Annotated in this window: 448 protein-coding genes, 4 tRNA genes, 35 pseudogenes and 1 other annotated feature (2 of these 488 only partly in view); of the genes and pseudogenes, 405 read left to right on the forward strand and 82 right to left on the reverse strand. The window is 38.4% G+C overall.

From position 1 onward, the window contains the following. Positions 1 to 451 carry the 5' portion of an ABC transporter ATP-binding protein gene (locus ABZ559_RS03205; protein WP_018375831.1) on the reverse strand. It extends 332 nt beyond the left edge of the window, so only the first 451 of its 783 coding nucleotides appear in the window; the start codon lies at positions 449 to 451; its stop codon lies beyond the left edge, outside the window. Between the two features lie 273 nt (positions 452 to 724). On the opposite strand from ABZ559_RS03205, the gene ABZ559_RS03210 reads away from it, so the two are divergent. From ABZ559_RS03210 to ABZ559_RS03235, 6 genes are all read left to right on the forward strand, one after another. Continuing rightward, complete coding sequence (locus ABZ559_RS03210; RefSeq protein WP_018375832.1) at positions 725 to 2,059, forward strand: hemolysin family protein; 1,335 nt, start codon at positions 725 to 727, stop codon at positions 2,057 to 2,059. Positions 2,060 to 2,138: 79 nt separating this feature from the next. After that, positions 2,139 to 2,927 carry a pyruvate formate-lyase-activating protein gene (gene pflA / locus ABZ559_RS03215; RefSeq protein ID WP_367007215.1) on the forward strand — a complete coding sequence of 263 codons (789 nt, stop codon included), beginning with the start codon at positions 2,139 to 2,141 and terminating at the stop codon, positions 2,925 to 2,927. A 172-nt stretch (positions 2,928 to 3,099) separates the two neighbouring features. Continuing rightward, positions 3,100 to 4,035, forward strand: a complete 936-nt coding sequence (locus tag ABZ559_RS03220) for a manganese-dependent inorganic pyrophosphatase (RefSeq protein ID WP_018375834.1) — start codon at positions 3,100 to 3,102, stop codon at positions 4,033 to 4,035. A gap of 123 nt (positions 4,036 to 4,158) precedes the next feature. Further along, positions 4,159 to 4,683, forward strand: coding sequence for a YiiX/YebB-like N1pC/P60 family cysteine hydrolase (locus ABZ559_RS03225; protein WP_367007216.1), 525 nt, complete (start codon positions 4,159 to 4,161; stop codon positions 4,681 to 4,683). Next, positions 4,667 to 5,326, forward strand: a complete 660-nt coding sequence (locus tag ABZ559_RS03230) for a DUF1803 domain-containing protein (RefSeq protein WP_367007217.1) — start codon at positions 4,667 to 4,669, stop codon at positions 5,324 to 5,326. Before ABZ559_RS03225 ends, ABZ559_RS03230 begins: the two co-directional genes overlap by 17 nt. A gap of 19 nt (positions 5,327 to 5,345) precedes the next feature. Next, a complete protein-coding gene (locus ABZ559_RS03235) occupies positions 5,346 to 5,855 on the forward strand; it encodes a YbhB/YbcL family Raf kinase inhibitor-like protein (protein WP_367007218.1) in 510 nt (169 codons plus the stop codon). A gap of 128 nt (positions 5,856 to 5,983) precedes the next feature. Here ABZ559_RS03235 and ABZ559_RS03240 read toward each other — a convergent pair whose 3' ends face one another. The 5 genes from ABZ559_RS03240 to ABZ559_RS03260 all read right to left on the reverse strand — a co-directional run bounded on the left by ABZ559_RS03240 (position 5,984) and on the right by ABZ559_RS03260 (position 11,515). After that, positions 5,984 to 6,988: an iron ABC transporter permease gene (locus ABZ559_RS03240; protein ID WP_367007219.1), complete on the reverse strand. Its 1,005-nt coding sequence runs from the start codon at positions 6,986 to 6,988 to the stop codon at positions 5,984 to 5,986. Continuing rightward, positions 6,985 to 8,142 (reverse strand): iron ABC transporter permease, encoded by a 1,158-nt coding sequence (locus ABZ559_RS03245; protein WP_367007220.1) that lies wholly within the window; start codon positions 8,140 to 8,142, stop codon positions 6,985 to 6,987. Before ABZ559_RS03245 ends, ABZ559_RS03240 begins: the two co-directional genes overlap by 4 nt. Positions 8,143 to 8,167: 25 nt before the next feature. Beyond that, positions 8,168 to 9,115, reverse strand: coding sequence for an ABC transporter substrate-binding protein (locus ABZ559_RS03250; protein WP_367007221.1), 948 nt, complete (start codon positions 9,113 to 9,115; stop codon positions 8,168 to 8,170). Positions 9,116 to 9,137: 22 nt separating this feature from the next. After that, complete coding sequence (locus ABZ559_RS03255) at positions 9,138 to 9,920, reverse strand: ABC transporter ATP-binding protein (protein ID WP_367007222.1); 783 nt, start codon at positions 9,918 to 9,920, stop codon at positions 9,138 to 9,140. 146 nt (positions 9,921 to 10,066) lie between these two features. Next, the gene (locus tag ABZ559_RS03260) at positions 10,067 to 11,515 is read right to left on the reverse strand and encodes a UDP-N-acetylmuramoyl-L-alanyl-D-glutamate--L-lysine ligase (protein ID WP_367007223.1); all 1,449 of its coding nucleotides are present in this window, start codon (positions 11,513 to 11,515) and stop codon (positions 10,067 to 10,069) included. 87 nt (positions 11,516 to 11,602) lie between these two features. On the opposite strand from ABZ559_RS03260, the gene ABZ559_RS03265 reads away from it, so the two are divergent. The 3 genes from ABZ559_RS03265 (at position 11,603) to ABZ559_RS03275 (ending at position 16,026) form a co-directional block, all read left to right on the forward strand. Further along, positions 11,603 to 13,243: a polysaccharide biosynthesis protein gene (locus ABZ559_RS03265; protein ID WP_367007224.1), complete on the forward strand. Its 1,641-nt coding sequence runs from the start codon at positions 11,603 to 11,605 to the stop codon at positions 13,241 to 13,243. A gap of 523 nt (positions 13,244 to 13,766) precedes the next feature. Further along, positions 13,767 to 14,861 (forward strand): cystathionine gamma-synthase, encoded by a 1,095-nt coding sequence (locus tag ABZ559_RS03270; protein WP_277291544.1) that lies wholly within the window; start codon positions 13,767 to 13,769, stop codon positions 14,859 to 14,861. A 1-nt stretch (position 14,862) separates the two neighbouring features. After that, on the forward strand, positions 14,863 to 16,026 hold the full coding sequence (locus ABZ559_RS03275) for a MalY/PatB family protein (RefSeq protein ID WP_018375845.1): 1,164 nt from the start codon (positions 14,863 to 14,865) through the stop codon (positions 16,024 to 16,026). Between the two features lie 436 nt (positions 16,027 to 16,462). Here the strand turns inward: ABZ559_RS03275 and ABZ559_RS03280 are convergent, their stop codons facing one another. Further along, complete coding sequence (locus ABZ559_RS03280) at positions 16,463 to 17,665, reverse strand: IS110 family transposase (protein ID WP_367007225.1); 1,203 nt, start codon at positions 17,663 to 17,665, stop codon at positions 16,463 to 16,465. A 281-nt stretch (positions 17,666 to 17,946) separates the two neighbouring features. Then, positions 17,947 to 19,110: an IS30 family transposase gene (locus ABZ559_RS03285; RefSeq protein WP_367007226.1), complete on the reverse strand. Its 1,164-nt coding sequence runs from the start codon at positions 19,108 to 19,110 to the stop codon at positions 17,947 to 17,949. 126 nt (positions 19,111 to 19,236) lie between these two features. On the opposite strand from ABZ559_RS03285, the pseudogene ABZ559_RS03290 reads away from it, so the two are divergent. The 10 genes and pseudogenes from ABZ559_RS03290 to ABZ559_RS03335 all read left to right on the forward strand — a co-directional run bounded on the left by ABZ559_RS03290 (position 19,237) and on the right by ABZ559_RS03335 (position 27,360). Further along, positions 19,237 to 20,293, forward strand: a pseudogene (locus ABZ559_RS03290) (IS630 family transposase). A 120-nt stretch (positions 20,294 to 20,413) separates the two neighbouring features. Further along, complete coding sequence (gene upp, locus ABZ559_RS03295; RefSeq protein WP_018376951.1) at positions 20,414 to 21,043, forward strand: uracil phosphoribosyltransferase; 630 nt, start codon at positions 20,414 to 20,416, stop codon at positions 21,041 to 21,043. Between the two features lie 319 nt (positions 21,044 to 21,362). Beyond that, positions 21,363 to 21,965 (forward strand): annotated as a pseudogene (locus ABZ559_RS03300) (ATP-dependent Clp protease proteolytic subunit); the annotation flags it as partial. A 64-nt stretch (positions 21,966 to 22,029) separates the two neighbouring features. Next, positions 22,030 to 22,491: a YlbF family regulator gene (locus ABZ559_RS03305; RefSeq protein ID WP_018376232.1), complete on the forward strand. Its 462-nt coding sequence runs from the start codon at positions 22,030 to 22,032 to the stop codon at positions 22,489 to 22,491. Further along, positions 22,475 to 22,747, forward strand: a complete 273-nt coding sequence (locus ABZ559_RS03310) for a DUF2129 domain-containing protein (protein ID WP_273414445.1) — start codon at positions 22,475 to 22,477, stop codon at positions 22,745 to 22,747. The genes ABZ559_RS03305 and ABZ559_RS03310 overlap by 17 nt, the downstream gene beginning before the upstream one ends. Before the next feature lie 72 nt (positions 22,748 to 22,819). After that, positions 22,820 to 23,992: an ABC transporter substrate-binding protein gene (locus ABZ559_RS03315; protein ID WP_367007227.1), complete on the forward strand. Its 1,173-nt coding sequence runs from the start codon at positions 22,820 to 22,822 to the stop codon at positions 23,990 to 23,992. Between the two features lie 68 nt (positions 23,993 to 24,060). Continuing rightward, on the forward strand, positions 24,061 to 24,930 hold the full coding sequence (locus tag ABZ559_RS03320; RefSeq protein WP_018376235.1) for a branched-chain amino acid ABC transporter permease: 870 nt from the start codon (positions 24,061 to 24,063) through the stop codon (positions 24,928 to 24,930). Positions 24,931 to 24,932: 2 nt separating this feature from the next. Next, the gene (locus tag ABZ559_RS03325) at positions 24,933 to 25,886 is read left to right on the forward strand and encodes a branched-chain amino acid ABC transporter permease (RefSeq protein WP_367007228.1); all 954 of its coding nucleotides are present in this window, start codon (positions 24,933 to 24,935) and stop codon (positions 25,884 to 25,886) included. After that, positions 25,886 to 26,650: an ABC transporter ATP-binding protein gene (locus ABZ559_RS03330; protein ID WP_018376237.1), complete on the forward strand. Its 765-nt coding sequence runs from the start codon at positions 25,886 to 25,888 to the stop codon at positions 26,648 to 26,650. Before ABZ559_RS03325 ends, ABZ559_RS03330 begins: the two co-directional genes overlap by 1 nt. Continuing rightward, on the forward strand, positions 26,650 to 27,360 hold the full coding sequence (locus tag ABZ559_RS03335; protein ID WP_273414448.1) for an ABC transporter ATP-binding protein: 711 nt from the start codon (positions 26,650 to 26,652) through the stop codon (positions 27,358 to 27,360). Before ABZ559_RS03330 ends, ABZ559_RS03335 begins: the two co-directional genes overlap by 1 nt. Before the next feature lie 437 nt (positions 27,361 to 27,797). Here the strand turns inward: ABZ559_RS03335 and nadC are convergent, their stop codons facing one another. Beyond that, positions 27,798 to 28,667, reverse strand: coding sequence for a carboxylating nicotinate-nucleotide diphosphorylase (nadC, locus tag ABZ559_RS03340; RefSeq protein WP_367007229.1), 870 nt, complete (start codon positions 28,665 to 28,667; stop codon positions 27,798 to 27,800). Positions 28,668 to 29,255: 588 nt separating this feature from the next. Then, positions 29,256 to 30,596 carry an L-aspartate oxidase gene (locus ABZ559_RS03345; protein WP_367007230.1) on the reverse strand — a complete coding sequence of 447 codons (1,341 nt, stop codon included), beginning with the start codon at positions 30,594 to 30,596 and terminating at the stop codon, positions 29,256 to 29,258. Between the two features lie 295 nt (positions 30,597 to 30,891). Between ABZ559_RS03345 and nadA the strand changes: the two genes are divergently transcribed. The 7 genes from nadA to rsmI all read left to right on the forward strand — a co-directional run bounded on the left by nadA (position 30,892) and on the right by rsmI (position 36,334). After that, a complete protein-coding gene (nadA, locus tag ABZ559_RS03350; protein WP_367007231.1) occupies positions 30,892 to 31,809 on the forward strand; it encodes a quinolinate synthase NadA in 918 nt (305 codons plus the stop codon). A 154-nt stretch (positions 31,810 to 31,963) separates the two neighbouring features. Beyond that, complete coding sequence (locus ABZ559_RS03355; RefSeq protein WP_367007232.1) at positions 31,964 to 32,623, forward strand: CBS domain-containing protein; 660 nt, start codon at positions 31,964 to 31,966, stop codon at positions 32,621 to 32,623. A gap of 202 nt (positions 32,624 to 32,825) precedes the next feature. Continuing rightward, positions 32,826 to 33,467 carry a dTMP kinase gene (tmk, locus tag ABZ559_RS03360; RefSeq protein ID WP_317335235.1) on the forward strand — a complete coding sequence of 214 codons (642 nt, stop codon included), beginning with the start codon at positions 32,826 to 32,828 and terminating at the stop codon, positions 33,465 to 33,467. Positions 33,468 to 33,473: 6 nt separating this feature from the next. Continuing rightward, positions 33,474 to 34,349 carry a DNA polymerase III subunit delta' gene (locus tag ABZ559_RS03365; protein WP_367007618.1) on the forward strand — a complete coding sequence of 292 codons (876 nt, stop codon included), beginning with the start codon at positions 33,474 to 33,476 and terminating at the stop codon, positions 34,347 to 34,349. Then, positions 34,346 to 35,146, forward strand: a complete 801-nt coding sequence (gene ricT / locus ABZ559_RS03370; RefSeq protein WP_273414453.1) for a regulatory iron-sulfur-containing complex subunit RicT — start codon at positions 34,346 to 34,348, stop codon at positions 35,144 to 35,146. The genes ABZ559_RS03365 and ricT overlap by 4 nt, the downstream gene beginning before the upstream one ends. Continuing rightward, complete coding sequence (yabA, locus tag ABZ559_RS03375; RefSeq protein WP_018376246.1) at positions 35,139 to 35,459, forward strand: DNA replication initiation control protein YabA; 321 nt, start codon at positions 35,139 to 35,141, stop codon at positions 35,457 to 35,459. Before ricT ends, yabA begins: the two co-directional genes overlap by 8 nt. Before the next feature lie 5 nt (positions 35,460 to 35,464). Beyond that, entirely contained in the window at positions 35,465 to 36,334 is an 870-nt protein-coding gene (gene rsmI, locus ABZ559_RS03380) for a 16S rRNA (cytidine(1402)-2'-O)-methyltransferase (protein WP_367007233.1), read from the forward strand. A 638-nt stretch (positions 36,335 to 36,972) separates the two neighbouring features. On the opposite strand, the gene ABZ559_RS03385 is transcribed toward rsmI, so the two are convergent. The 3 genes from ABZ559_RS03385 to ABZ559_RS03395 form a co-directional block, all read right to left on the reverse strand. Continuing rightward, positions 36,973 to 37,425 (reverse strand): type II toxin-antitoxin system HicB family antitoxin, encoded by a 453-nt coding sequence (locus ABZ559_RS03385; RefSeq protein WP_367007234.1) that lies wholly within the window; start codon positions 37,423 to 37,425, stop codon positions 36,973 to 36,975. A gap of 39 nt (positions 37,426 to 37,464) precedes the next feature. Next, on the reverse strand, positions 37,465 to 37,647 hold the full coding sequence (locus tag ABZ559_RS03390; protein WP_367007235.1) for a type II toxin-antitoxin system HicA family toxin: 183 nt from the start codon (positions 37,645 to 37,647) through the stop codon (positions 37,465 to 37,467). 163 nt (positions 37,648 to 37,810) lie between these two features. After that, positions 37,811 to 38,251 (reverse strand): DUF1492 domain-containing protein, encoded by a 441-nt coding sequence (locus tag ABZ559_RS03395; RefSeq protein WP_367007236.1) that lies wholly within the window; start codon positions 38,249 to 38,251, stop codon positions 37,811 to 37,813. Between the two features lie 338 nt (positions 38,252 to 38,589). Between ABZ559_RS03395 and ABZ559_RS03400 the strand changes: the two genes are divergently transcribed. The 13 genes and pseudogenes from ABZ559_RS03400 (at position 38,590) to ABZ559_RS03460 (ending at position 48,909) form a co-directional block, all read left to right on the forward strand. Further along, a complete protein-coding gene (locus ABZ559_RS03400) occupies positions 38,590 to 39,171 on the forward strand; it encodes a helix-turn-helix transcriptional regulator (protein ID WP_367007237.1) in 582 nt (193 codons plus the stop codon). 808 nt (positions 39,172 to 39,979) lie between these two features. Then, positions 39,980 to 41,125, forward strand: a complete 1,146-nt coding sequence (locus ABZ559_RS03405; RefSeq protein WP_367007238.1) for a site-specific integrase — start codon at positions 39,980 to 39,982, stop codon at positions 41,123 to 41,125. A 95-nt stretch (positions 41,126 to 41,220) separates the two neighbouring features. Next, entirely contained in the window at positions 41,221 to 41,457 is a 237-nt protein-coding gene (locus ABZ559_RS03410) for a DUF2829 domain-containing protein (RefSeq protein WP_367007239.1), read from the forward strand. Next, positions 41,450 to 42,148 carry a 3-oxoacyl-ACP reductase gene (locus ABZ559_RS03415; RefSeq protein ID WP_367007240.1) on the forward strand — a complete coding sequence of 233 codons (699 nt, stop codon included), beginning with the start codon at positions 41,450 to 41,452 and terminating at the stop codon, positions 42,146 to 42,148. Before ABZ559_RS03410 ends, ABZ559_RS03415 begins: the two co-directional genes overlap by 8 nt. Positions 42,149 to 42,157: 9 nt before the next feature. Then, positions 42,158 to 42,790: an SAP domain-containing protein gene (locus ABZ559_RS03420; protein ID WP_367007241.1), complete on the forward strand. Its 633-nt coding sequence runs from the start codon at positions 42,158 to 42,160 to the stop codon at positions 42,788 to 42,790. Positions 42,791 to 42,826: 36 nt separating this feature from the next. After that, positions 42,827 to 43,069: a DUF3977 family protein gene (locus tag ABZ559_RS03425; RefSeq protein WP_018376251.1), complete on the forward strand. Its 243-nt coding sequence runs from the start codon at positions 42,827 to 42,829 to the stop codon at positions 43,067 to 43,069. After that, on the forward strand, positions 43,070 to 43,669 hold the full coding sequence (locus ABZ559_RS03430) for a DJ-1/PfpI family protein (RefSeq protein WP_018376252.1): 600 nt from the start codon (positions 43,070 to 43,072) through the stop codon (positions 43,667 to 43,669). Between the two features lie 21 nt (positions 43,670 to 43,690). Beyond that, positions 43,691 to 44,139, forward strand: a pseudogene (locus ABZ559_RS03435) (ASCH domain-containing protein). A 22-nt stretch (positions 44,140 to 44,161) separates the two neighbouring features. Continuing rightward, positions 44,162 to 45,124, forward strand: a complete 963-nt coding sequence (locus ABZ559_RS03440) for a Gfo/Idh/MocA family oxidoreductase (RefSeq protein ID WP_367007242.1) — start codon at positions 44,162 to 44,164, stop codon at positions 45,122 to 45,124. Between the two features lie 134 nt (positions 45,125 to 45,258). Then, entirely contained in the window at positions 45,259 to 46,917 is a 1,659-nt protein-coding gene (gene sulP / locus ABZ559_RS03445) for a sulfate permease (protein ID WP_367007243.1), read from the forward strand. Between the two features lie 462 nt (positions 46,918 to 47,379). After that, entirely contained in the window at positions 47,380 to 48,144 is a 765-nt protein-coding gene (locus ABZ559_RS03450; protein ID WP_367007244.1) for an HAD family hydrolase, read from the forward strand. Between the two features lie 31 nt (positions 48,145 to 48,175). Beyond that, positions 48,176 to 48,523 (forward strand): NifB/NifX family molybdenum-iron cluster-binding protein, encoded by a 348-nt coding sequence (locus ABZ559_RS03455; protein ID WP_018376257.1) that lies wholly within the window; start codon positions 48,176 to 48,178, stop codon positions 48,521 to 48,523. Between the two features lie 5 nt (positions 48,524 to 48,528). Next, positions 48,529 to 48,909, forward strand: a complete 381-nt coding sequence (locus tag ABZ559_RS03460) for a PaaI family thioesterase (RefSeq protein WP_367007245.1) — start codon at positions 48,529 to 48,531, stop codon at positions 48,907 to 48,909. Positions 48,910 to 49,071: 162 nt separating this feature from the next. Here the strand turns inward: ABZ559_RS03460 and ABZ559_RS03465 are convergent, their stop codons facing one another. The 6 genes and pseudogenes from ABZ559_RS03465 to ABZ559_RS03490 all read right to left on the reverse strand — a co-directional run bounded on the left by ABZ559_RS03465 (position 49,072) and on the right by ABZ559_RS03490 (position 53,124). Continuing rightward, a complete protein-coding gene (locus ABZ559_RS03465) occupies positions 49,072 to 49,998 on the reverse strand; it encodes a glycosyltransferase family 2 protein (protein WP_367007246.1) in 927 nt (308 codons plus the stop codon). 285 nt (positions 49,999 to 50,283) lie between these two features. Continuing rightward, entirely contained in the window at positions 50,284 to 50,676 is a 393-nt protein-coding gene (locus ABZ559_RS03470) for a VOC family protein (RefSeq protein ID WP_367007247.1), read from the reverse strand. 41 nt (positions 50,677 to 50,717) lie between these two features. Beyond that, on the reverse strand, positions 50,718 to 51,398 hold the full coding sequence (locus tag ABZ559_RS03475; protein WP_367007248.1) for an NAD(P)H-dependent oxidoreductase: 681 nt from the start codon (positions 51,396 to 51,398) through the stop codon (positions 50,718 to 50,720). Between the two features lie 17 nt (positions 51,399 to 51,415). Beyond that, positions 51,416 to 51,541: pseudogene (locus ABZ559_RS03480) on the reverse strand (LysR family transcriptional regulator); the annotation flags it as partial. Further along, positions 51,541 to 52,035, reverse strand: coding sequence for an NUDIX domain-containing protein (locus tag ABZ559_RS03485; RefSeq protein ID WP_317335409.1), 495 nt, complete (start codon positions 52,033 to 52,035; stop codon positions 51,541 to 51,543). The pseudogene ABZ559_RS03480 and the gene ABZ559_RS03485, both read right to left, overlap by 1 nt. A gap of 3 nt (positions 52,036 to 52,038) precedes the next feature. Then, positions 52,039 to 53,124: a Xaa-Pro peptidase family protein gene (locus ABZ559_RS03490; RefSeq protein WP_367007249.1), complete on the reverse strand. Its 1,086-nt coding sequence runs from the start codon at positions 53,122 to 53,124 to the stop codon at positions 52,039 to 52,041. A gap of 223 nt (positions 53,125 to 53,347) precedes the next feature. On the opposite strand from ABZ559_RS03490, the gene ccpA reads away from it, so the two are divergent. The 11 genes and pseudogenes from ccpA (at position 53,348) to ABZ559_RS03545 (ending at position 68,621) form a co-directional block, all read left to right on the forward strand. After that, positions 53,348 to 54,349, forward strand: coding sequence for a catabolite control protein A (gene ccpA, locus ABZ559_RS03495; RefSeq protein ID WP_018376614.1), 1,002 nt, complete (start codon positions 53,348 to 53,350; stop codon positions 54,347 to 54,349). Positions 54,350 to 54,620: 271 nt separating this feature from the next. After that, on the forward strand, positions 54,621 to 55,619 hold the full coding sequence (locus tag ABZ559_RS03500) for a glycosyltransferase (RefSeq protein ID WP_367007250.1): 999 nt from the start codon (positions 54,621 to 54,623) through the stop codon (positions 55,617 to 55,619). A gap of 5 nt (positions 55,620 to 55,624) precedes the next feature. Further along, positions 55,625 to 56,959 (forward strand): glycosyltransferase family 4 protein, encoded by a 1,335-nt coding sequence (locus tag ABZ559_RS03505; RefSeq protein WP_367007251.1) that lies wholly within the window; start codon positions 55,625 to 55,627, stop codon positions 56,957 to 56,959. 12 nt (positions 56,960 to 56,971) lie between these two features. Next, positions 56,972 to 57,361 carry a hypothetical protein gene (locus ABZ559_RS03510; RefSeq protein WP_367007252.1) on the forward strand — a complete coding sequence of 130 codons (390 nt, stop codon included), beginning with the start codon at positions 56,972 to 56,974 and terminating at the stop codon, positions 57,359 to 57,361. A gap of 266 nt (positions 57,362 to 57,627) precedes the next feature. After that, complete coding sequence (locus tag ABZ559_RS03515) at positions 57,628 to 57,945, forward strand: MazG-like protein (RefSeq protein ID WP_367007253.1); 318 nt, start codon at positions 57,628 to 57,630, stop codon at positions 57,943 to 57,945. Positions 57,946 to 58,349: 404 nt separating this feature from the next. Beyond that, the gene (gene thrS / locus ABZ559_RS03520; RefSeq protein ID WP_367007254.1) at positions 58,350 to 60,293 is read left to right on the forward strand and encodes a threonine--tRNA ligase; all 1,944 of its coding nucleotides are present in this window, start codon (positions 58,350 to 58,352) and stop codon (positions 60,291 to 60,293) included. A 54-nt stretch (positions 60,294 to 60,347) separates the two neighbouring features. Beyond that, entirely contained in the window at positions 60,348 to 61,217 is an 870-nt protein-coding gene (locus ABZ559_RS03525; protein ID WP_367007255.1) for a DUF3114 domain-containing protein, read from the forward strand. A gap of 484 nt (positions 61,218 to 61,701) precedes the next feature. Next, positions 61,702 to 64,557 carry a GBS Bsp-like repeat-containing protein gene (locus tag ABZ559_RS03530; protein WP_367007619.1) on the forward strand — a complete coding sequence of 952 codons (2,856 nt, stop codon included), beginning with the start codon at positions 61,702 to 61,704 and terminating at the stop codon, positions 64,555 to 64,557. A 488-nt stretch (positions 64,558 to 65,045) separates the two neighbouring features. Beyond that, positions 65,046 to 66,585 (forward strand): annotated as a pseudogene (locus ABZ559_RS03535) (IS1182 family transposase). Between the two features lie 285 nt (positions 66,586 to 66,870). Next, complete coding sequence (gene pepT, locus ABZ559_RS03540) at positions 66,871 to 68,091, forward strand: peptidase T (protein ID WP_367007256.1); 1,221 nt, start codon at positions 66,871 to 66,873, stop codon at positions 68,089 to 68,091. A gap of 38 nt (positions 68,092 to 68,129) precedes the next feature. Beyond that, the gene (locus tag ABZ559_RS03545; RefSeq protein WP_367007257.1) at positions 68,130 to 68,621 is read left to right on the forward strand and encodes an EbsA family protein; all 492 of its coding nucleotides are present in this window, start codon (positions 68,130 to 68,132) and stop codon (positions 68,619 to 68,621) included. Here the strand turns inward: ABZ559_RS03545 and ABZ559_RS03550 are convergent. Then, positions 68,608 to 68,805: a ferredoxin gene (locus tag ABZ559_RS03550; protein WP_018375069.1), complete on the reverse strand. Its 198-nt coding sequence runs from the start codon at positions 68,803 to 68,805 to the stop codon at positions 68,608 to 68,610. The two genes, ABZ559_RS03545 and ABZ559_RS03550, sit on opposite strands and share 14 nt — an antisense overlap. A gap of 44 nt (positions 68,806 to 68,849) precedes the next feature. Here ABZ559_RS03550 and ABZ559_RS03555 point away from each other — a divergent pair, with 44 nt between their 5' ends. From ABZ559_RS03555 to rplT, 5 genes are all read left to right on the forward strand, one after another. After that, on the forward strand, positions 68,850 to 69,323 hold the full coding sequence (locus ABZ559_RS03555; protein ID WP_321056304.1) for an SAG1386/EF1546 family surface-associated protein: 474 nt from the start codon (positions 68,850 to 68,852) through the stop codon (positions 69,321 to 69,323). Positions 69,324 to 69,337: 14 nt separating this feature from the next. Further along, entirely contained in the window at positions 69,338 to 70,021 is a 684-nt protein-coding gene (gene cmk, locus ABZ559_RS03560) for a (d)CMP kinase (RefSeq protein ID WP_018375071.1), read from the forward strand. A 20-nt stretch (positions 70,022 to 70,041) separates the two neighbouring features. After that, positions 70,042 to 70,169 (forward strand) — a sequence feature (ribosomal protein L20 leader region). Positions 70,170 to 70,183: 14 nt separating this feature from the next. Further along, positions 70,184 to 70,714, forward strand: a complete 531-nt coding sequence (gene infC, locus ABZ559_RS03565; protein WP_018375072.1) for a translation initiation factor IF-3 — start codon at positions 70,184 to 70,186, stop codon at positions 70,712 to 70,714. A gap of 38 nt (positions 70,715 to 70,752) precedes the next feature. Continuing rightward, on the forward strand, positions 70,753 to 70,953 hold the full coding sequence (gene rpmI / locus ABZ559_RS03570; protein ID WP_018375073.1) for a 50S ribosomal protein L35: 201 nt from the start codon (positions 70,753 to 70,755) through the stop codon (positions 70,951 to 70,953). A gap of 53 nt (positions 70,954 to 71,006) precedes the next feature. Then, the gene (rplT, locus tag ABZ559_RS03575) at positions 71,007 to 71,366 is read left to right on the forward strand and encodes a 50S ribosomal protein L20 (RefSeq protein ID WP_273414938.1); all 360 of its coding nucleotides are present in this window, start codon (positions 71,007 to 71,009) and stop codon (positions 71,364 to 71,366) included. 103 nt (positions 71,367 to 71,469) lie between these two features. Here rplT and ABZ559_RS03580 read toward each other — a convergent pair. Then, positions 71,470 to 71,790: pseudogene (locus ABZ559_RS03580) on the reverse strand (transposase); the annotation flags it as partial. A 101-nt stretch (positions 71,791 to 71,891) separates the two neighbouring features. After that, complete coding sequence (locus ABZ559_RS03585; protein ID WP_367007258.1) at positions 71,892 to 74,084, reverse strand: LTA synthase family protein; 2,193 nt, start codon at positions 74,082 to 74,084, stop codon at positions 71,892 to 71,894. A 140-nt stretch (positions 74,085 to 74,224) separates the two neighbouring features. On the opposite strand from ABZ559_RS03585, the gene ABZ559_RS03590 reads away from it, so the two are divergent. The 7 genes from ABZ559_RS03590 to ABZ559_RS03620 are packed head-to-tail and all read left to right on the forward strand — an operon-like array spanning position 74,225 to position 80,673. Continuing rightward, complete coding sequence (locus ABZ559_RS03590; RefSeq protein ID WP_367007259.1) at positions 74,225 to 75,388, forward strand: class I SAM-dependent rRNA methyltransferase; 1,164 nt, start codon at positions 74,225 to 74,227, stop codon at positions 75,386 to 75,388. Then, positions 75,385 to 76,062: a type I 3-dehydroquinate dehydratase gene (gene aroD / locus ABZ559_RS03595; protein ID WP_367007260.1), complete on the forward strand. Its 678-nt coding sequence runs from the start codon at positions 75,385 to 75,387 to the stop codon at positions 76,060 to 76,062. Before ABZ559_RS03590 ends, aroD begins: the two co-directional genes overlap by 4 nt. Continuing rightward, the gene (locus ABZ559_RS03600; protein ID WP_367007261.1) at positions 76,052 to 76,924 is read left to right on the forward strand and encodes a shikimate dehydrogenase; all 873 of its coding nucleotides are present in this window, start codon (positions 76,052 to 76,054) and stop codon (positions 76,922 to 76,924) included. The genes aroD and ABZ559_RS03600 overlap by 11 nt, the downstream gene beginning before the upstream one ends. A gap of 9 nt (positions 76,925 to 76,933) precedes the next feature. Further along, a complete protein-coding gene (gene aroB, locus ABZ559_RS03605; protein WP_273414934.1) occupies positions 76,934 to 78,001 on the forward strand; it encodes a 3-dehydroquinate synthase in 1,068 nt (355 codons plus the stop codon). Beyond that, positions 78,002 to 79,168, forward strand: coding sequence for a chorismate synthase (aroC, locus tag ABZ559_RS03610; protein ID WP_367007262.1), 1,167 nt, complete (start codon positions 78,002 to 78,004; stop codon positions 79,166 to 79,168). Positions 79,169 to 79,216: 48 nt separating this feature from the next. After that, positions 79,217 to 80,323, forward strand: a complete 1,107-nt coding sequence (locus ABZ559_RS03615; RefSeq protein WP_273414931.1) for a prephenate dehydrogenase — start codon at positions 79,217 to 79,219, stop codon at positions 80,321 to 80,323. Positions 80,324 to 80,334: 11 nt separating this feature from the next. Beyond that, the gene (locus ABZ559_RS03620) at positions 80,335 to 80,673 is read left to right on the forward strand and encodes a YlbF/YmcA family competence regulator (protein WP_273414929.1); all 339 of its coding nucleotides are present in this window, start codon (positions 80,335 to 80,337) and stop codon (positions 80,671 to 80,673) included. A 97-nt stretch (positions 80,674 to 80,770) separates the two neighbouring features. On the opposite strand, the gene ABZ559_RS03625 is transcribed toward ABZ559_RS03620, so the two are convergent. Genes ABZ559_RS03625 through ABZ559_RS03635 form a run of 3 tightly spaced genes read right to left on the reverse strand, consistent with a single transcriptional unit; the run spans position 80,771 to position 82,624 of the window. Beyond that, positions 80,771 to 81,583, reverse strand: a complete 813-nt coding sequence (locus ABZ559_RS03625) for a TIGR03943 family protein (RefSeq protein ID WP_367007263.1) — start codon at positions 81,581 to 81,583, stop codon at positions 80,771 to 80,773. Further along, entirely contained in the window at positions 81,584 to 82,486 is a 903-nt protein-coding gene (locus ABZ559_RS03630) for a permease (protein WP_367007264.1), read from the reverse strand. Positions 82,487 to 82,489: 3 nt separating this feature from the next. Continuing rightward, positions 82,490 to 82,624 (reverse strand): SPJ_0845 family protein, encoded by a 135-nt coding sequence (locus ABZ559_RS03635; protein WP_367007265.1) that lies wholly within the window; start codon positions 82,622 to 82,624, stop codon positions 82,490 to 82,492. Between the two features lie 355 nt (positions 82,625 to 82,979). Here ABZ559_RS03635 and ABZ559_RS03640 point away from each other — a divergent pair, with 355 nt between their 5' ends. Next, positions 82,980 to 84,026 (forward strand): LLM class flavin-dependent oxidoreductase, encoded by a 1,047-nt coding sequence (locus tag ABZ559_RS03640; protein WP_367007266.1) that lies wholly within the window; start codon positions 82,980 to 82,982, stop codon positions 84,024 to 84,026. 352 nt (positions 84,027 to 84,378) lie between these two features. Here ABZ559_RS03640 and ABZ559_RS03645 read toward each other — a convergent pair whose 3' ends face one another. Further along, positions 84,379 to 86,022 (reverse strand): phosphoenolpyruvate carboxykinase (ATP), encoded by a 1,644-nt coding sequence (locus tag ABZ559_RS03645; protein ID WP_277290801.1) that lies wholly within the window; start codon positions 86,020 to 86,022, stop codon positions 84,379 to 84,381. 349 nt (positions 86,023 to 86,371) lie between these two features. Between ABZ559_RS03645 and metE the strand changes: the two genes are divergently transcribed. The 12 genes from metE (at position 86,372) to ABZ559_RS03705 (ending at position 102,894) form a co-directional block, all read left to right on the forward strand. Further along, a complete protein-coding gene (metE, locus tag ABZ559_RS03650; protein WP_018375088.1) occupies positions 86,372 to 88,612 on the forward strand; it encodes a 5-methyltetrahydropteroyltriglutamate--homocysteine S-methyltransferase in 2,241 nt (746 codons plus the stop codon). A gap of 30 nt (positions 88,613 to 88,642) precedes the next feature. Beyond that, positions 88,643 to 90,511 (forward strand): bifunctional homocysteine S-methyltransferase/methylenetetrahydrofolate reductase, encoded by a 1,869-nt coding sequence (locus ABZ559_RS03655; RefSeq protein WP_367007267.1) that lies wholly within the window; start codon positions 88,643 to 88,645, stop codon positions 90,509 to 90,511. 507 nt (positions 90,512 to 91,018) lie between these two features. Beyond that, positions 91,019 to 91,654 (forward strand): glucosaminidase domain-containing protein, encoded by a 636-nt coding sequence (locus ABZ559_RS03660; RefSeq protein ID WP_367007620.1) that lies wholly within the window; start codon positions 91,019 to 91,021, stop codon positions 91,652 to 91,654. Positions 91,655 to 91,705: 51 nt separating this feature from the next. Next, positions 91,706 to 92,227 carry a hypothetical protein gene (locus ABZ559_RS03665; RefSeq protein ID WP_367007268.1) on the forward strand — a complete coding sequence of 174 codons (522 nt, stop codon included), beginning with the start codon at positions 91,706 to 91,708 and terminating at the stop codon, positions 92,225 to 92,227. Positions 92,228 to 92,290: 63 nt separating this feature from the next. After that, a complete protein-coding gene (locus ABZ559_RS03670; RefSeq protein WP_018375092.1) occupies positions 92,291 to 92,671 on the forward strand; it encodes a DUF1149 family protein in 381 nt (126 codons plus the stop codon). Continuing rightward, complete coding sequence (locus ABZ559_RS03675; RefSeq protein ID WP_018375093.1) at positions 92,671 to 93,519, forward strand: DegV family protein; 849 nt, start codon at positions 92,671 to 92,673, stop codon at positions 93,517 to 93,519. The genes ABZ559_RS03670 and ABZ559_RS03675 overlap by 1 nt, the downstream gene beginning before the upstream one ends. Before the next feature lie 26 nt (positions 93,520 to 93,545). Further along, the gene (dapB, locus tag ABZ559_RS03680) at positions 93,546 to 94,313 is read left to right on the forward strand and encodes a 4-hydroxy-tetrahydrodipicolinate reductase (RefSeq protein WP_273414910.1); all 768 of its coding nucleotides are present in this window, start codon (positions 93,546 to 93,548) and stop codon (positions 94,311 to 94,313) included. Beyond that, the gene (locus tag ABZ559_RS03685) at positions 94,310 to 95,521 is read left to right on the forward strand and encodes a CCA tRNA nucleotidyltransferase (protein ID WP_367007269.1); all 1,212 of its coding nucleotides are present in this window, start codon (positions 94,310 to 94,312) and stop codon (positions 95,519 to 95,521) included. Before dapB ends, ABZ559_RS03685 begins: the two co-directional genes overlap by 4 nt. A 379-nt stretch (positions 95,522 to 95,900) precedes the next feature. After that, on the forward strand, positions 95,901 to 97,769 hold the full coding sequence (locus ABZ559_RS03690) for an ABC-F family ATP-binding cassette domain-containing protein (RefSeq protein ID WP_367007270.1): 1,869 nt from the start codon (positions 95,901 to 95,903) through the stop codon (positions 97,767 to 97,769). A gap of 343 nt (positions 97,770 to 98,112) precedes the next feature. Continuing rightward, a complete protein-coding gene (locus ABZ559_RS03695) occupies positions 98,113 to 99,849 on the forward strand; it encodes an ABC transporter ATP-binding protein (protein ID WP_367007271.1) in 1,737 nt (578 codons plus the stop codon). A 9-nt stretch (positions 99,850 to 99,858) separates the two neighbouring features. Then, positions 99,859 to 101,631: an ABC transporter ATP-binding protein gene (locus ABZ559_RS03700; RefSeq protein WP_277291341.1), complete on the forward strand. Its 1,773-nt coding sequence runs from the start codon at positions 99,859 to 99,861 to the stop codon at positions 101,629 to 101,631. Positions 101,632 to 101,973: 342 nt separating this feature from the next. Next, complete coding sequence (locus tag ABZ559_RS03705) at positions 101,974 to 102,894, forward strand: AEC family transporter (protein WP_277291340.1); 921 nt, start codon at positions 101,974 to 101,976, stop codon at positions 102,892 to 102,894. 319 nt (positions 102,895 to 103,213) lie between these two features. Here the strand turns inward: ABZ559_RS03705 and ABZ559_RS03710 are convergent, their stop codons facing one another. Beyond that, entirely contained in the window at positions 103,214 to 103,555 is a 342-nt protein-coding gene (locus ABZ559_RS03710; protein ID WP_277290673.1) for a P-II family nitrogen regulator, read from the reverse strand. Positions 103,556 to 103,568: 13 nt separating this feature from the next. After that, on the reverse strand, positions 103,569 to 104,804 hold the full coding sequence (locus ABZ559_RS03715; protein WP_273414898.1) for an ammonium transporter: 1,236 nt from the start codon (positions 104,802 to 104,804) through the stop codon (positions 103,569 to 103,571). A gap of 544 nt (positions 104,805 to 105,348) precedes the next feature. Here ABZ559_RS03715 and gdhA point away from each other — a divergent pair. The 25 genes and pseudogenes from gdhA (at position 105,349) to ABZ559_RS03840 (ending at position 132,838) form a co-directional block, all read left to right on the forward strand. Continuing rightward, complete coding sequence (gene gdhA / locus ABZ559_RS03720) at positions 105,349 to 106,698, forward strand: NADP-specific glutamate dehydrogenase (RefSeq protein ID WP_273414896.1); 1,350 nt, start codon at positions 105,349 to 105,351, stop codon at positions 106,696 to 106,698. Positions 106,699 to 107,007: 309 nt separating this feature from the next. Continuing rightward, positions 107,008 to 107,403, forward strand: coding sequence for a hypothetical protein (locus ABZ559_RS03725; RefSeq protein ID WP_273414789.1), 396 nt, complete (start codon positions 107,008 to 107,010; stop codon positions 107,401 to 107,403). 315 nt (positions 107,404 to 107,718) lie between these two features. Continuing rightward, positions 107,719 to 108,228: a GNAT family N-acetyltransferase gene (locus ABZ559_RS03730; protein WP_367007272.1), complete on the forward strand. Its 510-nt coding sequence runs from the start codon at positions 107,719 to 107,721 to the stop codon at positions 108,226 to 108,228. Next, positions 108,225 to 108,635: a peptide deformylase gene (locus tag ABZ559_RS03735; RefSeq protein ID WP_018375105.1), complete on the forward strand. Its 411-nt coding sequence runs from the start codon at positions 108,225 to 108,227 to the stop codon at positions 108,633 to 108,635. The genes ABZ559_RS03730 and ABZ559_RS03735 overlap by 4 nt, the downstream gene beginning before the upstream one ends. A 307-nt stretch (positions 108,636 to 108,942) precedes the next feature. Then, entirely contained in the window at positions 108,943 to 110,670 is a 1,728-nt protein-coding gene (locus ABZ559_RS03740) for an ABC transporter ATP-binding protein (protein WP_367007273.1), read from the forward strand. 1 nt (position 110,671) lies between these two features. Further along, on the forward strand, positions 110,672 to 112,414 hold the full coding sequence (locus ABZ559_RS03745) for an ABC transporter ATP-binding protein (RefSeq protein WP_367007274.1): 1,743 nt from the start codon (positions 110,672 to 110,674) through the stop codon (positions 112,412 to 112,414). 197 nt (positions 112,415 to 112,611) lie between these two features. Next, the gene (locus tag ABZ559_RS03750; RefSeq protein WP_018375108.1) at positions 112,612 to 112,761 is read left to right on the forward strand and encodes a hypothetical protein; all 150 of its coding nucleotides are present in this window, start codon (positions 112,612 to 112,614) and stop codon (positions 112,759 to 112,761) included. Positions 112,762 to 112,877: 116 nt separating this feature from the next. Continuing rightward, entirely contained in the window at positions 112,878 to 113,324 is a 447-nt protein-coding gene (locus ABZ559_RS03755; protein WP_273414783.1) for a MarR family winged helix-turn-helix transcriptional regulator, read from the forward strand. Positions 113,325 to 113,364: 40 nt separating this feature from the next. Beyond that, entirely contained in the window at positions 113,365 to 115,179 is a 1,815-nt protein-coding gene (locus tag ABZ559_RS03760) for an ABC transporter ATP-binding protein (protein ID WP_018375110.1), read from the forward strand. Next, on the forward strand, positions 115,169 to 116,947 hold the full coding sequence (locus tag ABZ559_RS03765; protein WP_367007275.1) for an ABC transporter ATP-binding protein: 1,779 nt from the start codon (positions 115,169 to 115,171) through the stop codon (positions 116,945 to 116,947). Before ABZ559_RS03760 ends, ABZ559_RS03765 begins: the two co-directional genes overlap by 11 nt. A 472-nt stretch (positions 116,948 to 117,419) precedes the next feature. Beyond that, on the forward strand, positions 117,420 to 119,054 hold the full coding sequence (locus tag ABZ559_RS03770; RefSeq protein ID WP_367007276.1) for a urocanate hydratase: 1,635 nt from the start codon (positions 117,420 to 117,422) through the stop codon (positions 119,052 to 119,054). A gap of 16 nt (positions 119,055 to 119,070) precedes the next feature. Then, positions 119,071 to 120,129, forward strand: coding sequence for an ATP-binding cassette domain-containing protein (locus ABZ559_RS03775; RefSeq protein ID WP_367007277.1), 1,059 nt, complete (start codon positions 119,071 to 119,073; stop codon positions 120,127 to 120,129). Continuing rightward, on the forward strand, positions 120,098 to 120,778 hold the full coding sequence (locus tag ABZ559_RS03780) for a methionine ABC transporter permease (RefSeq protein ID WP_367007278.1): 681 nt from the start codon (positions 120,098 to 120,100) through the stop codon (positions 120,776 to 120,778). Before ABZ559_RS03775 ends, ABZ559_RS03780 begins: the two co-directional genes overlap by 32 nt. 21 nt (positions 120,779 to 120,799) lie before the next feature. Then, a complete protein-coding gene (locus ABZ559_RS03785) occupies positions 120,800 to 121,669 on the forward strand; it encodes a MetQ/NlpA family ABC transporter substrate-binding protein (RefSeq protein ID WP_367007279.1) in 870 nt (289 codons plus the stop codon). A 31-nt stretch (positions 121,670 to 121,700) separates the two neighbouring features. Then, complete coding sequence (locus ABZ559_RS03790) at positions 121,701 to 122,810, forward strand: DUF917 family protein (RefSeq protein ID WP_367007280.1); 1,110 nt, start codon at positions 121,701 to 121,703, stop codon at positions 122,808 to 122,810. Further along, positions 122,797 to 124,332, forward strand: coding sequence for an aromatic amino acid ammonia-lyase (locus tag ABZ559_RS03795; protein WP_367007281.1), 1,536 nt, complete (start codon positions 122,797 to 122,799; stop codon positions 124,330 to 124,332). Before ABZ559_RS03790 ends, ABZ559_RS03795 begins: the two co-directional genes overlap by 14 nt. Before the next feature lie 175 nt (positions 124,333 to 124,507). Beyond that, positions 124,508 to 125,470, forward strand: coding sequence for a zinc-binding dehydrogenase (locus ABZ559_RS03800; RefSeq protein WP_367007282.1), 963 nt, complete (start codon positions 124,508 to 124,510; stop codon positions 125,468 to 125,470). A 2-nt stretch (positions 125,471 to 125,472) separates the two neighbouring features. Continuing rightward, the gene (locus ABZ559_RS03805) at positions 125,473 to 125,916 is read left to right on the forward strand and encodes a MarR family transcriptional regulator (protein ID WP_321057902.1); all 444 of its coding nucleotides are present in this window, start codon (positions 125,473 to 125,475) and stop codon (positions 125,914 to 125,916) included. Next, positions 125,909 to 126,526: pseudogene (locus tag ABZ559_RS03810) on the forward strand (ABC transporter permease); the annotation flags it as partial. The gene ABZ559_RS03805 and the pseudogene ABZ559_RS03810, both read left to right, overlap by 8 nt. 33 nt (positions 126,527 to 126,559) lie before the next feature. Further along, entirely contained in the window at positions 126,560 to 127,477 is a 918-nt protein-coding gene (locus ABZ559_RS03815) for a glycine betaine ABC transporter substrate-binding protein (protein WP_273414791.1), read from the forward strand. An 11-nt stretch (positions 127,478 to 127,488) separates the two neighbouring features. Continuing rightward, a complete protein-coding gene (locus ABZ559_RS03820) occupies positions 127,489 to 128,256 on the forward strand; it encodes an ABC transporter ATP-binding protein (RefSeq protein WP_367007283.1) in 768 nt (255 codons plus the stop codon). Further along, positions 128,249 to 128,875 (forward strand): ABC transporter permease, encoded by a 627-nt coding sequence (locus ABZ559_RS03825; protein WP_367007284.1) that lies wholly within the window; start codon positions 128,249 to 128,251, stop codon positions 128,873 to 128,875. The genes ABZ559_RS03820 and ABZ559_RS03825 overlap by 8 nt, the downstream gene beginning before the upstream one ends. A 287-nt stretch (positions 128,876 to 129,162) precedes the next feature. Next, on the forward strand, positions 129,163 to 130,941 hold the full coding sequence (gene uvrC / locus ABZ559_RS03830; protein WP_367007285.1) for an excinuclease ABC subunit UvrC: 1,779 nt from the start codon (positions 129,163 to 129,165) through the stop codon (positions 130,939 to 130,941). A gap of 134 nt (positions 130,942 to 131,075) precedes the next feature. Further along, positions 131,076 to 132,164 carry an ABC transporter permease gene (locus tag ABZ559_RS03835; protein WP_367007286.1) on the forward strand — a complete coding sequence of 363 codons (1,089 nt, stop codon included), beginning with the start codon at positions 131,076 to 131,078 and terminating at the stop codon, positions 132,162 to 132,164. Further along, positions 132,164 to 132,838 (forward strand): ABC transporter ATP-binding protein, encoded by a 675-nt coding sequence (locus tag ABZ559_RS03840; RefSeq protein ID WP_367007621.1) that lies wholly within the window; start codon positions 132,164 to 132,166, stop codon positions 132,836 to 132,838. The genes ABZ559_RS03835 and ABZ559_RS03840 overlap by 1 nt, the downstream gene beginning before the upstream one ends. Before the next feature lie 192 nt (positions 132,839 to 133,030). Here ABZ559_RS03840 and ABZ559_RS03845 read toward each other — a convergent pair whose 3' ends face one another. Then, positions 133,031 to 134,233 (reverse strand): IS110 family transposase, encoded by a 1,203-nt coding sequence (locus tag ABZ559_RS03845; RefSeq protein ID WP_367007287.1) that lies wholly within the window; start codon positions 134,231 to 134,233, stop codon positions 133,031 to 133,033. Positions 134,234 to 134,555: 322 nt separating this feature from the next. Here ABZ559_RS03845 and ABZ559_RS03850 point away from each other — a divergent pair, with 322 nt between their 5' ends. The 12 genes and pseudogenes from ABZ559_RS03850 (at position 134,556) to ABZ559_RS03905 (ending at position 144,498) form a co-directional block, all read left to right on the forward strand. After that, entirely contained in the window at positions 134,556 to 135,245 is a 690-nt protein-coding gene (locus ABZ559_RS03850) for a response regulator transcription factor (RefSeq protein WP_367007288.1), read from the forward strand. Continuing rightward, positions 135,238 to 136,302, forward strand: a complete 1,065-nt coding sequence (locus tag ABZ559_RS03855; RefSeq protein ID WP_367007289.1) for a HAMP domain-containing sensor histidine kinase — start codon at positions 135,238 to 135,240, stop codon at positions 136,300 to 136,302. Before ABZ559_RS03850 ends, ABZ559_RS03855 begins: the two co-directional genes overlap by 8 nt. A 143-nt stretch (positions 136,303 to 136,445) precedes the next feature. Then, positions 136,446 to 136,754, forward strand: coding sequence for a metalloregulator ArsR/SmtB family transcription factor (locus tag ABZ559_RS03860; protein WP_273414723.1), 309 nt, complete (start codon positions 136,446 to 136,448; stop codon positions 136,752 to 136,754). Between the two features lie 94 nt (positions 136,755 to 136,848). Next, positions 136,849 to 138,022: pseudogene (locus ABZ559_RS03865) on the forward strand (NADH-dependent flavin oxidoreductase). 202 nt (positions 138,023 to 138,224) lie between these two features. Beyond that, entirely contained in the window at positions 138,225 to 138,380 is a 156-nt protein-coding gene (locus ABZ559_RS03870) for a hypothetical protein (RefSeq protein ID WP_018374901.1), read from the forward strand. 220 nt (positions 138,381 to 138,600) lie between these two features. Next, a complete protein-coding gene (locus ABZ559_RS03875) occupies positions 138,601 to 139,062 on the forward strand; it encodes a MarR family transcriptional regulator (RefSeq protein ID WP_018374900.1) in 462 nt (153 codons plus the stop codon). Then, entirely contained in the window at positions 139,026 to 140,276 is a 1,251-nt protein-coding gene (locus tag ABZ559_RS03880) for an acyl-CoA thioesterase/BAAT N-terminal domain-containing protein (protein ID WP_367007290.1), read from the forward strand. The genes ABZ559_RS03875 and ABZ559_RS03880 overlap by 37 nt, the downstream gene beginning before the upstream one ends. 478 nt (positions 140,277 to 140,754) lie before the next feature. Continuing rightward, entirely contained in the window at positions 140,755 to 141,357 is a 603-nt protein-coding gene (locus ABZ559_RS03885) for a nitroreductase family protein (RefSeq protein ID WP_367007291.1), read from the forward strand. Further along, positions 141,357 to 141,785 (forward strand): ACT domain-containing protein, encoded by a 429-nt coding sequence (locus ABZ559_RS03890; RefSeq protein ID WP_367007292.1) that lies wholly within the window; start codon positions 141,357 to 141,359, stop codon positions 141,783 to 141,785. Before ABZ559_RS03885 ends, ABZ559_RS03890 begins: the two co-directional genes overlap by 1 nt. Continuing rightward, a complete protein-coding gene (pepV, locus tag ABZ559_RS03895) occupies positions 141,775 to 143,181 on the forward strand; it encodes a dipeptidase PepV (RefSeq protein ID WP_367007293.1) in 1,407 nt (468 codons plus the stop codon). The genes ABZ559_RS03890 and pepV overlap by 11 nt, the downstream gene beginning before the upstream one ends. A 63-nt stretch (positions 143,182 to 143,244) precedes the next feature. Further along, the gene (locus ABZ559_RS03900) at positions 143,245 to 143,829 is read left to right on the forward strand and encodes a uracil-DNA glycosylase family protein (protein ID WP_018374895.1); all 585 of its coding nucleotides are present in this window, start codon (positions 143,245 to 143,247) and stop codon (positions 143,827 to 143,829) included. Between the two features lie 153 nt (positions 143,830 to 143,982). Further along, on the forward strand, positions 143,983 to 144,498 hold the full coding sequence (locus tag ABZ559_RS03905; protein ID WP_273414717.1) for a hypothetical protein: 516 nt from the start codon (positions 143,983 to 143,985) through the stop codon (positions 144,496 to 144,498). Positions 144,499 to 144,579: 81 nt separating this feature from the next. On the opposite strand, the gene mnmE is transcribed toward ABZ559_RS03905, so the two are convergent. Further along, entirely contained in the window at positions 144,580 to 145,953 is a 1,374-nt protein-coding gene (gene mnmE, locus ABZ559_RS03910; RefSeq protein ID WP_367007294.1) for a tRNA uridine-5-carboxymethylaminomethyl(34) synthesis GTPase MnmE, read from the reverse strand. Between the two features lie 158 nt (positions 145,954 to 146,111). Between mnmE and rpiA the strand changes: the two genes are divergently transcribed. From rpiA to ABZ559_RS03955, 9 genes are all read left to right on the forward strand, one after another. After that, on the forward strand, positions 146,112 to 146,783 hold the full coding sequence (gene rpiA, locus ABZ559_RS03915) for a ribose-5-phosphate isomerase RpiA (protein ID WP_273414715.1): 672 nt from the start codon (positions 146,112 to 146,114) through the stop codon (positions 146,781 to 146,783). Between the two features lie 129 nt (positions 146,784 to 146,912). Next, positions 146,913 to 148,124, forward strand: coding sequence for a phosphopentomutase (locus ABZ559_RS03920; RefSeq protein WP_367007295.1), 1,212 nt, complete (start codon positions 146,913 to 146,915; stop codon positions 148,122 to 148,124). Positions 148,125 to 148,126: 2 nt separating this feature from the next. Then, positions 148,127 to 148,483 (forward strand): ArsC/Spx/MgsR family protein, encoded by a 357-nt coding sequence (locus ABZ559_RS03925; protein WP_367007296.1) that lies wholly within the window; start codon positions 148,127 to 148,129, stop codon positions 148,481 to 148,483. A 10-nt stretch (positions 148,484 to 148,493) separates the two neighbouring features. Further along, positions 148,494 to 148,868, forward strand: a complete 375-nt coding sequence (locus tag ABZ559_RS03930; protein WP_367007297.1) for an MmcQ/YjbR family DNA-binding protein — start codon at positions 148,494 to 148,496, stop codon at positions 148,866 to 148,868. 125 nt (positions 148,869 to 148,993) lie between these two features. Continuing rightward, on the forward strand, positions 148,994 to 149,803 hold the full coding sequence (locus ABZ559_RS03935) for a purine-nucleoside phosphorylase (protein ID WP_367007298.1): 810 nt from the start codon (positions 148,994 to 148,996) through the stop codon (positions 149,801 to 149,803). A 40-nt stretch (positions 149,804 to 149,843) separates the two neighbouring features. Next, positions 149,844 to 150,548 carry a gamma-glutamyl-gamma-aminobutyrate hydrolase family protein gene (locus ABZ559_RS03940; protein ID WP_367007299.1) on the forward strand — a complete coding sequence of 235 codons (705 nt, stop codon included), beginning with the start codon at positions 149,844 to 149,846 and terminating at the stop codon, positions 150,546 to 150,548. Then, positions 150,532 to 151,821, forward strand: coding sequence for a chloride channel protein (locus ABZ559_RS03945; protein WP_367007300.1), 1,290 nt, complete (start codon positions 150,532 to 150,534; stop codon positions 151,819 to 151,821). Before ABZ559_RS03940 ends, ABZ559_RS03945 begins: the two co-directional genes overlap by 17 nt. After that, positions 151,778 to 152,488, forward strand: coding sequence for a purine-nucleoside phosphorylase (deoD, locus tag ABZ559_RS03950; protein WP_317335667.1), 711 nt, complete (start codon positions 151,778 to 151,780; stop codon positions 152,486 to 152,488). Before ABZ559_RS03945 ends, deoD begins: the two co-directional genes overlap by 44 nt. After that, positions 152,488 to 153,267 carry a LytR family transcriptional regulator gene (locus ABZ559_RS03955; RefSeq protein ID WP_367007301.1) on the forward strand — a complete coding sequence of 260 codons (780 nt, stop codon included), beginning with the start codon at positions 152,488 to 152,490 and terminating at the stop codon, positions 153,265 to 153,267. Before deoD ends, ABZ559_RS03955 begins: the two co-directional genes overlap by 1 nt. Positions 153,268 to 153,294: 27 nt before the next feature. On the opposite strand, the gene ABZ559_RS03960 is transcribed toward ABZ559_RS03955, so the two are convergent. Continuing rightward, positions 153,295 to 154,142, reverse strand: a protein-coding gene (locus ABZ559_RS03960) for an IS630 family transposase (protein WP_367007302.1) whose coding sequence is annotated in 2 segments (ribosomal slippage) — positions 153,295 to 153,839 and positions 153,839 to 154,142 — 849 coding nt in all. Because the reading frame shifts where the segments join, the coding sequence is not laid out codon by codon here. Positions 154,143 to 154,337: 195 nt separating this feature from the next. Beyond that, the gene (locus ABZ559_RS03965) at positions 154,338 to 155,249 is read right to left on the reverse strand and encodes a LysR family transcriptional regulator (RefSeq protein WP_367007303.1); all 912 of its coding nucleotides are present in this window, start codon (positions 155,247 to 155,249) and stop codon (positions 154,338 to 154,340) included. 262 nt (positions 155,250 to 155,511) lie between these two features. Between ABZ559_RS03965 and ABZ559_RS03970 the strand changes: the two genes are divergently transcribed. The 18 genes from ABZ559_RS03970 (at position 155,512) to ABZ559_RS04055 (ending at position 173,126) form a co-directional block, all read left to right on the forward strand. Then, positions 155,512 to 156,981, forward strand: a complete 1,470-nt coding sequence (locus ABZ559_RS03970; RefSeq protein ID WP_018374877.1) for an LCP family protein — start codon at positions 155,512 to 155,514, stop codon at positions 156,979 to 156,981. Positions 156,982 to 156,983: 2 nt separating this feature from the next. Further along, positions 156,984 to 157,715, forward strand: coding sequence for a capsular polysaccharide biosynthesis protein Cps4B (cps4B, locus tag ABZ559_RS03975; RefSeq protein ID WP_317335497.1), 732 nt, complete (start codon positions 156,984 to 156,986; stop codon positions 157,713 to 157,715). Between the two features lie 12 nt (positions 157,716 to 157,727). Next, a complete protein-coding gene (locus ABZ559_RS03980) occupies positions 157,728 to 158,414 on the forward strand; it encodes a Wzz/FepE/Etk N-terminal domain-containing protein (protein ID WP_018374875.1) in 687 nt (228 codons plus the stop codon). Between the two features lie 15 nt (positions 158,415 to 158,429). Beyond that, positions 158,430 to 159,128, forward strand: a complete 699-nt coding sequence (locus ABZ559_RS03985) for a tyrosine-protein kinase (RefSeq protein WP_018374874.1) — start codon at positions 158,430 to 158,432, stop codon at positions 159,126 to 159,128. A 32-nt stretch (positions 159,129 to 159,160) separates the two neighbouring features. Beyond that, on the forward strand, positions 159,161 to 159,799 hold the full coding sequence (locus tag ABZ559_RS03990) for a sugar transferase (protein ID WP_018374873.1): 639 nt from the start codon (positions 159,161 to 159,163) through the stop codon (positions 159,797 to 159,799). Between the two features lie 52 nt (positions 159,800 to 159,851). Beyond that, positions 159,852 to 161,312, forward strand: coding sequence for a flippase (locus ABZ559_RS03995; protein WP_367007304.1), 1,461 nt, complete (start codon positions 159,852 to 159,854; stop codon positions 161,310 to 161,312). A gap of 9 nt (positions 161,313 to 161,321) precedes the next feature. After that, positions 161,322 to 162,431, forward strand: a complete 1,110-nt coding sequence (gene glf, locus ABZ559_RS04000) for a UDP-galactopyranose mutase (RefSeq protein ID WP_367007305.1) — start codon at positions 161,322 to 161,324, stop codon at positions 162,429 to 162,431. A 12-nt stretch (positions 162,432 to 162,443) separates the two neighbouring features. Then, the gene (locus ABZ559_RS04005; RefSeq protein WP_367007306.1) at positions 162,444 to 163,235 is read left to right on the forward strand and encodes a DUF4422 domain-containing protein; all 792 of its coding nucleotides are present in this window, start codon (positions 162,444 to 162,446) and stop codon (positions 163,233 to 163,235) included. Between the two features lie 137 nt (positions 163,236 to 163,372). After that, the gene (locus ABZ559_RS04010) at positions 163,373 to 164,551 is read left to right on the forward strand and encodes a hypothetical protein (protein ID WP_367007307.1); all 1,179 of its coding nucleotides are present in this window, start codon (positions 163,373 to 163,375) and stop codon (positions 164,549 to 164,551) included. 8 nt (positions 164,552 to 164,559) lie between these two features. Continuing rightward, positions 164,560 to 165,561 carry a glycosyltransferase gene (locus ABZ559_RS04015; protein WP_367007308.1) on the forward strand — a complete coding sequence of 334 codons (1,002 nt, stop codon included), beginning with the start codon at positions 164,560 to 164,562 and terminating at the stop codon, positions 165,559 to 165,561. Beyond that, positions 165,551 to 166,399 (forward strand): LicD family protein, encoded by an 849-nt coding sequence (locus ABZ559_RS04020; protein WP_367007309.1) that lies wholly within the window; start codon positions 165,551 to 165,553, stop codon positions 166,397 to 166,399. Before ABZ559_RS04015 ends, ABZ559_RS04020 begins: the two co-directional genes overlap by 11 nt. 1 nt (position 166,400) lies before the next feature. Next, complete coding sequence (locus ABZ559_RS04025; RefSeq protein WP_367007310.1) at positions 166,401 to 167,507, forward strand: glycosyltransferase family 4 protein; 1,107 nt, start codon at positions 166,401 to 166,403, stop codon at positions 167,505 to 167,507. Then, the gene (locus ABZ559_RS04030; RefSeq protein WP_367007311.1) at positions 167,504 to 168,475 is read left to right on the forward strand and encodes a glycosyltransferase family 2 protein; all 972 of its coding nucleotides are present in this window, start codon (positions 167,504 to 167,506) and stop codon (positions 168,473 to 168,475) included. Before ABZ559_RS04025 ends, ABZ559_RS04030 begins: the two co-directional genes overlap by 4 nt. Before the next feature lie 8 nt (positions 168,476 to 168,483). Further along, complete coding sequence (locus ABZ559_RS04035; protein WP_367007312.1) at positions 168,484 to 169,191, forward strand: 2-C-methyl-D-erythritol 4-phosphate cytidylyltransferase; 708 nt, start codon at positions 168,484 to 168,486, stop codon at positions 169,189 to 169,191. Between the two features lies 1 nt (position 169,192). Then, positions 169,193 to 170,215, forward strand: coding sequence for an alcohol dehydrogenase catalytic domain-containing protein (locus ABZ559_RS04040; protein ID WP_367007313.1), 1,023 nt, complete (start codon positions 169,193 to 169,195; stop codon positions 170,213 to 170,215). Positions 170,216 to 170,421: 206 nt separating this feature from the next. After that, complete coding sequence (locus ABZ559_RS04045; RefSeq protein ID WP_367007314.1) at positions 170,422 to 171,372, forward strand: beta-1,6-N-acetylglucosaminyltransferase; 951 nt, start codon at positions 170,422 to 170,424, stop codon at positions 171,370 to 171,372. Between the two features lie 40 nt (positions 171,373 to 171,412). Next, positions 171,413 to 172,429, forward strand: coding sequence for a UDP-glucose 4-epimerase GalE (gene galE, locus ABZ559_RS04050; protein WP_321058659.1), 1,017 nt, complete (start codon positions 171,413 to 171,415; stop codon positions 172,427 to 172,429). A gap of 208 nt (positions 172,430 to 172,637) precedes the next feature. Next, entirely contained in the window at positions 172,638 to 173,126 is a 489-nt protein-coding gene (locus tag ABZ559_RS04055) for a YkgJ family cysteine cluster protein (RefSeq protein WP_367007315.1), read from the forward strand. 399 nt (positions 173,127 to 173,525) lie between these two features. Here the strand turns inward: ABZ559_RS04055 and ABZ559_RS04060 are convergent, their stop codons facing one another. Continuing rightward, a complete protein-coding gene (locus tag ABZ559_RS04060) occupies positions 173,526 to 173,729 on the reverse strand; it encodes a cold-shock protein (protein ID WP_018374860.1) in 204 nt (67 codons plus the stop codon). A gap of 228 nt (positions 173,730 to 173,957) precedes the next feature. Between ABZ559_RS04060 and ABZ559_RS04065 the strand changes: the two genes are divergently transcribed. Next, positions 173,958 to 174,662 carry a YjjG family noncanonical pyrimidine nucleotidase gene (locus ABZ559_RS04065; protein WP_018374859.1) on the forward strand — a complete coding sequence of 235 codons (705 nt, stop codon included), beginning with the start codon at positions 173,958 to 173,960 and terminating at the stop codon, positions 174,660 to 174,662. 390 nt (positions 174,663 to 175,052) lie between these two features. Here ABZ559_RS04065 and ABZ559_RS04070 read toward each other — a convergent pair whose 3' ends face one another. Continuing rightward, positions 175,053 to 175,922, reverse strand: coding sequence for a LysR family transcriptional regulator (locus tag ABZ559_RS04070; protein ID WP_367007316.1), 870 nt, complete (start codon positions 175,920 to 175,922; stop codon positions 175,053 to 175,055). A gap of 98 nt (positions 175,923 to 176,020) precedes the next feature. On the opposite strand from ABZ559_RS04070, the gene ABZ559_RS04075 reads away from it, so the two are divergent. The 23 genes from ABZ559_RS04075 (at position 176,021) to ABZ559_RS04185 (ending at position 196,198) form a co-directional block, all read left to right on the forward strand. Next, a complete protein-coding gene (locus tag ABZ559_RS04075) occupies positions 176,021 to 177,046 on the forward strand; it encodes a YeiH family protein (protein ID WP_367007317.1) in 1,026 nt (341 codons plus the stop codon). Between the two features lie 291 nt (positions 177,047 to 177,337). Then, a complete protein-coding gene (locus ABZ559_RS04080; RefSeq protein ID WP_367007318.1) occupies positions 177,338 to 178,576 on the forward strand; it encodes an efflux RND transporter periplasmic adaptor subunit in 1,239 nt (412 codons plus the stop codon). Then, positions 178,576 to 179,286 carry an ABC transporter ATP-binding protein gene (locus tag ABZ559_RS04085; protein WP_018374855.1) on the forward strand — a complete coding sequence of 237 codons (711 nt, stop codon included), beginning with the start codon at positions 178,576 to 178,578 and terminating at the stop codon, positions 179,284 to 179,286. Before ABZ559_RS04080 ends, ABZ559_RS04085 begins: the two co-directional genes overlap by 1 nt. Positions 179,287 to 179,297: 11 nt before the next feature. Continuing rightward, a complete protein-coding gene (locus tag ABZ559_RS04090) occupies positions 179,298 to 180,524 on the forward strand; it encodes an ABC transporter permease (protein ID WP_018374854.1) in 1,227 nt (408 codons plus the stop codon). A 208-nt stretch (positions 180,525 to 180,732) separates the two neighbouring features. Then, positions 180,733 to 181,317: a VTT domain-containing protein gene (locus tag ABZ559_RS04095; protein ID WP_277290736.1), complete on the forward strand. Its 585-nt coding sequence runs from the start codon at positions 180,733 to 180,735 to the stop codon at positions 181,315 to 181,317. Positions 181,318 to 181,408: 91 nt separating this feature from the next. Further along, positions 181,409 to 182,158 carry a class I SAM-dependent methyltransferase gene (locus ABZ559_RS04100; protein ID WP_367007319.1) on the forward strand — a complete coding sequence of 250 codons (750 nt, stop codon included), beginning with the start codon at positions 181,409 to 181,411 and terminating at the stop codon, positions 182,156 to 182,158. A 146-nt stretch (positions 182,159 to 182,304) separates the two neighbouring features. Then, entirely contained in the window at positions 182,305 to 182,577 is a 273-nt protein-coding gene (gene rpsP, locus ABZ559_RS04105; RefSeq protein WP_018374851.1) for a 30S ribosomal protein S16, read from the forward strand. A 14-nt stretch (positions 182,578 to 182,591) separates the two neighbouring features. After that, positions 182,592 to 182,831 carry a KH domain-containing protein gene (locus ABZ559_RS04110; protein WP_012658259.1) on the forward strand — a complete coding sequence of 80 codons (240 nt, stop codon included), beginning with the start codon at positions 182,592 to 182,594 and terminating at the stop codon, positions 182,829 to 182,831. Positions 182,832 to 183,184: 353 nt separating this feature from the next. After that, positions 183,185 to 183,256 (forward strand) — tRNA-Glu (locus ABZ559_RS04115). Between the two features lie 82 nt (positions 183,257 to 183,338). Further along, positions 183,339 to 183,857: a ribosome maturation factor RimM gene (gene rimM, locus ABZ559_RS04120; RefSeq protein ID WP_018374850.1), complete on the forward strand. Its 519-nt coding sequence runs from the start codon at positions 183,339 to 183,341 to the stop codon at positions 183,855 to 183,857. After that, entirely contained in the window at positions 183,847 to 184,584 is a 738-nt protein-coding gene (trmD, locus tag ABZ559_RS04125) for a tRNA (guanosine(37)-N1)-methyltransferase TrmD (protein WP_317334641.1), read from the forward strand. The genes rimM and trmD overlap by 11 nt, the downstream gene beginning before the upstream one ends. Before the next feature lie 51 nt (positions 184,585 to 184,635). After that, the gene (locus tag ABZ559_RS04130; RefSeq protein ID WP_277290739.1) at positions 184,636 to 185,145 is read left to right on the forward strand and encodes a GrpB family protein; all 510 of its coding nucleotides are present in this window, start codon (positions 184,636 to 184,638) and stop codon (positions 185,143 to 185,145) included. Further along, positions 185,146 to 186,162 (forward strand): NAD(P)/FAD-dependent oxidoreductase, encoded by a 1,017-nt coding sequence (locus ABZ559_RS04135; protein WP_277290740.1) that lies wholly within the window; start codon positions 185,146 to 185,148, stop codon positions 186,160 to 186,162. It abuts the gene before it with no gap. A gap of 147 nt (positions 186,163 to 186,309) precedes the next feature. Beyond that, positions 186,310 to 187,053 (forward strand): DeoR/GlpR family DNA-binding transcription regulator, encoded by a 744-nt coding sequence (locus ABZ559_RS04140; protein ID WP_277290744.1) that lies wholly within the window; start codon positions 186,310 to 186,312, stop codon positions 187,051 to 187,053. Continuing rightward, entirely contained in the window at positions 187,050 to 187,961 is a 912-nt protein-coding gene (gene pfkB / locus ABZ559_RS04145; RefSeq protein ID WP_367007320.1) for a 1-phosphofructokinase, read from the forward strand. Before ABZ559_RS04140 ends, pfkB begins: the two co-directional genes overlap by 4 nt. Next, positions 187,958 to 189,913 carry a fructose-specific PTS transporter subunit EIIC gene (locus ABZ559_RS04150; protein WP_367007321.1) on the forward strand — a complete coding sequence of 652 codons (1,956 nt, stop codon included), beginning with the start codon at positions 187,958 to 187,960 and terminating at the stop codon, positions 189,911 to 189,913. The genes pfkB and ABZ559_RS04150 overlap by 4 nt, the downstream gene beginning before the upstream one ends. A 281-nt stretch (positions 189,914 to 190,194) precedes the next feature. After that, positions 190,195 to 192,327 (forward strand): Tex family protein, encoded by a 2,133-nt coding sequence (locus ABZ559_RS04155; protein WP_367007322.1) that lies wholly within the window; start codon positions 190,195 to 190,197, stop codon positions 192,325 to 192,327. Beyond that, positions 192,314 to 192,745, forward strand: coding sequence for a SprT family protein (locus ABZ559_RS04160; protein WP_083907180.1), 432 nt, complete (start codon positions 192,314 to 192,316; stop codon positions 192,743 to 192,745). The genes ABZ559_RS04155 and ABZ559_RS04160 overlap by 14 nt, the downstream gene beginning before the upstream one ends. Positions 192,746 to 192,830: 85 nt before the next feature. Then, positions 192,831 to 193,106 carry a PspC domain-containing protein gene (locus ABZ559_RS04165; RefSeq protein WP_018374841.1) on the forward strand — a complete coding sequence of 92 codons (276 nt, stop codon included), beginning with the start codon at positions 192,831 to 192,833 and terminating at the stop codon, positions 193,104 to 193,106. Positions 193,107 to 193,554: 448 nt separating this feature from the next. After that, entirely contained in the window at positions 193,555 to 194,490 is a 936-nt protein-coding gene (hprK, locus tag ABZ559_RS04170; protein ID WP_018374840.1) for an HPr(Ser) kinase/phosphatase, read from the forward strand. After that, entirely contained in the window at positions 194,483 to 195,265 is a 783-nt protein-coding gene (gene lgt / locus ABZ559_RS04175) for a prolipoprotein diacylglyceryl transferase (RefSeq protein WP_367007323.1), read from the forward strand. The genes hprK and lgt overlap by 8 nt, the downstream gene beginning before the upstream one ends. Positions 195,266 to 195,279: 14 nt before the next feature. Next, positions 195,280 to 195,696 carry a DUF948 domain-containing protein gene (locus tag ABZ559_RS04180; protein ID WP_367007324.1) on the forward strand — a complete coding sequence of 139 codons (417 nt, stop codon included), beginning with the start codon at positions 195,280 to 195,282 and terminating at the stop codon, positions 195,694 to 195,696. Positions 195,697 to 195,736: 40 nt separating this feature from the next. Further along, positions 195,737 to 196,198, forward strand: a complete 462-nt coding sequence (locus ABZ559_RS04185; RefSeq protein WP_018374837.1) for a YtxH domain-containing protein — start codon at positions 195,737 to 195,739, stop codon at positions 196,196 to 196,198. 32 nt (positions 196,199 to 196,230) lie between these two features. On the opposite strand, the pseudogene ABZ559_RS04190 reads toward ABZ559_RS04185, so the two are convergent. Both ABZ559_RS04190 and ABZ559_RS04195 read right to left on the reverse strand, forming a co-directional pair. Continuing rightward, positions 196,231 to 197,708, reverse strand: a pseudogene (locus tag ABZ559_RS04190) (IS1182 family transposase). Between the two features lie 158 nt (positions 197,709 to 197,866). Further along, complete coding sequence (locus tag ABZ559_RS04195) at positions 197,867 to 199,351, reverse strand: DUF1846 domain-containing protein (RefSeq protein ID WP_273414742.1); 1,485 nt, start codon at positions 199,349 to 199,351, stop codon at positions 197,867 to 197,869. Between the two features lie 792 nt (positions 199,352 to 200,143). Between ABZ559_RS04195 and ybeY the strand changes: the two genes are divergently transcribed. The 27 genes and pseudogenes from ybeY (at position 200,144) to ABZ559_RS04330 (ending at position 230,347) form a co-directional block, all read left to right on the forward strand. Beyond that, entirely contained in the window at positions 200,144 to 200,641 is a 498-nt protein-coding gene (ybeY, locus tag ABZ559_RS04200; RefSeq protein ID WP_018374835.1) for an rRNA maturation RNase YbeY, read from the forward strand. After that, positions 200,622 to 201,029 (forward strand): diacylglycerol kinase family protein, encoded by a 408-nt coding sequence (locus tag ABZ559_RS04205; protein WP_018374834.1) that lies wholly within the window; start codon positions 200,622 to 200,624, stop codon positions 201,027 to 201,029. The genes ybeY and ABZ559_RS04205 overlap by 20 nt, the downstream gene beginning before the upstream one ends. Before the next feature lie 47 nt (positions 201,030 to 201,076). Next, positions 201,077 to 201,976 (forward strand): GTPase Era, encoded by a 900-nt coding sequence (era, locus tag ABZ559_RS04210; RefSeq protein WP_273414167.1) that lies wholly within the window; start codon positions 201,077 to 201,079, stop codon positions 201,974 to 201,976. 24 nt (positions 201,977 to 202,000) lie between these two features. Beyond that, positions 202,001 to 202,201, forward strand: coding sequence for a hypothetical protein (locus ABZ559_RS04215; RefSeq protein ID WP_367007325.1), 201 nt, complete (start codon positions 202,001 to 202,003; stop codon positions 202,199 to 202,201). After that, complete coding sequence (locus ABZ559_RS04220; protein ID WP_367007326.1) at positions 202,182 to 202,541, forward strand: hypothetical protein; 360 nt, start codon at positions 202,182 to 202,184, stop codon at positions 202,539 to 202,541. The genes ABZ559_RS04215 and ABZ559_RS04220 overlap by 20 nt, the downstream gene beginning before the upstream one ends. Next, a pseudogene (locus ABZ559_RS04225) lies at positions 202,538 to 202,687 on the forward strand (DNA mismatch repair protein MutT); the annotation flags it as partial. The gene ABZ559_RS04220 and the pseudogene ABZ559_RS04225, both read left to right, overlap by 4 nt. 166 nt (positions 202,688 to 202,853) lie before the next feature. Next, positions 202,854 to 203,027, forward strand: a complete 174-nt coding sequence (locus ABZ559_RS04230) for a hypothetical protein (protein ID WP_003052100.1) — start codon at positions 202,854 to 202,856, stop codon at positions 203,025 to 203,027. After that, a complete protein-coding gene (locus ABZ559_RS04235) occupies positions 203,024 to 203,848 on the forward strand; it encodes a replication initiator protein A (protein WP_367007327.1) in 825 nt (274 codons plus the stop codon). The genes ABZ559_RS04230 and ABZ559_RS04235 overlap by 4 nt, the downstream gene beginning before the upstream one ends. A 157-nt stretch (positions 203,849 to 204,005) precedes the next feature. After that, on the forward strand, positions 204,006 to 205,361 hold the full coding sequence (gene dcm, locus ABZ559_RS04240; RefSeq protein WP_367007328.1) for a DNA (cytosine-5-)-methyltransferase: 1,356 nt from the start codon (positions 204,006 to 204,008) through the stop codon (positions 205,359 to 205,361). Continuing rightward, positions 205,345 to 205,773, forward strand: a complete 429-nt coding sequence (locus ABZ559_RS04245) for a hypothetical protein (RefSeq protein ID WP_367007329.1) — start codon at positions 205,345 to 205,347, stop codon at positions 205,771 to 205,773. Before dcm (ABZ559_RS04240) ends, ABZ559_RS04245 begins: the two co-directional genes overlap by 17 nt. Positions 205,774 to 205,782: 9 nt before the next feature. Beyond that, positions 205,783 to 206,166: a hypothetical protein gene (locus tag ABZ559_RS04250; protein ID WP_252526362.1), complete on the forward strand. Its 384-nt coding sequence runs from the start codon at positions 205,783 to 205,785 to the stop codon at positions 206,164 to 206,166. 9 nt (positions 206,167 to 206,175) lie between these two features. Continuing rightward, positions 206,176 to 206,409: a transcriptional regulator gene (locus ABZ559_RS04255; protein ID WP_093528730.1), complete on the forward strand. Its 234-nt coding sequence runs from the start codon at positions 206,176 to 206,178 to the stop codon at positions 206,407 to 206,409. Between the two features lie 2 nt (positions 206,410 to 206,411). Further along, complete coding sequence (locus ABZ559_RS04260) at positions 206,412 to 206,993, forward strand: type II CAAX endopeptidase family protein (RefSeq protein WP_367007330.1); 582 nt, start codon at positions 206,412 to 206,414, stop codon at positions 206,991 to 206,993. A gap of 76 nt (positions 206,994 to 207,069) precedes the next feature. Then, the gene (locus ABZ559_RS04265) at positions 207,070 to 207,558 is read left to right on the forward strand and encodes a hypothetical protein (RefSeq protein WP_170242187.1); all 489 of its coding nucleotides are present in this window, start codon (positions 207,070 to 207,072) and stop codon (positions 207,556 to 207,558) included. Next, positions 207,558 to 209,378, forward strand: coding sequence for a VirD4-like conjugal transfer protein, CD1115 family (locus ABZ559_RS04270; RefSeq protein ID WP_367007331.1), 1,821 nt, complete (start codon positions 207,558 to 207,560; stop codon positions 209,376 to 209,378). The genes ABZ559_RS04265 and ABZ559_RS04270 overlap by 1 nt, the downstream gene beginning before the upstream one ends. Positions 209,379 to 209,395: 17 nt before the next feature. Then, positions 209,396 to 209,638 (forward strand): hypothetical protein, encoded by a 243-nt coding sequence (locus ABZ559_RS04275; protein WP_001072180.1) that lies wholly within the window; start codon positions 209,396 to 209,398, stop codon positions 209,636 to 209,638. 16 nt (positions 209,639 to 209,654) lie between these two features. Continuing rightward, positions 209,655 to 210,509 (forward strand): type IV secretion system protein, encoded by an 855-nt coding sequence (locus tag ABZ559_RS04280; protein WP_367007332.1) that lies wholly within the window; start codon positions 209,655 to 209,657, stop codon positions 210,507 to 210,509. Positions 210,510 to 210,570: 61 nt separating this feature from the next. Further along, positions 210,571 to 210,924, forward strand: a complete 354-nt coding sequence (locus ABZ559_RS04285; RefSeq protein ID WP_001097593.1) for a PrgI family protein — start codon at positions 210,571 to 210,573, stop codon at positions 210,922 to 210,924. Continuing rightward, positions 210,881 to 213,232 carry a VirB4-like conjugal transfer ATPase, CD1110 family gene (locus tag ABZ559_RS04290; RefSeq protein ID WP_367007333.1) on the forward strand — a complete coding sequence of 784 codons (2,352 nt, stop codon included), beginning with the start codon at positions 210,881 to 210,883 and terminating at the stop codon, positions 213,230 to 213,232. The genes ABZ559_RS04285 and ABZ559_RS04290 overlap by 44 nt, the downstream gene beginning before the upstream one ends. Beyond that, positions 213,229 to 216,033 carry a phage tail tip lysozyme gene (locus tag ABZ559_RS04295; protein ID WP_367007334.1) on the forward strand — a complete coding sequence of 935 codons (2,805 nt, stop codon included), beginning with the start codon at positions 213,229 to 213,231 and terminating at the stop codon, positions 216,031 to 216,033. The genes ABZ559_RS04290 and ABZ559_RS04295 overlap by 4 nt, the downstream gene beginning before the upstream one ends. Positions 216,034 to 216,376: 343 nt before the next feature. Next, positions 216,377 to 217,012 (forward strand): hypothetical protein, encoded by a 636-nt coding sequence (locus tag ABZ559_RS04300; protein ID WP_237375150.1) that lies wholly within the window; start codon positions 216,377 to 216,379, stop codon positions 217,010 to 217,012. A gap of 160 nt (positions 217,013 to 217,172) precedes the next feature. Beyond that, entirely contained in the window at positions 217,173 to 222,083 is a 4,911-nt protein-coding gene (locus tag ABZ559_RS04305; protein WP_367007335.1) for an SspB-related isopeptide-forming adhesin, read from the forward strand. Next, entirely contained in the window at positions 222,084 to 222,275 is a 192-nt protein-coding gene (locus ABZ559_RS04310) for a thrombospondin type 3 repeat-containing protein (RefSeq protein WP_367007336.1), read from the forward strand. It begins immediately after the preceding gene. Then, on the forward strand, positions 222,259 to 222,810 hold the full coding sequence (locus tag ABZ559_RS04315; RefSeq protein ID WP_367007337.1) for a hypothetical protein: 552 nt from the start codon (positions 222,259 to 222,261) through the stop codon (positions 222,808 to 222,810). The genes ABZ559_RS04310 and ABZ559_RS04315 overlap by 17 nt, the downstream gene beginning before the upstream one ends. Positions 222,811 to 222,860: 50 nt before the next feature. Then, entirely contained in the window at positions 222,861 to 229,673 is a 6,813-nt protein-coding gene (locus ABZ559_RS04320; RefSeq protein WP_367007338.1) for an SNF2-related protein, read from the forward strand. A gap of 69 nt (positions 229,674 to 229,742) precedes the next feature. Continuing rightward, positions 229,743 to 230,042: a DUF5962 family protein gene (locus tag ABZ559_RS04325; RefSeq protein ID WP_269760731.1), complete on the forward strand. Its 300-nt coding sequence runs from the start codon at positions 229,743 to 229,745 to the stop codon at positions 230,040 to 230,042. Between the two features lie 14 nt (positions 230,043 to 230,056). Further along, positions 230,057 to 230,347 carry a DUF5966 family protein gene (locus tag ABZ559_RS04330; protein ID WP_367007339.1) on the forward strand — a complete coding sequence of 97 codons (291 nt, stop codon included), beginning with the start codon at positions 230,057 to 230,059 and terminating at the stop codon, positions 230,345 to 230,347. Between the two features lie 299 nt (positions 230,348 to 230,646). Here ABZ559_RS04330 and ABZ559_RS04335 read toward each other — a convergent pair whose 3' ends face one another. Further along, positions 230,647 to 231,534: a tyrosine-type recombinase/integrase gene (locus ABZ559_RS04335; RefSeq protein ID WP_367007340.1), complete on the reverse strand. Its 888-nt coding sequence runs from the start codon at positions 231,532 to 231,534 to the stop codon at positions 230,647 to 230,649. Between the two features lie 90 nt (positions 231,535 to 231,624). On the opposite strand from ABZ559_RS04335, the gene ABZ559_RS04340 reads away from it, so the two are divergent. After that, a complete protein-coding gene (locus ABZ559_RS04340) occupies positions 231,625 to 232,584 on the forward strand; it encodes a polyprenyl synthetase family protein (protein ID WP_003085572.1) in 960 nt (319 codons plus the stop codon). A 51-nt stretch (positions 232,585 to 232,635) separates the two neighbouring features. On the opposite strand, the gene ABZ559_RS04345 is transcribed toward ABZ559_RS04340, so the two are convergent. Continuing rightward, a complete protein-coding gene (locus ABZ559_RS04345) occupies positions 232,636 to 233,445 on the reverse strand; it encodes a hypothetical protein (RefSeq protein ID WP_367007341.1) in 810 nt (269 codons plus the stop codon). A 322-nt stretch (positions 233,446 to 233,767) separates the two neighbouring features. Here ABZ559_RS04345 and ABZ559_RS04350 point away from each other — a divergent pair, with 322 nt between their 5' ends. Genes ABZ559_RS04350 through ABZ559_RS04370 form a run of 5 tightly spaced genes read left to right on the forward strand, consistent with a single transcriptional unit; the run spans position 233,768 to position 236,546 of the window. Further along, positions 233,768 to 234,406 (forward strand): peptidylprolyl isomerase, encoded by a 639-nt coding sequence (locus tag ABZ559_RS04350; protein WP_367007342.1) that lies wholly within the window; start codon positions 233,768 to 233,770, stop codon positions 234,404 to 234,406. Positions 234,407 to 234,445: 39 nt separating this feature from the next. After that, positions 234,446 to 235,534: a DNA primase gene (locus ABZ559_RS04355; protein ID WP_367007343.1), complete on the forward strand. Its 1,089-nt coding sequence runs from the start codon at positions 234,446 to 234,448 to the stop codon at positions 235,532 to 235,534. 53 nt (positions 235,535 to 235,587) lie between these two features. Further along, positions 235,588 to 235,815: a DUF5965 family protein gene (locus tag ABZ559_RS04360; RefSeq protein ID WP_252520904.1), complete on the forward strand. Its 228-nt coding sequence runs from the start codon at positions 235,588 to 235,590 to the stop codon at positions 235,813 to 235,815. Positions 235,816 to 235,818: 3 nt separating this feature from the next. Further along, complete coding sequence (locus ABZ559_RS04365) at positions 235,819 to 236,214, forward strand: DUF5945 family protein (protein WP_367007344.1); 396 nt, start codon at positions 235,819 to 235,821, stop codon at positions 236,212 to 236,214. 44 nt (positions 236,215 to 236,258) lie between these two features. Continuing rightward, positions 236,259 to 236,546 (forward strand): hypothetical protein, encoded by a 288-nt coding sequence (locus ABZ559_RS04370; RefSeq protein ID WP_044754757.1) that lies wholly within the window; start codon positions 236,259 to 236,261, stop codon positions 236,544 to 236,546. Between the two features lie 24 nt (positions 236,547 to 236,570). Here ABZ559_RS04370 and ABZ559_RS04375 read toward each other — a convergent pair whose 3' ends face one another. The 5 genes from ABZ559_RS04375 to ABZ559_RS04395 are packed head-to-tail and all read right to left on the reverse strand — an operon-like array spanning position 236,571 to position 239,471. Continuing rightward, positions 236,571 to 236,870, reverse strand: a complete 300-nt coding sequence (locus ABZ559_RS04375) for a DUF5960 family protein (protein ID WP_001072431.1) — start codon at positions 236,868 to 236,870, stop codon at positions 236,571 to 236,573. A gap of 7 nt (positions 236,871 to 236,877) precedes the next feature. Next, positions 236,878 to 237,225 carry a hypothetical protein gene (locus ABZ559_RS04380; RefSeq protein ID WP_367007345.1) on the reverse strand — a complete coding sequence of 116 codons (348 nt, stop codon included), beginning with the start codon at positions 237,223 to 237,225 and terminating at the stop codon, positions 236,878 to 236,880. Continuing rightward, positions 237,222 to 238,637, reverse strand: coding sequence for a Y-family DNA polymerase (locus tag ABZ559_RS04385; protein ID WP_367007622.1), 1,416 nt, complete (start codon positions 238,635 to 238,637; stop codon positions 237,222 to 237,224). The genes ABZ559_RS04380 and ABZ559_RS04385 overlap by 4 nt, the downstream gene beginning before the upstream one ends. Before the next feature lie 4 nt (positions 238,638 to 238,641). Beyond that, positions 238,642 to 238,776: a hypothetical protein gene (locus ABZ559_RS04390; protein WP_261291934.1), complete on the reverse strand. Its 135-nt coding sequence runs from the start codon at positions 238,774 to 238,776 to the stop codon at positions 238,642 to 238,644. Between the two features lie 2 nt (positions 238,777 to 238,778). Continuing rightward, on the reverse strand, positions 238,779 to 239,471 hold the full coding sequence (locus tag ABZ559_RS04395) for an XRE family transcriptional regulator (protein WP_367007346.1): 693 nt from the start codon (positions 239,469 to 239,471) through the stop codon (positions 238,779 to 238,781). Positions 239,472 to 239,663: 192 nt separating this feature from the next. Between ABZ559_RS04395 and pezA the strand changes: the two genes are divergently transcribed. From pezA to ABZ559_RS04475, 16 genes and pseudogenes are all read left to right on the forward strand, one after another. Continuing rightward, positions 239,664 to 240,140: a type II toxin-antitoxin system antitoxin PezA gene (gene pezA, locus ABZ559_RS04400; RefSeq protein WP_367007347.1), complete on the forward strand. Its 477-nt coding sequence runs from the start codon at positions 239,664 to 239,666 to the stop codon at positions 240,138 to 240,140. Next, positions 240,140 to 240,916, forward strand: coding sequence for a type II toxin-antitoxin system toxin PezT (gene pezT / locus ABZ559_RS04405; protein ID WP_367007348.1), 777 nt, complete (start codon positions 240,140 to 240,142; stop codon positions 240,914 to 240,916). Before pezA ends, pezT begins: the two co-directional genes overlap by 1 nt. Further along, positions 240,900 to 241,709, forward strand: a complete 810-nt coding sequence (locus ABZ559_RS04410; RefSeq protein ID WP_367007349.1) for a Hachiman antiphage defense system protein HamA — start codon at positions 240,900 to 240,902, stop codon at positions 241,707 to 241,709. The genes pezT and ABZ559_RS04410 overlap by 17 nt, the downstream gene beginning before the upstream one ends. Beyond that, the gene (locus tag ABZ559_RS04415; protein WP_367007350.1) at positions 241,706 to 244,789 is read left to right on the forward strand and encodes a DEAD/DEAH box helicase; all 3,084 of its coding nucleotides are present in this window, start codon (positions 241,706 to 241,708) and stop codon (positions 244,787 to 244,789) included. The genes ABZ559_RS04410 and ABZ559_RS04415 overlap by 4 nt, the downstream gene beginning before the upstream one ends. A gap of 414 nt (positions 244,790 to 245,203) precedes the next feature. After that, positions 245,204 to 245,560, forward strand: a complete 357-nt coding sequence (locus ABZ559_RS04420) for an SAG1252 family conjugative relaxosome accessory protein (RefSeq protein WP_367007351.1) — start codon at positions 245,204 to 245,206, stop codon at positions 245,558 to 245,560. Positions 245,561 to 245,572: 12 nt separating this feature from the next. Then, on the forward strand, positions 245,573 to 245,938 hold the full coding sequence (locus ABZ559_RS04425; protein WP_367007352.1) for a MobC family plasmid mobilization relaxosome protein: 366 nt from the start codon (positions 245,573 to 245,575) through the stop codon (positions 245,936 to 245,938). Next, positions 245,925 to 247,787 (forward strand): SAG1250 family conjugative relaxase, encoded by a 1,863-nt coding sequence (locus ABZ559_RS04430; RefSeq protein WP_367007353.1) that lies wholly within the window; start codon positions 245,925 to 245,927, stop codon positions 247,785 to 247,787. Before ABZ559_RS04425 ends, ABZ559_RS04430 begins: the two co-directional genes overlap by 14 nt. A gap of 140 nt (positions 247,788 to 247,927) precedes the next feature. After that, entirely contained in the window at positions 247,928 to 248,800 is an 873-nt protein-coding gene (locus ABZ559_RS04435; RefSeq protein ID WP_367007354.1) for a helix-turn-helix transcriptional regulator, read from the forward strand. A gap of 151 nt (positions 248,801 to 248,951) precedes the next feature. Beyond that, on the forward strand, positions 248,952 to 249,089 hold the full coding sequence (locus ABZ559_RS04440) for a hypothetical protein (RefSeq protein WP_367007355.1): 138 nt from the start codon (positions 248,952 to 248,954) through the stop codon (positions 249,087 to 249,089). 88 nt (positions 249,090 to 249,177) lie between these two features. Then, a complete protein-coding gene (locus tag ABZ559_RS04445; protein ID WP_367007356.1) occupies positions 249,178 to 249,300 on the forward strand; it encodes a hypothetical protein in 123 nt (40 codons plus the stop codon). Positions 249,301 to 249,387: 87 nt separating this feature from the next. Then, positions 249,388 to 249,864 (forward strand): annotated as a pseudogene (gene tnpA / locus ABZ559_RS04450) (IS200/IS605 family transposase). 155 nt (positions 249,865 to 250,019) lie between these two features. Continuing rightward, the gene (locus ABZ559_RS04455; RefSeq protein WP_367007357.1) at positions 250,020 to 251,579 is read left to right on the forward strand and encodes an ABC transporter ATP-binding protein; all 1,560 of its coding nucleotides are present in this window, start codon (positions 250,020 to 250,022) and stop codon (positions 251,577 to 251,579) included. Positions 251,580 to 251,628: 49 nt separating this feature from the next. Next, positions 251,629 to 254,526 (forward strand): thiopeptide-type bacteriocin biosynthesis protein, encoded by a 2,898-nt coding sequence (locus ABZ559_RS04460; RefSeq protein ID WP_367007358.1) that lies wholly within the window; start codon positions 251,629 to 251,631, stop codon positions 254,524 to 254,526. Between the two features lie 30 nt (positions 254,527 to 254,556). Next, the gene (locus ABZ559_RS04465) at positions 254,557 to 255,327 is read left to right on the forward strand and encodes an arginase family protein (RefSeq protein WP_367007359.1); all 771 of its coding nucleotides are present in this window, start codon (positions 254,557 to 254,559) and stop codon (positions 255,325 to 255,327) included. Next, positions 255,320 to 256,372: a lanthionine synthetase LanC family protein gene (locus ABZ559_RS04470; protein ID WP_367007360.1), complete on the forward strand. Its 1,053-nt coding sequence runs from the start codon at positions 255,320 to 255,322 to the stop codon at positions 256,370 to 256,372. The genes ABZ559_RS04465 and ABZ559_RS04470 overlap by 8 nt, the downstream gene beginning before the upstream one ends. Positions 256,373 to 256,492: 120 nt before the next feature. Then, entirely contained in the window at positions 256,493 to 256,822 is a 330-nt protein-coding gene (locus ABZ559_RS04475) for a hypothetical protein (RefSeq protein ID WP_367007672.1), read from the forward strand. A 160-nt stretch (positions 256,823 to 256,982) separates the two neighbouring features. Here the strand turns inward: ABZ559_RS04475 and tnpB are convergent, their stop codons facing one another. Next, positions 256,983 to 257,333 carry an IS66 family insertion sequence element accessory protein TnpB gene (gene tnpB, locus ABZ559_RS04480; RefSeq protein ID WP_367007361.1) on the reverse strand — a complete coding sequence of 117 codons (351 nt, stop codon included), beginning with the start codon at positions 257,331 to 257,333 and terminating at the stop codon, positions 256,983 to 256,985. Next, on the reverse strand, positions 257,314 to 257,499 hold the full coding sequence (locus ABZ559_RS04485) for a hypothetical protein (protein ID WP_367007362.1): 186 nt from the start codon (positions 257,497 to 257,499) through the stop codon (positions 257,314 to 257,316). Before ABZ559_RS04485 ends, tnpB begins: the two co-directional genes overlap by 20 nt. A 184-nt stretch (positions 257,500 to 257,683) precedes the next feature. Here ABZ559_RS04485 and ABZ559_RS04490 point away from each other — a divergent pair, with 184 nt between their 5' ends. From ABZ559_RS04490 to ABZ559_RS04575, 18 genes and pseudogenes are all read left to right on the forward strand, one after another. Further along, entirely contained in the window at positions 257,684 to 257,908 is a 225-nt protein-coding gene (locus ABZ559_RS04490) for a helix-turn-helix transcriptional regulator (protein WP_367007363.1), read from the forward strand. 271 nt (positions 257,909 to 258,179) lie between these two features. Continuing rightward, complete coding sequence (locus tag ABZ559_RS04495; RefSeq protein WP_367007364.1) at positions 258,180 to 258,320, forward strand: hypothetical protein; 141 nt, start codon at positions 258,180 to 258,182, stop codon at positions 258,318 to 258,320. A gap of 97 nt (positions 258,321 to 258,417) precedes the next feature. Then, on the forward strand, positions 258,418 to 259,989 hold the full coding sequence (locus ABZ559_RS04500) for a recombinase family protein (RefSeq protein ID WP_367007365.1): 1,572 nt from the start codon (positions 258,418 to 258,420) through the stop codon (positions 259,987 to 259,989). Beyond that, positions 259,989 to 261,605, forward strand: a complete 1,617-nt coding sequence (locus ABZ559_RS04505; RefSeq protein ID WP_367007366.1) for a recombinase family protein — start codon at positions 259,989 to 259,991, stop codon at positions 261,603 to 261,605. Before ABZ559_RS04500 ends, ABZ559_RS04505 begins: the two co-directional genes overlap by 1 nt. Next, entirely contained in the window at positions 261,598 to 263,037 is a 1,440-nt protein-coding gene (locus tag ABZ559_RS04510) for a recombinase family protein (RefSeq protein WP_367007367.1), read from the forward strand. The genes ABZ559_RS04505 and ABZ559_RS04510 overlap by 8 nt, the downstream gene beginning before the upstream one ends. Positions 263,038 to 263,133: 96 nt before the next feature. Beyond that, a pseudogene (locus ABZ559_RS04515) lies at positions 263,134 to 263,463 on the forward strand (NUDIX domain-containing protein); the annotation flags it as partial. Positions 263,464 to 263,512: 49 nt separating this feature from the next. Further along, positions 263,513 to 264,333 (forward strand): annotated as a pseudogene (gene mutM, locus ABZ559_RS04520) (DNA-formamidopyrimidine glycosylase). Next, positions 264,330 to 264,926, forward strand: a complete 597-nt coding sequence (gene coaE, locus ABZ559_RS04525) for a dephospho-CoA kinase (RefSeq protein WP_367007368.1) — start codon at positions 264,330 to 264,332, stop codon at positions 264,924 to 264,926. The pseudogene mutM and the gene coaE overlap by 4 nt, the downstream one beginning before the upstream one ends. A gap of 67 nt (positions 264,927 to 264,993) precedes the next feature. Further along, positions 264,994 to 265,695 (forward strand): ABC transporter ATP-binding protein, encoded by a 702-nt coding sequence (locus ABZ559_RS04530; protein ID WP_367007369.1) that lies wholly within the window; start codon positions 264,994 to 264,996, stop codon positions 265,693 to 265,695. Then, a complete protein-coding gene (locus ABZ559_RS04535) occupies positions 265,685 to 267,325 on the forward strand; it encodes a hypothetical protein (protein WP_367007370.1) in 1,641 nt (546 codons plus the stop codon). The genes ABZ559_RS04530 and ABZ559_RS04535 overlap by 11 nt, the downstream gene beginning before the upstream one ends. A gap of 704 nt (positions 267,326 to 268,029) precedes the next feature. Further along, positions 268,030 to 269,232, forward strand: coding sequence for a multidrug efflux MFS transporter (locus ABZ559_RS04540; RefSeq protein ID WP_367007623.1), 1,203 nt, complete (start codon positions 268,030 to 268,032; stop codon positions 269,230 to 269,232). Continuing rightward, a complete protein-coding gene (rpmG, locus tag ABZ559_RS04545; RefSeq protein WP_083907174.1) occupies positions 269,229 to 269,375 on the forward strand; it encodes a 50S ribosomal protein L33 in 147 nt (48 codons plus the stop codon). Before ABZ559_RS04540 ends, rpmG begins: the two co-directional genes overlap by 4 nt. 134 nt (positions 269,376 to 269,509) lie before the next feature. Then, positions 269,510 to 269,746, forward strand: a complete 237-nt coding sequence (gene secG / locus ABZ559_RS04550; protein WP_018374825.1) for a preprotein translocase subunit SecG — start codon at positions 269,510 to 269,512, stop codon at positions 269,744 to 269,746. Between the two features lie 129 nt (positions 269,747 to 269,875). Beyond that, positions 269,876 to 272,233: a ribonuclease R gene (gene rnr / locus ABZ559_RS04555; RefSeq protein ID WP_367007371.1), complete on the forward strand. Its 2,358-nt coding sequence runs from the start codon at positions 269,876 to 269,878 to the stop codon at positions 272,231 to 272,233. A 2-nt stretch (positions 272,234 to 272,235) separates the two neighbouring features. After that, complete coding sequence (gene smpB / locus ABZ559_RS04560; protein WP_018374823.1) at positions 272,236 to 272,703, forward strand: SsrA-binding protein SmpB; 468 nt, start codon at positions 272,236 to 272,238, stop codon at positions 272,701 to 272,703. Positions 272,704 to 272,960: 257 nt separating this feature from the next. Beyond that, a pseudogene (locus ABZ559_RS04565) lies at positions 272,961 to 274,017 on the forward strand (IS630 family transposase). 77 nt (positions 274,018 to 274,094) lie between these two features. Continuing rightward, positions 274,095 to 275,768 carry a GBS Bsp-like repeat-containing protein gene (locus ABZ559_RS04570; RefSeq protein WP_367007372.1) on the forward strand — a complete coding sequence of 558 codons (1,674 nt, stop codon included), beginning with the start codon at positions 274,095 to 274,097 and terminating at the stop codon, positions 275,766 to 275,768. A gap of 271 nt (positions 275,769 to 276,039) precedes the next feature. Then, on the forward strand, positions 276,040 to 276,777 hold the full coding sequence (locus tag ABZ559_RS04575) for a glucosaminidase domain-containing protein (protein ID WP_367007373.1): 738 nt from the start codon (positions 276,040 to 276,042) through the stop codon (positions 276,775 to 276,777). Between the two features lie 421 nt (positions 276,778 to 277,198). On the opposite strand, the gene ABZ559_RS04580 is transcribed toward ABZ559_RS04575, so the two are convergent. From ABZ559_RS04580 to ABZ559_RS04595, 4 genes are all read right to left on the reverse strand, one after another. Then, complete coding sequence (locus ABZ559_RS04580) at positions 277,199 to 277,870, reverse strand: Fic family protein (protein WP_367007374.1); 672 nt, start codon at positions 277,868 to 277,870, stop codon at positions 277,199 to 277,201. 41 nt (positions 277,871 to 277,911) lie between these two features. Next, complete coding sequence (locus tag ABZ559_RS04585) at positions 277,912 to 278,277, reverse strand: head-tail adaptor protein (RefSeq protein WP_367007375.1); 366 nt, start codon at positions 278,275 to 278,277, stop codon at positions 277,912 to 277,914. Positions 278,278 to 278,786: 509 nt separating this feature from the next. After that, positions 278,787 to 279,329, reverse strand: coding sequence for a site-specific integrase (locus ABZ559_RS04590; RefSeq protein ID WP_367007376.1), 543 nt, complete (start codon positions 279,327 to 279,329; stop codon positions 278,787 to 278,789). A 497-nt stretch (positions 279,330 to 279,826) separates the two neighbouring features. Next, positions 279,827 to 281,398 (reverse strand): phage/plasmid primase, P4 family, encoded by a 1,572-nt coding sequence (locus ABZ559_RS04595; protein ID WP_367007377.1) that lies wholly within the window; start codon positions 281,396 to 281,398, stop codon positions 279,827 to 279,829. Positions 281,399 to 281,929: 531 nt separating this feature from the next. On the opposite strand from ABZ559_RS04595, the gene ABZ559_RS04600 reads away from it, so the two are divergent. From ABZ559_RS04600 to ABZ559_RS04615, 4 genes are all read left to right on the forward strand, one after another. Beyond that, positions 281,930 to 282,265, forward strand: a complete 336-nt coding sequence (locus ABZ559_RS04600) for a hypothetical protein (RefSeq protein WP_367007378.1) — start codon at positions 281,930 to 281,932, stop codon at positions 282,263 to 282,265. Positions 282,266 to 282,357: 92 nt separating this feature from the next. Beyond that, positions 282,358 to 282,654 (forward strand): hypothetical protein, encoded by a 297-nt coding sequence (locus ABZ559_RS04605; protein ID WP_367007379.1) that lies wholly within the window; start codon positions 282,358 to 282,360, stop codon positions 282,652 to 282,654. 78 nt (positions 282,655 to 282,732) lie between these two features. Continuing rightward, complete coding sequence (locus ABZ559_RS04610; protein ID WP_367007380.1) at positions 282,733 to 282,939, forward strand: hypothetical protein; 207 nt, start codon at positions 282,733 to 282,735, stop codon at positions 282,937 to 282,939. 11 nt (positions 282,940 to 282,950) lie between these two features. Further along, on the forward strand, positions 282,951 to 283,196 hold the full coding sequence (locus ABZ559_RS04615) for a hypothetical protein (RefSeq protein ID WP_367007381.1): 246 nt from the start codon (positions 282,951 to 282,953) through the stop codon (positions 283,194 to 283,196). A gap of 355 nt (positions 283,197 to 283,551) precedes the next feature. Here ABZ559_RS04615 and ABZ559_RS04620 read toward each other — a convergent pair whose 3' ends face one another. The 8 genes and pseudogenes from ABZ559_RS04620 to ABZ559_RS04655 form a co-directional block, all read right to left on the reverse strand. Continuing rightward, positions 283,552 to 283,716, reverse strand: coding sequence for a hypothetical protein (locus ABZ559_RS04620; protein ID WP_367007382.1), 165 nt, complete (start codon positions 283,714 to 283,716; stop codon positions 283,552 to 283,554). Positions 283,717 to 283,842: 126 nt separating this feature from the next. After that, complete coding sequence (locus ABZ559_RS04625) at positions 283,843 to 284,250, reverse strand: hypothetical protein (protein WP_367007383.1); 408 nt, start codon at positions 284,248 to 284,250, stop codon at positions 283,843 to 283,845. A 10-nt stretch (positions 284,251 to 284,260) separates the two neighbouring features. Further along, on the reverse strand, positions 284,261 to 284,497 hold the full coding sequence (locus tag ABZ559_RS04630) for a hypothetical protein (RefSeq protein ID WP_367007384.1): 237 nt from the start codon (positions 284,495 to 284,497) through the stop codon (positions 284,261 to 284,263). Positions 284,498 to 284,552: 55 nt separating this feature from the next. Continuing rightward, positions 284,553 to 285,609 (reverse strand): annotated as a pseudogene (locus ABZ559_RS04635) (IS630 family transposase). Between the two features lie 44 nt (positions 285,610 to 285,653). Next, entirely contained in the window at positions 285,654 to 285,875 is a 222-nt protein-coding gene (locus tag ABZ559_RS04640; RefSeq protein ID WP_367007385.1) for a hypothetical protein, read from the reverse strand. 57 nt (positions 285,876 to 285,932) lie between these two features. After that, a protein-coding gene (locus ABZ559_RS04645; RefSeq protein WP_172054900.1) for an IS630 family transposase occupies positions 285,933 to 286,780 on the reverse strand; the annotation gives its coding sequence in 2 pieces (ribosomal slippage) (positions 285,933 to 286,477 and positions 286,477 to 286,780; 849 coding nt in all). Positions 286,781 to 286,814: 34 nt separating this feature from the next. Continuing rightward, entirely contained in the window at positions 286,815 to 286,967 is a 153-nt protein-coding gene (locus ABZ559_RS04650) for a hypothetical protein (protein WP_367007386.1), read from the reverse strand. A gap of 343 nt (positions 286,968 to 287,310) precedes the next feature. Continuing rightward, positions 287,311 to 287,499: a helix-turn-helix transcriptional regulator gene (locus ABZ559_RS04655; protein WP_367007387.1), complete on the reverse strand. Its 189-nt coding sequence runs from the start codon at positions 287,497 to 287,499 to the stop codon at positions 287,311 to 287,313. Between the two features lie 151 nt (positions 287,500 to 287,650). On the opposite strand from ABZ559_RS04655, the gene ABZ559_RS04660 reads away from it, so the two are divergent. Beyond that, positions 287,651 to 288,280 carry a helix-turn-helix transcriptional regulator gene (locus ABZ559_RS04660; RefSeq protein ID WP_367007388.1) on the forward strand — a complete coding sequence of 210 codons (630 nt, stop codon included), beginning with the start codon at positions 287,651 to 287,653 and terminating at the stop codon, positions 288,278 to 288,280. A gap of 42 nt (positions 288,281 to 288,322) precedes the next feature. Then, on the forward strand, positions 288,323 to 289,531 hold the full coding sequence (locus tag ABZ559_RS04665; RefSeq protein WP_367007389.1) for a site-specific integrase: 1,209 nt from the start codon (positions 288,323 to 288,325) through the stop codon (positions 289,529 to 289,531). A gap of 101 nt (positions 289,532 to 289,632) precedes the next feature. On the opposite strand, the gene ABZ559_RS04670 is transcribed toward ABZ559_RS04665, so the two are convergent. The 3 genes from ABZ559_RS04670 to yghU form a co-directional block, all read right to left on the reverse strand. Further along, entirely contained in the window at positions 289,633 to 289,875 is a 243-nt protein-coding gene (locus tag ABZ559_RS04670; protein ID WP_273414229.1) for a type B 50S ribosomal protein L31, read from the reverse strand. A gap of 98 nt (positions 289,876 to 289,973) precedes the next feature. Continuing rightward, positions 289,974 to 290,912, reverse strand: a complete 939-nt coding sequence (locus tag ABZ559_RS04675; protein ID WP_317334766.1) for a bifunctional oligoribonuclease/PAP phosphatase NrnA — start codon at positions 290,910 to 290,912, stop codon at positions 289,974 to 289,976. Positions 290,913 to 291,198: 286 nt separating this feature from the next. Then, positions 291,199 to 291,990 carry a glutathione-dependent disulfide-bond oxidoreductase gene (yghU, locus tag ABZ559_RS04680; RefSeq protein WP_367007390.1) on the reverse strand — a complete coding sequence of 264 codons (792 nt, stop codon included), beginning with the start codon at positions 291,988 to 291,990 and terminating at the stop codon, positions 291,199 to 291,201. A gap of 355 nt (positions 291,991 to 292,345) precedes the next feature. Here yghU and ABZ559_RS04685 point away from each other — a divergent pair, with 355 nt between their 5' ends. The 41 genes and pseudogenes from ABZ559_RS04685 to ABZ559_RS04885 all read left to right on the forward strand — a co-directional run. After that, positions 292,346 to 292,789 carry a flavodoxin gene (locus ABZ559_RS04685; protein ID WP_018374817.1) on the forward strand — a complete coding sequence of 148 codons (444 nt, stop codon included), beginning with the start codon at positions 292,346 to 292,348 and terminating at the stop codon, positions 292,787 to 292,789. A gap of 204 nt (positions 292,790 to 292,993) precedes the next feature. Next, positions 292,994 to 293,278, forward strand: a complete 285-nt coding sequence (locus tag ABZ559_RS04690; RefSeq protein WP_277291627.1) for a chorismate mutase — start codon at positions 292,994 to 292,996, stop codon at positions 293,276 to 293,278. After that, positions 293,268 to 294,494, forward strand: a complete 1,227-nt coding sequence (locus tag ABZ559_RS04695) for a voltage-gated chloride channel family protein (RefSeq protein ID WP_367007391.1) — start codon at positions 293,268 to 293,270, stop codon at positions 294,492 to 294,494. The genes ABZ559_RS04690 and ABZ559_RS04695 overlap by 11 nt, the downstream gene beginning before the upstream one ends. 129 nt (positions 294,495 to 294,623) lie before the next feature. Continuing rightward, the gene (gene rplS, locus ABZ559_RS04700; protein WP_027971744.1) at positions 294,624 to 294,971 is read left to right on the forward strand and encodes a 50S ribosomal protein L19; all 348 of its coding nucleotides are present in this window, start codon (positions 294,624 to 294,626) and stop codon (positions 294,969 to 294,971) included. Positions 294,972 to 295,621: 650 nt separating this feature from the next. After that, positions 295,622 to 296,323: pseudogene (locus ABZ559_RS04705) on the forward strand (hydrolase). A gap of 77 nt (positions 296,324 to 296,400) precedes the next feature. Next, positions 296,401 to 296,472: transfer RNA gene (locus ABZ559_RS04710), tRNA-Arg, on the forward strand. Between the two features lie 842 nt (positions 296,473 to 297,314). Beyond that, positions 297,315 to 298,601, forward strand: a complete 1,287-nt coding sequence (gene aroA / locus ABZ559_RS04715) for a 3-phosphoshikimate 1-carboxyvinyltransferase (RefSeq protein ID WP_367007392.1) — start codon at positions 297,315 to 297,317, stop codon at positions 298,599 to 298,601. Further along, on the forward strand, positions 298,594 to 299,085 hold the full coding sequence (locus ABZ559_RS04720; protein ID WP_018374810.1) for a shikimate kinase: 492 nt from the start codon (positions 298,594 to 298,596) through the stop codon (positions 299,083 to 299,085). The genes aroA and ABZ559_RS04720 overlap by 8 nt, the downstream gene beginning before the upstream one ends. Next, entirely contained in the window at positions 299,076 to 299,903 is an 828-nt protein-coding gene (gene pheA / locus ABZ559_RS04725; protein ID WP_367007393.1) for a prephenate dehydratase, read from the forward strand. Before ABZ559_RS04720 ends, pheA begins: the two co-directional genes overlap by 10 nt. 66 nt (positions 299,904 to 299,969) lie before the next feature. Beyond that, positions 299,970 to 301,406: an LCP family protein gene (locus tag ABZ559_RS04730; RefSeq protein ID WP_367007394.1), complete on the forward strand. Its 1,437-nt coding sequence runs from the start codon at positions 299,970 to 299,972 to the stop codon at positions 301,404 to 301,406. A 79-nt stretch (positions 301,407 to 301,485) separates the two neighbouring features. Continuing rightward, positions 301,486 to 302,847, forward strand: a complete 1,362-nt coding sequence (gene rlmD / locus ABZ559_RS04735) for a 23S rRNA (uracil(1939)-C(5))-methyltransferase RlmD (RefSeq protein ID WP_367007395.1) — start codon at positions 301,486 to 301,488, stop codon at positions 302,845 to 302,847. A 210-nt stretch (positions 302,848 to 303,057) separates the two neighbouring features. Next, entirely contained in the window at positions 303,058 to 303,231 is a 174-nt protein-coding gene (locus ABZ559_RS04740) for a hypothetical protein (RefSeq protein WP_000726045.1), read from the forward strand. Next, on the forward strand, positions 303,228 to 304,046 hold the full coding sequence (locus ABZ559_RS04745) for a replication initiator protein A (protein ID WP_000822780.1): 819 nt from the start codon (positions 303,228 to 303,230) through the stop codon (positions 304,044 to 304,046). Before ABZ559_RS04740 ends, ABZ559_RS04745 begins: the two co-directional genes overlap by 4 nt. A 148-nt stretch (positions 304,047 to 304,194) precedes the next feature. Then, a complete protein-coding gene (dcm, locus tag ABZ559_RS04750) occupies positions 304,195 to 305,550 on the forward strand; it encodes a DNA (cytosine-5-)-methyltransferase (protein WP_278025173.1) in 1,356 nt (451 codons plus the stop codon). Then, positions 305,534 to 305,962: a hypothetical protein gene (locus ABZ559_RS04755; protein WP_011922469.1), complete on the forward strand. Its 429-nt coding sequence runs from the start codon at positions 305,534 to 305,536 to the stop codon at positions 305,960 to 305,962. Before dcm (ABZ559_RS04750) ends, ABZ559_RS04755 begins: the two co-directional genes overlap by 17 nt. A gap of 10 nt (positions 305,963 to 305,972) precedes the next feature. Further along, positions 305,973 to 306,362 (forward strand): arsenate reductase, encoded by a 390-nt coding sequence (locus ABZ559_RS04760; RefSeq protein ID WP_024399353.1) that lies wholly within the window; start codon positions 305,973 to 305,975, stop codon positions 306,360 to 306,362. Positions 306,363 to 306,364: 2 nt separating this feature from the next. Then, positions 306,365 to 306,598 (forward strand): hypothetical protein, encoded by a 234-nt coding sequence (locus ABZ559_RS04765; protein ID WP_001005708.1) that lies wholly within the window; start codon positions 306,365 to 306,367, stop codon positions 306,596 to 306,598. 2 nt (positions 306,599 to 306,600) lie between these two features. Then, entirely contained in the window at positions 306,601 to 307,185 is a 585-nt protein-coding gene (locus ABZ559_RS04770; protein ID WP_024399354.1) for a CPBP family intramembrane glutamic endopeptidase, read from the forward strand. 76 nt (positions 307,186 to 307,261) lie between these two features. Then, a complete protein-coding gene (locus tag ABZ559_RS04775; RefSeq protein ID WP_024392286.1) occupies positions 307,262 to 307,750 on the forward strand; it encodes a hypothetical protein in 489 nt (162 codons plus the stop codon). Further along, complete coding sequence (locus tag ABZ559_RS04780; RefSeq protein ID WP_105118396.1) at positions 307,750 to 309,567, forward strand: VirD4-like conjugal transfer protein, CD1115 family; 1,818 nt, start codon at positions 307,750 to 307,752, stop codon at positions 309,565 to 309,567. Before ABZ559_RS04775 ends, ABZ559_RS04780 begins: the two co-directional genes overlap by 1 nt. A gap of 17 nt (positions 309,568 to 309,584) precedes the next feature. Continuing rightward, positions 309,585 to 309,827, forward strand: coding sequence for a hypothetical protein (locus tag ABZ559_RS04785; protein WP_001072182.1), 243 nt, complete (start codon positions 309,585 to 309,587; stop codon positions 309,825 to 309,827). 18 nt (positions 309,828 to 309,845) lie between these two features. After that, complete coding sequence (locus tag ABZ559_RS04790; RefSeq protein WP_079732919.1) at positions 309,846 to 310,700, forward strand: conjugal transfer protein TrbL; 855 nt, start codon at positions 309,846 to 309,848, stop codon at positions 310,698 to 310,700. Between the two features lie 61 nt (positions 310,701 to 310,761). Next, positions 310,762 to 311,115 (forward strand): PrgI family protein, encoded by a 354-nt coding sequence (locus tag ABZ559_RS04795; RefSeq protein WP_053865965.1) that lies wholly within the window; start codon positions 310,762 to 310,764, stop codon positions 311,113 to 311,115. Further along, complete coding sequence (locus tag ABZ559_RS04800; protein WP_367007396.1) at positions 311,072 to 313,423, forward strand: VirB4-like conjugal transfer ATPase, CD1110 family; 2,352 nt, start codon at positions 311,072 to 311,074, stop codon at positions 313,421 to 313,423. The genes ABZ559_RS04795 and ABZ559_RS04800 overlap by 44 nt, the downstream gene beginning before the upstream one ends. A gap of 1 nt (position 313,424) precedes the next feature. Next, on the forward strand, positions 313,425 to 316,226 hold the full coding sequence (locus ABZ559_RS04805; RefSeq protein ID WP_367007397.1) for a phage tail tip lysozyme: 2,802 nt from the start codon (positions 313,425 to 313,427) through the stop codon (positions 316,224 to 316,226). Between the two features lie 119 nt (positions 316,227 to 316,345). Beyond that, the gene (locus ABZ559_RS04810; protein ID WP_014636947.1) at positions 316,346 to 317,350 is read left to right on the forward strand and encodes a hypothetical protein; all 1,005 of its coding nucleotides are present in this window, start codon (positions 316,346 to 316,348) and stop codon (positions 317,348 to 317,350) included. Continuing rightward, positions 317,340 to 317,804: pseudogene (locus ABZ559_RS04815) on the forward strand (hypothetical protein); the annotation flags it as partial. The gene ABZ559_RS04810 and the pseudogene ABZ559_RS04815, both read left to right, overlap by 11 nt. 583 nt (positions 317,805 to 318,387) lie before the next feature. Continuing rightward, positions 318,388 to 323,283 carry an SspB-related isopeptide-forming adhesin gene (locus tag ABZ559_RS04820; RefSeq protein WP_367007398.1) on the forward strand — a complete coding sequence of 1,632 codons (4,896 nt, stop codon included), beginning with the start codon at positions 318,388 to 318,390 and terminating at the stop codon, positions 323,281 to 323,283. Beyond that, positions 323,284 to 323,475, forward strand: coding sequence for a calcium-binding protein (locus ABZ559_RS04825; protein ID WP_024381588.1), 192 nt, complete (start codon positions 323,284 to 323,286; stop codon positions 323,473 to 323,475). Further along, on the forward strand, positions 323,459 to 324,010 hold the full coding sequence (locus tag ABZ559_RS04830) for a hypothetical protein (protein WP_044474387.1): 552 nt from the start codon (positions 323,459 to 323,461) through the stop codon (positions 324,008 to 324,010). The genes ABZ559_RS04825 and ABZ559_RS04830 overlap by 17 nt, the downstream gene beginning before the upstream one ends. 49 nt (positions 324,011 to 324,059) lie before the next feature. Beyond that, complete coding sequence (locus tag ABZ559_RS04835) at positions 324,060 to 329,393, forward strand: SNF2-related protein (protein WP_367007399.1); 5,334 nt, start codon at positions 324,060 to 324,062, stop codon at positions 329,391 to 329,393. 31 nt (positions 329,394 to 329,424) lie between these two features. Continuing rightward, positions 329,425 to 330,481, forward strand: a pseudogene (locus ABZ559_RS04840) (IS630 family transposase). 4 nt (positions 330,482 to 330,485) lie between these two features. Beyond that, positions 330,486 to 331,109 (forward strand): annotated as a pseudogene (locus ABZ559_RS04845) (hypothetical protein); the annotation flags it as partial. Continuing rightward, positions 331,090 to 331,459 (forward strand): annotated as a pseudogene (locus ABZ559_RS04850) (TnpV protein). The pseudogenes ABZ559_RS04845 and ABZ559_RS04850, both read left to right, overlap by 20 nt. A 366-nt stretch (positions 331,460 to 331,825) precedes the next feature. Then, entirely contained in the window at positions 331,826 to 333,745 is a 1,920-nt protein-coding gene (gene tet(O), locus ABZ559_RS04855) for a tetracycline resistance ribosomal protection protein Tet(O) (protein ID WP_367007400.1), read from the forward strand. A gap of 51 nt (positions 333,746 to 333,796) precedes the next feature. Further along, positions 333,797 to 333,970 (forward strand): cysteine-rich KTR domain-containing protein, encoded by a 174-nt coding sequence (locus ABZ559_RS04860; protein ID WP_002779755.1) that lies wholly within the window; start codon positions 333,797 to 333,799, stop codon positions 333,968 to 333,970. 490 nt (positions 333,971 to 334,460) lie between these two features. Further along, a complete protein-coding gene (locus ABZ559_RS04865) occupies positions 334,461 to 334,970 on the forward strand; it encodes a sigma-70 family RNA polymerase sigma factor (RefSeq protein WP_105116765.1) in 510 nt (169 codons plus the stop codon). A gap of 94 nt (positions 334,971 to 335,064) precedes the next feature. Beyond that, positions 335,065 to 335,490, forward strand: a complete 426-nt coding sequence (locus ABZ559_RS04870) for a sigma-70 family RNA polymerase sigma factor (RefSeq protein WP_000323895.1) — start codon at positions 335,065 to 335,067, stop codon at positions 335,488 to 335,490. Positions 335,491 to 335,573: 83 nt separating this feature from the next. After that, positions 335,574 to 336,048: pseudogene (locus tag ABZ559_RS04875) on the forward strand (sigma-70 family RNA polymerase sigma factor). A 154-nt stretch (positions 336,049 to 336,202) separates the two neighbouring features. Then, on the forward strand, positions 336,203 to 337,228 hold the full coding sequence (locus ABZ559_RS04880; RefSeq protein WP_014636623.1) for an AAA family ATPase: 1,026 nt from the start codon (positions 336,203 to 336,205) through the stop codon (positions 337,226 to 337,228). Positions 337,229 to 337,753: 525 nt separating this feature from the next. Beyond that, positions 337,754 to 338,107: pseudogene (locus tag ABZ559_RS04885) on the forward strand (plasmid recombination protein); the annotation flags it as partial. A gap of 66 nt (positions 338,108 to 338,173) precedes the next feature. Here ABZ559_RS04885 and ABZ559_RS04890 read toward each other — a convergent pair. The 5 genes from ABZ559_RS04890 to ABZ559_RS04910 all read right to left on the reverse strand — a co-directional run bounded on the left by ABZ559_RS04890 (position 338,174) and on the right by ABZ559_RS04910 (position 341,282). After that, positions 338,174 to 339,241, reverse strand: coding sequence for a tyrosine-type recombinase/integrase (locus tag ABZ559_RS04890; protein ID WP_367007401.1), 1,068 nt, complete (start codon positions 339,239 to 339,241; stop codon positions 338,174 to 338,176). Between the two features lie 119 nt (positions 339,242 to 339,360). Next, entirely contained in the window at positions 339,361 to 339,738 is a 378-nt protein-coding gene (locus ABZ559_RS04895; RefSeq protein ID WP_367007402.1) for a hypothetical protein, read from the reverse strand. A 131-nt stretch (positions 339,739 to 339,869) separates the two neighbouring features. Further along, on the reverse strand, positions 339,870 to 340,073 hold the full coding sequence (locus ABZ559_RS04900; RefSeq protein ID WP_346773330.1) for a hypothetical protein: 204 nt from the start codon (positions 340,071 to 340,073) through the stop codon (positions 339,870 to 339,872). 56 nt (positions 340,074 to 340,129) lie between these two features. Beyond that, on the reverse strand, positions 340,130 to 340,891 hold the full coding sequence (locus ABZ559_RS04905; RefSeq protein ID WP_367007403.1) for an ImmA/IrrE family metallo-endopeptidase: 762 nt from the start codon (positions 340,889 to 340,891) through the stop codon (positions 340,130 to 340,132). 10 nt (positions 340,892 to 340,901) lie between these two features. Further along, positions 340,902 to 341,282: a helix-turn-helix transcriptional regulator gene (locus ABZ559_RS04910; protein ID WP_367007404.1), complete on the reverse strand. Its 381-nt coding sequence runs from the start codon at positions 341,280 to 341,282 to the stop codon at positions 340,902 to 340,904. A 718-nt stretch (positions 341,283 to 342,000) separates the two neighbouring features. Between ABZ559_RS04910 and ABZ559_RS04915 the strand changes: the two genes are divergently transcribed. The 3 genes and pseudogenes from ABZ559_RS04915 to ABZ559_RS04925 all read left to right on the forward strand — a co-directional run bounded on the left by ABZ559_RS04915 (position 342,001) and on the right by ABZ559_RS04925 (position 343,415). After that, positions 342,001 to 342,192 (forward strand): hypothetical protein, encoded by a 192-nt coding sequence (locus tag ABZ559_RS04915; protein WP_367007405.1) that lies wholly within the window; start codon positions 342,001 to 342,003, stop codon positions 342,190 to 342,192. 10 nt (positions 342,193 to 342,202) lie between these two features. Then, positions 342,203 to 342,998, forward strand: a pseudogene (locus ABZ559_RS04920) (phage antirepressor KilAC domain-containing protein). A gap of 219 nt (positions 342,999 to 343,217) precedes the next feature. Next, the gene (locus tag ABZ559_RS04925) at positions 343,218 to 343,415 is read left to right on the forward strand and encodes a hypothetical protein (RefSeq protein WP_367007406.1); all 198 of its coding nucleotides are present in this window, start codon (positions 343,218 to 343,220) and stop codon (positions 343,413 to 343,415) included. Here the strand turns inward: ABZ559_RS04925 and ABZ559_RS04930 are convergent. Further along, positions 343,410 to 343,661, reverse strand: a complete 252-nt coding sequence (locus ABZ559_RS04930; RefSeq protein WP_367007407.1) for a hypothetical protein — start codon at positions 343,659 to 343,661, stop codon at positions 343,410 to 343,412. The genes ABZ559_RS04925 and ABZ559_RS04930 overlap by 6 nt on opposite strands. 140 nt (positions 343,662 to 343,801) lie before the next feature. Here ABZ559_RS04930 and ABZ559_RS04935 point away from each other — a divergent pair, with 140 nt between their 5' ends. The 53 genes and pseudogenes from ABZ559_RS04935 (at position 343,802) to ABZ559_RS05195 (ending at position 381,030) form a co-directional block, all read left to right on the forward strand. Then, positions 343,802 to 344,086, forward strand: a complete 285-nt coding sequence (locus tag ABZ559_RS04935) for a DNA-binding protein (protein WP_367007408.1) — start codon at positions 343,802 to 343,804, stop codon at positions 344,084 to 344,086. A gap of 2 nt (positions 344,087 to 344,088) precedes the next feature. Further along, a complete protein-coding gene (locus tag ABZ559_RS04940) occupies positions 344,089 to 344,223 on the forward strand; it encodes a hypothetical protein (RefSeq protein WP_367007409.1) in 135 nt (44 codons plus the stop codon). 9 nt (positions 344,224 to 344,232) lie between these two features. Continuing rightward, the gene (locus ABZ559_RS04945; protein ID WP_367007410.1) at positions 344,233 to 344,460 is read left to right on the forward strand and encodes a hypothetical protein; all 228 of its coding nucleotides are present in this window, start codon (positions 344,233 to 344,235) and stop codon (positions 344,458 to 344,460) included. Then, positions 344,447 to 344,680 carry a hypothetical protein gene (locus tag ABZ559_RS04950; protein ID WP_367007411.1) on the forward strand — a complete coding sequence of 78 codons (234 nt, stop codon included), beginning with the start codon at positions 344,447 to 344,449 and terminating at the stop codon, positions 344,678 to 344,680. The genes ABZ559_RS04945 and ABZ559_RS04950 overlap by 14 nt, the downstream gene beginning before the upstream one ends. Beyond that, positions 344,667 to 345,962, forward strand: coding sequence for an AAA family ATPase (locus tag ABZ559_RS04955; RefSeq protein WP_367007412.1), 1,296 nt, complete (start codon positions 344,667 to 344,669; stop codon positions 345,960 to 345,962). The genes ABZ559_RS04950 and ABZ559_RS04955 overlap by 14 nt, the downstream gene beginning before the upstream one ends. Positions 345,963 to 345,975: 13 nt before the next feature. Next, positions 345,976 to 346,149, forward strand: a complete 174-nt coding sequence (locus tag ABZ559_RS04960) for a hypothetical protein (RefSeq protein WP_367007413.1) — start codon at positions 345,976 to 345,978, stop codon at positions 346,147 to 346,149. Continuing rightward, positions 346,149 to 347,288 carry an AAA family ATPase gene (locus tag ABZ559_RS04965; protein ID WP_367007414.1) on the forward strand — a complete coding sequence of 380 codons (1,140 nt, stop codon included), beginning with the start codon at positions 346,149 to 346,151 and terminating at the stop codon, positions 347,286 to 347,288. Before ABZ559_RS04960 ends, ABZ559_RS04965 begins: the two co-directional genes overlap by 1 nt. A gap of 12 nt (positions 347,289 to 347,300) precedes the next feature. After that, positions 347,301 to 347,723 (forward strand): hypothetical protein, encoded by a 423-nt coding sequence (locus tag ABZ559_RS04970; RefSeq protein WP_367007415.1) that lies wholly within the window; start codon positions 347,301 to 347,303, stop codon positions 347,721 to 347,723. A gap of 2 nt (positions 347,724 to 347,725) precedes the next feature. Next, positions 347,726 to 348,457, forward strand: coding sequence for a hypothetical protein (locus tag ABZ559_RS04975; RefSeq protein ID WP_367007416.1), 732 nt, complete (start codon positions 347,726 to 347,728; stop codon positions 348,455 to 348,457). A 26-nt stretch (positions 348,458 to 348,483) separates the two neighbouring features. Beyond that, the gene (locus tag ABZ559_RS04980; protein WP_367007417.1) at positions 348,484 to 349,104 is read left to right on the forward strand and encodes a hypothetical protein; all 621 of its coding nucleotides are present in this window, start codon (positions 348,484 to 348,486) and stop codon (positions 349,102 to 349,104) included. Between the two features lie 13 nt (positions 349,105 to 349,117). Further along, positions 349,118 to 349,741: a hypothetical protein gene (locus ABZ559_RS04985; RefSeq protein ID WP_367007418.1), complete on the forward strand. Its 624-nt coding sequence runs from the start codon at positions 349,118 to 349,120 to the stop codon at positions 349,739 to 349,741. A 1-nt stretch (position 349,742) separates the two neighbouring features. Beyond that, positions 349,743 to 351,326, forward strand: a complete 1,584-nt coding sequence (locus ABZ559_RS04990) for a DEAD/DEAH box helicase family protein (RefSeq protein WP_367007419.1) — start codon at positions 349,743 to 349,745, stop codon at positions 351,324 to 351,326. 16 nt (positions 351,327 to 351,342) lie between these two features. Continuing rightward, the gene (locus ABZ559_RS04995; protein WP_367007420.1) at positions 351,343 to 353,598 is read left to right on the forward strand and encodes an AAA family ATPase; all 2,256 of its coding nucleotides are present in this window, start codon (positions 351,343 to 351,345) and stop codon (positions 353,596 to 353,598) included. A 472-nt stretch (positions 353,599 to 354,070) separates the two neighbouring features. Further along, on the forward strand, positions 354,071 to 354,277 hold the full coding sequence (locus ABZ559_RS05000) for a hypothetical protein (protein WP_367007421.1): 207 nt from the start codon (positions 354,071 to 354,073) through the stop codon (positions 354,275 to 354,277). Positions 354,278 to 354,287: 10 nt separating this feature from the next. Next, positions 354,288 to 354,437, forward strand: a complete 150-nt coding sequence (locus ABZ559_RS05005; protein ID WP_367007422.1) for a hypothetical protein — start codon at positions 354,288 to 354,290, stop codon at positions 354,435 to 354,437. Between the two features lie 4 nt (positions 354,438 to 354,441). Beyond that, complete coding sequence (locus ABZ559_RS05010) at positions 354,442 to 354,615, forward strand: hypothetical protein (RefSeq protein WP_367007423.1); 174 nt, start codon at positions 354,442 to 354,444, stop codon at positions 354,613 to 354,615. Next, on the forward strand, positions 354,608 to 355,003 hold the full coding sequence (locus tag ABZ559_RS05015) for a RusA family crossover junction endodeoxyribonuclease (RefSeq protein WP_367007424.1): 396 nt from the start codon (positions 354,608 to 354,610) through the stop codon (positions 355,001 to 355,003). The genes ABZ559_RS05010 and ABZ559_RS05015 overlap by 8 nt, the downstream gene beginning before the upstream one ends. Next, complete coding sequence (locus tag ABZ559_RS05020) at positions 355,000 to 355,230, forward strand: hypothetical protein (RefSeq protein ID WP_367007425.1); 231 nt, start codon at positions 355,000 to 355,002, stop codon at positions 355,228 to 355,230. The genes ABZ559_RS05015 and ABZ559_RS05020 overlap by 4 nt, the downstream gene beginning before the upstream one ends. Further along, complete coding sequence (locus ABZ559_RS05025; RefSeq protein WP_367007426.1) at positions 355,223 to 355,372, forward strand: hypothetical protein; 150 nt, start codon at positions 355,223 to 355,225, stop codon at positions 355,370 to 355,372. The genes ABZ559_RS05020 and ABZ559_RS05025 overlap by 8 nt, the downstream gene beginning before the upstream one ends. Positions 355,373 to 355,398: 26 nt before the next feature. After that, positions 355,399 to 355,674 carry a DUF1372 family protein gene (locus tag ABZ559_RS05030; protein WP_367007625.1) on the forward strand — a complete coding sequence of 92 codons (276 nt, stop codon included), beginning with the start codon at positions 355,399 to 355,401 and terminating at the stop codon, positions 355,672 to 355,674. A gap of 1 nt (position 355,675) precedes the next feature. Beyond that, the gene (locus ABZ559_RS05035; protein WP_367007427.1) at positions 355,676 to 356,110 is read left to right on the forward strand and encodes a hypothetical protein; all 435 of its coding nucleotides are present in this window, start codon (positions 355,676 to 355,678) and stop codon (positions 356,108 to 356,110) included. A gap of 11 nt (positions 356,111 to 356,121) precedes the next feature. Continuing rightward, entirely contained in the window at positions 356,122 to 356,301 is a 180-nt protein-coding gene (locus tag ABZ559_RS05040) for a hypothetical protein (RefSeq protein ID WP_162636964.1), read from the forward strand. Positions 356,302 to 356,329: 28 nt separating this feature from the next. Then, positions 356,330 to 356,644 (forward strand): hypothetical protein, encoded by a 315-nt coding sequence (locus tag ABZ559_RS05045; protein ID WP_367007428.1) that lies wholly within the window; start codon positions 356,330 to 356,332, stop codon positions 356,642 to 356,644. 72 nt (positions 356,645 to 356,716) lie between these two features. Continuing rightward, entirely contained in the window at positions 356,717 to 357,124 is a 408-nt protein-coding gene (locus tag ABZ559_RS05050; protein ID WP_367007429.1) for a DUF1492 domain-containing protein, read from the forward strand. A 130-nt stretch (positions 357,125 to 357,254) separates the two neighbouring features. Continuing rightward, positions 357,255 to 357,344 (forward strand) — tRNA-Ser (locus tag ABZ559_RS05055). Positions 357,345 to 357,347: 3 nt separating this feature from the next. After that, positions 357,348 to 357,453: transfer RNA gene (locus ABZ559_RS05060), tRNA-OTHER, on the forward strand. Between the two features lie 198 nt (positions 357,454 to 357,651). Beyond that, complete coding sequence (locus ABZ559_RS05065) at positions 357,652 to 358,104, forward strand: terminase small subunit (protein WP_367007430.1); 453 nt, start codon at positions 357,652 to 357,654, stop codon at positions 358,102 to 358,104. Next, complete coding sequence (locus ABZ559_RS05070; RefSeq protein WP_367007431.1) at positions 358,101 to 359,492, forward strand: terminase family protein; 1,392 nt, start codon at positions 358,101 to 358,103, stop codon at positions 359,490 to 359,492. The genes ABZ559_RS05065 and ABZ559_RS05070 overlap by 4 nt, the downstream gene beginning before the upstream one ends. Positions 359,493 to 359,503: 11 nt before the next feature. Continuing rightward, positions 359,504 to 360,988 (forward strand): phage portal protein, encoded by a 1,485-nt coding sequence (locus tag ABZ559_RS05075; RefSeq protein WP_367007432.1) that lies wholly within the window; start codon positions 359,504 to 359,506, stop codon positions 360,986 to 360,988. Beyond that, positions 360,960 to 362,360: a minor capsid protein gene (locus tag ABZ559_RS05080; protein ID WP_367007433.1), complete on the forward strand. Its 1,401-nt coding sequence runs from the start codon at positions 360,960 to 360,962 to the stop codon at positions 362,358 to 362,360. The genes ABZ559_RS05075 and ABZ559_RS05080 overlap by 29 nt, the downstream gene beginning before the upstream one ends. Positions 362,361 to 362,576: 216 nt before the next feature. After that, positions 362,577 to 362,774 carry a hypothetical protein gene (locus ABZ559_RS05085; RefSeq protein WP_367007434.1) on the forward strand — a complete coding sequence of 66 codons (198 nt, stop codon included), beginning with the start codon at positions 362,577 to 362,579 and terminating at the stop codon, positions 362,772 to 362,774. A 361-nt stretch (positions 362,775 to 363,135) separates the two neighbouring features. Continuing rightward, a complete protein-coding gene (locus ABZ559_RS05090) occupies positions 363,136 to 363,348 on the forward strand; it encodes a hypothetical protein (RefSeq protein WP_367007435.1) in 213 nt (70 codons plus the stop codon). 205 nt (positions 363,349 to 363,553) lie between these two features. Continuing rightward, positions 363,554 to 364,186: a DUF4355 domain-containing protein gene (locus ABZ559_RS05095; RefSeq protein ID WP_367007436.1), complete on the forward strand. Its 633-nt coding sequence runs from the start codon at positions 363,554 to 363,556 to the stop codon at positions 364,184 to 364,186. 16 nt (positions 364,187 to 364,202) lie between these two features. Then, positions 364,203 to 364,568: a hypothetical protein gene (locus tag ABZ559_RS05100; protein ID WP_367007437.1), complete on the forward strand. Its 366-nt coding sequence runs from the start codon at positions 364,203 to 364,205 to the stop codon at positions 364,566 to 364,568. Between the two features lie 3 nt (positions 364,569 to 364,571). Then, the gene (locus ABZ559_RS05105) at positions 364,572 to 365,618 is read left to right on the forward strand and encodes a major capsid protein (RefSeq protein ID WP_367007438.1); all 1,047 of its coding nucleotides are present in this window, start codon (positions 364,572 to 364,574) and stop codon (positions 365,616 to 365,618) included. A gap of 12 nt (positions 365,619 to 365,630) precedes the next feature. Continuing rightward, complete coding sequence (locus ABZ559_RS05110; RefSeq protein WP_367007439.1) at positions 365,631 to 365,774, forward strand: hypothetical protein; 144 nt, start codon at positions 365,631 to 365,633, stop codon at positions 365,772 to 365,774. Between the two features lie 17 nt (positions 365,775 to 365,791). Then, positions 365,792 to 366,142, forward strand: coding sequence for a phage head-tail connector protein (locus ABZ559_RS05115; protein ID WP_367007440.1), 351 nt, complete (start codon positions 365,792 to 365,794; stop codon positions 366,140 to 366,142). Beyond that, the gene (locus tag ABZ559_RS05120) at positions 366,139 to 366,417 is read left to right on the forward strand and encodes a hypothetical protein (RefSeq protein WP_367007441.1); all 279 of its coding nucleotides are present in this window, start codon (positions 366,139 to 366,141) and stop codon (positions 366,415 to 366,417) included. The genes ABZ559_RS05115 and ABZ559_RS05120 overlap by 4 nt, the downstream gene beginning before the upstream one ends. After that, positions 366,414 to 366,758, forward strand: a complete 345-nt coding sequence (locus ABZ559_RS05125) for an HK97-gp10 family putative phage morphogenesis protein (protein WP_367007442.1) — start codon at positions 366,414 to 366,416, stop codon at positions 366,756 to 366,758. Before ABZ559_RS05120 ends, ABZ559_RS05125 begins: the two co-directional genes overlap by 4 nt. Positions 366,759 to 366,767: 9 nt before the next feature. Continuing rightward, entirely contained in the window at positions 366,768 to 367,127 is a 360-nt protein-coding gene (locus ABZ559_RS05130) for a hypothetical protein (RefSeq protein ID WP_367007443.1), read from the forward strand. 14 nt (positions 367,128 to 367,141) lie between these two features. After that, positions 367,142 to 367,717, forward strand: a complete 576-nt coding sequence (locus tag ABZ559_RS05135; protein WP_367007444.1) for a phage major tail protein, TP901-1 family — start codon at positions 367,142 to 367,144, stop codon at positions 367,715 to 367,717. 62 nt (positions 367,718 to 367,779) lie between these two features. Continuing rightward, the gene (locus ABZ559_RS05140; RefSeq protein ID WP_367007445.1) at positions 367,780 to 368,244 is read left to right on the forward strand and encodes a tail assembly chaperone; all 465 of its coding nucleotides are present in this window, start codon (positions 367,780 to 367,782) and stop codon (positions 368,242 to 368,244) included. A gap of 131 nt (positions 368,245 to 368,375) precedes the next feature. Then, complete coding sequence (locus tag ABZ559_RS05145) at positions 368,376 to 368,549, forward strand: hypothetical protein (protein WP_367007446.1); 174 nt, start codon at positions 368,376 to 368,378, stop codon at positions 368,547 to 368,549. Positions 368,550 to 368,568: 19 nt separating this feature from the next. After that, positions 368,569 to 372,969: a phage tail tape measure protein gene (locus ABZ559_RS05150; protein ID WP_367007447.1), complete on the forward strand. Its 4,401-nt coding sequence runs from the start codon at positions 368,569 to 368,571 to the stop codon at positions 372,967 to 372,969. 15 nt (positions 372,970 to 372,984) lie between these two features. Continuing rightward, a complete protein-coding gene (locus ABZ559_RS05155) occupies positions 372,985 to 373,827 on the forward strand; it encodes a phage tail domain-containing protein (RefSeq protein WP_367007448.1) in 843 nt (280 codons plus the stop codon). 12 nt (positions 373,828 to 373,839) lie between these two features. Then, positions 373,840 to 377,739 (forward strand): phage tail protein, encoded by a 3,900-nt coding sequence (locus ABZ559_RS05160; protein WP_367007449.1) that lies wholly within the window; start codon positions 373,840 to 373,842, stop codon positions 377,737 to 377,739. Positions 377,740 to 377,750: 11 nt separating this feature from the next. Next, positions 377,751 to 378,200: a DUF1617 family protein gene (locus tag ABZ559_RS05165; protein ID WP_367007450.1), complete on the forward strand. Its 450-nt coding sequence runs from the start codon at positions 377,751 to 377,753 to the stop codon at positions 378,198 to 378,200. Then, positions 378,181 to 378,435, forward strand: a complete 255-nt coding sequence (locus ABZ559_RS05170; RefSeq protein ID WP_367007451.1) for a hypothetical protein — start codon at positions 378,181 to 378,183, stop codon at positions 378,433 to 378,435. Before ABZ559_RS05165 ends, ABZ559_RS05170 begins: the two co-directional genes overlap by 20 nt. A 16-nt stretch (positions 378,436 to 378,451) precedes the next feature. Continuing rightward, positions 378,452 to 378,787 (forward strand): hypothetical protein, encoded by a 336-nt coding sequence (locus ABZ559_RS05175; protein WP_273414525.1) that lies wholly within the window; start codon positions 378,452 to 378,454, stop codon positions 378,785 to 378,787. An 11-nt stretch (positions 378,788 to 378,798) separates the two neighbouring features. Then, a complete protein-coding gene (locus ABZ559_RS05180; protein WP_367007452.1) occupies positions 378,799 to 378,978 on the forward strand; it encodes a holin in 180 nt (59 codons plus the stop codon). A 5-nt stretch (positions 378,979 to 378,983) separates the two neighbouring features. Then, a pseudogene (locus ABZ559_RS05185) lies at positions 378,984 to 379,571 on the forward strand (GH25 family lysozyme); the annotation flags it as partial. A 635-nt stretch (positions 379,572 to 380,206) separates the two neighbouring features. After that, positions 380,207 to 380,623 (forward strand): hypothetical protein, encoded by a 417-nt coding sequence (locus ABZ559_RS05190; RefSeq protein WP_367006403.1) that lies wholly within the window; start codon positions 380,207 to 380,209, stop codon positions 380,621 to 380,623. A gap of 47 nt (positions 380,624 to 380,670) precedes the next feature. After that, positions 380,671 to 381,030 carry a hypothetical protein gene (locus ABZ559_RS05195; protein WP_367006401.1) on the forward strand — a complete coding sequence of 120 codons (360 nt, stop codon included), beginning with the start codon at positions 380,671 to 380,673 and terminating at the stop codon, positions 381,028 to 381,030. A gap of 102 nt (positions 381,031 to 381,132) precedes the next feature. Here the strand turns inward: ABZ559_RS05195 and ABZ559_RS05200 are convergent, their stop codons facing one another. Continuing rightward, entirely contained in the window at positions 381,133 to 381,279 is a 147-nt protein-coding gene (locus ABZ559_RS05200) for a hypothetical protein (RefSeq protein WP_367006399.1), read from the reverse strand. A 114-nt stretch (positions 381,280 to 381,393) separates the two neighbouring features. Here ABZ559_RS05200 and ABZ559_RS05205 point away from each other — a divergent pair. From ABZ559_RS05205 to ABZ559_RS05225, 5 genes and pseudogenes are all read left to right on the forward strand, one after another. Further along, a pseudogene (locus ABZ559_RS05205) lies at positions 381,394 to 382,008 on the forward strand (plasmid recombination protein); the annotation flags it as partial. 7 nt (positions 382,009 to 382,015) lie between these two features. Continuing rightward, on the forward strand, positions 382,016 to 382,870 hold the full coding sequence (locus ABZ559_RS05210; protein WP_000743701.1) for a ParB/RepB/Spo0J family partition protein: 855 nt from the start codon (positions 382,016 to 382,018) through the stop codon (positions 382,868 to 382,870). Positions 382,871 to 382,946: 76 nt separating this feature from the next. Next, on the forward strand, positions 382,947 to 383,177 hold the full coding sequence (locus ABZ559_RS05215; RefSeq protein WP_367007453.1) for a PC4/YdbC family ssDNA-binding protein: 231 nt from the start codon (positions 382,947 to 382,949) through the stop codon (positions 383,175 to 383,177). A gap of 71 nt (positions 383,178 to 383,248) precedes the next feature. Then, entirely contained in the window at positions 383,249 to 383,440 is a 192-nt protein-coding gene (locus ABZ559_RS05220; protein WP_001820669.1) for a hypothetical protein, read from the forward strand. 54 nt (positions 383,441 to 383,494) lie between these two features. Continuing rightward, positions 383,495 to 383,656: pseudogene (locus ABZ559_RS05225) on the forward strand (recombinase); the annotation flags it as partial. Between the two features lie 28 nt (positions 383,657 to 383,684). On the opposite strand, the pseudogene ABZ559_RS05230 reads toward ABZ559_RS05225, so the two are convergent. The 5 genes and pseudogenes from ABZ559_RS05230 to ABZ559_RS05250 form a co-directional block, all read right to left on the reverse strand. Beyond that, positions 383,685 to 383,945 (reverse strand): annotated as a pseudogene (locus ABZ559_RS05230) (topoisomerase DNA-binding C4 zinc finger domain-containing protein); the annotation flags it as partial. A gap of 169 nt (positions 383,946 to 384,114) precedes the next feature. After that, positions 384,115 to 384,852 carry a 23S rRNA (adenine(2058)-N(6))-methyltransferase Erm(B) gene (erm(B), locus tag ABZ559_RS05235; RefSeq protein ID WP_002321849.1) on the reverse strand — a complete coding sequence of 246 codons (738 nt, stop codon included), beginning with the start codon at positions 384,850 to 384,852 and terminating at the stop codon, positions 384,115 to 384,117. 124 nt (positions 384,853 to 384,976) lie between these two features. Further along, the gene (locus ABZ559_RS05240; protein ID WP_001809736.1) at positions 384,977 to 385,072 is read right to left on the reverse strand and encodes a 23S rRNA methyltransferase attenuation leader peptide; all 96 of its coding nucleotides are present in this window, start codon (positions 385,070 to 385,072) and stop codon (positions 384,977 to 384,979) included. Positions 385,073 to 385,120: 48 nt separating this feature from the next. Beyond that, positions 385,121 to 385,354: a peptide-binding protein gene (locus ABZ559_RS05245; protein WP_020220349.1), complete on the reverse strand. Its 234-nt coding sequence runs from the start codon at positions 385,352 to 385,354 to the stop codon at positions 385,121 to 385,123. A 97-nt stretch (positions 385,355 to 385,451) separates the two neighbouring features. After that, positions 385,452 to 385,808 (reverse strand): annotated as a pseudogene (locus ABZ559_RS05250) (chromosome partitioning protein ParA); the annotation flags it as partial. Here ABZ559_RS05250 and ABZ559_RS05255 point away from each other — a divergent pair. The 5 genes and pseudogenes from ABZ559_RS05255 to ABZ559_RS05275 form a co-directional block, all read left to right on the forward strand. After that, positions 385,808 to 386,047, forward strand: a pseudogene (locus ABZ559_RS05255) (recombinase); the annotation flags it as partial. The pseudogenes ABZ559_RS05250 and ABZ559_RS05255 sit on opposite strands and share 1 nt — an antisense overlap. Positions 386,048 to 386,110: 63 nt before the next feature. Next, a complete protein-coding gene (locus ABZ559_RS05260) occupies positions 386,111 to 387,187 on the forward strand; it encodes a DNA primase (protein WP_367007454.1) in 1,077 nt (358 codons plus the stop codon). A gap of 53 nt (positions 387,188 to 387,240) precedes the next feature. Beyond that, positions 387,241 to 387,468, forward strand: a complete 228-nt coding sequence (locus ABZ559_RS05265; protein ID WP_367007455.1) for a DUF5965 family protein — start codon at positions 387,241 to 387,243, stop codon at positions 387,466 to 387,468. After that, the gene (locus ABZ559_RS05270; protein ID WP_367007456.1) at positions 387,465 to 387,854 is read left to right on the forward strand and encodes a DUF5945 family protein; all 390 of its coding nucleotides are present in this window, start codon (positions 387,465 to 387,467) and stop codon (positions 387,852 to 387,854) included. The genes ABZ559_RS05265 and ABZ559_RS05270 overlap by 4 nt, the downstream gene beginning before the upstream one ends. 49 nt (positions 387,855 to 387,903) lie before the next feature. Beyond that, a complete protein-coding gene (locus tag ABZ559_RS05275) occupies positions 387,904 to 388,200 on the forward strand; it encodes a hypothetical protein (RefSeq protein ID WP_367007457.1) in 297 nt (98 codons plus the stop codon). 129 nt (positions 388,201 to 388,329) lie between these two features. On the opposite strand, the gene ABZ559_RS05280 is transcribed toward ABZ559_RS05275, so the two are convergent. Continuing rightward, entirely contained in the window at positions 388,330 to 389,985 is a 1,656-nt protein-coding gene (locus ABZ559_RS05280; RefSeq protein WP_367007458.1) for an FAD-dependent oxidoreductase, read from the reverse strand. A 9-nt stretch (positions 389,986 to 389,994) separates the two neighbouring features. Continuing rightward, the gene (locus ABZ559_RS05285) at positions 389,995 to 390,318 is read right to left on the reverse strand and encodes a rhodanese-like domain-containing protein (RefSeq protein WP_367007459.1); all 324 of its coding nucleotides are present in this window, start codon (positions 390,316 to 390,318) and stop codon (positions 389,995 to 389,997) included. 109 nt (positions 390,319 to 390,427) lie between these two features. Between ABZ559_RS05285 and ABZ559_RS05290 the strand changes: the two genes are divergently transcribed. The 3 genes and pseudogenes from ABZ559_RS05290 to ABZ559_RS05300 all read left to right on the forward strand — a co-directional run. Continuing rightward, positions 390,428 to 390,688 carry a metal-sensitive transcriptional regulator gene (locus tag ABZ559_RS05290; RefSeq protein ID WP_367007460.1) on the forward strand — a complete coding sequence of 87 codons (261 nt, stop codon included), beginning with the start codon at positions 390,428 to 390,430 and terminating at the stop codon, positions 390,686 to 390,688. A gap of 178 nt (positions 390,689 to 390,866) precedes the next feature. Next, complete coding sequence (tnpA, locus tag ABZ559_RS05295) at positions 390,867 to 391,340, forward strand: IS200/IS605 family transposase (protein ID WP_002891962.1); 474 nt, start codon at positions 390,867 to 390,869, stop codon at positions 391,338 to 391,340. 193 nt (positions 391,341 to 391,533) lie between these two features. Then, a pseudogene (locus tag ABZ559_RS05300) lies at positions 391,534 to 392,190 on the forward strand (FAD-dependent oxidoreductase); the annotation flags it as partial. A 27-nt stretch (positions 392,191 to 392,217) separates the two neighbouring features. On the opposite strand, the pseudogene ABZ559_RS05305 reads toward ABZ559_RS05300, so the two are convergent. Further along, positions 392,218 to 393,032, reverse strand: a pseudogene (locus tag ABZ559_RS05305) (IS5 family transposase). A 41-nt stretch (positions 393,033 to 393,073) separates the two neighbouring features. Between ABZ559_RS05305 and ABZ559_RS05310 the strand changes: the two are divergent. From ABZ559_RS05310 to ABZ559_RS05340, 7 genes and pseudogenes are all read left to right on the forward strand, one after another. Then, positions 393,074 to 394,876: pseudogene (locus ABZ559_RS05310) on the forward strand (DsrE/DsrF/DrsH-like family protein); the annotation flags it as partial. Between the two features lie 175 nt (positions 394,877 to 395,051). Next, entirely contained in the window at positions 395,052 to 395,312 is a 261-nt protein-coding gene (locus ABZ559_RS05315; RefSeq protein ID WP_367007627.1) for a metalloregulator ArsR/SmtB family transcription factor, read from the forward strand. Between the two features lie 103 nt (positions 395,313 to 395,415). Further along, positions 395,416 to 396,411, forward strand: coding sequence for a permease (locus ABZ559_RS05320; protein WP_367007461.1), 996 nt, complete (start codon positions 395,416 to 395,418; stop codon positions 396,409 to 396,411). 12 nt (positions 396,412 to 396,423) lie between these two features. Further along, on the forward strand, positions 396,424 to 396,696 hold the full coding sequence (locus tag ABZ559_RS05325) for a thioredoxin family protein (protein WP_367007462.1): 273 nt from the start codon (positions 396,424 to 396,426) through the stop codon (positions 396,694 to 396,696). Then, positions 396,689 to 397,095 (forward strand): annotated as a pseudogene (locus tag ABZ559_RS05330) (arsenate reductase ArsC). The gene ABZ559_RS05325 and the pseudogene ABZ559_RS05330 overlap by 8 nt, the downstream one beginning before the upstream one ends. A gap of 278 nt (positions 397,096 to 397,373) precedes the next feature. After that, positions 397,374 to 398,204 (forward strand): annotated as a pseudogene (locus tag ABZ559_RS05335) (proline/glycine betaine ABC transporter permease); the annotation flags it as partial. A 45-nt stretch (positions 398,205 to 398,249) separates the two neighbouring features. Next, positions 398,250 to 398,813 (forward strand): IS630 family transposase, encoded by a 564-nt coding sequence (locus ABZ559_RS05340; protein WP_367007629.1) that lies wholly within the window; start codon positions 398,250 to 398,252, stop codon positions 398,811 to 398,813. Between the two features lie 242 nt (positions 398,814 to 399,055). Here the strand turns inward: ABZ559_RS05340 and ABZ559_RS05345 are convergent, their stop codons facing one another. Further along, a complete protein-coding gene (locus tag ABZ559_RS05345; protein ID WP_367007463.1) occupies positions 399,056 to 399,862 on the reverse strand; it encodes a peptidylprolyl isomerase in 807 nt (268 codons plus the stop codon). Between the two features lie 149 nt (positions 399,863 to 400,011). Between ABZ559_RS05345 and ABZ559_RS05350 the strand changes: the two genes are divergently transcribed. The 7 genes from ABZ559_RS05350 to ABZ559_RS05380 all read left to right on the forward strand — a co-directional run bounded on the left by ABZ559_RS05350 (position 400,012) and on the right by ABZ559_RS05380 (position 409,443). Then, on the forward strand, positions 400,012 to 402,405 hold the full coding sequence (locus tag ABZ559_RS05350) for a DNA translocase FtsK (RefSeq protein ID WP_367007464.1): 2,394 nt from the start codon (positions 400,012 to 400,014) through the stop codon (positions 402,403 to 402,405). A 745-nt stretch (positions 402,406 to 403,150) separates the two neighbouring features. Further along, positions 403,151 to 404,926, forward strand: a complete 1,776-nt coding sequence (locus tag ABZ559_RS05355) for an ABC transporter ATP-binding protein/permease (RefSeq protein ID WP_367007465.1) — start codon at positions 403,151 to 403,153, stop codon at positions 404,924 to 404,926. Next, positions 404,919 to 406,580, forward strand: coding sequence for an ABC transporter ATP-binding protein (locus tag ABZ559_RS05360; RefSeq protein ID WP_367007466.1), 1,662 nt, complete (start codon positions 404,919 to 404,921; stop codon positions 406,578 to 406,580). The genes ABZ559_RS05355 and ABZ559_RS05360 overlap by 8 nt, the downstream gene beginning before the upstream one ends. Positions 406,581 to 406,688: 108 nt before the next feature. Next, positions 406,689 to 407,243 (forward strand): MptD family putative ECF transporter S component, encoded by a 555-nt coding sequence (locus ABZ559_RS05365; protein WP_367007467.1) that lies wholly within the window; start codon positions 406,689 to 406,691, stop codon positions 407,241 to 407,243. Between the two features lie 53 nt (positions 407,244 to 407,296). Continuing rightward, positions 407,297 to 407,965, forward strand: a complete 669-nt coding sequence (locus ABZ559_RS05370) for an energy-coupling factor transporter transmembrane component T (protein ID WP_367007468.1) — start codon at positions 407,297 to 407,299, stop codon at positions 407,963 to 407,965. Then, positions 407,962 to 408,642, forward strand: coding sequence for an ABC transporter ATP-binding protein (locus tag ABZ559_RS05375; RefSeq protein WP_367007469.1), 681 nt, complete (start codon positions 407,962 to 407,964; stop codon positions 408,640 to 408,642). Before ABZ559_RS05370 ends, ABZ559_RS05375 begins: the two co-directional genes overlap by 4 nt. Positions 408,643 to 408,756: 114 nt before the next feature. After that, a complete protein-coding gene (locus tag ABZ559_RS05380; protein WP_367007470.1) occupies positions 408,757 to 409,443 on the forward strand; it encodes an ATP-binding cassette domain-containing protein in 687 nt (228 codons plus the stop codon). A gap of 230 nt (positions 409,444 to 409,673) precedes the next feature. Here the strand turns inward: ABZ559_RS05380 and ABZ559_RS05385 are convergent, their stop codons facing one another. Continuing rightward, positions 409,674 to 410,024, reverse strand: coding sequence for a DUF3397 domain-containing protein (locus ABZ559_RS05385; protein ID WP_026217224.1), 351 nt, complete (start codon positions 410,022 to 410,024; stop codon positions 409,674 to 409,676). A gap of 173 nt (positions 410,025 to 410,197) precedes the next feature. Between ABZ559_RS05385 and rplK the strand changes: the two genes are divergently transcribed. The 26 genes from rplK to ABZ559_RS05515 all read left to right on the forward strand — a co-directional run bounded on the left by rplK (position 410,198) and on the right by ABZ559_RS05515 (position 436,753). Then, positions 410,198 to 410,623 carry a 50S ribosomal protein L11 gene (gene rplK / locus ABZ559_RS05390; RefSeq protein WP_018376634.1) on the forward strand — a complete coding sequence of 142 codons (426 nt, stop codon included), beginning with the start codon at positions 410,198 to 410,200 and terminating at the stop codon, positions 410,621 to 410,623. Between the two features lie 99 nt (positions 410,624 to 410,722). Beyond that, positions 410,723 to 411,412, forward strand: coding sequence for a 50S ribosomal protein L1 (gene rplA, locus ABZ559_RS05395; protein ID WP_018376635.1), 690 nt, complete (start codon positions 410,723 to 410,725; stop codon positions 411,410 to 411,412). A 109-nt stretch (positions 411,413 to 411,521) separates the two neighbouring features. After that, a complete protein-coding gene (pyrH, locus tag ABZ559_RS05400) occupies positions 411,522 to 412,253 on the forward strand; it encodes a UMP kinase (protein WP_273404607.1) in 732 nt (243 codons plus the stop codon). Positions 412,254 to 412,306: 53 nt separating this feature from the next. Then, positions 412,307 to 412,864 carry a ribosome recycling factor gene (gene frr, locus ABZ559_RS05405; RefSeq protein WP_277290934.1) on the forward strand — a complete coding sequence of 186 codons (558 nt, stop codon included), beginning with the start codon at positions 412,307 to 412,309 and terminating at the stop codon, positions 412,862 to 412,864. Between the two features lie 455 nt (positions 412,865 to 413,319). Beyond that, positions 413,320 to 414,177: a S1 RNA-binding domain-containing protein gene (locus tag ABZ559_RS05410; RefSeq protein WP_367007471.1), complete on the forward strand. Its 858-nt coding sequence runs from the start codon at positions 413,320 to 413,322 to the stop codon at positions 414,175 to 414,177. Positions 414,178 to 414,202: 25 nt separating this feature from the next. Beyond that, positions 414,203 to 414,346, forward strand: coding sequence for a hypothetical protein (locus tag ABZ559_RS05415; RefSeq protein ID WP_367007472.1), 144 nt, complete (start codon positions 414,203 to 414,205; stop codon positions 414,344 to 414,346). A 439-nt stretch (positions 414,347 to 414,785) separates the two neighbouring features. Then, the gene (msrA, locus tag ABZ559_RS05420) at positions 414,786 to 415,295 is read left to right on the forward strand and encodes a peptide-methionine (S)-S-oxide reductase MsrA (RefSeq protein WP_273404598.1); all 510 of its coding nucleotides are present in this window, start codon (positions 414,786 to 414,788) and stop codon (positions 415,293 to 415,295) included. A 521-nt stretch (positions 415,296 to 415,816) separates the two neighbouring features. After that, positions 415,817 to 416,032 carry a YozE family protein gene (locus ABZ559_RS05425; protein WP_018376642.1) on the forward strand — a complete coding sequence of 72 codons (216 nt, stop codon included), beginning with the start codon at positions 415,817 to 415,819 and terminating at the stop codon, positions 416,030 to 416,032. A gap of 10 nt (positions 416,033 to 416,042) precedes the next feature. Beyond that, the gene (locus ABZ559_RS05430; RefSeq protein ID WP_367007473.1) at positions 416,043 to 416,657 is read left to right on the forward strand and encodes a Type 1 glutamine amidotransferase-like domain-containing protein; all 615 of its coding nucleotides are present in this window, start codon (positions 416,043 to 416,045) and stop codon (positions 416,655 to 416,657) included. 77 nt (positions 416,658 to 416,734) lie between these two features. After that, on the forward strand, positions 416,735 to 417,130 hold the full coding sequence (locus ABZ559_RS05435; protein WP_367007474.1) for an NUDIX domain-containing protein: 396 nt from the start codon (positions 416,735 to 416,737) through the stop codon (positions 417,128 to 417,130). A gap of 287 nt (positions 417,131 to 417,417) precedes the next feature. Beyond that, complete coding sequence (locus ABZ559_RS05440; RefSeq protein ID WP_367007475.1) at positions 417,418 to 418,734, forward strand: LysM peptidoglycan-binding domain-containing protein; 1,317 nt, start codon at positions 417,418 to 417,420, stop codon at positions 418,732 to 418,734. Positions 418,735 to 419,011: 277 nt separating this feature from the next. Continuing rightward, on the forward strand, positions 419,012 to 420,190 hold the full coding sequence (locus ABZ559_RS05445; RefSeq protein ID WP_367007476.1) for an MFS transporter: 1,179 nt from the start codon (positions 419,012 to 419,014) through the stop codon (positions 420,188 to 420,190). Between the two features lie 76 nt (positions 420,191 to 420,266). Next, positions 420,267 to 421,283 carry a PhoH family protein gene (locus ABZ559_RS05450; RefSeq protein ID WP_367007477.1) on the forward strand — a complete coding sequence of 339 codons (1,017 nt, stop codon included), beginning with the start codon at positions 420,267 to 420,269 and terminating at the stop codon, positions 421,281 to 421,283. Beyond that, a complete protein-coding gene (locus ABZ559_RS05455; protein WP_367007478.1) occupies positions 421,283 to 421,786 on the forward strand; it encodes a GNAT family N-acetyltransferase in 504 nt (167 codons plus the stop codon). Before ABZ559_RS05450 ends, ABZ559_RS05455 begins: the two co-directional genes overlap by 1 nt. 479 nt (positions 421,787 to 422,265) lie before the next feature. Then, entirely contained in the window at positions 422,266 to 423,420 is a 1,155-nt protein-coding gene (gene cps2T / locus ABZ559_RS05460; RefSeq protein ID WP_367007479.1) for a beta 1-4 rhamnosyltransferase Cps2T, read from the forward strand. Further along, positions 423,410 to 424,342: a glycosyltransferase family 2 protein gene (locus tag ABZ559_RS05465; RefSeq protein WP_367007480.1), complete on the forward strand. Its 933-nt coding sequence runs from the start codon at positions 423,410 to 423,412 to the stop codon at positions 424,340 to 424,342. The genes cps2T and ABZ559_RS05465 overlap by 11 nt, the downstream gene beginning before the upstream one ends. After that, positions 424,342 to 425,148 (forward strand): ABC transporter permease, encoded by an 807-nt coding sequence (locus ABZ559_RS05470; RefSeq protein ID WP_367007481.1) that lies wholly within the window; start codon positions 424,342 to 424,344, stop codon positions 425,146 to 425,148. The genes ABZ559_RS05465 and ABZ559_RS05470 overlap by 1 nt, the downstream gene beginning before the upstream one ends. Next, on the forward strand, positions 425,148 to 426,362 hold the full coding sequence (locus ABZ559_RS05475) for an ABC transporter ATP-binding protein (RefSeq protein WP_367007482.1): 1,215 nt from the start codon (positions 425,148 to 425,150) through the stop codon (positions 426,360 to 426,362). The genes ABZ559_RS05470 and ABZ559_RS05475 overlap by 1 nt, the downstream gene beginning before the upstream one ends. 17 nt (positions 426,363 to 426,379) lie before the next feature. Then, positions 426,380 to 427,777: a glycosyltransferase gene (locus ABZ559_RS05480; RefSeq protein WP_367007483.1), complete on the forward strand. Its 1,398-nt coding sequence runs from the start codon at positions 426,380 to 426,382 to the stop codon at positions 427,775 to 427,777. Next, positions 427,774 to 429,543 (forward strand): rhamnan synthesis F family protein, encoded by a 1,770-nt coding sequence (locus tag ABZ559_RS05485; protein ID WP_367007484.1) that lies wholly within the window; start codon positions 427,774 to 427,776, stop codon positions 429,541 to 429,543. Before ABZ559_RS05480 ends, ABZ559_RS05485 begins: the two co-directional genes overlap by 4 nt. Then, a complete protein-coding gene (locus tag ABZ559_RS05490) occupies positions 429,540 to 432,008 on the forward strand; it encodes a sulfatase-like hydrolase/transferase (protein ID WP_367007485.1) in 2,469 nt (822 codons plus the stop codon). The genes ABZ559_RS05485 and ABZ559_RS05490 overlap by 4 nt, the downstream gene beginning before the upstream one ends. A gap of 9 nt (positions 432,009 to 432,017) precedes the next feature. Continuing rightward, entirely contained in the window at positions 432,018 to 433,232 is a 1,215-nt protein-coding gene (locus tag ABZ559_RS05495; protein ID WP_273414856.1) for a hypothetical protein, read from the forward strand. 10 nt (positions 433,233 to 433,242) lie between these two features. Next, positions 433,243 to 434,928, forward strand: coding sequence for a hypothetical protein (locus ABZ559_RS05500; protein ID WP_367007486.1), 1,686 nt, complete (start codon positions 433,243 to 433,245; stop codon positions 434,926 to 434,928). Further along, entirely contained in the window at positions 434,891 to 435,817 is a 927-nt protein-coding gene (locus tag ABZ559_RS05505; protein ID WP_367007487.1) for a glycosyltransferase family 2 protein, read from the forward strand. Before ABZ559_RS05500 ends, ABZ559_RS05505 begins: the two co-directional genes overlap by 38 nt. A 67-nt stretch (positions 435,818 to 435,884) precedes the next feature. Further along, positions 435,885 to 436,319: a GtrA family protein gene (locus ABZ559_RS05510; RefSeq protein WP_367007488.1), complete on the forward strand. Its 435-nt coding sequence runs from the start codon at positions 435,885 to 435,887 to the stop codon at positions 436,317 to 436,319. A gap of 110 nt (positions 436,320 to 436,429) precedes the next feature. After that, positions 436,430 to 436,753 (forward strand): CHAP domain-containing protein, encoded by a 324-nt coding sequence (locus ABZ559_RS05515; RefSeq protein ID WP_337957591.1) that lies wholly within the window; start codon positions 436,430 to 436,432, stop codon positions 436,751 to 436,753. A 655-nt stretch (positions 436,754 to 437,408) separates the two neighbouring features. On the opposite strand, the gene ABZ559_RS05520 is transcribed toward ABZ559_RS05515, so the two are convergent. Continuing rightward, the gene (locus tag ABZ559_RS05520; RefSeq protein ID WP_367007489.1) at positions 437,409 to 438,020 is read right to left on the reverse strand and encodes a VTT domain-containing protein; all 612 of its coding nucleotides are present in this window, start codon (positions 438,018 to 438,020) and stop codon (positions 437,409 to 437,411) included. A 573-nt stretch (positions 438,021 to 438,593) separates the two neighbouring features. Between ABZ559_RS05520 and pyrR the strand changes: the two genes are divergently transcribed. From pyrR to carB, 5 genes are all read left to right on the forward strand, one after another. Further along, the gene (pyrR, locus tag ABZ559_RS05525; RefSeq protein WP_321056205.1) at positions 438,594 to 439,115 is read left to right on the forward strand and encodes a bifunctional pyr operon transcriptional regulator/uracil phosphoribosyltransferase PyrR; all 522 of its coding nucleotides are present in this window, start codon (positions 438,594 to 438,596) and stop codon (positions 439,113 to 439,115) included. Positions 439,116 to 439,141: 26 nt separating this feature from the next. Further along, positions 439,142 to 440,404, forward strand: coding sequence for a solute carrier family 23 protein (locus tag ABZ559_RS05530; protein WP_277291306.1), 1,263 nt, complete (start codon positions 439,142 to 439,144; stop codon positions 440,402 to 440,404). A gap of 3 nt (positions 440,405 to 440,407) precedes the next feature. Then, positions 440,408 to 441,334, forward strand: coding sequence for an aspartate carbamoyltransferase catalytic subunit (locus ABZ559_RS05535; RefSeq protein WP_317335194.1), 927 nt, complete (start codon positions 440,408 to 440,410; stop codon positions 441,332 to 441,334). Positions 441,335 to 441,386: 52 nt separating this feature from the next. Continuing rightward, positions 441,387 to 442,478, forward strand: coding sequence for a carbamoyl phosphate synthase small subunit (locus tag ABZ559_RS05540; RefSeq protein WP_018375350.1), 1,092 nt, complete (start codon positions 441,387 to 441,389; stop codon positions 442,476 to 442,478). Positions 442,479 to 442,668: 190 nt separating this feature from the next. Next, on the forward strand, positions 442,669 to 445,848 hold the full coding sequence (gene carB / locus ABZ559_RS05545; protein ID WP_367007490.1) for a carbamoyl-phosphate synthase large subunit: 3,180 nt from the start codon (positions 442,669 to 442,671) through the stop codon (positions 445,846 to 445,848). Between the two features lie 296 nt (positions 445,849 to 446,144). Here carB and ABZ559_RS05550 read toward each other — a convergent pair whose 3' ends face one another. From ABZ559_RS05550 to ABZ559_RS05560, 3 genes and pseudogenes are all read right to left on the reverse strand, one after another. Continuing rightward, on the reverse strand, positions 446,145 to 446,795 hold the full coding sequence (locus tag ABZ559_RS05550; protein WP_367007491.1) for a metal-dependent transcriptional regulator: 651 nt from the start codon (positions 446,793 to 446,795) through the stop codon (positions 446,145 to 446,147). 114 nt (positions 446,796 to 446,909) lie between these two features. Further along, complete coding sequence (locus ABZ559_RS05555; protein WP_367007492.1) at positions 446,910 to 448,304, reverse strand: bacteriocin secretion accessory protein; 1,395 nt, start codon at positions 448,302 to 448,304, stop codon at positions 446,910 to 446,912. 11 nt (positions 448,305 to 448,315) lie between these two features. Further along, positions 448,316 to 450,464 (reverse strand): annotated as a pseudogene (locus tag ABZ559_RS05560) (peptide cleavage/export ABC transporter). Positions 450,465 to 450,707: 243 nt separating this feature from the next. Here ABZ559_RS05560 and ABZ559_RS05565 point away from each other — a divergent pair. The 11 genes from ABZ559_RS05565 (at position 450,708) to ABZ559_RS05615 (ending at position 457,575) form a co-directional block, all read left to right on the forward strand. Beyond that, positions 450,708 to 450,920, forward strand: a complete 213-nt coding sequence (locus tag ABZ559_RS05565) for a bacteriocin class II family protein (RefSeq protein ID WP_018375355.1) — start codon at positions 450,708 to 450,710, stop codon at positions 450,918 to 450,920. A gap of 193 nt (positions 450,921 to 451,113) precedes the next feature. Further along, the gene (locus tag ABZ559_RS05570; protein ID WP_018375356.1) at positions 451,114 to 451,980 is read left to right on the forward strand and encodes an ABC transporter ATP-binding protein; all 867 of its coding nucleotides are present in this window, start codon (positions 451,114 to 451,116) and stop codon (positions 451,978 to 451,980) included. Beyond that, a complete protein-coding gene (locus ABZ559_RS05575) occupies positions 451,974 to 453,116 on the forward strand; it encodes an ABC transporter permease subunit (protein ID WP_018375357.1) in 1,143 nt (380 codons plus the stop codon). The genes ABZ559_RS05570 and ABZ559_RS05575 overlap by 7 nt, the downstream gene beginning before the upstream one ends. A gap of 175 nt (positions 453,117 to 453,291) precedes the next feature. Next, positions 453,292 to 453,675 carry a hypothetical protein gene (locus ABZ559_RS05580; RefSeq protein ID WP_367007493.1) on the forward strand — a complete coding sequence of 128 codons (384 nt, stop codon included), beginning with the start codon at positions 453,292 to 453,294 and terminating at the stop codon, positions 453,673 to 453,675. A gap of 48 nt (positions 453,676 to 453,723) precedes the next feature. Next, positions 453,724 to 453,936, forward strand: coding sequence for a hypothetical protein (locus tag ABZ559_RS05585; RefSeq protein WP_273415054.1), 213 nt, complete (start codon positions 453,724 to 453,726; stop codon positions 453,934 to 453,936). 229 nt (positions 453,937 to 454,165) lie between these two features. Then, on the forward strand, positions 454,166 to 454,381 hold the full coding sequence (locus tag ABZ559_RS05590) for a ComC/BlpC family peptide pheromone/bacteriocin (RefSeq protein WP_273415053.1): 216 nt from the start codon (positions 454,166 to 454,168) through the stop codon (positions 454,379 to 454,381). 9 nt (positions 454,382 to 454,390) lie between these two features. After that, positions 454,391 to 454,675 (forward strand): hypothetical protein, encoded by a 285-nt coding sequence (locus ABZ559_RS05595; RefSeq protein ID WP_018375361.1) that lies wholly within the window; start codon positions 454,391 to 454,393, stop codon positions 454,673 to 454,675. A gap of 439 nt (positions 454,676 to 455,114) precedes the next feature. After that, positions 455,115 to 455,345, forward strand: coding sequence for a ComC/BlpC family peptide pheromone/bacteriocin (locus tag ABZ559_RS05600; RefSeq protein WP_367007630.1), 231 nt, complete (start codon positions 455,115 to 455,117; stop codon positions 455,343 to 455,345). An 87-nt stretch (positions 455,346 to 455,432) separates the two neighbouring features. Next, a complete protein-coding gene (locus ABZ559_RS05605; RefSeq protein ID WP_026217109.1) occupies positions 455,433 to 455,744 on the forward strand; it encodes a hypothetical protein in 312 nt (103 codons plus the stop codon). A 352-nt stretch (positions 455,745 to 456,096) separates the two neighbouring features. Continuing rightward, entirely contained in the window at positions 456,097 to 456,393 is a 297-nt protein-coding gene (locus ABZ559_RS05610; RefSeq protein WP_273415052.1) for a bacteriocin immunity protein, read from the forward strand. 171 nt (positions 456,394 to 456,564) lie between these two features. Next, positions 456,565 to 457,575, forward strand: coding sequence for a bacteriocin biosynthesis protein (locus ABZ559_RS05615; RefSeq protein WP_273415049.1), 1,011 nt, complete (start codon positions 456,565 to 456,567; stop codon positions 457,573 to 457,575). Positions 457,576 to 458,176: 601 nt separating this feature from the next. Here ABZ559_RS05615 and ABZ559_RS05620 read toward each other — a convergent pair. Next, positions 458,177 to 459,379: an IS110 family transposase gene (locus ABZ559_RS05620; protein ID WP_367007018.1), complete on the reverse strand. Its 1,203-nt coding sequence runs from the start codon at positions 459,377 to 459,379 to the stop codon at positions 458,177 to 458,179. Positions 459,380 to 459,763: 384 nt separating this feature from the next. Here ABZ559_RS05620 and ABZ559_RS05625 point away from each other — a divergent pair, with 384 nt between their 5' ends. The 3 genes in view from ABZ559_RS05625 to ABZ559_RS05635 are tightly spaced (at most 16 nt apart) and all read left to right on the forward strand, a layout consistent with a single transcriptional unit that may run on beyond the window. Beyond that, positions 459,764 to 460,090 (forward strand): LytTR family transcriptional regulator DNA-binding domain-containing protein, encoded by a 327-nt coding sequence (locus ABZ559_RS05625; RefSeq protein WP_273415047.1) that lies wholly within the window; start codon positions 459,764 to 459,766, stop codon positions 460,088 to 460,090. Between the two features lie 16 nt (positions 460,091 to 460,106). Further along, the gene (locus tag ABZ559_RS05630) at positions 460,107 to 460,838 is read left to right on the forward strand and encodes a response regulator transcription factor (RefSeq protein ID WP_367007494.1); all 732 of its coding nucleotides are present in this window, start codon (positions 460,107 to 460,109) and stop codon (positions 460,836 to 460,838) included. 7 nt (positions 460,839 to 460,845) lie between these two features. Next, positions 460,846 to 461,373: the beginning of a GHKL domain-containing protein gene (locus ABZ559_RS05635; RefSeq protein WP_273415044.1), read on the forward strand. 780 nt of this gene lie beyond the right edge of the window; only the first 528 of its 1,308 coding nucleotides appear in the window; the start codon lies at positions 460,846 to 460,848; its stop codon lies off the right edge, out of view.

The following is a 461,373-nucleotide window of genomic DNA, read 5'->3' on the forward strand; positions in this document are numbered from 1 at the left end:
GAACTAGCTGTTTTTCTCCTTGGGACAATTCATAGAGGCGACGTCCTAGCAAGTGTCCTCCATCTAGAGATAGTAGCATATGACGTGCTTCGTTTAGCTCTCTATCCCCATATTGCTTATATAGAATGCTAGACTTGTATTTTCCAGTCAAGACAACCTGTTCGGCGCGCAATTGTAGTGAAAGTCTGTCGGTAATGAAACCTGAAACAATACCAATTTTTTTGCGAATCTCGGTAATATCTGTTTTTCCAAAGGATTGACCGAGAACAGAAATTTTACCTGAGGTTGGGAAAAATTCTGCCATGATAAGTTTCAAGAGTGTCGTTTTGCCAGAACCGTTCAAACCAAGGATGGCCCAAGTCTGCCCTTTTTCTACCTGCCAATTAATATTTTTTAGTAAGTCTTTTCCATGCTTACGTAAACTGACATTTGTCATTGAAATAACTGTCATTCTTTCATAGCCTTTCTGTTTTTATAGTCTCTTAGTTTATCTTTTATGACTACTTTACCGTATTCTAGTAAAATCTGTAGCTTGCCTCCTTATATTGAGAGTAATCTAAAAGGTTATATCATGATATTAGTATATCATATTTAAAATATCTAGAGTTTTTTTACGTTAAATAAGCCTAAGAGTTATTTGTAGGGTGTAGGAAATAAATAATTGACGAAACAAGGGGAAAATGTGCTATAATAATGATATTATATTTCTAGGAGTACTCTCATAATGGAAGACCCGAGCAGTCAGAATTTACTGTTACAATTTTTATTATTGCTTATTTTAACTCTTTTAAACGCATTTTTTTCTGCCTCTGAGATGGCACTGGTATCTCTTAATAGGTCTCGTGTAGAACAAAAAGCAGAAGAAGGAGAAAAAAAGTTTATCCGTCTGTTGGCGGTTTTAGAAAATCCCAACAATTTTTTATCCACTATTCAAGTTGGTATCACTTTCATCAGTCTCTTGCAAGGAGCTAGCTTATCTGCTTCTCTCGGAAAGGTTATTGCCAGTTGGTTTGGTAATTTGGCTTGGGCGCAAACAGCAGGATCTGTTATTTCTCTGATTTTCTTAACCTACATTTCAATCGTTTTGGGGGAACTTTACCCTAAGCGTATAGCCATGAATTTAAAAGAAAATCTGGCTGTTTTTTCTGCCCCGGTTATCATTTTTCTTGGAAAGATTGTCAGCCCCTTTGTTTGGCTTCTGTCAGCATCAACAAATCTTCTTTCTCGCATTACCCCAATGCAGTTTGATGATGCTGATGAAAAAATGACGCGTGATGAGATTGAATACATGTTGACCAACAGCGAAGAAACGTTGGACGCTGAAGAAATTGAGATGCTTCAGGGGATTTTCTCATTGGATGAAATGCTTGCGCGTGAGGTGATGGTTCCGCGAACAGATGCTTTCATGATTGACATCAATGATGATATTCATGAGAATATTGAAGGGATTCTTAAGCAGAACTTTTCTCGAATTCCTGTCTATGACGACGATAAGGACAAGATTATCGGTGTTCTTCACACCAAACGACTTTTGGAAGCAGGATTTCGGAATGGTTTTGACAATATCATTTTGACAAAAATTTTGCAGGAGCCGCTCTTTGTTCCAGAAACGATTTTTGTGGATGATTTACTACTTCAGCTTCGTAATACTCAAAATCAGATGGCTATTTTGCTGGATGAATACGGAGGTGTTGCTGGTCTGGTCACTTTGGAAGATTTGCTTGAAGAAATTGTTGGAGAAATTGACGATGAGACCGATAAAGCCGAACAATTTGTTCGTGAAATTGCAGAGCACACGTACATCGTTTTGGGGACCATGACCTTAAACGAGTTTAACGATTATTTTGATACGGAACTTGAGAGTGACGATGTCGATACCATAGCTGGTTTCTACCTTACTGGTGTTGGCGCGATTCCAAGTCAAGAAAATAAGGAAAGTTTTACTGTTGATAGCAAAGATAAACAGATTGAAATCATCAACGATAAAGTCAAGGATGGTCGTGTTACAAAGTTAAAAGTAATCTTTTCTGATATAGAACAGAGTATTGAGGAAGACTAAGCAAAACTTAGTCTTTTTTCTTTGGAAAATGGTATAATGTAAGCAAGAAAAACGGTTACAATTTGGGAGAGGTGAACAGATGGCAGAGATTGATTATAAAAAAGTGACAGGATTGGTTCATTCAACGGAAAGTTTTGGCTCTGTTGATGGACCAGGTATTCGTTTTGTGGTCTTTATGCAAGGCTGCAAGATGCGTTGTCAATATTGCCACAACCCCGATACTTGGGCAATGGAAAGTAATAAAGCGACAGAGAGAACGGTAGAGGATGTCTTAAATGAAGCCCTTCGTTATAAGCATTATTGGGGCAAAAATGGTGGCATTACGGTTTCTGGTGGAGAAGCTATGTTACAGATTGAATTTGTCACTGCTTTGTTTACAGAAGCTAAAAAACTTGGTATTCATTGTACACTTGATACCTGTGGTTTTGCCTACCGCTCTACTCCTGAATATCATGAAATTGTCGATAAATTATTGGCTGTGACAGACTTGGTTTTGCTTGATATAAAAGAAATTAATCCAGCGCAGCACCTTGTTGTGACGCGTCAGCCAAATAAGAATATTTTACTTTTTGCTCAATATCTATCTGATAAGGGAATTCCAGTTTGGATTCGTCATGTCTTAGTCCCAGGGCTGACTGATATTGATGAGGATTTGATTGAGCTTGGTAAATTTGTAGCAACTCTTAAAAATGTTGATAAGTTTGAGATTTTGCCATACCACACACTTGGCGAGTTTAAATGGCGTGAATTGGGAATTCCATATACCCTCGAAGGTGTTAAGCCACCAACTAAGGCACGTGTTCAAAATGCCAAAGACTTGATGCATACCGAAAGTTATACCAAGTACATGGAACGTATTCATGGTTGATGCTTGGAAATTGGTAGTTAGTTGTCTACAGAGCGGATGTAGTTTTAAGCTCTGCTATCATCATGAGAAATAAACATCTTGAGCTTGAACTCAAGATGTTTTTGTTAAATCATTTTGCTATCTTTCTTAAATTTTGCTAAAATAGAATAAATACAATGATGAGGTAATAAACATGTCTAAAATTTTAGTTTTTGGTCACCAAAATCCAGACTCTGATGCTATTGGGTCATCTCTTGCTTTTGCTTACTTAGCCAAAGAAGCTTATGGCTTAGATACTGAGGCTGTTGCTTTAGGAATTCCTAACGAAGAAACAGCTTTTGTCCTTGATTACTTTGGTGTAAAAGCACCTCGTGTAGTTGAATCAGCTAAGGCTGAGGGTGTAGATACAGTCATCTTGACTGACCACAATGAATTCCAACAATCTATCTCTGACATCAAAGATGTGACAGTTTATGGTGTGGTTGACCATCATCGCGTGGCAAACTTTGAAACAGCAAGTCCACTTTTTATGCGTTTGGAGCCTGTAGGTTCAGCCAGCTCAATTGTTTACCGTATGTTTAAAGAAAACAATGTTGCTGTACCAAAAGAATTGGCAGGTCTGATGTTGTCAGGTTTGATTTCAGATACCCTTCTTTTGAAATCACCAACCACTCACGTCACTGACCCACAAGTCGCAGCAGAGTTAGCTGAAATTGCAGGAGTTAACCTTGAAGAATATGGCTTGGCTATGCTTAAGGCTGGGACTAACTTGGCTAGCAAGTCTGCTGAAGAATTGATTGACATTGATGCTAAAACATTTGAACTTAATGGTAATAATGTCCGTGTTGCGCAAGTTAATACTGTTGACATTGCGGAAGTTCTTGAACGTCAAGGTGATATTGAAGCAGCAATTACAGCAGCATCAAAAGCAAATGGCTATTCAGATTTTGTTTTGATGATTACGGATATCATTAACTCAAATTCAGAAATTCTTGCTTTGGGGGCTAATACTGATAAAGTTGAAGCTGCATTTAACTTCACTCTTGAAAATAATCATGCTTTCTTAGCAGGTGCAGTATCTCGTAAGAAACAAGTCGTGCCACAACTAACAGAAAGCTTTAATGCCTAAGAATAGTAAAAAGACGGTTCGCCGTCTTTTTTTGTAGATTCTGACGAGAATGAAAATGATGTAATTTGCGCCCTATTAATTTTAAGAAAAATCTTCTATCTCATTTTATGTTACAATAGAAGTATGAAACTTCAAGACTTAGCAAGCGGGGATCTGCTCTTTACCGCTGATCGATCAGATATGGGACAGGCTATTCAGAATACGACAGGGGCTTACAGCCATGTTGCTATTTATCTGGATGGGATGATTTACGAGGCTACAAAAGAGAATGGTGTTTCTAAGCAAGATTTAGAGAACTTTCTTGGAAGGGAAAATCAGAGAATATGTGTTTATCGTTATGAGAAAATTGATTGTTTAGCTGTTTTAAAGGTTGCAGAGAAGCATCTGGGAAAGCCCTACAATCACAGTTTCTATCCGAATGAAGGTGCTTTTTATTGCTCTCAATATATTGCTGAGATGTTACCTATTTTTGAGACCATCCCCATGTCATTTGGAGATGGCAAGCAGCTTATTTCTGATTTTTGGCAGCATTATTTTGAGAAGTTACAGCTGCCAGTGCCTGTCGGTCAGCCAGGGACCAATCCCAGTCAACTTGCCAAGTCCAAAGACTTAATCTACATAGGAGAACTAGATGATCATTACCTATAACCCTGACAAACTAACGCGCCAGTCTTTTTTTCAAGAGCTGATTAATTATTTGCCAATGCACGATGAAGTCACTTTGCGCCAGATAAAGCGCGATTTTCCAGAAATTCCAAAACTGGACCGTGCCATTGAAGACTATGTGCAGGCAGGCTATGTTGCTCGTCAGGATAAGCGCTATACCTTGACTTTGCCCCTTTTGGAAAAGGCAGAGCAGGTCAGTTTAGATGACATGGTTTTTGTAGATACACATTCCCCTGCTTATGATAATCTCTTGGCATTGACTTTTTATACCCAACTGGCTAATGTAACAAACCAAGTTATTCTAGAAGAGAAGACAGATTTTGCCAGAAGTCAATTGACCATGTCGAACTATTTCCACAAATTGCGGACAACTTTGCCTTTGTCTCCAGACCAAGAAAAACTCTATGCCATCTTGGGGGATGTTAATCAGGAATATGCTCTTAAATATATGACCGCTTTTCTTTTAAAATTTGATCGAAAGGCCGTGGTCAAGCAGAAGCGTCCTGATATTTTTGTGCAAGCCTTAGTACTTTTAGGTTATTTAGAGCAAATAGACGAGCAGAGTTATGGTTTGAAGATGGCTTTTGATAGAGAGAAATTGATTTTCAGTAATGATTTATTTTAAGTTAAGCGAGGCGTTTGACATGATAGAAAGGTTAGATTTTATTTGTCCGACCATTCCTGAAGGTGGAGAATTTCCGCTTGAACATACAGGAAAGGGAGAAGACAGGTCACCTGAATTTTACATTAAGAATCTTTCTCCTCAAGCCCAAACACTTGCTATTACTTTGGAAGATTTGACCCATCCCCTTAAAAAGGAATTTACCCATTGGCTCATCTGGAATCTTCCGGCTTCCAGTCACATTAAGGACAATTTGCCTCAGGGTTTTGAAGTAGCAAACTCTTATGGAGCTAGGCAGGGGATAGCCTACGGCTGGCATCGTTATGCCGGTCCAAAACCACCGCTAGGTCAAAATCATCAATATCGCTTTACGATTTACAGTTTAGACTGTTCCCTGAGTTTGAATCGCTGGACGCGCAAAAGTAGCCTTTTAAGAGCTATGCAGGGGCATATCCTGCAAAAGGGTCAACTAACGGCCTCTTTTGGGAACAAAAAAATCTGGGATCAAAATCCCAGACCGGTTATTGTATGATTAGGTTGGGGATTTAATCCCAGCCACTTTTTATATTCTTAGTAAATCAAACTCAGACATCGTTACTTTTATTTGATGAAGATAGTTTTATCTACATCACTTAGTCGAATTTTGATTTTCATTGGGCATTAGTTTTCTGTAGTTATCATAAGATAAAGGAAATAAGGTGCCCCTATAACGGAAACGACGATACCTGTTGGAATACCCGTACCAACAAGTAGTACTCGCCCGATGGTATCCGCTACAAGTAAGAGGATCATACCGACTAACATAGCAGCAGGTAAACTGATTCGATGGTTATTTCCCATCAAACGTCTGGCGATATGCCCCGCTATCAAACCGACAAAGGTTATATTTCCTACCAAAACAACACTGAGTGAAGCTAGTGCTGTAGCTAATATTAGACTATAAAGGCGTTCACGTTGCAGATTAAGCCCTAATGCCAGAGCTGTTTGTTCATTAAGATTCATGATGTTGAGGGAGTGGCTGCGGCTATAAGTAATGAGCCACAGAATTAGTAAAATGGGTGTGAATGTGGCAAGCGTCTTCCAGTCACCGCCGTTGACTTTACCGCTCAGCCATTCGACAATATAGGTCATTTTAACGTTGTTAATCTGGTTCATAATTGAGACCATGACACCAGACAGCATACTAGAGACGCCAACACCTGTTATGATAAGGCGTGTCGGACTAATGCTATTATTGCGCTTCCGAGCCATGAAATAGACGAGCAAGATAGTCAACATGCCTCCGAACATTGCAAAGACAGGCATGATGGTAAGTACACTAGGTTTAGACATATCAAGGAGACCAACCATGATGGTAATAACCAGCCCAGCACCAGTGTTAATTCCCAAGATTCCTGAGTCAGCCAGAGGATTTTTAGTCAAGGTTTGCAGCAACATGCCAGACATTGCTAGGGAAGTACCACCCACCATACAGGCTATAATACGAGGAAGTCTAACTTTAGTGAGGATAAAAATCATCGCAGAACTAGATTTTCCAAGTATAAGATCAATAAGGTCATAAATTGATGAGTGGGCATATCCTAGAGATAGAGAGACTAAGAAAAGAATAAAGACTAAGCCAAGCAAAAGAGCGAATCTGGACGCTAATTTTTTAGATGATATCATAGATTTCTCCCCCTTCTGATTAGCCAGAGGAAGCAAGGAAGACCGATAATGCTAATAACAGCGCTAATAGGTGTCTCTGTTGGAGGTTTTAAAGTTCGGCAGAAAAGATCAACCCAGAGCATGAAAGTCGCTCCGCTAAGAGCTGTCAGGGGCAAAAGTTGACGATAGTCTTTACCGACAAACATTTTGATGAAATGCGGAATGATAAGTCCCACGAATGAAACTGTTCCGATAATGGCTACTGAAGCAGCAGAAAGAAGGAGAACAAGTGCTAGCAGTCCAAGAGTGACAGCTAGCGTGTTTTGTCCGAGAGATTTTGCAACGGTTTCATCCAAACTGAGAATAGTGAGTTGATGAGATAAAAATTGTGCTAAAATCAGTCCAAATATAATGAGGGGTGCAATCAGAGCAAGCATTTTCCAGTTGACTTGCCCCAGACCACCAGCTTGCCATCCAATAACTGTTGTAGAGAGGTTGAAATAGATAGTGATAGCTTGCCCAATGGCTGAAAAAAGAGTAGAAACCATAGCACCAGCTAAAATGAGACGTATTTGATGATAGCCACGTCTGGGTTGATAGGACAGCCCAAAAATAAGGAATGCTGCTAAACTTGATCCCAACAGACAAAACAACATAATCAAGCTATAATGCATGGCACCGAAGATGGCATAACCTAGAATCAAGGCTAGCCCAGCTCCAGCATTGATTCCCAACAGACCTGGGTCAGCAATAGGATTTCGTGTGACTCCCTGCATGATAGCACCTGCTACTGCCATAGCAGCTCCGACTAAGATCGCAGCTATGGTGCGAGGCAGACGCAAATCGAAAATAACATCCTGAACTGCTGAATTTGTTAATGGATTTTGCAAGATTTTCAGAACTTGACGATGTGTATAATTAATTGCACCAAAACGCAGCCCAAAATACCAGCCTAGGAAAAATAAAATTAGAAGAAAGAGGCAAAGGAGATCCAGCCTATGCCCTTGTCTCTTTTGCCGATTATTGGAATTGTACGGCAACGTGTCTAATTGTTTCGACTTTACTGTCATACTTTGATTAGTTTTTAGGGTGGTAAAAGAGCGATTTTTACCCAAGTCAGACAATTTTTCCTCGCCATTATTATGCTGAGTGAGAAGGTAATCTTTTTGGTTCATGGATAACTAACTCTTTTCTAATAACTTAGTTGTTGACTGTTTTAACTGCTTTAATGAATGCAGGTAATTGTTTATCAAGTGACATTGGATCGGAGAAGTAGAATAGGTTGTAATCTAATTCTAGTACATGACCAGCTTTTACAGCTGGGATGTTTTTCCAAATATCACTTTCTTTGAGAGAGGAAGCTGCTGCCTTAGTACTATCATTGTTATTAACAACAGCATAGTCGCCGATATAATCTCCCAGAACTTCTTGAGATACACCGAACCAGCCATCTTTATTTATGACATCATCTTGGACTTTTTGTGGTGCTTTATAGCCTAGAGCTTGATAAATCAATTCACCACCACGTCCCCAGTTATTACCATAAAGGAAGATATTTTTTTCATAGAAATCCATCACAGTGAAAGTGGTATCCGCTGGTAAAATATCGCTGAGTTCATTACGAGCAGCTGCAGTTTTTTGCTTCCACTCTTTCAACCATTTTTGAGCCTTTTCTTCCTTGCCAAAGACCTTACCAAGATTGGTCATCATTTCTAGGTAATCGCTGGAAGCGAATGTGATAACCAACGTTGGGGCAATTTCTTTCAGTTTGTTGATGTTTTCATCAGTTGAAAAGGCGATAATGAGGTCAGGTTCTTGAGCAGCAATAGCTTCTGTATCGCTAGAAGTCAGTTTTTTAGCATCTTTAAGTTTTTGACCAAAGGCAGGACTATCTTTTTCTAAATCGAGGGAATAACTGGCAACATCAATACCTAATTCCAAAAGATAGCCAGTATAAGAATAAGCAAAGTTAACGACTTTCTTAGGATTTTTCGGAATATCACCATAATAGGTGAAGCCTGTTATTTTTGGCATTTTGGAAATAGCAGAGCTACTTTGAGTGCTAGATTCTTTTTGAGATTGACTGTTGCAAGCTGTCAGAACAAAAACAGCAAACAAAGCTGCAAAGAGGGATAATACTTTTTTCATTTTCTATACTCCTAGAAATAATCTATATTAACTGATAAGTCAGTAGAACGGGACATTTGTTAATGGGATCTTCGATGATTTGTGCCTTGATATTGAAGATATCGGCCACCATTTCAGGTGTCATAACTTGATCTACAGACCCCTGATAGCAGATCTTTCCTTTTTTCATGGCAATCAGTACATCTGAAAAGCGAGCTGATAAATTTAAATCATGAAGAACCATAATAATGGTTTTGTGAGTTTCGCGATTGAGTGTCTGTAGTAACTCCAAAATCTCGAGCTGATGATTCATGTCCAGATAAGTAGTTGGCTCATCCAAAAAAATGGTGTCGGTATCTTGAGCTAGTGCCATGGCAATCCAAACTCGCTGCCGCTGACCACCAGAGAGTGAATCGACATCTACAGTAGCAAACTCAGTTACCTTTGTGACTTCCATAGCCCAGTGGATTTTATCTCTGTCTTGATTGGTAAGGCTACCTAGATACCTTTGATGGGGGAAACGACCGTAGGATACCAATTCATAGACAGAAATGCCTTCTGTAGCTTCCAAAACTTGGGGTAAGAGAGCCATCTTTTGCGCCACAGTTTTAGTTGGCAGACTGGAAATGGCCTGACCATCAATGTAAATGCTACCAGAATGAATTGGTTGAATGCGGGTGAGAGCTTTTAGAAGTGTTGATTTCCCGCAACCATTGGATCCGATGATCGTTGTTATTTTACCATCCAATAATTTAACGGATAGTTGATCAATAATGGTTTCCTTATCATAGGATACCAAAATCATTTCAGCATGTATTTTCGACATTTTTAACCTCCTTTCTTCAAAAAAGTTATTCCATTATAACATAGAAAAAAGGCCCTAAAAAGCCTTTTTAAGAATATTTTTAGAAAATTTTGAATTGGGTGGCACTTATTTAGAATGGTTAGAAATAGTAACTAGAATATTTCTAATTAAAGATATTTTTTAGCTATTTCAAGATCACCATCATAAGCTGCGCGTTCGCCATTGACGATTTGATAGGCATCAGCTCCTTTACCAGCAATAATGACAGCGTCATTTTCGTTTTGGGTTAATAGCAGAGCTTTTTTAATAGCTGTCTCACGATCAATTATGATTGGAACTGTTCGTGTGATGTGACTGGCAATCTCCTCTGAGATGATTTGAGGATCTTCGAAGTTTGGATCGTCAGCAGTTAAGATAACCTCTAACTGAGGATGATCATTGATGACACGGCCAAAGTCAGCACGGCGACTTTCTCCTTTATTACCAGGGGCACCCAGGATGAGAAGAATAGTTCCTTTCTGGTGTTCTTCAACGACAGATAACAGTTTTTCAAGGCTATCACCATTGTGGGCATAGTCAACAAAGACCTTTGCACCGTTAGTTTGGGTGAGTACCTCCATACGACCTGGAACAATTGTTTCGGCAATCCCTTTTTTGATATCGGCTAAGTTAGCGCCTAGACGAAGACAGGCAAGTCCTGCAGCGACAGCATTTTCCTGATTAAAAGCTCCGATAAGCTGTATATCATAATGTCCAGCTATCTTGCCAGTTCCATCAAAGCTAAAAGCTCTGCTCTGTTCAATCCGATTGTCAGACGATTTGCCATAAAAATCATGCGGGATATCGTTCACTTGGTTTGCAACAATTTCAAAATGTTCCATGCCAGCATTGACAACAACGGCTCTGCTATTTGCCATCAAAAGACGCTTGTGATAAAAATAGTCCTCAAAGGTCGGATGCTCAATAGGTCCAATATGGTCAGGGCTAATATTGAGAAAGACTCCGACATCAAAGGTAAGACCGTAGACACGTTTGACCAAATAGGCTTGGCTAGAAACCTCCATGATTAGATGAGTCATGCCATTACTAACGGCCTCGGCCATCATTTTGAAAAGATCAAGACTTTCAGGCGTAGTTAATTTGGATTTGAAAAAATTTTTCCCATCTAATGTGGTATTCATGGTAGAAAACATGGCAGGTTTGTGGTTTTGCTTGAGAATGTTATAAGCAAAATAAGCTGCTGTTGTTTTGCCTTTAGTCCCTGTAAAAGCAAGGATTTTCAATTTTTTTTCTGGGTGATTATAAAATGCCATTGCAATCAGACTCATAGCCTGTTTAATATCGGTTACGATAATAGCAGGAATGCTGACTTCATAATCGATTTGACTGACATAAAAAGTTAAACCAGCAGAGATAGCTTTTTCAAGGTATTCTTTTTTAAAAGCAGCTCCTTTAGCAAAAAAGAGTGTTTGAGAATCTACATCACGGCTATCAAAACTGATTTTATTAAAAGTCGGATTTTCAGCCCATGTCCAATTGTAGCGATTATTGGCGATAATCTCGCGGAAATTTTTATCATTTTTGAGAATGTTTAATGTTTTTTCAAGTGTAATCATACTTTCTATTTTAGTCTTAAAGTTAGCGTTTTACAAGTCTCAATCAAAAGTTTATAATAAATTTATCAAACCTTTGGAAAGATTACTATGACTGAAAACGCAAAAAAATTAACACAGCAAGAGCAAATGATAAAGGGAACAGCTTGGTTGACAGCTGGAAATTTTATCAGTCGATTACTTGGAGCTATTTACATCATTCCTTGGTATGCTTGGATGGGTCAGTACGCGGCTGAAGCCAATGCTCTTTTTGGAATGGGGTATGAAATCTACGCTCTCTTTTTATTGATGTCAACAGTAGGTATACCGGTTGCAGTGGCCAAACAAGTTTCTAAGTACAATACATTGGGAGATCCACAAAAAAGTACCTATTTGGTGCGAAAAATTCTTCACTTTATGTTGGCTCTGGGTGCGTTTTTTGCCTTTATTATGTACATTGGTTCACCGCTTTTTGCTTCCATGAGCCGAGGTGGTCAGGAATTGGTACCTGTTTTAAGAAGTCTGACTTTAGCAGTTTTGGTTTTTCCAGCCATGAGTGTTCTTAGAGGTTTTTTCCAAGGCTTCAATAATCTCAAACCGTACGCCTTAAGTCAAATAGCAGAGCAGGTCATCCGTGTCATCTGGATGTTACTTACAGCCTTTTTCATTATGAAAATGGGTTCTGGAAATTACGTTGATGCGGTCATTCAATCAACTTTTGCAGCCTTTATTGGTATGTTTGCCAGCATTGCTATGCTGATATATTTTCTTTGGCGTTCAGATTTATTATCGGCCTTGTTTGGTAAGAAACCCGAAGATATTGATATTAATGTCAAAGAATTGCTAATTGAAACAGTGAAAGAAGCTATTCCTTTTATTATTACAGGATCAGCCATTCAAGTTTTCAAACTCATTGACCAATTTACTTTTGGGAATACCATGGCTCTCTTTACGAATTATTCTAACAGAGAATTAAAGGTCATGTTTGCTTATTTTTCAAGCAATCCTGGTAAGGTAACAATGATTTTGATTGCAGTGGCTACGGCTATTGCTGGGGTAGGTATTCCTCTCTTAACTGAAAATTTTGTCAAAAAGGATAGAAAAGCAGCAGCTAAACTGGTTGTTAATAATCTGCGAATGCTTTTGATTTTTATTATCCCAGCTATCATAGGTTCGGTTATCTTGGCAAAACCTCTCTATGGTGTGTTTTATCAAGTGCCAAAAGATCAATCGTCATTAGCTTTAGGGCTCTTCGTCGCTTCTTTGTTGCAGACAGTTGTTCTTGCTATTTATACTGTGTTGGCACCAATGCTTCAGGCGCTGTTTGAAAATCGTAGGGCTATCCGCTATTTTGCTTACGGTGTTGTTGTAAAACTTATCTTACAGATTCCGTTTATTTTCTTCTTTCATGCCTACGGCCCAATTATCTCAACGGCCTTAGCACTCCTTGTCCCAATCGTATTGATGTATCTTCGCATTCATGAGATTACAAGATTTAGCCGTCTTGCGATTCGTCGAAGCAGTTTGCTTGTTTTAATTCTAACGACAATTATGGCTATCTTTGTTCTTTTAGCTAATTGGTTAATGGGAGTCGTTTTACCTGATACAAATCGTTTATTCAGCGCATTTCATTTGGTGATTGTGGGAGGAGTAGGTGTAGTAGTCTACGGTTTCTTGGCCTTAGTGACTCGTTTGTTAGACAAGCTAATTGGAAGTAAAGCTGAAGCGCTTCGTCAAAAAATGCATCTATAGGTTAAACGATAAAATTTAATAAGATAAGGGACCTCTAAAAACTAATTTTCTAAAATTTAAAATGTTGATTTAACAAGGCTTTCATAACTCCAAATTGGCAATTTTGGGAGTTTATAGAGGTGCCCATAAGTATCTCATATCTTAAAAACGAGCAATTCCAATTTGGAGATGCTTGTTTTTATTTTCCAATCAAACATAGAAAAAAGATTAAACTAGCTTGTTTTTGAAACCTAAAAATATAGATTATTGACTTATACTCAATGAAAATCAAAAGTAGCCTAGGAAACGAAGCCGACGATAGAACTTGAGTTCATCAAGGCAAGTTGACAACGGATAATTTTGATTTTCGAAGAGTATTAATGGACTTTGTTGCACTTGACTTGACAATTTGAGAAATAATTGTCAAGTGATTTGGCTATAATTTTTTCTTATAGCTGACTATCAAGAAATGGAATACCCATAAACAGCTCAATTAAACAAAATCCATGATAGAATAGTAACATCATACTAGGGGAGAGAAGATATGAGCAAAACACTACGCTTAGAAACTATCTTGGCACATGCAGGAATTAAATCAGATAAAGCAACGGGAGCTTTGGCCTCTCCTATTCATTTTTCAACGACTTATCAACATCCAGAGTTTGGCCAATCTACAGGTTTTGATTATACTCGGACAAAAAATCCTACCAGAGCGACATTAGAGGCAACTTTAGCTGCTATCGAAAAAGCAAAATACGCTTTGGCAACTAGCTCAGGAATGGCAGCTATCGTTTTAACTCTAGAGATTTTTCCGGTAGGTAGCAAGGTTGTAGCTGCTCGTGATTTGTACGGAGGGTCTTTCCGCTGGTTCAATGATCAAGAAAAGAAAGGGCGCTTTAGCTTTACTTACACTAACACTGAGGAAGAAATGTTGGCTGCTATTTCAGATGAAACAGATATCGTTTATATTGAAACACCAACAAATCCTCTCATGATTGAGTTTGACATCGCTAAGATTTCTAAATTAGCCCATGAAAAAGGAGCCAAGGTAATTGTGGACAATACCTTCTATAGTCCTATTTACCAAAATCCCCTTCTACTTGGTGCGGACATTGTTTTGCATTCGGCAACCAAATATTTGTCAGGCCACAATGATGTACTCGCTGGTGTTGTTATGACAAACGATGATACCATTTATGAGAAACTTTTCTATGACCATAATACTACTGGTCCAACACTGTCGCCGTTTGATTCTTATTTACTTATGCGCGGCTTAAAAACCCTGAAACTCCGCATGGAAAAATCAACAAAGAACGCCAAGAAAGTTGTAGAATTTTTGAAAAATGCCCCTCAGGTAAAAGAAGTTCTATACACTGGTAAGGGAGGAATGATTTCCTTTAAGGTTGTAGATAAGGATAAAATTCCTAGCATTATCAACGCTTTAGAGGTTATTACCTTTGCAGAAAGTTTAGGTGGGGTGGAAAGTCTGATTACTTATCCAACAACGCAAACTCACGCGGATATTCCAGCAGATGTTAGAGCTTCTTACGGTTTGACAGATGACTTGCTTCGCCTTTCGATTGGTATAGAGGATGAAGAGGATTTAATAGATGATTTGAAGACGGCATTGGAGGTATAAAATGGGAAAATATGATTTCACAACCAGACCCAATCGTTTGACACAGTTCACTTCTAAGTGGCAAGCTTCTGAAAATAATCCTGACTTACTGCAAATGTGGGTAGCAGATATGGATTTTTTACCAATTCCAGAAATCAAGGAAACCATTATCAACTATGGTCAGGAACATATCTTTGGTTACAATTATTTTAGTCCTGAACTTTACCAAGCAGTTATTGACTGGGAGAAAAATGAACATGGGTATGCTATTGAAAAAGAGGATATTGTCTTTATTGATGGGGTTGTTCCAGCAATTTCGGTTGCGATTCAGGCTTTCACCCAAAAAGGTGATGCAGTCCTAATCAATTCGCCAGTTTATTATCCATTTTCACGAACAGTTAAACTTAATGAGCGCCAGTTGGTTGAAAATTCTCTAAAAGTTATCAATGGACGTTTCGAAATCGATTTTGAACAGCTAGAGCGAGATATCATTGAACATGAGGTCAAACTTTATCTACTTTGTAGCCCTCACAATCCTGGTGGACGAGTTTGGGCAAAAGAGGATTTGGAAAAAATAGCAGAGCTATGCCAAAAACATGGGGTGCTTTTGATTTCGGATGAGATTCATCAAGACCTAGCATTATTTGGCAATAAACACCATTCTTTCAATACAGTGAGAAATTCTAATAAAAACTTTTCTATCATTTTAGCATCGGCAACCAAAACTTTTAATATTGCAGGTACTAAAAATAGCTTTGCCATTATTCAAAATAAAAGTCTGCGTCAGAAGTTTCAGCGCGTACAATTGGCCAATAACCAACATGAGGTGCCAACTATTGGTATGCTTACAACCCAAGCGGCTTTCACCTATGGCAAACCTTGGTTGGAAGAATTACGTAGAGTTATTGAGGAAAATGTCACCTATGCGACGGATTATTTGACTAAAAATACCAAGATTAAGGTAATGAAGCCTGAAGGGACTTATTTGATATGGTTGGATTTTTCTGCCTATGGTCTTGCTCAACCAGATTTGGGTGAAAAGCTTAAAAGAGAAGCTAAAGTGGTTTTGAACGATGGCTCTCATTTTGGCAAAGAGGGGAAATATTTTGCACGATTGAATGTTGCCACACCCTTGGAAACTGTCAAGGAAGCAGTGGCTAGGATTGCGCGTGTTTTTCCAAAATAAAAAAGGTAAAATAAAAAAGTAAATTCTCAAAGTAAGTTCTAGTTCCCGTCCTTCCAGAAGTTACTCTGAGAAAACTGCATAAAACCAACAGAGTTTAGTCTCAGACTAAGTTCTGTTTTTGACTAAAAATGTTGATAATAGTGAGTTTTAGGATTGAAATTGTTGAAAAAAAGAGTACACTAAAGTTACTGGCTCTGAGACGTCTCAAAGTAAGTTCTAGTCATCTGGAATTTGGGATGGGACAAGTTCCTTTCTATTTTCTACCATTTGTCAAGTCTATCAAGGTTTTAGAGAAAAAATAATTTTCATACAGTCATCAAAATAGGGAAGTGACCTTACTTTACACTAAAGATTTACATAAAAAGTGTATACAAAACCAACACCTTATTTTGTGATTTTTGAAATAAGGTGTTACAATAATATGGCATAAACAGTTTTACCGATTTTGGGTAGAAGTATAATCGTAAAGCTTATTATGCGTAATGAGGTAATACATTGTCCGAATGAGACGGTGTATGGAGGCAATCGTGTGTGGCTTGGTTGAAGTCGTTTGCGATTGCCTTTTTCGTTTCTCATAAAAGTCTGCAATATGGCAAGGATTGGTGTGACTAGCTGAAGCGATATTGTGAATGCATTTGAACAGAATCTTTCTAGCGTAGGGGTTGCCACGCTTGGTAATGTGTTCCTTAGCGATGAAGTTTCCAGATTCATAGTGTCTCAGGTCAATACCGATAAAGGCATTGATTTGATTGGCAGACTGAAAACGGCGAATATCTCCCAGTTCACCAATAATACTTGTTGCAGTCGTCTCAGCGATACCAGGAATAGAAAGCAGAATGTCATACTCTGGTAAAGGTTGAGCTAGTTCCACCATTTCGTCTAAGATTGCTTGTCTCTGTTCAGAAAGTCTAAGCAATTCTTTTGCATAGTAACGGACCTCTTCCATGATTGGAGAGGTTTTCTTGACGGCACAATAAGATTGATTAGCTAGTGCTGTCAGCTTCTCTGCTAAGTAGGCCACACGCTCGTCAGAAATCCGTTTTGAAGTGGACAGACGGATGCTCTTTGAGAGTTCATCCTTGCTTAACTCAAGCACGAAGTCCTTGCAAGGAAACGCAGTAACTAAGTTCCAGTATTGTTCCCCAGTTGGTGTTGACAAGATAGTTTCCAATTCAGGAAAAGTGACCTGTAAGACCTTGTGCAGACGGTTTTTAGCTCGAACGATGTCCTCAGTTAAGTTCTGATAGAACCGACTTGAATCTCGCAGATCTTGATAGACTTCTTCTTGGACATAGGTCGGTTTACGATTCAATACAAACTGAGACTGAGCCAGTTTTTCGGCGTCAATTTGATCTGTTTTTCGCACACGCAAGCTATCCAGTTGCTTCTTGGCTTCTAAGGGATTGAGTCGCGTATAAGCGTAGCTATGTTCATCCAGAAAAGCTTGAAGACGACGAGAATAGACGCCTGTTGCTTCAAAGATGATTTCTGGCTTGTGGACGGTTTTCAAATCGCCAAGTAGCCGAGCAAAGCCAATGGCATCATTGGGCATGGTATAGCCATGAACCTTCTCGCCGTTGACTAGAATAGCCACTTCTGAACTTACCTTACTCACGTCAATTCCCAATACTACTCGCATGATATTACCTCTTTGTCTTGAATGATTCCTTGTTTTAGTGATGTCATTTTCAATACTCGACGTCTGGCGTCCCACATACTTTGATAACATTCTTTCTAAAACAGGTGTCTTGCCAGTTTTTGTTGCGACGTCTAGCGTCAAAAAGCCCCACGACTTAACAAGACACCTCTACTTTATCATCTTGAGAATGAAAAAAGTAGTGAGTACTCTCTCCCGTCGGAGATTTCCTCACTACTAATCTTAGTATGTTTTTGATTAGTTTTTATGATAAAAGCTAGCGATTACTTATCTAATAATCGAGGTGATTGGATGACGTTCTCAGGGTCAATTTTAGTGATCCCCAAAAGTGTTGCCAATTCCTCACCGTAGGTAAATGTAAAGAGTTCATAAGCCGATTTTCCGTTGAAAGAAGCTCGTTTGACGCTGTTGACATGCGAACAAACCAGGTTGATGTCATCCTGTGTCAAGTTATCAAAGCTAGTTCCTTTAGGGAGAATGTCTCTGATAAGTGTATGATTCTTCTCAATTCTCCCCTTCTGATCAGAACGATTGGGGTCACAGAAGAAGAGCTTTGATTCACCACGAACATCCATTTCGATGTCGTCTACTCTGGCGAATTCCCCACCATTGTCGGTCAGAATGACAGGAAATATTTCGCAGAAGCTCATCTCCTTCTGATGTAGGTCGTTCTTGATAATGTAGAGGTGTTTAGCGACTTCATTGGCCGTTTTGTTGTCAAGTAATCGAGCGAAGATAAAGTTGCAGAAAGAGAGGTTGAAGGTGAGAAGCACCTTTCCGCCCATCCGTCCAGTAACGGTGTCCATTTCCAGCCAATAGCTGACGCCTTTCTCTGTGAGAAAGCGTTGGAAGTCCTCGTAAGACCGTCCTTCTTTGGCAGTTTTAGGAATGGGTTGGAGGTTTCTGGTTCTCCGCTTTCTGAATTTTACGACACGAGGGAAATCAATGGGCTTTTTGGACAGATAGCCTTTTTCAAGGTATCTGTAGATAGAAGCTCTGGATGCCGAAAGTTCATTTGAGTCGATGATGTGGTTGAGGTGTTGTCCCTTTTGGATGGCAGAAGAGACAATAGCGTCCATTTCATAGAATTCTTCCTTGTTTAGGGCAACGCCTGTTCTCGACTCCGAGAGCTTAGCTTCATAATCAAGCTGAGCTCTTTTGGCGTAGTAGAATTGTTTCTGGTATCCACAATTGGTTCTCTTTTTCGGACAGGCATTACAAACGTAGGGAGCCTTTTTGAGTAGAGGGCAAGCCTCACAATTAGATGTCACAGAATTTTCTTTAACCACTCGATTTCTCCGAACTTCTTTTGAAATTGTGGACGGATCTTTTCCTAGCTTAACAGTGATAGCTGAGAAGGGCTTTAGCTGTTCAATTCCTATTTGAATATCATTGCGATCAGAGAGAGTTAAGTGTTTGTTTTTCATTGTCAGTTACCAACTTGTCCCATAGTAAGTTCTACCTTATTTTTTTGTCTCAGTCTAATTTCCAGTTTTGGTGTTAGACTAGAACTTATACTTAACAAAAATCAAAAATAGCGTTATAATAGTATTATGACAAAAGAACTTACCCAAACACAAGTCGAAGAATTAAAGCAAGCCCTTAAAGATAAAAATAATGCTCCGCATCATAGAAAAATTCAAGCCCTTATTCTCTACTCTGAATGCCATAATTTAACATCTGTAGCTAAATCAGTAGGCTTTGTCCATCAGACAGTCCGCAACTTATTAAATCGCTATCTAAGTGGTGGCTTAGAAGCTCTCTTAAAGGAGAATCGTGGTGGTCGCCGCCGCTCCTATATGACGCATGAGGAGGAAGAAGATTTCCTTAAAGAGCAACTCTCTTCCTCTTTGAATGGAGAATTCGTTACCGTTAACACCCTCTTTAAAGCTTATCAAGAGAGAGTTGGGCACAAGACAACCCGAGAAGGTTTCTATGCTCTCCTGAAACGTCATGGTTGGCGTAAAGTTAGCCCACGTCCCCAACATCCGAAAAAAGCAGACGCCGAAACCATTTTAGCGTCTAAAAATAAAATCTTTATTCGAGGAGAGAATGAGTAAGCGCTTTATTGATGGAAAAGAATATCAAAAAATCCGCCTTATGTATCAAGATGAGGCGGGTTTTGGGCGTATCAGTAAACTTGGTTCGTGTTGGTCTCCAAAAGGTTATCGTCCTCACGTAGCAAGTCATCACATTCGTGAATACCGCTATTGTTATGGAGCTGTGGATGCCCATACAGGCGACTCGTTTTTCATCATAGCAGGCGGATGTAATAGTGATTGGATGAATGAATTTTTACGCCAACTATCGGCAGCTTATCCAGAAGATTATATTATTTTAGTCATGGATAATGCCATCTGGCATAAATCTCAGACCTTAAATATTCCTAAGAATATTGAATTTACCTTCATTCCACCCTACACACCTGAAATGAATCCTATTGAGCAAGTCTGGGCTGAGATTCGTAAACTTGGTTTCAAGAATAAAGTATTTAGGACCTTAAATGAGGTAATCGATAAACTTCAAGAGGTTATTCAAACCTTAACCGCTTATCAACTCAAATCAATTGTAGATAGAGACTGGACTTCCGCTATTTTTGATTTTAACTGAGTATTACTTTGAGAATTTAGGTAAAATAAAAAACGAACGTTTGTCACATTTTGGGCAAGCGTTTTTTGATATTTTTTGGTACAATAGTAGTGATGTAAAAATTATAAAGGAAGTAAAAACATGGGAAAATTTCAAGTTATCTCACATCCACTTATTCAACACAAATTATCTATTCTTCGTCGTACCACAACTTCAACTAAGGATTTTCGTGAACTTGTCAATGAAATTGCAATGTTGATGGGCTATGAAGTGTCACGTGATTTGCCACTTGAGGATGTTGAAATCGAAACACCAATCACACGAACAGTACAAAAGCAATTAGCTGGTAAAAAATTGGCAATTGTCCCTATTCTTCGTGCTGGTATCGGGATGGTTGATGGTTTGCTTAGTCTTGTACCAGCTGCGAAAGTTGGACACATTGGGATGTATCGTGATGAAGAAACTCTTCAACCTGTCGAGTATCTTGTAAAATTGCCTGAAGATATTGACCAACGTCAAATTTTCCTTGTAGATCCAATGTTAGCAACAGGTGGTTCAGCCATCTTAGCGGTAGATTCTTTGAAGAAACGCGGTGCTGCCAACATCAAATTTGTCTGCCTTGTCTCAGCACCCGAAGGTGTGAAAGCATTGCAAGAAGCTCATCCAGATATTGACATTTACACAGCTGCTCTGGACGAGAAACTTAACGAACACGGCTATATTGTACCAGGTTTGGGAGATGCTGGGGATCGTTTGTTTGGAACCAAATAAGTTTTAATGATTGAGTTCAGTAATTGATAATGGCCAGTTTCTTGTTAGCCAGAGCTTGGTTAGTTCAAACTGGGAATAAAACTTTTGAGGCGATTGTTAAAAAAATATATGATTACATGTAGAGAAATTCTAGGTTGGCTAATTAGCTCAACCTAAAATTTTTTCTAACAATTACATCTTGCCATAAAAATAATTAGTATCTAGATATGATTATCTGAATAGATGCTTTAGCACTCATTTTGAAAGAGTGCTAAAAAGTGAGTTTTTCATTTGACCTTTTCTGACTAAAATCATATAATAACTTCAAGAAACAAAAGAAAGAGGAAAAACTATGATTCCTGTAGTTATTGAACAAACGAGTCGTGGCGAACGCTCATACGATATTTATTCACGCCTTTTAAAAGACCGTATCATTATGTTGACTGGTCCAGTTGAAGATAATATGGCAAACTCTATTATTGCTCAGCTATTATTCTTGGATGCTCAAGATAATACCAAAGACATCTACTTGTATGTCAATACTCCGGGTGGGTCGGTTTCAGCTGGTCTTGCCATCGTTGATACTATGAACTTCATCAAGTCTGATGTACAAACTATTGTTATGGGGATGGCAGCGTCTATGGGGACAATTATCGCCTCATCTGGGACTAAAGGAAAACGTTTTATGTTGCCAAATGCTGAATACATGATTCACCAACCAATGGGTGGAACTGGCGGTGGCACACAACAAACAGATATGGCCATTGCTGCTGAACATCTTTTAAAAACGCGTAAAAACTTAGAACAAATTTTAGCAGATAATTCTGGTAAGACTGTTCGTCAAGTTCATAAAGATGCAGAACGTGATTATTGGATGAGTGCTCAAGAAACACTTGAATATGGTTTTATTGATGAAATCATGGCAAACAACTCACTTAAATAATCTTTGGTAAAGAAGCCTCACGGGGCTTCTTTTTTCCTTAGATGAAATATGATATAATGATAGCATGTTAAGCATTAATCAAGAGTTATATGAGATTGACGATGCCATTGACGAAGTTGTGCGAGCATTTTTAAAGTTACCTGTTGTTCAAGAGTATCGCCAAACGAGATTAGCTTTTTTGCAATCAGAGGATATTCAAGCAGCCATTAGTGATTTTCAAAATTGTCAAGAACAGTACGAAGAGGTCAAGGAGTTTTTAGCATTTAGACCAGACGTTGCACAATTGAGGCGTCAGCTTCTTTCAAAAAAAAGAACACTAGATACACACCCTAAGGTGATTGCCTACAGGCAGGCAGAAGTTGCCCTACAGGAGGTTTTAGCTGAACTGTCTAGCTTACTTTCGCAATCAATTTCATCAGATATTTTTGTAGATACTGGACTGCCATTGGCACCAAAACGACCAAAACATGGACATGGTCGTGGAGATAATATTAGAGAGAAGGATTCAAATGTTGGAGAAAACTAGTCGAGTAGGACTTGTTGTCTATCTGTACTATAATCGTGATGCACGAAAAGTTAGCAAATATGGGGATGTCCATTATCATTCTCGACGTTTTCGCTATCTCTTGCTCTATTTAGAACAAGAAAAAATCGATGAGACAATTAAAGAACTGTCTGGTCAAAAATTTGTGAAAGAAGTCGTGCCATCCTACCTTTTGGAAGTTGATACTCATTTTGTCGGCAATCTTCATCGTGAAGAAAGTTTAGAAAAACAGAGATAAAACTCTTGACAATTTTCAGATAATTCAGTATCTTATTTACATATCATTATTCGATCTTTAGGAGAATTAGGAATGAAGAAAAAAATCATACTTTCTGCAGTTGCCTTTTTTAGCGTGGCTGCTTTGGCAGCTTGTGGAGCTGCCCCAAGTTCAACATCTGATGCTACAGGTACCACCATCGGTGATACTATCAAAATCGGTTATAACCTTGAGCTGTCAGGTAATGTAGCCGCATATGGTAATCAAGAAAAAAATGGTGCTGATCTTGCTGTTGAGGAAATCAATGCAGCAGGCGGTGTTGATGGTAAAAAGATTAAAGTTGTCTCTAAAGACAACAAATCTGATAACTCTGAAGCTGCGACGGTATCAACAAGTTTGGCAACAGAAGACAAAGTTAATTTGATTTTAGGTCCAGCGACATCGGGCGCAACTGCAGCAGCATCACCAAATGCTACAAAGGCAGGAGTTCCCTTGTTGACGCCTTCTGGAACACAAGATGATTTAACGTCAAAAGATGGAAAAGTTGAGGAGTATGTTTTCCGTACAACCTTCCAAGACAGCTTCCAAGGTCAGGTTATCGCGCAATATGCTACTCAGGATTTGAGTTCTAAGAAAGCACTTGTTTATTACGATGCTTCAAGTGATTATGCTAAAGGTCTTTATAAGGCTTTTAAGGCTGCCTACAAGGGTGATGTTATTGAAGAAACTTATCAATCAGGGGATAAAGACTTCCAAGCTGCTTTGACAAAAGTTAAAGATAAAGATTTCGATACCATTGTTCTTCTTGGTTATTATACTGAAACAGGTTTGATTACTAAGCAAGCACGTGAAATGGGAATTGATAAGCCAATCCTTGGTCCTGATGGATTCTCAGATGAGAAATTTATTGAAGGTGCTGGTGCAGCTAATGCTACCAATGTTTTCTATGTAGCAGGTTATTCAACATCTGTTAAGCTTTCAGAGAAAAAATCTGATAGCTTTATCAAGGCATATACAGATAAATATGGTGAGGCCCCAAATATGTTTGCTGCGCTTGCTTATGATTCAATTTACATGGCAGCCGAAGCTGCTGAAGGTGCAAAAGACTCAAAAGAACTTGCTAAGAATTTAGCATCACTTAAGGATTTTGATGGTGTAACTGGTAAAATGACTATTGATAAAGACCATAATCCAGTTAAGTCAGCTATTATGGTTGAGTTGGAGAATGGTCAACAAAAATCAGCTACAGCTGTTGAAGTAAAATAAAATGTTAAAAGTCTGGGGGGCATACCACCTCCCAGTTCTTATTATGTTATAGAAAGTTTGGTGAATTTATGCTCCAACAACTTGTCAATGGCTTGATTTTGGGAAGTGTGTATGCATTGCTCGCTCTCGGATATACCATGGTTTATGGTATTATCAAGCTAATTAACTTTGCCCATGGTGATATCTACATGATGGGTGCTTTCATTGGTTATTATTTGATTAATACCTATCATATGAATTTTTTCATCGCTTTGATTTTGACAATGGTGCTTACAGCTATTTTAGGTATGGTCATTGAGTTTCTGGCATATCGTCCTTTACGACATTCAACTCGTATTGCTGCATTGATCACGGCTATCGGTGTTTCTTTCCTCTTGGAATATGGGATGGTTTATTTGGTAGGAGCCGATATTCGTGCCTTTCCGCAAGCACTTGAAACTGTTAAATATAACCTTGGCCCAGTCAGTGTTACGAATGTCCAACTAACCATTTTGGGTGTCTCAATCTTTTTGATGTTAGCTTTGCAATTTATTGTTCAAAAGACAAAAATGGGTAAGGCCATGCGGGCGGTTTCGGTTGACAGTGATGCAGCTGAATTGATGGGGATTAATGTTAATTCGACAATCAGTTTCACTTTTGCTTTGGGATCAGCACTTGCTGGTGCAGCAGGTGTCTTGATTGGTCTTTATTACAATTCTATTGATCCGTTAATGGGGATGACCCCAGGTATCAAAGCTTTTGTTGCGGCTGTTCTTGGGGGAATAGGTATTATTCCAGGTGCCGCTTTGGGTGGCTTTATTATTGGTCTTTTGGAGACATTCTCTATTTCTATTGGGCTATCAAGTTACAAGGATGCAGTTGTTTATGCGATTTTGATTATCATTCTTTTGGTCCGTCCAGCTGGTATTCTTGGTAAAAATGTGAAAGAGAAGGTTTAAGCATGAAAAAAAATATAAAATCAATTTTATCGTGGCTTGCTTTGATTGGGGTGACCTTCGTTTTACTTTCAGTCTTCGTTAGCACAGGAATCCTTCGTGTTTATCATATCCAAATTTTAATGGGAATTGGTATCTCTATGATAATGGCTATGGGAACGAACCTTGTTCTTGGCTTTTCTGGACAATTTCCATTAGGTCAAGCAGGATTTATGGCAATTGGTGCTTATGCAACAGCCATTGTTACAAAGTCTAATCCAACTTATGCTGGCTTTTATTTATCGATGCTTGTTGGTATGGTCGTAGCAGGTCTGGTTGCTGTTATCGTTGGTTTTCCAACACTACGGTTGAAAGGTGATTACCTAGCTATTGCGACTCTTGGGGTTGCCGAAATTATCCGCATTGCTATTGTTAATGGTGGTGATTTGACAAATGGTGCTGCTGGTTTGACAGGGATTTTGCCTTTTACTAGTTGGCAATTGGTTTTTGTCTTTGTGGTTGTTATTGCGCTACTTATGATGAACTATATTCGTAGTTCTGTAGGACGTCAAGTTCTCTCGGTTCGTGAAGATGAGATTGCAGCAGAGGCAATGGGTGTTAATACAACAAAAATTAAAGTCATGACCTTTGCTTTTGCAGCTATGACTGCAAGTATTGCTGGTTCTCTTTATGTAGGTTATATTGGAACTGTTGTTCCTAAAGATTTCACTATCATGCGTTCTATTGATTACCTTATCATTGCTGTTCTCGGCGGTTTGGGCTCAATGACTGGTACAATTGTTGCAGCTGTTGTTCTTGGTGTTTTGAATATGTTCTTACAAAATGTTTCGGAACTACGCATGATTATCTACTCACTAGCTCTTATACTTGTAATGGTGTTCCGTCCAAGTGGTCTTTTGGGGACAAAAGAGTTGATTCTTTCAAAACTATTTTCAAAAAAAGTTAAGGAGGGCAAATAATGGCACTTCTTGAAGTTAAACATTTAACAAAAAATTTTGGTGGTCTAACTGCTGTCGGTGATGTGACTATGGAACTCAACGAAGGAGAGTTAGTTGGGCTTATTGGACCAAATGGTGCAGGAAAGACAACCCTTTTCAACCTTTTAACAGGCGTGTATGAGCCAAGTGAAGGAACTGTTACTTTGGATGGTGTTGTTCTTAATGGTAAGAAGCCAGACAAGATTGCATCACTGGGTTTGTCACGTACTTTCCAAAATATTCGACTTTTCAAGAATATGACGGTGTTGGATAACGTTTTGGTTGGAATGAGCAATCAACATAAATCTCATTTGTTTTCGAGTATGCTACGCTTACCCAAATTTTATCAAAGTGAGAAAGACTTATGTCAAAAAGCAATGAAGCTGCTCGGAATTTTTAATTTAGAGGGTGAAGCTGATACTTTGGCAAAAAATCTACCCTATGGTCAACAACGCCGTTTGGAAATTGTCCGTGCTTTAGCAACTGAACCCAAAATCCTCTTTTTAGATGAACCTGCCGCGGGTATGAATCCTCAAGAAACTGCTGAATTGACCGCTCTTATCCGCCAAATCAAAGAAGAATTTGGTATTACTATCATCTTAATCGAGCATGATATGAGTTTGGTAATGGAAGTGACGGAACGAATCTATGTTTTGGAATATGGCAGATTGATTGCACATGGCACACCTGATGAAATCAAGACAAACAAACGGGTTATTGAAGCCTACCTTGGAGGTGACGCTTAATGGCAATGCTAAAAATTAAGAATCTTTCAGTCAGCTATGGTGCAATTGAAGCTGTAAAAAATGTCAGCTTTGAAGTTAATGAAGGTGAAGTTGTTACCCTGATTGGTGCTAACGGAGCAGGGAAAACATCTATTTTACGAACGATTTCTGGTCTTGTTCGTCCAAGCGAAGGAAGTATTTCTTATCTTGGAAATGACATCCAAAAAGTTCCGGCGCGTAAAATTGTGGCTGAAGGCTTGGCACAGGTTCCGGAAGGTCGTCATGTTTTTCCTGGGTTGACTGTTTTAGAAAATCTTGAGATGGGTGCTTTCTTAAGTAAAAATAAGGAAGAAAACAAACTCAATATGAAGAAGATCTTTGAGCGTTTCCCACGTTTGGAGGAACGGAAAAATCAAGATGCAGCAACTTTATCTGGTGGTGAGCAGCAGATGCTTGCTATGGGGCGTGCACTTATGAGCAAACCCAAATTGTTACTTTTGGATGAACCATCCATGGGACTTGCTCCAATCTTCATTCAAGAAATTTTTGATATTATCCAAGATATTCAAAAACAAGGAACTACTGTGCTTTTGATTGAACAAAATGCAAATAAGGCATTATCTATTGCAGATCGTGGTTATGTTCTGGAGACAGGTAAGATTGTCCTGTCCGGAACAGGACAAGAATTACTCGCTTCTGAGGAAGTTCGCAAGGCTTATCTTGGTGGATAAAACAGCTAAAAAACGAATGATTAACGATTTAAAAGTATCTTTATCGTTTCATTCGTTTTTTTATTATCATTTATGAAATTACTAACCTTTTATTCGATGAAAATCAATATTTGACTAGATGTGAAAATTAATACTGATTAAAAATCAGAAATAGCTATCTGGGAGTGATTGGATATATTCAAAATTGAACGATTACACGATTGATGGAATCTTTTGTCACGGTAAAAGGGTATGGATTCGTGATGATAGTTATAAGTTTGTTATTTTTGATTTTGGTTGAGTATAAGTTGTAGATACAGTCTGTCAGAGTATCTTTGAGATAAGGTATTAGGCATTTATTGAAGATGCTAAAGGGATAACTAAGTAATAGAAGAGTATGGAGTGGAGTTTATTAGTATGGACATATAAAATTTAGTTCAGATTTTCAACGAACATACTTATTTTTTGACTGTCGAGATGGGATGAAGATTTTTTAGGGATAGGTCTAAGATATTTGCGGAGTGGGTAAGAGCACCACTTGAAACATATTGAACATCAAGTTTAGTTAATCTATGGATATTATCTTTGGTTATATTACCAGATATTTCTATTTCTGCTTTTTTATGAATCAAGGCAACAGCTTCCTGAAGTTGTTCATAAGACATATTATCAAGCATAATAATGTCTGCCTTTGCCTCAATAGCTTCTTTTACCATTTGGAGATTTTCAACCTCTACTTCAATTTTTCTAACTCGTGGTGCATAGGCTCTAGCAGAATGAACAGCTTTTGTAATGCTTCCTGCAGCTCCTATGTGGTTATCTTTTAATAAAACTCCATCTGAAAGGTTATAGCGATGATTTTGTCCTCCACCTATTTTTACGGCATATTTTTCAAAAATACGATTATTTGGGGTTGTTTTCCGGGAATCTAATAGAGTAATTGCTGAATCTTGGAGCTCTCTTACAAATGCATTAGTATAGGTGGCAATGCCGCTCATTCGTTGAAGGTAGTTTAGAGCGGTTCGTTCGCCAGAGAGAAGGACACGCATGTCCCCAGTAATACGCCCTAGCGTCTGTCCAGGACTGATAGAATCACCGTCTTTAACAAAGAAATGAAATTGAGTTTTGTTATCAAGTAAGTAAAAGACTCTTTGAAAAATAGGAAGACCACAGATGATACCATCTGCTTTACTAATTAAGTCAACTTCTCCAAGTGTTTCATTAGGAACAACGCTATTAGTACTGACGTCTTCGGAAGTAATATCTTCAGCCAAAGCATTCAAAATTAAGGGGTCTGCATTGAGTTTCAGGGTTATTAAGTCAAACATATTTGTCCTCTTCTCTAGATTTATGGGAGTATTGGTATTTTATTGAGTGGGTAAATGACTAATTATATGCAAGAAAAAATGGAAAAGTAGCAATTGCTAGCTTTGTTTTATTCGTGGGACTACGATTTGAAATAGGGATATTTGTCACAGAAAAGGTAGTAAATAGCCATCAATTGTTTAGAGTAATGATACTGTTTAAAGTTTCCTCGTTTCCTAAGTCGAAATGTGATGGGTTAAAGGTAGTTTCATCACTTTGTTGGTTTAATTTTTATCGTGAAAGCGATAAAAATGCTAAACTCAATGAAAAGTAAAAGTCGATGCGGAGCCGAAGTCGTAGATGAATCTGAAATTCGTTGAGAAAAATTAACAAAGTCTGATTAATTCTTTTTAGACTGTAAAGTTTTACCGTGAGAATGTTTGTGAGAAGTCGCTTTTACCAAAAGGAATAAGAATTTGATAGATGGTTATTCTCTGTCCATATTAGGCAAAGGGATAACAAAGAGAAAATCTGATTGTTAATGAATGTTAAAACAGATTTGAAAGGATAGTCAAATATGGTATTTACGAAAAAAATTTTTTCTGAGTCCATTACTTTGGTTCTATTCTTACCGTTTCTTTTTGAAATTTATCCTCCTGTATTTTGGAAAGAACAAGGCTTCTGTAATATTTTTCAAGCACTTCTTGATTATTGTAAAATGTTTCATCTTTACTCTTTAGGTTTTTGGGAAAGAAATCTAGTGGTGAATAGGTCTCGTTGATATGCTGTGCAGCTCTTTTCGCAAAGACTAAACTTTCTAGTAAGGAGTTACTTGCTAGACGATTTTTACCATGTACACCGTTACAGGCTGTTTCACCCACTGCATAAAGTCTTTTCATTGAGGTTTGACTATTCAAGTTTACCTTGATGCCACCCATAAAGTAGTGCTGTGCGGGGACAACTGGAATACATTCTTCAAAAGGATTGTAGCCCATTTTCTGACAATACGCGACAATCGTTGGAAAATGCTCTATTAATTCCTTCCTAGGAATCGGACGAAGATCTTCCCAGACAAACTCTGTCCCGTCTATTGCCATTTGCTGTAAGATAGCCTGAGTAAGAGTATCTCGCGGAAGGAGTTCATTGACAAAAGGCTCCATGTTTTTGTTATATAATCTAGCGCCCTCACCTCGTACGGATTCAGAAATGAGAAAAGAACGTTCATTGATATCTTTATGGTAGAAAGTGGTAGGGTGTATTTGAATGTAGGACATATCTTTTAGTGCAATATTATGCTGTGCTGCAATCGCTAGTGCATCCCCTGTAAGATGTTTGAAATTGGTGCTGTGTTTATAGAGTCCTCCAAGTCCTCCTGTGGCGAGTATGACAGTGTCAGCCAAAATAGATGTGATTTCACCGTTGGGTAAGCGAATAATTGCACCATAGCAGCTATTATCTTTGGTTAATATGTCTAATAAACATGTGTTTTCGTAGAAATGAATGTTAGGCTGTTTTTTCGCTTGATTGAGGAGATGGCTTGTGATCTCCTTTCCTGTAATGTCCTTATGAAAAAGGATACGGTTTGTTGAATGTGCACCTTCTTTTGTAAATAAAAAATTACCCTGCTCATCTTTTTGGAAATTAACACCAAAGTTGAGGAGGTCAGTAATGATATCTGTTGAGGATTGTATCATGATATCAACAGCTTCTGGTTTGTTTTCATAATGGCCAGCTCTAAGAGTGTCTTCAAAAAATGACAAATAATCATCGGCATTTTTTAGTTTGCAAATACCCCCTTGAGCCAAGAAAGAATCACTGTTTTCAAGTTTATCTTTAGAAATAATGGTAATCTGGAGATCTTTGGAAAGATTTAAAGCGGCATAAAGTCCAGAGCACCCGCTCCCAATAATCAATATTTGTGTTTTTTGATAGTCCTTTTGGTAAAAATTCATATGTGATACGTTCCTCTTTAATGGAGTTTTTCAGAAAATCTAATATCTCTTCGATTGAAGCTATTAGTAAGCAACAATTGGCTAAAACACTTAGTTTAACAGAATTGTGTACTAATTGAAGATGATAAAGAGTGTAAATGACTGTATATGAAACTTGACAGCCTTTCATATAAAAATAATCTTGAAAGAATTTTACCACAAAATTATATATGTGACAAGACAGTTGTAATATTTTTCTTGACATCGAAAAAACACCAACCTATAATAGAATCAAACAAATGTAGGGGAGTTTAAAATGAATACTAGAGAAATGCAAGATGAGATTTTACGATTAAAAAAAGATAAAAATGTTTGTATCTTGGCTCATGCTTACCAAAGTCAAGATATCTGGGAAGTAGCAGATTTTGTAGGAGACTCCTATGCTCTTAGTCGTTATGCGGCAAGTGTTTCTCAAGAAACAGTAATTATGTGTGGTGTGCGTTTTATGGCAGAGACGGTGAAAGTCCTCTCTCCGCAGAAACATGCTATTTTAGCCAATCCTTTGGCAGGTTGCCCTATGGCTCAACAAATTGATCAAAAAATGATTAGTTGGTTAAAGGATAGGTACCCAGAACATACTATTGTTGCTTATATCAATACAACTTCAGCGTTAAAAACAGCTGTAGATGTTTGTGTGACATCCTCATCAGCTGTTCATATCATTAATAATATTCAAAATGATAAAATATTATTTATTCCAGACAAAAACCTTGGGGAGTGGGTAGAAAAACAATGTCCAAATAAACAGTTTGCATTTTTTAAAGGAGGTTGTCCGACACATATGAGAATGAGAAAACGTGATGTAGATCAAGCAAGACAGCTTCATCCAAATGCCAAGTTACTTGTTCATCCAGAATGCTTGAGTGAAGTTACAGAATTGGCAGATTTTGCAGGAAGTACAACTGAAATCATGGCTTATGCTAGGGAAAGTTCCGAAAAGGAATTCATCATTGGAACGGAAAGTAGCATCGTCCAACACTTACAATTTGAATGTCCGGATAAACGGTTTTATCTTCTTTCTAGAGAATGTGTCTGTCATAATATGAAGATGACTACTTTGGCGGATGTTTATCAATGTCTGTTAGGGCGTTCAGGCGAAGAAATTTTTTTAGAAGAGCATGTTATTCAAGGGGCTAAAAGAGCCATTGAAGAAATGATTCGTTTGGGACAATGAGATGACTTATGCATGATGAGCAGTGTAGATGCTTATCGGGTAAGGGACTGAAGTTTTTTGAAGAGTAGAACTTTCACGACATTTTCATTTTTTTAGAGAAATCGTTTCCAACTTGTGCTATAATAAAATCAAGAAATGCTTGGAGGAATTTGTGATGTCAGTAAAAGATTTCATGACAAAAAAAGTTGTGTACGTTTCCCCTGATACAACGGTTGCACATGCGGCTGATATGATGCGTGAGCAAGGGTTACGCCGCCTACCAGTTATCGAAAACGATAAGCTAGTCGGTCTTGTGACAGAAGGAACTATTGCGGAGGCCAGCCCTTCTAAAGCAACTAGTCTCTCAATTTACGAGATGAACTATCTGCTTAATAAAACAAAAATTCGTGATCTTATGATTAAAAATGTTATTACAGTTTCTCAATACGACCGTCTTGAAGATGCTATTTACCTCATGATGAAGCACCATGTTGGTGTCTTGCCAGTTGTTGATAATGAGCAAGTTTATGGTATCATCACAGATAAAGATGTTTTCAAGGCCTTTTTAGAAATTTCTGGTTATGGCGAGGAAGGTGTTCGTGTAGAAATTTTAGCAGAAGACACGGTCGGCATTTTAGCTAAGGTAATTGATACTATCGCTGAAAGGAACTTAAATATCAAGCGAACTATTATTGCAACACGTCAATCGGGCAAGGTAGCTGTGGAAGTGCAGATTGATGGAAAAACTGACATTGAAAATCTAAAGAGTAAGTTGATTGAGAGAGGAATTGATGTCAAAGCTGTAGAAAAAACCGTTGCGAAATCTCTGGACTAAGCGCTTGCAATCACTGGTAAAGTATTTTTTGAGGAGATGCAGATTTGGTTGAATTTCCTTTGACAATAGCAAGCAATCTTGACTAAAAGGATTTTGCTGTAAATATGAGTTCTGAATTTTAAGTGATACCGTCATGATCTGATGGTGTCTTTTTTTGATAAATTTTGATAAAATAGTAGTAATAATATTTTAAGGATGAAACATGAAAAAAGGACTTATCATTTCATTTGAAGGGCCAGATGGTGCTGGGAAGACAACGGTTATCAATCGACTTTTACCGATTTTGTCAGAAAAACTCAATCGGTCAATTGTTAGTACCCGAGAACCTGGTGGAGTAGATATTGCAGAGCGTATTCGCGATGTTATCTTAGATGTTAATCATACGAGCATGGATGATAAGACTGAACTCTTGCTTTATATGGCAGCTCGTCGTCAGCATTTTGTGGAGAAAGTTTTGCCGGCTTTAAAATCTGGGAAGCTAGTCCTTATTGACCGATTTATTGACAGCTCAGTAGCTTATCAAGGTTCTGGTCGAGGCTTGGACAAGCAAGTAATTTCTTGGTTAAATGATTTTGCCACTGATAGCCGCAAACCTGATTTGACCCTTTATTTTGACATTGATTCAGAGACTGGACTTGCCCGGATCGCCAAGAATGCAGAGCGAGAAATCAATCGCCTTGACCTTGAAAAATTAGAAATGCACCAACGTGTGCGCCAAGGCTACCTTGAGTTGGCAGAGCTGGAGAAGAGCCGCGTGGTAACGATTGATGCTTCACAAAACTTAGAGCAAGTTGTTGCTGATGCTTTGAAGGAAATTTTAGACTGCTTGAGTGAAGAGGAGTGATGAATGATGGATTTGGAGCGCTTGCAGCCTAAGTTATTTGCAGAATTTAAAGCCATTTTAGAGACTAAAAGACTAAATCATGCCTACCTTTTTTCAGGAGATTTTGCCAGTCTTGACATGGCACTTTATCTAGCGCAAAGCCGCTTCTGTGAAAGCCCAAAAGACCAACTTCCTTGCGGAAATTGCCGTTCTTGCCAATTAATTGCTAGAAATGAGTTTTCAGATGTCAAGTATCTAGAGCCTGTGGGGCAAATTATTAAGACTGAAACAGTTAAGGAGTTGATGAGCAATTTTTCAAGAACTGGTTTTGAAGGAACATCACAAGTTTTTATCATTCGAGATTGCGAAAAGATGCATCTCAACGCAGCCAATAGCCTCTTAAAGTTTATAGAAGAGCCGCAGAGTGACTCCTATATGTTTCTTCTGACTAGTGATGCCAATAAAGTTCTGCCGACAATTAAGAGCCGCTGTCAGATTTTTAACTTTCCTAAAAATATAAACTACCTTACAGAAGTAGCCGAGAAGGCTGGACTTTTAAAGACGAATGCACAGCTTTTTGCTCAAGTGGCTAAAGACGCTTCGGATTTGGAAAAACTTGTTCAAACTAAAAAAAATCTTGACTTATTACAAGCTAGCCAGAGATTTTATCAAATCTGGCAAAAAAATACTGACCAAGCTTATTTGGAAGTGTCTAGGCTTACCCAAATCGCGACGGATAAAAACGAACAGGAGTTGGTACTTCAATTCTTGATGCTTCTTTTAGGTAAGGGAAGTGTTTCTCAGAAAAAAGTTGTTGATTTACAAAAAATAAATAAAGCACGTCTGATGTGGATTAGCAATGTGAGTTTTCAGAATGCATTAGAATATATGGTGATTTCATGACAGAAGTATTAGGTGTTAAATATGACGATATCGGACAACTCACTTATGTCTTGCCTGATAAAAAATACCGAAAAGACGATCTTATCGTCATTAACAATAAAAAAGGAAATCGTTTAGCTAAGGTGATTTATGATAATTATGATTTAGATGAGCGGAAATTACCCGCTGAACTGGATACCGTCCATGGATTAGCAACCGCTTTGGATATTCAAGCATATCATGATAATTTAAACTATGCCGAGGCGACTTTTGCGGATGTTGAAGAACTTATTTCTTTAAACCAACTCAAAATGAAATTGGTTGATATTGTTTTTCCACTAGACCGCAGTCATGTATTGATTACTTTTGTTGCTGAGGAACGTGTTGACTTTCGTCAATTGCTAAAAGATTTAGCTAGTTTCTACAAGACCCGCATTGAACTTCGGCAAATTAACAGTCGTGAAGAAAGTAAAGTTTATGGTGGCTTGGGGCCGTGCGGTCGAGCTCTTTGTTGCTCTAGCTTTTTAGGAGAATTTCCACCTGTCTCCATCAAAATGCTGAAAAATCAAAGCTTGTCACTGAACTCAGGAAAAACTTCTGGTCTTTGTGGTCGTCTGATGTGTTGTCTTAGCTTTGAGGATGACTTTTACCGTACCTCAAAAGAAAAATTTCCAGATATAGGTACAAAAGTCACTACTCAAAATGGCCAAGGGGTTATTAGTGCAATCAATGTTTTTTCAGATACTGTGAATGTCCGTTTTGAAGAAACTCATACGCAACTAACCTATGCTTTGGAGGAGATTGAAATCAATGGATAAAAAAGATTTATTTGATGCCTTTGATGGTTTTTCACAAAATCTCATGGTAACCTTGGCTGATATTGAAGCCATGAAAAAGCAGGTTCAAAATTTGCTGGAAGAAAATACTAGTTTGAGGATTGAAAACACAAAACTAAGAGAACGCCTTAGTCAATTGGAACACGAAACGGTGTCTAAAACACTTAATCAGGGGAAAGAGCACTTAGAAAATATCTATCTTGATGGTTTCCATGTCTGCAACTCATTTTACGGACAGCGCCGTGAAAACGATGAGGAATGTGTGTTCTGTATGGAATTGTTATATAGAGAGTAGGGGTCATGCAAGTTCAAAAAAGTTTTAAAGGTCAAACAGATTTTGGAACGCTGTATTTGGTCCCAACACCAATTGGTAATCTGCAAGACATGACTTTTCGTGCAGTGGAAGTTCTCAAAGCAGTGGATTTTATTTGCGCAGAAGATACGCGTAATACTGGTCTTTTACTTAAACATTTTGATATTTCAACCAGACAGATTAGTTTTCATGAGTACAATGCTTATGAGAAAATTCCAGATTTAGTGGACTTGCTGAGATCTGGGAAATCGCTGGCGCAGGTGTCAGATGCTGGGATGCCTTCAATTTCCGATCCAGGACATGATTTGGTGAAAGCTGCGATTGCTGAAAATATTTCTGTCGTTGCACTACCAGGCGCCTCTGCAGGGATTACAGCCTTGATTGCAAGTGGTTTAGTCCCGCAGCCTCATATTTTCTATGGATTCCTACCACGTAAGGCGGGTCAGCAGAAAGACTTTTTTGAAAGCAAGAAGAATTACCCTGAGACACAGATTTTCTATGAATCACCTTATCGAGTTGCTGATACACTAGAAAATATGCAGGCAGTTTATGGTGACCGCCAGCTTGTGCTTGTGCGTGAATTGACCAAACTCTACGAAGAATACCAACGTGGCAACATTTCGGAGGTGTTATCCTACATTTCAGAAAATCCACTTAAAGGCGAATGCTTGCTGATTGTGTCTGGTTTTAACAGTCAGGAAGAAATACAAGATTTAGATAAATTAGACCTTGCAAGTTTAGTCAAAAATTTGGTAGAACAAGGGAATAAACCTAATCAAGCCATCAAAAAAGTAGCCAAAGACTTTGGCCTAAGTAGGCAGGAAGTTTATAACATCTATCATGGATTGGCTGAATAGAGATAAAAGACGGACGTTAAGCCCGTTTTTTTGATATAATAAAATCATTAAAATTTTAATACGCAATGAAATCAAAATCAAACTAAACAAGGAAGAGGTAGATAGAACTCAAGTTCATCAAATCAAGTCGACAGTACCTGATTTTGATTTTCGAAGAAGGTAAGGAGAAAACCATGACATTTGAAGAAATTTTGGAAAATGTCTAAGAATGGCTTGAAATAGGTGTTTATAGCCTCTAAATTTGTGGACTTTTTAAAAAAACATAGTTACAAATGACCTTTAATAGTCTCCCAAAGTCCACAAAAAGGGGAGTAAAAAAAGACCTAAAATAGGTCAATAATTTACGAGTTCAGCAGGCAAGAACTAGCGTAGTCATCAGCTACGCTTTTTTAGTTGCTTTTGCTTATCTGATAGGTTTATTATACCAAAAAAGGGAGTGTATGACCTCACGGGCTAACTCTCCCTAATCGGCTAGACTATGCAAGCCTCCAGCTGTGATTATATTATACCACGTTATCGCTCGAATAGATAAACGCTGCGAAGCGCGTGGTTGACAATTTTGTTGACGTCAACGATACTGTTTCATACTGTATCCAATAACGCAAAAACAGACCGAAAACGGTGTCGGTCTGCTAATATTAAGCATGAATTTTTTTATCTGCAATAGCGTCTGTTAAGGTCTGTGAGAAATTCAGGCCTAAATCACGCCCTAAAGTATCCGCCCAACGTGGAATAGTTAGGGTTTTCTTTACAGGCTCCTGACTGCCTAGATACTCAGCAACGTCAACCATTACCATAGATACAAAAGACTTGCTAGGGTCATAAACTAGCTCTATGTCCTTATCATCACGGAAAGGGTTATTATCAGCCAAAGATAAAGCGTTAATAGGGGTAGGAGTGGGGATGTCTCGTCCATTCTCGATATAATCAGCTAGGTTAATGCCTAACCAATCGCTAGCCATTGCCATGGCATCAGCCATATTCTCGCCTTGAGTTGCTGAATGCTCAAAATCTGGGAAAGTTACAAAGTAAGGGGCGTTAGCTCCGTCGGTATCGTCAAAATAAAATAAAGCTGGATAAGTGACAAGCATAGTTTACCTCCAAAATCAAAGACAAGCGGGAGACTGCCTTTATAACAGCCCTGCTTGCTTTTTGATACCCATTTCGGTGTATTTGTTAATTTCACCGTGGGGAATGGTTATAGGTCGCTCGCCTACTTTTTCAAGTTTAACGTGAGACCCCTTACCGCCTTTGGTTTTTGTCCAACCATGGGCGGTAAGTAGTTTAACCATTTCTTTTTGTGTCATAGGCATAGCGCTTTTACCTCCTGACAAGATTATTATATCATACGTATTACACGTATTCAAGTAAAAAGATAATATTTTGTCTAATATCAGTTATCAAAAAAGCACCTAAAATCGTTTCTAAAGGCTTTTAGGTGCTGTATGGTTAAATATCAAATGAGATAAACACTGGCTAAAACATGGCTTTTTCTTTCTCTGTATGAGTTAATAAGTCAGTTAATTCAGCGAGTGCTAATTTCAAATATCTAAAAAATGTTGCCTTACTAACATTCATTATCTCCCCCGCCTCTATATCTACTTTCTGTTGGATATAGTAAAGGCTTAATGCTAACCGATACTTAGGGTTATCTAGTTTATCAATCAGCTTAACAAGCTCCAGACGTTCCTTGGTTAACCTGTTAATTCTACTTGTTATATCTTCCTTAAGTTCTAGCTTAGCAACTAAATATTTTTCTGAACTATTCACCCTGCTAGTCTGTACCCTAGCTTGCGTTAGTGTTGTCTGTTTAAATAGTCCATCTTCCAGATATTGAAGTTCTAGGTATAGTTGACTAATCTCTTTATCAATCCACTTAATGCTGTCTAGCTTTTGTTTTAGCTCCTCTATGGTCATTGTTGCCCCTCCTATGATATAATATTATCAGTTTTTTTATATCGTAGTCGGTACATGTGTGCTGGCGTTTTTTTTTTGCTACTCAATAGTTTTAACTATCAATCTTCAAATGTTAAATCTTTCTTCATGGTCTTTGCTCCTTTCTATTTTGATAAACCAACCTGAATAGATTGAAAAGGTGTTGCAGTTGGTTGTAGCAAAAATATTTCGCTTTTTGCTATGTTTTGAATTTTAACGCAATTATATTTCTATGTCAAGTATTTTTTCGAAGAACTAGCAATTTTTTTTCGCTACTCTGAAAAAATGTGTTATAATCACATTTGAAAGGTGTTGAAATTATGAATAGGTTGAAAGAATTACGAAAAGAAAAAAAGCTAACTCAACAAGAATTAGCTGATACATTTCAAGTATCAAAAAGAACTGTTCAATATTGGGAAAACGGCGAAAGCCAAATCAAACCAGACAAAGCCCAAGCACTCGCTGACCATTTTGGCGTACCTGTCGGGTATCTGTTGGGGTTCACTTCTGAAAGTTCTAAAAGTGTACTGACCGAATTTAAGGAAGGAGAATACTCTCAGATTGAAGAAGATAGGGCAAAAATAGGAATTGATAAGTTATTATTACACTCAACTATAACTGATGCTAAGCAATTCATAGATAGGATGCAGAATAATATTGATATGGACGCCATTATTAGTAAGCTACCTTTACCTGAACTGATGAAGTTAAAAAATCCGAAGGAAAAAGAAAAGTTTACAAGAAAGCAAACAGATTTACTTATCAATGAAATAACAAACTTATCTATAGCGTTGTCTTATTTGACTGATGAAGAAAGTGAATTACTATCTAGATTTTATGTTCTTAACAAACAAGATAAGGAAAGACTTTTACAAATAGCACGTACATTTACAGAAAATTAACCCTACCACAATATTCCACGCTCTCAGGGGCGTTCTGGTGTGCTGTGGGGAGTGGAAAAAAGTTACGATTTGTCACGGGTGAAAAAGTCCGCATAAGTCCGCATTAAAAAACTCAACTTTTCTCAATAGCTAAAAAATGTAAGGTTTTATCAGGTTGTATATTTTAGCAACCCTAGCAAACCCTAGCTTCTATATCGGCGGTGTGTTAGCATTCGGCGCGTGATACTATCATATTCTAATAATCACTAAAGTAATGTAAATCTGCACTATTCTGATACTTTGATACGATTTGACAATTCTAGGGCGTCCTAACGTAATATAATGCCGTTAAACCATTTGACAACTGAATAAGAAAGGGGGTATAATAGCCTTAACAGTGAGAAACGTGTCTAGCATGGCACAACAAAAACCCCCAACGTTGCAGCGTTGAGGGTTTTCTTTTTGGCTCTTAGCTATTTCTAGCTATGCCCTAGGGGTTATTTCTTGCGTGAGTTGAGCCAATACTCAAACAATGCCGTTAGGATAGCAACAAGCAAAGGTGCAAGAAATACGGTGAGAAACAATTCTAGCATAGCTTCACCCCCTTTCTATCCCAAAGGGGCGGTACTATCATATCAGAATATCGCTCGCCCTGTCAAACGCTCTAAAACGCCCAAATTCGCATTTTATGCTCGACTGGTATAAATTCCATACCAAACCAAAACAAACGAAAATAGGGCTATTCTCGTAAGCCCTTGCATGATATAAACCCAAATCAATCTAAAATCCTTTTAATAACGGCTTGCCTGCTGATAGAAAGGTTCATATCATGAAAATTACAGAAGTCAAAAAGAAAAACGGTGCGATTGTGTACCGTGCTAATGTTTACCTAGGTACTGACCAGGTAACAGGGAAGAAAGCTAAAACTAGCGTGACGGGTAGGACAAAGACAGAGGTCAAGCAGAAAGCAAAGCACGCGCAAGATGATTTCATCTCTAATGGCTGTACGGTAACAAAAGTAGTACCTGTTAAAAATTATCAGCAACTAGCTGAATTATGGCTAGAGAGTTACCAACTTACGGTAAAGCCTCAAACATTCATAGCAACTAAGAGAATGCTCTATAATCACCTAATACCTGTCTTTGGTGCTTTGAAACTGACAAAGCTATCTGTTAGCTATATTCAAAGTTTTATCAATGACTTATCAACTCAGCTAGTTCATTACGCTGTGATTCACTCGATAAACAGGCGTGTTTTACAATATGGCGTATCTCTCCAGCTCTTACCATTCAATCCAGCTAGGGATGTCATCTTACCTAAAGCGCCAAAGCAGGAAAACAAGGCCATCAAGTTCATAGCTCCAGATGACTTGAAAGCATTGATAGCTTACATGGAAAAACTGGCCAATAAGAAATTTAGTTATTTCTTCGACTATGTCCTATACAGTGTCTTGCTTGCTACTGGTTGTCGTTTCGGAGAAGTAGTGGCTCTAGAGTGGTCAGATATTGATCTAGAGAACGGAACTATCAGTATCACCAAGAATTACAGTAGGTTGTTAGACTTGATAGGTACGCCAAAGAGCAAAGCAGGGGTTAGGGTCATAAGCATAGACAAGAAAACAATCAATCTGCTACGACTTTACAAGAATAGGCAACGACAATTATTTTTAGAGACTGGGGCGCATGTCTCTGCAGTGGTGTTTGCGACACCCACAAAGGAATATCAAAACATGGCGACTAGACAAGATAGCCTAGACAGGCGGTTTGCTGAAATTGGTATTCCTCGCTTTACCTTCCATGCTTTCCGCCATACTCACGCTAGTTTATTGCTAAATGCTGGCATCAGCTATAAAGAATTACAATACCGCCTAGGTCATGCAACCTTAGCCATGACCATGGATATTTACAGTCACCTTTCAATGGACAAAGAAAAAGAGGCTGTTTCCTATTACGAAAAAGCCATGCATAACTTGTAAGTCCACAAAAAGGTGAACAAATTTATATTTTAGAACTCATAGGCTTATTGAAAAGCCTATTAAATCAACGTTTATAGACAGTAAAGGAGAAAACCATGACATTTGAAGAAATATTGCCTGGCTTAAAAGCTAAGAAAAAGTACGTTCGCACGGGTTGGGATGGTGCTGAAAACTACGTTCAACTTTTTGACATGCTTGAAGTTAATGGCCGTAAGCTTAAAGCGACACCTTATTTTTTGATTAATGTTTCTGGCGACGGAGAGGGCTTTTCCATGTGGAGTCCGACACCTTGCGATATTCTGGCCAATGATTGGATAGAAGTTCATGACTAAAGTTCTCGTAACAGGTGCCTCATCGGGAATTGGGCTAGCACAAGTACGGCTTTTTTTGGAAAATGGCTACGCTGTCTATGGTGTTGACAAGTCGGCTGCACCCGACCTGTCTCACTCAGACTTTCATTTTCTCCAACTTGACTTAACAGGTGATCTAGCTGCGCTTTACGACTTTATCCCATCTGTAGATATCATATGCAACACCGCCGGAATTCTTGACGGTTATAAGCCTCTACTTGAAGTCAGCGATGATGAACTAGAACAGGTCTTTCAAACCAATTTTTTTGCAACAACTAAGATTAGCCGTCACTATTTATCGGCTATGCTCAAGAAAAAATCAGGCATTATTATCAATATGTGCTCTATTGCTAGCTTTATAGCGGGTGGTGGCGGAGTTGCCTATACTAGTTCCAAGCACGCTCTGGCAGGTTTTACGCGCCAGTTGGCTTTGGATTATGCCAAAGATGGTATCCAAATTTTCGGTATTGCACCAGGTGCGGTCAAAACCGCTATGACACAAGCAGATTTTGAGCCTGGCGGTTTGGCAGATTGGGTTGCAAGTGAAACGCCCATCGGACGGTGGAGTTTACCTGAGGAAGTTGCAGAGTTAACTTTGTTTTTGGCATCTGGAAAGGCGGCATCTATGCAAGGAGAAATTGTTAAAATGGATGGCGGATGGAGTTTGAAATAGGAGTATGATATGGCAGAATTTACCGAAAAGATGACCATTGCCGAATTTAGAGAACAGTACTGGTACAAAACTGAGTTAGAAGATATTTGTCGTCAACACCACTTGCCAGCCTATGGCACCAAGGCAGAGCTGACAGCTTATATCCTAGAGTATTTGTCAGGGAAAGCACCAGAGGAAATTTGTCCTGTTAGACGAAACAAACGTTTGAAAAAAACTTTGAGTGCATCTGAAATAACTTTGAATACTAAGCTATTGGATTCAGGATTTTCATTCAATGATGAGGCTAGACAATTTTTCCAAAACTACTTTGGCCTTGATAAATTTTCATTCAAAAAAGCAATGGCGATTAAAATGAGAGAGGTTGAGGCGAGTCAGGATTATTCGGCAACTATCGCTGATTTGATAGCAGTCTTAGAAGTACCGCAAGTGCCCTCGCCTGATAATGCCGAAGAAAAGACCTATCAATGGAACCGATTTGTGAAAAATTTTAACCAAGACCCTTTGAGTAAACAGTTCTATCCACCAATGAAGGTTGCCTCTATTTTATGGCGGCAGGTTAGGGATTCAAGACGTGAAAAAGTCTATCAATCAAGTCTTTTAGAAGAATATGCCGAAGAAATCGCACCCTTTTTGAAAGGGTGAGTTCTTAGATTATGATGTCAAGAAGTGGAGTCTATAATGAAAAAATTTATCGAATTGGGGTATGGTAATACATGGTGGTTGCGCACAGAGTTTGAACATGCGGACGGCAGTGAATTTGAAATGAAAGGGATTGTTGGCAATATTAAGCCGATTTCACTATATATGAGAATTTGGTTGGGAAAAACCGTCTGGGTATGTGATAGCAAGGAAGGGTTTAAAAGGAGAAAGAAAAGCCGCAAAGCTACCAAAGTTATTTTGGGTATTGTATCGGAGGTTTAAATGAGCAGCACAACAAAGTTAGAAGTAATCGTTCTAGTGTTTGATGGTTTTGAACCCTTAGATTTATTTGGACCAATCGAATTGCTATCTTTTTTAGATGAGGTTCGATTTCGCTATGTTTCCGAGTTTGGCGGAAGAATAAAAAATAAGGTTGGTTTAAACCTTGATACAGAGAAAATGAGCCCAGGTGAAAGCTGCGATATTCTACTCATTCCTGGAGGCCAAGGGACTAGAAGCATCTACTTGCAGCCTTCTTTTATTGATTATGTAAAAAGTTATGCTGAGAATGCAAGCTATGTCTTATCTGTATGCACAGGAGCGGTCCTGCTTTCTGAAACTGGACTCTTGAACGGTCGTAGGGCCACCAGCAATAAGCGCTCATTTGATTGGGTCTCTTCCACCAATGCAAAAGTAGATTGGGTTAGACAAGCTCGATGGGTGGTTGATGGCAAATATTACACGTCTTCAGGAGTATCGGCAGGGATGGACATGGTCTTAGGCTTTATTAGCGATCAATTTGGACTAAGTAAGGCCAAGGATATCGCCCACAAGATAGAATACCATTGGCAGTCCGACAGTACTAAAGATGATTTCGCTTAGAGAATTGTTAAGGAGATTACAATGACACCGCAAGAATGTTGGAGTAAATACAAGCGAATCCATCCGGATGTTGGAGATGACATTGACACTTGGCAATTTGGTGCGAAACCAGATTTGCTGGCGGATTTGGTTGTTAAAGGGATCAAGACAGCAACTGCCTAAGCCTATGATTTATATGATATTGATAATGACCCCATTCCGCAAGTTGGTAGCTGTGATGTGATTCTGAATAGTCAAGATGAGACTATCTGTATCGTCCAATTCAAGCAAGTCACGTTTCTGCCGTTTAAAGATGGTTCAGCAGAGCATGCTTACATTACAAAGAGGGAGAAAGAGATAAAAACTTAGCCTGATGGCGTGAAGCACATGAAGATTTTTTCAAACCTTATTTTATAGAATGTGGGTTGACATTCACACCAGAAAGCTTAATCGTTTTAGAAGAATTTGAAGTGGTTTATCCCACAGTTTAGCAAATACGATAGGAGAAAATTCATGAACTTAGCCATTTTAGGAACAGGAAAAATTGTTGACGAAGTGTTACCCGTTTTAAAGGAAATCAATGGCATTGAGTTAAGTGCTATTTTATCGACACCACGAAGTCTTGAAAAAGCACAAAAACTCGCGGAAATTTACGGCATTTCTCAAGCAAGTAGCGATTATGATAGCATTTTGGCAAATCCAGATGTTGACACCGTTTATGTGGCACTTCCCAACCATTTGCACTATGATTATGCTAAAAAAGCACTTCTTGCTGGGAAACACGTCATCTGTGAGAAACCATTTACATTAACTTTAGCGGAATTTGAAGATTTGGTAGCAATAGCAGAGCAGCATCAGCTTTTTCTCCTAGAAGCTATCACCAACCAATATCTAGGAAATTTTTCCTATGTCAAGGAAAATTTATCCAAGTTAGGGGATATAAAAATTGTGGAATGTAACTATTCCCAGTATAGCTCACGCTATGATGCTTTCAAACGTGGTGAGATTGCGCCAGCTTTTGATCCAGAAAAAGGTGGAGGCGCCCTACGTGACCTCAATATTTACAATATTCATTTGGTAGTCGGCCTCTTCGGTAAACCTGAGATGGTTCACTATTTGGCGAATATGGAACGTGGTGTGGACACCTCTGGCATGCTCGTTATGGACTATGGTCACTTTAAGTGTGTCTGCATCGGCGCCAAGGATTGCAGTGCAGATATTCGCTCAACTATTCAAGGTAACAAAGGCTCAGCAACCATCTTAGGTCCGACTAATACAATGCCAGAAGTTAATCTTAGTCTTAACGGTCAAAGTATGCAGCTCGTCAACCAAAATAGTCTCAACCACCGCATGCACGATGAATTTGTTGCCTTTCAAAATATTATTTCCAACCGTGATTACAGCAACCAAAAGGCTGCTCTAGAACATAGCAGAGCAGTTATGGAGGTTTTAGATGCTGCAATCAAGTCTCTATAAATACGAATAAAAGTCTTTCCTTCTCTTACTTGATTAAAATAGGATTTCCCATAATCTAGAGATTTCCAACGAGATGTGCTAAAATGATAGTAGGTTCTCGCAAGCGTCTGAGAACAAAAAAAGAGGAGGGAAAAATGGACGCTTTTAAATACATTACACCAAAATTTTTTAGTTTAATGAAGAATTATACAGGGGCGCAGTTTGTCAAAGACCTTGTTGCAGGGATTATTGTGGCAATTATTGCTTTGCCTCTATCGATTGCCTTAGCGATAGCTTCAGGTGTTAATCCAGAACAAGGTCTCTATACGGCTGTCGTTGCTGGTTTTTTTATCTCATTTCTAGGCGGTAGCCGAGTCCAAATTGGAGGACCAACGGCAGCCTTTGTAGTGATTATTTATGGTATCATTGCGCAGTATGGTATGGCTGGTCTGACGGTAGCAACTTTCTTAGCTGGTTTGATGCTTATTATTATGGGATTGTTGCATTTTGGTGATCTAATCAAGTTTATTCCTAAGACCATTACAGTGGGATTCACTCTCGGGATTGCCGTAGGAATTGTTGCTGGGCAAATCAAGGATTTTTTTGGATTAGACATGGGAGCCGTGCCAGCGGAGTTTGTAGAGAAAATGGTTGCCTATGCTGAAAACATGCATAGCCTAAATTGGCAAACGCTTTTGATTGGAATATTGGCTTTGCTCATTCAGATTTTCTGGCCTAAGATTTCTCAAAAAATTCCAGGTTCCCTAGTTGCTATTCTTGTCACAACGGCCATTGTTGCTTTTGGGAAATTAGACGTTAAAACAATTGGGGACTTATACACAATTAAGGCTGGTTTACCTCATTTCTCTATGCCAGTGTTGTCTTTCTCACTAATTCGACAAATGATTTCCCCAGCCTTTACGATTGCCATTTTAGCAGCTATTGAATCTCTACTTTCAGCTGTGGTTTCTGATGGGATGATTGGTGGGAATCATCGTTCTAATGCTGAACTTGTTGGTCAAGGTGTCGGAAATATGATGTCGGCTTTGTTTGGTGGAATTCCAGCCACTGGTGCAATCGCTCGAACAGCAGCGAATGTTAGAAACGGTGGTCGAACACCCGTAGCGGGGATGATTCATGCGCTTACCTTATTGTTAATTTTACTTTTCTTGATGCCATATGCTTCTCTGATTCCTATGAGTTGTTTAGCAGCTGTCCTGATTATGGTAGGTTATAATATGAGTGGCTGGCGCACATTTGTACATATGGTTCGTACTGCGCCTAAAAGTGATGTTGCTGTTTTAGTAATTACTTTTCTTTTAACTGTATTTTTTGACTTAGTCGTTGCTATTGAATTTGGAATGGTATTAGCAGCTTTTCTCTTTTTAAAACGTATGGCAGATGTGGCTCAAGTGAGACAATGGGTTGAGAAAGATGAACATGATGACTCTGAACTTTCCGAAACCACTGATTTAAAATATGTTCCTCAAAATGCAGTTGTTTATGAACTTTTTGGCGCTCTTTTCTTTGGTGCTGCCAATGACTTTCTAAACATTGAGCACGAAGAGGGTAAGAATGCCTTAATTCTTCGGATGCGTAATGTCCCTGCCATGGACGTTTCTGGTTTGGATGCCTTGGAAGAAACCTTAGAAATTTGTCAAAAACGTGGCATGACTCTTATTTTGTCACACGTAAATGACCAACCTTACCGTGTCATGGAAAAAGCGGGATTTATTGACAAAATTGGTGAAGAAAATCTTTGTGCTAATATTGATTCCTCACTAGCACGTGCTGCTAGTTTAGCTAAAAAATAGCAACTTAATATTGTATGTTAGGCTTTCTCTAGTGGCAAAGCCTAGTATATAGTTTTTTAAAATAAAATTCAGACCTTGTTGCCTTGATTTGATGAACTTCTGTTGTCTGTATGTTGTTGATATGAGTGGATGTCCGCTCCATTTCTAACATTTAGACTCTCACAGACTATTGAAACTAGTCTGGCTATGATTTTTATTGAGTATTAGTCAATAAAGTAATAAAAAATTGAAAAACGTGAACAGATACTTCAATAACTAAAAAATTCAAAGTTTTGGAGTATTTTTTAATTGAAAATGAAAGCGATAAGTTTGTAGCTTTCAGTACTTAGTTAAAATCAAAATAGACAGTTGGTACTGACGAACGATAAGGAGAATTAAAACGATAGGAGAAGCCAATGCGCCACTGAAAAATCCATTGTTCGAGCATCCCTTTCGTGCTATAATAAATCCATGGAGGGACTCATGCAAGACTTAACATACAAGAATTATATCTTTGATTTTTATGGAACTTTGGTAGATATATTGACAGATGAAGAAGACTTAGCTATCTGGCAACAATTGACTTCTCTCTATGCTGCTTATGGTGCAGATTACACACCATATGGATTACGTCAAAAGTATCTAGATTTGATTAAAGCTGAAGAAGAACGACTGTATGAACAGACGGTTTACAAGCATGTCGAAATTGATTTAGTGGCTATTTTTATCAAGCTTTTGACTGATGCAGAAAAAACACACCCAACCGAGAACCACATCAAAGATATGGAAAGTTGGGGAAATTTAATAGCTAATGTGTTTAGAATAAATTCTCGTAAAGTTTTAAAAGCCTATCCTAATACACTTAAGACCTTACAAACGATTAAGGATAAAGGTGGCAAAATTTTTATTCTTTCCAATGCTCAACGTGCCTTTACGCAGCCAGAAATTGAATTAACGGGCTGTGCGGATTTGGTTGACAAGATTTATATCTCATCTGATTTTCAGATGAAAAAGCCACAGCCAGATTTTATGCATCATTTGCTTGAAGAAAACCATCTAGACATTGCTGATTGTGTCATGGTTGGTAATGATTTTACATCAGATATGCTTGTCGCTAGTGCTGTAGGGATGGATGGTATTCTCCTTAATACCTTTCCTTATAGCTCTGAGGAAATAGCAAAACTTAATACTATGAACGCTAAAGTGATTGATGATATAGCTGAATTATTAGATAATATCACTGATTGATGTCTGTTTTTAGTAAGAAAAAGGAGGAATTATGGTAAAAGTTGCAATTCCTGTAGCTGATGACGATACTATTTTTGGGCATTTTGGACTTAGCACACGCTTTAAAATGTACAACCTATCTGAACAAGTAGTTATGACAACTGCATATCTATCACTACCTGAAGAGCATGGCTCTCAAAAATTTAAAGCCCTGTTGGATGAACAAGTTGATGTAGTTATTGTCAATAGTATCGGACCAGGGGTGATGCGAATGTTTGATATGACAGATATAGCTGTCTATGCTGGAGTGTCTGGAAATGCGGATGATGCCGTTCAGATTTATCTTTCGGGAGGCCTGATACATGACACCTCAGCCGTAAAATGTTGTGGAAGGCATTAGGACATATGGAAGATAAATTACATGAAATTCGTGTTTTTGAAAATTTTGAATTGGTGTCTTACGAAGAAGGTCATGTAGTAGTGACGACAGAAGTTGTCGACAAGTCCTTAAATTATTACGGTTTTGCACATGGAGGCTATCTCTTTACACTTTGTGACCAGATTAGCGGACTAGTGTCTATTTCCACGGGGGCTGATGCTGTCACCTTGCAATCTAGCATCAATTACCTGAAATCTGGAAAACTAGGGGATATTCTTTTTATTAAAGGGCAATGTGTTCATAATGGTCGCACTACTAAAGTTGTTGATGTTGATATTACGAATCAAAATAAAGAGTCCCTTGCCAAAGCAACCTTCACCATGTTTGTAACAGGCAAACATGAGTAGTTGTCTGTTTTATACTCAATGAAAATCAAAAGTAGCCTAGGAAACGAAGCCGACGATAGAACTTGAGTTCATCAAGGCAAGTTGACAACGGATAATTTTGATTTTCGAAGAGTATTAGTGAAAAAGTAGCAAAAAAACTCTGCAAAATACATTGCAGAGTTTTTAAGCTTTTTCTTTAACGATATAAACAGGGCGTTTTTTAGTTTCGAGGAAAATTTTGGATAAGTATTTTCCTATTATGCCAAGGCAAAAGAGTTGAATACCTCCAATAAAGAGGATAATAGAAACGGTACTTGCCCAACCAGAAACGGGATCATCAAATAAGAGTTTGCGGACGATGATGAAGAAAATAGCCAGTAGTGAAGCAACAAAACTAATAGTTCCTGTCCAAGTGGCGATAGTCAGGGGCATTTCTGAAAAATTGATAAAACCATCCAAGGAATATTTGAGCAGTCCCCAAAAATTCCAACTAGTTTTTCCAGCTACACGTTCATGATTATCAAATGGGAGATAGATAACATCATAGCCCACCCATGAAAAAATTCCTTTAGAAAAACGATTGACTTCTCCAAGCTCTAAAATGCTATCTACAACTTGACGAGTCATCAGACGAAAATCACGGACACCATCCACCATCTCAGTATCAGAAACAAGATTAATCAGTTTATAAAATAATTTGGAAAGTGCTGAACGAACAATGGGTTCCCCTTTACGATCGGCTCGACGGGTACCAACGACATCATAGCCCTCTAAAATTTTAGCATACATGAGTGGTAGCAATTCAGGTGGGTCTTGTAGGTCAACATCCATAACAGTGACCAAATCTCCCTTAGCTTCCTCTAAACCGGCTAAAAGCGCAGCTTCTTTTCCGAAATTTCGAGAGAAAGATAAGTAGTGGACATTTGGATAGATTTGTGAAACATGTCGTAGGATATTAAGAGTCTGATCTTTTGAGCCATCATTGATAAAGAGATAATCGAAAGTGAGTTCCGACATCATATCCGCTTCGATTTTTTTTGTTTCTTGTAAAAATAGTTGAATGGTATCTTCTTCATTGTAGCAAGGGATGATAATTGAGAGTTGTTGCATATCTTTACTTTCTGTTGAGAATGATTCAGTTAAATGCTGAATTTTTAAAGTTGAGAGATAGGATATTTTTGTAGAGGACTACTATAAGATAGTTTACAAGATTGCTTGGAAACTAGTGGGTACACTCTCCCGTCTGAGTTTTCCTAGCCACTAATATTAGGATGTTTTTGTTGCCCTGTCATTAGGGCGTGATGCCCAACTCTCGTAATTTCTTACTTTCTTGATTGACAAAGTTTTCAAATAAGAAATAATCATGTTTCGTCCAAGATAGATTGATTTTTCTGACTATTTATCCAAAAATTGTTTCAAACGAATGATTTCAATCTTATAACCGTCTGGGTCTGTGATGAAGTAGTACATTTTAGGTTTACCGGGTAGGCCAGATAGTGGGGTAACGGTATAGCCAGCTTTTTCATGAGCAGCGTGACTAGCTTCCAAATTATCTACTCCAACAGCTATGTGGGCATAGCCATTTCCAAGATCGTAAGCCTCATGACCGTAATTGTAGGTCAATTCTAGTTCATAGTTTGGGTCGTCTTCAAGCGCCAAGTAAACAAGTGTAAACTTATATTCTGGGAAATCATTGCGACGCACTTCTTTGAATCCAAGTGCTTCTTGATAAAAGGTGAGTGAGGCATCCAAATCTTTGACGCGGATGCAGGTATGTAAAAATGGCATACATTTTCCTTTCTATATAGATACTATTTGGGATGGCAGAGCTAGTTAGCTAGCCATGTAACAACTTCTTCACGTGGTTTACGTGAGCGAGGGTGCTTTGGATCTTTGAGACGGTAACCAAATGCAATCATCGTGGCAACTGCTTCCTTTTCAATGTCAATCCAGCCTAATTCAGCCAAGCGTTCGTTTAAAACTGTGTGGTTGAAACCTTCAATTGGACAGGAATCTATACCAATCATAGCGGCACTGGTCATCATATTCCCCATGGCTATGTAAGTCTGCTTGGCTGTCCAATCCCAGAGGGCACGCGGATTATCGACCATCTGCATATCTCTTGTTTGGAAAGCTTGGTAGAGGGCAATACGGCTATCTAAATCAGACTGTTCTGTTAAACCGCGGCGTACCAAGCTGTCTTTAATAGATTTGCTGTCATAGCGGGCATTTTTTTCAGCCACAAGCAAGACAAAGTGACTGGCTGTCTCTAACTGGGGTTGGGCACCCCAGGCAATGTCCTTGACAGCAGCACTTAGTTCTGGGATGTGTTTTTTATCCACGACGATAAAACGCCAGCCTTCCAGTCCGACAGAAGAAGGGCTAAGCCAAGCCGTATCTAGGATGAAGTCCATATCCTCCTTACTGATAAGCTGGTCACTATAGACACGAACAGCTACGCGATGGTCAAAGGCATTACGAATTTGTTTTTTGATATCTTCTTTTGACATAGTTTTCTTTCTATTAATTCTTTTTCAAGTGCTTGAATATGCTTAGATAATGTAGATTGTGATATAAAGAGTTCTTCGGCAGCTTCTAGATAATTTTGAACCTCTGCCAGAGTGATAAACTCACGAAGATGATGAATGTTCATTATAGTTTCTCCAAATAAGCCAATAAAAATTGCTCGGCTAAACTGCCATCTTTAATCGCCTCCCTTGCTTTCTCAATACTAAACCAATCCCAATCATCAATCTCATGATTGGGGTTAATCTCTCCCTTGACTGTCACCGCAAAGTTCAGCATAAGGGTGTTGGATTTTTCAAAGTATTGACTTTGGTTAAACTGTAAGGTGGTCACCTCAAGATTGAGTTCTTCTCTGATTTCACGGCGGACAGTTTCCTCAGCACCTTCCCCTTGAGAAATGTAGCCAGCAACTAAGATATAATCTGGTTTGCTATATTGCTTGATAAGAAGAATTTTATCCTTATTTTCATTTTGCACAATCATGCTACAAGCTGTGTTAAAAATGGGAAATCTAAACCGTTGACAATTTGAACAGTAGGGGATGTATCCTTCACCCTCTAAAAAATTATCTGTTAGCATAGTACCGCAGTCAGTACAATAAATCATTTTTTGATAAGTCATATCCTATCCTTCAAAGTAAAGCAATTCTTTTGGTGTTTGCGTAAAGACTTCAAATCCAGACTTTGTGACATGACCACAATCTTCAATACGAACACCAACTTTTCCAGGAATATAAATACCAGGCTCAACTGAGAAACACATACCCTCCTTGATAATCATATCATTGCCGGCCATGATAGATGGAAATTCGTGCACGTCCATGCCCAAACCATGTCCAAGACGATGATTGAAATAGTCACCATAACCAGCTTTTTCAATAACATTTCGAGCAGCTGCATCCACCTCAGCTGCAGTGACACCAGGTTTGATGAAATCTTGAGCGGTTAGTTGAGCCTCTAAGCAAAGTTGGTAAATATCTCTTTTAAATTGGTCAGGCTGACCGACAGCGACCGTACGTGTCATGTCAGATGTGTAGCCATTACTTACAACACCTAGGTCAAATAACAGCAAAGCATTATTTTCAATTTTGTTTGTTCCAGGAATGCCATGTGGGTTAGCAGCGTTGTTACCAGTCAATACCATGGTATCAAATGACATTTGGCTGATACCTTGTCTTTTCATACCGAATTCAATCTGTGCAATAATGTCGGTTTCGGTCACGTCAAGTGAAATATTATCAAAACCAAGTTGCATAGCCTTATCAGCATAGTCGCCAGCAATCATCATTTTCTCAACTTCATCTTCTGACTTAATGAGACGCATGCGTTGAACATAAGGTGTTAAGTTTTCAAAACGCCCATCAAAGACAGTTTGCAATCCCTGAAATTTTGTCACGTTTAAATTGTCAAATTCCGCAAAGATTTTCTTACTTTCTGTCGTTGGAAGAACGGTCTTAATTTTTTTCCAAGGATTTTCAGCATCTTGATAACCAAAAACGGGGAAGTCTAAGAAAGCAGAGGCACGCGAGACTTCAAGTGCTGGAACGAAAAGGACAGGCGCATCATCTGTGTAAACGAACAAAAACATTTGACGTTCATGTGGATCACAGTAAAAACCTGTTAGATAATTAACCGTTACAGGATCAGAAAAAACAGCGATATTAGCTTCTTCTTGATTGAGGTAAGCACGAATTTGTGATAATTTAGACATAAATAGCCTTCTTTCTATTGATTAGAGATGCTCGTTAGTTTAATTTCTAGTTAACACAACACATTTTCGATTACTATTTTTTCACGAAAAAACAAAAAAAGCAAGTTTTGACTAATTTTTTTGAAAACTTTTTCAAAAAATAGTATTTCTGACTTGAAAGTGTTTCCAAAAGGTGATAAAATAAACTTGAAAGCGTAATTTTCAAATAGAAAGGACTAACCAAATGAATACTGATGATACCATTACGATTTACGATGTTGCCCGTGAAGCAGGAGTCTCTATGGCAACTGTTAGTCGAGTAGTCAACGGTAATAAAAACGTCAAAGAAAACACACGAAAAAAAGTTTTGGAAGTGATTGATCGTCTAGATTATCGTCCAAATGCTGTTGCCCGTGGTCTTGCCAGCAAGAAAACTACAACTGTTGGTGTTGTGATTCCAAATATTGCTAATAGCTACTTTTCAATCTTAGCTAAAGGAATTGATGATATTGCAGCTATGTATAAATACAATATTGTTCTTGCCTCAAGCGATGAGGATGACGACAAAGAAGTTAACGTAGTCAATACTTTGTTTGCAAAACAGGTTGATGGCATTATCTTCATGGGGCATCATCTCACGGATAAAATTCGTGCTGAATTTTCACGTTCACGTACACCAATTGTTCTTGCTGGGACTGTTGACCTTGATCATCAATTACCAAGTGTCAATATTGATTATAAAGCAGCAATGACTGATGTAGTTGATATTTTAGCTGAAAATCATGATAAGATTGCTTTTGTTTCAGGACCTTTGATTGATGATATCAATGGCAAAGTTCGTCTCGTTGGCTATAAAGAAGCTCTCAAGAAAAATAAGATTGATTTTAGAGAAGGTCTTGTTTTTGAAGCTAATTACAGTTACCAAGAGGGTTACGATCTTGCACAGCGTGTGATTAATTCTGGTGCAACCGCGGCTATTGTTGCAGAAGATGAGTTGGCAGCAGGCTTGTTGAATGGTCTCTTTGCAGCAGGCAAGAAAGTTCCGGAAGATTTTGAAATTTTCACTAGCAACGATTCGCCAATTACACAGTACACGCGTCCAAATCTGAGTTCAATTAGCCAACCTGTCTATGACTTGGGAGCTGTTAGCATGCGTATGCTGACAAAAATTATGGGCAAAGAAGAGTTAGAGGAAAAAGAAATTTTGCTTAACCACGGAATTAATCGCCGAGGTTCTACAAAATAAGAAAAGTGAAGAAGAATTCCTCTAACGTGAGTATATAGAAGGAGTTATTGCCTTCAATCTCTATGAAATTTATACTTTTTGAAATCAAATTCAGACGCTGTTGACTTAATTTGATTTTAGTGTTATCTGCATCGGAGTCACCTAGTCTGATTTTTATTAAGTATCACTCTTGAAGTTGAACCTTTGTTCAACTTCTTTTTACTATAAGACTTTGGACTGAATTTTATTACAGATAGTGAAAAATGATTTGAAATAGGCTATAATAGATGGTATGAAAGTGCTATTATATTTAGAAGCTGAAAATTATTTGAGAAAATCTGGCATTGGACGTGCCATTAAACACCAAGAACGCGTCTTGAATCTAGTTGGTCAAGACTACACAACCAATCCCAATGATGATTACGATTTAGTTCATATCAATACCTATGGTTTTAAAAGCTGGCAACTGATGAAGAAGGCTAAAAAAGCCGGTAAAAAAGTTATCATGCATGGTCACTCGACAGAAGAAGATTTCCGAAATTCTTTCATCTTTTCCAATCAGATAGCACCTTTGTTTAGGTACTATCTTTGTCATTTTTACCGTCAAGCAGATGCCATCATTACCCCAACGGAGTATTCAAAAAAGTTGATTGAAAATTACGGTATTGAGACTCCTATATTTCCAGTCTCTAATGGTATTGATTTGTCTAAATACGGTTCAAATCCAGATAAAGAAAAAGCCTTTCGAGATTATTTTGACATTCAAGACGGTCAAAAGGTAGTGATGTGCGCTGGACTATACTTCATTCGAAAAGGTATAGATGATTTTGTTAAAGTGGCTGAAAAAATGCCTGATGTTCGTTTTATCTGGTTCGGGGAAACCAGTAAGTGGGTCATTCCGCACAAGGTGCGTCAGATTGTTAAAAAAAATCATCCTTCAAACGTGACTTTTGCTGGTTATATTAAGGGAGATGTTTTTGAGGGAGCAATGTCTGGCAGTGACGCCTTCTTCTTTCCAAGTAGAGAGGAGACAGAAGGAATTGTTGTTTTAGAATCACTTGCTAGCCACCAACATACTGTTTTACGTGATATACCTGTTTATCATGGTTGGATTGATAACGAGTCAGCCGATTTGGCCGCTGATGTAGATGGTTTTGTTGAGGCATTGGAAAATATATTGGCTGGAAAAAGTAATAAAACAGAAGCAGGGTATGCAGTAGCTGAAAGTCGAAGTTTTGATAAAGTTGCTCATCAGCTTGCTGAGGTTTATGAAAAGGTAATGGAGCTTTAATTGAAATGAGAATTGGATTATTCACAGATACTTATTTTCCACAAGTTTCAGGCGTTGCGACCAGTATTCGAACGCTTAAGGAGGAGTTGGAAAAGCAAGGGCACGAGGTTTATGTCTTTACGACAACAGACAAAAAAGTCAAGCGTTATGAAGATCCGACTATTATTCGTCTTCCTAGTGTTCCTTTTATTTCTTTTACTGATCGTCGGGTGGTTTATCGTGGTCTTATTTCTTCTTATAAGATTGCAAAGCAGTACAAGTTAGAACTGATTCATACCCAGACCGAGTTTAGTGTAGGTTTGTTGGGGAAAATGGTTGCAGCTGCCCTACGTATCCCAGTTGTACATACCTATCATACTCAGTATGAAGATTATGTTGAGTATATCGCCAATGGAAAACTCATCAAACCAAGTATGGTAAAGTATATCGTGCGCGGATTTCTAAACGACTTGGACGGTGTGATTTGTCCTTCTCGTATTGTCCTTAATTTGCTGGATGATTATCATATCAAGATTCCTAAACGTGTTATTCCGACAGGGATTAAATTAGAGGATTACTTGCGTGACGATATTAGCCAAAAAGACATAGATAGTTTAAGAGTAGATCTTGGTGTCGCTAACGATGAAACCATGCTTTTGAGTTTGTCACGGATTTCTTCTGAGAAAAATATCCAAGCGGTGCTCAGCCATTTCCCAGAGGTATTAACGGAAAATCCTAAAGTCAAACTAGTAGTAGTCGGAGATGGCCCATACTTGGATGATTTGAAAGTTTTGGCAAAAGAACTTGACATTGAAAGTAAGGTCGTTTTTACTGGTATGGTAAATCATGAGGATGTGGCTGTTTATTATCGCGCTGCAGATTTCTTTATCAGTGCCTCAACCAGTGAGACGCAGGGGTTAACTTATACTGAAAGTCTAGCTAGCGGTACGCCAGTTATTGCTCATGGCAATCCCTATTTGGATGATTTGATTGATGACAAGATGTTTGGTACGCTCTTTTACAGGGAAGAGGATTTGGCTGATGCCATCTTGGACGCTATTGCTGAGACGCCCGTGATGGATGCCAAAAAACATCAGGAAAAACTTTATACGATTTCAGCAGAGCACTTTGGAAAATCTGTCTATGCCTTTTATTTAGATGTTCTCATTTCTGAGAAGAGTAAGAAAAAAGAGAAGTTTTCTTTGACTGTGAAAGGTTCTAAAACAGATCGTTCCATCAAACTAGCAAAGACAGCTATCAGTTTACCAAGTCAAGCTGTCAAGGCAACTGCCATGACTTCTGTGAAAGTCGTTAAGGCTCCAAAACATTTGATAGAAATTGTTCGTGATTTTTTAGATTAAGAGACTGTATACATGAAGAAACTCTTGCAAATTTTGCCTTATCTCATTTTACCTATCTTATCTTTTTGGAGTGCACAAGTTTATTTGTTGTTGACAATGTTAGGGATATTATCCTATGATGCTATGATTTATAAGAACTGTCTTGTTAGCAGTATTCTTTTCTTTAATCCGTTGGTTGTTGCTTCAATCTCCTTTATTTATGGTTTGATAAATGGAGTTAACTGTCTGTTTCCAATCGTTATTATCTTCTCATTTTTACCCACAATGGGTTACTATTACTTTTTTACCAATTCAGCAGGCATTGAAGTTTATCTTTTGATTTATGGTTTGCTTTCCTTATTTGCCCTTTGCGTTGGAGGCTTTATTCATAGTTATCATCAGAAAAAAGCGAAAAAATCTTGAAAAATATTTCTATCATGTTATAATAGCATACGAAGATATGTTGAGTTAAATCACTTCTTTAGAGCGAGCGTCGGTAGGTGAGAAGGACGCAGGTAAATTTAGCTTAATACTCCTTCCAAGTTTTTATGCAAACATAAAACGGTGGCTACGATATAGCCGATCTGAGGTGTCAGTAAGTTTCTTTACAGTACACGAATGAAGGTGGAACCACGTTGCGACGTCCTTTCGGGGAGGTCGCTTTATTTTTTACAAAAAGAGAGGCTTCAATGTTAACAGATGAACTCATTAGTCGCAGCACAGCGATTCGACAGGCTTATCATGAATTAGAAATCAAGCATCATGATTCTAAATGGACGGTAGAAGAAGATCTCTTGGCTCTTAGCAATGATATTGGCAATCTCCAACGTCTAGTGATGACCAAGCAGGGACGTTATTATGATGAAACGCCCTATACTTTGGAACAAAAATTAGCTGAGAATATTTGGTGGCTGCTGGAATTAGCTGACCGTTTGGATGTAGATATTCAGACAGAAATGGAAACTTTTCTGTCTGAGAAGGAAAAGCAGCTGCATATTGACGACTAAGTAAACTAATTATCACTATTTTCACTGAATAATAGGAGCGACAAAGTCTCTAATTGTAGCAACGAAATGGCTTGGTCAGCAGCTGTTTGCATGCCGACCACTAAGAACCTGTATTCACAGTTCAGCACTTTCATCTAAGGCTAGTTTTTTTCGCTACTCATCGTTAGTTTTTTCAAAATACAGTCAGTATTCCTCAAAAAACCACCTTGATTAGCAAAAAAACTATCTCTTATGTAAAAGCACTTTACTTGTGGATACAGGTTCAAGTAAACAGACAAAAATTTATAGAAAGGAACTGAACCCGCTTGGAAAACTCGAAAAAAGATTAACTTCCTAGGAAATCCTGATTTCCTATCAGTTTCTTCTTTTTCAGTCGTTTTCTTGTCGGACTTGGTATCTTAATTATGATAAATATTACTTTCCCAGATGGCGCTGTGCGTGAATTTGAATCTGGTGTAACAACTTTTGATATTGCACAAAGCATTAGCAACTCTCTCGCTAAGAAAGCTTTGGCTGGTAAATTGAATGGTAAATTGATTGACACGACACGTGCGATCACAGAAGATGGCAGCGTTGAGATTGTCACGCCTGACCATGAGGATGCTTTGCCAATCTTGCGTCACTCAGCTGCTCACCTCTTTGCCCAAGCTGCACGCCGTCTTTTCCCCGATATTCATCTGGGTGTCGGTCCAGCTATTGAAGATGGTTTCTACTATGATACGGACAATCAAGCAGGGCAAATTTCTAATGAAGACCTTCCCCGTATCGAAGAAGAAATGAAGAAAATTGTCAAAGAAAACTTTCCTTCTATTCGTGAAGAAGTGACCAAAGACGAAGCGCGTGAGATTTTCAAAAACGACCCATACAAATTGGAACTCATTGAGGAACATTCAGAAGATGAAGGTGGTCTCACCATCTACCGTCAGGGTGAATACGTTGACCTTTGTCGTGGTCCACATGTGCCATCGACAGGTCGTATCCAAGTTTTCCATTTGCTCAATGTGGCGGGTGCTTACTGGCGCGGAAATTCTGACAATGCCATGATGCAACGGATTTACGGAACAGCTTGGTTTGATAAGAAAGATCTTAAGGCTTATCTTCAAAGACGCGAAGAAGCCAAAGAACGTGATCATCGTAAACTTGGTAAAGAACTTGATCTCTTCATGATTTCACAAGAAGTTGGACAAGGCTTGCCTTTCTGGCTACCTAATGGTGCAACTATTCGTCGCACACTAGAACGCTACATTGTGGACAAGGAAATTGCTGCGGGCTACCAACACGTTTATACGCCACCAATTGCCTCTGTTGACCTCTACAAGACATCTGGTCACTGGGATCATTACCGCGAAGACATGTTTCCAACTATGGACATGGGTGACGGTGAAGAATTTGTCCTTCGTCCAATGAACTGTCCACACCACATCGAGGTTTACAAACACCATGTGCATTCTTACCGTGAATTGCCAATTCGTATCGCTGAAATCGGTATGATGCACCGCTATGAAAAATCTGGTGCCCTGACTGGTCTGCAGCGTGTGCGTGAAATGTCTCTTAATGATGGTCATACCTTTGTGACACCAGAGCAAATCCAAGACGAATTCAAACGTACACTACAACTGATTATTGACGTTTACGAAGATTTCAACTTGACCGATTATCGCTTCCGTCTGTCATACCGCGATCCTAAAGATACGCACAAATATTATGACAACGACGAAATGTGGGAAAATGCCCAAGCCATGCTCAAAGCAGCCATGGACGACATGGGATTAGATTACTTTGAAGCAGAAGGCGAAGCAGCCTTCTACGGTCCAAAACTCGATATTCAAGTGAAAACAGCCCTTGGTAATGAAGAAACTTTGTCAACTATTCAGTTGGACTTCTTGCTTCCAGAACGCTTTGACCTCAAATATGTCGGTGCAGATGGTGAAGAACACCGTCCAGTCATGATTCACCGTGGCGTTATCTCAACCATGGAACGCTTTACTGCCATCCTGATTGAAAACTACAAAGGGGCCTTCCCAACCTGGTTGGCTCCCCAACAAGTCACTGTTATCCCAATCTCAAATGAAGCTCACATTGACTATGCTTGGGAAGTAGCTAAAACGCTTCGCAACCATGGTATTAGAGCAGAAGTAGATGAGCGCAACGAAAAAATGCAATACAAGATCCGTTCTTCTCAAACTAGCAAGGTTCCTTACCAATTGGTGGTCGGTGATAAGGAACAAGAAAACGGAGAAGTCAATGTCCGCCGTTATGGATCAAAAGCGACACATACTGAAAAATTAGATGAGTTTGTTACTAATATTTTAGCTGATGTTGAGCGCAAATCACGTCCAATTGACTAATAGTAAAACTGATCAAAACTACCTTTGGAGGTAGTTTTTTGTTATAATCAATTTATGTTAATTGGTGATGAAAAATTTTTGGATTATTGGGAGAATAGCAGATCTAACTTATCTATGTCGTCTGCTAGAGACTTGTTAAAGTGGTTGATGGAATTGGTTGAGATGCCAGCTGAATTGACGGGAAATCTTGTCGAAACACGCTACCTATTAAATCGTTTTTCGCTAGACTTGCATCCTGACCATCCTTTTTGGTTCCAACTATCCCAGCTCGTCCAAGTGGCTTTTCCTAATCAAAGTCTTTCGGAAACTACCTGTTTGGCTCGGCAAGTGCACCAATTCCGCTATGTCATTTCAGCCTTTCAGGCACAATGGGTCCGCCAACATTTTTCTGAAAAAACAGACAGGCAGTCCTTGCTTTGCTATTTGAAAGGAAAAAAGATGAGACGGTTTTGGCGCAGACAGTTTGATTTTGATATGACTGAATCGTCCCGACTGCATAATAAATTACCTAAAGTAGCAATTGAAGGTTACCAATTGCCAGTCAATATGAAAATTGTCATGGGATTTCATACAGAGTTTATTCTAGATAGTTTTGGTCGCTTTGCCAATGAAATTGACCCCCAAGGAGTCAGCCATAATGGCATCATCAACGGTGCAAGTTTTAACTACGCCAATGCTAATGATAAACGTCACCGTGAATTAGATATTTTACCTATTTCGGTGCATGATCCTGTATTTCGAAAGAAAATTTTAGCCAACGATGGTAATGCTTTTCAGGCGCCCAAACTTGCTAGAAGGAAAGATGCTGATTGGGCCTTGAGTTATTTTAATAAAAAAGGGCATTTCGCTAAGAATGGTCGATCGCTCAACAAAGAGGTATCGCGTCATCGTAAAGCCTTTATTAAGGATTTAAAAAAATTATAAATTCCTTTATGTGAAAGAAAGATTGTCTATTTTCATAGATTCTATTTGTCCTCGAATATGGTTTTTCTACATCCGTGTAGAAGTCAAAGTGGTAAGTTATTTTTCAGCAACTTTTCTTGCTAAAGGTCAATTCTATCTTGGTTTTCTAAACATCCACACTTGATAGCATTGTAAATTTTAGATGTCTTACTTGTGAATCGTGGTTAAAAGGTCAGTGCATGTGAATTTTATGAGGAAAATGTACGATATGATGTGGGAACGAGAGTTTCCCATTCAGATGTAAAAATCTATGAAAATAGTTGAAAATGCATGTACTAAAAAAGGATTATATGCACTTTTTGAAGAATGTAACGATATTGAATTATGAACATCTAAGTGTTATAATATTGGTAAATTTTAATTTTAGGAGAATATTTTGGAAAAGAAACTGAGAAAATCATACTTACTAGCTCCTTTAGTTGTGACTGCTTTTTTGAGTTCAGGTATGGTTTTTGCAGACGATGACACGCTTTCAAACGTAGACTCGTCATCAACATTAACAACGACAACGATTGAAGAAACAAGTACATCCTCATTATCAGAGAATGCTTCAGAAATAACAACGAATCCAGAAACGAGCCAATCGTCTTTGCAGGAACAAGCAACAAGCGGAGAACTGAGTCAAGCGTCAACTACTAAAGAGGATGAAAATACTGAAGAATCAACAACGGCAGATGTTTCGACTTTGATTGATACCAAAGTAGATGTAGCGCCTACCCAAACCTCTTCGCAGCAAGTATCATCTGGTTCACCAGTCGGAGAAGAAAATAGTAAAACAACTGTAATGTCTTCTGACGAAGGAGCGAGGCTTCTAAGCAAAGCAGCAGTAACAAAGCAAACAGCACCCAAAGAACCTGTTACTGCAACGCTTGATGATAAAGGAATTAAAATTCAATATAATGCCAAGATTGAAAAGAATGAATCAATCAAGTTTGCAGTTTGGTCAGCCAATAATGGACAAGATGATTTAGTCTGGTATAATGCTGATGCTGCTGGAGCAGCGTATGTGGAATTGTCAAAACATAAAAGTTATGGAGCATATTATATCCATACCTATGCTTTTACCCCAGCGGCTAAGGGACTCAATGCAATGACAATCACTGTACCAGAGCCTCAAGTAACGACAAGTATTTCAAAGGCTAGCGAAGGACATTTTGACATTCTAGTGAAAAATGTGCCTGCAACCATTACTAGTATTTCTGTGCCAGTCTGGTCAGATAAAAATGGACAGGATGATCTTAGATGGTATGGGGCTACCCAAACAGCTAAGGGAACGTTCAAAGTTAGTGTTGCAGTTAAAGACCACCACAATGATCGTGGCCATTTCGCAGCACATATTTATGGTTACAGCACAGTGACTGGAAGCATGATAGGTCTTACAGCTACATCTGGCTTTGACAATGTTGACACTCGACCTAATGCAACCGTCTCAATGGTTGATTATGCTGAAAATAAGACAAACTTTAAAGTCCAAGTAACTGGTACTTCTCAAACTAAGACTATCTCAGCAGTCAATATTGCGGTCTGGTCAGAAAAGAACGGTCAAGATGACCTTAAATGGTATAGCCCATCCGTTAGCAACAACAAGGCAACAGCAACAGTCAATATTGCCGACCTATCTAATACGTCAGATAATTATATTGTTCATGTCTATACGACTTACTCAGATGAGACACGAGTTGGTACAGTTTTAGGAACTTATAAAATCACAAAACCAGTTGAGAAAAATGATGTTAAGGCAGAGTTGACTAAAGATGGGATTGCTCTAAAACTAACTTCTAATACGGTTTCTGATTATAGTAAAGTTAAATTTGCGGTCTGGTCATCGGTTAACGGTCAAGACGACCTCAGATGGTACAGTGCTAATAATGATGGTACAGCACTTGCAGCGTATGAAAATCATAATGGCTACGGTATTTACAATATTCACACCTATTCTTTTGAAAATAACCAAACGAGAGGCTTGAATGCCACAGCAATTACCATTGAAAAACCATCGGTTAAAACAACCTTTAAGCAAGTAAATAGCAGTAGTTTTAGCGTTACTATTTCTGAAATTCCTCAGTACATTACCTCGATTATTCTGCCAGTTTGGTCAGAAAAGAATGGTCAAGACGATTTGAAGTGGACTGAAGCTAAAAAGCAAACTGATGGTAGTTATGTAGCTCTTATTGATAATAAAGACCATAAGTCGGAATTCGGGAAATATGATGTTCATGTCTATGGTAATAGCAAACTTGATAGAGGGCTAGTTGGACTTACGGCTACACCAGGATTTACACTTAATAAACCAGAAGTTGCTAAATCTGTGAAGCCTTCTGAAATGAACTCAGGCACTACAAAGTCAGTTGCTTCCAAAGAAGAAACTGTAGAAAAAACAAAGGTTGCTGTCGAGAACTACGATAGTGAGGATGGATATGTTGATATTGTTGTCACTCAAGGAACAAAAACTCCTGAGATCAGATCTATCCGCGTAGCAGCTTGGTCAGAAGATAACCAAGCGAATCTATATTGGTATGTGAGGGATAATGTTGTTAACGGAAGAGCTACTGTCGAAGTTAGCCCACGTCATCATCAATACAAGAGTGGTGATTATACTATTCATGCTTATGTTGATTATGAGGACAACACTGTCGAAGGATTCAACTTGGGGAAATATAATTTGAAAGCTGAAGCACCATCTTATTTTGTTGACATCAGTAGTCATAATGGTAATATTTCAGTTGATGACTTCTTATCACTAAAACGTCAAGGGATCCAAGGTGTTGTCGTTAAGCTAACAGAAGGGAATTCTTATCAAAACCCTTATGCAAGACAACAAGTTATTAATGCTCAGGCAGCAGGGATAAAGGTTTCAGTTTATCATTATTCACACTTTGTATCGGATGAAGAAGCACGTGCAGAAGCGCAATATTTTGTTAATATGGCAAAAACTCTCAATCTTCCAACAACGACGCTTATGGTCAATGATATGGAAGAAAGCAAGATGCTAGGAAACGTTAACACTACAGTTCAAACATGGGAAAATGAGATGAAGCGTCTAGGTTATAGTAATCTGGTTCATTATACAATGGCAAATTGGCTTGATTTCAGAGGTGGTAAGGTTGATACTAGTAAATTTGGACTAGATAATTTCTGGATTGCTCATTATCCTAAAGGTTATACCTATATGACACAAGAAGAAGCAAGAACTGCGTCTTACTATGAACACTCGGCTGCTTGGCAATACACCAGTGTATCTCCTAAATTGTCGCATAGTCTAGATGAAAATATTGATTACAGTGGAAGATTTACCCTATAGATGACTCCATAATAAGAAGGGTGGAGGCTTGTAATGGCATGTTATGCCCCCACAGGTTCTGCTTTCCACACTGATAAATCCAATGTATTTGTGACATATCTTATGGTTTGTTTTTAATCGTTAGCTCATTTTGCTGCACTTAAGTATAGCTTGCAACTCATAACCTAAAAGATTCTATTTCGAATTGAATGAACTGTTTATACTCAATGAAAATCAAAAGTAGCCTAGGAAACGAAGCCGACGATAGAACTTGAGTTCATCAAGGCAAGTTGACAACGGATAATTTTGATTTTCGAAGAGTATTAGCATGTTGTTGCTGTGCACTTCGTAAAGTGCAGTGAGGGGTGTACGAAGAACGAGAGAATCCTATTGGTTCTCTCGTCAGAATGAAGACAAAGTCGTTAGAATTGTATTTCTAACGGCTTTTTCATGCGTAAAGTAATATAATAGAGATAAGAATCCAGTTAATAAGCAGAGGGAGAATCGCTATGTTACACAAAGAAAACCCAGACTACAATCGCGGTCAATTTGGTTTCTACAGTTTAGATGACCTTGTTCCTCAAGATCACCTCCTTCGTCAAATAGAGGAAGCTATTGACTTCTCCTTTATCTATGACTTAGTCGCAGATAGCTATAGCGATGATACAGGGCGTCCTAGTCTTGACCCTATTCTGCTCATTAAAATTCCAATCCTACAGTGTCTCTTCGGTATTCGTTCTATGCGCCAAACCATTAAGGAAATTGAAGTGAACACTGCCTACCGTTGGTTTCTTGGTCTTCGACTGGATGATAAGGTGCCTCATTTCACTACCTACGGAAAGAACTATGTCCGTCGTTTCCAAGATAGACAGGTTATTGAAGGCATTTTCACCCATATCTTAGGTCTCTGTGTCAATGCAGGCTTCATAGATCCAACAGAAATTTTCATTGATGGTACTCATATCAAGGCTGCAGCGAATAACCGTAAATTCATCAATCGTGAAATTGAAAAGCAAGGCAAGTTTATGAGTGATCAGCTAGAGATTGAAATCAATAGGGATAGAGAAAAGCACGCAAAAAAGCCGCTAGGGCTCGCAAAAGAGCCGGAGCCCGTCGCTAAGAAAATTTCTACAACCGACCCAGAAAGTGGTTAGTTTCATAAAGGGGACCAGTGAAAAGGTTCGGGGAACCTTTTCAGCCTGAGCCTAGAAATAAGAAAGCGAAGGAAGTATTCGCTTATACAGCTCAGGTGGCTTGTGACAAGCATGGTTGGGCTCTGGCTTATAGCGTTGAGGCTGGCAATGTCCATGACAGTCAGGCCTTTCCTGCACTCTTCGCTAAACTCCAACCCTTTCAGCCTAGCTTTCTCATTGCCGATTCTGGCTATAAGACCCCAAGTATCGCTCGCTTCCTCCTAGAACAAGAGATTACTCCAGTCTTTCCGTATACACGACCGAGAGGAAAGAAGGGAAAACTGCGGTCTAAGGACTTTGTTTATGATGAATACTATGACTGTTATATCTGTCCTGAGAATCAGGTCTTAACCTATCGCACTACAACCAGAGAAGGTTATCGGGAATATAAGAGTGATCCAGCTATCTGTGCTACATGTCCACTCTTATCCATTTGTACAGAAAGCAAGAACAAGCAGAAAGTGGTAACGCGACACATTTGGAAAGAGGCTTTAGAAACCTGTGAAGAGATTCGACATCGAAAGGGCATGAAGGAGCTCTACCAGAAGCGCAAAGAAACCATTGAACGCCTCTTTGGGACAGCCAAAGAGTACCACAATCTCCGTTATACAAGAGAGAAAGGCAAGTCCAAAATGGAAGATAAAGTTGGACTGACTTTGGCGTGTTTAAATCTCAAGAAATTGGTAAAAATGAGGGCGGGGAAGCCTTTTTATATTGTACAAATAGCCACTATTCTGGCAAAAAGACGGACTGTCAGACTAATAAACAGAAAAAGACAAACATCTGTCGAGAGGTTTGTCTTCATTCTGACGAGAGAATCCTATTGGTTCTCTCGTTTTTTAGTGAAATTCATTAAATTAAGACAGCAATATCTCATCCTAATTTTCAAAGTGCAAAATAGTATCAGTGATTTCTGAATATTGTCGTAATTTTTATCTATTTTCTGTTGTCATGAAGCTAGAAATTTCCTTGAAAGAACTAAAACAACAAGTCGTGACTGAAAACTTTCAAAAATTTAAACTTAAGGTGATGACATTACACTTAGAAGTTAGTTTTTATGCTATAATATTACTGATTAAAGAGATGGAAGGAAGAGGGCTTTTCTGCTGAATTTTCAAAAGCCCAAGGTTATTAAGTATTTATGTCATATGATAGTTTATTAGAGCGCTTTCTGACTTATGTCAAAATCAATACACGTAGTAATCCAGAGAGTAACACAACGCCAACTACTCAAAGTCAAGTTGATTTTGCACTCAATATATTGAAACCAGAAATGGAAAAAATAGGTCTTAAAGATGTGCATTATCTGGTCGATAATGGCTATCTTATTGGAACTTTGCCAGCAAATGACACTAGTCACACACGAAAAATAGGTTTCATTTCGCATATGGATACCGCAGATTTTAATGCTGAAGGTATTAATCCGCAAATTATCGAAAACTATGCTGGTGGGGAAATTAAACTCGGTCAGTCAGGCTTTTCTCTTTTGCCAGAAGAATTTCCAAATCTTAACCACTATCATGGACAAACGCTAATTACTACAGATGGGACTACCTTGCTAGGATCAGATGACAAGTCGGGTATTGCAGAGATTATGACAGCTATGGAGTACTTGGCATCCCATCCAGAAATCAAGCACGGAGAGATTCGTGTCGGTTTTGGACCTGATGAAGAAATTGGTATTGGTGCAGATAAATTTGATGTTGCTGATTTTGATGTTGATTTTGCCTATACTGTTGACGGTGGTCCGCTTGGAGAACTTCAATATGAAACGTTTAGTGCTGCGGCCTTAGATGTTGATTTTATTGGACGTAATGTTCACCCCGGTACCGCTAAAAATCAAATGGTTAATGCACTGCAGTTAGCTGTGGATTTTCACAATCAACTGCCTGAAGCTGACCGTCCTGAGAAGACCGATGGTTATCAAGGCTTTTATCATCTACATGGTATGAGTGGTAGTGTTGAAAAAGCTTCAAGTTCTTATATTATCCGTGATTTTGAAGACAGTTCATTTGAAAATCGCAAAGCTTTTGTCAAAAAAATTGCTGACAGAATGAATGAAGACTTGGGCAGTCAGCGTGTTGTTATCAGCCTCAAAGATCAATATTACAACATGAAAAAGGTTATTGAAAAAGACATGACACCAATCACATTAGCTAAACAAGTTATGGAAGATCTGGATATCAAGCCTGTTATCGAGCCTATCCGTGGTGGTACAGATGGTTCAAAAATTTCGTTCATGGGAATTCCGACACCTAACCTTTTTGCGGGCGGTGAAAATATGCATGGCCGTTTCGAATTTGTTAGTCTTCAGACCATGGAAAAGGCTGTTGATGTCATTATTGGTATCGTAAAATCTTAAAAAATATGCTAAAATAGAGCTAACAGGAGGTATCTTACATGATAAAATTATTTGGGAAAATGAGATATCACTGGCAACCAGAATTATCATGGTCAATTATTTATTGGTCGATTACATTTGCACCAATTTTCGTTGCTTTATCACTTTTATTTGAACGAACTAAAATACCGAGTCAAGTTTTCATTTTGTTTGGTGTGTTTATTGTTTTATTTGGTTCAGGCTTTCATCGCTACTTTGTTATTGATGAAGATGGTAAACTTCGTATTGTTTCTTTAAACTTTTTTAGAAAGTCAAAATTAGCAATTGCTCAGATTCAAAAGGTAGAAGTAACTAAATATAACATCACTTTAATTATCAAAAATCAACCTAAACGTATTTTTTACATGCGTAAATGGCCGAAAAAGTATTTCCTGGATGCTCTGGCTGTTCATCCTCAATTTAGAGGTTCTGTCGAACTAGTTGATAACTTAACAGGCTTAGACTATTTTGAATTTTATAAGGATGACAAAAAAGCTCCTATAAAATTGTAAGAGCTTTTGTTGGGCAATTTTTTACAGCTGAGATAATCTTAGCATCGCATTCAGGAATGTCTTTGGTCAAGCTATCATCAGTTGTAAATTTGACAATACCATCATCGTGATAGTCAAATAGATCAGAGTAGGTTTGGCAAAGACCACAAGCAATGCATTTTTCTGGAAATAGTGAGATTTTCATAGTAATATTGTAATATGAATAGGTTTATTTAACAAGGGGGTATCATGGCAAAAAAACCATGGGAAGCAAAAATTGTTGAGACAAATGATCAGAGATTAGAGCGAAATTCCAAGAGAACAATCTTGAGTACGCCGCTTTTGACAGCGTTACTAGCTGCTTTCTTTCTTGTCGTTCTAGTAGTTCTCTTTATTGTTTTTTACACGTCGAATGGAGGTAGTAATAAAACAGAGGAGACCTCTGGATTTTATGGTGCCCAAAGCACGAGTGTATCTAGTTCTTCGGTAGAGTCATCTGCTGCTGAGAACACATCATCATCCAGTGAAACAACACAGTCAACTGAAGCATCAACAGATTCAACTGATGATGGAGCAACCATTACAGTCTTGTCAGGAGAAGGAGCAGCCTCTATTGCAGCGCGCGCGGGGATTACTGTTGAACAACTTCAATCACTCAATCCAGATCACATGACCTTGGGGTACTGGTATGCAAATCCTGGCGATGTCGTTAAAATTAAATAGAAATCAGAGGAATTATGAAATCAATTAGAATTGCAATTGATGGGCCAGCTTCTAGTGGAAAAAGTACGGTAGCCAAGATTATCGCTAAAAATCTTGGCTATACTTATTTGGACACTGGGGCCATGTACCGCTCAGCAACTTATCTCGCTTTACAAAAACATTTAACGGAAGCTGACGTTCAGGATATTTTAAAAGAACTAGCTCAAAATCCTATTTCATTCGGTCGGTCAGAAGATGGAACACAAACTGTCTTTGTGGGGAATCAGGATGTGACCTTGGCCATTCGTCAGAATGATGTGACCAACAATGTGTCATGGGTATCAGCACTTCCTGAAATTCGTCAAGAGTTAGTAAATCAACAGCGAAGAATTGCAGAAGGTGGAGCTATTATCATGGATGGCCGTGATATTGGAACCGTTGTGTTACCAGATGCTGAGCTTAAAATTTTCTTGATTGCCTCAGTTGAGGAAAGGGCAGAGCGCCGCTTTAAGGAAAACCAAGAAAAAGGTATTGAGACTGACCTTGAAATCTTGAAAGAAGAAATAGCAGCACGCGATTATAAGGATAGTCATCGTAAAGTTTCTCCTCTGAAGGCTGCTGCTGATGCCATTATCTTTGACACTACAGGGGTTGATATTGATGGTGTTGTCAAATTTATTCAAGAAAAAGCAGAAAAAATCATTGACATGGGGAACTAGCCGTGTTATACTAGGAACAATGAGAAAAGCAGAAGTGAGAACTTCTCGCCTTGCGACTAAGGTTGTCTGGCCCAACATGTCAAAATTCCTCGGGGATATTATGTATGTGTGCGGGCTTGATTTATCAGGTCCGCTTTCGTTTTTCTCTAAAAAAATGAAGAGGTGAAGATCATAGCTAAAAAAGATCTATTCATTAACGACGAGATTCGTGTTCGCGAAGTTCGTTTAATTGGTCTTGAAGGTGAACAATTAGGCATTAAGCCACTTTCAGAGGCTCAAGCTCTTGCAGATAAGGCAAATGTCGACTTGGTTTTAATTCAACCGCAAGCTACACCGCCTGTTGCAAAAATTATGGACTACGGAAAGTTCAAATTTGAGTATCAAAAGAAACAAAAGGAGCAACGTAAAAAGCAAAGCGTTGTTACTGTCAAAGAAGTTCGTCTGAGTCCAGTTATTGATAAAGGTGACTTTGAGACAAAGCTTCGAAACGGCCGCAAATTCCTTGAAAAAGGAAATAAAGTCAAGGTTTCTATTCGTTTCAAGGGACGTATGATTACTCACAAAGAAATTGGAGCAAAGGTTCTTGCTGAGTTTGCAGAAGCAACGCAAGATATTGCGATTATTGAGCAAAGAGCTAAGATGGATGGTCGCCAAATGTTTATGCAACTTGCACCAATTCCTGACAAAAAATAATTGTCGCGTTAATTATATTTTAAGAGGAGAATTCTAAAATGCCAAAACAAAAAACACACCGCGCATCAGCTAAACGTTTCAAACGTACAGGTTCAGGTGGATTGAAACGCTTCCGTGCTTTTACATCACACCGTTTCCACGGGAAAACTAAAAAACAACGTCGTCATCTTCGTAAAGCCGCTATGGTGCATTCTGGAGATTTCAAACGTATTAAAGCAATGCTTACACAAATGCGTTAATTGCCTAGTGTAAAACAGACTAAGAATTTAGAGAATATTTGGAGGAAATATAAATGGCTCGTGTTAAAGGTGGCGTTGTTTCACGCAAACGTCGTAAACGTGTACTTAAATTAGCTAAAGGTTACTATGGTGCTAAACATATCTTGTTCCGTACAGCAAAAGAACAAGTAATGAATTCTTACTACTATGCATACCGTGATCGTCGTCAGAAAAAACGTGACTTCCGCAAACTTTGGATTACTCGTATTAATGCGGCAGCTCGTATCAACGGACTTTCTTACTCACAATTGATGCATGGTTTGAAATTAGCTGAAATCGAAGTTAACCGTAAAATGCTTGCTGACTTAGCGGTTAATGATGCGGCAGCTTTCGCAGCTCTTGCAGATGCAGCTAAAGCTAAACTTGGTAAATAATTAAAAAAGAGACTATAATAAAAGATATCTTAGTCTCAGACTGAAGACAAACTTACTTTCGTAGGTTTGTCTTTTTTGTCAACTGTAGTGGATAGATAAAAAACTAACACCTAGAGAGGACGAAAATCGTTCTCGCTTTCTTTAAGTTCAAAGTAATCAAAATTCGCTTTTAAAAGTTTTCAAAGTTCCTGAAACCAAAGGCATTTCGATTAATGACTTTGATGAGATTGTTGGTAGCTTCTAATTTGGCGTTAGAATAAGGCAATTCTAAGGCGTTGAAAACCTTGTCCTTATTTTTTAGAAATGTTTCAAATACTGTTATGAAGATATGGTTAACAGTAGCTATTTCTTGTTCAATTAAGTCAAAGAAATGGTATGAGTTCTTTTCTTGGAAATGGAATAAGAGAAGTTGATAGAGTTCATATTAAGAAAAAGGAATAAGCGTATGATATTTGGCGAAGAATATAAGTAGATAAACAAAATAAAAAGCAGCTAGAGATTAGATACTCTAGTTGCTTTTTATGATTAGTTGTTATTACCGCTTTCCGAAGAGCTGGATGTTGTTGAATTTTCTGTTGTTTCATGAAGCTTGGCATAGCTTGGAGCTTCAAATAGGTCGCTTGTCGTTTTATTACCATTGAGACTGTATAGGCTCGTTGAATTCTGACCTTTTTCCTTCTCAATCGCCTTTAGAGTCTTCAAAGAGTTGCTATAGGAAATGGTTGATGTATCAACAACATGCAGTCCATTATCGGTATCAAAACGGAGAAGATCTCCAGTCTGGATTTGATCGCTAACAGATAGTTGTTTAGCAACAGCTGTACGAATTTCCTTAGTTGCAGCTGCTGTGGTTTCATCTGGATTGGTGATTTCCTGACCAGTTTGGGTATAGTAGAGATGTCCTCCATAACTAGTATATTCTGGAGTAACATAGGTCCCGGAAGTTCTAAAAGCCACTGTCTGAGTGTTCTCAGGTGAGAGCAAATCTTGGCCCAATTGAACATATTTGCTGGTGTCAACGCCTAAGATATGGAGTAGGGTTGGTAGCGCATCAACTTCTCCACCAAACGTATCGTGTATGCCACCTCCGGTATAGCCAGGAATATGAATCATATAAGGAACGCGTTGTAACATGGCATTGTCATATTCAGTCCAAGTTTCGGAGTCTTTACCGAGTAATTTGGCTAAGCTGGTATTTCGTGAATTTGAAATGCCGTAATGATCTCCATAAAGCACAATGATAGAGTTATCATAGAGTCCAGATGCTTTCAAGTAGTCAAAGAATGATTTCAATGAAGCATCAAGGTAATTGGCAGTCGCAAAGTAACCATTAATGGTCTCATCATCAGTCTTTGCTAATGGGAAACCTTCTTCGTCTGCCTCACCTTTTAAACTTGTATAAGGGTAGTGATTACTAACCGTAATAAACTTAGTGTAAAAAGGCTGCTGCATATGTTCTAAATATTTGATAGAATCAGCAAACATATGTTTATCATTCAGACCGTATTGGAAGGAGTTGCTACTTGTTTGTTCTGAAAAATAGCTTGAATCAAAGAAGTAGTTATAGCCCCATTGTTTGTAGGTGTTATTTCGATTCCAGAAAGAGCCCACATTTCCGTGAAAAACAGCGCTGGTATAACCAGCAGTTTGTCCTAAAATGGTAGGTGTCGCAAATTGTGTATTCTCACCACCATAGTTAACCATGAATGAACCGCTATTAAGACCAAAAAGTGAATTTTCCATAAGGGTTTCGGCATCAGAGGTTTTACCAGCCTTGACCTGATGGAAGAAATTCGAAAAAGCGAGAGTAGAATTTGAATGGTAAAGCGAATTGATGAACGGTGTTACTTCATATTTTTTACCATCGACCTCTAACTGATAATCAATCAGAAATTGCTGGAAACTTTCCAAATGAATAACAATAACGTTCTTACCTTTGGCAATGCCGTAATAGTTAGTGTTTGGAGCGGCATAGTGGTCAGTCACGTAAGATTTAACGTCTGTTAGTTCATCAGCTGTTGCTTGATTTCGTTCTTTTTGAGCTTGATAGGTTTGGTTACCGCTATAAACTGTAAATGCTGGAAGTCCTAGTGCTCTAACCACATAGGTATTTGAAAAGCCACGTGTCAAGAGTTCAGGGCGATCAACTTCTGCCAAAAATAAATTAATAGAAAATAGTAAAGCAGATAGAGCAGTTATAGCAAAACTTGCTCGCTTATTAAATGGTTTTTTATCCATTTTGATAAGTCTTGGTTTTCGTGATTTTTTGATCTTCTTACTTATGAGATATATAAATAAAATAAGGTAATCAAGAATAAACAAAATATCCCAGGCACGTAGTAGGTTTAAGGCAGAATCGCCAAGTCCAGCTGATACCTTAGTACTGGCTAGCATGGCACTAACGGTGATGAAATCAGAAAATTCACGATAGTAAATGGCATTAGAAATGAGTAGCAGGTTGATAAGCGTATAAATAAGCCAAGTAACAATATAAAACGGTCGTGTTTTCTTGATGTATAAACCAAGTCCTAATAAAAGCAATCCAACTGGGATAGGATTAATAATGGATAGAAAAACTTGGTACGGATTTCCTAAATCAAGGCTAAAGTCTGCATGATAAGCCCACATAGTTTTTAGCCAATAGATTAGTAGGAGTGTTATAATGAAACCTAAACGCGTATTAAACGCATGCAAAGCGTATTCTTTTAATTTTTTCACTATAGAATTTCCTTACTGTATATTTCCTAAAAGACAAAATCTCAATCTAAATTATATCATAAAATTGAATTTGTAAGAGATATAAAAGCACTTTCAAGGAAATTTGGCAAATTCTAAATATTTTTGCTATAATAGAGACTATGAATAAACTATATGTTTCCACCTTAGCTGAAAAGAAAATTCGACGGGGTGTTCAACTTTTGGACAGTAAAGATTTTCAAAATCTAGGGGAAATAAACCAGCTGGTTGCTCTCTATGGACAATCAGGAAATTTTCTAGGAACAGCGTACCTTTCTGTTCAAAATAAAGGAATTGGTTGGCTCTTATCAAAAGATAAGATACAACTAACGAAATCTTATTTTGTTAGCTTATTTGAAGAAGCTAGGAAAAAACGTTCGACTTATGAATCCTCTGATTTGACGACTGCTTATCGTCTTTTTAATCAAGATGGAGATAATTTTGGAGGCTTAACCATTGATTTATATAATGATTTTGCCCTCATTTCTTGGTATAATTCGTTTGTTTATGACTTACGATTGCTGATTGTAGACGCTTTTCAGGAAGTTTTTCCAAATGTAAAAGGTGCTTACGAAAAAATTCGTTTCAAGGGTGTGGGTTATGAAAGTTCGCATCTCTTTGGTCATGAAGCGCCAACTACCTTTACGGTTCTAGAAAATGGCGTAAAGTACTCGGTCTTTATGAATGATGGATTGATGACAGGTATTTTCCTAGATCAGCACGAGGTTCGTGATTCTTTGGTCAATGGGCTAGCGCTTGGTAAAACTGTTTTGAATATGTTTTCATATACAGCAGCCTTTTCGGTTGCAGCAGCTATGGGCGGAGCCGCAGAAACGACTTCGGTAGATTTAGCGAAAAGATCTCGTGAATTATCGCAAGCACATTTTGATGCGAATGCGTTACCAACAGACAATCACCATTTTATTGTCATGGATGTCTTTGAGTACTTTAAGTATGCGAAACGAAAAGGACTTTATTTTGATGTAATCATTATTGATCCTCCAAGTTTTGCTCGAAATAAAAAGCAGACTTTTTCAGTAATTAAGGACTACCATAAACTCATTTCTCAAGCTGTAGATATTCTCAGTTCCAAAGGTATCATTATTGCTTCAACCAACGCTTCCAATGTGTCAATTGGACAGTTTAAAGCACAGCTGGAAAAAGGTTTTGGAAATACAAAGCACAGTTATCTTGATCTAAAACAATTACCTAGTGATTTTGCGGTTAACACAGCAGATGAAAACAGTAATTATTTGAAAGTATATACAATAAAGGTAAAAAAATGAAGATAGTAGTACCTATTATGCCTCGTAGTTTAGAGGAGGCTCAGGCCATCGAACTTTCAAAGTTTGATGATGTTGATATTATTGAATGGCGTGCGGATTTTTTATCAAAAGAAGCTATCATGGCAGTTGCACCTGCTATTTTTGAAAAATTTGCCGGGCGGGAGGTTCTGGTTACCATTCGCACAGACAAAGAAGGTGGCAATATTCAGTTAACAGATGATGAATATATTCAATTGCTCAAGGATATCAATGCAATTTTTAATCCTGATTATATTGATTTTGAATATTTTTCTCACATGGATGCTTTCCAGCAAATGCTTGATTTTTCAAATTTAGTGCTTTCTTACCATAATTTTGATGAAACACCTGAAAATCTGATGGAGGCTTTTTCTGAATTGACGGCATTAGCACCACGTGTGGTCAAGATTGCTGTTATGCCAGAAAGTGAACAAGATGTCCTTGATTTGATGAATTACACCCGAGGGTTCAAGACATTAAATCCAGAACAGGAATATGCAACCATGTCAATGGGAAAATTAGGTCGGATTTCACGTTTGTCAGGTGATGTTTTTGGTTCAAGTTGGTCTTTTGCCAGTCTTGAACACGTAAGTGCTCCAGGACAGATTGCACTGGCTGATATGAAGAAAATTCGGGAGGTACTCAATGCAGATTGATGGTCACACAAGACTTGCAGCGGTAGTTGCAAGGCCAATAAAACATTCCATTTCTCCTTTCATTCATAATGCAGCCTTTGACTTGCTGGGAATTAATGGGGTTTATGTTGCCTGGGATATTCCAGAAGAGGATTTAGAGGAGACAGTCAAAAACGTCCGTCGCTATGATATGTGGGGAATCAACATTTCAATGCCTTACAAACAAGCGGTAATTCCTTATATGGATGAGCTGACAGATTCTGCGCAGTTAATTGGTGCTGTCAATACAGTCATCAATCGTGATGGCAAATTGATAGGTCATAATACAGATGGTATTGGTTTTTTCAGAAGTTTAAAAACGTTTGAGAACTTTGATGTCAAAGATAAGGTCATGACGATTTTGGGAGGTGGCGGAGCCGCAACGGCACTAATTGCCCAAGCAGCACTTAATGGTGCCCAAAAAATCAATATTTTCAACCAGACTGTTTTTTTGGAGACTACTAAGACAAAAGCTAAGGAGCTGTCGGACAGAACAGGTGTACCAATTGCTGTTTATCCAGTTGAGGATTTATCTATCATTCAGGATAAAGTTATGGAATCTCAACTTTTTGTTAACGCTACAAGTGTAGGGATGGATGGACAATCAATGATTATTTCACCAACTATGTCTTTCCCAGAAGGATTACAAGTAGCCGACGTGATTTACCAACCTTTTGAAACACCATTTTTGAAGTTGGTTCGTTCTAAAGGACTACCTGCCATTAATGGGCTTGGTATGCTACTGTTTCAAGCAGCAGAAGCCTTTGAAGTTTGGACGGGCAAGCCAATGCCAACCGAAAAAATTTGGACAGAATTGGTGAAAAAATACGATGTAAAAGAGTAGAGGGCTATTATGAAACTTAATGTAAATCTTCCAGACCATCCTTATGACATCATTATTGAAAGAGCCTCTCTTGCAAATGCTGGAGACTGGCTGAAGTCACTTTGGCAACCTCAGAAAGTTGTCATCATCACAGATAATCATGTTGGTGGTTTATATGCTGAAAAGGTGAAACTTAGTCTTCAAGGAGCAGGTTTTGATGTGCTCGTTTTTGATTTTCTTGAGGGAGAAGCTAGTAAAAATTTGACGACTGTCAATAAAGCTTATGAATTCCTCGTAAAAAATGGAATGACCCGCAGTGACGGCATTGTTGCACTGGGCGGAGGTGTTGTTGGTGATTTAGCAGGATTTGTAGCATCAACCTATATGAGAGGTATTCATTTTGTTCAAATTCCGACTAGTCTGACTGCGCAAGTGGATTCTTCCATTGGTGGAAAAACAGGTGTCAATACTCCTTTTGCTAAAAATATGGTTGGGACTTTTACTCAACCTGATGGAGTACTTATTGATCCCGACACCCTTGCTACGCTTGGAAAACGTGAATTAATTGAAGGTATGGGTGAAGTGGTTAAGTATGGTGCTATTGATGATCTTGACCTGTGGCAAGAATTATCAGAAATGTCTGGAAATATTGATAGTATTTTAGATAATGCAGAGGACATCATTTTCCGTTCTTGCAATGTCAAACGTAAAGTAGTAGTTGAGGATGAATTGGACAATGGTGTCCGCTTGTATTTGAATTTTGGGCATACCATAGGGCATGCTATTGAAGCAACAGCGGGTTATGGGAAAGTCATGCATGGGGAAGCAGTAGCCATTGGAATGGTTCAAATATCCCGAGTCGCTGAGAAAAAAGGATTGATGCCTAAAGGAATTACTGAGCAGATTGAGAACATGTGTGCAAAGTTTGGTTTACCAACTTTCTACGAACCGTGGAAGGTTGAGGAATTATACACAGCTTTGACACATGATAAAAAGGCGCGTGGAAATACAATAAAGACGGTAATCGTCCCTGAACTGGGAAGCGCAGCCATTAACCAAATCCCTCTCGAAGAAATGAAAGACTATTTGGAGAAGTAAATGAGATATTTAACCGCAGGTGAGTCACATGGGCCACGTCTAACTGCAATTATTGAAGGTGTGCCAGCAGGTTTACCTCTAACTGCCGAAGATATAAATGAAGATTTGAAACGTCGTCAAGGCGGCTATGGTCGCGGTGGTCGTATGAAAATTGAGTCGGACAAGGTAGTGTTCACCTCAGGTGTCCGTCATGGAAAAACAACGGGTGCACCAATTACTATGGATGTCATCAATAAAGACCATCAAAAATGGTTAGACATTATGTCGGCTGAAGATATTGATGATCGATTAAAAACGAAACGAAAGATTACGCATCCGCGTCCAGGACATGCAGATTTGGTTGGTGGGATGAAGTATCGTTTTGATGATTTGCGTAATTCATTGGAGAGATCTTCAGCTCGCGAAACAACTATGCGTGTAGCTGTTGGTGCTGTTGCCAAACGTATTTTGTCAGAATTAGATATTGAAATCGCTAATCATGTGGTGGTTTTTGGTGGCAAAGAGATTGATGTTCCAGATGGTTTGACAGTTTCTCAGATTAAAGAGCTATCCCGCCAATCTGAAGTTTCCATTGTTAATCGGGAACGTGAGCAAGAAATTAAGGACTATATTGATCAAATCAAGAAGGAAGGTGATACCATTGGAGGTATCGTCGAAACTGTGGTAGGTGGTGTTCCTGTTGGTCTAGGCTCGTACGTTCAGTGGGATAAAAAACTGGATGCTAAGATTGCTGGTGCGGTCGTCTCCATCAATGCCTTCAAGGGAGTTGAATTTGGGCTTGGTTTTAAAGATGGCTATTTGCGCGGTTCACAAGTTATGGATGAAATCCTTTGGAATGAAGAAGAAGGTTACACCCGTCGAACAAACAATTTGGGTGGTTTTGAAGGCGGGATGACTAATGGTCAGCCTATCGTAGTTCGTGGAGTGATGAAGCCTATTCCAACTCTATACAAACCACTCATGTCGGTAGATATCGAGACACACGAGCCTTATAAGGCAACCGTTGAACGTTCAGATCCAACCGCTTTGCCTGCAGCAGGAGTGGTTATGGAAGCTGTTGTTGCTACCGTGGTTGCCAATGAAATTCTCGAGAAATTTTCATCAGATAATATGGAAGAACTTAAGGAAGCTCTTGTTCGTCATCGTGATTACGTCAAGAATTTTTAAAATTATCAGCTGTTTTGAAATGTCTGCACAGAGAGGATTGGAGTGAAGATGGAAGAAAAAATTATCTATATTGCTGGTCTGGGCTTGATTGGTGGTTCAATTGCTCTTGGCATTAAGCGAGATCACCCAAATTATAAAATTCTAGGCTATAATCGTTCTGATAAGTCACGTGAAATTGCTTTGGAACGTGGAATTGTTGATCAGGCGACAAATAATTTTAAGGAATTTGCCCCATTAGCAGATGTCATTATCTTAGCAGTTCCGATCAAACAGACAATTGATTTCATGAAAATCTTGGCTGACCTGGACCTAAAGGACGATGTTATCATTACTGATGCAGGTTCTACCAAAATGAAAATTGTAGAAGCTGCGGAGAAGTATTTATCATCTAAAAAAATTCAGTTTGTTGGCTCTCATCCAATGGCTGGTTCGCACAAGACGGGAGCTATCGCGGCAGATGTTAATTTGTTTGAAAATGCCTATTATATCTTTACTCCATCTACTTTGACAGATGATGCTACTATTTCTGAACTTGAAGCTCTTTTGTCAGGTCTCCATGCCCGTTTTATCCAGATTGATGCAGCAGAGCATGACCGTGTGACCAGTCAGATTTCACATTTTCCCCATATCTTATCAGCCAGTCTCATGGAACAGGCAGGTGATTATGGCAACCAACACGAGATGACAAAACGGTTTGCAGCAGGTGGTTTTAGAGATATGACTCGGATTGCTGAAAGTGAGCCTGGCATGTGGACTAGTATTCTGTTAAGTAACAGAGAAGCCGTCTTAAATCGGATTTCTGATTTTAAAGAACGGTTAGACACTGTTGCTCAGCTAATTTTGGAAAACGATGAAGAGGGCATTTGGCACTATTTTGACAAGGCTCGTCAGACCCGTAAAGAAATGGAAATCCACAAACGTGGTGGTGTTGATAGTAGTTATGACCTTTTTGTAGATGTTCCAGATGAAGAAGATGTTATCTTGCGTATTTTGGAACTACTACGTGGCACCTCATTGGTAAATATTCATATCAATGAAGAAAATCGAGAAGATATCTTTGGTATTTTACAAATTTCGTTCAAGAATGCTAAGGATTTGCAAAGGGCTGAAAGACTAATCAGCCAACACACAGATTATAAAGTTACTATTAAATAAGGAGTTAATCAATGGCCAATATTTATGATTTAGCAAATGAATTAGAACGCGGTATTCGTGCACTTCCGGAGTATCAGACGGTTGTGGATAACAAAGCGAAAATTGATGCGGATCCAGAGGCAAAGGCACTTTTTGAAGAATTTTCAGCTTTCCAAGAAAGTTTATACGCTAAAATGCAATCTGGTCAGATGCCTAGTGAGGAAGACCAGCTAGCTATCCAGGGTATGGGTGTTAAAGTGGAATCTAATCCAACTTTGAAAGCCTATGTTGATGCGCAACAAGCTTTGTCAGTTTACCTAGCAGACATTGAAAAGATTGTTTTTTCACCTTTGAGAGATTTAAATGATTAAAATTTTAAGCCTCTTGTCTGACAGATTATCCTAAAAAAAAACGAATGTTTGATTTGAAGTGTATGCTTCTAAATCAAGCGCTCGTTTTTATTTTGACTCAGAAAACACGATAAACGTAAGGATTGTCTGGTTTCTGAGTGTTGTTAATTTGTTTGATTTGTAGTACGGGGAGGGTTTGTTGTAAACTTTGGTTGTATTCAAGTTTGAGAGTTCCTGTAACAGTCAGCCATGTATTGTCAGAAAAGTGTTGATCGCTTCCAGTGGTTAACAAACCATAAACGCCTGAGTCGGCAATACAGTGAATGATGCCAAATCGAAATAAAAATTGATAACTAGAATTACCAGGTTCGTTGTAAACAAAGCCTGTGTATTGAATATCACGATCCATAAATTCATCGGGATAAAGGTAAATCAGTTCCATGATTTCCATGTAGTTTTCAGTGGTAATCACCAGTTTATCACTTCCCTTATACTTTTGCAGTTCTTTTTTCATTTCACGCTCGTAAGCAGAAGAAGTGAAATAAAGGCTGGTATCAGGTTTCAAATATTGTACCCGCGTACCGTCTTCACTAACGGTACCTGAAGAACCTGCAGCAAGTGGGAAATTGTAACCTTTGGCAGATACGGTTGTTGAATCTAGGCTGACAGTTGGAACAAGAAGCCCTACTAAAACAGGGAATAATAAAATGATGGGGCTAGTTAGCTTTGCAATTTTTCCTGTTAAATGGGTGTGAAGTTTCATATTCTTCATCCAAACGATAAGTTGGACAATTGCCAAAATAAAGGATAAGACCATGGAAATATAGGATAAGTAGGAATAATGCACGTTGATGTAACGATCTAGCTTTCCAGAAAGCTGTAAATACATAGATAGCTCAAAGTAACCTGCTAAAATAAGAAAACGCATCATCTACATCACCCCCATAAACAGACAATATAGGACAATTATAATCGAGGAAACGGAAATAAATTGGACGATAAAGCGTGCTTTGAAAGATTTCACCATCATCATGAGATTTTTAATATCAACCATGGGACCAATCAGCAGAAAAGCCAAAACAGGTGCTATTCCAAAACTTGATAGGAGTGAAGCACCGATGAAGGCATCAGCCTCACTACAAAGAGATAAAATAAAGGCGAGCAACATCATGATTAAGATAGCTGTGATAGGATTGTGCCCAATTGTAGTCAAAATACGAGTAGGTAGGTAGATTTGCATGGCAGAGGCTAATAAAGTTCCAAAAACGAGATAACGTCCAGTATCAAAAACTTCATCGATGGCATGAGCAAATGCAAGGAATAGCTTTTTAGTCCATTTTTCTTTGGAATAGTCATGAAAATGTGTTGGTTGAGCATTTTCCTTGAGAATATTATCGTCAACAACGAAAGCGAGCATAATTCCTAACGTAATGGCAACTAAAATCGCTCCCAACAAACGCAACATAAGAAAACGAAGCGAATTTCCAAAAGCTGAGTAGGTCGCAAATAGCACAATAGGATTGATAATGGGTGCGGTCGCTAAGAAAGGTATTGCGGTATAGCTAGGTACCTTTTTCTCCAAAAAGCGATTGATGATGGGAACAATGCCACATTCACAGGATGGAAATATAAAACCAATAAGGGTTCCAAAAAGGATACGCAGAAATTTGTTTTTAGGGAGAAACTTTTGAACAAGATCTGGCGTAACATAAACTTCAATAAATCCTGATAAAATCGCTCCTAACAGGACAAAGGGTAAAGCTTCAATGATGATTGAAATAAAAATAGCCATCCACTGCAGTACACTGTCTGGCAAATTACTGAGCATACCCATAAGCTACTTAATCTCTTTCTTTTTAGGATTTTTCTTTTTGTCGTCTTCTGGGTCAGCTGCTATTTTTGGTTCTGGAACTTTTGCAAAATTTGCAAACATGCTTTCCAAGTCATCCTGACGTTTGTGAGTGATAGCCATAAAGATACCTTCTTTCTATAAATAATCTCTTTCTATTATACTATCAATTCCTAAAAAAAGGGAAATGAAGTCGGGAATTTTGCAAATAGCGGGGCTGAAAGGCTTTGAATTATCAAACTCAATCGCTGTTGCCTTGATTTGATGAGCGCTCGGCTCCAAAGACTATTGGTTAGAAAACTAGAAAGTAATAGAGTTCTATCTACATTTCGTTGATACAAAGAACGCTTACTTTATTTTTGACCTTCCAAAGTCTCTCTACAGGCTTTTGTATGATAGGCTGAGACAATGAGCATAGGAATTGATTTTATCACTAATTAGTGATAAAATCAAAACAGAAAATCAGAGGAGAATAATTATGGCAATTGAACTTGGTATCACAACGTTTGGAGAAACGACAAAACTAGAAAAGACTGGGCAAGTCATTCCACACGATCAACGAATTCGTGAATTGGTGGAAGAAATTGAATTAGCTGATCAAGTTGGCTTAGATATTTATGGCATCGGTGAACATCATCGAGAAGACTTTGCTGTGTCGGCACCGGAAATTGTTTTAGCAGCTGGAGCGGCTCGCACCAAAAGTATCCGCTTGTCATCTGCTGTCACCATCATTTCTTCAATTGATCCAATTCGTGTCTATCAACAGTATGCGACAATTGATGCTATTTCAAATGGTAGAGCCGAGATTATGGCAGGACGTGGTTCCTTCACTGAATCATTTCCGCTTTTTGGTTACAACTTAACAGACTACGACGAACTTTTTAATGAGAAATTGGATATGTTGTTAACCATCAAAGAAGAGACCACTCTAAAATGGAAAGGAGAGCATACTCAAACTGTCCACAACCGTCCGGTTTACCCACGCGCAGTTCAGGAAGATTTTCCTATTTGGGTAGCCACGGGTGGGAACCTTGACTCAACTGTGCGAATTGCGGAACAAGGACTACCAATCGTTTATGCAACAATTGGTGGAAATCCCAAAGCATTTCGTCAGTTAGTTCGAATTTATAAGGAAATCGGCAGTCGTCACGGTCATGCACCTGAACAACTCAAGGTGGCAGCACATTCTTGGGGGTGGATTGAAGAAGATCACCAGTCGGCTATTGATCACTATTTTTATCCAACAAAACAGACAGTGGATAATATTGCTAAAGACCGTCCTCACTGGATAGAAATGACAAAAGAACAGTACCTTGCCTCAGTTGGTCCAGACGGTGCTATCTTTGTTGGTGATCCAGAGCATGTAGCCGCTAAGATTATTAAGATTATTGAAGATTTGCAACTAGACCGTTTTATGCTCCATCTACCAATCGGGTCTATGCCTCATGAGGATGTTCTTAAAGCTATTAAACTTTATGGTGAAAAGGTTGCACCAATTGTTCGTAATCATTTTAAAAAGAAATAGGTTGTTGGTCTCAGAACACTAGTGTCAGAGGGAAATCAGATATATTTGTGTCCATGTTCTGCGACAATAAAATCAGACTTTGCTGCCTAGATTTGCTTCTCGCTATCTGCATTATCTAATCTAAACACCTGTATTCACAAGTGAAGTGCTTATAGATAAGAGATAGTTCTTTGAGAGAATACTGACTGTATTTTGAAAAAAACTAACGAGGAGTAGCTCAAAAACTAGCCTTAGATGGAAATGCTGAGCTGTGAATACAGGTTCTAACTTTAACTTTCAAAAAAACTGTAGCTAAAAAAGCGTTTAGAAGTCATTTGAGGTGGTTTCTGAACGCTTTTTATACATATTGGAATTAGAGGAGGCTATTAAGTAATGCTTCTAGGCGTGAAATGGCTTCAACGGGGAGAGCTTCTCGTGGATGGTTGCGGTTAAATTCCAATAGAAAATTCAGACGTATTTGGATGCGTTCGCGCAGCAATTGCTTATAAGCAGTATCAAATGGATGAACTGGGTATTGAGTAAGCGCTAAATACTTGAGTCCATCAACAGGACCAAACGGTTGGAAATCGGCTTTTCCATCAACAATCAGTTCGATAATTTCCAAGGACACTTCCTTTGGAATAGATTTTCCCATGTAATAGCCAGTATTGATAATGTAGCAATCTACTCCAGATTTGAATAAGGAGTAAAATTTTTGATAGTCTTCAACTAAAGGATAGATTCTAAAAGGGTTAGCATAGGGTTCAATAACCAAACTTTCTCGGCTATCTTTGGTATTTTCGGCACTAGATCGTTTAGTCATTAAGGTGCAACCCATCGTTGAGGCGATGCGAGGATCGTCAATCTTGATGAGAGGTGGTAGTGAGTCGTCTTTCATAATCCAAAAGATAGCACTGATTGCATCATCAATACGGTCGAGGCGATTTGGGGTGGAAAAGCGAGATTTTACAGTTCTACCGTTTCCATTTCGAATATCTTCGGTGACGAGTTTTTTTCGACCATCTTTGTCAAGGGTAACACCGCAATTTTGAACAGTCACAAAAAAATCTTGTTCAGGGTGACCTGTGGGATAGTCATTGGTTTTGTCAAAGTAGGATGGTTCCAAAGCAATAGAAGAGCCATCTGCTTGGGAAATGATAAAAGCATCATCATGCAAGACTTTGATATCATATTTCCCATGATGTTTGGCATGAGTTAAGGTTGATTTGCCGGAACCCGATAAACCAAAAAATGAAGCTACATAACTATTCTGATCGTGTTTTGACTTGAAGATTTTCAAACCTCCGTGGCAAGCGACATACCCATTTCTTGCCGCTGTTCCCCAAGCCAGGGTGAGTGTAGCTTTTTTTAATTCTCCAAAGTAATTAAGTCCTAAAATAATGACACAGTTGTGCTGTGTGTCGAAATAGGCTAGCCCATCGGGATAGTCTGGATGAGTCCATTTGGGGTCGAAAAAGACGAAAATATCGTTTTCTTCGTACTTCTTTGAGATACGAAGTCGATTTTTGAACTCTTCATCTAAAATTTGAAAGTTTAAAAGCCAAGAATAGAGATTATTGGCTTCTTCTTCGGGAACCATAAGGTGTGCAGTTATCATGAACTCTTCATCCAAGCCGACAACAGCTGCAGCTTTGTAGAATTGGCGACGATGGGATTGGTAAACAGCGCTCCTGACAAGAGATAGCAGCTTTTCGTCTTCCACACTATCCTGACCATAGATTCTTCTAGCTTTGGCTGTACGTCCAACGATAGCACCAGAGTTGGTTAAAAGCACTCGCGCATAGGAAGGGAGTCCTAATTCTTTAGTATGAATAACGGGCATGTCTAAAACGACTGTCCCAAAAGTAGTTGATGCTAATTGGTAAGCTTCCTCTAAAGTTTTTATAGGACGAACCTGATTTTCATAAAATGCTGTCTCTATGATTGTTTTCAAGGGTGAGAAATAAACGGAGCCTTTCCGCATTTCTTCAGGCGTAAAGTGATATCTTGTTACCATGATGCTGTCCTCCTTATTTCATGTAAAATGGTTTACAAAACATTATCAACGCTTTTGCAAACGATTACAATCTCATTTTATCACAATTTTAACATTTTCACTAACAAAAAATGAAATTGATTTACTTTTTCAAAAATTTGATGTGAAGAGGAAAGTTAAAATTTGAAAACAAGAATGGGATATAGGTAAAAACTATAATTCGGTCTAAGTGTATAAGAAAAAACTATACCACAGCATAAAAAGTTAGAATAGGTAAAAGTATTGAAAATAAAGGAAAAATCAGATAAAATTTTAGACACAAAAACAAACTAGATATAGTTTTAAACTAATGGTGATATAGGAGGCAACTATGGTTAAGATTTCAAGTTTGGGATATCCCAGATTAGGTGAACAACGCGAATGGAAAAAGCTGATTGAGGCGTATTGGGCAGGAAATATTTCTCAAGAAGATTTAGAAAAACAAGCTAAAGTACTTCGCTTGACATTTTTAAATAAGCAATTGCAAGCGGGATTGGATTTAATTCCGGTCGGTGATTTTTCACTTTATGATCACATCTTGGACTTGTCAGTACAGTTTGGCATTATTCCTAAACGATTTGCTAAAGAAGAAGTAAATTTGGATCTGTATTTTTCTATTGCGCGTGGGAACAAGGACAATGTTGCCTCATCAATGAAAAAATGGTTCAATACAAATTATCACTACATTGTTCCAGAATGGTCAAAAATTAAACCCAAATTGACGAATACGCGTTTACTGGATTTGTATCTTGAAGCTCGTGAGGTTGTCGGTGACAAGGCAAAACCAGTCATTACTGGACCAGTTACCTATGTTGCCCTTTCTTCAGAAGTCGAAGATTTCACAGCAGCAGTAAAAAGCCTTTTGCCTCTTTACAAACAAATCTTTAAAGAATTGGTTGACGCAGGAGCAACTTACATTCAAGTAGATGAACCAATCTTCGTGACAGATGAGGGCGCTGATTTACTTGAAGCTGCAAAATTTGTTTACACTTATTTTGCTAAAGAGATTCCAGAAGCAAAACTTATTTTCCAAACCTATTTTGAGGCTCTTATTGACTCGGAAAAACTGGCAAAGCTTCCTGTGGCTGCCTTTGGTTTAGACTTTGTTCATGGTTTGGATGAAAACCTAGCTGCTGTGCAAGATGGGCTTTTTGCTGGAAAAGTTATTTTTGCAGGTCTTGTCGATGGTCGTAATGTTTGGGCTGCTGATTTTAACAGGACATCAAGTCTCCTTAAAACGATTGCTGACAATGTTGCAGAAGTAGTCGTTCAGCCATCATGTTCACTGTTGCACGTTCCGGTAACAACGAAAAATGAAACAGACTTAGATCCTGTTCTTAAAAAGGGGCTATCTTTCGCTGATGAAAAATTAGTAGAGATTAAACTCTTAGCTGAAAAATTTGATGGTGTTGAAAATCCAGCTTATGCTGAGCACGTCGCTGATTTTGATGCCTTACAAGCGGCAGATTTCCGTAACGTTGAATTAGAAAATCTCGCTCAAGTACCTACCCAACGTCCACACGATTATAAGATTCGTCGTCAAATTCAGCAAGAACGTCTTCATTTGCCAATTTTACCAACAACAACAATTGGTTCTTTCCCGCAATCACCTGAAATTCGTCGGACACGTTTGGCTTGGAAACGCGGGGATATTTCAAACGAAGCCTATAAAGAATTTATCAATTCAGAAATTGCTCGCTGGATTAAAATTCAGGAAGATTTGGATATTGACGTTTTGGTTCATGGTGAATTTGAGCGTGTGGACATGGTAGAGTTCTTTGGTCAAAAATTGGCTGGTTTTACCACTACCAAATTGGGTTGGGTTCAATCTTATGGTTCTCGTGCTGTTAAACCACCAATCATTTACGGTGATGTGAAGCACATTCAACCACTAACAGTTGCTGAGACAGTTTATGCACAAAGTTTGACTGACCGCCCTGTTAAAGGAATGCTAACTGGGCCTATTACGATTACTAACTGGTCTTTCGAACGTACGGATATTCCGCGTAGCCAATTATTCAATCAAATCGGTCTGGCTATCAAAGATGAGATTAAATTACTAGAAGATGAGGGCATTGCTATTATACAAGTAGATGAAGCTGCCCTTCGTGAAGGCTTGCCATTACGTAAGGCAAAGCAAAAAGCTTACTTAGATGATGCTGTTCAGGCTTTCCGTATTGCAACGTCGTCTGTCAAAGACGAAACTCAAATTCATACGCACATGTGCTATTCAAAATTTGATGAAATCATTGATTCAATTCGTGACTTGGATGCCGATGTCATTTCAATCGAAACAAGCCGTAGCCATGGTGACATTATTGAATCCTTTGAGACAGCTGTTTATCCTTTGGGAATTGGTTTGGGTGTTTATGATATTCATTCACCTCGTGTACCTACCAAAGAAGAAGTTAAGGCCAACATTGAACGTCCACTTCACCAGTTATCTTTGGAACAATTCTGGGTCAATCCAGACTGTGGACTCAAAACACGTCGCGAACCTGAGACACTTGCAGCATTGGAAATCTTGGTTGCAGCTACCAAAGAGGTTCGTGCAAAATATGGAAAAGCCTAGTGTTAAGATAGGTAAAAATAGGGAGGGGTTATGTCAAAATTATTAGACCGTTTAAAATCTGAAATTTTGGTGGCTGATGGAGCCATGGGAACCCTACTTTATGCCAATGGACTGGATAATTGCTATGAAGCTTATAATCTAACGCATCCTGAAGAAATTCTCCGTATTCATCGTGCTTATATTGAGGCAGGTGCGGATATCATTCAGACCAATACCTATGCAGCTAAACGTCATCGTCTAAAAGTATATGGCTATGAAGACGAGGTTAAGCGAGTTAATCAAGCTGGTGTTAAACTTGCTCGGGAAGCAGCCGGTCCAAATACTTTTGTACTAGGAACTGTAGGGGCTTCTCGTGGCCTGAAGCAGTGTCCTTTAAGTTTAGAAGAAATCGTTGACCAAACCGTTGAGCAAGTGACTTATTTGACGGAGTCTGGACAGTTAGACGGTTTACTTTTTGAAACTTATTATGATTTAGACGAACTTGTAGCAGTCCTTAGAGCTGTCAGACCATTAACAAAACTCCCCATCATTACTAATATTGCTTTACACGAAGCTGAGGTGACAGAAAGTGGGAAACCCTTAGTTGAAGTTTTTAGCCAGCTTGTAATGCTCGGTGCAGATATTGTTGGTTTAAATTGTCATTTGGGTCCCTATCACATGATTAAGTCACTTAAGCAAGTGCCACTATTTGCTCAATCTTATTTATCTGTTTATCCAAATGCTAGTCTCTTAACTTTGGCACCAGATGAAACTTCGAAGCGATTTGGATTTAGTCAAAATGCCGATTATTTTGGTAAAAGTGCAGAGCTGTTAGTAGCGGAAGGTGCTAGAATTATCGGAGGGTGTTGCGGAACAACGCCAGATCATATTAGAGCTGTCAAACGTGCGATTAGAGGACTTAAGCCTGTGACACGAAAATTAGTGACACCGCTAGTTCCAGAAGCAGAGCTCATCGCCACCAGTAAAAAAAGCGATACATTAGTTGATAAAGTTAAGCGTGATATTACTGTCATCGCAGAGCTTGACCCTCCAAAAACACTGGATATTTCTAAATTTACAAAAGGGATCAAAGCTTTAGATCAAGTAGGATTAGCGGCTATTACTCTAGCTGATAATTCTTTGGCAAGAACTAGGATTTGTAACGTTAGTCTAGCCTCGTTGCTCAAAAATGATATCTCCACACCATTTGTGCTCCATTTGTCTTGTCGTGATTATAATCTTATCGGACTTCAGTCAAGATTATTAGGAATGGATATTTTGGGATTCGACCATATCCTAGCAGTGACAGGAGACCCTTCAAAAATGGGGGATTTTCCGGGCGCAACTAGCGTTTATGATGTTACGAGTTTTAAATTATTGGGCTTAATCAAGCAGTTAAATAAAGGCATGGGCTACAGTGGAGCAAGCTTAAAAAAGGCTACTAATTTTACTGTTGCCGCAGCCTTTAATCCCAATGTCAAAAATCTGCTTCGATGTGGACGTCTGGTAGAAAAAAAAATTGCTTCGGGAGCTGATTATTTTATTACGCAACCTATTTTTAATGGTGACACCATAGATACCTTGGCTCAGTTGACGAAAAACTATGAACAGCCATTTTTTATCGGAATTATGCCAATTACTAGCTATAACAATGCCATCTTTTTGCATAATGAGGTTCCAGGGATTGAGTTATCAGAAGACTTTTTATCACGTTTGGAAGAGGTTAAAGATGATAAAGCTGCTTGTGAACAGATTGGTTTAGAAGAAAGTAAGCGACTTATCGATCGTGCTTTACAATATTATAATGGCATTTATCTGATTACGCCATTTTTACGCTATGATTTAACAGTTGAATTGGCTGAATATATCAAAGAAAAACGTTCAGCCATAAATGGGCAACTTAAGACCGTAAGTCTCTAATGTTAAAAAATGAAATATAGCAAATCCAAAAAAGAGCTGGGAACAAAAGTTTCCAGCTCTTTTGGTGTACTGTTCTAAGACTTTCAGCATGTTATACTCTTCGAAAATCAAAATTATCCGTTGTCAACTTGCCTTGATGAACTCAAGTTCTATCGTCGGCTTCGTTTCCTAGACTACTTTTGATTTTCATTGAGTATTATACCGTTCCAAAATCAAACTCAGATGTTGTTGGCTTGACTTGATAAATGTCAGCTCTATCTGCCTCGCCCAGTTTAATTTTTGGAGAGTATTGGTAGGGATAGAATTTCCTTCTACTATAATATTCAGTACTATTTATTTATGAATGTACAGCAATTATGATTGTTTGTCTTATTTTCATTATTTTTTAAACTTTATCCTCTAATATCGTCTGCAGTTAGTAGCTTTGTCATTTCTTTCAAGCATTTTTAGAGTATTTTTGCTATACTGATAGTCAAAATGATGATGTTAATTCGAAAGAAGGTGATAGTGGTGGCAAAAAGGCGAAAAATCATTCACAGAAAGTCATATCGTTATCGAAACAAATCGGTTCCACAATGGATGCTAGTGACCATGCTTATTATTGCAGCTATGGGGATTTTATTTGGATTCTTTCGTCAGGGAGGAGCAGAGACAACTCAATTAACTGCTGCAGAAAATACCGAAACAATGACAACACCTGAATTTATTTCAAGCATAGCTGAGACAGCTAGACAAGTGGCTAAGGCTAATGATTTATACGCTTCAGTAATGATTGCGCAAGCTATTTTGGAGTCAAGTAATGGTCAGTCCGCTCTTAGTCAAGCACCTTATTACAATTATTTTGGCATCAAGGGTGACTACAATGGTCAGTCCGTGACTTTACCAACACTTGAAGATGATGGAACTGGGACGACTTACACGATTGATGCCCAGTTTCGTGCTTATGGCAGTCAATTAGAATCCTTGCAAGATTACGCCAATCTTTTACAAGGAGAATTATATCTAGGTGTTCGTAGGTCTAATACAACCTCTTACCAAGAAGCGACAGCGGCTTTGACAGGAACCTACGCCACAGACACGTCTTATAATATTAAACTAAATCACTTGATTGAAGAGTATGGGCTGACTATTTATGACAATTGAAAGCAAAGGATAAGCTAGGAAATACTTAGCTTTTTTGGTATAATGAAAAACATGAAAACATTAACAGAAATATATAGTCAACATGCCGAGATGCCCTATATTGCACCAAAATATGAGGCAGAACTTCTAAGAAAACCTATTCCCAAACGGAATATGCTTAGAACTTCTGAAGGTTTTTTGCCAGGACACATTATTATGCTTTGGCGTATTAATTTTGGAAGTTATACCACGCAGTCAATACATCATAAGTATTTTTACACCACTTATGGGATTGATGCACAAAAAGAACTTGATTGGTTAATTGAAGAAGGCTATGTCAAGGTTGATTCAGCTTTTGATTCACTTAAGCACCTATCTGCAGGGGTTCTTAAAGATTTTTTGAAGGCTAAAGGGGTGGCTAGTTTATCAAAAATGAAGCGTTCAGACTTAGACCAGGCAGTTGCAGCAAACTATACTGAGGAAGAATTGGGGCAACTTTTTGAACTGCGAGGCTACGCCATTTTACCAAAAGGTAAAGAAGTCTTGGAAGCGCACCCAGAGATTGTCGATAAGCACCCCCAGAAGTCTTATTAGTACCTTTGAAATCTCCATTCAATATGCTATAATAGTGCTAACTGTAAAAACGAGGAGAAACTCATGGAATTAGTACGTGAACAAGAATTTGTCAATCAATATCACTATGATGCCCGCAATTTGGAATGGGAGAAAGAAAATGGTACTCCAAAAACAAATTTTGAAGTAACTTTCCAATTGGTCAAAAAAGATCAGGAAGCTAAGGCAACTGTCATCGTTGCAGTTTTGCAATTTATGGTGGTTAAGGATGAGTTTGTGATTAGTGGCGTCGTTTCACAAATGATTACGATTAAAAACCGTATCGTGAACGAGCCTAGCGAGTTTACACAGCCTGAGGTTGAAGGTTTGGCAGCACCGCTTTTGGACATTGTTAAGCGCATGACTTATGAAGTGACTGAGATTGCTCTTGACCAGCCGGGAATTAATTTGGAGTTTAATAGTTAATGAAATTAGCAGTTATTACAGATACCACAGCAGTTCTATCAGAGGATTTAAAAAAGAACAAGGACTTGTTTGTGTTAAATATTCCGATTGCCATTGATGGCGTGTCTTACATTGAAGGTGAAAATCTGACTTTGGACGACTTTTACCGTAAGATGGCAGCCTCATCAGAATTACCCAAAACGAGTCAACCTAGTTTGGCAGAACTTGATGAATTGCTGACGCAGCTTTCAGCTGATGGCTATACACATGTCATTGGGCTCTTTTTGTCATCTGGTATTTCAGGTTTTTGGCAAAATATCCAATTTCTGATTGATGAATACCCTAACTTGTCAGTTGCCTTTCCAGATAGCAAGATTACGTCAGCTCCACTTGGAAGTATGATTAAGCATATTTTTAAATGGTTAGCACAGGGAAATTCTTTTGCTGACATTTTACAAAAATTAGCAATTCAGATTGAGGGAACTAGTGCCTTTATCATGGTTGATGATCTCAATCATCTGGTTAAGGGTGGTCGTTTATCAAATGGTTCTGCTTTATTGGGGAATTTACTGAGTATAAAGCCTATCTTGCACTTTGACGATGAGGGTAAGATTGTGGTTTACGAGAAGGTTCGAACTGAAAAAAAAGCTATCAAACGTTTAGTAGAAGTTTTGGAAGAATGTACTTCTGACCGAGACTATGAAGTTTATATTATTCATTCGCGTGCAGAAGATAAGGCACAACAATTTTATCAATTGCTTGAAAAATCAGGACATACTCAAAATCTTGAGATTGTAACGTTTGATGGTGTTATTGCAACTCACCTGGGTGCAGGTGCAGTGGCTTTTGGTTTCACACCAATTGTTTGATAAGTAAATAAAGAAAGGAAACACCTATGACAATTAAAGTTATTGTTGCAGGATTTAAAGGCCGTATGGGTTCAACAGCCGTGGATATGGTAAAAGGAGATAGCGAGTTAGAATTAGTCGCGCTCCTTGATCCTTTCGCTGCTGAAAAAGAAGTTAATGGAGTGCCTGTCTTCACGGATAAGACTGATTTGGTTGGTTTTGATGCTGATGTCTGGGTTGATTTTACGATGCCAGCTGTGGCTTATGAAAATACCCACTTTGCTTTGGAAAATGGCTTCGCTCCAGTGGTTGGAACAACTGGCTTTACCCCTGAGCAAATCAATGACTTGATTGGCTTGTCCGTTGACAAAAAACTAGGTGGTTTGATTGCGCCAAACTTTGCTATTGGAGCCATTTTACTCATGGAATTTGCAGCTAAGGCTAGTAAGTATTTCCCAGATGTAGAAATTATTGAACTGCACCATGATAAGAAAAAGGATGCGCCATCAGGTACGGCTATTAAGACAGCTGAGTTGATTAGTCAAGTTCGCGAGTCTAAAAAACAGGGAGCGGCTGACGAGACGGAGAGTCTTGCTGGTGCACGTGGTGCTGAGTTTGATGGGATGCGTATCCACAGTGTGCGTCTACCTGGCTTGGTTGCCCATCAAGAAGTTATTTTCGGTGCTCAGGGTGAAGGCTTGACGCTCCGCCATGATTCTTACGACCGTATTTCATTTATGAGTGGTGTCAATCTTGGAATAAAAGAAGTGGTCAAGCGTGATCAGCTTGTCTATGGTTTGGAAAAATTGCTATGAAATTAAACACTCTGCCTTCTGAATTTCAGAAGGCTTTGCCAGTCTTAGAGAAAATAAAAACAGCAGGTTACGAAGCTTACTTTGTTGGCGGCAGCGTTCGTGATGTCCTTTTAAAACGTCCTATTCATGACGTTGATATAGCTACTAGCTCATACCCAGAAGAGACCAAGAAAATTTTTCATCGCACGGTGGATATTGGCATTGAACATGGCACAGTTCTTGTTTTGGCAAACGGCGGCGAGTACGAAGTAACAACATTTAGGACAGAAGATGTCTATATTGACTATCGCCGTCCGAAGACAGTGTCTTTTGTGCGTTCACTAGATGAAGACCTTAAACGTCGTGATTTTACAGTTAATGCCTTCGCTTTGGATGAAACAGGACAAGTCATTGATAAATTCGGTGGTTTGGAAGACTTGGAGAAGAAACTTCTACGAGCAGTTGGAAATCCAGCTGAGCGTTTCAATGAAGATGCCTTGAGAATCATGCGTGGTTTCCGTTTTGCTGCTAGCCTTGACTTTACCATCGAGCCTCAAACTTTTTTAGCCATGAAAGAGCACGCCCCTTTACTTGAAAAAATTTCGGTTGAGCGGTCTTTCATTGAGTTCGATAAATTATTAACGGCTCCACACTGGAAAAAAGGTTTAACTGCATTTATGGATAGCAAAGCTTACGACTATCTGCCAGATTTGGCACATTCTTTGGAAAAATTGCAGAGCTTAAAAGCTACGATAGGTGACGATTATGTGTTTTCAACCTCTGAGCAGGCATGGGCGGCTCTGCTACTGGCTTTAAAAATCAAACAGCCAAAAGCTTTTCTAAAAAAATGGAAGACATCAACTCAATTTCAGCAGGATGTGGATTGGATTGTCTCAATTTTTCGCTTTCGGCTAACTGCTGATATGGATAAACCACAACTGTATCGTTATGGCAAAAATTTGGTATGTCAGGCTGAAGAACTTCGTCAGGCGCAAGGCTTATCAGTGGATTTTGAATTGATTAATAAGCTTGATGCAGACTTAACGATACGTGATAAGCGTGAAATAGTGGTTAACGGCGGTATGTTAATCAAGGAATTAGGCTTCGCTCCAGGCCCTCAGATGGGAGCAGTTCTCAAGGCAGTTGAAGAAGCCATCGTGCTTGGAAGTTTGGCTAATGAACGTGAAGCTATTTTTGAGTTTATAAAGGAAAATTTGCTCAAACAATGAAGGGAGTGGGAAAAACATCTAGGTTCGGGCTAAAATAGTCCACTGGACTATTTTACTCCCACCCCCGCACAGCTCCAAAGGTTCGGGGAACCTTTGGAGGTTGGAAATGAAGCGAACTCTGTTCGCATCAGTCGTAGAGGTCAGATTTGGAGTGTGAAACACGAATTGCTGAGATTTGCTTCGCAAACCTTATCTCCAACCTTTAACAGTCCACTGGACTGTTAAACCCAATCAACCACTGCGACGAAATATTGACACGAACTTTGAGAAGCGAGGCTGAACTTTTTGCTCAGTCTCGGGAAAGGTGAGTCGAGTTAGCCTGGCAAGTATTTGAGTTCCTAAGAATATGTGACTATTTAACTAATAGAAGTGAGTAACTATGTCTGATTTTATCGTTGAAAATTTAACAAAATCCGTTGGTGACAAGACAGTCTTTAAAGAGATTTCTTTCATTGTGCACGACCTTGACCGTATCGGAATAATCGGGGTTAATGGGACAGGGAAGACTACCCTATTGGATGTGATTTCGGGGAAATTGGGATTTGATGGAGATGTTTCACCTTTCTCATCTAAGAGCGGTTATAAGGTAGCTTATCTGACTCAAGAACCAGATTTTGAGGATGATAAGACAATCTTGGATACTGTTTTGTCGTCTGATTTGCGAGAAATGGCTCTGATTAAAGAATATGAAAGACTTATGTCTGATTATTCAGAAGCTAATCAAGGGCGTCTGGAGACGGTAATGGCAGAGATGGATGCTCTAGATGCTTGGACGATTGAAAGCGAAGTTAAGACTGTCCTGTCCAAGTTGGGAATTTCTGACCTGACTCAAAAAGTTGGAGAGTTGTCTGGTGGGTTACGGCGCCGCGTTCAGTTGGCTCAAGTGCTTTTAGGTGCTGCTGATTTAATTCTCTTAGATGAACCGACGAACCATTTGGATATCGAAACCATCACTTGGTTAACCAATTTTTTGAAGAATTCCAAAAAGACAGTTATTTTTATCACCCATGACCGCTACTTCTTGGATAATATTGCTACGCGTATCTTTGAGCTGGCTGATAGCCACCTAACAGAATATCAAGGTAATTACCAAGATTATGTTCGTCTTCGTGCTGAGCAAGACGAGCGCGATGCGGCTTCGCTTCATAAGAAAAAGCAACTCTACAAACAAGAGTTAGCATGGATGCGAACCCAACCTCAGGCCAGAGCTACCAAACAGCAGGCTCGAATTAATCGCTTTAAGGATCTTAAATCTGATTTATCTAGTATCACGAGTTCTGGTGAACTTGAAATCAATTTTGAAACGAGTCGTATTGGTAAAAAGGTTATTCATTTTGAAGATGTGGACTTTGCCTTTTCAGATAAAGCCATTCTGTCTCAATTTAACCTATTGGTTCAAAATAAGGATCGCATTGGCATTGTAGGAGATAACGGTGTCGGCAAATCAACTTTGCTCAATCTTATCAATGGAGACTTACACCCGACATCAGGTAAGTTGACGGTTGGCGAAACGGTGCGTATTGGCTATTTTTCTCAACAGATAAAGGATATGGACGAGAGCAAGCGAGTTATCAACTACCTGCAGGAGGTTGCTGATGAGGTGAAAACTACAGTTGGGACTACCAGTGTAACTGAGCTTTTGGAACAATTTCTTTTTCCTCGCTCAAGCCATGGCACTCAGATTGCCAAGTTGTCTGGTGGTGAGAAGAAGCGTCTCTACTTGCTGAAAATCCTCATTGAAAAACCAAACGTCCTCCTCTTGGATGAGCCAACCAATGATTTAGATATTGCAACCTTGACTGTTCTTGAAAACTTCTTGCAGAGTTTTGGGGGACCAGTCATTACAGTCAGTCACGACCGCTATTTCCTAGATAAGGTGGCTAATAAAATTCTGGCTTTTGAACAAGGGACTGTCCGTGAGTTTTTTGGTAATTATACTGACTATCTGGATGAACTGGCCTTTGAGAAAGAAAGCTCTGCTATGATCCAAAAGAAAGAAATGCCAAAGGTTGAAAAGGGAAAAGATGTTCGTAAACGCATGTCTTATTTTGAAAAGCAGGAGTGGGCGGTTATCGAGGAACAGATTGCAAGCCTCGAGGCTAAGATTGAGGAAATTGAGATGTGCATGCAAGAAAATGCTAGTGATTATGGTCAACTGGCAGGCCTTCAGCAAGACCTCGATGCAGCTAATGAGGAATTACTCGAAAAGTATGAGAGATATGAATATCTGAGTGAGTTGGAGGGATAGGTACCTCACATTTAAGCGGGTGTTATTTATACTGAATAAAATAGCCAGCGGCATGTCGTTAACAAGAAAATTTTTATTCTCGTTAAACACTGTCGCTTTGCTTGTCAAAAAATGAGCCAAGGAAGGCAACACCGGTTTTTCTTAAAATGATTAATTAGACCACGTGACACCGGTGCAGACAGAACCAAAGGTTATTTAAAACCAGTAAGCTACATCTGTATTTGATTGTTGAAGTTGGGTGTTTGTGTTATTGGGGGTACTTGTTGATAGTCATGTCACCTGACTTGATTAAGATTATCAGTGGTTTTAGGAAAACGAATAAAAGTTATGAGAAAGGAAATTTATGAATTATATTTGGTCTTATTTAAAAAAATCACCCAAATGGTTAGCCATGGATGTATTTGGAGCCTTGCTCTTTGTTGTGGTTAATTTGGGGCTGCCAACTGCTCTAGCTCGAATGATTGACCAAGGAGTGACAGCTAAGAACCCTCAAGCCATTTATTTTTGGGCGGGCGTTATGTTTGTCATTGTTATTTTAGGGATTGTGGGGCGTCTGACACTAGCTTATGCGGCAGGGCGTCTGACAACGACTATGATTCGTGACATGCGTAATGACATGTATGATAAGTTGCAGGAGTACTCTCATCACGAGTATGAAAAAATAGGGGTTTCTTCTCTGGTAACTCGTATGACCAGTGATGCTTTTGTGTTGATGCAATTTGCAGAGCAAACTTTGCGTATGGGCTTAGTGACACCCTTGATGATGATTTCTAGTGTCATTATGATCTTGTTAACTAGCCCATCTCTGACTTGGGTAGTAGCTGTCGCAGTGCCTTTTCTTATCTGGGTTGTCGCTTATGTTGCTATAAAGACTAAGCCATTATCGGAAAAGCAACAAAAGACACTGGATAAAATCAATCAATATGTTCGTGAAAATTTGACTGGTTTGCGCGTCATTAGAGCCTTTGCACGTGAGGACTTTCAAGAACAACGTTTTGATAGTAAAAATGATGAGTATGCAGAAACCTCAAGCCGTCTTTTTAAGCTGACTGGATTAACCGAGCCTCTTTTTGTTCAAATTATTATTGCCATGATTGTTTTAATCGTCTGGTTTGCTTTGAAACCTTTGGCACAAGGTCAGATAAAAATTGGTGACTTAGTTGCTTTTATTGAATACAGTTTTCACGCGCTCTTTTCTTTCCTATTATTTGCTAATCTTTTCACTATGTATCCTCGTATGGCGGTATCGGCAAGTCGTATTCAAGAAGTCATGGACATGCCTATCTCTATCAATCCTAATGAAAATGGCGTTAAGGAATCAGATAGTAAAGGTTATTTGACTTTTGACCATGTGACTTTTGCTTATCCTGGTGAAACAGAAAGTCCAGTCCTACATGATATTTCCTTTGAGGCAAAACCTGGTGAAACCATTGCTTTTATCGGCTCTACTGGTTCAGGAAAATCCTCATTGGTTAATTTGATTCCACGTTTTTATGATGTGACCCTTGGGAAAATTTTAGTTGATGGGATTGATGTTAGAGACTATAATCTCAAAGCTTTACGTCAAAAGATTGGGTTTATTCCGCAAAAAGCTTTGCTATTTACCGGAACCATTCAGGAAAATCTCAAGTATGGAAAAGAAAACGCTACGTTGGATGAACTCCGTGAGGCGGCAGATATTGCCCAAGCTAAGGAATTTATCGAAAGTCGCCAAGAACAGTTTGATACCCACTTAGCTGAAGGTGGCAGTAACCTGTCTGGTGGTCAAAAACAGCGCTTATCTATCGCTCGAGCTGTCGTCAAAAAGCCAGATATTTATATTTTTGACGATTCTTTCTCAGCTTTGGACTACAAAACAGATGCCTTGCTGCGTGCTCGCCTCAAGGAAGTTACGGGAGAAAGCACGGTACTTATCGTGGCGCAGCGAGTTGGTACCATTATGGATGCTGATCAGATTATCGTCCTTGATGAAGGTGAAATTGTCGGCCGTGGTACTCATGAAGAACTCATGCAAAACAATGAGATTTATCGTGAAATTGCCAATTCACAGCTCAATAACCGCAGCTTGACAGAAGAATAGGAGGTTAGAATGAAAGAAAATAATGTCTTTTTGCGCTTGTGGAAGTATTTGAAAAAATATAAAACCTCTCTATTTCTAGCTATCTTCCTCAAAGTGTTAGCCAGTTTCATGAATGTCTTAGAACCCTTTATTTTGGGACTTGCAATCACTGAACTGACTGCAAATTTAGTGGACATAGCTAAGGGAGTCGAGGGTGCTCATCTTAACGTATCCTATATAGTCATGATCTTGGTAATTTATTACTTAAGAGGTCTGGTCTATCAGATTGGTTCTTATGGCTCCAATTACTTCATGACTAATGCAGTGCAAAAAGCTATCCGCGATCTTCGCCATGATTTGAGTCAAAAAATCAACCACATTCCTGTGTCTTATTTTGACAAGCATCAGTTTGGTGATATGTTGGGACGTTTTACTAGCGATGTAGAGAGCGTTTCAAATGCTTTACAACAAAGTTTTTTACAAGTGATTAATGCTTTCTTAACCATTATCTTGGCGGTTGCTATGGTACTTTATCTTAATGTTCCTTTAGCTTTGATTGTTGTCGCTTGTGTACCTTTAACATATTTCTCAGCCCAGTTTATTTTGAAAAAATCTCAGCCTTATTTTAAAGCTCAGGCTGATACGCTTGGAGAAATGAACGGATTTGTTCAGGAAAAACTGACAGGTTTCAATGTCTTGAAGCTTTATGGTCGAGAAGAAAGTTCTGCTCAAGAATTTCGTCAAATTACAGAAAAATTGCGCCAAGTCGGTTTTAGGGCTAGTTTTACTTCGGGTATGATGATGCCAACTCTGCATGCTATTTCTGACTCTGCATATTTGATTGTCGCTCTTGTGGGTGGACTGCAGGTTTTGGCGGGCAAACTGACAGTGGGGAATATGCAGGCCTTTGTTCAATACGTTTGGCAAATCAGTCAGCCTATCCAAACTTTAACTCAGTTGGCTGGTATTCTCCAGAGTGCTAAATCATCACTTGACCGAATTTTCCAAGTCTTTGATGAGGCGGATGAACTCAATCAAGCGACAGAAGTTCTTGAACAAGATCTGACTGGGCGTGTCAGTTTTGAACATGTGGATTTTCAATACATTGAGGATAAGCCCTTGATTCGAGACTTTAATTTGGAAGTGGAGCCAGGTGAGATGGTAGCCATTGTTGGACCGACTGGCGCTGGTAAGACAACCTTGATTAATTTGCTCATGCGATTCTACGATGTTACGGAAGGAGTCATCAAGGTTGATGGTCACGATATCCGAAATCTGTCTCGTCAAGAATACCGGAAACAGTTTGGTATGGTTCTTCAGGATGCTTGGCTTTATGAGGGAACCATTAAGGAAAATCTGCGTTTTGGTAATTTGTCAGCTACGGACGAGGAGATTATTGAGGCGGCCAAAGCTGCTAATGTGGACCATTTCATCCGTACCTTACCAGGTGGCTACAATATGGAAATGAACCAAGAATCAAGCAATATTTCCTTAGGTCAAAAGCAGTTGTTGACCATTGCGCGTGCACTACTAGCTGATCCTAAAATTTTGATTTTGGATGAAGCTACTTCCTCAGTGGATACCCGTTTAGAATTGCTCATCCAGAAAGCTATGAAAAAACTCATGGAGGGCAGAACCAGTTTTGTCATTGCCCATCGTTTATCGACTATTCAGGAAGCAGATAAAATTTTGGTACTGAAAGATGGCCAGGTTATTGAGCAAGGCAACCATACTAGTCTCTTGGCAGACAGAGGTTTTTATCATGATCTCTACATGAGCCAATTTAGCAAAGTCCAAGAATGAGTGTTTACAATTACCTTTAAGTATTGCTATTAAGATAACAATACCTTGACGAACTTGCGTAAAAGGCATCGCTTATCAGAGTTTTTGTGTAGCGCTACTTGGAAGATTTATTAAATCTGCTCTTGACTTATACAACTATCGTGAAAGGAGTTCTCCCTATTTTCTACCAGCAAAGGTTTATTGTGTAGAAGTGAGGGAACTCTTTATTTTGATTTCTCCTTATCAGATATCAGCAAGTGCTGTTTGCTGTCTGGTCTGATTTTATAGGGTATAAGTTTTGAGGAAGAAGTGCTATAATAGAGAAATCACCAGTTAATTTCATCTGTTAACAAAGGAGTTTGTATGGCAATCGCAGCATTAGTCTTTCAAAAATTAGTGGTTTTATTTTTAATCATGGGTGTGGGAGTTTATCTGACGCACAAGGAAATTTTTACAAGAGATGTGACTTTTAAACTATCTAAATTTCTGACCACTTACGTTGCTCCCAGCCTTTTTGTCTCTTCTTTTATTCAGCAGGAGTTCTCCCTTCATCGGCTAATTCTTTTATTGGTGATGATTGGATCAGCCTTTTTTCTTTTGTTAACGCGGATATTTTTGGTTAAATTCTTGCTGGCGGATGATCGTAATATGGATAAATATGCCGCTTTGTTTGCTAATGTGGGCTTTATGGGAACACCTCTGGCTGAAGCTGTAGGTGGGGCAAATGCGGTTTTTTTCATTTCAGGATTTGTGGTGGCTAATCAAATCATGCAGTGGACTTATGGGATATTTCTAATTTCTGAAGGTAAAACAACCATAAATTTTCGCTCTGTCTTGACCAACCCAGCTATGATAGCCACGGTCATTGGTTTATTCTTCTTCATATTGCCTTATCAACTCCCCGTTGTGGTGACTGATGCTATTGACACCATAGCTAAACTCAATACACCACTGTCCACCTTGGTTTTAGGGTCTTATTTTTACAAGGTAGATTTTAAGGAAATTTTTTTCTACAAACCTGCTTACTACGCTGCTTTTCTGCGTTTGATTTTGACTTCGGCTATCAGTATTGGTTTAATATGGCTTCTACCTGTACAAGAGCATGATATGAAATTGGCATTAACCATCGCGTCTAGTTCGCCTACTGCCATGAATGCTGCCTTATTGAGTCAGGTTTATGGCGGTGATTACGAATATGGTTCGCGTCTGGTTTTGTTGACTACAGTTTTATCTTTGATTAGTATCCCGCTGATGATGAGTTTGGCTGCGATTCTATACCTCTGATGAAAATGTTATAAAAAATCGTTTGGAAGTTGAGTTATTCCAAACGATTTTTTGTATTAAATTTTGATACTTTATATTTTTCAAAAATCAGACATTGTTGGTTTGATGAAGACAGATTTATACTCAATGAAAATCAAAAGTAGCCTAGGAAACGAAGCCGACGATAGAACTTGAGTTCATCAAGGCAAGTTGACAACGGATAATTTTGATTTTCGAAGAGTATTAGTTGCAAATTGATGATGTAAACTAGATTAGCTCCATTCGAATCTTTCAAAGTCTTTCACCAGACCTTGGAAACTAGTTTGATTTTGATTGAGTATTATATGGCATCTCCATCTCGTTCGCCAGTTCGGATGCGAATAACTTCCTCAACAGGAAAGATGAAAATTTTACCATCACCAACCTCACCTGTACGTACAGCCTTTATGATGATATCAGTGACTTCATCTGCTGATAAATCATGTACAATCATCTCCACCTTAACTTTTGAGAGTAGAGTAGGGACAATTTTTTGTCCACGAACGTGTTCGGCAAAGCCGCGCTGGTTACCATAGCCAAGTACTTGGCTGACAGTCATGCCTTTAGAGTAGCCTGATTTTGCCAAGGAATCTTTCAAATCTTCTAATTTATCGGGACGAATAATGGCTTCAATTTTTTTCATAATAACTCCTCTCTTAAGAATCTAGACCCATAAATGTAGGGTAGGCAGTTTCTTCGTGCTCGCTGTCATCAAGTCCGATTGCTTCAGCGCGATCGGTAACACGAATTGGGGTAAAGAGACTAATAACTTTGATGATGACAAACGTTGCTACAGCAGACCAGACAATTGTGAAGATGATAGCTGCAATAGTTACGATAAGAAGATGAGGATTACCATAAATCAGACCAATATTTCCCTTGTCTAGAGCCAAATCTGGTGTAGTGAAGAGCCCAGTGACAATACCACCGAAGATCCCTCCGATACCGTGACAACCAAAAGCATCAAGGGCATCATCATAACCAAAACGGCGTTTTAAGACAGAAATAGCAAAGTAACAAAATGGGCTAACGAATAAACCAATTAAGAGTGAGCTCCATAGGGAGACAAAACCAGCCCCAGGGGTAATGGCAACAAGACCAGCGACTAAACCAGTTGAAGCACCAACTAGAGACATCTTTCCAGTTTGGAATTTTTCAATCATCATCCAAGAAAACATAGCGGCTGCGGCTGAGATGTGGGTTGTTAAGAAAGCGTGGACAGCAAGTCCATTAGCACCCAAGCTAGAACCAGCATTAAAACCGAACCAACCAAACCAAAGTATAGCTGCACCAAGTAAAACAAAAGGCACATTATGTGGGCGATATTCTAGGCGATCGTAATCACGACGTTTACCCAAAAGTATGGCTAAAACCAAACCAGAAACCCCAGAAGTAATATGGACGACATCACCTCCAGCAAAGTCGATAGTTCCCCATTTGGCCAAAAGTCCTTCATCCCAGACCATGTGAGCGAAAGGGAAGTAAACAACCAGCAACCAAGCTGCGATGAAAATTAATAGCGGTGTAAAACGCATCCGTCCAGCAGCTGCTCCTGTTAAAATAGCTACTGTGATGATTGGAAACATCATTTGGAAGGCGGCAAACAATGCATCTGGGATGTCTAAACCTCTGCTACTAGCTGTCTCACTAACTCCATTAAAGAAGAGGTGAGAAAAGTTTCCGATAATGTCTCCATCTCCTCCAAAAGATAAAGAATATCCTAAAACAATCCACATCACACTGGCAATGGCGATGGGAGCGATACACATCATCATATTGTTAATGACGTTTTTACGCCTACCGAGTCCTCCATAGAAGAAGGCTAAACCTGGCGTCATGAAAAAGACGAGAGCTGAACAAATCAGCATAAAAGCAATACTACCTGAATCCATAAGCAAAACTCCTTTTTGTTTTATGTTATATAATATAACATTGGTTTCAGAAAATGTAAAGTACTTTTTTGAACTTTCTGAATTTTTGTTCACATTTCTGCATAGAGGATAAGACTATAAAGTTTGTGTTCTTAATGGTATTTTAATGGTGAAAGTACTTATGTAGGAAATATTCACCGCTTTATCCTGTAATTTTTATTGTAACTGACCCAGTGATAGTAGTATCTTATTCGTTGATAAAACTACTTTTGGAGGATGTTTAATGATAAAATGGTATGCTAAAAATTCCTTGCTCAGTTTGATGGTTTTGGTGCTATGATTAAAAGAGTGATTATAGATTGGAGAGTCAGAAATACTACCTAAAGTTCTAACTACAGGATTATTGAAGGTTTAAAGGATAAAAAAGAGTAAGTTTATGTAATGTTTTATAACATGAAAAATTATTGTAAAAACAAGGAAAAGACTTGACAAGAATATTCTGAAAATTTATAATATTCTTTGTAATAATCATTACGCAAATTTTTCTGTCGGAGGACTTATATATATGACAACAGGTAAACAGTATGTTGATAGTGTTTTTGAAAAAGTAAAAGCACAAAACGGACACGAAGCTGAATTTCTTCAAGCCGTTGAAGAAGTCTTTGCCTCACTCGTCCCTGTTTTCGATAAATATCCAAAATATATTGAAGAAAATCTTCTAGAACGCCTAGTTGAACCAGAACGTATCGTTTCTTTCCGTGTTCCTTGGGTTGATGATAAAGGTCAAGTTCAAGTTAACCGCGGTTTCCGTGTGCAGTTTTCATCAGCTATCGGTCCATACAAAGGTGGGCTTCGTTTCCACCCATCAGTAAACCAATCCATCATTAAATTCCTTGGATTTGAGCAAATCTTTAAAAACTCACTAACTGGTCAACCGATTGGTGGTGGTAAAGGCGGTTCAAACTTTGATCCTAAAGGAAAATCAGATAATGAAATTATGCGTTTCTGCCAAAGCTTTATGACAGAACTTAGCAAGCATATTGGTGCTGATACTGACGTTCCAGCTGGTGATATCGGTGTTGGTGGTCGTGAAATTGGTTATCTTTACGGTCAATACAAACGCCTTCGTAACGAGTACACAGGCGTTCTCACTGGTAAAGGCTTGACTTGGGGTGGTTCTCTTGCTCGTACCGAAGCAACTGGTTATGGTGCGGTTTACTTCGCAGAGCAAATGCTTAAAGCTCGTGGTGAAAACTTCGAAGGTAAGATTGCGCTTGTATCTGGTGCAGGTAATGTTGCCATCTATGCTGTTGAAAAATTGCATGCGCTTGGTGCCAAAGCTGTGACTGTTTCAGATTCATCAGGTTATGTTTACGATCCAGACGGCATTGATGTTGAACTTTTGAAAGAAATTAAGGAAGTGAAACGTGAACGCATCGTCAAATATGCTGAAGCACGTCCAAATGCCAAGTTTGTTGCAGCAGGTCAGGGATCAGTTTGGGATGTGAAAGCAGACCTTGCTTTCCCATGTGCAACACAAAACGAAATCAACGAGGAACAAGCTAAAACACTTGTTGCCAATGGTGTTATCGCAGTTTCTGAGGGAGCTAACATGCCTTCAACCCTTGAAGCGATTGATGTCTTCTTGAATGCTGGTGTATCATTTGGTCCTGCCAAAGCGGCAAACGCTGGTGGTGTAGCGGTTTCTGCTCTTGAAATGGCACAAAACAGCCAACGTACACCTTGGTCATTTGAAGAAGTTGACGCTAAACTTTACGATATCATGAAAGGTATCTACGAAAATTCAGCTGCCGCTGCTAAAGAATTTGGTCAAGAAGGTAACCTTGTTGTCGGTGCCAACATCGCTGGATTCCTTAAAGTTGCTGAAGCAATGTCAGCACAAGGTATCGTGTAAGACGAAATACAAACTTTTGCCTCTCAATAAAATATTCAAAGAAGCCTAGAGAGGCTTCTTTTTTGGTATAATGAAGTTGTATATTTTAAACTCTTTGGAAATCAAGTTTGTATGGTCTTGGCTATATAATAAAGATAGCTTTATCTGCACTCGTTGATATGAACGATGTTCGCTTTATTTCTGACCTTCAATGGTTTTTCCTTAGCCTATTGAAGCTAGTCTAATTTTGAGTTGTCAGAGTATTTGTTTATCTACAGATTTATTCCTGTGCTTGTGTTTTGATTGGATATTAACATAAAAAATTTACCTATGAGAAAAAAATATAGTGTTGTAGCTGTCATTGAATTTATTCTTTTCTTTGTCATCTGGTCAGTGATATTTAGACTTGGAGCAGATACCCTGTTGCCATCAGGTTTTTGGAAAATTCTCTTGCTTATCGTGATTTTAGATTGTCTTGAATTCATTTATTTTCTGATTTTATTGGCTCCAAGGATCGCTCACAAAAAACAGAGTTTTATTCTCAATGAACTCCTTTTTACAGTTGTTAGTATGCTAGTTGCTTTATCAGTTAGTGGGCTTGATAATTGGTTTCAAGATGGGAAATACGTCTGGTTTTTAGTGGTTACTTTTGTTGGTCTCATTTATGGCACTGTGTTTTGGTTGGGAAATCATCTGATTTTAAGATATTTAGATGATAAATTCTAAAAAATGTACGAAGGTTTATGTAGGTAACGATAGGAAAAGCTGATAAAAATGCTTCGATGATGATAACTTTTTTCCAGCAAGTTGGTGGAAAAAGCAATAATCTTTTTTAGCGAAATGAAGTTGTGTAGAGATTAATGAAAGAAGCTGCCTAATTACTGGTCAATCTGATGGGAGCTTCTTGCTTGTTAAGGAAGAAAATGAGATTTTCGGGAGCTTCTTGATTTCAAAAAATCTTAAGGTGAATAAAAGAAAGCGCATGGTAGCAAGGTTTTATTTATTTTGTTATAATGTTTCTAGTAAAAACGAGGGCTTGATATGGTTATAGTGAGGAATGCTTTGGCTAGTGATGCCGAGGCTATTTTGGCATTTTGCCAGCAGGTTGGTTCAGAAACCGATAATTTGTCCTACGGAGAAGAAGGTTTGAGTGTTTCTGTTGCAGATGAGGGAATGTTTTTAGATGAGATTCAAAAATCTAAGACATCACATTTTTTAGTAGCCGAAGAAACTGGCGAGATAGTAGGGACGTGTAATTGTAGTGCTTTTCGTAAAAAACGATTGGCACATCGTGCAGAAGTTGGTCTTGCGGTGAAAAGAGCTTACTGGAATCAAGGAATTGGGCATCAATTGCTAACGCGATTGATTGCGGTGGCGCAGCAATCAGGCTTAAAAGTTCTCTCGCTTGAGGTGCGATCTGATAATGACCGAGCGATTCATCTCTATGAAAGCCTTGGTTTTCAAAAACTTGGAACATTTAAGCATTTTATGGAAATTAATGGCCAAGTTATTGATTTTGATATTATGGAATTACTATTGGAGCAAAAATGATTAAATCAATTGTAAAAGATACCTTCTTTCTTAGCCAGCCATCTGTTGAGGCGACTAAGGCTGATTTGTACCTAGCTGAGGATTTACAAGACACACTTGAGGCAAACAAGGAGGCCTGTGTTGGTATGGCTGCTAATATGATTGGTGTGAAAAAGCGTGTTATTATTGTGAACATGGGACTAGTCAATCTTGTCATGTTTAATCCTATTATAACAGCTAAATCACTGCCATTTGAAACTGAGGAGTCTTGCTTGTCTCTGACTGGTTCGAGAAAAACGCTGCGCTATCAGCAAATTGAGGTCAGTTTTTGGGATAAATATTGGCAAAAGCGTAGCTTGACTTTGACAGGATTTTCAGCACAGATTTGTCAACATGAAATAGACCATTTGGAAGGTATTATCATTTGAATGGAATAATTTGCCCTATTATACTTGACTTAACGGGGCTTTGTAATAAATCTTAAAAAATTTTTGAAAAAGCCTTTACATCTTTTGTGAAATTTGTTACCATTATGCGTAGATTAAGAGAAAGGAGCAACTAAAAATGAACAACAAAGAATATGGAACAGTTGTCTTTTTTGAAAAACTCCTTTCTGACCGATTGAATTAGCTTGTTTTTTGCTGTCCAAAAAACAATATAAATGAGCCCGCGGTAGGAAGGTAGTCTTATTGCGGGCTTTTTGTGTGCTTTTGAACGAATAGAAAGAGGAATTTTGTGTTTAAGTTAGTTTTAGAGTATGTTAGGAAGAATAAATGGGTTTACTTGCTAGTTGCGGTAACCTTGATTCTTTATGACGCGACCTTGGTAATTCCGACTCAGGTGGTGCAACGTTTGGTGGATGCTATTGGTAGTCATCATTTGACTGAAAAAGGGTTGCTTTTAACGGTAGGTTTCTTGATTTTGTCAACCTTGGTCAATTATGGCACTGCCTTTATTTGGCATTTAAAATTATTTCAGCAGTCTATCCATTTTAAATTTGATATGCAACAGCGTGCTTTTTATAAGTTAGTTACCATGCGGACGCCATTTTATGAAAAATTTCGTTCGGGTGATATGATGACTCGTTTTTCAACGGACGTGGAAATGCTACAGGAGATGGTGGGTTACGGGCTGATGATTATACTTTATGCGGGTGGCATGATTGCATTTATCATTCCTGTCATGTTTATGATTTCTTGGCAAATTGCCCTTCTGGGTATGATTCCTATTGTTATTATGACTTATGGGACTTACAAGGTGTCAAAACCACTGGATGAGAAGGTGGAAGAGGCGCGTGAAGCTATTTCTGAGCTTAGTAATGAAGTTTTAGAAACAGTTGAAGGCATTCGTGTCATTCGGGCCTACAGTAAAAAAGCGAATCAAGCTAATCGTTTTGCGCAAAAGACGGCTGGACTGGCTACTCGTTGGAATGATATTGCGCGTTACCGTGCTCTTTATATGCCTATGTTCAGTTTCATGCTGGGGCTGAGCACAGTTTTAGTTTTAGGTTCTGGTGTTTTCTTTATGCAGAAGGGACAGGTGACATTAGGACAGGTGGTTGCCTTACAACTCTACATTGTCTCTTTAGTAGAGCCATTCTCTATGATGTCAGATTTCATCCTGGTTTACCAGACAGGTAAGACTTCCTTTGATAAAATCAATGAATTGATTGAGACAGGGGATGATATGGAAAAAGATGGGGATCTTGAACTGACAGAGTTAAGAGACATTAGATTCAAGGATTATAGTTTTGTTTACCCGCAGGCCAGTCAGGATAGTCTCAAAGCGATTTCGCTGAACTTGAAAGCTGGTCAAACACTTGGTGTGGTCGGAAAGACTGGGTCGGGTAAGACAACTTTTGTGCGTCAGTTTTTACGTCAGTATCCTGTCGGTCATGGTATTTTTGAGGTCAATGGCAGAGCAGTGACAGATTATTCTCGTCAGTCATTGGAAGCCTTAATTGGTTATGTGCCGCAAGAGCATATTCTCTTTTCGCGAACAGTAGGTGAAAATATCGCTATGGGGAAGGTAGCCGCCAGTCAGGATGATATTCTAACTGCCATTAAGACAGCGGTATTTTCAGAGGACGTGATACGAATGAACAAGGGGATAGATACAACCATCGGTGAACGTGGGGTATCCATCTCGGGTGGACAGAAACAGCGCATTTCAATCGCACGAGCTTTTATCCGAAAACCGCAGTTGTTGATATTAGATGATTCACTATCAGCGGTTGATGCGAGAACAGAGCGTAGCATTATCCAAAATATCCAAAAAGAACGTGCAGGCAAGACCAACATCATCGTCAGTCACCGCTTGTCTGCAGTTAACCACGCTGACTGGGTGATTGTTTTGGATGAGGGACGAATTGTCGAGGAAGGCACGCCTGAACAGCTCTTGGCAGCCAATGGCTGGTATTACGAGCAATATCAACGCCAACAGGCTCAAGGAGAGGAGGAGTAAGATGGCTACGATTTTACAATTAGTGAAAGAATTAAAAGTTGTTAGGAGGCTATTTGCTGTGGGACTCTTATCCTTGTTGTTGGCAACAGCTGGCAATCAGTTGGCTCCCTTGATTTTGCAGCATATTATTGATAATGACTTGACAGGTGTTTCACACGGTTTGGTCTTGCATCAAACTGATTTTTTGATAAAGCTTGCTATGTATATTGCTTTGCTTGCGGTGGCAGGTGTACTGCGCTACGGCTCTTTTCGGATTTTGATTGCTTGTGCTAATCAAATCGTGACAAATTTGCGTAATCGAGCCTATGGTGTCATGCAATGTTTGCCGATTTCATATTTTGATGACAAGCCAGCGGGGAAGATTGCAACGCGAATTGTCAATGACACGGAGACCTTGCGAAATCAATTTTATAATACACTCTTGTCACAGATTTTCATTACTTTGTTGCAAGTTATCTTTATTTATGGAATTTTAATGACTTTGGACATCAAGGTGGGAATGGCTTTGCTCTTATTGGTACCTATTTTTTATGGTCTGCAGGTGCTTTATAAAAAAGCAACGGACAAACCGATGAAGGATTTTTACGATGCTAGAAGCGAAGTCAATACACAGGTCAATGAAACCATGAATGGTGCAAGTATTATTCAGCTCTACCATCAGGAGGGGAGCGTTCTTGAAAATTTTGATAAAGTGGCCAGTCAGATGAGAAATGCTGATAATCGTATTGTTCTGGTGGACTCTGCGGCATCGTGGACGTTGACTGAGTTGCTTAAATACACGGTGATTGCAGGTGTTTTGACTTTTATTGGCTATCAGTTTCTAGGTGGTAATTTGAGTGTTACCGCAGGTCGACTTTTCATTTATATCAACTATGTGACGACCCTTTTTGATTTATTAGGAATGTTAGTGCGTCAGTTGCCAAATATTCAACGCTCACTGGCGACAGGTCGTCGTGTTATGGAATTGCTTGATGAAGAGACAGAAACAGACAGTCAGGATGAACTTGAGGTGACTACTGGTGTGGTTGACTTTGACAATGTTAGTTTTGCCTACGATGGTCAAAACCAGGTACTCAAGAATATTTCTATTCATGCTAATAAGGGGGAGACGGTTGCCCTAGTCGGTCATACGGGTTCTGGGAAGTCTTCTATCATGAACTTACTCTATCGTTTCTATGATCCACAAGAAGGAACAATCAGTATTGATGGACAAAATATTCGTGAGTTTTCACGTGAGAGTGTGCGTGCTCAGATGGGTATCGTTTTACAAGATCCTTATTTATTTACAGGAACTATTGCTTCCAATGTCACAATGGATAGTGACCTATTTTCTGATGAGGAAATCATCGCAGCACTGGAAAAGGTCGGGGCAGGAGAAATGCTTGCTAAATTGGAACGAGGTATTGATGAGATTGTTGTTGAGAAGGGGGCTGCCTTTTCAAGTGGTGAGCGCCAGCTTATTGCCTTTGCTAGAACGCTTATCGCTAATCCTAAAATTCTTATCTTGGATGAGGCGACTTCTCACATTGACACGGAAACCGAGGACATTATCCAAAAGGCCATGGAAGTGGTTAAAGAAGGGCGAACAACCTTTATTATTGCTCACAGACTATCGACCATTCAAAATGCAGATCAAATTCTAGTGTTGGATGCTGGTCAAATTGTTGAGCGGGGAACTCATGACCAATTGATGCAACTCAACGGTCGCTATGCAGAAATGCAGCGTATTCAGCAAAAAGTGTAAGGATAAATAAGAACACCCAAACGTTGAAGTCGCCTTTTTAATATTGCTGAAACACTACATATTGTGATTGGTGTAAATAGATATATAGTTCCAAAAATTTATTCTATATCAAAGTGGATCAGTTTTCGACTTTTGGAAGTGAAGGAGAGCAGCTATATTTTGTACCAGAGCATTTTTCAATTCAGGAGAAAGCTATTTTGAATTGTCGCTTTCGTCTGCGTCACTGTCCTAAAGAGGCTGATCAATTACGTACTTACCTTGAAAAACAACTGCCTGATTTGGAGCACTTAGCACCGCCAGAAATCAGTGTCATTGACACTTTGCTAACGCCTCCAGTGATTCACTAAAAAAACTGACAGAATTGCTCAGTTTTTTTAGTTCTCCTGAGAACGTTTTTCTTGACAATAGTTCTCCTGGGAACTATAATGGTTTCTACAGTCTCAATTTGTCAGGAGGTGAGGTCGTGGAAAATCCAATAGCGGAGGCTAAAAATCTCTTAACTCAGTTTGAACAAGCAGCGGATACTTTTGCTAAAAAAAATGGTATTGAACATCTTGCAGGACCACAAGGTCGCGTCTTATTTTTCCTAGCGAAACAGAAAGATACCGAAATTTTTGTGAAAGACATTGAAAATTATTTACACATTTCAAAGTCTGTCGCAAGTAATCTTGTTAAACGCATGGCACGAAATGGTTTCGTCAAGACAATCCCATCTCGGACAGATAAGCGTTATAAGCAGATTGTTTTGACAGAATTGGGGTGCCAAAAAATAAAACCTCTGCAAGTCTTTCATGATGAAATGCAGTCTGTCTTGTTAAAAGACATTGATGTCGAGGATCTTAAAACTGTTTTACGAGTCACAGAGCAGTTACGGGCAAATCTGAGAGCTTACCGAAAATCCATTGACTGACAAGGACTTTCTTATTTTTACATATTACAAGGAGTAGTGCATGTTAAAAATCTTAAAACGAATGAATGCTAAAGAAGTTACCATGATTATCTTGGCCATTGCATTTGTTTGCTTAAATGTTTTTCTGGATTTAAAAATTCCAGATTATATGTCTGACATTACCAAACTTTTGTCAACACAAGGAACTAAAGCCAAGGATATCTTTGCTTGGAATTTTGATGCACCGGGCATGCGCATGATTTTGCTCTCGTTGGGCAGTTTTGCTTCCTCGGTTATTGTTGGCTTTTTTGCAGCTCGTACAGCAGCAAGTTTTAGTACTCGCCTGCGTGACGATATTTTCCATAGCGTTCTGAATTTCTCAGATGCTGAGATTAAGAAATTTTCAATTCCTAGTTTATTGACTCGTACGACCAACGATATTACACAAATTCAATTGGTCTTTACTATGGGGATTCAGGTTGTAACAAAAGGTCCAATTATGGCAATTTGGGCGATTACTAAGATAGCCAATAAGAATGGTGACTGGTTGTTAGCCTTGATTGTTGCTGTTGCGGTCATGTTCTTAATGATTCTCTTCCTCTTAATAGCAGTTATGCCTAAGCAACGTCTCATTCAAAAATTGACTGACCAATTAAATAGTGTAACTCGTGAGTCTTTATCAGGTATCCGAGTAGTTCGTGCTTATAATGCTGAAGCCTATCAAGATGATAAATTTGCCAAAGCGAATGATGATGTGACTAATCTTAATCTCTTTATCGGTCGTTCTATGGCTTTGTTGTCCCCGGTTATGACAGCAATTTCTAGTGGTTTGACTCTAGCCATTTATTGGATTGGAGCCCACCTGATTGAAGATATTGCCATTCCCAAAGATCCAACCTTGATTGCTGGAGCGATGAAGGATAAAGTTAATCTTTTTTCAGATATGGTTGTTTACTCATCGTACGCCATGCAAGTTGTCATGGGCTTTATGATGATGATTGCTGTTTTCTTCATTTTGCCACGTGCCATTGTTTCATCAGGTCGTGTCAATGAAGTTTTGGAAACTGAGGGGTCAATACCTTATCCCGATAAAAGTCAGGCTCAACCAAGTGAAAAAGGTTCTGTTGAGTTTGATAATGTTTCCTTCCGCTACAGCAAAAATTCAGAAGCAGTCCTAGAACACGTCTCCTTTAAAGCGAAAGCTGGTCAAACGATTGCGTTCATCGGATCAACAGGCTCTGGAAAATCAACCTTGGTTAACCTCATACCACGTTTCTACGATGCGACGGAAGGTACTATTAAGGTTGATGGTGTGGACGTTCGCCAATACGATCACGACACACTTCATAAAATTGTTGGTTATATTCCGCAAAAAGCTGTGCTCTTTAGTGGCGATGTTACCTCTAACATGGACATGGGAATCAGTAACAATTCCCCACTGGATGATGATAAAATCTGGGATGCTCTTGATTTAGCTCAAGGAAGAACATTTATTGAGATGAAGGAAGGTAAGTTGAAAGCGCCAGTTGCTCAAGGCGGTTCAAACTTCTCTGGTGGTCAGAAACAGCGCTTGGCCATTGCCCGTGCTTTAGCACGTAAACCTGAAATTATCATCTTTGATGATTCCTTCTCAGCACTTGATTACAAAACAGACCGAATCTTACGTTCCCGCTTGAAAGAACGTACAGCTGACATGACCAAATTGATCGTTGCTCAGCGGATTTCAACCATTATGGATGCTGATCAAATTTTAGTTCTTGATGAAGGTAAGGTTGTTGGACAAGGAACACACCAAGAACTCCTTGCTTCCAATGCAGTCTACCAAGAAATTGCCTATTCACAACTTTCTAAGGAGGAATTAGAAAATGGAAAATAAGGAAAAAACATCTTTCTATAATCGATTGAAGCCTTACATTAAAGGGTTTCAACTTCCTTTTATCCTTGCTGTGATTGGGGCAATTATTTCTGCCATTATCACAGTTATTGGACCAGATAAACTAAAGGAAATTACAAACTTAATAACTGATGGCTTAAAAATGTCCTCTGACGGAACTTTTCCTGGAATAGATTTGATAGAAGTTGGAAAAGTAGCCATGAACTTAGCTATTCTTTATGCAATAGCTGCTATTGTAGGCTATGTACAAAGTTTTACTGTTGCAACCATTATTCAGCGCTTTTCGCAACGTTTACGTCGAGCTATTCAGACTAAAATCAACAAGGTTCCACTCAACTATTTTGATAGTCATTCCCAAGGTGACACACTTTCTCGAGTGACTAATGACGTTGACCTCTTAGGTCAATCCCTCAACCAAAGTTTGGGGACTTTGGTAATCTCTACCATGCTTCTTTTGGGCTCAATCTACATGATGTTTCACTCAAATGTCACTATGGCTCTGACCGCAATAGGATCTGTTCTTTTGGGATTCGTACTGGTTGTAGTCATCATGGGTTCCTCACAGCCTTTGTTCAAACGTCAACAAAATAACCTTGCTGCGGTTAACGGCTATGTAGAAGAAATTTACTCTGGACACAATGTAGTTACTAGTTATAATGCCTCTGAAGAAACCAGTCAAGCCTTCAAAAAACTTAATACTAACCTCTATCAATCTATGTGGAAATCTCAATTCCTGTCAGGAATTATGATGCCTTTGATGATTTTTGTTGGGAACTTTGGTTATGTTATGGTTTGTGTGGTTGGGGCCATCAAGGTTATTGACGGAGATATCACCATGGGTGATGTTGTTGCCTTTATGACTTACGTTCGTATCTTTTCACAACCATTATCTCAGATCGCGCAAGCCTTTACCCAACTACAATCAGCTTCAGCTGCTATGAGTCGTGTCTTTGAATTTCTTGAAGAAGATGAAATGGAAGACGAAACACATAAACCACAGCAATTGACACAGGTCAAGGGAGAGGTTGCTTTTGACAATGTCTTCTTTGGTTATTCTAAAGATAAAACCATTATCCATGATTTCTCTGCTGTGGCCAAACCAGGTCAAAAAGTAGCTATTGTAGGTCCAACAGGTGCTGGGAAAACAACCATTGTTAACTTGCTTATGAAGTTTTATGAGATTGATAAAGGAACCATTACCATTGATGGGGTGGATACACGGTTGATGAAACGTGAGGAAGTGCATGATCAATTTTCAATGGTACTTCAGGACACTTGGCTCTTTGAAGGAACTATCAAAGAGAACTTGATTTATAATCAAAAGCAGATCACAGATGAGCAGGTTGTGGCAGCAGCCAAAGCTGTTGGTGTCCATCATTTCATTAAGACCTTACCGAAAGGTTATGATACCTACCTGGATGACTCTGTCACCTTATCGGTCGGTCAAAAGCAATTGTTGACCATTGCGCGTGCTCTCTTGAAAGATGCTCCGTTGCTTATCTTGGATGAAGCAACATCATCTGTAGATACGCGTACCGAAGAACTTATCCAAAAGGCTATGGACAAGTTGATGGAAGGGCGTACTAGCTTTGTCATTGCTCACCGCCTGTCAACTATCCGCAATGCGGATTTAATCCTTGTGATGAAAGATGGTAATATCATTGAGCAAGGTAACCATGATGAACTAATGACACAAAAAGGTTTCTATGCCGATTTGTACAACAGTCAATTTACAGAAAGTGCTGCTTAAAGTCAGTCCCCAAGGGTAACTTGGGGATTTTTTGAATTCTTAAATGATATGGGGGAAATAATGATTATTGTGTATCATTATGAGACATTTTAATATTAATTGAAATAGAAGTAAAACATAGTAACTTTTAGTAAAATATTGCAACTAGAGGATACTCATCAGAATTTATACTTTCTTTGCTTCAGTCTACACATATATCAAGGGGAACGGTAAAATCAAATTACTAATAACAAAGAATTACCTTAAACTTCACCTATTACGAGAGTAGGTGATTATTTCATATTTTAAATATCATTATTGCTGGCCGGTTATGGCAAAGGAAGGATTTATGATAATGAATTGTTGTAAATATAAAGCAGTTTTTACGTGTAACCATAAAAATTGTTTATGACTGGGTATAAAAAAAATAGCTTATGCAGGCAGAAAATTTGATGGTATGATAAACAAATACCGATTGAAAAGGGGAGTTAAAATGGCGATAAAAGCACAACGTGGAAACAGTTTGCGAGCAAAAGGCTGGAGGCAGGAAGGATTGTTACGCCTACTGGAAAATGTCTTGGAAAATGGGGAAGACCCAGAAAATCTCATCGTTTATGGGGCTTTGGGAAAGGCGGCCAGAGACTGGTCTTCTTATCATGCCATTGTGGAGAGTCTGCTAAATCTGGAGGAGGATGAGAGTTTGATTGTTCAGTCTGGCAAGCCCATTGCTGTCTTGAAAACCCATCGGGATGCCCCTGTGGTCATTATGGCCAATTCAAATTTGGTTGGTCAGTGGGCAAGGCCAGATTATTTTTATGAATTATATGATAAAAACTTGATTACCTGGGGCGGTCTGACGGCCGGCGATTGGCAATATATCGGTTCTCAGGGTGTGATTCAAGGCACCTATGAGATTTTTCAATCCATTGCCAGACAGGCCTTTGGTGGCAGTCTCAAAGGGCGCTTTATCCTGTCAGCCGGTATGGGTGGCATGGGTGGTTCCCAACCCTTGGCCGGTAAACTGACGGGCGCTGCCATTTTGGTGGTGGATGTCAATGAAGACAACATTGATAAGCGCTTAGACCTGGGCTATGTTGACAAAAAGACGGCTGACTTGGACCAGGCTCTGGGCTGGATAGAAGAAGCCAGACAAAAAGGAGAGTCGCTTTCGGTGGCCTTGGTGGGCAATGCTGCTACGGTCTATCCGGACATTTTAGATAGGGGAATCGTGCCAGATATTGTCACCGATCAGACAGCGGCCCATGATTTGCTCTATGGCTATGTCCCAGAAGGTTTTAGTCTGGACCAGGTGGCCCAGTTAAGAGAGAATCAGCCCCAGGAGCTGGAAGAAGCTGCGGGCAAATCCATTGCTAAGGAAGTCTCGGCCATCCTAGCCTTTCAAGCCAAGGGTGCCCAGGTTTTCGACAATGGCAACAATATCCGCACCCAGGCCAAACGCTTTGGTATTGAGAATGCCTTTGATATTCCGGTTTTCACCGAGGCCTATCTCAGACCCTTGTTCGAGCGAGCTATTGGGCCTTTTCGCTGGATTGCCCTATCTGGTGAGGCCAAGGATATTGAAGTGATTGATCAGTATATTTTGGAGACCTTTCCTGACAATGACATCATCAGCAACTGGATCAAGTTGGCCAGGGAACATGTTCCCTTTCAAGGTTTGCCAGCCCGCATCGGTTGGTTGGGCCATGAGGAAAGAACCCAGCTGGCCTTAGCGGTCAATGATTTGGTGGCATCTGGTCAGCTTTCAGCCCCTATTGCCTTTACCAGAGACCATCTGGATGCAGGGGCCATGGCCCATCCTAATATCATGACAGAGAACTTGAAGGACGGCTCTGATGCGATTGCTGATTGGCCCTTGCTAAACGCCCTGATTGCATCGTCATCCAAGGCAGACTTGGTGGCCATTCATTCTGGTGGCGGGGGCTATACTGGCTTCATGCAGAGTGCAGGCATTACCCTGATTGCAGATGGGAGTCCTGAGGCGGCCGAGCGCATCAAACTAGCCATTACCAATGATACCAGTCTAGGGGTCCTCCGTTATGCGGATGCGGGTTATCCAGCTTCTCTGGATGAAATCGCAAAAAAAGGAATCCGACATATCGCTTTATAAGGAATGGTGGAAGGATATGATTGAATTAAAGAATGTCAGCAAAACGTTTATTGAAAATCATTCTCAAATAGAAGCCGTTAAAGAGGTAAATCTAGTCATTGAAAAAGAGGATATCTTTGGGATAATAGGATTTTCTGGTGCTGGAAAATCTACTCTCATACGTTGTATCAATCTTTTAGAAAAGCCGTCTACAGGTCAAATAATGATTAATAATCTAGACATAACTGCTTTAAAAGGAAAAGACTTACGAGAAGCCAGAAAAAAGATTGGAATGATTTTTCAGCATTTTAATCTCTTTCCTTCTAGGACAATATTTGAGAATGTGGCCTATCCTCTAGGAGATGGCAGTTTCTCGAAGAAAGAGATTAAAGATAGAGTGTACAATTTACTTCATTTAGTAGGTATAGCAGATAAAGCCCATTCGTATCCATCTCAGTTATCTGGTGGACAAAAACAAAGGGTCGCAATAGCTCGAGCTTTGGCTACGGAACCAAGCATCTTGCTTTGTGATGAAGCAACCTCTGCTTTAGATCCTAAAACAACGTGCTCCATTTTGAAGCTTTTGAAAGAATTAAACAAGAAGTTAGGATTGACCATTGTCCTGATTACCCATGAAATGGAAGTCGTTCGCGAAATTTGTAATCGTGTCGCAATAATGGATAAAGGCCAGTTGATTGAAGAAGCAGATATTTTTTCTCTTTTTGCAAATCCTAAACAATTGTTAACCCAAAGCTTTATCAAGACAACATCAAACCTGCACAAGGTTGAGCAACTGATAGAGGAGGGATTGCTTCCTTTGGAATTAGGAAGCGGTGAAGTAGTTGTCCGCTTGACTTACTTAAGAAAAACTGTTTCAGAACCACTCATATCAAAACTCTCCAAGAAATATTGTGTTGATTTCAACATCATATTTGCAGATATTGAGATCATTCAAGGTTCTCCAATCGGAGGAACAGTTGCCATTTTAAGCGGCGAAGAAGAACAGTTTGAGCCGGTATTGGCTGCCCTAGAAAAAGAGAATGTTAGAGTGGAGGTAATAAGGGATGGCAGAAAGTTTAAACAAACTATTTCCTAATATTGTACCTCTATGGTCTGAATTTTTAAAAGCAGTTTATGAAACAGTTCTTATGGTAGTGTGGTCAGGACTAATCTCTTTTATCCTAGGTCTAGCAATAGGAATCGTTCTGATTGTCACTAAAAAAGGAGGTTTGCTGGAAAATCTATCTGTTTATCAAATTTTAGATAAAATCATTAATTTTTTGAGGTCCATTCCCTTCATCATTCTACTGACTTGGGTTATTCCACTATCACGCCTCTTCATGGGAACCTCCATTGGAATTGAGGGAGCTATTGTTCCGCTCATTATTGGGGTCACTCCTTTTTTCTCTAGACAAGTGGAAGCAGCCCTATCTGAAATAGATTGGGGCCTGATCGAAGCCGCAAATGCGATGGGAACACATCCAGTAGACATCATTTTAGGAATTTACCTAAAGGAAAGTATCTCCGCCTTATCAAGGGCAACAACAATTACTATTATTACGTTAATTAATTTAACGGCGATGGCAGGAGTGGTTGGTGCCGGTGGTTTAGGTGATTTTGCCATTCGTTATGGGCATGATAGAAATATGTCTGACATTACTTGGGTTACAGTATTTACAGTTTTTGTTATGGTGAGTATTGTTCAAGTTGTCGGAAATTGGGTAGCTAAGACAAATAGACATTAAAGAATTTTTAGGGAGAAAAATATGAGAAATAAAAAGCTAGTGATTGGTTTAATCGGTATTTTACTATCAGCTATTGCAATTGGACTTTTCTTTAGAGGAAAATCACAGTCATCGGAAACAAGCAAGGAAACTAAAGTAACAGTGAAACTCGGTGTCGTTGGAAGCGTCTATGAGAAGCTTTGGGCCCCTGCTATTGAGGATTTAAAGGCTGACGGAATCAATTTAGAATTGGTACAATTCTCCGATTTTGTTACTCCAAATGATGCGCTGAACAATAAAGAAATTGATTTGAACGCTTTTCAATTTCAAAGTTACCTTGATAATCAGGTGAAAGACCACGGCTATAATATTGAATCAATCGGCTATACCTATACTTCAAGAATGAATCTGTATTCTAAGACAATCAAAAATTTATCAGACATAAAAGAGAATGATATTGTTGCCATTCCGGATGATGTTGTCAATGCTGGTAGGGCACTTAAGGTCTTAGAAAACTCAGGCTTATTAACCTTAAAAAAGGATGCCGGCTCCAATCCGTCAATTGAAGATATAGAAAGCTATGACGTCAATATTGAGCTGAAATTACTAAAATCAAATAGTATCGCACCAGTTATTTCAGATGTAACCGCAGCAATTATTCCAATAAACTACGCCTTAGATTACGGACTGACAGTGAATAATGTCATCTATAAAGATGAGGCAGTTGAAGATAGTAACTATTGGATCGTTATTGCAGCAAATTCGGATCATTTGAAAGATGAAGAGAAAAAAGCTACCTATCGGAAAGTGGTTAAAGCCTTCCAATCTAAAAAAACCGAAACGGTTTTTGATGAGGATTTTGGCGGCAATTACGTTAAAGTTGGTTGGGATAAAGATTTGCTAAATAACTAACATTCATAAATACAGAATAAGAAGGTAAGATATGGTTGTCAAAAAATTAAAACGTAAGGATGTTCTGGCTGCCTGTACAGGTGGCGCTGTTTTGGCCAGTGGCGGAGGTGGCTTTTATGAGCACGGTCTAGAGATGGACTATGCCGCTGTCGCCATCAATGAAGTTCCCTTGCTGAGTCTGGATGAATTGGAAGAGGATGACATTGTCCTCACTCAAACGGCTATCGGAGCGCCAGCAGGGACGACTGATTGGCAGATGTTGGGCCGGGACTATATCAAGGCGGTGCAGCTGATTCTTGAAAAACACCCCCATCCAGAAAAAATCAAGGGGTTGATGACGCCGCAAAACGGGAAATCTAGCTCCACCAACGGCTGGTTAGCAGCCGCAGCCCTGGGCTTGGCTGTGGTCGATGCAACAGGAGACCTCCGAGCCCACCCAACGGGCAAGATGGGCAATATGGGGGTGGCCAATGATCTCAGCTATCAGACCATCCAGGCCGTTTCTGGCGGACGGGAAGACACAGGCCGCCATATTGAATTAGCAGTAACAGGGACCTCTGCCTATACTTCTAAAATTTTACGAATTGCATCGGACCTATCAGGCGGCTTTATCGCCGCAGCCCGCAATCCTTTGAGCGTTGCCTATCTCAAGGAACATGCGGTGGTCGGTGGCCTCTCTTATGCTCTTGATTTGGGCTATGAAATCCTGTCCCATCAAGGGAAATCTGGTCCTGAGATTATTGAAAAAATCGCCGCCTTTACATCAGGTGAGATTTTGGGAACAGGTAAGGTCATCAAAAAGGACATCATCTACACGGATGAGGCTTTTGACATTGGTCAGGTCCATATCAAGGTCGGTCGTAGCACCCTAATCGTACATGTCCAAAATGAATACATGGCTGTCGATACTAAGTCTGGCAAACGTCTAGCGACGTATCCAGATGTGATTAGTCTCTTTCGGACAGCTGATGCCCATCCCTTGAGCACCAATGAGATTGAACTGGACCAAGAGGTAACGCTCTTTAAGATTGATAAGAGCCAATTTCCACTCAGCTCAGGTGTGACAGACCCGTCTGTCTATCCAGAAGTGGAGGAGAATTTAGGTATCAAGCTTTACAATAAAGCATTTGGCGAAAATTAGAAAATGTTGGTTATTTCGTATGGAATTGACAGGATATGGGTTAACAATTAGTGATATTGAGCGGATTGTTTCAGGTGAAAAAGTAAATATTTCTACTCAGGCCTATAAACGAATGAAGGCTTCAAGAAAAGTTGTTTTACAAGCTTTAGAGGGAGAACAGTTAATTTATGGCCTAAACACAGGAGTTGGAAAAAATAAAGATCAAAGAATTTCTTTAGATCAAATAGAAAGTTTTAACCGTCAGCTCATTTATGCTCATTGTGTAGGGATTGAGCCTGAACTTTCAGTGAACAATGTCAGAGCTACTATGCTGATTCACCTTAATAATATGTTAAAAGGGTATTCTGGTGCCCAAGTTGCTATTGCGGAACGGCTGCTCGATTTTCTAAATTTAGGTATCACACCAGTCGTTAATGGTTTCGGCTCAGTTGGGGAAGGAGATATTGGGATTCTTTCTTATATCGGATTAGCTTTAATGGGAGAAGGATTGGTCGACTATAAGAATAAACGTTACCAAGCTAGAGATGTATTCGAATTATTGGGTTTAAATCCGATTCATCTTTATGCTAAGGATGGATTGGCTATTATTAGTTCAAACGCAGCATCTTTTTCGCGATTAGCCCTATTAATTCCTAGACTGGAAAACCTCTTATATTGGTATGACTTGGTATTTGGAATGTCCTTGGAGGCTTTGAGTGGAAATGTTACTCCTCTGGATGAAGTGGTTATTGGAACTAAGCACCACTCCGGACATGTCTTAAGCAGCCGCCATATTTTAAAAGCTCTGGAGGGAAGTTATTTATTTTATAAAAAATCAAGCACGGTTCAGGATCCGCTGAGCTTTAGAAATGCTACCTTAATTCACGGAGCCGCTTATGACAGTCTCTCTTATGTCCAAAAACTCCTCTATAATGAGTTGGAGTCATCAGACGATAATCCAATGGTTGACATTTCAAAAAAACGTATCATTTCTACTCCTCACTTTGAAACGATTAATGTCAGTTTGGCAATTGAAATGTTAAATATTTCTCTAAGCCATGTTTCTAACGCCTCCGTTCAACGTATGTTAAAATTGGGAAATCCAGATTTTACAGGTCTTAGTCGTTTTTTAATAGCCAACAATCAGCAATATTTTGGTTTACAAGCTTTACAGAAGACAGCAGCAACTTTAGATATTGAAATTCATCACTCTTGCCAAATTTTATCCAATATTTATTATCCATTGGCAGGGGAAGTTGAAGATAGGCAAACTAACCTCCCGCTTATTCTTCAAGAATTGGAGATGATTATCGAGAAACTCAAAAATATCCTAGTAATTGAGATTGTTTATGCAACCCAGGCATTGGCTTTGCGTTTTCCTAAAGATAAGGAATTAGGGTGTTTAACGAGTGAACTGTTTCAATTGATTTTTGATAAATATGGAACATTGGAGGATCATCATATGCTTTATGACGTAATCGGAAAGATTTCAAAAGATATAGATAATCTCTGTATTAGAACTCTTTTTCAAAAAGTACTCTGACCTTTCAAGTTTTATCGCTAAGTTAATATTGTTGCTAAAAATCATTGAGAAGCTTTTCTAGTCGTAATGGAGTGATGAGTTTTAAAGTCACTAATAATAGTCAAAATATTTGACTATTAACAATAGATAGTTTACACTAAAAAAGTAAAAATATTTGACTAATTTAGGAGAGGCTATGAAAGCAGTAGTGGTGAGTCGTCCAGGTGGCGTTGATGTTTTAGAAATTAAAGATGTCGATAAACCCCAGCTTAAGGATGGTTGGAGTCTAGTAAAGGTTAAAGGATTTGGGATTAATCATTCTGAGATTTTCACGCGTCAGGGGCTATCTCCTAGCGTGTCTTTCCCGCGTATTTTAGGGATTGAATTGGTTGGGGTGATTGAGGAAACAAGTGAGCCTGACCGCTTTTCAGTAGGCCAACGTGTGGTCGCTATGATGGGAGAACTTGGACGTGCCTATGATGGTGGTTATGCCGAATATGCTTTGGTACCCAACAAGTTTCTCTATCTTGTTGATACAGACTTGGAATGGGCTGATTTTGCCAGTGTGCCCGAAACCTACTATACGGCTTTTGGATCCTTGAAAAATCTTAAAATTGAAGCAAGTGATAAGGTTTTGGTCCGAGCGGGGGCAAGCGGTGTCGGACAGGCCTTTATAAAATTGGCTAAAGGACAATTTCCAAATTTGAATATCGTTGCTTCGGTTCGTCACTTGTCCAAAAAAGATTCATTATTGGCTTCTGGATTTTCAGATGTTATTCTGGAAAAGGATGGTAAATTGCAGACAGCAGAAAACTTTAGTAAGATTTTAGAATTGGTTGGTCCAGCAACCATTTCGGACTCACTGGCCCATTTGCAAGAAGGTGGCATTGTCTGTTCGACAGGCCAGCTGGGAGGTAAATGGTATCTAGAGAATTTTGACCCTATTGAAAAGCTGTGGAACAATGTTTATTTGACCACCTTTGCATCTGGAAATATTACTCAAAGCAAGTTGCAGGAACTGTTTGACTTTATCAAAACCTATGACGTTGCAGTTGGTCCAGAGAAAATTTTTAAACTTGAGGACATTCAGCAAGCTCATGCTTATTTGGAAAGTTCGCATGCCTTTGGGAAAGTTATTGTTTTGAATGAGGAGGAATAAGAGTGGTTACAAATGCAAAAAAATACGCACGTTTGCGCGATGAACAGTTTTCCTTATTTGAAAATTATGCAAGAAAACATGGCATGAATGGTAAGAGTCTTTTGATTTTTTTGTGGATTTATCATAATCCTAACGGGATAACTCAGGAATGGATTGCTAAGCGAACTTTTTCAAGCAAGCAAGTGGTTCAGGCTGTAGTGAAAAATTATCTTGAAAAAGGTTGGCTTTACCTAGAACCTAGTCAAACAGACAAGCGTAAAAAATTGGTTCGATTGAGTAAAGAGGGGCAAGAGAGAGTTGACCGGTTGATTAAGCCATTGGATCGTATTGAAGAGAAAGCCATGGAAAGTCTTTCATTGGAACAACAAGAGTTACTTTTGGTGACTACAGAGGCTTTTTCACGGAAATTTCGGTCTTTATTGGAGGGAGCCGTGGTGAATGATTGAGCAAATTTTTCAGTATTTTTCGGAAAATAGCAGAGCTTACAGTCAAGCCTTACTGGAACACCTTAGCTTGAGTGGGCAGGCACTACTAATTGCCCTTGTCCTAGGATTTCCTTTGGGCTACTTTAGCTCTAATAGACCTAAAATGAAGCAAGTCGCTAGTCTTCTTACTCAGGGGTTGCGTGTTATTCCAAGCTTGGGAATTTTGTTCCTACTCATTCCCTTGATTGGAGTTGGTAAGACTCCAGCTTTGATTGCTTTAGTCGTACTGGGCTTGCCGCCAATTTTACTTAATACGATTGTCGGTTTCAATGAAGTACCGGTCGTCTTGGTAGAAACAGGTGTGGGTCTTGGAATGACCAACTGGCAGCTTTTGAAAAAGGTGACTTTTCCCTTGGCGTTGCCACACATTTTAAATGGTGTTAAATTAGCTCTAGTTGAGATTATTGCTAGTGCTAGTCTGGCTACTTATATTGGTGCTGGGGGCTTGGGAAATTTAATTTTCACTGGTCTGGGGCTTTACCGTTATGATTTATTGTTGATAGGGGGCGGTTCGGTAGCTCTGCTATCTTTTCTCAGTATGATTATTTTCGATGCCATGATAAACCGATTGACCAAGAGATACAGGCATCACGAGGAGAAACAAATGAAGAATAAAAAAGTGATTTTAGGGGCGCTTTTAGCCATTATTTTAGTAATTGTTGGAGCCTTTGTCTGGGCAGGTAATAGTAAAAAGGAAAGTCAAACTAGTCAGACTGACTCAGTTATCCGCATTGGATCCAAGGATTTTACAGAAAATCTTGTGGTTGCTGAAATTTATGCATTGGCTTTGGAAGATAAAGGATATAAGGTGGAACGTGTGGCCAATATTTCCAGTTCTTTGATCCACAATTCCCTTATTAATGATGAAATTGATCTTTATCCTGAATATACTGGAACCGGCTTACTATCCATTCTCAAAGCAGATATGGAAACCGATCCGCAAAAGGTTTATGACAAGGTGAAAAAGGCCTATGAGAAAAAATTCCAAGTGACATGGTTAGACTATGCTCAAGCTAATGACAGTCAGGGATTGGTTATCCGTACTTCTGTTGCTGAGAAATTAGGCATTAAAACCATTTCAGATTTACAAAAACATGCTGGTGAATTGCGGTTTGCTTCACAGGGAGAATTTGACCAACGCGAGGATGGTTTGGCTGGTTTGTCTAAAACCTATGGTGACTTTGTTTGGAAATCTTCGCAAGTCTACGACAACAGCTTGAAATATTCTATTCTGGAAAATGATCAAGCCGATGTGACACCTGCTTACACTACTGAGGGGCAACTGGTTAACACGGACAAGTTCACCTTACTGGAAGATGATAAACAATTTTGGCCACCATATAATTTGGCACCAGTTGTCCGTGACCAAGTTTTAAAAGCTAATCCAGATTTGGCTGATATTCTTAATCAGGTTTCAGCGAAGTTAGACACAACCACGGTTACCCAACTCAATGCCAAAGTTGACGTTGATGGTCAGGATTATGAAGAAGTGGCTAAGGCATTTTATAAGGAAATAAAATAGAAAGAGTTGACATGACAAATATCATTCAGTTTAATAAGGTTAGCAAAGTTTATGGTCAAAAAAAGGTCGTTGATCAGCTGACTCTTAATATTGAAGCGGGAGAATTTATCACCATTTTGGGGACTTCTGGTTCTGGTAAAACCACAACGCTTAAGATGATTAATCGTCTGATTGAACCTACTTCTGGCACGATATTTTTTGAGGGGCACGATGTTTCAACGTTAGATGCGGTAGCTTTACGCCGTAAAATTGGTTATGTTGTGCAGCAAATAGGACTTTTTCCACATATGACTGTGGAAGAAAATATTGCAACGGTCCCTAAGCTTCTCGGGTGGGAAAAAGAGAAGATTGTGGCGAGAAGTCGGGATTTACTAGACCTGATGCAGTTGCCGTATGACCAATATGCTAAACGTTACCCAGAGGAACTTTCGGGCGGTCAGCAGCAGCGAGTTGGTGTTGCGCGTGCCTTAGCAGCAGATCCCGATGTCATGCTTTTTGACGAACCTTTCGGTGCTATTGACGCTATCACTCGAAGTGATTTACAAGAACAGCTCTTGGGAATTCATCAAAAACTTAAAGATAAAACTTTTATTTTTATCACACATGATATTTACGAAGCTTTTAAGTTAGGAACACGGGTGTTGATTATGGATGAGGGAAGGATTGCCCAGTTTGACAGCCCAGAGGCGATTTTGAAAAATCCACAAAATGACTTTGTTAAACGCCTTTTGGAAACTGCTAGGGCTCAAGAAAGTTTATGGAGGAGTGCCAGTGATTGAGTATTTTCAAAAATCTTCTGACAAGTTGCTAACCGCTTTGCTTGAACATATCGAAATTAGCGGGCTCTCCCTACTCTTTGCTCTAATTCTAGCGGCCTTGGTCACGGTTGTATTACTTTTTCGTGTAGAGTTGAGACAGGCGTCAGTATATGTCTTGTCCCTCTTCTATGCCATTCCCTCCTTTGCCCTTTTTGCCTTGCTCATTCCTTTAACTGGATTAGGGAGAACAACGGCTATTATTGTTTTAGTTATCTACGCACAATATACTTTGGTCAGAACCTTTTTAGCAGGATTCACTCAGATTGACAGTAGTATCCTAGAGGTAGCAAAAGGTATGGGCATGACTAGTTGGCAGATATTGACCAAGGTGCAATTTCCTTTAGCACAGCGCTCCATTTTCACTGGTATTCGTCTCGCAGCAAACTCTATCATAGCTATTGCGACCATTGCGGCGACAATCAATGCGGGTGGGCTTGGAACAATTCTCTTTGATGGTCTAAGAACCATGAGCATGCCTAAGCTTCTTTGGGGAATATTGCTAACCGTTGGACTGAGCTTGCTTACCAATATTGTCATTTATCTTGTAGAAGAATTGATAAAACCAGAAAAAGTCAGCTAATACTCTTCGAAAATCAAAATTATCCGTTGTCAACTTGCCTTGATGAACTCAAGTTCTATCGTCAGCTTCGTTTCCTAGGCTACTTTTGATTTTCATTGAGTATAACCTGACTTTTTTGATTTTTATGTCAACCTTTCAATAAGAATCAGTGTTAGATGTTGATGATCTGATTTAATGTAATCCAATACCCCCACAGCACCTTGTCTCGTACTAGAAGTAAACTGAACGATAGTAAATAAAGGATTGAAGAAAATTGTTCCCACTGAACTTTCTGGTATAATAAAGCTATGAACGATTTAATCAAACATAAGCTGGAATTATTACCGGATAGTCCGGGGTGTTATATTCACAAGGACAAAAATGGAACTATTATCTATGTTGGAAAGGCTAAAAACTTAAAAAATCGCGTGCGCAGCTATTTTCATGGTAGCCACGACACCAAAACAGAACTTTTGGTGTCTGAAATTTCCGATTTTGAATACATTGTCACTGAGTCAAATACTGAAGCTCTTCTTTTGGAAATCAATCTTATCCAAGAAAATATGCCTAAGTATAACATTCGTCTCAAGGATGACAAATCCTATCCTTTTTTAAAAATCACCAATGAACATTACCCTCGCTTGGTGATTACACGACAAATCAAAAAGGATGGTGGTCTTTACTTTGGTCCTTATCCTGACTCGGGAGCTGCTACGGAGATTAAACGTCTCTTAGATAGGCTTTTTCCTTTTAAAAAATGTACTAATCCTGCCAACAAAGTTTGTTTTTACTATCATCTAGGGCAGTGCCATGCTCACACTATTTGCCATACTGATAAGGCTTACTGGGAGGAATTAAAGGAAGATGTCAAGAATTTCCTAAATGGTAAGGATGATAAGATTGTGAATGAGCTACGCCAGAAGATGACCAGGGCCTCGGAGCTTATGGAATTTGAACGGGCAGCTGAGTACCGCGACCTGATTGAAGCGGTCGGGCTTTTGCGCACCAAACAACGCGTCATGAATCAGGATATGCAGGATCGAGACATCTTTGGTTACTATGTGGATAAAGGGTGGATGTGTGTTCAAGTTTTCTTTGTTAGACAAGGGAAACTCATCCAACGTGATGTTAATATGTTTCCCTACTACAATGAAGAGGAAGAAGATTTCCTGACCTTTATCGGACAATTTTATCAGGACAAGCGGCATTTTATTCCCAAGGAAATTTTTATTCCCAAGAACATTGACGAAGAATTGGTCAAGGCATTGGTTAATACTAAGATTATCAAGCCGCAGCGTGGCGAGAAGAAGCAGCTAGTTAATCTGGCCATAAAAAATGCTCGAGTTAGTTTGCAGCAAAAATTTGATCTTGTTGAAAAGGATCTAAAGAAAACACACGGTGCTATCGAAAATATTGGTAACTTGCTCAATATTCCCAAACCTGTCCGTATTGAAGCCTTTGATAATTCCAATATTCAAGGAACAAGTCCTGTGGCTGCTATGGTGGTTTTTGTGGATGGCAAGCCAAGTAAGAAAGATTATCGAAAATTTAAAATTAAAACCGTCGTTGGCCCTGATGACTATGCTAGCATGCGTGAAGTGATCTATCGTCGCTATAGCCGTGTGTTAAAGGATGGCTTGACACCACCTGACCTTATTATCATTGATGGAGGGCAAGGGCAGGTCAATGTAGCACGTGAAGTCATTGAAGATAAGCTGGGTCTAGATATTCCCATAGCTGGTTTGCAAAAAAATGATAAACACCAGACTCACGAACTCCTCTTTGGCAATCCCTTGAAAGTGGTGCCCTTACCACGGCAATCTGAAGAATTTTTTCTTTTCCAACGTATTCAGGATGAAGTTCACCGCTTTGCTATTACCTTTCATCGGCAATTGCGTGGAAAAAATTCCTTCTCCTCAAAATTGGATGGTATTTCAGGACTTGGTCCAAAGCGTAAGCAGTTGCTTATGAAGCATTTCCGAAGCTTACCTAATATTCAAAAAGCTAACATTGACGACATTGTTAATTGTGGTATTCCACGTGCTGTGGCACAAGAGGTCAAAGAAAGGTTAGATAGTCTTCAATAAAAATTATGCGGTGTTTACTTAGACTGTTAATCTGAACATGTAGGCTGCTGAAACATTTTCTCATTTCCTGTAAAAAGGTCATATTAAGGTCATAAAGCTGTGCTATACTGCTTTGTGAATGGAGGAAATGTCATATGAAATATGCTTTTAAGGAAATATTGTTCTATAAGAAGAAATATTTCTTAGTAGAAGGTTTAGTAATTCTCATGATTTTTATGGTCATGTTCTTGTCTGGCTTGACTAATGGTCTTGGTCAAGCTGTTAGTTCGGGAATTGAGCAACTAGATGTACAGTATTTTCTCATTAATGAAGATGTTGAGGGGATCATTCCCTACTCAACCTTAACGGAGGCACAGCAAGCGGACATTTTGGATTTAGATTTGTCTGATACTGAGGAGTTAAATATCCAACGTAGCACCTTGACGCTTCAAGGAGAAAAAGACAAGTTGGAAGTGACTTACTTCGTCCTCGGAAATGAGAGTACACTCTTGCCAAAATTAACCACTGGTAAATCATTTAGTAGCAAGTCTAATGGAATTGTCTTAGATGAGAGCTTTAAAGTAGACGGAATTGAAGTTGGTGATAAGGTAAAAGATAAAAATGGCGAAACAAGCTTTGTTGTAACGGGATTTACCAAAGGTTATATGTATGGACATAGTTCAGTTGGCTTTATCAGTCAAGCAAGTTATTCCTCCTTGGTTAAAGTCAGCAATCCCAATTATAGCTTCAGTCCACAGGTCATCATGAGCAAGGATAAGAGTTTAAAAACAGCCACCATTAGCAAGGCAGAGGTTAAAACAAAATCAGGAATTATCAATAAAATTCCAGGATACTCAGCGGAACAATCCACCCTACAAATGATTCTTTGGGTACTCGTTGTGGCTTCTGTGGCTATACTAGCTGTTTTCTTTTACATTATCACTTTAGAAAAGCGCCAGCAATTTGGCGTATTAAAGGCTATTGGTATGCCGATGTCAGCCATTGCAAGTCAGCAAATCAGTCAAGTTTTCTTACTTTCTTTAATCGGGGTCATTTTTGGAGATTTATTATCACTAGCGATGGCTAGGATCTTACCAGTTAAAATGCCGTTTTATCTACAGTGGCAAAATATGGGTATTATTTCACTGGTATTTGTAGTCGTTACCGTTTTGTCTAGTTTGGTATCGATTCATCGCGTTTCTCGTATTGATCCAGTTGAAATTATAAATGGAGGTGAAGAATGATGCCAGCAATTTTAGACTTAAAAGATATCCAAAAAAGCTTTCAAGATGGGGAAGAAAAACGCACTGTTTTAAATAACTTACAACTCGAAGTGGCAGCGGGAGAATTCGTAGCTATTTTGGGACCGTCGGGTTCGGGTAAAAGTACTCTACTATCTATCGCTGGGGTTCTCATGTCAGCAGATAAAGGGCATATTATTTTGGACGGTCAAGACATTAGTCAGGCGACACAAAAAATCTGGACCAGTATTCGTCGTGAAAAAATTGGTTTTGTCTTTCAAAGCCACCAGTTACTTCCTTACCTGACAGTTTATGACCAATTACTCATGGCAGCAAAGATTAGTCGGGTCAAGAATTTGGATCAACGCATAAAAGAGTTGTTAGATGATTTAGGCATTAGTGACTGCGCTAAAAAATTTCCTAAACAATTATCTGGTGGTCAAAAACAAAGGGCTGCGATTGCTAGAGCTTTCTTGGCTAAGCCTGCCTTGATACTTGCTGACGAACCAACGGCTAGCTTGGATGAAGCACGGGGTCGCCAAATTGCTGAATTACTTCAAAAAGAGACCAAGGAAAATCACTCGGCTGCGATTATGGTTACTCATGATGAACGAATTTTGGATGTAGTTGATCACGTTTATCGACTTAAAGAGGGTCAGCTTTTTCAAGAAAAGTAATATGTGAACTCTTTTTCTACCATTTGTCAAGTCTATCAAGGTTTTAGAGAAAAAATAATTTTCATACAGTCATCAAAATAGGGAAGTGACCTTACTTTACACTAAAGATTTACATAAAAAGTGTATACAAAACCAACACCTTATTTTGTGATTTTTGAAATAAGGTGTTACAATAATATGGCATAAACAGTTTTACCGATTTTGGGTAGAAGTATAATCGTAAAGCTTATTATGCGTAATGAGGTAATACATTGTCCGAATGAGACGGTGTATGGAGGCAATCGTGTGTGGCTTGGTTGAAGTCGTTTGCGATTGTCTTTTTCGTTTCTCATAAAAGTCTGCAATATGGCAAGGATTAGTGTGACTAGCTGAAGCGATATTGTGAATGCACTTGAACAGAATCTTTCTAGCGTAGGGATTGCCACGCTTGGTAATGTATTCCTTAGCGATGAAGTTTCCAGATTCATAGTGTCTTAGGTCAATACCGATAAAGGCATTGATTTGATTGGCAGACTGAAAACGGCGAATATCTCCCAGTTCACCAATAATACTTGTTGCAGTCGTCTCAGCGATACCAGGAATAGAAAGCAGAATGTCATACTCTGGTAAAGGTTGAGCTATTTCCACCATCTGGTCTAAGACTGCCTGTCTCTGTTCAGAAAGTCTAAGCAATTCTTTTGCATAGTAACGCACCTCTTCCAGCATTGGAGAGGTTTTCTTAACGGCACAATAAGACTGATTAGCTAGTGCTATAAGTTTCTCAGCTAAGTAAGCCACACGCTTGTCCGAAATACGTTTTGAGGTGGACTGACGGATGCTCTTTGAGAGTTCATCCTTGCTTAACTCAAGCACGAAGTCCTTGCAAGGAAACGCAGTAACTAAGTTCCAGTATTGTTCCCCAGTTGGCGTTGATAAGATAGTCTCCAACTCTGGGAAAGTGACCTGTAAGACCTTGTGTAGACGATTTTTAGCCCGAACAATGTCCTCAGTCAGATTCTGATAGAAACGGCTGAGATCCCGCAAGTCTTGATAGACTTCTTCTTGGACATAGGTCGGTTTACGATTCAGCACAAATTGAGATTGAGCCAGTTTTTCGGCGTCAAGTTGATCTGTTTTCCGCACACGCAAGCTATCCAGTTGCTTCTTAGCTTCCAAGGGATTAAGCCGTGTATAAGCATAGCCGTTATCTTCCAGAAAAGCTTGAAGACGGCGAGAATAGACACCAGTCGCCTCGAAGACAATTTCTGGATTATGGACGGTCTTCAAATCCCCAAGTAGCCGAGCAAAGCCAATGGCATCATTGGGCATGGTATAGCCATGAACCTTCTCGCCGTTGACTAGAATGGCCACTTCTGAACTTACTTTACTCACATCAATCCCAAAAACTGCACGCATGATATTACCTCTTTGTCTTGAATGATTCCTTGTTTTAGAGATGTCATTTTCAATACTCGACGTCTAGCGTCCCACATACTTTGATAACATTCTTTCTAAAACAGGTGTCTTGCCAGTTTTTGTTGCGACGTCTAGCGTCAAAAAGCCCCACGACTTAACAAGACACCTCTACTTTATCATAAAGAAAAAGTAGTGAGTACTTCCTCCCGTCAGAGATTTCCTCACTACTAATCTTAGTATGTTTCTTTTGATTTGATTGTTTAATCTCAGTCAGCACTATTTTTAGAAAACTGTTCGGTGTGTAGGGTAGGAAGGAGATGCTTTGCTTCATATTTTATTGGCAGAAGATGATCAGGTTCTTCAGCATTTACTGGCTACAGTCCTTCGTCAAGAGGGGTATCAGGTTAGCTTAGCTAATGATGGACAAGAGGCTTTGGATATTTTTGAACATGATTTTATTGATTTTTTAATTACAGATGTGATGATGCCCAAAGTGGATGGCTATGAGCTGATTGATAGCCTTAGGTTTACTAAGCCCGACTTGCCTATTTTAATCTTAACCGCTAAGGGTGGTTTGGAGGACAAGGAAAAGGGTTTCGGTTTTGGAGCAGATGACTATATGGTTAAGCCCATCCAGCTTAAAGAACTCATTTTGCGGGTGGAATCGCTTTGTAGAAGAGCTCGACTTCAGACCAGTCAACGACTACAAATTGGAGCTTTGCTATTGGATCAAGAACCTCTAACGGTGACGGATGGCGTCATAAGTACAAGCTTTGCTCCAAAGGAGTTTCAAGTACTTTACAAATTGGTAGGGCACCCAAATAAAATTTTTACCCGACTAGATTTGCTTGATAGTATTTGGGGCATTGAAACTGACCACGATGAGCGGGTTGTTGATGCTTGCATTAAAAAGGTTCGGAAAAAAATTCTTCCCTACTCTCAAGTCTCCATTGAGACCGTCAGAGGATTAGGATACAAAGCTCTTGTCAGGGAGGAGAAGCTTGATGGTTAAAAAGCATTTTCGTTTGCCGCTGAGAACCTATTTCACTTTTTTGTTTTGTGTGATTCTGTTTCTGTCCTGTCTTTTGTCAATTGTCTTGGTTTTGGGCATTTATAGCGTTTTTTATAAGGATATACCAACCAAAGAGAGTTTATATGTGCTGTCTTTCTGTACTTGTCTGCTGACCTTTCTTTTTGGCGCCTTAAGCATGTGGTTTGGGGCTTACCATCTTACTAAACCAATCGTTGAACTTAATCAGGTGGTTAAGGCAGTGGCTCAGGGAGATTACAGTCATACGATTGTGCGTAAACAATCCCTCCGTAAAGATGCTGATTACCTTAATGAAATTGATGAACTGGCTGAAAGTTTCAACAGTATGATCGGTACCTTAAGTCGAACGGACAGGATGCAAAAAGACTTTGTCAGCAATGTTTCCCATGAATTCAAAACTCCGTTGGCCTCACTAGTCAGTATTGCAGAATTGTTAGAAAATGGCGCGCTGAGTGAGAAGGAAGAAAAGACTTTACTCACTTTGCTAAAATCAGAGAGCCTACGTCTGTCCAATCTATCCACTACCCTACTAGACTTGTCCCACTTGGATTATTTGGACAAGATGCCTCTAAATGAGATTGTTAGGATAGATGAACAGATACGCCATGCTCTCATTCTAATTACCGAAAAATGGACGGAAAAAGAGATTGCTTTGACCTTTGATGCTCCAGCTACTAGTATCAGAACAAATGCTGACTGGTTGATGATGATTTGGATAAATCTTATCGAAAATGCGGTCAAGTATAGTAGTGATAGAGTACATTTGGAAATTTGCCTTCGGGATAAGGGAGATTTCGTAGAAGTTGTCATTTCAGACGATGGCATTGGCTTGTCTAAAGAAGAAATAGAACATATCTTTGATCCCTTCTATCAGGCAGATGATTCGCGTCACATTTCAGGAAATGGCCTTGGTTTGGCACTGGTTAAGCGTATCTTGACACTCATGGAAGCTGACATTTCCTACCAAAGCCAAAAAGGACAGGGAACTCAGATTAAACTCTCTCTACCCAAAAAATAGTTTATGGATTAATTCTTTTAAAAGGTTTTGAGATAAAATCCCTAGAAAGATCTGTTTCTATTGAAGGACCTTCTTTCTATATTTCCGAATTTCTATGTTGAGAAAAAGATTGACATATCGAGAAAAAACGATATAATGAACTTATGGAAACAATAGAAATCTTCAAAGCTTTAGCGAATGAACATCGATTGCAAATCTTAAAATGGTTAAAATCTCCCAAGGATTACTTTGTAAATGAAGGACATCCAGAGATAGATGAAGAAAGTGTTGGAGTTTGTGTGGGAGAGATTCAGAAAAAACTGGGTCTGACTCAGTCGACAACTTCTCATTACTTGGCTATCTTGCAGAAAGCAAATCTTCTAACGGCCACCCGTATCGGCAAATGGACCTATTACCGTCGAAATGAGGAAACCATTTCTCAGCTCTGCCATTTGTTAGAAAAAGAGATTTAGAGTCAACTTTGACTCTTCTATTTTAGAATTATATATCGATAAAATTAGATATATCGTTTTGAGGTTCTATATTTTTAGAAAAAGGAGAAAAATTATGACACATCATGTAACAGACACAGTGACTCTTCGCCGCGGGGCTCAACTGACTTCGCGTATTGCCATGGCACCTATGCAAACTCATTCAGGTAAGCGTGGTGGTTTTGTATCGGAAGACACCATTCGCTACTATGAAGCGCGCTCACAGGCGGCAAGTTTATTAATTTCTGAGTTTCACTATGTGAGTGAAAACGGTGGACCAGCTTATGTCCCAGGTTACCCAGAGCAACTTGGGGCTTATTCAGATGAGCACTTAGAAGGCTTGACACGGCTAGCACAGGCCTTGAAGAAAGATGGCAATAAAGCTGTTTTACAAATTCACCATGGAGGTCGTGCTGCTGTTGGGCGTGCAGTGAGTGGAGAAGACGTGGTCGCACCAAGTGCTATTAATTTCTCATTTTTAGACTATCCTGTGCGTGAGTTAACACATGAAGAAATTTTGGAAATTATTGCGGATTTTGGTAGGGCGACCAAGCGCAGGCTTTGATGGCGTTGAGATTCACGGGGCCAATCACTATCTGATTCAACAATTCTTTTCTAGTTTATCTAATCATCGTACAGATGAGTGGGGAGGTAGTCTGGAGAAACGCATGGCCTTTCCACTAGCAGTTGTTAAAGAAGTTAAACGTGTAGTGGCAGAAGCAGGACCAGAAAACTTTATTATCGGCTATCGAATTAGTCCAGAGGAAATTCACGGAGATGCGATTGGTTATACTTATAAAGAGTCCACCCAGTTGATTGCTCAGGTGGTGAAACAGGAGTTGGATTATATCCATCTATCACTTTGGGCAGGCTATGGGTCTGGCCCTGCAGATACAGATAAATCTTATGCTCAACTTTTCAAGGAAGTTATTGATGCCTCAACCAAGCTGATGATTGTTGGTGGTGTCTTCTCAGAAGAAGAGGCTCAAGATGCGGTTGAAAACTATGCGGACTTGATTGCAGTGGCACGTGGGACCTTGGTGGAGCCACAATTTGCTAAAAAAGTCCTAGAAGGTCATGGGGAGGAGATTCTTCATGAAATTAGTCCAGAAAGTTTAGACTATGTGACATGGACACCAGGGCTGAAAGAAGCCTTTAGTCGAGCAGATTCTCTAGGTTTACCAAAAATGCCTGGAGGAGAGAATATCTATCACCTCCACACAGGGCGGTTTGATATGTTTAAAAACTAGTAAGAGCATATAAAACATAAAAAATAAATGTCATGCTAAGTTTATGTTTACTAAACTTGTATATTATCAACGAAGTAAACATTTCGGAAATTAAACTTATTTCAAAAAATCAAAATCGTCTTAGACGTATTTGAGGAAACGGCTTGTAAAGTATTCAAATCTCTCTATTATAACTAGTAATTGGATAATTTGCAGAAGCGTTATGGTAGCAAAAAAAATTGAAAATATCTTGAATTTTACCCCAAATGTTAGAGAAAAATCTAACATTTGGGGTACTTTTCCTATGAAGTTAAACTATGAGAATAAGGTTGACATTAACAACTTAGGGACATTTGATCGGACTTGGTATAGCTTTTAGTCAAAAATTTGGTATTAATGAATTAAATCTAGAATATCTGGTTTGACTGATTGGTAAACATTGGCTAGAGAGTACTTGAAAAGGGGAAATGCTATTCGATAATCACTAAGATTTGCTCTGTATTTATATTAAACGGTGAAAAGGAGTTTTTGAAGAGTCGCTTTTTTCTTGACAGTCTATCTTGTATTTTGTTAATATACTTAACAAAAGGAGATGGCAGATGACTTATGACGATGTAATAGTGACCTTTAATCAATTTTTTAAGAAGTATCAAGAATTAGAATACAGACAGCACAAGATTGATGATTTAAATTTTGCTGAAGTAGAAACATTAGTTTTAATTGCAAGAAATCCCCAACTCACTTTAGCAGAAATTGCTAGAAAAAGACAGACTAGTCGAAGCGCGGTTACTCAACTAGTCAAACGTATGGAGACTAAAAATTATCTCAGTCGTGTTGAGAAAGATTCAAAACAATATACCTTTAACTTAACCAAAATCGGACAAAAAGTATATCAAAGCCACCAATACCAGCATGAGTATTTGGTTGAGCAATTAAATGGGGTTTTAGCTAATTATCCAGATACGTTCTATAGGCAATTATTTAGCCTAATGGCGGAGGTAGAAAAAGTATGGGAGGAATTGCCATGGGATACAAGAAATGTAAGCAAGCATGTCAAGTGATTGTCAAAGATGAAAGTAAACTTGCTGATGTTCCTATGGATATAGTTATAAAAAACTTACCTGTTTTTACAGAGGTTAAGCTTGTTCTTGAATTGGAAAACTATTACTGCATTAATGCTCCTATGAAACTTGATAAATCTGTTAAATGGCAATCATCTGCTGTCTTTTTGACAAGTGCTGATGGTGAAATTATTCTATCTCAAAGTCCAGCAATCAGAGGAGATTATAGGGGAATTAACCAAATGGCATTATTCGAAAGATTGCATCCTGAAAAAATGATAAGATCTTCGACTACCACTAGATTTAATGAAATACCTCTTAATGATTCTTTTGATTGTCAATTATTCGTTTACCAAGATGAACAACTTTTAGGAAAGTGTTCTTTTAAGAGATACTACCTTCAGAAAAATCTTACTTTCCAGAATGTTACCCTTGAAAGGGCTGTTGGTAGAGTATTTTATGGAAAAGAGTGGAAGAAAACACCAGCCATTATTGTACTTAGTGGAAGTGAGGGAGGGATTGAAAAAGCTCAAAATATTGCGCAACTTTTAGCAAGCAGGGGGTATGTAACATTAGCTCTAGCCTATTTTGGTGTAGATGGTTTATCTAATCAGTTAAAGCGGATTCCTCTTGAAATTATAGAGGAAGCATTGAATTATTTGAAAAATTTAAAGTGTGTAGATTCTAATAGAATTGGGCTTTATGGTCGTTCTAAAGGTGCGGAGTTTGGCCTTCTAGCAGCTTGTTATTTTAACGCATTAAAAGTCCTAGTACTCAATGCTCCCACGGATTGTGTTTTTGAAGGTATTAACGGTATCTGGCCATCAGGAACATCTTCATGGACATACAGAGGGCTGGAATTAGCCTATACCAAATTTCAATGGTTACACTATTTGTTCGAGATTTTTACCCGAAAGAGGAAATTACATAAAAATGATGCTAGCCTTTTTCCAGTGGAGAAGTTGACCTCATCAGTTTTGTTTATTGCTTCTATAGCTGATGAGGTTTGGGATGCTTATGGAGCTGTCAAAAACATTAGAAGTAGGGTAGGTAGTGATTGTAAATATGCTTTCTTGGTAACGCCTCATCTTGGGCATATGAACACTGTCAGTTATCAACCAAATTTAAGGTATAAAAAAATGGATCCTGATTTACTTCAAGAGGATACAAGAATTAGTTGGAATGCTACTTTAGAACAGTTTAAGAAATTATAATAGACGTGTGAAGTCACAGTTTATTTTACTATTGTTTATCCCTCAAATTTTTACAGGACAAAAAGGGGTTGTCAGCGCCTGTCAGGGAGTTCTATGAGTCACTCAGTGCTTTTCAAACGACAGAATTAAGAAATAATGAAATTGCCAAGGGGCTTATTGCGTCATCTGGTCTATGGCTATAAGCTTAAAATGTAAGTTATACTCTTCGAAAATCAAAATTATCCGTTGTCAACTTGCTTTGATGAACTCAAGTTCTATCGTCGGCTTCGTTTCCTAGGCTACTTTTGATTTTCATTGAGTATTAGCTCTACTTTTTCTGATATTTAGCAAAGATAGGGTGAATGGCTATATGTTTCATTTTGAGCGAGTGTGAAGTTCAAAAAGCTCCGCTATTTTCCAAGGAAATGATGCGAAAATGCTGAAAACTCTTTCAAAAAATGGTAGAATAGTGACATCAAATGCTTAGAAAGGTTTTCCTATGAAATTCCTCGAATTAAACAAAAAACGTCATGCTGTTAAAGAATTTAATGACAAGCCAGTCGATTACAAAGACTTAAGAACAGCTATTGAAATTGCAACTTTAGCGCCGTCAGCTCATAATGTTCAGCCTTGGAAATTTGTGGTTGTAGATGAGAAAAAATCTGATTTAGCGGTTAATCTTCCAGCTCTTAATAAAAAACAAGTTGAGCAAGCTCAATATGTTGTTGCCATTTTTACAGATACCGATCTCGTTCAAAGGGCACGTAAAATTGCCCGTATCGGACGTAAAAATTTACCAGATGATTTGATTGGCTATTATATGGAAACCTTGCCGCCACGTTTTGCTAATATGGAAACTCAAGAAAAAGGGGAGTATTTAGCTCTCAACGCTGGATTGGTTGCGATGAACCTAGTTTTAGCTCTGACCGATCAAGGAATTTCTTCAAACATCATTCTTGGTTTTGACAAATCAACTACTAACGATGTTCTTGGTATTGACAAGCGTTTCCGTCCAGAATTGCTCATCACAATAGGTTATAGTGACCTCAAACCAGAACCAAGCTATCGCCTACCAGTGGATGAAATTATTGAGGTAAGGTAGTGGCAGCCATCAAAGATTTAAATCAGCTTTTAGCGAGCATGGAGCCTGTTTTAAAAGAAGAGGTTTTTGTGTTTTCGACCTTGACCGCCGCGTCACAACTTCCTTTTAACTTGATTGAGGCAAGTATTAAGGAAGAGGAAGGTTTGTCAGTTCTTGTCACAGAAAAAGTTGCACACGCCTATGGCTTAGAGGCTCAGTTTAGATCAGCTTGGATTACGCTAAATGTTCACTCTGATTTAGCTACGGTGGGTTTAACAGCCGCTTTTGCAAGCGCATTAGGAGAAGTTGGTTTGAGCTGCAATGTGGTAGCTGGTAATTACCATGATCATATCTTAGTGCCATATGATAAAGCGGACTTGGCGATGAGAACATTAAAAGCATTACAAGAAGTAGCACAGAAAGAGAGTTTAGAGAAACATGACAATTGATTTTAAAGCAGAGGTTGACAAACGCAAAGATGCCATGATGGAGGACTTGTTTAGCCTCTTGCGCATTAATTCAGAACGAGACGATTCTCAAGCTGATAGCACACATCCATTTGGACCTGGACCAGTCAAAGCTCTAGAGCATTTTTTGGCAATGGCAGAGCGTGATGGTTATAAAGCCCGCAACATTGATAATTACGCTGGTGATTTTGAATTTGGTGTGGGAGATGAAGTTCTTGGGATTTTTGCCCATTTGGATGTCGTACCAGCAGGCAGTGGCTGGGACACCAACCCTTACGAGCCAGTCATCAAAGATGGCAAACTCTATGCGCGTGGGTCATCAGATGACAAAGGTCCAACAATGGCTTGCTATTATGCTCTTAAAATCATCAAAGAACTTGGCTTACCAGTGTCTAAAAAAGTCCGTTTCATCGTTGGTACCGACGAAGAATCGGGCTGGGGTGACATGGACTATTATTTCACCCACAATGGTCTCAAAGATCCAGATTTCGGCTTCTCACCAGACGCAGAGTTTCCTATCATCAATGGTGAAAAAGGTAACATCACAGAGTATCTTCATTTTGCTGGTGATAATAGCGGAGCATTTACCTTGAATAGCTTTGCTGGCGGACTTCGTGAAAATATGGTACCTGAATCAGCAACCGCATCCTTCACTGCAGATTTTGCGTTAGCAGATTTACAAGAAAAATTGAATGCATTCATTACAGAATATCCAGTGACAGCTGAGCTTAAAGAAGAAGCGGATCAATTTGTCTTGACAGTCTTTGGTAAATCAGCCCATGGTTCAACACCAGAAGCGGGAATCAATGGTGCCACTTATCTGGCCAAATTTCTCAATCAATTTGCTTTTGAAGGTTCTGCCAAAGTTTACCTTGACCTCACCGCAACTGTCCTTCACGAAGACTTTGCTGGTGAAAATTTAGGTGTAGCCTACACAGACGCTAAAATGGGGCCTCTAAGCATGAACGCAGGTGTCTTCAACTTTGTCAAAACTTCTGCTGACAATACCATTGCGTTGAACTTCCGTTACCCACAAGGGACAGATGCTCAAACCATCAAAGTAGGTCTTGAAAAATTAGAAGGCATTAGCAAGGTGACCTTGTCAGAACATGAACACACTCCTCACTATGTGCCTGCAGATGATCCATTGGTGGCAACGCTTTTGTCAGTTTATGAAAAACAAACTGGCCTCAAAGGTCATGAACAAATCATAGGTGGCGGAACTTTTGGACGTCTCTTAAAACGAGGCGTGGCCTTCGGTGCCATGTTCCCAGACTACACAAACACCATGCATCAAGCCAATGAATTCGCTGATGTAGAAGACCTTTACCGAGCCGCAGCCATCTATGCTGAAGCCATTTATGAGTTAATCAAATAATATAAACTAAGAGAGCTAAGACAATGATTTAGCTCTTTTAACTTATATGGTAAGGAGAAAATGATGACCTCACTTGATAAGATTATTTTAGATATTATGGCTGATTCACAAAATCAGTCATTTACTAAGGCTGGTATTGAACCACTTTTTGCAGCGCCTAAGACCGCACGAATAAATATCGTTGGTCAGGCACCAGGTATTCGTGCTCAGGAGTCGCGTCTCTACTGGAATGATCCTTCTGGTGATAACTTGCGAGACTGGCTTGGGGTGGATCGTAAGACTTTTTATGAATCTGGTTATTTTGCAGTTATTCCTATGGATTTCTATTTTCCGGGCACCGGTAAGTCAGGTGACCTCCCTCCACGTAGAGGATTTGCGGAGAAATGGCATGATAGAATCTTGGCAGAGTTGCCAGATATTCAACTGACTATTCTTGTCGGAAGTTATGCTCAACATTATTATCTTCGACAAAAATCATCCATAAAATTGACTGATAATGTTAAAAACTATAAAGAGTTTTTACCAGACTATTTTCCTTTGGTTCACCCCTCACCTCGGAATAATATCTGGCAGAAGAAAAATCCGTGGTTTAAAAATGAGGTCATACCAGAATTAAGACAGCTGGTATGGAAAATTTTAGAGGAGTAAAAGTAGATGAAAAAAGTTACTAGCTTGCTTTCTTTTTTCAATCATATTATAATGAAATGAAAATCAAAATGATAGATGATTCTGAGCTATACTTCAATGAGTTGAGAAAGTATGTTTTGGATTTCGGAGAATATAAGTTATTGGGAGCAGCTAATGAAATTTTTAACGATCATAAAAGCACTGCCCTTGATTTTGATTGCAGGGGCAGTGGTTTATTTTTCAATTTATATTTGTATTGATAACGGTGCATGGGCCTATATTGTAGCACGTTTACTAGGTTTAGAGGAAAAATATGCCAATAACGTTGAATGGATAGCTATCGCAATTCAATCTCTCTTTTTCACATCAGATTGGTTCTATGCTCGTATTAGAGCATTTCTCAATCGACGTTTACAGCGTTCAAAAGGTCTCAATCATCAGATTTATCTAGGTTATAAAGCAGGTATTGAATGTTTAATGGCACTTCCAAAACGGACCATTTTATTCAGTGTTTACCTCATACTGATAGTTGCGGAAAGTCTAGGACTGATTGCTAATGTTAAGGATTATACAGCGGTGATTGTTTTTATCATTGCCGTTGATAGAGTCACCAAGATTTGGCCGGAGGAAAAACAACGTCTCAAAAATTTTAGCAAAAAGGCTGCTAAACGAATCAAGAGTGTTAGTTAAAATAACGGTTTATTCAACAGAAACATGATAACCACGTCTATAAAAAAGTAAAACGGAAACAGTCATAGTCTCCGTTTTATTTTATTTTCCAAGGCAAAATTGACTAAAGAGTTGTGTAATAAGTTCATCTGGTGCGGCATCACCAGTGATTTCTCCCAAGATTTCCCAGCAGCGAGTCAGATCTACTTGAAGAAGATCAACAGGCATGCCTAATTCTAGTCCATCATTCACAGCTTGCAAGCTTTCAATAGCTTTTTCAATCAGAGAAATGTGGCGAGCGTTTGATAAGTAAGTAGCATCCTGTTCAATGATGTTGGCGTTATCAAAAAAGAGTTGATTAATACGTTCTTCAATAAGGTCAATATTTTGGTTTTTCAAAACAGAAATACGGATGACATCACTAGGCAACTCATCAACTTCAATGATTTCTGGTAAATCAGTCTTATTGAGCAAGATGATGCGGTTACTATTTTGACTGAGTTCTAACAAAGTACGGTCTTGTTCAGTGAGCTTTTCTGCTGCGTTGAGGACAAGTAGCACAAGGTCAGCTTCGTTAAGGGCTTTTTTGGAACGTTCAACACCAATTCTTTCAACGACATCATCTGTTTCGCGAATCCCAGCGGTATCAACAAGTTTGAGAGGAACGCCTTTGATATTGACGTATTCTTCGATGATATCACGAGTGGTGCCTTCAATGTTGGTAACGATGGCTTTTTCTTCACGAAGAAGGTTGTTGAGCAGACTTGATTTACCAACGTTTGGTCGGCCAATAATGGCTGTAGAAAGGCCTTCGCGCAAAATCTTACCACGGCGAGCTGTTCGTAGAAGATTTTCCAGAAGAGCCTGAAATTCTTGTGTCTTCTCACGCATGAGAGCAGTCGTCATCTCTTCAACATCATCGTACTCTGGATAGTCAATGTTAACTTCTACTTGAGCCAAGGTATTGAGAATTTCTTGGCGCGTGTTGTCAATCAGTTGCTTAAGTGATCCATCTAGTTGCTTGACGGCAATATTCATGGCTTTGTCTGTCTTTGCACGGATAATGTCCATGACAGCTTCGGCTTGAGTCAGATCTACACGGCCATTAAGAAAGGAACGCTTGGTAAACTCACCCGGCTCTGCCATTCTTGCGCCTTGGCGCAAAACTAGCTGTAAAATTTCATTGGTCACCGCAATACCACCGTGGGTGTTAATCTCCACCACATCTTCGCGTGTAAAAGTTTTAGGAGCCAACATGACACCAATCATCACCTCATCAAGGACTTCACCATTTTGCGGATCAACGATATGCCCATAATTTAAAGTATGAGAAGAAACCTTGCTAAGGTCTTTTCCTTTGAAGATTTTTTTGGTAATGGCTAGCGCATCGCTACCAGAGAGACGGATTATACCAATTGCTCCCTCTCCGAGAGGCGTAGCGATAGCAGTAATTGTATCGAATTCTTTAGTAATCATAGGACTATTGTAACGCAAAAGAACTTTGTAAGCAAGAAATTGAAGAGTGAGTAAACCCTCTATCTAACGAAGGAGGGAGGAAAATGTTTTCAAAAAAGAACTCAAAATGCTATAATATGTAATTGGAAAAAATAATCAAGCTTCACAAGGAGAGACAAATGGAAGAACTAAAAAAACTTGCTGGAGTTACAGCAGCGAAGTATGTTAAAAATGGTATGACGGTTGGTCTTGGCACTGGTTCGACTGCCTATTATTTTGTGGCAGAAATTGGACGTCGAGTTCAAGAAGAAGGGCTTGATGTTATTGGGGTGACGACCTCAAGTCAGACAACTGCTCAGGCTGAGAGTCTTGGTATTCCACTCAAGTCAGTTGACGAAATTGATTGTATTGACATCACCGTTGACGGTGCAGACGAAGTTGATCCAGATTTTAATGGGATTAAAGGCGGCGGCGGTGCACTCCTTATGGAAAAAATCGTGGCAACGCCAACTAAAGAATACATTTGGGTGGTCGATGAGAGTAAGATGGTTGAAAAACTTGGCGCTTTTAAATTGCCAGTAGAAGTGGTTCAATATGGTGCGGAGCGTATCTTCCGTGAATTTGCAGCAAAAGGCTACAAGCCTTCATTTCGTGAGAAGGATGGTCAGCGTTTTGTTACTGATATGAAAAACTATATCATTGACCTTGATCTTGGTGTCATTGAAAACCCTGTTGCCTTTGGTCAAGAACTTAAAGCTATGACAGGAATTGTCGAACATGGTCTTTTTAATGGCATGGTTGATAAGGTTATCGTTGCTGGTAAAAATGGCGTTCAAGTTTTAGAAAAGTAATTTCTTAGTCTTTTTGCTTACTTTTAGTAATAGGCAGTTTGTTGCAAGCGGTGCTTGGATTATATCAAGTAAGCTAAAGCATATATAGGTTCTGGGTGCTAACCGTAACCACCCTTAGAAAGAAAAATAATGTCTAAATTTAATCGTATTCACCTCGTTGTTTTGGATTCTGTTGGGATTGGTGCTGCGCCAGATGCCAACAATTTTGTCAATGCCAGCGTTCCAGATGGTGCATCAGATACACTGGGACACATTTCAAAAACAGTCGGTCTTGATGTGCCAAATATGGCTAGAATAGGTCTGGGAAATATCCCACGAGAAACACCATTGAAAACTGTTCCATCTGAGAGCAATCCAACAGGTTATGCCACTAAGTTAGAGGAAGTTTCACTTGGTAAAGACACGATGACAGGCCACTGGGAAATCATGGGACTGAATATCACAGAACCATTTGATACCTTCTGGAATGGTTTTCCTGAAGAAATCATCACCAAGATTGAAGCATTTTCAGGACGCAAAGTTATCCGTGAAGCTAACAAACCTTACTCAGGAACAGCGGTTATTGATGACTTTGGTCCCCGCCAAATGGAAACTGGTGAGCTGATTATTTACACATCAGCTGACCCAGTTTTGCAAATTGCGGCCCACGAAGATGTCATTCCGCTTGATGAATTGTACAGAATTTGTGAGTATGCACGCAGCATTACCTTAGAACGCCCAGCTCTTCTTGGACGTATTATTGCTCGTCCATATGTAGGAACGCCTGGCAACTTCACGCGTACAGCTAATCGTCGTGACTTGGCTGTTTCGCCATTTGCACCAACTGTTTTAGATAAACTTAATGAAGCTGGTATTGATACTTATGCTGTTGGTAAAATCAACGATATCTTCAATGGTGCTGGTATTAACCATGATATGGGGCACAACAAATCAAACAGCCATGGTATGGACACTTTGATTAAGACCATGAAGTTGGAAGAATTCACTTATGGTTTCTCATTCACGAACCTTGTAGATTTTGATGCTCTTTACGGACATCGTCGCAATGCGCACGGCTACCGTGATTGCTTGCATGAGTTTGATAACCGTTTGCCAGAAATCATAGCAGCTATGAAAGAAGATGATTTGCTGCTCATCACAGCTGACCACGGTAATGACCCGACTTACGCTGGAACTGACCATACCCGCGAATACATTCCCCTTCTGGCTTACAGCCCATCATTTACTGGTAACGGCGTCATTCCACAAGGACATTTTGCAGATATCTCGGCCACAATTGCAGACAATTTTGGTGTGGATACTGCTATGATTGGGGTGTCATTCCTACAGAGCTTAGTATAATCATGGAAAAACTGAGAGTGTATTTCAACCCTGCTTGCAGCAAATGTAAGAAATTACAAGTACTATTAGCCGGACAAGAGATTGAAGTTGACTGGGTCAATTATCTGGAAAATCCCCTTTCAAGACCAGACATGGAGCGACTTCTGGCTAAAATGGAGGTTCGGCCTTCTGCCCTCATCAGATTGTCACTAGAAGAACAGTCCCAATTCTCCGAAGAAGACCTGCTTCAGTTGATGGTTGACAATCCAACCTTGCTCAACAGACCCATTATTGAAAGAGAAGATGCAGCTTTTCTCTGCCGACCACTTGAAATTATCCAAGAAAAAATGCCAGAATATGACTGGTCGGAGTATTTGTAAGGAGGCTACTATGTCAGTGGAAGAAATGGTTGAATTTTGTATAGCTCAAGGGAATAAACTAGCAGGTGCTCAAGTTTATTATCGTGAAGATTGGGATTGTTACTATTTTGATATTGCAGGCAAGTATTTTGGTTTGCTGTCGACCAAGTCTGATGGAAAAAGTTTTATTACCTTGAAAAATTTACCCAAGGTCAATGAAGAACTGCGCGCAACCTATCAAGCTATCCGACCAGGTTATTACACCAATAAAGTTCATTGGAATTCCATTGATTTGAGTTCGGGTGAGATTAGTGAAGAATTGCTGATTTCACTAATCAAAAGCTCCTATCAGCTCGTTGTCAGCAAGTTGCCTAAAAAGGTTCAAGCAAGCTTGTTGGAAAAATGAACAATATTACAAAAATTTTGAAAGGAATGAATGTTTGGTTAAGAGTTTAACTGAACACGCCCTATCAGCTATGCAAGAAAGATGATTTTTGCTTTGCACACTTGAAGGGCTAGGTATCTACACTTATGTCACTATTAGAAAAAATTATGGAAACAAAAGACTTTTTGGTGGAGAAAGGACTCACCGAACCTGAGTTTGGCCTGATTTTGGGGTCAGGTTTGGGTGAATTGGCAGAAGAAGTCGAAAATGCCATTATCATTGATTATGCCGATATTCCAAACTGGGGCAAGTCAACCGTTGTTGGCCATGCTGGAAAGCTGGTTTATGGGGATTTGGCAGGCCGCAAGGTCTTAGCACTACAAGGACGATTCCATTTCTATGAAGGAAATCCCATGGAAGTGGTGACCTTCCCAGTCCGTGTCATGAAGGCTCTAGGCTGTCAGGGTGCCATTGTCACCAACGCTGCAGGAGGTATTGGATATGGACCGGGCACATTGATGGCTATTACAGATCATATTAACATGACTGGTCAAAACCCATTGATTGGTCAAAATCTAGATGAATTTGGCCCACGTTTCCCTGATATGTCAAATGCTTATACAGCTGATTATCGCAAAGTTGCTCACGAAGTGGCTGATAAGATTGGAATCAAATTAGATGATGGGGTTTATCTTGGCGTTTCTGGGCCTTGCTATGAAACACCAGCAGAAATTCGTGCCTTTAAGACACTAGGTGCAGACGCGGTTGGTATGTCAACTGTACCAGAAGTCATTGTAGCGGCTCATTCAGGCCTTAAGGTCTTGGGAATTTCAGCCATCACCAATTTTGCGGCAGGCTTCCAATCAGAACTCAACCATGAAGAAGTCGTTGCGGTTACTCAGCAAATCAAAGAAGATTTTAAGCGCCTTGTAAAAGACATTTTAGCAGCTTTATAGTCTGACACTAAAAAATAGTATTGAAATACTAGGAGTTCTGATGAAGATTCATTTTATCGTACACGAAGTTTTTGAAGCACCTGGAGCCTACTGGGAGTGGGGTAGGAACCGTAGTCATGAACTTAGCCTAACCAAGCTTTATGAGGGAGAGAGTTTGCCAAAGGATTCTTCCGCTTATGACATGTTAATTGTTATGGGTGGTCCACAAAGCCCTAGGACGACACTTGCTGAATGCCCTTATTTTGATGCAGCAGCTGAGATTGCTTTGATACAAGAATTTATCACGGCGGATAAACCTATCATTGGAGTTTGCTTGGGAGCTCAGCTATTGGGCGAAGCCTATGGCGCAAAAGTTGAACATAGTCCTGAAAAAGAAATTGGCAACTTTTCGATTGTTCTTACTGGCTCTGGATTGGCAGATGAGCGACTAAAAACATTTGGACAAGGTCTGACAGTCGGTCATTGGCACGGTGATATGCCTGGTTTGACTGAGACGAGTGAGGTACTAGCGGTCAGTCAAGGCTGCCCGAGGCAGATTGTCAAATACAGTGATAAACACTATGCTTTTCAATGCCATTTAGAGTTTTCAAAACCCATAGTTGAAGCACTTTTGGCAGAAGAGGTTGATTATGATGAACAAGTTAAGACGCATTCATATCTTCAAGCTAAACATGATATTTTAGCCTACGATTATTCAGAAATGAATCATGTTTTAGAACAATTTTTAGATGCTTTCACAGAATAAACAATTTAAAAAGAGGGCTTACTGGTTACGTTTTAGCATTACACTCCTTTTAACTAGTATAGTAGCAGGAGTAGGTGGCATTTTACTTCATGACTTACTAGAATTGGTTGAAGGGATGATTTTTGGTCATGGGAAAAGTACAGGCGAGCAACCTGTAACAAACCTACAATTTACCATCATACTATTAGCTGGTATCATTTCAGCATTTATTTGGTTTATTTTACAAAATAAAAATCGTCAAATTATCTCAATCAAATCACAGCTAAAAGCTACTGATGACAGCAAACGTCCGATACTTTGGATACACTTGATACATATTTTTCTTCAAGTGGCTTCAGTCGGAGCTGGTTCACCTATCGGTAAAGAAGGCGCGCCACGAGAACTTGGAGCTTTAGGAGCAGGTCGTATTTCTGACCGAATGACATTGACTTTGAAAGACCGGAGGCTTGCTATTGTTTGTGGGGCATCAGCAGGGTTGGCAGCTGTCTATCAGGTACCGATTGCCAGTATCTTTTTTGCTTTTGAAATACTCGGTTTAGGGCTATCATTTTTGAACCTTATTTCAGTTTCAGGCACAGTGATTCTAGCTAGTCTCATTGCGGGAACGGTTATTCCAGACACACCACTTTATCAATCGGGACAAGTCGTGCTTGATGCTAAAACATGCGGTCTTGCAGTGCTTCTAGCCATTCTTATCACCCCCTTAGCGCAGCTATTTCGCCACCTCACCCAAAAAGCCCAAGCTAGCAAAGTAACGACTAAAAGCATTTTGTGGAAACTTCCCCTAACCTTTTTACTTCTTGCATGTTTTTCTCTCTATTTTCCGGAGATTTTGGGAAATGGCGGAGTTTTAGCACAAGCTGTTTTTGATGGGATGGGTGTGTGGTATGCCTTAGCTTGCGTGGTTATTAAAGCTGTACTTGTTTTGCTGACGCTGAAAAATGGGGCTTACGGAGGTACTCTGACACCATCATTTTCAATAGGCACCGTCCTAGGATTCTTGATTGCAGTGCTGTGTCAGGTTGCTTTTCCAGAGTTATCGCTAATTTCGGCTATGTTAATTGGCTCAAGTATCTTTTTAGCCATTACCATGAATGCTCCCTTAACAGCTGTTGGCTTGGTTGTGTCGTTTACGGGACAATCTTTCACTGCTCTTCCAATTTTACTTCTTGCAGTCATCGTAGCCTTTGCTACAAAAACGATTATTGAACACATTGAAAGGAACTATTATGTCAATTCATATCGAAGCCAAACAAGGCGAAATCGCAGATAAGATTTTACTTCCAGGAGACCCCTTACGTGCCAAATTTATCGCAGAAAACTTCCTTGAGGATGCCGTATGCTTTAACAATGTTCGGGGGATGCTTGGCTATACAGGAACTTATAAAGGTCACCGTGTTTCTGTGATGGGAACAGGTATGGGAATGCCATCCATCTCTATTTATGCGCGTGAGTTGATTGTTGACTATGGTGTTAACAAATTAATCCGTGTCGGAACGGCAGGTTCTATTGATCCAGATGTCCATGTGCGTGAACTGGTTCTTGCCCAAGCTGCAGCAACGAATTCAAACATCATTCGAAATGATTTCCCAGAATATGATTTTCCACAAATTGCGGATTTCAAACTTTTGGATACTGCCTACCACATTGCCAAAAAACTAGGGATGACAACACATGTCGGTAGCGTCCTGTCATCTGATGTTTTTTACTCCAATATGCCAGAACGTAACATGAAACTAGGAACTCTTGGTGTGAAAGCCATTGAAATGGAAGCTGCCGCCCTTTACTATCTTGCAGCCCAACATCATGTTCAAGCACTTGGTATTATGACTATCTCTGACAGTCTTGTCCACCCAGAAGAGGATACAACTGCCGAAGAACGTCAAACAACTTTCACCGATATGATGACAGTTGGGCTAGAAACGCTCATCGCTGACTGATGTCTCACAACTATGAACACATAGACATCCTCTTGGATGTCTATGCTTATAATCACGCTTGGAAAATCGCAGAGCAAGTTCCAAATTTTCCTGAGCAGAGCCTTTATCTTCTGGAAATGCTGAAAGAGCGCAGAGAGTTGAACATTGACTTTGTTTTTAAACATAGGTTAGAAAATCAAACGATCAAAGACTTTTACAACTTTGAGCTGATTTCTAACGCCTATGAGGAAGAACTTTTAGCCAATTATATCTTTGATCTTGAAGCCAAGGTCAAAAATGGAGAAATCATAGACTTTGTCCGCTCGGTCAGTCCTATCTTGTACAGATTATTTTTTCGCTTAGTGCAAAAAGAAGTACCAGATATCAGACAATTTATTCATGATGCCAAAAATGATCAATATGACACATGGCTTTTCTTGAAAATGAAACAGAGTAACTACCAAATTTTTAATGACTACCTTAAAATTCGCCGTGATGGCAAAGTGACCTCAAAAAGCTTGGCTGATTTCTTACAATTTACTAGCCTTCCTAAACCTATTAAGAAATTAATTTTGGAACTTAGAGACTTTGAAAAATCTGTTCGCAATCCACTTGCTCACCTTATCAAACCCTTTGACGAAGAGGAATTGCATCGGACAACAAACTTCTCATCTCAGGCTTTTCTAAATAAAATCATAGATTTGGCAATCTTTGCTGGAATACATTACGATCGGAAACACTTTTATTTTGACAGAGTTAATGCTATCATCAAAGAGAATCTAGCTATTGATCATTTTTAACAATCTAACATAAACAGAAAGTTATAGTTAATTGAAACAAGGACAGGACAAAAGTGCCTCAAGAAAAGTATCGCAATTTGGCAATACTTTTCTGAGGTGTTTTTTGATTTGAGCCCATGCTTTCTCAATGGGATTATACTCAGGTGAGTAAGGAGGAAGTGGTAAAAGTCTATGACCCTGCTCCTTGCATAACTCTTTTAGCTTACTCATCCGATGAAACCTTGCATTGTCCATAATGATAACAGATGGTCTATCTAAAGTGGGCAGTAAGAATGTTTTAAACCAAGCTTCGAAAAAGTCACTAGTCATGGTTTCTTTGTAGGTCATTGGGGCTATAAGCTCACCGTTTATAAGACCTGCGACTAAAGATATCCGCTGGAATCTTCTTCCAGAGACCTGACCCGTGATCAACTGACCTTTCAAAGAGCGACCATATTCTCGATGAAAATATGTCTCAAACCCTGTCTCATCAATATAAACAGGTGTCTGGTGACTTAAGTTATTAAATTCTTTAAGGAACTCATTTACTTTCTCAGGGTCTTGTTCATAGTAGGTACAGCTCTTTTTTTTCGAGTATATCCCATAGCTTTGAGAGCGTAATGAATAGCTGTTGGATGACAGCCAAATTCAGAAGCTATTTCAGTCAAAAAAGCATCTGGATGAGCTTCAAGATAGTTCTTTAATTTTTCTCTATCAATTTTTCTTGGTTTGGTTCCCTTAACTTGGTGATGAAGTTCGCCAGTAGTCTCCATTAATTTTAGCCATTGATAGATGGTGTTGCGTGAAATATCGAAAACAACAGATGCTTCAGTAATACTGCCGGTTTTCTCACAGTATGCGAGAACTTTTTTACGAAAATCTAATGAATATGCCATAAATACATTATATCACAAAATGTACTGTTTTTGTTTCATTTTACTATATTATAGCATGCCTACACAAGAGACTTTACATCCCTACAAAAAGCGCCATTCCAATTTAGTTGGAGTGGCGCTTATATATTGAAAATGACTTAATTTTTTTCAAAACAAGCCAGTCAGGTAAGGTTTCGAGTTTCAAGGAGGATTAGATTAGTCGGCATCGAATTTAACCTCTTCAAGTAAGTATTCAATAAAGCGTTCTCCCATCTTAGAAAGATTGGCTTTTTCATGACGGATATAGACAATATCAATCATATCTTCAACATCAAGTGGGATAGACACGATATTGTCGCCGTTGAGGTTGCTATTGAGGATGCCGGTTGCAGTTGTGTACCCATCCAGTCCAATCAAAAGATTGAACAAAGTTGCGCGATCGCTCACGACAATAGACTTTTTGTGAGGAATCTGGGACATAATTTCTTCTGAAAAGTAGAAAGAATTGTGAATCCCTTGATCGTAACTCAAATAAGGAAAATCTTCCAAGTCTTCAAGCGAAACCATCTGACGATCAGCTAAAGGATTAAATTTGCTGACAAAAATATGAGGACGTGCCCTAAATAAACTCGTGTAGGTTAAATGACTATCATCGAACAACTTAGTTAGGACATCGCGATTATAACTGTTTAAAAAGAGAACTCCGATTTCTGAACGAAAGTTTTTGACGTCATCAATAATTTCGTAGGTTCGTGTCTCACGCAAAAAAAGCTCATACTGAGACATATCAGTTCCTTGTAACAAGGAAACAAAGGCGTTGACAACAAAAGCATAGTGCTGAGCCGATACGCTGAAAAGTTCGCGCGTAGTCGTCTTACTCTTATAACGCTCCTCCAGAAGTGCTGTTTGCTCGATGATTTGACGAGCGTAGGATAAAAATTCAACACCATCCTTGGTGAGAGTGATTCCCTTAGGATTACGAATAAATATCTCAATTCCCATCTCTCGCTCAAGGTCACGAACGGCATTAGAAAGACTAGGTTGAGTGATAAACAGCTGTTTGGCAGCTTCATTCATACTTCCTGTTTCAACGATTTTTATAATGTAGTGTAATTGTTGGATTCTCATAGCATTAGTTTAGCTCAAAATGCCAATTGTGGCAAGCTTTTAGAACCCTTTTGATAAAAAAGAAGAAATTACATTTGTCATGGAAATGTAACAAAGACTGCCAGAAAGTTTCTAACTTATCATGAAATACTGATTTTAAGGGCTTTTGACAATTGTTTAAAAAATTAAGAAAACTGTAAGAATTTTTAAGGAATTGAAAAAATGTAAGTTAAATGGTATATTATACTGTGGATTAAGATATATTTAAGAAATGGAGACTGTAATGACCAAACGTTCACAAAGTCGAAAGAAGTCGGGTAAAGTATCTACCACTGCCATGATTGTCAATCTTGCCTTGTTAGCACTCTTCACAGTTTTAGGGGGAGTTGTTGTCTATATGACTTATCGGTACAACTTTCTGGCCTTCCATAACATCAATGTTATTTATACAGGAGTTTTGGTTGCTATCTTTATCTTGAGCCTTCTCGCAATCATATTCAAGAAAGCTAAGGTTCTAACTGGAATCGTCCTGGTTTTTTTCACAATTTTGACAGGTGTGACACTTTTTGGATTTAAATCGGCTATTGATGTTACTAGTAAATTTAATGAGACTGCTTCCTATTCAGAAGTTGAGATGAGTGTTGTCACATTAGCCGATAGTTCGCTAAATGATCTTTCAGAAGTAACAAGCTTGCAAGCACCCACAGGAGCTGACAAGAATAACATTGATGAGTTAATGACACAAATTCGTACAGACAAAGGTTTGGAATTGACACCAGAATCTGTAGATTCCTATCAAGTGGCCTATGAAAACTTGAAAAATGGCAGCAGTCAGGCTATGGTTCTCAACAGTGCTTACTCAAGTCTTTTAGAGATGAACTATCCCGACTACGCCTCATCACTAAAAACTCTTTACACTTACAAAATAACTAAGAAAGTGACGACTGATGCCAAACAGGCAAATGCTGACTCTTTCAATATTTACATTAGTGGGATTGATACCTATGGCTCAATCTCTACAGTATCTCGATCAGATGTCAATATCATTATGACTGTAAATATGAATACTCATAAGATTCTATTGACAACGACCCCACGGGATTCATATGTTAAAATTCCAGATGGTGGAGGCGATCAGTATGATAAACTCACACACGCAGGGATTTATGGTGTCGAAACTTCTGAGAAGACACTCGAAAATCTTTATGGTATTGATATTGATTATTATGCACGTATCAATTTCACAACATTCTTAAAGTTAATAGATCTTGTAGGTGGTGTTGAAGTTTATAATGACCAAGCCTTCACAAGTTATACAAACAATAAATTCTCATTTGAGGTTGGGAATATTACTCTGAAGACAGGGGAAGAGGCTTTAGCTTTTGTTCGAGAACGTTACTCACTACAAGGTGGAGATAATGATCGCGGCAAGAATCAAGAAAAGGTCATTGCTGCCCTTGTGAACAAGTTAGCTTCGCTAAATTCAATTTCTAACTTCTCAGCTATTATCAATGGCTTACAAGATTCTGTCCAAACCAACATGCCACTAGATGCAATGATGAGTTTGGCTAACACTCAGTTATCATCTGGAAGTAAGTTTACTGTAACCTCACAAGCTGTGACCGGAACAGGCTCAACAGGTCAATTAACTTCATACGCAATGCCGACAGCTAGTCTATATATGATGCAACTTGATCAAGCCAGTGTCGCAACGGCTTCACAGGCTATCAAGGATACGATAGAAGGAAAATAAGTATGATTGATATTCATTCGCACATTATTTTTGACGTTGACGATGGTCCAGACACACTAGAGGAGAGTCTAGCCCTTATTAAAGAGAGTTACTCACAGGGGGTCAGAACGATTGTCTCAACATCACATAGACGAAAAGGGATGTTTGAAACGCCAGAAGAAAAGATTTTTGCAAATTTTTCAGTCGTCAAAGAAGAAGTCGAAAAAATCTATGATGATCTAACACTCTGCTTTGGTGGGGAACTCTACTACAGCAATGATATCCCAGAAAAATTATCTAAAAACCAAGTACCTCGGATGAATGGGACACGCTTTGCTTTGGTTGAATTTAGTATGACAACACCTTGGAAAGAAATTCATACAGGACTCAGTCAAGTGTTGATGCAGGGCGTGACCCCCATAGTTGCGCACATTGAGCGCTATAATGCTCTGGAATCTAACAAAGAACGTGTCAAAGAATTGATTGATATGGGATGTTATACTCAAATCAATAGTTCGCATGTGCTTAAACCAAAACTTTTTGGAGACAAGTATAAGGTTTTTAAAAAGCGTGCACGCTACTTTTTAGAAGAAGATTTGGTTCATTGTGTCGCAAGTGATATGCACAATACTGGTGAGCGCAAACCTTACATGAAAGAAGCTTATCAGATCATTTTTAAAGAATTTGGCAAAAAACGCGCCCATAATCTTTTTAAAAATAACCCTCAAACTTTGTTAGAAAATAATTATCTGTAAATAGGAGAAACTATGAACACGAAAGACAATGCAAGTATTGAAATTGACGTCCTTCAACTCTTGAAAAAACTTTGGAGCAAGAAATTCTTAATTATTTTTGTTACCTTATTTTTGGGAACACTGTCTCTATTAGGAAGTATTTTTATACTTAAACCATCTTACACTGCAACAACACGGATTTATGTAGTTAATCAATCTGGAGATTCAAACCTTAACCAAGACCTTCAGGCTGGTTCATATTTGGTCAATGACTATAAAGAAATTATCAATTCCCCCGAAGTTTTATCAGATGTCATTACTGATGCAAAGTCAAATCTTTCAACACAACAGTTATCAAAAATGGTTTCAGTGTCAATCCCAACTGACACACGCTTAATTGCCATTTCAGTTGAAAATCAAGATCCCAAGGAAGCAGCAAAATTGGCTAACAGCATTCGAAAGGTATCCTCTGAGAAAATCAAAACCGTTACCAAAGTGCAGGATGTGACAACACTTGAAGAAGCAGAAGTTCCTGATAAACCTTCCTCACCAAACATCAAGCGTAATGCTGTATTGGGGGCATTAGTAGGAGCATTCTTGGCTGTAGTAGGTGTCTTGCTTGGCGAAATCTTGGATGATCGTGTCCGTCGTGCAGAAGATGTTGAGGAAGTTTTAGGTTTGACTTTGCTTGGTATCGTGCCAGATATGAGTAAGATGTAGAGAGGAGATAAATTAATGTCACAATTTGAACTTGTGAGGGCTAAAGCTCAGACAATGCATCAGGCAGAGGAGTATTACAACTCCATCCGAACAAACATTCAGTTTAGTGGTCGTGAACTAAGAGTTTTAGCGCTTACATCGGTACAGCCCGGTGAAGGGAAATCAACAACTTCGGTTAATCTTGCTATTTCTTTTGCTAATGCTGGTTTTCGCACTCTTTTGATTGATGCTGATACGCGTAATTCAGTTTTGTCTGGAACCTTCAAAGCAGATAGCAGTTATCAAGGACTCAGCAGCTACCTTTCTGGTAATGCAGAGTTGTCAGATGTTATTGGTGATACCAGTGTGCCTAATCTGATGATTATTCCAGCTGGTCAGGTACCACCTAACCCGACATCGTTGTTGCAAAACGACAATTTTCATCAAATGATAGAGACTGTCCGTAGTCTATACGACTATATCATCATTGATACACCACCGATTGGTTTGGTCATTGATGCGGCTATTATCGCAAACAATGCAGATGCCAGTATTTTGGTCACTGAAGCGGGTGCTATTAAGCGCAGGTTTGTTCAAAAAGCTGTCGAACAAATGGAACAAAGTGGAACACAGTTCCTAGGGATAATTCTAAACAAGGTGAACAATACTCTTGAACGCTATGGGGCATACGGTAGCTATGGAGACTATGGCAACTATGGTAAAAAATCTAAATAAAATAAGAAAAGCTAAAATGGGAGTTTTATAAGGTGAAGACAAACAATAATATTCTTTATCATACTATCAAAAGATTTCTGGATATTATTATTGGACTCATAGGGACTGTAGTGTTGGTCTTTCCAATTTCTTTTATAATCTTCGTTGTTTATAAAATGAAGGGATACAAAGGGAGTATATTTTTCACACAAGTGAGAAATGGTCAGTATGGAAAAAAATTTAAGATTATTAAGTTTAGGTCTATGGTGGAAAATGCTGAAGAAGTACTAAAGTCAGATGAGGAATTGTATAAAAAATATATTCAAAATAGTTATAAATTGCCAGCCAATGAAGATCCACGGTTGACAAGTATTGGTAACTTTATTCGTAAAACTAGCATCGATGAATTTCCACAATTCGTAAATATTCTAAAAGGTGATATGAGTTTTATTGGACCAAGGCCAATTCTTGATAAAGAGTTGGAAGAGTACACTGCCGAAGAACAGAAAATATTATTGTCTGTTAAGCCAGGCGCTACTGGTTGGTGGCAAGTTTCTGGCCGAAGCGAGGTGTTTTATCCAGAACGTTGTGAACTTGAGCTTTATTATCCTAGAAATCAGTCTTTGGTTTTAGATTTAAAAATTTTCTTTTTGACGATAAAAAAAGTATTTACGCGGGAAGGAGCGCACTAACGATATAATCGAGACTTTTTAAAAGTTTTAAAATGATGTAAGCAAAGTGAATATGTTAAATAAAAATCATTTTCGAAATAATAATTCAATTAAGTTAAATATTGTTATGAATTTCATTCTAACAATATCTAATTTTATTTTTCCTTTAATAACTTTCCCTTATGTTTCTCGTGTCTTATTGCCAGTAGGAACAGGAAAGGTTGCCTTCGCAACATCAATTGTTTCTTATTTTGCTATGGTTGGGATGTTAGGGATTCCCACCTATGGGATTAGAGCTTGTGCGAAGGTTAGAGATAACAAAGAAAAATTATCCAAGACAGTACAAGAAATTATGGTTATCAACACCATAGCAATGACGTTATCGCTGATTACCTACGTATTGGCTATTTTTTTGGTACCTCGTATGACTCAAGATAAAACTCTATTTATGATTAATATTGCTATGTTGGTATTTAATCTAATAGGTTGTGAGTGGCTATACAAAGCACTAGAACAGTATTCATACATTACCATTAGGTCTATTATATTAAAATTTATTTCGCTTATCCTGATGTTTCTTTTGGTTCATCAAAGGAGTGATTATGTCATTTATGGGGCAATTACGATTCTAGCTAGTGTGGGATCAAATTTTTTTAATTTTATCAATTTAAGAAAGTTTTTGCATCTTAAGTGGTATTCTAACCTGAACTTATCTCAACACATCAAACCAATATTTAGTTTTTTTATGATGACTGTGGCAACAACCATTTATACCAATCTCGATTCTGTTATGCTTGGTTTCATGAAGGGAGATGAAGCGGTAGGTTATTACAATGCTGCCGTTAAAATTAAAACGATTCTCGTAAGCTTAGTAACCTCTATGGGAGCAGTGTTATTACCGAGATTATCATTTTATATTAAAGAAGGTAGGGATAAAGACTTTAAAATTTTGACAGTACGATCGTTGCAGTTTGTCTGTTTTATTTCTATTCCTTTGTGGGTCTACTTTACTCTGTTTGCAAAAGAAGGTATTTATTTCTTATCTGGTAATGCTTATACTGGTTCAATTGTGCCTATGCAGATTATTATGCCAACCTTATTTCTAATTGGTATTTCAAATTTACTAGGTATTCAAATACTAGTACCAATGGATAGAGAGAACGACGTCTTAAAGTCTGTTAGTTTTGGAGCAGTTATCAACTTAATTGTAAACGCTATTTGTATTCCTAAATTTGGTGCTTCAGGTGCAGCATTTGGTACATTAGTTGCAGAGTTGTTTGTAACAATATATCAAATTTATGTGTTGCGAGATTTCCTAAGTTTAATTATTTCGGACATTAAAATTTACAAAAATTTATTGGCAACTCTTTTAGCTTCCATTGTTTCTTTGACCGTTAGTATGGTGTTTAAGGGGATGTCAGATTTTCTAGTACTGTTGATTTCAGCAACAGTTTTTGGTACGATTTACGGAATTATAAATTTATTCTTAAAAGAAGATTTTACTATGTACTTAGTGAGATATGTAAAAAAATAGGAGAATGACATGTCAAATTATGATTATTTAGTTGTTGGTTCAGGGTTGTTTGGCGCAATCTTTGCACATGAAGCGGCTAGAAAAGGAAAAAAAATAAAGGTTATTGAAAAGCGTAATCATATTGCTGGTAATATTTTCACCAAAGAAGTTGAAGGTATTCAGGTGCATGAGTATGGTGCACATATTTTCCACACATCTGATAAGGAAATTTGGGACTATATTCAACAATTTGCAGAATTTAACCGCTACACTAATTCACCAATTGCAAACTACAAAGGCGAAATTTATAATCTGCCTTTTAATATGAATACCTTTAACAAACTTTGGGGAGTTGTCACACCTCAAGAAGCACAAGCTAAAATTGAAGAACAGCGTGCAGTTCTAAATGGTAAAATACCTGAAAATTTGGAAGAACAAGCCATCTCATTAGTTGGTACAGATATCTATGAAAAACTGATTAAAGATTACACAGAAAAACAATGGGGTAAACCTTGTACGGAATTGCCATCTTTCATCATCCGCCGTTTACCAGTGCGATTGACATATGATAATAACTATTTCAATGATACCTATCAAGGTATTCCGATTGGAGGCTACACGCAAATTGTTGAAAAAATGTTGGCGCATGATAATATTGATGTTGAGACTGGTGTTGATTTCTTTGAAAACAAGGAACAGTATTTGCAAGATTTTCCTAAAATTGTCTTTACAGGTATGATTGACCAATTCTTTGATTATCAATTAGGTGAGTTGGAATATCGTAGTCTGCGATTTGAAACCGAGACTCTTGATACAGATAACTATCAAGGAAATGCAGTTGTTAACTATACAGACTCGAAGACACCTTACACACGTATTATTGAACACAAACATTTTGAATTTGGTACACAAGAAAAGACTATCATTACCAAAGAACATTCTAAAACATGGGAGAAAGGTGATGAACCTTACTATCCAGTCAACAACGATCGTAACAACCACCTCTATAAGGAATACAAAAAGTTGGCTGAAAAACAAGGGAACGTTATCTTTGGTGGACGTCTTGGACAATATCGCTACTATGACATGCACCAAGTCATTGCAGCAGCACTACAATGTGTGAGAAGTGAAGTGAAATAAGGGGAGATATCCTTGAAAAACGTTAAACTGATTATTGCAACGCATAAGAAATTTCGAATGCCTAAAGATTCTGAACTTTACCTTCCTGTTCATGTTGGACGAGAAGGTAAGGATGATTTGGGATATGTCGGTGATAATACTGGTGACAATATTTCAAACCTCAATCCTTACTACTGTGAGTTGACGGGTTTGTACTGGGCTTGGAAAAATCTTGATTGTGATTATTTAGGTCTAGTGCACTATCGTAGATATTTTACAAAGAAGAGTCAATCTTATAATGAAAACATTAAAATTGACGATGTCGTTTTGTCCCAAAACGATATTGACAAATTATTGAACGAAGCAGATGTCATAGTTCCTAAGAAACGTAAGTATTATATTGAGACACTTTACTCACATTATGCTCATACACATGACTCAAACCATCTAGATCTGACACGAAAAATTGTTAAAGAGTTGTCGCCAGATTATTTAGAGAGTTTTGACGATGTAATGAAACAACGTAGTGGCTACATGTTCAATATGTTTATTATGAAAAAAGAGCTAGTCGATACTTACTGTTCATGGCTTTTTCCAATTATAGATGAACTTTATAAATGTTTAGATATTAGTGGTTACTCAGCATTTGATGCACGATTATTTGGACGCGTGAGTGAGCGTTTGTTTAATGTATGGTTAAAGAAAGAAGATGTAACTATCAAAGAAGTTCCCTTCATGTATATGGAAAATGTTAATCTTTGGAATAAAGGGAAATCATTCCTAGAAGCTAAGTTCCTAGGGAAAAAATATGGTAAGAGTTTTTAGAGTTAAATAAAGACTATTTGCTAAAACGATATAAATAATAAATGTAGGAGGATAGACTTATACTAACAGTAATTATATTGTATGGGCTACTTTTTTGTTGCTTTCCAGTTTTGAGTGCTCCATTAAGTTTTACTTTTATGGTTCTTGATAGGAAAAAAAGTAAGGTATTTCTGACTTTTTTTGCGCTTAGCCTTTCGATTGTTATATTGAGATATTTAACAGATGGACATGATGATTCGAGTTTTCATTATGCGAGTATTATCAATTTTGCAAGATATACAAATCTTCAAGATTTTTGGAAAGCTATGATGGGACATACTGTACAAATTTTTCGATATGATTATTCAGATTACCCTTTATTTGGTGTATTTTTGTACTTTATTTCGAAAACTAGGATATTAACACTTAGCAGTGCAATCGTTGCTTTTTTTACATATTTTTGTCTACTATATCCTGTTGTTGATTTATATAAAAATAAACTTATTAGTCAATTAAATTTTTTGTTAGCATTTTTGACAGTATTTATATTAAATAATTATCGCTATACTATTAGTGGGATGAGATATTGTCTTGTTGTTGCTATCTTACTTCTTTTATTTTATGAAGATAGTAAAAGAAATTTCAGTTTTAGCCCGTTCTTGTTATGGTATTTAATTCCTTATTTCATACATACCTCAGCGTTAATTTATATTATATTAAGATTGTTATATCCAGTTATAAAGAAATCTAAACTGGCCGTGGCACTTCCAATAATCTTACTTTTTCCTATTGGAGTAACATTTATTCCATTGTTGGCAAATTATACAAATATAGGAGTGATTAATTTAATTTCACAAAAAATTATCAGTTATACTAGACCAGATGCATTTTTAGAATTTTTTGGTTTTAAAATTTATTTAAAAATTTACACTGGAACTTTTTTGTCATTTTTATATATTATTATCAATAATTTTTATCAAAAAAATGAGGCTAGTATAAATGAAAAGTTCTATTCTTTTATTAATTTGGGCTATTTTTTCTCTCTCCTTAACGTTGGCATGATACCTTACTATAATCTATGGGACAGACATATTTTTATTCTGTTTCCATATTTGATTATTGCATTATTAATGATGTTTTCTACAGATGTAAGAGGTCTTGGGTTTAATAATAAAAATATTCAACTCTTTTTTATCATTATATGTATTGTAAGTATGATTGTTGGATTAATTTACAATCTTAATTTTAGACCACATGAATTATTAGATTATTCCTATTGGCAGATTTTTACAAGTAATATATTTGAATTTTTTACAAATATCCCAAGAAGGTTTTAGAGGTAAACATGGAAAATAAATATTCACTTACAGTAGTTGTTCCTGCATATAACATTGAACGGTACATTGGAAAATTAATTGAATCATTCAAATATGTTGCTGAAAATTATCAAGGACAATTTGAAGTTCTTATCGTAAATGATGGAAGTGTAGACGAAACTGTAGATATCGCTGAGAAGTTAATTGCAAGTCATCCTTTTGATAACATTAGAGTTATTAATAAAGAAAATGGAGGTCACGGTTCTACAATTAATAGAGGATTGCAAGAAGCAACTGGAAAGTATTTTAAAGTAATTGATGGAGATGATTGGGTTGATAAGTTGGCTTTTGAGAGTCTATTAGACAAGTTGGGGCAGGCAGATCAAGATATGATTATTACAGATTATACTGAACAATATGTACTTGATCATAAGACAAATTTGGTACAACCTATTGCTATTGAGAAAGCTAATCAAGTTCAAAGTGGTATACCAAATCAACGTGTTCCTATGCATAGTATCACATATAAGACAGCTATTCTAAGAGATAATCATATTAGCTTATCTGAAGGGATTTTCTATGTTGATATTCAATACACAATTTTTCCTTTAAAATATGTACAATCATGGATATATTATCCGTTGAATGTTTATCAATATTTATTGGGACGAGCAAATCAAAGTGTTAATATTAATTCCTATATTAAGAATGCGAAACACCATTTGAAAGTTTTGAAAAGTATTTTAGAGTTCTACGACACTATCTATTATGAATCTGATTTAATTCAAGTAGTCAGCAGAACACTGAAACAACTTTTAGATTTACAATGGATTATTTGTTATATGTCAGATGATGACAAAGAATTATTGAAAGATACTTTCCAAGCATTAGAGTACTCCCATTATAAATATGACTTATCCGAAGCTAGAAAATTATCAAAGCTGATTTATTTAGAGCAAAAATATCCAATTATTAAAATCTTTTCAACAAAGTTGATAAAAAGACAATTGAACTTAATTTATGGAAAGTAAAAAGAGTAAAGAGATGAGTAATATTTCAATAATACAGCAAAAAGAATTAGATTTGCTCAAAAATGTAATCTTAATTTGTCAAAAGTATGACATTCAATATTATGCATTAGGGGGAACATTATTAGGTGCAGTAAGGCATCAGGGTTTTATTCCTTGGGATGATGACATTGATATTGGCATGCCTAGAAAAGACTATGAGAAGTTTTTGAAAGTAGCAAGTGAGGAATTACAATATCCATACTCAATTGTTTCAGAAGAGCTAACGAAAGATTATACGAAAGCTTTTGCAGCAGTTCGTGATTTATCTACAAAGATTATTATGACAAGTAGTAATATTCATTCAGAAGAATCAATTTGGTTGGATATTTTTCCAATTGATGGTATGCCATCTGGATTTTTTAAGAAGAAAATACATTCATATAACTATTTATTTTCTCGTATGATGGTTCAACTTTCTCAGTTTGATAAAATAGTAAATCAAGATAAAGATGGTAGACCTTTATTTGAACGTTTGATTATTACAGTAGCAAATGTAATCCATATTGAAAAAATTTTAAAATATTCAACTTGGTCAAAATACTATAAAAATTGTATTACAAAATATGATATGACTGCTTCTTTTGCTGGAAATTATACAGGGGCATATAAGCTAAAAGAAATAGTACCGAGTGATTATTTTTCAGAGCCCACTACTTTAGAATTTGAAGGTATTCCTCTTAAAGTTCCAAAGAGATATAAAGATTATTTGGTTGCAATATATGGTGAAAACTATATGCAATTACCGCCAGAGGAAAAAAGGGTTCCTCATCAATATGAAATAATAACTTTAGGAGATTAAGTTGGTAAAAATTTGTTTGTTAAAATGGAATCTAAATAAAATTGATGGTGGAGTTAAAGTTGCGGTTGATCTAGCAAACGAGCTTTCAAATTTTCACGAGGTGTCCCTAATAAATATTGCATCAAGTCAAATTGATAAGCGAGATGTTCCATTTTCTATTCACAATTCAGTCCAATACAAAGTTTTAATACCACAAAACAAACGAGTACGACAAATATTACTATTTGCTGCACGAGAATTGCGCAATTTTCTAAAAAAGAATGAAATACAAGTGGTAATTTCTATTGGCACTATGCCCAACCTATTTTGGATTATTGCGACACTTGGTTTAAGTGTAAAAGTTGTCTTTTCTGACCATATGAGTATAGACTATAATCAAGATGGGAAGTTATATGCTTTTTCAAGGTATTTAGGAGCAAAATGTGCTGATAAAATTATTACTTTGACAAAAAGCAATGGCGATAATTACATAAGAAAGTTCAAACTTCCTACGGATAAAGTTGATTATATATATAATTGGTATTCAGAAATAGATACTAATTATGGGTATGATCTAAATAATAAAAAATTAATAACTGTAGCAAGATTTAGTAAACAAAAAGGATTTGATTTACTAGCTGAAGTAGCTGGAAAAGTCTTGACACAATTTCCAGATTGGACTTTAGAAATCTATGGTGATGGAAGCCAAGATATAAAAGCAGATTTTCTGGATAGAATAAATAACAAAGGTATTCATAACCAAGTTAAGATAATGGGAAATGTTAAGGGTGTGGAAAAAATATATCCTGGTCATTCTATATATATAATGACTTCTTATTATGAAGGATTACCATTAGTCTTATTAGAAGCACAACAATTTAATTTACCAATTGTAAGCTTTGATTGCCCAACTGGCCCATCTGAGATAATTGAGGAGTCAAAAAATGGTTACCTTGTAAAATGTTACGATAGTAACTTAATGTCTGAAAAAGTTTCAAAATTAATACTTGATGCTGAATTAAGAAAATCTTTCTCTGAGAATTCAAAAATAAATAACGATAAATTTTCAAAACAAACCATTATTATGAAATGGAATAACTTAATAGAAGAATTAGTAGAGGATAAATGATAAATATTAGTATTATAGTTCCAGTATACAATGTAGAAAATTATATTTCTGTTACCATCGAAAGTCTTTTGAACCAAACATATAGAAACTTTGAAATAATCTTAGTAGATGATGGTTCTACCGATAATAGTTCATCTATTTGTAAAGAATATGCCTCAAAATTTGATAACATACATTATTATTTTAAAAATAATGGAGGACTATCGGATGCTAGAAATTTTGGTGTTTCCAAGGCAAATAATGATTGGATTTTATTTTTAGATGGAGATGACTTCTTAGAATCGTATTCAATAGAACTTTTTAGTTTGCTCAATCAAAAATTTGGAGCAGATCTAATCAGTGCTAAATTGGAATCTACATCAAGCTTAGAAACAGTTCAAAAAAGTTTATCTGGTAACTATTTATCTTCTAGTACTGAGGTGTCAAAAACTAGCATACTAGAAGAAATGTACCGTAATCGACGGGCTACTGTTTCAGTTTGTGGGAAGTTAATAAAAAAATCAATTGTAGAGAAATATCCTTTTACAATTGGGATTCTTTATGAAGATTTAGATGTTATTGCTAAGTATGTTCACGAAGCCTCTAAATTAGTCATTAGTGACGAATTGGTATACAACTATTACCAGCGTCCTGGAAGTATTGTGAATTCTGGTTTTAATCTAAAACAACTGGATTTTTATAAAGCTATTGATTCGAATTTTCAGAGTATAAAAAATTTCTATAAAGATAATAACCATCTACGCTCATTAGTCATTACGAAGTGTATTGATGGTTCTTGGAAGTTTGTTAATACTATTGATATAGACAACGTTGACGCTGAAGTTTTAAGTACGATTTTGATGAGAAATCGTTCATATTTTTGGAATTATATTTTACATAAAAATTCTATAAAACATAAAGTAATGTTGACCATTTTTAATATCTCTCCAAAACTTTATTATGGTTTACGTCGCAATAAGAAGAAATAGGTGGAATAATGATTTACGCAGGTATTTTAGCAGGTGGTAAAGGAACTCGGATGGGTATACAAGACATGCCTAAGCAGTTTTTAGAATTGGGAAATCGTCCAATACTAATTCATACGATTGAAAAGTTCTTGTTGGTTCCAGAGATAACTCAAATTTTTGTTGGTGTACATCCTGATTGGGTTACATATGCAGAAGATTTAGTTGAAAAATACTTATCAAATTATGGGAATAAGATAATAATCGTTGATGGTGGTTCTGAAAGAAACGAAACTATTGAGAATATTATTTTATCAATTAAGAACAGTAATGGGCTAACAAATGATGATATTTTAGTTACACACGATTCGGTTAGACCATTTATTTCTATAAAATCAATTAAAGAAAATATAAAGTTAATCCAATCCTCAGATGCGGTAGATACTGTTGTAGAAGCTACAGATACGATTGTCCAAAGTTTAGACAATGTTTTTATTACGGATATACCTGAGCGTCAGTTTCTTTATCAAGGTCAAACTCCTCAAACATTTAGAATGAATGATTTCCTAAATTTATATCATGAGCTAAATGATGAGCAGAAGAAAGTTTTGACGGATGCATGTAAAATTTTCGTATTGAGTGATAAAAAAGTTTCACTGGCTGCTGGTGAATATTCAAATATAAAAATTACAACTGTTACAGACTTGAAAATTGCTCGCAGTATGATTGAGGAAGATTAATATGTTAAATCAAGTTTATCAATTGATAAAACCTAAAAATATATCAATAAAATTTGAAGAAATTGATATAAACAATACTAGCAATGTATTGATTAAACCAAATTATATGGCTATTTGTCATGCAGACCAACGCTACTATCAGGGAAAAAGAGATCCAAAGGTTTTATCAAAAAAATTACCTATGGCTCCAATTCATGAAGCATGTGGGATAGTAGTTGCGGATCCAACAGGTACCTATGAAGTTGGTCAAAAAGTTGTGATGATACCGAACCAACCACCTTGTGCTAGTGATGAAGTATTTTTTGAGAATTATCGTCCTGGTACCTATTTTTTATCAAGTGGTTATGATGGATTCATGCAAGAGACAATTTCTTTACCAGTAGACAGAACAGTACCCTACGATAGTATTCCAGATGCTATTGCCACACTTTCAGAATTCACAAGTGTTGCCATGCATGCTGTTAATCGTTTTGATAGATTAGCTCATCATATTCGCGAAGATGTTTTAGTTCTAGCTGATGGGAGTTTAGCATTTGTTGTAGCCAGTGCCTTACACTATCTATATCCTGAAATACGAATTTCAGTTGTTGGAAGGAACCCTGAAAAACTACGATTATTTAATTTTGTATATGCAACATATTTAACAAATGAAATTCCGTCAGATATAAAATTTGATCACGCTTTCGAATGTGCTGGGGGTCAAGGAAGTGAACCAGCTATCAATGATATTATCGATCTTATAAAACCCCAAGGAACTATAATTTTGATGGGAGTTAGTGATAATAAAATTGCTATCAATACACGAGATATTCTTGAAAAAGGTCTGACTGTGGTAGGATCGTCACGTTCAGGCCGTGAGGATTTTATAAGAGCAGTTGAAATGCTTTCGAATCGTAGAGTACAAAGTCAGATTAGACACATTATTTGTGAGGAATTACCTGTAAGAACGATAGAGGATATTCATAGAGTATTTTCGACAGATTTAACTACGTCATTTAAGACAGTATTTAAGTGGGATATTTAATAAAGAGGAATTAAAATAGTAAGAATTTTAAATTTATTAGGAAGTTGCTATGTTTGATTATGTAATTGTATGGCAGTTTGTTATCGTGTCCTACATAGGTTGTTAGATTAAATATTATTACTATAACGAGAGCAGCTCATTCATTATTGATTGATAAATATTCTGAAGATTGAAACAAGTAAATTAGAAAAATATTCGAGGAAAATATGAAAAAACATGCTTATTTGATAATAGCACATAATAATTTTGACCAGCTATCATTTTTAATTAGTTTAATTGACCATCCCAAAAATGATATTTTTATTCATATTGATAAAAAGGTTAAAGATACTACTTTTGAGTCGCTTAGGAGGAAATTATCTCAACAAGTAAAACATTCAAGAGTTGAATTTACTGATAGAGTAGATGTGATTTGGGGTCACTATTCACTAATAGAATCAGAAATGATTTTATTTGAAGCTGCTAGCGAGGCGGGAGATTACTGCTATTATCATTTAATTTCAGGCAGTGACTTGCCGATAGTCTCACAAGAAACTATACATAATTTTTTTGATAAACATTCTGGAAAAATTTTTCTGACTCTTGTTGATGATGAGATACTTCAAAACAATAATATTTTTGAAAGAGTTAAATACTATCATATTTTTCCAATGATTCATACAAGAAGTAACTTGCCTAACTTACTATTTAAATTTATCAGAAAGTTGCAAAGATTATTTTTGTATTTTCAAAAAGTTTTACATGTAAATCGTTTACGTCGGTACAATGTTCAACTTGGCTATGCTTCTAATTGGGTAAGTTTGGATGATTCAACAGTTAGAGTTTTGCTTTCTGAAAAAGATTGGATTAGAAAAATCTTTAAAAATTCAATTGTTTGTGACGAACTTTTTGTCCCTACGATAATTAATAAAAATAAGTTACAAGATAAAATATACTATTCTGTAGGAGTTACAGACAAGCAAGACGAATTTCAAGGCAATCTTCGCTATATCAATTGGTGGGATGGTTCTCCCTATGAATGGACGGATTCTGAAAAAGACTTAGAGCAGTTGCGCTATGCAGTTTCAAATGGTCATTTCTTTTCTCGAAAATTCGATTTGGAAAAGTATCCTAAATTAAAAGACTTCATTATAAAGTTACAAAATGATGAGTCTTAGAATAATCTAGGTTTGTTCATTTTAGATAAGGAGTTAGACTATGTCTAAAATTTTAGTTACTGGTGGAGCAGGCTTTATCGGCTCACATACTTGTATTGAATTACTGAATGCTGATCATGAGGTTATTATTGTTGATAATCTATGTAATAGTCATGAAAAAAGTCTAGCTATTGTAGAAAGGGAAACGAAACGTAAAGTATATTTCTATAATGTAGATGTTCGTGATGAAGCAGCTCTTGAAGATATTTTTAAGTCTGAAAATATTGATGGAGTTATTCATTTTGCAGGACTAAAGGCTGTAGGAGAGTCAAGTGTGATTCCACTTGATTATTATGATAACAATATATCAGGGACGTTAACTTTGCTTAAAGTGATGAAAAAATACAATTGCAAAAACATTATTTTTTCTTCATCTGCTACAGTATATGGTAGTCCTAAAACTGTACCAATCAAAGAAGATTTTCCTCTATCAGTGACAAATCCTTATGGTCGTACAAAGTTAATGCTAGAAGAAATTTTAACTGACTTATACAATTCTGATACGGAGTGGAACGTTGTCTTACTACGTTACTTTAATCCGATTGGTGCACACGAGTCAGGTGATTTGGGAGAGGATCCAGCAGGTGTTCCGAATAATCTATTGCCTTATGTGACACAGGTTGCAGTTGGAAAACTAGATTATGTCAATGTCTTTGGGAATGATTACGATACCATTGATGGTACTGGAGTTAGGGATTACATCCATGTTGTTGATTTAGCGAAAGGTCATGTTGCGGCGCTTCAAAAAATTGAAAAGGATTCTGGTTTGTCAATTTATAATTTGGGAACTGGAATTGGTTATTCTGTTCTAGAAATTATTCAAAACATGTCTGATGTGGTTGGAAAAGATATTCCGTACAAAATTGTTGAACGTAGACGAGGTGACATCGCAACTTGTTATGCTGATTCGTCAAAAGCTCAACAAGAACTAGGTTGGAAGGCACAGTATGATATTAAGAAGATGTGTCAAGATGCTTGGCATTGGCAAAGTAAACACCCAAATGGATTTCAAGATTGATACTTAATAAAAGGGAATCAATTTTTATTAAGCGGAACCATATTTTTTATGAAGTAGTCAGAAATTGCCTTCTTTCTCTCCAGAAAAACTATAAATAGAGGAAGCTGGAATTATCCAGCTTTTTTGATGATATGTGAAGCTATGTTATAATGAATGTATGACAAGCTAGTATAAAATTTCCATTGTGGTCAATTAGAAAGAATGATTTATGACGATAGATATTGAAAAGTACCATGATTTGGCACAACAAAAGCAAGGAGGGCACCGTAAATTTTTGGCATCTCTGAAGAAAAAGGCTCCCAAAAATCTAAATCAGATTGTCCAGCAAGTCCATGGAGAAGTTTTTAGGGAGATAGATTGCACCCAGTGTGCCAACTGTTGTAAAAGCTTAGGTCCTCTGTTTACCGAGGCAGATATTACCCGCATTGCCAAGCATTTCCGCATGAAATTACCTGTGTTTGAAGAACTTTACTTACGTGTTGATGAAGATGGTGATAAGATTTTTCAATCCATGCCTTGTCCTTTTTTAGGGGATGATAACCTTTGTTCAATCTATGACGTACGACCAAAGGCGTGTCGAGAATTTCCTCACACAGATCGCAAGAAAATCTATCAAATCAATCACTTGACTATCAAGAATACTTTGACCTGTCCAGCAGCTTATCTTTTTGTGGAAAAGCTTAAAGAGAGAATTTGAGGCAAATAGTAAGGAGAATTGGGAATCAAATAGAGGAAACATTTTTAAAATAGCCTCTGCTTGGTTAGTTATCTGAATTTTTCATTGGTAAATCTTACTCATCAAGGAGAACTGACAAAAACAGAGTGATTTTTGGCGAGTATGATATAGTCTTTTAGTTTGCTTTTAGTACAAGGTAACGGGCTGTAGGCAGTACTGGAGTACGGCAAGGCGAGTTCAAACAATCCAGTGGAGTGTTTGAACTCGGAAATAAGGAGACGGAGTTTCCTCTTACGTTGAAGAAATCAAAGATAAACTAATTGACTATACTAGTACAGCTAGGCATTAGGATACAGTGTCATGTGAGTAGGTAATATAAAAAGGAGCCATCAGCGATGTGCTCCTTTTCGCTTGGTCTATTTAACCAAGTTTTGTAATGTTTGTTGCTTGAAGGCCACGTTGACCTTGTTCAACATCAAATGCTACTTTTTCACCCTCGTTTAAGGATTTAAAACCATCGCTTTGGATAGCTGAAAAGTGTGCAAAGACATCAGGACCATTTTCCTGAGAAATAAAGCCAAAACCTTTTTCTGCGTTAAACCATTTTACTGTACCTTGTGACATCTGTATATTCCTCTAAATATTTATTTGTAAAAATTATTAAGAGGAAAACAAAAGATGAAACTGATACTTTAACTCTAAATCATTATTACTTAAGCCATCATAACAGTTTTTACATCATAAGTCAACTAAAAAGGCGATTGTAAAATAAGTCATTCTAATCTGGAAATATGGTATAATGTGGCTAGAGTGTTGTATTATCAATACATTTTTTAGAAAAGGAAAATTATTTTGTCTTACAAATTTCTACTATTCGATCTTGATCACACCTTGCTTGATTTTGATGCAGCAGAGGATGTGGCTTTGACAGAACTTTTGCAAGAAGCGCGAGTCGCTGATGTGCAGGCTTACAAGGACTATTATGTTCCCATGAATAAAGCCTTATGGGATGCCTTATCTTTGAAGCAAATTAGTAAAAAGGAAGTGGTTGAGACACGGTTTTCTAGGCTCTTTGCTCATTTTGGTCAAGAGGTTGATGGTAAGGCCTTTGCGCAACGTTATCAGACCTTTTTAAGTCAGCAAGGACAAACTTTTGATGGTGCCAAGGAACTTTTGGAGAATTTGGATGAACATGGTTATAGAGTTTTAGGTGCGACTAATGGTATCCAGTCTATACAAGAAGGGCGCTTAGCGGTTTCGGAAATTGGTGGATTCTTTGAACGTGTCTTTATTTCCGGAGCAACTGGATTGCAAAAGCCGGATAAAGCTTTCTTTGATTGGATTGCTTCGGATACTCTTGGATTTGACAATAGCAGAGCTTTGATGGTGGGTGACAGCCTTTTAGCAGATATTCAAGGTGGGAATAACGCTGGAATTGACACTGCTTGGTACAATCCAAAGGAAATTAGCAATGATAGCTCTGCCATTCCCACTTATACCATCAAAAATTATCAAGAATTGAAAAATTTGTTAGCACACAATGGAAATCCAAATTAAACTAACCTCAATGGGGGTGGGAAATAGAGCGAACTCGTTCGCAACAGCCGTATAGATCAGATTTGGAGTGTAAAACACAAACAAATATAACAATCAACCACTGCACTGAGTTGTTGACACTAACTCTATGAAGAGGTGTTGGACTTTTGCCTAGTCTCGTTGAAAGTTGAAAATGAAGTGACCCTAGTTCGTATCAATAGAACTTTGCTACTTTTAATTTTCGGTGAGCAAGCATTTAGCGTAACATTCATTCTAAGTCAACGATGTCTGTAGTTGATTTTTAAAGAGTTTCAAGTGGGAAGGATAGATTTTCTTGACCATGTTCCAACTCACAGTATTTTGAAAGTAAAACTATAAAAATACAAGAAGCTAGGGCCTGTGCCCTAGCTTTTACGGTCTAAAAAGGTTGAAAATGTCCTGATACTGTGTTTTAAACTGGCTATTTTTCCGCCAAATAAAAGTGAAATCATGGCTTATCGTCAGGTCTTTGATGGGAACAAGTACTAATTCACCACGGTCCAGTTCTTGTTGAACAACACTCTGATAAACAAAGGTGAGACCTAACTGGTGCTTGACCAGACTTTTAATAGTATTGAGGTTACCAATTTCGATGATTTTGGCAAAATCGTGGACAGTTAAGTTTACCTCTTTTAATGTTAACTCGAGTAATTCCCGAGTACCTGACCCCTCTTCGCGAATGATTAGTGGAAAGGCGAGTAAGTTTTCTAAGGTGACAGCTTTGCCATTGAAATCAAAAGCAGGTGAGGCAACAGCAACGAAAGGTTCTTTACGGTAAGGCAGAAAGTCATATTTATCTTTAGAAAAGAAGCCTTCAATTAAGGCAAAATCAATTTGTCCCTGATCAATGGATTTTAAAAGAGATTCGGTGTTATCAACTAGCATTTTAACGTGAAGGTTTTCATTTTCAGATAATATTTTTAGCAAAAGATCTGTCATGACAAATTCTCCAATGGTTAAGGTGGCTCCAAAATTAAGTGGAATATTTTCTTGTTTTTGCTTCGTTTTGAAATGTTGGAGGTCGTTGTTCATGGTAACAAGCAGATCTAGCAATTCTTTTCCTTGTTTGGTTAGTTGGCATTGTTTTCCCTTAAAGGTAAATAGTTTAAATTGGTAGTCATTTTCAAGGGCTTGGATATGTTTGGTTACTGCTGGTTGAGTGATATGCAAGTCTTTAGCCGCCTGGGTAAAATTCAGAGTTTCACAGACTTTGAGAAAGGTAAAAACACGAAAATCAAGCATAAAATCTCCTAACCATTCTTTTTTGTTATTATATCATAAAAAATCATAATTTTATATTATGATAAGAAATGGTTATAATAGTTAAGAGAGGAGTTATCATGTTATCTATTCAGAAAAAAATTCTTGGAGTTTCCTTGTGCGTTCTTATTGCTGTACCAGCTTGGTTTCTTGGCCAATGGCTTCCATTGATTGGAGCGCCTGTTTTCGCTATTTTTATTGGTATGCTTGTTGGATTAGTTCATACCAAACGTGACCAGACCACAGCGGGAATCGGCTTCACATCAAAATACATCCTACAAACAGCAGTTGTACTGTTGGGGTTTGGACTTAATTTAGCTCAGGTTATGAAGGTGGGGCTATCTTCCTTGCCTATTATTCTTAGTACCATTACCATCTCGCTTCTGGTTGCCTACGGTTTACAAAAAGTCTTCAAGATTGATGTTAATACAGCAACACTTGTTGGTGTAGGCTCTTCAATCTGTGGAGGATCTGCTATTGCAGCGACAGCTCCAGTCATTAAAGCCAAGGATGATGAGGTAGCTAAGGCGATTTCGGTCATCTTCCTCTTTAATATCTTAGCAGCGCTGATTTTCCCAACTTTGGGAGATATGATTGGGCTATCTAATCACGGTTTTGCTATCTTTGCTGGAACAGCGGTCAATGATACTTCATCAGTAACAGCGACAGCGACAGCTTGGGATGCAATTCACCACAGTAACACCCTTGATGGGGCTACCATTGTCAAGTTGACTAGAACTTTGGCTATCATCCCTATTACATTAGGTTTGTCTTTCTATCAGGCCTATAAAGTTTCGGGCAATGGCAGAGCTTCTGAGAAAACTTTTAGTTTTAAGAGAGCTTTTCCGATGTTTGTTCTCTATTTCTTGCTAGCCTCAGTGATAACAACATTTGCCAGTTCGGTCGGCTTAAATACTGCCGTTTTTGAGCAGCTCAAGGTCCTATCAAAATTCTTTATCGTCATGGCAATGGCAGCTATTGGATTGAATACCAATCTGATTAGATTGGTAAAAACAGGGGGCCAAGCAATCGGTGTTGGTGCGGTTTGTTGGTTAGCAATTACAGCAGTCAGCTTGCTCATGCAAGCAATTCTTGGAACCTGGTAGGGTATATGACATCAGGCTGATTAAAAAGTTATTTTTCTATTGCTAGTGCGGTCGATAGAGGAGGTTATCTCTATTTTGTCATTTTTACTGAGAGCGCACGAAAGTGACTTTTCGTTTTATGAGGCCATAGAGCCTCTTTTTTCTTACAAAACTGTAAGGTCGCAAAGCCTTTATTTTCAGTATAATGAAACTGTCATCGGAGTAGTTGTCAGAATGATTAAATTCTTGACAAACTTCTAAAAAGATTTTATACTTGTTCTATAAAATTAATACAAAATTTTGGAGGAGATTATGTCCAGAAGAGAAAAGAAAAAAATGTCTAAAAAGACAAAGGGAATTATTGGTGGTGTTGGTGCTGTCTGTATCTTGGCAGTTGCAGGTTTGCTGTGGATTCAGCAACAACAGTCTAAAGCGTCAGCAACTAAAGTACCATACCAGTCAGAAAATGTTACAGAAGGTACAATAGCCTCATCAACTCTCCTATCTGGGAGTGTAAAAGCCTTGAATGAACAATATGTTTATTTTGATGCAACCAAGGGAGTAAATGCGACAGTAACTGTTGCAGTGGGTGATCAGGTAACAGCTGGTCAACAACTCGTTCAGTACGACAAAACTACTGTTCAGGCTGCTTATGATACGGCTGTTCGTAATTTAAACAAAGTTGGTCGTCAGTTGAATTATTTGAAAACCTATGGAAATCTTCCGCAGACAACAACCTCTACTGACGAAGATACTGGAGAGACACAGACCGTTACTACCCAACCAACTGCCCAGCAGAATGCGGAATATAATCAGCAAGTTCAGGATTTGAACGATGCTTATGCAGATGCACAGGCAGAAGTTGATAAAGCTCAAGATGCAATCAATCAGACAATTATCACTAGCGATGTTTCAGGGACTGTTGTTGAGGTTAATAATGATATTGATCCCTCATCTAAAAATAGCCAAACTCTTGTTCATGTAGCAACAGAAGGACAGTTGCAAATTCAAGGAACTTTGACAGAGTATGATTTGGCAAATATCCATACAGGTCAAGCAGTTAAGATTAAGTCAAAAGTTTACCCTGATCAAGAATGGACTGGAACAATTTCATACATTTCAAATTATCCAAATCAAAATTCGGATTCTCTGAGTTCGGCGACTGGTGCTACTACAAGCACGTCCTCATCTTATGACTACAAGGTAGATATCACTAGCGAACTTGGCAATCTCAAACAAGGATTTACTGTTTCTGTTGAAGTTGTTAATGAAAATAAATTTAAACTCGTTCCTCTATCAGCAGTCGTTTCGAAGAAAGATAAGCATTATGTCTGGGTTTATGATGACAGTACTGGTAAGGTTAAAAAGACTGAGGTGACTTTAGGAAATGCTGATGCAGAAAAACAAGAAGTTTTAACAGGACTTGAAGTTGGTCAAATAGTTATTTCAAATCCTGATAACGATTTGAAAGATGGTACTAAGATTGAAGATGTCCAGACAGCAGATTCAAGTAAAAAGACTAGCACCAAAGAATCTGAGGTGAGTAAGTAGTGACAGATGATCAAAAAGTTTTAATTCAATTAAACGATATTGTCAAGAGCTACCGCAATGGTGATCAAGAACTTCAGGTTTTAAAAGGAATTGATCTAACAGTCTATGAAGGTGAATTTTTAGCAATTATGGGGCCGTCTGGTTCTGGTAAATCAACGCTGATGAATATCATCGGCTTGCTTGACCGACCAACTTCAGGTGATTATGCCCTCAACGGTACTCAGGTTGAGGAACTAAGTGATAAAAAACTTGCTAAGGTGAGAAATGAGGAAATTGGTTTCGTTTTTCAACAATTCTTTCTTCTTGCAAAATTATCAGCTTGGCAAAATGTGGAAATTCCCCTAATCTATGCTGGAGTGAGTGTTCTCAAGCGTCGTCAGCTAGCTGAGCAGTTTCTCAAAAAAGTTGAACTCGGTGAGCGTATGAACCATCTTCCTTCAGAATTATCTGGTGGTCAAAAACAGCGTGTGGCGATTGCGCGTGCTTTGGTTAATAATCCGTCCATTATATTGGCGGACGAGCCAACGGGCGCTCTTGATACTAAGACTGGTGAACAGATAATGGACTTGTTGACTGCGCTAAATAGGGAGGGGAAAACCATTATTATGGTTACTCATGAGCCTGAGATTGCAGACTTTGCGACACGGAAAATTGTCATTCGTGATGGGGTGATTACGGCAGATACAACAGAAAGTGTCAGAATTGATTAGGGAGGAGTTTTATGGAAAATTGGAAATTCGCCCTTAGTTCAATTTGGGCTCATAAGATGCGGTCTATCCTGACTATGCTAGGAATTATCATTGGAGTATCCGCAGTCGTCATTATTATGGGACTTGGGAATTCCATGAAAAAAAGCGTTGCAGACAGTTATACAGGTGATAAAAAAGAAATTCAGCTTTATTATCAAGCAAATGATGCTGAAGATGACCCCTATGCAGCATTTTATGGTTTTGCACAGTCTAGTTCGACCAAGATTAAGATGGAGTGGCTAGATCAGATTGCAAATACAGTTGATGGCATTGATTCTTATTATGTAACAAATAGTGCTTCATCTACCATATCTTATCAAAAGAAACAGGTGAAGGACTCGATGATTACAGGGGTTAGCAAAGATTACTTTAAAGTCAAAGACTATGACATTGTTGCAGGGCGTCAATTTCAAACCAATGACTATAATAAGTTTTCACGTGTTATTATGCTTGATACGGTGAGCGCAGATAGTCTTTTTGGTAAAGGTCAATATAAGGCTGCCCTTAACCAAGTTGTTAATTTGGGAGATAAGGATTATTTGGTTGTTGGCATTTTTAAAACTAAAACCAGTGCCATTTCTATTGGTGGTTTGAGTGGAAGTGCAGTCATGACCAACACACAAGTTGCCTCTGAATTTGGGACGGATGAGGTAGGGCAGATGTTTTTCCATATTACTGATGCTACTCAAAGCGCTACGATTGGTGAAAATGCAGCAAAATTACTGACTACTTTGGCACATGACAAAGACGGTGTTTATAAAGTTCCAGATAACAGTTCAATCTTAAATGAGATTAACACACAGTTTGGCATTATGACAACAGTTATTGGGGCAATTGCAGGTATTTCCCTCTTAGTTGGTGGTATTGGTGTTATGAATATTATGCTAGTATCTGTTACGGAACGCACGCGTGAAATTGGTTTGCGTAAGGCACTTGGTGCCACACGTGGTAAAATTTTGACACAATTTTTGATTGAATCCATTGTGTTGACTATCCTTGGTGGTTTAGTTGGTCTTGGTCTGGCTTACTGTTTGGTTGGCACTCTTGGACAGGCGCTTAGACTTCCAGGCGCAACAGTATCATTGAATGTCGCTGTTGTTGCTATTGCTTTCTCAGCAGGTATCGGTATTATCTTTGGTATTCTACCCGCAAATAAGGCAAGTAAACTTGATCCGATTGAAGCCCTTCGTTATGAGTAATTTTTAGAGCTTGTATTCACAAGTGAAGTGCTTATAGATAAGAGATAGTTTTTCGCTAATCAAGGCAATTTTTTGAGGAATACTGGCTGTATTTTGAAAAAAACTAACGATGAGTAACTGAAAAACTAACCTTAAATGAAAGTGCTGAACTGTGAATACAGCTTTTTAACTTTAAATGGCTTGAAAATCCCAGAATGGAGGTGAGTGTGTGTACGAATTAGGGAGAAAGGTCGTTAAATTTTTCAGCATTTTTTCAATTTTGCTGACAATCGCCTTTTTAGTTTATTTGGTGAGAGGCCTTGATATTCTTCATAATCCGAATGCTCTCGCACATTTATTAAGGAACCATTTATTGGTGGGAACGCTGGTATTTCTGCTTTTACAAATTATTCAAGTTGTTATTCCTATCATCCCAGGAGGAGTGACGACAGTAGTTGGTTTTATGGCATTTGGTCCTTTCCTTGGTTTTATCTTAAATTATGTTGGTATTATTATCGGAAGTATCATCTTATTTGCCTTAACCAGACATTTCGGGAAAATGTTCATCTTATTGTTCATTGACGATAAAGCCTACTATCATTATGAGAGGAAATTATTTAGCCCGACTTATGAAAGATTTTTCATTCTAAATATGCTTTCGCCTATATCTCCAGCTGATATTTTGGTGATGATAACTGGACTAAGCAAAATGTCTTATCGAAAATTTATTCTTATCATTTTGTTAGCGAAGCCAATATCTATCTTAGCTTACAGCTATTTCTGGATATATGGTGGAAAATTGTTTTTTAAATAATTTTTTAGAGAGTTGGGGAGAAGCTTTTGTAGCATTTTAAAAGTTTTACCTCACTCTCTTATTTGTTGTTGAAATTTGTTATAATAAAGCTATGACAATTGTGATAACAACGAGTTTGGGAGAAAATCTCAAACTACAAAAAGAAGCGCAGCTATTAGGTCAAAAATTGGGTTATTCCGTACTGAACCGTCGCAAGCAATCGGTGAAAAGGTTTTTGAAAGTTTATGATCATGTGCTTTTGGTTTACGAGAATAAGTTGGTATTGGTTAACCAAGATGGAAGTCAACTGGCTTTTCATCCAGATACAGCCATGCTTCGGATTAAGAGTGCTCACGACCCACTTTTGGAATTGCTTGGGCAGGAGAAACTATCAATCCTTGACACAACAATGGGATTGGCTAGTGACGCTCTAGTCATGGCTTACGCAGGGCATGAGGTAACAGCGCTGGAAAGTCAACCTCTCATTCACTTGATTGTTTCTAAGGGCTTGCAAACCTTTGAAACAGGAAATACATTACTGGATGAGGCTATGCGAACAATCAAGACAGAATGTATTGACAATATGTTTTATTTGCGAAGACAACCTAGCAAATCAGTTGATATCATTTATTGTGATCCAATGTTTTCAGAAACTATTACTGAATCAACTAACCTTTCTGGACTAAAACCCTTGGCTAATAAGAGTACGATTACTGACGAATGGTTAGTGGAGGCCGTGCGTGTGGCTAGGAAGAAAATCATTGTTAAGGCGCATTTTCGAGATAGTGTTTTTGAAGATTTTGGTTTTGATAGACAGTGCCGTCCTAACCAGAAATTTCATTATGGTGTGATAAAATTGTGAAGGATTGTAAAAACTGGAAAAAACTTTTTATCTGTCAAGATTTTTTCTTGACACCTAGGATTCTTATGTTATAATAAATAAAGTAGTTTGATAGCTTTGCTATTGGACGCAAAGAAATAATAAAAAGAAATGAGATATTTTAAAAAATGGCAGTAAAAATCCGTTTGACTCGTATGGGTTCTAAGAAAAAACCTTTTTATCGTATCAATGTAGCAGATTCGCGTGCACCACGTGATGGACGTTTTATCGAAACTGTTGGAACATACAACCCGCTTGTTGCTGAAAACCAAGTGACACTTAAAGAAGATCGTGTTCTTGAGTGGTTGGCTAAAGGTGCGCAACCTTCAGATACAGTACGTAACATCCTTTCAAAAGAAGGAGTTATGAAGAAATTCCACGAACAAAAATTCTCAAAATAAGAAACTGAAAGCCTATGGATACCATTGAAAATCTTATTATCGCTATTGTGAAACCTTTGATTTCACAACCAGATAATCTTACTATAAAAATTGAAGATACACCTGAGTTTTTAGAGTACCATCTTGACTTAGATGCGCAAGACATCGGTCGTGTTATCGGGAAGAAAGGTCGCACGATTACTGCGATAAGATCGATTGTCTATTCGGTACCTACCCAAGGTAAAAAAGTACGTCTTGTTATTGACGAGAAATAAAAAGTTTGGAGCAGATCTTATGCGATTACTTTGTAATTGTATAAGACCTGTTTCTCTTTTTTATATTTGTAGTTTTTTGAAAACATTATCCCATATTGTTTTAAGTAAGGGAAATTGATAAAAGACAGATCGAAAGAGGACAACAATTTATTTTATGATTGATCCGCAGGGATTATTTTTATGTTCGTCATAATCGCATTCAAGCCTTTATGCATTTATGGAACTAGTCTGAATTGCATTGGTATTTTAACATCACTAGGAGATAATTTCCATAGTAAGATAAAAAAGTAAAAAAAGATATTGACAAGTGTTTTATTTTAGAGTAAAATAGTTTTTGTTCTGTTAATGAATGTGGTCCGTTGGTCAAGGGGTTAAGACACCGCCTTTTCACGGCGGTAACACGGGTTCGAATCCCGTACGGACTATCTTAGCCAGTTGCTGAAAGTGACTGGTTTTTTCTTTCTTATCGTGGTAAAATGTTTAAGATTAAATGTAGGTGGACATAATATGAAGTATTTTAATGTTGGAAAAATTGTCAATACACAAGGTCTTCAGGGTGAAATGCGAGTATTGTCAGTGACTGACTTTGCAAACGAGCGTTTTAAAAAAGGTGCTAAATTGGCACTTTTTGATGATAAAGATAACTTTGTCATGGAAGTTGAAATTGCTAGTCATCGTAAGCAAAAAAACTTTGATATTGTTAAATTTAAGGGTATGTATCATATCAATGCTATTGAAAAATTCAAGGGTTTTACTCTTAAAGTTGCAGAAGATGATTTATCTGAACTTGATGAGGGTGAATTCTACTATCATGAGATTATTGGACTTGAGGTTTATGAAGGAGATGTTCTAATTGGACAGGTTAAGGAAATCTTGCAACCTGGTGCTAATGATGTCTGGGTGGTCAAACGTAAGGGTAAGCGTGACTTACTTTTACCTTATATTCCCCCAGTTATTTTAAATGTAGATATTCCCAACAATCGTGTGGATGTGGAAATAATGGAAGGACTTGACGATGAGGATTGATATTCTAACTCTTTTTCCAGAAATGTTTGCTCCCCTTGAACATTCCATTGTTGGCAAAGCTCAGGAAAAAGGGTTACTAGAAATCAACTACCATAATTTTCGTAAAAATGCAGAAAAAGCTCGTCATGTTGATGATGAGCCATACGGTGGTGGGCAAGGGATGCTTTTGCGAGCGCAGCCTATTTTTGACACAATTGAGAAAATCAACGCTCAGAAGCCACGTGTTATTCTATTAGATCCTGCGGGGCGTAAATTTGATCAAACTTTCGCTGAAGAACTGTCTCAAGAAAATGAATTGATTTTCATTTGTGGACACTATGAAGGTTATGATGAGCGGATTAAAACCCTAGTGACGGACGAAGTTTCTTTGGGTGACTTTGTTTTAACGGGGGGAGAACTGGCTGCGATGACCATAGTTGATGCGACAGTGCGACTTATTCCAGATGTTATAGGAAAGAAAGCCAGTCATCAGGATGATTCCTTTTCATCAGGTTTGCTTGAATATCCTCAGTATACCCGTCCTTACGATTTTCGCGGTATGAAAGTACCTGATGTTCTTATGTCAGGGCATCATGAGAACATTCGTCTTTGGCGCTTGGAGCAAAGTTTGCGTAAGACTTTGGAGCGTCGTCCAGATTTATTAGAAAATTATGTTTTTAGTGAGGAAGAAGAGGCTATTTTTCGAAAGATTCTTGCAGAGAAAGACGTGAAAGCTAAAAATATGTGATATAATAGAAGGCATGCGGATTGTATGTCTCTTTATTTTTGTGGAGGTTTCATGCGGACAAAAGAGGTGATTGTTCTTCCCTACCAAGAGAGTTGGAAAGATGATTTTGAAAAAATTGCGCAAGAATTGCGAACTGTTCTTAGTGAGTTAGCTATCAGAATTGAGCATGTTGGAAGTACAGCTGTTGAAGGATTAGCAGCAAAGCCTATAATTGATATTGACGTTGTCATCTTATCAAAGGATTTTCCAAGTGTTGTTAAAAGCTTGGCTACCATTGGTTATCAGCATGAAGGTAATCTAGGGATTGAAGGCAGGGAAGCTTTTACGTATTCTGGTAAAGAGCATTTGCAAAGCCATCATCTTTATGTTTGTCCTGAAAATTCATCCGAGTTGAAACGTCATCTTGCTTTTCGTGATTATATGCGTAGTCACCCTGCTGCTGTTAAGACTTATGGAGCTATTAAACTGAAAGCAGCGCAGCTATTTCCCAAAGATATCGAGAGCTATATGGCTTATAAATCATCAGTCATTGAAGAAATTTATAAGGAGTTGGAAAAATAAATGTCAGAAAATCGTGAAATATATGATATTACAATTATTGGTGGTGGTCCTGTGGGACTCTTTGCAGCTTTTTATGCTGGCTTACGTGGAATGAAAGTAAAAATTATTGAGAGTTTATCAGAACTTGGTGGACAACCTGCCGTTTTATATCCAGAAAAAATAATTTATGATGTAGCTGGATTTCCCGCTATACCAGCAGGTGAGTTAGTAGAACGACTCATTGAACAGCTCAAACGCTTTGAAGACCGTACTACCATTTGTTTAAAGGAAGAAGTGCTAAGCTTTGAAAAGACAGATAATCTTTTCACTATTCAAACAAACAGAGCGCAACATTTGTCAAAATGTATCATTATTGCCTGTGGTAATGGTGCTTTTACACCACGTCCTCTGGGGGTGGACGGTGAAGAAGACTATGCTGACAATAACCTTTTCTACAATGTCCACAAGTTAGATCAGTTTGCGGGGCAGCGAGTGGTTATCTGTGGTGGTGGTGATTCGGCAGTAGATTGGGCAAATGCCCTTGATAAGATTGCCGATAGTGTAACCCTTATCCACCGTCGTGATGCTTTTCGTGCACATGAGCATAGTGTTGAGTTACTCAAAGAATCAGGTGTTCAAATTCTGACACCTTATGTACCTTTATCATTGAGTGGTGAAAATGGTAAGGTGACTAGTTTGACTGTGCAGAAAGTTAAGTCTGACAAGACAGTTGAACTTCCGTTAGATTCTCTTATTGTTAGTTTTGGCTTTTCGACATCAAATAAAAATCTTAAAAACTGGAATATTGACTACAAACGCTCAAGCATTAACGTGTCTCCGCTTTTTGAAACGAGCCAAGAAGGTGTTTATGCGATTGGTGATGCAGCCGAATACGAAGGTAAGGTTGATTTGATTGCGACTGGTTTTGGAGAAGCACCGACTGCAATCAACCAAGCTATCAAATATATATATCCAGACCGTGATAATCGTGCGGTTCACTCGACCTCATTGATTCAGGACGAAACGGTGAAGGACTGATTTCTTTTGGAAATCGGTTCTTTTTTTCTGAAAATGACATAAAATGATAGAAAATAGAAAAATTGTGAGAGAATTTGATAGAAAATGCTTGACATTGTTAAAAAATATAATATAATATAGCTGTAAACGATTTCAGGAGGTGATATTATTCTTAAGTCAAAACGCAAACAACTGATTATGGAAAAAATTACTGAAGATAGTTTTGTGACTTTAGAAGGGTTAGTTGAACTCTTACAAACATCGGAGTCAACAGTTCGCCGAGATTTGGATGAGTTGGAGGGTGAGCGTAAGCTTCACCGCGTTCATGGGGGGGCTGAACTTCACCACTCTCTTCGTGAAGAACTGACCAACAAACAAAAGTCTATCAAGAACGTTCATCACAAATCTTTGGTGGCTAATAAAGCATCGACTTTAATAAATGATGGAGATGTGATTTTTATTGATGCGGGGACAACAACAGAATTGTTAGTTGATCTTTTATATCAAGAGAATCTTACAGTAGTGACAGATTCTATTCATCATGCCGCCAAATTAGTTGATAAAAATTTTAAAACAATTATTATTGGTGGTTTTGTTAAGAATTCTACAGATGCTAGTATTGGTAGAGTTGCAGTTGAACAAATTTCTCAACTTAATTTTGATAAAGCGTTCATTGGTATGAATGGTGTTGATGAGGAATTTCTAACAACCCCAGATATTGAAGAAGCAGCAATTAAGAGAACTATTATTGAAAATGCACAAAAGTCATATGTCCTCCTAGATGCCACTAAGCTGGGACAAGTTTCTTTTGTCAAGGTAGCCCGGATTGAAGATGTAAGTCTTATTACAACAAAATCTGAGGGAGCCCTTCTAGAAAAAATTAAGGAGAAAACGGAGGTTATTGAAGTATGATTTACACTGTTACTCTCAATCCATCCATTGATTTTATTGTTCGTCTAGATCAGCTTGAGATTGGCGCAGTGAATCGCATGGACAGCGATGATAAATTTGCGGGTGGAAAAGGGATTAACGTCAGCCGTATCTTAAAACGACTGAATGTTGACAACACTGCCACAGGCTTTATCGGTGGTTTTACAGGACGATTTGTCGAAGATGGTTTGGTTGCAGAGTCTATCTCAACTCAGTTTGTCCATGTTGAGGAAGACACTCGTATTAACGTTAAAATTAAGGCAGGGCAAGAGACAGAAATCAATGGTGCTGGGCCAACGATTTCAGGTGAAAAATTAGCTGAATTGGAAGCTATCTTGGCTGGTCTCACTAGTCATGATACAGTAGTATTCGCAGGTTCAGCTCCTGCAAGTTTGGGGAACAAAGTTTACAACACTCTCATCCCAATTGCTAAAAAAGCGGGTGCAGAAGTTGTTTGTGATTTTGAAGGACAAACTTTGTTGGATTCTCTTGCTTATAACCCACTCTTGGTGAAACCAAATAATCATGAGCTTGCAGACATCTTTGGCGTTGAATTAAATGGACTAGCTGATATTGAAAAATATGCCCGAGAAATTCTCGCTAAAGGTGCTAAAAATGTCATTATTTCGATGGCTGGTGACGGAGCTCTCTTAGTTACTCCTGAAGCAGCATACTTTGCCAAACCGATCAAAGGAAATGTGAAGAACTCTGTAGGTGCTGGTGATTCTATGGTTGCAGGTTTTACAGGTGAATTTGTCAAATCTGGTAATCCAGTTGAAGCACTAAAATGGGGAGTTGCCTGTGGGACAGCTACAACCTTCTCAGATGACTTGGCGACTGCTGAACATATCAAAGAAACTTATGAAAAAGTAGAGGTAGAAAAACTATGAAAATTCAAGACCTTTTGAAAAAAGATGTCATGCTTTTGGATTTGAAAGCAACTTCTAAAGAAGCGGCTATTGATGAGATGATTACTAATCTTGTCAATAAAGGAATTGTTAGTGATTTTGATACGTTTAAGGCTGGTATCATGAATCGTGAAGCACAAATGACAACCGGTTTGGGAGAAGGTGTCGCAATGCCTCACAGCAAAAATGCTGCAGTTAAAGAAGCAACTGTCCTTTTTGCGAAATCAGCTAGTGGTGTTGATTATGAAGCGCTTGATGGTGCTCCAGTAGATTTGTTCTTTATGATTGCTGCACCAGATGGGGCTAATGATACTCACTTGGCAGCCTTGGCTGACTTGTCTAAATACTTGTTGAAGGATGGCTTTGCTGACAAATTACGTCAAGTAAAATCAGCTGATGAAGTGATTGCAACTTTTGATGCTGCTGAAGATGATAATAAAGCCGATGCAAACCAAACAACTACTCCAAAAGAAGGTCAAGATTTCATCGTTGCTGTTACGGCTTGTACAACTGGTATTGCACATACTTATATGGCAGAAGAATCCTTGAAAAAAGTAGCTGCTGAAATGGGTGTCGGCATCAAAGTTGAAACAAATGGTGCTTCGGGAGTCGGTAACAAATTGACTGCTGATGATATCAAGCGAGCCAAAGGTGTTATCATCGCCGCTGATAAGGCTGTTGATATGCCACGTTTCAATGGCAAACCGTTGGTATCGCGTCCAGTAGCAGATGGTATTAAGAAAACTGAAGAATTGATCACTATTATCTTAAACGATCAAGCGGATGTTTACGTTGCTAAGGATGGTGCACAAGGTGAGGCTACCTCGGAAGAAAAGTTAACTCTTGGTGGAGCTTTCTACAAGCACTTGATGAGTGGTGTGTCTCAGATGCTTCCATTTGTTATTGGTGGCGGTATTATGATTGCGTTGGCCTTTCTCTTTGATAATATCATGGGTGTTCCAAAAGATCAGCTATCAAATCTTGGATCGTATCATGAACTTGCAGCGATCTTTAAAGGAATCGGTAGTGCAGCATTTGGTTTCATGCTTCCAGTATTTGCTGGTTACGTAGCTTATTCTATCGCTGAAAAACCTGGTTTGGTTTCAGGTTTTGTGGCTGGAGCTATTGCTTCAAGTGGTTTGGCTTATGGAAAAGTTGCTTTCGCTGCTGGTGGAGAAGTAACTGCTAGTCTTGCTGGTGTTCCTTCAGGTTTCTTAGGTGCACTTGTAGGTGGTTTCTTGGCTGGCTGGGTTGTTAACTGCTTGAAAAAATATGTCAAAGTTCCTCGCTCACTGGAAGGGGCAAAATCAATCCTTATCTTGCCGCTTCTTGGTGTTATGATTACAGGACTCTTGATGTTGGCTGTCAATATTCCAATGTCTGCTATCAACACCGCCCTTAATGATTTCTTGACGGGATTGTCAGGAAGTTCCGCTGTCCTTTTAGGCTTGCTAGTCGGTGGTATGATGGCTGTTGATATGGGTGGTCCAGTCAATAAAGCGGCCTATGTTTTTGGGACAGGAACTTTGGCAGCAAGTATTGCTGATGGCGGTTCAGTAGTCATGGCAGCGGTTATGGCTGGAGGTATGGTTCCACCATTGGCTGTATTTGTTGCAACTCTTCTTTTCAAAGATAAATTCACTCAAGAAGAACGTGATTCAGGTTTGACCAATATCGTTATGGGGCTTTCATTTATTACTGAAGGTGCAATTCCATTTGGTGCTGCTGACCCAGCGCGTGCTATTCCTAGCTTTATGGTTGGTTCAGCTCTTGCAGGTGCACTTGTCGGCTTGGCAGGGATTAAACTGATGGCGCCACACGGAGGAATTTTCGTTATTGCACTTACTTCAAATCCGTTGCTCTACATTCTGTTTGTTCTAATTGGAGCTATCGTATCTGGTATTCTTTTCGGAGCTCTACGTAAAGTAAAATAAACTTAGTTTGGGTATAATCGGTTGGTTATCCTATCCAAAATCAGAGACTGGACTTAAGTCCAGTCTCTTTTCTCATAGTCGGTATTTCTATTTTGTCTAGGATAGAACTGAAGTTCATCAAATCAGGACAACAATATCTGAATTTGATTTTCAAAGAGTATAAGCATGATCTCATCAACTATGTAGAAGATGGAAAACCTCTTTTTTTATCGTATCATTATAGGATACAAGCATTATGGTTACTTTGAGTTTCTTCCTAAATGTGCTATAATGAGGGAGTTATGGAAAATTCAAATATTAAAGAAATTGCCCAAAAATTGGGTATCAATGAACATCAAATTGAAAAGGTTTTGGAATTGACGAATGAGGGAAATACCATTCCTTTCATCGCACGTTACCGTAAAGAAATGACGGGAAATCTGGATGAGGTACAGATCAAGACAATTATTGACTTGGATAAGAGTATGACAACTTTGGCGGAGCGTAAAGTAGCAGTCCTCGCCAAAATCGAAGAGCAAGGTAAAATGACTCCAGAACTTCAACGGGCGATTGCCGAAGCTGATAAGTTGGCTGATGTTGAAGAACTCTATTTACCTTACAAGGAGAAGCGTCGTACGAAAGCAACCATTGCACGTGAGGCAGGTCTTTTTCCTCTGGCTCGCCTCATTTTACAAAATAAGCCATCCCTTGAAGCCGAAGCAGCGAGTTATACTAATGAAGCTTTCCCATCAACAGACAAGGCGCTCTCTGGTGCAGTTGATATTTTGGTTGAAGCATTTTCAGAGGATAATAAACTCCGTTCTTGGGTCTATAACGATATCTGGTCGTACAGTTTTATAGTTTCAAAACTTAAAGATGAATCTGCTGATGAGAATAAAACTTTTCAAATCTACTATGATTTCAGTGAAAAAGTTAACGATATTCAAGGATACCGCATACTTGCTCTCAATCGTGGGGAAAAACTGGATATTCTAAAGGTTGGATTTGAGCATAATGTTGAGAAAATGTTACGCTTCATGGGAGCGCGTTTTAAAGATAAAAACGTCTATATTGACGAGGTAATTAATCAAACAATCAAGAAAAAAATTGTACCAGCCATGGAACGTCGCATTCGAACAGAATTGACAGAGAAAGCAGAAGATGGTGCTATCGGTCTCTTTTCTGAAAACTTGCGCAATCTACTCTTAGTTTCTCCTCTCAAAGGAAGGGTGGTACTAGGCTTTGACCCCGCTTTTCGTACAGGTGCAAAGTTGGCTGTTGTTGACCAGACAGGTAAGCTTATGACGACCCAAGTCATCTATCCAGTACCGCCAGCTAGCAGAGTAAAAATTGAACAATCTAAAGTTGATTTAGCAGAACTAATCCGAACATTTGGTGTGGAAATTATTGCTATTGGAAATGGTACTGCTAGCCGAGAAAGCGAGGCCTTTGTGGCAGAGGTGCTCAAAGATTTTCCTCAAGTTAGCTATGTCATCGTTAATGAAAGCGGAGCTTCTGTTTACTCAGCTTCAGAGTTGGCTCGTCACGAATTTCCAGATTTGACCGTTGAAAAACGCTCTGCTATTTCCATTGCTCGGCGATTACAAGATCCTTTGGCAGAACTAGTTAAGATTGATCCAAAGTCTATTGGTGTCGGTCAGTATCAGCATGATGTCAGCCAGAAAAAACTAGCGGACAACTTAGACTTTGTGGTTGATACGGTGGTAAACCAAGTCGGTGTTAATGTCAATACTGCCAGTCCTGCTCTCTTGTCTCATGTATCGGGACTGAATAAGACAATCTCAGAAAATATTGTTAAATATCGTGAAGAAAATGGCCGGATTCACTCCCGTGAAGAAATTAAAAAAGTTCCACGTCTGGGTGCCAAGGCATTTGAACAAGCAGCAGGTTTCTTGCGTATTCCCAATGCTGAAAATATTTTAGATAACACAGGGGTTCACCCAGAAAGTTATAAGGCTGTCGAAAAATTGCTGGGATTACTTGATATCGTTGAATTGGATGACTCAGCTAAGGCAAAACTGCTGGCAATCAATCTTGAGGAGATGGCAGAGCAGTTGCAACTTGGTCAAGAGACACTTAAGGATATTATTGCTGACTTGCTAAAGCCAGGCCGAGATTTACGTGATGAATTTGAAGCACCAGTTCTCCGCCAAGACGTTCTTGATATTTCAGATCTTGAAATCGGTCAAAAATTGGAAGGAACGGTACGAAATGTTGTGGACTTCGGTGCTTTTGTGGACATTGGTCTTCATGATGATGGGCTCGTACACATTTCTCAAATGAGTAATTCCTTTGTCAAGCACCCAAGCCAAGTAGTGTCAGTTGGAGATGTTGTTACCGTTTGGGTGTCGAAAATTGATAAGGAGCGTGGCAAAATCAATTTGTCTTTGGTAGATTTGCGTGAACTTAACTGATTATGTGAAAAAGGTTTCAGAGGAAGATTTTGGTAAGCCGTTTAGGCATCAGGCAGTTTGGAATAGCCGATTACGTTCAACTGGAGGACGATTTTTTCCAAAAGATGGGCATCTGGACTTTAACATCAAACTGTATGAAGAATTTGGCCAAGAAATCTTCAGAAGGATTGTTCGGCATGAACTTTGCCATTATCATCTTTATTTTGAGAAAAAAGGCTACAGACATCAAGATACTGATTTTAAAACACTTTTACAAAAAGTCGATGGGCTTCGCTATGCGCCAAAATCTCAAAAAGAAGAGGCAAGTTACCATATCTACTGTTGTCAAAAATGCGGGCAACAGTATCCCCGAAAACGTCTAGTTGACACCAAAAAATTTCGTTGCGGAAGATGCCTAGGGAAGTTAAAATTGCAATAATGTTAAAATCAGTCGTAAGGCTGATTTTATTTTACCTGAAATGAGTTATACTAGTAACATAGAAATTGTTAGAGAGGATCAAAAGATGAAATCGACATTTTATAAAGTGCGAAAGGGAAAAGTCGTTGGTGGTGTTTGTGCAGGACTAGCGGATAAGTTTGGTTGGGATTTACCTTTGACACGTGTACTAACAGCCCTACTTATGTATTTTACAGGCTTTGGCATTGTTTTATATATCTTACTAGCAATTTTCTTGCCTTACAAGGAAGATATCATTCGAGAGGATTTTGGGACAGGACCACGTCGTCGAAAAGATGCAGATGTTGTTAATGATGACAATAATGACGGTTGGTTCTGGTAAATTTATCTTTACGTCTTAGACTGAGTCTAGCTGTTCTAGGTAATAACAGGAACCTAGTATTGCGTAGCTCTTACTTTTTAAGAATTCTACTCTTCGAAAATCGTCTTCAAACCTTGTTGACTTGGTTTGCTGATTGCAAATCTCCAGCGGAGTCTTGCGACAGTCTGCCCCCCCGAAAACTAAAAAGTGGCAGCATTCTATTTTACACAGGGCTAATATAGATGATATTCGCTCTATTTATAGACTTTGAATGGCTGTCTGGTTTTCACAGAGTAATGACTATCCAGCGCCGATTAAACCGTTTATGATGATAGGATAGGGGCAGGCTCTCTGTCCTTTTTAGCAATATGCTTTTTGTTTTTTTATGTAACGAATTTTATTTTTCTGAAAATTGGTTAGCGCTTTCCTTTGAAGGTATTTATGGTATAATACTACCAAAGGAGAAATTATGGTAGTTACTGTAAAAATGCTAGTTGAAAAGGTCAAACTTTCTGTTATCTATGGTGATGAGGAACTTTTGGCTAAAGAAATTACAACAGCTGATATTTCGCGACCAGGTTTAGAGATGACTGGATATTTTGATTACTATTCCCCTGAACGTTTACAACTTTTGGGGATGAAAGAATGGTCCTATCTCATGAAGATGACGGAACATAACCGTTATCAAGTATTGATAGAAATGTTTAGACCTGAGACTCCTGCAGTTGTGGTTGCACGTAATTTGGATATTCCAGAGGAAATGCATCGTGCAGCGAAGGAAAGAGGATTAGCCATCTTGCAGAGTCATGTCTCTACTAGTCACTTATCCGGAGAGATGTCATGGTATCTGGATTCTTGTTTGGCTGAACGTACGAGTGTTCACGGAGTCCTCATGGATATTTATGGAATGGGAGTATTGATTCAGGGAGATTCAGGTATCGGTAAGAGTGAGACTGGACTTGAATTGGTTAAGCGTGGACATCGTTTGGTTGCAGATGATCGTGTAGATGTTTTTGCCAAAGATGAAGAAACGCTTTGGGGTGAGCCAGCTGAGGTTCTTAGGCATTTATTGGAAATTCGTGGTGTTGGTATTATTGATATTATGAGTCTTTACGGTGCCAGTGCTGTCAAAGATTCTTCACAAGTACAACTCGCTGTTTACTTGGAGAACTTTGAGTCAGATAAGGTCTTTGATCGTCTGGGTAATGGGAATGAGGAAATTGAATTATCGGGTGTTAAGATTCCTCGTATTCGTATTCCAGTTAAAACAGGTCGAAATGTCTCAGTTGTCATTGAGGCAGCAGCTATGAACCATCGTGCTAAACAAATGGGGTATGATGCGACTAAAACATTTGAAGAGCGCTTGACCCAACTAATTAGTCAGAATGAGGCCGCAGATGATTGATCCTATTGCAATTCAATTGGGGCCGTTAATGATTCGTTGGTATGCCCTTTGTATCATGTCAGGTGTAGTTTTGGCAGTTTATCTGGCTATGAGAGAAGCGTCTCGCAAAAAGATTAAGTCGGATGATATTTTAGACTTTATTTTAATAGCATTTCCTCTCTCAATTTTAGGTGCACGTCTTTACTACATTATCTTTGACTGGGATTATTACTCTACCCAACCTTTTATTGAAATGCTTGCTATTTGGCATGGTGGGATTGCCATTTATGGCGGTTTGATTACAGGAGCGATTGTTCTTTTTGCTTTTTCTTACTATCGTGTCATCAATCCAATTGATTTTTTGGATATTGCTGCACCAGGGGTGATGATTGCACAGGCAATCGGTCGCTGGGGTAATTTTATCAATCAAGAAGCCTATGGCAAAGCGGTTAAATCACTAGATTACCTTCCTGATTTTATTCGTAAGCAGATGTATATTGATGGTAGTTATCGAGTGCCCACTTTTTTATATGAGTCCTTGTGGAATATTTTAGGTTTTGTCATTATTCTCATTTTACGACGTAAGCCTCAGCTTCTCAAGCAAGGTGAAGTCGCTTGCTTCTACCTAATTTGGTATGGCTGTGGTCGCTTCGTGATTGAGGGAATGAGAACAGATAGTTTGATGCTTGGTGGTTTACGTGTGTCACAGTGGCTATCAGCAGTATTAGTTTTTACTGGATTTTTGCTAATGGTTTGGCGACGGTATAAAAAGTCTATTCCATATTATCAAAATTAGAAAAAGGAGAATTTATGGTTGGTATTGCTTTATTAATTATTGCGATTGCATTTGCTATTTTAATTGGTGTGTGCATTCCCGTTGTTATTAAATTTCACCGCACAGTAGAGGCTATAAATGAAACTATTGATGAAACAAAGCAAACCTTGAAGGTATTGTCAAGTGACATAAACATCACTCTTCATCAGACGAACGACATTTTAGCCAAGGCTAATGTTTTGGTGGAGGATGTTAATGGAAAGGTCGCAACAATCGATCCACTTTTTGTAGCAATTGCTGACTTATCTGAAAGTGTGTCTGATCTTAACACACAGGCACGCTATCTCAGTAAAAGAGCTACTTCCGCCACTTCAACTGCAGGAAAAGCTAGTGCAGCACTTGCTGTCGGTAGAGTTGCTTCAAAACTATTTTCTAAAAAAGGTAAATCATAGTTTACCGGTTTGAAAGATATTTTTTGTTTGGAGGAGAAAGATGAATAAATTTTTTAAAACAGTTATCGTAGGTGCCGTTTCAGGTTTTGCGGCAGCTTACTTCCTATCAACGGAAAAAGGTAAAGAAATCAAAGAACGAGCTACTAAAGCTTACGAAGCCTATAAAGAGAATCCTGACGAATACCATCAAAAGGCTAAAGAAAAAACCGCAGAATATACTAATTTGGCAACCGATACGTTTAATGACTACAAAGAAAGATTTGAATCTGGTGAGTTGACGGTTGATGACGTGCTTGCCACTGTTAAAACAAAAGGTGAAGATGCCTTGAACTTTATTGCTGAAAAGGTATCTGAGATAACAGAAAATCAGAAACCAAATGATGATGTTACTGTTGATGCCGACTTTGATATTAAAGAAGACAACACTGAAGAAGATATCATTATTGATTACCCATCATCTGAAAGCAAAGACACTGAGAAAGATTCTAGTGATGAAGTTTAGTTAAAAAGAGTCGGGAACAAAATTATCCCCAACTAATGCAAAAGCAACGGTATTAATACCGTTGCTTCAGAATGAAGACAAATATCTCGATTGATGTTTGTCTTTTTCTGTTTATAGAATTTAAATCGCCTCTTTTTACTAAAATAGAGGGTATTTGTACAATATAAAAAGGCTTCCCTGCCCTTATTTTTACCAATTTCTTTAGATTTAAACACGCCAAAGTCAGTCCAACTTTATCTTCCATTTTGGACTTGCCTTTCTCTCTTGTATAACGAAGATTGTGGTACTCTTTGGCTGTCCCAAAGAGGCGTTCAATGGTTTCTTTGCGCTTCTGGTAGAGCTCCTTCATGCCCTTTCGATGTCGAATCTCTTCACAGGTTTCTAAAGCCTCTTTCCAAATGTGTCGCGTTACCACTTTCTGCTTGTTCTTGCTTTCTGTACAAATGGATAAGAGTGGACATGTAGCACAGATAGCTGGATCACTCTTATATTCCCGATAACCTTCTCTGGTTGTAGTGCGATAGGTTAAGACCTGATTCTCAGGACAGATATAACAGTCATAGTATTCATCATAAACAAAGTCCTTAGACCGCAGTTTTCCCTTCTTTCCTCTCGGTCGTGTATACGGAAAGACTGGAGTAATCTCTTGTTCTAGGAGGAAGCGAGCGATACTTGGGGTCTTATAGCCAGAATCGGCAATGAGAAAGCTAGGCTGAAAGGGTTGGAGTTTAGCGAAGAGTGCAGGAAAGGCCTGACTGTCATGGACATTGCCAGCCTCAACGCTATAAGCCAGAGCCCAACCATGCTTGTCACAAGCCACCTGAGCTGTATAGGCAAACACCTCTTTATGATCTCCTTTGTGAAACCAACCACTTTCTGGGTCAGTTGTGGAAATTTTCTTAGCGACGGGCTCCGGCTCTTTTGCGAGCCCTAGCGGCTTTTTTGCGTGCTTTTCTCTATCCCTATTGATTTCAATCTCTAGCTGATCACTCATAAACTTGCCTTGCTTTTCAATTTCACGATTGATGAATTTACGGTTATTCGCTGCAGCCTTGATATGAGTACCATCAATGAAAATTTCTGTTGGATCTATGAAGCCTGCATTGACACAGAGCCCTAAGATATGGGTGAAAATGCCTTCAATAACCTGTCTATCTTGGAAACGACGGACATAGTTCTTTCCGTAGGTAGTGAAATGAGGCACCTTATCATCCAGTCGAAGACCAAGAAACCAACGGTAGGCAGTGTTCACTTCAATTTCCTTAATGGTTTGGCGCATGGAACGAATGCCGAAGAGACACTGAAGGATTGGAATTTTAATGAGCAGAACAGGGTCAAGACTAGGACGCCCTGTTTCATCGCTATAGCTATCTGCGACTAAGTCATAGATAAAGGAGAAGTCAATAGCTTCCTCTATTTGACGAAGGAGATGATCTTGAGGAACAAGGTCATCTAAACTGTAGAAACCAAATTGACCGCGATTGTAATCTGGATTTTCTTTGTGTAACATAGCGATTCTCCCTCTGCTTATTAACTGGATTCCTATCTCTATTATATTACTTTACGCATGAAAAAGCCGTTAGAAATACAATTCTAACGACTTTGTCTTCATTCTGAAGCAACGGTATTAATACCGTTGCTTTTGCGTTAGAGAGCCAGGCCTTTGAATTATCTACGATAAAGCTTATCCTGTTCATAAACGGGGTCAAAGGTGACATTGATTCCGAGTTTTCGAAAGACATTTTTATCTTCTTCAGGTAGGGTAACTGTTGAGTGGGCTTCACTGCCTTTTAAGTTGGCTAATTGATTCATTGCGTGTCTTGCTTCAGGACTTACTTGTGCTGTAATGGCAAGGGCAATTAGGATTTCGTTAGAATGGAGTCTTGGATTTTTACTTCCTAGATAGTTGATTTTCAAATCTTGGATAGGAATGATGTATTCTGGTTCAATTAGCGGTGTTGTTTTATCAATCTGTGCTAAATTTTTAACGGCGTTAATAAGAACTGCAGCTGATGGTCCGAAAAATTCGGATGTTTTCCCCGTAACAATATCGCCATTTGGTAATTGCAGAGCTAGGGCAGCATTTCCAGTGGCTTCTTCCTTGGCACGAGCGGATAGGACCACCTGACGATCCTCAGGAGTGATGTTGATGTCATTCATCAAGAGCTCAATTTTTTTGATGGCTGTTTGAGTGACACGTTCTGCCTTGAAATCTACTAAGGTCTGATAGTAACGGCGAATGATTTCCTGCTTAGAGGCTTCAATAGCAGCTTTCTCATCAATGATGGAGAATCCAACCATGTTTACTCCCATATCGGTGGGAGAAGCATAAGGAGACTTGCCTAAAATGCGTTCTAACATACGCTTGACAACGGGAAAAATTTCGATGTCACGGTTATAGTTTACGGTTGTTTTACCGTAAGTTTCTAAATGGAAAGGGTCTATCATATTGACATCATCAAGATCAGCAGTTGCGGCTTCATAAGCTAAATTGACAGGATGATGCAAAGGCAAATTCCAAACGGGGAAGGTTTCAAACTTGGCATAGCCAGAAGTCACGCCATTTATCTGGTCATGATAGAGATTGGACATGCAGGTGGCTAATTTTCCCGAACCAGGTCCAGGCGCTGTCACAACCACGAGATTTCGGCTAGTTGCGATGTAGTCATTTTTCCCCATGCCTTCTGAGGAAATGATATGATTAATGTCTGTCGGATACCCTTTGATTGGGTAGTGGAGATAAGACGTGATGCCATTTTTTTCTAATTGTTTGCGGAAGTTATCGGCAGCGGGCTGTCCCGTGTATTGGGTGACAACAACTGAACCAACATAAATATCTAAATCTTTAAACTTATCAATAAGCCGAAAAACTTCCTGATCATAGGAAATGCCTAGGTCACCTCGTGTCTTTGAATGTTCAATGTTGTTAGCATTGATAGCAATGACAATCTCGACTTTTTCTTTTAGTTCTTGAAGGAGTTTTATTTTATTGTCAGGTTCATAGCCAGGAAGGACGCGGGAAGCATGAAAATCTTCCAGCATCTTACCACCAAATTCTAGGTAAAGTTTTCCGTCGAATTGATTGATGCGTTCCAGAATGTGATTGCGTTGCAAGTTTAGATATTTTTCAGAATCAAAGGCAATTGTTTTCATGTGACAGAGTGGGCGTGAACCCAAATCTTCCTTTCCAAAGTTAATACCTTATTATATCAAATTCTAAGTTTGATAGAAAATTTTTTAAGTAGCTAATTCAGATCAACGGTATTATAGCAGAATTTTCTCCTAAAAGGGAATGTTTGAATGAAACACACCATTCTGAAAACAAAACTTTTCCATGTCTTTACTGTACAGTTAGTCAGTTTTCAAATATGGTGGAGAAGTAAATGTTTAAAAACAAGGTTTTATGGGAGTGGGAAAGAACTCAATAAGTCTAAAAGAGTTCTCCTCACTTCCAAACATCTAGGTTCGGGCTAAAATAGTCCACTGGACTATTTTACTCCCACCCCCCGTACACCTCAAAAGGTTCAGTGAACTTTTTGAGGTTGGAAATGAAGCGAACTCTGTTCGCATCAGTCGTAGAGGTCAGATTTGGAGTGTGAAACACGAATTGCTGAGATTTGCTTCGCAAACCTTATCTCCAACCTTTAACAGTCCACTGGACTGTTAACCCCAATCAACCACTGCGATGAGATGTTGACAAGAACTCTGAGAAGCGGTGCTGGGCTTTTTGCTCAGCCTCAATTTGGCTTGAGGTTTCTTCGTGCTCCCTTTTTCTTTCTTCTTGTGATATAATAAAATGGTTAGAGATATCGAAAACAAAGGGAAGGAATAAGGATAATCAGTGTCTACAAATTTGTGTAGGCAGTTGATTGAACATGACCACATGCTTGATGATACACCTCAAGCCTAATGTCGTTTTGTGGTTTACGTCCTTATATATTAATTATGTACGTTGAGATGTTTGATGAAACTGGTCAAGTTTCTGAAGAGATTAAGCAGCAGACGTTGGACTTGCTGAATTTTGCTGCTGAAAAGTTAGGCAAACAAAACAAGGAGATGGCTGTGACTTTTGTGACCAATGAGCGGAGCCATGAATTAAATTTGGAATACCGTGATACGGATCGTCCGACAGATGTCATCAGCTTGGAATACAAACCTGAAGTACCATTTGCCTTTGATGAAGAAGAGTTGAAAGATAATCCTGAACTGGTAGAGATGCTTGCTGAATTTGACAGCTATATCGGTGAACTTTTTATTTCTATTGACAAAGCGCGCGAACAGGCCAATGAATACGGTCACTCTTTTGAACGTGAAATGGGCTTTCTAGCGGTGCACGGCTTTTTGCATATCAACGGTTATGACCATTATACTCCCGAAGAAGAAAAAGAAATGTTCACCTTACAGGAAGAGATATTGACTGCTTATGGACTTACGCGACAATAATCCACAAAAAAAGTGGAAGAATAGAGATCTAGTCGCCAGTATGGAGTTTGCTATTACTGGTGTGATTACAGCCTTTAAGGAAGAAAGAAACATGCGTAAGCATGCTATTTCGGCGATTTTGGTTACAGTTGCTGGAGCGATTTTTCAGATTACAGCCATTGAATGGCTCTTTCTACTCTTAGCTATTTTTTTGGTTATCACCTTTGAAATCATCAACTCTGCTATTGAAAATGTGGTTGACTTAGCTAGTAACTATCATTTTTCGATGTTGGCTAAGAATGCTAAAGACATGGCTGCTGGTGCGGTTCTAGTCATTTCTGGCTATGCTGTGGTGACAGGCTTAATTATTTTTGTTCCGAAAATTATTGCCATGATTTTTGGACAATAGCATAGCTGATAAGAAAAAAGACTTACTATATACAGAAAAGAGATTATATGACATTTAAATCAGGATTTGTAGCGATACTTGGTCGTCCCAATGTTGGGAAATCGACTTTTTTAAATCACGTCATGGGACAAAAAATTGCTATCATGAGTGATAAAGCACAAACGACTCGTAATAAGATTATGGGCATTTACACGACGGAGACCGAGCAAATCGTCTTTATTGACACCCCGGGCATCCACAAGCCTAAGACGGCTCTGGGTGATTTTATGGTAGAGTCGGCCTATTCAACTTTGCGTGAAGTTGAGACAGTGCTTTTTATGGTACCTGCCGATGAAAAACGCGGTAAAGGCGACGATATGATTATGGAACGCCTCAAGGCTGCTAAAATTCCAGTTATTCTGGTTATCAACAAAATTGATAAGGTGCATCCAGATCAGTTGTTGGAGCAGATTGATGACTTCCGTAGTCAGATGGATTTCAAGGAAGTTGTTCCAATCTCGGCACTGCAAGGTAACAATGTTGAAACTCTGATGACCATTCTCAAGGATAATCTGGAAGAAGGCTTCCAATATTTCCCAGAAGACCAAATTACTGATCATCCGGAACGTTTCTTGGTATCTGAAATGATTCGTGAGAAGATTTTGAAACTAACTGAACAAGAAGTGCCACACTCTGTTGCCGTTATCGTTGACTCTATGAAACGCGATGAAGAGACCGATAAGGTCCATATCCGAGCAACGATCATGGTTGAGCGTGACAGCCAAAAAGGTATCATCATTGGCAAGCAAGGAGTTATGCTCAAGAAAATCGGCAAGATGGCTCGCCGCGATATTGAACTCATGCTGGGTGACAAGGTCTACCTCGAAACTTGGGTTAAGGTCAAGAAGAACTGGCGTGATAAGAAACTGGACCTTGCTGACTTTGGATATAATGAGAAGGAGTATTAAGAATTCATTTAATCGGAGGAGTTCATGTACCAACATCATGACATCAATCTTGAGAGGGAGATGGACAAGGCGTTTATTTTTCTAGCAGAAAATATGTCAAAATCTGGACATGATCCGAAGCCAGTTGTCACGTACAGTATTATGGTAGCAACAATACTTTATGAGTTAAACTATTCTAGAAACATAGTTATTGCTGCAGTTTTACATGATTTGTATAGAAGATAGTGATGTGACCGAAAAAGAGATTGAAGCTGGTTTTGGAAAGGAAATATCAGATTTGGTGTCAGCGCTCTCTTTTGATCCAAAGATTGAGGATAAAAGAGAGCAAACTCAAGAGCACTTCAACCGCATTAGAACTTTTGGAAAATCTGCTGCATTGATTAAGACAGCAGATTTGTACTGCAATTTACCTTTTGTGAATTATGTGAACGATTTTAACACACACAGTTATTTGCAATACAAATATCAAATTTTTCAGGATATGTTTGCTGACTTATTGCACAACGATCCTATGTATCAAGCGTTCCAAGAACGTTGTAAAGGAATTTTGGGAGAAATCAAATGAACCAAGACTACATTTCCTACATCCGCTCAAAAGTCGGGCATGACAAGGTCTTGCTGACTTTTGCGGGTGGTATTTTGTCAGATGATGAGGGGCGTGTGCTCCTGCAGCTACGCGGTGATAAAAAGACCTGGGCCATTCCAGGCGGGGATTGTGTCATAATAATGACAGGTGCTTAAAACGCTGTTAAATCAAGGATTTGAGCGTTCTACAATCTGTCATTAAGGAGGAATTTTTTAGATTTTATAAATAATATCGCTTTAGCGAGAACATTTTAATAAGTGTTCTCGCTTTTTTTGTTTCAGGAGGAAAATCATGCAAAAGGAAGAACAGTCATCACGGCAAATTGTGATGTGCCATCTCATGGCTATCATGGGAATAAATATTGAGAAAGCAACTCAGTTAATTGCTGAAATGGAAGAGTCAGGGCTAATTCAATTTGATGAGTTAGGAAATGTTGGTCTATTAGTGTTGGAGGGACAATCATGAAACGTATCACCGCAAATCACTATCAAACGTCAGAGCGTTATTATAAGCTCCCTAAACTCTTATTTGAGAGCGAACGCTACAAGGATATGAAACTTGAGGTTAAGGTTGCTTATGCTGTTCTAAAAGACCGTTTGGAATTGTCATTAAGTAGAGGGTGGATAGATGAAGATGGGGCTATCTATTTGGTCTATTCCAACTCCAAACTCATGGCACTACTTGGCTGTTCCAAATCTAAGTTACTTGCTATCAAGAAAACGTTACGAGAGTATGGCTTGATAGATGAAGTCCAACAATCTTCCAGTGAAAAAGGACGAATGGCCAATAAGATTTATTTGGGGGAGTTGGAACATGAACCTACCCAAGTCTCAAATTCAAACGGGGGTAGTGTTCAAAAAATACCAGGGGGGTATCAAAATCAGCCGGGGCCAGTCTTAAATTCAGCCACTAGTGAGACTGAAGTTAGTGAGACTGATAGGAGTGAAACTAAAGAGAGTGAGTCAGTCGTTGAGGACGAGGAGGAGAAAGAAAGTCTAACAAGTAAGAAAAATGACAATGACAATTTTCAACGTAAAGTAGACCGAGTCACAAGATACGACAAAGACTACATTTGGGGCTTGGTTCATGACCAGTTGAGACAAGTTGGTCTTTCACAGGCTGCTAGTGATTATGCTATGATTTATTTTGATCATCGGTATCAGTACGCTTTAGAGAATATGAGGTTTGCGGACAGAACAGAAACGATAGCGGAATATGTCTTTAATGGCGTCTTATCCGAATGGACCAAGGTCCAACGCTTAAAAGAACTAAAAGGGGGTGAGTAAGATGTTTTGGTGGATATTATTAGGTATTTGGGGATTAGGAATGATTTGGTTCATTTTTGAACTTATCACTGACCCAGAAATGGAAGATCATTGTTAAGCAAGGACGTTACGCAAGAAGTAAGGTCCTTTTTAATTTTGTCAGAAAGGAATGAGAGACATGAAGTTTTTAGATTTGTTTGCAGGAATTGGAGGCTTTCGACTGGGGTTAACTCGTCAGGGCCATGAGTGTATTGGCTTTTGTGAGATTGATAAGTTTGCGAGGAAATCTTACAAGGCCATCTATGAGACCGAAGGAGAAATAGAATTTCATGATATTAGACAAGTCACAGACCAAGACTTTAGACAACTTAGAGGGCAAGTGGACATCATCTGTGGGGGATTCCCTTGCCAGGCATTTTCACTCGCAGGCAGACGATTGGGATTTGAGGATACTAGGGGAACTTTGTTCTTCGAGATTGCTCGAGCGGCCAAACAGATCCAACCACGTTTTTTATTTCTCGAAAATGTCAAGGGCTTACTCAGTCACGACAAGGGAGAGACATTTCGAACAATCCTCACCACATTGGATGAGTTGGGGTATGATGTTGAATGGCAGGTGCTTAACAGTAAAGATTTCCAAGTGCCGCAAAACCGTGAAAGAATTTTTATTATCGGACATTCTAGAAGATACCGTCCCCGATTCCTATTTCCTCTCAGAGGAGAAAACAGCTCAGCTGGTCTTGAACGATTAGGAAATGTCAATCCGTCAGGCAAAGGGATGAATGGAGAAGTCTATTTATCACGTGGGCTAGCACCAACCTTAACAAGAGGAAAAGGAGAAGGAACTAAAATTGCCATTCCAGTTTTAACCCCTGATAGGCTAGAAAAACGCCAACATGGGAGACGTTTTAAAGGGAACGATGCTCCAATGTTTACTTTAACTAGCCAAGATCGGCATGGTGTAGTTGTCGCAGGAACTTTACCAACTTCTTTTATCCAAACTGGACGTGTCTATGACCTTTCAGGGCTTTCTCCAACGTTGACAACCATGCAAGGAGGGGATAAAGTTCCTAAGATTCTCTGTCGTGAGGAAGCACCGCATTTGAAAATTAGGGAAGTGACCAAACTAGGCTATGCCAAGGCAATAGTGGGAGATTCTGTCAACCTTGCTTACCCAGAGTCTACCAAACGCAGAGGACGAGTGGGAAAGGGAATTTCAAATACTTTAACCACTTCTGACAATATGGGAGTGGTTGTTGCTGCTTTGGAGTACCGTAAGGACAAGTGGTATGAAGTGACTGGAATAATCCTAGATGGAAAACTGTATCGTTTGAGAATCAGACGCCTAACCCCAAGAGAATGTTTTAGACTTCAGGGGTTTCCTGATTGGGCTTTTGACAGAGCTGAGAACGTATCCAGTAAAAGTCAGTTGTATAAACAAGCAGGCAATAGCGTGACCGTCACTGTTATTGAAGCCATTGCTAGAGAATTTAGAAAGATTGAAGAGGAAGAAAAACATGAAATTATTACATAGTAAAAGTATTAGGAACTGTACGGAGCTAGAAGAAGCCATACATCAAGCAGAAGTAGAGAGATTTTCGGAAATGATTGCTTCTTTACCCAATTATGATTGTGACATTGATGTCACTTTTGAAGATAACTACCACAAAGAAATGAATTATCCGTTAGCTTATGAGTCCAACTTACATCGTATTTTTGAATTTATTGAAACCCAAGACATCAAAAATGGTGTTGATACTTATCTAACGGATGAGAACAATCTCGCCTTTAGGGCATATGGGCAAGGCTATTCTTGGAATGATAAGAATGATGTCGTCACCACATTAATAACAGTGAAGTGCTTCGGTGAAGGTCGGTCACCCATCGATATGAGTAAGGTGTTTACTCCACCAACTCAAGCATTAGAGAAGGAGCTATCTGTGTAGGAGGAAGCGATGTTAGAAATCTATTTAAGTCGAAATAACAGTCGGAATCAGAAACTCCTATCTTTTTGTGACTCACATGGTATTTCCTACTCCAGTAAAGAAGTAAGTAACCTGTCACGTGAAGACTTATTGGGCTTGTTTACCAAAAGCAGTGATTGTTTCACGCTCTTATCACCCTCGCTACAGCGATTAAAAGGTCATAGAGAGATGAAATTGAGTGAGTTAGTGACGTTGGTTCTACGGAAACCTGACCAGAATCTTCGTCTCCCAATTGTGGTTTGTGAGGATAACGTGTATCCCGATATGAGTTTAGAAGAAGCGAGAACCTTTCTTCCGAGAAGTCAAAAAGTGGTTTCCTTTCGTGAACATCTTTTTAAGGACTTGGCGACATAAGGAGGAGTTATGAACGACCGTTTTTGGGAAAATTTGGAAATTATCGTTATGGAAAAAGGGCTGTCATGGGCTGACCTTGCTCGACAGATGTTTAAGGGGCAATACGTTTACCCTAGTGAGTTTAAGCGCCTCTACCAAACCTTTCGTCACTACAAATCCCATCGTCTCATGCCACAAGGCAAATGGGTGGAGAAAATAGTGACCGTTTTAGAGATTGACTATGAAGACTTGTTTAGGAGATAGCGATGAAACGACTAGTAGTGATGTACGGAGCCATTCATGTCAATGTACTCCTAGTGAGTTTGTACCTGGTTGGTTGGCTAAATGGGGCATGGTTACCTGTTTTACAAGTGACGTTTCTAGCCCTGCTATTGTGGAGCTGGAAAAGGGACCAGATACCTAAAAGAAACCTATCCTTTAAGGAGAGAGGGCTTTGGGTACTTGGCAGTCTTGGTGTCATGGTAAGTATTGCTCTTATTATGAGTGCTCTATTTTCAGGAAGCGAACCAAACCAAGAAACGTTAGTGACTGTTCAAAACCAGATTCCTGTTCTGTCCTTTATTCTTTTTCTCCTTAATGCCAGTGTTGTGGAAGAAGTCTTTTATAGAGAGGTGTTGTGGGGAGTCTTGTCTCAACCAGTGGTTCAAGTTTTGTTAACGAGTTTTCTCTTTGCCTTAGCCCACCACCCCTCTAGTTTATTCACTTGGGTGCTTTATGGGAGTTTAGGTCTCATACTTGGTATAGTGCGATGGCAAACGGACTGCTTGAACTCAACTCTCGTTCATCTATCTTGGAATGGAATCGTCTTTTTCCTATCTTTATTGTGATACCAAAATCAAGGGTGCTTTCGTATCATGAAAGCACCCTATTGTTTTGATGGGGAATCACATAAAGGAGGAAATGATGTCATCCGAACAACAGGAACGCCAAGCGATTCAATATGCGGAACGGAGTGCTATGTTTACGGTGAAGGTCCTTCTCAAACTCTTAGAGTGGTCAGCCAGACACGCCCTAGCACAAGACTCGGCTTATAAAGTTGGGGTTCAAAAGTTAGAAGAACTCCTTCAAAGTCCTTATGCCATTGAGTCGCTGAATATCTCAAAAGACATTTTGGATAAACCCGTTGATGTCGAGAAATTTAAGGAATTGGTGGAATCAGAAAACCTCCCTATTGCCATTAGTTGGCAAGGAGACTACCTGCATTTCTATGCTAAGGATAAGTCGCTCTTAGACAAGCACCTAGATGAGTTACTTCAGAAGTTGATTTCCAATCCAGAAAAGCTGAAAGGGCTCACTATGGATAAAACTCTTGATGAGGAAATCGCACAAGCCAAGGAACAGATTGTGATGTCAGAACCCTCTGCTGTGAAAACAAAGGAGGTCATTCTCTAATGGTCTCAGGGAAAAAAGTTTTTATCTTTGGTATTTTAGGGCTTGCCTTTGGGTATTTCTGTCATCGGCTAGTCTTGCTTTACGATAGTTTACCTAATCAACCGCCCTTGGAACGCCTTGCCTATCTTTTAGGCGAAGGACAGAATCAGGTCTTAAATCCCTTGTGGAATGGCAACTTTACAGGTAAATCAGTTTTGGGCTTTTGCTTTGGATTTGTGACGATGGGCCTAGTCTATCTTTATGTCTCAACTGGTCAAAAGGTTTACCGAGAAGGGGCTGAATATGGCTCTGCTCGCTTTGGAAACAATCGTGAGCGTAAATCCTTTCTCAGTAAGAATCCCTTTAATGACACCATTTTGTCACGAAACGTTAGGCTAACCCTGTTAGAAAAGAAAGCCCCACAGTTTGACCGAAACAAGAACCTTGTGGTCATCGGTGGGTCTGGTAGCGGGAAGACCTTTCGGTTTGTCAAACCCAATCTGATTCAGCTCAACTGTTCTAATATTGTCGTTGACCCTAAGGATCACTTAGCTGAAAAGACAGGGAAGCTCTTTTTAGAAAATGGCTATCAGGTCAAGATCTTAGACCTCGTAAACATGACCAACTCAGATGGCTTTAACCCTTTTCGTTATGTGGAGACGGAGAATGATTTGAACCGTATGCTTACGGTCTATTTCAATAATACCAAGGGCAATGGCAGTCGCAGTGATCCCTTTTGGGATGAAGCGTCCATGACCTTAGTCAGAGCCATTTCCTCTTACTTGGTGGATTTTTACAATCCTCCAGGTAGTACAAAGGAAGAAGCAGACAGTCGCCGTAAGCGAGGCCGCTACCCCTCTTTTTCTGAAATTGGAAAACTCATCAAGCTCTTATCCAAAGGAGAAAATCAAGATAAGAGTGTCTTAGAAGTGATGTTTGAGACCTATGCCAAGACATATGGGACAGAAAACTTCACTATGCGTAACTGGGCAGACTTCCAAAACTACAAGGATAAGACCTTAGATTCGGTAATTGCCGTCACAACAGCTAAGTTCGCCCTCTTTAATATCCAATCCGTCATTGATTTAACCAAACGTGACACCTTGGACTTAAAAACATGGGGAACGCAGAAAACCATGGTATATCTCGTTATTCCAGATAATGACACCACCTTTCGCTTTCTCTCAGCCCTTTTTTTCTCCACTGTCTTTTCAACCTTAACCAGACAAGCTGATGTGGACTTCAAGGGACAATTGCCTATTCACGTCAGAAGTTACTTGGATGAGTTTGCGAATGTCGGTGAAATTCCAGACTTTGCGGAACAAACCTCAACAGTTCGCTCACGGAACATGAGTCTCGTACCCATTCTTCAAAACATTGCCCAACTTCAAGGGCTCTATAAGGAGAAGGAGGCTTGGAAAACCATTCTAGGAAACTGTGACAGCTTGCTCTATCTTGGTGGCAATGATGAAGAGACCTTCAAGTTCATGAGTGGTCTCTTAGGCAAACAAACCATTGATGTGAGAAGTACCAGTCGGTCGTATGGCCAAACAGGGTCTGGGTCAACTTCCCATCAAAAAATCGCAAGGGATCTCATGACCCCTGATGAAGTCGGAAACATGAAACGTGATGAATGCTTGGTGAGAATTGCAGGGATCCCAGTCTTTAAGGAAAAAAAGTATTTCCCCTTGAAACACAAGAACTGGCAATACTTAGCGGATAAGGAGTCAGATGAACGTTGGTGGCATTACCACATTGACCCCCTCAAAACAGAGGAAGTTCCGTTTGAACCATCAGACCACAAGGTTAGGGATTTAAGCACAGAAAGCACACTACACTAATAGAAAAGAGGAATCGTATGAACCAAAAATTAACAGGCTTTGTTTATGGCGTGGACGCCAGTTCCATGTTTGCCCAAGCCATGGCGCTCTTACAAAAAGGAATGGTTGCGACAGGAGCCTTTCTTGTCGTCATGGGCATTATTAACCTGTCAACCAATATCAAAGATGGTGGACCTGGTGTCCGAAATGCCATCTTAGAAATTGTGGGTGGTGTTATGGTAGGTGCCGCTGGTGCCTTTATCACTCAAATTACCATTTAGGAGGGCTAAGTATGACATGAACAACACATTACCTTCAGCTTTTGTCTTTCTAGCCTCGGAGAAAATTTCAAGCGATAGCCTATTTGAAGGCTTTAACGTGGACTTAGAATCGACGGCCAACTTGGTTAAATCCCTTGCGGATTATAACCCAACCGTGTGGTCTTATATGTCAGCTGTCACAAAAGGAGTGATGCAACCCCTGGGAGTAGCTATTTTAGCCGTTGTGTTAGTCCTTGAGTTTTCTAAGATGGCTAAGAAAATCGCCAACTCAGGTGGTGCCATGACCTTTGAAGCTATTGCTCCTATGATTGTCTCTTATATCATGGTGGCTGTGGTCATTACCAACACCACCGTGATTGTGGAAGCCATTTTAGCCGTTGCTTCTCATATCATTGAAGGCGTAGCTGGTGTCGTTTCTCATGGGGGAACGACTTATGAGACCATTTCAGGACTTAAAGGGTCAGGAATTATTGGAAAACTGATTGTTGGTTTCTTTGCCATTCTGATATGGTTAGTGCGATTGGTTAGCGTGATGGTGGTGAATCTCCTTATTACTATTCGCTTTATCCAACTTTATCTCATGATTCCATTTGCGCCTCTAACGATTCCGACCTTACTCAGTGATGACTGGCGAAGTGTTGGGATTGGCTACCTGAAAAACATCATGGTCTATGCCCTTCAAGGGGTCTTGATTTTCTTAATCATCTCCCTTGTTCCCCTCTTTGAATCAGCTGGGAAATTGGCTCTCTCAAATGGTGCGGGAGTGATGGAGACGCTAGCAACTGCCTTTGGTAGCTTAGTTCAGGCTATTTTGTTAATCATTGCCTTGGTGGGTAGTCAACGGACTGCCAGAAGTATCCTAGGCATGTAAGGAGGATTGGGAAGGACGTTCCTCCCAATCTTTTTTCATCTTCATCTTAGATTGGAGTCTTATGAATACACGTGTTTTTAAGGACATCACAAAAGTCCAACATAGGGCTTGGCTAGGCTTTACCACACGACAAGTTATCTTTGTCTTGCCAGCCATTGCCATTACCATCCTGATTTTAGGGTTAAACCTCTTTTATTGGCAATTTGGGGATTGGTTTGTCTATGGTCTTATCTTTACCTTTACCATTCCCCTCATGTTATTTGGGGTCTATCGCCCTAATGACTTACCTTTTGAAACGTATCTTAATTATAGATGGCATTATGAAATGACCATACCAGACCGTACACTAACTGGACAGAAAGGAATACAACGTGAAAAAAACAAATCGCTCAATGAAACCAAAGACCTCTTCTAAACACAAGAAGACACGTAAATCAAAAGAAGAAGTACTGCCAACAACTGTTAATACGCTTCTTTACCAAGGCCTTTTTCCTAATGGACTCATGCAGGTCACCCCAGATTATTTTTCCCAGTCCTATCTTCTAGGAGATGTCAATTACCAGACGGTGGGACTTGAAGATAAGGGAGCGATTATGGAAACCTATTCGGACTTGATTAACAGTTTGGATGACAAGACCAATTTCCAACTTACTATTTTTAACCAAAGGGTCAATTTGGATAAGTTTAGAAAAAGTGTCTTATATCCTTTTCATGAGGATGGCTACGATACCTATCGTGAAGAACTCAATCGTATCATGGAGAATAACTTAGAAGCTGGAGAAAATAACTTTTCAGCGGTTAAGCTCATTTCTTTTGGGAAGTCAGACCAAAATCCGAAACTCGCTTATCGCTCCCTGTCTCAGATTGGAGAATACTTCAAGAGTGGTTTTTCGGAAATAGATGCTGGGTTTACCCTCCTCAGTGGAGAAAGCCGTGTGAACCACTTGGCTGATATGTTGCGAGGGGAAAATCATTTGCCCTTTACCTATCATGACCTGGTACGTTCAGGACAAACAACTAAGCACTTTATTGCCCCAACCAGTCTGTCTTTTAAGCACAAAAATCATATTGAAATGGATGATAGACTGCTTCAGATTGTCTATGTTCGTGACTATGGGATGGAGTTGGGAGATAAGTTCTTACGAGAACTCATGCAGTCGGATTTAGAAGTGATGATGAGCCTACATGCTAAAGGGTCAGCCAAGTCAGAAGCCATGACCAAGCTTCGCACCAAGAAGACTTTGATGGAATCGCAAAAAATTGGGGAACAACAAAAGATGGCAAGAAGTGGCGTCTATTTGGAAAAGGTTAGTCAAGTCCTAGAAAGTAACATCGATGAAGCTGATGATCTGATTAAAACCATGACGCAAACAGGCGATAAGCTCTTTGATACCCTCTTTTTGATTGGGGTCTTTGCGGAGGACGAAGACCAATTGAAGCACTCCCTTGACATTATCAAACAAGTGGCAGGTTCTAATGACCTTGTGATTGATAATCTGACCTATATGCAAGAAGCAGCTTTTAATAGCCTGCTTCCTTTTGGGAAGAACTACCTTGATGGTGTGTCACGGTCTCTTTTGACCTCAAACATTGCCGTGAACTCCCCATGGACATCTGTAGACCTTCAAGATAAGGGAGGGAAATTCTATGGAATAAACCAGATTTCAAGTAATATCATCACCATTGACCGTGGGAAACTCAATACCCCATCAGGTTTGATTTTAGGGACATCAGGTGCTGGTAAAGGGATGGCGACTAAGCATGAAATCATCTCAACCAAGTTAAAAGAAGACGAGAGTAATACCGAAATCATAATTGTAGACCCTGAAAATGAGTACAGTATCATTGGTCAAGCCTTTGGTGGGGAGAGCATTGATATTGCGCCTGACTCTACAACATTCTTAAACGTTTTAGACTTATCCGATGACAATATGGATGAAGACCCTATTAAGGTCAAATCTGAATTTCTATTGTCTTGGATTGGGAAACTCTTGGACCGGAAAATGGACGGTCGAGAAAAGTCCCTAATTGACCGTGTGACACGGTTGACCTATAAGCATTTTGAGACACCATCTCTCGTGGAATGGGTCTTTGTTCTCTCTAAACAACCTGAACAAGAAGCCAAGGACTTAGCCCTTGATATGGAGCTTTATGTGGAAGGCTCACTCGATATTTTCTCACACCGCACTAATATTAAAACGGATAGCCATTTCCTCATTTACAATGTTAAAAAGTTAGGGGATGAATTGAAGCAAATTGCCCTCATGGTCATCTTTGACCAGATTTGGAATCGTGTGGTTAAAAACCAAAAACTTGGCAAGAAGACCTGGATTTACTTTGATGAAATGCAGCTTCTGTTGTTGGATAAGTACGCTTCAGACTTCTTCTTTAAGCTCTGGAGCCGTGTCCGTAAGTATGGAGCCATTCCAACAGGCATTACTCAAAACGTAGAAACTTTATTGCTTGATGCCAACGGCAGACGCATTATCGCTAATAGCGAGTTCATGATACTTCTAAAACAAGCTAAGAGTGACCGAGAAGAGTTGGTCCATCTCTTGGGTCTATCTAAGGAGCTTGAGAAATACTTGGTTAACCCAGAAAAGGGAGCTGGATTGATTAAGGCAGGCTCAACGGTTGTTCCCTTTAGAAATAAAATCCCACTTCAAACTCAACTCTTTGACATCATGAGTACCGATCCAGAAAAGATGAGGGGTGAATCATGACAAGAGAGCAACAGAAGGTCAAGGTGGCCCGTAAAACCTTTCAGAGTAGTTTAAAGGCTAGTCGTATCCATTACCGCAGGGAGAAGAAGGGGCTGAAACGCTCTTTTCCGAAACGACGCTTTATCATGCGCCGAGCTGAGAAAGCTGAAACAAGGGAACAACGTCAGACTCTGAAGCAAACCTATCAGGAGGAAAAAGACCTAGCGACAGATACCTTTAAGGAAGCGATTGCCTATGTGTCTCCCAGATGGTTAAAAAGTAAGGAAATTAAGAAGTATCGGCTTCCTCAAGCCAGACAGCGCCTAGCAGTAGCGAGAAAACACTTGGCAGAGGTCAAGATGGCCGAAAAAGAGGAGGCTGTTACCTCTAAGGTTACCGATCAGAAAAAGCCAACAGAATCAAAAACGTCACGGTTTCAGTTTCAAAAAGAAAAACCTCTTGAACGCCTTCAGGCAGAAAAAGAGGTGAAATCAGCGAAGCGTGACGTGAAACAACTGAAAAAAGCACATCAGTTTAAGAACCCCTCGACCAAGGTCAAACGAGGGTTACGCTATGTTGCTTCAGAATCACTTGATGTAGTCGCTCAAGATGATGACTTGGAGGGAATTAGAACCCTAAAAGAGTCTGTGATTAAAGGAAGACGCTATGGGAGATTGACTTATCAGTCAGGGAAACTCCTTGTCAAAAGTGGGCAGACTGGTCTTCGGTTTACTAAGACGAAAGTCGCTCATAGTAAGGAGCTGTATCAGAACTTTAAAAAGGGGAAAAGGTTCACCCGACAGAAGCCCTTAAAACCAAGAAGACGTTACCAGACCTTTCTCAAACAAGCTAGAAAACAGAGTGTGTCAGGAATAACAAAGGTTATTCAAGCGATTAAGAATAGCCTGACCTTCTTTTCATCGATTGCCCTTAATCCTATGACTTGGGTCGTGTCAGGCCTCTTGTTTTTCTTGCTTTTGATGATGAGTTTTGTGATAGGAATTTCAGGAACTACTCTCATTCAACAGGATGAGAGTGAACTGACAAAAGCCTATACGCACATGACGTGGGAAGATGCGGAAAACACCCGAACCAATCCCACTGGCATTACCTACTACACCAAGATTGATGACGTCATGGGCTTTATGAATCTCAAGTATCAAGATTATGCTTTAGATGAGGTCATGGAAGAAGGGGATAAAACTTATCAAGCCTATTTGAGTCAACTTTGGCAGGACTTAAACGGTGGGGATTCTTTAAAATCCATGTTTGAGTTGACCAAGGAGCCTGCCTATAAGCTCTTTGATGACGATAGAGAAGACTTAAAGGAATTAAGTGAGGAAGGCACCTACCTTGCCCTCCAAGAATTGGACAATCCTTTTCAAGATCAGACTGAAGACGATGCGCTTACCATGACAGTTCGTTATGGTTATGAGGTGATTGATGACAAGCCAACGCTTCATCACCATATCATTCTAGAAGCCAAAGAAAATCAAGTGATTGTGGCTCCCATGGATGGTAAGGTTTCCCTAGATGGAGAGAACATTATCATCACGTCAGGTAAGGGACTAAACAAGTCTCAATTGACCTTGTTTAATATCCATACTGGTCGAGTGAGCGATGGCCAAAAAGTCCAAGCAGGAGAAGTGATTGGTCAAACCAAGGATGGTGCTGGTCTAAAAGTGACCTATCAAAAGGTTGACGATGATTCAGAGAAACTGGTTTACGTCAATCCAGCCTTTTACTTTCCTAAAGTCATTCAACTCCAAACGACCATTCTACCTACCATTGGTCAATTTGGAGGCAATGAGTTTGCGAGAGCCAAAGCTATCTATGAGTATTTGAAGAGTCAAGGGGCGACTAATCAAGCGATTGCGGCTATTTTAGGAAACTGGTCAGTAGAATCCTCAATCAATCCCAAACGAGCTGAAGGTGATTACTTATCGCCTCCTGTTGGGGCAACGGATAGTTCTTGGGACGATGAGGGCTGGTTGTCCCTTAATGGTCCAGCTATCTATAATGGCAGGTACCCGAATATTCTAAGACGTGGCTTAGGCTTGGGGCAATGGACAGATACAGCAGATGGGTCACGCAGACATACCTTATTATTAGAGTATGCCAACCGAAAAAATCAGAAGTGGTATGACTTAGGCTTACAACTGGATTTTATGCTCAATGGGGACAATCCTTACTATACCAACTGGTTAAAAGACTTTTTCAGAAATTCAGGTAGCCCAGCCAGTCTTGCCCAAGTCTTTCTCATTTATTGGGAGGGAAATAGTGGTGATAAGCTCCTAGAACGTCAAACCAGAGCCACCGAGTGGTATTACCAAATTGAGAAAGGCTTTAGCCAACCAAATGGTGGAACCGCCCAGAGTGATCCAAAAGCGCTGGAAGCGGTTCGAGGAGACCTTTATGACAACTCCGTTCCAGGTGGAGGTGACGGTATGGGCTATGCCTATGGGCAATGTACTTGGGGAGTTGCCGCTCGGATTAACCAATTGGGCTTGAAACTCAAAGGACGAAATGGTGAGAAAATCCCAATCATTAGTACCATGGGGAATGGTCAAGATTGGGTGGCAACAGCAGCACGTCTTGGTGGAGAAACAGGTAAGCTACCAAAAGCAGGAGCGATTATTTCCTTTGCGGGAGGAGGTCATGGATCGCCAACAGAATACGGTCATGTCGCCTTTGTCGAGAAAGTTTACCCAGATGGATCTTTCCTTATCTCAGAAACCAATGTTAATGGCAATCCTAACTATACCTTCCGTAAGTTATCAGGAGTCGATGGTACGATTAGTTTTGCCTATACGACGAAATAAAAAAATATTAGAATGCTTGTCTTCTTGTCCCAAATGTTGTATGATATTTGGGACAAAGTAATCATCTCATCTAAACTTTAAGCGTGAACATAGGAGTTGACAAATAAGGAATTATCCCGTATAATAATAGTAAATAAAGGTTATAAATTACTTGTGGGCTAGTGGATATGGTCTGCACCCGCCTGTGGGCTCCGCACTCAGTTCAAACTGTTTGTTGAGAAAAAGAATAGCAGGACCGCCTACCCTTGAGGAATAGATAGGGCATATCTAGCGTGAGGTGAAACTCAATACGTGGAAGAGAAGGAAGCACCTGCTTCCTTCTCTTTTTTAGGAGAAAAATAGAATGACATATACTTTGGAATGGCTCGAGACCTTTGATGGAGAAATTGATATTCTCAATGTCGATATGTCCTGTCTAGCCAATACTATTGAGAAATATGTTTCTCAGTACAAATACGTTTATCAGACAAATATGGAGGACTATCCCGAAATTGTTCTTTCTGTCCCAAATTCCTCTATTCCCCATTTATTAGGATTATCAAGAGATCATCATGTTAATTTACCAACTAATAACGCAGGGAGTATTTTTGAAGGATTAAAGGATGATTGGACATTGGAGCGTCTAAATAAGGCTGATAATGGTTGGTTTAACGAAAATAAATTCAAAATCGTTGGAACATTATTACTTTATCAAATGTTACATGTGATGGAATGTAAATTCTACACAACGGATGGTATTTTGAATAGAAAAGTTGGCAAACGATTTAGAAGAGATAATATTTATTTTGTGGTCTTCAAATTAAGTAATGGTATTAGTTATACAGTTGAATTATCGCGTGAACAAGGGAACCAATACTTTCCAAGAAGTCTTAAAATCAATGACACCTTAATTACAAATTGTAGAGAAATAGAGTTGAAACTTGTTGATAAGAAACGCTTTAAGACTGCTAAAGCTAGAAAGGTTAATTGGCCGTCTTAATGTAAAAATTGATATGCTGATAATCAGGTCATCCACTTTTTGTGGGTGGCTTTTTTCTTTGTCCTTCTTTGATGTGATACCAAAATCAAGTCGTCTTTTTTATGATGGGGAGAGAGTGACAGATTGTTGCTACTTATCAAAAGAAAAGAAGGACTTTTTTATGACCAAACAATGTCATCATCACTTTTTAGTCAATCAGGAAAAAGCAGAAAAACACGTCTTCCGTAAAAGTAAGAAGTACCGTACGCTTTGTTCGGTAGCACTTGGAACTATGGTGACAGCTGTTGTTGCTTGGGGTGGCCAAGTAGCACAAGCTGACGAAGTGGTAACATCCTCGCAAGGTAAAACCGTTCAGTTGACAGAAAATCCTGCGACAAATTTACCAGAAGCTCAGCCCACTCCAGTTGCTGAACAAACTGATAGTCTTGCGTCAACTGGTCAATCAGATGGGGCTATCACAGTTACGGTTCCTCATGATGTTGTGACACAGGCTGTCAATCAAGCAACTACTGAAGGGGTTACTACCATTCAGGATAAACCTATGGATTTAGGGAACACAACCTCTGCGAGTGAGACCAGTAAGCAATTAGATAAAGCGGAAGCGGATGCTGCTAAGCAGGCTGAAGCCATCACTCAGGTGACTAATACCTATAAAGCAGATAAAGCCGCCTATGAACAAGATAAAACTCGTGTTGAACAAGGGAATACTGCGTTGGCTTCTAGTCATAAAGACGCCACTCAAGCAGGAAAAGCCTTGAATCATTCAGTGGATAGCACAGTTTCAAAAATCAAAGGCCAAGATCAGTCGGCTAATGTGACCGTTACAACTCAAACCGTAACATCAGGAGATGGTTCAACGGTTTCAGGCTATCAGGATTATACCTCTGCGGTAGCTGCTATTGATAAGCAAAATAAGGACAATCTATCTGAATACGAATCAAAGAAAAAAGATGCAGATGCCATTGTCGCAAAGAACTTAGTGACTCAAAAGGAAAATGAAGCGGGTCTTGCTAAAGCAAAAGCTGATAATGAAGCAATTGATAAACGCAATCAAGCCGGACAAAAAGCAGTGGATGATAAAAATAAAGCCGGTCAAGCTGCTGTTGATGCCTATAATAAAGACCAACAGAAATTAGTCACAGACCGTGAAGCTGAGATTGCTGCTATCACGAAAAGCAATAAGGAAAAAGAAGAAGCAGCCAAGAAAGAAAATGCTACCATTGACGCCTATAACACCAAGGAAATGGAGCGTTATAAACGTGATTTAGCTGAGATTGCAAAAGGTGAGGAAGGCTATATCTCTCAAGCTCTTGCTCAGGCTTTAAACTTGAACAATGGAGAACCTCAAGCCCGTCATTCCGCGGATACAAGAAACCCAAATCGCATCATTGCTAAGGGTGACGCCATGCTTGGTGGGTATTCTAAAATCCTAGATTCTACTGGTTTCTTCGTCTATGACACCTTTAAAACTGGGGAGACCCTTTCCTTTACTTATCAAAACCTTCAAAATGCTCGCTTTGATGGTAAGAAAATCACAAAAGTAGCCTATGACATTACAAACCTTGTTTCTCCAGCTGGAACTAATGCCGTGCAGTTGGTTGTACCAAATGACCCAACAGAAGGCTTTATTGCCTACCGTAATGATGGGACAGGTAATTGGCGAACCGATAAAATGGAGTTTCGTGTCAAAGCCAAGTATTTCTTAGAAGATGGCTCACAAGTGAACTTCACCAAGGAAAAACCAGGTGTCTTTACCCACTCCTCACTCAACCACAATGACATCGGTTTAGAGTATGTAAAAGACACATCAGGTAAGTTTGTCCCTATCAATGGCTCAACCATTCAAGTGACTAACGAAGGTTTGGCTCGTTCACTTGTGTCAAACCGTGCCAGTGATTTGAAGCTTCCTGAAGAATGGGATACGTCATATAGTAAGTATGCCTATAAGGGAGCGATTGTCTCAACGGTTACATCAGGCAACACCTATACAGTGACCTTTGGTCAAGGGGATATGCCCCAAAATGTTGGGCTCTCTTATTGGTTTGCCTTAAATACCCTTCCAGTTGCACGGACGGTCAAACCTTATAGTCCAAAACCTCATGTGACACCAAAGTTAGAGCCAATTCCAGAACCCGTGAAGGTTGTGCCGAAAACCTTTACCCCAAAGACCTTTACGCCAGAGCCACCTGTGAGCTTTAAGGAAAAACCATTAGAGAAAGTTACTCAGCCTAGCCTAACACTTACCAAGGTGACCTTGCCTAAAGACCCTACGCCAGAACCGTTACCAAAAGCACCACAAGTGCCAACGGTTCATTATCACGACTATCGTCTGACAACGACTCCTGAAATTGTTAAGGAAGTTATCAATACCGACCAAGTGAACCTTCATGACAAAACGGTCGCAAAAGATTCAACGGTCATTTACCCTTTAACCGTAGACGTTTTTTCTCCAAATCGAGCCAAAACCACTAGCCTTACATTTGAAGATTACCTTCCAGCAGGCTATGCCTTTGACAAGGAAAAAACGCAGGCAGAAAATAGAAATTATACCCTTACCTTTGATGCTGTTAAGAACTTTGTTACCTTGACCGCCAAGGAAGTCTTGCTTCAAGAGGTCAACAAAGACCTCACCAAGTCTTACCAACTGGTGGCTCCGAAACTTTACGGTAGCCTTCAAAATGATGGGGCAACCTATTCCAACAGTTATCAGCTCCTTATCAATAAGGGAACCCCAAATGCCTATACAGTGACTTCTAATGTTGTGACAGTGCGTACGCCTGGTGATGGAACGACCACTAGCCGTATTGAGCCGCAGAAGAAAAATGAAAATGAAGATGGTGTGGTCATTAACGATACGGTAGTGGCCTTAGGAACAACTAATCATTACCGTTTGACCTGGGATTTAGATCAATATAAAGGCGATAGGTCTTCTAAAGAGACGATTGCTCGTGGTTTCTTCTTCGTAGATGATTACCCAGAAGAAGTGTTGGACTTAGTAGACAAGGGAACAGGTATCACCACTCCTGATGGCAAAGCCGTATCAGGGATTATTGTTAAGGCTTTTGCGTCGCTGTCAGAAACTCCTAAAGACCTTCAAGATAAACTCGCTCATGCTAAGATTTCTCCAAAAGGGGCTTTCCAAGTCTTTATGCCTAATGACAATCAGGCTTTTTATGACCAGTATGTTAAAACAGGAACCTCTTTGAAACTTGTCACCAAAATGACGGTCAAAGATAGTCTTTATGGTCAGACGAAGACTTATCGAAACAAAGCCTACCAAGTGGATTTTGGCAATGGCTATGAAACCGATGAGGTGACGAATACCCTTGTAAGCCCAGCACCTAAAAAACAAAACCTAAATAAGGATAAGGTGGATATCAATGGCAAACCTATGGTAGTCGGTTCACAAAACTACTATACCTTGTCATGGGACTTGGACCAATACCGTGGCATTAAAGCCGATAAGGCTCAAATCGCACGGGGTTTCTACTTTGTGGATGATTATCCCGAAGAAGCTCTATTACCAGATGAAGCAAGTATTCAACTTGTGACAACTGACGGCAAAGCTGTCACAGGTGTTACGGTAAAAACTTATACGAGCTTATCAGAAGCTCCTAAAAACCTACAAGTAGCTCTTTCAAAACGCAAGATTGCACCTAAAGGAGCCTTCCAAGTCTTTATGGCAGAAGATCCGCAAGCCTTCTATGATTCTTATGTAACGCAAGGTCAAAACATCACCATCGTTACTCCTATGACTGTCCGTGAGTCTATGCTTAATTCAGGAAAGTCTTATGCCAATGTAGCTTATCAAGTAGACTTTGGACAAGCCTATGAAACCAATATGGTAACGAATCACGTGCCAAAAGTAACACCACATAAAACTAATACTAATAAAGAAGGCGTGTCTATTGATGGCAAGACCGTTCTTCCAAATACCGTCAATTATTATAAGATTGTTCTTGATTACAGTCAGTACAAGGATTTGGTAGTGACGGAGGATGTTCTTACAAAAGGTTTTTACATGGTGGATGATTACCCTGAAGAAGCGCTTAGCGTAAATGCAGATGGTGTCCAAGTGATGGATAAGGCAGGAAATCTTGTCGAAGGGATTTCGGTGAAAGCCTATGCCTCATTGTCAGAAGCGCCTAAAGTGGTTCAAGACTCTATGGCCAAACGCCAGTTCACCCCCAAAGGAGCCATTCAAGTTTTAAGTGCTGAAGATCCAAAAGCGTTCTACGAGTCTTATGTTAAAACTGGTCAAACCTTAGTGGTGACCCTTCCAATGACCATTAAGAATGAGCTGACAAAGACTGGTGGGAAGTATGAAAACACCGCTTATCAGATTGACTTTGGTTTGGCTTATGTGACAGAGACTGTGGTTAATAATGTGCCAAAACTGGACCCACAAAAAGATGTGGTGATTGATTTGTCACAAAAGGAGAACAGTCTTGATGGAAAAGAAGTTGCCTTGAATCAGGTCTTTAACTACCGCTTGGTGGGAGCACATATTCCTGGTAATCGTGCGACACCACTCATCGAGTACCACTTTGACGATGATTACGATGAAAGCCATGACGACTATAATGGTGTTTACAAGGCTTATACCTTAGTAGATGTGACTCTAAAAGATGGAACGGTTTTACCAAAAGGGACAGAAGTGACTAAGTACACGCTACAACAGGTCGACACGTCAAAAGGAACCGTAGCTATTAGTTTTGATAAGGAATTCCTTGAAAAACTAGCAGAAGAATCCGAGTTTCAGGCTGATGTTTACTTGCAGATGAAACGGAGTGCTTCAGGTGAAGTAGAAAATACGGTACTACATACCGTGAATGGCTACACCATCAGCTCAAATACGGTTAAGACAACTACTCCTGAACCAGAGCCACCAACTCCAACTCCGACTCAACCAACCCCACCCCAACCACCTATTCCAACGCAAGAAGCACCAGTTCCTGCTAGCGTTCTTCCAAATACAGGGGAGAGTCAATCCCTCTTGGCACTTGTCGGTGGAGGACTTCTTTTAGGCCTAGCTTACGGCCTTTCTAAACGCAAAATGGAGGACAACTAAATGGAACCCAAAAACATTTACACAATGGATTCAGACCAAGATGGTCTAACGGATGCTCAGGAGTTAGCTCTAGGCACCAATCCTTTTAGTAGCGATTCGGATAGTGATGGACTGACAGACCTTGAAGAAGTCCAACAAGGCTTGAATCCAATTCAACAGCGTAAGGAGAACAGTTATGGCTTGGAATTATGACACGATTTCAAAAACTCTCTCTGAGATGGCACGAGAAAACTATGAAGACATGGTCAAAGCCTTGTTAGCCATGGAATTGAGTATCAAAAACAAGTCACTTCTTGATACGCTCTATCAAGACTTTAGGGGCATTGATGACTTGTCTTTAGTTAGTGATGACTTACGTCTAAGAGCAGACGGTTATCAGGAACAGCTACAAGAAGAAGTGACGGACCTCTTGGATAAACTCTATCGAACAGGTGAGGGAGCTAGTTTCATTATGGAAGTGATTGCGTCTAACAATATTTCTGCTTCCCTTGCTCAGTATGAGGTTTTGAATGAGGAGGATTACTCATCTCTCACCTTAGAGACCTTGCAGGATATTATCCAAAAGGAGTTGTCTTTAACGAGTCAAGATTATTTTGGAGATGTGACCTATCTCGCCTTGCAGAAAGATTTGTTAGACCAGAAAAGCCATTTCTTACAACAGTATGTGTCAACTTTGATGGATAAGTTGCCACAAGAAAAAGACCAAAGAGACTTGGTCCTAGACTAAAGCAGTGGGCTGAGAATATCTCTCAGCTCCTTTTTTAATTGGAGGAACATATGACTCAAGAACAATTACTTGAGATGTTGCGGGCGAGATTGCCACGTGACCAGATTCTTTTGGAATCCTTTTTACGCTATCAAGCAGTCCATTTTGATGAGGATTGGGATAGCCTTATCCAAAATTTTACAACCCAAAGAGGAGTAATCACCTCACCTGTTCAAGTGGTTCGCTTTGAAACAGAAGTTTCTGCTTTTGTAGAGGCAAGCCCCTTTAACGAAGCGACAGACCTAAGCAGCTACACACAGACCTTTGGTCAGGCTGGCTTAAAGAAGTTACCTCAGTTAAACAATGATGAGAAAGCCTTGGTGATTGAAGTAGCCCTCTTTAACCTAGCCACTCGCTTTCAGCTCTTAGACCAAGAGGGCGCCTATCAGTCCATTTCGGTAGCTTCTCTTTTGGATAAAGGCAAAGCTGCTAATTTGGTTAATGTCTACCGAGTGGCCAATAATTTGTCTGACCGAATTAGTCGTGATATTGAACAGTTTCTTCTCACTTATGAACCTGAACGGGTAAGTCCCCAGGAAACGGTAGAGGAAAGAGAGGGTGCAGCTGAAGAAAAAGTAGTTCCAGAACCTCCTCAAGACATCACCTTTCGTGAAGAAGGGGGTATCGTCATTGCAAGTCTTGAGGAAGATTTATCACAACTCGATTTACGAACAGGGCAAACAGAACATTTATCGGCTTATGAACATCTAAACTTGTCCCAAAAATTTGAGATATTAAGTCACTTTGACCAAGTGCGAAATAGCCGTCCAAAACTACCAAACTTGAGACGTGGGGAGTTTGACCATGAAATGGAAATGACGCCAATCTATGCGGACAATGAGCTATTAACCTATTTAGAAGCAGATGGGACAGCCTATGACTTACAACGTCCTCTAACACCTCAAGAAGAAGTAATCTTAACTGAAATGGGTCAAACCATTTTGGCTGAAAATACCGAAAAATTGACCAATTTAGGGATAGACTTAGCTGATGTTGATGAGCAGCAACGTGGGATACTGATAGATGCTGCAGGGCGTTTTCATTTGAAGAATGCCGACCTAGCCTTACTAGGGGGCTATCCTAAAGCAACCGTTACTCAATTAGCTCTTGCGACAGAATTGCTTCAGATGGGACTTGCTTATGACAAGGCAGAATTTTTCTTGACCAGTCAGCTAGACTTAGAAGAAGCAAGACCCATTGCCTACGCCTTCTTGCATGAAGACCTCACTCTTGAAGAAGCAAGAACCTTTGAAAGAGACAAACTGTCCCAATCAGACCTATCCTTTAGAGAATGGCGAGAACACCTATCGCAAACAGAAACTGAAATCATCACGCCTCCATCAACCCCTCAAAATCCTATCGTAGAAGAAGCCCTTAAACGCTATCCGATTGCTTCGATTGTGACTTATAAGGGGCAAGAGTTTCAGGTAATGGCCATTGAGGAGTCAGGCGTTAATAACCTGATTCGGATTGAATTACAAAATGATTTCACAGATGTGATTGAACAAAATCCAGTTCTTTTCTTACGGACACTAGAAGACATCACTCAAGCTCTTCATGTTCCTTCTGTCGAAGAAAAAGAGGAAGTGGAAGAACCTATCCAAGAATTAGACCTCTTTTCCTTTATGGATGATGACCATCAAGACATTATTTCCCAAGAACCAGTCACAGAAAGTGAAGCAGAAAAAGCTGAAATATTTGAAACGGAGGGTGAGCCAGAACTTTCTGAAGTCATTAAGACACCCCCAACCACTGATTTTTACTTTCCAGAAGATTTGACAGACTTTTACCCTAAGACAACAAGGGATAAGGTTGAAACCAACGTGGCTGCTGTTCGTTTGGTGAAAAAGCTTGAATCTGAACACCGTCAAGCCACACCAAGTGAACAAGAACTGCTTGCCAAATACGTGGGCTGGGGAGGCTTAGCTAACGAGTTCTTTGACGAGTATAACCCAAAGTTTTCTAAGGAACGTGAGGCATTAAAAACACTAGTCACCGATAAAGAGTATTCAGATATGAAACAATCTTCTTTGACAGCTTATTACACAGACCCTGCTCTTATTCGACAGATGTGGGAGAAGTTAGAACGTGATGGCTTTGCAGGAGGTAAAATTCTAGACCCTTCGATGGGAACGGGGAATTTCTTTGCGGCAATGCCTAAACACCTGAGAGAAAATAGTGAGTTGTATGGTATAGAGTTAGACACGATTACAGGGGCAATTGCTAAACACCTTCATCCAAATAGCCATATTGAAGTAAAGGGCTTTGAGACTGTTGCCTTTAATGACAATAGTTTTGATTTGCTTCTCTCAAATGTGCCTTTTGCCAATATCAGGATTGCGGATAGTCGCTATGACAAACCCTATATGATTCATGATTATTTTGTTAAAAAATCCCTTGATTTGGTGCATGACGGTGGACAAGTGGCCATTATTTCCTCCACAGGAACCATGGATAAACGGACAGAAAACATCCTCCAGGACATTCGTGAGACGACTGATTTTCTTGGTGGTGTGCGTTTACCAGATAGCGCTTTTAAGGCCATTGCAGGCACCAATGTCACAACGGACATGTTGTTCTTCCAGAAGCATATGGATAAGGGATATGTGGCAGATGATTTAGCTTTTTCAGGTTCTATTCGCTATGACAAGGATGACCGTATTTGGCTGAACCCTTACTTTGACGGAGACTACAACAGTCAGGTTATTGGGAGCTATGGGGTTAGAAACTTTAACGGTGGGACACTTTCTGTGAAAGGCACTTCTGATAACCTAATAGAAGCTGTACAGACAGCTCTTAAACAGGTTAAAGCGCCTAGAAGTGTTGACCCTTCTGACATCCTTATCACTCCTGATGTGATGAGAAGACAGGTCATTGATACCTCGATTCCTTCTGACATCAGAGAAAGCTTAGACCAATATAGTTTTGGTTATAAGGATTCTACGGTTTACTACCGAGATAATAAGGGAATCCGTGTTGGGACTAAGACTGAGGAGATTAGCTACTATGTGGACGAGGAGGGGACATTTAAGGCTTGGGATACCAAGCATTCGCAAAAACAGATTGACCGCTTTAATGACCTCGAAGTCACCGATAGCACCGCTCTTGATGTGTATGTGACCGAAGAAGCCACCAAACGTGGGCAGTTTAAGGGCTATTTCAAAAAGACGGTTTTCTATGAAGCTCCCTTGTCAGAGAAAGAAGTGGCACGGATTAAAGGGATGGTTGATATTCGGAACGCCTACCAAGAGGTGATTGCCATTCAGCGATACTATAACTATGACAAAGACGAGTTCAATCACTTGTTAGGACATCTCAATCGGACCTATGATAGTTTTGTGAAACGCTTTGGGTACTTGAATAGTGCTGTAAACCGTAACCTCTTTGATAGTGATGATAAGTATTCGCTCCTTGCGAGTTTAGAAGATGAAAGCCTTGACCCGAGTGGGAAGACAGTTATTTATACCAAGTCTCTGGCTTTTGAGAAAGCCCTAGTTCGTCCTGAAAAGGAAGTAACGGCAGTTTCTTCTGCCCTTGACGCTCTCAATTCTAGTCTAGCAGATGGTCGTGGAGTAGATTTGGATTACATGATGTCTATTTATCAGACGGATTCTAAAGCGACTTTGATTGAGGAATTAGGAGACGCTATTATTCCAGACCCAGAACGCTATCTAAACGATAGGGAAGTGGTCTATGTATCTCGGCAGGATTTCTTATCAGGGGATGTGGTGACTAAGTTAGAGGTTGTGGACTTACTCATTAAAGAAGACAACTCTGATTTTCCTTGGGTCTATTATCAAGGTCTCTTAGAAGAAGTGAGACCGCCACGTGTGACCTTGGCTGATATTGATTATCGGATTGGTTCACGATGGATTCCTCTAGACGTTTATGGGAAATTTGCCCAAGAAACCTTTATGGGACAAACTTTTGACTTGTCTGATCAAGAAGTATCAACTGTTCTTGAAGTTAGTCCAATAGATGGGATGATGTCCTACCAATCCAAGTTTGCCTTTAGATATTCAACCGCAACGGATAGAAGTTTAGGTGTGCCTGGGTCTCGGTATGATAGTGGTCGTAAAATCTTTGAAAACCTGCTTAACTCCAATCAACCAACCATCACCAAACAAGTGGAAGATGGGGATAAGAAAAAGCATGTGACGGACGTGGAGAAGACAACGGTTCTTCGTGCTAAGGAAACTGAGCTTCAAGAACTTTTTCAAGACTTTGTGGCTAGTTACCCAGAGGTGCAACAGATGATTGAAGAGACCTATAATAGCCTTTATAATCGTACAGTTTCAAAAGTCTATGATGGCAGTCATTTAACCATTGATGGGCTTGCCCAGAATATTTCCTTACGCCCTCACCAAAAGAATGCCATTCAACGGATTGTGGAAGAAAAAAGAGCGCTTCTAGCTCATGAAGTGGGTTCAGGTAAGACCTTAACCATGCTTGGGGCAGGATTCAAACTGAAAGAATTGGGTATGGTGCATAAGCCTCTTTATGTGGTGCCATCAAGTCTGACTGCTCAGTTTGGCCAAGAAATCATGAAGTTCTTCCCAACCAAGAATGTCTATGTGACGACCAAGAAAGATTTTGCGAAAGCCAAACGCAAGCAGTTTGTCTCACGGATTATCACAGGGGACTACGATGCCATTGTCATTGGGGATTCCCAGTTTGAAAAAATCCCTATGAGCCATGAAAAGCAGGTGACTTATATCCAAGATAAGTTACAACAACTCCGTGACATCAAGCAAGGCAGTGATAGTGATTATACGGTCAAAGAAGCAGAGCGTTCCATCAAAGGTTTGGAACACCAATTAGAAGAACTCCAAAAACTGGAACGTGATACCTTTATTGAATTTGAAAATCTAGGCATTGACTTTCTCTTTGTGGACGAGGCTCACCATTTTAAGAATATCAGACCCATTACAGGCCTTGGGAATGTGGCTGGAATTACCAACACGACTTCTAAAAAGAACGTGGATATGGAAATGAAGGTCAGACAGGTTCAAGGAGAACATGATTATCGTAACGTGGTTTTTGCGACAGGAACTCCAGTCTCTAACTCCATTAGTGAACTCTATACCATGATGAGCTATATTCAACCAGATGTCTTAGAACGGTATCAAATCTCAAACTTTGACTCATGGGTTGGAGCTTTTGGGAATATCGAAAACGCTATGGAACTAGCACCGACAGGGGATAAATACCAACCTAAGAAACGCTTTAAGAAGTTTGTGAACCTGCCTGAACTCATGCGGATTTATAAGGAAACAGCTGATATTCAGACCTCAGATATGCTTGATTTACCTGTACCTGAAGCTAAAGTTATTGCGGTGGAGAGCGAATTGACAGAAGCTCAGAAATACTACCTTGAAGAGTTGGTTGACCGTTCAGACGCTATCAAGTCAGGCAGCGTTGACCCTAGTGTCGATAACATGTTAAAGATAACTGGGGAAGCTAGAAAACTAGCTATTGACATGCGTCTCATTGACCCAGCCTATACCTTATCGGACAATCAGAAGATTCTTCAAGTAGTGGACAATGTGGAACGCATTTATCGTGAGGGAGAATATGATAAAGCTACCCAGATGATTTTCTCAGATATTGGAACGCCTAAGAATAAGGAAGAGGGCTTTGACGTTTACAATGAATTGAAAGACCTCTTAGTGGATAGAGGGATTCCCAAAGAAGCAATTGCCTTTGTCCATGACGCTAATACGGATGACAAGAAAAACTCTCTGTCACGCAAGGTCAATAGTGGAGAAGTACGGATTCTCATGGCTTCTACGGAAAAAGGGGGAACAGGATTAAACGTCCAATCACGTATGAAAGCAGTCCACCATTTAGATGTTCCTTGGCGTCCCTCTGATATTGTGCAGCGAAACGGTAGGTTGATTCGTCAAGGTAATATGCACCAAGAGGTAGATATTTACCATTACATTACGAAAGGGAGCTTCGACAACTACCTCTGGCAAACTCAGGAGAATAAACTCAAATATATCACGCAAATCATGACCTCTAAAGACCCAGTACGGTCGGCAGAAGACATTGATGAACAAACCATGACTGCTTCAGACTTTAAGGCTTTAGCGACAGGTAATCCTTATCTCAAACTAAAAATGGAACTAGAGAATGAGTTGACGGTATTGGACAATCAAAAGCGTGCCTTTAATCGCTCCAAAGATGAGTATCGCCATACTATTTCTTACTGTGAGCAGAACCTCCCTGCCCTTGAGAAACGCCTTAGTCAATATGACCGAGATATTGCCCAATCCTTAGGAACTAAGTCACAAGATTTTGCCATGCGATTTGATAATCAGATGATGGATAACCGTGCAGAAGCTGGAGACTATCTACGTAAACTCATTACCTATAACCGTTCTGAAACCAAAGAAGTAAGAACGCTTGCGACCTTTAGAGGGTTTGAGCTTAAAATGGCAACCAGAAGTCCTAGTGAGCCCTTACCAGATATGGTGTCTTTAACCATTTCAGGTAGCAACCAGTATTCTGTCTCTTTAGACTTGAAATCAGACGTGGGAACGATTCAACGCATTACCAATGCCATTGACCATATCTTAGAAGACCAAGAAAAGACAGAAGAAATGGCTAATAACCTTAAAGATAAGTTAGCAGTCGCAAGGGTTGAAGTAGAGAAGGTCTTTCCAAAAGAAGAAGATTATCAGCTGGTTAAAGCCAAATATGACATCCTTGCCCCTTTGGTTGAACAAGAAGCAGAGGTTGAGGAAATTGATGCAGCCCTAGCTAAGTTCAATGAAACGATACAACCACAACAGGACCAACAACTTTCGCTTGATTTTTAAGAAAAAGGCTGACAAAAAATAATGAACGCGGTAAAATGAAGTCAAGAAATCATCAAAGGAGAATTGATTATGACCCAGACAGTAGAAGAATTAAGATACCAACTAGAAGAATGGCTAGCACAAGGTTTTACAAGCCCTGAAGATAGAGCTAACTATCAAGCCTTAAAGGAACAGTATGAGGATGAAACCCTTGATTACAGTTTTTCAAAGCGAGAAATTATTGGTCAATTAGAAGTTATCATCACGACTCGAGAGAATGACTTTCCAGACTTAGATGAAGTAACTAAAGAAGAGTATCTTGACCTAGTTGCCCAACTGGATGACCTAGACAAGGGGAAGGCAGATTATTATCGTAAGCAATTAACGTAGAAAGTGGTGTAGATATGTTAGAACAAATCATTCAAAGTCTTTTGATTATCGCAGCAACAGGACTAATTTTACTTGTCCTTTACCAGATTGCGAAAATACTTGGAAGCTTATTTGTCATTGGATTAATCGGATTTTTAGCTTTTACAGAAGTCTATGGGGTTTACCTCTTTTTTACAGAAAGATACCTCTATGTCGAAGATTTAGCAACTAATGGTATGTTGAGCTTTACCACTTTCTATATTATTTTTAATCTTTTACTTGTCTTTGGACTTGTTAGAAAAGTTGTTAGAAGTCGGATGACATAAATATATCAAGTATAGGAAAAACTTTATAAAGCAGTAAAAGGCATATAATCATATGTTATCAAAACATTGATTATATGCCTTTTTAGAGTATTAATTGTTCAAAAATAGAACTGATACTGAGTGCATTTCAAAATCTGAAAATGCGGATCTTACTGTATAGTGCAAGATAGGGCGAGTTCTTGTTATAGAAATGTGATTCTTCTCGAAATGAAGATTGCTATCGAGACTAGGAGCCTATTCAGATTTTGATGTTAAATGAGTATGAAATTAGTTCTTTTGGTTTAATAACAATATATTTTTCAGTTATGAACAGAAGCGATAGGGTTACAAGAAGTCAATATTTCCTTTTGTTTCGACTGTGAGACGTGAGTATAAATTTGAGTGATGGAGATAGAACTATGGCCAAGTATCTGCTGGATATATCGAATATCCACATCGTTATCTAAAAGCATTGTTGCAAAACTATGCCTGAACATATGAGGAGTGATGGCAGTAGCGAGGTTCATTTGTTCTCGTACTGTTTTTAAAACAAGGCGAACGCTTTGTTCTGTCAGAGGCTTCTGAGAGAATTTGCCTGGGAAAAGATACTTATCTGATTGATTACAGTAGTTTGCCAGATACGTTTTTAGTAGTAGAACTGTTGTTTCATCGCCTAAAAAAATAATACGCTCTTTTTTTCCTTTTCCGAAAATATGGAGTGTTTGATTTTGAAGATTGATATTTTTTATTTGAATGTGACAAAGTTCGGAAATTCGAATGCCTGTTGAAAGTAAAATAGAGACTATTAGAAGATTTCTTTCAGCTTTTTGGCGTTGAAAGTTTGTTTTAGAGGTGATGACTTTTTGCTTAAGGTAAGCATAAAGATTTTTTAAAATATTGTGGGGGATTATTTTAGGTAGTGTTTTTTCTGTTCGAAATTGAAAACGTAATTGATTAAATGGATTTTCAGAGATGATATTTTGTGTCATTAGATAACTATAAAAAACTTTTAAACTAGCGATTTTACGTCTCAAGGTATTGGTTTTGATAGCTGAATTTGTCAAGTATTCGATATAACTTACTACACAATCGTGGTCTGAATTACAAAACTGTATAAGATCATTTTTGTAAGCCCGAAGTGTATGCGAACTCAAACGTTTATGGGTTTTGCAATAATCTAAGTAAGTAGAAATAATAGTGTAATCCATGAAGATCTCCTTTATCAATAATTACGCTATTATAGACTGATTTAGTCAATTTGTATAGTGATAATAAGTAGTTATCGGGAGAGTGAGTGCTTGAGAAATTTACCAGAAATTGTATTAACTAAAAAAGAGAAGGGCTTCCTATTTGAAATTGATTCTAGGATAAAAGCATTATTACTAGAGCTACCAAAACAGTACCATGATATTTTACAAGTAGTGAATGGTAATCGCTTTCGTCCTTTGTTAACCTACTACGGGTATACATTATACTCTAATGAATTGAATGAAACGATTTACCATTCTGCTACTGCGATAGAGTTGATTCATAAAGCATCAATTATCATTGATGATATTATTGATCAGGATGAAAAAAGGCACGGTTTGCCAACGGTTCATCAGCAATATTCTATAAATGAAGCTTTAATTATAACAGTATTTTTATTGGGGAAATGTATAGAATTATTATCGAATATTGATGATTCGACCATTCGGTTGTTTAGTCAAATGATTAGTAAGATGTGTCAAGGAACACTAAGTGAGTTAAATATTGATGATAACGTAACTCTTTCAGAAGTCAAATACATTCTAGACAATCAAACATCTCAAGTTATCCAAAACAGTTTGATAATTGGTATGAAATCATATGATGACTCTATTTATAATCAGTATTTAGAGACAATAGGTTATAAATTAGGCTACTTATTTCAGTTGTTAAATGATTGCGAAGCTTACTTTAACCCAAAATTTGCAATGAAATATAAAGGAAATGCTAATTTAGATATTAATAAACAACGTAAAAATTTATGCTTTTCATATTTGGAACAATTTCTAAATTATAAAGAGAAAATAGAACTTAATAATGGGAATTACTCTATTTTAAATCATCTACTTAAAAAGTATCAAATACTAGATTATGTGAGGCAAGAAATTCATTGCATAGAGTTGGATATACAGTCCCATTTAAATCATTTAGGAGAAGAGCTTAATACAGATCGCTTAACACTTTTTATTCGTTATGCCATCAATTTGGCTAAAGCAAGAGCTAATTTTTAATAAAGAAAAGAACCTCGAAACAATCAATAATTGCGAGGTTCTTTTATATCGTTATTTTTGAGATAAAAAGGGAGCGATGACTTTATATGCATTTATTATCAGAGGAATATAGCCTAAGGGATTGATGTATTTTTCATTAAAAAGCACAGGAAAATCAGGTACAGTTTTATACCAATTAAAGAGTTCTAAATAGTTCGAATCTAGCTGCGTCTGGTTAGAAGAGGCTACTTCGCAATCTAATAATCTTTTACGTTTTATTTTTCTAATGATAATCTTGATGTAGGTCTTCCACATACAATCAAACAGTATGTAGCCCAAACCAATCAATACAACGATAATTCCCCAAGTTATTACGAAGGCAATATTATTAGGTGTGTCTATCCTTAATCTATTATTTGAAAATGATATGGCTGATAAAGGAGTGGTTAAATAGAATAATAATGTGTAGGCAATGCCAAGTACTCCAAAGTAATTACTGAAACTATTCATATTTTCTGTAAATCTAACTATCCAATCAGCTTCAGAGGGATTATGGAGAGAAATCGGAGTGAATGTAGTAAAATCTAATTTAGAAATTTTCCTTAAAGTTAAAATATAAAATATGTACTTTAAATACAGTTGTATTGCGATAAATACTGTAAAAATTAAGGTAAGGCTACCGTAACTTGTAATCATCTGATTCCAAGTTAATACTTTCAATAAAAGCAATGAAGCAACATAAACAATTCCAATTATGAAAGAGAAAGCAATACTATACCACTGTTGTAAATGAGCTCCAAATCTGCTAACTATTGAAAATATTGGATATCCACTAACAGTAACCCCTGAAATTGAAAATGAGAGGTTACTCTCCTTATTCATTAAATTATGGTAGGTTATAACTTGTGCAAATAATAAAGTATTTACACCAAGGACATAAACATAATTATTTTTGAGTGATGTATCAAAGATTGATAGGATAATTCCTACAAACATCCAACACGTTAAAAAAATTGTCCATAGACATTTTTTTGAAAGAATTTTATCAACTATCCATATGTGCAATTTCATTTTCTCCCGATAACTACTTATTATCACTAGTATACCACAAATTACTATTAAATATATTTTTCTTGTGATAACTTTTTCAAGTCCATCTTGTTATCATGGTGCTATCTTATGGAAAAAGGAGATAGCACTAGTGATGTTAAATAAAATGAAGGCTCGACTTTTGATTGGTCTCGGTGGTCTAGCTGTAACTAGCTTTATGGTGATGATGGGCTACACTATTGGTTCTCAGTCTGTAACCAATCACACGCAGAAACAAATCCAGTCCGAGGCTCAAAAATTGCTGACCAAAGAGAAAGAAAAAGAGAAGGCAAGTGTTCTCTCTGACGAGTTAGTCAAGGAATTTCTCACGCAATACTATACCAAGGAAAAGCTGGGCGAGAACAACAACCGTATCAAGCCCTATATGACAGATTCTGCCTTTAAGGAAGAGGTATCTCGTCAAGAAGATTCCATTAATCAAGTCTATAAAGACTATATGTTGGATTATCGCTTTGAGTCTGCCAATATCTATGTCAATACAGAAGAAAATGAAGCTTTTGCGGAAGTATCTTATCAGGTTGTTTACGTGTCAGATGTCAGTGATAAGGCTCAGAAAAGCACACAGACAGAAACCACCTCTCTTAAACTATCTTATGCCAAATTGTCAGATAAACTCCTTGTCAATCAGGTAACCATTTGTAATGGGAAGCTAGAGGACTTGAAAGAGTCATCTGATGAAGTAAATTCAAGCATTCCAAAGATTCAAGGCACTACTACAAGTGAGACCAACTAGCAGGAGTTCATCTTCTGCTTTTTTTGATAAGGAGATGGCATGACAAGAATTGAAAGAGTAAAACAAAAGGCGATTTTAGAGGTGGCAGAAAGTCTAGGTTATTCTTTTAAACGACTATCAGGGCAAGTCTATGAACATCCAGAACACGATTCCTTTAGGATTTTTGCGGACACCAATACCTTTAAATGGTTTTCACGTGACGTACAGGGAGATGTGATTGATTTTGTTCAGTTAATGACAAGAGTGTCTTTTAAAAAAGCCCTGTCTTACCTTGAAACTGGAGACTTTGAACAAACTAAGATCGTCGAAGAGACTTACCAACCCTTTCGTTATTATCTAAGAGAAGAACCATTTGACCAAGCACGAACTTATTTAAATGATATTCGTGGTTTAAGTGATGACACTATCAATGCTTTTGGCAGACAAGGTCTATTAGCACAGGCTCATTACCAGACAAAGACCTTTCAGGAATCAGTTCTTGTCTTTAAGAGTTACAATCATCTTGGCCAACTCGAGGGGGCAAGTCTTCAAGGGCTTGTCAAAGATAATCAGAGACATGATCGAGGTTACCTCAAGAAAATCATGAAAGACTCTCATGGCTATATAGGGATGAGCTTTGATATTGGAAAACCGAAACGCCTTATCTTTTGTGAATCGGTGATTGATATGATGAGTTATTATCAACTCCATCAGAAGCAGTTATCAGATGTTCGTTTGGTTTCTATGGCAGGATTAAAACTCTCTGTGATTGCGTATCAGACTTTACGATTAGCAGCTGAGGAACAAGGCAAACTTGAGTTTTTAGATACTGTCAAACCAAGTCGATTAACGCATTACCTTCATGCTATACAAGAGACGACTACCTTCTTTCAGACGCACCCAGGCTTATTAACCTTGGCTGTTGACAATGATGAAGCAGGGAGAGATTTTTGTCAGAAATTATCTGAGAAAGGACTTCCCACTGAAACAGACTGTCCACCATTACAGGAACTGGAAACTAAAGCAGATTGGAATGATATTGTAAAATATCAAAATAATTATTCTCTAAAAGATGTGATCCAATCGGCCAAGTTACAAGTTATCCGAAGCAATCCTCCGCCTAGAAAAAATACCGCTTTAGAGTTGTGATAACAAAATCAAGTTTCTTAGATTAATCTAGAAAGTGATAAGGAGGACACCCTATGAGTGTGATTGAACGCTTAGCTGAAAGAGTAGCTAGGCAAGAAGAAAAAGTTGCGAAAGAAACGGAAAAATTAGAAACTTATCGCAGTCAATTACAAACAGCGATGTATCAAGCCTTTATCAAACGCCAACAAAGTAGTCCCTGGACGTTTGATGAAGCATTGACGCAGGCCTTTGGCCAAGATGAACAAGAACTAAAACTATCAGACACTAGAAATGAGGAATAACACATGACAAAAGATTGGACCTTTGACCAACCCTTAGATGATAACACACCGACATCTTCCACAGAAGAACGTGCGAAGATTGCGGCACTATTTCATAAAGAAAACCAAGAGGGCGCTGAAGACGTTGATTATGTGGCAGCCTTTGAAATGGAACAACAAAAGTCTAAAAATCAGATGGCTCCACAGCAAAAACCTCAAGAGCAATCCACACCAAAAGAGGTGTCCTCCTCTAACATTACAAACGACTACAAGCAACATCTAGCTGATGTGATGGCTCAGAATAATGAAGACATTCTTCAAAGTCAGAAGAAAATCGAAGAGTTGCACCAGTTGATTGACGAAAAGAATAAGCACAATAAAAAATTACAAGCCATTTCAGCGGCTATTGATGACTTGTAAGAACGAGCAGTCCTTAAGAGGGCTGCTTTTTATGGGGGAAGAAAATGAAGTTATTCAAAAAGCAAACGCAAAATCAAGATAGTTTTAAATGTCTCATTCATCGCTTATCAGGAATGTCTGAAGCCGACTTACATAAGGTCAACCAATTATTGGATGTCGTTTTTGACGCTACAAGTCAAACTATCCGAGATGAAAAAAAGTCTCCTGAAACTTTGCCAAAAGAACCTATCCTAGATGAGACCATAACCGAAGCTAAGAATACACTGAAGACTGAGCAACTTGAAAAGCGGATAGAGCAGTTTAGGCAGGCGAAGAAACCTAAAAATGAGTAAAAAAGATTAGGCATTGTTGAATGTCTAATCTTTTTGTCTGATGCTTGTTGTTCGCTGATACACATATTTTTTTGTCAATTTACTATCATTTAGGTTTTCTATGTCAAAGATGAAATAATGATCACGATTGTCTTTAGCATTTTCTTTATTGAGCTTGAAATAGTTTTTAGCAGATTTCGCCATTGCTAACATGATATCATCTGTTAGAAAAGTCAGTGGTGTATCAAGTGCTGAGTAGCGATAGAAGTCACTTTCAAATTTACGGTAATTTTCACTGAAGTAGTCCATCTGTAATTCGTTTTTATAAAAGTCAAGCTGATTCATGGTAGACCTACTCAACTAATGTGATAGCCATAATATCTTCTAAAGCGATAGCGATATGTCCGTCATTGGTTTTTAGAATGACTTCATTTGTTGATAGTGTCGGAATGGTTCCGATAATAGTTTGATAGTCATTTTTCTGTTTTCTAGTCACCTGTATGGTCAATTGATTAGCGTAACTCTGACTGAGTAACATTAATTTTTGATTCAGCGATAGGTCAGAAAGGTAGCTGACTTGCTTATCATCATCTGATAAGGCAGAGGTATGTTCCGATAAAAAGAACCCCATCCACTTTTGCATGTTAACGTCTTGATAGTCTCTTGCGGATTGAAATGGTAAGTATGATCGATCAATCATTGTAATCCCTCCAAGCCACCTGCTGAGTGGCCTCCTATTAGTTTACTTCTTGCAATATTCCTGGAACTGTCTAAGAGGGCAGTTCCTTTTTGAACCGCTAAAAAACCGAATTGGTCTCTAATATGGTCAATAGTTTGTTGTAACTTTTCTTCTTTTTCGGTTGCTTCGATATCATCAAATAATGAGATTAAGGCATAACTTTCATCAACAAAGCCTGAGTAATTGACTGCAATACCCCGAACGGCTCCTGACGTGTATTTTTTACGAAAAAGCGTTAATACGGTATCGGTAAGCAGTCGTGTATGATTAGTGGGTTCTATCTTCATTTGAGCGTTGATTGGTTGTTTCATTTCTGTTTTAGAGTAGGTCACAAAGATGGAAACAATAGTAGCTTTCTGATGTTCTCGCCTCATTCGGATAGCAACTTGTTCAGCCATTTCACTAAGAACAATCTCAATATCACGTTGTTTGACATAGTCACGAGGTAGTACCTGAGAGTTGCCAAGCCCGTGTGATTTTGGTTTATAGGGCTGATGAACATTACTCTCGTCAACACCATTAGCATGAAACCACAACTGTACCCCAACCTTCCCAAATTCTTTTTTCAATCGATCAGGATTGCTATTGGCTAGTTCCTTGATAGAGGTAATCCCTAGTTTGTGAAGGCGCTTCTCTGTTCTAGAACCAATACCCCAAAAATCAGTTAGGTTAGGAATTGACCAAACTTTTGTTTCTACATCTTCGTAGGACCAATTGGCACGCATAGTAGGTGTTCGTTTGGCTTCATTGTCTAAAGCGAGTTTGGCCAATAATGGGTTAGCGTTACTCATACCAATGGTAGAGTAGATACCAGTCTTTTGCCAGATGTCATGTTGTAGTTTGGCAGAGACCACATCTAATTTTGCCTTTCTATCCATCTGTTTATCACTTACAAAGTAATTGAGCGAGGAGGTTAAATCAATATACCCTTCATCAATGGAGTAGGGGAGAATATCTTCAGGAGCCGCATAATCTTGGAAAATATGATGAATATCAATATTCTTTTTGATGTAGCGATCCATACGTGGTGGAACAATAAGCGTTCGCTTAGCCCAATGTTCAATATAGGAAACATAGCGCGGTGATATGTCTAAGCCTTGACGTTTGGCATTATAGTAGTCAAATTTTCTTGTGCTGATGTCAAAAGGTAAATCGTAGGCACGTCCAACATTATTTTTTCCAAAAACTTTTTTGAACATAGGAGAAGAGGCTAAAATTAAGCCTCCAGCGTTATCTGCTCGACTCATGACACAGAGAGAGGTATGGAGGGGATTCAATCCTCTATCCACACATTCAACCGAAGCATAGAATGATTTCATATCAACGAAAGCTATATCAGACTGAGGTTCTCTTGAGTAATCGATATAGCCCATCATCTTAACCCCTTTTAAGCATTTCTAATTCTTCCATCAGTTCCTGAATATGATCAGTAATGTCATACTCTTTGAGGTAGGGTGTAAAATAGATACGGTTGTCCCGGAGATAAATCATTTCTTTAACATTAACTGTCATGCTTAGGCTCCTATAACTGGCATAAAGTGACTTACAACAAGCCCTACGATACGAGGATTATCTTCATAAGGAATCCATTTATCCGGGTAGTTATCGTTGAGTGATACCATTCTAAATCCATTTTCTTCTCTATATAGTTTTTTGATATAGACAGAGTCATTCCAGGATAGGGCGTAGACAGCACCATCATAATCAAAACCACTAGCACGAATAAGGGCTACTTCACCATCAAGGTAGATGGGTTCCATAGAGTCTCCTTTAATCCAGGCAGCAATATCATAACCATACTGTTCTTCCTCAGAATAGACGGTTTCTGTCTCGTATTCCTCAAAGAGCGATTCCCCCAGACCAGCAGAAAGTGAAACATCAGATAAGACCTCAACTGCAAAAAGAGGAATTACTTTCTCTTGTGATTGTTGTTTTTGAAGTAACTCATCAGCATACTCATCAACCTTTCCTTGATTTTCTGATGAGAGCTTGAGGTAAGTATTGACTACATTGTACTCAGATTCAAAATAAGTTTCTGAAACCTCCAAGATAGTCGCTAGTTGTCTGAGATTATTTTGATTTGGCTTCGTTTTTCCATTCTCCCAGTTGAAGTAGGAGGAACGATTGATATGAAGTTTATCTGCCATAGCAGATTGTGAATAACCTAAAACTATTCGTCTTTCTTTTAAACGTTTTCCTGAGAACATACAACCTCCTAATCTATTTGTTGCTTTATAAACTAACAAAATTATATCAAAAAAATTTAAAGTTGCAACAGAAAATATCACTTCCTAAGTCACTAATATTTTAATAATTATAAATAAAGTAGACAACGCACCATTTTTGGTGCGTTGTTTATTTTTTATGATATAATAAATCTTAAATAGAGGAGGTCTTTTATGATTGGAGATAATATCAAATCCTTACGTAAAACCCATGATTTAACACAACCAGAGTTCGCAAAGATTGTGGGAATTTCACGAAATAGCCTTAGTCGCTATGAAAATGGAACAAGCTCGTTATCAACAGAGCTCATAGACCGTATCTGTCAGAAATTTAATGTATCATATGTTGATATTGTAGGAGAAGAAAAAATGTTAACACCAGTGGAAGATTATCAATTAACCTTAAAAATTGAAGTTATCAAAGAGCGTGGCGCAGCGATTTTGTCCAAACTATATCGCTATCAAGATAGTCAAGGAATTACTTTTGATGATGAGACTAGCCCTTGGATTTTGATGAGTGATGATTTGTCTGATCTTATCAATACCAAGATTTACCTTGTCAATACTTTTGATGAAGTGGAGCGTTACAATGGTTATTTAGATGGTATTGAGCGAATGTTGGAGCTTGCTCATCATCAGGTGGTGGCTTAATGCGGTTAGAAGAATTTAGCAAAGATGACTTTGACTTAGCCTTAAAACGAACTATTCGTTCCTTAACTCGTGGTAAAACGACATCAGTTACCCCAAAAGCCATCTTACTTGGTGGGCAAAGTGGAGCAGGAAAAACAATGATACACCGTATCAAGCAGAAAGAGTTCCAAGGTAATATTATCATTATTGACGGTGATAGCTACCGCTCTTTACACCCGAATTATCTAACTTTACAAGAAGATTACGGGAAGGATATCGTGGATTATAACAAAGGTTTTGCAGGAAAAATGGTGGAACAGCTTGTGGATGAACTCAGTAAACAAGGTTATCATTTGTTAATCGAAGGAACTTTGAGAACGACAGAAGTCCCACGAAAAACAGCACGGCTATTGGAAGCGAGAGGTTATCAAGTCTCATTAGCTTTGATAGCAACCAAGCCTGAATTGTCTTATCTCAGCACCTTAATCCGCTACGAAGAAGTCTATGTGGTTAATCCAAACCAAGCTAGAGCAACTCCTAAAGAACATCACGATGGTATTGTAGAGCATTTAGTTGATAACTTACGAGAATTAGAAGCTGATAAACTCTTTGACCGGATTCAAATATATCAAAGAGATAGAACATGTGTCTATGACTCAGAAACTGACATGGGGTCAGCCGCAGATGTCCTACAAGACTGTCTTTTCGGAAAGTGGAGTAAGGTAGAGGAAGAGATGTTGAAGGTGGGACAGGAACAGTTGAGGGAAGTAGGTAGAAGGAATGAAAAAGATGCATAGTTACATAAAGTATCTAACTCAAGAAGATCCAATCATCACTGATGAAGGTAAGCAGATAGAGGTTTTTCACCTAGATATTAAAGATGAACCAGAGATTTTTGAAGAGTGGGCAAAACAATTTAGAAGAAATTATTGTTCGGATGATGAGCTTAATGAAATGATATTAGCTATGAATACTTCCTCTAAAGAATATCTTAAAAATTTTAAATTACCCTCGGATAGTGGAATTGGTCTTTCAACGATGTCAGGTGATTTTGGAGAAATATTAGTATCTGATTATCTTCAGTATATTGAAGAATATGTGGTTCCTAGGACTCGTTATGATAGTAAAGTTAATAAAGATACTTCAACTCAAGGAAGTGATGTTCTGGGATATAAGCAAGATTCATTGAATGCAGCGAATGATGAAATCGTAGTTATTGAAGTAAAATCATCGGCATCAAATTCTAGTAGCTCTGAAGCGAAAAATAAACTTCAAGAAGCTATTAATCATTCTGATAAAGATTTTGAACGATTTTCAACCTCAATTGTAGCCAGCTATTTAAGGTTAAAGAAATCCAATATTGATCAAGCAAATATAGTAGAAAGATTTTTAAACATAACGGATAATCCATTTAATGTAATTTATGGAGCTGTTGCAGTCCACTCCAATCAATCATATGATATTGATGTTATCAAGACAGTAGTTTCAAAAAATCACAGAGATTATCAGAAATTACGACTATTAGTCATTCATTCTAATGAATTAATGAAATTTATTAGAGAACTCTATTCGAAAGCGAGTGAAGTATGATAGAATTTGGAAGAAACTCATTATATTTTTCAAAGCTAGTGCGTTCAAAGGCAAAGATGATTGAATTTAATATTCCTGAAGATAGTCATATTGATATTCCAGAAGGTGCAAGTAAGTCATTCCTTGTATCACTAGCAATTGTTACAGATACTGCTAGGAAGTGTTTTGAAGCTTATATCAATCATAAGAGTTTCGATTCACAATTGAAAAATCAATTACATCATGCTGCTGAATATTTTGATGCACTGCTGTTGTCAGGATTAGGAAACTCTGCTGAATATCAAGACTATATTGCAATACTGGGTGCCACTGCTTATTATCTAGGAGATTATAATGGTAGTTCAAGGGTTATGCTTAACCACATATCAGATGATATGCAGTTAGTAGAAGACAGTATAAATCTTGCTAGCGTATTTATAGAAATATTAAAAGATGAAGTATTTTTAAATCCTAAGTCAATTGTAGGTAGGTATTCAGATGAATTAAACGCTCTAGTTGAAGTGTATAGAAATTATATTTTATCAAAAACTGAGTTTTCTATAGATATTTATAGAAATTTACAAGATAAAGTATATAGGAATGGAAGTGATTTTTCTGTAATTATTGTAAATTGTCTCTTAGCAGTTATATGTAAAAAAATAGATAGTTCATCAACGAAATTATTACCTGAATTTTCAGGATTAGATTTTTCTTTATGGCAGGATTATATACAATCAGCAGGAAGCATAAAGGAGCTTTGGCCATCTCAAATCGAATTAGGGAAGCAAGGAATTTTTTCAGGTAAATCTGGAATCGTTCAGATGCCAACAAGTTCGGGTAAAACAGCCTCAATCAATCTAACTTTAAGATCAGCATTCTATTCAAATAGAATTGAAAATGCATTGATTGTTGCACCTTTTAGAGCATTATGTAGAGAGATATATCGAGATATTAATGCACATTTCGTTGATGAGAATAATGTGATTGTTAGTGAAATTTTTGATTTACCGGAGATTCCACAGGATTTCTCAATTTTTAATGATGGTAAAAAAAGAGTTTTTATACTTACTCCAGAGAAATTGTTGTTTTTGTTGAGAAATCATCAAAGTTTTATTGATGAAATAGGACTTTGTATATTTGATGAAGCACATCTTTTTGATGATCCAAGTCGTGGAACCAATTTTGAATTACTGTTGTCAATGGTTAAACAAATTTTTCCAAAAGCAATTCAGAAGATTTTAATTTCTGCTGTAATACCAAATAGTGAAGCTATAAATCGGTGGTTTAACGAAGATGGGGTAATCGTTTCTAATAATTCGATAAAAACAACAGAGAAAAGAGTTGCGTTTAGTGATTTAAACGGGAGTAATGAGCAATTGTATTTCATAGATCCTATTACATTTGAAGAAGAATTTTTTGTTCCACGTACTGTTAGTGTAAGTGAATTAGAGCAGCTTGGAAAAGAACGCAAACAAAAAGTATTTCCAGAACTGACAAACGCAAATGATATAAGTATTTATTATGGGACTAAGCTAATTAATAATGGTGGAGTAGGAATTTTTTGTGGAAGAAAAGATACGGTCAATGTTGTTTTGCGGAGATTTATAGACTTAAATAATAGGTATTATGATCTAACTAATTTCTTAAAAAATTCAGATGGGTCTGAAGTTGGAAAAATAGGAAACTTAATTGGTCAAAATTTAGGATATGATAGTGTTGAATATACATGTAGTCAGCTAGGAGTTTTTTCACATCATTCAGGTATACCTATGGGGATACGTATTGCTATAGAGTATGCTTTTTCAAAAAGTAAAATAAATAATGTAGTATGTACTTCAACCTTAGCACAAGGTGTAAACTTACCGATTAAATACTTGATTATCTCAAGTGTGTATCAAGCAGGAGATGCAATAAAAGTTCGTGATTTTCAGAATTTGATAGGTAGAGCAGGAAGGGCTGGAAAATATACAGAAGGAACAATAATTTTAACAGAGCCCAATATTTATAAATCACCAAAAAATAAGCGGAAGAAACAAAACTATAAAGCATTGTTAAATCCTATTAATACAGAGGGGTGTCAAAGCAATATTCTCAATATTATACAGTTTAACTCAGTAGTTCCAACTGATTATCGATTAGACTCCAAAATATTTGATTTTTGGGGTTTGATTAAAGAGAGATTTGACAGTACTGTAAACTACAGAACAAAAATAAATATTATTTTATCAAAATTAAAAAAACAGAATAATCCTTATTTTAAGGATTTTAATTCTAAGATAGACCAGATTGAGAAAACTCTAATTGCAATTGAAAATTATATTGCTTCTATGAATGATACTGAACTGGAGGCTGATAGATTAGCTGAAAATACTTTTGGATATTTCTTAGGTAATGAAGAGGAGCAAGAAAAAATAAAAGAATTATTTGTCTTGATAAAATCTAAAATAGTTACCAGTTTAGTAGAAACTGAAATAATTGCAAAAAACTCAATTGGATTATATCAATCTGAGTTGTTAAAAGGTTGGGTTCAGGAAAATAGAACTGCTATCCTTTCTTGCGAGAAGGAAGAAAATTTATTAAGTGTTTTAACTCAGATAATAATAGATTTTTCAAATAACAAGGAGATGAGAAAATTAAGTATAGAACATCTAAATTATATTTCTCAACTCTGGATTATGGGCAGTTCTTATTTTCAAATATTGGAAAGTTGTACTGAAAAATCAATTAGTATTGAAAAAAGAGGTAAGTCAAAACCAATTGATATGTATGATATAATCTCTATTTGTGATAATGGGTTAGGGTATGAAACATCAATGATTTTAAATGCAATCAACAATATAATTGAAGAATTGGTTGGAGTGAAAATGGATGTGCTGACTAAGCTGATAAAGAGATTGAAATATGGGTTATCTCTTGAAAAAGAAATCAATATCTATGAATTAGGGTTTTCAGATAGAATTGTAGTTCAATTGATTGGTCAAGAGATACATTCTCTAAGTAAGAATCAGATTAGAAATGAAATCAAACAGAAATCAATTGACTTGAAAGGTATATTGACAGATTTTCCAAGTTACTATACTAAGTTAATTAGTGAAATGTAAAATTAGTTTCTATGAAGCTTTAAAAGTTAAGATAATTGGTGATTCTAAAACTGGTAATCCAAATGTTTCTATAATTAATAAAGAGTAACTTTTCCGAGAGCTATCCAGCTCTCTTTTTTCTTACATCCATTTCTACGTTGTGATAACTTTTCCAAATCATCCTTGTTATTCTAATAGCATTCCTAAGAAAATCAAAGTTTGATTTTCTACTGGGGGTTTGGGGGCGAAGCCACCAAGTTATCTTATCGTTGGCTGTCAAAACTGGAAGGTTTTGGTTAGCTGGCGATATGATTTTTTGGGTATTGTGACCACAATGCCTGAGCTCGCAAAGACCGAACAAGGGCTTTAGGAAATTTCCCGTATGACACACGGGGTCGGGTTTTACCCGAGAAAGGATGAAAGTGAGGAAAAGATGTGCCTGAACAGTATCGTGACATTCGAAAAGAGGTAAATTTAACTGCAGATGAACTAAAACAGATTGAAAATATGATGGAGGTTGATAATTATCGTCACTTTTCTCCATTTGTCAGAGATAAAATTTTGATGACTGATGATAAAAAGTTAGTTACCAAAGAATGGTTCTCTTATTGGCAATCTCAAAAGTTAGAACAGATTAGTCGAGATGTGTATGAAGTCCTGGTTATCGCAAGAGAAAATCATCAAGTGACCCAAGAGCATGTATCAATTTTATTGACCTGTGTTCAAGAACTGATTGCAGAAGTCAATAAAGGACAGCCACTCAGTCGTGAGTTCCATGAAAAGTATTTGTGAGAGGTGGTAACTATGGTTTATCGTTATCGTACCAATCTTAAAAAAGTATTTCTAACAGATTCAGAGTTACATCAATTGGATGAGCAAATTACTAAGAGTCACTGTAAAAATTTTTCTGTCTATGCTAGAAAAGTTCTGCTTAATCCCAATATGTCCTTTGTTACCTTTAACACGGATACTTATGACCAGTTAGTTTTTGAATTGAGACGGATTGGAAATAACATTAATCAAATTGCGCGTGCGATCAATCAAAGTCATCTCATTTCTCAAGAACAATTAAAAGGATTAGGCGAAGGGATTGGTGAATTGATTACGGAAGTGGAGAAAGAGTTTCAGGTGAAGGTGAAAAAATTAAAGGAGTTTCATGGTCATTACTAAACATTTTGTAACGCACGGTAAAAAATACCGCAGACACTTGATTAAATATATCCTCAATCCAGATAAAACTGACAATTTGAAATTGGTATCTGATTTTGGGATGAGTAATTACTTAGACTTTCCTAGTTATGCAGAGATGGTTGAGATGTACAATGTCAACTTTACCAATAATGATAAGTTATATGAATCAAGAAATGACCGTCAAGAAAAACATCAACAATCTATTCATGCCCACCATCTAATTCAATCATTTTCTCCTGGTGATAATCTGACACCAGAAGAAATCAATCGCATTGGCCATGAGACCATGATGGAGCTAACAGGAGGTCGTTTTCGTTTCATTGTAGCGACTCACACAGACAAAAATCATGTTCATAATCACATCCTAATCAATGCTATAGATCGCAATTCAGATAAAAAATTAATATGGAACTATGCTTTAGAACGAAACCTCCGTATGATCTCAGACCGTATTTCTAAAATGGCTGGAGCGAAAATTATTGAGAAGCGTTTTTCGTACCGTGACTATCAAAAATATAGGCAGTCCAGCCATAAGTTTGAACTGAAGCAACGCCTTTATTTTTTGATGCAGCAGTCAAAGTCCTTTGATGATTTTTTGGAAAAAGCAGTGCAGTTACATGTTCACGTTGACTTCAGTCAGAAGCATAGTCGATTTCTGATGACAGACAAAACCATGACAAAACCTATTCGAGGACGTCAACTTAGCAAACGAGACCTATATGATGAAGATTTTTTTAGAACTTATTTTGTCAAGAAAGAGATTGAAAGTCGTTTAGAATTTCTCCTGGACCGTGTCAATTCGTTAGAGGATTTTCTAACAAAAGCAAAAGAATTACATCTCACCATAGACCTTAAACAAAAAAATGTGACCTTCATTCTAGAAGACAATGGGAAGCAGATATGTCTTAGCCACAAAAAAATAAGTGATAAGAAGTTATATGATGTTTCCTTTTTTCAAAGTTATTTTGAAAACAAAGAGCCTATTGCTTCAGAGATAATAGAAAATATCCAAGAGCAATATCATAATTTCCAAAAAGAACGAGATGAGGAACAAGTTTCTGTTGAAGAAACTGAGAAATCCTATGAGGAATTCGTGGCTAATTGTAATGCTGTCCATGAATTTGAAGTTGAGCTTGCAGACCATCAAATTGAGAAGTTGGTTGATGAAGGTATTTACATCAAGGTCTCTTTTGGTATTAAGCAGAGCGGTCTCATCTTTATTCCCAACTACCAACTAGACATTATCGAAGAAGAGAATCAGAAAAGATATAAAGTTTATATTCGTGAGACAACCTCATACTTTGTCTATAACAAAGTAAGTTCTGAGAAGAACCGCTATATCAAAGGGCGAACCTTGATTAGGCAGCTAACTAATGACAGTCAAAAGCTTCCATACAGAAGACCAACTGTTGAAAAACTTCAAGAAAAGATTTCCGAGATTAACCTCTTGATTGCAATGACTGAAACGGATAAGAAGTATCGGGAGATTAAAGACGACCTAGTAGCGGAAATAGCAGAGCTAGATATAAAACTCACACAAACACAAGAAAAAATCGCCACCTTAAACAAAATGGAGGAAGTACTTATCAATCTGAAAAGTGAAGATTTAGGAAGGCAAAAACTAGCAAAATATGAATTTGTAAAATTTAACATGACAGAATCAACTTCTTTAGATCAAATTAATGAAGAACTTTTGAAATTACAGCAGAAACTTAGTAATCATCTTGATGAGTATGAAGTTATCGTAGGGAGATTGGAAACATTTGTGAAAGTGCTAAATACTAGTAAAGATGTGAATCAAAAATTACAAAATAATGTTTCAATATAAGAGAGATTATATTTTTAGATAAAAACGAGAATAAAAATATTCGAATAAATATTTATCTTTCATTTATATATCTATTATTTGAATTTTTTTGCATTAAATGCTATAATAGTTTATTATAATGAAACTAGAGAGGACAAGTTATGGGAACGTTGTTGGCTTCGAGAATCAAAAATAGAAGAAAAGAAATGAAAATGTCTCAAAAAGAATTAGCGGATGGTATTTGCAAACAAGGTCAAATTAGTCGCTTAGAGAATGGAGAGTATACTCCAGGGTCAGAATTGTTATATAACCTTGCCAAAAAGCTTAATGTCAGTATGGATTATTTTTTTGATGAACAAATTTCAAATGAAAGTACAGAACTGGTTTCGTTTAAAAAAATAGCTAAGAATTTTGTTACTCATAGGGATTACGAATCCTTAAAATATCTCTATGAATTAGAAAAAGAAAAATCACATCGCTTATCATTATCAGATAAAATATATTTGGAGTGGATTGGTTCACTTGTTGATTTTTATTTCCATGATAGAAGAGAAGAAGCTATAGTAAAATTGGAAAGAATTTTGCAATCACTTAATAAGGCAGACATAAATTATCTTCAAATTTCAAATACTCTATTTAATTTTTATTATGATACAGAAAATATAGCTAGGTTTGATGTAATTAAGGAAGAGTTAATTAATGAACTAAAGCAATTTAGTTTAGATACAATAGAGGAATTGGAACTTTCTATAAAATTCAACTATAATCTAAGTCGCTATTTATGGTTACAAAAAGACATAGAGCAAGCTATCAAACAAATAACAGGCACGATTAAACTATGTCAAGAGTATCATACTACTTATTTATTAGCAGATTTATTTTTATTGTTAGGGAATATAAGTAAGAATTTTTCAGATAAAATAGTGGTTAAAACCTACTTTGAGACGGCACATTTTTTATATAAGAATTTAGATGAGAATAAGGAGATGGCTTTAACAATAGAACATTATATTGCAGATAATTTTCGAGGATAAGTACTATAACGATGTTCCAAAAAGACATCGTTTTTTTGAGCTGAATACAAAAAAGAATAAAACCAAAAAAAATAAAAAAAGTATATAAAAAAATTGACAAGATGATTTTTAGATGTTAGAATAAATATATCTTAAGTAAAGGGAGATTTTGATGAAGAAATTTTTGAAAAAGTTCCTTGTTATGTCTTTAATGGGAAGTTTGATTTTAGCCATAGGTAGTGGTGGAGTATCTAAGACTCAACCGATGAATGAAATTGATCCAGGACCTGCAAATAGGGTAATTAGATAGTTTTTAAGAAGATGACGCTCTGAGGTTTTATGAGATTTATCCTCACCGGACAAAAATCTTAAATTTGTTCATAGAAGGAGAAAATTAGATGAAAAATACAGATCTTACTCTGAAGCAAGAAGATGTATCTGTAAATGTTGATGATCTTAATGATATTAATGTAGTTTCTATTCTAAGGGGAAGAAATCAACCAACACAGCATCGGTGCTAAAAATACGTTTTTGTTGAATCAGGAGTGATGGTTATTATCGCTTCTGATTTTTATGTTATGGGACTTGATTTATCGCACTCAGGGTGAATATGTAAATACCACATTGTGTTCACCACTAAATATAAGCGAAAAGTCATCTATAATCAATCAATATCAGAGTAATCTAGGAAAAATCTTCCATCGCTTTTATCAGTACAAAAGTGTAGAAATTATCAATGCCTAACCATGTTAATATGTTGGTTAGTATTTCCGTACCTAGAATTTGCGTATCAAGTTTCATGGGCTATCTTAAAGGGTAAGAGTACTTTTATGATGTTTGACAAACACGCTAATCTCAAATACAAATATGGCAATTGCCATTTCTGGATGGAGGGTTATCACGTTACGTAAGGTAAGTACAGTCGGATTCAACGAGTCCACGATAAAGAAATATATAAAAGTACAAGAAAAACATGACATTGCACTAGATAATTTAGTTTGAAAGAGTATGAAGATCTTTTTAGAGGTAATGGTAAGTCATACGACCCTCTCTTTAAGAGGCAAGTGATGAGTCAAAAGCATTGAGGATTGGACAAAGTGAAAGCCAGCGTCTTTAGGTGTTGGTTGGTCATGTGTGCTTATAGCTCTTGTCCAAACCATCCATTAGATGGATAGTCAAGATTTAATTAAGAAAGTTATCAAAATTACAAATGAAAAAATATTTCTACAAAAACTTTTTTTTGGTATTACAATTTTTAATAATAAATATTGTTGGAGCAGTATCTGTCTTGAGTCTGGCTTTTGTGCTAGAAGGCATCATTGATTCTATTTCCAACTCAAACTCAGAAATGTTTATATTCTCAGTAGTATTATTACTGATTTATATCGTTTTTGATTCAATAATGGATTATTATGTTGAAATATCAAATCAGAAGCTAATTCAAAAGATTTTACATGATATACGAAGTGATTTGACTGACAGTAACGGAAAAAAATCATTGCTTGACATATATCGCAGTAACCCGGAGGTTCATATTTCAACCTATACTAATGAATTAGAAGTTTTAGAAAAGCAGTACTTAGAGCAAATTATTAGTATAACCAATGATATTCTAGTTTTCGTTATTGCTTCAGTTATATCTTTATTTTTACAGCCGTCATATACTATAATAATGATGTTTTTGAGCATGGTGCCACTTATATATCCTTGGTTAACTCAAAAATCTCTACAGAATGCAAGAGATTTAACTGTAAGATCAAAAGAGGAATACTTTAGCTCAGTAACAGATTTCTATTTTGGTTTAAAAACAATTAAGTTATTTGCTGCAATGAATCGTTTTACTGATATATTGAATTCAAAAAGTAAGCTATTAAAAAAGTCAAATATAACCTATTATAGAAAGGCGAATTCAATAGAGGCATTATCTTATGCAATAACAATGTTTGTGAATCAGGGAGCATGGGTAGTAGGAGGCTTTTTTGTGCTAAAGGGTAGACTTTCACTCGGAGAGTTTATTGCACTACGGCAATTGGTTATGTATATTACTTATCCAATTACCAACATGAAACATAGTTATACTGATATATTGTCTTCAAAAAAATTAGTTAATGATCTCCTCAAAAGTATAAATCAAACATCAGTTGATACATCAGAGTTAAATGCTATGAAAATTAATACAATTGACTTGGTTGATTTTGGAATAGCGGATAACCAAAAAAATATACTAAAAAATATAACTTTAAGATTTACAGTGGGGAAAAAATATCTTATTATTGGAAAAAGTGGTAGTGGGAAAAGTACACTTTTGAACGCATTAATAGGATTAATACCAGATGGTTTTAATACTACTGGACATATTTTAATTAATGGACAAGATTTTACTAGCATTGAGTTAGATTATTCATCAGTTGCATATGTTGAACAAAAAACATTTATTTTTGATATACCTGCCATTGACAATTTAACGATGTATAAGGATTATGATGAAAGACAAGTCAATAAAGTACTAAAAAAGGTAAACTTAGAAAATATTGATTTAGAGGGAACAATAAAAAATAAATTATCTGGAGGACAAGAAAGAAGACTAGATTTTGCAAGGACTCTACTTGCGAATAAGGAAATTTTACTTTTGGATGAGGTTACATCATCTCTAGATAAAGAAAATAGATTACGTATTGAAGAGTTAGTGGATTCATTGCAGAATAAACTGGTTATTTGTATTGCTCACGAACCATCTGAGAATTTCATCTCAATTTTTGATGAAGTACTAACAATTGAAGAAGGAACGATAATCAAGTAGTCTTTATTGTAAAAATTTATAACTTTCACTGTGGCATTAAGGAAATTTTATGAAAAAAGAAATACTATCTCAATATATTTATAGAGAAAAAACAGGAAATATTGCATCTTTAAAAGAGTATTACTCAATAAACTTTGATAGTAATGAGAAACGTTATGAATATATTTGGAAATACTTTTCACTTCAAGAATCAATTTTACTTTGTAATCGCAACCTATTCAAGGAGTTATCAAATTTTTATAATAAATCTGCAAAAAAGAGAAAAAAATTATTACGAACCTTAGAAAATTATTTTATCAGATTCTGTACACGTCCGTCATCGTTTTTTACATTTGGTTATGTAGGAGTAGGTAGTTTTTCTCACGACAGAATAGAATCAATTAATAAATATGGATCAAAGAGTACAGAGAAGATAATAGATATTTCTACAGAATGGACTTTTAATTTTCTTCAATCGATCTTGAAAAATCGTGATGTATTAAAGGAATTATCAGTATTTTCAAATCCTAATTTAGTAGAAATTGGAACGAAATTACTAAATCAAAATTTACATTTTTATCAATCTGATTTACAAAGAATTTTTTTAACGGATTTAAATGATGTTCTTTCAGAGATTATAGAAACTTGTAAGACACCTTTAAAAATTAGAATTCTAGTTGATTCATTGTTAGAGAAGGGCTTTGAAATGAATGCCGTTTATGACTACATATGGCAATTAATAGATAGCGAGATATTACTATTGGAATGTTTTGAAATTTTAACTAAAGATAACAAAATACATTTGTTAGAATCCTTTCTCCATAACATCGAGTTCATTCCAGTTAAATTACAAAGAAATATTTCACAAATTAAGGAAAAAATAGGATTATATAATACTATTCAGTTAGGAGGAGGTATTCAAAACTTGATGGATTTATATAACATTATGGATGAAACTTGCAAGGTTGGTACGCCACTTAATGTTTTATATATTAGTCATCAGGTTCAAAAAATAGATTATAGGGTTAAAAATGAAATAGAAGAATTTCTCAGTATGTTGTTAGCTATTAAGTTAAAATACAAACAAGACGACAGCTTAGAGGAGTACGGTAGAAAATTTTATAATTTGTATGGTAGTAATAACCTAGTCCCTTTAAAAGAATTACTTTCAGTAAAAAATTTAGGTGCTCCTTCAAACTATTCAAATCCAATTTTGAGTACCTTTGCAGGAGAAAGCTTAAAGATTAATAAAGAAATAGAACATTTTCAACATGATTTAGTTAATATAATTTTGAGTATTCCAAATTGTGAAGAGATAAAATTAGAGAGTTTGATTGAACAAGATGTAGTAATTAGAGATAGTTTTCCTACTTCAGAAGTAGTTTTTTCAATTTATGAAGCTGATAATCAAACTAAATTAAGGTGGCATGGTAATCAATATTCAGATAATTTTTTTTCGATTTCTGGAAAGTATGTTCCGCATTTTAAAGATATCCTTGATACGCCTCAAATGTTAGAGACAGAGAAGAGATATTATAATAACCTTATAATTGGTATTGATGAGTTTCATAACAATTTAGTGTTAAATGATATAAAGAGAGAGAATAGATTAGATAAAATGACACTAAATTTTCCCTTTTTTAAAAATGTTGACATCTCAGATATATATATCTATTTAGACAATCAAAACAATTTTAAAGCTTATTCTAAGAAAACAAAAACTGATATCCATATTCTAAAAAGAAATAGAATATCTCCGAATCTATTGAATAATCAAACTCGATTTTTATATAGTATATTTTGTAATAAATTATCGTACTATGATTTTTATAAAGCATTATCAATTGACTACTTAAATTATCAAAATAGGGTAATCTATAAAGATATAATTGTTTATCCTAGAACATGGAGAATGTCTAAAAACACTAATTTTGAACAATTTATAAAAAAATATTCTGTTCCTAGGCTTATCAATTTAGTAGAGGGAGACATGGAATTACTGATAAATTTAGATAAAATAGAAGATGTTGAAAAAGTAAAACAACAATTAAAGCAAAATAGAGTGATTCTGACGGAATATTTAGGGAATTTAAACAATTCTCAGGAAATCATAGTGTTCTCTAAAACTACAGATATTAATACACGTTCGTTAGAAGAAAAACATATATTGGAGAAGATACATCCAATTTCTGAAGAATGGTTTAGTTTCCATTTATATTGTAAGGAAGAGTTAGTCACGCTTTGTATAGAAAATATTTTAAACAAAGTCTTAAACTTACTTGATGATAATAATATTGAACATAGTATAAATTTTGTTCAATATTACTATAGTGAATACCATATAAGGTTCAGAATAAAAATTCTAAGGGCAACTGATAGGACTAAAGTATTGGGGATGTTAACAAATATTTTCTCGTCTAGTATAAATGAAGGACTTATGACACGATATGAGATGCTACCTTATAGAATGGATTTTTCATCACTTGGTGGTTTTGATCATGTCAGAAAAATTGAAGAAATACTTACGTTAGATTCTATGTATGTTATTTCTCATTATTCAACTTTAAGAACATTTCCGATACAACAATATATTATTATTCTGCTGAGTATTTTCGAATCGTTTGAGCTAAATAATTTAGACCTAATTAATCATTTTGAAGATATCGGATTGCCAAAAAATTATTCATTATATAGAGATGTAAAAGAGGGAATTCTCAAAACTATGGATTTAAATATCTTTCCCTCTAGTGAGGAACTTTTGAAAAAATTTAAATATATAGCAAGTATATCAAATAGAATTAATAGTAAAAGAAAACTTGATACCTCTGAAAGAATAGAAATCGCCAAGAACTATATTCACCTTTTTTTAAATAAAATTTTTTTCAATAAAATTTATGAAGAAAAGATTTATCAACTATTTTATCTATACTTAATAGACAAAGAGTTTACAAAGAAAGTAGAAATATAAGTTTGATCACAATTATTTAAGGAGAATCGAATGTTTATAAATTTACCCTATAAAGGACGAACGAAAGTACCAGGCTCTGAATGTGGTTTCATCAACTTCATTAGAAATAATTACTTGGAGAGAAGGTACTATTTACAAAATAATTTCATAGATGTTTCTGACTATGAAAATAATAATTTGATATTAGATTTGAAATCAAAAATATCTGATCACTATAATGAAGAAGATATTTTTATCTTTGGTGGTGACCATTGTACTACCAGCTTTGTTTTTGATAATCTTATAGATACTGAGAAAAAAATTGGAATTATAATATTTGATGCTCATTTAGATAAAGGAGATGTATCAGATGGATATTATAATTGGAATGTTCTTAATTGTATAGAGGATAGGATTGAGAGTGGCATGATAATAGGCGTGCGGCACGACTATTATAAGGTACCTACACCTCGAAAATATAAAATTTATGATGATATTGAAGTAGATGAAAATAGAAAAAATATTTTAGAAAATATAAAAGAATGTATTAAAAACTTTGACATAATTTACGTTAGTCTTGATGTTGACGTTCTGAATATATCAGACTTCCCAGGTGTTAGCTTCCCTATGCCTGGCGGTTTAAGCTTAGTTAATCTTGTATATTTTATCAGAAAAATAAAGAATTTTAAAAAAATATATGGGAAAAATGTGATATGGGATTTGGTTGAGTATAATCCTTTGATAGAGTCAAATATTTCTAATATTTCTTTACAAAGAATACTAACTGAAATTAATACGGATAATTATATAAAAAATGATTAAAAATTTACTGAATAAACTAGCGAAGGAACTTTCATTGTTAGACTTAAATGAACTATCTAATAATGAAAATTATCCAGAAATATTATTTAATTTATTATTTTTACTATCTTGTCTCTCAAAATCAGAATATAGAGATTGCATCGAAAGACAGTTCTATGATTTAATTTTAAAAGAAATGTATGTTAATAAATCACGATTTAGGTTATCCTTCTACAATGGAATGGCTGGTGTTGTTTTTTTATTAGAAAATAATACTTTAAAAAGCAGGTATTCTGATTTATTAATCCAAGATTTCAATAAAACGATAAGTGATAATATGTCAATGTTGCTTCCTTTTTTCAAAAAGGAAAAAGAAGAGTATGAATTTTTTGGTGGGTTGTTAGGAATAATATATTATTATTCACAAAGAAAAACACAAACAAGTCATAAAGAGATGGACATTGTAGAAAAAAGTTTAAATAAAGTACTAAAATTTGTCAGAGAAGAAATCGATAACAGAATTTTGGACGTTTCACTTGTACATGGAACAATATCGTTTTTGAAAATCTTTCATAATTATATGGATAAGGTTGGAGGTGCCAATGATATATATATTCAAATGATGGATAGCTATCTAAAATTAGTTATAGACAAAGAGAAATTTGAGCAAAATTTTGGTGGGAGAATGGGGTGGTGTAAAAGTAGAGCTTCTGTACTTTTATTGTTATATTTACTACCAGTTGAAGAAGAAAAACTAAGTCGTTACCTGTATAAAGAGTTATTGAACATATTTGAAAGTAGTAATATTGAATGGAAATACGATGATCCATATCTTTGTCATGGATACGCAGGCATGAGCATTATGATGTGTGCATTTAATTATATAGGAAAAAATAGAACTTGTGTAAGAGATAAGCTTTATGAAGAATTGCATATGAATGGAGATTTAGTGGGAGATATTGTTACATCACCAAATATAATAGAGAATCGTTTAGGAATCTTATTAGCTCTTATTAATGATTCTTCTAAAAATGATATACTTAACAAGGTCATGCTAATGGTGTGAGAGGTGTATTTTTCTTTACAAAGTAGGTTGTAGTATTTTTGTAAGGAAAAGATGGCACTTCTGTCACTATCAAGAAAATCAGTACAGATACATCTGGCAATACCGTTGTTAAATTCTCAGATGGCAATCAAGAATGGAAAAGATGGCGTAGCTGGTAGAGATGGTCAAAACGGCAAGTATGCTTATGCAATCTGGAAAGAACAACCAGGCAATGGCAATAAGCTCCCAGATAATTTCGTGAAGAGCCTGAAAGATGACAAAGGGAATGCTGGAAAAGATGGTCACGTTAGCAACCAAGGAGGTCCAGCTACTCTAGGAAACATTTCTTATCCTTATGGAAGAAAACAACAGATTCCATTTACTAATATGAATTCTGTCGGCTCTCGTTTTACTCCAGTTGGAAAATCTAATACTAAACTACCTAACACAGGTACAAAAGATTTTCCGTAGAGTTTCTGTCTCAAATAATCAACCTGTTCACGAAGGAGGGTCAACTCGTTGGTAAGTTGTTCAATCGTTGAGGTCTGTTGTTTAATAATTGCCAGTAACTCATCCATACGCTCGAACCTCCTTCTTTTTATCTCATTATACACAAAGAAAAGCCATGATTTCAATAGAAATCACGACTTGTTGAAACATTTATTTTTGGACTGATAGAAAATCCTTTCATGAGCCAGTCCACCTGTTCGGAAGCGAGGGCTTTAACCTCTTCTTCATTGTTTGGCCAGGTCAATTTTCCATTCTCAAATCGTTTATACAATAACCAAAATCCTTGTCCGTCCCAGTAAAGAGCCTTGAATCGGTCTTTTCGACCTCCACAAAAGAGATAGACCTGACCTGAAAAGGGATCCAGATTGAATTGACTTTTGACAAGGTAGGCGAGAGAATCAATTCCTTGACGCATGTCCGTTTTCCCACAAACCAAGTAGACTTGACCTAAATCACTGAGTCGGATGGTCATAGTCTAGTACCTTATCCAAAATCGTTTCCATTACTTCATGGTTGATAGATTGGAAGAATGTGACTTCCACCTTTTCGAGACGAATTTTCATCAGAATATCGTTTCTGACTTTCTTCTCAAAGCGATGCGATTGGGGAACAGTCAATGGGACGATGGGGTGTGACATAATAAATCCTCCAGTTTTGTTTTTCTCACAGTATACTGGAGGAGGGAGTGATTGGATAGATACCTTGTTATTAGGCGGTTACGGATAAGATTCCTCTTTTTTAGGATAAACTAATGGTCCAATTTGGACAATTATGCATTTTTCTCCATGTTGTACATTATACTTTTTCTTAGGAGAAAATTTAATGTACCGGCGTTTAAAAGATTTAAGGGAAGATCATGACTATACACAGCAATATGTGTCTGATTATCTCACAATCACACGCTCTGCTTATGCTAAAGTTGAACGTGGTGAGCATATGCTTTCAGCGGAAATGTTGATTCAACTCTCTAATTTGTATAACGTCAGTACAGATTATTTGTTGGGAATTTCTGATTATCCTCATAGAATAAAACACAATATAAAGTAGTTCCTCCTGATTTGTTCATTGACAACTGAATAAACCGAGGTGGGACTTTCTTATTTGTCGAGCAATTTAGTGTGATGCGCAATGATATGAGCGGTAAACTATCAGCTATAAAATAGAGTGGTTCTCTATCTGCCATGACTACAAATAAGGACAATGATACTTCTGAGCGTTCAGGCTGCCAGCGTTAAAGGACAGTGGGTGAAATACCCATGCGTGATCTAACAAATCACACCCACTGAGGTACAATTTTGAATTAAAAGGAATTAAAAATATGGAAAAATCAAGTAAGGGTGTTGAATCATCACAGATTATGATTGAAGGTTATAAAGTTACAGTTAAGGTTACGGATAAACCATTAAGTCTTACAGAAATACTAGATGATTTATTGGGACGACAGTTAGAAAAAATTTAAGATTTTGGCGGACAAGTTCACATAAATTATGTAAAATAAAAATGTAGAACCTCAATCCTTAATCGGAAAGCACCTAAAACTGATTAAGGAGTAGATTATGACGCAAGCATGCATTTATTTACGCTTATCCCGTGATGATGGGGATAATATTGAAAGTAACTCAATTGTCAATCAACGTTCTCTTTTACGTGACTATGCTAGAAATCATGATATTACTATTTTAGAAGAATTTGTGGACGATGGCATTAGTGGCCTAACCTTTAACCGCCCTGATTTTAATCGTATGATGGTAATGGTTGACGAGAGAAGTATTGATACCATCATTGTTAAAGACTTATCTCGCTTTGGAAGAGACTATATTGAGACAGGTAAATACCTCCAAAGAATATTTCCAGCAATGGGAGTTCGCTTCATCTCGGTTAATGATCATTATGACAGTTTGACTGCAGATGCGAACGAAACCCATTTAGTGATGCCAATCAAAAGTCTCATCAATGATAGTTATTGTCGAGACATTTCCACGAAAGTCAGAAGTACTCAAAAGGCAAAACGCCAAAAGGGAGAATTTATTGGTGCTTTTGCGCCTTATGGTTACCGTAAGGATGAGTACCAGCATAACCATTTAGTGGTTGATGAGGCTGTTAGACCGACTATTGAGAAGATTTTTGCACTTAAGTTAGAGGGCTACTCGTCCAATCGTATTGCGGATTACCTCAATCAGGCTGGTATTGAGACCCCACTCCAACATAAGAAAACTTGTCATGAAAAATTGAAAGGATTTTCTGGGAGAAGTAACCAGTGGCAGTCTAAGCTAGTGAATCGTATTCTCACGAATAGAGTCTATACAGGGACCTTGGAACAAGGCAAACAAACCAAGCTGAATTATAAATCGCAACGGTCTCTTAAAGTTTGTCCAGAAGATTGGATTCGAGTTGCTAATGCACATGAGGGAATTGTCTCAGAGAGTACCTTTACTATTGCTAATAACTTGTTACTTCGTGATGTAAAGCATGGCAAGAAAGAGCCATCTTTATTTGCAGGTTTGCTCTTTTGTCAGGATTGTCAGTCACAGATGGTTCAACGAAAAGCTGTCTATCGGAATAAAGATAGCTTTAGTTATATTTGTGGGACTTACAATAAGGGACAAGGTTGCAGTCGGCACACCATCAAGCAAGAAACCCTACACCAGGTGGTATCAAAACTGATTAACCAGCATCTTGTGAAGAAATCCTCTCTGATAGAACAGTTTCCAACATTACTTAGAAAAGAACAATTTTTGGAGATTGACTTTACTTCACTAGTCGCTAAGCGTAAGAAGTACGAACACCTCCTTCAGACCCTCTTTATAGATCTAGATGATGGTTTGATTAATGAAGCAGAGTATCAGGAATTTCAGAATCATTACCGTCAACAGTTGAGACAGATTGAAGAAACGATTCATCACAAGAATCAGTTAGCTCAGGAGCTGTATCTTAAATTGCAACATCGAGAGATTTGGTTGAAGCAGTTGAGTGACTCCAAAGAAGGATTTCTCAATCGCTTGACCTTAGTTAGCTTACTGGATCGCATTGAAATTGGCGAGGGACAAAATCTGACTGTAGTCTTTCATGATTTGGAAGAAATGAACTTTCTCCAACAGTTTTTAAACGTTGAAACGGAGGTCATCTAATGGCTCGTACCAAAAAACGTTATCGTTTAGAAGCAGAAGAAAAAAGATTATCAACAACTTATCAAGCTGGTATCTATGTCCGGTTATCGAAGGAACGTACAGAAAACTGGCGCAACAAGTCACAATCCATTGGTACACAAGAAAGTTTAGCCAAAACATTTGCCAAAGAAAATGGCTTAGCTGTTGTTAAAACCTATATCGACTATGAGTATTCAGGGACTCAGTTTGACCGCCCAGCCTTTCAAGAGATGATGGAGGATATTAAAAAAGGTACCATCAATTGTATCATGATTCGTGATTTATCACGTTTAGGACGAGATTACATAGAGATGGGACGACTGATTGATAAGGTATTTCCCTTTTTAGGTGTGCGCTTTATCTCTATCAATGACCATCTGGACACCTTACATGGCTTGGAAGAGAAGAAGTCTTTTGAAGTTGAAATCAAAAATCTGGTTAACGACCTATACTCTAAGGACATTTCAAAGAAGGTCACTTCATATGTGATTCATCAGGCTAGTCAAGGATATTTCATTGGAAGATTTGCGCCTTATGGTTACCAATTAGAGAAGCTGGAAGGTGGCAAAAAACTCATCATAGATCCTGTAGTAAAACACATTCTTCACTCCATTTTTGAGCAACTATTAGAAGGTAAGTCGGTAGCGCAAGTTACGAGCTACCTCAATCAATCAAAGGTAGCAATCCCAACAACCTATCGTTACACAGGTCAGGTCTATCGAAGCGATACTGATGCGCCACAGTGGAGATCCTCAACGCTCTTGCGCCTGATTCAAAATCCTATTTATCAAGGTCATCTGGTGCAACGTCGGACGAATAAACAGTTAACAGAGGCTGATTTTATCCGAGTAGAACAAGCACATGAAGCCTATATCAGTCAGACAGAATTTGAGAAAATCCTCTCAGCGCTTCATAGTAGACGTAGTGTAAAAAAGAGGACAGAGCCTAAAACACCGAATCGCTACAAGGGACTGATTTACGCGGCAGGTAACTCCAAGCAGATGTATCGTTACTGCCGTCACTTTTCAAATCGTAAATCTGATTACGATTACTATTACTTTATGGATTATGTCAATAATCCCCATAAGTCTGAAAAGCAGACTGTTTACATTAGTGAGGTGGCTTTGGATATGATAATTGCCAAGCTACTTCAAGATGAGATGACACGATTTGGGACGCTAGAAGAGCTTTTACCGAGATTACAAGCGACCAAAGAGGAGCGACAGAATGATTATCAACAGCGAATCAAGCAACATCGCCAAGCCATTTCTTCTTTACAGAGTGACCTGAGTGGTTTGTATGCCTCTTACCGCTTATCAGGACTGGACAAAGAAAAATATCTGACTGAAAAATCAGAAAGGCAAGCCAAGATTAGAACGCTCTCTCAGGAAATGATCAACTGTGAACAAGCAATCGGTAAAGTTGAGGAAGAATTTCAACATCAGGTCGTTTGGTTAAAAGCTTTAGCGGGTTGTCAACAGATAGAACTTATCACGTCAGACTTGTTAACGGCGGTGATTGAACGCATTGAAGTCAGTGTAGATAAAGAAGTCACGGTAACTTTTACCTGTCAGATGGGAGGTGATTGGGATGTCTAAAATTGCATTATATCTCCGTTTGTCTGTGGACGAAGCTAACACGGATGAGAGTAATTCCATTATTAATCAACGGCTATTGTTAAGTCGTTATCTGGATCAGAGTCCAGAGTTCCAAACTTTTCAACGGGAGGAATTTGTGGATGATGGGTTTTCAGGGACCAGTACTAATCGTCCTGCTTTCCAGCGCCTGATGGCTGATGTTAAGGCTGGAATTATTTGCCATATCCTAGTTAAGGATTTATCACGTTTTATGCGTGACTATTTGGAGTTAGGCAATTACTTAGAGAACATTTTTCCGTTTTTAGGAGTACGTTTCATTGCGCTAAATGACCAATACGATAGTAAGACATCTGAAAAGAATGGTCTGGAGATAGATGTCCCTTTTAGGAATTTATTGAATGATTTTTATGCCAAGGATGTCTCGGAAAAGGTCAAAAGTGCCATGAATACCATGAAACGTTCAGGGAAGAATATGAGCTGGTTACCTCCCTTTGGTTATCTCAAAGATCCAGAGGATCGTTTTAAGATTGTTATTGATGAAGAGGTTGCCCCAATTGTACGACGGATATTTCGTCTCAGTATTGAGGGGATGGGAGATCAAAAAATTGCCCAGCTTCTGAATAGAGAACAGACCATCACTCCTGCTGAACGCAAGATGCAGGTCAGCCAAGCAAAATATCAAAAGACTATGATTTTGACAGATGAACAAACCAGAAATGTCTGGACCAAGGGAAGTGTTCGACAGATTCTAAAAAACGAAGCCTATAAGGGGACCTATCTCTTTAATACCAGAACTTATATTAGGGGAAGACTTATTAGACGACCGGAATCGAAATGGGAGAGAATAGAGAATAACCATGAGGCTATTGTGAGTGCAGAAGTCTTTGAGAAAGCTCAACAAGCAAGACTATTTCGCAGAGGAATTCAGTCCAGCAGTTTGTCACAAAAGACGGAAAAGTCTATTGTGACAGGTTTAGTTTTTTGTGAACACTGTGGACATCGACTGTCTTTGCGACAAAATAAAGGACAAATTGGTTATTTTTATTGTGGTTACTGCAAGGGGCAAGACCATTCTGTAAGTTCTTGTCGTTTGGATAAGATTGAAGCATCTATTTTGGAAGCTTTGTCAGGTTATTTGGAATCTCCTGCTCAATCGAAAGCAAATACTGAGATATCACGTGACATAGAACGCTTAAAAACTCGAAAACTAGAACTGTTTCAAGAGTATAAGGATTGTTATATAAGCAGCGACGTTTATCTTGATAAAAAAGTAGCTATAGACGAGCAAGTCACAAACTTAGAGAAGTCATTCTTAGTTGATCAGAAACCACAATCATCGACTAAGGGATTGACGAAAGAGATTGTGGAAGCTCACGTTGAAAAAATAGTGGTAGATTGTCTAGGTTTCTTTGAGGTAATCTATAAATCATGAAAGAAGAGGCTTATGTGACAAGTCTCTTTCTTGTGGTCAGGAAGTATGATATAATTTGGTTATGAAGAAAAGTGCATCATTTTCTTGACATAAGAGGGTTCCATGGAGCTGGGTGAGTCAACACTTGACACAGCCAAGCGTGAATTCTTTGAAGAAACGGGCATCCAGGTGGAAGCGGTGCGTTTTCTCAATGTTTACAGCAATTTTGAGGAAATCTATCCCAATGGCGACAAGGTGCAGACTATTGTCATAATATATGAGTTCAAGGCACTGGAGGACTTTGATATTTCTGATTTTCACAATGAGGAAACCCTTCGTCTGCGTTTTTTCTCTAAAGAAGAAATAGCAGAGCTGGAAAGTGTGTCAGATAAGCATCGTCTCGTGTTAGAAGAGTATTTTACCAATAGCTTTGCCATGGGGCATTAAAGGCTGGGCTGTGGCTCAGCTTTCTTGATAAAAACGGGAAGGAGAAATTATGCCTGAATTACCAGAAGTTGAAACAGTCAGGCGCGGCTTAGAACGGCTAGTTGTCGGTAAAACGATTGTCCTGTTGAGGTACGTGTGCCCAAGATGGTTAAGACAGACTTGGAAATCTTCAAGCTTGATCTTCTAGGACAGGAAATTAAAGCCATGCGTCGTCGTGGGAAATATTTGATTTTTGATTTAGGCGCTCAAGTGCTGATTTCTCATTTGCGAATGGAAGGCAAGTATCTGCTCTTTCCTGAACAAGTGCCTGATAATAAGCACTTTCATGTCTTCTTTCACTTAGTTGATGGCTCGACCTTGGTTTATCAGGATGTCCGTAAGTTTGGAACCTTTGAACTGCTGGCAAAATCAGAAGAAGAGGCTTATTTTATCAAAAAGAAAATAGGACCTGAGCCAAGCAAAAAAGACTTTAAACTGGCGCCTTTTGAGCGGGCTGTTTTGTCTTCTCATAAGCCAATCAAACCGCTGCTCTTAGAGCAAAGGCTTGTTGCTGGTCTGGGTAATATCTATGTGGACGAGGTGCTTTGGGCTGCTAAGGTGCATCCTGAGCGCCCGTCGTCTAGTTTGAAAAAGGCGGAAATCAAGCGAATCCATGATAAAACCATTAACATTTTGCAGCTGGGCATTGAAAAGGGCGGATCAACCATTCGTACCTATCGCAATGCCCTAGGTGAAGATGGTACCATGCAGCAGTATTTGCAGGTTTACGGCAAATCGGGTGAGCCTTGTCCGCGCTGTGGAGCAGAAATTCAGAAAATCAAAGTAGGAGGACGCGGGACGCATTTTTGCCCGTCCTGCCAAAAACGATGACAAAGATTATTGGAATTACAGGCGGTATTGCCTCGGGAAAATCGACGGTGTCAAGTTACCTGCGTGAACTGGGACAGATAGTTATTGATGCAGATGAGGTTGTTCACGATTTACAGAAAAAAGGCGGAGCTCTTTACCAGGTCTTGGTAGGCTGGTTGGGGACAGAGATTTTACAGGCAGATGGGGAGTTGGACAGAAAAAAACTGGCAGCCCTGCTTTTTGCCTCAAATGAAAGGCTTGCCAAGTCAGCTGATCTTCAAAACCCAATTATCAGAAAAGAGTTAGAAAAACGTCGCGATCGAGCTTTGCAGGACAATGAGCTTGTTTTTCTGGACATTCCATTACTTTATGAGCAGGGATACGAAGACTGGTGCAATCAGGTTTGGCTGATTTATGTGGATAGGGAGACGCAGATTCAGCGGCTGATGGCACGTAATCAACTAACTAAAGAAGAAGCTCAGCTCCGCATTTCTCGACAAATGCCTCTGGAGGAAAAGAGGGATTTAGCTGATTTGGTACTTAAAAACACAGGTGACCTCGAAACGCTCAAATCTCAGATTAAACGATTGGTGATAGAAATGGAACAAGACTGAGCTGCTCAGCCTTGTTTTTGTATGCTAATTCTGATACAATGAAGAAAACGTTATCTGAGGTGATTTTATGGAATTGATTTTGCGTGATATTCAAAAGAACTTTCAGGAAAAGGAAGTTCTACGTGGTGCCTCTTATACCTTTTCATCAGGTCAGATTACGGGATTACTGGGGAGAAATGGAGCTGGTAAAACGACGTTGTTTAACATCTTATACGGTGAATTTCCCGCAGATGCTGGAGAGATTTTCTTATGTGAAAATGGAGTAGAACGTGAGTTAATGAGTGAAGACATTGGTATGGTCTTCTCGGAGAATTACTTACCTGAATTTTTAACTGGCTATGAATTTATTAAGTTTTACATGGATTTACATGCTGTGACAGCGGATAAGTCTGTGGATGATTATTTGGATTTTATGGAGATTAGCCAGGAGGACAGGCATCGGATTATTAAGGGCTATTCTGATGGGATGAAGAGTAAGTTGTCTCTGCTCTGCATTTTTATCTCAAAACCCAAAATCATTCTCTTGGATGAACCTCTGACGGCGGTAGATGTGGTTTCAAGTATTGCTATTAAGCGCTTTTTGATGGCTCTAAAGGATCAACATATCTTGATTTTGTCCACTCACATTATGGCCTTGGCTGAAGATTTGTGCGATCAAGTAGCAGTGTTAGAAAATGGTGTTTTGACGGCGCTTGATATTGATAGAAAGCATGAGCAGTTCGAGGATAAGGTTTTGGAAGCTCTTCAGGGAGGTCATCATGAATCTTAATCGGATTATTCGGGTGCTTTTGCAAGTGGAAAATGCAAAAAAGTACAATTCCTTTGTTCATTTTCTGCAAAAAATTCCTTTTTTGGGTAAGAAGATTCCTAATCGTTGGTATCGGGCTGATGAGGTTAAAATCATCATGCTGGTCCTCAAAGGGCTCTACCTGCCGTTTTATGTTTTTGGAGGAACAATCTTTTATGTCCTTTTTTGTGCAGGTGTTGGCTTTGTCTTGCATAAAATTTTGCCTGAGTATTTTGCTTTAAAAGAAGCGTCAGCGAGTCACCTGTCATTGACCCTTATATTTACTTTTTCGGTGCTGCTTGCTACGATTTTTCACATGAAGGTCATCGACAAGTCGGATATTGAAGCCAGTCAGGCAGTGCGTATTTTTAGGATTTCACCTAAGGACTATCTGCTTGCAAAGGAAGCTTTGGATTTTTCCCGTGGTTTGCTGGCTAAAGGACTTGTTTTTGGTCTTTACTTTGTTTTCATCTCCCGTCCTTTTTGGTGGGGACTGGCCTTTGCTCTTTTTCTGGCTGGTTTGCGTCTTGGGATAAAAATGCTGACCCTACCACTATATTTTAGAGATAGAGATAGGACCGAGAAGTTCCTTAATAGAGTGGGAATTATCGCCTTCTTCCCTGCTTTTGCGATTGGTACAGCCTTGGTGTTTCTTGGAGAAGCTTTTTCTCCGCAGTTGGTTATGAGCCTACCAGCGGGTTTTGCGGGTCTTGTTATTTGGCTTCTAGCCTATCGGTATTTACAAAAACAGTCTAAGTTAGATGTTTTGGTACGTAGCCTCTTAACCCATGGTGCTCTAAAAGAAGCAGCGACGGCTTTGGATAATATTGAGACAGTAGCAGTTGAGGTCAAAGAGAAAGATTTTGATATTGATGATCAGACGGTGATATCTGGAAATTTGGAGGGCGTTGCCTACCTGAATGCCATTTTTACCAAGCGTCTGGGCAGGCATTTGAATAAAGAGATTAGGTGGCGTCTGCTTATTATTACTGGTATTGGTGCAGTGATATTGGGAATTAGATACTTTTCTGATAACAGACAACCTCTTATCAATGATGACAAGATCTTTTGGCAGAGCTTATTTGTGACGGTCATGGTGGGTTACCTGCTTTATGTGGGCGAGACTTATATGAAATTCTGCTTTTACCATTTGGATCGGCCACTGCTAAAGTACCATTATTATCGCAGGCGAGACGTGATTTTAGCTACTTTGAAGGAGCGTTTTAAGCGCTCCCTGCAACACAATGCTCCGATTTTTTTGCTCCTTAACCTCATTTACAGTCTTCTTTATGTGTCTTTTTTTGATTGGAAAATAGCAGGGCTTTTCATGATTGTTTTAGGACAGATTTTGTCTGTGACATTTTTCAGTTTGTATTTTCTCTATTTCTACTTCCTTTTGCAGCCTTTTAACGATGGTATGAAGTCTAAGAGTAAACTTTATAATATTATGGCGGGTGTTGTCGGTTACGGGGGATTTCAAATCTTCCGTCTGGCAAAACACATTTCTGTGGTAGGCATAATAGGAATTTTGATAGGACTTTTTCTCTTTATCCTGATAGGCTTTCTGGTAGTGCTCCGCTTTGCCCCCAAAACCTTTAAATTACGACCATAAATATTTGAATCTGTAAATAAAGCCTTTTGGGATACCACACAGTTGCTAGCATTCAAACTTAAAACTGTACCAGATAGGTTTCCTAGACGCTTGGTATCTGAATCAGTAGATAATTTCAGAAATTCATGGAATTTAGCACCTATGATTTGAACGTCATTACTTTCTAGTTTTCGGCCTACTTAGTCCACTAGACTAAGATCCTCAATCTTCCAACTGTCTAAAATTAAGTCAATTCAGGCTTTTTTATAAAGGTGGAAAATCTAGTTTCAGTGCTCGCTTCGCTTGTAAAAAAACTAATTTTTTACTTTTTCTAACAAAGTTTCTTACTTAATCTGCTACTAAAGCATAGTTTATATTCGGTCTGATCCAGTTCTGATTCAGTGATGGTCTTTTCCATCCTCTTCTAGAATATTGTATAGTATCAGATGAAACGATATCGAAAAATGAGCACACACTTGCTTTTAAAATCATTTCGGTTTTTTTGTTACTATTTGGCGAATGGTGAAATGTCACTTCTGTAGTTCCAACGTTCAACAGTCTAGGGGCTGCTGTTGGAACTAGTACTAAAAGTAAACTGAGAATTTAGGCTGAAAATTTATGTTATAAAATACTCTTACTTTGTTGGCGAGAACTCCTTATTTTATGCTATAATAGTCCTTGGACTTTTTTTGGAAAGAAGATGATGACTAATCGATGAACAAGTAATCAGCCAAGTTAATTGGCAACAAAATTTACGAGTAGCTTGGCTTGGTAACTTTTTTACTGGGGCAAGCTTTTCACTTGTCATGCCCTTTATGGCACTTTATGTAGAAGAATTGGGTGCTCCAAAGAGTAAGGTAGAGTGGTATGCTGGTTTGGCGGTTTCTTTATCTGCCTTGGCTTCTGCGCTAGTTGCTCCTGTCTGGGGACGTTTGGCTGATCGTTATGGTCGTAAACCCATGATGATTCGTGCTAGCCTTGTGATGACTTTTACCATGGGAGGCCTAGCTTTTGCCCCGAATGTATTCTGGCTGCTTTTTCTTAGGATATTAAATGGTATTTTTGCAGGCTATGTTCCAAATTCAACGGCCCTGATTGCTAGTCAGGCACCTAAACAGCGTTCGGGATATGCCTTAGGAACTTTGGCGACAGGTGTAACGGCGGGATCGCTAATTGGACCACTGATGGGAGGGCTTTTGGCAGAGTTTTTTGGAATTAGACAAGTATTTCTCCTTGTTGGTGGAATCTTGTTGATTTGTAGTTTAATGACTATCTTTTTTGTTAAGGAAGATTTTGAAGTCATTGAGAGGGCAGATGTCATGCCAACAAGCGAAGTACTAAAGCGAGTTAGTAATAAGCAAATTTTATTTGGATTATTTATCACTAGCATGATTATTCAAATTTCTGCTCAATCAATTGCTCCAATTTTGGCTCTTTACATTCGTCATCTTGGTCAAAGTGAGAATCTCATGTTTGTTTCTGGCTTGATTGTCTCTGCTATGGGCTTTTCTAGCATATTATCAAGTTCACATTTGGGGAAGATAGGCGACCGAATTGGGAATCATCGCCTCTTACTAGTAGCTTTATTTTATAGCTTTACAATGTATTTACTTTGTGCTTTAGCAAAAACTCCGATTCAGTTAGGAATCTTGCGTTTTCTGTATGGTTTTGGAACAGGGGCATTGATGCCAAGTATTAATTCACTTTTAACAAAGATTACCCCTCGCGAGGGTATTTCGAGGATTTTCAGCTATAATCAAATGTTCACTAATTTTGGGCAAGTTGTCGGACCTTTTGTTGGTTCTGCTGTGGCGACAGGTATGGGTTACCGTTCAGTTTTTTACATGACAAGTCTCATTGTTTTTATCAACTTTGTCTGGAGCATGATCAATTTTAGAAAATATGTTAAGGTTAAGGAAATTGCGTGAGAGTAAAAATTAATTTGAAATGTACATCTTGCGGCAGCAAGAATTATTTGACCAGTAAAAATAAAGTTAACCATCCTGATAAAATTCAGGTACCAAAGTATTGTCCTAAAGAGCGAAAAGTGACCTTACATGTTGAATCTTAGGACAAACTATGTTAAAATGATTAAGACCATAGTGGAGGAAAGGAATTGAACCCGTTTGAAAATGACTAAGAAGAGTTGAGCTGTTTATAACTTTTCTAGCAGCATCATTTTCAATGTTCTTGGTAGAAAAAATCATGTACAACTTACTATTGACAGTGTTGCTTGTTTTGTCTGTCATTATTGTGATTGCGATTTTTATGCAACCACAGAAAAACCCAAGCAGCAACGTTTTTGATAGCAGCGGTTCAGAAGCTTTGTTTGAACGTACAAAAGCTCGTGGCTTTGAAGCATTCATGCAACGTTTCACAGCAATTGCAGTCTTTTTCTGGTTGCTTATTGCTCTTGCGCTTGCCATTTTATCAAGTAAATAAGTGAGCTGGACAGTTTTCGTCTAGCTTATTTTTTTAACGTATCTAAACAAATAAGATCCAAAAAACTTTCCACACAGAATAAACGAGAGGAAATGCAAGTTGAATAAGATATCTTCTTGCAAGAATATTATGAAAGAACAAATTATTGCATATTTAAAGGAGCACGGAAAATCAAATGTTAATGACTTGGCATCTGGTCTTGATATGGCAGGTGCCAAAAAATTTCCATTTTTGATTAAAGAAATTTCCAAGTTAGAGAGCAAAGGGAAATTGCGTTTTGATAATGATGGCAATCTTGCTTTGCGTAGAAATGAAGAAAAACAAAAGCCAATCACAGTAAAAGGTATTTTTCGGGCTAATAAAGCGGGCTTTGGTTTTTTGAATGTTGACCAAAATGAAGAAGACATGTTCATCGGTCGAAACGATGTCGGTTATGCTGTTGATGGGGATACTGTAGAAGTAGTAGTTACTAAACCTGCAGATAGACTTAAAGGAACAGCTGCAGAAGCTAAGGTGGTTGCTATTGTCGATCGTAGTTTAAAGACTGCGGTCGGTCAATTTGTCCTTGACGATGAGCGTCCCAAGTATGCTGGTTATATCCGCTCAAAAAATCAGAAAATCCAACAAAAAATCTATATTAAGAAGGAGCCAGTGCTTCTTGATGGCACGGAAATTATTAAAGTTGATATTGAAAAATACCCGACCCGAAAACACGATTACTTTGTTGCTAATGTGCGTGATATCATTGGGCATCAAGGTGAAGTTGGCATCGATGTTCTTGAAGTTTTAGAATCTATGGATATTGTTTCTGACTTTCCAGAGGATGTTTTGTCAGAAGCCAATGCTATTCCAGATGCGCCTTCTGATAAGGATATGGTTGGGCGTGTGGATTTGCGTAAGGAAATTACATTTACTATAGATGGTGCCGATGCCAAAGACTTAGATGATGCGGTTCATGTTAAGTTGCTTGAAAATGGTCACTTTGAATTAGGCGTGCACATTGCTGATGTTTCTTATTATGTGACTGAAGGTTCTGCGCTTAACCGTGAAGCCTTAAACCGTGGGACTTCTGTCTATGTGACTGACCGAGTGGTTCCAATGCTGCCAGAACGTCTATCAAATGGTATCTGCTCTCTTAATCCCAATATTGATCGCTTAACGCAGTCAGCCATAATGGAAATTGATCGAAATGGTCATGTCGTTAGTCACCAAATTTGTCAGTCTGTTATCAAAACTACCTTCCGCATGACTTATACGGATGTTAACGGTATTATTGCTGGAGATGAAGAACTTATTGAGCAGTATAAGCCCATTGTTCCATCTATTCATCACATGGTGAGTTTACACAAGATTTTAGAAAAGATGCGCACTCGGCGAGGAGCGCTAAACTTTGACACCAACGAAGCTAAGATTTTGGTCAATAGTAAGGGTATGCCTGTTGATATCGTCCTTCGTCAGCGAGGTTTGGCTGAGCGGATGATTGAATCCTTTATGCTAGCAGCCAATGAATGCGTTGCCGAACATTTTACACGACTGAAACTGCCCTTTATTTATCGTATTCATGAGGAACCTAAGGCTGAAAAAATTCAGAAATTCCTTGATTATGCTAGTATCTTTGGTGTTCAAGTACAGGGTACAGCTAATAAAATGAGTCAGTCGGCTTTGCAGGAATTTATGATGAAGATTGAAGGTAAGCCAGGAGCGGCGGTGCTCAATACCATGCTGCTGCGTTCGATGCAGCAGGCACGCTATTCAGAACACAATCATGGACATTATGGTTTAGCTGCGGAGTATTATACCCACTTTACGAGTCCAATCCGACGTTATCCGGATCTCTTGGTTCACCGTATGGTAAGGGAATATGGCCATTTGACTGCTGAAAAGGCAGAGCATTTTGCCCATATCATTCCTGAAATAGCAAGTCAAAGTTCAAGTTTGGAGCGGCGTGCTATTGATGCTGAGCGTGTTGTTGAGGCTATGAAAAAAGCTGAGTACATGGCTGAGTTTATTGGTGAGGAATTTGATGCTGTCATTGCCAGTGTGGTTAGATTTGGACTTTTTGTCGAATTGCCGAATACTATTGAAGGTCTTATTCATGTCACGACCTTACCAGAATATTACCATTATAATGAACGTGCTTTAACTTTGCAGGGGGAAAAATCAGGTAAAGTTTTTCACGTTGGGCAACAAATCAAGGTAAAGTTGGTCAAGGCTGATAAGGATACCGGTGATATTGATTTTGAGTATCTTCCAAGTGATTTTGATATTGTTGAAAAAGTGTCGAAATCAGACAAAAAGGGAAAATCAAGTAGAAGTCGGTTATCTGATAGGCAGACACAATCCAAAAATAAAAAGCGTCGCTCAAAATCCGAAAGCGACAGCAAATTAAGTCATAAGCGGTCAAATAAATCTACTTTTTCTAAGAAGAAAGCCGCAAAAAAGCCTTTCTATAAAGAGGTGTCTAAGAAAGGTAAGAAGAGGAGGTAAGTATGGTCAAAGGTCAAGGAAATGTAGTGGCTCAAAATAAAAAAGCTAGACATGATTATACGATAGTGGATACTATTGAGGCCGGTATTGTGCTGACTGGAACGGAAATCAAGTCTGTACGGGCGGCTAGGATTCAGCTCAAAGATGGCTATGCCCAAATCAAAAATGGTGAGGCTTGGTTGGTTAATGTTCATATCTCACCTTTTGAACAAGGAAATATTTGGAATCAAGAGCCAGAGCGTACCCGAAAACTCCTGCTTAAGAAAAAAGAAATTGAGAGATTAGCTAATGAACTAAAAGGGACTGGGATGACATTAGTACCTTTAAAGGTTTATTTAAAAGATGGTTTCGCCAAAGTTCTTATAGGACTTGCTAAAGGGAAACATGACTATGATAAACGTGAGTCTATCAAACGCCGTGAACAAGATCGTGACATTAAGCGTCAAATTAAACATTATAATGCAAGATAAAGACTAGTGCAGATACCGTGATTGTATAACAATCAAAGTATCTGTACTAGCTTTTTGATATGCCTTTAAAATAGTTAGATATACTAATACTCTTCGAAAATCAAAAATATCCGTTATCAACTTGCCTTAATGAACTCAAGTTCTATCGTCGGCTTCGTTTCCTAGGCTACTTTTGATTTTCATTGAGTATAAGAAATGTTTCTTGATTTTTGAAAATAATACTTAACAAAAATCAAAAATAGCGTTATAATAGTATTATGACAAAAGAACTTACCCAAACACAAGTCGAAGAATTAAAGCAAGCCCTTAAAGATAAAAATAATGCTCCGCATCATAGAAAAATTCAAGCCCTTATTCTCTACTCTGAATGCCATAATTTAACATCTGTAGCTAAATCAGTAGGCTTTGTCCATCAGACAGTCCGCAACTTATTAAATCGCTATCTAAGTGGTGGCTTAGAAGCTCTCTTAAAGGAGAATCGTGGTGGTCGCCGCCGCTCCTATATGACGCATGAGGAGGAAGAAGATTTCCTTAAAGAGCAACTCTCTTCCTCTTTGAATGGAGAATTCGTTACCGTTAACACCCTCTTTAAAGCTTATCAAGAGAGAGTTGGGCACAAGACAACCCGAGAAGGTTTCTATGCTCTCCTGAAACGTCATGGTTGGCGTAAAGTTAGCCCACGTCCCCAACATCCGAAAAAAGCAGACGCCGAAACCATTTTAGCGTCTAAAAATAAAATCTTTATTCGAGGAGAGAATGAGTAAGCGCTTTATTGATGGAAAAGAATATCAAAAAATCCGCCTTATGTATCAAGATGAGGCGGGTTTTGGGCGTATCAGTAAACTTGGTTCGTGTTGGTCTCCAAAAGGTTATCGTCCTCACGTAGCAAGTCATCACATTCGTGAATACCGCTATTGTTATGGAGCTGTGGATGCCCATACAGGCGACTCGTTTTTCATCATAGCAGGCGGATGTAATAGTGATTGGATGAATGAATTTTTACGCCAACTATCGGCAGCTTATCCAGAAGATTATATTATTTTAGTCATGGATAATGCCATCTGGCATAAATCTCAGACCTTAAATATTCCTAAGAATATTGAATTTACCTTCATTCCACCCTACACACCTGAAATGAATCCTATTGAGCAAGTCTGGGCTGAGATTCGTAAACTTGGTTTCAAGAATAAAGTATTTAGGACCTTAAATGAGGTAATCGATAAACTTCAAGAGGTTATTCAAACCTTAACCGCTTACCAACTCAAATCAATTGTAGATAGAGACTGGACTTCCGCTATTTTTGATTTTAACTGAGTATAAATAAGCAATCTGACATTTTTTCCAGTTTCTCCCGAATAGAATAGGTGTATCAAATTTAAAGGAGAACCTATTTGAAGTTAATAAAATCTTTCTTGTTTACAAGTTGTGTATTAGGGATGGTTGCTCTGGGGCAGTCAGCGTCAGCTGAAGAGCTTGGTCAGGCAAATGTTAGTAAAACTGAATACAATACTTCCAGTCGAACATTTGATGTGCTTGTCTCAAGAAAAGCTGGCGGAAAAGCAATAAAAACTGTTGAAGTCGCAATCTGGTCAGAAGAAAATGGTCAGGATGATCTGAGATGGTATAGTAGCTCTGCTATTTCCAATAATCAAACCAAACTTCAGTTTAATATAGCTAATCATGGCAATCGCGCTGGCAATTATATTACCCATGTGTACACAACCTTTACAGATGGACAAAGAGTTGGAACTAATTTAGGCAGTGTAAACATTAAGACATCCCTAAATCCTGTTCAAGTTGTAGATGGACAAGTTAAGATTTCCTCAACACTTGCTCCACCATCAAATGCTAAATTTCAGACAGCTGTTTGGTCGGATGAAAATGGTCAAGATGATATCAAATGGTACAATTGGGATACCACCAATCTTTCAGTAGCACTCAGTAATCATAAAGGTTATGGAACTTATCATGTTCACACCTACCTTAACCAAGATAATAAAATGCAAGGCTTGAGTGGTCAGAGTTTTACTTTGGAAAAACCAGCTCCAGCAAAAATTTCTACTCAAGTTACAAAAATATCAGACAAGATAGTTGATATCAGCATTAGCGGTCTGCCTAATTACATCTCTTCAGTGAAAATACCGACATGGTCAGAGGTAAATGGTCAAGATGACATCAAATGGTACCAGGCTCAAAAAGTAGGCGAGGGCAATTTTAAAGTTCGAGTCAATATGGTTGACCATGGCTTTGACCTTGGAACCTATCATGCGCATTTTTATGGGAAAAATAGCCAGACAGGGAATGAAGAAGGTCTTGCTGCGACAAGCTTTACTATTGACAATATCAGCGGATTGGAAAATCCTGTCATTAACTTAAACCAAACCAATTCAACTCAGGGATTGTTTACTGTATCAATCTTAGAGACTTTGATGTCAAAGAAAGTCACAAGTCTGAAGGTGGTTGTAACATCTAAAACTAACGTTAGCAAAACAAAAACTTATGAAGCAAAAACAAGCAATCAAAGGGCTAATATCTCTGTAGACCTCAAACAACTAACCACAACAGCTGACAATTTTTCAGTTACTGCCTATGCTATTTACTCTGATAACAGTCAGGCTGTCTTTAATCTAGTAGAACAAAAATTCACACCATCAGTAGTAACGACACCTCAATCGTCAACAACTAATTCTGCTAGTCCACGAATCACGCGCTATATCAATGAAACCAATACTTATCCTGTTGGACAGTGTACTTGGGGAGTGAAGACATTAGCACCTTGGATTCCAAATTATTTAGGAAATGCCAAGGAATGGACAAACGGGGCTAAAAATCTTGGTTTTAGAACTGGAACTACGCCTGAGGTTGGTGCTATTGCTGTTTGGCCTTACGATGGTGGAGGATATGGGCATGTGGCCTATGTCACAGCTGTAGAATCAAGCACTCGAATTCAGGTTAAAGAGGCTAATTATGCTGGGAACCAAAGTATTGCAAATTATCGTAACTGGTTTAACCCAACAGCCTCATGGTGTGGAGGAGGGACCGTCTTCTACATTTATCCTAATTAATACTCTTCGAAAATCAAAATTATCCGTTGTCAACTTGCCTTGATGAACTCAAGTTCTATCGTCGGCTTCGTTTCCTAGGCTACTTTTGATTTTCATTGAGTATAAATTCTGAGCTGGGGATCTCCTCAGCTTTTTACTTATTTTTGTGGATAAGTTCGTCATTTTCTTTAATTTGATTGGGAAAAATATCAAATGTTATCAGATTGTCATGTTACCCTGTGGAAAACTTTGTTATAATAAAAAATAATACTTGTTGCCAGAAGGAGGTTTCATGACTAAAAAGATTTTATTTAAATTAGCTCTGAGTCTAGCTGCTATAGTTGCTTTGGTCGGTTTGATTATGGGAATAATGAGCGAAGAAGCTAGTAAATCTGTAACTGCTGAGACAGGTTATACTGGTCAAACTGCTTCGGGACTAATTGCTGCTATTGGAGAATCTGCTCGCCAAATCGGTCAAGACTATAATCTTTACGCATCCGTTATGATTGCCCAAGCCATTTTGGAATCTAATAATGGGCAATCAGCACTTAGTCAGGCTCCTTACTATAATTACTTTGGAATCAAAGGAGATTATTACGGAAATTCTGTGACGATGCCAACTTGGGAAGATGATGGCACTGGCACTACGTTTGAAATTGACCAAGCTTTTCGTTCTTATGGAACTGTTTCAGGTTCACTGTATGATTATGCCGCACTTTTGAGTACGGATACTTATGCAGGGACTTGGAAATCAAATACAAATTCTTATGCAGATGCTACTGCAGCTTTAACTGGTTTATATGCAACGGATACCTTGTACGCTAATAAACTCAACAGCATTATTGAAACTTATGGGCTGACAACCTATGATCAGCCACTCTATACACAGGATCCTTATCAGTCGGGAGTGTCATCGAGTGAAATTGGTAGCGGAGATTATGTTTGGAATGAACACAGAGGAGCTTATACTGATTCAGATACTTTAGCTCAAGATGATGCCTGGTCGGCCTACACTAGTGGAAATGAGTAGTACAGGAAAACTTTTATGCGATCAAAAATTATTTTTTTAGACTACTTAGCCAATGTATAGAATTAATCAATCTGAAAAGACTCCTTATAAGGAGTTTTTTATGTCCTTAGACTAAGTAAAAAACCATTCCTAACGAATAGGAATGGTTTAAAATCAACATTTTCAGCAATTTCAAAGCGCTGATTATTTGAGACCGTATTTTATCCCTCTTGATATGTTGATAACCTTCAATAGATAAAAAACATTGGTAAATATAGTAATGGCGATAAAATGTATAATCAACATTTTTATATAATTATCATCAAACGGTACTAAAAACGTAACTAATTTTTAGGTTTGCCCGCCCAAGTGATAGAATAAAAAGTACGGTTTTTTATACAGTGATATGAATAATTAAAAGTTGATTTCCAGACCTTCTTTTTTATTGGAAGTATTGCACTCGTTCTCGTTCAGTCTCTAAAGACTTTCCTAACACATTAGCAAGTCCCGTTATATCTTGTTGGGCTAGTAGTTCCATATAGTCTGCCCTAATATCTTTTGAGATAATAACAGGGGCTTTTAAATATTTCATAGCTAAATACATTAAAACTAATCTCCCTGTCCGTCCGTTACCATCTGAAAAGGGGTGAATACGTTCAAATTGTATATGTGTATCAGCTAACGTTTCTAGCTTTTCGCGTTCGCTAGTGGCATTGTCTAATCTATAGGCGGTATTTTCCACCCATTGGCGCATTAGTATAGGGGTTTCTGTAGGGGTTGCGGTCTTAAACTCCGCTCCTATAATAGCATTTTGCTGGCTTTTAAACTGTCCGCGGTCATGTTGTAGGCGGTCAACTAATAGCGCGTGTATATCTTGAATTTGCCCTATTTTTAATGGTTGTTCATTCCCTAATAGGTCAAGAATATAGGAAAAGGCTTGCTTATGATTTTCAATCTCATAAAATTCCCTAATGCTTTTTCTACTTGTTGGCAAACTACTTTCTAAGATGATGCTGACTGTCTCAGGTAGTGAAATAGTGTTCCCTTCGATACCGCTTGAATGATAAGCAATTCTTACTAAAACATCATCTAAATAATCTTGCGTATATGTCATGTTATGACCTCCGTTATTTTATATAACCGTTTTTACTGTTTTTATTTTGCTAAGGTAACGGTTAAAAATTTCCGATTATAAAAATCTGGTTTGATGTTTATAACATTCCACAACTTATTATTATGTCTTTGGTCGTTTACGATTACTACATCTGAATTTTTAGGTTGAAATGTACTTAATGGGTCACGAATTTTCAACGTGAGTGTTTCTTGTGAATTTGTTTCGCGCAGCAAGTTATAATCCCGTTGTTCTGCATCTGAAATTTCAGCCCAACAAGTGTATCCTTCATCTTGTAATTGAATACTTTCAAAAACATCATCAGACAATGAGGGGTGTTTAAAGGTGACTAAAGTTCTTAAAGTTCCGTTATGAGTGGAATTATTTTTAAAAGATTTCTTTTTAATCATTCCTTGCGTTTCTCCTTTCAAAAAATATAAGTGGTATTTTAGGAAACATTATAGCATAAAAGTCTTATTTTCAAAAATATAGAATAGTGAAAAAACTGTTTTTATTTTTTAGATATTTTCTACCCTCCCCCCTTATGGTATATGTTTTATCTTTTTAGTTAGAAAACCCTCCGCCGGTTCCAGACATGAAAAATATCTGCTTTTTTCTTTAATGGGGGGGAGTGGTTGCTATTCTAATGTGTTTTCTTCGTGTTTATTTTTATACATCTTTATTTTAGGCTTAAAAATTGCTATAATCTGTTGAATTTAAAGGCTCTTTTTCATTGTCTTTTGATTTATTTTTAGACAAATAACTAAGTTTATTTATATTTATTGAATTAGTCATATCTTATAATCTGACTAATTTAGTCATAACTGAAAAGAATAGAAATAGCAAGGCTTTTCTTTACCTTGCTTGTTTTAATTAGCGTTTAACTCATTATGTCTAATTGATAATTTAGAAATGTTTTTTAAATATCAAAATTACTTAGTTTGCTGTCTAAATCGTCTTGGCGGATACCAATATAAATTAAGGTTATAGCTGGGCTTGAATGGTTGTAGATTGTCATTAAATCAGCAACATTCTTATATTTCTTATAATACCAATAACCAAAGGTCTTGCGCATGGTGTGCGTTCCTATGTTATCTATTCCTAAATCATTCCCAGCGGTCTTTAATATCCAATATACGGTACGTCTATCAAGTGGCTTATTAGTCCCGTTACGGCTTTGAAAAAGATAATAATGTAAAGGCATATCTTTAACATACTCCCTAAGTTCTTTTTTTAAAGTTTTGGTCATCTTGATACTTTTGTACTTTCCTGTTTTTTGTTCTCTTACCTTGATATGCCAACCCTGTACATCTTTAGCTTTTAATTTGAGTATATCGCCAATCCTAAAACCTGTGCTTATTCCGACAAGGAAAAGCATGTAGTTCCGTTCATTCCATGACCTCAAATAATCCTTCATGGCTTGTATATCGTCTTTATCTCGCAATGGTTCTACAATATTCAAAGTTCTACCCTCCCTTCTTCTGGTTCATTATCACGCGCAAAGGGTGACGGTTTAATGTTTGGATTAGGTTTGTACGTGCAGTGACTTTCCAAAGTCTCTAACCATTGGGCGCGCCCTTCGGTCATGCCTTTATATTGTCCTTGTTCCCTTACTTTGAATAGTTCTATATTGGTTTGCTTTATTGTTCTCACCTCCCTCCTTATACTACACTTCCTACACCTTTCCTACACTTAGACAGATAAAGTGTAGGAGACTAAAACCCTTGTCCCCCAAGGAGTTTCACAATTCTACTACACTTACTACACTTGAAACCAACTTCTAGATTTTTTTATAATATATATACCTACACAACATCAACATTCTTTTTTATTATTATTTATATATATAAGTGTAGTAAGTGTAGTAGATTAGCTTTAAGCGTTGTAGCTATTGGTTTTCAACCTACTACACTTTATCTGTCTAAGTGTAGGAAGAAGCGTAGTACCGTAGTACGTTAATTAGTCAACTTTTTTATATCCTCTTTGATTTTTCTTCTTGGAAGGCTGATATAGAGATAAATAGCTAGGTTGGTCGTCTTTAGGTTTGAAGCCTTTAGGAAGGTCAGCGCCAGCCCTTAAAGTGATAGGGTATCTGACTTTTTCCCAATTATCTGGTAAATAGTTTGGGAAAACACTATGCAGTCTTTGGGCATTAAAGTTATGTTTATAGTTATTATGTTCGGCGTATCCTGAAAAATACCACCAAACCCAATCATTTGGGATAAAAGTAGATTGTAAATCTGGAAATAGCGTTTGTGAAAAGGCTAGTATAGGGTCTATGCTTTCTTGGTATTCGTCCAGCATTTCTAGGGATTTCCTAGGCTCAATAAAGTTTTTATAGTCTAAGTCAATAACTAACTTTAAAACATACTCTAAAACGTCCTTACGTGTGATATAGTCATTTTTAATGGCTCGGTTTGGTTTTCCTTTAAAGTGTTTGTTAAAGGGTAAAATAACCATTCTCCGCCGTACAGCGTGATAATCTCCGCTTATCTGGGGTAAGGCATTTGTTGATTGAATGACAATAGTTTTTATAAAAGTACTATAAGCATCTTTACCTTTCTTTTCAACAGTGACAGTATCACCGCCAACAAGACTGAAAAGTTTTGAAGTATCACGAATAACCGCCCCCGCTTGCACATCATCACCTATAATGGCTTGCTTTCCGATAGCTTGCGCAAGTGTAAAGCGGTTATTTGCATCTAGGTCTGTGATTTTTATACTTGCTATATTTTGCCGCCCTATGAGGTTTATAAAAAGTTCTTGAAGTGTTCCCTTACCTGTTCCACCTTCACCGACAAACCAAAACATTTTAGAAAGGCTCTCGCCCCTAATAACGGCATTTAATAATTGCAAGGCTAGGTTATAAAGTTCTTTGTTACCTTCAAACAAATCGAGCAGCCAGCTTTCAAACTCCCAACCCTTAATATTAGGGCTTTTAGCTTTAGGATTATAGTTAGTTTGTACCTTGTGAGTAAAAATCAGCTTACTTGAAAAGGGTTCTAATATCTGAGTTTTGCGATTATAAATACCATTACCAACAATGATAAGGTTCTGACTTAATTCTTGTTCTTTGTATTCGGCGCGTCTTGTGAGGTGGTAAATGCAATCATTAGCGCGCTTTTCGTTGTGTCGTGGTTCAATTATGCTAATAAAATCCTTTAAAAATTCATTATCTTGTATATAAATCCCCTCATCAGGATGATAAAAATAAACAGGCTTAACCCCTTCATCACTCTTTATCCTACAAATAATTAACAAGTCAGCTATGTAGTTAGCGACAAGCAACGGCGGTAAAGGTTTTTTTATTTCTGCTTGTGCTTTATCCTCTGTCAAATTTTGTGAAAGTAGCTGCGTCAAGCGTTCTTTCTGTTTAATCTCTACATAATGTTTTACCGTTCGTTGCCAACCTTTAAAAGTTGCCAAATGATTATCACGCGCTGTCATACCTGTATCTTTAGGCTTTTCTTTTACTTGCTGATTAGACTTATCATCTTCATAGATAGATTTTAAAATTTTATTCTTATCCAATTTTATCCCCCTGATATAATTTACTTGCCACGGCTAAGAAATACGGCGCAAGGTTAGCACGTCTGACAATAGCACTAAATAAATCTGTCGTCTGTTCAAAATCGTAACCATGCAAATACATTAGACGGACAAAAACATACTAATGGCACTCTACCGCTTTGACCATAAGTACATGAAATATTTAAAAGCCCACGGGCTAAAATCTCGCAAACAAGGAAAATCGGTTTATTATGATATTCGAGATGTGGACATGTTACTAGATAAACTAAAAGAATGACAACAAAAAAGGCTTACACCAGCGACCAACTGTTAAGCCTTTTACCTAAATGATTAAGCCTATAAGGAAAATTAGCCAAAATAGCTAAAGTCCTTTGCCGTGGCTTAATCATATCATAGAAACATTATAAAGACAAGAAAAAATATTAGGTGTTGGTATCGCCATTAAACAGCCATTAGATAGTTACGGCAATAGCTAGCTAACCCCCCCTAAGAAAACTACATACAGTATTATCAAACAAGAGGTAGGACACTATGGAAGAATATTTTAAAAAATTTGAAGAACACTTAAAAGTCGCAGAAGAAAAATTAGACATTCTCAGTGAATGGCATATCGCAAAGGGGCACAATGGAGCTACTGAAATTGCTGAGGACTGTAGAACAGCTATTACTTCACTCTGGATAGTATTTTATCAGTTATCAGAAGCCTATAAAGAAGCCGAAGCAAGCCACGAAGAGATTGCGAAAGGTAATGTTGGATACTTACTGGGAGAGATGAAGCGCCACGATGAAGAAATAGGAAAAATACTTAAAAGAAAACCTAATTATATTTTATTCGATACCTTGGATAAAGTTTCTCGCGAAGTCTAAAAGGGGAAATGTGCAATAGCACCAGAAGGGAATATAGAACAATATTTACTCAGCCTTATCAAACGAGACCTTAAAGAAAGAGGTATTTCAGAATGATAACTATAGAAACTTTTAAACATCAGCCAAATTCCACTGATGAAGCATTCTTTTCTAAGGAGTTGAACACCCTATTTGTCGCAGATTATCTGACCACTGATGAAATCGAGCATTACAGGATAAAGGTGGAAAAAGGTTTGCTAAATTCATATCTTGGAGAAAACTTAGACTTTATTTATCAAAACATGACTAGGGAAGAAAAAGAAAAATTCTTAAACATGACCACTGAAGAACGAAAACGGCTAATAATAGAATATACAAACCGTTTTAAGAAGATGAATAGGCTAGGCTGACAAAAACAAATAAACACAACAAGTTATCTTGTGACCCGAAGCATTGAAAACTTGAAATTTTTTTATGAGGAGAATTATATGATGCAAGAACTGAACCTGACACCAGCAGAGATGAAACTGTTATTTTTAGTGTTAGTTATTCTGCTAGTCAAATTGTTAAAGTGTAAAAGCTATTTTAGACTTGATTTAGATTCTAAAAATGATGATGAGAAGAAAACTACTCCCGAACCATACCAAACACGCTACGGGGCTTATATTCAATCACAAGGGCGTTATTACAATTAGAAAGGTGAAACATGACAGCAAACAAAAATTTTAACCTAGCGAAATCACGCGCTGAAATCTTTGACCAGTGGTTAAATGAGGCTTTCCAAACAAGGTCAGATTATACTAGTCAGCAAAAAGAGGAAGAAAACAGAATGACACTACCAACGTTACCAGAGAATTATAGACGTATCCTTAGTCTTATCAAGGTTGATGTTTCTAACCTTATGCCGTGTTTCTTAGACGTAACAAGTAAATTATATCAGGATCATAATTAGTAAGGGGGGACTGTATGTATCAACTCATAGAACTAACATTACATAGAGAAAAATTAAAGCTATTTAGCTTCTTAGGTGATTACCCCACTCAGTGTTATCACAAGGGGAATTATTACAAGTTTGTTTATTTTGAGCCACTTAATACCTATCTTACACCTTTCACCTATAAGGGGGTAATAGTAAACATCACTACGAACAGTAAACAGAACGGGTGGGAGTTGGTAAGAGATTTACCTATTTCCGTTGCAGGTATGGAACTTATAGACTTATTAGAGAGTTTGGAGATGAATAGGTTAAGGCAAACACGGCTTAACATTGGTCTTTCTCTTGAAGGTTGGTTATTTCACGTCATAGCCTACGGACTTAATAGCGAATGCGATACAGCTTTTTGTCGTAATGGTTTCATATTTTGGCGCGTGATTTCTTCTTGTGCCAATTCACGTGCTAACTCTATGACACCTTTTACAAGTTCTGTACTTGCTTTCTCACCTAATAGAGCGGTTGTGGTTGTCGTCATCATTTTGCCCCCCTTGTCTTATTTACTCGTAAAACGCCCGTAGAGGGCTTTTTCTTTTCGGTGGTATGTTTATATGACTTTATCTCTAAAGTGCCGTAAACCCCCTTTAATTTTGATTTTAAAATGATCCTAGGCATAAACTTCACTCAGTTCCTTATAATAGTCATCTGGAATTTCAGATAATGCCTGTTGTTGTAGATGGATAGCTTTGAGCCTGTTAGTGTCACTAGCGGTTGATTTGCTGAGAATGTCAGCGGAAGCCAAAACTTGCCTAAAATAAACATCTAGCTTTAGCTTTCGCCCTTCGGTCAGTTCCTTAGTGTCCTCTTGCTTGTTTTTCAAAAGTTGAAAATCTTCTATATCACCATCTTTTAAAGTGTAAGAGATAACGCCACGGTGTCGCCATTGGTTGAGCCGTGTTTTTATGCTATCCATATCCCAGCCTTTTAGACGTTCTTGCAGTAGGTCTAAACTAACCATACCGTTATCATCATAGACTGATAGTAAAATGGCTTGTGTGAAAGGTGTTTTAGTCATGTTTTCCCCCTTAAAGTCCTTCCAATAAAATCATTGCCAAATGTGATTTATTTAATGTCATTTCTTGACGCTCTTTCGCTTTTTTAACGCCTGTCTCTTTTTCAGATTTAGTTAATAGTTGGTCTAAAATTTTTTTTGCTTGCCTGGTCAATATACTTGTTTTTCCGCGTAATTGTTCAAATGGTTCACAATATTTTTTAATGATATAGGGGTTTAAGTCACATAAAAAATCTTCTTGCTTTTCCATAAACAAAATATAAGCGTAGAGTTTTATTAAATCTTCTTTGGAAACTGTTTTATACTCAGTTAAAATCAAAAATAGCGGAAGTCCAGTCTCTATGTACAATTGATTTGAGTTGATAAGAGGTTAAGGTTTGAATAACCTCTTGAAGTTTATCAATTACCTCATTTAAAGTCCTAAATACTTTATTCTTGAAACCAAGTTTACGAATCTCAGCCCAGACTTGCTCAATAGGATTCATTTCAGGTGTGTAGGGTGGAATGAAGGTAAATTCAATATTCTTAGGAATATTTAAGGTCTGAGATTTATGCCAGATGGCATTATCCATGACTAAAATAATATAATCTTCTGGATAAGCTGCCGATAGTTGGCGTAAAAATTCATTCATCCAATCACTATTACATCCGCCTGCTATGATGAAAAACGAGTCGCCTGTATGGGCATCCACAGCTCCATAACAATAGCGGTATTCACGAATGTGATGACTTGCTACGTGAGGACGATAACCTTTTGGAGACCAACACGAACCAAGTTTACTGATACGCCCAAAACCCGCCTCATCTTGATACATAAGGCGGATTTTTTGATATTCTTTTCCATCAATAAAGCGCTTACTCATTCTCTCCTCGAATAAAGATTTTATTTTTAGACGCTAAAATGGTTTCGGCGTCTGCTTTTTTCGGATGTTGGGGACGTGGGCTAACTTTACGCCAACCATGACGTTTCAGGAGAGCATAGAAACCTTCTCGGGTTGTCTTGTGCCCAACTCTCTCTTGATAAGCTTTAAAGAGGGTGTTAACGGTAACGAATTCTCCATTCAAAGAGGAAGAGAGTTGCTCTTTAAGGAAATCTTCTTCCTCCTCATGCGTCATATAGGAGCGGCGGCGACCACCACGATTCTCCTTTAAGAGAGCTTCTAAGCCACCACTTAGATAGCGATTTAATAAGTTGCGGACTGTCTGATGGACAAAGCCTACTGATTTAGCTACAGATGTTAAATTATGGCATTCAGAGTAGAGAATAAGGGCTTGAATTTTTCTATGATGCGGAGCATTATTTTTATCTTTAAGGGCTTGCTTTAATTCTTCGACTTGTGTTTGGGTAAGTTCTTTTGTCATAACACTATTATATCGCTATTTCTGATTTTTGTTAAGTATTAGTGTCATTTGTTGCCATGTTGTTCACCTCGTTTTTTCTTGCCTTTTGCTCGATAGTGTAGGGAGTATTCTTCTAGCATTTCTTGAATTTGTACCCATGCTTGAATGTTTTGTTCCACCATATCGGGCAAGACTGCGCTATTTTCATCTAGCCCCATAGCTTCCGCCATGTTTACTTTGTCATCTACCCATTTTTTAAACTCTTTATAAGTCTCGTTTTTGGTCATTTTGTGTTGTTCTCCTTTAGTTTCTCTTGTAAATAGTCTTGTATCTCCCATATATAGTTAATTGAAATAAGAACAGGACAAAAGTGCCTCAAGAAAAGTATCGCAATTTGGCAATACTTTTCTGAGGTGTTTTTTAATTTGAGCCCATGTTTTCTCAATGGGATTATACTCAGGTGAGTAAGGAGGAAGTGGTAAAAGTCTATGACCTTGCTCCTTGCATAACTCTTTTAGCTTACTCATCCGATGAAACCTTGCATTGTCCATAATGATAACAGATGGTCTATCTAAAGTGGGTAGTAAGAATGTTTTAAACCAAGCTTCGAAAAAGTCACTAGTCATGGTTTCTTTGTAGGTCATTGGGGCTATAATCTCACCGTTTATAAGACCTGCGACTAAAGATAGCCGCTGGAATCTTCTTCCAGAGACTTGACCAGTGATCAACTGACCTTTCAAAGATCGACCATATTCTCGATGAAAATATGTCTCAAACCCTGTCTCATCAATATAAACAGGTGTCAAGTGACTTAAGTTATTAAATTCTTTAAGGAACTGATTTACTTTCTCAGGGTCTTGTTCATAGTAGGTACAGCTCTTTTTTTTCGAGTATACCCCATAGCTTTGAGAGCGTAATGAATAGCTGTTGGATGACAGCCAAATTCAGAAGCTATTTCAGTCAAAAAAGCATCTGGATGAGCTTCAAGATAGTTCTTTAATTTTTCTCTATCAACTTTTCTTGGTTTGGTTCCCTTAACTTGGTGATGAAGCTCGCCTGTACTCTCCATTAATTTTAGCCATTGATAGATGGTGTTGCGTGAAATATCGAAAACAACAGATGCTTCAGTAATACTGCCGGTTTTCTCACAGTATGCGAGAACTTTTTTACGAAAATCTAATGAATATGCCATAAGTACATTATACCATAAATGTACTATTTTTGTTTCATTTTACTATAAAACGGCTAACGGCTTCAAATTTGCCTGCTAGTGTCGTTTCTATAGCTTCATTGTTCAAACTAGCTAGATAATCGGTAATATAGTTTAGTTCCTCATCTGACTTGTTAGCACGCTCTAGGAGTGCTTCAAGTGTATTCATGATGTATTTCCTTTCTATCACGCGCCTAGGCGTGCTTTATTCTTTCACTTGGGCGGGCAAGCCTTATAGTGTTTATCATTTAGGGTTATTGGTCACTGGTCTAGTTTTAAGGGATTACGCCCTGTGAGTGAGTACAATTTTAATAGTGCTTGTGATTGTTCCTTGGTCAGTGGTCAATCAAGAGTGAATAGCCATTGCAAGAGGGCTAACGCCTCTTTAACTGTCTTTTTTATTCCTAAATAGATTAAATATAAGATGGGCATCTCCTTTCTATATACCTGATTTATAACTATCCAAATACCTGATTTATAACTATCCAAATGTGAAAGGTAGTAGGGGAGTGTTATAAATCTTCAACAAGCCAATTCATTACGCTTTCATAGATACGACGTGGGGCATCATAGTTGCCATGTTCAACTTTTGTCAAGGTTTGTGGCTTAATACCTAGCTTTTCAGCTGTTGCTTTTTTTGTCAGCATTAAGTCCGCACGCTTGCGCCGTACTTTTCTAGCATGGTCTTCCGTTAGTAGCATTTATACACCTCCTTCCACGGTCTTAAAAGCCGTTTTTTGTTACACTTGAGATTTTAGTGTATTTAAAAGGCGTTGTCAAGAAAAATACGGCTTTATTATCCATATTTTTTATTTTTATGTTATAATGTGCCATGAAAGGTAGTTAAAATATATGAATAAGCTAAAAACTTTGAGAAAAGAAAATAATTTAACACAAGAAGAGTTAGCCAAAAAAATTGGGGTTAACTTACGAACTCTTCAAAAATGGGAAAATGGAGAAAGCTCTATCAGAACAAAGAATGCTGAAAAACTAGCTAAACATTTCGGCGTAAGTGTGGGATATTTGTTGGGGTATGAGGATTATCAACAAATAGAAGATGATGCTATGAGCAGTTACAAAGATATGGTGAGATTGCTAAGTTCCAATGCTGACCTAAAAGAAATTATTTTAAAGTACGAGGAAAGCCAAACTAAACATGGTAAGTGGAATATTTCGCTTTTCATTGATAATGCTGATAATATTTCCTTGATTGAGCAAAGCATAAAAGCACAAATACTAGATAAATTTTCAGAAGAACAAGTTGGCGAATATGACGAAGAAATGTATGGAACTCTAGATAAAAATGTCAATGACACTTATATAGCATTAGCTTATTTACCTATGATTTTTAAAGATTTTTTTTGCTCATTTCTAACTTTGTCTAACTCTGATAAAAAAAATATTATGGCAATAGTAGAAAGTCTTTATGACAAAGATAAAGGGCGGGGACTACAAGAAGAGTACAGTAGCAAAGACAAATAAAAAAACGCCAACCCCAGCAGGTCGGCGCGTGGAAATATATAATTGATTAACATTTTGTTTTATTCTTTCACTTGGGCGGGCAAGCCAACGAAAGAAGGAGTAAAAGAAATGATTAAGCCTTATCAGCTAAAAAATAATGAAACGCGGTACTATTTTATTACCTATGTAGGTATTGACCCTTTAACGGGTAAAGAAAAGCGCGTGAAAAAAAGTGGGTTTAAGACCCACAAAGAAGCTAAACTGGCCGAAAGCCAGTTATTACTTAAAATTGAAAAAGATGGCTATTTTGATAAGCCTGATAAAATCACTTTTCAAGAAGTTTATAACCTTTGGTTAGTTCATTACAAAAATACTGTCAAATCTAGCACATACGCTAGACAGAAAGCACAAGCGGATTTACATATTATACCAGCCTTTGGCGCGTGTTATGTCGATAAGATAACTTTGCCACTATGTCAAAGACAGGCGCAAGAATGGTTCAAGAAATATAAGAAATATGCCAATTTTATTGGTATGACAAGAATGATACTAGATTACGCGGTAAGTTTGGGTTATATCCATGACAACCCTATGAGAAAGGTTATCAAGCCCAGAAAAGCTGCTGAAATAGATGAAGATGAGAAAAAACGTGAAAATTTTTATAGTCGTGAAGAGTTGCTGGCCTTCCTTGATTGCGTAGCAAAGGAAGAAAGAAAAGAACTAACTACCATTTTCCGTCTATTAGCTTTTACAGGCATGAGAAAAAGTGAAGTTTTAGCCTTGCGCTGGAAAGACCTTGACTTAGTAGGGGCAAAGTTGTCCGTTAATCAGATAGTCGCCTATGGCGAAAATAGTACCGTAGTTTATCAAACGCCTAAGACAAAGAAAAGTAAACGCACGATAACCCTTGACCCAGTAACGGTTAAAATAATGCAACAATGGAAACATGAAAGAAAGTTTTTAAATTTTCCTAACCGATTGAAAGATACTGATTTAATTTTTCCATCTGAAACAGGTCACGCGCATAGCTTTGATTTTATAAACTATAACCTACGCTGCATTATTAAAAAATATAATCTGCCTTATATCACCCCACATGGTTTCCGTCATACTCATTGCAGTTTACTTTTCGAAGCGGGGGCAAGTATAAAAGAAGTACAAGAGCGATTAGGGCATGAGGATATAAAAACAACGATGAATATATACACCCATGTTACTGATAATGTAAAAGAAAAAACGGCGGAGAAATTTGCTCAATTTTTAGGAATTTAACCCTAGCCGTTACTTTTTCCGTTACTTTTATAATAAAAAAACCATTCCTAACGAATAGGAATGGTTTAAAATCAACATTTTCAGCAATTTCAAAGCGCTGATTATTTGAGACCGTATTTCTTGTTGAAGCGGTCCACGCGTCCGTCTGCTTGAGTGAATTTTTGACGACCAGTGTAGAATGGGTGTGAATCTGATGAAATTTCCACACGGATAAGTGGGTAAGTTTCACCTTCGAATTCTACAGTTTCTTTAGAAGACTTAGTTGATCCGCTAAGGAATTTGTAGCCCGTAGTTGTGTCAAGGAATACGACTGGACGGTATTCTGGATGGATATCTTTTTTCATTGTTAAAATTTTCCTTTCTGCCATGGTACTGTCCGCACCATAGTTATTTTTAACTACTCTAGTTTATCAAAAGAAGGGTATTTTGACAAGGTTTTTCTTTACTTTTTCAATAAATCTTTGATTTCTTGATAGATTTGCTCGTTTTCAGCTAGGCTGTAGGAATTGGCTCCGCTGGCTAAGGGATGTCCGCCACCGTCGTGGCGTTTTGCAATTTCATTAATGACGACGTTTTTGCTACGTAGGCGTACACGGTAAGATTGACCATCAGTTTGTTGGACGAAAATTGCCCATGATTGCACGCAATCAATTTTACCTGGGGTACCGACAATTGCTGATGTTTCAGCTTCAGTCACATCAAATGCTCTCATGGTTTCCTGCGTCAGGACAACCCGCGCAGCTCCATTTTCATCAACCTCAAGATTATCAAAAATGTAGCCTTGAAGCTTAGCAATTTTGAAGGGGAAACTATCCATCTGTCGTGAAATGGCTGAAAAATTGAAATTGTAACTGCGCAGGGTACTGGCGATACTCATGGTCTTGCTGGTTGTGGCAGGATAGAGGAAGCGGCCGGTGTCACCTACAATGCCAGTGTAGAGGAGGCGAGCGGCGCTGTTAGAGAGCTCAAGGCCAGTCTTCAGAGCAAAATCGGTGATAATCTCGCTGGCGCTAGAGGCAGTCGTGTCGACGTAGAGGAGGTCGCCGTAGACATCCTCGTTGGGGTGATGGTCAATCTTGATGAGGCAGTTGCCCTTGCCGTAGCGATCATCGTCAATGCGAGCTGTGTTGGCTGTGTCGGTCACGATAACCAGGGAACTCAAGTAGTCGCCATCAGTTACCTCATCCATTTCTGTCATCCAAGTCAAGGTTGGCTCGTTGATGCCAGTCGCAAGGATACGCTTGTCTGGGAAATTGTGGCGTAGCAGTTCACGCAAGCCGCACTGGCTTCCGACGGCATCAGGGTCAGGACGTTGATGACGGTGAATGATGATGGTGTCGTAGGTTTTGATTTGGTCTAAAATATCTTCAAAAGTGTTCATGAGTTTCCTTTACAAGTTTTTTATTATATAGTCTTTTAGTATTTAGTACTAGGCAACGAGCTGCAGGTTGCTAGAACAGCCTTTAGGCTGTTCTAGGTTGGAAATAAGACATGCGAAGCAAGTCACTTTCGTAAAGTACGGCAAAGCGAGTTCAAATACTCTAGTGGAGTGTTTGAAGTTGGAAATAAGGAAACGGAGTTTCCTCTTACGTTGAAGTAATCAAAGATAAACTAAATGACTATAACATGAAATAACCAACCCTGCTGGACTGGCTCAAATCAAATCGTTATTTAATACTCTTATAGTCAGCTTTCAATCCGCGTTTGACGGCTGGGCGGTCAGCAATGATAGCTGTCCAGCGTTGGAGATTTTTGTACTCTTTGACATTAAGAAAGATGCCTGCGCGCTCCCAGATTTTGTCCTCAGCCAGTCGGCCATACCATGACCAGATGGCAATATCAGCGATGGTGTAGCTGTCACCTGTGATGTAGGTTTTCTGCGCTAGTTCTTTGTCCAAAAGGTCTAATTGACGTTTAGCCTCCATGGCAAAGCGGTTAATAGCGTATTCAATTTTTTCAGGGGCATAGTGAAAGAAGTGACCAAAACCTCCACCGAGAAATGGAGCTGCACCCGTTGACCAAAAAAGCCAGTTCAAGACTTCAGTGCGTTTTTCGAAGTCTTGAGGGATGAGCTTGCCAAATTTATCCGCCAAGTAAAGCAGGATTGAAGCAGACTCGAAAACACGGACAGGTTGGTCACCAGACTGGTCAAGCAGAGCTGGGATTTTAGAGTTAGGATTGATGGACACAAAGCCTGAGCCAAATTGGTCACCTTCTCCGATGTCAATCTTGTAAAGGTCGTAATCGGTATCTTCTACCCCTAACTCCTTGAGTTCTTCTAGCATGATAGTCGCCTTGATGCCGTTTGGCGTGCCCAGTGAATACAGTTGGAAAGGCTTATCACCTTTTGGCAAATGCTGTTCAAAGCGGCTACCAGCGGTTGGTTGATTGAGGCTCCCCCAAGCACCACCCATGCTGGCTGGGATTTCCCAAACTTCAGGTAAAATATAGTCTGACATAGTGTTTTCCTTTTTAATCGTTTTATTGGCATGCTTCGCTGTACTTTAGTACAGTTTAAAGTGGCCGAACTACACAAAAAATAATCTCAAAGACTATCTTTTCTTGTCTTAATCCTAACAGATTTTGAGAAGAAATTCAAAAATATAAGATGGTATTTCTAAAAATATGAATTGTGTACAGGAAGATTGAGTTCTCGTATCATTTAAGCATTTTCTACAGCAAATTCAGAATGTTGTTGGAATTTTTTTGGCGATTAAATAAAAATGCGGAGCTCCTGGTCAAAATTAAAAAATTATACGAGCCATTTCTTTAAAAATGTGCTAAAATAAGGGTAATTTACTTTTGGAGGAAATTATGGCTTTAGTTAAAATTGTCTATGCCAGCATGACAGGTAATACTGAAGAAATTGCTGACATCGTTGGAAATAAATTTGAAGAATTGGGTCACACGGTTGATATTGATGAGTGTACAACAGTTGATGCTGCAGATTTTGAAGATGCCGACGTAGCTATCGTAGCCACTTACACTTATGGTGATGGGGATTTACCAGATGAAATCGTTGATTTCTATGAAGATCTAGCCGATGTGGACTTGGAAGGAAAAATTTTTGGTGTTGTCGGTTCGGGAGATACCTTTTACGATTATTTCTGCAAGTCAGTTGATGAATTTGAAAACCAATTTGCCTTGACAGGTGCTATCAAAGGAGCTGACTCTATCAAGGTTGACTTGGCGGCTGAAGACGAAGATATTGAAAAATTAGAAGCTTTTGCTGAAACGATTGCCAACAAAATTGGATAAGGTAGCGTATCGGGAATTGTGGATATCGAAGAAATTTGATTTCTCAAACAAATCTTAGTTGCTAGCTGTTAATCTGAGACAGTCTATTCTATTCTTAGATCGTTTCACTCTCACCTTTTACAAAGGGCGGAGCTTGAAAAAAGACTAGCTGGTCTAGTCTTTTTTTGCTATACTGGAAAGGAAGATGTAAAGGAGTGAATATAAATGGATTTGGAACAGATTCGTCAAGAAATTGACGCTGTGGACAGTGAATTAGTTGTCTTGTTGGAAAAACGCATGCAGCTAGTTACTCGAGTGACAGATTACAAGAAGGCAACAGGGAAAGCTATTTTAGATAGCAGTCGTGAGGTAGCAGTTTTGAAAAAGGCTGCTACTTGTGTTCAGAATAAGGATTTTGAACAAACGATTGTGGCAACGTTTGCTGATATTATGAAGAATTCTAGAGATTATCAGTCTTCAAAGCTTGGAGAACAAGATAATGAACAGTAAAACATTAAAAGCTGCTGATTCACTTTCTTACAAAATTTTGCTAATTTTGGGAGTCATGGGACTGATTATCGGTCTTCTTGTGGGGACCGTTGATGCTATTTTTGGACGTGTACTTCTATTTTTATCAGATTTTAGAACGGCTCATGTCGGTATTCTCATCCCTTTTTTAGCTTTAGTAGGTCTTTTAATTGTCTTTCTCTATCAAAAGTTTGGTGGTGAAAGCGGTAAAGGCATGAGTTTGATTTTTGAAGTTGGGCATGGTGATGAAGAGGTTATTCCTAAGCGTCTGGTTCCACTAGTGATGGTGACAACTTGGCTGACACATCTATTTGGTGGTAGCGCTGGACGTGAGGGGGTCGCTGTTCAGTTAGGGGCTACTATTTCACACTGGTTTAGCAGATTTTTTACTTTTAAAAACAATTCACGCATCTTTCTTGTCACGGGGATGGCAGCTGGTTTTGCTGGACTATTTCAAACACCTATGGCAGCTGTCCTCTTCGCCTTGGAAGTTTTATTGTTAGGGAATCTGGCTTTGGATGCCCTAGTTCCTACGATTATAGCTGCTTTTACGGCTAGTACAATCTCGCATGCCCTAGGACTTGAGAAATTTAGTCATGTGCTCTCAACGTCACTGAATATTGATTGGGTTGCTTTTTTTAAATTGATTGTGCTGGGGTTAATTTTTGGGCTAGTGGGAAATCTTTTTGCCTACAGTTTGGCAATAACTAAGTCAAAGATGGCTGAGCTTATTCCAAATGCCTATTACCGTATTTTGGGATTTGGTTTAGTTCTAAGCTTATTCTTTCTTATTCTACATTATGGTCGATACTCTGGCTTAGGTACTAATTTGATTTCAGCAAGTTTTGGAGGTCAAAAAATTTATGCCTATGACTGGTTTTTAAAACTCCTCCTTACTGTTATAACTTTGGCAGCAGGTTTTCAGGGTGGCGAAGTAACTCCTCTGTTTTCTGTTGGTGCCTCACTTGGCGTTGTGTTAGCAGGTTTCTTTCATTTGCCAGTAGAATTGGTTGCCGCAGCGGGCTATATCTCAGTTTTTGGCTCCGCAACCAATACCTTTTTAGCGCCCATTCTTATTGGTGCTGAGGTTTTTGGTTATGCTAATTTACCTGCTTTTTTCCTCGTATCAAGCTTTGCTTATATCGTTAATCGTAGACAGTCTATTTATGGACTTCAAAAAATACTAAAATTTGATTAAAATAATGATTGTGACTTTACAGTCTTTTGAAATTCTGATACAATAAGTTTTGTGTGTAATGGACACGCGAAAATACGGCTAATCCGCTGGGACAAGAACTTTATGATTAGCAAGATAGGAGAAAATTACATGAATCCATTAATCCAAAGCTTGACTGAAGGTCAACTTCGTACTGACATTCCATCTTTCCGCCCAGGTGACACAGTTCGCGTTCACGCAAAAGTTGTCGAAGGTAACCGCGAACGTATCCAGATCTTTGAAGGTGTTGTTATTTCACGTAAGGGTCAAGGAATCTCAGAAATGTACACTGTCCGTAAAATCTCTGGTGGTATCGGAGTAGAACGTACTTTCCCAATCCACACTCCACGTGTTGACAAGATTGAAGTTGTTCGTTACGGTAAAGTTCGTCGTGCTAAACTTTACTATTTGCGTGCATTGCAAGGTAAAGCTGCCCGTATCAAAGAAATCCGTCGTTAAGATGAACCAGATTTGCTGGTTACTTGCGTAGAAAGCCCTAACTTTAGGGCTTTTTAATATTTTTCACTTTATTAATAGTTCCCATCTTATAGAGATATTTCGTTTTATATTCATACTCAATGAAAATTAAAATTAGACTAGACGACGCAGATGTAGATTGAACTGAAGTTCATCAAATCAGGACAATAATGCCTGAATTTGATTTTCAAAGAGTATTAAATAGCATATTCTATTTCTTTTTTGAGTGGAGTTTTTAAGTTATTTCCAGTGTAGTAAAATCTCTAATACTTACCAAACAAAAACTAAAACACCAAATGTAATAATCTAGTCGCTAAATTGTTAAAAAGAGTTGCAATGTGTTTGAAGTGTGGTAAAATGAAACTGCCTTTTCTCTAATCAAAGCACCTTGTTTGGATTGGAATTAGATAAAAATCAGAAATGTTTTGCATGATTTTACCCCCTCTTCAATTGCTTGATGACTTTTTTGCAAGAAATAAACTTTTCTCTGTATATATGTGATTCTCAATGATATCAAAGGAGAACTGGGCGATGTTAATATATATAGAACTGAGGCCATCAATTAAAGTAATAATATCTGAGTTTTGATTTCTAAAGAATGTGAAAAAATAATCCTTAGCAAAGGAGCACCTATGACTGAATCTAAGAAAAAAATTCCTCATGTCTTTTCAGACCTACGTCAAGAAATTGTCGAAATGCCTGAAATTATCAAATCTTGCTCTGGCATACGCATTTATGGTCGTCGCATAAAATCCATTCTCTTTTCAACGGATGTTTCTATCATTGCAAATAATAATGCTGACGCAGTCTTGGCGGTGTACCCCTTCACCCCTGCTCCAACCATTTTAAAGAGTATTATGCTAGTGGCTTCAGTTCCAGTCTTAGCTGGTGTTGGTGGTGGTCTGACAACTGGAGATTGATCGGCTAATATGAGCTTATTTGCTGAGTCTGAAGGGGCTTTTGCTGTCGTTGTCAATGCCCCCACAGACGTCAAAACTATTCAAAAAATCAACCAGATGATTGATATTCCCATCATTTATACCGTTGTGTCCGAATTTACTGATATCGTCTCTCGAATTGAGGCAGGTGTGGATATTCTAAATATTAGCGGTGGTGAACAAACAAGTCAAATCATTAAAAAGATTCGTCAGGATTTTCCTGATTTTCCAATTATGGCAACGGGTGGACCAACCGAAGAAACCATCCGTGAAGCTATTGAAGCGGGTGCGAATGCTATTACGATTACACCACCAACAAATGGCGAGTTGTTCAAATCAAAGATGAAGAAATATCGTAAGCTAGCTAAAGAAGAAATGAGCAACAAAGAGGTATAGTAGTACACTTCAATTTTACCTTTTTTAAAAAAGCAGTTGCATTGTCATCAAGACTAAGGTAAAATAAAGAGGTTACGGTCCCCTTAGTTCAATGGATATAACAACTCCCTCCTAAGGAGTAGTTGCTGGTTCGATTCCGGCAGGGGACATAGTTAAAAGCAAAAGAGCCTAAAACAGGGGTTCTTTTGTTTTTTAGTACGACGGGCATGTCGTACATTTGGGGTGAAAGTTCTCCAAGGACACTTGCTACCAGTGAACCCAGTAGCGACTCCCGAGCCTGACTATCGCGAGGTAGCGGATTAAATGATTACCGATCTAATTGATCTTGTCTGCCCTATCACCTGGTCTGAAATGACGGTACTCGCGGAACGAATGTCGAAAGGGGCTGTTCATAAATATAGGACGGCACAGGCAGAACGGAATTTTATATAGGTAGATGTGGAACCTAAAGAGGTTCCGCTGCAGTTTAGTTGAACCGCCATGTGCTGAACGGCATGCACGATGGTGTGAGAGGAGGTAGAGGTTAACCTCTACTCGATTTTTGATTATGAGTTAAGATTTAGGCGGATGTTTATTATTTTGCAAAAACAAAGTCAGAAGCTGTTGATCGGTTTTAATGAAGTTCTCTTCGTTTCCAACAGTTTAAAACTTTTCTCCAGATTTTGGGGAGCTAGTCTGATTGCATTGAGTATAAGTTGCAATTAAAATTGCCCATCTCGTTTATTATGTGCCATTCAAGAATGTTGCGTATTGTAAAATAAAAGCAATGAATTCCCTTAATTTCAGAGAGATCCAGAATAACATTGCTGTAAACGGAATCTTTTATGCCAAAGAAAGGCAAAAATAATTGTGAAGGAGAATAGTATTGAAATACTAAAATCCTCTCTTTTTCTCGGTCTGTCTTTGAAATGCAGTTTGTTGGAAAAATTGCTTAAATTTTCAGTTATTTTATGGTAGAATGGAAAGAAAATATGAGATGTCAGGGGTCTGTATGAAGTTAGTATCGAATGTGGCTAAGTTAAATGGAAAACTACGTGTGCCTGGGGATAAGTCCATCAGTCATCGCTCAATTATGTTTGGAAGTCTTGCTAAAGGCGTGACGAGAGTTCGTGATATTTTGCGTGGGGAGGATGTTTTGTCAACCATGCAAGTCTTTCGTGACTTAGGGGTTACCATTGAGGATGATGGTGACGTGGTGACGATACACGGCGTTGGTTTTAATGGTCTTAAAGCTCCGCAAAATAAATTAAACATGGGAAATTCTGGGACCTCAATCCGATTGATTTCAGGTGTTTTAGCTGGTCAGGACTTTGACGTTGAGATGTTTGGAGATGACAGTCTCTCTAAGCGCCCAATGGATCGTGTTACTATTCCCTTGCGCCAGATGGGCGTAGAGGTTTCAGGACAGACAGAACGTGACTTGCCCCCATTAAAAATGCATGGTAGTAGGCATCTTACTCCAATCCACTATCAATTGCCTGTGGCATCTGCTCAGGTAAAATCCGCTCTGATTTTTGCTGCTTTGCAGGCAGAGGGGGAGTCACTAATTATTGAAAAAGAAAAAACTCGCAACCATACAGAGGATATGATTCTTCAATTTGGTGGTGACATTTCTGTTGATGGTAAAGAAATTCGCATTTCTGGTGGTCAAGAATTTCAGGGACAGGATGTTGTGGTACCAGGAGATATTTCTAGCGCCGCCTTTTGGTTAGTGGCTGGTTTGATTGTTCCTGATTCAAAAATTGTTCTTGAAAATGTTGGAATCAATGAAACCCGAACAGGAATTTTAGATGTCATTAAGGCAATGGGGGGAAACATCAAGCTTTCTCAGATTGATGAATTGGCCAAATCCGCAACAATTACAGTGGAAAGTTCTGACTTGCAAGGCATAGAAATTGGTGGCGATATTATTCCACGTTTGATTGATGAGTTGCCTGTGATTGCTCTACTTGCCACCCAAGCCAATGGAACGACCATTATCCGTGATGCTGAGGAACTGAAAGTAAAGGAAACGGACCGTATTCAGGTTGTTGCAGATGCTTTGAATAGTATGGGAGCTAATATTACGCCAACTGAGGATGGTATGATTATTCACGGAAAAACACCACTTCATGGTGCTGAAATTAACACTTTTGGAGATCATCGCATCGGCATGATGGCAGCTATAGCAGCTCTTTTGGTCAAAGAGGGCCAGGTTAGTCTGCAACGTGCAGAAGCCATCAACACCAGCTATCCAAGCTTTTTTGAAGATTTGAAAGGACTTATTCAGAATGGCTAAAATTTTACTTGGTTTCATGGGGGTGGGAAAAACTACCGTGGCTCACTATCTTAGCGGTCGGTTATTGGACATGGACACGATAATTGAGGAACGGATTGGTATGCCAATTGCTGACTTCTTTGCCAAAGAAGGTGAAGCGGCCTTTCGTCAGATTGAATCAGAGGTTTTAGAAGAACTTTTATCTCTTCAAGGCGACGTAGTTATCTCGACGGGCGGTGGTGTAGTTATTTCTCCAAAAAATCGGGACTTGCTCCGTCAAAACAGAAAATACAATGTCTTGTTGACGGCTTCCTTTGATGTCCTTTATGAGCGTATCCTTCAAGATAAACTTTCCAAACGTCCCCTCTTTTTGAATAATTCCAAGGAAGATTTCCAAAAGATTTATCAAGGTCGTATGGATTTGTATGACGGTTTGGCAGATGTCATTATTAACACTGACAATCGAACACCAGAAGAAATAGCAAGGTTAATTCAATGTATGTAGCTTATTTGGGGCCAAGTGGCTCGTTTACGCATAATGTGGCCTTGGAAACATTCCCAAATGAGGATTTGGTTTCTTTGCCAACAATATCAGAAGTTATCAAGGCTTATGAAGAAGGTCAGGTGGATCTTGCCATTGTTCCCATCGAAAATTCCATTGAAGGACCCGTTCATGAAACATCAGATTACCTTTTTCATAGCACCAATATTACAGCTGTTGCGGAAATCATACAGCCTATCAAACAACAACTGATGGCAACGGCAAAGGATAAAAAAATTGAAAAGATTTTTTCGCATCCACAAGCGATTGCTCAGGGCAAAAAATATGTGACAGAAAATTATCCAAATGTTATAATTGAAGCAACACCCAGCACTGCCTATGCAGCTCGCTTGGTAGCGGCTCACCCTAATGATAATTTTGCTGCGATTGCACCACATGCGGCAGCTGATGAGTATGGTTTGGAAATCGTTGCGCAGGACATTCACGAAATAGAGGACAATTACACACGTTTTTGGGTTATTGGTCACTGTCATGTCAATATTAATCTGCCCAAGATTGCAAAAACTATTTCGCTGGCGTTTACTCTTCCGGATAATCTTCCTGGAGCCCTCTATAAAGCTCTCTCGGTTTTTGCTTGGCGAGGGATTGATTTGACTAAAATTGAGAGTCGTCCGTTGAAGACAGTCCTTGGCGAATACTTTTTTATTATTGATTTTGATAATCATAATGAAAAACTAGTTTCTTTTGCACTTGAAGAGTTGCAGGCTATAGGTATTAGCTATAAAATTTTAGGACAATATAACGTTTATAAAATATCATAAGGTTCACCGTATCCTCCACCAAAGAAAAGTAAGTATGAGAAAATAAAGAATGATTTGGAATGAGATATGTCAAACAATAGTAGTTTAAACCACCACGAACAGCTCCGTTATCGCTATCTGCTCTCTAATTTGCGTTTTTTGAATGAACATGAGAAGCAAGAATTTGACTACTTGCGTCAAAAATCGGAGTTAAAACAATCGAATCACACCAGAGTTCAACAAGACAATTCATCCACATATTTACAGTCTGTGTATGACCAAACCATGGAAATAGATGTTGAAGAGCCAACCACCAACCCGCCTAGTAAGTTTACAGAACAAGGGTTGCCCATTTTCCCAACACAGGATTCTAGATCTAGACGATCTACACGACATCAATCAAAGTTGAAATCTGAAAACCTTAATTCTTATCAGGAAGTCCCTCCCTATCCAGAAAGAATACCTGATGAAGTCTCAACCTCACCCGCTCCTAAAAAGGTGAAAAGACCGAAAAAAAAGCGAAAAAAAGGGAGGATTAAACGTTTCTTTCAACTATTGGCTATTTTACTTTTACTTGTTTTTGCAGGCATGATTTACATGTTTTATAAAGGAATGTCAGATGTCTCTAGCGGAAAAACTAATTATTCGCCTGCAGTTACAGAGGAATTTAATGGTGTTGATACAGCAGATGGTACTAATATTCTAATTTTGGGGAGTGATCAGCGGATCACTCAAGGGTCATCTGATGCTCGTACAGATACTATCATGGTTATGAACATCGGCAATAAAGATGGTAAGATTAAGCTAGTTAGTTTTATGCGTGATACTTTAGTTAATATTCCAAATGTTAGTTACGGAGATTCTTACGATCAAAAACTTAATGTAGCATTTAATATCGGTGAACAAGATAATAATCAAGGAGCTGAATTGATGCGTCAGACCTTGAAGAATAATTTTGATCTTGATATAAAATATTATGTTATGGTTGATTTTGAGACCTTTGCTGAAGCAGTTGACACACTTTTCCCAAATGGTGTCGAGATTAATGCTAAATTTCATACGATTAATGGGGAAGAAGTAAGTTCTGTTGAAGTGCCAAATGATATTGGGTTTGGAGATCAGTCTACGGCCTATCAAACGATCAAGGTGGGCAAACAACGGATGAATGGTCAAACACTTTTAAATTATGCTCGTTTCAGAAGTGATGATTCTGCTGATTTCGGTCGTACAGAACGCCAACAGCAAGTAATTTCAGCACTCATTAGTCAGGTTAAAGATCCGACTAAACTCTTTACCGGTTCAGCAGCCATTGGAAAAATTTATGCATTGACCTCAACCAACATTTCCTATCCTCTTCTTCTTAAGGAAGGATTATCAACTATGATTGGTGGTAAAGGTATCGAGCACATAACTGTTCCATCACAAGGAGATTGGGTGGATGAGTATGATATGTATGGTGGTTTAGGAATCTTGATCGATTTTGAAAAATATCAAGGACAATTAGCTGACCTTGGCTTACGGTAAATATGATATAATAGGGAGATGACAATCTCTCTTTTTTCATTTTGAAAATAGCAGAGCTTCGTAAGAGAAAGAGGAAAACATGTTACAAAAGAACGATATTGTAGAAGTTGAGGTTTCTGACCTTAGTCATGATGGTGCAGGTATTGCCAAAGTTGACGGGCTTGTTTTTTTTGTTGAAAATGCCTTGCCAACAGAAATTATACAAATGCGTGTGCTAAAAATTAAAAAGAATATTGGTTTTGGTAGGGTTGAAAATTACCTAACTAAGTCTGTCTTTCGTAATGATGCGGTTGATACAGCTTATTTACGTACTGGTATTGCTGATTTTGGTCACTTGGCCTATAGCGAACAACTTAAATACAAGGCTAAGCAAGTTAGGGATAACCTTTACAAGACTGCAGGAATTTCTGATGTTGAAGTCTTGGAGACGATAGGTATGACTATTCCCTACGCCTACCGCAACAAAGCTCAAGTGCCTGTTCGTCGTATCAAGGGACAGTTAGAAACTGGTTTTTTCCGAAAAAACTCCCATGAATTAATGCCTATTGAAGATTATTACATTCAAAACAAGGAGATAGATAGACTGATTAATTTCACGCGGGATTTGCTGCGTCGCTTTGATCTAAAGCCCTATGATGAAGCAGAGCAGACTGGTCTGATTCGCAATTTGGTCGTCCGCCGAGGACATTACACTGGACAAATGATGCTGGTTTTGGTCACTACCCGCCCCAAGATTTTTCGCATTGAACAGCTGATAGCAGAGCTTATTATTGAATTTCCAGAAGTAAAATCAATCGTTCAAAACATTAATGATAAAAATACCAATGCTATCTTTGGCGATGATTTTAGAACTCTTTATGGTAAAGATACAATTGTTGATAGTATGTTGGGCAATCAATATGAGATTTCGGCTCGTTCATTTTATCAAGTTAACACTGAAATGGCTGAAAAGCTTTATCAAACGGCTATCGATTTTTCAGAATTGACGGCTGATGATGTAGTGATTGATGCCTACTCAGGGATTGGGACGATTGGGCTTTCGTTTGCTAAAAATGTCAAAGAGGTTTACGGCGTCGAAGTGATTGAGGAAGCCGTTGAAGATGCTAAGCGCAATGCAACTTTGAATGGGATTAAAAATGCACATTATGTGGTTGATTCGGCTGAGAACGCTATGGCACAATGGAACAGACAGGGCATCAAGCCTGATGTTATTCTAGTTGATCCGCCACGTAAAGGTTTGACCGAAAGTTTCATCAAAGCAAGCGCAGACATGTCACCAAGAAAAATCACCTACATCTCCTGCAATCCAGCTACCATGGCGCGTGACATCAAACGTTACGAAGAATTGGGCTATAAATTGCAAAAAGTGCAGCCAGTGGATTTGTTTCCGCAGACGCATCACGTGGAGTGCGTAGTGTTGCTACAACGAAGCAACGGGTAAAAATCCTTTATTTTAAGCACTTTTTCAAGCATTTTGTCTTTATTGAAAAGAGTGATTTTGACATAAAAAAGGTTCAAAAAAAGTACATTGATGTGAATGTCTGTTTGGATGTCGACTGCGTAGACAAAAAATAGATACGTCATAAAAAATAATAGTTCAGCGAGAACATTTTACTAAGTGTTCTCGTTTTTTTATTTTCAGGAGGAATTCATGAAAAAGAAGGAACAATCATCACGCCAAATCGTGATGTGTCATCTTGTGGCTATTTTAGGAGTTGATATTGTGAAAGCAACACAGCTAATTGATGAAATGGAACAACCAGGTTTAATCCGATTTGATGAATTTGGAAATGTTGGAATATTAGTCTTGGAGGGACAATCATGAAACGAATTACCGCTAATCAGTATCAGACATCAGAGCGTTATTATAAACTCCCTAAAATTTTGTTTGAGAGTGAACGTTATAAGGATATAAAGCTGGAGGTTAAGGTAGCCTACGCGGTTTTAAAAGATAGGTTGGAGCTGTCTTTGAGTAAGGGCTGGATTGATGAGGATGGGGCTATTTACTTGATTTATTCCAATTCAAATCTGATGGCACTTTTAGGCTGTTCAAAGTCAAAATTACTCTCTATCAAGAAAACCTTACGTGACTATGGCTTAATTGATGAAGTCCAACAGTCCTCTAGTGAAAAAGGTCGAATGGCAAATAAAATTTACTTGGGGGAATTAGAACATGAAACTACCCCAGTCTTACATACTGACGGGGCTAGTGTTAAAAAAACACTAGGGGAGTCTCAAAGAAAGACGGGGCCGGTCTTAAATTCAGCCCCTAGTGAGACTGAAGGAAGTGAGACTAAATATAGTGAAACTGAAGGGAGTGATTTCCTTATTGAGGACGAGGAGGAGAGGCAGCTGGTAGATGAGAAACAAGAAGAGAACTTTACTTCAAAAGTTGATGGCGTGACCAAGTACGATCGAGACTATATTTGGGGTTTGGTTCATGACCAGTTAAGACAGACAGGTCTATCTCAGTCAGCTAGTGACTATGCCATGATTTATTTTAGTGACCGTTATCAGTATGCTTTGGAACATATGCGATTTGCTCGGTCAGCGGAAGTAATAGCTGAATACGTATTTAATGGTGTGCTGTCAGAGTGGACCAAGCAACTGAGACGACAAGAAGTAAAAGGAGGTGAATAAGATGATTTGGTGGATACTAGGTGGAATCTATCTGATTTCTATCATCATTTTGATTGTTGAAATCATCCGTGCACCAGATATGGATGATCATATATAGGCAAGAGTTTTACATGTGTAAGGCTCTTTTTTAGTTGGAAAGAGAGGAAAAATGAAATTTTTAGATTTATTTGCTGGGATAGGCGGTTTTAGGCTAGGGATGGAATCACAGGGTCATAAATGCCTGGGCTTTTGTGAAATTGATAAATTCGCCAGAACATCTTATAAAGCCATGTTTAACACAGAAGGAGAAATAGAATACCATGACATTAAAGAGGTCACAGACCATGACTTTAGACAATTTAGAGGGCAAGTGGACATCATCTGCGGGGGATTTCCTTGCCAAGCATTTTCACTCGCAGGCAGACGATTGGGATTTGAAGATACTCGAGGGACTCTCTTTTTTGAGATTGCTCGAGCGGCCAAACAAATCCAACCACGTTTTCTATTTTTGGAAAACGTCAAAGGCCTACTCAATCACGACGAGGGACGGACGTTCGCCACAATCCTCTCCACGATGGATGAATTGGGGTATGATGTCGAATGGCAGGTGCTTAACAGTAAGGACTTCCAAGTCCCGCAGAACAGAGAGCGGGTCTTTATTATCGGACATTCTAGAAGATACCGTTCCAGATTCATATTTCCTCTCAGAAGAGAAAACAGCCCAGCTCATCTTGAAAGGCTAGGAAATATCAATCCCTCTAAACGTGGTTTGAATGGTGAAGTCTATCTGACGAATGGACTTGCTCCTACACTAACAAGAGGTAAAGGAGAGGGAGCAAAAATCGCCATTCCAGTCTTAACACCAGATAGACTTGAAAAACGCCAACATGGTCGTCGATTTAAGGATAATCAAGACCCTATGTTTACTTTGACCAGTCAAGACAAACACGGGGTTGTTGTCGCAGGAAATCTGCCGACTAGCTTTGACCAGACCGGTAGAGTATTTGACATTTCTGGCTTATCACCGACCTTGACCACCATGCAAGGTGGAGACAAGGTGCCAAAGATTTTGCTGAGGGAGGAGCTACCATTTCTGAAAATCAAGGAAGCCACAAAAACAGGGTACGCAAAGGCAACTCTTGGAGACTCTGTCAATCTGGCTTATCCAGCCTCAACCAAACGTAGGGGACGTGTGGGAAAGGGAATATCCAATACCTTGACAACTTCAGACAATATGGGAGTGGTGGTTGCTGCTCTGGAATATCGACAGGATAAGTGGTATGAAGTCACAGGCATTGTCTTAGAGGGGAAACTTTATCGCCTGAGAATAAGACGACTGACACCAAGAGAGTGTTTCAGACTTCAAGGCTTTCCTGACTGGGCTTATGAAAGAGCAGAGAGTGTTTCTAGTAAGAGCCAACTATACAAACAGGCCGGCAATAGCGTGACTGTCACAGTTATTGAAGCCATTGCCAGAGAATTTAGAAGAACGGAAGAGGAAGAAAAACATGAACCTACTACATAAGAAAAGTATCCTAGATTGTACTGAATTAGAAGAACATATTCACCAAGTTGAAACCAATCAGTTATTACAAAAGATACTGTCGCTCCCCAATTTTGATTGTGACTTTGAGGTGACTTTTGAAGATGATTACCACAAGGAGATGAATGATCCCCTATTCTACGAATCCAATCTTCATCGGATTTCGGATTTTATGGAAACTAGGGATATTAAAAATGGTGTAGATACACTATTGACGAAAGACAATCACCTGGCCTTTCGTGCCTTTGGTGAAAATTATTCTGCTAGGGGAAAGGATGGCATTTTAACGACTTTAGTGACGGTCAAGTGCTTTGGTGAAGGACGGATGCCCATTGATATGAGTCGCTATTTCTCAACTCCTGAACCAACAGTTGAAAATAGCCTAACCCTATAAGGAGGTGCCTATGCTTGAGGTATATCTAGGAAATAATGTCAATACAAATCAAGACTTACTAACCATTTTGACGACCTATGGTGTGACTTATCGTTGTATAAAAGCGTGTGATGTAAACCGTGAAATCTTACTGTCACTCTTTGCCAAAACCACGGATTGTTTTGAGTTGCTGTCGCCACGATTTCTTCGCTTTAAGCGTCAATATACGATAAGTTTGAATGAGATGATTCAGCTTATTCTCCAAAAGCCAGACCAAAACCTTCGGCTGCCTCTCATTGTCTGTCAGAATCATGTCTATCCAGCTATTGGGCTAGACGAAGTGCGTACCTTTCTTCCCAGACAAGTAAAAGAAGAGCTGTTTCAGGCCAGTCTGATGAAACAGGTGACAGGGAAGGTGTGAAGATGAATGAACGATTTTGGGACAATTTAGAAATCATTCTGGCAGAAAAAGACCTCACTTGGGCAGAACTAGCTCGCAAAGTATTCAACGGTCAATACGTTTATCCAAGTGAGTTTAATCGCCTCTATCAAAAATTACGGCATTACAAATCGAATCGTCTGATGCCACAAACTAGATGGGTTGAGCGAATCGTTCTAGTCTTAGATATTGATTATGAAGATTTATTCAAGAGGTGACAATGATAAGGATAGTGTTGTTTTTTCTAGCCATACAGCTTAACAGTCTTCTGGTGAGTTTATACCTGAAAGAGTATCTGACAATAGAGAGTGTAGTCTTGCTACAATTGGTCCTATTAAGTGTGACTTGCCTAGAGATTGCCCGTCATAAAACTGTTCAATTAAAATTTGTGGGCGTACAAAATCGCCTAAGTTGGTTGCTTCTTGGCTTTGTGGCTATGTTTGCTTTTGCAGTCTTCATCAGCTTCCTATTTCCAGTTCAGACTAGGAATCAAGCGGTCTTGTTACAAGTAGGAAAACAGGTTCCTCATGTTATCTTTTTATTGTTTCTGGTCAATGCAAGTCTCCTTGAAGAGATTGTTTATAGGCAATTGCTGTGGGAAAAATTGACATTCCCTTTTGTACAAATAGGCGTAACCAGTTTTCTCTTTGTTCTATCCCATGGACCCAATCAGTTAGGGAGTTGGCTCATGTATAGCTGTCTTGGCTTGACCTTGGCTGTTGTTCGATTGAAAACTGATTGTATGACGGCAATCGCCTTACATTTACTTTGGAATAGTTTGGCTTATGTCGTAACTTTCTTGTGATACCAAAATCAAGAGTGCTTCCGTATTATGGAAGCACCTTATGTTTGATAGGGAATCGAAAAAAGAGGAGGTCACCATGTCATCTGAACAACAAGAACGTCAAGCGATGCAATACGTAGAAAGAAGTAGTTTATTGACAGTTAGAACCCTCTTAAAGCTCTTAGAATGGTCGGCTAGGCAAGCCTTAGCTCAAGATTCAGCTTATAAGATTGGGGTTCAAAAACTGGAAGAACTCCTTCAAAGCCCTTACGCAATTGAAGCGATAGATGTTAGTAAAGACATACTGGATAAGCCAATCGATGTGGAGAAATTTAAGGAGTTGATGGAGTCAGAAAAACTGCCAATTGCAATTAGTTGGCAAAAAGACTATCTCTACTTTTATGCCAAGGATAAGACCTTGCTCGATCATCACTTGGACGAACTGGTGAAGAAACTGATGTCTAATCCAGAAAAGTTAGAAGGTCTAACCTTTGATAAAACCTTGGACCAAGAGATAGAACTGGCCAAAGAAAAAATAAGAGTGACAGAACCTTCGGCAGTCAAAACCAAGGAGGTGACCTTGTAATGTATTCAAGACGAAAAGCTTTAGTCTTTGGACTCATGGGGCTCGCCTTTGGTTATTTCTGCCATCGTCTAACCCTGCTCTATGATAGTTTAACCAATGCCCCACCTATGGAACGTTTTGCCTACCTCTTAGGAGAGGGGTTAAATCAGGTTTTCAATCCTTTATGGCTATTTTCCTTTACTCAAAAATCTCTTCTTGCCTTTATCCTTGGGGTTCTAATGATGACACTAGTCTATCTTTATGTATCGACAGGACAGAAAGTCTATCGAGAAGGGGAAGAATACGGTTCTGCACGATTTGGAAACAGTAAGGAAAAGCGGAACTTTTACAGTAAGAATCCTTTCAATGACACGATTATGGCTCGTGATGTTCGTCTAACCTTGTTGGAAAAGAAGAAACCCCAGTTTGACCGAAATAAAAATTTGATTGTCATTGGGGGTTCTGGGGCAGGTAAGACCTTTCGCTTTGTGAAACCCAACCTTATCCAACTTAATTGTTCCAATATTGTCGTAGATCCTAAAGACCATTTGGCTGAGAAGACAGGTAAACTCTTTTTAGAAAACGGTTATCAGGTCAAGGTTTTAGATTTGGTTAATATGACCAATTCAGACGGTTTTAATCCCTTTCGCTATGTGGAAACGGAGAATGATTTGAACCGCATGTTAACGGTCTATTTTAACAATACCCGTGGGTCTGGTTCTCGCAGTGATCCATTTTGGGACGAAGCTTCCATGACATTGGTGAGAGCTATTGCCTCTTATTTGGTAGATTTTTACAATCCACCAGGAAGTTCCAAGCAAGAGCAGGAAGCAAGACGTAAGCGTGGCCGTTATCCAGCCTTTTCTGAGATTGGGAAACTCATCAAACTCTTATCAAAGGGAGATAATCAGGACAAAAGTGTTCTTGAAGTCCTGTTTGAAGATTACGCTAAAAAATACGGTCATGAGAACTTTACCATGAGAAACTGGGCGGATTTTCAGAACTACAAGGACAAGACCTTGGATTCGGTCATTGCTGTGACGACCGCTAAGTTCGCCCTTTTTAATATTCAATCGGTGATTGATTTGACGCAAAAAGACACTATGGATTTGAAAACGTGGGGCACTCAAAAGACCATGGTATATCTTGTTATTCCAGATAATGATACGACCTTTCGTTTCCTATCTGCTTTATTTTTCTCTACGGTTTTCGCCACTTTGACCAGACAGGCTGATGTGGACTTTAAAGGGCAACTGCCTATTCATGTTAGAAGCTATCTGGATGAGTTTGCGAATGTCGGAGAAATCCCAGACTTTGCCGAACAAACCTCAACGGTTCGCTCTAGAAACATGAGCTTAGTTCCTATCTTGCAAAATATCGCTCAACTCCAAGGACTTTATAAGGAAAAAGAGGCTTGGAAAACTATACTGGGGAACTGTGACAGCCTCCTCTATTTGGGTGGAAATGACGAGGAAACTTTCAAATTTATGAGTGGTCTATTAGGCAAACAAACCATTGATGTCAGAAGTACCAGTCGTTCTTTTGGGCAGACGGGTTCAAGTTCTACCTCTCACCAGAAAATTGCCCGTGACTTGATGACGGCTGATGAAGTCGGGAATATGAAACGAGATGAGTGCCTCGTAAGAATTGCAGGAGTGCCAGTATTTAGATCAAAGAAATATTTTCCACTCAAACATAAGAATTGGAAATGGCTTGCAGATAAGGAATCTGATGAACGCTGGTGGCACTACCACATCAATCCCCTAATCACTGAGGAAGAGATAGATTTGTCAGGCCATAAAATAAGGGATTTAAGCACAGAAACGACACTACATTAATAGAAATGAGGAATTATATGAATCAAAAACTAACAGGCTTTGTTTACGGAGTGGACGCCAGCTCCATGTTCTCTCAAGCCATGTCTCTATTACAAAAAGGCTTAATTGCAGTAGGGGCCTTTCTTGTTGTCATGGGCATTATCAACCTTTCAACCAACATTAAAGATGGTGGGCCAGGTGTCCGAAATGCCATTCTAGAAATTGTTGGTGGGGTCATGGTGGGAGCCGCTGGTGCTTTTGTGACACAGATTACCATTTAGGGGAGGACAGCACATGACATGATGATGAATTTTACGTCACCTTTTGTATTTCTAGCCTCTGAAAAAGTATCTAGCGATAGCCTTTTTGAAGGGTTTCAAGTGGATTTAGAATCAACCGCCAACTTGATTAAGTCACTAGCGGACTTTAATCCGACGGTGTGGTCTTACATGACAGCCATTACCAAGGGGATTATGCAACCTTTGGGAGTAGCTATTCTTGCGGTTGTTCTCGTACTCGAATTTTCAAAAATGGCCAAGAAAATCGCAAACTCAGGTGGTGCAATGACCTTTGAAGCCATGGCACCTATGATTGTCAGCTACATCATGGTCGCGGTCGTGATTACCAATACGACGGTTATTGTGGAAGCCATTATTGCCATTGCCTCTTATGTTATTGAACAAGTGGCAAGTCTTGTCACGAATGGTGGTGCTAATTATGATACCATCTCAGGCATTAAGGGATCTGGAATTGTAGGAAAAATGATTATTGGCTTTTTTGCGATTCTCATTTGGTTGGTACGAATGGCCAGCATCATGGTTGTCAATATCTTGATTACCATTCGCTTTATCCAACTCTATCTGATGATTCCTTTTGCCCCTGTTACCATTCCGACCTTCCTTAGTGATGACTGGAGAAGTGTTGGGATTGGTTACCTTAAAAACATCATGGTCTATGCCGTTCAAGGTATTTTGATTTTTCTAATTGTATCTCTTGTTCCCTTGTTTGAATCGGCTGGAAAGATTGCCGTATCAAATGGAGCTGGAGTTATGGAATCACTCGTCATTATGTTTGGTGGCTTGGTACAGGCCATATTGTTAATCATTGCCTTAGTTGGCAGTCAACGAACCGCCCGAAGTATTTTGGGGATGTAGGAGGATGGGTGTAAATTGCCCGCCTCCTCTTTTTATAGCTTATTTAGATTGGAGAACATTTATGAACACACGTGTCTTTAAGGACATTTCAAAGGTTCAACACAGGGCATGGCTGGGATTTACAACTAGACAGGTTATTTTTGTATTTCCAGCCGTCGCCCTAACCATTTTGGTATTGGGCTTGAACCTATTTTACTGGCAATTTGGGGATTGGTTTGTCTATGGTTTTGTTTTTAGCTTTACCATTCCACTCATGTTATTTGGGGTCTATCGCCCCAACGATTTACCATTTGAAACCTACCTCAAGTACCGTTTTCATTTTGAACTAACGGTGCCAGACCGCACATTTACTGGAAGAAAAGGAGACCAACGTGAAAAAATTAAAACACTCAATGAAACCAAAGAAACCTTCTAATGACCAAAAGCAAAAGACGAAAACACAGAAGCAGGAGATCAGACCTTCTACCGTAAATACGTTAGCCTATCAAGGGCTTTTTCAGAATGGCCTTATGCAGGTCAGCCCAAGCTATTTCTCACAAACCTATCTCTTAGGAGATGTCAATTATCAAACAGTTGGCTTAGAAGATAAGGGAGCTATCGTGGAGAAATATTCCGATTTAATCAATTCACTGGATGATCAGACCAATTTCCAACTGACTATTTTCAATCAAAAAGTTAATTTGGAAAAATTCCGTAAGAGTATTCTCTATCCCTTGCAGGAAGATGGGTTTGATGCTTATCGTGATGAATTGAATCGCATGATGGATGCCAACTTAGAGGCGGGTGAGAACAATTTTTCAGCCGTTAAGTTTCTTTCATTTGGCAAGAGCGACCAAACACCAAAACTAGCTTTTCGTTCTCTGTCACAAATTGGGGAATATTTCAAGAGTGGCTTTTCAGAGATTGATGTATCTCTTGGTTTGCTCGGTGGAGAGGAGCGAGTGAATGTCCTTGCGGATATGTTGCGGGGTGAAAATCATTTACCGTTCTCTTACAAGGATTTGACCCTCTCAGGTCAAACTACCAAACACTTTATTGCACCAACCTATCTTTCCTTTAAACACAAGAATCATATTGAATTGGACGATCGATTATTACAGATTGTCTATGTTCGTGACTATGGTATGGAGCTAGGGGATAAATTTATTCGAGACTTGATGCAGTCAGATTTGGAAGTGATGATGAGCTTACATGCTAAAGGCTCTACCAAGTCTGAAACCATGACCAAGCTGCGAACCAAGAAGACCTTGATGGAATCGCAAAAGATTGGGGAACAACAAAAAATGGCTCGGACTGGAATCTATTTGGAGAAGGTCGGCCATGTTCTTGAGAACAACATCGATGAAGCTGAAGCTCTTCTTCAAACCATGACCCAAACAGGAGATAAACTGTTTGACACCGTATTTCTAATTGGCGTGCTGGCGGATACTGAAGATCAACTCAAACAATCTCTTGATATTATCAAGCAAGTGGCTGGGTCAAATGATATGATTATCGATAACTTGACCTGTATGCAAGAAGCTGCCTTTAATAGTCTCTTGCCATTTGGGAAGAACTATCTCGAAGGTATTTCTCGGTCTCTATTGACTTCAAACATTGCCGTGAATGCCCCTTGGACTTCCGTAGATATTCAGGACAAGGGTGGGAAATTTTATGGCATCAATCAAATCTCAAGTAATATCATCAGTATTGACCGTGGCAAGTTAAATACTCCGTCAGGTTTGATTTTAGGGACTTCTGGAGCTGGCAAAGGGATGGCGACAAAACATGAAATCATCTCAACTAAGCTCAAGGAAGCAGATAGTGATACTGAAATTATTATTGTTGACCCAGAAAATGAGTACAGTATTATCGGTCAAGCCTTTGGTGGGGAGAGTATTGATATTGCCCCAGATTCCACTACCTTCTTAAATGTCTTAGATCTATCTGATGAGAATATGGACGAGGATCCAGTTAAGGTTAAGTCCGAATTTCTCTTGTCTTGGATTGGGAAGCTCTTGGATCGCAAAATGGATGGTCGTGAAAAATCCTTGATTGACCGTGTGACACGACTCACCTATAAGCATTTTAACACACCGTCCTTGGTCGAATGGGTCTTTGTCTTAGCTCAACAACCTGAACAGGAAGCTAAGGACTTGGCACTGGATATGGAACTCTATGTGGAAGGGTCGCTGGACATATTTTCACATCGGACCAATATTAAAACAGACAGTCATTTCCTGATTTACAATGTCAAAAAGTTAGGCGATGAATTAAAACAGATTGCCCTCATGGTTATCTTTGACCAGATTTGGAATCGGGTGGTCAAAAACCAAAAGCTAGGTAAGAAGACCTGGATTTACTTTGATGAAATGCAGCTACTTCTATTGGACAAATATGCCTCTGATTTCTTCTTTAAACTCTGGAGTCGTGTCCGTAAGTATGGGGCGATACCGACAGGCATTACTCAGAATGTAGAAACGCTTCTTTTGGATGCCAATGGTAGACGCATTATTGCCAATAGCGAGTTCATGATTCTTTTAAAACAGGCTAAGAGTGATCGTGAAGAGCTGGTGCATATGCTTGGGCTTTCTAAAGAGCTGGAGAAGTACTTAGTTAATCCTGAAAAGGGGGCAGGCTTAATTAAGGCCGGTTCCACCGTTGTCCCATTCAAGAATAAGATTCCACAACACACCAAGCTCTTTGACATCATGAGTACGGACCCTGAAAAAATGAGGACATGAGATGAAAGAGGATAAAAAGCTAGTCAAACAGGCTAGGCAAAACTTTCGAAGTAACTTAAAATCAGCCCGTATGCATTATCGGAAAGAAGTTAGGACCTTAAAACAGACTGTTCCTAAAAAAGGACGATTTCGAAAACCAGCCCAAAATTCTCTGTTTCAGGGAAAGAAAACAGAGTTAAAAGGAAATCTACTCAGTAGCCAAAAGGAAGCAGAAGAGAAGTTCCTAAAGGAAATTACCTATGTTTCTCCTAGACTGTTGAAGGTAAAGGAAATCAAGAACTATCGACTTCCGCATGTTCAAGAGCGTTTGCGGACGGCAAGAAAACATCTGTCAGAAGTGAAACTAAGTGAGAAACAGCAGGTAGTTAATCCCAAGTTTACTTTCCAAAAAGAAAATCCTTCCCTGAAGTCTCGCTTTCAGTTTCACCAAGAAAAATCATTTGATCGACTCAGTGCAGAAAAAGACGTAAGTTCTGCCAAGCGTGAAGTCAAACAACTCAAGAAAGTCCAAAAGACTAAGAAAAACTCTACCAAAGTCAAAGTTGGATTAGGCTTAGCTGCATCTGAATCCCTTGACCTGATAGCACAGGAGGATGATTTAGATGGTCTAAGAACCATGAAGGATACTAGTTTGAAAGGCATACGCTATGGAAGGTTTACCTTTCAAGCAGGTAAGGTGGCAGTAAAAAGTGGACAGACTAGTGTGCGGTTTACCAAAACAAAATTTTCTCATGGAAAGGAACGATTCCAGAACTTCAAAAAGGGAAAAGGATTCACACGCCAGAAACCTCTTAAACCAAGAAGACGCTACCAAACCTTTTTAAAGCATGTCAGAAAACAAAGTGTCGCAGGTTTCAAAGGAATCGTCCAAGCCATTAAGGGAAGTATGACTTTCTTTTCTGTCCTTGCGGGAAATCCTTTGACTTGGATTGTCTCAGGCATTCTCTTGATACTCCTTTTGATGATGAGCTTTTTCATGAGTGTTTCAGGAAGCAGTGTCATTCAACAAGATGAGATGGAGTTGACCAAGGCCTATACCCACATGACGTGGGAAGATGCGGAACATACGAGAACCAATAAAAAAGGGATTGCCTACTACACCAAGATTGATGAGATTATGGTTTACATGAATCATCAATACCAAGACTACAAGCTTGACGATTTCATGGAAACAGGTGGTGTGACCTACAAAGCGTTTCTCAGTCAAGTGTGGACAGACTTAAATGGTGGAGATTCTATTAAATCCATGTCTGACTTATATAAAGAACCTACTTACAAGCTGTCTGATGAAGACCAGGAAGAGTTAAAGGAGTTGACAGAAGGAGGCAACTATCTAGCCCTTCAAGAATTGGACAATCCCTTTCAGGGACAGACTGACGAGGATAGCTTAAGCATGACCTACCGATATGGGTATGAGGTCATTGATGAGAAACCAACGCTTCATCACCATATCATCTTAGAAGCGAAAGAAGGTCAAGTCATTGTAGCTCCGATGGATGGCAAGGTATCTCTTGATGGAGAGAACGTTGTTTTGACATCTGGTAAGGGAGTGAATAAGACTAAACTAACCTTGTTTGGCATTCATTCAGGCCGAGTGAGTGAACATCAACATGTCTTGGCAGGAGATATTATTGGTCAGACCAAAGACGGAACGGGTCTAAAAGTCACCTATCAAAAGGTTGATGATGACACGGATAAGTTGGTCTATGTCAATCCAGCATTCTACTTTCCAAAAGTGATTCAGGTTCAGACCACCATTCTTCCAACTATCGGTCAGTTTGGCGGCGATGAGTTTGAGAGAGCCAAGGCGATTTATGACTATCTTAAAAGCAAAGGTGCGACCAATCAAGCTATCGCAGCTATTTTAGGAAATTGGTCGGTAGAATCTTCCATTAATCCAAAACGAGCTGAAGGCGACTATTTATCTCCGCCAGTTGGTGCGACTGATAGTTCGTGGGATGATGAGGGCTGGCTCTCAATCAATGGTCCAACTATATACAATGGACGTTACCCAAATATTCTCAAACGTGGTTTAGGCTTAGGCCAATGGACAGATACCGCGGATGGGTCACGCAGACATACTTTATTGTTGGAATATGCCAAAGGAAAACATCAAAAGTGGTATGACTTAGGCTTACAACTGGATTTCATGTTGCATGGGGATAGTCCTTATTACACCAACTGGTTAAAGGACTTTTTCAAAAATTCAGGAAGTCCAGCTAGTCTTGCCCAACTCTTTCTCATTTACTGGGAAGGAAATAGTGGAGATAAGCTACTTGAACGTCAAACACGAGCAAGTGAGTGGTATTACCAAATTGAAAAAGGTTTTAGTCAACCAAACGGTGGGACAGCACAAAGTGATCCAAAAGCACTTGAAGCTGTACGAGGAGACCTTTTTGAAAACTCTATTCCAGGAGGTGGTGACGGTATGGGATATGCTTACGGCCAATGTACTTGGGGAGTTGCAGCCCGTATCAACCAACTGGGGCTAAAACTCAAAGGTAAAAATGGTGAGAAGATTCCAATTATCAGTACAATGGGCAATGGCCAAGATTGGGTACGAACAGCCGCAAGTCTCGGTGGAGAGACAGGGACAAGTCCACAAGAAGGAGCTATACTTTCCTTTGCGGGAGGAGGACATGGCACCCCAACAGAATACGGACATGTGGCTTTCGTCGAAAAAGTCTACCCAGATGGCTCATTCCTTATCTCCGAAACCAATTACAATGGCAATCCCAACTACACCTTCCGTAAATTATCTGGAGTGGATAGTAGCTTGAGTTTTGCTTATACGACGAAATAAAAAAGGATATGCTAACAATAATTGGATTTGTTAGCATATTCTTTTTGTTTTATCAAAAATATTGCATTTTATTATACAATTTGATAAAATGCAAATATAATGATAAAAAGGAGCGAAAAATGGACTTTGCCAAAATTAATAATGTTATGAGAGCTTTTCATTTTGAAGCTCAAATACAGCAAATAGACCTAGATCTTCCAATCATTTTTCAAAAGCGCTATGAATTTTCTACATTGACTGTAAAAAATAAGGTTTTCCTTTTGGTTAAAGAAAAAAGACCAGGGAGCTTAGATAATTTTGTTAAACAAGCTCAAGCTATTCAAAAGCAGGTTGATAAAGATGTGATTTTAGTTTTTAATAAACTGTCAGATGAACAGAAGAAGAAATTATTACAAATTGGTGCCTCTTATATTGATTATCAAGAAAATACATTTATTCCACAAATAGGATTTCTATTTTCTAAAGCAAGTGAAAAATTTGAACCAAGTGATCCCTTATCACCTACAGAACAAATGCTACTAATTGCCTTGTTACTGCATACTCCTGATTTAATCATTGATTTAGTTGAAATCAGCCTGATAACACGTCTATCTATTCCTAGTTTGTATCGCTATTTAAAAGCCTTTAAAGCACGAGGGTGGCTTCATAACAAACAGAAAACTTATCAATTTGCGAAACCTAAACAAATGATTTTTGAAGAAGTTAAATCATTAATCAAAGATCCAATTAGAGAGGTTTTAGTGATTAGTGATAAAGATTTTCAACAGTTGTACAATGAAGGGGCATTAAAAATGACCTATTTACAAGCATTATCACAATTTAGTATGCTTGCAGATTCAGAAAACTATGGAAGCTATGCTATTTCTAAGAAAAGATATAAGCGTATTGAAAAGGAGATTCAGCAAAACATCTTTCAAGGTCATCGTCTTGAAATTTGGAATTATGAGCCAGTACCTTTTGATTACATCAAAAATAATTGGTTTGAAAATGGAGATGTTATATTAGTTGATCCAATTTCGCTCTATCTAACTTTGAAAGATGTAGAGGATCCTAGAATTGAAGAAGAGGTAGAAATGTTAGAAGATAAGATAATAAACATACTAGGAGAGAAAAATGCCAGCTAATTTAAAACCTATTTTTCAAGAAATGTTTCGTGATTATCAAGATTACTATGTCCTAATTGGTGGAACCGCAACCTCTATCGTATTGGATGTGAATGGTTTTGAAAGTCGAACTACGAAAGACTATGATATGGTCATCATTGATGAGTCAAAAAATATAGACTTTTATAATACTTTAATTAGATTTTTGGAGTTTGGTGAGTATCAAGGTAGTCAAAAAGATAATAAAGCCCAACTTTTTCGTTTTACAACCAGGAAACCTGGTTTTCCAGAAATGATTGAACTATTTAGTGTTCTGCCAGAATTTCCACTAAAAAAGATGAGTAGAGAAACTCCTGTTCATTTTGATGAGGATGCGAGTTTATCTGCCCTGCTATTAGATAAGGATTATTATCAGTTACTGGTTAAGGAACGCGAAGTGATAGATGGTTATTCAGTATTGAGTACTAAAGGATTGATTGTATTTAAGGCCAAGGCTTGGCTTGATATGAAGAATCGTTCCAAGAATGGTGAACATGGTCTTACTAAAAAAATAAAGAAACACTTGAATGATGTGACTCGTCTATCAGCCTTACTTCGTGAAGAAGAGTCTTTATCAGATTTGGAAGTCTCTGAAAGTGTTAAACAAGACATGGCTCAATTCGTCTCACTACTATCTTTAGAAATAGAGTCAATTCCACAGAATTCAGATCTTATTCTTTCAAAAGAAGAGGTTTTTGACATTTTACGAAGCTTTTTAACGAGATAGGTAATTACAAAATTTAACTATAACGAGTGAAAACTTGAATATTCATTACTTTGTCACCCAATTTTATGGGTGGCTTTTTTCTTTCCCCTGAACTGATTGTGATAACAAAATCAAGCCTTCTTTTTTATGATGGTATTGAACTTGGGCTACGAGCTGTACAAAAAAGAGAGTTTCTCCTAGAACGGAAAGTTCTTCGTCAAAACTCCTATTTTTGTCGTGCTCGCTTAACGCCCTCGTATCTAATAAAGAGTGACAGTTTGTTGCTACATAAAAAAGAAAAGAAGGACACTTTATGACTAAAACATGTAATCATCACTTTCTTGTCAATCAGGAAAAAGGCGAGAAACACGTCTTTCGTAAGAGTAAAAAATATCGCACTCTATGTTCCGTTGCCCTTGGAACCATGGTGACGGCTGTTGTTGCTTGGGGAGGAGCGGTTGCACATGCTGATGAAGTCACATCATCAGTTGATACAACCATTCAACGAACGGAGAATCCAGCGACAAATTTACCAGAAGCACAACCAACCCCTGTTTCTGAACAAACTGAAAGTTTAGGGTCAACTGGACAATCTAACGGTGCAATTGCAGTCACCGTACCACATGATACGGTAACACAAGCAGTTGAAGAGGCAAAGGCTGAAGGTGTTTCTACGGTTGAAGATAGTCCAATGGACTTGGGAAATACAACTTCTGCATCAGAAACCAACCAACAAATTTCAAAAGCTGAAGCAGATGCCCAAAAACAGGTTGAGGCAATTAATGAAGTCACTAAAACCTACAAAGCTGACAAAGCGACATACGAATCGAATAAAGCCCGCATTGAACAGGAAAATAAGGAGCTGTCACAGGCCTACGAAGGGGCCAACCAAACTGGTAAAGAGACAAATGCTTGGGTTGATACCAAAGTCAATGACCTAAAAACTCGGTATGTAGATGCTGATGTGACAGTAATTGAACAAGTAGTTTCATCAGGAAATGGGACATCTGTACTTGACTATACAAACTATGGCAAGGCTGTTGAAACCATTCAATCAACTAACGAACAAGCTGTAGCGGATTATCTAACAAAGAAAACTAAGGCAGATGATATTGTTGCGAAAAATCAGGCCATTCAAAAAGAAAATGAAGCTGGACTTGCTAAGGCAAAGGCAGATAATGAAGCCATTGAAAGGCGTAATCAGGCTGGTCAAGCAGCTGTTGATGCTGAAAACCGTGCAGGTCAAGCTGCGGTGGATCAGGCTAATCATGAGAAGCAACAATTCGTTTCAGATCGTGCAGCCGAGATTGAAGCGATTACTAAACGAAATCAAGAAAAAGAAGCCGCAGCCAGAAAAGATAATGAAGCGATTGATGCCTATAATACCAAAGAATTGGAACGCTATCAACGTGACTTAGCCGAGATTTCAAAAGGTGAAGAAGGTTATATTTCTGAAGCCCTTGCTCAAGCCCTCAATCTCAATAACGGTGAGCCACAAGCACAACATGGGGCCATTACCCGAAATCCTGATCAGATCATTTCAACTGGCGATGCTATGCTGGGTGGCTACTCAAGAATTTTGGATTCAACAGGATTCTTTGTCTATGATAGCTTCAAAACAGGTGAGACCCTTAGTTTTAACTATCAAAATCTTCAAAATGCACGATTTGATGGTAAAAAGATTAGTCGAGTGACTTACGATATTACCAACCTTGTATCACCAGCTGGAACCGATGCCGTGAAATTGGTTGTGCCAAATGATCCTACCGAAGGCTTCATTGCCTATCGAAATGACGGAAATGGTGACTGGCGAACAGACAAGATGGAGTTTCGTGTAGTTGCTAAGTATTTCTTGGAAGACGGTTCACAAGTCACCTTCTCCAAAGAAAAACCAGGAGTCTTCACGCATTCTTCCCTCAATCATAATGACATTGGTCTAGAATATGTCAAAGATACTTCTGGGAAATTTGTGCCGATTAATGGTTCAACCGTTCAAGTGACTAATGAAGGTCTAGCACGTTCTTTGGGTTCCAACCGTGCAAGTGATTTGAATTTACCTGAGGAATGGGATACAACATCAAGTCGTTATGCTTATAAAGGAGCTATTGTCTCAACGGTCACATCAGGAAATACCTACACAGTCACCTTTGGGCAAGGTGATATGCCACAGAATGTTGGCTTGTCATACTGGTTCGCCTTAAATACCCTACCAGTGGCACGTACAGTAACACCGTATAGTCCCAAACCTCATGTAACGGTGGAACTTGAACCCATTCCAGAACCTATTACGGTAACACCAGATATCTTTACTCCTAAAACATTTACACCAGAAAAGCCTGTAACCTTCACGCCAAAGCCTTTGGAAGAAGTGGTGCAACCTAGTCTAACTTTGACCAAGGTAACCTTACCTGTCAAACCTATTCCAAAAGAACTTCCAACGCCACCACAAGTACCAATTGTCCATTATCATACGTACCGTTTGACGACAACTCCAGAGATTATGAAAGAAGTGGTCAATAGTGACCAAGCTAATCTTCATGAGAAAACTGTCGCAAAAGATTCAACGGTGATTTATCCCTTAACAGTTGATGCCTTATCGCCCAATCGTGCCCAAACGACTAGTCTCATTTTTGAGGACTACTTGCCTGCTGGTTACCTCTTTGATAAGGAAACAACACAAAAAGAGAATGGAAACTATGTCTTCAGCTTTGATGCGACTAAGAATTTTGTGACTTTGACCGCAAAGGAAAACTTGTTGCAGGAGGTAAATAAAGATTTAACCAAGGTTTATCAACTGACTGCTCCAAAACTCTATGGTTCTGTTCAAAATGATGGGGCAACCTATTCCAATAGTTACAAACTCCTTTTGAACAAAGGTACAACCAATGCTTACACAGTCACTTCAAATGTTGTAACGGTTCGTACACCAGGTGATGGGGAGACAACCACACTCATTACACCAGATAAAAACAATGAAAATGCGGATAGTGTCCTCATTAATGACACGGTCGTAGCCCTTGGCACAACCAACCACTATCGTTTGACTTGGGATTTGGACCAGTATAAGGGTGATCGTTCTGCTAAAGAGACAATTGCACGAGGCTTCTTCTTTGTGGACGATTACCCAGAGGAAGTGCTCGATGTGGTGGAAAATGGCACGGCTGTTACTACCCTTGACGGTCAGAAAGTATCAGGAATAACGGTTAAAAACTATGCTTCACTAAATGAAGCTCCTAAAGACCTTCAAGCTAAATTAGCTCGTGCTAAAATTACACCGACAGGTGCCTTTCTAGTCTTTATGCCGGATGACAACCAAGCCTTTTATGACCAGTATGTTCAAACAGGAACTTCTTTAGCTCTTTTGACCAAAATGACGGTGAAAGATAGTCTCTACGGTCAGACAAAGACCTATACAAACAAGGCTTATCAAGTTGATTTCGGCAATGGCTATGAAACCAAGGAAGTGACCAACACCCTTGTTTCTCCAGAACCCAAGAAACAGAACCTCAATAAAGACAAAGTGGACATCAATGGGAAGCCCATGCTAGTGGGAACTCAAAATCACTATACTCTCTCATGGGATTTGGACCAATACCGAGGGATTAAAGCAGACAACTCTCAGATTGCACAAGGTTTTTACTTTGTGGATGATTATCCAGAAGAAGCTTTATTGCCGGATGAAGCAGCTATTCAGTTTGTCACATCTGACGGCAAAACAGTTTCAGGAATCACGGTGAAGACTTATTCTCAATTATCAGAAGCTCCTAAAACGCTACAAGCAGCCCTTTCGAAACAAAAAATTCAGCCTAAAGGAGCTTTTCAAGTTTTCATGCCTGAGGACCCACAAGCCTTTTTTGAATCTTATGTGACCAAGGGGGAGAATATTACCATTGTCACTCCGATGACGGTTTTGGAAACCATGCTTAATTCAGGGAAGTCTTATGAAAACGTGGCTTATCAGGTGGACTTTGGGCAAGCCTATGAAACCAATACAGTGACCAATTTTGTCCCTAAAGTAATTCCACATAAGTCTAATACCAATCAAGAAGGCATTTCAATTGATGGAAAGACTATTCTTCCGAATACGGTCAATTATTACAAAATTGTACTGGATTACAGTCAATACAAGGACATGGTCGTGACGGATGATGTTCTTGCCAAGGGATTTTACATGGTAGACGATTACCCAGAAGAAGCTCTTACCCTAGATCCTGATGGCATCCAAGTTTTAGATAAGGATGGCAATCGTGTATCTGGTATTTCTGTTAGCACCTACGCTAGTTTGCCAGAAGCTCCGAAAGTCGTCCAAGATGCCATGGCTAAACGTCAGTTTACACCTAAAGGAGCCATTCAGGTCCTTAGTAGCAATGATCCCAAAACCTTTTATGAGACCTATGTGAAGACTGGTCAAACCTTAGTTGTCACGCTTCCGATGACGGTTAAAAATGAGTTGACCAAAACAGGTGGTCAGTATGAAAATACAGCCTATCAGATTGATTTTGGCTTGGCCTATGTCACGGAAACAGTGGTCAATAATGTTCCCAAACTAGACCCACAAAAAGATGTGGTAATTGACTTGTCTCATAAAGATGACAGCCTTGATGGTAAAGAAGTGGCCTTGAATCAAACCTTTAACTATCGTTTGGTTGGAGCTTTGATTCCAAGTAATCGTGCGACTGATTTATTTGAATATAGTTTTGAAGATAACTATGATGAAAAGCATGATGAGTATAATGGTGTTTATCGCAGCTATCTGATGACGGATGTCATCCTCAAAGACGGTTCTGTCTTAAAAGAGGGGACAGAAGTCACGAAATATACCTTGCAACAGGTGGATACAGAAAATGGCCTCGTGTCAATTTCATTTGATAAATCCTTCTTAGAGACTGTCTCTGATGATTCAGCCTTTCAGGCAGATGTTTACCTGCAGATGAAACGGATTGCGGCTGGTCAGGTGGAGAATACCTATCTCCATACAGTGAATGGCTATGTCATCAGTTCAAATACAGTTGTAACACATACACCTCAACCTGAAGAACCAAGTCCAAATCAACCCACTCCACCTCAACCACCGATTGAGTCTCTTGAACCACCTGTTCCAGCAAGCGTTTTGCCAAATACAGGGGAACAGGAATCCCTTTTGGGCTTGATTGGAGCTGGTATTCTACTTGGTACGGCTTATGGACTGAAGAAAAAGGAGGAGAAGTAGATGAATCCAAAAACTATTTATGAAAAGGATTCAGACCAGGATGGTCTGACAGATGCTCAGGAACTAGCTTTGGGAACCAATCCGCAGTCTGTTGACACAGATGGTGATGGTCAAGCTGATTTAGAGGAGCTACAATCTGGACATTCACCATTAGTCCCACAAAAGGAGTTGTACGATGACTTGGAACTTTGACACCCTGAAAGAGGCTTTGTCTGAAATGGAGAAGGTCGATTACCAAGAGTTTATCAAAGCCTTTCTCTCTTTGGAATTAAGTATTTCTGATAGAACAATCCTTGATCAGGTTTATCAAGATTATATGGATGAGGATGACCTATCCTTGATTAGTGATGAGCTACGAGTTAAAGTTGATAGTTATCAGGATGAAGTACAGGCAGATATGACTGACATTCTGGAAAAGTTGTACCGAACAGGTGAAGGCTCTAGTTTTATTATGGATTTAATGTCCTCAAATAGTCTCTCAGACACCTTGGAACAGTATGAGGTTTTGGATAGTGACGATTATTCACCACTTAGCCTTGAAACCTTACAGGCCATGATTCAACAGGACTTGGCTATTTCCAGTCAGGATTATTTTGGAGATTTGGTTCACCTTGCCTTGCAAAAAGATTTACTAGACCAGAAAAGTCATTTCTTACAACACTATGTGGCAACTGTAATGGGAGGTATTCCACAAGAAAGAGACCAACGAGCCTTGGTCCTAGATTAACACAAAGGGCTGAGAAACACTCTCAGCCTTTTTAAAATGGGAGGGAATAATGAATCAAGAAGTCTTACTACAAATGATGAGAGCCACCATTCCTCGTGATAGAGCCCTGCTTGAAGCATTTTTATATTACCAAGCAGAGCATTTTGATGAGGAGTGGGAAAGTCTTATTCGTCAGTTTTTAACCAATAGGAAAGAAATTAAGAAATCTGTTCAGGTACTTCACTTTGAGACAGATGTTTCAGCTTTTGTCCAGGCTAGTCCTTATGATACTGCTCATGATCTATTGACCTATACACAAGTTTTCGGCCAAACTGGTCTCCAAAAACTCGACAAACTATCGCCGTCTGAAAAAGACTTGGTGATTGAAGTGGCCTTGTTCAATCTGGCCACTCGTTTTCAACTATTAGACTCAAATGGACACTACCAAACTATTTCACCAGATTCTCTATTACAAAAGAGTAGGGGAGCTAATTTGGTCAATGTTTATCGTGTGGCTAATAATTTAGCGGATCGGATTAGTCGAGATATTGAACAGTTTCTCTTGACTTACGAGCCTGAGCTTGAAACAAAAGTAGATGAAACAGTTCTAGAAAATGAAGAAACTGGTGATGAGCACAAAGCTAGTGTTCATCAAGCAATATCATTTAGAGAAGATGGCTCTCTCATCATTGCTAGTTTGGATGTAGATTTGTCTCAACTAGATGTTCAAACAGGAAAAACAAGTCATCTGCCAGCTTATGAAGAGTTGTCTTTACGACGTAAATTTGAGATTCTAACATATTTTGACCAAATTCGAAATGAACGTTCCAAAGTCCCAAGTTTTAGACGAGGTGATTTTGATACTGAGACGGAAATGACACCAGTCTTTGAGGGCGAGGAGTTACTTACCTATCTAGAAGCTGATGGCAGTCCCTATGAGCTGAAACGAACGCTGACTACAGTCGAAGAAAAGGAATTAGAAAAAATTGGACAAGCCATTAGGATAGAAAATCAAGAAAAATTGACTCAGCTAGGGATTGATATATCTCAGTTTGAATCAGACCAAGTCGGTATTTTATTGGATGCAGCAGGTCGTTTTCGTTTGAAAAATGCGGACCTTGCTTTACTAGGTGGCTATCCCAAAGCCTCGGTAACTCAACTAGCCCTTGCGACAGAACTACTCCAAATGGGATTGAGTCATGAAAAGGTTGAATTTTTCTTTGGTAGCCAGCTTTCCATTGAAGAGCTGCGACAAGTTGCCTACGCCTTTTTACACCAAGAACTCAGCAGAGAAGATGCGGAGCAATTTGAAAAAGATAAACGCAATCAGCCAGATTTAACCCTCAGAGATTGGAAAAGCAAGCTAGAGAAAGCTGAGTCGAAAGTAGTGGTTGATGAAGAGTTAGCGGAAAATCCACTAGTCCAGAGAGTCTTGGACACTTATCCTCTGGGGTCATTGGTTTCCTATAAGGGACAGGACTTTGAGGTCGTGTCGGTCAGTGATGCTCGATTGAACGGTTTGATTCGGATTGAGTTAGTCAATGACTTTTCGGATATCATTGAACAAAATCCAGTTCTTTATGTGAGGACCTGGGAAGAAGTCAGTCAGGCACTTCATCAGCCAAAGGCAGAACCACAAACAGAGTTAGAAGAAGCGGACCAAGAACTAAATCTTTTTTCATTTCTGGAAGAGGAGCCAGTTCAGAGAATTGGACTATTGGAACCAGATGGTTCAGAAAAAGGTCATAACGATACTGATCTTGAAGAAACAGATAATCAAATTCCTGAAGAGGAAGTCGTCGAAACAATTCCAGAGATTCCAGTAACGGACTTTTATTTTCCAGAAGATATGACAGACTTTTATCCTAAGACTGCTAGAGATAAGGTTGAGACAAACATTGCGGCCATTCGTTTGGTTAAAACACTTGAAACGGGACACCGTCAGGCAAGTAAAAATGAACAAGAACTCCTTGCCAAGTATGTAGGCTGGGGTGGACTAGCCAATGAATTTTTTGATGACTATAATCCAAAATTTTCTAAGGAACGAGAAGAACTGAAAAGCCTAGTCACAGATAAAGAGTATTCGGATATGAAACAGTCCTCTCTGACAGCCTATTACACAGACCCAGCCCTGATCCGTCAGATGTGGGATAAGTTGGAAAGAGATGGCTTTACAGGTGGCAAAATCCTAGATCCTTCCATGGGAACAGGGAATTTTTTTGCAGCAATGCCCAAACACTTAAGAGAAAAGAGTGAGTTATATGGTGTAGAGTTAGACACCATCACAGGAGCTATTGCCAAACACCTTCATCCCAATAGTCACATTGAAATTAAGGGCTTTGAGACGGTAGATTTTAACGACAATAGCTTTGATTTGGTGATTTCAAACGTGCCCTTTGCCAATATACGAATAGCGGATAACAGGTACGATAGGCCTTACATGATTCATGACTACTTTGTCAAAAAGTCACTTGATTTGGTCCATGATGGTGGACAAGTAGCGATTATCTCTTCCACAGGAACTATGGATAAGCGAACAGAAAATATTTTACAAGATATTCGTGAGACAACTGAATTTCTTGGTGGGGTTCGACTGCCTGATTCTGCCTTTAAGGCCATTGCAGGAACGAGTGTCACAACGGATATGTTATTCTTCCAGAAACACTTAGACAAGGGATATGTGGCAGACGACTTAACCTTTTCAGGTTCCATTCGTTATGATAAGGATAGTCGTATTTGGCTCAATCCTTATTTTGATGGGGAATACAATAGCCAAGTGCTAGGAACCTACGAGGTTAGAAATTTTAACGGCGGAACACTTTCTGTTAAGGGGGCTAGTGATGACTTGATTGCAAGTGTCCAAACTGCTCTAAATCACGTTAAGGCCCCAAGAGAGATTGATAGAAATGAGGTCATCGTTAATCCAATTGTGTTGACCAAACAAGTCATTGATACCTCCATTCCAGCTGAAATGAGGGAGAATCTAGGTCAGTACAGTTTTGGTTATCAGGGTTCTACAGTTTACTATCGAGATAACAAAGGCATTCGAGTCGGAACCAAGACGGAAGAAATCAGTTACTATGTCGATGAAGAGGGCAACTTCAAAGCATGGGACACCAAACATTCCCAAAAGCAGATTGATAGATTTAATAGCTTAGAGGTGACTGATAGCACTGCTCTAGATGTCTATGTGACCAATGATGCAGCCAAACGTGGTCAGTTTAAGGGATATTATAAAAAGACAGTTTTCTATGAAGCTCCATTGTCTGATAAAGAAGTGGCACGAATCAAAGGAATGGTCGATATTCGTAATGCCTACCAAGAAGTTATTGCCATTCAACGCTATTATGACTACGATAAGGAGACCTTTAACCACTTGTTAGGCAAACTCAATCGTACCTATGATAGCTTTGTCAAACGCTATGGGTATTTGAATAGTGCTGTAAACCGCAATCTTTTTGATAGTGATGACAAGTATTCGCTTCTTGCTAGTTTGGAAGATGAAAGTCTGGATCCAAGTGGAAAGTCTGTTATCTATACTAAATCTCTTGCCTTTGAGAAGGCTCTAGTGCGTCCTGAAAAAGAGGTTAAAAAGGTACATACTGCCCTTGATGCCTTAAATTCGAGCTTGGCTGACGGACGAGGTGTTGATTTTGCTTATATGATGTCTATCTATCAGGTTGAATCGAAGATGACCTTGATTGAGGAGTTAGGTGACCTCATTATGCCTGATCCTGAGAAGTATTTGAATGGGGAGCTGTCCTATGTTTCTCGCCAAGACTTTCTGTCAGGTGATGTCGTTAGCAAGTTAGAAGTGGTGGACCTATTTGTCAAACAAGACAATCAGGACTTTAACTGGTCACATTATGCAGGGCTACTAGAAACGGTCAAACCAGCCCGCATTACCTTGGCAGACATTGATTATCGAATCGGTTCACGCTGGATTCCTTTGTCTGTCTACGGAAAATTTGCCCAAGAAACCTTTATGGGGAAAGCCTATGAACTGTCAGACCAAGAAGTAGCAACAGTCCTGGAGGTCAGTCCCATTGACGGGGTTATCACTTACCAATCTAAGTTTGCCTACACCTATTCCAACGCAACGGATAGGAGTTTAGGTGTCCCTGCTTCACGCTATGATAGTGGTCGAAAAATCTTTGAAAACCTCCTGAATTCCAATCAACCAACCATCACAAAACAAGTTGTTGAAGGAGATAAGAAAAAGAATGTGACGGATGTAGAGAAAACAACGGTCCTACGTGCCAAGGAAACACACCTACAAGAACTCTTTCAAGATTTTGTAGCAAGGTATCCAGAAGTTCAACAAATGGTTGAAGACACCTATAATAGGCTCTACAATCGTACGGTATCAAAGTCCTATGATGGTAGTCATTTAACCATTGATGGACTTGCTCAGAATATCTCCTTACGTCCTCACCAAAAGAATGCCATTCAACGAATTGTGGAGGAAAAACGTGCCCTACTAGCCCATGAGGTAGGGTCTGGAAAAACCTTGACCATGCTTGGGGCAGGATTCAAACTGAAAGAACTCGGAATGGTACATAAACCACTTTATGTGGTGCCGTCTAGTCTGACTGCTCAGTTTGGTCAAGAAATCATGAAATTTTTCCCAACCAAGAAAGTCTATGTGACCACTAAGAAAGACTTTGCCAAAGCCAAACGTAAGCAGTTTGTGTCCCGTATTATTACAGGGGACTATGATGCCATTGTCATTGGGGATTCACAATTTGAGAAGATACCGATGAGTCGTGAAAAACAGGTCACCTATATCAATGACAAACTCGAGCAACTCCGAGAAATCAAGCTAGGAAGTGACAGTGATTACACGGTGAAAGAAGCAGAGCGTTCAATTAAGGGATTAGAACACCAACTAGAAGAACTCCAAAAACTGGAGCGAGATACCTTTATCGAATTTGAAAACCTTGGAATTGATTTTCTCTTTGTGGATGAGGCTCATCACTTCAAGAATATCCGTCCAATCACTGGACTTGGGAATGTAGCTGGAATCACCAACACAACTTCTAAAAAGAACGTAGATATGGAGATGAAGGTGAGACAAGTACAGGCAGAGCATGGAGATAGAAATGTCGTTTTTGCGACAGGAACACCAGTTTCTAACTCTATTAGTGAACTTTTCACCATGATGAATTACATTCAACCTGATGTTTTAGAGCGATACCAGGTATCCAATTTTGATTCATGGGTTGGGGCTTTTGGGAATATTGAAAACTCTATGGAACTAGCCCCGACAGGAGATAAGTACCAACCCAAGAAACGGTTCAAGAAATTTGTCAACTTGCCTGAACTCATGCGAATCTATAAGGAAACTGCCGATATTCAGACCTCAGATATGCTCGACTTACCTGTACCTGAAGCTAATACTTAACAAAAATCAAAAATAGCGTTATAATAGTATTATGACAAAAGAACTTACCCAAACACAAGTCGAAGAATTAAAGCAAGCCCTTAAAGATAAAAATAATGCTCCGCATCATAGAAAAATTCAAGCCCTTATTCTCTACTCTGAATGCCATAATTTAACATCTGTAGCTAAATCAGTAGGCTTTGTCCATCAGACAGTCCGCAACTTATTAAATCGCTATCTAAGTGGTGGCTTAGAAGCTCTCTTAAAGGAGAATCGTGGTGGTCGCCGCCGCTCCTATATGACGCATGAGGAGGAAGAAGATTTCCTTAAAGAGCAACTCTCTTCCTCTTTGAATGGAGAATTCGTTACCGTTAACACCCTCTTTAAAGCTTATCAAGAGAGAGTTGGGCACAAGACAACCCGAGAAGGTTTCTATGCTCTCCTGAAACGTCATGGTTGGCGTAAAGTTAGCCCACGTCCCCAACATCCGAAAAAAGCAGACGCCGAAACCATTTTAGCGTCTAAAAATAAAATCTTTATTCGAGGAGAGAATGAGTAAGCGCTTTATTGATGGAAAAGAATATCAAAAAATCCGCCTTATGTATCAAGATGAGGCGGGTTTTGGGCGTATCAGTAAACTTGGTTCGTGTTGGTCTCCAAAAGGTTATCGTCCTCACGTAGCAAGTCATCACATTCGTGAATACCGCTATTGTTATGGAGCTGTGGATGCCCATACAGGCGACTCGTTTTTCATCATAGCAGGCGGATGTAATAGTGATTGGATGAATGAATTTTTACGCCAACTATCGGCAGCTTATCCAGAAGATTATATTATTTTAGTCATGGATAATGCCATCTGGCATAAATCTCAGACCTTAAATATTCCTAAGAATATTGAATTTACCTTCATTCCACCCTACACACCTGAAATGAATCCTATTGAGCAAGTCTGGGCTGAGATTCGTAAACTTGGTTTCAAGAATAAAGTATTTAGGACCTTAAATGAGGTAATCGATAAACTTCAAGAGGTTATTCAAACCTTAACCGCTTACCAACTCAAATCAATTGTAGATAGAGACTGGACTTCCGCTATTTTTGATTTTAACTGAGTATAAGATTATTGCGGTGGAAAGCGAGTTAACGCAAGCTCAGAAATACTATTTAGAAGAGCTGGTAGAGCGTTCGGACGCTATCAAGTCAGGTAGTGTTGATCCAAGTAGAGATAACATGCTTAAAATCACAGGAGAAGCCAGAAAACTAGCTATTGATATGCGGTTGATTGACCCTGCTTACTCCTTATCGGATAATCAGAAAATCCTTCAAGTAGTCGATAATGTCGAGCGGATTTACCGTGAAGGAGCTGAATACAAAGCCACTCAGATGATTTTCTCTGATATTGGAACACCTAAAAGTAAGGAAGAGGGCTTTGATGTTTACAATGAACTTAAAGATCTACTTGTTGATCGAGGGATTCCCAAAGAAGAAATAGCCTTTGTACATGACGCTAATACGGATGAGAAAAAGAACTCTCTGTCACGCAAGGTCAATAGTGGGGAAGTGCGGATTCTCATGGCTTCTACGGAAAAAGGTGGAACAGGATTAAACGTACAGTCACGTATGAAAGCAGTCCACCATTTAGACGTTCCCTGGAGACCAAGTGATGTAGGACGGATTTTGCGGACATTCAAAATAAAAAAGAATGTGGAGGTAACAGACAATGGCAAAATCATTATTTGAGGAACTGGGCGGCAAATACGAAAGGCAAGGGGATTATTTGATACCGTGCTTAACTGTACCCGCCGAAGAAGAACAGGCAATAGGCATCTGGGGGCAACGGCATTTAGATTATCTAAAACAGTACTGTAAAGTTACATACGCCAATCTTCTTACAAGCGGCAGGCTAAACGCCTACCTTGCCGACATCAACAGACAGGCACAGGAACGCTTTGAAAGGCTCATAGAGGGTATGAAACAGGCACAGGGCATAACGGCTAAAGGCAGAAAACGCCTTAGAATGGACAGGATGCCTCAATAACATAAGGGCTTGTGCGAGGGAGATTGTGGAAAAGGAAATTATTTTTGCATAAACAGATGATTAGTGGCAGGGGGAAATCCTGCCGCTTTTTCTGCTTTAGTTTGTCAGCTTGACAAATAAAGGGTTAAGGAATATAATTAGATTCAGTATTATACAAGGAGTTAATAAATATGCGGCAAGGTATTCATAAATAAACTGTCAATTTGATAGTGGGAACAAAAAGTAGCAGTCCCGTTTCACTTTTAATATGGGGCTTGGTTTTTTGTACCCAGTTTAAGAATGCTTTTATCATGTAATTTTATATGCCCGAAAACATATAAGTGTTTTGGGGCTATTGGAGTTATTTACCCAGTGATAGGAGTATTTATCACTGGGTATTTTTATGCCCTTTTTTGGGTGTTGATAGGAGGAAAATCACATGAAAATAATTAACTTAGGCATTCTGGCTCACGTTGACGCAGGAAAGACAACATTAACGGAGAGTTTATTGTATACCAGTGGTGCAATTGCAGAACCAGGGAGCGTAGATAAAGGCACAACAAGGACAGATACAATGAATTTGGAGCGTCAAAGGGGAATCACTATCCAGACAGCAGTGACATCTTTTCAGTGGGAGGATGTAAAAGTCAACATTATAGATACGCCAGGCCATATGGATTTTTTGGCGGAAGTATACCGTTCTTTATCCGTATTAGACGGAGCAGTATTATTAGTTTCTGCAAAGGATGGCATACAGGCACAGACCCGTATACTGTTTCATGCACTACAGACAATGAAGATTCCGACAATTTTTTTCATCAATAAAATTGACCAAGAGGGGATTGATTTGCCAATGGTATATCGAGAAATGAAAGCAAAGCTTTCTTCGGAAATTATAGTGAAGCAAAAGGTTGGGCAGCATCCCCATATAAATGTAACGGACAATGACGATATGGAACAGTGGGATGCGGTAATTATGGGAAACGATGAACTATTAGAGAAATATATGTCAGGGAAACCGTTTAAAATGTCAGAACTGGAACAGGAAGAAAACAGGAGATTCCAAAACGGAACGTTATTTCCCGTTTATCACGGAAGTGCTAAAAACAATCTGGGGATTCGGCAGCTTATAGAAGTGATTGCCAGTAAGTTTTATTCATCAACGCCCAAAGAACAGTCTGAACTATGCGGGCAGGTTTTTAAGATTGAATATTCAGAAAAAAGGAGGCGTTTGGCTTATGTGCGTCTGTACAGCGGCGCATTGCATTCGAGGGACGTTGTCAGAATATCAGAAAAAGAGAAAATAAAAATTACAGAGATGAGTATTCCTACAAACGGTGAATTGTGTTTAGCAGATACAGCTTACTCTGGTGATATTGTAATTTTACCAAATGATGTTTTGCAGCTAAACAGTATTTTGGGGAACGAAATACTGTTGCCGCAGAGAAAATTTATTGAAAATCCGCTCCCTATGCTCCAAACAACAATTGAAGTAAAGAAATCCGAACAGCGGGAAGTGTTGCTTGAGGCACTTACAGAAATCTCAGATGGCGATCCTCTTTTAAAATATTATGTGGATACTACAACGCATGAGATTATACTTTCTTTTTTGGGGAATGTGCAGATGGAAGTCATTTGTGCCATCCTTGAGGAAAAATATCATGTGGAGGCAGAAATAAAAGAGCCTACTGTTATATATATGGAAAGACCGCTTAGAAAAGCAGAATATACCATCCACATAGAAGTCCCGCCAAATCCTTTCTGGGCTTCTGTCGGGTTGTCCATAGAGCCGCTCCCTATTGGAAGCGGAGTGCAGTATGAAAGCAGAGTTTCACTTGGATATTTAAATCAATCGTTCCAAAATGCGGTTATGGAGGGGGTTCTTTATGGCTGCGAGCAGGGGCTGTATGGATGGAAAGTGACAGACTGTAAAATCTGTTTTGAATATGGATTGTATTATAGTCCTGTAAGTACCCCCGCAGACTTTCGGCTGCTTTCCCCTATCGTATTGGAGCAGGCTTTAAAAAAAGCAGGGACAGAACTATTAGAGCCATATCTCCACTTTGAAATTTATGCACCGCAGGAATATCTCTCACGGGCGTATCATGATGCTCCAAGGTATTGTGCAGATATTGTAAGTACTCAGATAAAGAATGACGAGGTCATTCTGAAAGGAGAAATCCCTGCTAGATGTATTCAAGAATACAGGAACGATTTAACTTATTTCACAAATGGGCAGGGAGTCTGCTTGACAGAGTTAAAAGGATACCAGCCAGCTATTGGTAAATTTATTTGCCAACCCCGCCGCCCGAATAGCCGTATAGATAAGGTTCGGCATATGTTCCACAAGTTAGCTTAACAGCTTGCAAAAGTCATATAAAATGAGATTTGAAAGGATTAGAGACTAATTATGATGAAATGCGAATGGATATTGTGTCCTGTTTGTGGGAGCAAAACCCGTAATAAAATTAGGAAGGACACTGTTTTGGAGAATTATCCCCTTTATTGTCCAAAATGCAGACAAGAAAGATTGATTAAAGTTGACAACTTGAAGATAACTGTCATCAAAGAGCCAGACGCTTAAGACGCAGAGCCGATGAAATTGTGGAACAATTCACGAATCATCGGCTCTTTTTGTTTCGTATTTGAAAGAACAAACTCACCAAATAAAAAAAACGATATTCGGGTGGGTTATTTTGTTATACCCTAAATTACCCTCTGAATTTGTTTTTAAATTTGGAGGGATTTTTTTATGTCCTTTTTTCGGGCAGTTATCTATCTGCTCATACGAAGCAAAATTTATCAATACATAGCATATCAGAGAACGGCAGGAAACCAGTTAAAAAAATTTCTGCCAGTGCAACGGTACTTCTCACCTTGAAAGTAGAAGTACAATCTCCATACAATAGAATTACTATTTCCTATAACCGTAAAGGTCACAGAGCCTTTGCGGTTTTTCTTTTGTCGATTTTTGTTGGAAAGTGCCGTAGGGCTGTTTCTGATATGCGGTGTCGTTCTCCGCCTCTCCATCTGGATTTTTTACATTTCAAAAATTCAGATGGGAGGTATTTATGGTGAAATATGCACCAAGAAAGGTATATATCAGAGAAAGTGGCGGCTATGTGGAATTATCCTACACGGAGTTCTGCCGTTGCAGGGAATCCGACCAGACCTATATGGACAAGCTGTTTATCCCCATTCAAGGCTGTCTGCTTGAAGTCGTGAGGGAGCAATACACAGACTTCTACCGTGACAAGGAACGGTGGCGTTATCTGCAAAAATTAGATACAAAGAATAGACTGCTATCTCTCGACGGATTTACGGACAGCGAGGGGAATCCTCTGGACTTTATCACTGATGAAGCGGTGGACATTGCAGAAACCGTTGTCAATGCGGTCATGGTGGACAGGCTGAAAGCCGCCCTGCCTTTGCTGTCGGATAGTGAACAGGAGCTGATACAGGCAATCTTTTTTGACGGACTTTCCGAGCGTGAAGTCGGGGCGAGGTTGGGCATAACCCAGAGCGTTGTAAACAAACGCAAAGCCAGAATCCTAATAAAACTAAGAAAGATAATAGAAAATTAAAATTTAAGGCGTTCAGCCCCCTTGTTTTTTCCTTTGGGAAGATGAGGGGGCTTTTCTCTGCCCTCTCAATCAATTCTGATTGGAGGAAGTAAGAATGGCATACAACCACGGACGGGAGGACAGGAAATGGCGTATCTGGAAAGAAGCGGAGGAAAAGCTGCTGCGTGAGTGCGGCGTTGATGAAGCGACCATTGAGCAGATACGCATGGCGGACAGGGCAGACTTCAATTCCAACAGGCGGTTTTACCGATGGACGAATGACGTTGCGGAATATCTTGAGGACATGGCAGGCAGGGAGCGGCAGGCGGAAGTGGGTACGGTTGCGGAGTTACTGGAAGAGATTGAGAGCGAAAATCTCTATCAAGTATTAGTCACGGTGGACGGGCGTACCTTGAAAATCGTCCTGCTGAAAATGCAGGGGTATTCCACAAAGGAGATTGCCCCGCTTGTGCATTTGACGACTGGTGCCATCTATGCGAGGTTAGACCATCTGCGGAAGAAGCTGCGGAAAATTTTATAGCTTCTAAAACAGCCTGCCATCCTGCGGGCTACTGGGTGAGGGATGGAAATCCCCTCACTCATTTTTTGCAGGAGGACAACAGGATGGCATACAGGGTTAAGGCATACACGCTTCGGGAGGAATCCACGGAAAGCGGCACAAGGTATTTTATCAGCTTTAAGGACGGGCAGGGCAAATCCCACGAGTTGGAAGTGTCGGAACAGTTCTTTATGGAGTTTCGGCAGATGGAGCGCAGGAACAGGAATCTTTTCTAATGGGACGAGCGGCACAGGGAGTTTAACGAGGTATGGGACGAAACCCTTTACAGACGGGCGTTGCGTGTGCCTAAGAGCCTTGATGAACGCATGGTTGAGGAAGAACGGAATGAAACGCTCTATAAGGCGGTTGGGAGCCTTCCAGAGATACAAAGGCGGCGTTTCCTGCTCTACTACGAGTATGAGTTCAATTTTTACCAAATCGCCGCTATGGAGCATTGCACCGCTTCGGCAATACAGAAATCTGTTGCGATTGCAAAGGAGAAAGTAAAGGCGGAAATTGAAGAAATATCTCCAACCGTGACCGACACCGCCCGAAAAAGAAATCTGTTTTTTATTTGTGTGGGATTGGCGGCATTACATACTCTCACTTTTTTCCGTGGGAGTAAATCTATTTTTAAGGAGGTCAACGCCTATGTGCAACGAAAACAAAGACACCGCCCGAAAGGAGGAAAGCCATGCAGAAGTTACAGACAGTCAACGCCGAAACGCTCCTTTATGAACCGCTTGAGAAACCATCCTTTGTGGTGGACAGCCTTATCCCGACAGGCTTATCGCTGTTCTGCGGCTCACAGAAGATAGGCAAGAGCTGGCTCATGCTGAAGCTGTGCTTATGCGTGTCGCAGGGAATCCCCTTATGGGACATGACGACAATGGAGGGCGATGTGCTTTACCTCTGCCTTGAGGACACGTTCTGCCGCATACAGGACAGGCTGTTCCGTTTGACGGACGAAGCGAGCGGGCGGCTTCATTTTGCCGTGGCAAGCTGCAAGCTGTCAGACGGTCTTATCGTGCAGCTTGAGGATTATCTGAAAGACTATCCAGACAGCAGGCTCATTGTCATTGATACCTTGCAGAAAGTCCGTACAGCTTCAAAAGACAACGCCTATGCAAGCGACTATGGGGACATCTCCCTAATCAAAGATTTTGCCGACAGGCACTCTCTGGCGGTCATTGTCGTACACCACATCCGAAAGCAGAATGACAGCGATGTGTTCAACAAGGTGTCTGGGACGACAGGATTAACGGGGAGTGCGGACGCTACCTTTGTTCTGGAAAAGGAGAAACGTGCGTCTGACACCGCCAAGCTGTATGTGACGGGCAGGGACACGCCTTATCAGGAATACACGCTGCGTTTCCGTGATTGCCGTTGGGAGCTTGTGGAGCGGAAAACGCAGGAGCAGCTTGCGAAAGAAACGATACCAGATGTCCTTTTTCGGTTGGTGGATTTTATGAGGGATAAGGAAGAATGGATAGGCACGGCAACGGAACTGTTAGCCGCTATGGGGGAAACGGAAACCATACCCACGGTGATTACGAAATGGCTGAATGAATACCGCACCACATTTTTAAGCGAGAACCGTATCTGCTACCAGTACAGCCGCAGGAAAGACGGCAGGCGGATTGCCCTTGCAAGGAGGGCGGGTGACAGCGGTGATGGTGGTGACAGCGATATTAGGATACCCCCCTGTTACTGTCATTGACGCTTAAAGCCATGTAAAGCTGGCGGCTCTGCCCTGCGGGTGACAGCAGTGACGGTGGTGACAGTGATTTTAGGATACCCTGCCGCTGTCATCCCTACGGGAGAACACCCCGTAAACGCAAAATGCAGGCGTGAGATTTACTCGCCCTTTTCGGTCGTGTAAAATCACCCCTGCGGTCAGAAAAATCTCTCCGATTTTTCCGACTGCGTTTACAGGGTGTAACACACTACACTTTGCCCTGCAAAGAGCCGTGTGCCAGACGTTCCCTCTGGACTCCCTTATGGCAGGTCTTACGCCCTGCTATCCTACGCCTTGCGGCTTCGGATAAAAGAACGGCGGCATGACGGTTACAGCTCTTGCGAGGGAGTATCCCAAAAACACCGTCACCATCGTCATGACCGTCATGCAGGGGATAAGGGTGACAGTTACGGCAATCGGCAGGGGGCATCCCAAAACTGCCGTCACCACCGTCACCGCTGTCACCCAAAGGGCAGTTACCCGCCGAAGAAAGGAAGATGATGGATTATGCCCTATGCAATCCTGCGTTTCCAGAAACGCAAAGCGGGCGGCGTTGCGGCTTGCGAACGCCACAACGAGCGGAAGAAAGAAGCCTACAAAAGCAACCCAGATATCGACATGGAACGCTCTAAAAATAACTATCATCTTGTCGCACCGCCAAAGTACACCTATAAGAAAGAGATTAACCGAAAGGTAGCCGAAGCAGGGTGCAGGACAAGGAAAGACAGCGTGATGATGGTGGAAACGCTCATCACGGCTTCACCAGAATTTATGAACCAGTTACCGCCCGAAGAACAGAAAGCGTATTTTACGATGGCTCTGGATTTCATTTCGGAGCGTGTCGGGGAGCAGAATATCCTCCTCTCCTTTTATCCCCTTGATATATCAAGGTTTTGATGGTGTTTGCCCACCATTTGCCCACTGATTTTAAATTTCGTTAAAAATCTCTTTGACCTTTTGGTCATTTTTTTGTTTTAGTTTTTCAATTTGATGGGCATATGTTTTCAGAGTAATGTTTAAATTCTCGTGTCCAAGTAGTTTAGAGACAGATATTAAATCAACCCCTTTATATATCAAATAGGAAGCGTATGTGTGTCTTAAAGAGTGATTGGTGTAATTTTCTCCAGTTGCTCTCTTAATGGCCTTATTTGAGGCGTTATTTGACGTACCGAAGCAGATACGACCTAGCTTGTTTTCTTGATAGTAATTTTCTTTATAGTTTTTGAGTATTTTTAGACTGTTTTGATCAATAGGAACTTGTCGAATGGATTGTTCGTTTTTAGTTGGTCCGAAGTTCTGAGAAATCGAGTAGTCAAAAGTTTTATTGATATCAATATAGCCATTTTCAAAATTGATGTCGTTCCAGGTAAGCCCTTGAGCTTCAGCGAAACGCAGACCAGTCACTCCAATAATGTAGGTTGTCAGGTAAGAGGCATGCCTGATTCTTGCTTTCGCAAAGTTTAGGTAGTTTAGATAGTCATCTTCCTCCATAAATTTTTCAGTCTCTGCTTTACCAGACTTCTGTGCTTTGACAATGGCGCCTTCAGCGAAGTTGTCTCTAATGATACCATCTCGGATAGCCATTTTACAGGCTCCTTTGATTTGATAGTGGAATTTTTCAAGCGTTGATTGAGCGACTGTCTCTCCAAATTCGTTTAAAATTTGCTGGTAGATGGTGTGATTGATATGTTTGAGCTTTTTCTCACCAAAAAAGCGTTTGATGTGTTTGAAGTTTTTAGTATAAGTCTTCCATGTCTTGGCAGTGACGTGTGGTTTTTTGTAGATTTCCGCCCAACGTTTATTATAATCAAGTACAGTAATATCTAGCAGTTCGCTTGATACTGCACTTAATTCCAGCTCAGCTTGTTGGGCTGAGGCTTTCGCAAGGGTTTTGGTTCTAAATCCTCCTTTTGATTTCTCACGACGTTTGCCATTGATGTCTTGATAAATTATCCTGTATTCCCATGCGTCTCCACGTTTTCTAAAAGATGCCATGTTGTTTTTTACCTCACTTTCTGATAAAATGGGTACAGTAAAGAGGGCCATTTAATGCCTATTCTTTATTGTACAAGATACCTCACACTCAAGGTTTGGCGACGGAGAGTGTGGGGATTTTATTTACTATTCAGTTCCCTGGCTTTTGCTAACCTCTTTCTTAGAGCAGCTATTGTAGATGCACTCCAATTTACCTCAGGTTTGGATTCAAACTTTTTCATAGCTCTTTCAATTAACTCTACTTCAGCTTGATAATCTTTTTCTTTTCGGTAAATTTTTGCGAGGTAGTCTACACCTCCAGGGGTGTAGAAATCACATTCATTCATTGCTTTTAAAAATCCTTTTTTGGATGAACCAAAATTTTTATTTTGATAATCCGCTATTGCTTTTTGTTGAAGCGCAAACCCCTTTTTTTCTTTACTTCTCTCGTTAGAATAATACTTTTTCAGAATGTGTTCCTTTGGTGGTTGAGGCTTTAAAAAATCAAAAAATCCCATTTTTATTCTCCTTATTTTTTTGTTTTCCTCAACTCATTTTTCAATTTGTTCATCTGTCAATGGATTGTTATCGATATGTTCAAGTAGTTGTTGGATAAGCTCTTTTGAATCCCTTTTCATAACTTTACCCTTTATTTACTTTTAAAGGTTCTACCACAGTTATTACAGTGCCAATTGTTTTTTCCATCCTTACCGACAAGTCCAAGCAGCACAAGTGGCCAAGCAATTAAAAAGCCAATGCATCCTACGCAACCGTTGAAATTTTTTCTGTCCTGATTCATAAATTGAATATTAGTGCTTCTGCAATATGGACAGCGTTTAGCAAACATTCCCATTTTCTTTTTCCTCCTGTATTAATTTTTTTGTATGTTCTATTGGTGTTATCGTTTTATCAAAATACAATTGATTGAATTGTGGAATTGTAACCATTTCGATAATCCAATACTATTTGAACCGCTTCTTGGATAGGAATGCAGTAGTTATAGACTAAAAAATTCTTTAAACGGTTCATGATTGCTGCACCAGACATATAATTATCTCTGATTAAATCATTGAAATTTTTCCCATTCAAAATACTATTTTTTAGTCTTTCATCATTTAGCAAGAACAGAGAAGCGAGTGTGTTAGCTTCATCTTCAATTGGTTGCAATTCTTTTGGATAATTTCCAGTAGAAATGTCGGACACGTTGGACATCATAGAAGCGTACATGCGTTGACTTTTGCTACCTTCAAAATGAGCAAATATATGACTTAATTCATGTAGAATCGAAAACATAACACGACCTAAAATAGGTCTTTGGTTAATATAGACAATATATCTATCTGAATAGTCATATGTCATTGTCATACCAGATAATGAATTGCAGATTTCTTTACTTGTAAATTCCACTCTATAATTACTAACCAATCCTTTGTATTTAATATCTTCTTTAGTAGCTTGACGTCCGCCAACATCTCTAAAATATTCTTCGTATTGGTCAACATCAAGAAAAACAAATAAGATATTGTATTTTCTTTCAAAATAATCAATAACGTGCTTGCTAGTGATTGCAGATAATGGCAAATAAAAATAATGGCTAACTTCGGCTAAGAAAAAATTAGCTTTCTGCTGATAGAGGTAGTAGTCGGCAGAATTGATAAAACGATATTCCAAATATAAACACCTACTTCCAGTTTGAATCGTCTTCGATAAGACTACGTGCTGTTTGCATTAAACCTGAAAGAGCGTTATTAAAACGTTCTTTTTCCAAATCTGTCATATTTTCTGTTTCCTTACGGAACATGACAAGGGTATTTAGTTCTTGTGTGTCCATGAGATTATCATTTTCGTTTGATGCAATTCGTGGATTATCCGTCCTGCCCAATAAGTAGTCTGTCGACACGTTGAAGTAGTTGGCTATTTCGGCCAACCGTTCGGCGTTAGGAGCTTTTGTCTTCAAAGTATAGAAATAATTCGTACTATATCCTAGACTTTCTTCTAACTTCGCAAGAGAAATACCTTTCTTTTTAGCGAGGTCTTTTATCTTTTCTAGTGTTGAAAACATTGTAAAATCAACCTTTCTCTGAGATTGACAAAAAATATTCCAAAAATCTAGAAAAAAGTATTGACTTAATCTAGAAAAAAGTATAGAATAGTTTTTGTAAGATGATTGAGTTAGAAAAAAACGAAGTCAAAAACATTCTAAAAAATTAAATAACACGGTCGCCAAACTGTATTTATAAATGATTAGAAGTGTTCTAAACGTTGTTTTTTTATTATGCCTTGATTATAGACTTTATTGTAGAGTTTGTCAAGAAATTATATAATTTTTTCTAACTCTTTTTCTTACAAAATAAAAAACGCACTCTATCTGCTTCATAGAGTACGCTACGGAAATTATTCTGCTCAAGTTAGAAGCAGTAACCAACAATACTTCACTGGTATCGTCCCCAGCACTGCAATTGAAGTGATAGTGTGTTACGACCTAGAATTGATAGGCTTTTTAAACTGGCTCCCTCCAGCATGTCAATTCATACCTATTTTTACGACTCTTGTTTGTCGACGCTAGCAGTCAGGACTAGAAAATATAACACCCACTCACTGAGACACAGTACACCTCAAAAACTCTGACAAAGAAAATCACTCCTTTCGGGTTTTGGGTTAGTTACATTATATAAAATGTAAGAAGTTTTGTAAATGGTTTCTATTGCTACAAGATTGAGCAGTTAGCATTTCCGTTTTTATTCTATTACCATTTTTCACTTACAAGAAAGGAGAAAACTATGCCAGACACAGAGAGTGGACGTCAAAAGATTTTGAAATATCTTGATGAAAATAATCTGACAATGACAACATTAGCTGTCCAATATGGAATGGTTCGTCAAGATGTTACAAACATTCTTAACGGTAAACTAAAAAATCCACAGGCTAATCGTTTCATTGCTCGTGTGATTGAAGATTTTAAGATTCGATAGGAGGAATCAAATGAACGAAATTTTTAACTTTAAAGGACAAGAAGTCCGAACAGTGACAATCGATAATGAACCATATTTCTTAGGGAACGATGTCGCAAATATTCTTGGTTATAAAAGACCAGGAGATGCTATCAAGCAACACATCGATGAAGATGACCGAAAAACGTTGACATATAAGGCTTTCGGTGATTTAGAGCATAGCCTATGGAAGGGCAATGACTTTTCAAATAAGACTTTCATCACAGAGAGCGGTGTTTATGCTTTGATTTTCGGCTCAGAGCTACCACAAGCTAAAGAGTTTAAACGTTGGGTGACAAGTGAAGTCTTACCATCTATCCGCAAACACGGAATGTATGCTATTGACCATTTGCTAGATAATCCAGATGTTGCTATTGCTGCTTTTGAAAAGCTCAAAGAAGAACGTCAGCTACGTTTGCAGGCACAGGAGGAAGTTGCTCAGAAAAACCAAATTATCCAAGAGCTACAACCAAAAGCGACTTATTATGATTTGATTTTGCAGAGTGAATCACTTGTGGCTATCTCAGTGATTGCTAAAGATTATGGCATGAGTGCTAAAAAGTTAAATAATTTATTGCATGAATTAAAAGTGCAATTCAAACAAGGTAGTACGTGGCTACTATATCAAAAATATGCTGATAAAGGATACACACAATCTAAAACACATACGATTGATGCAGAACGTAGTCGAATGCATACATATTGGACGCAAAAAGGACGTTTATTTATCTATGATTTGCTCAAAAATAAAAAAAGGTATCTTACCTAAAATTGAGCAAGAAGCTTAACGATTAATTTCGCCACTCTCAGCTAGTAGTTATAGCTCTAGTAAGTCAACAAATACAAGTCATTAATCAAAACAGTAATAATTTTCAATAGTAAAATCTCCTATTTATTTTTTTAAACAATACTCTTAAAACTTTAATTCACCAAATCAAAAAGACTTGCTAGAGCTATAACTGCTAGTTGAGAGCAGTAGAACACAATTAGAAAGGAGTAAAAAGCATATGGAAAATTTAGCCAAAGAAGTGGAAGACTTAGTTAAAGTCAAAGCTACACAGGCATTGGTTCGATCCGAAACTTATCAGGAAGCCATTCTATTAGTTGAACAAAATGCAAGTTTAACTGCACATGGGCAGGCAATCAAAAAAGCTATCCAAGACGAGATTACAAAGCGTGCCTTGAATAGCAAAATTAGATTATAGTTTCTCCAGTTTAACAACTGAAGCACTAGAGTAGATTGTTTCTGGGTGTTCAATATCAAAAAAGAACAGCCCGTGAGCCAACATTTCAGTAAGACTTGGAACAAGACCATCATGATGGTGTGACCAAAGTGTGAAAACTTGACTTAGAGATGTACCATAATCAGTTTTTACAATAGTTTGAAATGTTTGGTCCTCATGAAGAATGGTAGTTGAACCATCAGCAAACGTTACTTTAATTTTTGGCATAACTTTCACCTCCTTCCCAAAATATTATATCACGGAAAGAGGTTAACTATAGAAAGGACGGTGTATCTATTTTGGACATAAAAAAGCGACTGACGGCAATCAGTCGGCAAACAAATAAAACTTTATAGGAGTATTGTAACATGGATGACAGACTTTTACAAATGCTTGATGAGTTTGAAGCTGGTCTTATGGATAGAGCGTTGAAGGTCATGCACGTTGTCATGGACGAAAAACGGCGATATCCGATGGAACTCAATAAGTCTCAATGTGCTGAAATGCTATTAGGTACTAAAGATACTGGAACATTTGATGCACGCTTTAACTGTCATAAGGATTTCCCACGGATTAAAAATGCTCGTGAGAAATATCCTCGTGATGAAGTTATCGAGTGGTATCACAAAAATTGGCAAAGAACAGGAGTATAAAAATGAAAAAACTATTTAACTGGATTTGGGCAAAACCGAAGAAAGAACCACAAACTTGGATGATTGCACATGATGGTTGGGAAGCAAGCGCTAAAACTTATAATCAAGCACACAATATCCACAATGGATTGATTTAGGTGGCAAACATGATACAAGAGGTTATTAATGAAAATGAATTTTTGAAAGACGAAAATAAACGTCTAAATATTGAACTGACGAAATATTACTTTGCAACAGTCGCAAAAGCAAATTTACTCGACATCATCATTGCTGAAGACTATATCTTGCCATCAACGCTTGATAAATGTATCAATCAGCTTGATGAAATCGACCAGCTAGAAATTAGAAAGGCTATGACAAATGGCAACAGCTAAATTAGAAAAAGAAAACGTGCTTATTATGCAAATGCATTATGCAGAAGCTACTCACCCTGAAAATGGTGAGAAAATAGACATTTCTGTGGCAATGAACGGTGTACCTGTTATCACTTACAAAGGTCGTATAGTAACTTACGACATTCAAGAAATTGTCAACGAAGCAGTCAACTTAATTGATGAAGCGTTAACAAAGGAGTTAAAAAATGGTAACAATTAATAAACTAGAAATAGAAAACGTCAAGCGCATTAAAGCGGTCAAAATTGAACCGTCAGCAACTGGTTTGACAGTCATTGGTGGTAATAATAACCAAGGCAAGACCAGTGTTCTGGACAGCATTGCTTGGGCATTAGGTGGTAACAAATACAAGCCAAGTAAAGCAGAGCGTGAGGGCTCAATGGTGCCGCCAACACTGAAAGTGACTTTGTCAAACGGTCTTATCGTTGAACGTAAAGGTAAGAACAGCTCGCTTAAAGTCATTGACCCTAACGGACAAAAAGCAGGTCAGCAGCTGCTAGATAGCTTCGTGGAAGAATTAGCTATCAACTTACCTAAATTCATGGAAAGCACACCAAAAGACAAGGCTAACACGCTACTTCAAATTATCGGTGTTGGCGATCAGTTAGCAGAATTGGAGCTAAAAGAAAAGGAAATCTACAATCAACGACATGCAATTGGTGTGATTGCTGATCAGAAGGAAAAGTTCGCCAAAGAACAGCCATACTATCCAGACGCACCAAAAGAACTGGTTAGTATTTCCGAGCTTATCCAACAACAGCAGGCTATCTTAGCTAAGAATGGTGAGAATGCTCATAAACGTCAAAACGTGATAGTCATTCAACAAAACTATGACTTCAAACAACAAGAAGTTGATGAGCTTAAGAAAAAGCTTAGAGTAGCTGAACAACAATTAGATCAGTTAACGGAAGATTTGCAAATCGCACAGACTGACGCTATGGACTTGCACGACGAGTCAACAGCTGAAATCGAAGAAAATATTGCACGTATTGACGAAACCAATCGACGTGTTCGCGCTAATCTCGATAAAGACAAAGCTGAAGACGACGCTAAACAACAACGTGAACAATACAATCAGTTGACTAATGAAATCGAAGCTGTACGTCAACAGAAAACAGATTTGTTAACTAACGCAGACTTGCCACTTGAAGGCTTGTCAGTCAATGACGGTAAACTACTTTACCAAGGTCAAGAATGGGATAACATGTCTGGCAGTCAACAGCTTATGGTGGCTACTGCGATTGTCCGCAAGCTCAAACCAGAATGTGGCTTCGTTCTGATTGATAAATTGGAACAAATGGACCAAATCACACTCGAACAGTTTGGCGCTTGGTTAGAACAAGAGGGACTGCAAGCCATTGCCACAAGAGTGTCAACTGGTGAGGAGTGCGCCGTGATAATCGAGGACGGTTACTCAGTCGTTAACGAAGCACATCAACAATCAACAACAGCTAAGCCAGCGTTCACAGCAGGCACATTTTAGAAAGGAATTATAAATGGCTAAAAAATATAAAGTACAACAATATTTTGACACATATCCAGATGGCAGCTGGCTATTTGATACGGAAGAAGAAGCGGTAACTTTCTACGAAAAGAAACAGCGTGATCTACGTGGCAGATACAAAACAGATGTCAGTTATATTGGATTGGTAGAAACGGAGGATAATTAATGCAAATCACAAAAGGAAAACGCGCACGAGCTCAAAAGGTAGTCATCTATGGTCCTGAGGGAATTGGTAAGTCAACCTTTGCAGCACAATTCCCAGAACCGTTGGTTATCGACACGGAAGGCTCAACCGACAACATGGACGTCTCGCGCTTGGATAAGCCATCAAGCTATACCATGCTTAAAAATGAAATTGCTTGGGTGAAAGCAAATCCAACTGTTTGTAAGACGCTTGTCATTGATACAATCGACTGGGCAGAAAGCTTAGTCATTGCGGATGTCTGCGCACAACACGGCAAAAAAGGTATTGAGGATTTCGGCTGGGGGAATGGCTACACATACACTAAGGAAGAAATGGGGCGTCTGCTCAATCTGCTTGGCGAATTGGTCGATTTAGGTATCAACGTTGTGTTAACAGCACACGCTCAAATGCGCAAGTTTGAACAGCCAGACGAAATGGGAAGTTATGACCGCTGGGAGTTAAAACTTGGCAAAAAGACAAGTTCACAGACGGCACCGTTAGTTAAAGAATGGGCTGATATGGTTCTGTTTGCCAATTATAAAACAGTCGTCATGACGGCTGATAACGGCAAGAAAAAGGCTACTGGTGGGCAACGTGTTCTATACACGCAACATCATCCAGCTTGGGACGCTAAAAACCGTCATGGTTTACCAGAGGAAATGCCGTTTGACTATGCAGGCATTGCACACATCTTTAATCAAGCACCTGCGCAACCACAGTCACAGCCTACACCTCAACCGAAACAAACAGCGCCAGAACCTGCTCCACAAGCACCAGCACAGAAACAGATACCAACTGCTGAACCAGCGCCACAGGTTCAACCACAGGCGCAAGAAACGCCACGGCAACCGTCACAAGTACCTGAAAGCTTAACGCAGCCTGCGCCAGAACGTCAACCTTACAAAGAGCCTAATTTAGCCTTACCACAAGCGCTGCGTGATTTGATGATACAAAATCAAGTCACAGAGTTTGAAATCCAAAAGGCAGTTGCTCAAAAAGGCTACTACCCTGAAGACACGCCAGTTATCATGTACGACCCAGGATTTATTGATGGTGTTCTTATCGGCGCTTGGAATCAAGTCTTTGACATGATTAAAGATAATCGTATCTTGCCATTTTAGAAAGGAATAACAATGGAAAAAACAATCAAATTAGACTTGTCAGCTATCGGTGAAGGGAGTCTACAAGAAAAAGTAGATAAAGAACTTGAAAAAGTCTTTGACAACATTCTTGACCCTAATACTGACAGTAAGACAGCTCGTAAATTAACAATTACACTAACGATGAAACCTGATGACAGTCGTCAGACGGTTAGCACAGCTATGGAAGTTAAATCACAACTTGCACCACAAAAGGGTGTTGCAACGACTGTACTTGTTGGTCAAAAAGACGGCAAAGTTTATGCTAATGAATTGTTAAGTAGCATACCTGGTCAGACTTACTTTGACAATGAAGCAGTTTTGCGCACCGACATTGGCGAACCAATCGAAGCGCTAGAAAAAGGTATTAATGAAGGTGTCATTGATTTTAACAAACAAAAGAAAGCAGGTAACTAATTATGTCAGAAAATATCAAAGAAGCGTTGGAATATGCAGTAGATTTAGCAAATAATGAAAATAAAGTCATTGAAGTAAATGGCAAATCTTATTATGATGCTCAGCGTTATCGAATGATTGAGCTTGAACCAAAACTATATCCTAAAACTTTGGCGCTTAACACTCTAGACAGTCTAGTTGACTATCTAAAATCTGGCCTCAATGGGCTAAACGAACAAAAGTTATTAGTTGTTGTAGAAGGCCCTCTTGAAGTATCTGTCTATTCAGAAGATGATGAGAGAGCGCACAGAAGTCGACTAGCAACTGTTGAAGCTATCACTCCAAATCTACATTTTGGACAGTATGAAGATGCTGCTGACTTTAATGTCATCTTGCAATCTAAGTTTATTGACAGTGATGATCGCGATGTTGTTATTGAATTTGCTAGCGCATTGAAAATTGAAAACGGCTCTGAAATTGAAGACAACGGTGTTAGCCAGATGGCTACTGTAAAAAATGGTGTGGCTAGTCTTGCAAAAGGAAAAGCACCAAATCCGGTGACGTTACGTCCATATCGTACTTTTGGCGAAGTTGAACAACCAGCTAGTAAATTTATTTTCCGAATCAATAAGCATGCTGAAATGGCATTATTTGAAGCTGACGGTGGCAAATGGCGACTAGAAGCTATCAACAATGTCGCTGATTATTTAAAGGGACAATTAACGGATCAAACTAACTTAACTATTTTAGCTTAATTCAAAAAAACAAAGGAGAAATAACAATGACACAATATAACGATAACTTTGACCATGAACTTGGTTGGGATGATGAAATTACCACAGACGCAAAAGAATTCGTACAGCTCACGCCTGGTGACTACCAATTCACAGTAATAAATCTAGAACGTGGACGTCACACACCAAACCCTCAAAACCCAGGGAAATTACCAGCCTGCAACAAAGCAACCGTCACTATTGTGATTGAAACTGCTGAAGGTGAAGCACAATTAACACATAATCTATTCTTGCATACATCAACAGAAGGTATGCTATCAGCGTTCTTTGGTGCTATCGGTCAAAAGAAACACGGTGAACCACTTCGTATGAATTGGAATAGTGTCATTGGCGCAAAAGGTGTTTGCCGAGTAAACAAACGTAAAGGTACTGGTCAATATACAGGGCAAGAATATGACAACATTAAAGCTATGATTTACGCTGATGACGTTGATTGGATAAAAGTGTTGAACGCAAACGTACAACCGCAACAGCCAACTTATCAACAACCAACACAATCTGGTTACACTCAACAGACTGCTGGCTATCAAACAACACAACCGCAGCAATATCCACAACAGCCACAAACACCTCAACAACCTGCAGGATTTCAAGCTGGGCAATTTTAAGAGGTAGCTAACAATGAAAACAAGAAAATTGAAGAATGATTTAACTGGTCAGACTTTTGGTTTTCTAAAGGTATTACGCCGTTCCGAAGATGTTGGGAACGGTCGTAAGCCTGTTGTTAAGTTTGTCTGCAAGTGCAAATGTGGAAAAACTATTCATGTTAAATCAGATTCCTTACTATCTGGTCACACAGTAAGTTGTGGATGCAAAAAAGTAAAACATGGATTTTCACACAAGGAGCGTTTATACCAAACATGGCTTAATATGCGTCAAAGATGTAGTAATCCTAATCGTCCAGATTTTGCAAGATATGGTGACAGAGGGGTAAAGATTTGCGACGAATGGCAAGAGTATTCAAAATTCAGAGAATGGTCATTATCACACGGTTACGCTGACAACTTATCAATTGACCGTATTGATGTAAACGGTGATTATGAACCCTCTAATTGTAGGTGGGTAGATAACTATATTCAAGCAAACAACACTCGTAAAAATCATTTGATTACATTTGAAGGCAAAACTTATACAATGGCAGAACTCGCCAGAAAGCTAGGGTTATCTTATGCAGCATTACAGCACAGAGTAGAGCGAGGTTGGACGATTGATAGAATCATCAACACACCTCGAAGGGGTTGGTGAAATGGAATTACGAAGCTATCAACAAGAAAGTATTGACTCTATTTTGTCAGAATGGGAGCAAGGTCATAAAAGAACGTTATTAGTTTTGCCAACAGGGTGTGGGAAAACCGTAGTCTTTACTAAGTTAACCGAGGAATTGGTTAGGCAAGGAAACCGTGTTCTTATTTTAGCTCACCGCTCGGAATTGCTAGAACAAGCAGCAGATAAATTAAAAAAAGTTACTGGGCTTGGCGCTTCGGTTGAAAAAGCTGAACAGACCTCGCAAGGGTCATGGTATCGTGTAACTGTTGGTAGTGTCCAGACGCTTCAAAGAGATAAACGACTTGAACAATTTCCGAAAGATTATTGGGATGTCATTATTGTAGACGAAGCACACCATATTTTAGCTGATGGTTACCAAAAAGTGATGAATTACTTTGATTGCGCAGATGTATTAGGGGTTACAGCTACCGCCGACAGATCTGATCGTCGCAATCTTGGCGAATATTTCGATAGTCTCGCTTATGAATATTCAATTGTTGACGCAATCAAATCTGGCTATTTGTCAAAGATTACAGCAGTTACAATACCACTGACGTTGGACTTATCGTCAGTCAGTCAACAAGCTGGTGATTTCAAAGCTAGCGAAGTCGGGACAGCGTTAGACCCATATTTAGAACAAATCGCAGATGAGATGGTTAAACAATGTGCAGACAGAAAGACGGTTGTGTTTTTGCCACTTGTTAAAACATCTAAGAAATTTCGTGACATTTTAAACAAGAAAGGTTTTAAAGCCGCTGAAGTGAATGGCGAATCAGAAGACCGTACGGAAGTCTTAGAAGATTTTGATAAAGGTAAATACAATGTTCTTTGCAATTCTATGCTACTAACTGAAGGCTGGGACTGCCCAAGTGTTGACTGTGTGGTGGTATTAAGACCGACAAAAGTTAGAGCACTGTACAGTCAAATGGTAGGGCGTGGCACTCGTTTAGCACCTGGTAAGGAAAATCTTTTGATTTTGGATTTCCTTTGGCACACAGAACGCCATGAACTATGCAGACCAGCACATCTAATCACTGACAGCCCAGAAGTGGCTAAGAAAATGGTTGAAAACATGGCTGAACAGACGAACCAACAATTTGAATTGCTGGAAGCTGAAGAAACAGCTAGCAAGGATGTTGTGGCTGAACGTGAAGAAGCGTTGGCTAAACAACTTGCAGAAATGCGTAAGCGAAAACGTCGATTAGTTGACCCACTGCAGTTTGAAATGTCTATCCAAGCAGAAGACTTAGCGGACTATGTACCTGCCTTTGGAATAGAAATGACACCACCAACAGACAAACAACTAAAAGCATTAGAAAAGTTCGGTATCTTCACTGATGACATTGGGAACTTTGGTAAGGCTAGCAAGCTGTTAGACCGACTTAAAAAACGTCAAACAGAAGGGCTTACAACGCCTAAACAAATTCGATTACTTGAACGTTATGGCTTTAAAAATGTTGGTATGTGGACATTCGACAGCGCAAGTGGCTTAATTAATCGCATTGCTGCGAATGGTTGGCGTGTTCCTCGCGGTATTCGACCAGCGGAATTTAAACCAGAATAAATAAGAAAGGAGAGAAATGCTAGATAAAGACTTTGATTTATTACCTTTACTAGATTATATAGACCCGTCAACATTGTCTTATCAAGACTGGGTAAATGTTGGTTTTGCACTTAAACATGAAGGCTACACGGCTATGGACTGGGATAACTGGTCACAAGCCGATACACGATACAAACGTGGAGAGTGTTTCAAAAAATGGGATACTTTCAATGAAGAAGCAGGTAGTGTCGTAACAGGAGCGACTATCACACAACTAGCAAAGGATAATGGCTGGCAACCTGCGTCAAGCGGTCGTGGTGATTTCCATGAGCTAGATTGGGAAGATACCATTGACCGTGACTATCAAATCGTTGATAAGAACTGGATTGAGTCCAAAGAAATCAGAGAGCCACTTAATTGGCAACCTGCACAAGACTTGATCAGGTATTTAGAAACCTTGTTTGATTCAACGGATTTGGTTGGCTACGTGACTGCGACATATCCAATTGAAACAGACAATGGCACGATTTATAAGCCAACGCAAGGAAATTTTGACAGGACAGCTGGTGAGCTTATCCAGTTGTTGCAAAAAACGCCTGATGACATTGGCGCTGTCTTTGGTGATTACAAGGAAGAAGCAGGTGCGTGGATTCGTTTCAATCCGTTAGATGGTAAAGGTGTTAAAAACGACAACGTCGCAGATTTTCGTTACGCATTAGTTGAATCAGATACGTTAGACATTGGTAAGCAATATGCGTTATTTAAAGAGCTTGAATTACCAATTGCAACGCTCGTTCATTCTGGTAAGAAGTCACTACACGCAGTCGTAAAAGTAGACGCCAGAGATTACCAAGAATACCGAAAACGCGTAGATTACATTTATCAAATCTGTAAAAAGAACGGACTTGACATTGACACGCAAAACCGCAATCCAAGTCGATTAAGTCGTATGCCTGGTGTGACACGAAACGGACACAAGCAGTTCTTAATTGATACTAACATTGGTAAGGCGAATTACGAAGAGTGGTATCAATGGGTTGAAGACTTAAACGATGATTTACCAGACCCAGAAGGGTTGTTAGACAGCTGGGACGACATGCCAGACTTAGCACCGGAGCTTATCCACAGTGTGTTGCGGCAAGGGCATAAAATGCTAATTGCTGGTCCGTCTAAAGCTGGTAAATCGTTCGCATTGATTGAGCTATCAATCGCCATAGCAGAAGGCAGCAAGTGGTTAGGTTGGCAATGTGAACAAGGACGTGTCTTATACGTCAATCTGGAACTTGATAGACCGTCAGCGTTGCATCGTTTCAGGGATGTTTACGATGCCATGGGCTTACATCCTAGCAATGTGGCAAATATTGACATCTGGAACTTGCGCGGAAAGACTGTTCCAATGGATAAGTTAGCGCCGAAGTTAATCAGACGGTCGCTTAAAAAGAATTACCAAGCGGTCATTATTGACCCAATCTACAAAGTTTTGACTGGTGACGAAAACAGCGCGGACCAAATGGCGCACTTTACTAATCAGTTTGACAAGGTGGCAACGGAACTAGGTTGTAGTGTGATTTACTGTCACCACCATTCAAAAGGTGCACAAGGTAGCAAGAAATCAATGGACCGTGCAAGTGGTTCAGGAGTGTTTGCTCGTGACCCAGACGCGCTTATTGACTTAGTCGAACTTGAACTAAACGACAATCTGATTAAACAGCGTACTGATAAAGCGAAATGCGACGTGTTTAAACGTGCTATCCAAGAGAAGAACTTAGATTATTATCAACACGAAATCACACTTGATGATTTGCAAAGTGTCGCACAGATGAGCAAACATTTTGACAAAGCACTTGATGACATCATGGTTAGAAAGCCATACTTGCACGAAATTCAAAAAGTAGAAGAATCTATCAAGATTGCCACAGCATGGCGTGTTGAGGGGACGCTTCGTGAATTTGCGAAATTCCCACCAGTAAATATGTGGTTTACTTATCCAGTGCATCGTGTGGACACGACGGGAGTGCTTGCGGATATTCAAGTTGAAGACGATAAGCCAAACTGGCAAAAAGCTGCCAAAAAAGCTCGTGAAGGTCGTAAGTCAGCTGAGCAAAACTTGGAAGAACGTAATCAAATATTAGAGGATGCGTATAATACTCAAAAAGATTTTAACCCAGATGGTCCAGTCACTAAGGAAGACATTGCTAATTTGACAGGTATAAAAGTACGAACTGTCGAAAAATATGTCAGAGAGCATGATGATTTTGTTCTAAAAAATGGGAATATTATCAAAATAAATTAGCGAAAAAATCTACACACTTTAATAAAAAAGTGCTATGTAAAAAAATCAGTTTTAAGCAGTTTTTTATTAAGCTATAACATGTTATAGCACTAATGTATGTCGTGTAAAAAAATCAGTTTTCTGTAATGTATGTATGTCGTGTAAAAAAATCAGTTTTAAGCAGTTTTTTATTAAGCTATAACATGTTATAGCACTAATGTATGTCGTGTAAAAAAATCAGTTTTCTGTAATGTATGTATGTCGTGTAAAAAAATCAGTTTTAAGCAGTTTTTTATTAAAAAAGTGAGCTACAACACGGGGTAAACCCCAAGTTTGGGGAGTGTTTTGGATTCGCATGTATGAAAGTCGAATGTTACGAGAGATTGGGCGACTAAGTTACGCCCAAATCATCTCGTACCAACTTTCGACAAGCGCGTGACTGCGAATGATCAAAAGCAGTCATAAATCAAAAGTAGAAAGTTAAGGTGTAAAAATGAAAGTAGGAATTTTTAAAGAAAAATTTACTGATGTTGATTTCAACAGTGAAGATTTAGAAACTGCTGTTGAAAAATTTGAAGATAGAATTAATGGCTATGCTAACGACCTAGAAAATGAAGGTAGTAAAATCATTGACATTGAATTTGTATTCTTTGAAGACGGTCGAGCAATCGCAGTGATGAAGTATGAGGAAGATTATTGAGGTGCAAAGGATGCCAATTGAAGAGCTAAGAGAAATGCTTATTAAAGTCATCAAGAAATTGGATGGATATACTGATAGAGAATTGATTGAAATTCAATGTATTGGCGATAAGCTAAAAGAGATGGCTATGTATGAAACTTTTTTAAGAGAAAGAAGGTAACAAAATGACATTAAACAAAAAAGCTATTGACAATCTAAAAAATGAAATTGATTGCTTATTGGATAAATGTGAAGAGGATTTTGAAGAAATGGCACTTAATCCAGATTACACATTTGGATTGCTTATGAGTGCCAGTGCGACACTTGGTGCGGTTTCTAGGGAGCTATCTGATGATTGAATTTTTTATTCCAATGAAAAAAATTCCAACAGTCACACATCAGCAAAAGAAAGTCCGTGTCGTTAACGGCAAGCCACAGTTCTATGAGCCAGACGAGCTAAAGGAAACACGAGCGATGTTTATGGAACTGTTTACACCGTATCGACCAAAAGAACCAATGGACGGTCCGTTGAGATTGACGACTAAATGGCTGTTTCCAAAAGTCAAAGGAACAACTAACGGTCAGTACAAGCATACAAAGCCTGATACAGATAATCTTGTTAAGCTGCTAAAAGATTGCATGGAAAGAACGGGATTCTATGTCAATGATTCAAGAGTGGCTAGTGAGATAATAGAAAAGTTTTGGGCGGACACCGTCGGCATTTATGTAAAGCTGGAGGAACTATGAAGGTAAACTATATTGAGTTTTTTCAAACAGAAGTGCCAAACTGGATGAGAGAAAGCAACCAGAAATCACAAGAAGTCGGTTTTGGAACTATTGAATACTGGGAATGGGTTAATCAGTCTATTGTGGCTATTTGTGAGAAGTACAATAATGATGAATTAGTCAACGGTCAGTTTCACTTGATTTGGGAATGGCTAGAGAAACAAGCGAAAGGAGTAGGTAATGTATAAGGTAACAGTTTATTTTGACAACATGGTTGATGAAGAATACAGGTTTAAAAAGGAAGGTGACGCAGCTAAGTGTTGCGATAATCTGAAGCGTAAATATCAAGGTCAGCGGTTGTATAGAGTAAAAATGGAGGAAGTTGAGTGAAAGATGCTGTAAAAGTCGTTGCAAGCATGATTATAGTGCTGCTTTGTACTTTAGGATTTATCTGCATGATTTACCAAGCAGGTTACCAAGCTGCTAAAAACGAACAGCAACCAGTGATTGTTTATCAAGTAGATAATGCAGGCGGTGTGATGGTAGGTCAAATCACTGACAAGGAAATCATAGAGGGACGCTACACGGTCACAGCTCATGTCTACGGTAAGTTCTTAGTTACCAAAGAACAGTACGAGGCTATTAAGGTTGGTGACCCAATCCCTGATTATTTGAAGAAAAGAGGAAGTTGAGATGACAAAAACTATTGAAATCCCAGATTGGTGCTCCATGTGGGGCAGCAAAGATGAACGCTATGGATCACTAGAAGAACTGAAAGAGTTGCTACTCTACAAACGGATTGTAAAGTGGGACAAAGACTACATAGAGCTTGAAGATGGAACTAAGGTCACTATAGAGGAGTCAGAAAGTGATTGTTGTGCTAGTGCAGGCGGAGAGTTCAAAGATGTCAAGCTAGACGCTGTTATCACTGATGTCAAAATTGGTGAACAAGTAAAAGAGGAAAGTGATTGGGGGACAACAACCAGTAAGAACACAGTCACTATTTATCATAATCAAAATCCTATAGCATTAGCAGAATGTGAGGCAGATGATGGTAATGGTGGATATTATTACAGCATAGGCTCTCTTGTTATTGGAAAAATTCATTTTCCAGTAGTTGAGGCTTAGGAGGCAACCAAATGAACAAGCGACAACGTAAAAAGAAAATCCTGAATGGATTGAGCACAGAAGAAAGATACCGTAGAACGCATTGCCCTGTTTGTAAAGAAAAAATCGGAGTATTTGACGAATATTTTAACACATACGGTTTTTGCTCTGAATATTGTGGCTATGAATACTATGGAATTTCAAGATTATAAAACTGAGTAATGAAAGGATGGGATTGAAATGACACTATTTGATGAAGTACGGCAATTAAGTTCAGAAAGCTATGACAAGTGGTTTGAACGTTACTTTAAAAAATATGACTTGGAAAAAGTCATTAAAGAATCAGCTATGCAAGGGTACACAGGTCATCTAATGAGTGTCTTAAAAGTTAAAGATGATTATACTAGGCGTAGATTGGATGATGAAAGGACACTTGAGAAAATCAAGGAATTGTTAGGAGATGGTTTCAAAGTAGAGTATCATTCGACCTATAGTAAAAATTTGTTTACTGGTGAAGAGTTTATCACTAACAAGCAAATTCATATTTCATGGTAACAAAAAAGCCAAGGCACTCTCTGCCCTGGCTGTGGTTTCGCTATCAATATTATACCACAAAGGAGACAGAGAGTGAACAAGGCTAAAGAATTGCTTGATGAGTTACAAAACCTTGATATGGACATCCAGAGCCGTATAGATGAAATTAATGAACTTGAGGCAGGTTTGCTCTCTAGCCCCAAGTGGACAGCAGACAGGGTCAAGGGTGGTAAGGCTAAAAAGGTTGATGATGTCTATACTCAGCTAGTCGTGATGAAAGAGGCGATTGAACAAGATACCAATGAGGTTATTAACAGGAAACTTGAGTTAGGTAGATTGATTAACAAGCTGAAAAATCCAAAGAGTAGGTCTATTCTCAGAATGACTTATATTACTAAGATGTATGTTGATGATATTTGTGATAAGCTAGCTATCAGCAAAAGCTCTTATTACAACATGCGCAGAAATGCCGTGGAGGAATTAGAGCACATCTTGGAATAATTTGGAATTTTTTGGAACGTTCTAAAAAACATTACATAAACCTAGATAATCTTGGCGTGCACTGTAATCATAATCTGCTAGAATGGTAGTATCAAGAAATAAGGGTAAGGCAGTAAGCCTTGCCTGTTATGGAGAGTTGGCAGAGTTGGTCGAATGTGCCCGTTTGCTAGACGGGTGGCCGCCTACGTGCGGTCCGTGGGTTCGAATCCCACACCCTCCTTCCGGGAACATGAGCCAAGATTGGAAATTGGCAAGGGTAGCGCCCTGAGCAAGTCCGTGTGACGTCCACGGCGTAACGCTATGTGCAGGTTCGATTCCTGCTGTTCCCGTTAAGGCAATATGGCAGTCAACTGTTACAGTGTGCCTAAGTTGTTAAAATGTGGTGGCAACCTAGCTGGAAACAGCACAACTCTTAGATGTGGCAACAGCAACATCGCAAACCCACACAGCTTAGTTGGAAGTCTAAGCAAGTCACACAATCGTGTGGCTTTTATTTTTGCAAAGAAATGGAGGTGATGGAAAATGGGATGACCGAAAAACAGAAGATTTTTGCCGATGAGTACATCATCGACTTAAACGCGACACGAGCTTACAAGGCTGCTTATCCGAATGTAAAAAAAGATGCAGTTGCTCAAGCAAATGGTAGTAGATTGCTATCAAATGCTATGGTCAAGGCCTATATAGACGAGCAGCTAGAAAAGTTGCGCTCGGAACGGGTTGCAGACCAGCAGGAAGTTATGGAGTACTTAACAGCTGTAATGCGTGGTGAAAAGACTGAACCTCTTTTGGTCTTGGACGGCGAAGGAACACAAAAAGTTATTGAAGCACCTCCAAACGTCCAAGCTAGAACGAAGGCTGCTGAACTGCTTGGCAAGCGATATAGATTATTTACTGACAAGCAAGAAATCAATGTAGAAGCCAATGTATCAACTAGCAAACTTGATGGCATTTTGGCGCAGTTAGAAGATGATAGTTCATGAGTGATTTAATTTTATCTGACAAATACAAAGCATTTTTGCGACACAACGCACAAGCTGAAGCCTTAGAAGGCACAACAGCGGCAGGGAAGACGACGGTTGGTGCGTTTAAGTTCATGCTAAAGGTTGCTAAGTCATCTAAAAAGTTGCATTTTATTGCTTCGAAATCAATTGGTGACGCTGAAAAGAATATCATCAATTCTGATTTAGGGATAGTTGATATTTTTGGTGATTTAGTGCAGTATCGCGGGAATGGCAGTCTTGATTATAAGATATCTCATTTGGTCTATCACATCGATAACAAGCCAGAAAACGATAAAATTATTTTTATTTTGGGCTATGAAGATAAAACAAAGTGGAAGAAAGCGCTTGGTTCTCAATTTGGTTGTGGTTACATTGACGAAATCAACACGGCTGATACAGACTTTGTTCAAGAATCAACTATGCGTTGCGACTACTGGATGTGTACTATGAACCCAGACGATCCAAACTTGCCAGTCTATAGCCAGTATATTAACCGTTTTAGAGCATTGCCTGAGTATCAGTCAGATACTCCAAAAGAAATCCAAGAAGAGTTAGACAAGCAGCCAGAGCATCCAGATTGGACGTACTGGTTTTTTAATTTCGATCATAACGCAGGATTGCCAGAAGAAAAGAAGCGACAGATTATTGAGACTGTGGCTGTTGGGACTAAGATTTACAAAAACAAAATCTTAGGACTTCGTGGTCGGTCGGAAGGTCTTATTTTCTCTATGTTCGAGAGACAGCGCAACGTCATTACACGCACACAAGCCAAATCGTTTAGCTATGCGCAGTTTTCGTGTGGTGTTGATACGTCATATTCTGAACAGTCAAACGACACAATCGCTTTTATTTTCCAAGGTATTACGCGAGACGGTAAGCTAGTGACACTTGCTGAACGTGTTTACAACAATAAAGATTTAAGTGGTGATAAGATAGCGCCGTCAGATACAGTCGAGCTATTGCATAAGTTTCTAGATGATTGTAAGGACGATTGGGGTTTTGCGCGTAGGATTTACGTTGATAACGCAGACCAAGCAACAATTATGGAATTGAGGAAATACGCTAATAAATATGGTCTGCTATACGAGTTCATGAATGCGAACAAGAAAGTCAAAATCATTGACCGTATTAATTTAATGGCTAGCTGGATGAAACAAGGTTATTACTTTGTCGTTGATGATTGTACGGAACATTTACACGAATTGGACGTCTACAGCTGGAAAGAAGGCAAGGATGAGCCAGAGGATAGAAACGATCACACCATCAATGCTTGTCAATATGGCTTTATTCCGTACATCAAAATGATAGGAGAAAGACAGAACAATTCTAACCAGTTCGATACGCTTCGGGCTGGTTTTGGTTTGTAGAAAGGGAAATTATGACTTACAAAGAAACTTTTACAGATAGCTCAGGAAATAGCAAGCTACTTGAGCTGCGTTTCCATCGCGAATCACGGATGAGGTATCAGGCTGAATCAGTCGAAGTTTTATTTGCAGATAATTACAAGCTGCTAAAAACTATTCTGAATCATCATGAAAAGGTTCAGCGTCCACGCATTCAAGAACTGTTAGACTACGCAGAAGGGAATAATCACGATATCAGTAAAGCTGGTCGACGTCGTGATGATGACATGGCAGACGCACGCGCTATCCATAATTTCGGAAAGGCGATTGCAACTTTTAAGCAAGGTTATTTAGTCGGCAATCCAATTCGCGTTGAATATGCAGATAAAGCCATTCAGCGAGTCTTAGATGATTTGGAGCAGCAAGATAACTTGCATCAGTTAAACCGTTCTTTAGTTTTGGATTTGTCCAAAACTGGTAGAGCTTATGATTTGGTTTATCGTGCTATGGACGATATGACACGCGCAGTTAAGCTTGATCCATTGAATACTTTTGTTATTTATGACACAACACTAGAAGAACACTCCGTGGCTGGTGTGCGATACTACAAACAAAGTCAGTTTGATGACAAGCACAAGACTGTCGAAGTGTATACAGCTGACAGCATTCATAAGTTTGACTGGTCTGGTGATTTACAAGAAATTAAAGTCAGTCCGCACATCTTTGGTTTAGTACCAATCACAGAGTACCTCAATAACTCAAACGGGCTTGGTGACTACGAAACAGAGCTGTCATTGATTGACCTGTACGACGCTTCGCAATCTGATACAGCCAACTATATGCAAGACTTATCAGACGCCATTTTGGCTATCATAGGTCGTGTTAACTTCCCAGCTGATTGTGATACTGCGCAAAAGCAGATTGAGTACATGCGGAAAATGCGCAAAGCTCGCCTGTTAAACTTAGAACCACCTATCGACCAAGAGGGAAGAGAAGGGAATGTTGACGCTAAGTATCTGTATAAGCAATATGATGTTAACGGTACTGAAGCTTATAAAAAGCGTGTCGTTGATGATATCCACAAGTTTACAATGTTTCCTGATTTGTCAGATGAAAACTTTGGAGGGACACAATCAGGTGTTGCTATGGCATGGAAAACATTTGCTCTTGACCAAGCGCGTGTGGATATGCAGGCGTTATTTGAAAAGTCGTTACAGCGTCGCTATCGTTTGATTGCCAAGGTTGGTATGGTTGCTAAAGAACTGACGAATTTTGATGTCTCTAAGTTGTCGTTTACGTTTACGCCTAACTTGCCAACAAACTCAGCGGACATCGTAACTAATGCCCGCAATCTTTTTGGTTTGGTTAGTGACAAAACAGTTTTAGGCACGCTTGAACCTGTTACTGGTGTCAAGAAAGAGGAAGAACTCAAGCGCTTAAAGCAGGAACAACCAACGCAACCTGATTCAAGGTTTGGCGAGGTAACAGAAGATGGCCAAGAAAACAACAGCGCACAATGATTACTGGGGCAAGCGCAGTGCAGATATTATGCGACATGTTGATGGTACAGACATTGATATGTTTGCTGAATTGCAAAAAATTTATGCTGAGCAATCAGCAGAGCTCCAACGTGATTTGTTTGCATTCGTGACTAAATATGCAGATGATAATAAAATGAGCTATTCTGACGCCCTACAGCGCCTTAGAGGAGTTGACCTATCAAATTATCAAGCGAACGCTAAGAAGTACCGTGAGCAAGCCGAGAAAGACCCCGAATTGCTTAAACGATTGAATGAACAGTATGCTAGCTCAAAAGTGACACGACTGGATGCGTTAAATCTTGAAATGACATACAAGGTTGGTGTTATGCAAGGTGTTCTTGAAACGTCGTTTGAAAATTATCTGAAGTCAACTGCTAAATACGCTTATAAGAAAGCCATGGGTGGCAATAGTGGTGCTTTAAATGAACCAGCGCTGAAAGAACTTATCAACACACCTTTCAACGGTCGGAACTATTCGCAGCAACTATGGGGCAATACTGACAATCTAGCCAGTGACTTCCGAGATATCCTCAAACGTGGATTTATTAGAGGTGATGATGTACGTAGTATGGCTGGTGAGCTTGCCAAGAAGTACAATGTAGCACGCTCAAGAGCTCAAACGCTTATTAGAACTGATGGTACAGCTATTGTTAATCGTTCAGCTATTAGGCGCTATCAAGAATCTGGTTTGGAATATTATCGTATATCGGTACAAATGGACAACAGGACATCTGAGACATGTAAGAGAATCCATGCAGAGGATAAACGTTATCAAATTGATGAGTTCGAAGTTGGTGTAACTGCACCACCTTTCCACTTTAATTGTCGGTCGGCTGTTATTCCAGATGAGGATGAGTTAGACGAACAATCGTTAAGAAATATTGGAAAAGCAAATGTAGATAACTTATTTGAAGATGTATCAAAGATTTGGGATGAAGTTTCTCATGGTGCGGTAGATAGAGAACAAATAAGAAATAAGCTGCAAGATAGGTATGATATAGGCGTTTTATCGCCTAAAATTAGTCAATATACGGCATTTAATAATGTTTATATAGACGGCAATGGTTTATCTTCTTCTTTGCGTTCTCACGGTCAGCAGTATACTTTAGATGAATTTAAATTGATTGAAGATGTAATTAAAAAACCTTACTTAGCTCTTGATAATTCTTCAAGGGTGGAAGGGTCACTTCTTCTTTATGCTAAAATACCTAACAAAGACCGTTTAGTTATGGAAGCAGTTATTGTTCCTCGTGATGAAATGATGATGATTCATTTTAATAAAGTAGGTATTAGGCAAGAAAAGAAGAATAGAAAAAACAATGTAATACTTTACGAAAAAGGCAAAGAATAGTATAATATAGGTGAGAAAAGATAGAGGTTGAGAATCTGTCACCAACACGCCGCTTAGCTAGCGGGCCAGAAATGCGGGAGCCTCGACAGTCCCGCCTATCTTATTACTATTTGCGCTTAGAGTTAATCTAGGCGCTTTTTTGTTGCAGAAAAATAGAAAGGATAAGGTTATGAACAAACGTATCAAAAAGAAACGAGATTTGAAAACTCTCTGAGATTGGCTAACAGTGCCATTGATTTTCTGTTAGACCAAAATAACCAGCTCTGGAAGATTGTGGAGCGAATGGAACAAGTCAACTCACGCAATGTGGGAGTAATAAACAAGCGATTTGATGACTTAGAAACCTACCAGAAAATCATTGAAGATGATGTAGCAGAACTCAAAAGAGCAAAGAAACCGTTTTGGAAACAGTGAGGAGAGTTTTATGCGATACCGGAAAAAGCCAGTTATTGTCGATGCAGTACGATGGAACAGTAAAAACTATTTTGACGTCATCAGATTGACAGGTCGGAAAGACATTAGGTTTTTCGATGATGGCAGCTGTATTATCCCGACGCTTGAAGGGAATGTCATAGCTCAGAAGGGCGATTACATAATCAAAGGTGTCAGAGGGGAGTGCTATCCTTGCAAACCTGATATTTTCACAGAAACTTATGAACTAGTAGATTAGGAAGTGGTCACTCATCTTGACAGCAGGAAAGACTGCTTGAAACTACTCTAAATTACTTTAAACTGGTCGAAATTGACCAGTTTTCTTTTTCTAGGAGGGATAAAAATGAAACCGCATCAAGAACGATTTGCAAATGAGTATCACGAATTAAAGGTAAAGCGTGACAAATTACACGCTATGAACGTGAAGTATGAAGCAGGTCAGCTAGATTTTAAACCTGGCTGTCCGCTGGAGCTTTTACAAAAACAAGAATCAGTCATGAATCAATACTTGACTGTTTTAGAAGCGCGAGCATTGATTGAAAATGTAACACTTTAATAATTCTAACCGTGTCATTCGATGCGGTTTTTTTGCCCTGTCGCATGGCATAAAACTAGGCAAAAAAACATCACTAGCGTGGCTTGTTTGTGTTTGGTATAGAATTACATTCAGACGAGACTAGAAAGCGTGAGACGTCCGTTTTCGTGGCTCTATGAACGTGATAGATATATCGGACATGGCAGGACTAGCATGGGAGGAAAAAATGGAAAAAGAACTTTTAGCAATGAACTTACGCAACTTGCAATTATTTGCAGAAGGTGGAGATGGTGGCGATAATTCGGGAGCTGGAGAAAATACAGAAAACCAAGAGCCCAATAATCAAGGTGGCGATGACGGGGAGAACAGTTCGGGATTCAAAGCGCCGCAATCACAGGCGGAATTAGACAGTCTTACGAATAAAGCCGTGCAAAAGGCTTTAGAGAATTACCGAAAAGGCGAACAAGAACGTATCGCAGAAGCAATCAAAAAAGAAAAAGACTACGCTAACTTATCGGCTGCTGAGCGGGCTAAAAAGGAGTTTGAAGAACAGCAGGCATCACTTGCTAAAGAAAAAGCAGAATTTGAGCATGAAAAACTTGTCGTACAAGTTGAAAAAGACCTTGTTTCTAAAGGTTTGCCAGCTGATTTTGCGGAACTTTTGGCAGTTGGAAACGCTGAAACAGCACTTGAGCAAGTTAGTAAGTTCGAAACAGCTTTTAATGCTGCTGTCAACGCTAAAGTCAAAGAATCACTACGTCAGTCAGCACCTGCATCGGGTGGTAGCGGTTCTGCTCAAACGAACTATGGGGCTAAACTTGCTGATGGTTCGGTTGCAACTGGCGGGAAATTATTTTAATTAAGGAGGGGCTTATATGTCCACAAAAAAACTATTCGGCAATGCTGAAATTCTTCACAATTTGCCTTATGAAGCTATCTCAGTTACAGTTGATAAGTCAACGACTGGGACAGTAGATGAAAACGCACGTAAAATTCTAAAAGCTGGTACGTTGTTAGCTGGTGATGGTGCTTCGATTTTTGCTGACCGTAGTAAAAAGGTTAAAGCAAATACAGAAGCTCCAGATGGTGTTTTACTTTATGATGTTGATATTACAGAAGGCGATGCGACTGCAAGCCTTGTTTATCGAGGTACTTTGCGTGAAGACAAAGTCAATGGCGGTACAGTGCCAGAAGGTGCTAAAACTGCATTGAAACATATTCAATTTGTGAAAGGAGTTTAATTTATGCCTTTAATTTATGATATTGTTACAGCTCCAAATATCGCAGGATATTGGAATACGAAGCAAGCTAAAGTTGATGCTTCTGTTGGTGAGAAAGTCTTTCCTGCTCAGAAACAGCTTGGTCTTGAGCTTGCTTTTGTTAAAGGTGCATCAGGTCGCCCTGTTGTCCTCAAACCATCTGCCTTTGATACTAAGGCAACACTTCGTGAACGTCTTAGCGTTACGCTCTCAAAGGAAGAAATGCCATTCTTTAAAGAATCAATGCTGGTCAAGGAAGCCGATCGTCAACAACTTAATCTGATTGCTCAAACAGGCAATCAAACTTTGATTGACACAATTACTCGTGGCTTGTTTGATGATACAACAACGCTCTTGGCTGGTGCTCGTGCTCAGCTGGAAGCAATGCGTATGCAAGTTTTGGCAACTGGTAAGATTGCAGTTATTGGAAATGGTGTACCACAAGATTTTGATTATGGTGTTGATGACGAGCATAAGTCGGCTGCAAAAGTGGCATGGTCCGACAAAGACACGGCTACACCTCTTGCTGATTTGGACACAGCTATCACAGCGCTTGAAAACTTGGGCGGTAAAGCAGAAGTGGCTTACATGAACCCAACAACTTTTGCTCAACTCAAAAACGCTAAATCTACCACAACTGCTATTAAGCCTCTTGCCCCAACTGGAGCAATCGCCACAGCTCAAGAAGTTAAGGATTATCTATCTGATAATTACGGCTTGACTATTGTTGTTAAATCAGGGGTTTATAAAGATTCTGATGGTAAAGTTAAAAAATATTTCCCGGATGGCCGCGTTACGCTCGCTCCTAATGCTGCTCTTGGACGCACGGTCTTTGGTACTACTCCAGAAGAAAGCGACTTGATGGGTGGTAATACTGGTGCAGCAGTGAACATTGTTGATACTGGTATTGCGGTGACTACAACAAAGAAAACTGATCCAGTCAATGTTGAAACCAAGGTGTCTATGATTGCTTTGCCATCGTTTGAGAATCTGGATGATTGCTATATGTTCTCAACAACACCAGACGCTTAATAGGAGGTGCTTATGACAGAAGTTATTGCGGGTTTTCGTGACAAAGAAACCAAGGTCATCTATGTTATTGGCGACAATTACGATGGTGACCGCGAGGCTGAACTCACGAAAGCTGGTTTTTTGAAAAAAGAATCTAAAAAGAAAGCTGCTGAATAGCAGGACAGGAGGTGCTTATGACACCACTTGACGAAGCTAAAATTATCCAAAATATTAAGTTGGATTTAGAAATTACTGATAATCTACAGGACGAATTGATAAACATGTTGTTAAGGCGTGTGATTAAGCATTTCAAAGCAGAATATGGCGTGTCTGAAATAGATGACGCCTATTCTTTTATCTTTGAGGATTGCGTGATTAAGCGATTTAATAGACGCGGTTCAGAAGGGGCACAGTCAGAGAGCGTGGAAGGTCATTCAGTTTCTTACTACGACAATAAGAATGAGTTTTTACCCTATGATGACATGTTGCAAAAAGCTTTTGGACAGTCTGGGCAGTCACGACCAGGACGGGTGTTTATCTTATGAGATATGCTGACAGAGTTATTCTAATTACCGAAACGACCGAAGCTGATTTTTTAGGTGATAAGGTTATCAAAAAAGAAAGCCAACCGATACCATGTTTTCGTGGTGGACTAACCATCGAAGAACAAATGGCGGTTTTTGGTAAGTACAGTCTTGATAACTTTAAGTTATACCTAAAAGGTCATTATGATGGATTTGAAACAGTCAAATATCACGATAAGACATTAATGATTGCTGGCAAGATTCATCACAATAATCACACGGTAATTTATTTATGAGTGTATCGTTTAAAATCAAAGGTGTTGACCGCATGGTTAGGCAACTCGCTATCAAGGGCAAACAAGCTCGTACTGCAACTGCTAGACAGTTAGAATTGTCTAGCTTACGGATTGAACGTATGGCCAAAGTAAAAGCTCCAGTTGACACTGGCGCGCTTAAAAATACCATTTTTCAGGCTAAGGCTGGCAATCTAACTTATAAGGTCACAGCGCCGCAACATTATGCTGTCTATGTTGAAAAAGGAACTCGCAAAATGCGTGCACAGCCTTTTTTGAAACCAGCTATTGACGCTGAACGTCCTAAACTAATCAGTAATTTACGCAAAATTTATAGCAAATAGAGGTGATATATGACAACTTATTCACCATCAACTTTATTTTTAAAAGAACTACACGATAGATTGGAAGTGTTAGCTATTCCAATCTATTTTAAATTGCCCAATTCAGACGTTCTAGAGCCTTTTATTGTGATTGGGTCTAATTCATCAGATACATCAAAAACAGCGCAAACTGGGGCTGTTATTGAGGATATCACGGTAAATATCGACATCTTCCTAGATGGTTCGAGCAGAACTGATGCGGAGGAAGTTAAATCAAAAGCTTTGAGAGCGTTAGGGCGTAGAAACGCAACAGCTAACATTATTCCAGATAACAGCATAGGGCGTGAAGTATATCACGTCTCTATTGTTGTGTCTGACACTGTTTATTGAAAAAGGAGAATTACATGACAGAACAAATCAAAGTAACGACTGCTAAACCATTGTCTGGTAAGAAGGTCTTTTACTTCATTCAGTCTATTCATGCTAAAATTGGTAGCAATGCAATCTTACCAGCTTATCGTACCGATGGCAGTTTAACACTTGGTGCTGAGTATTCGGATGAACAAACACAACAAGGTCTTTTGCTTGATAAAACGAGTACTAGTCATGAAATCGAATTGACGACTAAATTCGCACCAAAAGACCCTTCAATTGAAATTATTGAGCAAGCGAACGACACAGGAGAATCAGTTAAGATTTGGCGTGTTCTTGTTGATGAGACACTCAAAACTCAGGACGAACAAAGTAAAGATGTTTATCCTGCGAAATTCGGTTACGCTAAAATTGGTGATATTGAGTACAGTGAAGGTGTCGAAGATATTATCGAAGCTAGCTATACTGCAAGCATTGTCGGTAAGCTAAAAAATGGTAAATTCCCATTGACTGCCGAAGAAATCGCTTTGCTTGATGAAGTCTATGACTATCAAAATCCGGGCGAAACAACTGGTGATTACGATAACATCAAGAAAACAGATGATTAATATATCGAGGTTGGATATTACATCCAGCCTTTTATTTTTTTAGTTAGGAGACAATTAGCCTTATGGAATTTAAAGTAAAAAATAAAATCATTGAAATCAAGTTCGATTATCGCACACGTTACAAAGCAAACAAAAAGCTGGCAACACAAAATCAAGAAACTGGTGAAAGCAATAACGATGGTGTCGCTACACTTTTTAACAACATTTTGAATCGGAATGATAAAGGTATTGTTGATTTGATTATGCTAGCAGCGAATACAGCTGGTTCTAAAGCGATTACGGAAGACGATGCGCTTTCTGCAATCGAAAAATGGTTAACAGAAAATGAAGCAAGTGATACTGACGACCTCTTCAAAGAAATCCAAGAAGAAATGGTTGAATCAGGTTTTTTCAAAGAAGAGATTTCGAAATATATCACGAACATGGAAACTTCGTTAGAGTACATGGAAGGTCAAGAGGATGTGAGCGACATCCAACTCAAGGCTATCGAAAAAATGATTGGCAAGATGAAAAACGCAATCTCTTAATCGAGTGTGCAAGGCTTGGTTTAACGGATTTAGAAACAATCTATTCTTGTAACAAATGGGAACTTGACGCGATTTTGGAGGGGTTTCATTACAGACAGATTGATTTTCGTGAAAATCTGTCAGAGCTTGCTATGGAAATGCGCTATACAATGAATGCTAAGCATGTTAGTACTAGTAAATTGACTAAGAAGAAAGATAGAAACAAAGTTAAACAAGCCTTTCATGCAAATGACGATAAGCAAACAGCTAACAGCAGTCTTGCTGAACGTCTGCAAAAGGTTAATGACCATTTCATGAACAGATAACACAGAAAGGAGGAGTTATATGGCAGAATTTGATGGCTCAATTTTTGCCTATGTTGGTGCTGATATCAAAGACTATCAACAGGCGATGAATCAAATCCAAGCCAGTACGCAAGCAGCCTTCAGAAAAGCGCAAGATGCGGCCGTGAACAGTTCGAATAGTTTATTTCGAATGGTTGGTCAAATCATGGCACAACTAGCCAGCAATGGTCAACCACTGGGTCAACGTCTTGGAAATGCCTTTTCTACAGGGCTAAATCTGTCACTTGGTAAAATCCAACAAATCGCTGCATCTATCGGCGAAAAAATTCCTCAGCCCATAAAAAATGGGTTTAATACAGCTTTAACAGCTATCCAGAGTGGCGTTAATGCAGCGTCTAATAAAATACCTGCACCGATCAAAAACGCCTTTACAAGTGCTGCAAAGAGTGTTTCTAGTGCTGCAAGTGCAATGGCTAGTAAATTCAGTTCGGCTTTTAGCACTGTAAGTTCAAAGGCTAACAGTGCTGCTAGTGCTATTAGCAATTCTTTTGCTGGCAAAATCATGTCAAGTGTGACTAATTTGTCAACAAGGATGGCTAGTTCGCTTGGTTCTGGTTTTTCGAATTTGTCTAGTAAGGCAACTAGTGCACTTAATGGTGTTAGTTCAAAAATGAGCGAGCTAGGAAGTAGCATTACTAAAACTACTTTGACGGTTACAGCTCTTGGTGCGGCATTTGCAGTTTTCCAAGGGTTTAAGGCTACGGTTGTTGGTTCAGTTTCAAAAGCAGCAGATTTCGAAGCGAAGATGAGTAACATCAAAGCTTTAACTGGTGCCAGCTCTGAAACGATGGCGAAATTCAATGCGGCGGCTCAAAAAGCTGGTGCAGATACTGCATTCTCAGCCAGTGAGGCTGCTGATGCTATTGCTGAGTTGAGCAAGGCGGGTGTTGATACCTCAGCTATCCTCAATGGTGGTTTGACTGGTGCCCTGAACTTGGCAACTGCTGGTGAACTTAGTTTGACAGAAGCAGCGGAAGTTGCTTCAACTGCGCTTAACGCCTTCAAATCTGATAATTTAAGTGTTACTGATGCAGCTAACCAATTAGCGGGTGCAGCGAACGCCTCTGCGACAGATGTCCACGAATTGAAATACGGACTTTCTGCAGTTGCGGCGGTTGCCTCTGGTGTTGGTATGTCGTTCAATGACACAACTAATGCTCTTGCAGTCTTTGCACAAAACGGTCTTAAAGGCTCTGACGCTGGTACATCTCTTAAAACAATGCTTTTGAATTTGTCGCCTCAAACCGATAAAGCGGCAGCTCAAATGCAACAATTGGGAATTATTACAGCTGATGGTGCTAACCAATTCTATACAGCAGAAGGTAAGCTTAAGTCATTTAGTGAAATCTCACAAATCTTACAAGATAGCTTGAAAGGTTTGACTGCTGAGCAACAACAGAACGCTCTTAAGACAATGTTTGGTACTGATGCCATTCGTGCCGCTAATATTGCGATGAAAGAGGGCGCTGCTGGCGCAGATGCCATGCAAGCTGCAATTAGTAAGGTAACTGCTGCGGATGTCGCTAAAGAAAAACTTAATAACTTAAAAGGTGCTGTTGAGTATCTTAGTGGTTCATTTGAAACATTACAAATCAAAATTGGAACAGCGGTTTTACCAATTTTGACAGATTTAGTTCAGTGGTTAGATAAGTTAGTTAGCAAATTTAGTGAATCAGCTGGATTGCAAAAATTCTTAGATTCCCTAACAGCTTTAGAACCAGCTCTTGACCATATTTTGAATGGTACTAAGTTAACAACTGACCAGATGTCTAAAGCACAAGATGCTGTAAGTAATCTAACACCTGCCATTGCAGGATTAGTTGGTGCTTTTGCTTTTGGTCCTGCGCTTAAATACTTAGGTTTGCTAGGTACAGGTCTAGGTGCTTTAGGCACTAAAGGATTAGTTTTGAGTGGCATTTTTAGTACTGCTTTTAGTAATGTTGGCGGGCTTATTGGTGTTTTAGCAAAAAGAATGACAGGTCTCGCCGGTGTATTCGGTAATGCTGCAAGTACAGGTCTATCAGTGCTTGGCGGGATGACTTCAGCGATAGGAAGCGTTGCTAGTTTAGCACTTGCTTCAATCGGTCCCGCTGCTATTCTTGGTCTTGTTGTTGCTGGTCTTGGCCTTATCAACAGTCAGTTTGGCGCACAGATTGACCAGCTTCTAAACACAGTAACGACTAAAGGACCTCAAATTATCACTAATCTGGTTGCTGGTATTACTAGCAAAATTCCACATTTGATAGCGTCTGGAGCTGATTTGATTGCTAAGTTTGCTAATGCGTTAACTGTCATGTTTCCAGTGCTTGTGCAAGCTGGTGTTCAATTGATTTCTAGTCTTGTTCAAGGGGTTGGACAAAATGCAGGTAGTTTGATTAGTTCAGCTGTAACGGTTATCGGAACCTTTATCAGTTCAATAGCTAGTGCGTTGCCACAACTCTTGTCTGTTGGTATGAACTTCATTGCAAATGTGGTTAGTGGTATTGTTCAAAATATTCCTTTGATTGCACAACAAGCCCAATCTATTGTCAACAACTTTGGAGCCAGCTTGTCTGCTAACATGCCTAACATTATCTCTAAAGGTATTGAAATTATCCAAAATCTTGTTTCTGGAGCTATCCAGATGTTGCCTACAGTGTTGCAGATTGCTACACAGGTTATCACTGGGTTTATTTCTGGCTTAGTTAGCTATCTTCCGCAAATCTTGCAAGGTGGTATCCAGATTATTGTCAGTTTGGTTCAAGGTATTCTACAGAATTTGCCTAACATTGTTCAGTCAGCGGTTCAAATTATCCAATCTTTAGTATCTGGATTGGCTCAGGCTTTGCCACAAATCATTGCAGCAGGTATTCAGCTTGTCGGACAGTTGGCTATTACTATCATCAAAAATATTCCACAAATCCTTGTGGCTGGTGTTCAACTGATTGTTGGGCTTGGAAAAGCAATGCTTGAAGCTATTCCTAACGCTTTAAAGGGTGTCTGGGATGGTATTAAGAATGGTTTTTCTGGCATGTGGGATAGCATCACAGGAAAGTCTAGCTCTAGCAAAGAAAAAGTCAAAGTGGATGCACAAGATATGGCTTTAGGTGTGGCTAATTCAACTAGCCAAATGAGTTTGCAAACCAATCTTGACACAACTAATATGCTTAACAGCATCAGTCAAAACACAGGATTAGCCAGTCTGAATGCAACGACGAATGCACAACAGATGACATCAAATGTCAATGCACAAACTGGCATCATGAGCGTTCAGACTCTTAACGACTCCATTGCTATGGCTAATGGTATTAATACCAATACAGCACAAGCAAGTACAAACGCCACAACCAACGCACAGAACATGGCTAACGGCGTTAACGCCGCAACATCTAGCATGAACCTTGGCGCTGTTAATCAAGCGCTTAGTTTGTCAGCTGGTGTGTCTAGCAATATGCAAAATGCACAAGCAAACGCCACAAACGCAGCACAAGCGGCAAATAGCGGTGTTACAGCAAACTTTAACGCAATGCAAGCAAATGCGAATAGTTCAGCTAGCAGTCTGTCAAGCAATGTGACATCTGGTCTTAATTCGGCGGCGGCATCAGCCAATGCGGCATCAGGGCGTATGGCTAGCGGTGTGGCAAGCAACTTTAGCAAAACAAGAACATCGGCTTCTACATCGATGGCTGGTGTTGCACAAGCAACAACCAGTGGCATGACTAAAGTTTCTAGCGCTGTTCAGTCAGGCGGAAATAAGATGAACTCAACGTTCACCAGTACTTTTAACAAGATGAAATCTACCGCAAAATCTGGCATGTCTTCTGTATCTTCGGCGGTATCTGCAGGGATGAGTAATGCTGTCTCGCATGCTCATAGCGGTGCTAACAGAGTAGTATCGGCTCTTAATTCAGCAGCTTCAGGCGCTCGTGTTGCAGGGATGAATACAGGATATGGTTTCGGTAGTGGTTTAGCAGGAACAGCTGGATACATCTATTCGGTTGCTAATACCATTGCAAACAATGTCGCAGCTACTATTCGTAGGGCTATGGATATTCACTCGCCATCTCGTGTAATGAAGTCTTTAGGTGGCTATACTGGTGAAGGTTTCGCCATTGGTATGTCTGATTGGATTAGCGAAATCAATGCTATCAGCAAAGAATACGCTTTGGCGGTAACTGACCAAAACTGGGGTGTTAATAGTTCGATGGCAGTGTCAGGGAATGTGAACAACTCGGGTATCAACTCATCATTAGAAAGTCTATCTGACGAAGTGAAAAATACTAGCTTGTCAGAACCAGTCTTCGAAGTACACACTGAATTGGTTGGCGATAAAATTTATACAACGGTCAAAGAAAAAGAAGCTAGAGAAGAAGCGAAAAATGGTTATTTTAATTATGCATAAGAAGGGGGCGACTAAATGGATATATTGATTACAAAGGGGACTCAATCAGTTAAATTATCTGATTACGGTTTTTACAATATCGGTATTGATGATAGTGCTCCTTCGATTTCTCTTGATACACGAAGTGTTAAAGGGCGGTCTGGAATAATCTTTGGTGGTGCAACTTTTACCACTAAAGCAATTAAAGTAACAGGGCGCATTGCAGTAACGACCATTCAAGCCTTTATGGCCAAAAAAGATGATATCAATGGCTTGTTGTTAGACGACGAGCCATTTTATATCACTAAAATGTATCCTAACAATGCCGAATTTTATGACTTTCAGATTCCTGGTCAAACGACTGGAGATTTAGATTTACTTAATCAGTCACACACAGCTTGGAAGTATCGATGGAAAGTGATTATCAGTGGAGAACCGTCATTTGTTTTTGTTGGAAAAGCAGGAGATAGTCTAAAATACGATGTCTCAATGACATTTACAACAGTTGAATTACCGTATGGTCAAACCACTCCTAAAACAATTAGATTATCTAATGGAAGTTTTGATTATAATGGCACGGCTACACTTAGTCAATTGGAGTGGCCTTTTGTTGTCAAGCTGACATCAACAGGTAATCAAGCAAGTTTTTATTTAGAAATCAGTGGTAAGAGGTTTACTTATACGCAAACCGGCAACATCAACGCTGGTGATGTGTTTAAACTGACCGGCATTGAGACGACAAAAAATGATGTCACAGTTAACGCTAAAACTAATTATGCTTATTTTTTAATTAAGCCAACTCTTAACCATAAAATTCCATATCAAACCAACTTTAATGGAACTATTGAGATTTTGAACTTTGTTGAACTATACAAGTGAGGAGGTGATTAATTGATTACATTTTTAGATGAGAATGACATCGAGCATGGTGCACAAACCACTATTAAATCAACTAATGCAGTTAATGGAGAGAGGTCTCTCAGTGGCGAAATAGTGACTGGCGATTATGTCATCAGTCATATAGAAAGAGGCTGGCGATTACGATTCAACGATGAATACTATGTTGTCACTTATGCTAAACCAATTGATGAAGGGAGAACGGTTTCAGTTACTTTTGATGCAGTCCATCAGTTTTTCTGGGACTTCGATAAATCGTCATTACACCGTCAATTATCTGATGGCTCGCATACGTTTCAAGCTTACCTTGATTTTATTTTTGAAGGCAGTGGTTACAGCTATGTTATTGACTCTTTGCTTAAAATACCAGCCTTTGAAAAGCAATCATTCGGGTACAAAAGTCGCTTGTCGCTATTCAATGACATTGTTACCTCTACTGGTGTGGAGTTTCAAGTTAATGGCAAAGTTGTCCGTATTCTGGAAAGAGTCGGCACAGACTTATCGACAGTAGTTCGAAAAAACTTTAACTTAAACGAACTTGGAATTGAAAAGAATATTGGCGACTTCGTGACTTATCAGAAAGGTTTTGGAGCTTGGAAGGATAGCGAAGACCACTCAAAAGGTCGCTTAGAAATTGAGTATATTAGCCCTCTTGAATCAGTCTACGGCAGATTAGAAGCTGAACCGCTTGTTGATGAGCGGTACACGAAAGAAAGTAGTTTGCTGTCCGTTTTAAAGAATAATGTTGATAATTCTTACACAATCAGTGTGACTCTAGATATTGAAGATTTGACTCGGGCTGGTTACAAGTACACTCAGCCTATTGCTGGTGATTACATCATGGCAATCAATGAGACGCTTAGTTTCCAAGAGAAAATCAGGATTGTATCGTTTACTAGCGAATATGATGTGACAGGACAACTTATCAAACATACAGTCACTTGTAACGATATCGGGTTTGTTAAGAAACAGTCTGCAAGTTACAGCGTGGCAAAGAAACAGGCGTCAAGTGCTGTTTCTAGCGCTCAGAATGCCTTAGAAGTTGCTAACAGAGCCCTTGTTTCCGCTAATGGGAAAAATAGTATTTTCAGAGGTACTGATTTTCCAAAAGACGAGCCAAAAGGAACGTTACATGTCGGTGATTTACTTTTTTTGACAGTCGGTGATGTTGTTAAGCAGTATCGTTGGAACGGAGCGGATTGGGAATATGTAACAGGCGAAGATTACGCCAAACAAATCAAGGAACAGGTTGATAGCCAATTCGCAGAAGTTACCCAACAAATCGCAGAGCAACAACAGGCGCATGATCGTACTGTTGCTGATATTTTGACCAAAGTTGGCGCTTTGCAGAATTTAGCCACAGAAGCTGAGACAATAGGTAATCAAGCTAAATTGGATGCTGCTGGTGCGTTAGCACAAGCTAATCAAGCTAAGATTGACGCCATCACAGAAGCTAACAGATTAGTTGAGCTGAGTAAGACCACTCTAACTAATCAAATCAAGTCAGTAGATGTAAAAGTTGACAATGTTGCTAATCTAATCACCTCTAAAGTCTCTCAGACGGATTTTGACAAGCTTAAAGGCACGGTGACAGGTCAACAGACTACGATTGAGCAGACCACTGCTAAAATCGCTCTCAAAGCCGATAAAACGGCCACAGATAATCTTAGTCAGCAAATCAGTCAAACTCAAGCAGATTTAAGCGTAGCTAATGATAAGATTAAAGCTCTAGTCACTAAAACTGATTTTGATAGGTTAACTGGTCGTATGACCACGGCTGAGACTCAATTAGTCACCCAAGCTGGTCTAATTGAACAACGATTGACAAGTACGCAGGTAGAGGCGGCTATCAATGCCAAGGGTTATCAGACCGAAGCTCAGGTAGATAGCAACATCGCAGGTCGTGGGTATATCACAAGTAGTGCTTTGCAACCTTATGCGCTATCTACGACTGTCCAAAATCTAGTCAAAGAGACTGCAGACAGTTTTAGTCGGACGATTAGTGAGACAAAAGCATTGATACCGACCGAAATTGGTTCACGAAATTACATCCGTGGCTCGCTTGAAATGAAAAAAGGAAGTGGAAATTGGAATGACGGCACTTTCCGACATTCTGGACCAGGTTCATCGGTTAGCATTGATATTTCAGATTTCCCAGCGGGATATGTTTCAAAGGCAATAAAAATATCTGGTCAGGGTGCAGGGATTGCTCAAGATAACTTTGCTATTTCAGAGGGAGATTGGACGCTTTCTTATTGGGTAAAAGCTACAAAAGGAACAGTTGTTCGTTTACAAGCATACTATTCAGGAAGTAATACATCTACTGGTGTATCAAGGACAATATCACTCGCAATGGATGGTTGGCAAAGAATTTCTTTCACTGCCATAAATAGTATTGCAGAAACATTAAGCATCGCTTATATTTACATCCATGCTGGCACAGAAATCATTGTTACAGCCCCTCAGCTTGAAAAAGGGAAGCTATTAACAGATCACTCACCAGCCCCAGAAGATTTCGCAACTGTCACAGCATTGCACACTGTTAATGATACAGTTAATAGTCACACAAGAACTATTACTGAGCAAGGCAAGTCAATCAGTCAGGTTATCCAAACCGCAAATAGTCTGATTAATCGGGTAGATAATCTAAGCGCTGGGGTACGTAATTATCTTGCGAATACCGCCAAGCATCCCTATATCGTAGTTGATAATGTGACAAATTACAAAGTGTTTGATTGGTACAATCTTGTTAGTGGCAAGACTATGGCTGAATTAGGTTTTGTTGTAGGTGATAGAGTTACTTTGCAGTATGATTTGAAGCGCTATAGCCCACAATCTGGGACAACATCTGTCACGAACTATCGTCTAGAATTTTACAATGCAACTGGTTATGTTGCACGTTTTGGTGATATTTATGTACCAGAAGCCGGAAGCAAGAAGATTACCATAGAGCTAACCTCCGCGATGTTGGCTGCTACCCAAATTAAGTTACGTGTTGATAATTCAAACACTATTTTAGAGTTTAATGAGACACGATTAGTCAAAGGCTCAATGTCAGTGGATTGGTCACCAGCTCCTGAAGATAGCGACGAAGCTTTGTCAGCTGTATCGACAACAGTCTCTCAATTAGCCGGGTCTTGGGCGGTTAAAAATTTGACAAGTGGTGGGGCTGTACTCAATCAAATAAATCTATTGGCAAACGGAACTAACTTAATTGATGGTCGTCTGACTCACATCACCGGGGATACTTTGATTGATCGTGGTGTGATTAAGTCAGCCATGATTGGCAATGGACAGATAGGAACAGCACAGATTGGCACTATTGATGCTAGTCAGGCAAATATTATTAATATTAATGCTTCCAATATTACAACAAATGGTTTAAGCGCTAACGTTATTAAAGGTGGTACTTTAGGGGCGTTAAATAATGTCACTAATTTTAACTTGCAAACCGGCTGGATCGAAATGAATAATGAATCAGTCGGAATTAAGAATCAGTTTAGCGATCAACCCATCCAATACCTTGTCTTCGGAAGAGGTGCAATTAATGGTAAGGCTGGAACATACACTGCGTTGATGTCAAATTCAAACAAAAAAGTCGCAATGGATGATGGTTCGGCTGGTATTCAGATTTGGAATACTAACGACAACACAACCGCTGTCAATTTGTATGGTGATGAGTTGGCCTTGATGTATAATGCCACTGATAAGGACGGTATCGTAATTAATAATATTTCGAACACAATTAGTGGAGTAAAGAATATCAATTTATCAAGCTATCGTAATATAGGTTTGAAAGAAATATTGAACGATATTTATAACAATTTAGCAACATTGCATAGAGTTAAAACCACTGAAACAGCCTATACTTACTCAATGTACGGACCAGTTTAAAAGGAGAAACAATGCAATTAAAACTAACAAACAAAGACTTACTGACCCTCAAAACCATCTTGGAAAAATTGCACATCTCAAACATGCGTATCAATCGGGGTAAAATCAAGCTATATAAGCATGTTTTGGCTAAGATTGATGAGTATGCTCAAGATGAGCGAGATATTTTAAGTGCAGCAGCCGTCATCGATGATGATGGCTCTTTTGCTAAAAACAATGATGGTAATGTCATTTTGAAAGAAGGTGAGACTTATGAGCACGTAAACAACCAACTGAACGAACTGTCGCAAGAAGAAGTGGTGCTGGACGCTGGCGAGTACGAAGCACGCTATACAGTTTTTTGGGAGTGGCTAGCTGAATGTGAGGAAGAGCTAACTATGGATGAGGTTACCTTGGTGGATGACCTCTTAGAACAATTTGAAAAACAAAAGGAGAATAATTATGGCTTTAGAAACAATTAAAACAACGCGGCTTGTTGGCAACTTGAAAATCGGCGATGAAACCGTTAAACAGTACACTGTCGATATTGATTCGAATGGTGTCTCAACAGTTTATGAGTCAGTCTATAATGCAGACTTGTACGCTAAAAACCGACTCGAAATGCGCAAGCAGGAAAAGGAATTTCGCGACAAACGCTATGAAGTAGAAGATGCTATCTTGGCTGAAATCGAATCTGCAGCTGTTGAAGGTAAGTAGTTAGGCAGGTGATTGGATGCCAGGACAAGATATCGTTCGGGAGGCTATCAAGGCCTCTTGGACAATTGATAAGATTGCGGGGGTGGTGGTTGTCATTCTCGCGATTTTGCTTGTCTCGATGGCTGTCAGTCAAAATTCTCATGTTAAACGCTTGATTAACAATTTCCAAAAGACTAACGATGCGCTGATGGAAACCAATCGTCAAATTGCGAGTGATAATCAACGGCACATGGAACATTTGACAACAGCGGTCAATAATTTGGCCAGTGAGACACGCAACGATATTGCAGATTTAAAAGAACAGGTCTCAGAACTCAAAGATGAGGTTAGAGACTATAAGATGATGCCTTAGGAGAAACGAAAATGAAAACTTATATCAAAAAACTAGGAATCAAGGTCGTTAAGACGATGGCGCAGGCAGCGCTTGGGGTAATTGGCTCAACAGCTCTTATCTCAGAAGTAAACTGGCAAGTAGTTGCTTCTACAGTTGCCCTTTCTGGACTTGTCTGTGTGCTGATGAATCTGGCTGATTTGAAAGAGTGATAATCATGAAGAAGAATGATTATTTTATCGACGTGTCGGCTTATCAGGCGGCTGATTTAACGGCGATTTGCCAAGCGGCTGGCACTCGTAACACAATTATCAAGGTTAGTGAGGGTACAGGTTGGTTAAGTCCTGTACGGGTCACACAGACCCAGACGAGTAACTGTGTTGGCTATTATCACTTTGCTCGTTTTGGTGGCAATGTGGCACTAGCTCAGGCGGAAGCTGACTTTTTTATCGCAAACTTGCCAGCTAAAGTGACTTACCTCGTCTGTGACTATGAAGATGACGCAAGCGGAAACAGACAGGCTAATACTAACGCTGTACTTGCTTTTATGGATAAATGCAAAGCAGCAGGCTATCAGCCTATCTACTACTCATATAAGCCGTTTACGTTGGCAAATGTGGATTATACGCAGATTATTGCTAAATATCCAAACAGTTTGTGGATTGCAGCCTATCCAAACTACGAGATAACACCAGACCCTGTTTGGTCAGTGTTTCCGAGTATGGAAGGCATCCGCTGGTGGCAGTTTACGTCTGTGGGTATTGCAGGCGGTTTAGATAAAAATATTGTATTGCTAGATGACGAGCAAACAACGTCATCAACACTAAAAGAACAAACGTCAGAGGACGAGGAGGAAGATTATATGAATTTCGTAATGCGCTCAAAATCAGGAAAACAAGGTTACATTGGCTGTGTAAATGGTGCTATATTTGGTATCGGTGACATTGGTACCGTAACAGCTCTACAAGAGGCTGGTTGTAAGCATTTAACGTTAGACGATGGCGACTTTAATCGTTTGATTGATTCACAAAAGCTTGATGACGAAAAATTAAACAACGTGCTCAAAACGGCTATTGACAATGTAGCCAACACAATTAAAACAAAATAACATCGGATTCAACAGCAGGCGACCAGAACAAAAAAGAAATGAGGAACCTCCGCCATCGATGGCAACAGATGTAAAATCGTGCAAGTCTGCGAATAGATGAAAATGACCGCTCAGAGAAAATCTGGGCGGTTTTTTGTTTAAAAAATAAAAAAAATTGAAATAAAAACAAAAATATGTGATAATGTAATTGATTAGATAAAGAGAGGATAAGGTTATTGATTGGCCGTTTATTCATAAAACAAGTATTAGTCTGGGTTTCCTTGTGTACATGTCTTTTAACATTTGCCACTACATCAGATTTAGCTACTTTTTCTTCTACGTCTATTCTTTTTATGGCCAATAACATTATTTCGTGTCTTGACAAAGATTATAAAGGCAAAGAAAAAATTTTTAAAATCACTTCATTACTTGTAAAAATTGAATTTATTTCTATAGTTATTGTATTTTTATTTGGTAATAATTTCGGAAAGCTTAATCTTTCAGCAAATAGTTTTACTTTTATCATGATTATGATGAAAACTATTATAGCGTTTATGGCAACATTAGGTGTTCTCGTTTTATCGGTTTTATCTGGAACAGTTGATACACCTCAAGATCTAGAGAATAAACGTATTGCTAGAGGGGTAGTTAGAGCATCAAATGATGAGTTTCTTGAAAATATGGAAAAAAGAAGGACCCACTATAAGTTAAAAAGTCGTGAATATATCGCGAACGTTTCTTACAAAAGGGGAAGGAAGAAATTAAAATGATACTACTGACTTTCTTAATAATTTTTATGATAATTTGGTATCTCTCTATGGTAGTTCAAACTTATACTTATTTGGCAAGGAATGATATTCATTTTAGTGTCCTTGGAGTAGGAGCGTTGCCAGTTGTTCTATTTTCACTACATTTCAATATGTTTCGTAAGGAAAAAGATAGAAAAATAGGTGTCAAATACTTGTTGTCTTATTTTGTGAACTATAAACTATCGATTATTTTTCTTACAGAACTGTTATTAGAAAATATTGCAATGGTTGAAACTGTGGGATACTCTCCGTATATATCTAAGAGTAAAAAAGATGAAGAGAAGAAGACTTGGTTTGAACGTGTAAAAGAACTTATAAGATTACCGGAAACAACAAACTCTTTTGAAGAGGTGTTGATGACCGCTTAACCCCCAGCAATTTCTGGGGCTTTTTTGAACTCAAATAAAACAAGCCCTTAGGAAACTCCTAGAGCTTGTTTTCGTTATAACGGACTTTTGGCAAAATGTCGGTTATAATGGACTTCCATTATCTAAACTAATATAGTATGCAGTAATCTTTATCACTTTATCAAAAGACATGCCGCCAATATCAGTCCGACCTTTGACATAGTTTGCTAAGGTTTTTTCTGAATAACTCAAGGAATATTCGCCCACCATTCGCCCACCAATTTCCCAATAATTAGCCAAATTTAACCAAATAAAAAATCAAAAAGCCTGATTTTATTGGCTTTTGATTCGGTTAATTCCTGTTAAGTTAGACGCTGAAATCCCCTCTCCGCAGTCGTCCACATGGACGAGAGAACGCCCCATATGCACCTCTGCTTTGTGCCGATTACACCAGACAATAAGCTGTCCGCCAAAACAATTTTAGGCAATCAAAAGAGCCTGTCGGAGTGGCAGACCGCCTACCATGAGCGGATGTCCTCACGTTGGAATCAGCTTGAGAGAGGTCAATCTTCGATGGAAACCAAGCGGAAACACGTCCCCACATGGCTCTATAAGTTGGGCGGCAGGCTTGATAAGCAGTATGGGGAAATCGTGTCTGCCCTGTCCGACATCAACGCCTTTAACGCAGGGAAAAAGCGTGACAAGGCTCTGGAACTGGTTGCCGCATGGCTGCCCGAAGTGGAGAAATTCTCTAAGGAAATCGGCAGACAGCAGGCGTATATCGACAGCTTAAAGGAGCAAATCGGGCAGGAAGCCGACTATGCAGGGCGTATGCGTGATGAAAAGTACGAGCAGGAATTAAAGGTGCAGAAAGCCAACCAGAGGATATTTGAATTGCAGAGAACCAACGAGCAGATGGGGCGGCTGCTCTCAAAGATACCGCCAGAAGTGTTGGAAGAATTACAGAGAACAGGCAGAAACAAATCAAGAGAAAGGTAAAAAGTGAATGAAGAAACAGGATTTTAAGGTGTTAAAGACCAAAGATTTATACCCGTTTCCCGACAATCCGTTTCATGTTGTGGAGGATGAAACGCTGTCAGAGTTAGCGGAAAGCATCAAGGAATTTGGCATTGTCACGCCGATAATCACACGCCCGAAAGAGGACGGGAACGGTTATGAAGTGATTGCGGGGCAGCGGCGTGTCCGTGCGTCCGAACTTGCAGGTATAAATACCGTGCCTGCATTTGTCCTGCCCTTAGACCGTGACCGAGCCATCATCACCCTTGTAGACAGTAATTTACAGCGTGAAAATATCCTGCCATCGGAGCGGGCGTTTGCCTACAGGATGAAATCCGAAGCCATGAAGCGGCAGGGTTTCCGCACAGACTTAACCTCGTCACAAGTTGTGACGAAGTTGCGGACGGACGACAAAGTGGCACAGGGCTTCGGCGTGGGCAGGATGACCGTCCAGCGTTTTATCCGCCTGACGGAACTGATACCGCCGATTTTGCAGATGGTGGACGAGGGGAAAATCGCCCTCACACCTGCGGTGGAACTGTCCTTTTTGAAGAAAGACGAGCAGGAAAATCTCTTTGCCACGATGGAGAGCGAAGAAGCAACGCCCTCACTCTCACAGGCACAGCGGATGAAAAGCATGAGCCAGAGCGGGCAGCTTGACATGGATATGATATTTTCCATTATGACGGAGGAAAAGGGAAACCAGAAAGAAACCTTGAAAATCAACACAAGCAAACTGAAAAAATACTTTCCGAAGGACACAACGCCGAAGCAGATGGAGGAAACCATCATCCGACTTCTGGAACGTGAGTTGCAGAGAAAACGGAGCAGGGACAGCCGCTAACCTTCTTTTTTCGGGAAGTAAATGCAGGAATTTGGAACAGAAGAAAGACAGAATTTTAAGGAGAATGAGGTAAGGAATGAAAGAAATCCAGTATGAGATTGTAAAGGAAATCGCCGTATTGTCTGCGAGTGACAGCGGCTACACAAAGGAAATCAATCTTATTTCATGGAACGGGAGAGAGCCGAAATATGACATCCGCAGCTTTTCCCCGAACCGTGAAAAGTGCGGCAAGGGAATCACGCTGAACGCTGATGAAGCGGCGGCACTCCTTAAAGCATTACAGAAAGAATTAAACAGCGAGGATTAATGGTATCTGATTGGCAGGGCGGGGACATTTCCAAACTCTTCCCTGCCCTGTCTGGAAAGGAAGATTTAAGTATGGGCGAGGATAAGAAAGCAGATAAAAAGAGAAAGCGTATCGTGCCAAAAGCACCTGTGCAGATGATAATCAGCCGTGAATATGTCGGCACACAGACCGTTACAGAAGCGTTTGTCCCGATTATCTCCGAGGATATTCGGAAGAAGATTGCCGAGGGCGACACCTTCGACAATGAGGGGCTGTCCGCTTAGAATGTACGCAATGGGACATGAAAACAGATAGGACAGATACGGAGGTTTTACAGTATGGCAGGAATCAAAGAAGAAAAGAAAATCTATTTAGTCGGCATTTATTGCCGCTTATCTAAAGACGATGGTACGGATAACGAGAGTGCGAGCATTGCGACACAGAAATCCATCCTCACGGATTATGTGAAAAAGCAGGGATGGCACATAGCAAAAACGTATAAAAGCCCTCTTTAAAGGGCTTTTATGTTTATTTTGAGAAAGATATAAAATCAATATATCCCTTTTCTCCGATTTTTACAACGGCATTGTAGGACTTTCTATCTTTCGTTTTGATTCCTTTTACCAGGGTTTCTTTTCCCTCTAGTAATTCTTTTACATTTGTTTTGGTGAGTTTTTTCTTTCTAAAATGTTCAGCTAAAGTGAAGGTACATTCAGGATAATTTGAACAACCATAAAACGATTTTTTTAATACAATATTGTTGCCACACTTAGGACATTTTCCTACAAGGGGTCCCGAGCGCTTAGTGGGAATTTGTACCCCTTATCGATACAAATTCCCCGTAGGCGCTAGGGACCTCTTTAGCTCCTTGGAAGCTGTCAGTAGTATACCTAATAATTTATCTACATTCCCTTTAGTAACGTGTAACTTTCCAAATTTACAAAAGCGACTCATAGAATTATTTCCTCCCGTTAAATAATAGATAACTATTAAAAATAGACAATACTTGCTCATAAGTAACGGTACTTAAATTGTTTACTTTGGCGTGTTTCATTGCTTGATGAAACTGATTTTTAGTAAACAGTTGACGATATTCTCGATTGACCCATTTTGAAACAAAGTACGTATATAGCTTCCAATATTTATCTGGAACATCTGTGGTATGGCGGGTAAGTTTTATTAAGACACTGTTTACTTTTGGTTTAGGATGAAAGCATTCCGCTGGCAGCTTAAGCAATTGCTGAATCGAGACTTGAGTGTGCAAGAGCAACCCTAGTGTTCGGTGAATATCCAAGGTACGCTTGTAGAATCCTTCTTCAACAATCAGATAGATGTCAGACGCATGGCTTTCAAAAACCACTTTTTTAATAATTTGTGTGCTTAAATGGTAAGGAATATTCCCAACAATTTTATACCTCTGTTTGTTAGGGAATTGAAACTGTAGAATATCTTGGTGAATTAAAGTGACACGAGTATTCAGTTTTAATTTTTCTGACGATAAGTTGAATAGATGACTGTCTAATTCAATAGACGTTACCTGTTTACTTATTTTAGCCAGTTTCGTCGTTAAATGCCCTTTACCTGTTCCAATTTCGTAAACGGTATCGGTTTCTTTTAAATTCAATTGTTTTATTATTTGGTTGAGTACTTTTTCACTCGTTAAAAAGTTTTGAGAATATTTTATATTTTTGTTCATGTTATCACTCCTGAAGTGATTACATCTATAAACAAATACAGAAGTTAAACGATTTGTTTGTAATTTTAGTTATCTGTTTAAAAAGTCATAAGATTAGTCACTGGTAGGAATTAATCTAACGTATTTATTTATCTGCGTAATCACTGTTTTTAGTCTGTTTCAAAACAGTAGATGTTTTATCTACATAACGCATTTGATAACGCATTTGGAATACCAACATGACGAATCCCTCCTTCTTAATTACAAATTTTTAGCATCTAATTTAACTTCAATTCCTATTATACAAAATTTTAAGATACTGCACTATCAACACACTCTTAAGTTTGCTTCTAAGTCTTATTTCCATAACTTCTTTTACGTTTCCGCCATTCTTTGCTGTTTCGATTTTTATGATATGGTGCAAGTCAGCACGAACACGAACCGTCTTATCCCCCATTATATCTTTTTTTGCGCTGATTGGCGTATCATTTCGTTTTGCTTTCTGTGCGCCTAAATTTCCCACGATCTCTCACTTCTTTCTATTTCTTCTTACTCTTATTTTATCATCAACAATCACAAATCACTTGTGATTTGTGATTAATCACTTGTGATTTGTGATTCTATTCTTTTTCGTTTTCTAATTGAATGATTCGCTCAAGCATTTCAAAAAATACGTTCTCATACATAGATAAAACTTTTTTGTCATAGCCTTTGTGTTCTGTAATGCCGTTTTTAGACCAGGTACTTACTTTATTACTTCGCTTGATAATATTTTGGAAAACCAAGTTATCTTCTTTATGTTGCTTGTACAGTTCTTCCAGGTTTGATTTTATCGTTGTGCTGTCCGTATCAACTAAATAAGGAACAAAACCGATCATATCTAGTCCAGGGTTAAACTGTTCTTGTAAATCAATCAAATAGGAAATATAGTTTTGAATGTTGTTTGTACTTTCTTCTTCTGCTTGTAAAGGGATCATATAAATTCATCGGCTTTGTCGATGAATTACATATCATACCTACAAAACGGTGGGCAGCAATGCCCGCTAAAAATTGTACGGTGTGCGGCGTTGAATATGTCCCGGGCTCTGGTGCATCAAGGTATTGTCCTGCTTGTGCCAAGAAGATACGGAGGGAGAAATCAAACGAGAGCAAACGCAGGAGCAGAGAACAGAAAAGGATAGCATGTATGAACTGTCCGCAAAAAATGACCGACTGAACTACGACAAGCGAGAACAACTAGCAGGAGACAGTCTTCTGCTTTTTTTGATAGGGAGGAAAGATGACACGAATTAAAGCAGTAAAACAAAAGGCCATTTTAGATGTGGCTGAAAGTCTGGGTTATTCCTTCAGACGATTATCAGGACACATTTATGAACACCCAGACCATGATTCCTTTCGGATTTTTGCGGATACCAATACTTTCAAATGGTTTTCAAGAGATATACAAGGGGATGTGATAGACTTTGTTCAATTAGTGGCAGGTGTTTCTTTCAAAGAGGCTGTATCCTATCTTGAAACTGGAGATTTTGAACAGACCAAAGTAATAGAAGAGGTTTATCAACCGTTTCACTATTATTTGCGTGAAGAACCCTTTCAGAAAGCACGTATTTACTTAAAAGACATTCGGGGTCTAAGTGATCAGACTATTAATACCTTTGGTAGACAAGGACTGCTTGCTCAAGCTACTTTTCAATCGGAGCCAGTATTAGTGTTTAAAAGCTTTGACCATAATGGGGCCTTACAGGCAGCAAACCTACAAGGTCTCGTCAAAAATGAAGAAAGACATGATCGAGGCTATCTCAAAAAAATCATGAAAGGCTCTCATGGCCATGTTGGTATTAGTTTCGATATTGGGAATCCCAAGCGACTCATTTTTTGTGAATCCGTTATCGATATGATGAGTTATTATCAGCTTCACCAAAAGCAATTATCCGATGTTCGCCTGGTGTCAATGGAAGGCTTAAAACTTTCTGTGATTGCTTATCAGACCTTGCGTCTAGCAGCAGAAGAACAGGGGAAAATAGCATTTCTAGATACAGTAAAACCAAGCAGACTTAGCCATTATCTTCAGGCAATACAAGAGACAACAATCTTTTTTCAAACTCATTCAAACGTCATAACAATGGCTGTTGATAACGATGAAGCAGGAAGAGAATTTTGTCAAAAATTGTTAGATAAAGAACTTCCAATCGTTCAAGATTTACCACCATTGCAGGGACTTGAAACAAAGTCAGATTGGAATGATATTGTGAAGCAACAGAAAGAAAAATCCTTAAGCAATCTTATTCAGTCAGCCCAGATACAAGCCATTAAGAATCATCCTCCACCAAAACGAGAGAGTGCTATGGAATTGTGATAACAAAATCAAGTCCGCTATCATAATCTAGAATGTGACAAGGAGGACACCCTATGAGTGTGATTGAACGTCTAGCTGAAAAAGTAGCTAGGCAAGAAGAAAAGGTCTCACGTGAGACGGAGAAACTGGAACACTATCGTGACCAACTACAAACTGCAATGTACAGTACATTTATCAAACGGCAACAATCAAGTCAGTTGTCATTTCATGAAGCACTAGAGCAAGCCTTTGGTAAAGAAACCACACTACACACCAATTACAGAAATGAGGATACAGAATGAGTAAAACATGGAATTTTGATCAGCCACTAGATGATGTGAAACCAACATCCTCCCATGAAGAACGAGCTAAAATCGCAGCACTTTTCCATAAACCGGATGAAAAACCAATTGAAGAAGTAGATTATGTGGCTGCTTTTGAACAGCAACAAAAGGAGTCAAAATCTAAAGAGGTACAGACTCCCGAATCAAAAGTTAAACAAAGTCAGCCGAAGAAAGTAAATATCACAAGTGACTACAAACAGCACTTGGCAGACACCATTGCACAAAACAACAAGGATATTTCCGCCTGTCAGAAGCAAATTGAAGAACTTCATCAATTGATTGATGAAAAGAAAATCCAAAATAAAAAGTTACAGGCTATTTCAGTAGCCATTGATGATTTATAAGTCAGGTAGTCCTATGCGGGCTACCTTTTTACAATGTAAGGAGAAGATAATGAGATTTTTTCAAAAGAAAATACAGAATCAAGACCGATTTAAACAACTGATTCATCGATTATCAGAGATGTCAGATAGTGAATTAACTAAAGTAGAGCAACTCCTAGATGTGGTTTTTGATACAAATTTTAAGCCTGATACGAGCGTTGAATTATCTCAAAGCGTTATAACCGACGAGGATCAAAGTCTTGATAGGTCAATCAAGGAAGCGAAAAATAAACTGAATACTGAGCAGTTGGAGAAAAACATTGAAAGATTTAGACAGAGTAGGCGAGAGAGCAATAATAACAAATAACAGACCAATTATTTTGGCCTGTTTTTTGAAATATGTGTCATCGTTGAATCGTGTCTATTTTGAAAATTCACTTTGATCTTCTATCATGCTTACTTGTATTGTAAACACAAGTGAGTTGAAAATTAATTCTCATTTTGGAAAAGTAACATTTCCTGGCAGTGCCATCTTATATAGAGAATAAGCCCCATCTAAGTTTTTAACGCTAAATCCGCGTTCTTTCAGCATTCGCTCAGCGATGTAAGAACGCAGTCCACTATGGCAGCTGACGATATATTCTTTTGAACAATCTAGTTCGCCAATACGCTCACGGAGTTGGTCCAAAGGAATGTGAAGAAACTCTTTGAACTGTCCACTTTCGACTTCACCAGGATTACGAATATCTAGCAAGATTTTTCCAGTAGCCAGTTCCTCATCTAGCTGGTGCCATTGGATATTTTGGCTGATACCTTCAGCGATATTCATGGCAGCATAGCCGATCATATTAACAGGGTCTTTGGCAGAGCCAAATGGCGGAGCGTAGGTTAATTCTAGCTCTGGTAAATCAAAAATCGTCAGTCCAGCCTTGATAGCAGTGGCAAGGATATCTATCCGCTTGTCGACTCCTTTTTGACCAACTGCTTGAGCACCGAAGATTTTTCCATCAGTTGGTGAGAAAATCAGTTTCAGAACAATGTCAGTTGCACCTGGATAGTAACCTGCATGGTTTTTTCCAATAGTATGAACAACGGCATATTCATAGCCGAGGGATTGAACAGTACGTTCGCTTAATCCTGTTGAAGCGGCAGCTAAGTCAAAGACTTTCACAATAGCTGTTCCGATTGAACCTTTGTTTTTGCGAGCTAGTCCAGCAATAACGTCCGCTACTTGTCGTCCTTGACGGTTAGCAGGAGAAGCTAAGGAGATGAGGGCGTCTTGACCAGTAATTTCCTGTTTGACGACGATAGCATCACCAACTGCGTAAATATTATTTTGACTAGTTTGGTAGTTCTGATCAACGAGAATCCCTCCACGAAGACCTAACTCAATAGCTGCCTCCTTGGCCAACTGGCTATCTGGGGCAACACCAACTGATAAAATAGTAACATCAGATGACAGAGTTTTGCCGTTTGATAGTTCTAAGCTGTGTCCCTTTTCACGAAATGCAGTAACAGACTGCCCAGTTATAACATTGACCCCTTTACTAGCTAATTCAGACTCAATATATCGTGCCATTTCCAAGTCAAAGGTTGGTAAAACATGTGGAGCTTGTTCGATAAGAGTGACATTCAGTCCTTTTAAGGCTAGATTTTCAGCCATTTCCAGACCGATAAATCCAGCACCGATAACAACTGCTTGACCAGATTCGATTTGGGTTAGTTTAGTCATGATCTTATCCAAATCAGGTACGTTTCGAAGCGTGAATAGATTGTCAGCTTCGTAAATTCCTTCAAGTGGTGGAATGACTGGCTTGGCACCTGGTGATAAAATCAGTTTGTCATAGTTTTCAAAGATTTCGCCACTAGGTGTTTTGACCGTCACAGTTTGATTGTCAGCATCGATTCCAACGACTTCATGGAAGGGGCGAACATCTAGATTAAATCGTTTTTTCAAACTTTCCGGCGTTTGGAGTAGCAAGCTATCGTGTTCTACTATTTCCCCAGAAATATGATACGGTAAGCCACAGTTAGCAAAGGAAACATAAGGTCCCTTTTCGAATACGATGATTTCCACATCTTCCATAAGACGACGAAGTCGTGTTGCAGCCGACATACCTCCGGCAACGCCACCAATAATAATAATTTTCATTTGAATCTCCTAGATAATTTCACCAGTCCAAGCATTCATGCCGCCTTTTACATTGACCGCTTGATAGCCTTGGGATGTTAGGTAATCTGTCGCTCGTTGGCTACGCATACCAGATTGACAGATGATAATATAGTGTTTGTTTTTATCACCTTTGAATTGTTCGAGTTGACTTAGAGGTTGGTTGATAGCTTGTGGAATATGACCACTTGTAAATTCATCAACTTCACGGACGTCTAATAAAACGGTGTTCTTTTCTTTTAATGCTTGAGTGACATCCGAGATTGATAGGCCGTCACCGGTAGAGAAAAGTCCAGATAGTAATTGTTTAAACATGATAGATTCTCCTTTATACCATATAGGGTATATAAAATATAACAAATGGGTGGAATGATTGTCAAGTTTTAGAATTGACATTTGGTAAAACTAGCGGTACGATATAATTATGAACAGAAATAAAAAAACATTAATGAATCGATTAAAACGGGCAGAAGGGCAACTTCGTGGCATTCAGAAAATGATTGAGGAAGAGCAAGAATGTATTGATATCGTGACACAATTAAGTGCCGTCCGCTCCAGTATCAATAGTATGATGGGCTTAGTGATTGCGCAAAAGGTTCAATCCTGCATAGAGAATCCTTCCGATAATCCCGAGGAACAAGAAGCGCGTTTGCAAGAAGCTATCAAGCTAATTGTAAAAAAATAATAAACTAATAAAAAACAGTGGAAAAGGACCACTGTTTTTTATTATTGTCTCACGAAAACCACTAGCTGTGCTAGTGGTTCCGAAAAGCTTTTAGCGATGTATCAAAAAAGTCCCCCTAAAGTGTTATATTAGATAAGGTTTCCCGACCACTAACTAATATACAAAAGGAGGACCTCTGATGAGACAGGATAATAATAGTTTAGCACATACTACATGGAATTGTAAGTATCATATTGTTTTCGCCCCAAAATATAGACGTCAGATAATCTATGGGAAATACAAAGCAAGTATTGGTCAAATCTTACGGTTATTATGTGAAAGAAAAGGTGTTGAAATTCATGAAGCAGAAGCATGCCCAGATCACATTCACATGTTGGTGAGTATACCACCGAAGCTAAGTATTTCCTCATTTATGGGATATTTAAAGGGTAAAAGTAGCTTAATGATATTCGACCGACACGCTAATTTAAAGTATAAATATGGGAATCGCAAATTTTGGTGTCGAGGGTTTTATGTTGATACGGTTGGGCGAAATCAGAAGCGAATTGAAGAATATATTCGTAATCAATTACAAGAAGACGTGATAGCAGATCAGCTCAGTCTTTTCGAGGAATATGATCCGTTTACAGGTGAGAAGAATAAAAGAAAGTAGTCTTAAAGAGACCCGCTAGTCGGGTCAGCTAGCAAAGGTGGTGCTGAAGGGAAACCATTCGGTAGGCCTTTAGGCCTCGGCCGGTAGCAGAGGCTTTCAGCCGAAGAGCAAACCACCCGTTCTCACGGGTGGTTTTGATTGACAATATACCCTTATGGGTATATAATTGGTGTATCAAAGATTGGAGAATACTATGTCTAAAAAAATTGTTATTATAGGTGGTGTTGCAGGTGGTGCGACAGCTGCGACGAGGTTGCGTCGTTTAAATGAAGAAGATAAGATTGTTCTATTTGAAAAGGGAGAATATATCTCATTCGCGAATTGTGGTCTACCCTATCATGTTGGTGGTGTTATTAAGGAGCGCGAAAATTTATTGCTTCAAACAGTTGACGGCATGAATCAGCAGTATGGACTAGATGTCAGAAACTTCTCTGAAGTACTTGAAATCAATCCACAAAGTAAAAGGGTAACAGTGCTGAATCACCAAACAGGTGAACGTTATGTTGAGTCTTATGATAAACTCATCATTTCAACAGGTGCAAAAGCCATCGTTCCTTCAATCGATGGTTTGGCAGAAGCGGAAAATGTTTTTAGTTTAAGAAATATTCCGGACATGGACCAAATAAAGGCCTTTATTGCAGAGAATCAGATTCGTACTGCGACAATCGTTGGAGGCGGTTTTATTGGTCTTGAAATGATGGAAAATTTAGTGGAATTAGGGATTCAAGTTCAGTTGATTGAAATGGCACCTCAAGTGATGACTACAATTGATATAGAAATGGCCCAAATGATTCATTCACAGATAAATATCCATGGGGTCGATCTGATTTTGAATGACGGTCTGAAAGAATTTCGAAATAATAGACTTGTTCGGTAACTACATCATCTCATGGTTGATGATGCCACAAATCAACTCAGCTCTTAATTCAAACCGTTTTCTACGATTACGATAGGTCTGTGCCATGATTTGAAAGGTTTTAAATTTGGCATTAAAGTGCTCAACTTCAATACGCATTTTAGCTATCTCTCGATTCAACCGTCTATCCTCTTCGGTTAAGAGGTGATGTTTAGAACGCTTAGCAGGAATAAAGGTATTTTCGTGAAATTTCAAGATGCCTAAATACCCTAAATCTACGAAAACAAGAGTATTTTGGGGCAAACTATAGCCAATACTCTCCTTAAAAAGGGTAAAATCATGCGTATGGCCATCTGAAAAAGCCAATTGACAAGCACGATGGCTAGTCAAATCAAGCATGATTTGAGTTTTTATGGTATGTCTTTTCTTTTTACCAGAATAATTCTTGCTTTGGTTTTTTTAGGGCGTTGAATAGGACTTTCAGTGACATCAATGGCAACAGTGGCGCTAGGTGCTTCCAAGTGGTCTAAATCAAAGAGACCTGAAGAACGAAGGGTGTCCTCTACCCATGTAATGGTCTCATTGACAGTTGCCACACCTACACCAAAATCAAATGCCAACAAGCGTTGAGTGGGGTAATAGCGTAAGTAGCGCAAGGTCATGATGAGCTGCTCTTCCATACTTAGACGGCGTGGGCGTCCTCCTTTCCGGTGTTGCTCTTGATAAGCGTCAGTGAGACAATCAAGCATCAGTTGAAACGTCGCTTTTTTAACACCTATCAACAATTTGAAATTCTCTGAGTTTAATTTTAAGGCTTTTTCGTATGTTGTTTCCATAGCTTTAGTATACCACCTTTGAGTTACCGAACAAGTCTAATGGTAAAGAGTTACTTTTAACAAGTGGAAAAACTCTACAGTCCGATATAACTATTTTATCTATCGGTGTTCTTCCTGAAAACACTTTGGCTAAGTCTGCTGGTTTAGAATTGGGTTTTAAAGGTGGTATCAAAGTAAATCAACAGATGCAGACTAGTAATCAAGATATTTATGCTATTGGAGACGCTATTGAAGTTGTGGATTTGGTTAGTGGTCAGCCGACCCATATTCCACTTGCATGGCCAGCCAATCGGCAGGGAAGATTGGTTGCGGATATCATTAACGGTGCTGATGTAGCCTATTTAGGAACACTAGGTACTGCTGTTGCAAAGGTGTTCGAATTAACAGTGGCAAGTACCGGAAATAGTGAGCGTTTATTAAAACAAGCAGGTATTGAATACGAAACCATTCATATCCATCCAAATTCACATGCTGGCTACTACCCAGGAGCTTCTCCAATTGCCCTCAAACTCTTATTTGGTAAAGATGGAAAAATTCTAGGAGCTCAAGCTATCGGCACAGAAGGAGTAGAAAAACGCATTGACGTGATTGCGACTGCCATGCGCTTTGGAGCAAGTGCAGACCAACTGGCTAGTATTGAATTGGCCTATGCTCCACCTTACTCATCCGCAAAAGATCCGGTTAATATGCTGGGCTATACAGCGGATAATATCCTTTCAGGTAAGGTAGCGACATTTCAATGGTCTCAAGTTGATGATTTGGTTAGTAAGAATGCCTTTTTCTTGGATGTCCGAGAAGATTTTGAATTGGCGACTGGGACAATTGAATCAAGTCATCAAATCCCACTGAATCAATTGCGACGTCGAATAGAAGAGTTACCAAAAGATCAATCAATCTATGTCTTCTGCCAAGTTGGACATCGTGGCTATAATGCAGCACGAATTCTAAGTCAAGCAGGTTTTGACGTGAAAAATCTAGATGGGGGATTTAAAACTTACAAAATGGCAAAATATCAATTGAAACCAATTGTTTTTGAAGAATCAAATCAGAATCAGACAACGAATATAAGTGCTAAACGTGATGAAGCCTCAGAAACTATTCGTTTAGATGCCTGTGGACTACAGTGTCCTGGACCAATCTTAAAAGTGAAAGAAAATATTGATAAGATGTCAATAGGTCAAAAAATGGAGGTTGAGGCAAGTGATTTTGGCTTTAGTGCTGACATTGAAGCGTGGTGTCAGAATACGGGAAACACACTCTTATCAAACAGGATACAAAATGGCAAAGTCATTGCTTCAATCGCGAAAGGGAAGAGTGAAAATTATGGGATTGAAACGACAAATGTACCTTCATTTGGGCAAGAAGGAGTCTTGCATGAGACAAAAGATGGAGCAACGATGGTTGTATTCAGTGGTGATTTAGATAAAGCCATAGCTTCAATGATTATTGCTTCTGGTGCAGCTGCTTACGGTAAAAAAGTAACTATTTTCTTCACTTTCTGGGGCTTATCAATTTTGAAAAAACAAAAGGTGAAGAAGACAGGTTTAGCTAAGCTGTTCGATAAGATGTTGCCTTCAAGAGCGGACGCATTACCACTTTCTCAAATGAATATGGGTGGAATGGGATCTGCAATGATCAAACATATTATGAAGCAAAAAAATGTTGATTCTCTCCCAGATATGATTGAGAAAGCATATCAACTAGGTGTAAAATTTGTAGCTTGTACTATGAGCATGGACTTGATGGGAATTGAAAAAGAAGAATTATTTGATTTTGTCGAATATGGGGGTGTTGCCACATTCATCGGCGATAGTGAAAAAGCAAATATGCAATTGTTTATCTAATTCTATATACATAAGGTTCAACTCACTTCTTGTACAAATGGAACTGTATAATAATTGAAATATTTAACGAAATACGTAGTATTCAATAAATAATTGACTTGATTTTTTTATCGTAGTAAAATATAGTTAAATCAAAACATTTTGATGTGAGGTGAGTGGTATAAAAGATTTTTCAATGGATGCTCAATTGTTTAAAGCTCTGGCAGATGAGAAACGCTTGCTAATCCTAGACTATTTAAAAAATGGTGAAACCTGTGCTTGTGTTCTTATTGAGAAATTAGGGATTGCTCAGTCTGCCTTATCTTACCATATGAAAATTTTGTGTCAGTCAGGGATTGTTGTTAGTCGTCAAGACGGAAAATGGAAACACTATAGTTTGAGTGATCGAGGTCGTGAGCATGCCCTGTATCGTCTTGGTCAACTAATAAATTTTTAAGTTGAATCTATAGCACAATGTGATTGTAATCGGAAGTCATCATAGAATGGCTTTTGATTTAATTAGACATATCAATAATTTTTGATATAAAAGGAGTATGATTATGTGGAGGTTTATTCAAGAACAAATTCTTGGAATGAATTGGATAAATGAAGGTGTTGGAAAGTTATTGTCGCTGATTGGGATTGATGTAACGACTCGAATTGGAGGAGCGTTTCAGTTTTTCATTTACGATGTCATCAAAATTACCATTTTACTAGGTGTCTTAATTTTTTCGATATCCTATATCCAAAGTTTTTTCCCACCTGAAAGAAGTCGTAAGATTCTAAGACGGTTCGATGGTATTGCTGCCAATATTGTATCAGCTCTATTGGGGACTGTTACGCCATTTTGTTCCTGTTCTTCAATCCCGCTGTTTATGGGTTTTACCAGTGCAGGACTACCCATTGGTGTGACTTTCTCGTTTTTAATTTCATCACCGATGGTTGACCTAGGTAGTTTAATTCTTCTGATGAGTATCTTTGGGAGTAAGATTGCTTTTATTTACGTGCTGTTGGGCTTAGTAATTGCAATTTTGGGTGGTACTTTTATTGAAAAACTCGGCATGGAAAAATATGTTGAGGATTTTGTGAAAAATGCCCACATGCCCTTTTTAGAAGAGGAGAATTTAACATTTCGAGATAGGGTTCATTTTGCTAAGGAACAAGTATCTGAAACATTTAAAAAAGTTTTTCCTTATATTCTAATAGGGGTAGGAATAGGGGCTTTTATTCATAACTGGATACCGGAGAACTGGGTGACTAGCACTCTGGGAAATAGGAATCCATTAGGGGTTATCATAGCAACCTTAATCGGAATACCTATGTATGCAGATATTTTTGGGTCCATTCCTGTAGCAGAAGCCTTGTTGGAAAAGGGAGCACAATTGGGAACGGTATTAGCCTTTATGATGGCGATTACAACTCTCAGCCTACCTTCCCTAATCATGTTAAAGAGAGCAATAAAGCCACAACTTTTAGCAGTATTCATTGCGATCTGCACTTTTGGAATTATCCTAGCAGGTTATTTATTTAATTTATTACAAACAGTTATTCTTTAGGAGGAAATATAGATGTCACAAGTTTTATCAAACCAGATTGTGTTTAAGGTTCTAGGTTCTGGGTGCAAGAAATGTAATTTATTAGAGGAACATGTTCAACAGGCCTGTATTGATGAAGGGGTGAATGTCATAATCAAACATGAAAGGGATTTTTCTAAGATTGCTGCTTATGGTGTTATGTCAACTCCAGCTTTGGTATTAAATGAAAAGGTTGTTTCCTCAGGAAAAGTCCTTTCTGTAAATGAAGTTAAAGAGATTATTCAGGAGGAGATTGTTGATGCCTAAGCCTAAAGTTGCCTTTATTTGTGTTCATAATTCTTGTAGAAGCCAAATGGCCGAAGCCTTGGCCAAAAAATATTATTCGGACTATTTTGAAGCCTACTCAGCTGGAACGGAAACGAAACCACAAATCAATCAAGATGCAGTGCAGTCCGACTAGTAAAAGAAAAGCATCATATCGATATGGAAAGGACACAATATTCTAAGTTACTTGATGAACTACCACCCATTGATATTGTTATAACAATGGGGTGTAACGTGGACTGTCCTTATCTGCCCTGTCAACACCGAGAAGACTGGGGGTTAGATGATCCGACTGGAAAAGATGATAGGGCATTTTTAAGTGTGATTAACATAATCGAAGAAAAATTACGTGAACTTTCTCAATTAGAGTTCATAAAATAATTTGAAAAATGAAACTATATGGTTAGAATAATACTTTCTAAATAGTATAACGTAAGGAATAAGGAAAATTTTGACCGCTCATAGGTGATGAATAGAGCTCATAAATTCTATTAGCTATAAACTTAGTAAAGTAATTAGATTTTCTGAATACTTTTTTCGATGAAAAAAATCAAATTGCTGTAGTTGAAAACGAACGTTTAATTGGTGTCCTAATCAAAGGTCGAGTGATAGAGGCATTGACGAAACAAGGGATTGAAATAGAAAAATAGGAGATTAATGTGGAAATTTTTTTACAAAATAGTTTACCGATTGAGGAAATAGTTGATAATGGAATTAATTGGATTACGGAAAATCTAGCTGGACTATTTCGTTTCACTCAGCTCATTGGTGATATTGTCATGGATTTTATTTCAGATACCCTGACTTTTATTCCTCCACTTGTTTTACTCATTATCATTTCAGTATTAGCCTATATTATTTCAAATAAAAAGAAAAACTTTGCTTTTCTAACAGCTTTAGGACTATTATTTATCTATAATCAAGGTTTATGGGACGGGATGATAAATACCTTTACATTAGTTTTAATAGCAAGCTTAAAGTCAATTGTAATTGGTATCCCATTGGGAATTTGGATGTCAAAGAGTGATCGTGTTCGTTCTATTATTAATCCAATTTTGGACTTTATGCAGACTATGCCTGCTTTTGTGTACTTAATTCCAGCAGTGGCTTTCTTTGGAATTGGTATGGTCCCAGTGGCTTTTGCGTCAGTAATTTTCGCACTTCCGCCAACTGTCCGATTTACTAATTTAGGGATTCGAGAAATTCCAGATGAGTTGATTGAAGCAGCCGAGTCATTTGGTTCGACAGAAGGTCAGAGACTCTTCAAAGTAGAACTTCCATTGGCAAAAAAAACCATATTAGCAGGTGTAAACCAAACAATTATGTTAGCACTTTCTATGGTTGTCACAGCTTCAATGATTGGTGCTCCTGGTTTAGGGAATGGAGTATTATACGCATTGCAACATGCGGAAATCGGTGCTGGATTTGTTTCAGGTTTGGCATTAGTCATACTAGCTATTATCATCGATCGCTTCACGCAATATTTGAATCAGCCAAAACGAGAGAATACTAAAAAATTAAGTTCTGCTAAGTTTTTGAGAACGAGTAAGCGCTTTATTGATGGAGAAGACTATCAAAAAATCCGCCTTATGTATCAAGATGAGGCGGGTTTTGGGCGTATCAGTAAACTTGGTTCGTGTTGGTCTCCAAAAGGTTATCGTCCTCACGTAGTTAGTCACCATATTCGGGAGTACCGCTATTGTTATGGAGCTGTGGATGCCCATACAGGTGACTCATTTTTCATCATAGCAGGTGGATGTAATAGTGCTTGGATGAATGAGTTTTTACGCCAGCTATCGGCAGCTTATCCAGAAGATTATATTATTTTAGTCATGGATAATGCCATCTGGCATAAATCTCAGACCTTAAATATTCCTAAGAATATTGAATTTACCTTCATTCCACCCTATACACCTGAAATGAATCCTATTGAGCAAGTCTGGGATGAGATTCGTAAACTTGGTTTCAAGAATAAAGTATTTAGGACGTTAAATGAGGTAATTGATAAACTTCAAGAGATTATTCAAACCTTAACTGCTTATCAACTCAAATCAATTGTACATAGAGACTGGACTTCCGCTATTTTTGATTTTAATTGAGTATAAAATACTATAAAAAGCCATTGGACACAAGTTTCCAATGGCTTTTTCGAATGTGATTTTTAATCTTCAATGCTAATCAGATTGTTTTCACCTATCTAGGAGATAATTGAAAGTTGGAAGTAATACAAACGTAGATTGTACAACATAATATAGACAAAACTGAAGTGTATTAAATCAAGACACCAAGGTCTGAGCTTGATTGTCGGAGACTATTAATTGAAAAATATAGGATTATGACTTTACTTTTTGAAGGTATAGTCTTGAACAATCTCAATGGATTTGATGGTAACATCTTGTGTTGGTTTATTGTTGCTATCAACACTGACTGCAGCTATTTTATCCACAACATCCATACCTTTGACTACTTGACCGAAGACTGTATAAGAACCGTCTAAGCTAGGGTTTCCACCTTTAGCGTAGGCATCAATAATTGGTTTTGGAGTGGTTTGACTAGATAGACTAGAAGATTGATCGCTGGAATTTTGATTAATGTAGAACTGGCTGCCGTTAGTATCAGCTCCAGCATTTGCCATTGCTAAAGCACCGCGGATGTTGTAGAGATAAGGGGAAATTTCGTTGGCAAAACCATTTCCTGAATCAATGCTCTTGTCTTTATCATACCAGATAGATTGACCGCCAGTGCCATCCCCATTGGGGTCACCAGACTGAATCATGAATTCTGAGATAACACGGTGAAAAAGTAATCCATCGTAATAGCCCTCTTTAGCGTGTGTTAGGAAATTTTCTACAGCTAGTGGGGCATACTTTGGAAATAAGTTGATTGTAATGTCACCCATTGATGTGTGTAAAATAGCCTGTGCCTCATTCTTTCCTACTTCTGTACGTAACTGTGGAAAACTGCTAGCATCCGCTTTGAGAGCAGCGGTAACTTCTTTCTGGTAAGCTTCAGATGATGCAGCGCTTTTACTTGCAGACTGACTTGAAGCAATATAATCGTCACCTTTAATGGCACGGTCAAGACTTTCACAGCCAGCTAGAGATAAGAGACTTAGTGCAGCCAAACTAAGGTAAATGTATTTTTTCATGGTAACTCCTTAAATGATTTTCCTATCTATTTTACCATAAAATGGAATAAGATGTTTTTGTGAGTGTGAAAAGCTTTTTTAAAAATTAAATATTAATTGTCGAACAAGTGCTGATTTTCCTTGACTAGAAAAAATGTTATAATAGACGCATGGCAAAATCTAAAAAAACAAAAAAAGGACGAACGACTCGTCGTCCAACTAAAGCAGAAATAGAAAAACAAAAAGCACTAAGACGTCTTATTTTGGCTGTTATCACAATAGTCGTCTTTTTCTTCGCCATTACTCGGCTAGGAATTTTTGGGGTAACTGCCTATAATGTCATGCGATTTTTTGTGGGGAGTCTAGCGTACTTTCTCATGTTTGCTGTTTTGATTTACATTATAGGTTTTAAATGGCTTCATAAACAAGAAGGGCTAGTTGGTGGATTTGTTATTACCATGATAGGTCTTTTGATTGAGTGGCATGCCTATCTTTTCTCCATGATGGATTATCGGGACAAGGAAGTTTTCACAACAACAAGCAAACTTATTTTTGATGATTTGATCACTTTTAAAGTCAATCATTTTGTTGGCGGTGGTATGCTTGGAGCGGTTTTATATAAACCAGTAGCCTTTCTTTTTTCAAATGTCGGTTCTTTTATGATTGGCGGTCTCTTCTTGATTTTGGGTCTTTTTCTCATGAGTTCTTGGGATGTTTATGATGTGACTGGCTTCTTAAAGGTCTTAGGAGGAAAAATAGCTGCGCGGCATGAATTGAAGAAACAAGAACGCTTTGTCAAACGTGAAGAGAAAAAAGCGCTTGAAGAACAGGCGCGATTGGAAAAAGAAGCTCAGGAAGTAGAGGAAAGTTTGGCAGATATGTCAATTGATCCAGAAACAGGAGAAATCTATGAAGATATTCCCATAAAAGAGTCTGACTATGATTACTTTCCACAAGAAACAGAGGTCGAACCTGAAATCATCTCCTATAATGCTAATCACTCAGATGACGATTTTCTCAACTATTTGGACGAAGCGAGTTTATTTGATAAAGAAGAACCTTTGCAGACAGAACAAGTTGATCAAGAGGACTTTGAAGATAATCTAACTGTTGATTTCACGCCTAAGGCTCCTCTCCTTTATAAGTTACCTTCTATTGATTTGTTTGCTCCAGATAAGCCTAAGAATCAATCTAAAGAAAAGAATCTGGTTCGTCGAAATATCAAGGTTTTGGAAGATACTTTCAAGAGTTTTGGCATAGATGTCAAGGTCGAACGCGCAGAGATTGGTCCTTCGGTAACTAAGTATGAAGTTAAGCCAGCTGTTGGTGTTCGGGTCAATCGTATTTCTAACCTAGCTGACGACTTAGCCTTAGCCTTAGCCGCAAAAGATGTTCGTATTGAGGCTCCAATTCCTGGGAAATCTCTAGTTGGTATTGAAGTTCCAAACTCAGAGATAGCCACCGTTTCTTTCCGAGAACTTTGGGAGCAATCTAATACAAGTTCTGATAAGCTTTTGGAAGTTCCACTTGGTAAGGCTGTAAATGGAAGTGCTCGTAGTTTTGATTTGGCGCGTATGCCACATTTACTGGTCGCAGGTTCAACGGGCTCTGGGAAATCTGTGGCTGTTAATGGCATTATTGCCAGTATTTTGATGAAGGCTAAACCTGATCAAGTCAAATTTATGATGATTGATCCTAAAATGGTTGAATTGTCCGTCTATAACGATATTCCACATTTGTTGATACCCGTGGTAACTAATCCTCGAAAAGCAGCCAAAGCACTGCAAAAAGTTGTTGATGAGATGGAAAATCGTTATGAACTTTTCAGCAAGGTTGGTGTTCGCAATATTGCAGGTTACAATGCTAAAGTGGAAGAATGGAACGCTTCCTCTCAGGAAAAACAGATTCCGCTTCCTTTGATTGTTGTGATTGTTGATGAGTTAGCTGATTTGATGATGGTTGCCAGCAAAGAAGTAGAAGATGCCATCATCAGACTGGGTCAAAAGGCACGTGCGGCAGGTATCCATATGATTCTTGCTACCCAACGGCCATCCGTTGATGTTATCAGTGGTCTTATTAAGGCAAATGTGCCTTCTCGTGTAGCCTTTGCTGTTTCTTCAGGGACAGATAGCCGTACCATCCTTGATGAAAATGGTGCAGAGAAGTTACTTGGTAGAGGTGATATGCTCTTTAAGCCTATAGATGAGAATCACCCTGTTCGTCTTCAAGGTTCCTTCATTTCTGATGATGATGTTGAGCGGATTGTGACTTTTATAAAAGAACAAGCTGATGCGGACTATGATCATAGCTTTGATCCTGGTGAAGTGTCTGATAATGATTCAGCAGCTGGTAGTGAAAGTGGAGCAGCTGAAGGAGATCCACTTTTTGAGGAAGCTAGGGCTCTGGTCTTGGAAACTCAGAAAGCTAGCGCTTCGATGCTACAACGCCGTTTGTCTGTTGGCTTCAACAGAGCCACACGTCTTATGGAAGAATTAGAAGAAGCAGGAGTAATTGGTCCTGCCGAAGGAACGAAACCGCGTAAAGTTTTGCAAACAAATCAATAATCTTTAATCAGTAAAACCAGTAAAATGTCTAAGAGGTAAAGCTTGTAGCTTTCTTCTTAGGCTTTTTTATTTAACATTATTAAAAAAATAAAGATAATCTGTTGTTTGCATCTTCTTTTCCAGTTCTTGTTGAAGTTAGACTTACCATACAAATCTAAAAGAGGTAGTATGTCAAGGAAAAACTGTCTCTTTCCTGATAGATACAAAGAGAAAGATTTGCTATTGAGTGGAGTCCATAGCTGTCTTAACAAGAATCATTATCAATATAGATTAGAATTATTACAAATAGTCAGAAAATTACAAAAACAAGAAAGCTTGTGCTATAATAATGTTTAACCTTGTAAGATTCAATGATGATAGATAGCAATGAAGTAACCGAATTATCATAAAAATGAGGGAGTAAGGAGTTACTTTTATCTATTAGACTTAGAACCTGCATTCACAGTTCAGCACTTCCATCTAAGGATAATTTTTCAGCTACTCATTGTCAGTTTTTTTCAAAATACAGTCAGTATTCTCTCAAAAAACTGCCTTAATTAGCGAAAAACTATTTCTTATATAAAAGCACCTCACTTGTGAATACAGGTTCTTAATTGCAAAGTAAAACTAATTCCGAATACAAGGAATTTATACTCTATGAACATTAAATAGGTACTTATTAACTCAGATTGATGAATTTCAATTTCATCTATTTTTGATTTTTATTGGGTATTGGCAAGGTAATTATTATCAAGAGGGAGACATCATGGCTGAAGAAACTTCAACTAATCGGATATCTCGTGAACGCCGTAGGGGTTTGTTAGCACGTTTGAAATCTGAAATCGGTCCACATAAACGAGATTTATATATTGCTGCATTTTTTGCATGGATTCAATTTTCTATGCGAATCTTATCTTTTTTTCTCATTGCCAAAAATATTGAGGCAATTTACCTTGGAAAGGCTATATCTGTTTGGTATTTGGTCGGGCAATTGTTGCTATTGGCGCTTGTTGGTTTCCTCGCTGCCCTAGTGGCTAAAAACTACCAAGGATCCGCTTCTCAATTTGCCAGAAATAATCTGAAAAGGAGATTTTTTGCAGCTTTTCAAGGTCAAGGTGGAGATTTTGGAAAGGAAACTTCGGTGGCTGATGTGATGACCGTTGCTTCTCAGGGGATTGATAGTCTGGACACTTATTTTCATCATTATTTGATGACCTCACTTCGTACCTACCTTAACTGCGCTACTATCCTTTTGCTAGTCGTTTGGATTTATCCGATAGGAGGAGTAATTTTTCTTGCTTGTTTGCCTCTGATTCCCATCTCTATTATTTCGATGCAAAAGCGTTCTAAGCGGATTATGAATCACTATTGGGGAACTTATATGGATGTCGGAAATCTATTTATGGACGATCTTAAGGGGATGAACACCTTATATACTTATGATGCTGACGAACGCTATGAGAAAAGCTTCGTTCAGCGTGCAGAGGAATTTCGTCAATCAACGATGCAATTACTCTATTTTCAGTTACAGTCAGTTGGTTATATGGACGGAGTAATGTATCTTGGTGTAGGGCTTTCTGGATTTGCAGCTGCAGTATCCCTAGCCTCAGGGAATCTTGATATCCTCAATATGATCTTTTTTGTTTTAATAGCTGCAGAATTTTTCACTCCTATTCGTGAAATGGGGTATGGAATGCATCTTGTTATGATGAATACTAAAATGGCAGATCGTATTTATACATTTTTGGATAGTGTAGAAATAGAAAGTGACAAGGAAATACTCTCCCCAATCACTAGCCAAATTTCAACCCTCACTTTTGAAGATGTGTCATTTTCATATGGGAAAAGTCAGATTTTTTCAAAATTGAATTTTACTATTTCAAAAGGAAGTATTTTTGCGATTGCAGGAGAAAGTGGTCTAGGAAAATCTACCCTTGCTAAGTTAATTCAAAAGCAGCTAAGGATTAATGAGGGTGAAATATACTTTAATCAAACTCCATTGTCAGCTTTCTCATCTGACAGTGTCCGTCAAAATGTTATGTATGTTTCACCAGATTCCTATCTTTTTAATCAGAGCATTTATGAAAATCTTCTTTTAGGAGCAGATTTGTCTGAGAAAGAAGTTTTGACTTGGCTTAAACAACATCACTTTTTGACCTTTATTGATCAGTTGCCGGAAGGGATTCATACTATTGTTGGTGAAAATGGTAATTTACTGTCACCTGGTCAACGCCAGCAGATTATTTGTGCAAGAGCCTTGCTTGCCAATCGCTCTATCTATATTTTTGATGAAATGACCGCTAGTGTAGATGGCGAGAGTGAATCAGTTATTTTTAACTACATCACACTAATGGCAGATCGTGCTATTGTTATTTTTATTTCGCATAAAACAAAGCAAGTGGTAAAAGCAGATCAGGTTCTCTTTATTGATCGTCAGCATAATATTACACTTGCATCTCCAAAGGAACTACTCCAAAAAAATAGTGAGTTTAAGTCCTTGGTGGAAACTCAGAAAGAATTGGAGAGTATTTTGCATGGATAATAAAATAAAAACAGTGAGTGTTATCAAGCGTTTGGTGAAGCTTGTTAAGCACTTGTGGATGTACTATATTGGAGCGATTGGTGGTGCTGTTCTTGGCTTTATCACGACTTTACTCATTCCAGCTACTTTGATTGACTTGGCTTGGCAAGGGCTAGACGGACACAGGCCTTCTCTCCGAACTCTTCTTCTCTTGTTGATTTTGGGGATTTCAAGAGGACTTTTTCGTTATCTAGAACATTATTTTGGTCACTATGTCGCATTTAAAACACTTTATGAATTACGTTGCATGGTGTTTTCAAAGCTACGTCGTCTGGCACCAACAAAGTTAGACCAACAAGACAGCGGACGTCTTTTAAAGATGATTGGTGAGGATATTGAAGCTATGGAAGTTTTTTTTGCACATACTGTTCCTCCTGTTTTGACAGCTACTATTGTGACACTTCTTTTATCAGGATATTATGTGATAGTATCGCCTTATATTGCATTAACTGCGCTCTTATCCTATTTTATTCTAGCAATTATACTTCCAAGATTTTCTAGTCAGCGTTTGCAACCTTTATTAGCTAAACAGACTAAAGTACGGAAGGCCTATATCTCATTATTTTTAGACAGTTTAAAGGGTATGAAAGAGTTGTTACAGTTTGGTCAGACTAAATCACGCTTATCTCAGTTAGAAAAGCAAAGTAAAACCGTTAATGCGTGTGAAAAGGAAGTGGCTAGTTTACAGTATTTTCAATCAGCTTTGTCCTTTTTAGTGATTGGTTTATCAATTATTGTTGTTGCAGCAATTGCACTTCATGGAGTACAGCAAGGGACATTTAGCCTCTCAACAGCAACAAAAGTAATCGTTATTTTTTCAACATCTTTTGCTCCATATCTAGAATTGAGCAGATTACCTCTAGGATTTAAGCGAGCAATGGGGGCTTCAAGGGAAGTTTTAACATTACTAGATGAAAAAGAAGTTGCTAGAACTGGGCAGGCATTTGATGAGAAGATTTCTTCAATTTCTCTTGATAAGGTTGGTTTTTCCTACAGCAATCGAGAACAGATGATTTTAGAAAATCTGTCTGCTACCTTTGAAAATCATAAAATCATTGGTATTATGGGGGAATCTGGTGTTGGGAAATCAACTTTAATGAAATTGATTATGCGTTGGTATGACAATACAATGGGAACGATTTGGATCAATGAGAAAAAGATTTCGGATCTATCAGCACGTGATATTCAAAAAAGAATAGCCTATATTCCACAAATTCCACAAATTTTCAATCAAAGTATTCGTGATAATTTAACTCTAAGTAATCCAGATATTACAGATGAAATGATTTTGGAGGCTGCTGAGAAATGTCGCATTAAAGACATTATTTTATCAACAGAGCAAGGGCTAGATACAGTACTTAATAATGAGCAGAAGATTTTTTCAGCAGGGGAGCTACAACGCCTAGAATTAACAAGGGCACTTTTGAAAAAAGCAGATTGTTATATTTTTGATGAGCCAACCAGCAATCTTGATTCTTTAAATGAGGCTTCTTTGCTACAGGTTATTAGAGAACAGTGCAATGGGTATGTATTTTTACTTTCACACCGTGAAAGCACTCTTGCCTGTAGCGATTTGATTTATAAGGTAGATGATAAAACATTGAAGCTTATCTGAGATGCTAGTTGCACTGAAGTGATATTTCGGATAGGTTAAGTTATGTTATTATGATTTAATCGGAGTATTTTCTCTTACTTTTAAAGGAAATTTTATAGATTAGGAGATATGTTAGTGAAAACGAAAGATATTATTATTACAGGTGTTTATGCCGCAATATATTTTATTTTTGTTTGTCTGGGAACTTTGGTAAGTGTCCTGGTAGAGCATAATGCTAATATGAAGTATGCACCAGCTTTTACAGCACTTTTTGCGGGTACTGTTTACATGTTATTGATTGCAAAAACAAAAAAATTTGGCAATATATCTCTGCTAGCAGCAGTGATGTCACTATTCTTTTTCTTATCAGGTCATTTTGTATTATCGTTTCTACCAAGCCTCATTTGTGGTGTGGCAGCAGATTTGATTGCTAAAATTGGTAACTATGAAAAGAAACTGCTGAATTTGCTGTCATATGTCGTTTTTTCATTCGGAAATTTAGCCCCGATAATGCTGATGTGGGTTGTTAGGGAAGCCTATATCAATCGTTTAGTAGATCGTGGTAAAAGTGAAACCTATATTAGTGAAGTAATGATTGATTTTAATTTGGGGAATGTCGCTTGGTTGAGCCTTTGTATAGTTCTTGGTGCTTTAATTGGGGGTCTTTTTGGACAATATATGTAAAAAAAACATTTTTCAAAGGCCGGTTTGGTAAAATGAGATATTATCATAGTGATATGCGAACAAAGATTTTAACTCTGCTTTGCGTTAACATGTTACTATTGGCTCATATTCCAATTTACTATGAGAGTATTTTGGTAGTTTTCCTTTGTTTCTGCTTATTTCTTGAGGGAGATCGAAAAAGGGCAGTGACTTATCTGATGCTATTTAGTTTTCTTGTTTTTGTTGAAGAATTTCTCGTTGTGCTTAATCAAGACGTTTTTTATATCAATTTATTGGCTGTTGGCAGTCGTTCCTTGCTGCCTTGTTTTATCGTGGGAAGCAGTATATTGAGAAGTTCTGTTCATGAGTTTATCACATGTATGCGAACTTGGCATATTCCGGAAAGTCTTTTGTTGGCTGTTGCAGTTTTGATGAGATTTTTACCACTGATAAAACAAGATTATAGATCTATTAGAACTGCTTTGAAATTAAGGGGGCTCTATTTGACACCCCTTGATTTGCTTAAGCGTCCCTTAGCTTATTTTGAGCATTTAGTTATTCCGTTGTTAATGTCGATGACTCGAACTGCGCAGGAATTGACAATTGCCAGTTTGACGAAATCAGCTGGAAATTCTGGTGCAAAAACTTCTTACATTACTTATCGTTTTGGAAGGTTTGATTATTTTATCTTGATATTCTTATTAGGCCTATCCTTGAGTTATTTTCTTGGAGGTGTCAGATGATTAGGGTTAGTAATCTTATTTTTAGATACACTTCCTTGCCAGAACCGAGTTTGCGTATTTCAGATTTATCTATTCCAGAAGGAGAATGTCTGGTACTTTGCGGTAAAAGTGGTAGTGGAAAAACAAGCTTTACACGTTTATTAAATGGCCTTATTCCAGAATATTTCGAGGGTGAATACAGTGGAGACATTAACATATTTGGTCTGGTGCCAGGGAGAGACTCAATAGAAGCATTTTCAAAACTAACCTCCACTGTCTTTCAAAATCCAGCCAGTCAATTTTTTTATCGAAAAACAGAGCAGGAATTGGCCTTTTCTTGTGAAAATCAAGGACTACCTCCCCAAAGCATTTGCGAACGTCTGAACGAAACGGCTGCATTTTTCCACCTTCAAAGTCTGATGGATCAAGATTTATTATCAGCCTCTGGGGGAGAACAGCAGCGAACTGCTTTGGCTAGCAGCCAGATGCAGAGTCCGAAATTGTTGATACTGGATGAACCTACTGCCAATTTAGATGCTGACGGTGTGAAAATGGTTAGAAACTATCTATCCAAGCTAAAAGCACAGGGAGTTACTATTGTTATTGCAGAGCATCGTTTATACTCTTCGAAAATCAAAATTATCCGTTGTCAACTTGCCTTGATGAACTCAAGTTCTATCGTCGGCTTCGTTTCCTAGGCTACTTTTGATTTTCATTGAGTATTAGATTATCTGGAAAATCTAGGTGATCGTTACCTTTATTTTGAAAAAGGGGAAATAGCTCATTGTTGGAGTCAAGAGGAATGGTTGGACTTGACAAATGAAGATAGAAAGAGATTTGGTCTGCGGGGCTTACATCTGGAATTGAAACAATTTTATGAAGAAGACCGCTGTTTGTTAGGGTTAAGCACCAAAAGATTGCAGCTAAGAAATAATAAAGTTAACTTAGGTCAGATAGCAGATTTACATTTTCCTAAAAATTGTATTACGGCGTTAGTTGGGCCAAATGGAATCGGAAAATCAACCTTGGCAAAAATATTTTCTGGGATAGAGACCAGTGATGGTGATGTCAACTTTGGTAAAAAAACATTGTCGCCATTGGAGCGCTTGAAACAGTCAGCTTATGTTATGCAAAATGTTCGCTTGCAGCTATTTTCGGACAGTGTTCGTAAAGAAATACTGCTTGGTAACAGCAAGACTGCAGATTTTAAGCAAGTGGTAGAACAACTGGGATTAAGTCAGCTTCTCGACCGTCACCCAATCTCTCTTTCTGGAGGAGAACAGCAACGTGTCATTATTGCCAATGCCTTACTTTCAAACAAAAAGATAATTATTTTCGATGAACCAACCAGTGGTTTAGACTATGAGCAAATGTTATCTTTTAGTAAATTGCTACAAGAACTAAAAAGTCCAGAACGCGTTATAATTGTTATTACCCATGATTTAGAGCTAATTAACGAAGCCTGTCAGCAAATTCGATTTATTCGCAAAGTCCCCTAAAAAATGTTTATCATCACTGTGTTTCAAAAGTAGATGATAGCAAAAGTTGAAAGAAAAAATCCAGAACAATCCTGTCCAAGATAAAAAAAGCTCAGCCCCTCCCACCGAAAATCAAAAAATGGGAAGGAACTAAGTTCGAGATGATATCAAGGTAATGTGAAAAATATTGTTCTGGTTTTTGAAAAGGATAAATTTCAGAGTAATTAGCACAGATACATTATTACTGATGTTTAAGTAGTCATAATAAATGCTAGCAAGACTAAATAGAAAATGAATGTGAGAATAAAACCTATTCGCCAAAAAAGTTTTCCAAAGCGTTTATAGGAAAAATGTTTGCTTCTTTTTAACAAAAAAACAGCTAGTATCATGGCAAGTAGTGACATCACAATCAAATAGTAAGGAAGCCAGCTGTGCGTAAAAAATTTGTCAGAAACAATGACAATTTCCCAGAGAAAAAGCGGTAAAGAGAGATCTGGAAATTTTAGACCAAAACGCTCTAACCTAAAAATTTGAGTAACAATATTAGCAAAAATAGGAGTTAACAGGACAAAAGCCAGTGCAATCAACTTATACATCATCATGATTCTATTTTATACTGAAATGCTCCAGTTAGCAACTTTTTCATAAAAAAAGATACAAAAGACTTGCTTTCTTGCAGGATTGATGTATAATAGACAAGTATGCTAAAGAGCATATCTGTGGGAGGTAAAAATCTTTAATTACCGTAAAAACCACAACAGGAGGATTTTATATCATGGCTAAAAAAGTCGAAAAAGTCGTAAAACTTCAAATTCCTGCCGGTAAAGCTACTCCAGCTCCACCAGTCGGACCAGCTCTTGGTCAAGCAGGAATTAACATCATGGGATTCACAAAAGAATTTAATGCTCGTACAGCTGATCAAGCTGGTATGATTATCCCAGTTGTTATCTCTGTGTATGAAGACAAATCATTTGATTTTGTAACAAAAACACCACCAGCTGCTGTTCTTTTGAAAAAAGCTGCAGGTGTTGAAAAAGGATCAGGCACACCTAACAAAACTAAAGTTGCAACAGTTACTCGTGCGCAAGTACAACAAATTGCTGAAACTAAAATGCCAGATTTAAACGCTGCAAACGTTGAGTCTGCAATGCGTATGATTGAAGGTACTGCTCGTTCTATGGGATTCACTGTTGTTGACTAATCAATAACACCCCAAGACCCGCATGACCTCATCTTTGATGAGTGACGTGGGAGATTTTAAATCAAATCGATATGACCACACTACAAGGAGAAAATTAAAATGGCTAAAAAAAGCAAACAAATGCGTGCTGCGCTTGAAAAAATCGATCGCACAAAAGCATACAGTGTTGAAGAAGCTGTAGCGCTTGCAAAAGAAACTAACTTCGCAAAATTTGATGCATCTGTAGAAGTTGCATACAACCTTAACATTGACGTTCGTAAAGCTGACCAACAAATCCGTGGAGCGATGGTATTGCCAAACGGAACTGGTAAAACTCAACGTGTTCTTGTATTTGCCCGTGGTGCTAAAGCTGAAGAAGCTAAAGCAGCCGGTGCGGACTTCGTTGGTGAAGATGACCTTGTCGCTAAAATCAACGGTGGATGGCTTGACTTTGATGTTGTTATTGCGACACCTGATATGATGGCTATCGTTGGACGTCTTGGACGTGTCCTCGGGCCACGTAACCTTATGCCAAACCCTAAAACTGGTACTGTAACTATGGATGTAGCTAAAGCAGTTGAAGAGTCTAAAGGTGGCAAAATCACTTACCGTGCTGATAAAGCAGGTAACGTTCAAGCACTTATTGGTAAAGTATCATTTGATGCAGATAAACTTGTTGAAAACTTCAAGGCTTTCAATGATGTTATGGTGAAATCTAAACCAGCTACTTCAAAAGGTACTTACATGACTAACGTATCTATTACAACAACACAAGGTGTTGGTATCAAAGTAGATCCAAATTCACTTTAATCAATAAATAAAATCCATTTCCTCAGGAGATGGATTTTTTAGATATTTTACTAGGTAAAAGCCTTATTTTATGATAAAATAGTAAGGACTAAAAAAGGAGTAATTCATCGTGAAACCTAAATATCAACGTATTTTAATCAAATTGTCTGGTGAAGCTTTAGCGGGTGACAAGGGTGTAGGTATCGACCTTCCTACGGTTCAAACTATTGCTAAAGAAATTGCTGAAGTCCATGATTCGGGTGTGCAGATTGCCCTTGTTATTGGTGGTGGTAATCTTTGGCGTGGCGAACCTGCAGCTTTGGCAGGTATGGATCGTGTTCAGGCAGATTACACAGGCATGCTGGGAACTGTCATGAATGCTCTTGTTATGGCTGACAGTCTTCAGCAATATGGTGTTGATACTCGTGTTCAGACGGCTATTCCGATGCAAAATGTAGCTGAGCCTTATATTCGAGGACGCGCCCTTCGTCATCTTGAAAAACATCGTATTGTAATTTTTGGTGCTGGTATTGGATCACCATACTTTTCGACTGATACCACTGCCGCTCTTCGTGCTGCTGAAATTGAAGCAGATGCTATCCTTATGGCGAAAAATGGTGTTGATGGTGTTTACAATGCTGACCCTAAAAAAGATGCTAATGCAGTCAAATTTGACGAATTGACCCATGTAGAAGTTATTAAACGTGGTCTCAAAATTATGGATGCAACGGCTTCAACACTATCAATGGATAATGATATTGATCTCGTTGTCTTCAATATGAATGAAGCAGGTAATATCAAGCGTGTTGTCTTTGGTGAAAATATTGGAACAACGGTTTCAAACAAAGTAGAACACCTTTAAGAAAACCTTTACTATTAACTAAATCAAGAAACATTAAGGAGAATTCTTTACTCATGGCTAACGCTATTATCGAAAAAGCAAACGAACGTTTTGCACATTCCCATCAATCATTGGCTCGTGAATTTGCTTCAATTCGTGCAGGACGTGCTAATGCTTCACTTTTAGATCGTATCCAAGTTGACTATTACGGTGCGCCAACTCCACTTAATCAATTGGCTTCAATTACTGTTCCTGAAGCACGAGTGCTTCTGATTTCACCATTTGATAAGTCTTCAATCAAGGAGATTGAACGTGCAATCAATGAGTCAGACTTAGGTATCAACCCTGCAAATGACGGCTCAGTTATTCGCTTGGTTATCCCAGCTCTCACAGAGGAAACTCGTAAAGACTTGGCTAAAGAAGTGAAAAAAGTGGGTGAAAATGCAAAGATTGCTATCCGCAATATTCGCAAAGACGCTATGAATGAAGCGAAAAAACAAGAAAAGGACAAAGAAATCACTGAAGATGAATTGAAAACTCTTGAAAAAGAGATTCAAAAAGCTACAGATGATGCTGTTAAGAAGATTGATAGTATGACGGCTGAAAAAGAAAAGGAATTGCTCACTGTCTGAGTGAGACAATGAGGTATTGGAAAATAGTCCAATATTGCTTTTCCAAGGTTCGTGCTACCATTTCTATACAGTGGTCAATTGGGGGATTTATTCAGGTTTCACCCTCTGAATTTGGGAGACACTGTTGCAAACAGAGTTGGTTACATATTTTCACTCTCAACCTATCTCCAAGGCATTTTGAGCGATGTGGGGATGAGAGTAAGGTGATACAGTGGACTGTTTTGGTTCCAACCTGTAAATATGGGAGTGAGGGGAACTCTTTTCATTTATTGAGTTTTCTCCTGCTTCCTTTTTTAATGGCTATGTACTCAATATGATCGCTAATCCTAGTCTACAAAAATCTAATTTTATTTATTTGATAGTGATAAAATATTCAATTTCAAAAAGACAGATTTTCTGTAGAAAGTCTGTATCTAACATCATTTTGATTGAATACAAGAATGGAAAGAAAAATTATGAATCATTTACTTGCAAGGGTCATCACAGGCATGGTGACCGATGAAAACGAAAAAAACTATTTTGTCCAAAAAGATGGGATTACCTTCGCTCTTGATAAATCGGAAGGCATACATCATATTGGTGACATGGTCTCGGGATTTGCCTATACCGATACGCTTCAAAAAGCTCGTCTGACGACAAAAGAAATCGCGACAACCAGAACGACTTATGGTTGGGGAGTTGTGACAGAGGTTCGACGAGATTTGGGTATCTTTTTGGATATTGGACTTGAAGATAAGCAGTTTGTTGTATCCCTTGATGTTCTTCCAGAATTAAAGGAATTGTGGCCTAAAAAAGGTGACAAACTTTATGTTCGCCTAGAAGTGGATAAAAAAGACCGTATTTGGGCTCTGCCTGCTGATCAGGAAGTCTTTCAAAAAATGGCGGGGCCAGCTTACAATAATATGCAAAATCAAACCTGGCCAGCTATTGTTTACCGATTAAAATTATCTGGAACTTTCGTGTATCTTCCTGAAAATAATATGCTTGGTTTTATTCATCCAAGTGAACGTTTTGCAGAGCCACGTTTGGGTGAGGTTGTTAAGGCGCGTGTCATTGGTTTCCGTGAGGTTGACCGTACCCTAAATCTCTCCCTCAAACCGCGTTCTTTTGAAATGTTGGAAAATGATGCTCAAATGATTTTGACCTACCTTGAGGCTAATGGAGGTTTCATGACCCTTAATGACAAGTCCTCCCCTGAAGATATCAAGGAAACCTTCGGCATTTCTAAAGGTCAATTCAAAAAGGCTCTAGGTGGACTCATGAAGGCTAAGAAAATCAAGCAGGACGAACTGGGAACAGAATTAATTGATTAAGTTTTGGGATGGAGGCTAGTCAGTAATGATTTTATGCTTGCATGTGACCTTGGTTGGTCTTCTGATGAGTTTACTGTTCAATGTGGCAATCGCTAGACTTTGGTTGGCTTATCCACGGGCTGTGGTTTCCATTGCCCAAGCAAGTACAGCAGGTTGCTCCCAAACCTGACTTGCTTCAACGCAAAAAGAGAGAAAGTGGCTGTTTTGGATTTATCTATTAACTTTTGGTTTAGGCTTGGGGACGACGGTTTATCTACCTGTTAGGGCCTTTTGACCGTTATTTATGACCGGTTATTGGTAGCTGTTCTTGGTTAATGTGGGGATCTGATAGGCCTAGACTGGTTTTTTCGTCAAAAAATAATGGATCACCTGATGATTTCGGGAACAGAGGACTGTACAGACTGGCATACCAGAAACTGGATGTTGCATTTCGGACTTCCAGAACACCTCTTCTTATGGCCTTTGCTGGTTTGTCCAACGGCAGGTTTGCTTTATCAAGTGATAAATCTGCTATAGCTTTTTGAACAATCAATTGATATCAAAATCCCAGACAAACTGGGATTTTTTTGCTACAATATAAAAAACAATTTGGATAAAAAGGGGAAATCATGGAACGTGCTATTTTTGCTGGAGGTTGTTTTTGGTGTATGGTGCAGCCTTTTGAAGAGCAAGAAGGAATTTTATCTGTTCGTTCAGGCTATACGGGTGGACATGTCCCAAATCCGACGTATGAAGAGGTGTGCTCAAAAACAACAGGACACACTGAAGCTGTTGAGATTATTTTTGATGAGTCAAAGATTTCTTTTGCAGATTTGGTTGAAATTTATTGGGCACAAACAGATCCGACAGATGCTTTTGGCCAGTTTGAAGACAGGGGAGATAATTATCGCCCTGTAATCTTTTACTTTAATGAACAGCAGCGGGAAATAGCAGAGCATTCTAAGGCTAATCTACAGGCTTCAGGCCGTTTTGATCAACCTATCGTAACAAACATTGAGCCTGCCCAACCTTTCTATGAAGCAGAGTCTTATCATCAAGGTTTCTATAGGACAAATCCCGAACGTTATGCTCAGAGCTCAGCTATTCGCCACCAATTTTTAGACGAGAATTGGCACTAAGCTTTTTAGAAAGATGCTATGCCAATTAAAATTATCTACTAAAATGAAAGTCACAAGGAATTGACGGCGTCTCTGATAGTCAACTTTCGGGTTCATTTGCGAGCTTTGAAAAATTGATTGCTTGCTCCTGATTTTTATGAGGGACGTGAGGAGTTTTGAGATTTTTTAGAGAAAGATTTTCCCGTTTACGGTATCTTTGTCGGAGGTGGACTTAATAGGGTACTTGGTTTGTGAGGCAGAGAACGGTCGTCTGGGTAGAACAACTTTTTGTTTCTGAAAACTATCGTCATCAGGGCTAGGCAGTTCAATTATTTCAAAAGATAGAAAAATTATCTCTTCCTTTGGGTGGTGAGACCTTGTTCAACTATATCCATTCCAAGAATCATGTCATGTTGGTCTTCTTGAGAAAACAAGGCTACACTTTTTTAAATTTAATTGAAGTGCGTAAAACTTTTGAGAGTGAAATGTTGACGCGAGAAGTTTGTGTCAATGAGGAAAAAATTGTTTATTAAGGAGAAAATATGCGAAAATCATTTTACACGTGGCTGATGACTCAGCGCAATCCCAAGAGTCAGGAACCGGTGGCTATTTTAGCTGACTTGGCTTTTGACGATACGACTTTTCCCAAGCATACAGATAGCTTTGATGAGATCAGTCGTTATTTAGAAGATAGCGCCAGCTTTTCCTTTAATCTAGGACAGTTTGATCAGATTTGGGAGGATTATTTAGCGCATTAAGGGGAGAATGATGAAAAACTTATTTTTAACGTCTTATTTGGCAGGTGTCAAGCATTCATTGGCTGACTTTATTCAAAAACATCAGATTGGTCAGGTTTTATTCATTACAACAGCTGGAAATGTGGAAGAGTACACCGATTATATTGATGAGGGGCGCGAGCTATTTCAGTCTTTAGGCATTGTTGTAGAGGACTGTGATATTGCTAAATTAGGAGCAGTAGCTATTAGAAGCAGACTTGATCAAGCTCAGGCTGTTTATTTTTCAGGTGGGAATTCTTTTTACCTCTTACAGGAACTTCAGAAAAAAGTATTGTTGAAATCTTTGAAGGAACGAGTTGAAAATGGTCTACCTTACCTAGCTGAGTCTGCGGGAGCGATTATTGCCAGTCCTAATATTGCCTACAGCCAACTTATGGATGAACGCGAAAAAGCGCCACATCTAGCAAATGACTTTGGTTTGAAGTTGGTTGATTTTTACATTGTTCCTCATGTCGGAGAATTTCCATTTGAAGAGTCTGCGCAAGCCATTTTAGATCAATATCAAGAAAACTTGGCTATCTTACCACTGAATAATGCACAAGCTGTAGTCGTTGAAGGGAATCGCTATCAAATAGTCGAAGAATAGAGAATGGATATTTCGTATCAAGTACAAACTGAAAGGTTTAATTATCGGGTAGCTTCGGTCATTGTTCATGAGGAGCAATGACTTGTGACAACAGATGCCAAGTCACCTTATTTTTACTTACCTGGCGGTCGTGTGAAAATGGGGAACTAGCAGAGGATGCAGTACTTAGAGAACTTCACGAAGAATTGGAGATAGAAGCAAGTGTTATTAGGCCTCTTTGGCTTAGTCAGTCATTCTTTAATGAAGAAACTAGCCAAGAGTGTTTTCATGAGCTCTGTTTCTATTTCCTGATTGATATATCGCAAAGTGATTTGTTAAGCTTGGGGGCTAAATTTAGAAAATGGGAATCACATAAATGGGCTGATTATGAATGGCTGACTTTTGAGGAGTTGGAACGCAGTACTTTTTACCCAGAATTTCTCAAAAAGGAAATCGTCAACCTTCCAGAGCATTTGACACTTCGGACTAATTAATATCATCTAATGGTAATAAGTATTTGATGGTCATACTCTTCGAAAATCAAAATTATCCGTTGTCAACTTGCCTTGATGAACTCAAGTTCTATCGTCGGCTTCGTTTCCTAGGCTACTTTTGATTTTCATTGAGTATCAAATCGCAAGAATTGTTGTTTTTTGATGACAAATTCTTCGATTTTTTCTCAAAGATGGAAATTCTTTTAAAAAGAAGTTAAATGGAAGCATTTCACTATTCTTTGTGATATGATATAGGTATGTATACGAAAAATAGAAAAGGAAATCGCATGTCTAAACAAATTACAAAAAAATCTCTTTTATTTTCAACAGTAGCCCTATCAATGTTTGCAGCAAGCCATGTTCATGGTGATGAAGTTAATAATTGGACAGCTCGTTCAGTAGACGAAATCAAGGCAAGTCTTGTTAATGAAGGCAATAAAACAACTTATAAAGTTCAATATGGCGATACTTTGAGCACGGTAGCAGAAGCTATGGGAATTGATGTTAATGTTTTGGCAAACATCAATCAAATTACTAACTTAGATTTGATTTTTCCAGATACAGTCTTGACAACAACTTATAATGACGCTAATCAAGTGGCGACCGTTGCAGTTGAGACACCTGTATCTGAACAATCTTCAGAGTCAGTAAAAGCAACAGCTGATTTGGAAAATAATCAGGTTGTAGTAGGTGATCAAGTAGTGGATGTGGCAGATTTGACACAAAACATCATTAATACTCAAGAGTCAAATCTAAAAATTTATGCCCAAACTACGGAGCCTGTGAAAGATGCTATTGCACACATTACTGAAACACAACCTTCAATATCTACAGAAGAATCAAGTGAAGAGGCTAGTCAAATAACAGATCCAGCTGAAAATTCTGAGGTTTTGACCACAGAAGAAGTAAAAATAGAAGAGGCTACTTCACAAACTGTTGAAGCCACTCAGTCTAGCACAGAAGAAACAAATACAACAGAGCAAGCCTCAGCTTCTGAAACAGCACCTACGGCTGTTCAAGAAGTTACTCAAAATATTATTGAAGATACAGCCGCTCAGTCTGAGCAGCCGGTAGCAGAAACTGTTGTTGACACAAACCAAGTGACTGAGACTCCAGTAACAACTCAAGAACAGGGTGTACAGGCAACAGCTGTAGCGCAAGAATCTGCTGAATCAATAGTCGAAACGATTGCTCAGACACCTGAAGAGTCAGAAACTACAACAGTCACTCCAGTGTCAACGCAAGCGACAACTTATGATAACACAGGGTTGCAACCACAAACAGCGGCCTTTAAGGAAGAAGTTGCGGGTGTATACGGCATTACTGATTTTAGTGGTTATCGCCCAGGAGATCCAGAAGATCATGGCAAAGGGTTAGCGATTGATTTCATGGTGTATGATAATTCAAGCTTAGGTGATCAAGTTGCACAATATGCTGTTGATAACATTGCTGATAATGGTATCTCATATATTATTTGGCAACAAAAGTTCTACTCACCTAGGGCTAACATTTACGGACCAGCCAATACTTGGAATCAAATGCCTGATCGAGGTAGTGACACTGCAAATCATATGGACCATGTTCACGTTTCTTTTACTGAATAAATATTATTCTTACTTTTCAACAGCTACTTTTTTAAGTAGCTGTTTTATGCTATAATAAAAAAGATTTTTGATACGAAACATAGATAATTTTAAAGGAGAGTGGGCTATATGCACGTACGTAGAGAAATCTGATGGATACTTTGTGAAAATTAAAGTCAATTAAAGTTCATAATGGTGCTGAATCGGCTTGACTTTTGATTTTCTGGTGACCTGCTTTGACAGGTTGTTGACTTCAATCGCCCAATAGGGCTTGTATCAATTATTAAGGAAATTATCTATGTTAAAAAAATCGTATCGTCATAATATTGTCTGGCTAGGAGCAACGGAGTTCTTTAGTTTCTTTGGTATTACCAGTTTCTGGATTCTTTTTCTTACTCAACATGGCATGACGCTTTGGCAAGTAGGGATATTGGAAAGTATTTTCCACACTACTAGTCTTTTGTCTGAAGTCCCTTCGGGTATGTTGGCTGATCGTTTTCATTACAGGACGAATTTGTACCTGGGTAGGATCATGTCGATTATCTCTTGTCTAATGATGCTCTTTGGACAAGGAAACTTTTGGATATACGCTCTAGGAATGGTTTTTAACGCCTGGTCCTATAATTTTGATTCTGGAACTAGCTCTGCTATGCTTTTTGAATCTGCTAAAGAAGCGGGGCTTGAAAATAGATTCCTCAAAATTTCAAGTTTTTTATCAGGAACTGCAGAGGCGACTAGGACTATGGGGACAGTTATAGCAGGCGTTTTTGTCCATGGCTTACTTGATGTAACTTACGTGATTCAGATTGCATTTTCACTGTTAGTTCTATTCTTTATCTTTATGATGAAAGAGCCGAGCGTTAAGGAAGAGAGAGATCAGCCAGCAAGTTTAAAAAATATTATAAAGACTGTAATCAAAGTCTTTAGGCGAACTCCGCGATTGCTTTACTGGCTCATGATGAGTCAATTGATTTGTGTGTTCATGTGTATGTTCTATTTTTATTATCAAAATGAACTGGAATCCCTTGATTCGTGGCAAATTAGCTTAGTGATGTTGATTTCTAGCGGAGTGAATATTGGAGCAGTTTGGTTGGCTAGTCATCTCGGTGAAAATCAAAAAGCAAGCCGCTTGTTACCAATACTGGTCGCTTTGACTGGACTTCTATACATTTTTAGCTTTACAAAAATGCCAATGTTATATGTTCTCATTTATTTGCTGACTGACGGGATATACGCTTTCTTTCTGCCGATTTTTAATAATGATTTGCAGAATCAAATCCCAAGTGATGTCAGAGCAACCATGCTCAGTGTATGCTCTATGTTTTTTAGCTTATCCATGATTCTTGTTTTTCCAATGACTGGGCTTTTTATTGATTACTTTGGGTTCTCGCAAACCTTTTTAGGACTGGGGAGTGTTCTTGCGGTTTTGGGAATGATACTAATATGTGGGCACAGCTATTTTTCAAATGACAGATGACATAAGAAATCACGCAATTGCGTGGTTTTTTGATATAATAAAATATATTACAGATAAAAGAAATGAGGAACTCTATTTGCAAGAGTATTCTGTTGATATTACATTAACCCACCCAGATGATGTTTTAGCTCTTTTTGGAACAAATGAACGTCACTTGAAATTGATTGAAGATCATTTAAATGTTGTTATCCATGCACGAACAGAGCGTGTGCAAATTTTGGGAGATGACGAGGAAGCCGTTGAAGAAGCACGTTTGACCATTCAGGCACTTTTGGTTTTGGTTGGCCGTGGCATGATTGTCAATACTTCCGATGTTGTGACAGCCTTGTCTATGACACAAAATGGTTCCATTGATAAGTTTGTAGCTCTCTATGAGGAGGAAATTATCAAGGATAGTTATGGAAAGCCGATTCGTGTCAAGACCTTAGGGCAAAAGGTTTATGTGGATAGTGTGAAAAAACATGATGTGGTCTTTGGGATTGGACCCGCAGGGACTGGTAAGACATTTCTAGCTGTAACATTGGCGGTGACGGCTCTCAAGCGTGGGCAAGTTAAGCGTATTATTTTGACTCGACCTGCGGTAGAAGCAGGGGAAAGTCTAGGTTTCTTACCAGGAGATCTCAAAGAAAAAGTCGATCCTTATCTAAGACCTGTTTATGATGCCCTTTATCAAATCCTTGGTAAAGAGCAAACTACGCGGCTCATGGAACGTGAAATCATTGAAATTGCACCATTGGCTTACATGCGTGGTCGGACTTTGGATGATGCTTTTGTTATTTTAGATGAAGCGCAAAATACGACCATCATGCAGATGAAGATGTTTTTGACTCGCTTAGGGTTCAATTCTAAGATGATTGTTAATGGGGATATTAGTCAGATTGACTTACCTCGTAATGTCAAATCGGGTTTGATTGATGCGACCGAAAAATTAAGAAAGATTAAGCAGATTGATTTTGTTTACCTATCAGCCAAAGATGTTGTCCGTCATCCTGTGGTCGCTGAAATCATCAATGCTTATGAAAATGTTAATCAAACGGGGCGCAGCCATCTTCCAGAAGAAGAAAAAACTGAATTGATGGGTGACAGAAAGTGATGAAAATCGAAACATTGGCGAAGTCTTATAGTTGCCGAAAAGTGACTCAATCAGATATTCCAAGTGTTTTGGCTCTATATGAAAGCAATCCTTTGTATTTTCAATACTGTCCTCCTCAGCCAAGTTTAGATAGTGTGATGGAGGATATTGCTCGCTTGCCTCAAGGGAAAACTCAAGATGACAAGTACTACGTTGGTTTTTGGGACGGTTCTAGTCTAGTTGCTGTTATGGACTTTGTTTGTGCCTATCCTGATGAAAAGACGATTTTTATAGGCTTTTTCATGGTCAATCAAGCTTATCAAGGTAAAGAAATTGGTAGTCAGATTGTGACCGAAGCGTTAGCTTATTTGGCAAAAAATTTCCAAAAAGTTCGCTTGGCTTATGTTAAGGGGAATCCTCAATCTCAACATTTTTGGGAAAAACAAGGCTTCAAACCGACTGGAAGCGAAATAGAGCAGGAGTCTTATACTGTTGTTATAATGGAAAAGAATTTTTTGGGGTAACTAAATACTATTTAGTAAATTGTATTGAAAGTTTGTTTTGGAACAGTTATCAGTTTTAGACGAAGTAACCTATCGTAGCATGATGACGAATATCTTCTTTATTATCACGATAAGATTATTGGTGGAATCTATGGCGATTGTTTTCCACTCAAACTTGTTCATGTAGCCTTGGATAGTATGACCAACTTACCTAGATTTAAGAACCTGTATTCACAGTTTAGCACTTCTATCTAAGGCTAGTTTTTGAGCTACTTGTCGTTAGTTTTTTTCAAAATACAGTCGGTATTTCCTCAAAAAACTCCTTGATTAGTGAAAAACTATCTCTTAGATAAAAGCACTTTACTTGTGAATGCAGACTCTAAGAAAAAGGCTAAGAAATATGAAAAAGGGAGCTAAGCATGGTTTCCTTTTTCTTTCGCAATGCCTTTAATAATATGATATAATAGACAATGATTGTATTTAGAATGGAGTAGTGTGCGGTGCAACATGTTTTTATTATCGGAAGTCGTGGCTTGCCAGCTCAGTATGGTGGTTTTGAGACTTTTGTAGAAGAATTGGTAAAACATCAACAGTCTTCAAATCTTAAATATCATGTTGCTTGTTTGAGTAACACAGAGCATGAGAACCATTTTGAACACCTGGGAGCGGACTGTTTTACCATTAAAGCTCCTAAACTTGGACCAGCGCGTGTTATCGCTTATGACATGATGGCTATTAACTATTGTCTGAAGATGGTGAAAGAGCAAAGAATTTCAAATCCCATTTTTTATATTTTGGGAAACACCATTGGTGCTTTTATTGGCGGATTTGTTAAAAAGATTCATGCTGTCGGTGGTCACCTTTTCGTCAATCCTGATGGACTAGAGTGGAAACGTAGCAAATGGTCTAAACCTGTTCAAGCTTATCTTAAGTATGCCGAGAAATGTATGGCAAATCAGGCAGATTTGGTCATTTCCGATAATATTGGTATTGAAACCTACATTAAGAATTCCTACCCAACGGCCAAGACGCGCTTTATTGCCTATGGGACGGATACTCAGGTATCTTCATTAACTGCCAAAGACCAAAAAATCAGAACTTACTTTGAAAAATGGGATTTGACTGAAAAAGGCTACTATCTTATCGTTGGTCGTTTTGTGCCTGAAAATAATTACGAAACTGCCATCAGAGAATTTATGCTGTCTGAGACTAAACGCGATTTGGTTGTCATTTGCAATCATGAAGGCAATGCTTATTTTGACACTTTGAGAGCGAAGACACAATTCGATACGGACGAGCGCGTGAAGTTTGTTGGGACAGTTTATGATCGAGATCTTTTGAATTATGTTCGTGAGAATACATTCGCCTACATTCATGGTCATGAGGTGGGAGGGACCAATCCTGGTTTACTTGAGGCGCTTGGTCATACTGATTTAAATCTGGTTTTTGGTGTTGATTTTAACAAATCAGTTGCTCAGAGTAGTGCTTATTATTGGACAAAAGAGGCGGGTAATCTAGCCAGCCTCATCAACGATGTTGACAAGCAATCTGATTTTAAAGCTCTTGGTGAGCAAGCACGAGCGATTATCAAAGAAAGCTACACTTGGGAGAAAATTGTAGGGGAGTACGAGGAGTTGTTTTTACATGAAAGTTAATATACTCATGTCCACCTACAATGGTGAGAAGTTTTTGACGGAGCAAATTGAGAGCATTCGCCAGCAGACGGTGACAGATTGGACACTTTATATCCGCGATGATGGTTCTAGTGACAAGACTCCAGAGATTATTGAGGATTTTGTCGCCAAAGATAGTCGAATTTGCTTTATCAATGTTGATGATCGTGAGAATTTTGGGGTTATCAAGAATTTTTACACACTTTTGAAACATAGCAGAGCAGATTATTATTTTTTTAGCGACCAAGATGACATCTGGCTACCTAATAAGTTAGAAGTGACCTTGGCTGAAGCTGAAAAATATGATGAAACCAAGCCTCTTCTGATTTATACAGACTTAAAAATTGTTGACCAAAAACTCAATGTTTTACACGAAAGCATGATTAAGACTCAGTCAGACCATGCCAACACGCAGCTCGTTCAGGAATTAACTGAAAATACGGTGACTGGTGGAACAGCGATGATTAACCATGTTTTGGCTGACCTATGGACAACGTATGATCGGTTGCTCATGCATGACTGGTATCTAGCATTGGTTGCAAGTAGTATGGGTAATCTGGTCTATATTGATCAGCCGACAGAGCTTTATCGTCAGCATGAGGCTAATGTTTTGGGAGCTCGTACTTGGTCAAAAAGGATGAAAAATTGGTTGAAACCGCATAAATTAGTCGAAAAATACTGGTGGTTAATTGAATCGAGTCAGACACAGGCTAGATTTTTGTTAGATTTAGATTTAACCAAGGATAAACGAGACTTAGTTGAAGCCTTTGTTACTATTTTAGAACAACCTTTGTTAGAACGTATTAGACGCCTAAGACACTACAAATTGCGAAAAAACCGTAGTTTTCACACCTTGGTTTTTCGCACATTGATTATCACTAAATTTGGTTATGGGAGAAAATAATGAATTTTTTTAATAAGGAAAATCGTATCTTATTAAGAGAAATGGTTAAAACAGATTTTAAACTTCGCTACCAAGGTAGTTTGATTGGGCATCTTTGGTCTATCCTTAAGCCCATGATGCTTTTTGCCATTATGTATTTGGTTTTCATTCGTTTCTTGCGTTTGGATGACCATACTCCTCACTATGCTATTGCGGTTTTGCTTGGGATGGTGACTTGGTCGTTTTTCCAAGAAGCAACCAATATGGGGATGGTTTCTATTGTGACACGTGGTGATCTTTTGCGTAAGTTGAATTTTTCAAAGGAAATTATTGTTATCTCGTCAGTAGTCGGAGCAGCCATTAACTATGGCATTAACTTGCTGGTTGTTCTTGTTTTTGCTCTGATTAATGGTGTTAGTATTAGTTGGGGATATTTGTGGATTTTTCCTCTTTTTATTGAGTTAGCTTTGATGTCGACAGGGGTTGCTTTTATTCTTGCTACTCTCTTTGTTAAATATCGTGATTTAGGTCCTGTTTGGGAAGTTGTCATGCAGGCAGGAATGTATGCTACGCCAGTTATTTATTCGCTGACTTATATTCTTCAAAATAATCACTTTACCATTGCTAAACTGATGATGCTTAATCCACTTGCGCAGATTATTCAAGATTTACGTCATTTTATTGTTTACAGCGGTACAACTCGCGGTTGGGATTTGTATAATCATCATATCTGGGGGCTAGTTCCATATTGCTTGCCAGTACTCATTTTTATTTTGGGTTACGTCTTGTTTAGTAAGAATGCTAAGAAATTTGCGGAGATCTTATAATGTCAGAAAATCAAGTTGCAGTAAAAGTGGAACACGTTTCCAAATTCTTCAAACTTCCTACAGAAAGTACACATAGCTTGCGTACCGCTCTTGTCAACCGATTTAAAGGGATAAAAGGTTATAAGGAACAACATGTTCTTAGAGACATTAATTTTGAAGTTAATAAGGGTGATTTCTTTGGGATTGTTGGGCGTAATGGCTCAGGGAAGTCAACATTGTTGAAAATCATTTCTCAAATTTATGTGCCTGAAAAAGGTCAGGTGACCATTGATGGTAAAGTCGTTTCCTTTATCGAATTAGGAGTTGGTTTCAATCCTGAATTAACTGGTCGTGAAAATGTCTATATGAATGGTGCTATGCTCGGTTTTACTACTGAAGAAATTGATGCTATGTACGATGATATCGTTGAATTTGCCGAGCTGAAGGAATTCATGAACCAAAAACTCAAAAATTATTCGTCAGGGATGCAAGTACGTCTAGCTTTCTCGGTTGCCATTAAAGCACAAGGAGATATTTTGATTCTGGATGAAGTTTTGGCGGTTGGAGATGAAGCCTTCCAACGTAAGTGTAACGACTACTTCATGGAACGCAAAAAATCAGGCAAGACCACTATCTTGGTTACCCACGACATGGGAGCTGTTAAGAAATATTGTAACCGTGCTGTGCTAATCGAAAATGGTCTGGTCAAGGCTTACGGGGATCCGTTTGATGTTGCTAACCAATACAGCTATGACAATACTGAGCAAGTTCTGGATGAAACTGAAGAAGAAGTTGAAACTAAGGAAGAAGTAGTTCAAGTTGAAAATGTTAGCGTTGAACTTCATTCACCAACTCGTATGACACCAAAAGAGACTGTCTCTTTTACTGTTTCTTATGATGTTCTTGAAGATATCCCTACCTATGTTGCTTTGTCTTTAACAGATATTGACCGCAATATTTGGATTTATAATGACAATTCTATGGATATCCCCACATCTGGGGCTGGTCATAAAGAGATAACTTATGAATGCTCGTTGTCACAGGTGAATGATTTGAAGATGAAACTGGAAGTCACTATTCGTGATAAGGAGGGACAAATGCTTGGCTTTGCCAATGCTACTCAAACCCCCATTATCTGGATTAATCGTGACGACATTGCTTCAGATGATGAGTCAGCACTGGATTCAGCCAGTGGGTTAATTCAGCGCAATGGAAGTTGGACTTTTAATGATTGAGAATTGAGGATGTAATAATGCCAAAAGTATCTGTTATTTGTACAAATTACAATAAAGGAAAGTGGATAGCAGATGCTATTGATAGCTTTTTGCGCCAAAAAACGACTTTTGAGTTTGAGATTATCCTTGTTGATGATTGTTCAACAGATGAGTCTGTTGATATTATCCGCGATTATGAGCGACGCTATCCAGAACAGATTAGAACTTTTTTCAATGCTGAGAATCAAGGAATTGCTAAAACTTGGGTTGCAATTTGTAAGAAAGCACGAGGGCAGTATATCGCACGCTGCGATGGGGATGATTATTGGATTGATGATGAGAAACTGCAAAAACAGGTTGATTTATTAGAATCCTCGCCAAATTCTCGGTGGTCTAACACGGAATTTAATATGGTTGATTCCATTGGTAGAACTACTCAGGTAGAGGTTTTTAAAAATCAAGTCATCCCCTTGTTGACTTCTTATGAAGAAATGCTTGTTCTGAAGGGCATGACTATGGCATCAACTTGGTTAGTCGATGCCGATTTAATGCGTGAAGTAAATAATCTTATTGATGTCAATACTGCTGATGATACTTTTGATATTCAGCTAGAATTGTTTAGAAAAACAAAGCTAAGTTTTTTACCAGATTCTACGACGGTTTATCGAATGGATCCTGAGTCTGATTCGCGTACCCAAGATAATGTTAGACTGCAGAAACGTTTTGAAAGGTTATTACAAACACAGCTTAATTATTTAGAAAAGTATCCGTTAAATTATCATCGCGCTCTTGAACTGCTACTTAGACAGGATAATCATTTTGAAATTGCTCTATCACGGAAAAGTGAGTTGATATCACAGATTGATAAGCAGTATGTGACAATTTATTTTGCGCGGAAGGATGAAAATTTTAGTCAGGAGCTAGTTCTGGAATTTCCACTGAAATATCAGGATAATTTCACATTTGATTTACCAGAAGATATATCACAGTTACGGATTGATCTTTCTGAAATTCCTAGCTTCTACCAGAAAGTTTCACTAATAACTAATGAATTTAGAACAGAAATTTTACCAAGTTTTACAAATGGGACACTAATTGGCAATTATGTCATGTTTACTGAAAGTGATCCACAGCTAATTTATGACATTTCAAAAATTGAAAAGAAAAACTTTACATTAAGCTATTCGATGTTTAATGTAGATAATATCAATTCTGCCGATTTTGTAGCTAAAATTTTAACTCAGAATCTTTTGGAAGCATCTCAGAAAATAAATAATCTTAATTCTTACAAAGTTCAGTTTGAAATAGCAGATCAGGAGCGTTTATACTACAAGACGGCTCTAGAAGAGATGGTTGTCCGTTATAATTCGGTCACTCATTCGCGCCGTTGGACTATTCCAACAAAAATTATCAACTTTTTTAGGAGAAAAAAATGAAACGTTTGCTCTTATACGTACATTTTAATAAGTATAATCGCGTTAGTTCACATGTTTATTATCAGCTGACACAGATGCGTCCTTTGTTTTCAAAAGTGGCCTTTATTTCAAACAGTCAGGTCAGCGAGCACGATTACTGTAAATTAGTTGATTTGCGATTGATGGACAATTTTATTCAGCGTGAGAATATTGGTTTTGATTTTGCTGCCTGGCGTGATGGAATGACTCATATTGGATTTGAAGAACTTCTAACTTATGATGTCATTACTATTATGAATGATACCTGTTTTGGTCCGCTTTGGGATATTAAGGACTACTATCTCAATTATGAAGCTAACGACCAAGTTGATTTTTGGGGCTTGACTAACAACCGGAAAACTAAGAAATCTCGTCAGACGCAAGGTTTTCCTGAACATATCCAGAGTTATTTTATTACTTTTAAAAAGCCAGTCATTGAGTCACCTGTTTTTAGGCAATTTTGGGAGAAGGTGCGAAATCATACGGATGTTCAAAATGTTATCAATGACTATGAAACTCAAGTAACAACAACTTTTTTGGATGCTGGTTTCCATTACCAGACGATATTCGATACGGTTCATGAAGATACAACGGGAATGCTTCACCCGGACTTTTCATATTACAATCCGACAGCCATTTTGAAGCACAAAGTTCCCTTCATCAAGGTCAAGGCAATTGATGCCCATCAAGGTATTACGCCCTATATTTTGGATGAGATTGCCGACAAGACCAATTATCCGATTGACCTGATTATCTCTCATATGTCGGAAGTGAATTTTCCCGATTTTATGTATCTTTTGGGACATAAATTGGTTAAGCAAGTGGCGTCTGCTGATTTATCTAGCAAGAAAATCGCTGTTCACTTGCATACTTTCTATGTTGATCTGTTAGAAGACTTTTTAGAAGCTTTTGAAAAATCCTTTAATTTTGATTATGATTTGTTTATTACAACAGATGTTGAGGATAAGCGAGTAAAAATTCAAGAAATTTTAACCCAACACAAGCGTCAGGCTGATATCCGGGTGACTGGAAATATTGGACGTGATGTGTTGCCAATGCTCAAACTCAAGGAAGAGTTGTCAAAATATGATTATATTGGACATTTTCATACCAAAAAATCAAAAGAAGCGGATTTCTGGGCTGGAGAATCTTGGCGTAGGGAGCTTATTCAGATGTTGATTTATCCAGCCAATAACATTTTGTCCAACTTTGACAATGAAAAACTGGGAATTGTTATTGCAGATATTCCAACTTTCTTCCGTTACAATAAGATTGTGGATGCTTGGAATGAACATTTGATTGCTCCTGAAATGAATGATCTTTGGAAGCGTATGGGAATGACCAAGGCGATTGATTTCAATACTTTTCAGAGTTTTGTCATGAGTTATGGTACTTTTGTCTGGTTTAAGTATGATGCCCTCAAACCTCTTTTTGAGCTTGGTTTAACAGATGACGATGTACCGGCAGAACCCTTGCCACAAAATTCAATCTTACATGCTATTGAGCGTTTATTGATTTATATTGCTTGGAATGAGCATTATGATTTTAGAATTTCTAAAAATCCTGCTCAAATCACGGCCTTCGTGGATAATAAATTGCTCAATGAACGAGGCAACAGTGCGCCAAACACTTATGTAGATTTCACTTATATGGGTGGTATCAGAGGAGCTCTTAAATATATCTTTATCGGTCCTGCCAGGGCAGTAAAATATATTATTAAACGTTTGTCTCAAAAGGTGTCTAAATGAAAAAATATCTTGAAGAGATCAACTGGATATCTGTTTTACATCGATGTCTTATCATTATCTTCTCAGTGTATTCCAGTTTTTATCTTTTGATGACGCATCTTCTGACTACAAAGGAAATTAAAGCGTCATTCCAAAATTTACATCAATTTCTTTTCTTTGTCTATCTGCTTTCTATAGTGGTTTTAGCAGTATATGTTTCTAAAATCCTATCGAAACGATTTGTTATTCAACTGGCTATCGGATATTTTCTTAGTCAGGTGGTTTCCTATGTTGTCCTTGCGACAAGAAATTTAAATGATAAGTCGTTTAAAATATGGAATTTTGGAAAAAATCACTTTTGGGAAGGTAACGCTTTGCTGACACTTGCTGCTATTTTAATTGTAGCATTACTTATTCAGCAGGTGGCATCAAGAACTAAGTATTTGAAAAAGCTCTCAGTTTTCTTGGAAGACAGCAAAGGATACCATCTTCCACAGTCACTTTTGCTTGCAAATGTTGCACTTCTTGATTCTAAATGGCTAAGCTATTTACGAGGAGAGCTCATTTCAACATTGACTACAAGCGGAACAACTGCCTTTTTAGAGGAATTGTTCAAAATTTTACTTATCTGTTTATTGGCTTTTTCACTGATTGCCTATACAGCAACTGATGGTTCAGAAAAAATGCGGAAGAATCAGCCGAGCCTATCCCTTGCAGTGTTAACTAGTCTTATCTTAGCCTTAATTTTTAACTATACCTTGCAGTATGGTGTTCGAGGCGATTCAGACTTATTGGGACGTTATATCTTTCCAGGGGCAACTCTGTATCAGTTTAGTGTCCTAGCCCTAGTTTTCCTTTTTATCTATCTTATCGTTGACCGCTATATCTCAACAACATTGATGATTATTATTGTTGGAACGCTGGTTTCAGTAGCTAACGTTTTAAAAAATAGTATGCGAAGCGAGCCCTTGTTGATAACAGATTTCGTCTGGCTTCATGAAGTGAATTTATTGCTTAGCTTTTTGGATGAGTCTCTGATTTTTTATATAGTTCTTTCGTTTTTACTACCTGTTATAATTTATTTAATTTCCAGAAATCATATTTTGGTTGGGAAGATTATATTCAAAAAGAGGATACGTTTTTCTCTTTTATCATTAGCGGTTGTTCTCTTTTTATCAATTTTTATTGTGTTTAAAAATGAAGAAAATGGAAAGATTGCCTCTGATGTACCGGTAGCTTCTAAGTTAAATAACTGGATAGATATCGCATATATGGGACATCTTGCAAATGCAAGATACAAGTCAGTTTTATACGTTTGGACAAAACAAATAACTAAGCCCTTGATGGAGGCTCCTAATGGATACTCAAAGAGTAGAATCAAAAAAATTGTAAGAAGATATACGGACAGGGCAGAAGAAATTAATAAGGAGAGAAATTCGAATATTGAGGAGCAAACTGTGATTTATATTCTAAGTGAAAGTTTGTCTAACCCTGCAAGAATTAATGGTATATCTTTGTCAAAAGATATTATGCCTAATATTAATATTATAAAATCTCAAACGACAAGTGGGTTGATGAAGTCAGATGGTTATGGTGGTGGAACTGCTAATATGGAAACTCAAACCTTGCTTGGGTTGCCATTGTATAATCTCTCTTCATCGGTATCGGTGATAAATACCGAGGTGATTCCTAAGATGAAATATCTACCATCAATAAGTAATAGCTTTAAAGATGATGATAAGGTAGCTATTCATTTAGGTGATTCTTATACTTATTCTAGAAATGACCTCTATGCTAAATTGAAATTTGGTATGTTTATTGCTTCAGAAGGGACTTCTTACAAGCCTACCATGAATGAAAATCTAGGTTTGTATGCATCTGATGAGTCAACTTATCAAAATGTCTTGGATAACTTGACGAAAAATACTAACCAATTCTTTTCTGTTGTCACTTTTCAAAATCATGTTCCGTGGCTATATGGTGAGCCAACGGATGTTTATGGTACAGGTGTGGGTTTAACCAATAAAGAAAATTCTCAATTGTCTAATTATGCTCGTCTAGTCTATAATACCGATCAGGTAACCAAGGATTTCCTGGATAAATTGGTGCAATTAAAAAAACCAATAACAGTTGTATTTTATGGTGATCATTTGCCTGGATTTTACCCTCAAACTGTTTTTAATGAGAATGCTGAAGTTCAGTACCAAACGGATTATTTCATTTGGAGTAATCATCAAACAGAAAAACTTAATTATGATTTAATCAACTCTAGTGATTTTCCAGCTGCGCTATTGGCTCATACAAATTCGAAAGTCTCACCTTATTATGCTCTATTAACAGATGTGTTAAATAATGCTAGTGTTGATAAAGAGGAACTTAGTGAGAAGGGGAAGCTTATCAAAGAAGATCTTCTTATGGTAGAATATGATTTAGTTTCAGGTTCTTATTATTTGAATAATTATCCCAGTTTTTTTGAAATGAATTAGGAGTTTGTTATGAAGAAATTATTTTATCGAGTCTATTATATGTTTTTTAGTTTACTGTTTAGTTTGCAGTCAATTATCTTTATTAATAAAGAGGGAGATCAGACATGGTTTGCTAAATCAGCGAAGTCTTTTCATTATGATTATTTGGGATTTGCTATTTCCCGATATTACTCTTGGAGTAGTCGTTTGCTAATAGAATCAGCCACTATGTTCTTTTCTGTTCACTATATTATCTTTGATATAGCATTACTTTTGTCAACATATGTTTTGTTTATAATTTTAGATAAATTATTGATTACTAGTGAAAAGTTTAATAAGTTAAGGTTTGCGATACCAATTCTATTTGTTTTGATTTTTCCATCTCAATTTTTTTTAGGGGCTGGGCTAATTGCTACTGTTACAAATTACTATTTTCCAATGATTACCTTTATTTGTGCTCTTTACCTAATTCAAAAAGATAAGATATATTTTAAGATAATCTCACTTTTACTCTTTGTTTTTTCTATGATGCAAGAACAGTTTGCGGTGATAGCTTTCCTTTTTATTTTAATAATCATGATTATGAAATATTTAAAAAAAGAGCAGTTTTCACTAGGATTTATAACCCTTGAAATTCTCTCTCTGATAGGTATTATTTCTGTAATAATTTCTCCAGGTAGTGCTTTGAGAAAATTAAGTGAAATTAAGTCATGGTATCCAGAATTTGATAAAATTGGAGTAGTTGATAAGGTATTTCTTGGATTTATTGATACCAATAATACTTTATTTTTAGGGAATGAAATCAATATAATGTATCTCTTATTTGCATTATTTGTTTTTGTTTCGGTTATTAAGAGAAAATATCTAATAACTCTTTTTTCAGGAGCGCTCCTGTTCTCAATGATTCAATATAAATTAGGAATGGTAACTTTTTTAACCACCTTACATGATATATTACCTTCTATAACTTCATTTAGAATATCTATTGCTACGATGTTTGTTTTACTAATTTTTATACTGTTTCTTACATGTATACCAATATCAATATGGTATCTTATAGATGATTTTGAAATAAGAATATTATTAATTTTTGGAGTAATAATTTGCTATATTGGTAGAATGTTAGTGGCATTTTCCCCAACAATTTATGCTTCGGGGGTTAGAACTCATCTTCCTATTCTTATGGGCGGATATATATTATCACTTATGCTGGTGAGGGAAACGATTCTTTATAAGGAAGTGTAGGTTAAAATAATTGAAAAAAACGATTATTGTTTCTTTAGTTTTATCTATCATTTTTATTATTCCGTTCCTATTAACTAAGGGAGCTTTAGTAGGTGACGATTTAAGTTTTCATCTAAATAGGATGTTAAGCTTAGAAAATGTTTGGGAATCTCCAATTAATTTTAAATATTTTTACGGAATAGGATCCTCAGTTAATCTTTTTTATCCATTTTTAACATACTATCCCTTTTATTTCTTTTATGAATTAACGGGGAGCATATATTGGGGGTTTATATTATTTCAAGTATTGTTAGCCAATCTTACCTTTATTATTTCCTATTACTCAGCTTCCATAATACTTAGTAGAAGTTCTTTTGAGTCAAATAATAGCCACTTATATGCATTGATATTTTCTATTTTATATCTTTTTTCAAATTATAGATTAGATAATATAATAAATAGATTCGCAACAGGTGAGTATTTAGCACAAACCTTTATCCCCTTGGTGTTTATGGGGCTATACTGTTTATTGATTTGTGAAACTACAAATAAACAGTATTGGTTTTTATCTATTGGAATGAGTCTTGTTGTATACTCACATATTTTAAGTTTTGTTGTAACATCAATCCTTGTTGGAATTATTTTCATTTCGGTTATATTTTTAACCAATGACAGGTTAATAAGAGTAGTTAATTTTATAAAATCTATAGTTGGTGCAATTTTATTAAGTAGTTTTCAATTGGTAATGATGATTGAACAATTCTTAGCTAATAAAATTATGTCACCCTCAATTTATTCTTTGAATGATTCTACAAATTCATTTACTGACTTATTCTCAAGTACAGGTACCATAAGCCATAACCATTTAGGGATTATGATTGTTATTTCTTATGTTATTCTTATGTTTTTTGCCTTTTTTTTTAAAATAGCAAAGCTTGAATTTTACTTATTAACCATTTCATCCTTCCTGATTCTTCTACAGTTAGATATTATACATTATCCAGACTCTAATAAAATTTTTGGAATTATTCAATTTATTTGGAGGTTAGATTCATTTGTAACCTTGTTTATCTTATTTGCGATTACTCACCTACTATATAGATTAAAATTAAAAAAAATGCCAATCGTAGTTGTGATATTTTTTTTAAGTATTACTATACCTGTTATGAGTTATACGTTAAAGAATCGAGTGGATACTGGTATTGACGTCCTTAATTATATGGTTAATGATGATAAAAGTGATAAAGTTGTAAATGGCATCCATAAGGCGGCAGATTATATTATCTACTCTTCTAATGAGAAACAAAGTTTAGATAGTTTTCAAGAGAAAGTAAATCATAAGGTTTTTGTTGAAAATTCTAATGAAGAAATTTTAAACAATATCGAATTTGATAATAATCAAGCTAATATCCAAGTGTTTATAGATAAGCATAGGGAAAATGTAGAAATTCCATTTTATTTGTTTAAGGGGATAGTAGTTGCTGTGGATGGTGAAATTTCTTCAGTTCATATGTCAAATAATGGTTCTCCTGTTGTTAAAGTTGGTTCAGGAGTTCATAATATTGTAATTAGTTATCGGAAAACAATGCTTCAGAAATTTTCTTTTATTATTTCGATTCTTTCCGTATTATCAATGTTTGGTTATGTTGTAATTATATATTTTTCAAAGGAGAATAAAAATGAGAAAAATATCCATCGTCGTTCCTTGTTACAATGAGCAGGAAACTATTTATCCATTTTTGGAAGAAACTCAAAAAATTGAACAAAAGTTAAAAAAACAATTGGTATTTGATTATATTTTTGTTAATGATGGTTCAAAGGATGATACCTTGAACGTGTTACGTGAGGTTGCAAGTCGTTTTCCAAATGTTCACTATCTGTCTTTTTCGCGTAATTTTGGTAAGGAAGCGGGGTTGTTAGCCGGTTTAGAAGCAGCAACTGGTGATTTTATCACGGTAATGGATGCCGATTTGCAAGATCCTCCTGAATTATTGATTGATATGTATACTAAAATTCAGGAAGGATATGATGTTGTTGCAACGCGTCGCGCTGATCGTAAAGGTGAACCTGTCATCCGCTCTTTCTTTTCTAAAATGTTTTACAAGATTATTAATGCTGTTTCAAATACTGAAATGGTGGATGGAGTACGTGATTTTCGTTTGATGACTAGACAAGTTGTGGATAGTATTTTAGAGTTAGAAGAGGTCAATCGTTTTTCAAAGGGGTTATTTTCCTGGGTAGGCTTTGATGTGACCTACATTAGCTACGAGAATCGAGAGCGTGTAGCAGGGGAGACTTCATGGAATTTTTGGAGTCTTCTCAAATATTCTATGGATGGCTTTATCAATTTTTCGGAAGCACCACTCAATCTATCTATGTGGGCAGGCGGAGTATCATTTATTGCCTCACTTTTAGGAATTATAACCATTATTATCAGAAAACTAACAATTGGTGGTAGTGTTTCAGGTTGGGCTAGTTTGGTATGTATTATTCTTTTTATTGGTGGTATACAGCTATTTGCTCTAGGGATTATCGGTAAATATATTGCCAAAATCTTTTTAGAAACCAAAAAAAGACCTGTGTATATTATCAAAGAAAAAAAATAATCTTTTTTCTCTGTGTTCAAGTATATTTTAATTATCTGTTAATTGATTTTTGTGATATAATTTACTTATGGAAAAATTGGAACAATTTATTAAGTCTGAGGTATTTAAGTATTTATTTTTTGGCATTCTAACGACAGTGGTCTATGCAGTTATACGTATCTTGTTTTTTGCAGTTTTTCACATTGCTACCTTGTCTGCAATTGTGGCAAGTATTATTTCCATTATCTTTGCCTTCTGGACAAATGACAGATTTGTCTTTAATCAGAGTAGTAAGGGATGGCAAAAGCGTTTTATAAAGTTTACTAGTGCTCGCTTAATGACCCTTTTTATGGATTTGATTCTAGCTAAATTTTTGGTTGATAGCTATCCTCAATTAATTGGTCAATTTGTCGGTGGAAACTTATCTTTAGTTAATGCCATTGAGACAGGCTTTTCTCAATTTTTGATTATTGTCCTGAATTATATTATTAGTAAATTTTTTGTATTTACTGGAAAAGACTAATTCTAAAGGGGGGCTTGGTAAATATGACTAGAAAAGAGCCTTCTGATGTGGGAGGCTTTTGAATTATGGCTCATTGTCAACTGTAGTGGGTAGATGAAAAGCTAACACCTATTGGAGAATGTACTTGGGGTGTGAAAACTTTGGCGCCATGGATACCAAATCAGTTAGGAAATGCCCGTCTCTGGGCCGTAAATGCGAGATCACGTGGATTTCGCATAGGAGCTTCCCCTACAGTAGGTTCTATAGCTGTCTGGCCCAATGATGGTAAGGGTTATGGACATGTTGCCTATGTTATTAAAGTTGAATCAAAAACTCGTATTCAAGTCAAGGAAGCCAACTACTCTGGTAATAGGCGAATAGATAACTATCGTGGATGGTTTAATCCTACTTCTTATAATTGGGGAGGAGTAGTGGTGTATATTTACCCTGATTAGGGTTATCATGCCATTATTTGCTAAAGATTTCCTTTAAGCATATATATTTTCTAAAATAGAATGATTAAGATATGAAGATGCTAGTTAGCTCAATTAGATGATAAGTAATTTCTTGATTATTTAGAGTGTATATCAGTTTTAGTTGCTTAGTTCACTTTAATTATTCATCAACTGCAATAGTTGACAAACGTACTAAGAACCTGTTTTCACAAGTAAAGTGCTTTTAGATCAGAGATAGTTTTTCGGTAATCAAGGCAGTTTTTAGAGAGAATACTGACTGTATTTTGAAAAAAACTAATAATGATTAGCTGAAAAACTAACTTAGATGGAAGTGCTGAACTTTGAATACAGGTTCTAAGATTAGTAGTGAAGAAATCTCCGACAGGAAATTTCTTCATTACTTTTTATGCCCCTATATTCCACTGTGGTGGTTGAAAATTGATATTTTTCAAAAATCAAACTCATATTTTGCTGACTTTTAGTTCTACTGCGCGGGTGTTGTTTAGTTTAGTATTCATTGATTATAAAAATAATTCTTTTCACAAACTAAGAAAGAAACCTCCAATAGTTTGAAAAACTTTTGAAGGCTGAAAATAATATATTAAGTTGATAAACTCTTATTTCAAAGAAATACTTTGCTTCTCGGTTACTCTTTTTAAAACATATGATTGAGCAGTTGGATTCCTTGGTAGCTAATTAGTGTATAGAGATATAAAGTTGCTGGCTTTGATATCAGTGTAATAACAACAAATTTCTTTAGCGACATTTTGCTAAGACCAGCTACCATGCAGAGAAAGTCATCGGGAAATCCTGGTAAAATAAAAGCCGCTGCAAGAAAACGTTCAAAAAATTTTCCTTTGTCAAGGTAAATAATATACTTATCATAAGTTTGATCAGAAACAAAAGATTTCACAAAAGTTTCACCGTAACGTCTTGCTAGGAGAAAAGTGAATATTGAACCTAGGAAAATACCGGTAAAGTTATAAACAAATCCCCAAAAGGGACCAAATAATGCATGTCCTACAACACAGGTTAATCCACCAGGGATGACAGGATACACGACTTGGATAATCTGTACCAAGATGAAAAGTAGTGGTGCGAAAATCCCTATATGATGGAGAGTTTGATGGAAAGCCCCTCCGACAGCAAAAAGGCTTGGATGAGTTTTGACGTAAATTGCTGAGATAACAGAAATCAGAATTCCGATGACAGTTATTATTTTTATCCATTGTTTATTCGTTAAAGGGAATTGGAATCCTAAAAGCATAGGGAAAACCTCCAAATATTATTAAGTAGTTTACATTGTAATTGTATCATTAAAGCCATACAGATGTATCGGTCCTAAGAATGATATTAAAAAGTGACTCAAACATTTTTCTATCCTTACTAGTTATCTTCATTTAAAAAATAGACAGGACAAACGCATGAAGAAAATCATTTGTTGAAAAACTTTTGAAAACCTAAAAATCTCAAATTTTTAGATATTTCGAGAGAGTTTACTCAAAAATGGTTGTCTTCTTTTCCCAAAATAGCTCTTGAAAAAATTGCTTTCTGTAACTATTGTTCTTGACACCTTAACTTTTCAGAATAAATTTTTGTATTTCAGAAATTTATTGGAACTTTTTTCTTCATGCGTTTGTTGTGAAAAATAGAGGCAAAACCTTGTCAAAAGTTCTAATTTTTGATATGATAAGAACCGTAGATATATCCTTTAATACTGTCCCGTGAGGCAGGCAAGGAGTGAACAGGAAAAAGAGTACAGCGATTCAAACTGTACGCCTATTTTGTGGAATCTCCTTGGAAACAGGGAGATTTTTTGTATTTTTAGAAAGGTTCTTTTATGAAAACAAAAGAAATTGTTGATGATGTGACCATGAAACGTGCCATCACTCGTATTACCTATGAGATTATTGAGCGTAATAAAAACTTGGATAATATTGTACTTGCTGGTATCAAAACTCGGGGTGTATTTATTGCACGTCGTATTCAGGAACGTCTCAAGCAGCTGGAAGGTTTTGATATTCCACTTGGTGAACTAGATATTAAACCATTTCGTGATGATATGAAAGTTGAGGAAGACACAACAGTCATGCCTGTTGATATCACAGGCAAAGATGTGATTTTGGTTGATGATGTTCTCTATACTGGTCGTACAATTCGTGCAGCAATTGACAATGTTGTCAGCCTTGGTCGTCCATCGCGTGTAAGTCTAGCTGTCTTAGTGGATCGAGGGCACCGTGAGCTACCGATCCGTGCAGACTATGTTGGTAAAAATATTCCAACCAGTGCTGTTGAAGAAATTGTGGTTGAAGTCGCTGAATTTGATGGTCAGGATCGTATTAGTATCGTTGACCCAAGTTAAGTTTAGAAAATAGACTGGAGAAAAAAGTGGATTCTGTAAAATATGATGTACATGATATGCCAAAACCTGGCCTTCTGCTTGGTTTATCCTTTCAACATCTTTTTGCGATGTTTGGAGCAACTGTCTTGGTTCCAATTTTGGTTGGGATTGATCCTGCAATTGCCTTGTTTTCAAGTGGTTTAGGAACTCTAGCTCATTTATCTGTAACAAAATATAAGATTCCAGCCTATATGGGATCAAGTTTCGCCTATATTGCTACCATGCAAACATTGATGAAAACCGATGGAATCGCAGCAGTTGCTCAAGGAGCGATTGCTGGTGGGCTAGTTTATTTGATTGTAGCTCTGATTGTTCGGAAAATAGGAAATGCTTGGATAGATAAAATCCTTCCACCAGTTGTTGTCGGTCCCGTCATTATGGTTATCGGACTTAGTTTAGCTGGTTCAGCTGTGAGTGATGCAATGACTGTTGATGGAAGTTACAATTTCACAAGTCTAGTAATTAGTATGGTGACACTCTTTGCAGTCATTGCTTTCAATATTTACGGTAAAAAAATTGTAGCAGTTATTCCAATCTTGCTTGGTTTGATTGTTGGATATGTTTTTTCGCTGATTTTAGGTGCTGTGACTGGTCAGCAGTTGATTGATTTTACAACGATTGCCAATGCCAAATGGTTTGATGTACCAGATTTTAGCATTATGTTTGCAGACTACGACTTCAAACTTTATCCTTCGGCTATTCTGACAATGGCTCCTATTGCTTTTGTAACCATGACAGAACATTTTGGTCATGTTATGGTCTTAAACAGCTTGACTGGTCGAGATTTCTTTAAAGATCCGGGATTGGATCGTACGCTTATGGGAGATGGACTTTCACAAATTATCGCTGGTTTCTTTGGCGCACCACCTGTAACTTCTTATGGAGAAAATATCGGAGTTATGGCACTGAATAAAATCTATTCTGTTTATGTGATTGCTGGTGCAGCTATTATTGCCGTTATTATGAGTTTTGTTGGTAAAGTTTCAGCAATTCTTATGTCAATTCCGTCGGCTGTTCTGGGCGGTGTTTCAATTGCCCTCTTTGGTGTTATCGCTTCAAGTGGTTTGAAAATTTTGATTGAAAATAAGGTTAATTTTGACAATAAGAAAAACCTTCTCATTGCAAGTGTCATTTTGGTTTCAGGGATTGGTGGCTTAACACTTCAAGTGGCTGGTCTTCAAATTACAGGTGTAGCTTTCTCAACTCTACTTGGAATTATCTTGTACCAAATTCTTCCAGAAAAGGATTAAATTATGGCGATTACAGATGGTGTGGTGTCACTAAAACACTTAGTGACAATGGAAACTTTATCTAATGAAGAAGTACTTGGTCTGATTGAGCGTGGTATTGCTTTTAAAAATGGGAGAGCTGATTTTACTTTAGATCGTCAGTATTTCGCGGCTAATTTGTTTTTTGAATCTTCAACTAGGACGCACAAGTCCTTTGAAGTAGCTGAGAAAAAATTGGGTTTGGATGTTATTGAATTTGATGCCAAGACTAGTTCAGTTAACAAGGGCGAGACACTCTACGATACTATTTTGACCATGTCAGCACTCGGGGTCGATATTTGTGTGATTCGTCACTCAGAAGTGGATTATTACAAAGAATTAATTGATAGTAGAACGATACAGACGGCTATTGTCAACGGTGGAGATGGTTCTGGTCAGCACCCAAGTCAGTGTTTGCTTGATTTAATGACTATTTATGAAGAATTTGGAGATTTTGAAAATCTAAAGGTTGCCATTGCGGGGGATATTACCCACTCTCGTGTTGCGAAGTCCAATATGCAAATTCTTAAGAGACTGGGTGCCGAAATTTATTTTGCAGGTCCAAAAGAATGGTATTCTGAAGAATTCGATGTTTATGGAAAACATGTTTCCATAGATGAAATTATAGGAGAAGTGGATGTCCTTATGCTTTTACGTGTTCAGCATGAGCGTCACGATGGTAAAGGAAGTTTTTCAAAAAAAGACTATCATAAACTACATGGTCTCACTACAGAACGCTACAAAAAGCTGAAAAGCTCTGCCATTATCATGCATCCTGCACCTGTTAATCGTGATGTGGAGATAGCAGATCAATTAGTAGAAGCGCCACAGTCACGCATTGTGACTCAGATGCGAAATGGTGTTTTTGTACGCATGGCTATTCTTGAGGCCATCTTAAATGGTAAAGCATAACAGAAGGCAAACGTTAAAAGGCTCCAGTGAGAGTCAACGAGGTAATAAATTAATGACAAAACGACTTTTAATTTTAGAAGATGGAACAATTTTTGAAGGACAGGCATTCGGTGCAGATCTTGATGTGACTGGAGAGATTGTTTTCAATACAGGGATGACAGGCTATCAAGAGTCTATTACTGACCAATCTTACAACGGTCAGATTTTGACTTTTACTTATCCTTTAGTTGGAAATTATGGTGTTAATCGAGATGACTACGAATCCATAAAGCCAACCTGTAAGGGAGTGGTGGTTTCTGAAACTGCAAGACGCGCAAGCAATTGGCGCAATCAGATGACTTTGGATGAATTTCTAAAAGCTAAAGGAATTCCAGGAATTTCTGGTATTGATACACGAGCTTTGACTAAAATTATCCGTCAACATGGAACTATGAAGGCAACTTTAGCCAATTCTGGTGATGTGATTGAACATTTGCAGGATCAGCTTCGAGCAACGGTTCTGCCAACTAATAATATCGAACAAGTTTCAACAAAAACTGCCTATCCTGCGCCAGGTATTGGTAAGAATATCGTTCTGGTGGATTTTGGTCTAAAGCACTCCATCTTGAGAGAATTCTCGAAACGGGATTGTAATGTGACAGTCGTTCCACATGATATTACAGCAGAAGAAATTCTCCATCTCAACCCAGATGGTGTCATGCTGTCAAATGGTCCAGGAAATCCAACGGATGTCCCACATGCGCTTGATATGATTCGAGGCGTGCAAGGAAAAATTCCGATTTTTGGTATCTGTATGGGACACCAACTGTTCAGTTTGGCTAATGGTGCAACAACCTACAAGATGAAGTTCGGCCACCGCGGATTTAATCATGCGGTTCGTGAGATTGCCACTGGCCGTGTTGATTTCACTAGTCAAAATCATGGTTATGCTGTCGACCGAGCAACCCTTCCTGACTGCCTCATGGTTACGCACGAAGAAATCAATGACAAGTCGGTTGAAGGTGTCCGTCATCGTGATTTTCCAGCATTCTCAGTTCAATTTCACCCAGATGCTGCTCCTGGACCACACGATGCCAGCTATCTCTTTGATGAATTTTTAGAATTGATTGATGCTTTTCAAGCAGAACGAGCAAATCGTTACTAATTTCAATTTAATGCCGTCCTGAGAGTCGGCGAATAGAAAGGAGAAAGGGTTATAAGCCGTATTTGGTTAAACTGAATACGGGCTACGGACTTTGCAAAAAAGATAAACATATCCTAGACGATAGACGTGAGTGTTGTCGGCTGGTTTCCTATTTTTGCTGTGTCCGCTTAACACCCTTAATATCTTATAAATGCCTAAACGTACTGATATTAAAAAAATTATGGTAATTGGGTCTGGTCCCATTATTATTGGTCAAGCTGCTGAGTTTGATTACGCAGGGACACAAGCCTGCCTTGCTCTCAAGGAAGAAGGTTACAGTGTTGTTCTTGTCAATTCTAACCCAGCTACCATTATGACGGATAAAGAAATTGCTGACAAGGTTTACATCGAACCAATTACACTGGAATTTGTCACCAGAATCCTTCGGAAAGAACGCCCAGATGCTCTGTTACCAACTTTGGGAGGCCAAACTGGTCTCAATATGGCTATGCAGTTATCAAAAGCTGGCATTCTTGATGAACTTGGGGTTGAACTTCTAGGAACAAAATTGTCTGCCATCGATCAAGCCGAAGATCGTGACCTTTTCAAACAACTGATGGAAGATCTTAAACAGCCTATTCCAGAATCTGAGATTGTGAACACAGTTGATGAAGCACTTAACTTCGCAAATTCTATTGGATACCCCGTTATCGTCCGTCCAGCTTTCACTCTAGGTGGTACTGGTGGTGGTATGTGTGCCAATGAGGACGAACTTCGGCAAACCGCTAAAAATGGCTTAAAACTTTCTCCAGTGACCCAGTGTTTGATTGAACGCTCTATCGCTGGTTTCAAAGAAATTGAATATGAAGTGATGCGTGATGCCACTGATAATGCCTTGGTAGTTTGTAACATGGAAAACTTTGATCCTGTGGGCATTCATACGGGGGATTCAATTGTTTTTGCGCCGACACAGACACTCTCAGATATTGAGAACCAAATGCTGCGTGATGCCAGTCTCAGCATCATTCGTGCTTTGAAGATTGAAGGTGGCTGTAACGTTCAGCTGGCCCTTGATCCTCATAGTTTTAAATATTATGTTATTGAAGTCAATCCACGTGTATCGCGTTCATCAGCCCTTGCTTCCAAAGCTACGGGTTATCCAATTGCTAAGTTAGCTGCAAAGATTGCAGTTGGTTTAACTCTGGACGAGATGATTAACCCAGTGACTGGTACAACCTATGCTATGTTTGAGCCTGCTCTTGACTATGTGGTTGCAAAGATTCCACGTTTTCCATTTGATAAATTTGAACATGGAGAACGTCGTTTGGGAACGCAGATGAAGGCGACTGGTGAAGTCATGGCCATCGGCCGAAATATTGAAGAAAGTCTTCTTAAAGCCTGCCGCTCACTTGAAATTGGCGTTTATCACAATGAAATTCCAGAGTTAGCAAAAGTTACCGATGATGCTTTGGTTGAAAAAATTGTAAAAGCGCAAGATGACCGTCTATTCTATCTGTCAGAAGCTATTCGTCGCGGCTATACCATTGAAGAATTAGCTGAACTAACCAAGATTGATCTCTTCTTCCTTGATAAATTGTTACATATTTTTGAGATTGAACAAGACTTGGCAAGTCATAGTGGGAATCCTGTTGTCCTCAAAGAAGCTAAGCGTAATGGTTTTTCAGACCGTAAAATTGCAGAGCTTTGGGAAACGAGTGCAGATAAGGTTCGTGCCTTGAGACTTGAGCACAAAATTATCCCAGTTTACAAGATGGTTGACACCTGCGCAGCTGAATTTGAATCGGAAACACCTTATTTCTATTCAACTTATGAATGGGAAAATGAGTCTGTCAAATCAGATAAAGAGTCAGTAATTGTACTTGGTTCTGGACCAATCCGCATTGGTCAGGGAGTCGAATTTGACTACGCGACAGTTCATTCGGTCAAAGCTATTCAGGCTGCAGGCTACGAAGCTATCATCATGAATTCTAATCCAGAAACAGTATCAACTGACTTCTCTGTATCTGATAAGTTGTATTTTGAACCTTTGACTTTTGAAGATGTCATGAATGTCATTGAGCTTGAACAGCCAAAAGGGGTTATTGTCCAATTTGGTGGGCAGACTGCGATTAATTTAGCAGAACCATTGTCAAAAGCTGGTGTTCAAATCTTAGGAACCCAAGTTGCTGATCTTGATCGTGCAGAAGACCGTGACCTTTTTGAACAGGCTCTTAAAGAATTGGATATTCCACAGCCACCTGGTCAAACTGCCACAAATGAAGAAGAGGCAGTAGAGGCTGCGCGTAGTATTGGCTTTCCAGTTCTTGTTCGTCCGTCATACGTTTTGGGTGGACGCGCTATGGAAATTGTTGAAAATGAGGATGATCTTCGTTCTTACATGAGAACAGCGGTTAAAGCAAGTCCAGATCACCCTGTTCTCGTTGACTCTTACATTGTGGGTCGCGAGTGCGAGGTGGATGCTATTTCTGATGGTAAAGATGTACTTATTCCTGGAATTATGGAGCATATTGAGCGGGCTGGAGTTCACTCAGGAGATTCTATGGCGGTGTATCCACCACAAACTCTTTCAAAAGAAATCCAAGCAACAATTGCAGATTACACCAAACGTCTTGCTATTGGACTCAACTGTATCGGTATGATGAATATACAGTTTGTGATTAAGGATGAAACTGTTTATGTCATTGAGGTTAATCCACGTGCCAGCCGTACGGTACCATTTTTATCTAAGGTTACTGATATTCCTATGGCTCAGGTAGCTACCAAGCTTATTTTAGGTACTAGCCTTGCTGAGTTGGGTTATGAAGACGGTCTCTATCAAGAAAGCCAGCAAGTTCATGTCAAGGCCCCCGTCTTTTCATTCACCAAGCTGGCTAAGGTTGATAGCCTACTTGGTCCAGAAATGAAATCTACTGGTGAGGTAATGGGCTCAGATTCTACCTTAGAAAAAGCCCTATACAAGGCCTTCGAAGCTTCTTACTTCCATCTTCCAGAATTTGGTAATGTCATCTTTACCATTGCTGATGATACTAAGGAAGAAGCTCTCGCACTAGCTAAACGCTTTGATGCCATTGGTTACAGTGTCTTTGCAACACAAGGAACTGCTGAGTATTTTGCTGAGCATGGTTTGCAAAGCACTTTAGTTAAGAAACTAGGTGAAGATGATGCTAATGATATTCCAGCTTTAGTTAGAGCTGGTAAGGTTCAGGCTATAGTCAATACAGTCGGCACCAAACGAACTTTTGATGAAGATGGAGCAACAATTAGAAGCTCTGCCATTGCACAAGGAGTCCCACTTTTTACAGCGTTGGACACGGCTGATGCTATGTGTAAAGTTCTGGAGAGCCGTGGCTTTATGACACAAGCGATTTAAGGACAAAGAACTTATTTTCCTTAAAATCGGGAGAAAATTTTGGCTTATTGTCAACTGTAGTGGGGACATATCATTAAATTAACTAGGGGCTGGGCTTTTTCCCAGTCCCTTCCTTTTATGTACTCTAAATAAAGAAACTATTCCCGTTTCCATCATGAACTTTACAGTTGGAAAGGGAATAGTTTCTTTAACAGTTAATACTTTAACGTAATAGTATTTGTATTAGTCTCCTATCGTGTTTATTTATGAGTTATCCACTACAGTTGATAAAGAACTTTTTTGTCCAGACTTGCTTTTTAGTTTTCCTTGGTAACATAGATCTGCTCCGCAATGTTTTCTGGAATAGCTAAGTTTTTATCTTGGTAAGAAATAGTGTAGGTCCTAGCAAATTGATCAATACCCGTAAGTTCCAAGTGACTACCAATCATTAGCCCATGGTCTTCTATATATTTGAGGAGTTGAAATTCATCATGGACACGACTAAGACGATAGCTACCTAATTCTTCGACTTGTGCTAAAGTGGTATGATTGATTTCAACCAAGAATTCATTTTTCTTAGGAATGGTGCCACCGTGTGGACAAAACTTGGGGTATCCTAAATTTTCATCTAAGCGTTCAACAAAAATGTCAGACACGGTATGTTCTAGAACTTCTGCCTCCTGATGGATTTCATCTGCTGTGTAGTGCAGATGGTTGACCAAGAAAACTTCAATTAAGCGGTGCTTACGATAGAGCTCAGAAACCAGAAGAAGTCCCTTTTGCGTGAGGTAATAACCCAAGATTTTATCTTTGATAATCAGCTTTTCAGCAATCATTTTTTTAATCATTTCGGTGACAGCAGGTGCAGAAACTTTCATCTGTTCCGCAATCTGCTTATTGGTAATTTTGGGTTGATTTTCGCCGAGTTCGTAGATACATTTCAGATAATCTTCTTTATTTGGTGTCATATCTCATCCTTTCACAAAACTATTATAACAGAATTTCGGAAAATGATTGACAAAATAATTGAGTTAATAACTATTAATTAGAAAGATAATTGAGAATTGGAGATAAATTGAGTTTCAAAAATCTTTTAATAGCTTGTCTTTGTAATAATTAAAGAAAGTTTTTTTGCCGATAGTGCTGATTGTTTTGCCTTGTAAACCATATTTTAATTTGGAGCTATCTTGTTTATCAACGGTGGCTAGTGCTGTCACCTCAAAGACATTTCCTTCTTTGGTTTGTGTGGCAGAACTTGCAATTTTACTGATTTTGCCAGTGATAACAATGGCATGATTGCTGATCTTCTCAAGGGTTAGGCGAACAGGCTGTCCTTTTTTCAATTGACTAACATGAGTGGAGTCAACGTAATAGCGGATAGCGACTTGCTGTGTTTTGGCAATATCTGGGTAAATCTCTGCAATCTGACTGCCTTGCGGCAAGAGCGTTTGCCCTTCAAATTCATCAGAAACATGTAAAATGCCACTTTGACTTGCTTTTAAAACGGTGTCAGCTTTAGAGAGAGTTGTCTGGTCAAGTTGTGCTTGCAAATTTTCTTTTTCTTGAGTAATTTGCGTGAGTTGTGTTTCAGCTTGTGTCAATTCCTGTTGGCGCAAGCTTTCAATTTGACTATTGGCACTAGTGTCATAGCTTCCCGTTGAATAATTGGAAGCAGCTTGTGTCTGCAAACTAGAGATAGAGGCATTAATGCTATCAATCTGCCCTTGTAGGTCTGTTAAAAATTGATTTTTAACACTTTCTTTGCTAGCAGAATTGTTGTTAGTTAGAATGCTTTGTGTATCAATTGTTTGAATCTGGCTAAGATAGCTATTAAGAGTGGTTGTATATGGATTATTGCCAGATACGTTTGTTTTGTCAGTTTGAATAGCCTCTTTAACTTCTTGATACTGACTGGCTTTGGTTTGTAGGTTGGCAATCTGATTGGCGATAGCTGTATTTGTTTGGTTGACACCAGCTTCTTGTTTAGCAACTGATTGGTTTGATTGAGAAACTTGAGCAGTAATTGTTTGAGATTGATTAAAAAAACGCTCAACGGTTGCTGAATAACCAAATTCATCATCACCTGTAAAAAGGTTTTGTCCTTGCTTTAGACTTTCTTTCAATTGATTGAGTGCCTCTTGTTGACGTTCATATCTTTCGATTTGTGTTTGAATGGCATTAAGTTGACTATCTTCCAATTTGTCGGAGTATTGGATGAGTAGATCCCCCTTTTTGACTGCCTTATTTTCACTAAGATTATTGGTTAAAACGGTGTTATTGCTACTTGATTGAACAACAGCGATGACTTTTGTTGGTCTAATACTACCAAGTGTCGTAACGGTAATTTCTTTTTTACCAATGAGAGAAAAGGCAAGGAGAAAAAAGACCAAAAGTGTCATTGGAATCACTAAGACAGTCGCAAAATTATGATAACGCCGATGATAAAATTCAGCAGATTGAAATAATTTAGGATTCATATGTTCTCCTTTTATTCATGAAATAACTGTGCATAGAAACCGTGATTTTGGATGAGTTGTTTATGATGCCCTTCTTCGATAACTTGTCCTTTATCTAGAACAATGACACGGTCAGATTGTTCAGCAATGCTCAAACGGTGGGCAACAAAAATAATAGTCTTGTCTGTGAGAGATAGTAAATTTTTAATCACACGTTTTTCCGTTAGAACATCAAGGCCACTTGTGGCTTCATCTAAAATCAAGACGGGAGCTTGTGTCAGTAAAGCGCGTGCTAAAGCTAAACGTTGCTTTTGCCCACCAGATAACCCAGCACCATCTGAAAGTTCGGTATGGTATGCTAGTGGCATCGATTCAATATCAGCACGGATTTCAGCGATTTCACAAGCTTCCAGAATGTCTTCTTGCGTGATATTGTCAGGTGCTCCCAAGGTTAAATTTTCTAAAATCGTCCCTGAAAAGACGTAAGACTGTTGTGGTAGGTAATTAATGTATTGGCGAATGGCTTTTTTATCAATGGTTTTTAAATCATAGCCACCCAGGGTAATCTGTCCATGGTTAGGTGTGTAAAAATTGACAATCATTTTAGCTAAGGTTGTCTTACCAGAACCGCTGATACCAACTAGGCTAATTTTTTCACCCTTCTTAATGTGTAAATTCACATGACTCAGCGTGTCACGACCAAAGCCATACTTATAAGTAACATCATCAAAAACAATATCTCCTTGTAGAAAATGGCTGTCATTTAAGAGTTGTTTGCTATCAAATTCAGATGACACTAAGTAAACTTCGTTGAGACGATTATTAGCTACTTTGGCAGATTGTAGTTTGGTTTGCAGATTGATAATATTTTCCATTGGCGTTGTAAAGTACGACAGAAGCGTATTGTAAGTAATCAATTGTCCTACTGAAATGTTCCCAGCCATGACTAAACGTGAACCATACCAGAGAATGGCGACGTTTAAAATTAGCTGTGCTCCCTGTTTTAACGACGTTTGCACAGCTTCATACTTACTAAGCGTAAAACTTTTATCCAAATAATCCACAAATTCACGGTCAATATTTTGATAACGGACTTCCTCACTAGTCAAAGATTTAATTGTTTCAATACCATTGATATCTTCGATAATGGCAGAGCTAACCATAGAATTGGCCTTGCATGACATCGTGATTCATTCGCTCAAAAGGCTTCATAAAAGCCAAAATAATAATAGCATAGATAGGTAATGCTATTAAGGTGATGAAAAAAAGATTGACATTTTGCAGAATTAAGACACTTCCGACAATAAACAAAATACTCACATCTAAAAATAAAGAGAGAATCGTTGATGCCAGTGCATCAATAATCGAGTTAGCATCAGTGAAACGCGAGATAAGTTCACCTGTCCGCCTTGTGGCAAAAAAGGACATGGGCAATTCAAAAATGTGACGAATATAAGACAAAATCACGTCAATTGTTAACCGTTGGCTCAGCACAACAAGTAAATAATTTTGTGAAAAGCTCATAATTTGTTGCATTATGTAGGTCACAATCAACCCAACCGAGACAATGCCAAGAGTGGATTGCAATTGATTAGGAATATAATCGTCTAAGATTCCTTGCAAATAGTAAGACCCAACAATGTTAATCAAGGTCACGAGCAAACTTGCCAGAATGATATAAGTTAGCAGTGCCTTTTGTTTGAAAATAATTGGTAAAAAGCTTGTTAAGCCATTTTTCTTATCTTTATGTGGTTGATAATGCGGAGCAGGCGCTAAAAAGATAGCAACCCCAGTCCATTCTTTGGCAAAATGTGCCTTGGACATTTTGGTCACTTTGACACTGGGGTCTGGATCACCGATGATAAGGTGGTTTTTCTTAGCTTTGTAAACGACATAATAGTGCTGCAGTTTGCTTTCTTTATTAACATGAACAATAAAAGGATAGGGAATATCGGCCATATCAAACAGTTCCATATTAGCCTGAATGGCGCGTGTTTCAAAGCCAATGGCTTTAGCTGCCTCGACTATCCCTAACGCTGTCGTCCCTTCCTTAGTTGTTTTAGCTAATTCCCTTAGGTGTGCCAGTGAGAAATCAGATCCATAATGCTTGGCAACTGATGCCAAAGCTGCCACACCACAATCTCGCAAATCAATTTGACTAACATATTTATATCTTCTCATAACCTTTCCCTTTTAAAAAATAAAACTAGGACTATTGTGCCATAAAACAAGATAAAAAAATGCCCAAGTCGTAAAAAGTCAAAAATAAGTCGCAAACGGTCAAAAAATCATGAAAATATGAAAAAAATTACCATTTACGACCTAAAAACGACAAATTCCGACTTGGACGTTCATTTTTCTAAAAAAGCGTTATACTAAATTTGTTTTCCGGAAATATAAAAAATTAATAATGAGGTATTCATTATGAATACAAAAATGTTGGAACAATTTGATGTAATGACAGAGGCAGAACTTTCTACTGTTGAAGGTGGTTGGGGCTATGTTTGGAAATGTACAAAAAATGGTAAACCAACTTATACAAGTGCTTGGCATAGTTCCTATCAGACAGCAGCTCGTAATGCACAAAATCATATGGATTTATATCCAGGTTCAATTTGTCGTGTTTATAATGTCTAGCTATAAATAGCTGGCGAAGACTGGGATAATAAATTTAGTCTAGAAATTCTAGATTATTCCCCTGACTTACAGAATTAAACAGATAGGAAAGAAAAACGAACGAAGAGGATCCTTCAATTTTATAAAGTTTTCTTTGTTCGTTTTTTATATTAGTAGTCAGAGTTTTATCTCATAATCATTTAAGGAGGGGGCTATGTTATTAGAATTAAAACAATTGAGTAAGAATTATGGTTCAAAAAAAATTTTGAAGAAAATTTCCACACAATTCACCCCTGGTCTTTATGGCCTTTTGGGTGCTAATGGAACGGGTAAGACAACCTTGCTCAATCTTATTAGTCATTTTACGACTCCTGATGAGGGAGAAATTTTACTGGATAATAAACCTCAATCAGAAGAATTTTACCAGCATATTGGTTTTTTGCCCCAACATTTTAGTTATTATGATTATTTTTCTGGTCGAGACTTTCTTCTCTATATGGCGGCCTTGAAAGGAATGTCTAAAAATAAAGCCAAACAAGAAACGGACAAATTGTTAAAACTGGTAGATTTATATGATGTTCGTTTAAAGCGTATCGCTTCCTATTCAGGGGGCATGAAACAACGTCTCGGCATAGCTCAGGCCCTACTCAATAATCCTGAAATTCTGATTTTGGATGAGCCAACGGTAGGATTGGACCCCAAAGAGAGAGTGAGGTTTCGTAATATTATTAGCGAATTGTCGGCTAACAAAATCATTATTTTATCAACTCATATTGTTTCTGATATTGAAGCTATCGCCAAGGAGATTATTCTTTTAAAAAATGGTCAATTTATCCATAAAGGCAGTAGCCAAGAACTGTTGAAAATAATTTCCGAAAAAGTGTGGGAGTTGTCTGTACCTGATGGTTCACAGTTGCCACGGTATAGCCATTATGCTTTAGTTAATGAGAAACTATCCTCATCTGGTCGTGTTTTCCGTGTGGTTAGTGATGAGAAACCAAGCCAGCTAGCTAGACTAGTTTCTCCCACTTTAGAAGATCTATACATTTATTATTTTAGAGAGGAGCAAGTTTTATGTTAGCTCTCTTACCGTTTGAATTAAAAAAATTAATCCGAAAAAAATCAGTTTTAGGAATGTTTTTGGCTACCTTATTAGCCATCTTTGGGTTATTTTATATAAACTTTTTTAATGGACAAATCAGTGGCTATTCAGTGGATAAAATTCATGGAAGAGACGTTGTTGAGATAAACAAACAGTTTGCGGAGGAGCATACGGGACAGCTATCCAATGATTTGCTAGTCAGAACAATCAAGGATTATAGTCTTGATGTGGAATCAAATAATCCTACCTTCAATGTATTTGGTTACTATGTAACTAGCCATTTTGATCCCAAGTTTAGAAATTATTATTTTGATTTGGAGAAAGGGAAAGATATTGATTTCAGTAAGATTAATCCAAAATCTCAAACGGAGCTTGGCTCATACCTCCCTTATGATAAACTAAAGTTAGGTAATTTTACACCATGGAATCAACTATTTTTGGTCGCCAATAGTGCTTATATCCTTATTCTTCTTTTGTCTATTTACCTCATCGCTCCGGTTTTTTCTGGTGATACTGCTGAAAATATGAATTCTATTTTGTTGACAACGAGGTATGGTCGCAACAAACTTACAATGACTAAGATAATAAGTAGTTACTTGATAAGTACCTTGGTGTTTGTTACTTTTTACGCCATAATACTAGCTGTATTTGCATGGTATTTTGGCTTTAGTGGCTGGGACACGAGTGTTCAACTCAATCTACATTGGATTGACAACGATGTGAATATCATGGCTTTTCCAGAAAAAATGACACTTTTGGGAACATTTATCAATCTGGTAATTTATCAGTTTGTAGGACTTGTCTTTATTACGGGTATCAATATCCTTATATCGAGTAAAATTAAGTCTCCATTGGTAGGTTTTGCCTTGTCTGTGGGTAGTATTTTTGTACCAAGTTTTCTTATGGATGTTTTTCAAGCGGGAATACCTAATAAGATTTTGAATATTTTATCTGTATCAACTTCAAATACACCAAATTTAATGCTTAAACTTGCTTATGATGGTTTTTTTGAAAGTTTTTGGCTTGACGGATTATTTGTTGTCACAATTAGATTAGCTTTTGTGTTACTTTGCCTATACTTGACATACTTATCAATGAAGAAGGTAAGTCATTAGAATAATAATTACATTTCAGAAAAGGAAATTTTTAAAGTTTTGTAGGTGGATAATGTTGTCAAACCGTTGATGACTTAAAAACGGCAGATTATGACTTGGGCGTCTATTTTTCAAAAAAAGACTATACTAAAACTATAAAGGTTGCAACCCTAAAAAAATTGATGAAGGAACTATTATGACTAATCACATTCGAGTATTGACAGTAATAATCCTATCTCAACTTATTATTGAGTGGTCGGGTTATTTTATGGGGCTATCTATCCCTAAAATTATTGGTATTGTGTTATTGGGTACAGTTGTTGAAGCTATTCTTCATATCTGTTGTGTTATGAAATATCATAGTAATATTTCTCTGGTAGCCAGTTTAACAAACTTTAAACAATTTATCTGGAAAACTATTTATTATCCGGTTATTGTTTTAATGGTTATCGTAATTGGTGTTTTTCAAAAAGACAGTATCCTTACTATTTTCTTTGAGTGGAATGCCCTAGTTGTTTTTTGTACTGTAGGGTTTATCATGGCTTCTAATAATGTTCCTATGAAGAAATCGCATATGTAAACATTTACTTAGGGGATGTTTTTAAATTAGCATTTTCAGCCTTTGAGGGTGAAAAGGGAAAAATCTATCAGTATGTGTGTTCAGGCAATGCTTCATGAATCAAAAATGATGACTAATTTACTTAGTGCTGTGGAACTTTCAAAAATTACTGGTAGATGTATTTGCGATCCGGTTAAAGCTTTAATTGAAACAAAAGCCCCCCTACCAAAGGGAACTATTCCAAAACCAGTACTAGTAAAACCAAAAACTGAAATCATGTGAAGATGATAACTTGTTTTTTAAGAAAAGTTATTAGAAGTTTTAGTTTCTAATAGCTTTTTCTTATCTAAAAGTGTTTTTTGGGTAACAGTGTTAAAAACATGAAGTATGAAAAGTTTACCGTTTATGACCTAAAAACGACAAATTACGACTTGGACATTCATTTTTCTAAAAAAGTGTTATACTGAATTTGTTTTCCGGAAATATAAAAATTAATAAAGAGGTATTCATTATGAATACAAAAGCATTTGAACAATTTGATGTCACAAACGAAGTAGAACTTTCAAGTATTGAGGGAGGTTTCTGGAGAGAATTGCTGGCAGGTGCTATCGGAGCCATTGACGGTGGCGGAGTTACATTGGAGCAGTTAAATGGAATTAAGCTACCAAAACCATGCAGTTGTTCTCCTTATGGTGTTGGAGGAACACCTAATTTTTGTAATTTTTAAGAGGTTGAAATGAAAGCGCTGTATAAAAATAAGGAAGTTGAAGTCTGGCAGATATCAAAAAACGATTTAACTCAACCTTTATGGATAGCAGAAGCATTTACTAAGAATTATCTTCATTGGTTAGATAATAGCCTTAGGATTTTAATCCCAGCTTTATATCCTAATTGGTCAAAAGATGATCATAATTACGGTTATGGAATGTATGCCATTGGGAAAATTGGAGATGTTATTGATTTAACTAATGGTAAGGTGATAAGCAAATCAAAATTTGAAAAAGACTATCAACTTATTTGATGTAAAAATCTATTTTTTATTACTAAAAATTTTATGTTTCAATAGTAAAAGATCAATTTATTTCCCTAAGTAATAGGAGTTTTACAAATTGATATTTTTTATAGTAGTTGTGAGCTATTTTATCAAAGTATTAAAAATCTTTTAATATTTTATATTTGTAATAATGAAAGAAAGTTTTTTTGACGATGGTACTGATTGTTTTGCCTTGTAAACCATATTTTAGGTTGGAGCTATTTTGTTTATCGACGGTGGCTAGTGCTGTACTTCAAAGAGATTTCCTTCTCAAGAACCTAGTTTCAATAGATGTGATAAATACACTATTGTTAATGTAGGTTCTAACTATTTGATAGACTTAGGCGTTCACGTTCATTTTTCTAAAAAAGTGTTATACTAAATTTGTTTTCCGGAAATATAAAAAATTAATAAGGAGGTATTCATGATGAATACACCAACATTTGAACATTTTGATGTCATGACAGATGCAGAACTTTCAATTGTTGAAGGTGGAGGTATGGAATGGATTGGAGATGTACTGAGTGCTATAGGTAATGCTGCGCACCCTGTTAACCCTCAACAAGTGATAGATCAATTAAACGGAAAGTATCCAGGTCGTGGTCCTGTTCGTTCTTGCCCTCCTGGAGGAACTGGTGGAACACCTAATGCTTGTTGATATTTATTTGTTTGTAAAAACTTATAAATAATATTATTTTAAAGGTAATCTAAGTTTTTTTGCAAAAAGAAATAAGGTATGTACATTATGAAAGCATTATATAATGGTCGTCTATCTGATGTATGGGAAATAAGTAAGACAAACGCACAACCAGTATGGGTTCAGCAAGCTTTTAAACAAAAATATCTGAGATGGAACGATGATAAATTAGTGATTTCTATGAGTGGAATAAATCCTTCTATGAAATTTAATTTGAAAATCAGCTTACTGAGTTACCCTGGTTATGCCTCTTACCCTGTGGGATATATCGGAGATTTTTTAGATGTTACTAATCATCGTATTGTTTCAAAAAAACAATTTCAGAAACATTATCAAATTATTGAGGAAGATCTTCTATAATTCTCATTTATGTCTAAAACTACAGGTTAAAGAAACATTTTTCTGTTGTTATTTTGACTTTTTCGAATAACCTCGACATCATACTGAATCATGAGTCTAATCATATATGGCAGGTGTGAGGAACTGACAGTGTACTTTTTGCCTATCGGCTTTTGTTTAATCAAGTTTTACCATTTACGACCTAAAAACGACAAATTACGACTTGGGCACACATTAACCCAAAAATCTGTTAAACTAAGACCTGTTAGTTTAACAGATTTTTAGGAGGTACTCAAATGAAAACAAAAACTTTTAAACAATTTGATGCCATGACAGATGCAGGACTTTCAACCGTTGAAGGGGGAATAGCTTAATGGTAGGCTTAAAGTGGTTTTCGGGCGGAAAAGAAAGAAAAACTGAAGCAGTAGTTATTATTGACGAATTATTAGTATCTTTAAGTGAGGATTCAAAATATATACCACTTAAAAAATGTTTTCTTTTCTATCGTAAGGAACTAGAGTCAAGTGGAATATCTACGCCATTAGTTTTAAGTAGGATGAATGTAGAGTTGTCTAACATTCTGGTAGAAAATAAACTTCAACTATCTGATGCGCAATCAAAACAATTAAAGAGGTTAAGAAGTTTATCAAATATCAGATATGGTTATTAGATAAAATATTTATTTTCAAGATGATAGATTGCCTATCAGCTTTTTTATAACCTAAATTTTACCATTGACGACTTAAAAACGACAAATGATGACTTGACCGTTTATTTCCAAGAGAATTTGTTAAACTGAAATGGTCAATCGCGGTGACAATCTTAATTAAAAGGAGATTTTATGAAAAAGAATGTTTTAAAATCAACAATTTTATTATCTGCAACTGTTTTATCAATGGCAACTGTTTCTGTCTTTGCTGATGATGAGCTTGTACCTACAACTGAAACGACAGAAGTTGTGGATAATGGGGATAATGTTACAGAAAATCTAGCAACAGATATTATTGAGCCATCAAATGATATTTCAGAAAGTCAATCCGAAAAAACTGAGGAGGTATTATCAATTGAAACGGCTGATAATTCAGCTGTTTCAATGGAATCACCCGAAGCAACGGAAACGATAGTATCAGACACATCAGATGAGCCAGAAGAACCTGAAATCACTATTCCCCAATATGAAGAAAATGTCGCAGACTTTAATCACGTTCCAATGACAGATGTTTATGCGATGTTTACAGAGGACGGAAAAGAGCACGTGATTTATGTTGGACGTCCGACTTGTTACTATTGTCGTCAGTTTTCCCCAGATTTAAAAGAGTTCAACACTTTAATGGATAATCGTCTAGAGTATTACAATACTGACAGTCAAGATTTTGATGAAGAAGCAGCGGACTTTCTTTTTGGAACGGTCGGTATTCCAGGAACGCCTACCATTATCCGTTTGCAAAATGGTCAAATGGTGAGTGCGTGGATTGGTGGCGGTATTTCTGGACAAGAACTTTATGACTATCTCTTTTATGGAAAAATTCCAGCGGCTATGGCAGCAGCAATGGCTGAACAATCAATCAAAGATAATACAGAAACGATAGGCTTTAATACTGAAGAAATAAAAGGTGATTCTAATATTCAGAATGTGATTTCTTCACCGCAAACTGATGTTAGAACTGCTGAAAAAACAATCGTTTCAGAAAATCCACAAGCTTTTCCTAAAAATGAAGTAAAAACTAATAAGAGCAACACCTTGCCGAAATTGGGCATTAAAGAAAACAACTTCTCATTTTACGGACTATTAATTTCTCTATTGGGACTGATTTTAATGAAACTTGGCAGAGGAAAAGTAGCAAATGAATGATAAAGTTTGTAAAAATAGTTTATACACAGCTCTCATATTTGACTTTCTTGGAATATGCTTAATGCTGTTTAATTACTTTGTGTACAATAAAGATTTTTGGAATTCAACAACTTACAATTTATTATTTGGTGGGTTGTTTGTGTTGCTTTTATGCAAGGATTATTTCAAAAAAGATAAAAAGTAGCCATTCGCGACTAAAAATTGGCATTTTACGACTTTGGCGCAAAAATCCTTAAAAAGATATATTATGTGTGGACAAGTTAAGTCAATTAGCTAAACTTGTTCAAAATAATATTGAAGCATAAAGGAGGCTATCAGGGATTATTCTTTTTGTTATGGGATTAGGTTTGTTACTAATGTTTTTAAACGTTTCTCTAGTATGGAAAGACAAAAATTATCCACTGGTTGTTAGTGTGCTTAATTTTCTACCATTTATCAAGCCTATCAAGGTTTTAGAGAAAAAATAATTTTCATACAGTCATCAAAATAGGGAAGTGACCTTACTTTACACTAAAGATTTACATAAAAAGTGTATACAAAACCAACACCTTATTTTGTGATTTTTGAAATAAGGTGTTACAATAATATGGCATAAACAGTTTTACCGATTTTGGGTTAAAGTGTAATCGTAAAGTTTGTTATGCATAATGAGGTAATACATTGTCCGGATGAGACGATGTATGGAGGCAATCGTGTGTGGCTTGGTTGAAGTCGTTTGCGATTGCCTTTTTCGTTTCTCATAAAAGTCTGCAATATGGCAAGGATTGGTGTGACTAGCTGAAGCGATATTGTGAATGCATTTGAACAGAATCTTTCTAGCGTAGGGGTTGCCACGCTTGGTAATGTGTTCCTTAGCGATGAAGTTTCCAGATTCATAGTGTCTCAGGTCAATACCGATAAAGGCATTGATTTGATTGGCAGACTGAAAACGGCGAATATCTCCCAGTTCACCAATAATACTTGTTGCAGTCGTCTCAGCGATACCAGGAATAGAAAGCAGAATGTCATACTCTGGTAAAGGTTGAGCTAGTTCCACCATTTCGTCTAAGATTGCTTGTCTCTGTTCAGAAAGTCTAAGCAATTCTTTTGCATAGTAACGGACCTCTTCCATGATTGGAGAGGTTTTCTTGACGGCACAATAAGATTGATTAGCTAGTGCTGTCAGCTTCTCTGCTAAGTAGGCCACACGCTCGTCAGAAATCCGTTTTGAAGTGGACAGACGGATGCTCTTTGAGAGTTCATCCTTGCTTAACTCAAGCACGAAGTCCTTGCAAGGAAACGCAGTAACTAAGTTCCAGTATTGTTCCCCAGTTGGTGTTGACAAGATAGTTTCCAATTCAGGAAAAGTGACCTGTAAGACCTTGTGCAGACGGTTTTTAGCTCGAACGATGTCCTCAGTTAAGTTCTGATAGAACCGACTTGAATCTCGCAGATCTTGATAGACTTCTTCTTGGACATAGGTCGGTTTACGATTCAATACAAACTGAGACTGAGCCAGTTTTTCGGCGTCAATTTGATCTGTTTTTCGCACACGCAAGCTATCCAGTTGCTTCTTGGCTTCTAAGGGATTGAGCCGTGTGTAAGCGTAGCCATGTTCATCCAGAAAAGCTTGAAGACGACGAGAATAGACGCCTGTTGCTTCAAAGATGATTTCTGGCTTGTGGACGGTTTTCAAATCGCCAAGTAGCCGAGCAAAGCCAATGGCATCATTGGGCATGGTATAGCCATGAACCTTCTCGCCGTTGACTAGAATGGCCACTTCTGAACTTACTTTACTCACATCAATCCCAAAAACTGCACGCATGATATTACCTCTTTGTCTTGAATGATTCCTTGTTTTAGAGATGTCATTTTCAATACTCGACGTCTAGCGTCCCACATACTTTGATAACATTCTTCCTAAAACAGGTGTCTTGCCAGTTTTTATTGCGACGTCTAGCGTCAAAAGAAGCATCGACTTAACAAGACACCTCTACTTTATCATAAAGAAAAAGTAGTGAGTACTTTCTCCCGTCGGAGATTTCTTCACTACTAATCTTAGTATGTTTTTGTTTTTTAATATATCAGAATATCATTTTACTATGTTACAATAAAAGTGACCGTTCGTGACCTTATTTTACCTGTTTGTGACTTGGAGATTTTTTCATCAATATTTTCTTTATAATGTTATAGGAGGGAATAATGATTTATGAAATATTTCAAATGTACCATTAACAAAAGAGACTATAAATTGGCTATTAACACTATTCTTTTTATCCAAGTCTCTAAAGAAAAAAGTCATATGGTCAAGGTGGTAACCACTGAAGAGGAATATCATATTTATCATCAATTAAAAGATATTGAAAGAGAATACCATCAGTTCTTTAGGTGTCATCGTGATACTTTGGTAAATAGGGACAAAATACGGATAATGGATAGACAACAGCGACTTTTATATGTCGGAGATGAAAAGAGACCTGTACATTATGCACGAAGTAAAGGAAGTCAACTAAAAGAAATCATCTCAAACGACTGATTTTTAGAGGAGATTTATGTTAGATATTTATGTACTAGAGGATAATATCACACAACAATTTCGTATGGAACGCGAGATTGAGACCATTATGGCGAAAAATCATTGGGATTATCAGAGGATAGAAGTGTTTAGTTCTGCAAATGAGATTATAGCAAAGGCAACTGAAAAAGGAGAACACCAAATTTTCTTTCTGGATTTAGAGATCAAAGACGATGAAAAGCAAGGAATTGATGTCGCTAAAGCTATTCGTGAAAAAGATGCGACAGCTATCATTGTTTTTGTAACAACCCATTCAGAATTTATGTTGTTAACTTATCAAGCGTTAGTGGGGGCGATTGATTTTATTGATAAGAATTTGAACGACCAGGCATTTAGCGAACGCTTAGAGTTGTGCTTGAAAGAAGCCATGAAACATAAAATTGGTAATTTTGGAGAAAATTCCTTTTTATTTGAGACTTCCAAAGCACGTGTACGTGTTCCATATAGTGACATTCTTTATTTTGAAACATCTTCTGCTGTGCACCGCATGATTTTACATACGAAAAATGACAGAATAGAATTTTATGCGACGATTGCAGAGGTTGCTAAATCAGACAAGCGTCTTTTCAAGTGCCATCGTTCTTTTATCATTAATGTGGATAATGTGGTCAGATTTGATAAAGCCACACGAAGTATTTATTTTGAAACAGGCGATACTTGCCTAGTTTCGAGAGATAAAGTAAAACCTCTATTGAATGAGATGAGGTGAAAAGCTAATGAGTGATTATCTAAGTGAACTAGCTTACTATCCTGTGATTATGTTGATTTACTCTAATGTTAGAGGAGCGAAACTGAAATTATGGGAAATAGTGACGATAGCCGTTGCTTTCTTTGTCATTGATTTTACATGGTTTTACACGATTATCGGTCGTATTTTAATTTTGGTGCTTCTATCATATTTGAGAGATAAAACATTGCCTTTTTCTCTATATGTATTTTATGGGAGTATTCCATGGGTTATAGAGAGTGCTTTTAAAAGAATTATCGGATTCTTCATTATTCCTTTTTTTAATTTTAGTTATACCGATTTAGACAAAAATAATTTATTATTTGCTATTGTAGAATTTTCGATAATTCTGATGTATTTTATGATGGTTAAATTGTTTAAAATTAACTTTCAAACTTTTATTGAAGTAAGTGAGATAAAGAATTTACGTAAGAAATTAATATTTACAGATGTAACGATGATGTTTTACTATGTCATGATTGAATTTCTAACAGGTATGGAATTTTATGGTGGTGTT

The sequence above is a fragment of the Streptococcus sp. ZY19097 genome (genome assembly GCF_040731245.1).
Classification (GTDB): domain Bacteria; phylum Bacillota; class Bacilli; order Lactobacillales; family Streptococcaceae; genus Streptococcus; species Streptococcus orisratti.

What these genes read in the sequence shown, in the direction of transcription:
- ABZ559_RS03210 (WP_018375832.1), top strand. Translation starts at nt 725, where the DNA reads ATGGAAGACCCGAGCAGTCAGAATTTACTGTTACAATTTTTATTATTG.
- pflA (WP_367007215.1), top strand. Translation starts at nt 2,139, where the DNA reads ATGGCAGAGATTGATTATAAAAAAGTGACAGGATTGGTTCATTCAACG.
- ABZ559_RS03220 (WP_018375834.1), top strand. Translation starts at nt 3,100, where the DNA reads ATGTCTAAAATTTTAGTTTTTGGTCACCAAAATCCAGACTCTGATGCT.
- ABZ559_RS03225 (WP_367007216.1), top strand. Translation starts at nt 4,159, where the DNA reads ATGAAACTTCAAGACTTAGCAAGCGGGGATCTGCTCTTTACCGCTGAT.
- ABZ559_RS03230 (WP_367007217.1), top strand. Translation starts at nt 4,667, where the DNA reads ATGATCATTACCTATAACCCTGACAAACTAACGCGCCAGTCTTTTTTT.
- ABZ559_RS03235 (WP_367007218.1), top strand. Translation starts at nt 5,346, where the DNA reads ATGATAGAAAGGTTAGATTTTATTTGTCCGACCATTCCTGAAGGTGGA.
- ABZ559_RS03240 (WP_367007219.1), bottom strand. Translation starts at nt 6,988, where the DNA reads ATGATATCATCTAAAAAATTAGCGTCCAGATTCGCTCTTTTGCTTGGC.
- ABZ559_RS03245 (WP_367007220.1), bottom strand. Translation starts at nt 8,142, where the DNA reads ATGAACCAAAAAGATTACCTTCTCACTCAGCATAATAATGGCGAGGAA.
- ABZ559_RS03250 (WP_367007221.1), bottom strand. Translation starts at nt 9,115, where the DNA reads ATGAAAAAAGTATTATCCCTCTTTGCAGCTTTGTTTGCTGTTTTTGTT.
- ABZ559_RS03255 (WP_367007222.1), bottom strand. Translation starts at nt 9,920, where the DNA reads ATGTCGAAAATACATGCTGAAATGATTTTGGTATCCTATGATAAGGAA.
- ABZ559_RS03260 (WP_367007223.1), bottom strand. Translation starts at nt 11,515, where the DNA reads ATGATTACACTTGAAAAAACATTAAACATTCTCAAAAATGATAAAAAT.
- ABZ559_RS03265 (WP_367007224.1), top strand. Translation starts at nt 11,603, where the DNA reads ATGACTGAAAACGCAAAAAAATTAACACAGCAAGAGCAAATGATAAAG.
- ABZ559_RS03270 (WP_277291544.1), top strand. Translation starts at nt 13,767, where the DNA reads ATGAGCAAAACACTACGCTTAGAAACTATCTTGGCACATGCAGGAATT.
- ABZ559_RS03275 (WP_018375845.1), top strand. Translation starts at nt 14,863, where the DNA reads ATGGGAAAATATGATTTCACAACCAGACCCAATCGTTTGACACAGTTC.
- ABZ559_RS03280 (WP_367007225.1), bottom strand. Translation starts at nt 17,665, where the DNA reads ATGCGAGTAGTATTGGGAATTGACGTGAGTAAGGTAAGTTCAGAAGTG.
- ABZ559_RS03285 (WP_367007226.1), bottom strand. Translation starts at nt 19,110, where the DNA reads ATGAAAAACAAACACTTAACTCTCTCTGATCGCAATGATATTCAAATA.
- upp (WP_018376951.1), top strand. Translation starts at nt 20,414, where the DNA reads ATGGGAAAATTTCAAGTTATCTCACATCCACTTATTCAACACAAATTA.
- ABZ559_RS03305 (WP_018376232.1), top strand. Translation starts at nt 22,030, where the DNA reads ATGTTAAGCATTAATCAAGAGTTATATGAGATTGACGATGCCATTGAC.
- ABZ559_RS03310 (WP_273414445.1), top strand. Translation starts at nt 22,475, where the DNA reads ATGTTGGAGAAAACTAGTCGAGTAGGACTTGTTGTCTATCTGTACTAT.
- ABZ559_RS03315 (WP_367007227.1), top strand. Translation starts at nt 22,820, where the DNA reads ATGAAGAAAAAAATCATACTTTCTGCAGTTGCCTTTTTTAGCGTGGCT.
- ABZ559_RS03320 (WP_018376235.1), top strand. Translation starts at nt 24,061, where the DNA reads ATGCTCCAACAACTTGTCAATGGCTTGATTTTGGGAAGTGTGTATGCA.
- ABZ559_RS03325 (WP_367007228.1), top strand. Translation starts at nt 24,933, where the DNA reads ATGAAAAAAAATATAAAATCAATTTTATCGTGGCTTGCTTTGATTGGG.
- ABZ559_RS03330 (WP_018376237.1), top strand. Translation starts at nt 25,886, where the DNA reads ATGGCACTTCTTGAAGTTAAACATTTAACAAAAAATTTTGGTGGTCTA.
- ABZ559_RS03335 (WP_273414448.1), top strand. Translation starts at nt 26,650, where the DNA reads ATGGCAATGCTAAAAATTAAGAATCTTTCAGTCAGCTATGGTGCAATT.
- nadC (WP_367007229.1), bottom strand. Translation starts at nt 28,667, where the DNA reads ATGTTTGACTTAATAACCCTGAAACTCAATGCAGACCCCTTAATTTTG.
- ABZ559_RS03345 (WP_367007230.1), bottom strand. Translation starts at nt 30,596, where the DNA reads ATGAATTTTTACCAAAAGGACTATCAAAAAACACAAATATTGATTATT.
- nadA (WP_367007231.1), top strand. Translation starts at nt 30,892, where the DNA reads ATGAATACTAGAGAAATGCAAGATGAGATTTTACGATTAAAAAAAGAT.
- ABZ559_RS03355 (WP_367007232.1), top strand. Translation starts at nt 31,964, where the DNA reads ATGTCAGTAAAAGATTTCATGACAAAAAAAGTTGTGTACGTTTCCCCT.
- tmk (WP_317335235.1), top strand. Translation starts at nt 32,826, where the DNA reads ATGAAAAAAGGACTTATCATTTCATTTGAAGGGCCAGATGGTGCTGGG.
- ABZ559_RS03365 (WP_367007618.1), top strand. Translation starts at nt 33,474, where the DNA reads ATGGATTTGGAGCGCTTGCAGCCTAAGTTATTTGCAGAATTTAAAGCC.
- ricT (WP_273414453.1), top strand. Translation starts at nt 34,346, where the DNA reads ATGACAGAAGTATTAGGTGTTAAATATGACGATATCGGACAACTCACT.
- yabA (WP_018376246.1), top strand. Translation starts at nt 35,139, where the DNA reads ATGGATAAAAAAGATTTATTTGATGCCTTTGATGGTTTTTCACAAAAT.
- rsmI (WP_367007233.1), top strand. Translation starts at nt 35,465, where the DNA reads ATGCAAGTTCAAAAAAGTTTTAAAGGTCAAACAGATTTTGGAACGCTG.
- ABZ559_RS03385 (WP_367007234.1), bottom strand. Translation starts at nt 37,425, where the DNA reads ATGCTTGTCACTTATCCAGCTTTATTTTATTTTGACGATACCGACGGA.
- ABZ559_RS03390 (WP_367007235.1), bottom strand. Translation starts at nt 37,647, where the DNA reads ATGCCTATGACACAAAAAGAAATGGTTAAACTACTTACCGCCCATGGT.
- ABZ559_RS03395 (WP_367007236.1), bottom strand. Translation starts at nt 38,251, where the DNA reads ATGACCATAGAGGAGCTAAAACAAAAGCTAGACAGCATTAAGTGGATT.
- ABZ559_RS03400 (WP_367007237.1), top strand. Translation starts at nt 38,590, where the DNA reads ATGAATAGGTTGAAAGAATTACGAAAAGAAAAAAAGCTAACTCAACAA.
- ABZ559_RS03405 (WP_367007238.1), top strand. Translation starts at nt 39,980, where the DNA reads ATGAAAATTACAGAAGTCAAAAAGAAAAACGGTGCGATTGTGTACCGT.
- ABZ559_RS03410 (WP_367007239.1), top strand. Translation starts at nt 41,221, where the DNA reads ATGACATTTGAAGAAATATTGCCTGGCTTAAAAGCTAAGAAAAAGTAC.
- ABZ559_RS03415 (WP_367007240.1), top strand. Translation starts at nt 41,450, where the DNA reads ATGACTAAAGTTCTCGTAACAGGTGCCTCATCGGGAATTGGGCTAGCA.
- ABZ559_RS03420 (WP_367007241.1), top strand. Translation starts at nt 42,158, where the DNA reads ATGGCAGAATTTACCGAAAAGATGACCATTGCCGAATTTAGAGAACAG.
- ABZ559_RS03425 (WP_018376251.1), top strand. Translation starts at nt 42,827, where the DNA reads ATGAAAAAATTTATCGAATTGGGGTATGGTAATACATGGTGGTTGCGC.
- ABZ559_RS03430 (WP_018376252.1), top strand. Translation starts at nt 43,070, where the DNA reads ATGAGCAGCACAACAAAGTTAGAAGTAATCGTTCTAGTGTTTGATGGT.
- ABZ559_RS03440 (WP_367007242.1), top strand. Translation starts at nt 44,162, where the DNA reads ATGAACTTAGCCATTTTAGGAACAGGAAAAATTGTTGACGAAGTGTTA.
- sulP (WP_367007243.1), top strand. Translation starts at nt 45,259, where the DNA reads ATGGACGCTTTTAAATACATTACACCAAAATTTTTTAGTTTAATGAAG.
- ABZ559_RS03450 (WP_367007244.1), top strand. Translation starts at nt 47,380, where the DNA reads ATGCAAGACTTAACATACAAGAATTATATCTTTGATTTTTATGGAACT.
- ABZ559_RS03455 (WP_018376257.1), top strand. Translation starts at nt 48,176, where the DNA reads ATGGTAAAAGTTGCAATTCCTGTAGCTGATGACGATACTATTTTTGGG.
- ABZ559_RS03460 (WP_367007245.1), top strand. Translation starts at nt 48,529, where the DNA reads ATGGAAGATAAATTACATGAAATTCGTGTTTTTGAAAATTTTGAATTG.
- ABZ559_RS03465 (WP_367007246.1), bottom strand. Translation starts at nt 49,998, where the DNA reads ATGCAACAACTCTCAATTATCATCCCTTGCTACAATGAAGAAGATACC.
- ABZ559_RS03470 (WP_367007247.1), bottom strand. Translation starts at nt 50,676, where the DNA reads ATGCCATTTTTACATACCTGCATCCGCGTCAAAGATTTGGATGCCTCA.
- ABZ559_RS03475 (WP_367007248.1), bottom strand. Translation starts at nt 51,398, where the DNA reads ATGTCAAAAGAAGATATCAAAAAACAAATTCGTAATGCCTTTGACCAT.
- ABZ559_RS03485 (WP_317335409.1), bottom strand. Translation starts at nt 52,035, where the DNA reads ATGACTTATCAAAAAATGATTTATTGTACTGACTGCGGTACTATGCTA.
- ABZ559_RS03490 (WP_367007249.1), bottom strand. Translation starts at nt 53,124, where the DNA reads ATGTCTAAATTATCACAAATTCGTGCTTACCTCAATCAAGAAGAAGCT.
- ccpA (WP_018376614.1), top strand. Translation starts at nt 53,348, where the DNA reads ATGAATACTGATGATACCATTACGATTTACGATGTTGCCCGTGAAGCA.
- ABZ559_RS03500 (WP_367007250.1), top strand. Translation starts at nt 54,621, where the DNA reads ATGAAAGTGCTATTATATTTAGAAGCTGAAAATTATTTGAGAAAATCT.
- ABZ559_RS03505 (WP_367007251.1), top strand. Translation starts at nt 55,625, where the DNA reads ATGAGAATTGGATTATTCACAGATACTTATTTTCCACAAGTTTCAGGC.
- ABZ559_RS03510 (WP_367007252.1), top strand. Translation starts at nt 56,972, where the DNA reads ATGAAGAAACTCTTGCAAATTTTGCCTTATCTCATTTTACCTATCTTA.
- ABZ559_RS03515 (WP_367007253.1), top strand. Translation starts at nt 57,628, where the DNA reads ATGTTAACAGATGAACTCATTAGTCGCAGCACAGCGATTCGACAGGCT.
- thrS (WP_367007254.1), top strand. Translation starts at nt 58,350, where the DNA reads ATGATAAATATTACTTTCCCAGATGGCGCTGTGCGTGAATTTGAATCT.
- ABZ559_RS03525 (WP_367007255.1), top strand. Translation starts at nt 60,348, where the DNA reads ATGTTAATTGGTGATGAAAAATTTTTGGATTATTGGGAGAATAGCAGA.
- ABZ559_RS03530 (WP_367007619.1), top strand. Translation starts at nt 61,702, where the DNA reads ATGGTTTTTGCAGACGATGACACGCTTTCAAACGTAGACTCGTCATCA.
- pepT (WP_367007256.1), top strand. Translation starts at nt 66,871, where the DNA reads ATGTCATATGATAGTTTATTAGAGCGCTTTCTGACTTATGTCAAAATC.
- ABZ559_RS03545 (WP_367007257.1), top strand. Translation starts at nt 68,130, where the DNA reads ATGATAAAATTATTTGGGAAAATGAGATATCACTGGCAACCAGAATTA.
- ABZ559_RS03550 (WP_018375069.1), bottom strand. Translation starts at nt 68,805, where the DNA reads ATGAAAATCTCACTATTTCCAGAAAAATGCATTGCTTGTGGTCTTTGC.
- ABZ559_RS03555 (WP_321056304.1), top strand. Translation starts at nt 68,850, where the DNA reads ATGGCAAAAAAACCATGGGAAGCAAAAATTGTTGAGACAAATGATCAG.
- cmk (WP_018375071.1), top strand. Translation starts at nt 69,338, where the DNA reads ATGAAATCAATTAGAATTGCAATTGATGGGCCAGCTTCTAGTGGAAAA.
- rpmI (WP_018375073.1), top strand. Translation starts at nt 70,753, where the DNA reads ATGCCAAAACAAAAAACACACCGCGCATCAGCTAAACGTTTCAAACGT.
- rplT (WP_273414938.1), top strand. Translation starts at nt 71,007, where the DNA reads ATGGCTCGTGTTAAAGGTGGCGTTGTTTCACGCAAACGTCGTAAACGT.
- ABZ559_RS03590 (WP_367007259.1), top strand. Translation starts at nt 74,225, where the DNA reads ATGAATAAACTATATGTTTCCACCTTAGCTGAAAAGAAAATTCGACGG.
- aroD (WP_367007260.1), top strand. Translation starts at nt 75,385, where the DNA reads ATGAAGATAGTAGTACCTATTATGCCTCGTAGTTTAGAGGAGGCTCAG.
- ABZ559_RS03600 (WP_367007261.1), top strand. Translation starts at nt 76,052, where the DNA reads ATGCAGATTGATGGTCACACAAGACTTGCAGCGGTAGTTGCAAGGCCA.
- aroB (WP_273414934.1), top strand. Translation starts at nt 76,934, where the DNA reads ATGAAACTTAATGTAAATCTTCCAGACCATCCTTATGACATCATTATT.
- aroC (WP_367007262.1), top strand. Translation starts at nt 78,002, where the DNA reads ATGAGATATTTAACCGCAGGTGAGTCACATGGGCCACGTCTAACTGCA.
- ABZ559_RS03615 (WP_273414931.1), top strand. Translation starts at nt 79,217, where the DNA reads ATGGAAGAAAAAATTATCTATATTGCTGGTCTGGGCTTGATTGGTGGT.
- ABZ559_RS03620 (WP_273414929.1), top strand. Translation starts at nt 80,335, where the DNA reads ATGGCCAATATTTATGATTTAGCAAATGAATTAGAACGCGGTATTCGT.
- ABZ559_RS03625 (WP_367007263.1), bottom strand. Translation starts at nt 81,583, where the DNA reads ATGATGCGTTTTCTTATTTTAGCAGGTTACTTTGAGCTATCTATGTAT.
- ABZ559_RS03630 (WP_367007264.1), bottom strand. Translation starts at nt 82,486, where the DNA reads ATGGGTATGCTCAGTAATTTGCCAGACAGTGTACTGCAGTGGATGGCT.
- ABZ559_RS03635 (WP_367007265.1), bottom strand. Translation starts at nt 82,624, where the DNA reads ATGGCTATCACTCACAAACGTCAGGATGACTTGGAAAGCATGTTTGCA.
- ABZ559_RS03640 (WP_367007266.1), top strand. Translation starts at nt 82,980, where the DNA reads ATGGCAATTGAACTTGGTATCACAACGTTTGGAGAAACGACAAAACTA.
- ABZ559_RS03645 (WP_277290801.1), bottom strand. Translation starts at nt 86,022, where the DNA reads ATGGTAACAAGATATCACTTTACGCCTGAAGAAATGCGGAAAGGCTCC.
- metE (WP_018375088.1), top strand. Translation starts at nt 86,372, where the DNA reads ATGGTTAAGATTTCAAGTTTGGGATATCCCAGATTAGGTGAACAACGC.
- ABZ559_RS03655 (WP_367007267.1), top strand. Translation starts at nt 88,643, where the DNA reads ATGTCAAAATTATTAGACCGTTTAAAATCTGAAATTTTGGTGGCTGAT.
- ABZ559_RS03665 (WP_367007268.1), top strand. Translation starts at nt 91,706, where the DNA reads ATGAAAACATTAACAGAAATATATAGTCAACATGCCGAGATGCCCTAT.
- ABZ559_RS03670 (WP_018375092.1), top strand. Translation starts at nt 92,291, where the DNA reads ATGGAATTAGTACGTGAACAAGAATTTGTCAATCAATATCACTATGAT.
- ABZ559_RS03675 (WP_018375093.1), top strand. Translation starts at nt 92,671, where the DNA reads ATGAAATTAGCAGTTATTACAGATACCACAGCAGTTCTATCAGAGGAT.
- dapB (WP_273414910.1), top strand. Translation starts at nt 93,546, where the DNA reads ATGACAATTAAAGTTATTGTTGCAGGATTTAAAGGCCGTATGGGTTCA.
- ABZ559_RS03685 (WP_367007269.1), top strand. Translation starts at nt 94,310, where the DNA reads ATGAAATTAAACACTCTGCCTTCTGAATTTCAGAAGGCTTTGCCAGTC.
- ABZ559_RS03690 (WP_367007270.1), top strand. Translation starts at nt 95,901, where the DNA reads ATGTCTGATTTTATCGTTGAAAATTTAACAAAATCCGTTGGTGACAAG.
- ABZ559_RS03695 (WP_367007271.1), top strand. Translation starts at nt 98,113, where the DNA reads ATGAATTATATTTGGTCTTATTTAAAAAAATCACCCAAATGGTTAGCC.
- ABZ559_RS03700 (WP_277291341.1), top strand. Translation starts at nt 99,859, where the DNA reads ATGAAAGAAAATAATGTCTTTTTGCGCTTGTGGAAGTATTTGAAAAAA.
- ABZ559_RS03705 (WP_277291340.1), top strand. Translation starts at nt 101,974, where the DNA reads ATGGCAATCGCAGCATTAGTCTTTCAAAAATTAGTGGTTTTATTTTTA.
- ABZ559_RS03710 (WP_277290673.1), bottom strand. Translation starts at nt 103,555, where the DNA reads ATGAAAAAAATTGAAGCCATTATTCGTCCCGATAAATTAGAAGATTTG.
- ABZ559_RS03715 (WP_273414898.1), bottom strand. Translation starts at nt 104,804, where the DNA reads ATGGATTCAGGTAGTATTGCTTTTATGCTGATTTGTTCAGCTCTCGTC.
- gdhA (WP_273414896.1), top strand. Translation starts at nt 105,349, where the DNA reads ATGACAACAGGTAAACAGTATGTTGATAGTGTTTTTGAAAAAGTAAAA.
- ABZ559_RS03725 (WP_273414789.1), top strand. Translation starts at nt 107,008, where the DNA reads ATGAGAAAAAAATATAGTGTTGTAGCTGTCATTGAATTTATTCTTTTC.
- ABZ559_RS03730 (WP_367007272.1), top strand. Translation starts at nt 107,719, where the DNA reads ATGGTTATAGTGAGGAATGCTTTGGCTAGTGATGCCGAGGCTATTTTG.
- ABZ559_RS03735 (WP_018375105.1), top strand. Translation starts at nt 108,225, where the DNA reads ATGATTAAATCAATTGTAAAAGATACCTTCTTTCTTAGCCAGCCATCT.
- ABZ559_RS03745 (WP_367007274.1), top strand. Translation starts at nt 110,672, where the DNA reads ATGGCTACGATTTTACAATTAGTGAAAGAATTAAAAGTTGTTAGGAGG.
- ABZ559_RS03760 (WP_018375110.1), top strand. Translation starts at nt 113,365, where the DNA reads ATGTTAAAAATCTTAAAACGAATGAATGCTAAAGAAGTTACCATGATT.
- ABZ559_RS03765 (WP_367007275.1), top strand. Translation starts at nt 115,169, where the DNA reads ATGGAAAATAAGGAAAAAACATCTTTCTATAATCGATTGAAGCCTTAC.
- ABZ559_RS03770 (WP_367007276.1), top strand. Translation starts at nt 117,420, where the DNA reads ATGGCGATAAAAGCACAACGTGGAAACAGTTTGCGAGCAAAAGGCTGG.
- ABZ559_RS03775 (WP_367007277.1), top strand. Translation starts at nt 119,071, where the DNA reads ATGATTGAATTAAAGAATGTCAGCAAAACGTTTATTGAAAATCATTCT.
- ABZ559_RS03780 (WP_367007278.1), top strand. Translation starts at nt 120,098, where the DNA reads ATGGCAGAAAGTTTAAACAAACTATTTCCTAATATTGTACCTCTATGG.
- ABZ559_RS03785 (WP_367007279.1), top strand. Translation starts at nt 120,800, where the DNA reads ATGAGAAATAAAAAGCTAGTGATTGGTTTAATCGGTATTTTACTATCA.
- ABZ559_RS03790 (WP_367007280.1), top strand. Translation starts at nt 121,701, where the DNA reads ATGGTTGTCAAAAAATTAAAACGTAAGGATGTTCTGGCTGCCTGTACA.
- ABZ559_RS03800 (WP_367007282.1), top strand. Translation starts at nt 124,508, where the DNA reads ATGAAAGCAGTAGTGGTGAGTCGTCCAGGTGGCGTTGATGTTTTAGAA.
- ABZ559_RS03815 (WP_273414791.1), top strand. Translation starts at nt 126,560, where the DNA reads ATGAAGAATAAAAAAGTGATTTTAGGGGCGCTTTTAGCCATTATTTTA.
- ABZ559_RS03820 (WP_367007283.1), top strand. Translation starts at nt 127,489, where the DNA reads ATGACAAATATCATTCAGTTTAATAAGGTTAGCAAAGTTTATGGTCAA.
- uvrC (WP_367007285.1), top strand. Translation starts at nt 129,163, where the DNA reads ATGAACGATTTAATCAAACATAAGCTGGAATTATTACCGGATAGTCCG.
- ABZ559_RS03835 (WP_367007286.1), top strand. Translation starts at nt 131,076, where the DNA reads ATGAAATATGCTTTTAAGGAAATATTGTTCTATAAGAAGAAATATTTC.
- ABZ559_RS03840 (WP_367007621.1), top strand. Translation starts at nt 132,164, where the DNA reads ATGCCAGCAATTTTAGACTTAAAAGATATCCAAAAAAGCTTTCAAGAT.
- ABZ559_RS03845 (WP_367007287.1), bottom strand. Translation starts at nt 134,233, where the DNA reads ATGCGTGCAGTTTTTGGGATTGATGTGAGTAAAGTAAGTTCAGAAGTG.
- ABZ559_RS03855 (WP_367007289.1), top strand. Translation starts at nt 135,238, where the DNA reads ATGGTTAAAAAGCATTTTCGTTTGCCGCTGAGAACCTATTTCACTTTT.
- ABZ559_RS03860 (WP_273414723.1), top strand. Translation starts at nt 136,446, where the DNA reads ATGGAAACAATAGAAATCTTCAAAGCTTTAGCGAATGAACATCGATTG.
- ABZ559_RS03870 (WP_018374901.1), top strand. Translation starts at nt 138,225, where the DNA reads ATGGTAGCAAAAAAAATTGAAAATATCTTGAATTTTACCCCAAATGTT.
- ABZ559_RS03875 (WP_018374900.1), top strand. Translation starts at nt 138,601, where the DNA reads ATGACTTATGACGATGTAATAGTGACCTTTAATCAATTTTTTAAGAAG.
- ABZ559_RS03880 (WP_367007290.1), top strand. Translation starts at nt 139,026, where the DNA reads ATGGGATACAAGAAATGTAAGCAAGCATGTCAAGTGATTGTCAAAGAT.
- ABZ559_RS03885 (WP_367007291.1), top strand. Translation starts at nt 140,755, where the DNA reads ATGAAATTCCTCGAATTAAACAAAAAACGTCATGCTGTTAAAGAATTT.
- pepV (WP_367007293.1), top strand. Translation starts at nt 141,775, where the DNA reads ATGACAATTGATTTTAAAGCAGAGGTTGACAAACGCAAAGATGCCATG.
- ABZ559_RS03900 (WP_018374895.1), top strand. Translation starts at nt 143,245, where the DNA reads ATGACCTCACTTGATAAGATTATTTTAGATATTATGGCTGATTCACAA.
- ABZ559_RS03905 (WP_273414717.1), top strand. Translation starts at nt 143,983, where the DNA reads ATGAAATTTTTAACGATCATAAAAGCACTGCCCTTGATTTTGATTGCA.
- mnmE (WP_367007294.1), bottom strand. Translation starts at nt 145,953, where the DNA reads ATGATTACTAAAGAATTCGATACAATTACTGCTATCGCTACGCCTCTC.
- rpiA (WP_273414715.1), top strand. Translation starts at nt 146,112, where the DNA reads ATGGAAGAACTAAAAAAACTTGCTGGAGTTACAGCAGCGAAGTATGTT.
- ABZ559_RS03920 (WP_367007295.1), top strand. Translation starts at nt 146,913, where the DNA reads ATGTCTAAATTTAATCGTATTCACCTCGTTGTTTTGGATTCTGTTGGG.
- ABZ559_RS03925 (WP_367007296.1), top strand. Translation starts at nt 148,127, where the DNA reads ATGGAAAAACTGAGAGTGTATTTCAACCCTGCTTGCAGCAAATGTAAG.
- ABZ559_RS03930 (WP_367007297.1), top strand. Translation starts at nt 148,494, where the DNA reads ATGTCAGTGGAAGAAATGGTTGAATTTTGTATAGCTCAAGGGAATAAA.
- ABZ559_RS03935 (WP_367007298.1), top strand. Translation starts at nt 148,994, where the DNA reads ATGTCACTATTAGAAAAAATTATGGAAACAAAAGACTTTTTGGTGGAG.
- ABZ559_RS03940 (WP_367007299.1), top strand. Translation starts at nt 149,844, where the DNA reads ATGAAGATTCATTTTATCGTACACGAAGTTTTTGAAGCACCTGGAGCC.
- ABZ559_RS03945 (WP_367007300.1), top strand. Translation starts at nt 150,532, where the DNA reads ATGCTTTCACAGAATAAACAATTTAAAAAGAGGGCTTACTGGTTACGT.
- deoD (WP_317335667.1), top strand. Translation starts at nt 151,778, where the DNA reads ATGTCAATTCATATCGAAGCCAAACAAGGCGAAATCGCAGATAAGATT.
- ABZ559_RS03955 (WP_367007301.1), top strand. Translation starts at nt 152,488, where the DNA reads ATGTCTCACAACTATGAACACATAGACATCCTCTTGGATGTCTATGCT.
- ABZ559_RS03965 (WP_367007303.1), bottom strand. Translation starts at nt 155,249, where the DNA reads ATGAGAATCCAACAATTACACTACATTATAAAAATCGTTGAAACAGGA.
- ABZ559_RS03970 (WP_018374877.1), top strand. Translation starts at nt 155,512, where the DNA reads ATGACCAAACGTTCACAAAGTCGAAAGAAGTCGGGTAAAGTATCTACC.
- cps4B (WP_317335497.1), top strand. Translation starts at nt 156,984, where the DNA reads ATGATTGATATTCATTCGCACATTATTTTTGACGTTGACGATGGTCCA.
- ABZ559_RS03980 (WP_018374875.1), top strand. Translation starts at nt 157,728, where the DNA reads ATGAACACGAAAGACAATGCAAGTATTGAAATTGACGTCCTTCAACTC.
- ABZ559_RS03985 (WP_018374874.1), top strand. Translation starts at nt 158,430, where the DNA reads ATGTCACAATTTGAACTTGTGAGGGCTAAAGCTCAGACAATGCATCAG.
- ABZ559_RS03995 (WP_367007304.1), top strand. Translation starts at nt 159,852, where the DNA reads ATGTTAAATAAAAATCATTTTCGAAATAATAATTCAATTAAGTTAAAT.
- glf (WP_367007305.1), top strand. Translation starts at nt 161,322, where the DNA reads ATGTCAAATTATGATTATTTAGTTGTTGGTTCAGGGTTGTTTGGCGCA.
- ABZ559_RS04010 (WP_367007307.1), top strand. Translation starts at nt 163,373, where the DNA reads ATGGTTCTTGATAGGAAAAAAAGTAAGGTATTTCTGACTTTTTTTGCG.
- ABZ559_RS04015 (WP_367007308.1), top strand. Translation starts at nt 164,560, where the DNA reads ATGGAAAATAAATATTCACTTACAGTAGTTGTTCCTGCATATAACATT.
- ABZ559_RS04020 (WP_367007309.1), top strand. Translation starts at nt 165,551, where the DNA reads ATGGAAAGTAAAAAGAGTAAAGAGATGAGTAATATTTCAATAATACAG.
- ABZ559_RS04030 (WP_367007311.1), top strand. Translation starts at nt 167,504, where the DNA reads ATGATAAATATTAGTATTATAGTTCCAGTATACAATGTAGAAAATTAT.
- ABZ559_RS04035 (WP_367007312.1), top strand. Translation starts at nt 168,484, where the DNA reads ATGATTTACGCAGGTATTTTAGCAGGTGGTAAAGGAACTCGGATGGGT.
- ABZ559_RS04040 (WP_367007313.1), top strand. Translation starts at nt 169,193, where the DNA reads ATGTTAAATCAAGTTTATCAATTGATAAAACCTAAAAATATATCAATA.
- ABZ559_RS04045 (WP_367007314.1), top strand. Translation starts at nt 170,422, where the DNA reads ATGAAAAAACATGCTTATTTGATAATAGCACATAATAATTTTGACCAG.
- galE (WP_321058659.1), top strand. Translation starts at nt 171,413, where the DNA reads ATGTCTAAAATTTTAGTTACTGGTGGAGCAGGCTTTATCGGCTCACAT.
- ABZ559_RS04055 (WP_367007315.1), top strand. Translation starts at nt 172,638, where the DNA reads ATGACGATAGATATTGAAAAGTACCATGATTTGGCACAACAAAAGCAA.
- ABZ559_RS04060 (WP_018374860.1), bottom strand. Translation starts at nt 173,729, where the DNA reads ATGTCACAAGGTACAGTAAAATGGTTTAACGCAGAAAAAGGTTTTGGC.
- ABZ559_RS04070 (WP_367007316.1), bottom strand. Translation starts at nt 175,922, where the DNA reads ATGCTTGATTTTCGTGTTTTTACCTTTCTCAAAGTCTGTGAAACTCTG.
- ABZ559_RS04075 (WP_367007317.1), top strand. Translation starts at nt 176,021, where the DNA reads ATGTTATCTATTCAGAAAAAAATTCTTGGAGTTTCCTTGTGCGTTCTT.
- ABZ559_RS04080 (WP_367007318.1), top strand. Translation starts at nt 177,338, where the DNA reads ATGTCCAGAAGAGAAAAGAAAAAAATGTCTAAAAAGACAAAGGGAATT.
- ABZ559_RS04090 (WP_018374854.1), top strand. Translation starts at nt 179,298, where the DNA reads ATGGAAAATTGGAAATTCGCCCTTAGTTCAATTTGGGCTCATAAGATG.
- ABZ559_RS04100 (WP_367007319.1), top strand. Translation starts at nt 181,409, where the DNA reads ATGACAATTGTGATAACAACGAGTTTGGGAGAAAATCTCAAACTACAA.
- rpsP (WP_018374851.1), top strand. Translation starts at nt 182,305, where the DNA reads ATGGCAGTAAAAATCCGTTTGACTCGTATGGGTTCTAAGAAAAAACCT.
- ABZ559_RS04110 (WP_012658259.1), top strand. Translation starts at nt 182,592, where the DNA reads ATGGATACCATTGAAAATCTTATTATCGCTATTGTGAAACCTTTGATT.
- rimM (WP_018374850.1), top strand. Translation starts at nt 183,339, where the DNA reads ATGAAGTATTTTAATGTTGGAAAAATTGTCAATACACAAGGTCTTCAG.
- trmD (WP_317334641.1), top strand. Translation starts at nt 183,847, where the DNA reads ATGAGGATTGATATTCTAACTCTTTTTCCAGAAATGTTTGCTCCCCTT.
- ABZ559_RS04130 (WP_277290739.1), top strand. Translation starts at nt 184,636, where the DNA reads ATGCGGACAAAAGAGGTGATTGTTCTTCCCTACCAAGAGAGTTGGAAA.
- ABZ559_RS04135 (WP_277290740.1), top strand. Translation starts at nt 185,146, where the DNA reads ATGTCAGAAAATCGTGAAATATATGATATTACAATTATTGGTGGTGGT.
- pfkB (WP_367007320.1), top strand. Translation starts at nt 187,050, where the DNA reads ATGATTTACACTGTTACTCTCAATCCATCCATTGATTTTATTGTTCGT.
- ABZ559_RS04150 (WP_367007321.1), top strand. Translation starts at nt 187,958, where the DNA reads ATGAAAATTCAAGACCTTTTGAAAAAAGATGTCATGCTTTTGGATTTG.
- ABZ559_RS04155 (WP_367007322.1), top strand. Translation starts at nt 190,195, where the DNA reads ATGGAAAATTCAAATATTAAAGAAATTGCCCAAAAATTGGGTATCAAT.
- ABZ559_RS04165 (WP_018374841.1), top strand. Translation starts at nt 192,831, where the DNA reads ATGAAATCGACATTTTATAAAGTGCGAAAGGGAAAAGTCGTTGGTGGT.
- hprK (WP_018374840.1), top strand. Translation starts at nt 193,555, where the DNA reads ATGGTAGTTACTGTAAAAATGCTAGTTGAAAAGGTCAAACTTTCTGTT.
- lgt (WP_367007323.1), top strand. Translation starts at nt 194,483, where the DNA reads ATGATTGATCCTATTGCAATTCAATTGGGGCCGTTAATGATTCGTTGG.
- ABZ559_RS04180 (WP_367007324.1), top strand. Translation starts at nt 195,280, where the DNA reads ATGGTTGGTATTGCTTTATTAATTATTGCGATTGCATTTGCTATTTTA.
- ABZ559_RS04185 (WP_018374837.1), top strand. Translation starts at nt 195,737, where the DNA reads ATGAATAAATTTTTTAAAACAGTTATCGTAGGTGCCGTTTCAGGTTTT.
- ABZ559_RS04195 (WP_273414742.1), bottom strand. Translation starts at nt 199,351, where the DNA reads ATGAAAACAATTGCCTTTGATTCTGAAAAATATCTAAACTTGCAACGC.
- ybeY (WP_018374835.1), top strand. Translation starts at nt 200,144, where the DNA reads ATGTACGTTGAGATGTTTGATGAAACTGGTCAAGTTTCTGAAGAGATT.
- ABZ559_RS04205 (WP_018374834.1), top strand. Translation starts at nt 200,622, where the DNA reads ATGGACTTACGCGACAATAATCCACAAAAAAAGTGGAAGAATAGAGAT.
- era (WP_273414167.1), top strand. Translation starts at nt 201,077, where the DNA reads ATGACATTTAAATCAGGATTTGTAGCGATACTTGGTCGTCCCAATGTT.
- ABZ559_RS04215 (WP_367007325.1), top strand. Translation starts at nt 202,001, where the DNA reads ATGTACCAACATCATGACATCAATCTTGAGAGGGAGATGGACAAGGCG.
- ABZ559_RS04220 (WP_367007326.1), top strand. Translation starts at nt 202,182, where the DNA reads ATGATTTGTATAGAAGATAGTGATGTGACCGAAAAAGAGATTGAAGCT.
- ABZ559_RS04230 (WP_003052100.1), top strand. Translation starts at nt 202,854, where the DNA reads ATGCAAAAGGAAGAACAGTCATCACGGCAAATTGTGATGTGCCATCTC.
- ABZ559_RS04235 (WP_367007327.1), top strand. Translation starts at nt 203,024, where the DNA reads ATGAAACGTATCACCGCAAATCACTATCAAACGTCAGAGCGTTATTAT.
- dcm (WP_367007328.1), top strand. Translation starts at nt 204,006, where the DNA reads ATGAAGTTTTTAGATTTGTTTGCAGGAATTGGAGGCTTTCGACTGGGG.
- ABZ559_RS04245 (WP_367007329.1), top strand. Translation starts at nt 205,345, where the DNA reads ATGAAATTATTACATAGTAAAAGTATTAGGAACTGTACGGAGCTAGAA.
- ABZ559_RS04250 (WP_252526362.1), top strand. Translation starts at nt 205,783, where the DNA reads ATGTTAGAAATCTATTTAAGTCGAAATAACAGTCGGAATCAGAAACTC.
- ABZ559_RS04255 (WP_093528730.1), top strand. Translation starts at nt 206,176, where the DNA reads ATGAACGACCGTTTTTGGGAAAATTTGGAAATTATCGTTATGGAAAAA.
- ABZ559_RS04260 (WP_367007330.1), top strand. Translation starts at nt 206,412, where the DNA reads ATGAAACGACTAGTAGTGATGTACGGAGCCATTCATGTCAATGTACTC.
- ABZ559_RS04265 (WP_170242187.1), top strand. Translation starts at nt 207,070, where the DNA reads ATGTCATCCGAACAACAGGAACGCCAAGCGATTCAATATGCGGAACGG.
- ABZ559_RS04270 (WP_367007331.1), top strand. Translation starts at nt 207,558, where the DNA reads ATGGTCTCAGGGAAAAAAGTTTTTATCTTTGGTATTTTAGGGCTTGCC.
- ABZ559_RS04275 (WP_001072180.1), top strand. Translation starts at nt 209,396, where the DNA reads ATGAACCAAAAATTAACAGGCTTTGTTTATGGCGTGGACGCCAGTTCC.
- ABZ559_RS04280 (WP_367007332.1), top strand. Translation starts at nt 209,655, where the DNA reads ATGAACAACACATTACCTTCAGCTTTTGTCTTTCTAGCCTCGGAGAAA.
- ABZ559_RS04285 (WP_001097593.1), top strand. Translation starts at nt 210,571, where the DNA reads ATGAATACACGTGTTTTTAAGGACATCACAAAAGTCCAACATAGGGCT.
- ABZ559_RS04295 (WP_367007334.1), top strand. Translation starts at nt 213,229, where the DNA reads ATGACAAGAGAGCAACAGAAGGTCAAGGTGGCCCGTAAAACCTTTCAG.
- ABZ559_RS04300 (WP_237375150.1), top strand. Translation starts at nt 216,377, where the DNA reads ATGACATATACTTTGGAATGGCTCGAGACCTTTGATGGAGAAATTGAT.
- ABZ559_RS04305 (WP_367007335.1), top strand. Translation starts at nt 217,173, where the DNA reads ATGACCAAACAATGTCATCATCACTTTTTAGTCAATCAGGAAAAAGCA.
- ABZ559_RS04310 (WP_367007336.1), top strand. Translation starts at nt 222,084, where the DNA reads ATGGAACCCAAAAACATTTACACAATGGATTCAGACCAAGATGGTCTA.
- ABZ559_RS04315 (WP_367007337.1), top strand. Translation starts at nt 222,259, where the DNA reads ATGGCTTGGAATTATGACACGATTTCAAAAACTCTCTCTGAGATGGCA.
- ABZ559_RS04320 (WP_367007338.1), top strand. Translation starts at nt 222,861, where the DNA reads ATGACTCAAGAACAATTACTTGAGATGTTGCGGGCGAGATTGCCACGT.
- ABZ559_RS04325 (WP_269760731.1), top strand. Translation starts at nt 229,743, where the DNA reads ATGACCCAGACAGTAGAAGAATTAAGATACCAACTAGAAGAATGGCTA.
- ABZ559_RS04330 (WP_367007339.1), top strand. Translation starts at nt 230,057, where the DNA reads ATGTTAGAACAAATCATTCAAAGTCTTTTGATTATCGCAGCAACAGGA.
- ABZ559_RS04335 (WP_367007340.1), bottom strand. Translation starts at nt 231,534, where the DNA reads ATGGATTACACTATTATTTCTACTTACTTAGATTATTGCAAAACCCAT.
- ABZ559_RS04345 (WP_367007341.1), bottom strand. Translation starts at nt 233,445, where the DNA reads ATGAATAAGGAGAGTAACCTCTCATTTTCAATTTCAGGGGTTACTGTT.
- ABZ559_RS04350 (WP_367007342.1), top strand. Translation starts at nt 233,768, where the DNA reads ATGTTAAATAAAATGAAGGCTCGACTTTTGATTGGTCTCGGTGGTCTA.
- ABZ559_RS04355 (WP_367007343.1), top strand. Translation starts at nt 234,446, where the DNA reads ATGACAAGAATTGAAAGAGTAAAACAAAAGGCGATTTTAGAGGTGGCA.
- ABZ559_RS04360 (WP_252520904.1), top strand. Translation starts at nt 235,588, where the DNA reads ATGAGTGTGATTGAACGCTTAGCTGAAAGAGTAGCTAGGCAAGAAGAA.
- ABZ559_RS04365 (WP_367007344.1), top strand. Translation starts at nt 235,819, where the DNA reads ATGACAAAAGATTGGACCTTTGACCAACCCTTAGATGATAACACACCG.
- ABZ559_RS04370 (WP_044754757.1), top strand. Translation starts at nt 236,259, where the DNA reads ATGAAGTTATTCAAAAAGCAAACGCAAAATCAAGATAGTTTTAAATGT.
- ABZ559_RS04375 (WP_001072431.1), bottom strand. Translation starts at nt 236,870, where the DNA reads ATGAATCAGCTTGACTTTTATAAAAACGAATTACAGATGGACTACTTC.
- ABZ559_RS04380 (WP_367007345.1), bottom strand. Translation starts at nt 237,225, where the DNA reads ATGATTGATCGATCATACTTACCATTTCAATCCGCAAGAGACTATCAA.
- ABZ559_RS04385 (WP_367007622.1), bottom strand. Translation starts at nt 238,637, where the DNA reads ATGGGCTATATCGATTACTCAAGAGAACCTCAGTCTGATATAGCTTTC.
- ABZ559_RS04390 (WP_261291934.1), bottom strand. Translation starts at nt 238,776, where the DNA reads ATGACAGTTAATGTTAAAGAAATGATTTATCTCCGGGACAACCGTATC.
- ABZ559_RS04395 (WP_367007346.1), bottom strand. Translation starts at nt 239,471, where the DNA reads ATGTTCTCAGGAAAACGTTTAAAAGAAAGACGAATAGTTTTAGGTTAT.
- pezA (WP_367007347.1), top strand. Translation starts at nt 239,664, where the DNA reads ATGATTGGAGATAATATCAAATCCTTACGTAAAACCCATGATTTAACA.
- pezT (WP_367007348.1), top strand. Translation starts at nt 240,140, where the DNA reads ATGCGGTTAGAAGAATTTAGCAAAGATGACTTTGACTTAGCCTTAAAA.
- ABZ559_RS04410 (WP_367007349.1), top strand. Translation starts at nt 240,900, where the DNA reads ATGAAAAAGATGCATAGTTACATAAAGTATCTAACTCAAGAAGATCCA.
- ABZ559_RS04415 (WP_367007350.1), top strand. Translation starts at nt 241,706, where the DNA reads ATGATAGAATTTGGAAGAAACTCATTATATTTTTCAAAGCTAGTGCGT.
- ABZ559_RS04425 (WP_367007352.1), top strand. Translation starts at nt 245,573, where the DNA reads ATGGTTTATCGTTATCGTACCAATCTTAAAAAAGTATTTCTAACAGAT.
- ABZ559_RS04430 (WP_367007353.1), top strand. Translation starts at nt 245,925, where the DNA reads ATGGTCATTACTAAACATTTTGTAACGCACGGTAAAAAATACCGCAGA.
- ABZ559_RS04435 (WP_367007354.1), top strand. Translation starts at nt 247,928, where the DNA reads ATGGGAACGTTGTTGGCTTCGAGAATCAAAAATAGAAGAAAAGAAATG.
- ABZ559_RS04440 (WP_367007355.1), top strand. Translation starts at nt 248,952, where the DNA reads ATGAAGAAATTTTTGAAAAAGTTCCTTGTTATGTCTTTAATGGGAAGT.
- ABZ559_RS04445 (WP_367007356.1), top strand. Translation starts at nt 249,178, where the DNA reads ATGAAAAATACAGATCTTACTCTGAAGCAAGAAGATGTATCTGTAAAT.
- ABZ559_RS04460 (WP_367007358.1), top strand. Translation starts at nt 251,629, where the DNA reads ATGAAAAAAGAAATACTATCTCAATATATTTATAGAGAAAAAACAGGA.
- ABZ559_RS04465 (WP_367007359.1), top strand. Translation starts at nt 254,557, where the DNA reads ATGTTTATAAATTTACCCTATAAAGGACGAACGAAAGTACCAGGCTCT.
- ABZ559_RS04470 (WP_367007360.1), top strand. Translation starts at nt 255,320, where the DNA reads ATGATTAAAAATTTACTGAATAAACTAGCGAAGGAACTTTCATTGTTA.
- ABZ559_RS04475 (WP_367007672.1), top strand. Translation starts at nt 256,493, where the DNA reads ATGGCAATCAAGAATGGAAAAGATGGCGTAGCTGGTAGAGATGGTCAA.
- tnpB (WP_367007361.1), bottom strand. Translation starts at nt 257,333, where the DNA reads ATGACCATCCGACTCAGTGATTTAGGTCAAGTCTACTTGGTTTGTGGG.
- ABZ559_RS04485 (WP_367007362.1), bottom strand. Translation starts at nt 257,499, where the DNA reads ATGTCACACCCCATCGTCCCATTGACTGTTCCCCAATCGCATCGCTTT.
- ABZ559_RS04490 (WP_367007363.1), top strand. Translation starts at nt 257,684, where the DNA reads ATGTACCGGCGTTTAAAAGATTTAAGGGAAGATCATGACTATACACAG.
- ABZ559_RS04495 (WP_367007364.1), top strand. Translation starts at nt 258,180, where the DNA reads ATGGAAAAATCAAGTAAGGGTGTTGAATCATCACAGATTATGATTGAA.
- ABZ559_RS04500 (WP_367007365.1), top strand. Translation starts at nt 258,418, where the DNA reads ATGACGCAAGCATGCATTTATTTACGCTTATCCCGTGATGATGGGGAT.
- ABZ559_RS04505 (WP_367007366.1), top strand. Translation starts at nt 259,989, where the DNA reads ATGGCTCGTACCAAAAAACGTTATCGTTTAGAAGCAGAAGAAAAAAGA.
- ABZ559_RS04510 (WP_367007367.1), top strand. Translation starts at nt 261,598, where the DNA reads ATGTCTAAAATTGCATTATATCTCCGTTTGTCTGTGGACGAAGCTAAC.
- coaE (WP_367007368.1), top strand. Translation starts at nt 264,330, where the DNA reads ATGACAAAGATTATTGGAATTACAGGCGGTATTGCCTCGGGAAAATCG.
- ABZ559_RS04530 (WP_367007369.1), top strand. Translation starts at nt 264,994, where the DNA reads ATGGAATTGATTTTGCGTGATATTCAAAAGAACTTTCAGGAAAAGGAA.
- ABZ559_RS04535 (WP_367007370.1), top strand. Translation starts at nt 265,685, where the DNA reads ATGAATCTTAATCGGATTATTCGGGTGCTTTTGCAAGTGGAAAATGCA.
- secG (WP_018374825.1), top strand. Translation starts at nt 269,510, where the DNA reads ATGTACAACTTACTATTGACAGTGTTGCTTGTTTTGTCTGTCATTATT.
- rnr (WP_367007371.1), top strand. Translation starts at nt 269,876, where the DNA reads ATGAAAGAACAAATTATTGCATATTTAAAGGAGCACGGAAAATCAAAT.
- smpB (WP_018374823.1), top strand. Translation starts at nt 272,236, where the DNA reads ATGGTCAAAGGTCAAGGAAATGTAGTGGCTCAAAATAAAAAAGCTAGA.
- ABZ559_RS04575 (WP_367007373.1), top strand. Translation starts at nt 276,040, where the DNA reads ATGACTAAAAAGATTTTATTTAAATTAGCTCTGAGTCTAGCTGCTATA.
- ABZ559_RS04580 (WP_367007374.1), bottom strand. Translation starts at nt 277,870, where the DNA reads ATGACATATACGCAAGATTATTTAGATGATGTTTTAGTAAGAATTGCT.
- ABZ559_RS04585 (WP_367007375.1), bottom strand. Translation starts at nt 278,277, where the DNA reads ATGATTAAAAAGAAATCTTTTAAAAATAATTCCACTCATAACGGAACT.
- ABZ559_RS04600 (WP_367007378.1), top strand. Translation starts at nt 281,930, where the DNA reads ATGGAAGAATATTTTAAAAAATTTGAAGAACACTTAAAAGTCGCAGAA.
- ABZ559_RS04605 (WP_367007379.1), top strand. Translation starts at nt 282,358, where the DNA reads ATGATAACTATAGAAACTTTTAAACATCAGCCAAATTCCACTGATGAA.
- ABZ559_RS04610 (WP_367007380.1), top strand. Translation starts at nt 282,733, where the DNA reads ATGATGCAAGAACTGAACCTGACACCAGCAGAGATGAAACTGTTATTT.
- ABZ559_RS04615 (WP_367007381.1), top strand. Translation starts at nt 282,951, where the DNA reads ATGACAGCAAACAAAAATTTTAACCTAGCGAAATCACGCGCTGAAATC.
- ABZ559_RS04620 (WP_367007382.1), bottom strand. Translation starts at nt 283,716, where the DNA reads ATGATGACGACAACCACAACCGCTCTATTAGGTGAGAAAGCAAGTACA.
- ABZ559_RS04625 (WP_367007383.1), bottom strand. Translation starts at nt 284,250, where the DNA reads ATGACTAAAACACCTTTCACACAAGCCATTTTACTATCAGTCTATGAT.
- ABZ559_RS04630 (WP_367007384.1), bottom strand. Translation starts at nt 284,497, where the DNA reads ATGGAAAAGCAAGAAGATTTTTTATGTGACTTAAACCCCTATATCATT.
- ABZ559_RS04640 (WP_367007385.1), bottom strand. Translation starts at nt 285,875, where the DNA reads ATGACCAAAAACGAGACTTATAAAGAGTTTAAAAAATGGGTAGATGAC.
- ABZ559_RS04650 (WP_367007386.1), bottom strand. Translation starts at nt 286,967, where the DNA reads ATGAATACACTTGAAGCACTCCTAGAGCGTGCTAACAAGTCAGATGAG.
- ABZ559_RS04655 (WP_367007387.1), bottom strand. Translation starts at nt 287,499, where the DNA reads ATGCTACTAACGGAAGACCATGCTAGAAAAGTACGGCGCAAGCGTGCG.
- ABZ559_RS04660 (WP_367007388.1), top strand. Translation starts at nt 287,651, where the DNA reads ATGAATAAGCTAAAAACTTTGAGAAAAGAAAATAATTTAACACAAGAA.
- ABZ559_RS04670 (WP_273414229.1), bottom strand. Translation starts at nt 289,875, where the DNA reads ATGAAAAAAGATATCCATCCAGAATACCGTCCAGTCGTATTCCTTGAC.
- ABZ559_RS04675 (WP_317334766.1), bottom strand. Translation starts at nt 290,912, where the DNA reads ATGAACACTTTTGAAGATATTTTAGACCAAATCAAAACCTACGACACC.
- yghU (WP_367007390.1), bottom strand. Translation starts at nt 291,990, where the DNA reads ATGTCAGACTATATTTTACCTGAAGTTTGGGAAATCCCAGCCAGCATG.
- ABZ559_RS04685 (WP_018374817.1), top strand. Translation starts at nt 292,346, where the DNA reads ATGGCTTTAGTTAAAATTGTCTATGCCAGCATGACAGGTAATACTGAA.
- ABZ559_RS04690 (WP_277291627.1), top strand. Translation starts at nt 292,994, where the DNA reads ATGGATTTGGAACAGATTCGTCAAGAAATTGACGCTGTGGACAGTGAA.
- ABZ559_RS04695 (WP_367007391.1), top strand. Translation starts at nt 293,268, where the DNA reads ATGAACAGTAAAACATTAAAAGCTGCTGATTCACTTTCTTACAAAATT.
- rplS (WP_027971744.1), top strand. Translation starts at nt 294,624, where the DNA reads ATGAATCCATTAATCCAAAGCTTGACTGAAGGTCAACTTCGTACTGAC.
- aroA (WP_367007392.1), top strand. Translation starts at nt 297,315, where the DNA reads ATGAAGTTAGTATCGAATGTGGCTAAGTTAAATGGAAAACTACGTGTG.
- ABZ559_RS04720 (WP_018374810.1), top strand. Translation starts at nt 298,594, where the DNA reads ATGGCTAAAATTTTACTTGGTTTCATGGGGGTGGGAAAAACTACCGTG.
- pheA (WP_367007393.1), top strand. Translation starts at nt 299,076, where the DNA reads ATGTATGTAGCTTATTTGGGGCCAAGTGGCTCGTTTACGCATAATGTG.
- ABZ559_RS04730 (WP_367007394.1), top strand. Translation starts at nt 299,970, where the DNA reads ATGTCAAACAATAGTAGTTTAAACCACCACGAACAGCTCCGTTATCGC.
- rlmD (WP_367007395.1), top strand. Translation starts at nt 301,486, where the DNA reads ATGTTACAAAAGAACGATATTGTAGAAGTTGAGGTTTCTGACCTTAGT.
- ABZ559_RS04740 (WP_000726045.1), top strand. Translation starts at nt 303,058, where the DNA reads ATGAAAAAGAAGGAACAATCATCACGCCAAATCGTGATGTGTCATCTT.
- ABZ559_RS04745 (WP_000822780.1), top strand. Translation starts at nt 303,228, where the DNA reads ATGAAACGAATTACCGCTAATCAGTATCAGACATCAGAGCGTTATTAT.
- dcm (WP_278025173.1), top strand. Translation starts at nt 304,195, where the DNA reads ATGAAATTTTTAGATTTATTTGCTGGGATAGGCGGTTTTAGGCTAGGG.
- ABZ559_RS04755 (WP_011922469.1), top strand. Translation starts at nt 305,534, where the DNA reads ATGAACCTACTACATAAGAAAAGTATCCTAGATTGTACTGAATTAGAA.
- ABZ559_RS04760 (WP_024399353.1), top strand. Translation starts at nt 305,973, where the DNA reads ATGCTTGAGGTATATCTAGGAAATAATGTCAATACAAATCAAGACTTA.
- ABZ559_RS04765 (WP_001005708.1), top strand. Translation starts at nt 306,365, where the DNA reads ATGAATGAACGATTTTGGGACAATTTAGAAATCATTCTGGCAGAAAAA.
- ABZ559_RS04770 (WP_024399354.1), top strand. Translation starts at nt 306,601, where the DNA reads ATGATAAGGATAGTGTTGTTTTTTCTAGCCATACAGCTTAACAGTCTT.
- ABZ559_RS04775 (WP_024392286.1), top strand. Translation starts at nt 307,262, where the DNA reads ATGTCATCTGAACAACAAGAACGTCAAGCGATGCAATACGTAGAAAGA.
- ABZ559_RS04780 (WP_105118396.1), top strand. Translation starts at nt 307,750, where the DNA reads ATGTATTCAAGACGAAAAGCTTTAGTCTTTGGACTCATGGGGCTCGCC.
- ABZ559_RS04785 (WP_001072182.1), top strand. Translation starts at nt 309,585, where the DNA reads ATGAATCAAAAACTAACAGGCTTTGTTTACGGAGTGGACGCCAGCTCC.
- ABZ559_RS04790 (WP_079732919.1), top strand. Translation starts at nt 309,846, where the DNA reads ATGATGATGAATTTTACGTCACCTTTTGTATTTCTAGCCTCTGAAAAA.
- ABZ559_RS04795 (WP_053865965.1), top strand. Translation starts at nt 310,762, where the DNA reads ATGAACACACGTGTCTTTAAGGACATTTCAAAGGTTCAACACAGGGCA.
- ABZ559_RS04805 (WP_367007397.1), top strand. Translation starts at nt 313,425, where the DNA reads ATGAAAGAGGATAAAAAGCTAGTCAAACAGGCTAGGCAAAACTTTCGA.
- ABZ559_RS04810 (WP_014636947.1), top strand. Translation starts at nt 316,346, where the DNA reads ATGGACTTTGCCAAAATTAATAATGTTATGAGAGCTTTTCATTTTGAA.
- ABZ559_RS04820 (WP_367007398.1), top strand. Translation starts at nt 318,388, where the DNA reads ATGACTAAAACATGTAATCATCACTTTCTTGTCAATCAGGAAAAAGGC.
- ABZ559_RS04825 (WP_024381588.1), top strand. Translation starts at nt 323,284, where the DNA reads ATGAATCCAAAAACTATTTATGAAAAGGATTCAGACCAGGATGGTCTG.
- ABZ559_RS04830 (WP_044474387.1), top strand. Translation starts at nt 323,459, where the DNA reads ATGACTTGGAACTTTGACACCCTGAAAGAGGCTTTGTCTGAAATGGAG.
- ABZ559_RS04835 (WP_367007399.1), top strand. Translation starts at nt 324,060, where the DNA reads ATGAATCAAGAAGTCTTACTACAAATGATGAGAGCCACCATTCCTCGT.
- ABZ559_RS04860 (WP_002779755.1), top strand. Translation starts at nt 333,797, where the DNA reads ATGATGAAATGCGAATGGATATTGTGTCCTGTTTGTGGGAGCAAAACC.
- ABZ559_RS04870 (WP_000323895.1), top strand. Translation starts at nt 335,065, where the DNA reads ATGGCATACAACCACGGACGGGAGGACAGGAAATGGCGTATCTGGAAA.
- ABZ559_RS04880 (WP_014636623.1), top strand. Translation starts at nt 336,203, where the DNA reads ATGCAGAAGTTACAGACAGTCAACGCCGAAACGCTCCTTTATGAACCG.
- ABZ559_RS04890 (WP_367007401.1), bottom strand. Translation starts at nt 339,241, where the DNA reads ATGGCATCTTTTAGAAAACGTGGAGACGCATGGGAATACAGGATAATT.
- ABZ559_RS04895 (WP_367007402.1), bottom strand. Translation starts at nt 339,738, where the DNA reads ATGGGATTTTTTGATTTTTTAAAGCCTCAACCACCAAAGGAACACATT.
- ABZ559_RS04900 (WP_346773330.1), bottom strand. Translation starts at nt 340,073, where the DNA reads ATGGGAATGTTTGCTAAACGCTGTCCATATTGCAGAAGCACTAATATT.
- ABZ559_RS04910 (WP_367007404.1), bottom strand. Translation starts at nt 341,282, where the DNA reads ATGTTTTCAACACTAGAAAAGATAAAAGACCTCGCTAAAAAGAAAGGT.
- ABZ559_RS04915 (WP_367007405.1), top strand. Translation starts at nt 342,001, where the DNA reads ATGCCAGACACAGAGAGTGGACGTCAAAAGATTTTGAAATATCTTGAT.
- ABZ559_RS04925 (WP_367007406.1), top strand. Translation starts at nt 343,218, where the DNA reads ATGGAAAATTTAGCCAAAGAAGTGGAAGACTTAGTTAAAGTCAAAGCT.
- ABZ559_RS04930 (WP_367007407.1), bottom strand. Translation starts at nt 343,661, where the DNA reads ATGCCAAAAATTAAAGTAACGTTTGCTGATGGTTCAACTACCATTCTT.
- ABZ559_RS04935 (WP_367007408.1), top strand. Translation starts at nt 343,802, where the DNA reads ATGGATGACAGACTTTTACAAATGCTTGATGAGTTTGAAGCTGGTCTT.
- ABZ559_RS04940 (WP_367007409.1), top strand. Translation starts at nt 344,089, where the DNA reads ATGAAAAAACTATTTAACTGGATTTGGGCAAAACCGAAGAAAGAACCA.
- ABZ559_RS04945 (WP_367007410.1), top strand. Translation starts at nt 344,233, where the DNA reads ATGATACAAGAGGTTATTAATGAAAATGAATTTTTGAAAGACGAAAAT.
- ABZ559_RS04950 (WP_367007411.1), top strand. Translation starts at nt 344,447, where the DNA reads ATGGCAACAGCTAAATTAGAAAAAGAAAACGTGCTTATTATGCAAATG.
- ABZ559_RS04955 (WP_367007412.1), top strand. Translation starts at nt 344,667, where the DNA reads ATGGTAACAATTAATAAACTAGAAATAGAAAACGTCAAGCGCATTAAA.
- ABZ559_RS04960 (WP_367007413.1), top strand. Translation starts at nt 345,976, where the DNA reads ATGGCTAAAAAATATAAAGTACAACAATATTTTGACACATATCCAGAT.
- ABZ559_RS04965 (WP_367007414.1), top strand. Translation starts at nt 346,149, where the DNA reads ATGCAAATCACAAAAGGAAAACGCGCACGAGCTCAAAAGGTAGTCATC.
- ABZ559_RS04970 (WP_367007415.1), top strand. Translation starts at nt 347,301, where the DNA reads ATGGAAAAAACAATCAAATTAGACTTGTCAGCTATCGGTGAAGGGAGT.
- ABZ559_RS04975 (WP_367007416.1), top strand. Translation starts at nt 347,726, where the DNA reads ATGTCAGAAAATATCAAAGAAGCGTTGGAATATGCAGTAGATTTAGCA.
- ABZ559_RS04980 (WP_367007417.1), top strand. Translation starts at nt 348,484, where the DNA reads ATGACACAATATAACGATAACTTTGACCATGAACTTGGTTGGGATGAT.
- ABZ559_RS04985 (WP_367007418.1), top strand. Translation starts at nt 349,118, where the DNA reads ATGAAAACAAGAAAATTGAAGAATGATTTAACTGGTCAGACTTTTGGT.
- ABZ559_RS04990 (WP_367007419.1), top strand. Translation starts at nt 349,743, where the DNA reads ATGGAATTACGAAGCTATCAACAAGAAAGTATTGACTCTATTTTGTCA.
- ABZ559_RS04995 (WP_367007420.1), top strand. Translation starts at nt 351,343, where the DNA reads ATGCTAGATAAAGACTTTGATTTATTACCTTTACTAGATTATATAGAC.
- ABZ559_RS05000 (WP_367007421.1), top strand. Translation starts at nt 354,071, where the DNA reads ATGAAAGTAGGAATTTTTAAAGAAAAATTTACTGATGTTGATTTCAAC.
- ABZ559_RS05005 (WP_367007422.1), top strand. Translation starts at nt 354,288, where the DNA reads ATGCCAATTGAAGAGCTAAGAGAAATGCTTATTAAAGTCATCAAGAAA.
- ABZ559_RS05010 (WP_367007423.1), top strand. Translation starts at nt 354,442, where the DNA reads ATGACATTAAACAAAAAAGCTATTGACAATCTAAAAAATGAAATTGAT.
- ABZ559_RS05015 (WP_367007424.1), top strand. Translation starts at nt 354,608, where the DNA reads ATGATTGAATTTTTTATTCCAATGAAAAAAATTCCAACAGTCACACAT.
- ABZ559_RS05020 (WP_367007425.1), top strand. Translation starts at nt 355,000, where the DNA reads ATGAAGGTAAACTATATTGAGTTTTTTCAAACAGAAGTGCCAAACTGG.
- ABZ559_RS05025 (WP_367007426.1), top strand. Translation starts at nt 355,223, where the DNA reads ATGTATAAGGTAACAGTTTATTTTGACAACATGGTTGATGAAGAATAC.
- ABZ559_RS05030 (WP_367007625.1), top strand. Translation starts at nt 355,399, where the DNA reads ATGATTATAGTGCTGCTTTGTACTTTAGGATTTATCTGCATGATTTAC.
- ABZ559_RS05035 (WP_367007427.1), top strand. Translation starts at nt 355,676, where the DNA reads ATGACAAAAACTATTGAAATCCCAGATTGGTGCTCCATGTGGGGCAGC.
- ABZ559_RS05040 (WP_162636964.1), top strand. Translation starts at nt 356,122, where the DNA reads ATGAACAAGCGACAACGTAAAAAGAAAATCCTGAATGGATTGAGCACA.
- ABZ559_RS05045 (WP_367007428.1), top strand. Translation starts at nt 356,330, where the DNA reads ATGACACTATTTGATGAAGTACGGCAATTAAGTTCAGAAAGCTATGAC.
- ABZ559_RS05065 (WP_367007430.1), top strand. Translation starts at nt 357,652, where the DNA reads ATGACCGAAAAACAGAAGATTTTTGCCGATGAGTACATCATCGACTTA.
- ABZ559_RS05070 (WP_367007431.1), top strand. Translation starts at nt 358,101, where the DNA reads ATGAGTGATTTAATTTTATCTGACAAATACAAAGCATTTTTGCGACAC.
- ABZ559_RS05075 (WP_367007432.1), top strand. Translation starts at nt 359,504, where the DNA reads ATGACTTACAAAGAAACTTTTACAGATAGCTCAGGAAATAGCAAGCTA.
- ABZ559_RS05080 (WP_367007433.1), top strand. Translation starts at nt 360,960, where the DNA reads ATGGCCAAGAAAACAACAGCGCACAATGATTACTGGGGCAAGCGCAGT.
- ABZ559_RS05090 (WP_367007435.1), top strand. Translation starts at nt 363,136, where the DNA reads ATGAAACCGCATCAAGAACGATTTGCAAATGAGTATCACGAATTAAAG.
- ABZ559_RS05095 (WP_367007436.1), top strand. Translation starts at nt 363,554, where the DNA reads ATGGAAAAAGAACTTTTAGCAATGAACTTACGCAACTTGCAATTATTT.
- ABZ559_RS05100 (WP_367007437.1), top strand. Translation starts at nt 364,203, where the DNA reads ATGTCCACAAAAAAACTATTCGGCAATGCTGAAATTCTTCACAATTTG.
- ABZ559_RS05105 (WP_367007438.1), top strand. Translation starts at nt 364,572, where the DNA reads ATGCCTTTAATTTATGATATTGTTACAGCTCCAAATATCGCAGGATAT.
- ABZ559_RS05110 (WP_367007439.1), top strand. Translation starts at nt 365,631, where the DNA reads ATGACAGAAGTTATTGCGGGTTTTCGTGACAAAGAAACCAAGGTCATC.
- ABZ559_RS05115 (WP_367007440.1), top strand. Translation starts at nt 365,792, where the DNA reads ATGACACCACTTGACGAAGCTAAAATTATCCAAAATATTAAGTTGGAT.
- ABZ559_RS05120 (WP_367007441.1), top strand. Translation starts at nt 366,139, where the DNA reads ATGAGATATGCTGACAGAGTTATTCTAATTACCGAAACGACCGAAGCT.
- ABZ559_RS05125 (WP_367007442.1), top strand. Translation starts at nt 366,414, where the DNA reads ATGAGTGTATCGTTTAAAATCAAAGGTGTTGACCGCATGGTTAGGCAA.
- ABZ559_RS05130 (WP_367007443.1), top strand. Translation starts at nt 366,768, where the DNA reads ATGACAACTTATTCACCATCAACTTTATTTTTAAAAGAACTACACGAT.
- ABZ559_RS05135 (WP_367007444.1), top strand. Translation starts at nt 367,142, where the DNA reads ATGACAGAACAAATCAAAGTAACGACTGCTAAACCATTGTCTGGTAAG.
- ABZ559_RS05140 (WP_367007445.1), top strand. Translation starts at nt 367,780, where the DNA reads ATGGAATTTAAAGTAAAAAATAAAATCATTGAAATCAAGTTCGATTAT.
- ABZ559_RS05145 (WP_367007446.1), top strand. Translation starts at nt 368,376, where the DNA reads ATGGAAATGCGCTATACAATGAATGCTAAGCATGTTAGTACTAGTAAA.
- ABZ559_RS05150 (WP_367007447.1), top strand. Translation starts at nt 368,569, where the DNA reads ATGGCAGAATTTGATGGCTCAATTTTTGCCTATGTTGGTGCTGATATC.
- ABZ559_RS05155 (WP_367007448.1), top strand. Translation starts at nt 372,985, where the DNA reads ATGGATATATTGATTACAAAGGGGACTCAATCAGTTAAATTATCTGAT.
- ABZ559_RS05165 (WP_367007450.1), top strand. Translation starts at nt 377,751, where the DNA reads ATGCAATTAAAACTAACAAACAAAGACTTACTGACCCTCAAAACCATC.
- ABZ559_RS05170 (WP_367007451.1), top strand. Translation starts at nt 378,181, where the DNA reads ATGGCTTTAGAAACAATTAAAACAACGCGGCTTGTTGGCAACTTGAAA.
- ABZ559_RS05175 (WP_273414525.1), top strand. Translation starts at nt 378,452, where the DNA reads ATGCCAGGACAAGATATCGTTCGGGAGGCTATCAAGGCCTCTTGGACA.
- ABZ559_RS05180 (WP_367007452.1), top strand. Translation starts at nt 378,799, where the DNA reads ATGAAAACTTATATCAAAAAACTAGGAATCAAGGTCGTTAAGACGATG.
- ABZ559_RS05190 (WP_367006403.1), top strand. Translation starts at nt 380,207, where the DNA reads ATGGCCAATAACATTATTTCGTGTCTTGACAAAGATTATAAAGGCAAA.
- ABZ559_RS05195 (WP_367006401.1), top strand. Translation starts at nt 380,671, where the DNA reads ATGGTAGTTCAAACTTATACTTATTTGGCAAGGAATGATATTCATTTT.
- ABZ559_RS05200 (WP_367006399.1), bottom strand. Translation starts at nt 381,279, where the DNA reads ATGGTGGGCGAATATTCCTTGAGTTATTCAGAAAAAACCTTAGCAAAC.
- ABZ559_RS05210 (WP_000743701.1), top strand. Translation starts at nt 382,016, where the DNA reads ATGAAGAAACAGGATTTTAAGGTGTTAAAGACCAAAGATTTATACCCG.
- ABZ559_RS05215 (WP_367007453.1), top strand. Translation starts at nt 382,947, where the DNA reads ATGAAAGAAATCCAGTATGAGATTGTAAAGGAAATCGCCGTATTGTCT.
- ABZ559_RS05220 (WP_001820669.1), top strand. Translation starts at nt 383,249, where the DNA reads ATGGGCGAGGATAAGAAAGCAGATAAAAAGAGAAAGCGTATCGTGCCA.
- ABZ559_RS05240 (WP_001809736.1), bottom strand. Translation starts at nt 385,072, where the DNA reads ATGTTGGTATTCCAAATGCGTTATCAAATGCGTTATGTAGATAAAACA.
- ABZ559_RS05260 (WP_367007454.1), top strand. Translation starts at nt 386,111, where the DNA reads ATGACACGAATTAAAGCAGTAAAACAAAAGGCCATTTTAGATGTGGCT.
- ABZ559_RS05265 (WP_367007455.1), top strand. Translation starts at nt 387,241, where the DNA reads ATGAGTGTGATTGAACGTCTAGCTGAAAAAGTAGCTAGGCAAGAAGAA.
- ABZ559_RS05270 (WP_367007456.1), top strand. Translation starts at nt 387,465, where the DNA reads ATGAGTAAAACATGGAATTTTGATCAGCCACTAGATGATGTGAAACCA.
- ABZ559_RS05275 (WP_367007457.1), top strand. Translation starts at nt 387,904, where the DNA reads ATGAGATTTTTTCAAAAGAAAATACAGAATCAAGACCGATTTAAACAA.
- ABZ559_RS05280 (WP_367007458.1), bottom strand. Translation starts at nt 389,985, where the DNA reads ATGAAAATTATTATTATTGGTGGCGTTGCCGGAGGTATGTCGGCTGCA.
- ABZ559_RS05285 (WP_367007459.1), bottom strand. Translation starts at nt 390,318, where the DNA reads ATGTTTAAACAATTACTATCTGGACTTTTCTCTACCGGTGACGGCCTA.
- ABZ559_RS05290 (WP_367007460.1), top strand. Translation starts at nt 390,428, where the DNA reads ATGAACAGAAATAAAAAAACATTAATGAATCGATTAAAACGGGCAGAA.
- tnpA (WP_002891962.1), top strand. Translation starts at nt 390,867, where the DNA reads ATGAGACAGGATAATAATAGTTTAGCACATACTACATGGAATTGTAAG.
- ABZ559_RS05315 (WP_367007627.1), top strand. Translation starts at nt 395,052, where the DNA reads ATGGATGCTCAATTGTTTAAAGCTCTGGCAGATGAGAAACGCTTGCTA.
- ABZ559_RS05320 (WP_367007461.1), top strand. Translation starts at nt 395,416, where the DNA reads ATGTGGAGGTTTATTCAAGAACAAATTCTTGGAATGAATTGGATAAAT.
- ABZ559_RS05325 (WP_367007462.1), top strand. Translation starts at nt 396,424, where the DNA reads ATGTCACAAGTTTTATCAAACCAGATTGTGTTTAAGGTTCTAGGTTCT.
- ABZ559_RS05345 (WP_367007463.1), bottom strand. Translation starts at nt 399,862, where the DNA reads ATGAAAAAATACATTTACCTTAGTTTGGCTGCACTAAGTCTCTTATCT.
- ABZ559_RS05350 (WP_367007464.1), top strand. Translation starts at nt 400,012, where the DNA reads ATGGCAAAATCTAAAAAAACAAAAAAAGGACGAACGACTCGTCGTCCA.
- ABZ559_RS05355 (WP_367007465.1), top strand. Translation starts at nt 403,151, where the DNA reads ATGGCTGAAGAAACTTCAACTAATCGGATATCTCGTGAACGCCGTAGG.
- ABZ559_RS05360 (WP_367007466.1), top strand. Translation starts at nt 404,919, where the DNA reads ATGGATAATAAAATAAAAACAGTGAGTGTTATCAAGCGTTTGGTGAAG.
- ABZ559_RS05365 (WP_367007467.1), top strand. Translation starts at nt 406,689, where the DNA reads ATGTTAGTGAAAACGAAAGATATTATTATTACAGGTGTTTATGCCGCA.
- ABZ559_RS05370 (WP_367007468.1), top strand. Translation starts at nt 407,297, where the DNA reads ATGCGAACAAAGATTTTAACTCTGCTTTGCGTTAACATGTTACTATTG.
- ABZ559_RS05375 (WP_367007469.1), top strand. Translation starts at nt 407,962, where the DNA reads ATGATTAGGGTTAGTAATCTTATTTTTAGATACACTTCCTTGCCAGAA.
- ABZ559_RS05385 (WP_026217224.1), bottom strand. Translation starts at nt 410,024, where the DNA reads ATGATGATGTATAAGTTGATTGCACTGGCTTTTGTCCTGTTAACTCCT.
- rplK (WP_018376634.1), top strand. Translation starts at nt 410,198, where the DNA reads ATGGCTAAAAAAGTCGAAAAAGTCGTAAAACTTCAAATTCCTGCCGGT.
- rplA (WP_018376635.1), top strand. Translation starts at nt 410,723, where the DNA reads ATGGCTAAAAAAAGCAAACAAATGCGTGCTGCGCTTGAAAAAATCGAT.
- frr (WP_277290934.1), top strand. Translation starts at nt 412,307, where the DNA reads ATGGCTAACGCTATTATCGAAAAAGCAAACGAACGTTTTGCACATTCC.
- ABZ559_RS05410 (WP_367007471.1), top strand. Translation starts at nt 413,320, where the DNA reads ATGAATCATTTACTTGCAAGGGTCATCACAGGCATGGTGACCGATGAA.
- ABZ559_RS05415 (WP_367007472.1), top strand. Translation starts at nt 414,203, where the DNA reads ATGATTTTATGCTTGCATGTGACCTTGGTTGGTCTTCTGATGAGTTTA.
- msrA (WP_273404598.1), top strand. Translation starts at nt 414,786, where the DNA reads ATGGAACGTGCTATTTTTGCTGGAGGTTGTTTTTGGTGTATGGTGCAG.
- ABZ559_RS05425 (WP_018376642.1), top strand. Translation starts at nt 415,817, where the DNA reads ATGCGAAAATCATTTTACACGTGGCTGATGACTCAGCGCAATCCCAAG.
- ABZ559_RS05430 (WP_367007473.1), top strand. Translation starts at nt 416,043, where the DNA reads ATGAAAAACTTATTTTTAACGTCTTATTTGGCAGGTGTCAAGCATTCA.
- ABZ559_RS05435 (WP_367007474.1), top strand. Translation starts at nt 416,735, where the DNA reads ATGACTTGTGACAACAGATGCCAAGTCACCTTATTTTTACTTACCTGG.
- ABZ559_RS05440 (WP_367007475.1), top strand. Translation starts at nt 417,418, where the DNA reads ATGTCTAAACAAATTACAAAAAAATCTCTTTTATTTTCAACAGTAGCC.
- ABZ559_RS05445 (WP_367007476.1), top strand. Translation starts at nt 419,012, where the DNA reads ATGTTAAAAAAATCGTATCGTCATAATATTGTCTGGCTAGGAGCAACG.
- ABZ559_RS05455 (WP_367007478.1), top strand. Translation starts at nt 421,283, where the DNA reads ATGAAAATCGAAACATTGGCGAAGTCTTATAGTTGCCGAAAAGTGACT.
- ABZ559_RS05465 (WP_367007480.1), top strand. Translation starts at nt 423,410, where the DNA reads ATGAAAGTTAATATACTCATGTCCACCTACAATGGTGAGAAGTTTTTG.
- ABZ559_RS05470 (WP_367007481.1), top strand. Translation starts at nt 424,342, where the DNA reads ATGAATTTTTTTAATAAGGAAAATCGTATCTTATTAAGAGAAATGGTT.
- ABZ559_RS05475 (WP_367007482.1), top strand. Translation starts at nt 425,148, where the DNA reads ATGTCAGAAAATCAAGTTGCAGTAAAAGTGGAACACGTTTCCAAATTC.
- ABZ559_RS05480 (WP_367007483.1), top strand. Translation starts at nt 426,380, where the DNA reads ATGCCAAAAGTATCTGTTATTTGTACAAATTACAATAAAGGAAAGTGG.
- ABZ559_RS05485 (WP_367007484.1), top strand. Translation starts at nt 427,774, where the DNA reads ATGAAACGTTTGCTCTTATACGTACATTTTAATAAGTATAATCGCGTT.
- ABZ559_RS05490 (WP_367007485.1), top strand. Translation starts at nt 429,540, where the DNA reads ATGAAAAAATATCTTGAAGAGATCAACTGGATATCTGTTTTACATCGA.
- ABZ559_RS05495 (WP_273414856.1), top strand. Translation starts at nt 432,018, where the DNA reads ATGAAGAAATTATTTTATCGAGTCTATTATATGTTTTTTAGTTTACTG.
- ABZ559_RS05505 (WP_367007487.1), top strand. Translation starts at nt 434,891, where the DNA reads ATGAGAAAAATATCCATCGTCGTTCCTTGTTACAATGAGCAGGAAACT.
- ABZ559_RS05510 (WP_367007488.1), top strand. Translation starts at nt 435,885, where the DNA reads ATGGAAAAATTGGAACAATTTATTAAGTCTGAGGTATTTAAGTATTTA.
- ABZ559_RS05520 (WP_367007489.1), bottom strand. Translation starts at nt 438,020, where the DNA reads ATGCTTTTAGGATTCCAATTCCCTTTAACGAATAAACAATGGATAAAA.
- pyrR (WP_321056205.1), top strand. Translation starts at nt 438,594, where the DNA reads ATGAAAACAAAAGAAATTGTTGATGATGTGACCATGAAACGTGCCATC.
- ABZ559_RS05535 (WP_317335194.1), top strand. Translation starts at nt 440,408, where the DNA reads ATGGCGATTACAGATGGTGTGGTGTCACTAAAACACTTAGTGACAATG.
- ABZ559_RS05540 (WP_018375350.1), top strand. Translation starts at nt 441,387, where the DNA reads ATGACAAAACGACTTTTAATTTTAGAAGATGGAACAATTTTTGAAGGA.
- carB (WP_367007490.1), top strand. Translation starts at nt 442,669, where the DNA reads ATGCCTAAACGTACTGATATTAAAAAAATTATGGTAATTGGGTCTGGT.
- ABZ559_RS05550 (WP_367007491.1), bottom strand. Translation starts at nt 446,795, where the DNA reads ATGACACCAAATAAAGAAGATTATCTGAAATGTATCTACGAACTCGGC.
- ABZ559_RS05555 (WP_367007492.1), bottom strand. Translation starts at nt 448,304, where the DNA reads ATGAATCCTAAATTATTTCAATCTGCTGAATTTTATCATCGGCGTTAT.
- ABZ559_RS05565 (WP_018375355.1), top strand. Translation starts at nt 450,708, where the DNA reads ATGAATACAAAAATGTTGGAACAATTTGATGTAATGACAGAGGCAGAA.
- ABZ559_RS05570 (WP_018375356.1), top strand. Translation starts at nt 451,114, where the DNA reads ATGTTATTAGAATTAAAACAATTGAGTAAGAATTATGGTTCAAAAAAA.
- ABZ559_RS05575 (WP_018375357.1), top strand. Translation starts at nt 451,974, where the DNA reads ATGTTAGCTCTCTTACCGTTTGAATTAAAAAAATTAATCCGAAAAAAA.
- ABZ559_RS05580 (WP_367007493.1), top strand. Translation starts at nt 453,292, where the DNA reads ATGACTAATCACATTCGAGTATTGACAGTAATAATCCTATCTCAACTT.
- ABZ559_RS05590 (WP_273415053.1), top strand. Translation starts at nt 454,166, where the DNA reads ATGAATACAAAAGCATTTGAACAATTTGATGTCACAAACGAAGTAGAA.
- ABZ559_RS05595 (WP_018375361.1), top strand. Translation starts at nt 454,391, where the DNA reads ATGAAAGCGCTGTATAAAAATAAGGAAGTTGAAGTCTGGCAGATATCA.
- ABZ559_RS05600 (WP_367007630.1), top strand. Translation starts at nt 455,115, where the DNA reads ATGAATACACCAACATTTGAACATTTTGATGTCATGACAGATGCAGAA.
- ABZ559_RS05605 (WP_026217109.1), top strand. Translation starts at nt 455,433, where the DNA reads ATGAAAGCATTATATAATGGTCGTCTATCTGATGTATGGGAAATAAGT.
- ABZ559_RS05610 (WP_273415052.1), top strand. Translation starts at nt 456,097, where the DNA reads ATGGTAGGCTTAAAGTGGTTTTCGGGCGGAAAAGAAAGAAAAACTGAA.
- ABZ559_RS05615 (WP_273415049.1), top strand. Translation starts at nt 456,565, where the DNA reads ATGAAAAAGAATGTTTTAAAATCAACAATTTTATTATCTGCAACTGTT.
- ABZ559_RS05620 (WP_367007018.1), bottom strand. Translation starts at nt 459,379, where the DNA reads ATGCGTGCAGTTTTTGGGATTGATGTGAGTAAAGTAAGTTCAGAAGTG.
- ABZ559_RS05625 (WP_273415047.1), top strand. Translation starts at nt 459,764, where the DNA reads ATGAAATATTTCAAATGTACCATTAACAAAAGAGACTATAAATTGGCT.
- ABZ559_RS05630 (WP_367007494.1), top strand. Translation starts at nt 460,107, where the DNA reads ATGTTAGATATTTATGTACTAGAGGATAATATCACACAACAATTTCGT.